The 461373-nt window shown below is 45.5% G+C and carries 456 protein-coding genes, 1 tRNA gene, 1 other RNA gene, 15 pseudogenes, 4 riboswitches and 1 other annotated feature (2 of these 478 only partly in view); of the genes and pseudogenes, 390 read left to right on the forward strand and 83 right to left on the reverse strand.

Going from position 1 to position 461373, the window contains the following annotated elements; all coding sequences use genetic code 11:
• The 11 genes from M1E03_RS07585 to M1E03_RS07635 all read left to right on the forward strand — a co-directional run.
• Positions 1–45, forward strand: the final stretch of a protein-coding gene (locus M1E03_RS07585; RefSeq protein ID WP_283931392.1) for a sulfurtransferase TusA family protein. Its footprint begins 534 nt before the window's first position; 45 of the gene's 579 nt are visible here — the last part of the coding sequence; its start codon lies beyond the left edge, outside the window; it ends in the stop codon at positions 43–45.
• 70 nt (positions 46–115) lie between these two features.
• Complete coding sequence (locus tag M1E03_RS07590) at positions 116–1246, forward strand: MBL fold metallo-hydrolase (protein WP_283931391.1); 1131 nt, start codon at positions 116–118, stop codon at positions 1244–1246.
• Positions 1247–1277: 31 nt separating this feature from the next.
• Positions 1278–1505: a sulfurtransferase TusA family protein gene (locus M1E03_RS07595; RefSeq protein ID WP_023855297.1), complete on the forward strand. Its 228-nt coding sequence runs from the start codon at positions 1278–1280 to the stop codon at positions 1503–1505.
• Positions 1506–1559: 54 nt separating this feature from the next.
• Positions 1560–2342: a sulfite exporter TauE/SafE family protein gene (locus M1E03_RS07600; RefSeq protein ID WP_283931390.1), complete on the forward strand. Its 783-nt coding sequence runs from the start codon at positions 1560–1562 to the stop codon at positions 2340–2342.
• Positions 2343–2378: 36 nt separating this feature from the next.
• Positions 2379–2714, forward strand: coding sequence for a thioredoxin family protein (locus tag M1E03_RS07605; RefSeq protein ID WP_105981103.1), 336 nt, complete (start codon positions 2379–2381; stop codon positions 2712–2714).
• 21 nt (positions 2715–2735) lie between these two features.
• Positions 2736–3794, forward strand: a complete 1059-nt coding sequence (locus M1E03_RS07610) for a PAS domain-containing sensor histidine kinase (RefSeq protein WP_023855294.1) — start codon at positions 2736–2738, stop codon at positions 3792–3794.
• Complete coding sequence (locus M1E03_RS07615) at positions 3791–4435, forward strand: response regulator (protein WP_023855293.1); 645 nt, start codon at positions 3791–3793, stop codon at positions 4433–4435. The genes M1E03_RS07610 and M1E03_RS07615 overlap by 4 nt, the downstream gene beginning before the upstream one ends.
• 158 nt (positions 4436–4593) lie before the next feature.
• Positions 4594–5793: an NAD(P)/FAD-dependent oxidoreductase gene (locus M1E03_RS07620; protein ID WP_161517338.1), complete on the forward strand. Its 1200-nt coding sequence runs from the start codon at positions 4594–4596 to the stop codon at positions 5791–5793.
• Between the two features lie 47 nt (positions 5794–5840).
• A complete protein-coding gene (locus M1E03_RS07625; protein ID WP_328056286.1) occupies positions 5841–7271 on the forward strand; it encodes an MBL fold metallo-hydrolase in 1431 nt (476 codons plus the stop codon).
• Between the two features lie 493 nt (positions 7272–7764).
• Complete coding sequence (locus M1E03_RS07630) at positions 7765–8262, forward strand: hypothetical protein (protein WP_234026543.1); 498 nt, start codon at positions 7765–7767, stop codon at positions 8260–8262.
• Positions 8263–8732: 470 nt separating this feature from the next.
• Positions 8733–10202, forward strand: coding sequence for a TcaA 3rd/4th domain-containing protein (locus M1E03_RS07635; protein ID WP_234026542.1), 1470 nt, complete (start codon positions 8733–8735; stop codon positions 10200–10202).
• A 13-nt stretch (positions 10203–10215) separates the two neighbouring features.
• On the opposite strand, the pseudogene M1E03_RS07640 reads toward M1E03_RS07635, so the two are convergent.
• Together M1E03_RS07640 and M1E03_RS07645 are read right to left on the reverse strand one after the other, a co-directional pair.
• Positions 10216–10389 (reverse strand): annotated as a pseudogene (locus M1E03_RS07640) (sigma factor-like helix-turn-helix DNA-binding protein); the annotation flags it as partial.
• Between the two features lie 25 nt (positions 10390–10414).
• Positions 10415–10804 (reverse strand): hypothetical protein, encoded by a 390-nt coding sequence (locus M1E03_RS07645; protein WP_026579236.1) that lies wholly within the window; start codon positions 10802–10804, stop codon positions 10415–10417.
• A gap of 111 nt (positions 10805–10915) precedes the next feature.
• On the opposite strand from M1E03_RS07645, the gene M1E03_RS07650 reads away from it, so the two are divergent.
• The 5 genes from M1E03_RS07650 (at position 10916) to M1E03_RS07670 (ending at position 15591) form a co-directional block, all read left to right on the forward strand.
• Entirely contained in the window at positions 10916–11290 is a 375-nt protein-coding gene (locus M1E03_RS07650; RefSeq protein ID WP_026579237.1) for a UPF0715 family protein, read from the forward strand.
• A gap of 384 nt (positions 11291–11674) precedes the next feature.
• Positions 11675–12520, forward strand: coding sequence for a MerR family transcriptional regulator (locus M1E03_RS07655; protein ID WP_105981100.1), 846 nt, complete (start codon positions 11675–11677; stop codon positions 12518–12520).
• A 241-nt stretch (positions 12521–12761) separates the two neighbouring features.
• The gene (locus M1E03_RS07660) at positions 12762–13331 is read left to right on the forward strand and encodes a flavin reductase family protein (protein WP_219192032.1); all 570 of its coding nucleotides are present in this window, start codon (positions 12762–12764) and stop codon (positions 13329–13331) included.
• A 362-nt stretch (positions 13332–13693) separates the two neighbouring features.
• Positions 13694–14386: a FadR/GntR family transcriptional regulator gene (locus tag M1E03_RS07665; protein ID WP_105981098.1), complete on the forward strand. Its 693-nt coding sequence runs from the start codon at positions 13694–13696 to the stop codon at positions 14384–14386.
• Entirely contained in the window at positions 14383–15591 is a 1209-nt protein-coding gene (locus M1E03_RS07670; protein WP_219192033.1) for a CynX/NimT family MFS transporter, read from the forward strand. Before M1E03_RS07665 ends, M1E03_RS07670 begins: the two co-directional genes overlap by 4 nt.
• Before the next feature lie 269 nt (positions 15592–15860).
• Here the strand turns inward: M1E03_RS07670 and M1E03_RS07675 are convergent, their stop codons facing one another.
• Positions 15861–16598, reverse strand: coding sequence for a MurR/RpiR family transcriptional regulator (locus tag M1E03_RS07675; protein ID WP_035338395.1), 738 nt, complete (start codon positions 16596–16598; stop codon positions 15861–15863).
• A 209-nt stretch (positions 16599–16807) separates the two neighbouring features.
• Between M1E03_RS07675 and M1E03_RS07680 the strand changes: the two genes are divergently transcribed.
• Positions 16808–18136, forward strand: coding sequence for a 6-phospho-beta-glucosidase (locus M1E03_RS07680; protein WP_020452298.1), 1329 nt, complete (start codon positions 16808–16810; stop codon positions 18134–18136).
• 60 nt (positions 18137–18196) lie between these two features.
• Complete coding sequence (locus M1E03_RS07685; RefSeq protein WP_096748246.1) at positions 18197–19012, forward strand: Cof-type HAD-IIB family hydrolase; 816 nt, start codon at positions 18197–18199, stop codon at positions 19010–19012.
• 133 nt (positions 19013–19145) lie between these two features.
• Here M1E03_RS07685 and M1E03_RS07690 read toward each other — a convergent pair.
• The 5 genes and pseudogenes from M1E03_RS07690 to M1E03_RS07710 all read right to left on the reverse strand — a co-directional run.
• A pseudogene (locus M1E03_RS07690) lies at positions 19146–19544 on the reverse strand (hypothetical protein); the annotation flags it as partial.
• A gap of 44 nt (positions 19545–19588) precedes the next feature.
• Positions 19589–19833, reverse strand: a pseudogene (locus M1E03_RS07695) (ImmA/IrrE family metallo-endopeptidase); the annotation flags it as partial.
• 345 nt (positions 19834–20178) lie between these two features.
• The gene (locus tag M1E03_RS07700; RefSeq protein ID WP_025811115.1) at positions 20179–20736 is read right to left on the reverse strand and encodes a GNAT family N-acetyltransferase; all 558 of its coding nucleotides are present in this window, start codon (positions 20734–20736) and stop codon (positions 20179–20181) included.
• 344 nt (positions 20737–21080) lie between these two features.
• Positions 21081–21319 (reverse strand): annotated as a pseudogene (locus M1E03_RS07705) (hypothetical protein).
• The gene (locus M1E03_RS07710) at positions 21238–22455 is read right to left on the reverse strand and encodes a DUF418 domain-containing protein (protein WP_039072861.1); all 1218 of its coding nucleotides are present in this window, start codon (positions 22453–22455) and stop codon (positions 21238–21240) included. The pseudogene M1E03_RS07705 and the gene M1E03_RS07710 overlap by 82 nt, the downstream one beginning before the upstream one ends.
• Positions 22456–22720: 265 nt before the next feature.
• Between M1E03_RS07710 and yrkP the strand changes: the two genes are divergently transcribed.
• The 3 genes from yrkP to psiE are packed head-to-tail and all read left to right on the forward strand — an operon-like array spanning position 22721 to position 25163.
• Entirely contained in the window at positions 22721–23416 is a 696-nt protein-coding gene (yrkP, locus tag M1E03_RS07715; protein WP_026579256.1) for a two-component response regulator YrkP, read from the forward strand.
• Entirely contained in the window at positions 23403–24701 is a 1299-nt protein-coding gene (gene yrkQ, locus M1E03_RS07720) for a two-component system sensor histidine kinase YrkQ (RefSeq protein ID WP_219192038.1), read from the forward strand. The genes yrkP and yrkQ overlap by 14 nt, the downstream gene beginning before the upstream one ends.
• A gap of 45 nt (positions 24702–24746) precedes the next feature.
• Positions 24747–25163 (forward strand): phosphate-starvation-inducible protein PsiE, encoded by a 417-nt coding sequence (gene psiE / locus M1E03_RS07725; protein WP_023855272.1) that lies wholly within the window; start codon positions 24747–24749, stop codon positions 25161–25163.
• Positions 25164–26066: 903 nt separating this feature from the next.
• On the opposite strand, the pseudogene M1E03_RS07730 reads toward psiE, so the two are convergent.
• A pseudogene (locus M1E03_RS07730) lies at positions 26067–26373 on the reverse strand (sigma factor-like helix-turn-helix DNA-binding protein); the annotation flags it as partial.
• 506 nt (positions 26374–26879) lie between these two features.
• Between M1E03_RS07730 and M1E03_RS07735 the strand changes: the two are divergent.
• Positions 26880–26987, forward strand: a pseudogene (locus tag M1E03_RS07735) (YolD-like family protein); the annotation flags it as partial.
• 326 nt (positions 26988–27313) lie between these two features.
• Here M1E03_RS07735 and M1E03_RS07740 read toward each other — a convergent pair.
• The 4 genes from M1E03_RS07740 to sigK form a co-directional block, all read right to left on the reverse strand.
• Entirely contained in the window at positions 27314–27871 is a 558-nt protein-coding gene (locus tag M1E03_RS07740; protein ID WP_023855269.1) for a hypothetical protein, read from the reverse strand.
• A gap of 67 nt (positions 27872–27938) precedes the next feature.
• Positions 27939–28379, reverse strand: coding sequence for a hypothetical protein (locus tag M1E03_RS07745; protein ID WP_161513142.1), 441 nt, complete (start codon positions 28377–28379; stop codon positions 27939–27941).
• Between the two features lie 60 nt (positions 28380–28439).
• Positions 28440–28919, reverse strand: a complete 480-nt coding sequence (locus M1E03_RS07750; protein ID WP_023855267.1) for a hypothetical protein — start codon at positions 28917–28919, stop codon at positions 28440–28442.
• 664 nt (positions 28920–29583) lie between these two features.
• Positions 29584–30309 (reverse strand): RNA polymerase sporulation sigma factor SigK, encoded by a 726-nt coding sequence (gene sigK, locus M1E03_RS07755; protein WP_023855266.1) that lies wholly within the window; start codon positions 30307–30309, stop codon positions 29584–29586.
• 272 nt (positions 30310–30581) lie between these two features.
• Here sigK and M1E03_RS07760 point away from each other — a divergent pair, with 272 nt between their 5' ends.
• The gene (locus tag M1E03_RS07760) at positions 30582–30761 is read left to right on the forward strand and encodes a hypothetical protein (RefSeq protein WP_023855265.1); all 180 of its coding nucleotides are present in this window, start codon (positions 30582–30584) and stop codon (positions 30759–30761) included.
• Positions 30762–30837: 76 nt separating this feature from the next.
• Here the strand turns inward: M1E03_RS07760 and M1E03_RS07765 are convergent, their stop codons facing one another.
• Entirely contained in the window at positions 30838–31317 is a 480-nt protein-coding gene (locus M1E03_RS07765; RefSeq protein ID WP_025811120.1) for a helical membrane plugin domain-containing protein, read from the reverse strand.
• 21 nt (positions 31318–31338) lie between these two features.
• Complete coding sequence (fdhF, locus tag M1E03_RS07770) at positions 31339–34278, reverse strand: formate dehydrogenase subunit alpha (RefSeq protein WP_458110738.1); 2940 nt, start codon at positions 34276–34278, stop codon at positions 31339–31341.
• A 307-nt stretch (positions 34279–34585) separates the two neighbouring features.
• Between fdhF and M1E03_RS07775 the strand changes: the two genes are divergently transcribed.
• From M1E03_RS07775 to M1E03_RS07790, 4 genes are all read left to right on the forward strand, one after another.
• Complete coding sequence (locus tag M1E03_RS07775) at positions 34586–34957, forward strand: Na-translocating system protein MpsC family protein (protein ID WP_025811122.1); 372 nt, start codon at positions 34586–34588, stop codon at positions 34955–34957.
• Positions 34958–34985: 28 nt separating this feature from the next.
• Positions 34986–35750 (forward strand): GNAT family N-acetyltransferase, encoded by a 765-nt coding sequence (locus M1E03_RS07780; protein WP_231562549.1) that lies wholly within the window; start codon positions 34986–34988, stop codon positions 35748–35750.
• Positions 35751–35894: 144 nt separating this feature from the next.
• Positions 35895–36626, forward strand: a complete 732-nt coding sequence (locus M1E03_RS07785) for an SGNH/GDSL hydrolase family protein (protein WP_020452283.1) — start codon at positions 35895–35897, stop codon at positions 36624–36626.
• 77 nt (positions 36627–36703) lie between these two features.
• A complete protein-coding gene (locus tag M1E03_RS07790; protein WP_023855260.1) occupies positions 36704–36859 on the forward strand; it encodes a hypothetical protein in 156 nt (51 codons plus the stop codon).
• Positions 36860–36973: 114 nt separating this feature from the next.
• Here the strand turns inward: M1E03_RS07790 and sda are convergent, their stop codons facing one another.
• Positions 36974–37114 carry a sporulation histidine kinase inhibitor Sda gene (gene sda / locus M1E03_RS07795; RefSeq protein WP_003183713.1) on the reverse strand — a complete coding sequence of 47 codons (141 nt, stop codon included), beginning with the start codon at positions 37112–37114 and terminating at the stop codon, positions 36974–36976.
• Between the two features lie 368 nt (positions 37115–37482).
• Between sda and M1E03_RS07800 the strand changes: the two genes are divergently transcribed.
• From M1E03_RS07800 to M1E03_RS07835, 8 genes are read left to right on the forward strand one after another with little or no spacing between them, the layout of a single operon-like run.
• Complete coding sequence (locus M1E03_RS07800) at positions 37483–38001, forward strand: YqeG family HAD IIIA-type phosphatase (RefSeq protein WP_020452282.1); 519 nt, start codon at positions 37483–37485, stop codon at positions 37999–38001.
• 3 nt (positions 38002–38004) lie between these two features.
• Positions 38005–39105 (forward strand): ribosome biogenesis GTPase YqeH, encoded by a 1101-nt coding sequence (gene yqeH / locus M1E03_RS07805; protein WP_025811124.1) that lies wholly within the window; start codon positions 38005–38007, stop codon positions 39103–39105.
• 19 nt (positions 39106–39124) lie between these two features.
• Positions 39125–39961 (forward strand): shikimate dehydrogenase, encoded by an 837-nt coding sequence (gene aroE, locus M1E03_RS07810; protein WP_020452280.1) that lies wholly within the window; start codon positions 39125–39127, stop codon positions 39959–39961.
• A complete protein-coding gene (yhbY, locus tag M1E03_RS07815; RefSeq protein ID WP_003183704.1) occupies positions 39955–40245 on the forward strand; it encodes a ribosome assembly RNA-binding protein YhbY in 291 nt (96 codons plus the stop codon). The genes aroE and yhbY overlap by 7 nt, the downstream gene beginning before the upstream one ends.
• Before the next feature lie 18 nt (positions 40246–40263).
• The gene (locus tag M1E03_RS07820; protein WP_025811125.1) at positions 40264–40833 is read left to right on the forward strand and encodes a nicotinate-nucleotide adenylyltransferase; all 570 of its coding nucleotides are present in this window, start codon (positions 40264–40266) and stop codon (positions 40831–40833) included.
• Entirely contained in the window at positions 40823–41386 is a 564-nt protein-coding gene (gene yqeK, locus M1E03_RS07825; RefSeq protein WP_026579268.1) for a bis(5'-nucleosyl)-tetraphosphatase (symmetrical) YqeK, read from the forward strand. Before M1E03_RS07820 ends, yqeK begins: the two co-directional genes overlap by 11 nt.
• A gap of 13 nt (positions 41387–41399) precedes the next feature.
• Positions 41400–41756, forward strand: a complete 357-nt coding sequence (gene rsfS, locus M1E03_RS07830) for a ribosome silencing factor (RefSeq protein WP_023855256.1) — start codon at positions 41400–41402, stop codon at positions 41754–41756.
• Complete coding sequence (locus tag M1E03_RS07835) at positions 41753–42508, forward strand: class I SAM-dependent DNA methyltransferase (RefSeq protein ID WP_458110739.1); 756 nt, start codon at positions 41753–41755, stop codon at positions 42506–42508. Before rsfS ends, M1E03_RS07835 begins: the two co-directional genes overlap by 4 nt.
• Positions 42509–42578: 70 nt before the next feature.
• Here the strand turns inward: M1E03_RS07835 and comER are convergent, their stop codons facing one another.
• Complete coding sequence (gene comER / locus M1E03_RS07840) at positions 42579–43400, reverse strand: late competence protein ComER (RefSeq protein WP_025811127.1); 822 nt, start codon at positions 43398–43400, stop codon at positions 42579–42581.
• Positions 43401–43482: 82 nt separating this feature from the next.
• Here comER and M1E03_RS07845 point away from each other — a divergent pair, with 82 nt between their 5' ends.
• The 3 genes from M1E03_RS07845 to M1E03_RS07855 all read left to right on the forward strand — a co-directional run bounded on the left by M1E03_RS07845 (position 43483) and on the right by M1E03_RS07855 (position 47142).
• Positions 43483–44112 carry a helix-hairpin-helix domain-containing protein gene (locus M1E03_RS07845; protein WP_026579269.1) on the forward strand — a complete coding sequence of 210 codons (630 nt, stop codon included), beginning with the start codon at positions 43483–43485 and terminating at the stop codon, positions 44110–44112.
• A gap of 68 nt (positions 44113–44180) precedes the next feature.
• Positions 44181–44750, forward strand: a complete 570-nt coding sequence (locus M1E03_RS07850) for a ComE operon protein 2 (protein WP_026579270.1) — start codon at positions 44181–44183, stop codon at positions 44748–44750.
• 4 nt (positions 44751–44754) lie between these two features.
• A complete protein-coding gene (locus M1E03_RS07855; RefSeq protein ID WP_145645246.1) occupies positions 44755–47142 on the forward strand; it encodes a DNA internalization-related competence protein ComEC/Rec2 in 2388 nt (795 codons plus the stop codon).
• Positions 47143–47166: 24 nt separating this feature from the next.
• Here the strand turns inward: M1E03_RS07855 and M1E03_RS07860 are convergent, their stop codons facing one another.
• Complete coding sequence (locus M1E03_RS07860) at positions 47167–47298, reverse strand: YqzM family protein (protein WP_003183686.1); 132 nt, start codon at positions 47296–47298, stop codon at positions 47167–47169.
• Between the two features lie 229 nt (positions 47299–47527).
• Between M1E03_RS07860 and holA the strand changes: the two genes are divergently transcribed.
• Positions 47528–48553, forward strand: a complete 1026-nt coding sequence (gene holA / locus M1E03_RS07865) for a DNA polymerase III subunit delta (RefSeq protein WP_023855252.1) — start codon at positions 47528–47530, stop codon at positions 48551–48553.
• A gap of 109 nt (positions 48554–48662) precedes the next feature.
• Here the strand turns inward: holA and M1E03_RS07870 are convergent, their stop codons facing one another.
• Positions 48663–49184, reverse strand: coding sequence for an NAD(P)H-dependent oxidoreductase (locus tag M1E03_RS07870; RefSeq protein WP_025811130.1), 522 nt, complete (start codon positions 49182–49184; stop codon positions 48663–48665).
• A 252-nt stretch (positions 49185–49436) separates the two neighbouring features.
• On the opposite strand from M1E03_RS07870, the gene M1E03_RS07875 reads away from it, so the two are divergent.
• Both M1E03_RS07875 and M1E03_RS07880 read left to right on the forward strand, forming a co-directional pair.
• A complete protein-coding gene (locus M1E03_RS07875) occupies positions 49437–49793 on the forward strand; it encodes a winged helix-turn-helix transcriptional regulator (RefSeq protein WP_023855250.1) in 357 nt (118 codons plus the stop codon).
• A gap of 308 nt (positions 49794–50101) precedes the next feature.
• Complete coding sequence (locus tag M1E03_RS07880; RefSeq protein ID WP_023855249.1) at positions 50102–50386, forward strand: RNA polymerase alpha subunit C-terminal domain-containing protein; 285 nt, start codon at positions 50102–50104, stop codon at positions 50384–50386.
• A 482-nt stretch (positions 50387–50868) separates the two neighbouring features.
• Here M1E03_RS07880 and rpsT read toward each other — a convergent pair whose 3' ends face one another.
• Positions 50869–51135: a 30S ribosomal protein S20 gene (gene rpsT / locus M1E03_RS07885; protein WP_020452267.1), complete on the reverse strand. Its 267-nt coding sequence runs from the start codon at positions 51133–51135 to the stop codon at positions 50869–50871.
• 204 nt (positions 51136–51339) lie between these two features.
• Here rpsT and gpr point away from each other — a divergent pair, with 204 nt between their 5' ends.
• From gpr to deoC, 13 genes are all read left to right on the forward strand, one after another.
• Positions 51340–52446 (forward strand): GPR endopeptidase, encoded by a 1107-nt coding sequence (gene gpr, locus M1E03_RS07890; protein WP_039072854.1) that lies wholly within the window; start codon positions 51340–51342, stop codon positions 52444–52446.
• Between the two features lie 117 nt (positions 52447–52563).
• Complete coding sequence (gene spoIIP, locus M1E03_RS07895) at positions 52564–53769, forward strand: stage II sporulation protein P (protein ID WP_020452265.1); 1206 nt, start codon at positions 52564–52566, stop codon at positions 53767–53769.
• Positions 53770–53783: 14 nt separating this feature from the next.
• Positions 53784–54107: a YqxA family protein gene (locus M1E03_RS07900; RefSeq protein WP_023855247.1), complete on the forward strand. Its 324-nt coding sequence runs from the start codon at positions 53784–53786 to the stop codon at positions 54105–54107.
• A gap of 145 nt (positions 54108–54252) precedes the next feature.
• A complete protein-coding gene (gene lepA / locus M1E03_RS07905) occupies positions 54253–56091 on the forward strand; it encodes a translation elongation factor 4 (protein WP_020452263.1) in 1839 nt (612 codons plus the stop codon).
• A 59-nt stretch (positions 56092–56150) separates the two neighbouring features.
• Positions 56151–57290, forward strand: a complete 1140-nt coding sequence (gene hemW, locus M1E03_RS07910; protein ID WP_026579276.1) for a radical SAM family heme chaperone HemW — start codon at positions 56151–56153, stop codon at positions 57288–57290.
• An 80-nt stretch (positions 57291–57370) separates the two neighbouring features.
• Positions 57371–58402, forward strand: a complete 1032-nt coding sequence (gene hrcA / locus M1E03_RS07915) for a heat-inducible transcriptional repressor HrcA (protein ID WP_020452261.1) — start codon at positions 57371–57373, stop codon at positions 58400–58402.
• A gap of 79 nt (positions 58403–58481) precedes the next feature.
• Positions 58482–59066, forward strand: coding sequence for a nucleotide exchange factor GrpE (gene grpE / locus M1E03_RS07920; protein WP_020452260.1), 585 nt, complete (start codon positions 58482–58484; stop codon positions 59064–59066).
• A gap of 23 nt (positions 59067–59089) precedes the next feature.
• Complete coding sequence (gene dnaK / locus M1E03_RS07925; RefSeq protein WP_020452259.1) at positions 59090–60928, forward strand: molecular chaperone DnaK; 1839 nt, start codon at positions 59090–59092, stop codon at positions 60926–60928.
• A 182-nt stretch (positions 60929–61110) separates the two neighbouring features.
• Positions 61111–62238 (forward strand): molecular chaperone DnaJ, encoded by a 1128-nt coding sequence (gene dnaJ, locus M1E03_RS07930; RefSeq protein WP_020452258.1) that lies wholly within the window; start codon positions 61111–61113, stop codon positions 62236–62238.
• Positions 62239–62261: 23 nt separating this feature from the next.
• Positions 62262–63197, forward strand: a complete 936-nt coding sequence (gene prmA / locus M1E03_RS07935) for a 50S ribosomal protein L11 methyltransferase (protein ID WP_095291031.1) — start codon at positions 62262–62264, stop codon at positions 63195–63197.
• Positions 63198–63220: 23 nt separating this feature from the next.
• Positions 63221–63988: a 16S rRNA (uracil(1498)-N(3))-methyltransferase gene (locus M1E03_RS07940; RefSeq protein ID WP_026579279.1), complete on the forward strand. Its 768-nt coding sequence runs from the start codon at positions 63221–63223 to the stop codon at positions 63986–63988.
• A gap of 2 nt (positions 63989–63990) precedes the next feature.
• The gene (gene mtaB, locus M1E03_RS07945) at positions 63991–65346 is read left to right on the forward strand and encodes a tRNA (N(6)-L-threonylcarbamoyladenosine(37)-C(2))-methylthiotransferase MtaB (protein WP_026579280.1); all 1356 of its coding nucleotides are present in this window, start codon (positions 63991–63993) and stop codon (positions 65344–65346) included.
• Between the two features lie 89 nt (positions 65347–65435).
• Positions 65436–66107, forward strand: coding sequence for a deoxyribose-phosphate aldolase (deoC, locus tag M1E03_RS07950; RefSeq protein ID WP_458110740.1), 672 nt, complete (start codon positions 65436–65438; stop codon positions 66105–66107).
• An 18-nt stretch (positions 66108–66125) separates the two neighbouring features.
• On the opposite strand, the gene M1E03_RS07955 is transcribed toward deoC, so the two are convergent.
• Positions 66126–67061 (reverse strand): Na/Pi symporter, encoded by a 936-nt coding sequence (locus M1E03_RS07955; RefSeq protein WP_020452253.1) that lies wholly within the window; start codon positions 67059–67061, stop codon positions 66126–66128.
• Between the two features lie 185 nt (positions 67062–67246).
• Between M1E03_RS07955 and rpsU the strand changes: the two genes are divergently transcribed.
• From rpsU to M1E03_RS08130, 35 genes and pseudogenes are all read left to right on the forward strand, one after another.
• A complete protein-coding gene (rpsU, locus tag M1E03_RS07960) occupies positions 67247–67420 on the forward strand; it encodes a 30S ribosomal protein S21 (protein WP_003183654.1) in 174 nt (57 codons plus the stop codon).
• A 14-nt stretch (positions 67421–67434) separates the two neighbouring features.
• A complete protein-coding gene (locus M1E03_RS07965; protein WP_023855244.1) occupies positions 67435–67881 on the forward strand; it encodes a GatB/YqeY domain-containing protein in 447 nt (148 codons plus the stop codon).
• A 143-nt stretch (positions 67882–68024) separates the two neighbouring features.
• Positions 68025–69344, forward strand: coding sequence for an NfeD family protein (locus M1E03_RS07970; RefSeq protein ID WP_020452250.1), 1320 nt, complete (start codon positions 68025–68027; stop codon positions 69342–69344).
• A 23-nt stretch (positions 69345–69367) separates the two neighbouring features.
• Complete coding sequence (floA, locus tag M1E03_RS07975; RefSeq protein WP_020452249.1) at positions 69368–70360, forward strand: flotillin-like protein FloA; 993 nt, start codon at positions 69368–69370, stop codon at positions 70358–70360.
• Positions 70361–70389: 29 nt separating this feature from the next.
• Complete coding sequence (locus M1E03_RS07980; RefSeq protein ID WP_020452248.1) at positions 70390–70842, forward strand: hypothetical protein; 453 nt, start codon at positions 70390–70392, stop codon at positions 70840–70842.
• A 55-nt stretch (positions 70843–70897) separates the two neighbouring features.
• Positions 70898–71179 (forward strand): sporulation protein YqfC, encoded by a 282-nt coding sequence (yqfC, locus tag M1E03_RS07985; protein WP_020452247.1) that lies wholly within the window; start codon positions 70898–70900, stop codon positions 71177–71179.
• Positions 71180–71196: 17 nt separating this feature from the next.
• The gene (yqfD, locus tag M1E03_RS07990; RefSeq protein WP_145685673.1) at positions 71197–72393 is read left to right on the forward strand and encodes a sporulation protein YqfD; all 1197 of its coding nucleotides are present in this window, start codon (positions 71197–71199) and stop codon (positions 72391–72393) included.
• Positions 72390–73349 carry a PhoH family protein gene (locus M1E03_RS07995; RefSeq protein WP_017474322.1) on the forward strand — a complete coding sequence of 320 codons (960 nt, stop codon included), beginning with the start codon at positions 72390–72392 and terminating at the stop codon, positions 73347–73349. Before yqfD ends, M1E03_RS07995 begins: the two co-directional genes overlap by 4 nt.
• A 164-nt stretch (positions 73350–73513) precedes the next feature.
• On the forward strand, positions 73514–75568 hold the full coding sequence (locus tag M1E03_RS08000) for an HD family phosphohydrolase (protein ID WP_229078648.1): 2055 nt from the start codon (positions 73514–73516) through the stop codon (positions 75566–75568).
• On the forward strand, positions 75565–76041 hold the full coding sequence (gene ybeY, locus M1E03_RS08005) for an rRNA maturation RNase YbeY (protein WP_020452244.1): 477 nt from the start codon (positions 75565–75567) through the stop codon (positions 76039–76041). Before M1E03_RS08000 ends, ybeY begins: the two co-directional genes overlap by 4 nt.
• A complete protein-coding gene (locus tag M1E03_RS08010) occupies positions 76019–76399 on the forward strand; it encodes a diacylglycerol kinase family protein (RefSeq protein ID WP_020452243.1) in 381 nt (126 codons plus the stop codon). Before ybeY ends, M1E03_RS08010 begins: the two co-directional genes overlap by 23 nt.
• Positions 76400–76531: 132 nt before the next feature.
• Positions 76532–76942: a cytidine deaminase gene (locus M1E03_RS08015; protein WP_020452242.1), complete on the forward strand. Its 411-nt coding sequence runs from the start codon at positions 76532–76534 to the stop codon at positions 76940–76942.
• Entirely contained in the window at positions 76923–77828 is a 906-nt protein-coding gene (gene era, locus M1E03_RS08020; protein WP_023855242.1) for a GTPase Era, read from the forward strand. Before M1E03_RS08015 ends, era begins: the two co-directional genes overlap by 20 nt.
• Positions 77829–77989: 161 nt before the next feature.
• Positions 77990–78133, forward strand: coding sequence for a YqzL family protein (locus tag M1E03_RS08025; protein WP_003183626.1), 144 nt, complete (start codon positions 77990–77992; stop codon positions 78131–78133).
• A 37-nt stretch (positions 78134–78170) separates the two neighbouring features.
• Positions 78171–78941 carry a DNA repair protein RecO gene (recO, locus tag M1E03_RS08030; RefSeq protein WP_020452240.1) on the forward strand — a complete coding sequence of 257 codons (771 nt, stop codon included), beginning with the start codon at positions 78171–78173 and terminating at the stop codon, positions 78939–78941.
• Between the two features lie 331 nt (positions 78942–79272).
• Positions 79273–80160 (forward strand): glycine--tRNA ligase subunit alpha, encoded by an 888-nt coding sequence (gene glyQ, locus M1E03_RS08035; protein ID WP_020452239.1) that lies wholly within the window; start codon positions 79273–79275, stop codon positions 80158–80160.
• A complete protein-coding gene (gene glyS, locus M1E03_RS08040; protein ID WP_105981085.1) occupies positions 80153–82192 on the forward strand; it encodes a glycine--tRNA ligase subunit beta in 2040 nt (679 codons plus the stop codon). The genes glyQ and glyS overlap by 8 nt, the downstream gene beginning before the upstream one ends.
• A 197-nt stretch (positions 82193–82389) precedes the next feature.
• On the forward strand, positions 82390–83028 hold the full coding sequence (locus M1E03_RS08045; protein WP_025804968.1) for a helix-turn-helix transcriptional regulator: 639 nt from the start codon (positions 82390–82392) through the stop codon (positions 83026–83028).
• 25 nt (positions 83029–83053) lie between these two features.
• Entirely contained in the window at positions 83054–83866 is an 813-nt protein-coding gene (locus M1E03_RS08050) for a pyruvate, water dikinase regulatory protein (RefSeq protein WP_023855239.1), read from the forward strand.
• A 264-nt stretch (positions 83867–84130) separates the two neighbouring features.
• Entirely contained in the window at positions 84131–84622 is a 492-nt protein-coding gene (locus tag M1E03_RS08055) for a YaiI/YqxD family protein (RefSeq protein ID WP_023855238.1), read from the forward strand.
• A 32-nt stretch (positions 84623–84654) separates the two neighbouring features.
• Positions 84655–86478, forward strand: a complete 1824-nt coding sequence (dnaG, locus tag M1E03_RS08060) for a DNA primase (protein ID WP_023855237.1) — start codon at positions 84655–84657, stop codon at positions 86476–86478.
• A gap of 206 nt (positions 86479–86684) precedes the next feature.
• Complete coding sequence (gene rpoD, locus M1E03_RS08065; RefSeq protein WP_020452234.1) at positions 86685–87806, forward strand: RNA polymerase sigma factor RpoD; 1122 nt, start codon at positions 86685–86687, stop codon at positions 87804–87806.
• 355 nt (positions 87807–88161) lie between these two features.
• Positions 88162–88521, forward strand: coding sequence for a cytochrome c550 (gene cccA / locus M1E03_RS08070; RefSeq protein ID WP_020452233.1), 360 nt, complete (start codon positions 88162–88164; stop codon positions 88519–88521).
• 358 nt (positions 88522–88879) lie between these two features.
• Positions 88880–89314: a YwqH-like family protein gene (locus tag M1E03_RS08075; RefSeq protein ID WP_456283340.1), complete on the forward strand. Its 435-nt coding sequence runs from the start codon at positions 88880–88882 to the stop codon at positions 89312–89314.
• Entirely contained in the window at positions 89314–89577 is a 264-nt protein-coding gene (locus tag M1E03_RS08080) for a YwqI/YxiC family protein (RefSeq protein ID WP_025811144.1), read from the forward strand. Before M1E03_RS08075 ends, M1E03_RS08080 begins: the two co-directional genes overlap by 1 nt.
• 25 nt (positions 89578–89602) lie before the next feature.
• Complete coding sequence (locus M1E03_RS08085) at positions 89603–91615, forward strand: ribonuclease YeeF family protein (protein ID WP_458110741.1); 2013 nt, start codon at positions 89603–89605, stop codon at positions 91613–91615.
• 16 nt (positions 91616–91631) lie between these two features.
• Entirely contained in the window at positions 91632–92147 is a 516-nt protein-coding gene (locus M1E03_RS08090) for an Imm6 family immunity protein (RefSeq protein WP_023855234.1), read from the forward strand.
• Positions 92148–92159: 12 nt separating this feature from the next.
• A pseudogene (locus tag M1E03_RS08095) lies at positions 92160–92563 on the forward strand (hypothetical protein).
• A 365-nt stretch (positions 92564–92928) separates the two neighbouring features.
• Positions 92929–93432 carry a hypothetical protein gene (locus M1E03_RS08100; protein WP_023855233.1) on the forward strand — a complete coding sequence of 168 codons (504 nt, stop codon included), beginning with the start codon at positions 92929–92931 and terminating at the stop codon, positions 93430–93432.
• A 316-nt stretch (positions 93433–93748) separates the two neighbouring features.
• Complete coding sequence (locus M1E03_RS08105; protein ID WP_231562548.1) at positions 93749–94264, forward strand: Imm6 family immunity protein; 516 nt, start codon at positions 93749–93751, stop codon at positions 94262–94264.
• A gap of 149 nt (positions 94265–94413) precedes the next feature.
• The gene (locus M1E03_RS08110; protein ID WP_224067291.1) at positions 94414–95073 is read left to right on the forward strand and encodes a hypothetical protein; all 660 of its coding nucleotides are present in this window, start codon (positions 94414–94416) and stop codon (positions 95071–95073) included.
• A gap of 197 nt (positions 95074–95270) precedes the next feature.
• The gene (locus M1E03_RS08115; protein WP_020452227.1) at positions 95271–95495 is read left to right on the forward strand and encodes a hypothetical protein; all 225 of its coding nucleotides are present in this window, start codon (positions 95271–95273) and stop codon (positions 95493–95495) included.
• Between the two features lie 225 nt (positions 95496–95720).
• Positions 95721–96446 (forward strand): endonuclease V, encoded by a 726-nt coding sequence (locus tag M1E03_RS08120; protein WP_023855230.1) that lies wholly within the window; start codon positions 95721–95723, stop codon positions 96444–96446.
• A gap of 155 nt (positions 96447–96601) precedes the next feature.
• A complete protein-coding gene (locus tag M1E03_RS08125; RefSeq protein ID WP_031304752.1) occupies positions 96602–97249 on the forward strand; it encodes a tRNA (adenine(22)-N(1))-methyltransferase in 648 nt (215 codons plus the stop codon).
• The gene (locus tag M1E03_RS08130; RefSeq protein WP_020452224.1) at positions 97246–98367 is read left to right on the forward strand and encodes a Nif3-like dinuclear metal center hexameric protein; all 1122 of its coding nucleotides are present in this window, start codon (positions 97246–97248) and stop codon (positions 98365–98367) included. Before M1E03_RS08125 ends, M1E03_RS08130 begins: the two co-directional genes overlap by 4 nt.
• Before the next feature lie 26 nt (positions 98368–98393).
• Here M1E03_RS08130 and M1E03_RS08135 read toward each other — a convergent pair whose 3' ends face one another.
• Positions 98394–99338: a 4-hydroxy-3-methylbut-2-enyl diphosphate reductase gene (locus tag M1E03_RS08135; RefSeq protein ID WP_023855228.1), complete on the reverse strand. Its 945-nt coding sequence runs from the start codon at positions 99336–99338 to the stop codon at positions 98394–98396.
• A 120-nt stretch (positions 99339–99458) separates the two neighbouring features.
• Positions 99459–100109 carry a VrrA/YqfQ family protein gene (gene vrrA / locus M1E03_RS08140; protein ID WP_079289182.1) on the reverse strand — a complete coding sequence of 217 codons (651 nt, stop codon included), beginning with the start codon at positions 100107–100109 and terminating at the stop codon, positions 99459–99461.
• A 255-nt stretch (positions 100110–100364) separates the two neighbouring features.
• On the opposite strand from vrrA, the gene M1E03_RS08145 reads away from it, so the two are divergent.
• The gene (locus tag M1E03_RS08145) at positions 100365–101684 is read left to right on the forward strand and encodes a DEAD/DEAH box helicase (RefSeq protein ID WP_079289183.1); all 1320 of its coding nucleotides are present in this window, start codon (positions 100365–100367) and stop codon (positions 101682–101684) included.
• Between the two features lie 11 nt (positions 101685–101695).
• Positions 101696–102589 (forward strand): deoxyribonuclease IV, encoded by an 894-nt coding sequence (locus tag M1E03_RS08150; protein ID WP_020452220.1) that lies wholly within the window; start codon positions 101696–101698, stop codon positions 102587–102589.
• A 29-nt stretch (positions 102590–102618) separates the two neighbouring features.
• Here M1E03_RS08150 and M1E03_RS08155 read toward each other — a convergent pair whose 3' ends face one another.
• Positions 102619–102873 carry a DUF2624 domain-containing protein gene (locus tag M1E03_RS08155; protein ID WP_023855226.1) on the reverse strand — a complete coding sequence of 85 codons (255 nt, stop codon included), beginning with the start codon at positions 102871–102873 and terminating at the stop codon, positions 102619–102621.
• Positions 102874–102999: 126 nt separating this feature from the next.
• On the opposite strand from M1E03_RS08155, the gene M1E03_RS08160 reads away from it, so the two are divergent.
• The 4 genes from M1E03_RS08160 to M1E03_RS08175 all read left to right on the forward strand — a co-directional run bounded on the left by M1E03_RS08160 (position 103000) and on the right by M1E03_RS08175 (position 106073).
• The gene (locus tag M1E03_RS08160) at positions 103000–103884 is read left to right on the forward strand and encodes a YitT family protein (protein ID WP_026579292.1); all 885 of its coding nucleotides are present in this window, start codon (positions 103000–103002) and stop codon (positions 103882–103884) included.
• Between the two features lie 143 nt (positions 103885–104027).
• Positions 104028–104804, forward strand: coding sequence for a metal ABC transporter ATP-binding protein (locus M1E03_RS08165; protein WP_023855223.1), 777 nt, complete (start codon positions 104028–104030; stop codon positions 104802–104804).
• Positions 104804–105664: a metal ABC transporter permease gene (locus M1E03_RS08170; RefSeq protein ID WP_023855222.1), complete on the forward strand. Its 861-nt coding sequence runs from the start codon at positions 104804–104806 to the stop codon at positions 105662–105664. The genes M1E03_RS08165 and M1E03_RS08170 overlap by 1 nt, the downstream gene beginning before the upstream one ends.
• On the forward strand, positions 105642–106073 hold the full coding sequence (locus M1E03_RS08175) for a Fur family transcriptional regulator (protein ID WP_035338384.1): 432 nt from the start codon (positions 105642–105644) through the stop codon (positions 106071–106073). The genes M1E03_RS08170 and M1E03_RS08175 overlap by 23 nt, the downstream gene beginning before the upstream one ends.
• 78 nt (positions 106074–106151) lie before the next feature.
• Here the strand turns inward: M1E03_RS08175 and M1E03_RS08180 are convergent, their stop codons facing one another.
• Positions 106152–106736 carry a 5' nucleotidase, NT5C type gene (locus tag M1E03_RS08180; RefSeq protein ID WP_026579293.1) on the reverse strand — a complete coding sequence of 195 codons (585 nt, stop codon included), beginning with the start codon at positions 106734–106736 and terminating at the stop codon, positions 106152–106154.
• Between the two features lie 137 nt (positions 106737–106873).
• Between M1E03_RS08180 and M1E03_RS08185 the strand changes: the two genes are divergently transcribed.
• Entirely contained in the window at positions 106874–107245 is a 372-nt protein-coding gene (locus M1E03_RS08185; RefSeq protein WP_023855219.1) for a hypothetical protein, read from the forward strand.
• Positions 107246–107282: 37 nt separating this feature from the next.
• Here the strand turns inward: M1E03_RS08185 and ispG are convergent, their stop codons facing one another.
• From ispG to M1E03_RS08200, 3 genes are all read right to left on the reverse strand, one after another.
• Positions 107283–108401 (reverse strand): flavodoxin-dependent (E)-4-hydroxy-3-methylbut-2-enyl-diphosphate synthase, encoded by a 1119-nt coding sequence (ispG, locus tag M1E03_RS08190; RefSeq protein WP_085959519.1) that lies wholly within the window; start codon positions 108399–108401, stop codon positions 107283–107285.
• A gap of 106 nt (positions 108402–108507) precedes the next feature.
• On the reverse strand, positions 108508–108813 hold the full coding sequence (locus tag M1E03_RS08195) for a LysM peptidoglycan-binding domain-containing protein (protein WP_026579294.1): 306 nt from the start codon (positions 108811–108813) through the stop codon (positions 108508–108510).
• 84 nt (positions 108814–108897) lie between these two features.
• Complete coding sequence (locus M1E03_RS08200) at positions 108898–109656, reverse strand: DUF1189 domain-containing protein (protein ID WP_105981083.1); 759 nt, start codon at positions 109654–109656, stop codon at positions 108898–108900.
• A 158-nt stretch (positions 109657–109814) separates the two neighbouring features.
• On the opposite strand from M1E03_RS08200, the gene M1E03_RS08205 reads away from it, so the two are divergent.
• The 17 genes and pseudogenes from M1E03_RS08205 to M1E03_RS08285 all read left to right on the forward strand — a co-directional run.
• Complete coding sequence (locus M1E03_RS08205; protein ID WP_026579296.1) at positions 109815–110297, forward strand: DUF456 domain-containing protein; 483 nt, start codon at positions 109815–109817, stop codon at positions 110295–110297.
• Between the two features lie 182 nt (positions 110298–110479).
• Positions 110480–111088, forward strand: a complete 609-nt coding sequence (gene sodA, locus M1E03_RS08210; RefSeq protein ID WP_023855215.1) for a superoxide dismutase SodA — start codon at positions 110480–110482, stop codon at positions 111086–111088.
• Between the two features lie 382 nt (positions 111089–111470).
• The gene (locus tag M1E03_RS08215) at positions 111471–112757 is read left to right on the forward strand and encodes an MFS transporter (RefSeq protein ID WP_023855214.1); all 1287 of its coding nucleotides are present in this window, start codon (positions 111471–111473) and stop codon (positions 112755–112757) included.
• A gap of 101 nt (positions 112758–112858) precedes the next feature.
• Complete coding sequence (locus tag M1E03_RS08220) at positions 112859–114982, forward strand: peptidoglycan D,D-transpeptidase FtsI family protein (RefSeq protein ID WP_025811147.1); 2124 nt, start codon at positions 112859–112861, stop codon at positions 114980–114982.
• A 219-nt stretch (positions 114983–115201) separates the two neighbouring features.
• Positions 115202–116092, forward strand: a complete 891-nt coding sequence (locus tag M1E03_RS08225; RefSeq protein WP_031304750.1) for a phosphate ABC transporter substrate-binding protein — start codon at positions 115202–115204, stop codon at positions 116090–116092.
• A gap of 75 nt (positions 116093–116167) precedes the next feature.
• Positions 116168–117097: a phosphate ABC transporter permease subunit PstC gene (pstC, locus tag M1E03_RS08230; protein WP_003183532.1), complete on the forward strand. Its 930-nt coding sequence runs from the start codon at positions 116168–116170 to the stop codon at positions 117095–117097.
• Positions 117097–117984, forward strand: coding sequence for a phosphate ABC transporter permease PstA (pstA, locus tag M1E03_RS08235; RefSeq protein WP_023855211.1), 888 nt, complete (start codon positions 117097–117099; stop codon positions 117982–117984). The genes pstC and pstA overlap by 1 nt, the downstream gene beginning before the upstream one ends.
• 34 nt (positions 117985–118018) lie before the next feature.
• On the forward strand, positions 118019–118831 hold the full coding sequence (pstB, locus tag M1E03_RS08240) for a phosphate ABC transporter ATP-binding protein PstB (RefSeq protein WP_043054596.1): 813 nt from the start codon (positions 118019–118021) through the stop codon (positions 118829–118831).
• A 12-nt stretch (positions 118832–118843) separates the two neighbouring features.
• On the forward strand, positions 118844–119623 hold the full coding sequence (gene pstB / locus M1E03_RS08245) for a phosphate ABC transporter ATP-binding protein PstB (RefSeq protein WP_023855209.1): 780 nt from the start codon (positions 118844–118846) through the stop codon (positions 119621–119623).
• Between the two features lie 170 nt (positions 119624–119793).
• A pseudogene (locus M1E03_RS08250) lies at positions 119794–120063 on the forward strand (IS3 family transposase); the annotation flags it as partial.
• 157 nt (positions 120064–120220) lie between these two features.
• On the forward strand, positions 120221–120874 hold the full coding sequence (locus M1E03_RS08255) for a YIP1 family protein (RefSeq protein WP_020452201.1): 654 nt from the start codon (positions 120221–120223) through the stop codon (positions 120872–120874).
• A gap of 24 nt (positions 120875–120898) precedes the next feature.
• Complete coding sequence (locus M1E03_RS08260; RefSeq protein ID WP_020452200.1) at positions 120899–121243, forward strand: uberolysin/carnocyclin family circular bacteriocin; 345 nt, start codon at positions 120899–120901, stop codon at positions 121241–121243.
• Between the two features lie 72 nt (positions 121244–121315).
• A complete protein-coding gene (locus M1E03_RS08265; RefSeq protein ID WP_020452199.1) occupies positions 121316–123010 on the forward strand; it encodes a hypothetical protein in 1695 nt (564 codons plus the stop codon).
• Positions 123007–123714, forward strand: a complete 708-nt coding sequence (locus tag M1E03_RS08270) for an ABC transporter ATP-binding protein (RefSeq protein ID WP_020452198.1) — start codon at positions 123007–123009, stop codon at positions 123712–123714. The genes M1E03_RS08265 and M1E03_RS08270 overlap by 4 nt, the downstream gene beginning before the upstream one ends.
• Positions 123711–124265 carry a stage II sporulation protein M gene (locus M1E03_RS08275; protein WP_020452197.1) on the forward strand — a complete coding sequence of 185 codons (555 nt, stop codon included), beginning with the start codon at positions 123711–123713 and terminating at the stop codon, positions 124263–124265. Before M1E03_RS08270 ends, M1E03_RS08275 begins: the two co-directional genes overlap by 4 nt.
• Positions 124255–124551, forward strand: a complete 297-nt coding sequence (locus M1E03_RS08280; RefSeq protein WP_096748227.1) for a methyltransferase — start codon at positions 124255–124257, stop codon at positions 124549–124551. Before M1E03_RS08275 ends, M1E03_RS08280 begins: the two co-directional genes overlap by 11 nt.
• 537 nt (positions 124552–125088) lie before the next feature.
• Positions 125089–125317, forward strand: a pseudogene (locus M1E03_RS08285) (IS3 family transposase); the annotation flags it as partial.
• 56 nt (positions 125318–125373) lie between these two features.
• Here M1E03_RS08285 and M1E03_RS08290 read toward each other — a convergent pair.
• Positions 125374–125853: an endolytic transglycosylase MltG gene (locus tag M1E03_RS08290; protein WP_020452195.1), complete on the reverse strand. Its 480-nt coding sequence runs from the start codon at positions 125851–125853 to the stop codon at positions 125374–125376.
• Positions 125850–126200 carry a hypothetical protein gene (locus tag M1E03_RS08295; protein ID WP_011198121.1) on the reverse strand — a complete coding sequence of 117 codons (351 nt, stop codon included), beginning with the start codon at positions 126198–126200 and terminating at the stop codon, positions 125850–125852. Before M1E03_RS08295 ends, M1E03_RS08290 begins: the two co-directional genes overlap by 4 nt.
• A 184-nt stretch (positions 126201–126384) precedes the next feature.
• On the opposite strand from M1E03_RS08295, the gene M1E03_RS08300 reads away from it, so the two are divergent.
• The 14 genes from M1E03_RS08300 (at position 126385) to M1E03_RS08365 (ending at position 139482) form a co-directional block, all read left to right on the forward strand.
• Positions 126385–126873, forward strand: coding sequence for a hypothetical protein (locus M1E03_RS08300; RefSeq protein ID WP_020452194.1), 489 nt, complete (start codon positions 126385–126387; stop codon positions 126871–126873).
• The gene (locus tag M1E03_RS08305; RefSeq protein WP_035399773.1) at positions 126870–127982 is read left to right on the forward strand and encodes a glycosyltransferase family 4 protein; all 1113 of its coding nucleotides are present in this window, start codon (positions 126870–126872) and stop codon (positions 127980–127982) included. The genes M1E03_RS08300 and M1E03_RS08305 overlap by 4 nt, the downstream gene beginning before the upstream one ends.
• Positions 127983–128085: 103 nt before the next feature.
• On the forward strand, positions 128086–128235 hold the full coding sequence (gene rpmG / locus M1E03_RS08310) for a 50S ribosomal protein L33 (protein WP_003183500.1): 150 nt from the start codon (positions 128086–128088) through the stop codon (positions 128233–128235).
• A 49-nt stretch (positions 128236–128284) separates the two neighbouring features.
• Positions 128285–128857, forward strand: a complete 573-nt coding sequence (locus M1E03_RS08315; protein ID WP_026579303.1) for a 5-formyltetrahydrofolate cyclo-ligase — start codon at positions 128285–128287, stop codon at positions 128855–128857.
• Positions 128858–128899: 42 nt separating this feature from the next.
• A complete protein-coding gene (locus M1E03_RS08320; RefSeq protein WP_020452191.1) occupies positions 128900–129073 on the forward strand; it encodes a hypothetical protein in 174 nt (57 codons plus the stop codon).
• A 96-nt stretch (positions 129074–129169) separates the two neighbouring features.
• Complete coding sequence (locus M1E03_RS08325; RefSeq protein WP_026579304.1) at positions 129170–130708, forward strand: rhomboid family intramembrane serine protease; 1539 nt, start codon at positions 129170–129172, stop codon at positions 130706–130708.
• 76 nt (positions 130709–130784) lie between these two features.
• On the forward strand, positions 130785–132239 hold the full coding sequence (locus M1E03_RS08330; RefSeq protein ID WP_023855199.1) for a spore germination protein: 1455 nt from the start codon (positions 130785–130787) through the stop codon (positions 132237–132239).
• A gap of 100 nt (positions 132240–132339) precedes the next feature.
• Positions 132340–132537, forward strand: coding sequence for a YqgQ family protein (locus M1E03_RS08335; RefSeq protein ID WP_020452188.1), 198 nt, complete (start codon positions 132340–132342; stop codon positions 132535–132537).
• Positions 132538–132561: 24 nt separating this feature from the next.
• A complete protein-coding gene (locus tag M1E03_RS08340; protein WP_020452187.1) occupies positions 132562–133536 on the forward strand; it encodes an ROK family glucokinase in 975 nt (324 codons plus the stop codon).
• A gap of 181 nt (positions 133537–133717) precedes the next feature.
• Positions 133718–135616 carry an LTA synthase family protein gene (locus tag M1E03_RS08345; protein WP_035338376.1) on the forward strand — a complete coding sequence of 633 codons (1899 nt, stop codon included), beginning with the start codon at positions 133718–133720 and terminating at the stop codon, positions 135614–135616.
• Between the two features lie 174 nt (positions 135617–135790).
• Entirely contained in the window at positions 135791–136732 is a 942-nt protein-coding gene (locus M1E03_RS08350; RefSeq protein ID WP_328031307.1) for an iron-hydroxamate ABC transporter substrate-binding protein, read from the forward strand.
• Positions 136733–136863: 131 nt separating this feature from the next.
• The gene (locus tag M1E03_RS08355) at positions 136864–137988 is read left to right on the forward strand and encodes a M14 family metallopeptidase (RefSeq protein WP_458110742.1); all 1125 of its coding nucleotides are present in this window, start codon (positions 136864–136866) and stop codon (positions 137986–137988) included.
• A gap of 54 nt (positions 137989–138042) precedes the next feature.
• Complete coding sequence (locus M1E03_RS08360) at positions 138043–139152, forward strand: YqgU-like beta propeller domain-containing protein (protein ID WP_035338374.1); 1110 nt, start codon at positions 138043–138045, stop codon at positions 139150–139152.
• A 15-nt stretch (positions 139153–139167) separates the two neighbouring features.
• Complete coding sequence (locus M1E03_RS08365; protein ID WP_095291085.1) at positions 139168–139482, forward strand: MTH1187 family thiamine-binding protein; 315 nt, start codon at positions 139168–139170, stop codon at positions 139480–139482.
• A 60-nt stretch (positions 139483–139542) separates the two neighbouring features.
• On the opposite strand, the gene M1E03_RS08370 is transcribed toward M1E03_RS08365, so the two are convergent.
• Positions 139543–139716 carry a DUF2759 domain-containing protein gene (locus M1E03_RS08370; protein WP_003183486.1) on the reverse strand — a complete coding sequence of 58 codons (174 nt, stop codon included), beginning with the start codon at positions 139714–139716 and terminating at the stop codon, positions 139543–139545.
• Between the two features lie 155 nt (positions 139717–139871).
• Between M1E03_RS08370 and M1E03_RS08375 the strand changes: the two genes are divergently transcribed.
• Positions 139872–140510 (forward strand): MBL fold metallo-hydrolase, encoded by a 639-nt coding sequence (locus tag M1E03_RS08375; protein ID WP_458110743.1) that lies wholly within the window; start codon positions 139872–139874, stop codon positions 140508–140510.
• Positions 140511–140545: 35 nt separating this feature from the next.
• Here the strand turns inward: M1E03_RS08375 and M1E03_RS08380 are convergent, their stop codons facing one another.
• Complete coding sequence (locus M1E03_RS08380) at positions 140546–140791, reverse strand: DUF2626 domain-containing protein (protein ID WP_020452180.1); 246 nt, start codon at positions 140789–140791, stop codon at positions 140546–140548.
• Between the two features lie 210 nt (positions 140792–141001).
• Between M1E03_RS08380 and M1E03_RS08385 the strand changes: the two genes are divergently transcribed.
• Positions 141002–141379, forward strand: coding sequence for a Spx/MgsR family RNA polymerase-binding regulatory protein (locus M1E03_RS08385; RefSeq protein ID WP_003183482.1), 378 nt, complete (start codon positions 141002–141004; stop codon positions 141377–141379).
• Between the two features lie 62 nt (positions 141380–141441).
• Here the strand turns inward: M1E03_RS08385 and M1E03_RS08390 are convergent.
• Positions 141442–141513, reverse strand: a tRNA-Gln gene (locus tag M1E03_RS08390).
• 107 nt (positions 141514–141620) lie between these two features.
• Here M1E03_RS08390 and M1E03_RS08395 point away from each other — a divergent pair.
• The 9 genes from M1E03_RS08395 (at position 141621) to M1E03_RS08435 (ending at position 146831) form a co-directional block, all read left to right on the forward strand.
• Complete coding sequence (locus M1E03_RS08395; protein WP_020452179.1) at positions 141621–142460, forward strand: STAS domain-containing protein; 840 nt, start codon at positions 141621–141623, stop codon at positions 142458–142460.
• 156 nt (positions 142461–142616) lie between these two features.
• Positions 142617–143681 (forward strand): competence type IV pilus ATPase ComGA, encoded by a 1065-nt coding sequence (comGA, locus tag M1E03_RS08400; RefSeq protein WP_025811157.1) that lies wholly within the window; start codon positions 142617–142619, stop codon positions 143679–143681.
• The gene (gene comGB / locus M1E03_RS08405) at positions 143671–144705 is read left to right on the forward strand and encodes a competence type IV pilus assembly protein ComGB (RefSeq protein ID WP_026579310.1); all 1035 of its coding nucleotides are present in this window, start codon (positions 143671–143673) and stop codon (positions 144703–144705) included. The genes comGA and comGB overlap by 11 nt, the downstream gene beginning before the upstream one ends.
• 13 nt (positions 144706–144718) lie before the next feature.
• Positions 144719–145012, forward strand: coding sequence for a competence type IV pilus major pilin ComGC (gene comGC, locus M1E03_RS08410; protein WP_026579311.1), 294 nt, complete (start codon positions 144719–144721; stop codon positions 145010–145012).
• Between the two features lie 5 nt (positions 145013–145017).
• A complete protein-coding gene (gene comGD / locus M1E03_RS08415) occupies positions 145018–145455 on the forward strand; it encodes a competence type IV pilus minor pilin ComGD (RefSeq protein WP_026579312.1) in 438 nt (145 codons plus the stop codon).
• Positions 145439–145786, forward strand: a complete 348-nt coding sequence (comGE, locus tag M1E03_RS08420) for a competence type IV pilus minor pilin ComGE (RefSeq protein WP_025811161.1) — start codon at positions 145439–145441, stop codon at positions 145784–145786. The genes comGD and comGE overlap by 17 nt, the downstream gene beginning before the upstream one ends.
• On the forward strand, positions 145695–146183 hold the full coding sequence (gene comGF / locus M1E03_RS08425) for a competence type IV pilus minor pilin ComGF (RefSeq protein WP_229078638.1): 489 nt from the start codon (positions 145695–145697) through the stop codon (positions 146181–146183). Before comGE ends, comGF begins: the two co-directional genes overlap by 92 nt.
• 11 nt (positions 146184–146194) lie before the next feature.
• Positions 146195–146560, forward strand: a complete 366-nt coding sequence (comGG, locus tag M1E03_RS08430; RefSeq protein ID WP_026579313.1) for a competence type IV pilus minor pilin ComGG — start codon at positions 146195–146197, stop codon at positions 146558–146560.
• Between the two features lie 88 nt (positions 146561–146648).
• A complete protein-coding gene (locus M1E03_RS08435) occupies positions 146649–146831 on the forward strand; it encodes a YqzE family protein (RefSeq protein WP_025811164.1) in 183 nt (60 codons plus the stop codon).
• A gap of 29 nt (positions 146832–146860) precedes the next feature.
• Here the strand turns inward: M1E03_RS08435 and M1E03_RS08440 are convergent, their stop codons facing one another.
• Positions 146861–147181: a YqzG/YhdC family protein gene (locus M1E03_RS08440; RefSeq protein WP_023855188.1), complete on the reverse strand. Its 321-nt coding sequence runs from the start codon at positions 147179–147181 to the stop codon at positions 146861–146863.
• Between the two features lie 277 nt (positions 147182–147458).
• On the opposite strand from M1E03_RS08440, the gene tapA reads away from it, so the two are divergent.
• From tapA to tasA, 3 genes are all read left to right on the forward strand, one after another.
• Entirely contained in the window at positions 147459–148187 is a 729-nt protein-coding gene (tapA, locus tag M1E03_RS08445) for an amyloid fiber anchoring/assembly protein TapA (RefSeq protein WP_145645271.1), read from the forward strand.
• On the forward strand, positions 148184–148768 hold the full coding sequence (gene sipW / locus M1E03_RS08450; RefSeq protein ID WP_020452168.1) for a signal peptidase I SipW: 585 nt from the start codon (positions 148184–148186) through the stop codon (positions 148766–148768). The genes tapA and sipW overlap by 4 nt, the downstream gene beginning before the upstream one ends.
• Before the next feature lie 72 nt (positions 148769–148840).
• Positions 148841–149635, forward strand: a complete 795-nt coding sequence (gene tasA / locus M1E03_RS08455) for a biofilm matrix protein TasA (RefSeq protein WP_328056203.1) — start codon at positions 148841–148843, stop codon at positions 149633–149635.
• Between the two features lie 104 nt (positions 149636–149739).
• Here tasA and sinR read toward each other — a convergent pair whose 3' ends face one another.
• The 4 genes from sinR to M1E03_RS08475 all read right to left on the reverse strand — a co-directional run bounded on the left by sinR (position 149740) and on the right by M1E03_RS08475 (position 152955).
• On the reverse strand, positions 149740–150075 hold the full coding sequence (gene sinR, locus M1E03_RS08460) for a transcriptional regulator SinR (RefSeq protein ID WP_023855185.1): 336 nt from the start codon (positions 150073–150075) through the stop codon (positions 149740–149742).
• A gap of 33 nt (positions 150076–150108) precedes the next feature.
• Positions 150109–150285, reverse strand: a complete 177-nt coding sequence (gene sinI / locus M1E03_RS08465; protein WP_096748221.1) for an anti-repressor SinI — start codon at positions 150283–150285, stop codon at positions 150109–150111.
• A 189-nt stretch (positions 150286–150474) separates the two neighbouring features.
• Entirely contained in the window at positions 150475–151269 is a 795-nt protein-coding gene (locus M1E03_RS08470; RefSeq protein WP_020452164.1) for a YqhG family protein, read from the reverse strand.
• A gap of 6 nt (positions 151270–151275) precedes the next feature.
• Positions 151276–152955, reverse strand: a complete 1680-nt coding sequence (locus M1E03_RS08475; protein WP_020452163.1) for a DEAD/DEAH box helicase — start codon at positions 152953–152955, stop codon at positions 151276–151278.
• Positions 152956–153199: 244 nt separating this feature from the next.
• A riboswitch (glycine riboswitch) is annotated at positions 153200–153304 on the forward strand.
• Between the two features lie 245 nt (positions 153305–153549).
• On the opposite strand from M1E03_RS08475, the gene gcvT reads away from it, so the two are divergent.
• The 6 genes from gcvT to M1E03_RS08505 all read left to right on the forward strand — a co-directional run bounded on the left by gcvT (position 153550) and on the right by M1E03_RS08505 (position 160826).
• Positions 153550–154644: a glycine cleavage system aminomethyltransferase GcvT gene (gene gcvT / locus M1E03_RS08480; RefSeq protein ID WP_020452162.1), complete on the forward strand. Its 1095-nt coding sequence runs from the start codon at positions 153550–153552 to the stop codon at positions 154642–154644.
• Positions 154645–154674: 30 nt separating this feature from the next.
• Positions 154675–156021 (forward strand): aminomethyl-transferring glycine dehydrogenase subunit GcvPA, encoded by a 1347-nt coding sequence (gcvPA, locus tag M1E03_RS08485; protein WP_328056200.1) that lies wholly within the window; start codon positions 154675–154677, stop codon positions 156019–156021.
• On the forward strand, positions 156014–157471 hold the full coding sequence (gcvPB, locus tag M1E03_RS08490) for an aminomethyl-transferring glycine dehydrogenase subunit GcvPB (protein WP_020452160.1): 1458 nt from the start codon (positions 156014–156016) through the stop codon (positions 157469–157471). The genes gcvPA and gcvPB overlap by 8 nt, the downstream gene beginning before the upstream one ends.
• A 360-nt stretch (positions 157472–157831) precedes the next feature.
• The gene (gene opuAA / locus M1E03_RS08495; RefSeq protein ID WP_020452159.1) at positions 157832–159088 is read left to right on the forward strand and encodes a glycine/proline betaine ABC transporter ATP-binding protein OpuAA; all 1257 of its coding nucleotides are present in this window, start codon (positions 157832–157834) and stop codon (positions 159086–159088) included.
• Positions 159088–159942, forward strand: coding sequence for a glycine/proline betaine ABC transporter permease subunit OpuAB (opuAB, locus tag M1E03_RS08500; protein ID WP_023855179.1), 855 nt, complete (start codon positions 159088–159090; stop codon positions 159940–159942). The genes opuAA and opuAB overlap by 1 nt, the downstream gene beginning before the upstream one ends.
• Positions 159942–160826, forward strand: coding sequence for a glycine betaine ABC transporter substrate-binding protein (locus tag M1E03_RS08505; RefSeq protein ID WP_023855178.1), 885 nt, complete (start codon positions 159942–159944; stop codon positions 160824–160826). The genes opuAB and M1E03_RS08505 overlap by 1 nt, the downstream gene beginning before the upstream one ends.
• 154 nt (positions 160827–160980) lie before the next feature.
• Here M1E03_RS08505 and M1E03_RS08510 read toward each other — a convergent pair whose 3' ends face one another.
• Positions 160981–161367, reverse strand: a complete 387-nt coding sequence (locus M1E03_RS08510) for a rhodanese-like domain-containing protein (protein WP_020452156.1) — start codon at positions 161365–161367, stop codon at positions 160981–160983.
• A gap of 181 nt (positions 161368–161548) precedes the next feature.
• On the opposite strand from M1E03_RS08510, the gene M1E03_RS08515 reads away from it, so the two are divergent.
• From M1E03_RS08515 to M1E03_RS08525, 3 genes are all read left to right on the forward strand, one after another.
• Positions 161549–162385, forward strand: a complete 837-nt coding sequence (locus M1E03_RS08515) for a lipoate--protein ligase family protein (RefSeq protein ID WP_023855177.1) — start codon at positions 161549–161551, stop codon at positions 162383–162385.
• A gap of 91 nt (positions 162386–162476) precedes the next feature.
• A complete protein-coding gene (mntR, locus tag M1E03_RS08520) occupies positions 162477–162905 on the forward strand; it encodes a transcriptional regulator MntR (RefSeq protein ID WP_020452154.1) in 429 nt (142 codons plus the stop codon).
• 131 nt (positions 162906–163036) lie between these two features.
• A complete protein-coding gene (locus M1E03_RS08525; RefSeq protein WP_020452153.1) occupies positions 163037–163912 on the forward strand; it encodes a patatin-like phospholipase family protein in 876 nt (291 codons plus the stop codon).
• On the opposite strand, the gene M1E03_RS08530 is transcribed toward M1E03_RS08525, so the two are convergent.
• Entirely contained in the window at positions 163909–164295 is a 387-nt protein-coding gene (locus tag M1E03_RS08530) for an SA1362 family protein (protein WP_025811167.1), read from the reverse strand. The genes M1E03_RS08525 and M1E03_RS08530 overlap by 4 nt on opposite strands.
• A 38-nt stretch (positions 164296–164333) precedes the next feature.
• Positions 164334–165287 carry a DUF1385 domain-containing protein gene (locus M1E03_RS08535; protein WP_020452151.1) on the reverse strand — a complete coding sequence of 318 codons (954 nt, stop codon included), beginning with the start codon at positions 165285–165287 and terminating at the stop codon, positions 164334–164336.
• Positions 165288–165538: 251 nt separating this feature from the next.
• Here M1E03_RS08535 and M1E03_RS08540 point away from each other — a divergent pair, with 251 nt between their 5' ends.
• From M1E03_RS08540 to M1E03_RS08695, 32 genes are all read left to right on the forward strand, one after another.
• Complete coding sequence (locus M1E03_RS08540) at positions 165539–166075, forward strand: YqhR family membrane protein (RefSeq protein ID WP_020452150.1); 537 nt, start codon at positions 165539–165541, stop codon at positions 166073–166075.
• 79 nt (positions 166076–166154) lie between these two features.
• Positions 166155–166592 carry a type II 3-dehydroquinate dehydratase gene (gene aroQ / locus M1E03_RS08545; protein WP_020452149.1) on the forward strand — a complete coding sequence of 146 codons (438 nt, stop codon included), beginning with the start codon at positions 166155–166157 and terminating at the stop codon, positions 166590–166592.
• Between the two features lie 15 nt (positions 166593–166607).
• Positions 166608–167669, forward strand: a complete 1062-nt coding sequence (locus tag M1E03_RS08550; protein WP_458110744.1) for a M24 family metallopeptidase — start codon at positions 166608–166610, stop codon at positions 167667–167669.
• A 31-nt stretch (positions 167670–167700) separates the two neighbouring features.
• Positions 167701–168258 carry an elongation factor P gene (gene efp / locus M1E03_RS08555; protein ID WP_020452147.1) on the forward strand — a complete coding sequence of 186 codons (558 nt, stop codon included), beginning with the start codon at positions 167701–167703 and terminating at the stop codon, positions 168256–168258.
• 162 nt (positions 168259–168420) lie between these two features.
• The gene (locus tag M1E03_RS08560; protein WP_003183412.1) at positions 168421–168702 is read left to right on the forward strand and encodes a YqhV family protein; all 282 of its coding nucleotides are present in this window, start codon (positions 168421–168423) and stop codon (positions 168700–168702) included.
• A 91-nt stretch (positions 168703–168793) separates the two neighbouring features.
• Positions 168794–169717 carry a stage III sporulation protein AA gene (gene spoIIIAA, locus M1E03_RS08565; RefSeq protein WP_026579317.1) on the forward strand — a complete coding sequence of 308 codons (924 nt, stop codon included), beginning with the start codon at positions 168794–168796 and terminating at the stop codon, positions 169715–169717.
• Positions 169711–170226: a stage III sporulation protein SpoIIIAB gene (gene spoIIIAB / locus M1E03_RS08570; RefSeq protein WP_020452145.1), complete on the forward strand. Its 516-nt coding sequence runs from the start codon at positions 169711–169713 to the stop codon at positions 170224–170226. The genes spoIIIAA and spoIIIAB overlap by 7 nt, the downstream gene beginning before the upstream one ends.
• A 22-nt stretch (positions 170227–170248) precedes the next feature.
• Positions 170249–170455 (forward strand): stage III sporulation protein AC, encoded by a 207-nt coding sequence (gene spoIIIAC / locus M1E03_RS08575; RefSeq protein ID WP_003183409.1) that lies wholly within the window; start codon positions 170249–170251, stop codon positions 170453–170455.
• A gap of 42 nt (positions 170456–170497) precedes the next feature.
• Positions 170498–170863 carry a stage III sporulation protein AD gene (spoIIIAD, locus tag M1E03_RS08580; RefSeq protein WP_020452144.1) on the forward strand — a complete coding sequence of 122 codons (366 nt, stop codon included), beginning with the start codon at positions 170498–170500 and terminating at the stop codon, positions 170861–170863.
• Between the two features lie 21 nt (positions 170864–170884).
• Entirely contained in the window at positions 170885–172090 is a 1206-nt protein-coding gene (gene spoIIIAE / locus M1E03_RS08585) for a stage III sporulation protein AE (protein WP_026579320.1), read from the forward strand.
• Positions 172091–172101: 11 nt separating this feature from the next.
• Positions 172102–172731, forward strand: a complete 630-nt coding sequence (gene spoIIIAF, locus M1E03_RS08590) for a stage III sporulation protein AF (protein WP_020452142.1) — start codon at positions 172102–172104, stop codon at positions 172729–172731.
• Complete coding sequence (spoIIIAG, locus tag M1E03_RS08595) at positions 172724–173419, forward strand: stage III sporulation protein AG (protein WP_079289193.1); 696 nt, start codon at positions 172724–172726, stop codon at positions 173417–173419. Before spoIIIAF ends, spoIIIAG begins: the two co-directional genes overlap by 8 nt.
• Entirely contained in the window at positions 173420–174058 is a 639-nt protein-coding gene (locus M1E03_RS08600) for a SpoIIIAH-like family protein (protein ID WP_035338363.1), read from the forward strand.
• 173 nt (positions 174059–174231) lie between these two features.
• A complete protein-coding gene (gene accB, locus M1E03_RS08605; RefSeq protein ID WP_023855170.1) occupies positions 174232–174711 on the forward strand; it encodes an acetyl-CoA carboxylase biotin carboxyl carrier protein in 480 nt (159 codons plus the stop codon).
• A gap of 11 nt (positions 174712–174722) precedes the next feature.
• Positions 174723–176075, forward strand: a complete 1353-nt coding sequence (gene accC / locus M1E03_RS08610) for an acetyl-CoA carboxylase biotin carboxylase subunit (RefSeq protein WP_458110745.1) — start codon at positions 174723–174725, stop codon at positions 176073–176075.
• A gap of 47 nt (positions 176076–176122) precedes the next feature.
• On the forward strand, positions 176123–176506 hold the full coding sequence (locus tag M1E03_RS08615; RefSeq protein WP_031304734.1) for an Asp23/Gls24 family envelope stress response protein: 384 nt from the start codon (positions 176123–176125) through the stop codon (positions 176504–176506).
• A 291-nt stretch (positions 176507–176797) separates the two neighbouring features.
• Complete coding sequence (gene nusB, locus M1E03_RS08620; protein ID WP_020452136.1) at positions 176798–177187, forward strand: transcription antitermination factor NusB; 390 nt, start codon at positions 176798–176800, stop codon at positions 177185–177187.
• A 16-nt stretch (positions 177188–177203) separates the two neighbouring features.
• The gene (gene folD / locus M1E03_RS08625; RefSeq protein ID WP_020452135.1) at positions 177204–178052 is read left to right on the forward strand and encodes a bifunctional methylenetetrahydrofolate dehydrogenase/methenyltetrahydrofolate cyclohydrolase FolD; all 849 of its coding nucleotides are present in this window, start codon (positions 177204–177206) and stop codon (positions 178050–178052) included.
• Positions 178053–178134: 82 nt separating this feature from the next.
• Positions 178135–179484: an exodeoxyribonuclease VII large subunit gene (gene xseA / locus M1E03_RS08630; protein WP_020452134.1), complete on the forward strand. Its 1350-nt coding sequence runs from the start codon at positions 178135–178137 to the stop codon at positions 179482–179484.
• Complete coding sequence (locus M1E03_RS08635; RefSeq protein WP_023855168.1) at positions 179477–179737, forward strand: exodeoxyribonuclease VII small subunit; 261 nt, start codon at positions 179477–179479, stop codon at positions 179735–179737. The genes xseA and M1E03_RS08635 overlap by 8 nt, the downstream gene beginning before the upstream one ends.
• A complete protein-coding gene (locus tag M1E03_RS08640) occupies positions 179727–180617 on the forward strand; it encodes a polyprenyl synthetase family protein (protein WP_023855167.1) in 891 nt (296 codons plus the stop codon). Before M1E03_RS08635 ends, M1E03_RS08640 begins: the two co-directional genes overlap by 11 nt.
• 232 nt (positions 180618–180849) lie before the next feature.
• Entirely contained in the window at positions 180850–182751 is a 1902-nt protein-coding gene (gene dxs, locus M1E03_RS08645) for a 1-deoxy-D-xylulose-5-phosphate synthase (protein ID WP_023855166.1), read from the forward strand.
• Positions 182748–183593 carry a TlyA family RNA methyltransferase gene (locus M1E03_RS08650; protein ID WP_020452130.1) on the forward strand — a complete coding sequence of 282 codons (846 nt, stop codon included), beginning with the start codon at positions 182748–182750 and terminating at the stop codon, positions 183591–183593. The genes dxs and M1E03_RS08650 overlap by 4 nt, the downstream gene beginning before the upstream one ends.
• 163 nt (positions 183594–183756) lie before the next feature.
• Complete coding sequence (ahrC, locus tag M1E03_RS08655) at positions 183757–184206, forward strand: transcriptional regulator AhrC/ArgR (RefSeq protein ID WP_020452129.1); 450 nt, start codon at positions 183757–183759, stop codon at positions 184204–184206.
• Between the two features lie 31 nt (positions 184207–184237).
• Positions 184238–185968: a DNA repair protein RecN gene (recN, locus tag M1E03_RS08660; RefSeq protein ID WP_020452128.1), complete on the forward strand. Its 1731-nt coding sequence runs from the start codon at positions 184238–184240 to the stop codon at positions 185966–185968.
• Positions 185969–186116: 148 nt separating this feature from the next.
• On the forward strand, positions 186117–187433 hold the full coding sequence (gene spoIVB / locus M1E03_RS08665) for a SpoIVB peptidase (protein WP_043054395.1): 1317 nt from the start codon (positions 186117–186119) through the stop codon (positions 187431–187433).
• A 289-nt stretch (positions 187434–187722) separates the two neighbouring features.
• Positions 187723–188523: a sporulation transcription factor Spo0A gene (gene spo0A / locus M1E03_RS08670; protein ID WP_003183361.1), complete on the forward strand. Its 801-nt coding sequence runs from the start codon at positions 187723–187725 to the stop codon at positions 188521–188523.
• A gap of 341 nt (positions 188524–188864) precedes the next feature.
• Positions 188865–189161, forward strand: coding sequence for an antimicrobial peptide LCI (locus M1E03_RS08675; protein ID WP_020452126.1), 297 nt, complete (start codon positions 188865–188867; stop codon positions 189159–189161).
• A gap of 129 nt (positions 189162–189290) precedes the next feature.
• A complete protein-coding gene (locus M1E03_RS08680) occupies positions 189291–189860 on the forward strand; it encodes a serine O-acetyltransferase (RefSeq protein WP_020452125.1) in 570 nt (189 codons plus the stop codon).
• A gap of 499 nt (positions 189861–190359) precedes the next feature.
• Complete coding sequence (locus M1E03_RS08685) at positions 190360–190665, forward strand: membrane lipoprotein lipid attachment site-containing protein (RefSeq protein ID WP_025811172.1); 306 nt, start codon at positions 190360–190362, stop codon at positions 190663–190665.
• 35 nt (positions 190666–190700) lie between these two features.
• On the forward strand, positions 190701–191321 hold the full coding sequence (locus tag M1E03_RS08690; RefSeq protein ID WP_020452123.1) for an N-acetylmuramoyl-L-alanine amidase family protein: 621 nt from the start codon (positions 190701–190703) through the stop codon (positions 191319–191321).
• Positions 191322–191455: 134 nt separating this feature from the next.
• Entirely contained in the window at positions 191456–192181 is a 726-nt protein-coding gene (locus M1E03_RS08695) for a glycerophosphodiester phosphodiesterase (RefSeq protein WP_075213166.1), read from the forward strand.
• Between the two features lie 110 nt (positions 192182–192291).
• Here the strand turns inward: M1E03_RS08695 and M1E03_RS08700 are convergent, their stop codons facing one another.
• Entirely contained in the window at positions 192292–192546 is a 255-nt protein-coding gene (locus M1E03_RS08700; protein ID WP_075213165.1) for a DUF2627 domain-containing protein, read from the reverse strand.
• 153 nt (positions 192547–192699) lie between these two features.
• Between M1E03_RS08700 and M1E03_RS08705 the strand changes: the two genes are divergently transcribed.
• From M1E03_RS08705 to M1E03_RS08740, 8 genes are all read left to right on the forward strand, one after another.
• Positions 192700–194766 (forward strand): sigma-54 interaction domain-containing protein, encoded by a 2067-nt coding sequence (locus tag M1E03_RS08705; RefSeq protein WP_103749551.1) that lies wholly within the window; start codon positions 192700–192702, stop codon positions 194764–194766.
• Positions 194767–194891: 125 nt separating this feature from the next.
• Entirely contained in the window at positions 194892–195803 is a 912-nt protein-coding gene (gene yqiS, locus M1E03_RS08710; protein ID WP_023855157.1) for a phosphate butyryltransferase, read from the forward strand.
• Between the two features lie 3 nt (positions 195804–195806).
• The gene (gene bcd, locus M1E03_RS08715) at positions 195807–196901 is read left to right on the forward strand and encodes a branched-chain amino acid dehydrogenase (protein WP_020452118.1); all 1095 of its coding nucleotides are present in this window, start codon (positions 195807–195809) and stop codon (positions 196899–196901) included.
• Positions 196902–196939: 38 nt separating this feature from the next.
• Entirely contained in the window at positions 196940–198046 is a 1107-nt protein-coding gene (buk, locus tag M1E03_RS08720; protein WP_020452117.1) for a butyrate kinase, read from the forward strand.
• On the forward strand, positions 198036–199457 hold the full coding sequence (gene lpdA, locus M1E03_RS08725; protein ID WP_020452116.1) for a dihydrolipoyl dehydrogenase: 1422 nt from the start codon (positions 198036–198038) through the stop codon (positions 199455–199457). Before buk ends, lpdA begins: the two co-directional genes overlap by 11 nt.
• A gap of 22 nt (positions 199458–199479) precedes the next feature.
• Complete coding sequence (locus tag M1E03_RS08730; RefSeq protein WP_020452115.1) at positions 199480–200472, forward strand: thiamine pyrophosphate-dependent dehydrogenase E1 component subunit alpha; 993 nt, start codon at positions 199480–199482, stop codon at positions 200470–200472.
• A gap of 12 nt (positions 200473–200484) precedes the next feature.
• Positions 200485–201468, forward strand: a complete 984-nt coding sequence (locus M1E03_RS08735) for an alpha-ketoacid dehydrogenase subunit beta (protein WP_020452114.1) — start codon at positions 200485–200487, stop codon at positions 201466–201468.
• A gap of 23 nt (positions 201469–201491) precedes the next feature.
• On the forward strand, positions 201492–202772 hold the full coding sequence (locus M1E03_RS08740; RefSeq protein WP_458110746.1) for a dihydrolipoamide acetyltransferase family protein: 1281 nt from the start codon (positions 201492–201494) through the stop codon (positions 202770–202772).
• A gap of 25 nt (positions 202773–202797) precedes the next feature.
• Here M1E03_RS08740 and M1E03_RS08745 read toward each other — a convergent pair whose 3' ends face one another.
• Entirely contained in the window at positions 202798–203700 is a 903-nt protein-coding gene (locus tag M1E03_RS08745) for a YegS/Rv2252/BmrU family lipid kinase (protein WP_020452112.1), read from the reverse strand.
• A gap of 184 nt (positions 203701–203884) precedes the next feature.
• On the opposite strand from M1E03_RS08745, the gene M1E03_RS08750 reads away from it, so the two are divergent.
• The 5 genes from M1E03_RS08750 to M1E03_RS08770 all read left to right on the forward strand — a co-directional run bounded on the left by M1E03_RS08750 (position 203885) and on the right by M1E03_RS08770 (position 207814).
• Positions 203885–204322, forward strand: coding sequence for a BrxA/BrxB family bacilliredoxin (locus M1E03_RS08750; RefSeq protein ID WP_023855153.1), 438 nt, complete (start codon positions 203885–203887; stop codon positions 204320–204322).
• Between the two features lie 228 nt (positions 204323–204550).
• Positions 204551–205318 carry a transporter substrate-binding domain-containing protein gene (locus M1E03_RS08755; protein ID WP_023855152.1) on the forward strand — a complete coding sequence of 256 codons (768 nt, stop codon included), beginning with the start codon at positions 204551–204553 and terminating at the stop codon, positions 205316–205318.
• A gap of 86 nt (positions 205319–205404) precedes the next feature.
• Positions 205405–206067 (forward strand): amino acid ABC transporter permease, encoded by a 663-nt coding sequence (locus tag M1E03_RS08760; RefSeq protein ID WP_020452110.1) that lies wholly within the window; start codon positions 205405–205407, stop codon positions 206065–206067.
• A complete protein-coding gene (locus M1E03_RS08765; RefSeq protein WP_023855151.1) occupies positions 206060–206782 on the forward strand; it encodes an amino acid ABC transporter ATP-binding protein in 723 nt (240 codons plus the stop codon). Before M1E03_RS08760 ends, M1E03_RS08765 begins: the two co-directional genes overlap by 8 nt.
• Positions 206783–206854: 72 nt before the next feature.
• A complete protein-coding gene (locus M1E03_RS08770; protein WP_020452108.1) occupies positions 206855–207814 on the forward strand; it encodes an aromatic acid exporter family protein in 960 nt (319 codons plus the stop codon).
• A gap of 141 nt (positions 207815–207955) precedes the next feature.
• Here M1E03_RS08770 and prli42 read toward each other — a convergent pair whose 3' ends face one another.
• Entirely contained in the window at positions 207956–208048 is a 93-nt protein-coding gene (gene prli42 / locus M1E03_RS08775) for a stressosome-associated protein Prli42 (RefSeq protein WP_023855150.1), read from the reverse strand.
• Between the two features lie 99 nt (positions 208049–208147).
• On the opposite strand from prli42, the gene M1E03_RS08780 reads away from it, so the two are divergent.
• Both M1E03_RS08780 and M1E03_RS08785 read left to right on the forward strand, forming a co-directional pair.
• Positions 208148–209677 (forward strand): acyl-CoA carboxylase subunit beta, encoded by a 1530-nt coding sequence (locus tag M1E03_RS08780; RefSeq protein WP_020452107.1) that lies wholly within the window; start codon positions 208148–208150, stop codon positions 209675–209677.
• A 19-nt stretch (positions 209678–209696) separates the two neighbouring features.
• Positions 209697–210815 carry a tripeptidase T gene (locus M1E03_RS08785; protein ID WP_023855148.1) on the forward strand — a complete coding sequence of 373 codons (1119 nt, stop codon included), beginning with the start codon at positions 209697–209699 and terminating at the stop codon, positions 210813–210815.
• A gap of 134 nt (positions 210816–210949) precedes the next feature.
• On the opposite strand, the gene M1E03_RS08790 is transcribed toward M1E03_RS08785, so the two are convergent.
• On the reverse strand, positions 210950–211735 hold the full coding sequence (locus M1E03_RS08790) for a membrane protein insertase YidC (protein WP_229029995.1): 786 nt from the start codon (positions 211733–211735) through the stop codon (positions 210950–210952).
• Between the two features lie 90 nt (positions 211736–211825).
• Complete coding sequence (locus M1E03_RS08795) at positions 211826–212113, reverse strand: hypothetical protein (RefSeq protein ID WP_020452104.1); 288 nt, start codon at positions 212111–212113, stop codon at positions 211826–211828.
• Positions 212114–212238: 125 nt separating this feature from the next.
• Between M1E03_RS08795 and M1E03_RS08800 the strand changes: the two genes are divergently transcribed.
• The 12 genes from M1E03_RS08800 to M1E03_RS08855 all read left to right on the forward strand — a co-directional run bounded on the left by M1E03_RS08800 (position 212239) and on the right by M1E03_RS08855 (position 225874).
• The gene (locus M1E03_RS08800; protein WP_458110798.1) at positions 212239–213450 is read left to right on the forward strand and encodes a DNA polymerase IV; all 1212 of its coding nucleotides are present in this window, start codon (positions 212239–212241) and stop codon (positions 213448–213450) included.
• Positions 213451–213536: 86 nt separating this feature from the next.
• The gene (gene gndA, locus M1E03_RS08805; RefSeq protein ID WP_020452102.1) at positions 213537–214946 is read left to right on the forward strand and encodes an NADP-dependent phosphogluconate dehydrogenase; all 1410 of its coding nucleotides are present in this window, start codon (positions 213537–213539) and stop codon (positions 214944–214946) included.
• A 115-nt stretch (positions 214947–215061) separates the two neighbouring features.
• Entirely contained in the window at positions 215062–215847 is a 786-nt protein-coding gene (locus tag M1E03_RS08810; RefSeq protein ID WP_020452101.1) for an SDR family oxidoreductase, read from the forward strand.
• Between the two features lie 139 nt (positions 215848–215986).
• A complete protein-coding gene (locus M1E03_RS08815; protein ID WP_326455487.1) occupies positions 215987–217648 on the forward strand; it encodes an alkaline phosphatase in 1662 nt (553 codons plus the stop codon).
• 147 nt (positions 217649–217795) lie between these two features.
• On the forward strand, positions 217796–218104 hold the full coding sequence (locus tag M1E03_RS08820; protein WP_020452099.1) for a PTS sugar transporter subunit IIB: 309 nt from the start codon (positions 217796–217798) through the stop codon (positions 218102–218104).
• Between the two features lie 5 nt (positions 218105–218109).
• Positions 218110–218442 (forward strand): PTS lactose/cellobiose transporter subunit IIA, encoded by a 333-nt coding sequence (locus M1E03_RS08825; protein ID WP_025811183.1) that lies wholly within the window; start codon positions 218110–218112, stop codon positions 218440–218442.
• Positions 218443–218481: 39 nt separating this feature from the next.
• Positions 218482–219798 (forward strand): PTS cellobiose transporter subunit IIC, encoded by a 1317-nt coding sequence (gene celB / locus M1E03_RS08830; protein ID WP_035338357.1) that lies wholly within the window; start codon positions 218482–218484, stop codon positions 219796–219798.
• Positions 219799–219813: 15 nt separating this feature from the next.
• Entirely contained in the window at positions 219814–221229 is a 1416-nt protein-coding gene (locus M1E03_RS08835; protein ID WP_105981070.1) for a glycoside hydrolase family 1 protein, read from the forward strand.
• Positions 221230–221348: 119 nt separating this feature from the next.
• The gene (locus M1E03_RS08840; RefSeq protein WP_020452095.1) at positions 221349–222062 is read left to right on the forward strand and encodes a GntR family transcriptional regulator; all 714 of its coding nucleotides are present in this window, start codon (positions 221349–221351) and stop codon (positions 222060–222062) included.
• Positions 222063–222307: 245 nt separating this feature from the next.
• Positions 222308–223297 carry a TAXI family TRAP transporter solute-binding subunit gene (locus M1E03_RS08845; RefSeq protein WP_023855143.1) on the forward strand — a complete coding sequence of 330 codons (990 nt, stop codon included), beginning with the start codon at positions 222308–222310 and terminating at the stop codon, positions 223295–223297.
• 101 nt (positions 223298–223398) lie between these two features.
• Positions 223399–223917, forward strand: coding sequence for a DUF1850 domain-containing protein (locus M1E03_RS08850; protein ID WP_105981069.1), 519 nt, complete (start codon positions 223399–223401; stop codon positions 223915–223917).
• Positions 223910–225874 carry a TRAP transporter permease gene (locus M1E03_RS08855; RefSeq protein WP_023855141.1) on the forward strand — a complete coding sequence of 655 codons (1965 nt, stop codon included), beginning with the start codon at positions 223910–223912 and terminating at the stop codon, positions 225872–225874. The genes M1E03_RS08850 and M1E03_RS08855 overlap by 8 nt, the downstream gene beginning before the upstream one ends.
• A gap of 37 nt (positions 225875–225911) precedes the next feature.
• Here M1E03_RS08855 and zwf read toward each other — a convergent pair whose 3' ends face one another.
• Entirely contained in the window at positions 225912–227375 is a 1464-nt protein-coding gene (gene zwf / locus M1E03_RS08860) for a glucose-6-phosphate dehydrogenase (protein WP_031304722.1), read from the reverse strand.
• Positions 227376–227607: 232 nt separating this feature from the next.
• On the opposite strand from zwf, the gene rnz reads away from it, so the two are divergent.
• Positions 227608–228531 carry a ribonuclease Z gene (gene rnz / locus M1E03_RS08865; protein ID WP_025811189.1) on the forward strand — a complete coding sequence of 308 codons (924 nt, stop codon included), beginning with the start codon at positions 227608–227610 and terminating at the stop codon, positions 228529–228531.
• A gap of 117 nt (positions 228532–228648) precedes the next feature.
• Complete coding sequence (gene rpmG / locus M1E03_RS08870) at positions 228649–228798, forward strand: 50S ribosomal protein L33 (RefSeq protein ID WP_003183271.1); 150 nt, start codon at positions 228649–228651, stop codon at positions 228796–228798.
• A gap of 35 nt (positions 228799–228833) precedes the next feature.
• Here rpmG (M1E03_RS08870) and M1E03_RS08875 read toward each other — a convergent pair whose 3' ends face one another.
• The gene (locus tag M1E03_RS08875; protein ID WP_458110747.1) at positions 228834–229595 is read right to left on the reverse strand and encodes an alpha/beta fold hydrolase; all 762 of its coding nucleotides are present in this window, start codon (positions 229593–229595) and stop codon (positions 228834–228836) included.
• A 119-nt stretch (positions 229596–229714) separates the two neighbouring features.
• Entirely contained in the window at positions 229715–230785 is a 1071-nt protein-coding gene (gene namA / locus M1E03_RS08880) for an NADPH dehydrogenase NamA (RefSeq protein ID WP_095291163.1), read from the reverse strand.
• Between the two features lie 136 nt (positions 230786–230921).
• Here namA and M1E03_RS08885 point away from each other — a divergent pair, with 136 nt between their 5' ends.
• Positions 230922–232526 (forward strand): M20/M25/M40 family metallo-hydrolase, encoded by a 1605-nt coding sequence (locus M1E03_RS08885; RefSeq protein WP_023855137.1) that lies wholly within the window; start codon positions 230922–230924, stop codon positions 232524–232526.
• Positions 232527–232589: 63 nt separating this feature from the next.
• Here the strand turns inward: M1E03_RS08885 and proC are convergent, their stop codons facing one another.
• Positions 232590–233411 carry a pyrroline-5-carboxylate reductase gene (proC, locus tag M1E03_RS08890; RefSeq protein WP_023855136.1) on the reverse strand — a complete coding sequence of 274 codons (822 nt, stop codon included), beginning with the start codon at positions 233409–233411 and terminating at the stop codon, positions 232590–232592.
• Between the two features lie 44 nt (positions 233412–233455).
• Positions 233456–233657: a binding site (T-box leader), on the reverse strand.
• Positions 233658–233802: 145 nt separating this feature from the next.
• Here proC and M1E03_RS08895 point away from each other — a divergent pair.
• Both M1E03_RS08895 and M1E03_RS08900 read left to right on the forward strand, forming a co-directional pair.
• Positions 233803–234756: an MBL fold metallo-hydrolase gene (locus tag M1E03_RS08895; RefSeq protein WP_023855135.1), complete on the forward strand. Its 954-nt coding sequence runs from the start codon at positions 233803–233805 to the stop codon at positions 234754–234756.
• Positions 234757–234765: 9 nt separating this feature from the next.
• Entirely contained in the window at positions 234766–235548 is a 783-nt protein-coding gene (locus tag M1E03_RS08900) for an SDR family NAD(P)-dependent oxidoreductase (protein WP_025811193.1), read from the forward strand.
• Between the two features lie 1009 nt (positions 235549–236557).
• On the opposite strand, the gene M1E03_RS08905 is transcribed toward M1E03_RS08900, so the two are convergent.
• Positions 236558–237256, reverse strand: coding sequence for a hypothetical protein (locus M1E03_RS08905; RefSeq protein WP_095291176.1), 699 nt, complete (start codon positions 237254–237256; stop codon positions 236558–236560).
• A 350-nt stretch (positions 237257–237606) separates the two neighbouring features.
• On the opposite strand from M1E03_RS08905, the pseudogene M1E03_RS08910 reads away from it, so the two are divergent.
• The 18 genes and pseudogenes from M1E03_RS08910 to M1E03_RS08995 form a co-directional block, all read left to right on the forward strand.
• Positions 237607–238089, forward strand: a pseudogene (locus M1E03_RS08910) (MFS transporter); the annotation flags it as partial.
• Between the two features lie 993 nt (positions 238090–239082).
• Positions 239083–239805, forward strand: coding sequence for a poly-gamma-glutamate hydrolase family protein (locus M1E03_RS08915; protein WP_026579336.1), 723 nt, complete (start codon positions 239083–239085; stop codon positions 239803–239805).
• Positions 239806–239858: 53 nt separating this feature from the next.
• Positions 239859–240368, forward strand: coding sequence for a DUF3189 family protein (locus M1E03_RS08920; protein ID WP_023855132.1), 510 nt, complete (start codon positions 239859–239861; stop codon positions 240366–240368).
• Between the two features lie 459 nt (positions 240369–240827).
• Positions 240828–242093, forward strand: a complete 1266-nt coding sequence (locus tag M1E03_RS08925; RefSeq protein ID WP_095291177.1) for an MFS transporter — start codon at positions 240828–240830, stop codon at positions 242091–242093.
• Positions 242094–242139: 46 nt separating this feature from the next.
• Positions 242140–242844 (forward strand): thioesterase II family protein, encoded by a 705-nt coding sequence (locus M1E03_RS08930; protein WP_095291179.1) that lies wholly within the window; start codon positions 242140–242142, stop codon positions 242842–242844.
• Between the two features lie 335 nt (positions 242845–243179).
• Entirely contained in the window at positions 243180–258944 is a 15765-nt protein-coding gene (bacA, locus tag M1E03_RS08935; RefSeq protein WP_458110748.1) for a bacitracin non-ribosomal peptide synthetase BacA, read from the forward strand.
• A gap of 116 nt (positions 258945–259060) precedes the next feature.
• Complete coding sequence (bacB, locus tag M1E03_RS08940; protein WP_105981065.1) at positions 259061–266878, forward strand: bacitracin non-ribosomal peptide synthetase BacB; 7818 nt, start codon at positions 259061–259063, stop codon at positions 266876–266878.
• Between the two features lie 113 nt (positions 266879–266991).
• Positions 266992–286065 (forward strand): bacitracin non-ribosomal peptide synthetase BacC, encoded by a 19074-nt coding sequence (gene bacC / locus M1E03_RS08945; protein ID WP_458110749.1) that lies wholly within the window; start codon positions 266992–266994, stop codon positions 286063–286065.
• Positions 286066–286223: 158 nt separating this feature from the next.
• Entirely contained in the window at positions 286224–286940 is a 717-nt protein-coding gene (locus M1E03_RS08950) for a response regulator transcription factor (protein WP_025811198.1), read from the forward strand.
• Positions 286927–287961: a sensor histidine kinase gene (locus M1E03_RS08955; protein ID WP_023855963.1), complete on the forward strand. Its 1035-nt coding sequence runs from the start codon at positions 286927–286929 to the stop codon at positions 287959–287961. Before M1E03_RS08950 ends, M1E03_RS08955 begins: the two co-directional genes overlap by 14 nt.
• Before the next feature lie 79 nt (positions 287962–288040).
• Entirely contained in the window at positions 288041–288961 is a 921-nt protein-coding gene (gene bcrA / locus M1E03_RS08960) for a bacitracin resistance ABC transporter ATP-binding subunit BcrA (protein WP_219192067.1), read from the forward strand.
• 40 nt (positions 288962–289001) lie between these two features.
• On the forward strand, positions 289002–289688 hold the full coding sequence (bcrB, locus tag M1E03_RS08965; protein WP_229029997.1) for a bacitracin resistance ABC transporter permease subunit BcrB: 687 nt from the start codon (positions 289002–289004) through the stop codon (positions 289686–289688).
• A gap of 121 nt (positions 289689–289809) precedes the next feature.
• Positions 289810–290421, forward strand: a complete 612-nt coding sequence (gene bcrC, locus M1E03_RS08970) for a bacitracin resistance undecaprenyl-diphosphatase BcrC (protein WP_023855960.1) — start codon at positions 289810–289812, stop codon at positions 290419–290421.
• Positions 290422–290911: 490 nt separating this feature from the next.
• On the forward strand, positions 290912–291400 hold the full coding sequence (locus tag M1E03_RS08975; RefSeq protein ID WP_023855959.1) for a hypothetical protein: 489 nt from the start codon (positions 290912–290914) through the stop codon (positions 291398–291400).
• Positions 291401–291515: 115 nt separating this feature from the next.
• Positions 291516–292178: an ATP-binding cassette domain-containing protein gene (locus M1E03_RS08980; protein ID WP_023855958.1), complete on the forward strand. Its 663-nt coding sequence runs from the start codon at positions 291516–291518 to the stop codon at positions 292176–292178.
• Entirely contained in the window at positions 292156–293121 is a 966-nt protein-coding gene (locus tag M1E03_RS08985; RefSeq protein ID WP_103749514.1) for an ABC transporter permease, read from the forward strand. The genes M1E03_RS08980 and M1E03_RS08985 overlap by 23 nt, the downstream gene beginning before the upstream one ends.
• Positions 293122–293362: 241 nt before the next feature.
• Complete coding sequence (gene coaA / locus M1E03_RS08990; RefSeq protein WP_103749550.1) at positions 293363–294322, forward strand: type I pantothenate kinase; 960 nt, start codon at positions 293363–293365, stop codon at positions 294320–294322.
• Between the two features lie 14 nt (positions 294323–294336).
• Positions 294337–294720: a VOC family protein gene (locus M1E03_RS08995; RefSeq protein WP_023855956.1), complete on the forward strand. Its 384-nt coding sequence runs from the start codon at positions 294337–294339 to the stop codon at positions 294718–294720.
• Positions 294721–294771: 51 nt separating this feature from the next.
• On the opposite strand, the gene M1E03_RS09000 is transcribed toward M1E03_RS08995, so the two are convergent.
• Together M1E03_RS09000 and M1E03_RS09005 are read right to left on the reverse strand one after the other, a co-directional pair.
• On the reverse strand, positions 294772–296010 hold the full coding sequence (locus tag M1E03_RS09000; protein ID WP_105981063.1) for an MDR family MFS transporter: 1239 nt from the start codon (positions 296008–296010) through the stop codon (positions 294772–294774).
• 84 nt (positions 296011–296094) lie between these two features.
• Positions 296095–296307 carry a YqzH family protein gene (locus M1E03_RS09005; RefSeq protein ID WP_095291534.1) on the reverse strand — a complete coding sequence of 71 codons (213 nt, stop codon included), beginning with the start codon at positions 296305–296307 and terminating at the stop codon, positions 296095–296097.
• 275 nt (positions 296308–296582) lie between these two features.
• Between M1E03_RS09005 and M1E03_RS09010 the strand changes: the two genes are divergently transcribed.
• The 3 genes from M1E03_RS09010 to M1E03_RS09020 all read left to right on the forward strand — a co-directional run bounded on the left by M1E03_RS09010 (position 296583) and on the right by M1E03_RS09020 (position 299052).
• The gene (locus tag M1E03_RS09010; RefSeq protein ID WP_023855953.1) at positions 296583–297845 is read left to right on the forward strand and encodes a Y-family DNA polymerase; all 1263 of its coding nucleotides are present in this window, start codon (positions 296583–296585) and stop codon (positions 297843–297845) included.
• Positions 297846–297860: 15 nt separating this feature from the next.
• Positions 297861–298199 (forward strand): YolD-like family protein, encoded by a 339-nt coding sequence (locus M1E03_RS09015; protein ID WP_020452064.1) that lies wholly within the window; start codon positions 297861–297863, stop codon positions 298197–298199.
• 211 nt (positions 298200–298410) lie between these two features.
• Positions 298411–299052 (forward strand): FusB/FusC family EF-G-binding protein, encoded by a 642-nt coding sequence (locus tag M1E03_RS09020; protein ID WP_020452063.1) that lies wholly within the window; start codon positions 298411–298413, stop codon positions 299050–299052.
• A 51-nt stretch (positions 299053–299103) separates the two neighbouring features.
• On the opposite strand, the gene M1E03_RS09025 is transcribed toward M1E03_RS09020, so the two are convergent.
• The 6 genes from M1E03_RS09025 to nikA are packed head-to-tail and all read right to left on the reverse strand — an operon-like array spanning position 299104 to position 305368.
• Entirely contained in the window at positions 299104–300432 is a 1329-nt protein-coding gene (locus tag M1E03_RS09025; protein ID WP_025811203.1) for an MATE family efflux transporter, read from the reverse strand.
• A 15-nt stretch (positions 300433–300447) separates the two neighbouring features.
• Positions 300448–301233: an ABC transporter ATP-binding protein gene (locus tag M1E03_RS09030; RefSeq protein WP_020452061.1), complete on the reverse strand. Its 786-nt coding sequence runs from the start codon at positions 301231–301233 to the stop codon at positions 300448–300450.
• The gene (locus M1E03_RS09035; protein ID WP_458110750.1) at positions 301233–302072 is read right to left on the reverse strand and encodes an ATP-binding cassette domain-containing protein; all 840 of its coding nucleotides are present in this window, start codon (positions 302070–302072) and stop codon (positions 301233–301235) included. The genes M1E03_RS09030 and M1E03_RS09035 overlap by 1 nt, the downstream gene beginning before the upstream one ends.
• A 1-nt stretch (position 302073) precedes the next feature.
• Positions 302074–302904 (reverse strand): nickel transporter permease, encoded by an 831-nt coding sequence (nikC, locus tag M1E03_RS09040; protein WP_219192069.1) that lies wholly within the window; start codon positions 302902–302904, stop codon positions 302074–302076.
• Entirely contained in the window at positions 302901–303842 is a 942-nt protein-coding gene (gene nikB / locus M1E03_RS09045; protein WP_020452058.1) for a nickel ABC transporter permease, read from the reverse strand. Before nikB ends, nikC begins: the two co-directional genes overlap by 4 nt.
• On the reverse strand, positions 303839–305368 hold the full coding sequence (gene nikA / locus M1E03_RS09050; RefSeq protein ID WP_079289303.1) for a nickel ABC transporter substrate-binding protein: 1530 nt from the start codon (positions 305366–305368) through the stop codon (positions 303839–303841). Before nikA ends, nikB begins: the two co-directional genes overlap by 4 nt.
• Before the next feature lie 270 nt (positions 305369–305638).
• Here nikA and M1E03_RS09055 point away from each other — a divergent pair, with 270 nt between their 5' ends.
• Entirely contained in the window at positions 305639–305851 is a 213-nt protein-coding gene (locus M1E03_RS09055) for a hypothetical protein (protein ID WP_023855949.1), read from the forward strand.
• A 137-nt stretch (positions 305852–305988) separates the two neighbouring features.
• On the opposite strand, the gene M1E03_RS09060 is transcribed toward M1E03_RS09055, so the two are convergent.
• Positions 305989–306615, reverse strand: a complete 627-nt coding sequence (locus tag M1E03_RS09060; RefSeq protein ID WP_023855948.1) for an esterase/lipase family protein — start codon at positions 306613–306615, stop codon at positions 305989–305991.
• 556 nt (positions 306616–307171) lie between these two features.
• Here M1E03_RS09060 and M1E03_RS09065 point away from each other — a divergent pair.
• Together M1E03_RS09065 and M1E03_RS09070 are read left to right on the forward strand one after the other, a co-directional pair.
• Entirely contained in the window at positions 307172–307546 is a 375-nt protein-coding gene (locus M1E03_RS09065) for an antibiotic biosynthesis monooxygenase family protein (RefSeq protein ID WP_223254782.1), read from the forward strand.
• Positions 307543–308514 carry a GNAT family N-acetyltransferase gene (locus tag M1E03_RS09070; RefSeq protein ID WP_458110751.1) on the forward strand — a complete coding sequence of 324 codons (972 nt, stop codon included), beginning with the start codon at positions 307543–307545 and terminating at the stop codon, positions 308512–308514. The genes M1E03_RS09065 and M1E03_RS09070 overlap by 4 nt, the downstream gene beginning before the upstream one ends.
• A 14-nt stretch (positions 308515–308528) precedes the next feature.
• Here M1E03_RS09070 and M1E03_RS09075 read toward each other — a convergent pair whose 3' ends face one another.
• A complete protein-coding gene (locus M1E03_RS09075; RefSeq protein WP_458110799.1) occupies positions 308529–308726 on the reverse strand; it encodes a CDGSH iron-sulfur domain-containing protein in 198 nt (65 codons plus the stop codon).
• A 109-nt stretch (positions 308727–308835) separates the two neighbouring features.
• Between M1E03_RS09075 and M1E03_RS09080 the strand changes: the two genes are divergently transcribed.
• Positions 308836–309159, forward strand: coding sequence for an iron-sulfur cluster biosynthesis family protein (locus M1E03_RS09080; RefSeq protein WP_020452052.1), 324 nt, complete (start codon positions 308836–308838; stop codon positions 309157–309159).
• Between the two features lie 13 nt (positions 309160–309172).
• Positions 309173–309412 carry a YqkC family protein gene (locus tag M1E03_RS09085; RefSeq protein WP_003183211.1) on the forward strand — a complete coding sequence of 80 codons (240 nt, stop codon included), beginning with the start codon at positions 309173–309175 and terminating at the stop codon, positions 309410–309412.
• A gap of 22 nt (positions 309413–309434) precedes the next feature.
• Here M1E03_RS09085 and M1E03_RS09090 read toward each other — a convergent pair whose 3' ends face one another.
• Entirely contained in the window at positions 309435–310364 is a 930-nt protein-coding gene (locus M1E03_RS09090) for an alpha/beta hydrolase (RefSeq protein WP_105981060.1), read from the reverse strand.
• A gap of 156 nt (positions 310365–310520) precedes the next feature.
• Between M1E03_RS09090 and M1E03_RS09095 the strand changes: the two genes are divergently transcribed.
• Entirely contained in the window at positions 310521–310754 is a 234-nt protein-coding gene (locus M1E03_RS09095) for a YqkE family protein (protein ID WP_023855942.1), read from the forward strand.
• A 41-nt stretch (positions 310755–310795) separates the two neighbouring features.
• On the opposite strand, the gene M1E03_RS09100 is transcribed toward M1E03_RS09095, so the two are convergent.
• The 4 genes and pseudogenes from M1E03_RS09100 to mciZ form a co-directional block, all read right to left on the reverse strand.
• The gene (locus tag M1E03_RS09100; RefSeq protein ID WP_458110752.1) at positions 310796–311716 is read right to left on the reverse strand and encodes an aldo/keto reductase; all 921 of its coding nucleotides are present in this window, start codon (positions 311714–311716) and stop codon (positions 310796–310798) included.
• Between the two features lie 73 nt (positions 311717–311789).
• Positions 311790–312137 (reverse strand): DoxX family protein, encoded by a 348-nt coding sequence (locus M1E03_RS09105; RefSeq protein WP_023855940.1) that lies wholly within the window; start codon positions 312135–312137, stop codon positions 311790–311792.
• Between the two features lie 5 nt (positions 312138–312142).
• The gene (locus tag M1E03_RS09110) at positions 312143–312748 is read right to left on the reverse strand and encodes a TetR/AcrR family transcriptional regulator (protein WP_023855939.1); all 606 of its coding nucleotides are present in this window, start codon (positions 312746–312748) and stop codon (positions 312143–312145) included.
• Positions 312749–312848: 100 nt separating this feature from the next.
• Positions 312849–312965: pseudogene (mciZ, locus tag M1E03_RS09115) on the reverse strand (Z-ring formation inhibitor MciZ); the annotation flags it as partial.
• A 76-nt stretch (positions 312966–313041) separates the two neighbouring features.
• On the opposite strand from mciZ, the gene M1E03_RS09120 reads away from it, so the two are divergent.
• The 3 genes from M1E03_RS09120 to M1E03_RS09130 are packed head-to-tail and all read left to right on the forward strand — an operon-like array spanning position 313042 to position 315232.
• Positions 313042–313599 (forward strand): NUDIX hydrolase, encoded by a 558-nt coding sequence (locus M1E03_RS09120; RefSeq protein ID WP_026579348.1) that lies wholly within the window; start codon positions 313042–313044, stop codon positions 313597–313599.
• The gene (locus tag M1E03_RS09125) at positions 313596–314759 is read left to right on the forward strand and encodes a TIGR00375 family protein (RefSeq protein WP_035338466.1); all 1164 of its coding nucleotides are present in this window, start codon (positions 313596–313598) and stop codon (positions 314757–314759) included. The genes M1E03_RS09120 and M1E03_RS09125 overlap by 4 nt, the downstream gene beginning before the upstream one ends.
• A gap of 20 nt (positions 314760–314779) precedes the next feature.
• The gene (locus tag M1E03_RS09130; RefSeq protein WP_035339364.1) at positions 314780–315232 is read left to right on the forward strand and encodes a GNAT family N-acetyltransferase; all 453 of its coding nucleotides are present in this window, start codon (positions 314780–314782) and stop codon (positions 315230–315232) included.
• Positions 315233–315504: 272 nt separating this feature from the next.
• Here the strand turns inward: M1E03_RS09130 and M1E03_RS09135 are convergent, their stop codons facing one another.
• The 3 genes from M1E03_RS09135 to M1E03_RS09145 form a co-directional block, all read right to left on the reverse strand.
• Complete coding sequence (locus M1E03_RS09135; RefSeq protein ID WP_039072810.1) at positions 315505–316065, reverse strand: GNAT family N-acetyltransferase; 561 nt, start codon at positions 316063–316065, stop codon at positions 315505–315507.
• A 24-nt stretch (positions 316066–316089) separates the two neighbouring features.
• Complete coding sequence (locus M1E03_RS09140; protein ID WP_035338472.1) at positions 316090–316632, reverse strand: GNAT family N-acetyltransferase; 543 nt, start codon at positions 316630–316632, stop codon at positions 316090–316092.
• Positions 316633–316758: 126 nt separating this feature from the next.
• Complete coding sequence (locus M1E03_RS09145; protein ID WP_035338473.1) at positions 316759–318234, reverse strand: NCS1 family nucleobase:cation symporter-1; 1476 nt, start codon at positions 318232–318234, stop codon at positions 316759–316761.
• Positions 318235–318499: 265 nt separating this feature from the next.
• On the opposite strand from M1E03_RS09145, the gene M1E03_RS09150 reads away from it, so the two are divergent.
• From M1E03_RS09150 to M1E03_RS09240, 19 genes are all read left to right on the forward strand, one after another.
• Positions 318500–318799 carry a PTS sugar transporter subunit IIB gene (locus M1E03_RS09150; RefSeq protein ID WP_035338474.1) on the forward strand — a complete coding sequence of 100 codons (300 nt, stop codon included), beginning with the start codon at positions 318500–318502 and terminating at the stop codon, positions 318797–318799.
• A gap of 18 nt (positions 318800–318817) precedes the next feature.
• A complete protein-coding gene (locus tag M1E03_RS09155) occupies positions 318818–320164 on the forward strand; it encodes a PTS sugar transporter subunit IIC (RefSeq protein ID WP_035338475.1) in 1347 nt (448 codons plus the stop codon).
• A gap of 112 nt (positions 320165–320276) precedes the next feature.
• The gene (gene spoIIM, locus M1E03_RS09160; RefSeq protein WP_026579353.1) at positions 320277–320933 is read left to right on the forward strand and encodes a stage II sporulation protein M; all 657 of its coding nucleotides are present in this window, start codon (positions 320277–320279) and stop codon (positions 320931–320933) included.
• 118 nt (positions 320934–321051) lie between these two features.
• Entirely contained in the window at positions 321052–321501 is a 450-nt protein-coding gene (gene fur, locus M1E03_RS09165; RefSeq protein WP_003183178.1) for a ferric iron uptake transcriptional regulator, read from the forward strand.
• A 120-nt stretch (positions 321502–321621) separates the two neighbouring features.
• Positions 321622–321846 (forward strand): YqzK family protein, encoded by a 225-nt coding sequence (locus tag M1E03_RS09170; RefSeq protein ID WP_023855929.1) that lies wholly within the window; start codon positions 321622–321624, stop codon positions 321844–321846.
• A 6-nt stretch (positions 321847–321852) separates the two neighbouring features.
• Positions 321853–322743, forward strand: coding sequence for a site-specific tyrosine recombinase XerD (gene xerD, locus M1E03_RS09175; RefSeq protein ID WP_023855928.1), 891 nt, complete (start codon positions 321853–321855; stop codon positions 322741–322743).
• A 193-nt stretch (positions 322744–322936) separates the two neighbouring features.
• The gene (gene deoB, locus M1E03_RS09180; RefSeq protein ID WP_020452036.1) at positions 322937–324121 is read left to right on the forward strand and encodes a phosphopentomutase; all 1185 of its coding nucleotides are present in this window, start codon (positions 322937–322939) and stop codon (positions 324119–324121) included.
• 20 nt (positions 324122–324141) lie between these two features.
• Positions 324142–324948: a purine-nucleoside phosphorylase gene (locus M1E03_RS09185; protein WP_031304985.1), complete on the forward strand. Its 807-nt coding sequence runs from the start codon at positions 324142–324144 to the stop codon at positions 324946–324948.
• A 157-nt stretch (positions 324949–325105) separates the two neighbouring features.
• Positions 325106–326278, forward strand: coding sequence for a D-alanyl-D-alanine carboxypeptidase family protein (locus tag M1E03_RS09190; protein ID WP_020452034.1), 1173 nt, complete (start codon positions 325106–325108; stop codon positions 326276–326278).
• A 93-nt stretch (positions 326279–326371) separates the two neighbouring features.
• On the forward strand, positions 326372–326725 hold the full coding sequence (gene spoIIAA / locus M1E03_RS09195; RefSeq protein WP_020452033.1) for an anti-sigma F factor antagonist: 354 nt from the start codon (positions 326372–326374) through the stop codon (positions 326723–326725).
• The gene (gene spoIIAB / locus M1E03_RS09200; RefSeq protein ID WP_020452032.1) at positions 326722–327162 is read left to right on the forward strand and encodes an anti-sigma F factor; all 441 of its coding nucleotides are present in this window, start codon (positions 326722–326724) and stop codon (positions 327160–327162) included. The genes spoIIAA and spoIIAB overlap by 4 nt, the downstream gene beginning before the upstream one ends.
• A gap of 12 nt (positions 327163–327174) precedes the next feature.
• Positions 327175–327942: an RNA polymerase sporulation sigma factor SigF gene (gene sigF, locus M1E03_RS09205; protein WP_020452031.1), complete on the forward strand. Its 768-nt coding sequence runs from the start codon at positions 327175–327177 to the stop codon at positions 327940–327942.
• A gap of 153 nt (positions 327943–328095) precedes the next feature.
• Positions 328096–328716, forward strand: a complete 621-nt coding sequence (locus M1E03_RS09210) for a stage V sporulation protein AA (RefSeq protein WP_020452030.1) — start codon at positions 328096–328098, stop codon at positions 328714–328716.
• Positions 328706–329131 (forward strand): stage V sporulation protein AB, encoded by a 426-nt coding sequence (locus M1E03_RS09215; RefSeq protein ID WP_023857502.1) that lies wholly within the window; start codon positions 328706–328708, stop codon positions 329129–329131. The genes M1E03_RS09210 and M1E03_RS09215 overlap by 11 nt, the downstream gene beginning before the upstream one ends.
• A gap of 13 nt (positions 329132–329144) precedes the next feature.
• Positions 329145–329594 carry a stage V sporulation protein AC gene (spoVAC, locus tag M1E03_RS09220; protein ID WP_020452028.1) on the forward strand — a complete coding sequence of 150 codons (450 nt, stop codon included), beginning with the start codon at positions 329145–329147 and terminating at the stop codon, positions 329592–329594.
• Between the two features lie 12 nt (positions 329595–329606).
• Positions 329607–330626: a stage V sporulation protein AD gene (gene spoVAD / locus M1E03_RS09225; protein ID WP_020452027.1), complete on the forward strand. Its 1020-nt coding sequence runs from the start codon at positions 329607–329609 to the stop codon at positions 330624–330626.
• A gap of 1 nt (position 330627) precedes the next feature.
• Complete coding sequence (spoVAE, locus tag M1E03_RS09230) at positions 330628–330978, forward strand: stage V sporulation protein AE (RefSeq protein ID WP_020452026.1); 351 nt, start codon at positions 330628–330630, stop codon at positions 330976–330978.
• A 6-nt stretch (positions 330979–330984) separates the two neighbouring features.
• Positions 330985–331587, forward strand: a complete 603-nt coding sequence (locus tag M1E03_RS09235; RefSeq protein WP_043054370.1) for a stage V sporulation protein AE — start codon at positions 330985–330987, stop codon at positions 331585–331587.
• Positions 331547–333019: a spore germination protein gene (locus M1E03_RS09240; protein ID WP_020452024.1), complete on the forward strand. Its 1473-nt coding sequence runs from the start codon at positions 331547–331549 to the stop codon at positions 333017–333019. Before M1E03_RS09235 ends, M1E03_RS09240 begins: the two co-directional genes overlap by 41 nt.
• 44 nt (positions 333020–333063) lie before the next feature.
• Here M1E03_RS09240 and M1E03_RS09245 read toward each other — a convergent pair whose 3' ends face one another.
• A complete protein-coding gene (locus M1E03_RS09245; protein WP_023857499.1) occupies positions 333064–333393 on the reverse strand; it encodes a hypothetical protein in 330 nt (109 codons plus the stop codon).
• Positions 333394–333758: 365 nt separating this feature from the next.
• Between M1E03_RS09245 and lysA the strand changes: the two genes are divergently transcribed.
• Both lysA and M1E03_RS09255 read left to right on the forward strand, forming a co-directional pair.
• A complete protein-coding gene (gene lysA, locus M1E03_RS09250; protein WP_458110753.1) occupies positions 333759–335075 on the forward strand; it encodes a diaminopimelate decarboxylase in 1317 nt (438 codons plus the stop codon).
• Positions 335076–335337: 262 nt separating this feature from the next.
• Positions 335338–336198 (forward strand): poly-gamma-glutamate hydrolase family protein, encoded by an 861-nt coding sequence (locus tag M1E03_RS09255; protein WP_023857497.1) that lies wholly within the window; start codon positions 335338–335340, stop codon positions 336196–336198.
• On the opposite strand, the gene M1E03_RS09260 is transcribed toward M1E03_RS09255, so the two are convergent.
• Positions 336195–337091 carry a DUF1002 domain-containing protein gene (locus M1E03_RS09260; protein WP_020452020.1) on the reverse strand — a complete coding sequence of 299 codons (897 nt, stop codon included), beginning with the start codon at positions 337089–337091 and terminating at the stop codon, positions 336195–336197. The genes M1E03_RS09255 and M1E03_RS09260 overlap by 4 nt on opposite strands.
• Before the next feature lie 337 nt (positions 337092–337428).
• Between M1E03_RS09260 and M1E03_RS09265 the strand changes: the two genes are divergently transcribed.
• The 11 genes from M1E03_RS09265 to M1E03_RS09315 all read left to right on the forward strand — a co-directional run bounded on the left by M1E03_RS09265 (position 337429) and on the right by M1E03_RS09315 (position 348334).
• Positions 337429–337866: a peptidylprolyl isomerase gene (locus M1E03_RS09265; protein ID WP_020452019.1), complete on the forward strand. Its 438-nt coding sequence runs from the start codon at positions 337429–337431 to the stop codon at positions 337864–337866.
• A 229-nt stretch (positions 337867–338095) separates the two neighbouring features.
• Complete coding sequence (locus tag M1E03_RS09270; RefSeq protein ID WP_458110754.1) at positions 338096–339226, forward strand: response regulator aspartate phosphatase; 1131 nt, start codon at positions 338096–338098, stop codon at positions 339224–339226.
• Entirely contained in the window at positions 339216–339485 is a 270-nt protein-coding gene (locus tag M1E03_RS09275; protein WP_368679391.1) for a hypothetical protein, read from the forward strand. Before M1E03_RS09270 ends, M1E03_RS09275 begins: the two co-directional genes overlap by 11 nt.
• 205 nt (positions 339486–339690) lie before the next feature.
• Positions 339691–341880, forward strand: coding sequence for an RNA ligase (locus M1E03_RS09280; RefSeq protein WP_458110755.1), 2190 nt, complete (start codon positions 339691–339693; stop codon positions 341878–341880).
• Between the two features lie 262 nt (positions 341881–342142).
• The gene (locus M1E03_RS09285; RefSeq protein WP_020452015.1) at positions 342143–342487 is read left to right on the forward strand and encodes a hypothetical protein; all 345 of its coding nucleotides are present in this window, start codon (positions 342143–342145) and stop codon (positions 342485–342487) included.
• Positions 342488–342602: 115 nt separating this feature from the next.
• Positions 342603–344033, forward strand: a complete 1431-nt coding sequence (locus tag M1E03_RS09290) for an IS1182 family transposase (RefSeq protein ID WP_020451077.1) — start codon at positions 342603–342605, stop codon at positions 344031–344033.
• A gap of 100 nt (positions 344034–344133) precedes the next feature.
• A riboswitch (FMN riboswitch) is annotated at positions 344134–344284 on the forward strand.
• Positions 344285–344393: 109 nt separating this feature from the next.
• Positions 344394–345482 (forward strand): bifunctional diaminohydroxyphosphoribosylaminopyrimidine deaminase/5-amino-6-(5-phosphoribosylamino)uracil reductase RibD, encoded by a 1089-nt coding sequence (gene ribD / locus M1E03_RS09295; protein WP_023857492.1) that lies wholly within the window; start codon positions 344394–344396, stop codon positions 345480–345482.
• A gap of 11 nt (positions 345483–345493) precedes the next feature.
• Positions 345494–346141 (forward strand): riboflavin synthase, encoded by a 648-nt coding sequence (gene ribE / locus M1E03_RS09300; protein ID WP_023857491.1) that lies wholly within the window; start codon positions 345494–345496, stop codon positions 346139–346141.
• Positions 346142–346162: 21 nt separating this feature from the next.
• On the forward strand, positions 346163–347359 hold the full coding sequence (locus M1E03_RS09305) for a bifunctional 3,4-dihydroxy-2-butanone-4-phosphate synthase/GTP cyclohydrolase II (protein WP_020452012.1): 1197 nt from the start codon (positions 346163–346165) through the stop codon (positions 347357–347359).
• 34 nt (positions 347360–347393) lie between these two features.
• Entirely contained in the window at positions 347394–347858 is a 465-nt protein-coding gene (gene ribH / locus M1E03_RS09310; protein ID WP_043054366.1) for a 6,7-dimethyl-8-ribityllumazine synthase, read from the forward strand.
• Positions 347859–347959: 101 nt separating this feature from the next.
• Positions 347960–348334 (forward strand): GNAT family N-acetyltransferase, encoded by a 375-nt coding sequence (locus tag M1E03_RS09315; RefSeq protein WP_020452011.1) that lies wholly within the window; start codon positions 347960–347962, stop codon positions 348332–348334.
• Positions 348335–348344: 10 nt separating this feature from the next.
• On the opposite strand, the gene M1E03_RS09320 is transcribed toward M1E03_RS09315, so the two are convergent.
• Both M1E03_RS09320 and M1E03_RS09325 read right to left on the reverse strand, forming a co-directional pair.
• Positions 348345–348866 (reverse strand): DUF309 domain-containing protein, encoded by a 522-nt coding sequence (locus M1E03_RS09320; RefSeq protein ID WP_101561047.1) that lies wholly within the window; start codon positions 348864–348866, stop codon positions 348345–348347.
• 119 nt (positions 348867–348985) lie between these two features.
• The gene (locus M1E03_RS09325; RefSeq protein ID WP_003183108.1) at positions 348986–349081 is read right to left on the reverse strand and encodes a YjcZ family sporulation protein; all 96 of its coding nucleotides are present in this window, start codon (positions 349079–349081) and stop codon (positions 348986–348988) included.
• A 182-nt stretch (positions 349082–349263) separates the two neighbouring features.
• Between M1E03_RS09325 and M1E03_RS09330 the strand changes: the two genes are divergently transcribed.
• From M1E03_RS09330 to M1E03_RS09425, 20 genes are all read left to right on the forward strand, one after another.
• A complete protein-coding gene (locus M1E03_RS09330) occupies positions 349264–350019 on the forward strand; it encodes a segregation/condensation protein A (RefSeq protein WP_023857489.1) in 756 nt (251 codons plus the stop codon).
• The gene (scpB, locus tag M1E03_RS09335) at positions 350009–350602 is read left to right on the forward strand and encodes an SMC-Scp complex subunit ScpB (RefSeq protein ID WP_023857488.1); all 594 of its coding nucleotides are present in this window, start codon (positions 350009–350011) and stop codon (positions 350600–350602) included. Before M1E03_RS09330 ends, scpB begins: the two co-directional genes overlap by 11 nt.
• 114 nt (positions 350603–350716) lie before the next feature.
• Positions 350717–351208 (forward strand): YpuI family protein, encoded by a 492-nt coding sequence (locus tag M1E03_RS09340; protein ID WP_023857487.1) that lies wholly within the window; start codon positions 350717–350719, stop codon positions 351206–351208.
• A gap of 153 nt (positions 351209–351361) precedes the next feature.
• The gene (locus tag M1E03_RS09345) at positions 351362–352516 is read left to right on the forward strand and encodes a D-alanyl-D-alanine carboxypeptidase family protein (RefSeq protein WP_458110756.1); all 1155 of its coding nucleotides are present in this window, start codon (positions 351362–351364) and stop codon (positions 352514–352516) included.
• Positions 352504–353091, forward strand: a complete 588-nt coding sequence (locus M1E03_RS09350) for a nucleoside recognition domain-containing protein (protein ID WP_020452005.1) — start codon at positions 352504–352506, stop codon at positions 353089–353091. Before M1E03_RS09345 ends, M1E03_RS09350 begins: the two co-directional genes overlap by 13 nt.
• A 4-nt stretch (positions 353092–353095) precedes the next feature.
• Positions 353096–353632: a spore maturation protein gene (locus M1E03_RS09355; RefSeq protein ID WP_023857485.1), complete on the forward strand. Its 537-nt coding sequence runs from the start codon at positions 353096–353098 to the stop codon at positions 353630–353632.
• Positions 353633–353791: 159 nt separating this feature from the next.
• Positions 353792–354526 carry a 23S rRNA pseudouridine(2605) synthase RluB gene (gene rluB, locus M1E03_RS09360; protein ID WP_020452003.1) on the forward strand — a complete coding sequence of 245 codons (735 nt, stop codon included), beginning with the start codon at positions 353792–353794 and terminating at the stop codon, positions 354524–354526.
• Between the two features lie 84 nt (positions 354527–354610).
• Positions 354611–355147, forward strand: coding sequence for a thiol-disulfide oxidoreductase ResA (gene resA / locus M1E03_RS09365; RefSeq protein WP_023857484.1), 537 nt, complete (start codon positions 354611–354613; stop codon positions 355145–355147).
• The gene (gene resB / locus M1E03_RS09370; protein ID WP_023857483.1) at positions 355147–356787 is read left to right on the forward strand and encodes a cytochrome c biogenesis protein ResB; all 1641 of its coding nucleotides are present in this window, start codon (positions 355147–355149) and stop codon (positions 356785–356787) included. The genes resA and resB overlap by 1 nt, the downstream gene beginning before the upstream one ends.
• 12 nt (positions 356788–356799) lie before the next feature.
• A complete protein-coding gene (gene ccsB, locus M1E03_RS09375; protein WP_020452000.1) occupies positions 356800–357975 on the forward strand; it encodes a c-type cytochrome biogenesis protein CcsB in 1176 nt (391 codons plus the stop codon).
• 144 nt (positions 357976–358119) lie between these two features.
• Positions 358120–358842, forward strand: a complete 723-nt coding sequence (locus tag M1E03_RS09380; RefSeq protein ID WP_020451999.1) for a response regulator transcription factor — start codon at positions 358120–358122, stop codon at positions 358840–358842.
• The gene (locus tag M1E03_RS09385; protein WP_023857482.1) at positions 358839–360620 is read left to right on the forward strand and encodes an ATP-binding protein; all 1782 of its coding nucleotides are present in this window, start codon (positions 358839–358841) and stop codon (positions 360618–360620) included. The genes M1E03_RS09380 and M1E03_RS09385 overlap by 4 nt, the downstream gene beginning before the upstream one ends.
• 420 nt (positions 360621–361040) lie before the next feature.
• Complete coding sequence (locus M1E03_RS09390) at positions 361041–361742, forward strand: response regulator transcription factor (protein ID WP_023857481.1); 702 nt, start codon at positions 361041–361043, stop codon at positions 361740–361742.
• A gap of 3 nt (positions 361743–361745) precedes the next feature.
• Complete coding sequence (locus M1E03_RS09395) at positions 361746–363197, forward strand: HAMP domain-containing sensor histidine kinase (protein WP_023857480.1); 1452 nt, start codon at positions 361746–361748, stop codon at positions 363195–363197.
• Positions 363194–364327 (forward strand): WD40 repeat domain-containing protein, encoded by a 1134-nt coding sequence (locus M1E03_RS09400; RefSeq protein WP_031305183.1) that lies wholly within the window; start codon positions 363194–363196, stop codon positions 364325–364327. The genes M1E03_RS09395 and M1E03_RS09400 overlap by 4 nt, the downstream gene beginning before the upstream one ends.
• A gap of 314 nt (positions 364328–364641) precedes the next feature.
• Complete coding sequence (locus M1E03_RS09405) at positions 364642–365472, forward strand: polysaccharide deacetylase family protein (RefSeq protein ID WP_095291563.1); 831 nt, start codon at positions 364642–364644, stop codon at positions 365470–365472.
• Between the two features lie 34 nt (positions 365473–365506).
• Complete coding sequence (locus M1E03_RS09410; protein WP_458110757.1) at positions 365507–366421, forward strand: LCP family glycopolymer transferase; 915 nt, start codon at positions 365507–365509, stop codon at positions 366419–366421.
• 272 nt (positions 366422–366693) lie between these two features.
• Positions 366694–367278 (forward strand): RNA polymerase sigma factor SigX, encoded by a 585-nt coding sequence (sigX, locus tag M1E03_RS09415; protein WP_023857476.1) that lies wholly within the window; start codon positions 366694–366696, stop codon positions 367276–367278.
• Between the two features lie 98 nt (positions 367279–367376).
• Positions 367377–368321, forward strand: coding sequence for an RsiX protein (locus tag M1E03_RS09420; protein ID WP_458110758.1), 945 nt, complete (start codon positions 367377–367379; stop codon positions 368319–368321).
• A 123-nt stretch (positions 368322–368444) separates the two neighbouring features.
• Entirely contained in the window at positions 368445–369269 is an 825-nt protein-coding gene (locus M1E03_RS09425) for a M23 family metallopeptidase (RefSeq protein ID WP_035338504.1), read from the forward strand.
• Between the two features lie 49 nt (positions 369270–369318).
• Here the strand turns inward: M1E03_RS09425 and serA are convergent, their stop codons facing one another.
• Positions 369319–370896 (reverse strand): phosphoglycerate dehydrogenase, encoded by a 1578-nt coding sequence (gene serA / locus M1E03_RS09430; protein ID WP_023857473.1) that lies wholly within the window; start codon positions 370894–370896, stop codon positions 369319–369321.
• A 253-nt stretch (positions 370897–371149) separates the two neighbouring features.
• A riboswitch (FMN riboswitch) is annotated at positions 371150–371283 on the forward strand.
• 155 nt (positions 371284–371438) lie between these two features.
• Between serA and M1E03_RS09435 the strand changes: the two genes are divergently transcribed.
• A complete protein-coding gene (locus M1E03_RS09435) occupies positions 371439–372020 on the forward strand; it encodes an ECF transporter S component (protein ID WP_035338506.1) in 582 nt (193 codons plus the stop codon).
• A 138-nt stretch (positions 372021–372158) separates the two neighbouring features.
• Here M1E03_RS09435 and M1E03_RS09440 read toward each other — a convergent pair whose 3' ends face one another.
• Positions 372159–372407, reverse strand: coding sequence for a ferredoxin (locus M1E03_RS09440; protein WP_003183064.1), 249 nt, complete (start codon positions 372405–372407; stop codon positions 372159–372161).
• A 263-nt stretch (positions 372408–372670) separates the two neighbouring features.
• On the opposite strand from M1E03_RS09440, the gene M1E03_RS09445 reads away from it, so the two are divergent.
• From M1E03_RS09445 to fni, 17 genes are all read left to right on the forward strand, one after another.
• Complete coding sequence (locus M1E03_RS09445; RefSeq protein ID WP_328032035.1) at positions 372671–373729, forward strand: YpbB family protein; 1059 nt, start codon at positions 372671–372673, stop codon at positions 373727–373729.
• Positions 373722–375218 (forward strand): RecQ family ATP-dependent DNA helicase, encoded by a 1497-nt coding sequence (locus M1E03_RS09450; RefSeq protein WP_328032037.1) that lies wholly within the window; start codon positions 373722–373724, stop codon positions 375216–375218. The genes M1E03_RS09445 and M1E03_RS09450 overlap by 8 nt, the downstream gene beginning before the upstream one ends.
• A complete protein-coding gene (locus tag M1E03_RS09455) occupies positions 375212–375856 on the forward strand; it encodes a CPBP family intramembrane glutamic endopeptidase (protein ID WP_020451986.1) in 645 nt (214 codons plus the stop codon). The genes M1E03_RS09450 and M1E03_RS09455 overlap by 7 nt, the downstream gene beginning before the upstream one ends.
• A 1-nt stretch (position 375857) precedes the next feature.
• Entirely contained in the window at positions 375858–376586 is a 729-nt protein-coding gene (locus M1E03_RS09460; RefSeq protein WP_026579370.1) for a LysM peptidoglycan-binding domain-containing protein, read from the forward strand.
• A 121-nt stretch (positions 376587–376707) separates the two neighbouring features.
• Positions 376708–377097, forward strand: a complete 390-nt coding sequence (locus M1E03_RS09465) for a YpbF family protein (protein ID WP_229029999.1) — start codon at positions 376708–376710, stop codon at positions 377095–377097.
• 80 nt (positions 377098–377177) lie between these two features.
• Positions 377178–377963, forward strand: a complete 786-nt coding sequence (locus tag M1E03_RS09470) for a metallophosphoesterase (protein WP_020451982.1) — start codon at positions 377178–377180, stop codon at positions 377961–377963.
• 153 nt (positions 377964–378116) lie between these two features.
• Positions 378117–378701, forward strand: a complete 585-nt coding sequence (locus M1E03_RS09475; protein ID WP_020451981.1) for a genetic competence negative regulator — start codon at positions 378117–378119, stop codon at positions 378699–378701.
• Between the two features lie 195 nt (positions 378702–378896).
• Positions 378897–380171: a Glu/Leu/Phe/Val family dehydrogenase gene (locus tag M1E03_RS09480; protein ID WP_020451980.1), complete on the forward strand. Its 1275-nt coding sequence runs from the start codon at positions 378897–378899 to the stop codon at positions 380169–380171.
• Between the two features lie 89 nt (positions 380172–380260).
• Positions 380261–381226 (forward strand): YpdA family putative bacillithiol disulfide reductase, encoded by a 966-nt coding sequence (locus tag M1E03_RS09485; RefSeq protein WP_023857466.1) that lies wholly within the window; start codon positions 380261–380263, stop codon positions 381224–381226.
• A 107-nt stretch (positions 381227–381333) separates the two neighbouring features.
• Complete coding sequence (locus M1E03_RS09490) at positions 381334–382302, forward strand: asparaginase (RefSeq protein ID WP_309539380.1); 969 nt, start codon at positions 381334–381336, stop codon at positions 382300–382302.
• Positions 382303–382381: 79 nt separating this feature from the next.
• Positions 382382–383050, forward strand: a complete 669-nt coding sequence (prsW, locus tag M1E03_RS09495; protein WP_023857465.1) for a glutamic-type intramembrane protease PrsW — start codon at positions 382382–382384, stop codon at positions 383048–383050.
• 185 nt (positions 383051–383235) lie between these two features.
• A complete protein-coding gene (gene sleB / locus M1E03_RS09500) occupies positions 383236–384153 on the forward strand; it encodes a spore cortex-lytic enzyme (RefSeq protein WP_371268733.1) in 918 nt (305 codons plus the stop codon).
• 16 nt (positions 384154–384169) lie between these two features.
• Positions 384170–385522, forward strand: a complete 1353-nt coding sequence (ypeB, locus tag M1E03_RS09505; RefSeq protein ID WP_023857463.1) for a germination protein YpeB — start codon at positions 384170–384172, stop codon at positions 385520–385522.
• Positions 385523–385684: 162 nt separating this feature from the next.
• Entirely contained in the window at positions 385685–385861 is a 177-nt protein-coding gene (locus tag M1E03_RS09510) for a YpfB family protein (protein ID WP_023857462.1), read from the forward strand.
• A gap of 80 nt (positions 385862–385941) precedes the next feature.
• Positions 385942–386622 (forward strand): (d)CMP kinase, encoded by a 681-nt coding sequence (gene cmk, locus M1E03_RS09515; protein WP_023857461.1) that lies wholly within the window; start codon positions 385942–385944, stop codon positions 386620–386622.
• A gap of 217 nt (positions 386623–386839) precedes the next feature.
• On the forward strand, positions 386840–387988 hold the full coding sequence (gene rpsA, locus M1E03_RS09520; RefSeq protein ID WP_023857460.1) for a 30S ribosomal protein S1: 1149 nt from the start codon (positions 386840–386842) through the stop codon (positions 387986–387988).
• Positions 387989–388003: 15 nt separating this feature from the next.
• Positions 388004–389053 carry a type 2 isopentenyl-diphosphate Delta-isomerase gene (gene fni, locus M1E03_RS09525; RefSeq protein WP_023857459.1) on the forward strand — a complete coding sequence of 350 codons (1050 nt, stop codon included), beginning with the start codon at positions 388004–388006 and terminating at the stop codon, positions 389051–389053.
• A 29-nt stretch (positions 389054–389082) separates the two neighbouring features.
• On the opposite strand, the gene M1E03_RS09530 is transcribed toward fni, so the two are convergent.
• The gene (locus M1E03_RS09530) at positions 389083–389214 is read right to left on the reverse strand and encodes a YpzI family protein (protein WP_003183025.1); all 132 of its coding nucleotides are present in this window, start codon (positions 389212–389214) and stop codon (positions 389083–389085) included.
• A 72-nt stretch (positions 389215–389286) separates the two neighbouring features.
• On the opposite strand from M1E03_RS09530, the gene M1E03_RS09535 reads away from it, so the two are divergent.
• The 37 genes and pseudogenes from M1E03_RS09535 (at position 389287) to ypjB (ending at position 421191) form a co-directional block, all read left to right on the forward strand.
• Positions 389287–389889, forward strand: coding sequence for a YphA family membrane protein (locus M1E03_RS09535; protein WP_023857458.1), 603 nt, complete (start codon positions 389287–389289; stop codon positions 389887–389889).
• Positions 389886–390785, forward strand: a complete 900-nt coding sequence (locus M1E03_RS09540) for a YIEGIA family protein (RefSeq protein WP_020451970.1) — start codon at positions 389886–389888, stop codon at positions 390783–390785. Before M1E03_RS09535 ends, M1E03_RS09540 begins: the two co-directional genes overlap by 4 nt.
• Positions 390782–390976 carry a capping complex subunit for YIEGIA gene (locus tag M1E03_RS09545; RefSeq protein ID WP_023857457.1) on the forward strand — a complete coding sequence of 65 codons (195 nt, stop codon included), beginning with the start codon at positions 390782–390784 and terminating at the stop codon, positions 390974–390976. The genes M1E03_RS09540 and M1E03_RS09545 overlap by 4 nt, the downstream gene beginning before the upstream one ends.
• A 160-nt stretch (positions 390977–391136) precedes the next feature.
• On the forward strand, positions 391137–392447 hold the full coding sequence (gene der / locus M1E03_RS09550) for a ribosome biogenesis GTPase Der (protein ID WP_020451968.1): 1311 nt from the start codon (positions 391137–391139) through the stop codon (positions 392445–392447).
• Positions 392448–392462: 15 nt separating this feature from the next.
• Entirely contained in the window at positions 392463–393503 is a 1041-nt protein-coding gene (locus tag M1E03_RS09555; RefSeq protein WP_025811220.1) for an NAD(P)H-dependent glycerol-3-phosphate dehydrogenase, read from the forward strand.
• 325 nt (positions 393504–393828) lie between these two features.
• Positions 393829–394032 (forward strand): DUF2768 domain-containing protein, encoded by a 204-nt coding sequence (locus M1E03_RS09560; RefSeq protein ID WP_020451966.1) that lies wholly within the window; start codon positions 393829–393831, stop codon positions 394030–394032.
• A 22-nt stretch (positions 394033–394054) separates the two neighbouring features.
• A complete protein-coding gene (locus M1E03_RS09565) occupies positions 394055–394771 on the forward strand; it encodes a hypothetical protein (RefSeq protein WP_020451965.1) in 717 nt (238 codons plus the stop codon).
• 201 nt (positions 394772–394972) lie between these two features.
• The gene (gene spoIVA / locus M1E03_RS09570; protein ID WP_020451964.1) at positions 394973–396451 is read left to right on the forward strand and encodes a stage IV sporulation protein A; all 1479 of its coding nucleotides are present in this window, start codon (positions 394973–394975) and stop codon (positions 396449–396451) included.
• A 417-nt stretch (positions 396452–396868) separates the two neighbouring features.
• Positions 396869–397147 (forward strand): non-specific DNA-binding protein Hbs, encoded by a 279-nt coding sequence (hbs, locus tag M1E03_RS09575; RefSeq protein WP_003183006.1) that lies wholly within the window; start codon positions 396869–396871, stop codon positions 397145–397147.
• Between the two features lie 209 nt (positions 397148–397356).
• Positions 397357–397926 (forward strand): GTP cyclohydrolase I FolE, encoded by a 570-nt coding sequence (gene folE / locus M1E03_RS09580; RefSeq protein WP_020451963.1) that lies wholly within the window; start codon positions 397357–397359, stop codon positions 397924–397926.
• A gap of 27 nt (positions 397927–397953) precedes the next feature.
• A complete protein-coding gene (gene mtrB / locus M1E03_RS09585; protein ID WP_023857455.1) occupies positions 397954–398184 on the forward strand; it encodes a trp RNA-binding attenuation protein MtrB in 231 nt (76 codons plus the stop codon).
• 143 nt (positions 398185–398327) lie between these two features.
• On the forward strand, positions 398328–399104 hold the full coding sequence (locus M1E03_RS09590; RefSeq protein ID WP_023857454.1) for a heptaprenyl diphosphate synthase component 1: 777 nt from the start codon (positions 398328–398330) through the stop codon (positions 399102–399104).
• Between the two features lie 2 nt (positions 399105–399106).
• Positions 399107–399805, forward strand: a complete 699-nt coding sequence (locus M1E03_RS09595; RefSeq protein ID WP_025811221.1) for a demethylmenaquinone methyltransferase — start codon at positions 399107–399109, stop codon at positions 399803–399805.
• 29 nt (positions 399806–399834) lie between these two features.
• A complete protein-coding gene (gene hepT, locus M1E03_RS09600; protein ID WP_020451959.1) occupies positions 399835–400797 on the forward strand; it encodes a heptaprenyl diphosphate synthase component II in 963 nt (320 codons plus the stop codon).
• 124 nt (positions 400798–400921) lie between these two features.
• A complete protein-coding gene (gene ndk, locus M1E03_RS09605) occupies positions 400922–401368 on the forward strand; it encodes a nucleoside-diphosphate kinase (RefSeq protein ID WP_003182994.1) in 447 nt (148 codons plus the stop codon).
• Positions 401369–401508: 140 nt separating this feature from the next.
• Positions 401509–402276 carry a CheR family methyltransferase gene (locus tag M1E03_RS09610; protein ID WP_020451958.1) on the forward strand — a complete coding sequence of 256 codons (768 nt, stop codon included), beginning with the start codon at positions 401509–401511 and terminating at the stop codon, positions 402274–402276.
• Positions 402277–402347: 71 nt separating this feature from the next.
• A complete protein-coding gene (gene aroC / locus M1E03_RS09615) occupies positions 402348–403520 on the forward strand; it encodes a chorismate synthase (RefSeq protein ID WP_025811222.1) in 1173 nt (390 codons plus the stop codon).
• Entirely contained in the window at positions 403520–404608 is a 1089-nt protein-coding gene (gene aroB / locus M1E03_RS09620; protein ID WP_020451956.1) for a 3-dehydroquinate synthase, read from the forward strand. The genes aroC and aroB overlap by 1 nt, the downstream gene beginning before the upstream one ends.
• On the forward strand, positions 404605–404988 hold the full coding sequence (gene aroH / locus M1E03_RS09625; protein ID WP_026579379.1) for a chorismate mutase: 384 nt from the start codon (positions 404605–404607) through the stop codon (positions 404986–404988). Before aroB ends, aroH begins: the two co-directional genes overlap by 4 nt.
• Positions 404989–405235: 247 nt before the next feature.
• The gene (gene trpE / locus M1E03_RS09630) at positions 405236–406783 is read left to right on the forward strand and encodes an anthranilate synthase component I (protein WP_065643800.1); all 1548 of its coding nucleotides are present in this window, start codon (positions 405236–405238) and stop codon (positions 406781–406783) included.
• On the forward strand, positions 406755–407771 hold the full coding sequence (gene trpD, locus M1E03_RS09635; protein ID WP_023857447.1) for an anthranilate phosphoribosyltransferase: 1017 nt from the start codon (positions 406755–406757) through the stop codon (positions 407769–407771). Before trpE ends, trpD begins: the two co-directional genes overlap by 29 nt.
• On the forward strand, positions 407764–408522 hold the full coding sequence (gene trpC / locus M1E03_RS09640; protein WP_023857446.1) for an indole-3-glycerol phosphate synthase TrpC: 759 nt from the start codon (positions 407764–407766) through the stop codon (positions 408520–408522). Before trpD ends, trpC begins: the two co-directional genes overlap by 8 nt.
• A complete protein-coding gene (locus M1E03_RS09645; RefSeq protein ID WP_025811224.1) occupies positions 408522–409178 on the forward strand; it encodes a phosphoribosylanthranilate isomerase in 657 nt (218 codons plus the stop codon). The genes trpC and M1E03_RS09645 overlap by 1 nt, the downstream gene beginning before the upstream one ends.
• Complete coding sequence (trpB, locus tag M1E03_RS09650; RefSeq protein WP_020451950.1) at positions 409159–410385, forward strand: tryptophan synthase subunit beta; 1227 nt, start codon at positions 409159–409161, stop codon at positions 410383–410385. Before M1E03_RS09645 ends, trpB begins: the two co-directional genes overlap by 20 nt.
• A pseudogene (gene trpA, locus M1E03_RS09655) lies at positions 410354–411158 on the forward strand (tryptophan synthase subunit alpha). The gene trpB and the pseudogene trpA overlap by 32 nt, the downstream one beginning before the upstream one ends.
• Positions 411159–411167: 9 nt before the next feature.
• Positions 411168–412253, forward strand: a complete 1086-nt coding sequence (hisC, locus tag M1E03_RS09660) for a histidinol-phosphate transaminase (RefSeq protein ID WP_079289295.1) — start codon at positions 411168–411170, stop codon at positions 412251–412253.
• Between the two features lie 54 nt (positions 412254–412307).
• Complete coding sequence (locus M1E03_RS09665) at positions 412308–413423, forward strand: prephenate dehydrogenase (protein WP_025811226.1); 1116 nt, start codon at positions 412308–412310, stop codon at positions 413421–413423.
• Between the two features lie 10 nt (positions 413424–413433).
• Complete coding sequence (gene aroA, locus M1E03_RS09670) at positions 413434–414720, forward strand: 3-phosphoshikimate 1-carboxyvinyltransferase (RefSeq protein WP_023857440.1); 1287 nt, start codon at positions 413434–413436, stop codon at positions 414718–414720.
• Positions 414721–414952: 232 nt separating this feature from the next.
• Positions 414953–416227 carry a tetratricopeptide repeat protein gene (locus M1E03_RS09675; RefSeq protein ID WP_023857438.1) on the forward strand — a complete coding sequence of 425 codons (1275 nt, stop codon included), beginning with the start codon at positions 414953–414955 and terminating at the stop codon, positions 416225–416227.
• Positions 416228–416295: 68 nt separating this feature from the next.
• Entirely contained in the window at positions 416296–416835 is a 540-nt protein-coding gene (locus M1E03_RS09680) for a ReoY family proteolytic degradation factor (RefSeq protein WP_020451944.1), read from the forward strand.
• An 82-nt stretch (positions 416836–416917) separates the two neighbouring features.
• Positions 416918–417364 (forward strand): YpiF family protein, encoded by a 447-nt coding sequence (locus M1E03_RS09685; RefSeq protein ID WP_020451943.1) that lies wholly within the window; start codon positions 416918–416920, stop codon positions 417362–417364.
• A 146-nt stretch (positions 417365–417510) separates the two neighbouring features.
• Positions 417511–418017, forward strand: a complete 507-nt coding sequence (locus tag M1E03_RS09690) for a QcrA and Rieske domain-containing protein (RefSeq protein WP_003182954.1) — start codon at positions 417511–417513, stop codon at positions 418015–418017.
• A 2-nt stretch (positions 418018–418019) separates the two neighbouring features.
• The gene (gene qcrB / locus M1E03_RS09695; RefSeq protein ID WP_003182952.1) at positions 418020–418694 is read left to right on the forward strand and encodes a menaquinol-cytochrome c reductase cytochrome b subunit; all 675 of its coding nucleotides are present in this window, start codon (positions 418020–418022) and stop codon (positions 418692–418694) included.
• Between the two features lie 32 nt (positions 418695–418726).
• The gene (locus M1E03_RS09700) at positions 418727–419494 is read left to right on the forward strand and encodes a menaquinol-cytochrome c reductase cytochrome b/c subunit (RefSeq protein ID WP_020451942.1); all 768 of its coding nucleotides are present in this window, start codon (positions 418727–418729) and stop codon (positions 419492–419494) included.
• A gap of 35 nt (positions 419495–419529) precedes the next feature.
• Positions 419530–419679, forward strand: coding sequence for a hypothetical protein (locus tag M1E03_RS09705; protein ID WP_164468298.1), 150 nt, complete (start codon positions 419530–419532; stop codon positions 419677–419679).
• A gap of 52 nt (positions 419680–419731) precedes the next feature.
• Positions 419732–420316 carry a lipoprotein heptaprenylglyceryl N-acetyltransferase LhaT gene (lhaT, locus tag M1E03_RS09710; RefSeq protein WP_026579388.1) on the forward strand — a complete coding sequence of 195 codons (585 nt, stop codon included), beginning with the start codon at positions 419732–419734 and terminating at the stop codon, positions 420314–420316.
• Positions 420317–420390: 74 nt separating this feature from the next.
• Entirely contained in the window at positions 420391–421191 is an 801-nt protein-coding gene (gene ypjB / locus M1E03_RS09715) for a sporulation protein YpjB (RefSeq protein ID WP_035338516.1), read from the forward strand.
• A gap of 44 nt (positions 421192–421235) precedes the next feature.
• Here ypjB and M1E03_RS09720 read toward each other — a convergent pair whose 3' ends face one another.
• A complete protein-coding gene (locus M1E03_RS09720; protein WP_023857433.1) occupies positions 421236–422108 on the reverse strand; it encodes a YitT family protein in 873 nt (290 codons plus the stop codon).
• 137 nt (positions 422109–422245) lie between these two features.
• On the opposite strand from M1E03_RS09720, the gene M1E03_RS09725 reads away from it, so the two are divergent.
• The 18 genes and pseudogenes from M1E03_RS09725 to M1E03_RS09810 all read left to right on the forward strand — a co-directional run bounded on the left by M1E03_RS09725 (position 422246) and on the right by M1E03_RS09810 (position 438495).
• A complete protein-coding gene (locus tag M1E03_RS09725; RefSeq protein ID WP_023857432.1) occupies positions 422246–422584 on the forward strand; it encodes a nucleotide pyrophosphohydrolase in 339 nt (112 codons plus the stop codon).
• Between the two features lie 12 nt (positions 422585–422596).
• Complete coding sequence (gene dapB / locus M1E03_RS09730) at positions 422597–423400, forward strand: 4-hydroxy-tetrahydrodipicolinate reductase (protein ID WP_195536676.1); 804 nt, start codon at positions 422597–422599, stop codon at positions 423398–423400.
• 19 nt (positions 423401–423419) lie between these two features.
• Entirely contained in the window at positions 423420–423833 is a 414-nt protein-coding gene (gene mgsA / locus M1E03_RS09735; protein WP_026579389.1) for a methylglyoxal synthase, read from the forward strand.
• Positions 423826–424527 (forward strand): bacillithiol biosynthesis deacetylase BshB1, encoded by a 702-nt coding sequence (bshB1, locus tag M1E03_RS09740; protein WP_195536741.1) that lies wholly within the window; start codon positions 423826–423828, stop codon positions 424525–424527. Before mgsA ends, bshB1 begins: the two co-directional genes overlap by 8 nt.
• On the forward strand, positions 424527–425708 hold the full coding sequence (gene bshA / locus M1E03_RS09745) for an N-acetyl-alpha-D-glucosaminyl L-malate synthase BshA (RefSeq protein ID WP_458110759.1): 1182 nt from the start codon (positions 424527–424529) through the stop codon (positions 425706–425708). Before bshB1 ends, bshA begins: the two co-directional genes overlap by 1 nt.
• A pseudogene (locus M1E03_RS09750) lies at positions 425668–426860 on the forward strand (CCA tRNA nucleotidyltransferase). Before bshA ends, M1E03_RS09750 begins: the two are co-directional and overlap by 41 nt.
• Complete coding sequence (locus tag M1E03_RS09755) at positions 426845–427828, forward strand: biotin--[acetyl-CoA-carboxylase] ligase (RefSeq protein ID WP_458110760.1); 984 nt, start codon at positions 426845–426847, stop codon at positions 427826–427828. Before M1E03_RS09750 ends, M1E03_RS09755 begins: the two are co-directional and overlap by 16 nt.
• A 248-nt stretch (positions 427829–428076) precedes the next feature.
• Positions 428077–428910, forward strand: a complete 834-nt coding sequence (gene panB / locus M1E03_RS09760; protein ID WP_020451930.1) for a 3-methyl-2-oxobutanoate hydroxymethyltransferase — start codon at positions 428077–428079, stop codon at positions 428908–428910.
• A gap of 2 nt (positions 428911–428912) precedes the next feature.
• Positions 428913–429779: a pantoate--beta-alanine ligase gene (gene panC / locus M1E03_RS09765; protein WP_101561032.1), complete on the forward strand. Its 867-nt coding sequence runs from the start codon at positions 428913–428915 to the stop codon at positions 429777–429779.
• A complete protein-coding gene (gene panD, locus M1E03_RS09770) occupies positions 429779–430162 on the forward strand; it encodes an aspartate 1-decarboxylase (RefSeq protein ID WP_101561031.1) in 384 nt (127 codons plus the stop codon). The genes panC and panD overlap by 1 nt, the downstream gene beginning before the upstream one ends.
• 123 nt (positions 430163–430285) lie before the next feature.
• The gene (gene dinG / locus M1E03_RS09775) at positions 430286–433078 is read left to right on the forward strand and encodes an ATP-dependent DNA helicase DinG (RefSeq protein WP_458110761.1); all 2793 of its coding nucleotides are present in this window, start codon (positions 430286–430288) and stop codon (positions 433076–433078) included.
• Between the two features lie 152 nt (positions 433079–433230).
• Positions 433231–433401, forward strand: a complete 171-nt coding sequence (locus tag M1E03_RS09780; protein WP_003182913.1) for a YpmA family protein — start codon at positions 433231–433233, stop codon at positions 433399–433401.
• A 9-nt stretch (positions 433402–433410) separates the two neighbouring features.
• Complete coding sequence (gene tseB / locus M1E03_RS09785) at positions 433411–433896, forward strand: cell wall elongation/penicillin-binding protein regulator TseB (protein WP_020451926.1); 486 nt, start codon at positions 433411–433413, stop codon at positions 433894–433896.
• Positions 433897–433917: 21 nt separating this feature from the next.
• Positions 433918–435102: a pyridoxal phosphate-dependent aminotransferase gene (locus M1E03_RS09790; RefSeq protein WP_023857423.1), complete on the forward strand. Its 1185-nt coding sequence runs from the start codon at positions 433918–433920 to the stop codon at positions 435100–435102.
• Positions 435103–435250: 148 nt separating this feature from the next.
• Positions 435251–436543 (forward strand): asparagine--tRNA ligase, encoded by a 1293-nt coding sequence (gene asnS, locus M1E03_RS09795; protein ID WP_023857422.1) that lies wholly within the window; start codon positions 435251–435253, stop codon positions 436541–436543.
• A gap of 74 nt (positions 436544–436617) precedes the next feature.
• Positions 436618–437316, forward strand: a complete 699-nt coding sequence (locus tag M1E03_RS09800; RefSeq protein WP_128823148.1) for a DnaD domain-containing protein — start codon at positions 436618–436620, stop codon at positions 437314–437316.
• 16 nt (positions 437317–437332) lie between these two features.
• Entirely contained in the window at positions 437333–437995 is a 663-nt protein-coding gene (gene nth / locus M1E03_RS09805; protein WP_128823145.1) for an endonuclease III, read from the forward strand.
• Positions 437992–438495, forward strand: coding sequence for a YpoC family protein (locus tag M1E03_RS09810; RefSeq protein WP_050820867.1), 504 nt, complete (start codon positions 437992–437994; stop codon positions 438493–438495). Before nth ends, M1E03_RS09810 begins: the two co-directional genes overlap by 4 nt.
• A 20-nt stretch (positions 438496–438515) precedes the next feature.
• On the opposite strand, the gene M1E03_RS09815 is transcribed toward M1E03_RS09810, so the two are convergent.
• A complete protein-coding gene (locus M1E03_RS09815) occupies positions 438516–441185 on the reverse strand; it encodes a PBP1A family penicillin-binding protein (RefSeq protein WP_145625191.1) in 2670 nt (889 codons plus the stop codon).
• Between the two features lie 57 nt (positions 441186–441242).
• Positions 441243–441839, reverse strand: a complete 597-nt coding sequence (gene recU, locus M1E03_RS09820) for a Holliday junction resolvase RecU (protein WP_003182896.1) — start codon at positions 441837–441839, stop codon at positions 441243–441245.
• Between the two features lie 52 nt (positions 441840–441891).
• Between recU and M1E03_RS09825 the strand changes: the two genes are divergently transcribed.
• Positions 441892–442851, forward strand: coding sequence for a DUF2515 domain-containing protein (locus M1E03_RS09825; RefSeq protein ID WP_023857417.1), 960 nt, complete (start codon positions 441892–441894; stop codon positions 442849–442851).
• 31 nt (positions 442852–442882) lie between these two features.
• Here the strand turns inward: M1E03_RS09825 and sspM are convergent, their stop codons facing one another.
• Complete coding sequence (gene sspM / locus M1E03_RS09830; protein ID WP_009328007.1) at positions 442883–442987, reverse strand: acid-soluble spore protein SspM; 105 nt, start codon at positions 442985–442987, stop codon at positions 442883–442885.
• A 199-nt stretch (positions 442988–443186) separates the two neighbouring features.
• On the opposite strand from sspM, the gene M1E03_RS09835 reads away from it, so the two are divergent.
• Together M1E03_RS09835 and M1E03_RS09840 are read left to right on the forward strand one after the other, a co-directional pair.
• The gene (locus M1E03_RS09835) at positions 443187–443414 is read left to right on the forward strand and encodes a YppD family protein (protein ID WP_075213145.1); all 228 of its coding nucleotides are present in this window, start codon (positions 443187–443189) and stop codon (positions 443412–443414) included.
• A 57-nt stretch (positions 443415–443471) separates the two neighbouring features.
• Positions 443472–443843, forward strand: coding sequence for a YppE family protein (locus tag M1E03_RS09840; RefSeq protein WP_026579400.1), 372 nt, complete (start codon positions 443472–443474; stop codon positions 443841–443843).
• Positions 443844–443866: 23 nt separating this feature from the next.
• Here M1E03_RS09840 and M1E03_RS09845 read toward each other — a convergent pair whose 3' ends face one another.
• Positions 443867–444067 carry a YppF family protein gene (locus M1E03_RS09845; protein WP_011198064.1) on the reverse strand — a complete coding sequence of 67 codons (201 nt, stop codon included), beginning with the start codon at positions 444065–444067 and terminating at the stop codon, positions 443867–443869.
• A 178-nt stretch (positions 444068–444245) separates the two neighbouring features.
• On the opposite strand from M1E03_RS09845, the gene M1E03_RS09850 reads away from it, so the two are divergent.
• A complete protein-coding gene (locus M1E03_RS09850; protein WP_020451916.1) occupies positions 444246–444692 on the forward strand; it encodes a YppG family protein in 447 nt (148 codons plus the stop codon).
• An 18-nt stretch (positions 444693–444710) separates the two neighbouring features.
• Here the strand turns inward: M1E03_RS09850 and M1E03_RS09855 are convergent, their stop codons facing one another.
• Positions 444711–445130, reverse strand: coding sequence for an Hsp20/alpha crystallin family protein (locus M1E03_RS09855; RefSeq protein ID WP_023857414.1), 420 nt, complete (start codon positions 445128–445130; stop codon positions 444711–444713).
• 172 nt (positions 445131–445302) lie between these two features.
• Between M1E03_RS09855 and M1E03_RS09860 the strand changes: the two genes are divergently transcribed.
• The 8 genes from M1E03_RS09860 (at position 445303) to M1E03_RS09895 (ending at position 452746) form a co-directional block, all read left to right on the forward strand.
• Positions 445303–445809 (forward strand): PTS sugar transporter subunit IIA, encoded by a 507-nt coding sequence (locus M1E03_RS09860; RefSeq protein ID WP_020451914.1) that lies wholly within the window; start codon positions 445303–445305, stop codon positions 445807–445809.
• A 132-nt stretch (positions 445810–445941) separates the two neighbouring features.
• Positions 445942–448185, forward strand: coding sequence for a DEAD/DEAH box helicase (locus tag M1E03_RS09865; RefSeq protein ID WP_224067371.1), 2244 nt, complete (start codon positions 445942–445944; stop codon positions 448183–448185).
• A 5-nt stretch (positions 448186–448190) separates the two neighbouring features.
• Positions 448191–449504, forward strand: a complete 1314-nt coding sequence (locus M1E03_RS09870; protein ID WP_396278697.1) for a ribonuclease H-like domain-containing protein — start codon at positions 448191–448193, stop codon at positions 449502–449504.
• Between the two features lie 241 nt (positions 449505–449745).
• Positions 449746–450015 (forward strand): CotD family spore coat protein, encoded by a 270-nt coding sequence (locus M1E03_RS09875; protein ID WP_020451911.1) that lies wholly within the window; start codon positions 449746–449748, stop codon positions 450013–450015.
• 116 nt (positions 450016–450131) lie between these two features.
• Positions 450132–450683, forward strand: a complete 552-nt coding sequence (locus M1E03_RS09880) for a DUF1273 domain-containing protein (protein ID WP_224067139.1) — start codon at positions 450132–450134, stop codon at positions 450681–450683.
• Between the two features lie 80 nt (positions 450684–450763).
• Entirely contained in the window at positions 450764–451060 is a 297-nt protein-coding gene (gene gpsB / locus M1E03_RS09885) for a cell division regulator GpsB (protein WP_003182873.1), read from the forward strand.
• Positions 451061–451112: 52 nt separating this feature from the next.
• Positions 451113–451499, forward strand: an RNA gene (rnpB, locus tag M1E03_RS09890) — RNase P RNA component class B.
• Positions 451500–451594: 95 nt separating this feature from the next.
• A complete protein-coding gene (locus M1E03_RS09895) occupies positions 451595–452746 on the forward strand; it encodes a THUMP domain-containing class I SAM-dependent RNA methyltransferase (protein WP_026579403.1) in 1152 nt (383 codons plus the stop codon).
• Positions 452747–452874: 128 nt separating this feature from the next.
• Here the strand turns inward: M1E03_RS09895 and M1E03_RS09900 are convergent, their stop codons facing one another.
• A complete protein-coding gene (locus M1E03_RS09900; RefSeq protein WP_020451908.1) occupies positions 452875–453336 on the reverse strand; it encodes a hypothetical protein in 462 nt (153 codons plus the stop codon).
• Between the two features lie 261 nt (positions 453337–453597).
• Here M1E03_RS09900 and M1E03_RS09905 point away from each other — a divergent pair.
• From M1E03_RS09905 to M1E03_RS09945, 9 genes and pseudogenes are all read left to right on the forward strand, one after another.
• Positions 453598–453716, forward strand: a pseudogene (locus tag M1E03_RS09905) (IS1595 family transposase); the annotation flags it as partial.
• A 152-nt stretch (positions 453717–453868) separates the two neighbouring features.
• Positions 453869–454231, forward strand: a complete 363-nt coding sequence (locus M1E03_RS09910; protein WP_020451907.1) for a hypothetical protein — start codon at positions 453869–453871, stop codon at positions 454229–454231.
• A 196-nt stretch (positions 454232–454427) separates the two neighbouring features.
• The gene (locus tag M1E03_RS09915) at positions 454428–454604 is read left to right on the forward strand and encodes a hypothetical protein (protein WP_020451906.1); all 177 of its coding nucleotides are present in this window, start codon (positions 454428–454430) and stop codon (positions 454602–454604) included.
• 108 nt (positions 454605–454712) lie between these two features.
• On the forward strand, positions 454713–456632 hold the full coding sequence (locus M1E03_RS09920; RefSeq protein ID WP_075213141.1) for an ATP-dependent DNA helicase: 1920 nt from the start codon (positions 454713–454715) through the stop codon (positions 456630–456632).
• Between the two features lie 115 nt (positions 456633–456747).
• Entirely contained in the window at positions 456748–458250 is a 1503-nt protein-coding gene (locus tag M1E03_RS09925; RefSeq protein ID WP_039072799.1) for a carboxypeptidase M32, read from the forward strand.
• A 138-nt stretch (positions 458251–458388) separates the two neighbouring features.
• Positions 458389–458488, forward strand: a riboswitch (purine riboswitch).
• Between the two features lie 117 nt (positions 458489–458605).
• Positions 458606–459190, forward strand: a complete 585-nt coding sequence (gene xpt, locus M1E03_RS09930; RefSeq protein ID WP_229129008.1) for a xanthine phosphoribosyltransferase — start codon at positions 458606–458608, stop codon at positions 459188–459190.
• A complete protein-coding gene (locus M1E03_RS09935; protein ID WP_458110762.1) occupies positions 459187–460503 on the forward strand; it encodes a nucleobase:cation symporter-2 family protein in 1317 nt (438 codons plus the stop codon). The genes xpt and M1E03_RS09935 overlap by 4 nt, the downstream gene beginning before the upstream one ends.
• Positions 460504–460576: 73 nt before the next feature.
• The gene (locus M1E03_RS09940) at positions 460577–461128 is read left to right on the forward strand and encodes a GNAT family N-acetyltransferase (protein ID WP_020451901.1); all 552 of its coding nucleotides are present in this window, start codon (positions 460577–460579) and stop codon (positions 461126–461128) included.
• Between the two features lie 41 nt (positions 461129–461169).
• Positions 461170–461373: pseudogene (locus tag M1E03_RS09945) on the forward strand (type III polyketide synthase); it runs 895 nt beyond the window's last position.

Raw genomic sequence — 461373 nt, forward strand, 5'->3', positions numbered from 1 at the left:
ATGGAGGAGTGGTCAGGGCCTATTGAAAAAGGATCAATAAATTGAAAGGCTGCAAAAGTTGCGACCATTGCAACATGATGCCAATGAGATGCTAACAATCTAAGGAGGTTTAGAAGTGGACTTTACAATCATTTCACCAAAAGAAGTAACCGAAAAGCTATTAAGAAAAGAATCGTTTTTTATTTTAGACGTACGAAATAAAGATGCCTTTAGTGATTGGAAAATCGAGGGCAGCCGGGTTGAACATTTAAATGTTCCGTATTTTGATTTAATTGATGGTGTAGATAAGATTGCAGGCCAAGTTCCTAAAGATCAAGATGTTTTAGTGGTTTGTGCCAAACAAGGGTCTTCAGAGATGGTTGCACAGCATTTAGTGGATGCCGGTTTTGAAAGAGTTTTTGCGCTTGAAGGCGGCATGAAGGCGTGGAGCGAATTTTTACATCCAGTAAAAATAGGAAACTTGAAAGAAGGAGGCTCAATCTATCAATTCGTAAGAATGGGGAAAGGCTGTTTATCCTATTTTATTGAGACTGACGGAGAAGCGATTGTAGTTGACCCTGCTCGTACTGTAGACGCATATATAGATTTTGCAAAAGAGAGAAACGTTACAATTAAACATGTGGTCGATACACATTTACATGCGGATCATATTTCTGGCGGACGTTTACTGCGTGAGCGTACAGGAGCCGCATACTACCTGCCGCCAAAAGATGCAGAGGAAGTGCAATATTCGTATGAACCGTTAATTGAAGGTCATGATGTTTCGATAGGAAATACAACCATGAAAGTGGAGCCTATCTACTCACCGGGCCATACGATCGGAAGCACATCTTTAATTGTTGATAATCACTATTTGTTAACAGGAGATATTTTATTTGTTGAATCAATCGGCCGGCCAGACTTGGCTGGAAAAGCCGGGGACTGGGCAGAGGATTTACGTAACACGTTGCATGAAAAATACAAACAAATATCAGGTGACTTGATTGTTCTTCCAGCTCACTTTTCGACAGTCAGTGAATTAGGCAGTCAAGGGCAGGTTCAAGCTAAGCTGAGTGATGTATATAAAAAGAATGCCGGTTTAAATCTGGATGAAAATGAGTTCAGACGTGCTGTATCAGAAAACCTGCCGCCACAGCCAAATGCCTATCGGGAAATTCGGCAAACCAACATGGGCAGAATAATGCCGGATGCTGACAGACAAAGTGAGATGGAAATTGGACCAAACCGTTGTGCGGTTCATGGATGAATATAGATTTGAAGATAGGGAGAGATAAAACATGAAATCAGATAAAGTCATAGATGCTAAAGGATTCGCGTGCCCGATGCCAATTGTGAAAACAAAAAAAGCGATGGATGAATTGCAATCCGGAGAAGTGTTAGAAGTACATGCCACTGATAAAGGGGCAAAAAGTGATCTGACAGCATGGGCGAAGTCAGGCGGTCATGAGTTGCTTCAAGGTACTGAGGAAGATGGTGTACTAAAGTTTTGGCTTAAAAAAGGTTAAGGTGATAAAAGGGGGGACTATTCCCCTTTTTATTGAAGAAAAGGGGGAAAGCCGGTGGACATCTCTTTTATTCTTCTCATATTTTTCATCGGATTTGTTGGCTCTTTTATGTCCGGAATGCTTGGTGTCGGCGGGGCAATAATTAATTACCCTCTATTATTATATATTCCTGTGTTATTAGGGTTTACAGGTTTTTATGCTCACCAGGTTTCAGGTATTGTCGCAGCCCAGGTTTTTGTTGCAACATTTTCCGGTGTATGGGCTTACCGGAAAGACGGTTACTTAAATAAAGAACTGATCTCCATCATGGGATTAAGTATTTTGATCGGCAGTCTGATCGGTGGTTATGGGTCACATTTTTTCTCTGAAGACGCCATAAACCTGGTTTACGGATTATTGGCGATTATCGCTGCCATCATGATGTTTATTCCAAAGACAGGAACAGAAGCTCATCAAAGTGATCACGTTCGCTTTCCAAAGATATTAACCTCAATCATGACTTTTGCAGTCGGTTTGACTTCGGGCATAGTCGGTGCGGGCGGAGCTTTTCTGCTTGTTCCGCTCATGTTAGTCGTTTTAAAAATACCTACACGAATCACAATCGCAACATCGCTCGCAGTTACATTTATTTCATCGGTTGGAACAACAGCCACAAAGCTTATATTCGGACAGGTGCCCATTTTGCCGGCTTTGATTGTAATGGCTGCCAGTCTAATTGCATCCCCGATCGGTGTTTTCATTGGCAAGAAAATGAATGTCAAAGTTCTTCAAGGTATTTTGATATTCGTTATTTTGCTTACAACAGTGAAAATTTGGGTTGATATCTTCCGTATTTAAGGATTTCTGTATGATCCGTTTTGAAGGAGGGATTGGATGAAAGAGATTACAGAGCTGACTTCAATGGTGGCAATTGAGACATTTATAACCGGTCATAAATTAAGTTTTATATATATATCAAGACCTCAATGCACAGTCTGTCACGCTGTTCTGCCTCAGCTTAGAGCACTGTTGGCCCGCTTTCCAAAGATCAAATTAGGACATATAAATGCTGACATAGTGGAGGAGGTTGCCGGAAGGTTTTCAGTTTTCACAGTTCCTGTGCTTCTTTTGTTTATTGAGGGAACCGAATGTCTAAGAGAAGCGCGTTTTGTTCATTTTGAGCAGCTTGAACAAAAGTTAAAAAGAGTCTATCAGTTGTATGAGGAATAGATAGCTAAGGGAGGGTCCATGATGTGTCAAAACCCGACTCGGTATAAAGAAGAAGGAATCTCAATGGAAAGCGGCTATTTAAGGCAGATCTTCGACCACTTGCAGGATGGAATCATCATGATGGATCAGGAACGCAGAATTCTGGTGATGAACCCGTCCGCAGAGAAGATGACGGGATGGAAATTAGGGGACAAGGTTCCGTATTGTTCCTACTGCCAAACGAGAAAATTGGAAGTGGGAGAAGAGCGTTGTTATTTGCTGGCCAAGCGGGAAGTTCCTTATTTTCTTTCTTCGATGCCCACCTATGAAGGGCGATTCGTCGACATGGAGATGAGTACGGCTGTCATTTCTGAAAACGGCGATCAAATGGAAGTTCTTTTGGTTCTGAAAGATTTAACGATAAAGAAAAAGGAAGAGGAAGCGCGGATCTCCAAGCTTGTTCTGCAAAAAACGCTAGAAACTCAGGAAAACGAACACAAGCGGCTGGCCCAGGAACTGCACGATGGCGTAGGGCAATCGCTTTATTCGGTTTCAGTAGGTATTCAAGCGATTCAATCGCGCATGGAGCAGGAAGAAACATTTAGAGAGTACATGCAGGAAATCATCGATGAATTGGAAAAGGCGATCCAAGACGTCAAGCTCTACGCTCTCCAGCTGCGGCCGCACAGTCTCGATCAGCTGGGGCTGATTCCTGCTGTCGAGCACCTTGTGTCCAGCTTAAACAAGACTCATCAGGATGTTTCTATTACGTTTGCCTCAAGCAATGTCAGCAATCGCTTGCTGCCGATTTTTGAAATTAATTTGTACCGAATTATTCAGGAGGCGCTGCATAATGCCCTGAAATATTCGCAGGCGACACTTATTGAAGTCATACTGCACAAAGAAGACGGCGAGCTCGTTTTGATCATTCAGGACGATGGCATTGGTTTTGAACGCGGGCTGACAGAGGAAGGCCTGGGGTTCAAACATATGAAAGAAAGAGTCGATCAGATGGAAGGAAGCCTTCGAATTCACTCTGCACTTCAGAGAGGCACGACGATTAAAGTGAAAGTACAGGACAAGGAGGGGAAGGGAGAGTGATCAGGGTATTGCTGGTCGATGACCATATGATGATTCGCAAGGGCATCCGTGTCCTTTTGGAAGGCTTTTCTGGAATTGAGATTGCGGGAGAAAGCAATAATGGCAACGAAGCCGTTCTTAGCACCGGACAGTTGAAACCGGATGTCGTGCTGATGGATTTGTCGATGCCGAACGGGTTGGACGGATTCACAGCGAGCAGTGAAATCCGAAAGTTGAATCCTTCTGTTAAAATCGTGATTTTGACAATGCATGATGAGGAAATTTTTGTCCAAAAAGCGATAGAGGCAGGGGCTCATGGATACGTCTTGAAAAACAGCCATTATCGGTTGCTTTATCAGGCGATTGTCGAAGTGTACAGGGGCAATCTCTTTTACAAGACATCTGTATCGCCAGACATCATTGATCAATGGCTGAATTCAGATTCCCAAAAGCCGCCTTCTGTTTTAACTGTTCGCGAAAAGGAGATTCTCAGATTCATCGTTCTGGGTTATGCCAATAAGGAGATTGCCGATAAACTCTCAATCAGCGTCAAAACCGTCGAAAATCATAAAACAAATATGATGCAGAAATTAAAACTGGACTCGAAACACGAATTAATCCAATATGCGATCAAAAACAAATATCTCGATCTGACGTTCTAACATACTACCTCTTAACCTTGTCAGCTTGGGAAGACGGGGCTCAAATAAAAGTAGGGGAGTTCCCCTATACAAAAAAAGGAAGATGGATGGTAACTTAAAAAACGAGAGACACATCTTTAAGACAAACAGCAACTTTTTAAAACAAAAGGTGGTTGACTATGGCAAGACAAGCTCGTTATACCATTGTCATTGTAGGAGCAGGGACTGCTGGCATCTCTGTCGCCGCCCGTCTCGTCCGGGCTTCTAAAAAACTCAAAGGACAAATTGCCATCATTGACCCGCAAACAAAGCACTACTACCAGCCTTTGTGGACATTAGTCGGAGGCGGCGCAGCGAAGAAGGAAGAGTCCGAGCGCGAATTAGCTTCCCTGATTCCTGCCGGGGTAGACTTGATCGGCGATGCTGTAACAGAGTTTCGCCCGAATCAGAACACACTTCTTACAAAACAAGGAACGATCGTTTCCTATGATTATCTCGTTGCAGCAGCCGGTTTGCAAATCGATTGGGCCGGGGTCAAAGGTTTGAAAGATGCGGTTGGAAAAAACGGGGTTTGCAGCAACTATTCATATCATACGGTAGACAGCACTTGGGAAAATATCCGCAATTTCAAAGGCGGAACCGCCATTTTCACTCATCCTGATTCTCCCGTGAAATGCGGGGGAGCTCCGCAAAAAATTATGTATTTAGCAGACGACTATTTTCGCAAGTCAAATGTTCGCAATCAATCGGACATGATTTTTGCATCGGCGAAATCAACCATTTTTGATGTCACCAAATACGCAAATGCGCTCGAAAAAGTCGTCCGGCGCAAGGATATCCAAACGATGTACAAGAGAAATCTAATCGAAATTCGGCCTGATTCAAAAGAAGCCTTGTTCGAAAACTTGGATACGGGAGAGCAGGAAGTATTAGCATATGATCTTCTTCATGTGACGCCGCCGATGAAAGCGCCTCTATTCATCAAAGAAAGCGCATTGGCGGATGCCGGCGGCTGGGTCGATGTTGATCCGTACACTCTGCAGCACAAAAAGTTTGCCAATGTTTTCGGAATTGGTGACTGTGCCAACCTGCCGACGTCCAAAACAGGAGCTGCAGTTCGTAAACAGGCTCCGGTTGTGGTGCGAAATCTGTTGTCCTTGATCAAAGGATCTTCATTAGATGCAAAGTACGATGGATATACCTCGTGCCCCTTGGTTACAGGATACAACAAACTCGTGCTGGCCGAGTTTGACTATCACAAGGTGCCGCAAGAAACGTTTCCATTTGATCAGTCCAAGGAACGATTCAGCATGTACCTGTTAAAAAGAAGATTGCTGCCCATCATGTATTGGAATGGCATGTTAAAAGGACTGATGTGATGTGAAAGGATATATTCCCGCAAATGTTTCAAGAGGAGGAATACAACATGTTATTGCGCTATTTTTACGATGAAAAACTGGCCCATGCATCCTATCTGGTTGGCTGCCAAAAAACAGGGGAGGCGATTGTCATTGATCCCGGCCGCAATCTGAAACCATATTTGCAAGCAGCCGAAGATGAAGGGCTAAACATCACAGCGGCCGCAGAAACCCATATTCACGCCGACTTTGTTTCCGGCGCTCGCGAACTCGGCGCTACAAATCAAGCGAAACTGTATCTTTCCAATGAAGGAGACGCAGACTGGAAATACCAATATGTCGATGAATTGAACCATCAACTTGTAAAAGACGGCGATCGCTTTTCCATCGGAAACCTGATGTTTGAGGTTATGCATACTCCCGGCCATACCCCGGAAAGCATTTCCTTCCTGTTGACGGACGGCGGAGGAAATGCGGATCGTCCTATCGGCATCTTTACAGGAGATTTCGTCTTTGTGGGCGACATCGGCAGACCCGATTTGCTCGAAAAAGCGGCGGGAATCAAAGGAACGTCAGAATCGGGAGCAAGAGAGATGTTCAAGTCCCTCGGAAAGTTTAAACAACTCCCGGATTACTTGCAGGTTTGGCCGGCTCATGGCGCAGGCAGCGCTTGCGGCAAGGCATTGGGAGCCATTCCAACTACGACTGTCGGCTACGAAAAGATGTTTAACTGGGCAATGGCATACACCGATGAAGAAGAATTTGTTAAAGCCTTGCTTGACGGGCAACCTGAACCGCCAGAGTATTTCGCTGTGATGAAACGAGTAAATAAAGAAGGTCCTGCATTGCTCAAAGATCTTTCTGCTGTTCCAGAGATTACGTCGATTGAACAAGTGAAAGATTTGCAGGGAAAAGAGCAGATTGTGGACACCCGCCCTTCCCGAGAATTTGCTGAAGGGCATATCAAAGGCACAATCAATATTCCATTCAACAAGGCGTTTACGAACTGGGCGGGCTGGCTCATCGACTATAATCGTCCTGTGTACTTCATAACGAATCCGGCCGAAGTGAACGAACTCCTGGAAGCGCTGCGTTCTGTGGGCATTGACAATGCGGCAGGGTTTATGGATCGTGACAAAATCCTGGCAAGCGGTGCTTTTTCACTTGAATCGTACGCGGAGATTACACCACCTGAAATCGCAAAATTAGTCGATGACGGATTCGTGCACGTGCTTGATGTTCGCAATCTGACTGAATGGCAGGAAGGTCATATTCCGAATGCCCAACACATCATGTTGGGAACGCTCCAAGAACGTCTGGATGACATTAGAAAAGACTGTCCGATCCTTGTGCAATGCCATTCCGGAGCCCGATCTGCAATAGGGGCCAGCATCCTGCAAGCTAACGGCGGTTTCAAACAAGTTTTGAGTTTGAGCGGCGGCATTGTCCAATGGCAGAAAGACGGTCTTGCCATTACAATCCCTTGCAGCGGATTTTAATGAAAGAAAATTTCTGCTCAAGCGCATGGAATAAAGAGTCAAGAGGCCGATATTGTCTTACTCCCGGCCTCTGACTGATATTATTTCCGCTTTTCCTTCTCAGTCCGATCAAATCTCTGAAACATTTCCACAGCCCCGCTTCTTCGCGTTTTCTCTGTCTTCCGATCATGGCCGAAACGGCCGACGATGACTTTTTTCCGTCCAAGATGTCGATACATTCCTCTGCGTTTTATCGACTTTAGGAAATTGGTATTGACAAAAGTGTTGTGCAAAATAACCCCTTTTTATAAAATCTAAAGTAATTATTTGGATTTTCAAGGGGGAGAAGTGTGAAAAAGAAAATGTATGTTTCAATAGTACTCCCTTTTTGCAGGTGGTTCTTTTGTGACTCCATATGACTTTGTCTCGGCTAAAGGGTTTGTAGAACATAACTGCCATTGACGATCTATATTACTCAGGGAAAAAGACAAGGGAAATTGTAAAAGCTGGGCAGATGCACTTTACACTGGAAACAACATACCATGAAAATGGAATCGTTGAAGCCATCGTTACGGAAAATAAACATACGACTCATATTCAATATAACCCTGCAACGGGCATGACCTTATTAAACGGTGTAATATTAGAAACAAAGAAAGAATTTGAAATGGGCTTGTCAGCATACAAACAAGTATACATGGGGACTGTTATCAATTACGTTCCGGCAGGCACTTTAGTTGGAGCGGCAATTTCTTTGACAAGTATATGGAGCAGGGTTCCTGCAAGCAGAGTAAAACAAACAGTTTTAACCCTAACTTCATTGGCTGTAGGAGAGACACTTGATAAATCAATAAAGGTGAAAATCAAGCAATACAGAACTTCGAAGCCTATCCAAGATGGAAGCATGTGTTACCAACAATATAAATATAAACATAAGTCCACATGGTATTATAAGAAAAAACAAAGCAAACAACAAAGCTCAAGCTGGTTTTTACAAAGTAAGCCCTGTTAAGGAGCGGGAAAATGAGCAAATGTCCGGTATGCAGGAAACCGTTTACTTTTAGAGAAAAATATAAACTTATTAGAACAAAAAAGTCAACTTGCCCCAAATGTAAAAGTCCGCTAAAGGAAACAACAGCTTCAAAATTACTTTTTAGTTTGATTTTTATTTTGCCAATACTTTATTTTATGTCTTTTTGGAGTGGATGGGATTCACTATTAAAGTGGTTCTCTCTATTTATTTGGATTGTGTTTTGTTTATTTATTTTGCAACCTGTACTTTATCGTTATGATAAGACAAAAGCTTAAGATTTTAGCTAAAGGAGAGAGAGTAAAACAACTCCCTAAAAAGGAGTTATTTTTTATTGGTGAATAACAATTGTTTTCATCTATTTTATTTTATTAATATTTGTTGACTTGTGTTCTTGTTTTAATAATCATAAATTTATTTTAAAACGGAGTGTTTTTACGTGAATGTAGAAGGTGTGGAATAAAAAAGAGCTTATAGGATGTTGTGTAGCCCAGCTTAAAAATCTGGGCCTTTATGTTTATAGAATTAAAGGATTTTTTGGAGGGAAAAATGGTAAATTACCTTTTTTTGATGATAGAATAGTATGTAATAGCATAAACAAGGAGGATTTTATGAAAAAGAAATTTTTATTTATTGGAGTGCCAATTGTGGCAATCCTTGCAATCATTTTATTTATTTTAGGGAGATCCCCTGAACCTTCAGATCTCGCAAAAGAATTTGAAGAAAAAATTAAACAAGAAGATGCTAAGGGATTATTGAAACTTGTTAAAGTTGACAATGGAACGAAGTGGGAAGAAAGGGAAGCCGAAAGTATAATCAAGTATTTAAAAGATGATGAGTCTGATTATAAAGATCAAATCATGCTATTGAATGCACAGGCCAGTTACTATGAGTCAGATGGAAAAGCCAATAATTTAATTTCGCAGCAATATCCTGGGGAAAGTATATCTAATATTGGTCCTTTTTATATCACAAAGGAGAAAGGGATTTTTGGGGGCGAAAAATACGTTTTAAAGGCCCGTGGTTATAAATTAGAAGTACATGCAGCTAAAGGAGCTAATGTTACTTTTAACGGTGAAACAATTGATATGCAAGGTAAGGATTCCAAGGAGCTAGGTGTTTTTGGACCAGGGGTATATACCATTAAAGGCAGCAAAAAGTATGATTATACAACGGTTGATGATAAAACGGAAGTGACGCTTTTTGATCCTGAAAAATTTGAGAAAACCGCCAGCCTTAATTTTAGCGGTGATACGGTTTCTGTAAACTCTGACATTCCGAATACAAAGGTACTTGTTGATGGGAAAGAATCAGGAGAGTCTATTTCCGAAAATACGGAGTTTGGCCCCGTAAAAGACGGAATTAAGCTCCAAGGAGTAGCTGAATTTCCATGGGGAGAAGGAAAAAGCGAGGCAGTCACAGTCCAATCAGACACTACGGAAGAATATAACCTTACACCTAATCCAATTGTCAACGATGATATGAGAGAAAAATTAAAATCGCAGATCAATGATTTTGCTAAGGATAGAAATGAAGCTAAAGTGAAAAAAGATGCAAATAAGCTCAAAAATGTTTCAGACAATTTGAAGAAAAGCTACATAGATGTGATTAAGAATTATGACAAAGAAAATTACTATGAAGGAAAAGCTTTGGGTACTCGCATTGACTTTTCTAAGGTGACTTACGAAAACGGCAGCGGGGGAAAACAGTTGATCCATATTCCTGTGGAATTTCATCTGAAATCGAGAGAGGTTTATGAATTTATGGATTCAGAGCTTGAAGAAAATTTCGATGAAGAAATCGTAACATTACAATATGATGAAGAGAAAAAAAGCTGGATTATCGAAGGTGAAAAAGATGACTATGAGTCATCGAATAATGATTATATGGCAAGCAAGGATGTAGCCAAAACAACTTTTTAAGATAATTAGCCCTTCATGATTGAAGGGCTAAATTCTTTTCTGCTTGTTTTTCTTTCTTAACCCTTTCCTTTTCTTCTTGATAAAACTCATGGAACATCTACATTAAATCGCGTTTTTCAATCCTGGAAACATAATTGCGTGAGATCCCCAGTTCCTTTGCAATTTCTTTTTGTGTTTTTCTTTTTTGAAATTAAGTCCAAACCTTATAAACTTCATATACTCCGTCTTTGTAGGAAGTTCATCCCATGAAAGCTGAACGCAGCATCAGCTATAACATTTAAGTGACCGTTTTGAATTTGATAAGCCATTAAATCTTCAGCATATGATTCTTCAGATGAATTTAAAGCTTTTTCTCCTAAGCCATTGGTGACGTTTAGAGTAACCACCTTCTTTAACTCTTCCTTTTGAAAGATCCCTATTTTATATTTATCTCCAATTGTTGACACATCATCACTATATTCATTAAAATCACCTTCATAAACTGGTACTCCATTTTTGAAAAACTTGTATTCGTCTCCGTTTTCGTTTACCTTTAATGTAACATGTCCATTTTTTACTTTTGTTTCAATATCAGGTATCTCTTTCGCATAACCTCTAGGCATTGAACGTAAACAAAGAAACAGAATTACAAGAAGGGTAGAACAAAAAACTTTCTGACGGGAATTCCACCGATCTTTGAAAAATTGTTTACAAAAGAAAAGGAGTTTTAACTAATGCGGATTTTTGGTGGGATTATTCGTTATTTATGTACAGTTGCCTTTTCGGTTGTATCAGCGGCAATTGTCTACACGTTGATGTTTTTAGAAGGGTTTGGTTTTTCGTCTTTTAGAGCGATAAGTTTGTTTATGTTTGTTGCTTATTTAATCTTTGCTACACCAATACAAATCTTTCTAAATCGCAAACCCAAAAAATATCATGGATGGTATTTGCTAACTTACTTTATAGTCTCTCTTGTCGTTTGTGGAATTTTAGCCTTATTGACTAATTACGCTCTGACTGCTTTTGTTTCGTATAAACTATACCTTTTTAGTTTTCTTTTGGCTTTAATTTATTGGTTTTGGGACTCTGTTTTTAGACAAAAGAAATAGAGCACATAATATAAAGCCAAATTTCCCCCCTTTATTTTTATTTGTGTGAGTCAATTGTGCCACATGAAATGATAATCCCAAGAAAATATACATATTTTTAAAAAATTTAACCTTTTTTAGTCGTGCATCTAGATACAGCACTTACTTAATAAGGGACAACTGAACCAGCCAGCATCAACGATGAAAACAGCCACATCCTTATTAGGATATGGCTGTTCTCTTTTGTGCCTGCTTAACGAGCAATCGTTATGAGACAGGAACGATCATTGCTTGGTGGATATGTTGAACAAAGAACGAAAAAAGAAGATTGTCTTAAACAGGTTATTCACAAGATCGTTCAGTTGAGGTCGTCTTAGAACTAACAAAGAAGAAAGGATGAGATTGATGAAGGAATATTTTTCAATCGGGGAAACAGCCCGTCTAAATAACATTTCCATTCAAACATTGCGCTATTATGATAAGATCGGAATTTTCAAGCCTCAATGCACAGACCGGGATAATGGCTATCGATATTACCATGTTAAACAGTTTTTTTATTTAGATATTATAAAATATCTCAAATCTATTAAAACACCTTTGGGAGAAATTAAGCGCATGATTTCACATACATCTACCCCCGAACGGATGCAAGCCTTTCTTGAGGAGCAAGAAAGCGTGATTGAGCGTGAGATGGAAAGACTCGAACGTGCCAGGGAATTGCTTCAAAGAAGAAAGCACCAGCTTAATGAACAATTGGAGATACGCACTAAAAAAGAAGAAGGTCTAGTTTATGTTCGACATATAGGAGGCCAAACCATTTTAAAAGCAGTGACACCTCAAGTGAATCCTCATGACCAATCAGATTTGTATTACCGAAAATTGGCTGAAGTTCTTGAAGAAAGAGGAGATATCGTTGATAACTATTATGGATTGATTTATGATTTAAAGCCCTATAAAGATTCCGGTGATATTTATTGCTACAGCGTTTATACGACGATTTATGATGGAGTAAAGATAGATACAGGGGAACAAAACATGAATATAGATATAATCCCATCCGGCGAATATGTATGTATTTCATTTGATTGCACGGCAACAAATTATTTTGACTACTATCAAAAACTGTACCATTTTATTGAATCACATGGTATTCAAACGGATGGAAAAGTATATCAAGTTTCTTTTCCAAATAGCTATAACTCATTAAAAGAAGAAGACTTCCTCACAGAATTTAGAGTGCGGAAAAAATAACAATTCCCTTGACCCTATAGTTGCTATAGGGTTTATGATTTATGCATCGTTCTGATGAATATTCGAAAGGGAGGATGAATAAAAATGGCAGAAAATAAGACGCTTCGGTTACTCATGCCAAAAAGCCTGCTGGAAGCCCATTTATTAAATTCTAAACGAATGGTTCATTTGAAGAAGTACCTGGCAACTTAGATGTGTGCCTCTCAAATTTAATGAATCTAAAACAAAAGGAGCGATGAAGATGAGAGCACCGATAGATGAACTCATTTGGTACGCCTACCCTGGAATGGTAGCTGTCGTTACGGCTCAATATGAAGGTGAAAAAAACGCAATGGCTTCCGGGTGGCATACGTATATTGGATCTTCTCCCGGAATGTATGGGATATCGATAAATAAAGAGACATATACTTACAAATTGATTGAGAAAAGCGGCGTTTTCGGTGTGAATTTTCTTCCGGGGAGATGTTCGGAACTCATTCAAGCATTAGGTACCCATAGCGGCAGAGATATAAATAAATTTGAAGTGTTTCATATTCAATACGAAGAAGGACTAAAAGCTGAGATACCGATTTTAACTGATGCGTATTTCGCTTATGAGTGTAAAGTACACAGTATTTCCACTTTGGGCGATCAAGAGTGGATTGCGGGAGAAGTTTTACAGAGATATCAAGATCAAGAGCTTTTCTTAAAAAATGGTATGCCGAATTTAGAAAAATTGGATGTTCCGCTTCATATTGGAGGGTCCAGCTATCGAATATTAAATAGTCTAGCAGAGGAGCGTCAACACGTTTTTTATCCCAAAACTGATTGAAACATTCAGGTTCCTCCGCATAGAGTAGATCCAATCAATGAATGTATCTGCAGCGGCCTCCGCTGGAACTCCATTGACTTATACGAAGCAAAAAAGAGACCCAAAGACTGCAACGCTTCTCTTTAAGAAGGCTTTGCGGTCTTTTTATATTTCTAAGGTTCAATTCATTTTACCCTCCAAAAGGTATTTAAATTTCCATTTGCAGACTATCTGTTTTTGTTTTGGGAAAATTGCAAGTTAAAATTCATCTTCATTAATCCTATTATTAAGTTACTTTTGTTGTCTTAATTTCATAGGCATGATAAAATTCCAAATAACCAAACATCCTATGTTTGATAAATGCATTACAGGAGGATAGACACATGCTTCAGAAAACAAACCGGCAGACGCTGGTTGAGCAAGTCGCACTACAAATAGAAAGTATGATCGAATCTGGTAAGTGGGGTGTCGGGATGCGCATTCCTGCCGAGCCGGAGTTGATGAACGAGTTGAATGTTAGCCGCAATACATTAAGGGAAGCAATTCGGGCATTGATACATGCGGGACTCTTGAAGACGAAACAAGGTGACGGAACTTATGTCTGCTCTTCAAGTGCCTTGGGAGCCGTGTTGAAAAAACGCATTTTGCGATCAGATACGCTGCAAACATTAGAAGTTCGATATGCACTCGAACGAGAGGGAGCTCATCTTGCTGCACAACGCAGAACCGATGACGAGGCGCGCGACCTTCTTCTTCAGCTGGAACGCTGCGAGGCAGCGGCAGAAATCGGTGACATTGATAGCTTTGTAGCGGCCGATATTGATCTGCATCAAAATATTGTCAAGGCATCTCATAATGAAATATTGATTGAAATATACAGTCATATCGCAGAAGCGTTACAAGATTCGATTACAAGCCTGACCCGTTATGAAGTAGATGCGGATTTCTTGGAAATGCACCGTCAACTGGTCGAAGCGATTGTTGATCAAAACGCTGCTCGTGCCGTGGAAGCAGTTCATCGCTATATCGGGGAATCGAAAGATGTTATTGCCGGTGAAGAGGGGGAGCGGCTATGAGCGTACAAAGTGGTACAAAGCCAACTGAAACAAAGCTTTCGTTCTCATTGAGTTTGCCGATCATCATAGGCATTGTCCTTATTTCACTGACGATGCGGTCACCGCTGACATCGGTAGGCCCACTGGTAGGTTCGATTCGCGAGTCCCTTGGATTATCAAATACTGCGGCAGGCTTGCTCACGACATTGCCGTTGCTTGCTTTCTCGCTTCTTTCCCCCTTCGCACCTATCTTGGCGCGCCGCTTCGGGATGGAACGGATTATACTTTATGCCTTGGTTCTGCTCATGATAGGTATCGCTGTCCGCTCTCTGTCCGCAACAGTTCCTTTGTTTGCAGGCACCGTTTTGCTTGGGCTTGCGATTGCGGTGTGCAACGTGCTAATTCCAGGTCTGGTTAAACGGGATTTTTCTCATAATGTCGGTTTGATGACAGGACTGTATTCAGTATCGATGAATTTATGCGGGGCGATAGCCTCCGGTGTAAGCGTCCCGCTCGCCCGCAATCTCGGTTTTGGCTGGAATGGCGCACTTGGAATCTGGGGTCTGCTCGCTCTGATAGCCGCACTATTCTGGTTTCCTAAAGCGCGGGCGAGTCACGCGTCAGCCGGAATAACAACTAGCGGTGCGTCGACGCGGCGAAGTCTGTGGCGTTCACCGTTGGCATGGATAATTACACTTTTTATGGGATTGCAGTCTTTGCTTTTCTATGTATTGATCGCTTGGTTACCTGAAGTCATGACAAGCCGGGGCTTGAATGAAGACAGCGCTGGCTGGATGCTATCGCTGTTTCAATTTGCTTCGCTTCCCGTATCATTCATCGTACCAATCGTTGCGGGACGCATGAAGAACCAGCGTTTGCTGGTTGTCATCATGACTGTCCTGTTTTTTGTTTCATTAGGTGGCCTTTATTTTGGCGATAATGCACTTATTTTGTTCTGGACAATTTTACTCGGAATTGCTGGGGGATGTGCGTTCAGTTTGGCTATGATCTTTTTAAGCTTGCGGACGAAAGATGCCACCGATGCGGCTTCCTTGTCTGGTATGTCCCAATCTGTCGGATATTTGCTGGCTGCAACAGGACCGATCTTGTTTGGTTTGCTCCATGATGTCACGGCAAGCTGGAACCTCCCAATATTACTGTTGCTTATGGTCAGCATTCTGCTGTTCATATTCGGTCTGGGCGCGTCAAAAAATCAAACGGTATAAAGGGCTCTGTTTCAGCAAAACTCTTGCTGAAAGAGCTCATGAACTGCCCAGAATAAATAAAAATAAATTGAATTGGTGTAAGTCAAATCAATTGCAATAGCTAGGTTGAGGGCCTGGTGAAATAAAAGGGAAGCCGGAACTTATGGACCGGCTTCTTCTTCATTTCCCCTTCTTCCGCTTCTCCGCTGGTAAAGCTAATGAAATATCTACTGTAACTTAAGGAATGTTTAAGGGCGATCACAAGTAGATACTAGATCAGGCCAAAGGTATCAATTCGATTGTTTATTACTAAGCCTATGTATTTCACGAGCCATTGATTCCAAAATATACATAACGGGGATTTGCGTAGTAATATTAGCATTTTCAAACCACTCTTCCGTCACGTAATACGAGATATTAATGTCGGATATTCTGGCAATGGTGGAGTGCTTATGATTTGTAATACTGATCACTTTACTTCCTTCTTGCTTGAGCTGATGAAGATGAGTGACTGTAGAATGGCCTTCACCTGAGACGGATAAAGCAATCGTGATGCTATTGCGGCGGAATTGGGAATGTGTCGGAAAGTAAGGATCTTTAATATACATTGAAAATTTGCCTAAACATGAGAAGTACCTTGCTCCGTACTCAGCAAGAATACCTGAGCTTCCTACGCCGATAAAAATGACACTCTCCGCTTTGGTAATTAGAAGCGCGGCCTCCGCAATCTTTTCTTCAATGTCTCCTTTTAACGTTCTCTCAAAAAACTCGGCTATTGAATGTTGGGAACTCTTCAATACCGTCTTTTTATCTTTTTCTAACTGCATTTTAAGCTTTACTTTAAATTCCGAAAAACCCTCACAATTTAGTTTTTTACAGAAACGCAGAATGGAGGCTGTTGATACGTGCGTTTCATCTGCCAATTCGCGGATTCGCATATAGACGACTTTCTCGCCATTTTGACAAATGTAATTATATAAAGAAGTTTCCAGTTCATTAAACGAAGCGATGATCTCATGGGTAAACATGTATGCGGGGCTCTCCTTCCCTTGACCCTTTCTGCTAACTCCATCTTAGCATACCTGCTTCCTAAGAAACATAGTGTTACATATGTGCAACAAATGACTTCTTGTGTGATTAAAAACAACATGTTACCGGCTTATTTACCGGCTTGCTCATCTGCAGATACAATTGATCCATAAGTACTTTTGCTAAATTACCCGGAGGTGTAAAGAGGATGACACAAGGAATTAAAATTGTCACGATAGGCGGGGGATCGAGTTATACTCCTGAATTAGTAGAAGGGTTTATCAAACGGTACGATGAATTGCCGGTTCGAGAATTATGGCTGGTAGATATTGAAGCGGGAAAAGAAAAATTAGAAATCGTCGGAAACCTTGCGAAAAGAATGATTGAAAAAGCCGGTCTTCCAATTGAAATTCATTTAACGCTTGACAGGAGATCAGCTTTACACAATGCCGATTTTGTTACGACTCAGTTTCGCGTAGGGCTGCTTGATGCCCGTGCAAAGGATGAAAGAATACCTTTGAGTCACGGGGTTTTAGGCCAAGAAACAAACGGACCGGGCGGATTGTTTAAGGGACTGCGTACCATTCCTGTTATATTGGATATTGTAAAAGATATGAAAGAGCTATGTCCGGATGCCTGGTTAATCAACTTTACAAATCCTGCCGGAATGGTGACCGAAGCTGTCCTTCGCTACACTGACCATAAGAAAATCGTCGGCTTGTGCAATGTTCCAATCGGAATTGAGATGGGGATCGCCAAGCTCTTGGATGTTGATCATTCACGGGTTCGCATTGATTTCGCCGGTCTCAATCATATGGTATATGGATTGGATGTATACGTCGACGGAGTCAGTGTAAAAGAGAAAGTGATGGAGCTGTTATCAGATCCGGAGAACAGCAGTTTTGTAAAAAACATCGAAGGGCAAGGCTGGGAGCCGGAATTTATTCGGGCCTTAAATGTATTAACCTGTCCATATCATATGTACTATTATAAGACAGATGAAATGCTGCAAAAAGAATTGGAGAACTTTAAAAAGGGAACAACGAGAGCTGAAGTCGTTCAGAAGCTTGAAGAGGAATTATTCGAGCTGTACAAAGATCCCGACCTGGCCGTTAAACCGCCTCAATTAGAAGAGCGCGGCGGTGCGTATTACAGCGACGCAGCCGTTCGTCTCATTTCGTCTATCTATAACGATAAACGTGATATTCAGCCGGTTAACACAATCAACAATGGAGCGATTGCAAGTATTCCGGATGACTCTGCGGTTGAAGTAAGCTGTGTGATTACAAAGGAAGGTCCAAGGCCAATCGTTCATGGTGATCTGCCAGTTGCAGTCCGGGGACTCGTTCAGCAAATCAAGTCATTTGAACGAGTAGGCGCCGAAGCCGCTGTAACAGGAAGCTATGATACAGCTTTGCTGGCGATGACGATCAATCCGCTTGTCCCTTCTGATAAAATCGGCAAAGCGATTTTAGATGAAATGCTTGAAGCGCATAAAGAGCATTTGCCAAGGTTTTTTAAAAAAATAGAAGCATAAGGGGGGAGTAGTTGGTTAAATTGGACGTTCACTTTATGTTCAGCTGATAAGGAGGAAAAAGTGAGCATAAAACTAATAGCGGTTGATATGGATGGAACATTTTTGGACGATGACATGAAATATAACAATGATCGTTTTATGAAACAATATCATGAATTAAAAGCACGGGGAATAAAATTTGTGGTTGCAAGCGGCAATCAATATGATCAGCTTAAATCCTTTTTTCCATCAATTAAAAATGAAATAGCTTTCGTTGCTGAGAACGGTGCTTACGTAATAGATTCGGGAAAAGAAATATTCTCAGGCGAAATGTCTAAAGAAACGATAAAAAAAGTTATTGATGTTATAGAAAAGTATGAATACACAAATCTAATTGTTTGCGGAAAAAAAAGTGCTTATATACATGAAGATGTTCGCGACGATGCGTATAAGCATGCTCGTAAATATTATCATAAACTGCAAAAAGTGCCTCATTTCGAAAATCTGAATGATAAAATATTCAAGTTCGCCACAAGCTTTTCCACGAAGGATGTTTCAGGACTTTTACGCGGCTTGAAAAAGTCAATCGGTTCTCTCGTTACTCCCGTATCAAGCGGACACGGCGACATCGATTTGATTATACCCGGCCTTCATAAAGCAAGCGGGATTAAAATCCTTCAAAAGCGGTGGGGCATTCGTAATTATGAGTCAGCTGCATTTGGAGACAGCGGAAACGACCTGGAGATGATTTCCACTGTTCAGTATGGAATCGCAATGGAGAATGCCCAGAAAATGATTAAAGTTGCTTCCCGGTATATAACACAATCCAATAACGAGGAAGGCGTCTTAAATGCCATAGACGCCATTCTTAAAAATGAAGAACCGTTTATATCATAATTCTAAAATGGAAAAAGCTTATGAAATGCCTTATCGCTTCATAGGCTTTTTTTGTTGAAAAATAGATGTTTCAATACCTTAGCTGCATAAGTTTCGCTTTAATTGAAAGCTTAATGAAATAGACGCCGGATTGTTAGGCCGGCTTCTGCGAGATCACTTTCTCTAGGCTTTCTTCCTTCTCCGCCCGGAAAAAACCATGAAATATCTTCATTAACGCGCGCTTTTCAGATTCGGGGCTCCGCGAAATCCCGAGCTCCTTCGCGATACGTTTGTTCTTTATTCCAATCAAGGCCAAAGCGGCCGACGATGACTTCCTTTTCCCGTCCGTCCATAATGTCGATGTATTTTTTGACTTTTTCAAACTCTGTGCCTGAGCTGGATGGTGTCGATGACGTCTTCGTTTTCCGATCCTGAGGACATCGATGAGGCTGATTTCGTTGCCTTCTTTGTCCTGGCCGATCGGGTCATGGAGAGAGACGTCTTTTTTCGTTCTTTTCAAGGCGTGCAAATGCATGAGGATTTCATTATTCATTACAAAAGGGGGGTGCACAGATTTCCTATCACTGATTGATTAAATCAATGTTGAGTCAGCCTCCTGTAATACTAGCGAATGAAGGAGATACTTTAAATAGCCAAGCTGCATTTTCAATTGCCTGTGATTATATGTACGAAAGGTTAATATTACGTAACATGAAAGTTCGAATGCAAAAGTGCATACCATGTACAGTTCGGCTTTTTCGGCTGTCCAAGCATATATTATAAATTCCGCTGTATTTAAGTGCGAAGCTTGTAACAGGTTTAAACGAAAGCCTGATATCTAGGTATTATGCTTTAAACACACATCTGGATTTCTCTAGAAAAGCAAAGGTATTTGGGGGTTTATGTAAAAAATAGTAAATGCCTTATGCGACAAACAGGCTGTAGAGCAAAGTGAAGCATATCATCAACTTTCTGACCGATATCAAACATGAAAACTGAATAAACCCTCTTAATAGAGGTTTTTTATTTATGTATTGGATTGGTTTAAAATTTACAATTGAGTCAAAAGGTGAAAAAGCTCTATCCTATTTCTAGGATAAAGCTTTTTTTATTGTTAGACAGCATTAATACATTTCTCTAAAAAAGTTTCCAGAAACTCTCTGCGGCATCTCGCCGTGTTCAATTGTTTAGTCCTTTTTTTTCATAATCTTTACAAATCTGAAAAAGTCATCATCATCCGGCAGGGGCTTGTCATCTTCGCGTCCATTGCGATGTATATGCGGATCAGAGTGATGTTCATTGTAGAACTCTACGATATGGAATCCACACTTATTCACATAGAAGTTGATATTTCGCTTTTCGAAATAAGGTGTCACGGTTTCCCAAAGCACAGTATCCGGATACTGTGCTTCAATCGCTTTCCAAGCAGAAAGACCAATCCCTTGGCTGTGATATTCTGGAGATACATAGAATAAATCTAGCGAATTATGATTTGTTTGGCTGTTGATACGTACTACTGCACCACCGACATTCTTACCATCCTGAAGAATATGATATACCACCGCTCCGGGAGCATTGAAAGACTCCTGAACATCATTGTCCGATGGAATCGGTCCATCTTCGCAATCACCGAACGTTTCAATCACGGCGATCGCAAAGGCTTCTTGTAATTTTTTTTGGAATTCTGGCAGATCAGATTCCTTTGCTAGTTCCAGAATAACTTTTGGTTCCTTTTTTGTTTTCATGATTGTTCACTCCCTCAGTTGCTGAAATATCGAGTTCAGTCGTTCAGTAGAAACATTCCAGCTGTTCTACGAGCCCTTATCACAAAAAGTGATTCCGTCGCTTTTTCTTCCGCGGTAAATTTGGCGTTAAAATACTTCAAAAGCTTTCTCCTGTCTTTTTGTATGATTTCTTTTTCTTTGTTTCATTGGAAAACAAGCTGCATGTAACCCTTATTTACTATCGTTCACTACCGTATTAAGTGTGTATGCGGGATTTGTCATCATTCTCGAATTTTTCCTGCGAAAAGATACAAAAATAGTCGAATGAGGCGCCTTTGACTATGAACATGCGTAAAAGATTCAATTTAGATTCGATCATGAGCAATGCACATTGAGTAAACTCTGTAGCCCAAAGAAGCCTAAATGATATAAAAATAACTAGTCCATATATCAAATCTGTCCGTTTAATGCCCGCTTCATTCAACAACACTAATTTGAAGTCATGCAATCTGTGCAAGGGGGTTATTTCTGAATAGATTTTTCCGAATGCAGCGGAGTTGCTTTGGGACTCCCGTTTAATTTGCCATACGTCAGCTTGCGCCATATTAATTCCATCGGACCGTACTTAAATCGTCTCAACCACAATGTACTAAAGATCATAAGCACGAAATACACGGCCAGACTGAACATGAACGTGCCGGCGGATTGAATATGATCCGCAAGCCCGAATCCGTACCTGAGGAACAGAACTGTTCCAATGATAGAGTGAAGCAGATAACAGGTCAATGACATCCGTCCGACTTTGGTGAATATCATCATAGGGCCTCGCAGCTGAGGAACGTATAGAAACAGCATTGCAAAAGTGCTCATATAAAACATACTTCCGGTTAAGCCGCCATTTTGACTCAAGACAGAGGAAATGTCCTTCCACAGCATATTCTCAGAAAGATTAAACATGTCTAGTAATATACTGCTTTGTGTTATTAGAAAAGCGATTGTGCTAATGATCCAGATACGCTTCCATATAGGCTTTTTCGCTTCCATGTCTTTGAAAAATTCCATCTTAACAAAGTACACGCCCAGCAGAAACATGAGAAACATGGAATAGATCATAGAGAAAGAGCCAGCAGCCATCGTGACCATATCTGTCCACCGAGTGCTGATGGATTCCACGTAGGTAAGGCTGCTGTGGCTAAACAAAGTAAACTCTGAAAAATTTGGGTTTTTTGACCCTGCAGTATTGATGACATTGTACAACATTGTGAAAACAGGAGTCAGGAATTGAAACACGATAAGTGCGATAATCCATCTAAGCACCGTTTTGGCCGTGCGTTTATAGAAGGCGAGTAACAGGAAGCCGCTTACGGCGTAAAAGGCTAATATGTCACCGACCCAAACAAATGTGATGTGCAAAATGCCAAATCCCAACAGGATAGATAACCTACGGGCAAACAGCTTGTTGGGACTATCTACCTTCTGCGCGGCTCGATCCATAAAAATCATAAACCCAACCCCGAACAGGAAGGAGAATAACGTAACGAATTTCCCTTCGGCAAACCAGGAAACCAGATTGTGCAGTACGTCATCGGAGGTCATTTCGAATCCCTTTACTGAATCTACGATCAGAAAATAATTGACAATAATAATGCCCAGCAAGGCAAATCCGCGTACGATGTCCAGAAAATGAACCCGTTCCCGCAGACTCACCGGTTGCCCGTGTCCTTCTTTTTGTACAGTCATATCAATGCTCCTTTTCCATTTATCATCGCAATGTTGTGGTTCGGATCTGAAAAACCTGAGCCTTACAATGGATAAATATAAAGACCGAATCTTAACAATTTATGAAGAGTCATCGTTTTTTTAGAAAATGTGACAAATTTGTGGCGGGCATCAGCTTTCATAAATTGTTAAGATTTACGTAGTATCTTATAACGTACTTAACTATGAACGATATATAGTAAGGACACACGAGAAATAACATCAAGAATCATGAGGTGAGAGAGACATGACCCATCGAATATTAGTCGTAGAGGATGATCAGGATATTGGTGATCTTTTGGAGGAATCCCTTACGCGTGCAGGCTACGAGGTGCTAAGAGCCAAGGATGGAAAGCGAGCATTGCAACTTGTGGATGACTCGCTTGATTTGGTTATTTTGGATATTATGATGCCAGGCATTTCGGGAATTGAAACATGTCAGCACATCAGGAAATCCTCTAACGTCCCGATTCTGTTTCTGACGGCCAGATCGAGTACACTCGATAAAACTGAGGGGTTACTCGCCGGCGGCGATGATTATATGACTAAACCATTCTCGGAAGAGGAACTTCATGCTAGAGTGATTGCTCAATTACGCAGGTATACTATCTATCAGGAAAAGAAGGAACAGGAAGAAACATTTCTTATCGGGGGCAAACTAAGAGTGAGCGAAGAATTTAATGAGGTCTGGAAAGAGGAGCAGCAAATCAAGTTGTCAGATCTGGAATATCGTATCCTGAAACTTCTGATGAGCAAACGCAACAAAATATTTTCTGCCCAAAATATATATGAGAGTGTGTGGGGACAGCCTTACTTTTACTGTTCCAACAATACGGTGATGGTGCATATTCGGAAGCTGCGCTCCAAAATTGAGGATGATCCGGCACGTCCGGTTTATATAAGAACTGAATGGGGAAGAGGATATCGATTTGGCGCATCGTAAATTTACGCTAACCAAAAAACTGGCTTTGCTGATCATGGTTGCTGCGTTTGTGAGTGGTGTGATCTTTCTGACGTTGCAAAAAATCACAGATGATCTGATCGAGGGATATCTGAGTTCGGATGAGTATTATCACGAGGAGTCAGCAAGATACATTCAAAAATTCAGCAAGTACGTTTCAGAAAATAAGTTGTCTACATCAGATAGAAAAGCGTTTGGTGAGTGGGTCAAAAAAGAAAATTACATTAACCTCACCATATTCAAGGATCAGGAGCTGCAATATGATTCCATTTATTCCGAATCGGATTATGGAAAGGAAAAGCTGACTCAGTACGCTCAAAATCATTCACATCCTGTCAAGTTTAGCGATGGCGAAGGAAGAGTCATTATCGACGGTTTCTACTCTTCCCGATATTATAGTCTGGCCTTTACATTGGATTTGCTCGGGGCAACCCTCATCTTTTTAATCATTGTTCTCTTTGGCATTCGCCAAAGTCTTCGCTACCTTAAAACGATTCACCAAGAGATTCATATTCTTGAAGGGGGCGAACTGGACTACGAGATGACGATAAAAGGGCATGATGAATTAGCGATGATTGCAAAGAGCATTGAGGATCTGCGGAAAGCTTTCCTGGACAAACTTAAAGCGATCGAGGAATTGCAAGCTGAGAGCCGCAGCCTGGTTACCGAAATGTCGCACGATATGCGCACACCGCTGACGTCGCTGATCATGAATCTGGAGTTTGCCAAAAAAGCGGGAGGCGAAGCGGGTACCAGCAAAGATCGGTATGTAGCCAATGCTTATGGTAAAGCACTGCAATTAAAAAGCTTGTCTGACAATCTGTTTGCGTATTTCCTGCTGGACAAGGAATATGAGGCCGATCTGGAGACCGTTGCAGTAAAAGAAGTGATCTACGATCTAATATCAGATCAGATTGCTATCCTTCATCAGAAGCATTTCCGGGTCCATATTTCAGGCGAGCTGCCGGAAACCTATATTAACGTGAATTTGGAGGAGCTTGGTCGTGTATTTGATAATGTGATGTCAAACTTATTTAAATACGCAGATCCGGAAGAAGAAATCAGCATCACGTTTGTATCGGATCAAGAGATATTTGAGATCCATGTTAGCAATACGATTAAACTTGCGGATATAACACCGGAAAGCAACGGACTCGGTGAAAGGAGCATTGCGCGAATGATGTCCCGCATGCAGGGACAGTTTCACAGTATACAAAAGAATTCTAAGTACTACATTGTGCTACGATTTTGGAACACCAAGATGTAGGCTGAGAATAAAAACCACGAATATATTGAAATAGGAGACAACATGATGAGATTTTCCAACAAATTCAAAAAGGTGCCTTACCTGTTACAAGCGCTTCTCAATGTCTGTCTGTTCTTCCTGGCGATAGCCTTAAGCGCACTTCTGATCAGTGAGACATGGTACATTGTGCAATTCGTATACAAGTCACTGTTCAACAAAGTGGACAGCTATTATGAGATGCTTGGAGAACTGCTTATATTCTTCATGTACTTTGAGTTCATTGCTTTGATTATCAAATACTTCAAATCAGACTTTCATTTCCCGCTTCGCTACTTCATTTATATTGGCATCACAGCTGTCATTCGTTTGATTATCATCGATCATGATCAGGCGATCTCAACGTTCTGGTGGGCGATGGCCATTCTTGCAATGATCTGTGGATTCTTTATTGCAAATAGACGAAATTCTGTTGTTGAACATTAATAAATTAGTTCACTTTATGCCGAGACGCCGCCGAAATGTCCTAATTGTGAATGGGAACTGGAACAGAATAAAAAAATTGATAATCGGTATTTATAAGTCTAGCTGTTTAATGTCAGTTCAGAAATCTGTAGTGGATCAAAGTGGATTGTGGTTGTGAGTGGATATCTGAATGTATTTTTTGGCTACTTTAACAGACATGTCCCGATGACATAGCATTAAGAACTGAAAATCGCTTCTTTATTTTAAAAGGAAGAGGTTAAAATTCTTAATAAATAAGATGAAAAAGTTAGGATGGACGTTTATTGTTTTTTCTCGCTATTTTTTAACCATAATTGATATAAACGTATAGATAAACGTATAGAAATGATAACAAATGAATATAGAGTGTGTAATGAAAATAAACTTTCATAACCAATGAGATAGATTTACTATATTGAGGGCCCAGTAATATAGAATACAGATCGATGGTTCAAGCCATCGGTTTTTTATTTGTTTTCATACTGAAAATCACCCATTAGGACAAACAGTTATTACATAACATTACCCAAGGTGTGATGCATTTATGAAGGTGATGCTCATCGAGGGACCGCCAGCTGACAAATGCATGAACGATTCCTCTCATTATTTAATAAAACTTGATAGGAAGTAGATCCAGAGTGATGGCAATGTATATAAGGGTATGGATCGAGCAACCACACCCAGATCGAGGCCTGTATAAAGAAAGCAGGGACGATGCGATTAAAGAACTCATAATCAAGTTATCTGCTATGATCCAGATTGTCTTTCTCATAGAGCTTATTAGTGTGCAAAAACGATTTTCATAACTCTTTCATCTATTTCTTTTAAAAGAAACTTTAGTGAAAATAGAGAAAAGCCGGAATGTCCAATCCGGCCTTTGCTAAATTATGTCCCCTTCGCCTTCTTCCGCTTTTCCTTCTCAGCCCGGTAAAACTCATGAAACATCTTCATCAGCGCGCGCTTCTCAATCCGCGACACATAGCTCCGCGAGATCCCAAGCTCCTTCGCGATCTCGCGCTGCGTTTTTTCCTTCTTCAAATCAAGACCGAAGCGGCCGACGATGACTTCCTTTTCCTGTCCGTTCAGAATGTCGATGTATTTTTTGACTTTTTCAAACTCTGTGCCTGAGCTGGATGGTGTCGATGACGTCTTCGTTTTCCGATTTGAGGACATTGATGAGGCTGATTTCGTTGACTCCTAGAGGTTATCCGTTTTTGTTGTATTAAAGTAATAAAGAATTTTTAAGTTTAACGTTATTTAAAAAAGAAACATACATACGTATTTGGTATGTCCCCCATGATGCTATTCACACGTATGAAAGTAACGGTCTTGAAAATATGTGGGGAGACGCACAAACAATTGCAATGAAAATTAAAGATGACATGAAAAGATAATTTGGTTTGCCATGAACTGTTGGAATTGAACCGAATACGCTGCTGGCAAAACTCTGTCTTGACACGAGTTTTTGGGCATGCCGAGATGTGAAAACAAAGAAATTTCAGTTTCCCTTTCCAATATTCAGGAGACAATTTAATCAAGCTCAATCTATTTCGCCCTGATCAAGAAAAAAGCGAATACTTGGGTACGTTATGGACGGTTTCAGAGAACGGTACGGCTCGTCAGCACTTCTACACGAAGTTTTTTATACAAACGCCGGAATCGCACGATTGAGATTAAAGTTAGAAAGGAAAATTGTGTATGCTGCGGGACAGAGGAAGTATCAAATGGGTGTCAATGATGTTACCGGAACACGTTGAATTGCTCAAAGAATATCATGAAAGTCTTGATAAAGTGAAAAAGCCGGTTGGTTGTCATATCATTTTTAATGACCTTTCTAAAATGGAGTCGTGTAGTTTATACGGTCACTGATACTCCTTCGTCTATATCCACTTACATTCTTCTGCTGAATGATAATGTCCATTACTCTATCTAAATTGCTCCCAGCTCTTTTGATGTTGTAGATGATGCACAAAGAGCTTTTTCTACACACCTGCAGCCTTTCCTTGTGCAAGAGGGGAATAGTCTACACGTAGCCCCACATGCACTACTTATCCCATTTTCTTCTCCCCACTGAAAAATTCTGATCTCTCCTTCTCTAAATATTTATATAGACACAGTATTTTTTACTGTGCCTATCCTAACTTTTCCCTTGATATCTCATCTAGGTTAGAAAAAAGAATGTCACACCCTAAGAATAGAAATGTAATAAAAAAGGATAAAAGTAACTCTCCACCTTGAAATATGGATACATTACTTAGATGGCTATTTGTAACATACTCTATGGAGAAATAAACGGCTATCCACGCAACAGCAAACTCAAATATATAAGTTATCCACTTAGGAATTCTGAGAAATATTGAGAGTCCTTTTATAACTGCCATAAGTATAAGCATGTAAACAAGTGCTAATGCGCTTACTAATAAAGAAAATATGTATAAATCAGATCTAGAGCTATAATTTACATAGTCGCCTAAGAAATGATTAACACCTAAAGAAACAAAATAAATAATTAGGCTAGGAACAGCCATGGCAAAGAATAAACAAAAGCCTATGAGGAGGATAAAAGATATGAACGCCAAGGTGTTTGGGGGATTATCTATAACCCCCTTTTTAATCAAAAGTAAAAACAAAACACAGGAAATAACCAAACATGAAAGTATAGCTAGAGTTATTGCTGTAAAGATAGTCATCTTTGACCTCCATTAGAAAAGTGCCATTAGTGGGGAACTAACAGCACTTTCTTAAATTTTTTATTCGTTAAATCAGCGTAATAATGAATTTTGCCAATGCTCTTGCCACATCAGGCGGACAGCCAATGCCTCTCAGTCCATTATAAAACTGATTCTCAGTCCATTTTTCGCCTTTATCCATCAACTTAGCTACTTTAGCAGAGTTTTTTCTAACCCATGCGGCGGCCTTTGGAGACAAAGGTCTAAGCATTTGCGATAAAACCCAACCTCCTGAGCGGAGAGCTAATTTAAAGGCTTTATAAGTCCATGACACTGCGCCTTGAGTTTGAAAATTCCCATTAGCAGTAGCTACTGTTTTAACAGGTACATTCTGTGACTTGATAGCGTTTTGTACCCCTTTATGAACAGTCACTTTCATAGCAACAGGAGTAGCTGACGCTGTTTTTTCAGATGCTAATGCACCTGATGTGCCTAAGAAAGATGTAAGAAGCGTGGCGCTTAGAACCACTGAAGCTATTCTCTTTTTATTTTTCCTATATATTTATCTCCTATTATATTATGAATAATTTTAAAACGATTTAATTGCAATGGTTGTCCAATATGCTAAAACTTTGGCATTTATGTTAGAAAGTCCTGATTTTTTAAGCGAATTATATAGCTTATTTTGGACATCAGACCACCCAAAGGCATAATACTCATCTAAAAGGTCTTTTAGTACGGGTTCTATATACTTTGTAAACCTTTCTTCAAGTTCATTTCTTACTTTCTTTCCTGCAAGCCTTTCTACAAGTTGAAAAAGCTTTGCTTTATTCTTTAGAACTGCCCGGATAGCATCTTTAACAGGCTTTGTAGCAGAGTTTTTATTTTGTAATTCAACCTTTGGTGTGAACAGACTATCTACAGTATAAACAATGGGTACGGATGTTCCAGTGGCATTAGTATCAATCTCATCATTTTCCTTAGCTTGAGATGACTGGACAAAGGAAGTAGAGCCAAGGGCTAAAGAAGCTATTACTATGAATCCTTTAGCTAGTCTATTGATAATCATTTCCTCCTCTACGTATAATTAGTAGCAAACCAGTGACTATGTATTTAGGTTACAACCTGTAATTGTTTGCTTTGGTATGAATTCCCACCTCCTTGTGATTATTCTATCAGTAGTAAAAATATGGGTAAATAGGAAAAAGGAATAATATTTATTTACATTATTAAAAAGTTCAAAAAATATAATTGTGTATAGCTTATCTGTCATATGAGACTCTTTATAAGAGGAGAATAATGTACTAATAAATATTATCCCCTTCCATCTCTACCTTCCCTTTCGCCTTTTGTTTAATAATCTATTTTTAATCAAAATAAGACTTTCTAATGAACTTTACCAGGACTCAATCAGTGCAGGTTAAAGGCTTAGTGATGACTAATTTCATAAAGGCCAAATAAGTTTTCTAAAACCAAACTCAATTGACCTTTAGCAATGTTAAAGCCTATTATTTTGGGAGAGAGGTGCTATAATACTTTTACTCTTAAAAAAGGAGGAGGAACCTTATTAAGTTCCCCCTATATTCGACACAGTGGAGGCTGTAGCTATAGATTTATACTTCTAGTGTTGTAGGTAACTAGCAATTGGTACAGATTCTGCCCTTTCAAAGTAGTTTGCGATTTAAATAAGCAAAAAAAGACCAGGGTTATCTACTTCCTGGCCTTCTTATATTTTATTTTCCCTTCGCACGCTTCCGCTTCTCCTTCTCCGCCCGATAAAACTCATGAAACATCTTCATCAGCGCGCGCTTTTCAATCCGCGACACATAGCTCCGCGAAATCCCAAGCTCCTTCGCGATTTCGCGCTGCGTTTTTTCTTTCTTCAAATCAAGGCCAAATCTGCCGACGATGACTTCCTTTTCCCGTCCGTCCAGAATGTCGATGTATTTTTTGACTTTTTCAAGCTCCATGTTGAGCTGGATGGTGTCGATGACGTCTTCGTTTTCCGATTTGAGGACATCGATGAGGCTGATTTCGTTGCCTTCTTTGTCCTGGCCGATCGGGTCATGGAGGGAGACGTCTTTTTTCGTTTTTTTCAATGCGCGCAAATGCATGAGAATCTCGTTTTCTATACACCGTGCCGCATAAGTGGCGAGCTTTGTTCCTTTTCCGGCTGAATAGCTTTCGATCGCTTTGATCAGTCCGATCGTTCCGATGGAAATCAGGTCTTCTGCATCTTCGCCTGTGTTTTCGAATTTTTTGACGATGTGGGCGACCAGCCGGAGGTTATGCTCGATCAGCATGTTTCTCGCGTGTTCATCCCCCTGGGCCATCAGCTCCAAGTACTTTTTTTCGTCACTGCTTGACAGCGGCTGTGGAAAGGCATTGTTTTTCACATATGATACTAAAAAAACGAGTTCCTTGATGACATAACCGAGCGCTGCAAAAACACCTGTCATTATCGGCACCTCCACATAATGTATGTAGGCAGAAGCCTATATGTAAATGTATGTGGGAGGGGGGATGTCTGTGTCTGTACGCGGCAAAATTGCCGGGCTGCCAAATATTTCGGCGTTCTGTTCGGCATGCAGCCGCTTGTTTTCGCAACCGCTTCCATTTTTTAATCGTTTACAAAAGTTAACAATAGCGGGATAATAAAGGCAAGGAGGTGAGGGTGCCGGACGGTTCACCATAGGGTAAACGCTATCAATCAGTTAGTCCGGTGCGGCAGATGAAAAACAAACGTCTGTTCATACTTTCGTTGATTGTGCTGAGCGTGGTCATGATCGGGGTTCAGGAAACCTTCCCAAATCTGCTGACGACAGGGTTAATGACTGTCGTTATTGCAGTGGCAGTTTTTAATATTTTAAAAGAATCGCTGAATAAAAAAGATGAAACACACAGCAAATGAGGCGGTAGAAAGCGACGGTGCTTCTATCGCCAATAGGAAAAACCGGCTCAAAGTGGTGAGCCGGTTTTCTTATTTGTCAGTCTTTCAATGCTTTTCCCATGCCTTTTAAAAATTGCAGGCCGAAGCCGACGGCTCGGTTGATGTCAGGGTCGTTCATGGCTTTCAGCAGATCGAGGACCCCGGTTTTTTTATCGCTTTTTAAAAAGTCTTCTCCTTGTTTTGTGCCGGCGACGATGCTTTCTACCAGTTTCCCCATGACTTCCGGTTCGGCTTTGGAGAGAGCGCCGCCTGCCGCAATGGCTGTATTCATCAGGTTTTTGGCCGGCTCTTTAGATAGCTGGCCGAGGACGATTTTGGCGATATCTTCCTTTGCGCCGATCATGCTGTCTGCGGCATCAAGGACCCCGAGGCCGTTCAGTTCGCCGAGAAGCTTCATCGTTTTTGAAACGGCGGCTTCCTGTTCAGCCAAAAGGGTTTTGAGTTCTTCTAATTTTTCAAGCTTCATTTGCTCCTCAGATTTGTCTTCTTTGCGGATGGCGGTGATGGGAGCTGCCATGTGTGATGACCTCCTTTTGATTTAGTCTGTTAAATGAATGTATCCCGGTCGCTTCCATTTCCCCTCGACTTCAGCTCCGTTTTGCGGATGGCGTTTCTTATTGCGCGGATTTGTTTTCGGAAGCGGCGGTTCTGCGCATCCGCCGAGCACTTCCATACGCACCTTTGTCTGCTTGTAAGCAGGTGTATTGGTACGCGCATCTACTGCGGGGCCGGTCAAGAAATTGATCGCGGATTCTTTATCTGTCGAGTTCATCGGCAAATACAACTCGTTCGCTCTAACCCGGTCTGTCACAAGCGCGGTTAATTTTACGGCGCCAAACGGCGAGATCAGTCTGACCTGCGATCCGTCGCAGATGCCCCTGTCTTTGGCAAGCTCAGGCGAGACTTCAACAAAGACGTCCGGAACTTTCGCCTGGATGCCTGCCGATTTGTTCGTCATATTTCCTTCGTGAAAATGCTCCAGCATTCGGCCGTTGTTAATGTGAAGGTCGTATTCTTCAGGGAATTCCGCCGGCTCTGTCCAGTCTGCGAGGGCAAAGCGCGCTTTCCGGTCAGGGAAGTTAAAGCCGTCTTCATATAAAAGAGGCGTGCTTTCTCCGGTCAGGCTGCCCCACAGGAAGCTGTTCCATCCTTCAATTGCATCATAATCGGCCTTTGCGAACAGCGGTGACAGGCTTGCCATTTCTGAAAAAATATCTCCCGGGTGGCTGTAATGCCAGTCAGCTCCAAGCCGGTTTGCGATGTCTTGAATGATGACCCAGTCCGGCTTTGCGTCTCCGAGCGGCGAAAGGGCCTGATACAATCGCTGGACGCGTCTTTCCGTGTTTGTAAAAGTTCCTTCTTTTTCAAGCGAAGCTGACGCAGGGAGAACAACGTCGGCGTATTGGGCTGTTTTCGAAAGGAACATATCCTGAACCACAAGGAAATCAAGGCTTGATAAAATGTCATGGACCCGGTTTGCGTTTGAATCGACTAAAGCCATATCTTCTCCGACGATATACATAGCTTTCATTTTGCCTTCTTCAACGGCGTGAAGCATTTCGATGTTGTCAAGTCCGGGTTTCTCGTTGATTGTTGTGCCGTAAGCTTTTTCGAACTTTTTCCGCGCTTTGTCATCTGTAATGTGCTGATATCCCGGAAGCCAGCCGGGAAGCGTCCCCATGTCGCAGGCGCCCTGGACATTGTTATGGCCGCGGAGCGGGTACGCCCCAGCGCCCGGGCGGCGGTAATTACCGGTAGCTAAAAGCAGGTTTGAAATCGCGGCGGACGTGTCGGAACCGCCTGTGTTTTGGGTGACTCCCATTCCCCAGAGGACGCACGTACCGTCGGCGTCGCGGATCATCTCAGCGATTTGGATCAGCGTCTGTTGATTGATGCCTGTGATTTTTTCTGCATATTCAAGGGTGTATGTCTCAAGCGATTGCTTATATTCTTCAAAGAAATTGACGTTTTCATTGATAAACGCTTGATCGTGCCAGCCTTGGTCAATCATATACTTGGTCACGGCCATCAGCCATACTTGATCAGTTCCTTGCCGCGGTCTGATAAACAGATCCGAGCGTTCGGCCATTTCGTTTTTGCGAAGGTCAGCGACGATCAGCTTTTGTCCGTGAAGCTTATGGGCGCGCTTCACACGGGTTGCCAGTACCGGGTGGCCTTCGGCCGGGTTGGCGCCGACGATGATGACGAGGCCTGCTTTCGCGATGTCTTGAATGGTGCCAGCATCGCCGCCCATGCCGACTGTGCGGAACAATCCGTCCGTTGCCGGAGACTGGCAGTACCGCGAGCAGTTGTCGACATTGTTCGTGCCAAATACTTGCCGCGCCAGCTTTTGCATCAAGTAGTTTTCTTCATTCGTAATTTTTGAAGACGAAATAAACCCGACGGCGTCTTTTCCGCTCTGCTCCCGAATTGAGCCTAATCTGCGGGCGACGTAGTCAAGCGCTTCTTCCCAAGTTGATTCGACAAATTCGTCATTTTTGCGGATCAGCGGTTTGGTCAAACGCTCTTCCGCATTTACGAAATCCCATCCGAATTTCCCTTTCACACACGTCGAAATGGCGTTGACGGGAGCTTCTGACACCGGCTGAATTTTTAAGATGTCACGGCCTTTTGTCCATACTTCATATGAACAGCCGACACCGCAAAATGTACAGACGGTCTTTGTCTTTTTGATCCGCTGTGAACGCATCGCCGCCTCGACTTCTGAAACGGCAAAGATGCTGCTGTATCCCGGCTCTACATCTTTGACAAGGTCGATCATCGGCTCCATGACATCCGGTTTGATGCCTGTCATGAACCCGGCTTTTCCAAGCATCGATTTTTCCATTAACGCATTGCACGGACAAACCGTGACACACTGCCCGCAGCTGACACATGATGACTCGTTGATTGAAACGCCTTCATCCCAGATCACCCGTGGACGGTCACGCTCCCAGTCAATTGAGAGCGTCTCATTGACCTGCAGGTTTTGGCACACTTCAACACATTGTCCGCATGCGATGCACTGATTCGGATCATAGCGGTAAAAGGGATGCGACATATCGACTGCGCAAGACGGGTCTTCTTTTGGCGTGTAAGGGTATTTCTGCTCTTCGATTCCCATCATTTCTGCCGTATTATGTAGCGTACAGTTGCCGTTGTTGTTGTCGCATACCGTACAATAAAGCAAATGGTTTTCGAGCAGGCGGTCCATTGCTTCTTTTTGTGCTGCTTTGACCCGTTCTCCAGACAGGCTGACCGTCATTCCGTCTTCTGCCCGCAGGGAGCATGCCCGCTTTAATTTTCCGTCTGCTTCCACAATGCAGGTATCACACGTTTGAATAGGATCCGTCTCTGGAACATGGCATATTTGCGGGTGTTCAAACCCGTTTTTGTTCAATATGTCTAAAACGGTTGCCCCGGCCGCTGCTTTAATTTCTTTGCCGTCTATCCGGACACTGATTGGCTTTCCGTCCATCTTTATTCCCCTCCATCATCTTTTCAAAATCAAAAAAGCCATGTACATATATACCGAATCCTGGCGCGGAAAGCGGTATAAACATACATGGCGGAATAGTTTACTAGCAAAGCTTACTAACAGACCAATCCTATATTGTCAGAATTCGATAGATTCATAACACGACGGTATTACAAATCCATCAGCCCGGCTTTTATTATAAAGTGATATTGATTATAATTCAATAGAATAGGAAAATTTTAACCAAGTGAAATGTCTAAGGGGACATCGAGACAGATGGAAGGTTTAAACGGAAGGGGTATGCATGATGTCTAAAAAAATCCACGAATTCAACGATATGATTCGCAAGCTTCGAAAAGAGCTATTTGGCAAGGGGCCTGAACGGATTCACACAGTCTTTGTCGACAATATGGCAGTTTCGACACTTTACGGCAATTTGACGGCGAGCGAGCAATTTATCGCAAGCACGTCGGAGGGAAGGGAAATGGTCCATGCCGCAAGGACGACCCTGATTCAGAAACACTACTCCAATCACGTGCCGGAGGGAATGGAGCAGCTCATCGGAGCGAAGCTCGAGCACCTTTTTACAGACATCAAAATTCAGGAGGATATTGCGGTGTCTGTTTTTATCTTTGACCGCAATATTGAATACGGCACCGAATCAGCCAGCGGGGCTTGACGATCGGTCTCAAGTTCGAGGAGGAGTTATGATGATTGAACTGAAATCGAGTGAAAAACGAAAAGCAAAGGTTTTGTTAACAGAAGAAAGTCCGACATTCGCGCATGCGATAGCCGAAGGACTTATCGAAGGAAACGTTTATGTCGATGATTTCTTCACACCGGCCACTGTTCTTTTTCGAACAGCTGCCGGGATTTATTATGTCGCTGGAGATATCCCCGACAGCGGAAGGAGCGAATGGCTTCATTATTTGAATGAACAGAGGAACGGAGCGCGCTTTACCGTGTTTTCGGCTTCTGAGGAGTGGGACGCCTTTTTAATCGGGGGGCTTGGCGATCCTCTGCAGCAAATGGAGCGCGTGTCATTTTTCCTTGGAAAAGAGGAATATGTTCGCAGTGCCGCATTTGCCGGTGTTGAAAGATTTTCTGAAGATGACTTTCGAAAAAGCGCGAATTTCACGGAAAAATACGCGATTGAGTATTGGGGAGGGCCAGGCCGTTTTTTGAAGAACGGTTTCGGATTTAAAGTGTCGCATGAAGGTGTGATCGCCAGTGAATGTGTCACCATTTTTTGTTCGGAACGCTTTGCCGAAGTTGATATCGTAACACACCCGGATTACAGGGGACGTGGGTTTGCAGCCCGCTGTGCCGGCGCCTTTATCGCGTATGCAATAGAGAACCGCTTGAAACCGCGCTGGGATTGCGACCGGCAAAACGTTGCATCGATTCGCCTCGCTGAAAAATTAGGCTTTCGACCTGTCAAAACATATTCATTGTTTGTCGGAAAACCGTGAACCAATACGAATGTTTTTAAACAGGGGGGACAGGTTAAATGCATAGTAAGGACTAAACGCTTGCAGGATGGCAGAGATTTCTCCCATTGAAAGTGCAGCTTCTCTCCTATATGATCGTAGTATTGGCTTTTGGAGGTGGAACGAATGAAAAAAAGCTTGGTGATGGTCCTCATCTTTCTGCTTCTGCTTGCAGGCTGCGGAGAGGACGATCCCAGAAAAGTCGTAGCATTTGGAGACAGCAATACACGCGGCTCAAATTGGCAATTTCGCGATTATCCAAAAGCGGAAAAATGGGTCAATTTACTTCAGACTTCCCTTCAAGGGCAGTACAAAATAAATAATGCGGGAATAGGCGGAGAAACGACAGAAGACGCCAGGCTTCGGTTCAGGAAGGATGTGCTGGATGAGCAGCCGGCATATCTTTTTATCATGTTCGGAACAAATGATGCAGCAATTCTTGCGAAAGGGCTGCCGCGCGTATCCAAAAAAAGGTTTAAAGAAAACCTCTATTATTTTGTTAAAGAAAGCCGCCGCCGCGGAATAGAGCCGATATTAATGACGTGCCTGCCGATCGTCGAAGGAAGCGGGGACAACATCTTTTATTATGCAAGATACCGGGCTGCTTCGTTTGAAAAATATGGAGGAGCGCGCAAATGGCACGATTCCTATAATGATGTCACAAGGGAAACGGCGCGTGAACTTGATGTTCCGCTGATCGACAACTGGAAAAACATCGTGAAAAAAGCAGGCGGAGCTACAGATGAGAAGCTGATCCATTCGGGGTTTATCGACCCATCGGGAAATCACTTAACCCCAAAAGGCGCGCGAATTATTTTTGAAGGAATTAATGAAAGTAAAGTTATAAAAACTTCTTGATTTAAGTAAAAGGCCTAGCCATTTCTCCTTTTTCTTCATAGGCTGTTACTATAACAGTCTAAAGGAGGAATGATGCGATGGGATATCCTTTTCCCGCTGGTCCGTGTTCGTACCCGGCTTATCCCGGATATGCAGGCGCCGCATACGGATATGCGTTCGTTGTCGTCCTTTTAGTCGTCCTGCTCGTCATCGGCGGGTTCTACTGGCTTAGTCCTCACGGATTCTTCAAATAGCACCTCTTTTAGAGAGGTGTTTTTTCATGAAAAACAGTAGTAAGCGTATTATTCAAGTGATATAATATCAACCTAAGTGAAAAAAAGCGGCAAGAGCGCTCGGGAGTGCTTGAGCTATGAAGAGACGGAAAGCAGATGACCGAGCGACCTTCTTTTGATTTCGGTTTCAATCAGCTCGATGAATTCGCGGTTCAAATTCATCTCATTTGCTTTAATGTATGATTCTATTAAAAGTTCATCAGACAGCTTTTTCATACTCGGTACCCATTTAATGGGGAAGACACCTCCTCATAAAAATTGGAATAACCTGTTTGGAATAAGCATAAAATGTTAAGTTATATGATCTTTGTTTGAAGTACCTATAATCTATCATGAATATTGGGCGAGAACAATCGTTCTGTTATCCACACCAAAAAGTGGATAACTTGTGGGTATCATGTTTATAATTTAATAAAAGGTCGATGAAATATGAGTGGATACTGTGTGTAATTTTATCCACACCTGTTGAAGAATCCTATTATATGTCGAAAACTTTTCGGACAGCCGATTTTTTAAGACACTTTTAGATTTGTTTCGACACATTGAAAAAAGAAGCAGTAATTGAAAGGAAAGGGTGCGGCTTTGTGTTAAAAAAGTTCTTTTTGCCGGATGAATTTGTAAAAAATATTTTTCATATTACCCCTGAAAAACTAAAAGAGCGCAATGTAAAAGGGATTATTACGGATTTGGACAACACGCTTGTAGAATGGGACAGGCCTAGTGCGACACCGCGTCTCATCGAGTGGTTTGAAGAGATGAAAGAGCACGGCATTAAAGTGACAATTGTCTCAAATAATAATGAAAAACGCGTTAAAATATTTTCTGAACCGCTTAATATCCCGTTTATTTACAAAGCGAAAAAGCCGATGGGCAGAGCTTTCAGAAAAGCCGTCAAAAATATGGGTCTTAAAAAAGAAGACGTCGTTGTCATAGGAGATCAGCTCATGACAGATGTGCTGGGAGGGAACCGCAATGGGTTCCATACCATTCTTGTCGTGCCTGTGGCTGCTTCCGACGGCTTTTTTACGCGTTTCAACCGCCAGGTGGAACGCAGAATTCTCAGCGCTTTAAAACGGAAAGGCCATATTCAGTGGGAGGATTAAAGAATGGAAAAGGTAGTTTGTATCGGATGCGGAGTCGCCATTCAAACCGAAGATAAAAATAAACTGGGCTACGCGCCTGAAGCATCGCTGTTAAAAGATAATGTCATCTGCCAGCGCTGCTTCAGATTGAAAAATTATAACGAAATTCAGGATGTTTCACTGACGGACGATGACTTTTTGAAAATCCTGCACGGCATCGGGGAAACGGATTCGCTTATCGTGAAAATCGTCGACATCTTTGATTTCAACGGAAGCTGGATCAACGGCTTAAACCGCTTTGTCGGAGGCAATCCGATCTTATTAATAGGAAACAAAGCAGACATTCTCCCTAAATCAGTCAAGCGCGAGCGCCTTGTAAACTGGATGAAGCGCGAAGCGAAAGAGCTCGGCTTAAGGCCTGTTGATGTGCTGCTCGTCAGCGCCGGGCGCGGGCAGGGGATGAAAGATGCGATCGACGCGATCGAATATTACAGACAGGGCAAAGACGTATATGTCGTCGGGTGTACGAACGTAGGAAAATCAACGTTTATCAATCGGATTATTAAAGAGGTTTCCGGAGAGGGCGACATTATTACGACATCTCAATATCCGGGGACAACGCTTGACGCGATTGAAATTCCTCTGGATGACGGATCGGCGATGTATGATACGCCGGGAATCATCAACCATCATCAAATGGCGCACTATGTCGCGAAACGCGATCTGAAAATATTAACGCCGAAGAAGGAGCTAAAGCCCCGCACCTTTCAGCTGAACGAAGAACAGACGCTGTTTTTCGGCGGATTGTCGCGGTTTGATTATGCAAGCGGAGGCAGATCTTCGTTTGTATGCTATATGCCGAATGAACTCAACATCCACAGAACAAAGCTTGAAAACGCGGATCAGCTGTATGAAAAACACGCTGGGGAAATGCTTGCTCCCCCTGCAAAAGAAGATCTTGACTCGTTTCCGGAGCTTGTTAAACATACGTTTACGATTAAAGAGCCGAAAACGGACGTTGTGTTCTCGGGCCTCGGCTGGGTAACTGTCCAAGAGGCGAACCAAAAAATTGTCGCCCACGCGCCTAAAGGCGTTCACGTGTTTTTACGCAGATCTCTAATATAAGTGCTAAGGGGAGAGAGTTATGAAACCGATGTACGGACTGATTGGCAATCCGGTGGCTCATTCCATGTCTCCGGACATCCATAATGCGGCTTTGGAGGATCTTTCTTTAGAAGGACATTATCACGCTTTTCGCGTGGAAAACGAAGATCTTGAAGATGCTGTGAAAGGTATGCGGGCCCTTGGCATTCAAGGGTTTAATGTGACGGTCCCCCATAAAGTATCGATCATGAAGCATCTCGACCGTATTGATGAAAGTGCCGAAGCTCTCGGGGCGGTCAACACTGTCAGAAGAGAAAAAGAAGGGCTGGTCGGATATAATACAGATGGAGCAGGATTTCTTAAATCACTGAAGCCATCCCTTGATCGTCCGCTTTCTGAGCTCTCGATACTGTTGATTGGGGCAGGCGGTGCGGCGAGGGCGATATTTACCACTCTGGCAGCTGAGATGCCGAAGCAGCTGGACGTGGCGAATCGTACACCTGAAAAGGCACTAGCATTCACTAAGCGTTTTGAAGGAGAGGCACGTGCTTTGTCGTTGCAGGAAGCAGAAGCAGACTTGTCAGCATATGATATCGTGATTCAAACGACGTCGGTCGGGATGCACCCGAACATCGAAGCTGCCCCGCTTTCATTGGCGAATGCGAAAGAAACGTGCCTTGTATGCGATATTATCTACAATCCGCTGAAAACGGCCCTGCTGCAGGAGGCTGAAGCAAAAGGCTTGAAAACATTGGACGGAGTCGGCATGTTCATCGGCCAGGCAGCCCTTGCTTTTGAGCTGTGGACCGGACATGAGCCTAATATGGAAAAAATGAAATCAATTGTGTTGCAGCAACTAGGAGGAAAATCATGCTAACAGGAAAACAAAAACGCTATTTGCGCCGGGAAGCGCATCATCTGTCACCGATTTTTCAAGTCGGTAAAGGCGGAGTCAACGAAAACATGGTCAAACAAATCAGTGAAGCGCTTGAAGCCAGGGAATTAATCAAGGTGAGCGTGCTGCAAAACTGCGAGCAGCCTAAAGAGGAAGTAGCCGAAGCGCTGGCGGGCGGAGCACGCGCCGAACTGGTGCAGACGATCGGAAACATTATCGTGCTGTATAAGGAGTCGAAAGAAAATAAAAAAATTGAGCTTCCTTAACGCTTAAAGGTGGTAATCATGAGGAAAATCGGGATTTTTGGAGGGACATTTGATCCTCCGCACAACGGGCATTTATTAATGGCAAATGAAGTCCTGTATAAACTGGATCTTGATGAAATTTGGTTCATGCCCAACCAAATTCCGCCGCATAAACAAAAAAACTCGTTTTCGCTAAGTATGCACAGGGCGGAAATGCTGAAGCTTGCCATATCGGGGAAAGAGCAATTTAAATTGGAGACGATCGAACTCGAAAGGGAAGGCCCTTCTTATACATTTGATACCGTTCGCCTGCTGAAAGACCGATATCCAAACGATAAGTTTTACTTTATTATCGGCGCGGATATGGTGGAATACCTGCCGAAATGGTCAAACATTGACAAGCTTGTCAACATGATTCAATTTGTCGGGGTGAAACGGCCCGGCTTTCAAATTGAGACGCCGTATCCGCTCGTTTTTGTCGATGTGCCTATTTTTGAAGTATCATCATCTTTACTTAGGGACCGCATTAAAAATCAGCAGCCGACAGATTATTTAATCCCTGACGAAGTGAAGGTCTATGTGAAGGAGAATCATCTATATGAAACGTGAGGAAGCCTTAGCCTGCGTGCAAGAACAGCTGACAGAACAGCGCTACATCCATACGGTCGGCGTAATGGAGACGGCTGTCAAACTTGCCGAACGGTTTGGCGCAGATGTGAAAAAAGCCGAAATCGCCGCGATATTTCATGACTATGCCAAATTTCGCCCGAAAGAGGAAATGAAACAAATCATCCTCAACGGGGGCGGGCCGCTTGAAGTGCTCGATTTTCATCATGAACTTTGGCATGCGCCGGCAGGAGCCGCGCTTGTCAAAACAGAGGTTGGAATTACGGATGAAGACATCCTGTCAGCCATTCGATTCCATACATCTGGGAGGCCGAATATGACGCTTCTTGAGAAAGTGATTTATGTAGCGGATTATATCGAGCCGGGCCGCCGTTTTCCAGGGGTTGAAGAGGTTCGGACTCTCGCTGAAGAAGATTTGGATTTGGCGCTTATCCAGGCGTTGAAAAATACGATGACATTTTTAATTTCAAAAAATCAGGCCGTTTATCCGGAAACGGTCGCCACATATAATGCTTTAGTAAACGATAGACACTAGGAGGAATTACTGAATGGATCAAGCTTCAATTTTAAAAATTGCCGCAGAGGCCTGCGATGATAAACGGGCGGAAGATATGATCGCCTTGAATATGCAGGGGATTTCCCTTGTGGCTGATTATTTTCTGATTTGCCACGGGAATTCTGACAAACAGGTTCAGGCCATTGCCCGGGAAATTAAGGATCAAGCTGAAGAAAATGGAATCAATGTGAAGAAAATGGAGGGCTTTGACGAAGCCAGATGGGTTTTGATCGATTTGGGCGATGTCGTTGTCCACGTTTTCCACAAAGAGGAACGAGGCTATTACAACCTTGAAAAGCTGTGGGGAGACGCGCCGACTGAAGACCTTTCATTCGGAGTTAATGAATGATTTATAAAGGATTTTCCGGTATTTATGACAAGCTGATGTCTCACGCTCCTTACGATGAGTGGGTCAGCTGGATTGAAAAAACGATCGGTGCACAGCAGAAAGAACGTATACGGATACTTGATCTGGCGTGCGGAACGGGTGAAATATCGGTCCGCTTGGCTGAAAAAGGCTACGATGTCACAGGAATCGATATTAGCGAAGATATGCTTGCACAGGCTCAGTACAAAGCAGCCGTTCGGCAGCTCGATATTCAGTTCTTTCAGCAGGATATGCGCGAGCTTGCCGGGCATGGGCAAGAGTTTGACGCGGTTGTGATCTGCTGTGACTCGCTGAATTATCTAAAGAGCGAAAAAGACGTTTTCAATACTTTTAAAAACGTTTTTTCTCTATTAAAAGAAGGCGGGCTTCTTCTGTTTGATGTTCATTCCATTTACAAAATGGATGTCATTTTTCCGGGAAGTACGTATGCCGATCAGGATGAAGAAGTCAGCGTCATTTGGCAAAGCTATGCGGGGGATGATCCTCATTCAGCTGTTCACGATTTGACCTTCTTCGTAGAAAGCGGAGGCGTATACGAAAGGTTTGATGAATCGCATGAACAGCGGACTTTCCAGACGGAAAAGTATATCAGCTTATTGCGGCAAGCCGGATTTGAGGTGCAGTGCGTGACTGCCGATTTTTCAAAATTGGAGCCTGGCGCAGAGTCGGAACGTCATTTTTATACAGCGAAAAAAACAAAAACCATCGTTTAATCGTAACGATGGTTTTTCATAATGTATTTTTCCTTTGTTGAAAATCTCAGCGCGTTCGTGAAACAATGAATCAAACGGAAAATTGCTTCTTGACTAGAGCGATATCTTCTTCATACTTCAAATGGGTGTTCCGGAACATCTGGCGGAACATATCCTGAACGCCGCTTTCCAGCGCCTTAATTCCCTCACCGGTTACACCGCCTTTAACGCACACCTTTTCCTGCAGGGCGGGCAATGTGTAATGCCCTGTTTCGAGCAGCCTTCCCAAACCAACCAGCATTTCTGTCGTCATTAAAATCGCGTCTTCTTTTGAGACGGAGGTTTCTTCTACAGCGGCCTGAATAAACTCCTGAACCAAATAACTGACAAAGGCGGGGCCGCAGCTGACAATGTCTGAGGCGACCCTCGTAATCCCGCTTTCGATTTCAAGAGGGATTGAGATCTTGCTCACTAAAGCCGTCAATTTTTCTTTTGCCTCAGCTGTGCAGCTTTCTCCGAAAGTCAATAATGACACGCCAGACAACGCTCTGTTCGTAATGCTCGGGATCACCCTTGCCGCCTGGCAGGAGACGATGGCTTCCAGCTGTTCGACCTGCACCGGACTCGTAATGGTGACCACAATCTGATCGCGGGTGAAGACGGGTGAGAGCCGCTTTAGCAAAGGATAAATATCCAGCGGCTTTACACAGATAAACACGGCATCACTTTCCGTGATCACTTCTTCCGGCCGTTCTGCAACCTGAATGTCTGGGAATCGTTTTTTTATGTTTAACGCTTTGTCGATCGTTCGGTTAGTAATTGTTAAAGATGAGGGAATGACCGCTCTAGATTCAATCAACGCCTCAATTAAAATGGTCCCCATATTTCCTGTCCCGATAAAGCCGATATTCAATCGTTCTCCCCTCCTTTGAACCTGTATCTTTTAAACGATATGAAGGCTTCAGTCAAAATATGTATGAAAGCAGGTGAGCAGTTTGACAGATTGGCTAAAACAATATAAATGGCATGCGGCGGGAGGTGTGGCACTCGTCTTGATCATCAGCGCTGCCTTCATGCTGTTAAGCGGAAAGCGTGAAACTTCATCCGGCTTCTCCATTCCTGAAGAGGCTTCTGCACAGACTTTTGACAAGAAAGAGGAAGTGAAGCGGGAAAAAAACGCGGGGGAAGAGGAGGTTATCATCGATTTGAAAGGCGCTGTGAAAAATCCGGGCGTCTATCAAATGAAGGAGGGAGACAGGGTGCACGATGCATTGAAAAAAGCAGGCGGCACCGAGAAAAAAGCGGACCAAAAGCAAATTAATCTGGCAGCCGTTTTGCGGGACGGTATGGTTCTTTACATTCCATTTGAAGGGGAAGAGGCCGCTGGCTCTCTTTCGGAAGCGGACTCAAGAGCAGACGGCAGCTCAGGTGATATCGTCAATATCAATACGGCTTCCTCTGCGGAGCTTCAAACGATTCCCGGGATCGGTCCTTCAAAAGCGGAAGCGGTAATCGAATACCGCGAGGAGAACGGAATGTTTCAGACGATTGAAGACATAACAAACGTTTCGGGAATTGGAGAGAAGTCTTTTGAAAGAATAAAATCTTCCATCACGGTAAAGTAAATTGACGTTTGCGGATAAACATATGTAAACTTAGGGAAGTCGACATCGTATTTTTGGAGGGAAAACAAGTGGAACGGATTTCTTGGGATCAATATTTTATGGCGCAAAGCCATTTGCTGGCGCTTCGCAGCACGTGTACAAGGCTTGCTGTAGGAGCGACGATTGTCAGGGATAAACGAATTATCGCAGGAGGCTACAACGGATCGATCGCCGGAGGTGTTCACTGTGTGGATGAAGGCTGCTATATGGTGGACGGGCATTGCATCAGAACGATTCACGCCGAGATGAACGCGATACTTCAGTGTGCAAAATTCGGCGTTCCGACCGAAGGCGCTGAAATATATGTCACGCATTTTCCGTGCATTCAATGCTGTAAATCGATCATTCAGGCAGGTATTAAAACGATATACTATGCGAAAGATTACAAAAACCATCCTTACGCGGTTGAACTTTTCGATCAGGCTTCTGTTAAAGTGGAGCAGGTAGAGCTCGATGAGATGATTATCGACTTGAAAAACCAGGAAAAGTTATCGTTTGTGGCCGATCTGATCAAACAGCTGGCTGATAAAGGCCTTGAGGAAGAGGAAATCAGGAAAATACACGCAGAGGCTAACAAACTGTTTACAAGCTACGTGTAATCCAATGGACAGACATCGCATCTTCCCGTGCGGAGCGATTTCAGCGGCAGCCGGAATCGCCTCCGCTCACTCTTCTCTTTATCTCTTCCTCGCCGTCGGTTTTTTTCTGTTCTTTATCCTCTGTTTCTTCAAGAAACAAATACTCCTTTTCATCATATGTGCAGCGATTTGTATTTTATATTTCACCTCTTTTTACATGATTGACCATTTCAATACAACGATTTATCATGAAGGCAAATTTCACACGTTTGCTTCTGTTCGGGATATCCCCATAATAGACGGAGACCGGCTTTCATTCACAGCCGAAACAGATAAGGGGGAAGCTTTGAAAGCGGGCTATACGATCCGGTCTCCGCAAGAAAAACGGGCGCTCTCCGCTCTTCAGCCGGGAAGCCTCTGTGTCATGCAAGGTGAATTAAGAGCGCCGAAAAAAGAGACGGTTCCTGGAACTTTTGATCAAAAAGAATCCTTGTATCAAAAAGGGATTCACTGGATATTTGCGGTTCAGTCCATTGAAAACTGCAAGCCGGGCGGCGGTCTTATGCCATTTCTATTGAACATCCGAAAAGCAGGTCTTGATTTTACAGAAGAAAATATGGCTAATCCGGCTGCCGGTATTGTAAGAGCGCTTACTTTCGGGGACCGGTTTCTCATTGAACAAGATGTGCTGGACGGCTATCAGCGTCTCGGGATCATTCACCTTTTAGCGATTTCCGGGCTTCATGTCGGTCTGTTGTCGGCCGCTCTGTTCCACGTATTTATTCGCTTCGGTTTGACGAGAGAATGCGCTAAATGGCTGCTCGTTTTCGGGCTGCCCGTTGCGGCAGTTTTGACCGGAGGCGCCCCGTCGGTAGTGAGGGCGGTTCTCATGTCTGAAATCTATCTGCTGGCATCACTGTCCAATAAGAACTTCAAAAGCGCCGATGTGATCAGCATCGCCTGCCTCGGACTGCTGTTGTATCATCCTTATCTGCTATTTCAAGCCGGATTTCAGCTTTCTTTTGCCGTATCCTTCGTTTTCATTCTTTCAAAAGAAATATTGATCAAGCCGAAAAGCCGAATCTCTCAACTGCTATTGGGGTCATTTTTGGCTCAGCTCGCCTCCCTTCCGATCCTGCTCATCCATTTTCAAGAGTTTTCATTTCTCAGCACAGTGATGAATCTGCTTTTCATACCTCTCTATATTTTTATCATCATGCCGCTGTCTTTCGGAAGTCTGTTGGCTTTCATATGTTTTCGTCCTCTCGGGGAGGCGGCAGCCTGTGTGCTGGACCATCTGCTTGTGTGGAGCCATCAGGCTGTTAAATCGGTGTCTGCCGTGGATATTTTCGTTTTTTCTGCGGTTAAACCGCCGGATATTTTGTTGTTTTTCTACTTCGCAGCTATTTTTCTGTTTTTGCTGTTTCTTGAAAAAGAGATGTCGTTTCGTGCGGTCATGATTTCGTCCGGCTTCCTTGCCGCTGTGTTTGCTATTCACGTATGTCTTCCTCAATTTGCAGGAGAAGGAGAGGTCACAATGCTTGATATCGGCCAAGGTGACAGCATGTATGTCAGCGCTCCCGGTCAGAATGGCACCGTCTTCATTGATACGGGAGGAACCGTATCCTTCCGGAAAGAGCAGTGGAGAAAGCGGAAAAAGGATTTTTCCCTGGGAGAGAGCGTATTAATGCCATTTCTGGCATCCAAAGGAGTCAAGAAGCTCGATGCTTTAATTTTGACTCATGCTGATCAGGATCATATTGGTGAAGCTCAAGTGCTGATCCAAAAACATAAAGTCAAGCAATTGATCGTGCCGAAAGGCTTCGCAGCCGAACCGTCTGATGAAAAGCTGCTTCGCCTTGCCTTGAAAGAAGGCGTCAAGGTGCATGTAGCCAAAAGAGGTGACATCCTTCATATTGGCAATCTTGAATTTTATGTTCTTTCACCGAAAGAGGCGGACAAAAACAGCAAAAACAACGGTTCCCTCGTGTTGTGGCTGAAAGCTGGCGAATTTTCGTGGCTGTTAACGGGCGATTTGGAGAAGGAAGGTGAAAATGAGATGATGAAAGTGTATCCGAATCTTAAAGCGGATATTCTGAAAGTCGGTCACCATGGAAGCAAAGGTTCTACGGGGGAAGATCTGATTAAGCAAATTGAGCCGAAAGCAGCCATCATTTCGGCGGGAGAGCACAACCGCTACGGCCATCCCCACGGGGAAGTGCTGGATATCTTAAACCGCCACCATGTGAAAGTATTCAGAACGGATCAGCACGGTTCGATTCAGTACCTATTTCGAGGCGGAAACGGAACGTTTTTACTTCATCCCCCATATGATAAAGTACATTCCTCGCAAGAAAAAAAGACTGCTGAAAAACAGCAGCCGTCAAAAAGCCGCTTGCCTGACGGAGAGTAAAGCGGTGTCCATGACTTGGCTTGATTAAGCGGCCAGATGTATAACAGTAGCGATAATAAACATTGTAGCGAAAAAGCCAAAAGACACGATAAAACCGACACCTGAATCTACAAGATCGTTACGTTTGCTTTGCACGTCTTTTTCAAATTCATTCACAATTTACCCCTCCTATTGATATCCAGTATAATTCAATTCTTTGCAAAAATCTAGGAGCTTCATGCAACCGTTTTCTAAAATTTATGAACATCGTCTTCTATAAACTGACCCGGGGGTTTATGGAAGGCGTTTATTATAAATGAGAGAGCGGGTGACTCCGCTTCTCTCTTTACTAATTGCAAAACACGCTTTAGGATAGAAAGGAAGGATGAAAGAGGGGAAAGTGCAGATGACGGTATTTGATATTTGGAAAAGCTTAAAAAAAGGCGATATTCATCCTGTTTATTGTTTATACGGGAAAGAGACGTATCTTCTGCAGGAGACGGTTCAAAGGATTAGACAAGCCGTTGTTGACGAAGAGACGAAGGATTTCAACCTTTCCGTATTTGATCTGGAAGAAGAGGCATTGGACCTTGCTGTTGAAGATGCTGAAACTTTTCCGTTTATGGGGGATAAGCGTCTTGTTGTTGCGAAAAACCCGTCTTTTTTAACAGCTGAAAAAAAGAAAGATAAAACGGAGCATAACCTCGGGAGCCTGGAGGATTATATTGCGCAGCCGGCGCCTTATTCCGTTTTTGTGCTGCTCGCTCCTTATGAAAAGCTTGATGAGAGGAAAAAGCTGACCAAGCTCTTGAAAAAACACGCCCATATGGTTGAAGCAAAAGAACTGAACGGCCGGGAAACGGCTGATTTTATCACTGGGCTTGCAAAATCAGAGGGGAAGCTCATAGAACGAGAAGCGGCGGAGGAGCTTGTCATCCTGTGTAATGCCAGCCTGTCGGCCATTGCCCAAGAGGTGAAAAAGCTTAGTACATATATTGGTGATCGGGATTCGATCACACTTGAGGACGTCAAAAAGCTCGTTGCCAGAGGTCTCGAGCAGAATATTTTTGAATTGATCAACAAGGTTGTGAACCGGAAGCGTACAGAAGCGCTGCAGATTTTCTATGATCTGTTAAAGCAAAATGAAGAACCGATCAAAATGATGGCGCTGATCGCAAACCAGTTCAGGCTTTTGATGCAGACGAAATACTTTTCGCAGCAGGGGTACGGGCAAAAGCAAATCGCCTCAAACCTCAAAGTTCACCCGTTCAGGGTGAAGCTCGCGATCGACCAGGCGAGGCTGTTTTCTGAAGAAGAGCTGAAAAGCATCATCGAGCATCTCGCCGTTATGGATTATGAAATGAAGACAGGCAAAAAAGACAAGCAGCTCCTGCTTGAGCTGTTTTTGCTCAAGCTTTTGCAGTCCGATTGAAAAAACGGCTCTCTAATTTTAAGAGAGCCGTTAGGCTGTCGAGATTTTCTCGACAGCCTTTTCAGTTGTTCTTATTTCTTTTTCCGTTTCCCCTCATAATCGGCAAGCTTCATCCTTCCTTAGGTGATAAAACATGCTTTGCATATCGCTTCGCTTCGTTTTTGAGGATATTGTCATGAGGATTGTGGGATGTAAAAGCCGGAAGAAACGTGCCATGACATCGGATAATAGTACCCTCAATCGGCCGTAAATACTCTTCTACAGTGAACATATTGCGGCCCCCAACGCGATATTCTTCTTCCGCTCCGCCTGTTGTCGTAGCAATCATGAATTCTTTGCCTTTCAAGTTTTCGCCTCCGGGGCCGTGCGCCCAGCCGTATGTCAGCACATCATCAAACCATTTTTTCAAAAGAGGCGGACAGCTGAACCAATAAAATGGGAACTGAAGAACGATCCGGTCATATTCAAGTAATAATTGCTGTTCTTTTTCAACATCGATACTCCAATTTTGATACTCCTGATACAGATCACGAATAAAGATATCAGGATGATTTTTCAATTCGTTCATTAGTGCCTTGTTCCATTTGGACTCCCTCAAATTTGGATGTGCTGCAATTACCATTATTTTCATAAACATCTTCCTCTACCGTTTGTTGTTTTTCTTGAACCTTTCTTCGTCCCAATTATTACGAATATTTTTGGCATTGCAAAGTACGCTTTTTTTTCGTACATAGACCTTTAAACCGTACTATTGCGGTGAAAGAACTTGTTTATGGTAGTCCGGTAAACCGTACTATGTATGTAAAATAAGAGTACTACCGCGAATCAGAATGATATGGTAACGTAACTGATATCACGAATACCGAATCGGGAGTTGACAAAGATGAAGTCAAAAGTACGGGAAATGAAGACGACGGAAGGTATCATCATAACTTTGGCGGCCATAGGAGGAAAATGGAAGCCGCTGATCCTGTTCGTATTACTTCATGAAGGCACCAAACGCTTCGGAGAACTAAGACGGATGCTCCCTGGAGTTACACAGGGGATGCTGACCAACCAGCTTCGGGAGCTCGAACATGATGGTCTCGTCAAACGGCAAGTTTATCAGGAAATCCCTCCGAAGGTCGAATATAGTTTAACCGGGCACGGAAAAACGTTGGCGCCGGTGTTGACCGATATGTGCAGCTGGGGATATAAACATCTCGACTTTGTCAAGCAATTGAGTGAAGAAGAGAAATGAGTTTGACCTAAAAGTCTTTGGGACTTTCATGATTTGTGTCTATTTTTCGCTTTGGCCTGCTCCAGTTACTCACAGGTTATAAGTAAAACCATCCTTACTAAACCGCTATGACGATCCAGGAACTAGTTGGAGCTTCGATTTCTGAAACCGACGATTTCGCAGCCTTTCTTTTTCCAGAAGATAGTTTAACGAGTTTCGGTGTATCCTGAATATGAACATCAGATGCCAAACATAGCAAAGGGGCACGATTGCAAAAAAGAAAAGATAAAATCGGAAACATTGAAAATGTGCGGAAAAGGAGAAATGAAATGACAAAGAATTTAAGGACTTGCAGCAAAGGACACCAGTATGATAAAAGCAGTGATTGTCCTGTTTGCCCGATTTGTGAGCAACAGCGCAAACCTGACAACGGATTTCTTTCATTGCTCTCTGCGCCAGCCAGACGAGCTTTGGAACACAATGGAATAACTTCTTTGCAGGCTCTGTCAAAATACAGCGAAAAAGAGATTTTGAAATTTCACGGTATGGGACCAGCGTCTTTACCTAAATTGCGGGTTGCTTTGAAGGAAATTGGATTATCATTTAAAAGTTAAACACCGGAATAATTAAACTTGTACATAGCAAGGGAATTTCCTTTTTGGAAGTTCCCTCATTTTGTATAAAAATCAACAATATTTAGCACAAAAAATAGCGTCGTGCGAGTGAACATAGCTGACAGGTGCAAGGGAAGCTCTCCCCCTGATAAGTCTTATACGCTATTTCATTTCATGTCCAGTTTACTCAATCCGCGAATATTTCGCTTCGGCACGGACGGGGTTCAGGCTTGACGACAAAAAAAGGCCGGACCTCAGAGGATGAGATCAGCAAGCATTCCCTTTTCTGCAGAGCCTACCTTATGGCTGGATTGACCGTATATTTTTGCAATGCAGCGCATCGCGCACATTGTCATGTTGATTTTCTTCCGCCAGCTGACCGCGCGTTTTTTACGATTTATCGGTGGTCTGACGGCTTCTCATTTAAGAGAGCCGTTTTTTATGAAGGCAAGCAAAAAAGCTTGGCATGGCCAAGCTTTCTATTATGCAGAAAGTCCGTTCACTTTTTTCGCTAGGTTTGATTTGTAACGAGCTGCGGTGTTTTTGTGGACAAGACCTTTTTTAGCTGCTTTATCGATTTTCTTTGCTGCTGCAGAAAGAGCTGCTTTCGCTTTGTCTGCTTCGTTGTTGCTTACGAAAGTTTCAACTTGTTTCATAGCAGTGCGCATTGAAGATTTGATAGTTGCGTTGTGCGCGCGGCGCTCGTTGTTTGTTTTTGTGCGTTTGATCGCTGATTTAATGTTTGGCAATGTGTTTCACCTCCTAAGACATAACCTCTGTTCCTTTTCTATAGGTTAGATCTCAACAATAGAACAAATTGTATTCTATCAAACACACCCTTAGATTGCAATATAAATGTAAAGTATTTTTGTTTGAAAGCTCCGCTTCGGGGGAATGTTCACAGACCTTGTGGGCACACTAACACCAGTTATGTTTTTGGAGGGAATGCAAATATGGAGAAAAAGAAGCTTGATTTAAGTCAATATGCAGTCCGGACAGACTTAGCCGTGGAAGCGAGGGATCTGGCAGAGGAAAAGGAAGCTTCTCCAAAGAAAGAGCTGAAAGGGTTTACAGTCAAAGAATACGAAAAAGACGGGATCAAAATTCAGACGATGGACATTGATGAAGAAGGAGCGAAGCTGTCGGGGAAAAAAGCCGGCCGCTATTTAACCTTTGAAACACAAGGGATCAGACAGCAGGATTCCGTCTTGCAGGAAAAAGTCGTCAATGTGTTTGCGAAGGAATTTTCCGCATTTCTCGATTATTTGAACATTCCGCGGGATGCCAGCTGCTTAATTGTAGGGCTTGGCAACTGGAATGTCACGCCCGACTCACTCGGCCCCCTAGTAACGGAGAACCTTCTCGTGACGAGGCACCTTTTTCAGCTGCAGCCCGAAAATGTAGAGCATGGCTACCGTCCAGTGAGCGCGCTTTCCCCTGGAGTCATGGGCTTGACCGGCATTGAAACGAGCGATATTATCCAAGGGGTAATCGATCGCTCAAAGCCCGACTTTGTCATTGCCATCGATGCGCTGGCCTCAAGAGGGATCGAGCGTGTGAATTCTACCATTCAAATTTCAGACAGCGGGATACACCCCGGATCTGGGGTAGGGAATAAAAGAAAAGAATTAAGCGAGGAAACGCTTGGCATTCCGGTCATCGCCATCGGTGTTCCGACGGTGGTCGATGCCGTCACGATCACGAGTGATACGATTGATTATATGCTGAAGCATTTTGGAAGAGAGATGAGAGATGACAGTCCGTCCAGGTCGCTCGTTCCCGCGGGGATGAGCTTTGGGAAAAGAAAGGTCCTCACCGAAGAAGACCTTCCCGATGAGGAGCACCGCAAATCGTTTCTCGGTATAGTCGGAGGCCTCGCAGAGGATGAAAAAAGGCAGCTGATCCATGAAGTCCTCGCTCCGCTCGGCCATAACTTAATGGTAACCCCAAAAGAGGTCGATACCTTTATCGATGATATGGCAAATGTGATTGCGAACGGTCTGAACACAGCGCTTCATGAAAATGTCTCGCAAGACAATAAAGGAATGTATAACCACTAAGATTAAGGCGGCTGACCAGGCCGCTTTTTTTCGTGCTTATAGCATTGCCGGAACTTGTTCTACTTCCTCTATCTTGTACATAGTCTATTTACTAGACAAGCTCTGGAGGGATTTGCGATGAGAAAAAGAGGCAGGAATCGTCAGTTTGTGCTGGCTGTAAATGGAAGAAGTGCGATTAAGACAGTATTCTTATTTATCGTCAGCCTGCTGCTCGTTTTTATTTTATCAGGCGTGCTGACATCGCTGCGTCCTGAGTTAAGGCCGTCTTCATCGTTGTACCGGGTGACCGATGAATTGGCGGGCGAGACCTTTGGGCTCATTTTGGGAATGGAAAACCACTACTTCGCATCAGAATTGCCGGAACCGAATAAACGCTTTGAACTTTCTCCGATCGTCTTGAAACTGGCGACCAGCATTAATTTAAAAGATCCGCGAAGTTTTCTCGGTCGGGAGCTTCCGGGCTTCTCTCATTTTGACTCGGAAATCCTTATTGCAGGGCAAGGGACGGATTACACGAATATGCCGTCAGAATCTCCGCCGCCGACTGAGGTTTTAAAAGAGGAGAGAGAAGCGAATCTTGCAGAGCTTGAAGGGAAACAGAAAAAGCAAACAGGGGAGGAAAAACCTCCTGAGCAATCGACGGGCGGCCGAAAAGTCGTATTTATCTACAATACGCACAATACGGAGTCGTATCTTCCCTTTTTAAAAGGGGAGACGGTACCTGATCGGGCGCTTCATTCGAAAGCAAATGTGACGCTTGTCAGCGATATGCTCGCAAATGCGATGAAGTCGCAGGGGGTCGGGGCAATGGTGGATAAAACTGACTTTCAGGCGAACTTGCGGAAAAAAGGCTGGGCTTATGCCCGTTCCTATGATGAATCAAGGCCGGTCGTTAAAGAGGCGATGGCTCAAAACAAAGATTTGCAGTATTTTATCGATATTCACAGGGATTCGCAGCGGAAGAAAGCGACAACCGCAACTGTCAAAGGAAAAAGCTATGCACGTGTTGCATTTGTGCTCGGCAAGAAGAGCTCTAATTTCGAATCGAACTTAAAACTGGCAAAAGAACTGCATGAACGGCTGGAAAAAAAATATCCCGGTTTGAGCCGCGGTGTTATATCTAAGGGAGCTGCCGGGGATAATGGCATATATAATCAAGATTTAAACGAAAGATCCGTCTTAATCGAATTTGGCGGCGTAGATAATAACCGCGAAGAGCTGGAGCGGGCTGCAGAAGCGATGGCGGATGTATTCAGCGAGATGTACTGGAATGCTGAAAAAGTTGATGCAGACACCGGTGAAGACGATAAGAAAAAACAATAGGACAGGTGATGGAAGTGGCTTCTTTTATGGGGAAATGCATATTGGCTTGCTGTGTCATGTTTTTCGGCGTCCTTCTCGGCATGCAGCAGGCGAACAACGGAATGATTGAAATGAAAGGGTATCAGGACCCTGATTTAAAAGCGGCGCTCAGCATATCTGAAGGGGATGCGAAGGAGGCGTCAGTCCTCGGCCATCAAATCGATTTGGAGGAAAAACAAAAAGAGCTGGAACAGCTGGAAGCTTTCAACCTCTTTTCCTCGGCCGGCCGCGCCCTGGCCGATTCGGTCACAAACACAGCCCGTTCATTGTATGACTGGATAAAGGAAAAAACGGAATAAGTAAAAGAAAAAACGAGTCGGATGCAGGACTCGTTTTTTCTTTTTCGGGTTTAGAAAGCATATGTGACTTAGCATTGAATCTTCACAACCCTATTGATATAATCTAAGCTAGCGCATATTGCGTTTCATAGTAGGAGTGATTAGTGTGACAGATAAAGAAAAACGATTACAAAGGCAGTCGAGAATCCGAAATTTCTCTATTATCGCCCATATCGATCACGGCAAGTCAACGCTTGCGGATCGAATCCTGGAAAAGACGGCGGCAATCACTCAAAGGGAAATGAAAGAACAGCTCCTCGACTCGATGGATTTGGAACGTGAAAGAGGAATCACCATTAAACTGAACTCCGTACAGCTGAAATATCAGGCAAAGGACGGAGAGGAATATATTTTTCATCTGATCGATACCCCGGGACACGTCGATTTTACGTATGAGGTTTCGAGAAGCCTTGCCGCATGCGAAGGCGCGATTCTCGTCGTCGACGCCGCACAGGGAATCGAGGCGCAAACGCTGGCAAACGTTTACCTTGCGCTTGACAACGACCTTGAAATCCTGCCGGTCATTAACAAAATCGACCTTCCGAGCGCAGAACCCGAACGCGTCCGCCAGGAAGTCGAGGATGTCATCGGTCTTGACGCTTCAGAAGCCGTCCTTGCTTCAGCAAAAGCAGGCATCGGAATTGAAGAAATATTGGAGCAGATCGTTGAAAAGGTTCCGGCACCAAGCGGAGATCCGGAAGCGCCGCTTCAAGCGCTGATCTTTGACTCTCTGTATGATGCATACCGCGGGGTCGTCGCCTATATCAGAGTCGTCCAAGGTACCGTAAAAGCCGGTCAAAAAATCAAGATGATGGCGACCGGAAAAGAATTTGAAGTCACTGAAGTCGGCGTTTTCACACCGAAGGCCGTCCCGGTTGACGAACTGACTGTCGGCGACGTCGGATTCCTGACGGCCGCAATCAAAAACGTCGGAGACACCCGTGTAGGGGATACGATTACAAGTGCGGAAAACCCAGCGCCCGAAGCCCTGCCAGGCTACAGAAAACTGAATCCGATGGTCTATTGCGGTCTGTATCCGATTGATACAGCGAAATACAACGACTTGCGGGAAGCGCTTGAAAAACTTGAGCTGAACGATTCAGCCCTTCAGTATGAGGCGGAAACGTCCCAGGCTCTCGGATTCGGCTTCCGCTGCGGTTTCCTGGGGATGCTCCACATGGAAATTATTCAGGAGCGGATTGAACGCGAATTCAACATCGATTTGATTACGACGGCTCCGAGCGTTATCTATGACGTGTACATGACAGACGGAGAAAAAATCGTTGTCGATAACCCGTCAAATATGCCTGATCCGCAGAAGATCGACCGGGTGGAAGAACCGTTCGTCAAAGCGACGATGATGGTGCCGAACGACTTTGTCGGAGCGGTCATGGAACTGTGCCAGGGCAAGCGTGGCCAGTTTATCGATATGCAGTACCTTGATGCGAACCGCGTCAGCATTGTCTACGAAATTCCGCTTGCGGAAATCGTCTACGAGTTTTTCGATCAGCTTAAATCAAATACGAAAGGCTATGCGTCATTTGATTACGAACTCATCGGATATAAACCGTCCAAGCTCGTGAAAATGGATATTATGCTGAACGGCGAAAAAATCGATGCCCTTTCCTTTATCGTTCACCGCGATTATGCGTATGAACGGGGAAAAGTTATTGTCGAAAAGCTGAAGGAACTCATTCCGCGCCAGCAGTTTGAAGTGCCTGTCCAGGCAGCCATCGGCACAAAAATTGTCGCCCGTTCAACCATCAAAGCCATGCGCAAAAACGTTTTGGCGAAGTGCTACGGCGGGGATATTTCCAGAAAACGCAAACTGCTCGAAAAGCAAAAGGAAGGAAAGCGAAGAATGAAACAGGTCGGCTCTGTCGAAGTTCCGCAGGAAGCCTTTATGGCAGTCCTGAAAATGGACGACAGCAGCCCGAAATCATAATCATGAGCTGCCGCAGCGTAACACACTGCGGCTTCTTCCTGTAAAAGAAGGTGAAAACAATGAAAGCAGCATATATCCATATTCCGTTTTGCGAGCACATTTGCCATTATTGCGACTTCAACAAGTTTTTTATTCAATCTCAGCCTGTTGATGAATATTTGCGTTCTTTAGAGAAGGAAATGGCCAATTCAATGGAAGCGGCCGGACATCCGGAGCTGAAAACGATCTTTATCGGGGGAGGAACGCCGACATCGCTGTCGGAAGCGCAGCTTGAGCGGCTTCTTGATTCCATTCATCGCGTTTTGAAACCGTCCGAAAGCCTTGCCGAATTTGCAGTGGAAGCCAATCCCGACGATTTATCGGCTGAAAAGCTGGAGGTTTTAAAAGCCGCCGGTGTAGACAGGCTGAGCTTTGGCGTACAGACGTTTGAAGACGAGCTGCTAAAAAAAATCGGCAGAGTCCATGAGCAAAAAGACGTACTCGTTTCCTTTGAAAGAGCGCGAAACGCGGGGTTCGATAATATCAGCCTTGACCTGATGTTCGGTCTGCCAGGACAAACCATCGGCCACTTCGCTTCATCGCTCGATACGGCGCTTGCCCTCGGGGCTGAACATTATTCGGTCTACTCGCTGATCGTCGAGCCGAAAACCGTTTTTTATAACTTGATGAAAAAGGGCCGGCTTCATCTGCCTCCGCAGGATCAGGAAGCAGAAATGTACGAACTTGTGATGCGGAAAATGGAAGAAGCGGGCATCGGCCAATACGAAATCAGCAACTACGCCAAAAAAGGATATGAGAGCAAACATAACCTCACATATTGGAACAATGAGGAGTATTTCGGTTTGGGCGCGGGCGCGCACGGCTATATCAATGGTGAAAGAACGGTAAATGCCGGCCCTGTTAAACATTATATCGACCTGATTGAGCAGTCAGGTTTTCCTTATAAAGAAAAACACAGGGTTACAAAAAATGAACAGATTGAAGAAGAAATGTTTCTCGGTCTTCGAAAAACCGCGGGAGTAGACAAAGAACACTTTTTCCAAAAATACGGAAGAACTGTTGACGATCTCTTCCCGAAAGTGCTCCGTTCGCTGGAAGAAACAGGGCTGATTGTGAACACGAGCAAAAATGTATTTTTAACACATAATGGAAAACTGTTAGGGAATGAAGTGTTTCAAGCATTCCTGGGTGAGTTATAATTGACATTTTGATTTTGGTTTGGTAATTTTGATATACAATTAGCACTCAGTTGTGTCGAGTGCTAACAGGGGTGATATGGATGTTAACAAATCGTCAGCTGTTAATCTTGCAGGTTATCGTCAACGATTTCATTCGTTCAGCTCAGCCGGTAGGATCAAGAACGCTTTCCAAAAAGGAAGATATCACATTCAGCTCAGCGACGATCAGAAACGAAATGGCTGACTTGGAAGAGCTCGGTTTTATTGAAAAAACCCACTCATCTTCAGGCCGGATTCCTTCTGAAAAAGGCTATCGCTATTATGTCGATCATCTGCTTTCACCCGGAAAGCTGTCAAAAACGGACTTGAACATTATTCATTCGGTTTTCAAAGAAAAAATCTTTGAACTCGAAAAAGCGGTGCAGAAGTCGGCTCAAGTGCTGTCTGATCTGACAAATTATACATCGATTGTCCTCGGTCCGAGACTGAGCGAAAATCATCTCAAACAGATCCAGATTGTGCCGATTCAGCCTAAGAAGGCCGTTGCCATTCTAGTAACGAATACCGGCCATGTCGAGAATAAAACGATCAACTTTCCGGCGGAGGTCAATCTTTCCGATCTCGAAAAGCTGGTGAATATATTAAATGAACGCCTTAGAGGCGTGCCGATCTCAGAGCTGAAAGACAGGATTTTCAAAGAGGTCGTCATCTTCTTAAAGTCGCATATCCAAAATTACGATACGATTTTACACGGGCTCGGCGCAACGCTGGATTCATCTGTTCAAACCGACCGGCTGTTTTTCGGCGGCAAGATTAATATGCTGAATCAGCCCGAATTTCACGATATTGACAGAGTGAAATCGCTATTGTCGCTCATTGAGAAAGAACAGGAGCTTCTCCGGCTCTTTCAGTCGACTGAGTCCGGAATTACCATTAAAATCGGCAAGGAAAACGACTATGAAGAAATGGAAAACTGCAGCCTGATTACCGCGACATACACGGTCGGTTCAAAACAGATCGGCTCCATCGCGGTCATCGGGCCGACGCGCATGGACTACTCCCGCGTCGTCGGTTTGCTTCAGCACGTATCATCTGACTTGTCAAAAGCGTTGACAAGTTTGTATGATGGGTAAGGCAGTACCTGAAAACAAAACAGAAGGGAGAAATCCCTTCTTTATCATGAAACTCATCCTTTAAGGGAGGTGAACACAGATGGCAGAAGAAAAACAAACTGAAGAGCTAAACGAACAAGAGGAACTGAACGAGACAGAAGCGGAGACAGCCGAAGCCGAACAAACGGCTGCTGAAGCTGATGCCCCGGCAGAAGACACGCAAACAGAAATGCTTGAAAAACAACTAAAAGAACTTCAAGAACGTCTTGAAGAAAAAGAAAATAAACTTTTACGTGTTCAGGCGGACTTTGAAAACTACAAACGACGCGCACGCCTTGACCTTGAGGCTGCTGAAAAGTACCGTTCCCAGCGCATCATCAGCGATTTGCTGCCGGCGCTTGACAACTTTGAACGCGCGCTACAGATCGATCCTGACAACGAGCAGACGAAAAGCCTGCTTCAAGGGATGGAAATGGTGCACCGTCAAATTTTGGAGGCTCTTAAAAATGAAGGAGTTGAACAGATTCCTTCAGTCGGAGAGCAATTTGACCCGAACATGCACCAGGCTGTTATGCAGGTCGAGGATGAAGCGTACGAATCAAACGCAGTCGTTGAGGAACTGCAAAAAGGCTATAAACTTAAGGACCGGGTGATCCGTCCTTCTATGGTAAAAGTCAACCAATAACTACATAGCAGGAGGTAAAAATCATGAGCAAAGTAATCGGAATCGACTTGGGAACAACGAACTCATGCGTTGCAGTGCTTGAAGGCGGAGAGCCGAAAGTCATCCCAAATCCAGAAGGAGCCCGCACGACTCCTTCGGTTGTAGCATTTAAAAACGGAGAGCGCCAGGTGGGTGAAGTGGCGAAACGCCAGTCCATCACGAATCCGAACACGATCATGTCGGTCAAGCGCCACATGGGCACGGACTATACAGTTGAAATCGAAGGCAAAAAGTACACGCCGCAAGAAGTGTCTGCCATCATCCTTCAGCATTTGAAATCATATGCTGAAAGCTATTTAGGCGAAACTGTATCTAAAGCCGTAATCACAGTTCCTGCATACTTCAATGATGCAGAACGTCAAGCGACAAAGGATGCCGGTAAAATCGCCGGACTTGAAGTTGAGCGGATCATCAACGAGCCGACTGCAGCTGCGCTTGCATACGGTCTGGATAAGACGGAAGAAGATCAGACGATCCTCGTCTACGACCTTGGCGGCGGTACATTCGACGTTTCCATCCTTGAATTGGGAGACGGCGTATTCGAAGTTCGTTCTACAGCGGGTGACAACCGCCTTGGAGGAGACGACTTTGACCAAGTGATCATCGATCATCTCGTCTCAGAATTCAAGAAAGAAAACGGCATTGATCTTTCTAAAGATAAAATGGCGCTTCAGCGCTTAAAAGATGCGGCTGAGAAAGCGAAAAAAGACCTTTCCGGCGTATCTTCTACGCAAATTTCGCTGCCGTTTATCACAGCCGGTGACGCAGGTCCGCTGCACCTTGAATTGACACTGACCCGCGCGAAGTTTGAAGAGCTGTCTTCACACTTGGTAGAGCGCACAATGGGTCCAGTCCGCCAGGCTCTTCAAGATGCGGGGCTTTCTGCAAGCGAAATCGACAAAGTAATTCTTGTCGGCGGATCAACACGTATTCCTGCCGTTCAGGAAGCGATCAAAAAAGAAACTGGAAAAGAAGCGCATAAAGGCGTCAACCCTGACGAAGTCGTAGCTCTTGGTGCAGCCATTCAAGGCGGCGTCATCACAGGCGATGTCAAAGATGTTGTCCTTCTGGACGTAACTCCGCTGTCACTTGGTATCGAAACAATGGGCGGCGTGTTCACGAAGCTGATTGACCGCAACACGACAATCCCGACAAGCAAGTCCCAAGTGTTCTCAACAGCGGCTGACAACCAAACAGCGGTTGACATCCACGTGCTCCAAGGTGAGCGCCCGATGGCTGCCGACAACAAAACGCTCGGACGCTTCCAGCTTACAGATATTCCGCCGGCTCCTCGCGGCGTACCGCAAATCGAAGTGTCATTTGACATCGATAAGAACGGTATCGTCAACGTCAGCGCGAAAGATCTGGGTACCGGCAAAGAGCAAAACATCACGATCAAATCTTCTTCAGGTCTTTCTGACGAGGAGATCGAACGCATGGTGAAAGAAGCTGAAGAAAACGCCGAAGCGGATGAGAAGAAAAAAGAAGAAATCGAGCTTCGCAACGAAGCGGATCAGCTTGTCTTCACAACTGAAAAAACGCTGAAAGATCTTGAAGGCAAAGCCGATGAAGCGCAAGTGAAAAAAGCGAATGATGCAAAAGACGCGTTAAAAGCTGCGATCGAGAAAAATGACCTTGATGAAATCAAGGCGAAAAAAGATGAGCTGCAAGCGATCGTCCAAGAGCTTTCAATGAAGCTTTACGAAGAAGCTGCAAAACAGGCTCAGGCTCAGCAAGACGGCGGCGCCGGCGCTAAAAAAGCCGACGACAATGTCGTTGACGCTGAATATGAAGAAGTAAACGACGACAAAGAACAAAAATAATTGAAATAAAATGTGCTGTGCTTACCCCGGTTTGCACAGCACATGACCTTACAGGCGATGAAAGTCAAAGTCAGGATCTCTTGACTTTGACTTTTTTCTTCCTAAAGGACAAAAGGAATTGAAAAAACATAATTTGAAATGATACAATCTAATTTATGTGAGAAAATCGGGAGTGTGAAGAGATGAGTAAGCGTGATTACTATGAGGTGCTTGGGGTAGGTAAGAGCGCTTCTAAAGATGAGATTAAAAAAGCTTACCGCAAGCTTTCTAAAAAATATCACCCGGACATCAACAAAGAAGCCGGAGCGGATGAAAAATTCAAAGAAGTCAAAGAAGCCTATGAAACACTTTCTGATGACCAAAAACGGGCCCATTACGACCAGTTTGGCCACACCGATCCAAATCAGGGATTCGGCGGCGGAGGTTTCGGCGGCGGCGACTTCGGCGGCTTTGGGTTTGACGATATTTTCTCAAGCATTTTCGGAGGCGGCGCAAGGCGGAGAGACCCGAATGCCCCGAGGCAGGGCGCCGATCTGCAGTATACGATGACACTGTCATTTGAAGAAGCGGCCTTCGGAAAAGAGACGACGATCGAAATTCCGCGTGAAGAAACATGTGAAACATGCAGCGGCTCAGGCGCGAAACCGGGAACAAAGCCGGAAACCTGTTCACACTGCGGCGGCTCTGGCCAGCTGAACATGGAGCAGTCGACTCCGTTCGGAAAAGTTGTCAACAGAAGAGTATGTCATTACTGTAATGGAACGGGTAAGCAAATTAAGCACAAATGTTCAACTTGCGGCGGTACAGGAAAAGTGAAAAAACGCAAGAAAATCAATGTCACCATCCCGGCGGGTGTGGATGACGGCCAGCAGCTTCGAGTATCCGGACAGGGTGAACCGGGGATCAACGGCGGTCCGTCAGGTGACTTATTCGTCGTTTTCCGCGTCCAAGAACACGAATTTTTCGAGCGCGATGGCGACGATATTTACTGCGAAATGCCGCTGACATTTGCACAGGCTGCGCTCGGGGACGAAATCGAAGTGCCTACTCTTCACGGTAAAGTAAAATTAAAAGTGCCGGCGGGCACGCAGACAGGCACCAAGTTCCGTTTAAAAGGAAAAGGCGTTGCCAACGTACGCGGGTACGGTCAAGGCGATCAGCACATCGTCGTCCGCGTCGTGACACCGACGAATTTAACAGAAAACCAGAAAAATATTCTCCGCGAATTTGCAGAAGTGAGCGGAAATATGCCGGATGAACAGGAAATGAGTTTTTTCGATAAAGTAAAGCGCGCCTTTAAAGGCGATTAATGATTGGATGAGGAGTTGGTAGTATGAAATGGTCCGAAATCTGCATTCACACGACACATGAAGCGGTTGAGCCCATCTCGAATATTTTGCATGAAGCTGGTGCGAGTGGAGTCGTAATTGAAGATCCGCTTGATTTAATTAAAGAGCGTGAGAATGTATACGGAGAAATCTACCAGCTCGACCCCAATGATTACCCTGATGAAGGAGTCATCATTAAAGCGTATCTCCCGATCAACAGCTTTTTGGGAGAGACCGTAGAAGGAATCAAGGAAACCATCAATAATCTGCTGCTGTATGATATTGACCTCGGACGGAACAAAATCACCATCAGCGAGGTTAACGAAGAAGAATGGGCGACAGCATGGAAAAAATATTATCATCCCGTAAAAATTTCCGAGAAGTTTACGATTGTTCCGACATGGGAAGAGTACACACCGGTTCATACGGATGAGCTCATCATCGAGATGGACCCGGGAATGGCGTTCGGAACAGGCACACACCCGACAACCGTACTTTGCATACAGGCGCTCGAAAGGTATGTGAAAGAAGGGGATTCGGTCGTGGATGTCGGAACGGGAACAGGCATTTTGAGCATTGCATCAGCCATGCTTCGCGCCAAACAGGTTGAAGGATATGATCTCGATCCTGTAGCCGTGGAAAGCGCCCGCTTGAACTCCAAGCTCAATAAAGTCAGCGATCATATCGAGATCAAGCAAAATAATCTGCTTGACGGCGTCGAAGGGGAAAAAGACGTCATCGTCGCCAACATTCTGGCCGAGGTCATCTTGCGCTTTACGGATCAGGCATACAGCCTGTTGAAAGACGGCGGTTATTTCATTACTTCGGGAATCATTCAGCAGAAAAAACAGGAAGTCAAAGATGCACTGGTGAAAGAAGGCTTTACGATCGTCGAGGTTCTTTCAATGGAGGACTGGGTCAGCATCATCGCTAAAAAATAATCGTTAGTAGGTGTGACAAGCGTATGCAACGATATTTTATCGAACAATCAAAACAAGAGGTCACGGCCGCACCTGTGTTCTCGATCAAAGGCGAAGACGTTCATCACATTGCGACCGTGATGAGGATGTCTCCCGGAGACGAGGTCATTTGCTGTGCAAAAGACGGCCATGAAGCGAAATGCCGGATCGAGTCCGTCACAAAAGAAGAGGTTTTATTGAGCGTAATCGAATGGACGGGGAAAACACGCGAACTGCCCGTCCAGATCCATATTGCAAACGGCCTTCCAAAAGGAGATAAGCTGGAATGGATCATTCAAAAAGGGACAGAGCTCGGTGCAAGCTCGTTTATTCCTTTTCAGGCATCACGCTCCGTTGTTAAACTTGATGAAAAAAAGGCAAAGAAAAAGCGGGAAAGGTGGGCGAAAATCGCCAAGGAAGCCGCAGAACAGTCCCACAGAAACACGATTCCCGATGTGGCGCCGGTTCACACGTTTCAACGTTTGCTTGAGAGCCTTGAGGACTTCGATAAATGTGTCGTTGCATACGAAGAGTCATCAAAGCAAGGCGAGACAAGCCGGTTTCAATCCGTGCTCAAAAGCCTGCCGGAAGGATCATCCGTGCTCATGGTGTTTGGTCCTGAAGGCGGATTTTCAGAAGATGAAATTGAGGCGCTTAAAGAAAAAGGAGCCCTCGCCTGCGGGCTCGGTCCGCGGATCTTAAGGGCGGAAACAGCTCCGCTGTACGCGTTGGCGGCAGTTTCTTATCATACAGAGTTACTAAGAGGTGAATAACAATGGCAACCGTTGCATTTCATACACTTGGCTGCAAGGTCAACCATTATGAAACAGAAGCAATTTGGCAGCTTTTCAAAGAAGCCGGCTACGAAAGAAAAGAATTCGAAAGTTCGGCGGACGTATACGTCATTAATACATGCACCGTCACAAATACAGGTGATAAAAAAAGCCGCCAGGTGATCAGACGGGCGATCCGCCAAAATCCTGACGCCGTCATTTGTGTGACAGGGTGCTACGCCCAGACTTCCCCGGCGGAAATCATGGCGATCCCGGGCGTTGATATCGTCGTCGGTACGCAGGACCGCGAAAAAATGCTTGGCTATATTCAGCAGTACCAGGAAGAAAGACAGCCGATTAACGGCGTCAGCAATATTATGAAAGCAAGAGTGTTTGAGGAGCTTGATGTTCCTGCATTTACCGACAGAACGCGTGCTTCATTGAAAATTCAAGAAGGCTGCAACAATTTCTGCACATTCTGCATCATTCCGTGGGCGCGCGGCCTGCTTCGTTCCCGCGACCCTGAGGAAGTCATCCGCCAGGCGCAGCAGCTCGTTGATGCCGGCTATAAAGAAATCGTTTTAACCGGTATTCACACCGGCGGTTATGGAGAAGATATGAAAGACTACAACTTTGCACAGCTGTTGAAAGAACTGGACAGCCGTGTGAAAGGTCTGAAACGAATCCGTATCTCTTCAATCGAAGCGAGCCAAATTACAGACGAAGTGATCGAAGTGCTTGACCGCTCAGACAAGATCGTCAGACACCTTCACATTCCGCTTCAATCCGGCTCAAACAGCGTTTTAAAACGGATGAGAAGAAAGTATACGATGGAGTTTTTCGCTGACAGGCTGACGAAACTCAAAAAAGCTCTTCCGGGGCTCGCAGTCACTTCTGATGTGATCGTCGGCTTCCCGGGGGAAACGGAAGAAGAATTCATGGAGACGTACAACTTTATTAAAGAACACAAGTTTTCCGAGCTCCACGTCTTCCCGTACAGCAAACGGACCGGAACTCCAGCAGCACGCATGGACGGCCAGGTTGACGAGAACGTGAAAAACGAAAGAGTTCACAAACTGATCGCTCTTTCAGATCAGCTTGCGAAAGAATACGCATCAGATTATGAAGGCGATGTTCTGGAAATCATTCCGGAAGAGCCGTTCACGGAAACGGGCGAAGACAATCTGCTTGTCGGCTACACGGACAACTATATGAAGGTCGTTTTCGAAGGTTCCGAAGACCTGATCGGCCAGCTTGTTAAAGTGAAGATCTTAAAAGCCGGCTATCCGTACAATAAAGGCCAGTTCGTCCGCGTCGCCGAAGACGACGTCCATGAAAACATCCGCTTATCGTCATAAATGATCAATTTAGCCGGTTCACGAAAAAGGTGTTCCGGCTTTTTTTGCGAATATCATAAAAGACAACCACTTGAAAAGGAGTCGGGACGATGACAAAACAAATTGCGCGAATGATCGATCACACGCTATTGAAGCCTGATGCTGTCACATCCGAAATCGAAGCGCTTTGCAAAGAAGCACGTGTATACGATTTTGCTTCCGTTTGCGTCAACCCTTGCTGGGTAAAGCTGTGCGCCGAGCTTCTTAAAGATTCAGAAGTGAAAGTGTGCACGGTTATCGGCTTTCCTTTAGGTGCAGCGTCTCCGGAAACAAAAGCTTTTGAAACCAGGCAGGCGATTGCAGACGGGGCCGGTGAAGTTGATATGGTGATCAACATCGGTGCATTAAAAGACCGCGATACCGGGACCGTGGAGTATGACATCAGAGCGGTGACAGACGCGGCCGTTGGCAAAGCTCTCGTAAAAGTCATCATAGAGACGTCACTGTTGACGGATGAAGAAAAAAGGCTCGCTTGTGGACTGGCCGTCAAAGCAGGCGCCGACTTTGTCAAAACATCGACCGGTTTTTCCGGCGGCGGTGCGACAGTTCAGGATATAAAACTGATGCGGGAAGCTGTCGGACCTGATATCGGCGTTAAAGCTTCAGGTGGCGTCCGCGATAAGGAAAGCGCCCTTGCCATGGTTGAAGCCGGAGCGACGAGAATCGGAGCAAGCGCAGGCGTGTCGATTGTCAAAGGCTTAACAGCGGATGAAGACTACTAATCAACAAAAACCAGGCGTTTACCGGGCCTGGTTTTTGTTTGGAATGAGAAACATGATCAGCGAATGGAACAGATTTGAGAGCGGCAGAAACAATAGGGATGTGACGACGTTGAAGAGCAGGCTGAAATGGGCAATCTGCTGAGCGGGGCTTTCAGACAGTCCGGAGATAAAGCCTGTTATTGATGAAAGCAGGGGGTATACAGCTGCTACACCGATGACATTAAACAGCACATGGGCATAAGCCGTTTGCCTGGCCGCAGCTCCGCCTTTGAAGGACGCCATCACGGCTGTGATGCATGTCCCGATATTGGAGCCGAGAACAACGCTCATCGCTTCGGTCAAACCGACGACACCTTGATCCATAAAGCTCATCAGGATGCCGACACACGCCGAACTGGAATGAATCATCGCGGTCAACACCGTGCCGATGATTAAGGCGTAAAGCGGTGAATTTTCAGCAAGCTGCACAATATAAGCGCCCGAGTCTAGCTGTGACAACGGCACGGCAAGCCGGCTAAAGCCGCTGATACAGAAAAAAATAACACCCAAGCCGATCATGCTTACGCCCACTTGCCGAAAAGGGGATTTTCCGGCCATGAAAAGAACCGCACCTGCGGCAAAGAGGGCAAAAATCAAAAATTCCAGCTTCACCGCCAAAAATTCCGTTGTGAAGGTGGACCCGATGTTTGTTCCCAAAATGAGCGGAATCGAACGTTTAAATGAAAGGGCGCCTACCGAGACAAAGCCAATGACGATCACCATAAATGCCGAGCTGCTTTGCAAAACCCCCGTAAATACAATGCTGACCAAAAAGGCTTTCACCGGATGATCCGTGAAAAACAGCAGCCGCTTTTCGATTTTTTCAAATGTCAGTGAAATCAAACCTTTTCTCAGCATGCTCATGCCTTTGAGAAAAAGAACGATCAATAATATGAATAAGATCAAGATTATCATCAGTTTTTCGAACAGCCTCCTTTATAAATATATACAGACAAGCTGCCGAAATCATGACTGAACAATAAAACGATTCTCCTTGGTTGACCTTACCGGAGGCTTATATTATAATGTCAAAGTACATGTTTATATGTATGTCTTTTTTTAAAGCAGTCGATTGGTGTATTCGGAGGGAGGGAAAGAGAATGTCAAAAACGGTCGTTAGAAAAAACGAATCGCTTGAAGATGCTCTTCGTCGCTTCAAACGCAGTGTATCAAAGACAGGTACTTTGCAGGAAGCAAGAAAGCGTGAATTTTATGAAAAACCTAGCGTAAGACGCAAGAAAAAGTCTGAAGCTGCAAGAAAGCGCAAATACTAAAAGAGGGTGGATTTATGAGTCTTCTTGAGCGGCTGAATCAAGATATGAAGCTCTATATGAAAAACCGTGAGAAAGACAAACTGACTGTCATTCGCATGGTCAAAGCTTCGCTTCAAAACGAAGCAATCAAGCTTAAGAAAGACAGGCTGACCGATGATGAAGAACTGACTGTTCTTTCTCGTGAATTAAAACAGCGTAAAGACTCCCTCCATGAATTTTCAAACGCTAATCGTTCAGATTTAGTAGATAAAGTTCAAAAAGAGTTAGACATTCTGGAAGCTTATATGCCTGAACAGCTGACGGAAGAAGAGCTGCTCGGCATCGTCAATGAGACGATCGCCGAAGTCGGCGCCTCTTCAAAAGCGGATATGGGCAAAGTGATGAGCGCTATCATGCCGAAAGTCAAAGGCAAGGCGGACGGCGGTCTCGTCAATAAGCTTGTCAGCAAACAACTGTCTTAAGAAAAAGACGCCTTTAAGCAATTAAAGGCGTCTTTTTTTGTGCGTGTTCATACAATAGAAAAGTAGTAGAAAGATGAAACCTTTGCTACATTTATAACGTATGTAATGTTAATGATAATAGGGGAAGGAGGTCTCAGACATCGTTGCTGCTGAAAAAATTTAGAATTTTTGTTGCTCTGGCCAGCGGTTTTGTTTTATTCTTATTACTAGGCGTTCATTTGACCGTGAAAGCGGATGGAGATACAGTGTATGTCATTCCGATCGAAGAAACGGTTGAAAAAGGGCTTTCAAAATTTCTTGAGCGTTCTTTTCAAGAAGCGGAAGATATGAATGCCAAACATATCATACTCGATATCAATACCCCCGGCGGAGCGGTCGACGCAGTCCTTGACATGGCTGATACGATACATAACTCCGACATTCCGGTGACCGCTTATGTGAATAGAAGGGCTCTGTCCGCAGGCGCTTACCTCGCCTTGAATGCAGACGATATTTATATGGCGCCCGGCGGGAAAATGGGAGCTGCCGCGATCATTGACACGCAGGGAAATGCCGCTGATAAAAAGTCGGAATCTCTGTGGCTCGCTGAAATGGAAGACGCAGCCAAAAAAAACGGACGTGATCCGAAATACGCTCTCGCGATGGCCGATGCGGATGTCGATGCTAAAGAAGTTGGGGCGCCGAAGGGCGAGCTGCTCACATTAAGCCCTGACAAAGCGCTGGAAGTCGGCTATTCCGAAGGCACAGTTTCGAGCCTTGATGATCTTTTGAAAAAGCTGAACTTGAAGGATGCCAAAATCGAGCGTTCCGAGGTGAGCTTCGCCGAAAAGGTGGCCCGGTTCATCACGCATCCGGTCGTGATTCCGATTCTCCTTTCAATCGGAAGTCTCGGGCTGATTGTCGAGCTTTATTCGCCTGGTTTTGGGATCCCCGGCTTTATGGGACTCTCTGCGCTGCTGCTCTTTTTCTACGGTCATCTCGTCGCCGGGCTTGCCGGAATGGAAACGATCCTTCTGTTTGCAGCAGGCATTATTTTAATCATTTTAGAGATTTTTTTGCCGGGCGGAATAGCAGGGATTGCCGGCCTGATCGCGATTGTTGCGAGCCTCTTTTTAGCATCGGGAAGCTTTAAGGTCATGGCCGTCTCCATTTTGATTGCAACTGCTGTTTCTATAGCGGCATCCATTCTATTAACAAGGGTGTTGGGGAAGCGTATGAAATTTTTTAAAAAATTGATCTTAACCGACTCGACAAGCACGGAAAGCGGATATGTGTCAAATGAAAGCCGGCGCGATTTAATTGGTAAAACCGGCGTCACGTTTACACCGCTCAGACCGTCCGGAACGGTCATCATCGGCGATGAACGGCTTGATGTCGTATCTGAAGGCTCGTTCACCGCGAAGGACAAGAAAGTGAAAGTGGTTAAAGTGGAAGGCTCACGCATTGTTGTGAGAGAATTATAAATTATATTATTAGGAGGAATATTATGGATCCGTCAACACTGTTTCTTTTGCTTATTATAGCAGCCGGAATCATCTTACTAGCTGTCTTCTTTACATTCGTCCCGGTCATGCTGTGGATCTCGGCTTTGGCCGCTGGTGTTAAAATCAGCATTTTCACACTGATCGGAATGAGGCTCCGCCGCGTCATTCCAAACCGCGTGGTGAACCCGCTGATCAAAGCGCATAAAGCGGGACTTGATGTTACTATCAATCAGCTTGAAAGCCACTATCTTGCAGGGGGGAATGTTGACCGGGTTGTCAACGCGCTTATCGCTGCCCAGCGTGCAAACATTGAACTCACATTCGCCAGATGTGCGGCCATCGATTTAGCGGGCCGTGACGTGCTTGAAGCCGTTCAAATGAGCGTTAATCCGAAAGTCATCGAAACGCCGTTTATTGCCGGTGTAGCAATGGATGGTATCGAAGTGAAAGCAAAAGCGAGAATCACGGTTCGCGCAAACATCGACCGCCTTGTCGGGGGAGCGGGAGAAGAAACAATCATTGCCCGTGTCGGCGAAGGGATCGTTTCGACAATCGGTTCCTCCGATAATCATAAAAAAGTGCTTGAGAACCCGGATATGATTTCACAAACCGTCTTGAGCAAAGGATTGGATTCAGGCACAGCGTTTGAAATTCTATCGATCGATATTGCTGACGTTGACATCGGCAAAAACATCGGAGCGATTCTGCAGACCGACCAGGCTGAAGCCGATAAAAACATCGCCCAGGCGAAAGCAGAAGAACGCCGCGCCATGGCGGTTGCGCAAGAACAGGAAATGCGCGCCCGCGTCGAAGAAATGCGTGCTAAAGTCGTCGAGGCAGAAGCCGAAGTGCCGCTTGCGATGTCTGAAGCTCTCCGCAGCGGAAAGATCGGAGTCATGGACTACCTCAATATGAAAAACATCGACGCCGACACAGACATGCGCGATTCTTTCGGAAAGATGACGAAAGACCAAAATGAAGAGGATCATAAATAAACAAGCCCCTGTAAAAAGGAGGGAGCTCATTGCTTGATATCCTGTTCGACAATCCGATTATCATGGCGGCCATCATCGCAGCCATCTCCTTCATATTCAACAAGCTCGGAAAAAATGATGAAAATGAAGAAACCAAGCGAAAACCGGTGCCTGAACGGCCGAAAACGCAGACGACGCCGAAGCAGACGGCACAGCGCCAGCCGGCAGAAAACAAACAACAACGGCCTGCAGCAGCAGCGGCTGCTGCAAAAAGCGAAGATATGGCCGCAGAACTCCGCAGAATACAAGCGGATGCCGAGCGGTCCATGCCGGCCGTTGAACGGGCCATTAAAAAGCAGAGCAGCCGGGTGGTCAACCGGAAACAAGAGCTGCTCGATATGAATAAAAACACGATTGTCCAAGGCGTTGTACTCAGCGAAGTATTCGGCCCTCCGCGGTCGAGAAAGCCGCATTACACAATGAGGCGCCGGCCTAAAATTTAAGTATTAGAACCCCCATATCACTCATACATATGAGATGAAAGGGGGTTCTTTTTTTATGGCGCAAAGAAAAAACCGCATCAAAGCGTGGCTGACAAGAACATTGGAAATTCCCCCTGATGTCATGATGGATCTTCCGAGGATCACGATGATAGGAAGACTTCACATATATATTGAAAACCACAGAGGGCTTTTGCTTTTCAGCGATACGGAAGTAAGGCTGATGCTCAAACAGGGGCAGTGCATCATTCAAGGCAAAAACTTTGTCATCAAAACGATTTTGCCTGAGGAAATTCTACTTGAAGGCACGATTGAGCTCGTACGCTATATCGATTCATAAGTCGGGGGGAAAGAATCGTGAAGAATAAATGGCTTTCTTTTTTTTCAGGAAAGATCCAGCTTGAGATAACTGGAAAGGGGATCGAGCGATTATTAAATGAATGCACCAGGCGCAGCATCCCGATGTTTAATGTTAAGAAAAAGAAAGACGCTGTCTTTCTTTATATTCCGCTTTCTGATGTACATGCCTTCCGGAGGGTCATAAGGGATTTTGACTGCAAGTGCCGCTTCGTCAGACGAAAAGGTTTCCCTTTCCTTGTGCAGAAGTCTAAACGGAATAGCGGCTTCACTATTGGAATTGCTGCTTTTTTTATCATCATGTTTTTATTGTCCAATATGCTCTGGAAAATTGACATAACAGGAGCCAATCCGGAGACAGAACATCAAATCAGACAGCACTTGAATCAAATTGGCGTCAAAAAAGGGCGCCTTCAGTTTACGATGCTGACCCCGGAAAAAATTCAGCAGGCGCTTACAAAGCGCGTCGAAAACATCACCTGGGTGGGCATTGAATTAAACGGCACGGCCCTTCACATGAAAGTGGTTGAAAAAAATGAACCTGACAAAGAAAAATATATTGGTCCGAGGCACATCGTCGCTAAAAAAGGGGCGACCATCTCGAAAATGTTCGTGGAAAAAGGCGAGCCGCTAGTCACCGTGAATCAGCACGTTGAAAAAGGGCAAATGCTTGTTTCCGGACTGATCGGGAGCGAAGAGGAAAAGCAAAAAGTCGGAGCCAAAGGGAAAATCTACGGTGAAACCTGGTACAAGTCAAAGGTAACGGTTCCTCTTGAGACATCATTTGACGTTTTTACGGGTAAAGTAAGGACAAGTCACAAGCTATCCTTCGGTTCTTTTTCTGTGCCTGTCTGGGGCTTTTCTTTTAAAAAAGAAGAGTTCTCGCGTCCGAAGACAGAAACCGAAAAACACTCGCTGCATTTAATGAATTTTACGCTTCCTGTCGCGTATGAAAAGGAACATACGAGAGAGAGCGAACAAATCAAAAGGGTGTACTCGAAAAAAGAAGCGGTCCTTGAAGGGATCGAAATGGGAAAAAGAGACATCAGGAAAAAAATCGGGAGCGACGGGAACATTATTAGTGAAAAAGTTTTGCACGAAACGAGTGAGAATGGTAAAGTTAAATTGATCATCCTTTACCAGGTTATTGAAGACATTGTTCAAACAACACCAATTGTTCAGGAGACTAAAGAATGACAGAACACTTACTTGCGATTCATCAGCAACTGGAAAGTCCGAACGAGGCTCAAGCGCTGTTTGGGAACCAGGATTCCCATTTGAAGTTAATGGAGGAAGAGCTGAACATTTCGATTGTCACGCGCGGTGAAACCGTCTATGTGACCGGAGACGAAGAAACGTTTGAAATCGTGGACAGCCTGCTTGCATCCCTCTTGAATCTCATCCGCAAAGGAATCGAGATATCAGAACGCGATGTCTTGTATGCGATCAAGATGGCGAAAAAGCAGAAGCTTGAGTTTTTTGAAAGCATGTATGAAGAGGAAATTACGAAAAACGCCAAAGGAAAACCGATCAGAGTCAAAACCATCGGTCAAAGAGAATATATCGCCGCCATGAAAAGGCACGACTTAATCTTCGGCATCGGCCCTGCAGGAACGGGGAAAACCTATTTGGCTGTCGTAAAGGCCGTTCATGAACTGAAAAACGGACGCATCAAAAAAATCATTTTGACAAGACCAGCTGTTGAAGCAGGGGAAAGCCTCGGGTTTTTGCCGGGGGATTTAAAGGAGAAAGTCGACCCTTATTTAAGACCGCTATATGACGCGCTCCATGATGTGCTCGGAACGGATCATACGGCACGGCTGCTTGAAAGAGGAACGATCGAAATCGCGCCGCTTGCTTACATGAGGGGGCGGACGCTCGACGACGCATTTGTGATTTTGGATGAAGCGCAGAATACGACACCGGCACAAATGAAAATGTTTTTGACGAGATTGGGTTTTGGTTCTAAAATGGTCATTACAGGCGACATTACGCAAATCGATTTGCCGAAGGGCGTCACATCGGGGCTTGCCGTTGCAAAAAAGATGCTCCTTGATATCGAAGGCATTTCAATTGTTGAACTGGATCAGACGGACGTGGTCAGACATCCGCTTGTCGCCCGTATTATTGAAGCATACGAAAAGTCAAAATAATTCCGAATGGCCCGATCGCCCGTTATCGGGTCATTTTTTAGTTTCCCGCGGGAAAAGAGGTGCTTTTGTTGAAAAAGAAAAAAAGAGACGGAAAGTTTCGGCCCATCCGCTTGGAAAACGGCCGCTTCCTCCCCGTCATTCTTTATGCGGCTTTATCCGCGCTAATGTTCATCCTGCTGTTTTTCCATGTGAGGCCCGAGTCCCTCGACCTCGATTTATTTTCGATCAGCGAGAATACGATCTATGCGCCGGCAACAGTCGAAGATCAAAAGGCAACGGCTAATAAAAAGCAGGAAGCGAGAGAGGAAGTTCCCGACCAGTACACCTTGAAAAAAGAGTACTCTGACAACAGGGTCGACCTTGTCTCATCAATTTTCGACATCATTAAAGAAGTGAAAAAAGAAAGCGCAGAACAAGAGAAAAAAGACAAGCAGGCCCCATCTGAAAAAGACCAGATCAAATCTGTCGAAGAAAAGCTGACTTCAGATGTGACGGACTCGCTGTCGCAGGATTCAATCAAACACCTGCTGAAGGCCAGCGACGGAGAGCTTTCCATGACACAGGATTCGGTCATCACCGCCGTCAATGACGTGATGAGCAAAGAAATCCGCGCCGGAAAGCTTGATGAAGCGAAAGAGCATGTAACGAAAGAGCTGAAGGGTAATTCGATACCTTCAAAATTAAAAAACGCCGCCGATGAAATCGGACGCTTTGCAATCATTCCCAACTATGTATACGATCCTGACAAGACGGAGCAGAAGCGTCAGGAAGCGGCTGACAGCGTGCAGCAGGTGCAGATCAAGCAGGGGCAGATACTTGTTGAGGAAAATCAGCTGATCGACAGGGAAGTCTATCGAAAGCTTGAACTGACAGGACTTTTAAGCGGAGCCAACATCTTCAAGCCTGTCGGCGGACTGCTGCTTTTAATCGCGCTTTTCATCTCAGCTTTGGTTTACTATTTCGAAAAGCAGTACAGCAGCCGGATTCCGAAAAATAAGTCGCTCATGCTGTTTTCATTGATTACAGCGATCGTTTTAATCGTCATGGAAGTGATCAGCCTGTTTCAGCAGCTTGAAATCGGCCATATCGGCTATCTCGTGCCGATTGCGATGGGCGTGATGCTCATTAAACTGCTGATCAATGAAAGGCTGGCGATCCTGTCGAGCATGATCCTTTCCATTTGCGGAAGCATGATGTTTAACCAGGGTGTGACAGGCACGTTTAACTATGGAATCGGAACGTATTTCTTGATCAGCTCGATGGCAGGTATACTGTTTTTAGGGAAGCATAATGCGAGGGCGAAAATCCTCCAGGCCGGTTTGTTTGTCTCCCTGATCAACATCGTCGTCCTGTTTACCCTGCAGCTGATTCAAAACACGGCGCAAACCGGACTTGAGATGGGGACATACCTTGTCATGGGAGCGGTGTCCGGCATCGGATCGTCAGTTCTTGTTCTCGGGCTCATGCCGTTTTTTGAAAGCGGCTTTGGGATTCTGTCCACGATGAAGCTTCTCGAGCTTTCAAACCCGAATCATCCGCTGCTCCGCAAAATTCTGACGGAAACACCCGGCACATACCATCACAGCGTTATGGTCGCGAACTTATCGGAGGCGGCATGTGAAGCTGTCGGAGCAAACGGGCTTTTGGCAAGAGTCGGAGCCTATTACCATGATATCGGCAAGACAAAGCGGCCCCAATACTTTATAGAAAACCAAATGAATATTGATAATCCGCATGACAAGCTTTCTCCGCAGCTGAGCAAAAACATCATCATTGCCCATGCGACAGACGGCGCCGATATGCTGAGGGATCATAAAATGCCGAAGGAGCTTGTCGACATCGCCGAACAGCATCACGGCACATCGCTGCTCAAGTTTTTTTACTATAAGGCGAAAGAAAAAGGCGATCAGACGACTGAAGAAGAGTTCCGCTATCCTGGCCCTAAGCCCCAGACAAAAGAGGCGGCGATCATCTCGGTGGCCGACAGTGTCGAAGCAGCCGTCCGCTCAATGCATAACCCGAATCCCGAAAGGATTGAAAAGCTGGTGCGCGGGATCATATCAGATAAGCTGCAGGACGGGCAGTTTGACGAATGCGATTTGACTTTAAAAGAGCTCAATATTATCGCGAAGACGCTCTGCGAAACGCTGAAAGGCATTTTTCATTCCCGGATCGAATATCCGGAAGCTAATCCTAAACAGAAGGTGAAACATACATGAGTTTAATTCTAGATATCACAGACGAGACCGGACGGGTCCCTGAAGACCAGCTTGCTGAAATTGAGAAAATTCTTCAATTCGCAGCGGCAGAGGAAGGCGTCGCAGACGGCGCCGAAGTTTCGGTTACGATCGTCAACAATGAAGAGATCCAAAAAATCAACAAAGAGTACAGAGGCAAAGATTATCCGACTGATGTCATTTCATTTGCCCTTGAAGAAGACGGCGAAGGAGAGATTGAAATTATCGGCGCTGACATGCCGCCCGTTCTCGGAGATATCATCATCAGCGCTGATAAAGCACGGGAACAGGCCGAAGAATACGGGCATTCACTGATGAGGGAGCTGGGTTTTCTGACGGTTCACGGCTTTTTGCACCTCCTCGGCTATGACCATATGACAGAAGAAGAGGAAAAAGAGATGTTCACTAAGCAAAAGGACATTTTGAATCGATATGGGCTCTCAAGATCCTCATAAACAAAATGAATGGCGCCGTCTGAAATGGAGTTTTTCAAACGCCTTAACAGGAATAGTCAAGACGTTCATGTCGGAGCGCAATTTTAGAATTCATTCCGGGGCCGCCATCCTTGTGATCGTCTGCGGCTTTTTCTTCAGGCTGACTCTGATCGAATGGTCCATCATCTTGATCCTGATCGGCGGAATGCTTGCCTTGGAGCTGATGAATACGGCTGTGGAGCATACGATCGATCTTTTCACAAAAGAGAACCACCCGCTTGCAAAGGCGGCAAAGGACGCGGCGGCCGGGGCGGTTTGCGTGTTTGCGGCCGTTTCGTGTATGATTGGGTTACTCATCTTTTTGTCAAAATTGTTTTGATGCCGTGCCTTTCATTGTGCGCAATTCTTACAAAAATTTTACATTTGTGATTTGGGCGTGAAAAAGAAGCCATTTTTATGTAAAATAAAAGTGTTAGCGGTACCATAACCGCTATAGGAAGGAATACACACATTGACTAAACAAGAATTGATTGCAGAAGCTTTAAAAGCAAGGGAATTTGCATATGTTCCGTATTCGAAATTCAAAGTCGGCGCTGCCCTTTTGACTGAGGACGGCAAGGTGTACAAAGGCTGCAACATTGAAAATGCTGCATACAGCCTGTGCAACTGCGCCGAGCGGACAGCGTTGTTCAAGGCTTACTCGGAAGGGGAAAAATCGTTTAAGATGCTTGCCGTCGCTGCGGATACGCCGGGTCCGGTGTCGCCGTGCGGAGCGTGCAGACAGGTGATTTCTGAACTTTGTTCACCAAACATGCCTGTCATCTTAACCAATCTGAATGGCCAAATCAAAGAAATGACGGTTCAAGAATTACTGCCAGGAGCATTTTCATCGGAGGACTTACATGACACAGGAAAGCTTTAAATCAGGATTTGTCTCCATTATCGGACGACCAAACGTAGGAAAATCTACATTTTTGAATCGCGTGATCGGCCAAAAAATCGCCATCATGAGCGACAAACCGCAAACAACAAGAAACAAAGTGCAAGGTGTGCTGACAACCGATACATCCCAGACGATTTTTATCGATACGCCGGGCATTCATAAACCGAAGCATAAATTGGGCGATTTTATGATGAAGGTGGCGCAGAACACTTTAAAGGAAGTCGACTTGATCTTGTTTATGATCAATGCGGAGGAAGGCTACGGAAAAGGCGACGAATTTATCATCGAGCGCTTAAAAGGAGTCAAGACGCCGGTATTTTTGATCGTCAACAAAATCGACCGGATTCATCCGGATGAGCTTCTTGTGCTTATCGATGAGTACAGAACCAGGTATCCGTTTCAGGAAATCGTTCCGATCTCCGCCCTTGAGGGAAATAATATCGATACGCTTTTAAAGCAAATTGAAGATTATTTGCCGGAAGGTCCGCAGTTTTACCCGAGTGACCAGGTGACCGATCATCCGGAGCGATTTATCATTTCTGAGCTGATTCGGGAAAAAGTGCTGCATCTGACAAGGGAAGAGATCCCTCACAGCATTGCGGTCTCGATCGAGTCCATTCAAGAACGGGAAAACGGTTCTGTGTATGTGAGCGCGACCATCGTCGTCGAACGCGATTCACAAAAAGGGATCGTCATCGGAAAAAGAGGCAGCCTGCTTAAAGAAATCGGCAAGCGGGCAAGAACCGATATCGAGGCGCTGCTCGGATCATCGGTGTTTTTAGAGCTGTGGGTTAAAGTGCAGAAAGACTGGCGCAACAAGATGTCTCAGCTTCGTGATTTTGGATTTAGAGAAGACGAGTATTAACGGACAGAGCTTGACCGCGGTTTAGTCGTGACAAAATCTCTCGAAATCAAAGATATATTAGAAAAAATTGTTTAACATGAAATGGAGGATACAAGGTCAAGATAATCTTAAGAATTTGGATGTTTAAAAAGCTAGTTATAAACAGAAAGGTGGGGCTTTTTATGTTGAATTTTACTTGGAATGTATTTTCACAAACAGGAAGCGTAGACACGTACCTCCTTTTTAAAGAATTGGAAAAGGAGAACCTGGAAAGACCCGAAGTACTTGAAGAAGAGCTAGCGCAAATTGACTTTCCAATTTTGTGATCATGCTTGACCCCTCCAATTTTTGGATGGTGCACATATGCTGACGAAATGTGAAGGTATCGTCCTTCGTACAAACGACTATGGTGAAACAAATAAAATCATTACGCTATTGACGAGAGAACACGGGAAAATCGGTGTGCTGGCAAGGGGCGCCAAAAAGCCGAACAGCCGCTTGTCAGCGATTTCCCAGCCGTTCCTTTATGCTTCTTTTTTATTCCGCAAATCATCCGGTCTCGGCACATTGGAGCAGGGCGAGATGATCGAAAGCATGAGGCATATACGCGAGGATCTGTTTTTAACAGCATACGCGGCCTACATCACTGAATTAATCGACAAGGGAACGGAGGAAAAGAAACCGAATCCGTTTTTATTTGAGCTGCTTCTTCAGTCGATGAGGAGGCTCGATGACGGTACAGATCCCGACATTATCGCCAACCTTATCGAAGTTAAAATGCTCAGCGTGATGGGACTGTATCCGGAGCTGGATGAATGTGTACACTGCAAAAGCAAAGACGGCACATTTCATTTTTCGATCCGCGACAACGGCTTTATCTGCCACCGCTGTTTTGCGAAAGATCCATACAGGATACCGCTGTCTCCCGCATCCGCCAGGCTGTTGAGGCTGTTTTTTTATTTTGACTTGTCAAGGCTCGGAAATGTCTCGGTTAAACAGGAGACGAAGGATGAGCTGAAAAGGGTCATACAGACGTACTATGACGAGTACTCAGGGATCTACCTGAAATCGCGGCGCTTCATGGAACAAATGGACAATATGAAAAAGATGCTGGGCGATGAAAACAAAAGTTGACAACCTCTTCATCTTTTTATAAGATCATGTCATGAAGATTGGATTCAATAATGACGTTGCGTTGACGGAAAGAAGTAATTGCGCACGGCCTCATTGAAGCGACTCCGGGGCGGTGAAAGCCGGGGATGAGAGCGTAATGAAAGGCATTCCCTGAGCAACTTTTAAAAAAGAGGCTGAGACATTTCCTCTCAGCAATTAGGGTGGAACCGCGGGAGAACTCTCGTCCCTATGTTTGTGGGCAAACAAGCATAGGGACGGGAGTTTTTTTCTGCCCAAACCAGCCCTATGCCAAAAATTAAACTTGAAAACACGTTTTATGGAGGTGCTTCATTTGAATATTCAAGAAATGATTTTGACCCTGCAAAAGCACTGGTCCAATGAAGGATGCGTACTTTTGCAGTCGTATGATGTAGAGAAGGGTGCAGGAACGATGAGTCCATATACATTTTTGCGGAGCCTTGGACCTGAACCTTGGAAAGTCGCTTATGTGGAGCCGTCAAGACGCCCTGCGGACGGAAGATACGGGGACAACCCGAACAGGCTTTATCAGCACCATCAATTCCAGGTGATCATTAAGCCGTCTCCCGACAATATTCAAGAGCTTTATTTAGATTCATTAAAAGCTCTTGGAATCGACCCTCTGGAGCATGATATCCGTTTTGTCGAGGATAACTGGGAAAATCCGTCGCTCGGCTGCGCCGGGCTTGGCTGGGAAGTGTGGCTTGACGGCATGGAAATCACCCAGTTTACCTATTTTCAGCAGGTCGGCGGGCTTGAGTGCAAACCGGTTTCTGTGGAAATCACATACGGTATTGAACGCCTTGCTTCTTATATTCAAGACAAAGAAAACGTCTTTGACCTCGAATGGACGAAAGGCTATACGATAAAAGACCTGTTCAAGATGGCTGAATACGAGCATTCCGTCTATACGTTCGAGACATCTGACGTCGACATGCTGTTCGAATTGTTTGCCACGTACGAAAAAGAAGCGAACCGTCAGATGGATCAGGGACTTGTCCATCCTGCTTATGATTATGTACTGAAATGCTCGCATACGTTCAACTTGCTTGACGCAAAAGGAGCGATTTCCGTCACGGAGCGCACAGGATATATTGCAAGGGTGAGAAATCTGGCCAGAAAAGTGGCGAAAACGTATTATGATGAACGCGAAAAGTTGGGTTTCCCAATGCTGAAGGAGGAAGAGGCTTCACATGAGTAATCAAGATTTGCTTTTAGAAATCGGATTAGAAGAAATGCCGGCGCGCTTCATGCATGACAGCATGACTCAGCTTGGTGAAAAACTGGAAAGCTGGCTCAAGGAAAAAAATATTGCCTTCGGTTCCGTCAAGCTGTATAACTCCCCTAGAAGACTGGCCGTTCTTGTCGAGAACGTGGCGGAGAAGCAGGACGATGTGACAGAAGAAGCGAAAGGACCGGCAAAGAAAATCGCCCTTGACGAAAACGGCGAATGGACAAAGGCGGCCATCGGCTTTTCACGGGGGCAAGGAGCAAGTCCGGAAGATTTGTATTTTAAAGACATCAAAGGAACGGAATATGTTTTTGTGCAAAAATTCCAAAAAGGTCAGGATACGTTTTCATTACTTCCTGAGCTCGGCGACTTGGTGACAAGCCTCCACTTTCCAAAAAACATGCGCTGGGGCAGCGAAGATTTGAAATACATCAGGCCGATTAAATGGATCGTAGCGCTGTTCGGCAGTGAAGTCGTTCCGTTTTCAGTCGCTCATGTCGAAACCGGCCGCACAACACAGGGACACCGCTTCCTCGGAAAAGCAGCCAGCTTGAGCGCACCTTCTGAATACGAAGCGGCACTTGAAAGCCAGTTTGTGATTGCCGATCCGGACAAACGGAAGCAGCTGATCGTTAAGCAGCTTGACGAACTGGCGGCTGAAAAGTCCTGGGACATTCCGAGAGACGAGGATCTGCTGGATGAGGTTACCCATCTGGTTGAATATCCAACGGTTCTGTTCGGTTCTTACGAAGAGGAATTTCTCGCAATTCCTGAAGAGGTGCTCGTGACAACGATGAAAGAGCATCAGCGCTATTTCCCTGTCAAAGATAAAAACGGCGATTTGCTTCCTTACTTTGTGACCGTCCGCAACGGAGACAGCCGCGCCCTTGAAAACGTGGCGAGAGGGAACGAAAAAGTACTGAGAGCAAGGCTTTCAGACGCCGCCTTCTTCTATAAAGAAGATCAAAAATTAAACATTGACGAGAATGTGAAAAAACTCGAAAAGATCGTTTTCCACGAAGAACTGGGATCGCTTGGAGACAAAGTAAGACGCACTGAGGCGGTTGCTGAACGGATCGCTGAAATCATCGGTGCGGATCAAGAGACGGTGCAGCTGATCAAGCGCGCTTCGCACATTTCAAAATTCGACCTTGTGACACACATGGTTTACGAATTTCCTGAGCTGCAGGGCATCATGGGTGAAAAATATGCGCGGATGCTCGGGGAGAAAGAAGAAGTGGCGCTCGCTGTCAATGAGCACTATATGCCGAGACAAGCCGGAGGGGAAACACCTTCATCAATCGTCGGCGCCGTCGTCGCATTAGCGGATAAACTCGATACGGTCGCTTCATTCTTTAAAATCGGCGTTATTCCGACAGGATCTCAGGATCCGTATGGACTAAGAAGACAGGCGAGCGGCATCGTCCAAATCCTGCTTGACCGGAACTGGGGCATTTCATTCAAAGAACTGGCTGCGTTTGCCGGACAGGAAGCAAACAGCGAACTGCTCGAATTCTTTAAACAGCGCCTCAAATACGTATTAACAGCGGAAAACATCCGCTACGATGTGGTGGATGCCGTGCTCGAAAGCTCGAACCTTGAGCCGTATTCGGCTGTCAAAAAAGCCGCTGTTCTTGAATCGGCTGCAGCAAAACCGGAATTTAAAGAAACGGCTGAAGCGCTGGCAAGGGTTATTTCGATCAGCAAAAAGAGCGAAACGAACGCCATTGACGCGTCACTGTTTGAAAACCCTCAAGAAGAGGAGCTTTTCAAAGCTTATGAGGCGTGCAGACAGCAATTAGAGACCCTTTACCAAGCAAAAGATTATGAGGGAGCCTTCAGTGAGCTGTCCAAGCTAAAAGAGCCGATCGAAGCTTATTTTGATCACACGATGGTCCATGCCGAAGATGAAAGATTAAAAGCGAACCGCCTGGCGCAAATGGCAAGCCTGGCGGAGCTGATCCGATCTTTTGCAAACATCAATGCCATCATTGTAAAATAAACACCGCAGAAGACGGTTGCTGACAAGCTGGCAATCGTCTTTTTGCTCAAATTGATTTTTCACATCCTTGTCAAATTGTGCCTGTCTTTTTCATAGAATTCAATTGTAATTGCTGTTATTTTAGTCTTCATATGCGTTATAATATGTTATCGACTTTTATACATAACGAACGAATTGTGAGCTTCGGCTTAAAGGTGGTGAGTACGATCGAACTAAATAAACGTCAGGAGCATATTTTGCAGATTGTCAAAGAGAACGGACCGATTACCGGAGAACATATCGCGGAAAAGCTGAATCTGACAAGGGCTACGCTTCGTCCGGACTTGGCGATATTGACGATGTCAGGATTTTTGGAAGCAAGGCCGCGGGTCGGTTATTTCTACACGGGAAAGACGGGCACGCAGCTCTTGGCTGATAAGCTGAAAAAGCTGCAGGTGAAAGACTTCCAGTCCATTCCGGTGGTCATTCATGAAAATGTCTCCGTTTATGATGCGATTTGCACGATGTTTTTAGAGGACGTAGGAACGCTTTTTGTCGTTGATGATAATGCCATCTTAGTCGGTGTACTTTCACGAAAAGACTTGCTCAGAGCCAGCATCGGCAAACAGGAGCTCCCTTCAATACCCGTCCATATCATTATGACGAGAATGCCGAACATTACGCTTTGCAGGCGCGACGATTTCATTTTGGACATTGCCAAGATGCTTATCGAAAAACAAATTGACGCACTGCCTGTTGTAAAAGATACAGAAAAAGGCTATGAAGTTGTGGGAAGAATTACGAAAACGAACATGACAAAAATTTTAGTCGGCTTATCTGAAAATGAAATCATGTAGAGTGAACTTCAAATGGAGGGATATCATGAGTAATCGGACGATTTATGTTGTATCAGACTCTGTCGGCGAGACCGCTGAGCTCGTAGTCAAGGCGGCTATCAGCCAGTTTAACGGTTCATCCGAGCAGACAAACATCAGGCGGATTCCTTATGTCGAAGACCGCGGAACAATAAAAGAAGTGATCTCGCTGGCAGAAGCGGACGGAGGCATCATCTGTTTTACGCTTGTTGTCCCGGAGATTCGTGATTTTTTAATCGCCGAAGCGGAAAAGGCGAATGTCGTGTATTACGATATCATCGGCCCGCTGATTGAGAAAATGGAGACGGTCTACGGCTTCAGCGCGAAATACGAGCCGGGCAGAGTCCGGCAGCTGGACGAAGATTATTTTAAGAAGGTAGAGGCCATCGAATTTGCCGTAAAATATGACGACGGCAGAGACCCAAGGGGCATCTTAAAAGCGGATATCGTGCTGATCGGCGTGTCGAGAACGTCCAAAACTCCGTTATCCCAATACTTGGCGCACAAACGGTTAAAAGTGGCAAACGTTCCGATCGTTCCTGAGGTGGATCCTCCCGAAGAGCTCTTTACCGTTGATCCGGCTAAATGCATCGGGTTAAAAATCAGCCCGGATAAGCTGAACCATATTCGCAAGGAGCGCCTGAAATCGCTCGGCCTCAACGACAAAGCGATTTACGCTAATATCAACCGCATCAAAGAAGAGCTGGAGTTCTTTGAAAAGATCGTCGGCCGCATCGGCTGCAATGTCGTAGACGTATCAAATAAAGCGGTAGAGGAAACGGCCAACATTATTCACAACATGATGACAAAAAGGGTCTAAGAATAAAACTCAGGACACCCCATCCTGGGTTTTTGCTTTGATGGTTTTGGGAAAAGTGAAAATGTTAGCATCTTTAACCCATTTGTATTATAATAAAAAATTGTGATAAAATAATTAACTTTTAGGTTTAAGCTTAGTACAGAACGAATAAACTATTATGGGTATCGTGTCAAGAATTTCCCGAAAAAAACTTTCGACAAATTCTTATAGATCGATTATTTTTGAAACCTGTGTGATTTTGCCTGTATTTATAGCAGGAGATTGATGGAGGGATGGAGAATTAGTCTTCTTGAAAAAGAAAGGACGATTTTTGTCGATGCAGACGCATGCCCGGTGAAAGATGAAGTGCTCAAAACAGCGGCGGATTTCGACGTAAAGGTCATATTCGTGGCTTCATTCGAGCATTTTCAAGTCACAAGGAAAGAAGAAGAGAATTGGACATATGTCGATCCGCATAAAGAAGCAGCCGATCTGTACATTGCCAACCATGTTCGACCAGGTGATGTCGTCGTCACACAAGATATCGGGCTGGCATCACTTTTGCTTGGCAAAAAGGTCTATGTGATGTCGGAGAGAGGCTATCTTTTCGAAGAGGACTCCATCGATCATGCTCTTTTCCGCCGTCACGTCGCACAAAAATTGAGAAGAAGCGGACGTTACACGAAAGGCCCGAAAAAACTGGTCAAGGAAGACCGAGAGCGATTTGTCAAAGAGCTGCAAAAAATCTTGTCGAAAATTGAAGGATTTACGTACTAAGCAGCGAATTATGTACGACGGAGTGTTGGAACATGGGCAATCGTATACCAGACGAAATTGTAGAACAGGTGCAAAAATCAGCTGATATCGTAGAAGTTATCGGAGAGTACGTCCAGTTGAGAAAACAGGGGCGTAATTATTTTGGGCTTTGTCCTTTTCATGGTGAGAATACGCCATCTTTTTCCGTTTCCGGAGAAAAACAGATTTTTCATTGTTTTGGCTGCGGAGCGGGAGGGAATGTTTTTTCATTTTTAAGACAAATGGAAGGTTATTCATTTACGGAGGCCGTCTCTCACCTGGCGGACAAATATCAAATAGATCTGCCGGAGCAGGTAGCGGCTGTATCAGCATACAGCACAGGCAGTTCGGATGAACAGAAAATGGCGGAAGCTCATGATCTGTTAAAGAAATTTTATCATCATTTGCTGGTCAATACAAAGGAAGGCCAGGAAGCGCTCGATTATTTGCTCGAAAGAGGCTTTGAGATGGAGCAGATCGAGCAGTTTGAAATCGGATGCGCCCTTGATTCATGGGATTTCATCACAAAGTTTTTGGAACGGAGAGGTTTTGATCTTGCGCTGATGGAAAGAGCTGGACTCATCATCAGACGCGAGAACGGTGACGGCTATTTTGACCGTTTCAGAAACAGGATTATGTTTCCGATTCATGATCATCACGGCGCAACGGTCGCTTTTTCCGGAAGGACGTTCACCGGGGAGCAGCCAAAATATATGAACAGCCCGGAAACGCCGCTTTTTCGAAAAAGCAAGCTTCTCTATCATTTCCATCAGGCCCGCCTTCACATTCGAAAAGAAGAGAGGGCCGTCCTTTTTGAAGGATTTGCCGACGTCATCTCAGCCGTCAGTTCCGGTGTGAAAGAATCGATCGCCACGATGGGCACATCGCTGACAGAAGAGCATGCGAAAATCATCAGGCGAAATGTCGGAGAGGTCATACTGTGCTATGACTCGGATCATGCCGGTTATGAAGCCACGCTGAAAGCGGCGGAGATTCTTCAGAAAAAAGGCTGCGACGTCAAGGTGGCCATGATACCTGACGGGCTGGATCCCGATGACTACATCAAAAAATTCGGAAGCGAGAAATTTAAGAATGATGTAATAGGGGCCAGCGTTACGATGATGACGTTTAAAATGAACTATTTCCGCAAGGGCAGAAACCTGTCTGATGAAGGAGACCGTTTAGCTTATATCAACGATGTACTGAAGGAAGTCAGCCTTCTCAGCGGACCTTTGGAACAGGAAATATACGTCAAGCAGCTGGCAAATGAATTTTCAATCTCATTTGAATCCTTGAAGGATCAGCTTTCCGTATTTGAAAAGCAGGCTGTAAGCCGCAGCAGGGAAAGCAGCCGTCAGGACTCAAAAGAGCGGCAGGCGGCCGTTTCGCGCGCCCCGCGGAGAAAGACAGGTCTTCGGCCGGCTCATGAGAACGCGGAGCGGATGCTCCTGGCTCACATGATTCATGACCGGGACGTCATTCGAAAGGTTTTAGACCGGGTGGGCTTTGAATTCAACCTTGATCAGCACCGCGCGATTGCCGCTTATTTGTACGCCATGTATGAAGAAGGAGCGGACATTTCCATCCAGGAGCTCTTTAAGAGAGTTGAGGATCAGGAACTCGGTCAGCTTCTGACAGATATCTTAATGCTTCAGGTGAACGAAGAATTAAGTGAAGCGGAATTATCTGATTATGTAAAAAAAGTGTTGAATTATCGAAATTGGTCAATGATAAAAGAAAAAGAAGCTGCAAGGGCGGAAGCCGAGAGGCAAAAAGACTTCATCAAAGCGGCAACTTTGGCACAGGAAATTGTTAAGCTGAACCGTTCGCTGAAATAAACCGTTATATATAATAGGAAAAGCTTTTGGCAATGAATCCTAACGGAGGAGCAAAAGCTGCTTGTCCTAATCATATATTGTCAATTTATGATTTGCTTTCCCGTGAAGCCCTAGATGAGAGAGAAGGCTTTATTCGTGAAATAGGAACAAAAAAAGCGGGATGCTTTTAGAATTCGTCTGTAAGTTTTGGAAGGAGGGATCCATGAATGGCTGATAAACAAGCACACGAGACCGAAACTGAATTCACATTTGAACAGGTGAGGGATCAATTAACAGAAGCCGGAAAAAAGCGCGGAGTGCTCACATATGAAGAAATTGCAGAGCGCATGTCCAGCTTCGAGATCGAATCAGACCAAATGGATGAGTATTATGAATTTTTAGGAGAACAAGGCGTTGAATTAATTAGCGAGAACGAAGAAAATGAGGATCCTAATATTCAACAGCTGGCCAAGGCCGAAGAAGAATTTGACCTTAACGATTTAAGCGTGCCTCCGGGCGTTAAGATAAACGACCCTGTCCGCATGTATCTGAAAGAAATCGGACGGGTAAACCTTTTGTCTGCAAAAGAAGAAATCGAATACGCGAAAAAAATCGAAGAAGGCGACGAAGAGTCGAAGCGCCGGCTGGCTGAAGCCAACTTGAGACTTGTCGTCAGCATCGCAAAACGGTATGTCGGCCGCGGAATGCTTTTCCTTGACCTTATTCAGGAAGGAAACATGGGCCTGATGAAGGCGGTAGAAAAGTTTGACTACCGCAAAGGATACAAATTCAGCACATACGCGACATGGTGGATCAGACAGGCGATTACAAGAGCGATTGCCGACCAGGCGAGAACGATCAGGATTCCTGTTCATATGGTTGAAACCATCAACAAACTGATTCGTGTTCAAAGGCAGCTCCTTCAGGATCTCGGCCGCGAGCCAACGCCTGAAGAGATTGCGGAAGATATGGATCTGACGCCTGAAAAAGTCCGTGAAATTCTAAAGATCGCCCAGGAACCGGTTTCACTCGAGACTCCGATCGGTGAAGAGGACGATTCACATCTGGGAGACTTCATTGAGGATCAGGAAGCGACTTCTCCGTCAGATCATGCAGCATATGAATTGCTGAAAGAACAGCTTGAAGATGTACTGGATACATTGACAGACCGTGAAGAAAATGTGCTCCGCCTTCGCTTCGGCCTTGATGATGGTCGTACAAGAACATTAGAAGAAGTTGGTAAGGTATTTGGGGTAACAAGAGAACGAATTCGTCAAATAGAAGCTAAAGCACTTCGTAAATTAAGACATCCAAGCAGAAGCAAACGCTTGAAAGATTTTCTCGAATAAACTTGAACGGGTCAGGAGATCCGTTCTTTTTTTCACGACAGAATGAAAGCGCTATTATTGGTAACCCGATTATATTTTACTTAATTTCTTTCGAATTTGCAAATATCCAAAAGTGCATTTTGAGTCATTATAACCTTGAGATCGAAGGAAAAGCCCTTTATAATTATTGTTGTAACCGTATTCAAAAACTGGTCTTTAAATGGAAAATGAACAATTGCTTCATCATCCGTTATTTTGTCTAAAATGTGAACTTCATCAGCTTTTGTTTCATAATTGGTTTACTTTTTGTAAAATTAAAGTAGAATTAGAATTGTTTACATAAGGGGCAGGGGTAAATTAAAAAGGGGGATGTAAAATGAACCGCAATCCATTGATACCATTTTTATTAATCGCCATTATGGGCATAGGACTGGTTTTTATCTTATCCATAAAAGGCCTTTATGACGAAAAAGAAATTGCAGGCGAAGGGAATAAAACAGCTCAAGAAGACAAAGCGGATGCCTCGCCTGAAGAAATTTACAAAGCGAACTGTGTAACCTGCCACGGCGAGAATTATGAAGGTGTATCAGGACCTAAACTGAAGGGCGTCGGGGACCGGATGGATACAGGTGCGATTAAAGAAAAGATTGAAAAAGGCGGTAACGGAATGCCGGGAGGACTGGTTCCGGCGGAAAAGCTTGATGATATGGCAAAATGGGTGTCGGAGATTAAATAGGTTAAAACCGTTTCATCACCAAAAGGATTCGCAATGAAAGCTTTGATAAGAGCTTTTGTGCGAATCCTTTTTCTGTTTTCGGTAAATGGGTGATCTTGCTTGACGAGGAGTCACCTCGAAAGGGTGATTTGAACTGTTTCAGCATCCGTGATTTCGTCCTTTATGACGGTGCGGCGTCTATCGGTAATAGGTCTTTATTACTTTTTCTGAAGACTGAACTCATCTTTGCAAGGGAAAAAATAAGCATTCCACCCTATTTAAGTAAGATTGCATCTATTTTACTATTATATAAATGGAGAAAATGCAGCGGATGCACTGGTGACATCCGTCTATTTGAGTATTTCTTGAGGTGAATCATATGAGTCATGAGAGCACATTGAATCATATCCACAGCACGATTAACCAAAAGCTGGCTGATGTAGAAAGCCGGATTGAACGAGTCAAAACAGCCAAAAAGGAGATTGAGAAAGAACACGAAACCGGGATAGTCGAGATCAGACAAATCTTGCACCCTCACCTGAACAGCCACTGGACGGGGGACTTCGCCAATGATTTTGATGACGAACGGGATGAAGCTCATACATCAATGTACAACATCGTGAACGGAAAGTACGAAGGCTATATTTCACAGCTGGAGAGAAAAATTTTCGCGCTGGAAATTGAAAAACACAGCCTTGAATTGGCGGGAGCGGCAGCTAAAGAGGCGGATCATTTGCTTTCTCTCGGAGAAAAAGCGATTGATCAGTTGAGCGATAAACTCCGCTCAATCAAAAACAGTTGGAGCTGGTTTTAATGACGACAATCAAGCTGAAACATGAAGCGGTCATCAAAAAGCTGGAGGCCGTAAGAGAGGCGCTCGATGCCCTAGACCTGCCAAATCCTCCGAAAGCTGCGGGGAAAAATAAATTGACATATGTGACAAAGTGCCACGAACGCGAGCAGAACATACATCAGATGGTGGCCGATTACAAAAAAGCCGTACACAAAAACATAAAGGATACGAAGGAAAATGTCGATTTGCTGAAAGAGCAGGACAAAGCAATCGCCAGAAAATAGCCCTTAGGTTAGAGAGGACAATTCAATGAAAGTATTTGAAGCGCATTCTTTAATTGAAGCAGCGAATAACCGCAAGAAACAATACGAAACCTTTGAGGATCAACTGCAAACGCTCAAAAAAGCGTTTCTTGGCGTCGCTGATTTAGGTGAAGATTTTCAGGGGAAAGGTGCGGACAACATTAAAGACTTCTACAAAGGACAGGCAGAGATTGTAGACAGTTGGTTAAAGCTTGTTGAAGCGCAGATTGCTTTTTTTAAAGGTGTATCAGGTGATATAAAGGACAAAAAGCTGTCCGATTCTTATGTGGAAATCTCTTTTTTGGATCATGAACTGAAAAACGCTGATTTGAAAGCGACGGAAATCGTCTCGGGGCTCAAGTTGGAAATGGATAAAATCATCGCGAGTATCAGCGATATCGTTGACTTGGACAATTGGACGCTCGATGACTATATTGATAAAATGTCTAAAGCGCAAACAACTCGGCAAAACACCATCGACGCCGTTAATCAGCTGGATGAATCGCTCAAGACCGAATACACAAACTTACAAGCGCTCGACAGCGCCGTGCTCGGCAAATATTCCGGGCTAATGGAAGCTACAAGCCACGGAAAAACCGCCTCGCCGATGTATTTTAGCTTGAAATCGTTCCACTCAAGCGAGATCTATAAAAATACGATAGACGTCGAAAATCAAGCCGCCAATTATATTGAATTCAAAAATGAACAGGCAGAAGCGCGCAGGCTTCAGGAAAAACAAGAAGAAGAAGCGAACAAGCCTTGGTATTTAAAAGCGCTCGACGCAGCCGGAACATTTGTCGGAGAAGTCAGCGGGTATTATGATTATAAGAGAGCCGCTGACGGCGTCGACCCGGTCACAGGAGAAAAGCTGACAGACGGCCAGCGTGTCGCCGCCGGAGCAATGGCGGCAGCAGGATTTATTCCGATCGTAGGGTGGGCAGGCCGAGCCTTCAAAGGCGGCAAAGCCATTTATAAAACAGGAAAAGGACTCATCGCCGCTGAACACGCGCTTGACGCTTACAAAGCCTCAAAAACGTTGAACGTCTTGAAAATGACGGAAATGGGCGCCTACGGCCTTGTCGCTTCAAATGGGTTCTCAGAAGCCGTCACGGGCAAGGACATGTTTGGAAACAAAGTTTCTGAGGAGAGGCGGAAACAAGGCCTGATCGAAGCAGCCTTGAGTCTCGTCGGTGCAGGTGCTGTCGCAAAAACGGCAAACCACGGCGCTCAAACATTGGCCAAAACGGCCGGCAAAAACATTCCGCTCGCGAAATCGCCAAAAGCGGCGCTGGTACAAAAAGGAAACAACATCCTTGAAAAGGTGAAATCCTTCCAAGTTCCGACAAACGTCCGCGTCTACGTCGAACAGCCGGCCTCCACAACAGGCCACCGCATCGGCACCCCAATTGTCCGCGTGAATGTTGAGAAAACGCCGGTGAAAGAGCTTGGGATTGTGAAGATGGTGAGTGGTGGGGGGAACGTCAGTAAGGGAGCCAATAGGATTGGGAGTAAAATAGATGTTGGAAAAGCTGATTTAGATGTTCTACGCCAAAAATGGAATGTTCCTAAAACTGACACTGTTGCGGTTGGAAAGACAGATGTGGAAGGTTTGGAAAATTTAGTGTTTGAGGGTGGATCGCCTAAAGTCAGAAAAGAAGCCGGGCTTCCTGATTTAGACTCAGTAATGCCAGATAGACCTATCAAATCTCCAGGAAAAATCGCAAGTGCAACAAGACATGCTGAAGAAGGCGTGTTAAATGACTTTATAAGCAAAGTAGAAGCTTTAGGAAAAAATCCTGCTGAAATAACAGGAACATTAAAAATTCACCAATCTAATCCTAAAGGGGTTTGTCCAACCTGTATTCAAGGGCTAAATAATCCGAATGTGCCAGCTGGAGTATTTAAGCAGTTTAGTGAGATGTTTCCTAATCTGACGATAGAAGTAACTTCTGAGACTATTCAAGGAATCAAGCCGAACGGAAGATTGAATTTAGTTATTAAAAATGGTGAATATATTTAATTGAGGAGTGTAGTAGATGTTTCAAGAATGGGAAGAATTGAATGATGATTTAAAATCTGCATATTATTTAGGACTTTGTGAAGCGATAGTTCCTACATTAAAACAATCAAATGATTTCAATTATATAAAAGAAGCACTAGATGCCTGCTGGAAGTGGCTTGAACACAAGAATATAGAAGCAGACGATCTTTATACTTACCTGGAAAATTTAGATGACACAGGGATTTTAACTTTAATGCAGCTTGAATCAAATGAAGATGCTCTAGATGCTTGGATATGTATTGCTGATGCAATATCTTATACAATTTACAAAGCATATAAATATCAGAAAGATGAGTATTTACCTGAAACCATCGAATCTATTGATTCTTACGAGTTATTTGAGGAATTTCACAGTCACTTTAGTTTATTATCTAAAAATCCAGGCCAAAAAGAAAAAGCCTTTTTGAAATTTTTGAAAAAAGACAGTAAGGAGAAAGTTTCCAGGAAGAGCGTTCAAGATTTTTTACTTAATATTGAGGCTGCCAAATAAGGTGGTATTAATATGATCACGTATAATGGACCGGTTGAAGAACCAATTGAAAATCCGAATGATGATTTTATAAGAAGTATTGTATTTGAAAAAGGCGAGGATTATTGGAAGCAAGGAAGCGGGGATTCATGTCTTGAAGTAGAGGGCTGTGATGAATGGTTAATTTTCTTCTATGATGAACCATATGGTTTCTTTATAATGAGACATCCAGACTACCTAGTTCCAATGAATAAAAATGTTGAAATAGAAACGGTGGAACATTTAGTAGGTGGGGAGCCAATGAAGGTTCCGTCTTGCAGTTATGTGGATCGTGTTTAGCTTACCGGATAATTAATGAGTTTATTAGAACTAAATCAATGCCGACTTTTATAGAATGGGTAGATTTGTATGAAATAGACTTTGACCATGGATTTTGATTAAGAAAACAGTAATTCCTATTTTCGAAAGGCTTTATTGTACGGGTTATGACGGGACGTAAAATATGTTTTATAGAAACCTTGATTGGCAATAGCTTTCAAGGTTTCTTAATGTGAATGGTTGAAAAAAGAAATAAAATTATTCATATTTCAATTTGTCATACATAAAAGACAAGAAGACGAGCATGATGATTGCTCCAAGCAGGAGAGCTTGTGGACACTGTCCTTTGTATTTTAGTGTCGGCAGTTTGAACTGGACCTCCGTCAGTCATCTAATGCAAATAGTTAAGTACTGACACATAGCTCCCTATTTGGAACAGAGGCGGTGGAACAACTGAAGAATTATGGGAAAGGTGGTTATCTAAATGGATTTTGGTAAGAACACTCCATTAGTCGAAGAAGTAATAAGCTTTATTCGTAATAACAAGATGTTTTTCAGTAAGAACTTTAATGTACCTAATTTGCAAGTAATCAATAGTTTTAGTGATGCGCAAAATTTTGCTTGGTCACAAGATTTAAATGAAGTTGATACAGTGTGGGAGAATGTTAAGTCATTAGGAACTGAAAATATTGTAGAAAAGATATACGATTTAGACTTAGCTACTCAGCAGGATGAATTATACGAGTATTTCGGTGACTATGAAAATTACTCTGAAAATTTTCTTCCGTTTGATTATGTAGATATTCATGAGGAGATTGAAGGAGACCTCACAATGTGTGCTTTAAATCGGTTGGTCAATGGAAAAACAAATAATTTTTATGAAAAGGTTTTTGAGATATATAAAGAAGGCGGATGGCCTTGCGGTTGGAAGGGAACATATCCTAAAGGGGAATTTATTGTCTTTGTCCCATCTAGTAGCAACGAATAAGAAAAAATAAATATAATCAATTTCAAGTCTTGATTAGCTGTATGCTTTTCAAGATTTTTTACTTAATAGTTAGAATAGAAATAAGAAAGCTGAATATCCAAGCTACGGATTGGACACTCGACGATGATATTAATAAAATATCAAATCGCAAAAAACGGCAAAACACCATCGTGAATACGCGCTTGACCCCTACAAAGCCTCAAAAACGTTGAAAGTCTTTGTAACATCGGAAGGAAATTGATGAAAGCATTAAGGTAAACTGTGACTTAATCTAAAGATTAAAAATGAAAAGGATATTGATTAGTTGGAGGTTAAAATGATGACTGATACAAACTTCGATCGTTTCACAGAAGACGATAAAGTAATATTTTTTCTTGGGCTTTCAGAAAAAGTTTCGTCGGTATTTTCCCGAAAGGAAGACCAAATGTTTGCCCAGGAAATTCTAGAAAAATGTTGGGAGTGGATAAACGATAAAAATGATATTGGGGATATTCTTTATGATTTATTGGATAATGAGAAAAATGGTATAACTATAATTCAAGAGATGTCAGATAATGAAATAGATGTCGCAGCTTGGAACTGTATGATTGATGCAGTTGCATACACTAGTAAAAAAGCATTTGAACGAGAAGGGGTTAAATATTACCCAGAACCAATTACTTTAGTTGATGACACATTAGTGGATCATTTTATTGACTGTTTTGAAAAATGTATAGAAGATGCAGATAATTATATTCAGAAAATAAATTCTTTGCTGGACGATTACATAAATGGAGATATTGCGAGTGATTTGAGGAAAAAGATATTAAAGGAATTACAAATACAAAATTAACTACAGCTCTCCTATTTTATTAACCTTAGTGAATTAGAACTTATCAAATTAGAAAAGGATGTTTAAAGTTTAGAGTTACAGGAAATCCCTGAGCAGAAATACAAGATATAGCAGAAAACAAATCAACAGTTTATAATAGAAAATCAGGAGTGAACGATTTGTCTAATTCCATAAAATCATTAGAACCTATAAATATACCGTGCGGCTGGTTCGTTAAATATCATGATTTAACCGTCACACAAGAAACAGTTGAACCAAATACCAAATTAATAGAATTAGAAAAACAAAGATATCATGCTGCGGTCAAAATCATTAAAGGCCATGATGATTATCTTATACATATTTGTGACAATCATGGAGAAACGATTGACACAATCAATGTTGAAGATCGCCGGCAGTTAGTGGACGAATTGGAACGGATCATTTGGAAAATAGAAGCGGCGGCATTTGGAGGGAACATTTTTATTTTTGAAGGCCCTCCTGACTATTTACGTCTGAGAGTTCCTCAAGGATGGACTGTCTCTTATAATAAACTAATTGATATCGATCCAGATCAGTTAGAGGAAGACAGTGATGACTGGTTCAACTTTACGTCATCATTATTGCAGTTGGAGCATAAAGAAAGCCGCTTGACTTTAGATGTCGGCTGGTATATAGATATTGATCCTTCAGGCACCTTTTATATGCTGTTAATAAAAAATCTAGACTGGGATAACCCGTTAGAAGACATGGAAACGAGAAGACCAGAAAAATTAGTGGACCACATCGAAGCCACACTTCAAAAAGCAGCCGAACATAAATATAAATAGCCAGCCGATGATTTGTTAGATTTTGGTCAAAAAAAGTTGTATTCCATATACCCAGAGCCAGCATCTTATGAAGAATATGTACCGAATCATTGGATCGGAATTTATGAGGACTTTACAAATCTAGTTCCTACAAATCAAAAGTATTGGATCAATCATAAAGGGAAAAATTTATTTTCAAAAAGATAGGAGAGTGTCTTATGAATAGTAATGATACGGTAACCATGTTAAATGAGGAATTTGTGAATGATCAGACAGGTGAAAAGGTCGAAGGCATTACGATTATCATAGATGGACAATTTAAACAAGTTTTAGATATCATTAAAGCCAAAAGCGACAGTTATGAGAATTACACTGAAATCATACGGGACGCTGTTTTTGAGGGTGTAAACAGTATGACGATGAAGCTGAGAAATAAAGAATAATAATGAATGATTAGAAAATACTTCGATTTACAAAAAGACAAACAGAGCTCCCAATTTTTTGCTTGTTGAGGGGTTCTTTTTTATATGCTGCTCATTCTATAAGACATCTTGCTGTCCCGGCTTATCCCGGTATGAATCAATAACTTTGAATGAACTGAACAATTTAGATATGATCTGGCTAAAGGCGCTTAAAAAAATGGGATGATAGAAAGTTGGTTTTTAAAGATGAACATCAACAACATACACGATTTTAATTTAAACCAAGAAAATGACTTCTTAACGATACAAACAAAACTAAAAAAACATATCAATCTAGTAAACTCCATCAGTAAAGACGCTCTGCAAACCTGTGCGGGGGTTGATTTAGCTTATTGGGAGGAAGATGGTGAAGCGTTTGGTGTCTGCAGTATCATCGTGCTGGATTTTCATACGAAGCGTGTCATTGAAAAAGTACATAGTGCAGGAAAAATCGCTGTGCCTTATATCGCGGGGTTTCTTGCTTTTAGGGAGCTGCCGCTTATTATTAAGGCGGCTAAGAAGCTGACGATTGAACCGGATGTTTTTTTATTTGACGGGAATGGCTATCTCCATTTTAACCATATGGGGATTGCGACACATGCGGCGTTTTTTCTCGAAAAGCCAACGATCGGCATTGCGAAAACTTACTTGAAAATAAAACAAACTGATTTTGTGATGCCTGATAATAATTTCGGTGCTTATACTGATATTGTAATTGATGGCGAAGTCTACGGACGTGCGGTGCGGACAAGGCAAGATGTCAAACCGATATTTCTATCATGCGGACATTTGATTGATTTAGACAGCAGTTATGACATCGCAATGAGCTTGGTCAATCGAGAAAGCAGGCTGCCGATTCCGGTTCGGCTCGCTGATCTTGAGACTCATGCTTTACGTGCGTACTACAGAGAAAATCAAAAATTGATCGAGTAAAATGTTGATTTGCTGTTCCAGCTTGGAAACTAAAGCGATTTTTTATATGATAGTAAAGGAAAAATGAATCTAGAAAAGTTGTGATAATTGTGAATGAATTGAAGTTATCGAAAAGGCTGCAGACTGTGGCGAAATACATAACAAAAGGGGCGGTTGTGGCTGATATCGGGTCTGATCATGCGTATTTGCCTTGTTTTTGTGTGCTGAATCGACTGGCAAGTGCCGCGATCGCCGGAGAAATCACAGATGGTCCTTTTCTTTCTGCGAAGCAGCAGGTTGAGAAATTGCAATTAAGTCCGCTCATATCCGTAAGGAAAGGCGACGGGCTTGAAGTGATTGAAAAGGGCGAAGCTGATGTGATCACGATTGCCGGAATGGGAGGCTCGCTCATTGCTCACATTCTAAAAGCGGGCAAGGATAAGCTCTCAGGTAAGGAACGTTTGGTTTTACAGCCGAATATCCACGCTCACCATATTAGAGAATGGCTCTATCAGGAAGGCTATGCACTGATCAATGAAGAAATCCTTGAAGAAGACGGCAAGTACTATGAGGTTCTCGTCGCGGAAGCGGGCGATCGGGATGCGGCTTACGATGGGATTTCCTTTGCGGCAGGCATGCTTGTCGGCCCATTTTTGGCCAAACAAAAAAATGCTGTTTTTATCAAAAAATGGTCGCAAGAACTGAAACATACGGAAAACATCTATCAACAAATTGAAGCGGCTCTTCCGAGTGCAGAAAATCAACAAAAATTGCTTGAACTGTCAAAACGGATAGAGGTCTTAAAGGAGGTACTTAGAAGATGACAAAAACGATAAACGGGCATGAAATCATCCAATTGTTTGAACAATTTTCACCAAAGTCATACGCCGTTGAAGGCGATAAAATCGGCCTGCAAATCGGCACGCTGAACAAAACGGTGTCCAATGTCATGGTCACGCTAGATGTTCTCGAAGAAACGGTTGATGAAGCGATTGCAAAGAACGTTGACTTAATCATTGCGCACCATCCGCCTGTTTTCAGGCCGCTGAAACATGTCATCACAGACCAGCCTGGCGGAAGGCTGATCGAAAAGTGCATCAAGCATGATATCGCCGTTTATGCGGCTCATACAAATCTCGATGTTGCTGACGGCGGTGTCAACGACATGCTTGCGGAAGCGCTGGAATTAAAGAACACAAAAGTGCTCGTTCCAACCTACGAAGAGCCGCTGAAAAAACTCGCCGTCTATGTCCCGAAAGATTATGAAGAACAGGTGCGCGCAGCGCTTGGAGACGCCGGAGCCGGTCATATCGGCGCCTACAGCCACTGTGCGTTTTCTTCAGAAGGAGTCGGCAGCTTCAAGCCGCTGTCTGAAGCCGATCCTTTTATCGGCAAGCGGGGCGAGCTTGAACGGGTCGAAGAGGTAAGAATCGAGACCGTTTATCCGTCAGGTATTGAAAAATCCGTGATCAAAGCAATGAATGAGGCTCATCCGTATGAAGAAGTGGCCTTTGATATTTATCCCGTCGAGCAGAGTCCGCTTCGAAAAGGGCTGGGCCGTATCGGTGAATTGAATGAAGAGATGACACTCGAAGCATTTGCCCGTTATGTGAAAGAAAAGCTGGAGGCAAACGGAGCGCGGATGGTGGGCAAGTCTGATGCGAAAGTGAAGAAGGTCGCTGTATTAGGCGGCGACGGCAATAAATACATCCATCATGCAAAACGTATGGGCGCCGATGTATATGTAACAGGAGATCTTTATTTCCATACAGCGCACGATGCCATGATGATCGGGCTGAATGTGGTCGACCCTGGACATTATGCCGAACAAATCATGAAAAACGGAGTTGCGAAAAAGCTGACGGCGATGTGCCGAAAGAAAAAATACAATGTCGCCGTCTTTCCATCAGATACAAATACGAACCCGTTTACATTTTTATAAAAACAAAACCTGAAGCGATGGATGCTTCAGGTTTTTGCTTTTACTTTAGGCAAGATTTTTTGAAGAGGTACTTCGTGACTGATCTTCCATGTGGAAGGATCTTCACGATCGAATTGTTCTAAAAAGCGGATGACTTCTTTTGTAATCGGAGTCGGGGTCGATGCGCCGGCCGTTACAGCGACGGTTTCCACGCCGTCGAGCCATTCCAGCTTTAATTCGCTTAAATCGCCGATCCGGTATGCTTTCGTGCCTGCGATTTCCTCGGAGACCTGGGCGAGGCGATTCGAGTTATTGCTTTTCGGATCGCCGACAACGATTGTCAAGTCGGCTTTTTTCGCCTGTTCGGACACCGCTTCCTGACGCACCTGGGTGGCCAGACAAATCTCCTGGTGGAATTCAACATCCGGATATTTTTCTTTTACTTTTTCCATAATATCATGGACATCCCATTGGGACATCGTCGTTTGGTTCGTGACAATCAGTTTCTCCGCTTCAATGTCCAGCCTTTCCACGTCTTCTTCGGTTTCGACAAGATGAACGATATCCGGGGCGACACCGACCGCTCCTTCAGGCTCCGGGTGTCCTTTTTTTCCAATGTAGATGACGTGATAGCCTTCCGCTTTCATTTTTCGGATTAAATCGTGTGTTTTTGTCACATCAGGGCAAGTGGCGTCAATCGCGACAAGACCTTTATCCTCAGCTATTTTACGGACTTCGGGCGAAACGCCGTGAGCGGTGAAGATCACCGTTCCTTTGTCGACCTGATTCAAAATCTCAAGCCGGTTCGGACCGTCAAGCGTATAAATGCCCTCTTTTTCAAATGCGTCGGTGACATGTTTATTGTGAACGATCATTCCTAAAATATATATAGGTCTCGGCAGACTTTTATCGAGAGCCGCGTTTTTTGCGATGACCATGGCGTCGACGACACCGTAGCAATAGCCGCGCGGCGATATTTTAATTACGTTCATTCTTAGTCCTCCTATAAAGAAGTAAGAGCCGGGCATGATAAAAAGCCGTAAAAAACGGCTTATTTTTGCAGTCTCTATAGACCTCATTATATCTGATCCCGCAGGAGATATCAAAGAATGTTATACATACAGTTTAGGTTTTGATCCTCCGGTTTTTCTTTTTGCAGACGGAGGGGCTGAACGGCTCCGTTTTTTTCTGATTTCTTCGGCTTTGGATTTTTCGGGTGTTTTGGAAGACACTTTTATTTCTTCTTTCTTTTCGCCGCTCGTTTCGGTCTTGTTGTCCGGTTCGTCTCTTTGTTGTTCGCTGTCCTCCGCTTCAGTATCATCGGAATTCAGCTGTCTGAACATTTTCACCATGCCGGGGAGATTGCGGACGAGAGGTCCGTATTGCTGAATCATCGGCGTTACTTGCTGGGCTACACCGAGCGCTTTTTGAACATTGCCGAGCATGTTTGAAATGGTAGCCGGATTGGCAAGACCCTGAATGCCTCCAAGGCCGCTTCCGGTTCCGCCGAGGCCTGCTCCTGTTCCCCCGGACGCGGCAGATCCAGGAAGGATTTTCGAGAGCAAACCCTGAATCCCGCCGCCTCCTCGCGCCCCTGCTTGCTCCTGGGCGGCGCTCATCGGCTGAAACATTTGCTGCAGGCCGCGCTGCTGCGCTTGAGGGGGCTGCATTCTCATCCCCGGATGTCTCGGCATCAAGGCTCTGCCGGGCCTTTGCGGCATCTGCGGTCTTGGCTGATTTCTCATCGGCTGTTGCTGAAACATACTTGTACCTCCTTTCAAAATCCTTCTCTTGATAGGGTATGCACCAACGGTGGCAAAGTGCCTTTGCCGCCGGCCCGAATAGGGCGGGGGTGATGGTTTTTTTCCGCAGGATCAGTTATAATTTAATGATGGACATGATATCAGCCTTTTTTTAAGCAGTGCGGCATAAAAAAGGATACATAAGCGCACAATTCAGCCATATAGGATAAAGCTTGGAGCGCCGGAATAAAGGCTTTCCAAGAAGGAGTTGGGAAAATGAAACAAACGAAATTTGAAATGTACGATTTAAAGCCGTTTATTATAGAGGCTGTTCACGACTTGGGATTTTATGAGCCGACTGATATTCAGAAGCGGTTAATTCCTGCGGCGCTGAAAGGGGAGAGCGCGATCGGACAGTCGCAGACAGGTACGGGAAAAACGCATGCCTATCTGCTCCCGCTCTTAAGCAGGATCGATTTTGAAAAAGAGTTCGTTCAAGTCGTGATTACGGCTCCGACAAGGGAGCTCGCCAACCAGATTCATCAGGAAGTCCTGAAAATCACCAAGTTTTTAGGGCCTGATGAAGCGGTTCGTTCGAAATGTTTCATCGGCGGTACCGATAAACAAAAATCGATTGACAAATTAAGAACGCAGCCCCATCTGGTGGTTGGTACGCCGGGGCGGATTGCAGATCTGATCAGGGAGCAGGCGCTCGATGTTCATAAAGCCGGTTCGCTCGTTATCGACGAGGCGGACTTAATGCTTGATATGGGATTTTTGGAAGATGTCGATTTTATCGGGTCGCATATGCCTGAAGGCTTGCAGATGCTCGTATTTTCCGCAACGATTCCAGAAAAATTAAAGCCTTTCCTGAAAAAGTATATGGCCAATCCGAGGTATGCGCATGTTGAGCCGAAGCACATCACGGCCGAAAAAATCGAACACGTGCTGATACCTTCCAGACACAGGGATAAAAATGAGCTGCTGCTCGAGGTTATGACCCATTTAAATCCGTATTTGGCGATTGTTTTTGCCAATACAAAAACAACGGCTGACGAAATCGCCGCATACCTGACGGACAAAGGGATGAAAGTCGGACTTCTTCACGGAGGGCTTACGCCGCGGGAACGAAAAAAAGTGATGAAGCAAATCGGCGATCTGGAATTCACCTATATCATAGCCACTGATTTGGCTGCAAGGGGAATCGATATTAAAGGCATCAGCCATGTCATTAACTATGAACTGCCAGACGATCTTGATTTTTACGTTCACCGCGTCGGCCGTACAGCGCGCGCCGGAACATCCGGAACAGCGATGACGTTTTATGATACATCTGACGAAGATGCACTTGTGAAGCTTGAACAGATGGGAATCGTGTTTGAAAACATGAGGCTTGAAAAAGGCGAGTGGAAAAAGGTCGATGACCGCAAGCGCCGTCAGAACAGAAAAAGAACGCCTGATGAAACGGATGAGGCCGCCAAGCGGCTTGTGAAAAAACCGAGAAAAGTCAAGCCAGGATACAAGAAGAAAATGCAGACGGAAATCAATAAAATAAAAAGACAGCAAAAAAGAAAGCAATTTAGAAAAGGAAAGTAGGGGAAACAGTTTTGTTGAAAATCGGTTCACACGTCTCAATGAGCGGAAAACATATGCTGCTTGCGGCCAGTCAGGAGGCAAGCTCCTACGGCGCCAATACATTTATGATCTATACGGGAGCGCCGCAAAACACGCGCAGGAAAAAAATCGAGGATTTAAATATTGAAGCAGGAAGAGCCCATATGGAGGAGAACGGCATCTCTGATATCGTCGTTCATGCCCCGTATATTATCAATATCGGCAATACAACAAATCCGGCCACATTTGAGCTCGGTGTCGAGTTCCTGCGTTCTGAAATTGAAAGGACGTCGGCGATCGGCGCCAGACAAATCGTTCTTCACCCGGGAGCTCATGTAGGTGCAGGCGCAGAAGCGGGCATTCAAAAAATCATCGAAGGATTGAATGAGGTCATCGACCCGAATCAGAATGTGCAGATCGCTTTGGAAACGATGGCCGGCAAAGGTTCAGAATGCGGACGGACGTTTGAGGAGCTGGCACAGATCATCGACGGCGTTACACACAATGAACATTTATCCGTCTGCTTCGATACATGCCATACCCATGACGCGGGTTACGATGTCGTATCCGACTTTGACGGTGTCTTAAACGAATTCGATAAGATCGTCGGAATCGACCGTTTAAAAGTGCTTCATATTAATGACAGCAAGAATGTCAGAGGCGCGAGAAAGGACCGGCACGAAAACATCGGATTCGGAGAAATCGGTTTTGATGCGCTTCAATACATCGTCCACCACGATCAGCTGAAAGATATTCCGAAAATCCTTGAAACGCCTTATGTAGGAGAAGATAAAAAGAACAAAAAGCCGCCATACCGGTTTGAAATTGAAATGCTTAAAAATAAACAGTTTGATGAAGGGCTGCTGGAAAAAATCAAGCAGCAATAAAAAAGGGGGGCGTATCAGCTCCCCTTTTTTTATGATACGTATTGAGAAAATAGCTGGTTCAAGAGCTGCACCGCTTCTTTTGAAGTGACCGCTTCCACCTGCTTGAGCAGTTTATTGCGTTCTTCCTCATTAAAAATATTGATGTTTTTTCCTTTCACAAGCTTTTCCACTTCAAGCGCCTGTTTTCTTGTTACATGAATTCCGTATTGTTTAGCGTACTTCAGCACCTCGTCAGCCGTGACCTGATTTAAACGCTGCAGCACGATTTTTTGAAATAAAATCACGTCCATTCCTCCCCTCTGAACTAATGTATGGCGTAAAATTAAAAATGTGTCATTTTTTTATTTCAGTCTGTTAAATGATATGATGATAAGGGACAGTTTGGCCAGTTTGGAAAAAGGAGAGACAGAATGGCAAATACCATAAAACAGCATAAAAAAGAATCAGCGGTCAAAGTGGCGTTTCGGATCGTCATGATTCTCGTCGGGGCTGCCTGTGCAGCCGCCAGCATCGAATTATTTTTAGTGCCGAACAACATCATTGACGGGGGCATTATCGGCATTTCACTAATATTGGACTACATTTTTAAAGATACTCCGTATATCAACTTCGCACTGCTCGTCGTCGTTCTTAACATTCCGTTTATGTTTTCAGGCTACAAGCACATCGGAAAAACGTTCTTAATTTCAACCCTGATCGGAATCATCAGCTTATCAATTATTGAAACCTTGTTGCATCATGTAGAAGGGGTTACGACTCAGCCCGTTCTGGCAGCCGTATTCGGCGGTCTTCTGCTCGGATTCGGCGTAGGGCTTGTTATTCGTAACGGCGGTTCTATGGATGGAACTGAGATACTCGGCATTTTGCTTACGAAAAAGCTGCCATTTTCAGTCGGCGAATTTGTCATGTTCGTCAATGTCTTTATTTTTACGTGGGCAAGCTTTGTATTCGGCCTTGAGCAGGCTATGTTTTCGGTTATGACGTACTATATTGCGATGAAGACGATCGACGCCGTTATTCAAGGGCTTGATGAGACGAAAGCGGTCATCATCGTTTCAGATCAATACGAGGAGATTTCCGATGCGCTGCTGCATCGCCTCGGCCGGGGAACGACAAAGCTCAAAGGGAAAGGCGGCTATTCCGATGAGGATACAGAGGTGATTTATGCCGTTGTGACCAGGCTTGAAGTGACAAAGCTGAAATCGATTGTTTTCAATATTGATCACAATGCTTTTATAACGATTATGGACACGCACGAAACGCGTGGAGGAAAGTTCAAAAATGCCATCCATTAGGCTTTCATTTACTTTTTTTTAGTTTATATGTATAATTTAAAGATGAACTGGTCAATCGTGAAAATGGCTTGCTGCTTTTCGGCTGCCATTTTCTTTTTGTGCGATAAATCGTAATGATTCTGGAGAAGTTGAAGGTGAACGTATTGAAACAACCTATTATTGAAATGAAGCATGTATCATATTCCTATGATCATCGAAATGTGATAGAAGATATCAATTTAAACATTGAAGAAGGGACTTTTCTCGGCTTGGTCGGTCCAAACGGATCGGGAAAGACGACATTGCTGAAATGCATTCTGGGGCTGATCAAGCCGCAGACAGGCGAACTTAATTTGTTCGGCGTCCCTCTCAGAAAATTTAAGGACTGGAGCAAAATCGGCTTTGTATCCCAAAAAGCAAACAGCTTTAACACCGGTTTTCCCGCTTCCGTATATGAAGTGGTGGCAAGCGGTTTAACAGCGAAGCTCGGCTTATTCAGACGCATGTCCAAAGCCGATAAGCAAAAGGTGGATGAAGCGATCGAAGCCGTCGGCATCACGTCCCTGAAAGACAGGAACATCGGCGAGCTTTCGGGGGGACAGCAGCAAAGAACTTTCATCGCGAGAGCGCTTGTGAGCGAACCGAAGCTGCTCATTCTTGACGAGCCGACGGTTGGAGTCGATCAAAAAACAGTTGAAGGGTTTTACAAGCTGCTGGAGAAGTTGAATCGTGAAAAAGGCATTACACTCATTCTTGTCACCCATGATGTCGGCACGGTTTCCGATAAAGTCACACACGTTGCCTGCATGAATAAACATCTTCATTTTCACGGCAATACAGAAGAGTTTGAGTCCATGACAGATCAAGACTTGTCTCAATTTTACGGGCATGATGTTCAAGCCATCAGCCACAATCACCATCATCATGGAGGACACGAATAATGCTGACACCTTTTTTTCATTATGAGTTTTTGCAAAACGCTTTTATTTCAGGAATATTAATCGGCCTCATCGCGCCCTTGCTCGGTGTATTCATCGTTGTCAGGCGCCTGTCGCTGATCGCAGATGCGCTCAGCCACGTCTCTTTAGCCGGCATAGCAGCGAGCCTGTATGCAGGCAAACAGTTTGCAGTGCTCGCCGGCGTCAGCCCGATCTATTTCGGAATGGCGTTTTCCGTTGCCGGATCTTTGATTATCGAGAGGCTGAGAACGGTTTATAAACATTATCAGGAGCTGGCGATCCCGATTATCATGTCGGGGGGAATCGGGATTTCCGTTATTTTTATTTCGCTTGCGGACGGATTTAATACGGATCTGTTCAGCTATCTATTCGGCAGCGTCAGCGCTGTTTCGCGGGAAGACATGCTGGTGATCGTCGGAATTTCCGCGGCCGTTTTGATTGTGGTGTTTTCCCTTTTTAAAGAGCTGTTTCTTCTGTCGTTTGATGAAGAGCATGCTAAAGCTTCGGGGATTTCCGCAAAGTGGATTCATTTTATATTTATTTTGATCGTTGCGCTTGTTATCGCCGCCTCTATGAGAATCGTCGGTACGCTTCTCGTTTCAGCGCTGATGACGCTCCCTGTCGCTGCGAGCATGCGCATTGCCAAGGGGTTTAAGCAAGCGATCTTCTTATCGATTCTATTCGGTGAACTTTCCGTCATCGTCGGCCTGGTGCTTGCTTATCATCTCGATCTTGCGCCGGGGGGAACAATCGTGATGCTGTCGATCTTTATCCTGATACTGTGCATCAGTTATAATAAAATCAAAAGGAGGATTCGCCGTGAACGTACAGGAAGCGCTTGATTTACTGAAGGAAAAAGGATATAAATATACAAGCAAACGGGAGGATATGCTTCAGCTGTTTAGTGATTCTGATAAATATTTAACGGCGAAAAACGTCCTTTCCGCTTTAAACGATGATTATCCAGGGTTAAGCTTTGATACGATCTACAGGAATTTGTCGCTGTTTGAAGAACTCGGCATTTTGGAAACGACTGAGCTTTCCGGTGAAAAGCTGTTTCGCTTTAAATGTTCTTCTGCTCATCACCACCATCATTTTATTTGCATGATATGCGGCAAAACGAAGGAAATCGAGCTATGCCCGATGGAAAAGCTGACAGACGATCTTGACGGCTACCAGATCAGCGGCCACAAGTTTGAAATTTACGGAACGTGCCCGCGATGCGAAGAAAAAAGCGCAGAAGCGCAGTAGCGCAGTAAAGAAAAGCGGCATATGGCGTTAAAAAGCCATATGCCTTTTTAACGCAAAAAGCATGTAAGAGACTTTATCTTACATGCTTTTTGCGCCTTTAATCGTTTTCTCGTTCTTTTTCAGCCATTGGGCGGCTTCAAGCCAGCTGTCGACTCTGACGATGTTTGAATCGATCGGAAGCTGATTATACGGCGTATTAAACAACAGAACCGGAATGCCTGCTTCTTTTGCAATCATGGTTGCATTCCCGTGGTGGTCCTCAAAGAAAACATCGATCTTATGCCTGAAGACGGCTTCCAGTTTATCGTGACCGCCGACAAGTTCTATATGGTCATAATGAATGTCGCGTTTCTCGAACCAATCAAAGGTGATATCCTCCAGATGGTGTCTTCTTGCCGTAATGTATATCAGCTTATGCTGCTTTTTCAGCTCATCCAGCGTCTGTTTGGCATATTGAGCCAGCAATGCTTCCTGATAGATGCGGGGCTCGTTTTCGTTCATCCATTTCCAAAAATCTTCCTGGGATATATTCAGCAGCTTTGTTAAGTCATATTCCTTAATATCTTCCAATGTAATGGAGAGGCTGAACGACTCGTTCAAATAGGGAACAAAAGTATCCTGGGCAGTGATCGTTCCATCAATATCGATTCCTAAATGTAACATGTCCACACTCCTTATCATCCATTCCTCCAGTGTATCATAATCTTTTAACATTTACAGTAAAGTTTAGCAAACATGAATCGGGCTAAAATGCTTAAACTATAAATGCTCCTTTATGGATTAAAGAGGGGGGATATCGAATGGAAAGAGATCAAAATGTTCGCGGTCGTAACCGGGCCGGTTATGATGCTGACCTAGTCGATGCGACTTTAGATAATGATGACTTTTTAGAAGAAACAGCAGCAGAAGTTGCCCCGACTTATCGTACGGATAACAGGGACAACGGTGACGCGCGTAACGATGCCGATGCTGCCGGCGGACGCGTAACCGGGTATATCGCGCTTGCGCTTTCGATTATTTCCTTGTTTATGCTTCCAGTGCTGTTAGGAATTGCAGGGATCATTGTCGGTTATATAGCCAGAAGACAAGGAGCAGCTGGCTTAGGAGCATGGGCAATGGGTATCGGTGCAGTTTCCTTGGTGCTTGGCATATTCATCACCCCGTTTTTCTAACGGAAAAAGCTTGACGGATATCCGTCAAGCTTTTTGATTATGTGTTTAATTTTTCTTTTTCGGCCGCTTGTTTGGCATAATGCTCTTCGGCGAGCTTGTCGATTTCTTTTTTCAATTCCTCGACCATCGTTTCCTCAGGCACTTTCCGGACGATTTCGCCTTTGCGGAACAGGAGGCCTTCGCCGCGTGCGCCGGCAATCCCGATATCGGCTTCACGCGCTTCTCCGGGACCGTTGACGGCACAGCCGAGAACGGCAACTTTAATCGGCGCCTTGATTTTAGCGATGTAATCTTCGACTTCATTGGCGATACTGATCAAATCGATTTCGATCCGGCCGCAAGTCGGGCAGGAAATCAATGTCGCTGCATTGGAAGCGAGCCCGAAAGATTTCAGGAGCTCCCTGGCGACTTTTACTTCTTCGACCGGGTCCGCGCTTAAAGAAATCCGCAATGTATTGCCGATTCCTTTTGAAAGGATCGCGCCGAGACCGGCGGCGCTTTTCACCGTACCGGCAAACAGCGTACCCGATTCGGTGATGCCTAAATGAAGCGGATAATCGAATGCTTTTGCCGCTTTTTCGTACGCTTCAATCGCCAGATTGACATCAGACGCCTTCATGCTGACGATGATATCGTGGAAATCGAGATCTTCAAGAATTTTAATGTGGTGCAGTGCACTTTCGACCATGCCGTCTGCTGTCGGATAGCCGTATTTCTCAAGGATTCGTTTTTCCAGAGAGCCTGCATTGACACCGATCCGGATTGGAATGCCCTTTTCCTTCGCTGCATTGACCACCGCTTCAACCTTTTCGCGGCGGCCGATGTTTCCCGGATTGATGCGGATTTTATCGGCTCCGCCTTCGATCGCTTTTAAAGCCAATTTATAGTTGAAATGAATATCCACGACAAGAGGGATGGATATCCGCTTTTTGATCTCAGGAATCGCGTCTGCAGCCCGTTCATCAGGACAGGCGACGCGGACGATTTGACATCCCGCTTCCGCGAGTCTGTTGATTTCGGCGACGGTTGCTTCAACGTCATGTGTTTTTGTTGTTGTCATGCTTTGAATGACGACTTCGTTATTGCCGCCTATTGTTAAAGGTCCCACTTTAACGGGACGCGTTTTTGTACGATGTGTGATTTCACTCACTTGAATTCGCTCCTTAAGTATAATTCGGAGGCGGTTGCTCCTTTTCTTATACCAAATCGTTTACAAGTCTTATTGTAACAGCCCGTTCATGAAACTGACAAGAAATTAACGCTTATTCAGGATAAACGGGAAACTTGTAGGTGATGCCTGCTTGAATGCGGCTCGCCTTCACATTCGGATTCAGCGCTTCAAAATCTTCGGCTATTTTGTCGGCTGGAACGGCGCTGTTCCCGATGATTGAAAATACGGTCTGTCCGGGTTTGACGGTAACGGTCTTATATTGCAGGCTTGCAGCCGGAGCTTCTGCTGCCATGGTTGAAGCCGGCAAGGCGTTTTGAGGGATGGTGCCTGATTTCAAGTCATAATAAACAATGAACAGGGCGAGCAAAATCGAAAACAGCACAATCACACGTTTCATCTGATTTGTCCCCATTTCGTGCATTTTTTATTATGTTACGCTTGTCCCTCTTTCAACATGACAATAAATTTGCTCCTGCCCGTTTTACCTTGCTGCTTTAGAAGACGGCGTCTCTTTAATGGCGAGAAACAGGATGATAAAGTTCACAAACCAGTTCAGGAGGAACTGACTTGGAACCACCGCCTCCAGCGCGTCCATAATTGCAAAAAACACGGTCGCGAGCGTGATCGAATAAGCAGACATCACCCAAAGGTGCTTATAGGAGAGCATTTTCTTCTGTCCATTGCGAATGATCAGCCCGATGACGGCAAGAACCGAGACATCAATGAATTTTCCGGCTGCCGTCGCCAAAAACAGCAGAACGCATAAGACGGGAACAATCACCGATTTATTTTGATCAACTAAAGAAAGGATATCGTTCTTGGACATGTCTTCGGGAAGCATGGTGTACGGCATTTCCTGAACTTGGCCGTCAATGGCGATGACGAACTTATCTTTCAGAATGCCGACGGAATTCCGTTTGTCTTCGATCTGTTTTGTTTTATAAGAGCCGCTCGGATCAAAAACGATGACAAATCCGAATGACTGTGATTCAATCGCTTTCTTTGCATCTGTTTGCAGTGAGCCGTCTTTTATGGAGAAAGCGGGGAATTCTTTTACAGCTGACTGAAAGCTGTTCATTGTATTCACCACTCCGCTGCTGATATGGTAAAGGTTCGGGAGAGCGGCGATGATGCTGAGCAAAAATACGTATAAAATCGTTTTCCCTATGCCTTGGAAACGCATTTTGCCAATCGCGTGAGGGGAATATGTACTTTTAAAAAATCGCTGAAATAAATTCATTCGTTTTTCACTTCCTATTTCTATAATGTATCTGCATTATTGTATCGTCACAAAAGGACGAATACAAGAAAACTTATCGATCAACAGGGGCTCTGGAAGTTTCCTTTTGGAAAAATGGGTATAATATGAAGCATCACAATCGATTGGAGGAGATTCGGATGGATGTTTTATATTGGATCATCATTGCGGCGATGTTCGTCATTGCGTTCATCGGCCTTGTTTATCCCATCATTCCGAGCGTCGTTTTCATCGTAGCCGGCTTTGTACTATACGGTTTTTTATTTACATTCGGGCATTACTCCTACCTGTTTTGGATCATTGAAGGCATTTTTACAGCCGTATTGTTTGCTGCTGACTATATTGCAAATCTCCTCGGTATTAAGCGCTTCGGCGGCAGCAGGGCGGCGATATGGGGCAGCACAATCGGCCTTTTGATCGGACCTTTTGTGATACCTGTGGCGGGCATTATTTTGGGGCCCTTTGTCGGGGCCTTGGCGGGTGAGATGATTGTCCATCAGAAGGATTTGAAAACAGCGGCCAGAATCGGGATCGGTTCATTGATCGGATTTATTTCAGGCGTTTTTGCGAAAAGTGTGATTCAGCTGATAATGATCGGCTACTTTTTATATACTGTGCTCTAAAATTTTCCCGTCCATGTTTAAAAAGAAGGGGAAAAGGATAAAGTTTAGTGAGCGCTTGAAATGCAACTGTGATCATTTTGTGAGCATTTCCATTGAAACAAGCCTTTTCTTTTGATACATTGAAAGAGGAAAGGCTTGCTAAAGGCGGCATTTCAATACATACAAATTAAGGAGGAATTGATATGGCTTACAAACTTCCAGAATTACCTTATGCTTACGATGCGTTAGAACCTCACATCGACAAAGAGACGATGAATATTCACCATACGAAGCACCATAACACATATGTTACAAAATTGAACGAAGCGGTGGCAGGCAAACAGGACCTTGAAAGCAAATCTGTTGAAGAGCTTGTTGCAAACCTTGATGCTGTACCGGAAAACATCCGCACAGCTGTCCGCAACAATGGCGGTGGACATGCCAACCACTCATTGTTCTGGAAACTTCTTTCTCCAAACGGAGGAGGCGCTCCGACTGGTGAATTGGCAGAAGCGATCAACAGCAAATTCGGCAGCTTCGATCAATTCAAAGAAGACTTTGCCGCTGCAGCAGCTGGCCGTTTCGGCTCCGGCTGGGCATGGCTTGTTGTCAATAACGGAGAGCTTGAAATCACAAGCACGCCAAACCAAGATTCTCCTCTTTCAGAAGGCAAGACCCCTGTCTTAGGTCTTGACGTATGGGAGCACGCATACTACCTGAATTACCAAAACCGCCGTCCAGATTACATTAAAGCATTCTGGAACGTCGTGAACTGGGATGAAGTTGCACGCCTTTACAGCGAAGCAAAATAATCCAGTTTGAGAAAAGAGGCCCGCGAAAAGCGGGCCTTTCAGATTGTTGATAAAATCCCAGAACGACTTTTTGTTTTGGGATTTTATCATCCCTTTTCAGCGTGATTGAAAACCCTTGCAGTCTAGGAAGGCCGAGCATCGGAGCGGAGCGAATGTTGGATTCGTGAGTACCGACGCGCAGGCCTGACAACGAATGCGAGGGTTTGTCGACACGCTGAGAGGCCCGCGGAAAGCGGGCCTTTTTATGTTGTTCGCGAAGCGGAGCGGCTGTTGAAGGACCGGCAAAAAGCCGGTCTGTTTGTTTTTCGTTTCTTTTGCTCTGAAGTACATAACTGACTTTTGATGAGACAGACTAATGATGATCAGTAAAGGGGAGTCAGTTATGAGCAGAATCAAAAACATAATAGGCGATGTTGAAGTAAACAGGGACCTCCTGCTGCTGCTTGCAGTCGGCGGCCTTTATTCTCTTAGCATTGCCCTTTCCAATACGTTTGTGAATGTATATCTGTGGAAGCAGTCCGGACAGTTTGTCGATTTGGCCATTTACAATTTGTCGATCGTCGTGATGCAGCCTATCATCTTTATGTTTGCAGGCCGCCTTGCTAAAAAAATCGACAGGGTGTTTATACTCAGGTTTGGCGTTTCGTTTTTGGCTGTATTTTATTTAACTGTGCTGTTGGCGGGGGAGAATGCGGGATCACGGCTTGTGCTGCTCGGCAGTGTGCTCGGAATTGGCTACGGATTTTATTGGCTTGCGTTTAATGTCCTGACATTTGAAATCACTGAGCCGGACACGAGAGATTTTTTTAACGGGTTTCTCGGCATTTTAAATTCCGGCGCGGGAATGATCGGTCCGATTGTCGCCGGCTATGTTATTTCACGGCTTGCTGACAACACGGGGTACACGGTGATTTTCAGCCTGTCTTTGGCTTTATTTTCAGTGGCTGTCATCACGAGCTTTTTTTTAAAGAGGCGTGAATCGCGCGGCCGCTACATTTTGAAGAAAATCTGGGCGGAACGAAATTCAGACCCGAATTGGCGCAGCATTACAAATGCTCATTTTTTTCAGGGGCTGAGAGAAGGGATTTTCGTTTTTTTAATCAATGTCTTTGTCTTTATTACGACAAAGAGCGAGTTGGCATTGGGGAAGTTCGGCTTGATTAATTCAGCTGTTTCTTTTTTTGCATACTATTTCGCAACGCGGCTTATTAAAAAAGGAGCGCGCAAAAAGGCGATTTTAATGGGCGGTCTCATCCTGTTCGGCGCTCTCTTTCTGATTTTGTTTCATATGACGTATGTGACGCTGCTGCTGTATGCTGTAGCGATTGCGATCGGCTATCCGATTTTGCTCGTGCCGTATTCATCGCTCACATATGATGTGATCGGTAAAGCAAGGTATGCCCGGAAAGCGCGGATCGAATATATTGTCGTCAGAGAGGTTTTTTTAAACATCGGACGGATTGTCTCGATCTTGGTCTTTTTGCTGCTCGTGTCGCTGCTGAAAGAAGACCTGGGCATTCCGGTTTCCCTCGTTTTGCTGGGGGCAGGCCACACGCTGATCTACTATTTCGTCAAAGATATCCGTCTGACAGAGCCCGCCCGCGAAACGGTCGGAAAAGATGCGCATAAACAAACAGCTGAACCCAATTATTTAGAAGGAAAAAGGTAAGCCGCAAGGGAAAATAGTAGAAAAATGCCGAAAAAAACTTTACAATAGATTTGGCACCTTTTCATAAGGTGTCTTTTCTTTATTTCAAAAAGGTGATGCTAATGATGAACAAAAAAATGAAAACTGAAAAACGTAAATCGCTCCCCATTAGATTGAACATATTGTTCCTGCTCGCTTTTATTATTTTCACCATCGTCGTCGTGCGCCTCGGCATGGTGCAGATCGTCTTTGGCGAAGACTATACGAACGAAGTGCAGAAGCAGGAAGAAGTCGATGTCTCGACAAGCGTTCCGCGGGGGAAAATATATGATCGGAACTTAAACACGATCGTGAAAAATAAACCGATGAATGCCATTACATACACAAGGACATCATCGACCTCTCAAGAGGACAGGCTCAAAATAGCAAAAAAACTTGCAGAAATGATCGAAATCGATACAGATAAAATAACGGAGCGCGATAAAAAGGACTACTGGATTTTAACGAGGCCGAAAAAAGCCGAGAAGCTCATCACCGATCAGGATCGGAAAAAAGTTAAGGACGGCAAGCTGAAAGAAGACGATTTATACCAGCTGCAGCTTGACAGGATCACGGAAGATAAACTGAAAGAACTGACAGATCAAGATTTGAAAGTCTTGGCAATCAAGCGTCAGATGGATTCTGGATACGCGTTGACTCCGCAGTATATTAAAAACAAGGACGTAACCGCAAAAGAAATGGCGGTTGTCAGCGAACACCTGGACGAGCTCCCTGGAGTCGATGTGACGTCAGATTGGAAGCGGGATTATCCTTATAACGGTCTGCTCAGAACGATGATCGGCAGCATATCTGATTCAAATGAAGGGCTTCCGAAAAGTCTGCTTGATCATTATTTGTCGCTCGGCTACAACCGGAATGACCGGGTCGGAAAAAGCTACCTCGAAGCCGAATATGAAAATGTGCTTCAGGGACAGAAAGAGAAAGTAAAAAATATTACCGACAAATCAGGGGACATCGTCGATAAGGAAGTCATTTCCGAGGGGAAAAGCGGAAAAGATTTAGTCTTGACGATCGATGTTGATATGCAAAAAGCGATTGAAAAAATTATTGAGGATGAACTGAAGTCCGCCAAAGCCCAGCATAGCGCTCCGCTTCTCGACCGCGCATTCGTCGTCATGATGGACCCGCGAAACGGGGAAGTGTTATCGATTGCCGGCAAGCAGCTTAAAAACGAAAGCGGCAAATTAAAGGTTGACGACTATGCCCTCGGCGCGATGACGTCTTCTTATGCGATGGGCTCGGCTGTCAAAGGGGCCACTGTTTTAACAGGTCTGCAGACGGGAGCCATTAATTTAAATACGACTTTTCTTGATGAACCGCTTTGGATCGGTGACTCGCCGAATCCGAAAAAGTCATGGAGAGTGGGCTTGGGAACACTGGGTATCCAGGGAGCGCTTGAACAATCTTCAAACGTGTTCATGTTTAAAACAGCGATCGCCCTTGGTAAAGGTCAATATAAGGCGCACCAGCCTCTCAATCTTCAAACAAAAGCATTTGACACATTCAGGTATTATTTCAGCCAGTTCGGCCTCGGCGTCAAAACCGGAATCGATCTGCCAAATGAAGCAACAGGCTACAAAGGATCTCAAAGACTGCCTGGTTTCTTGCTTGACTATTCCATCGGACAGTATGACACATACACACCGCTGCAGCTGGCTCAGTACGTATCAACGATTGCCAATGGCGGGTACCGCATGAAGCCGCAGCTCGTGAAAGAGATCAGGGAGCCTGATTCGAAAAAAGGAATCGGGGCCGTTACACAGTCCGTGCAGCCTGAAGTATTGAACAAATTAGACATGAGCGATCAATACATTAAAGAAGTCCAAAACGGATTCAGGCGCGTAATGACAAAAGGTACGGCAGCGGGCCAGTTTGCTTCTGCTTCATATAAACCAGCAGGAAAAACAGGAACGGCCCAGTCTTTCTATGACGGACCGGACAAATCGAAAACGGGAACACCGACATACAATACAACGCTTGTTGCCTACGCTCCTTACGATAATCCTGAAGTCGCAATTTCCGTCGTCGTTCCTTGGGTTTATAATGACTATGGCCAAAGATATTCAATTACAAACGAACTCGGCCGGAAAGTGCTTGATAAGTATTTTGAACTGAAATCAAAACAATCGAAAGAAAATACCGCCGAAAAAAATAAAGACAAAATCGAAAAAGAAGCTACAGAATAGGACTTTTTCATTAAAACACCTGCATTGAACCATGCAGGTGTTTTTTTGTGCGCCCGTTCCTTTCACCCGCATTCTATACAAAGTTCAAGCTTATTTTACAAAACCTTAATAATTCATTTAAACAAGATTAACACTGAAAAGTTACGCTATACCCGTAGGACAAATTACACATTTACGCGGGAGGATTAAGAAGTGAAACCATTTAAAAAAATCACACTGATGTTCATCATGTCCGTTTTAGTTGTCTTCGCAGCAGCTTGCGGAAGCAGCAGTACAAACAACAATGCAGACGAAGGCAAACAAAGCGATAAAGCAGAGAATAAGGCTTCAGGTTCTTTGACGATTTCGGGTTCTTCGGCGATGCAGCCTCTTGTTTTAGCAGCGGCTGAAAAATTCATGGATGAAAATCCTGATGCCGATATTCAAGTTCAGGCTGGAGGATCTGGCACAGGTCTTTCCCAAGTGGCTGAAGGCACAGTCCAAATCGGCAACTCCGATGTCTTTGCCGAAGAAAAAGAAGGCATTCCTGCCAAAGAACTTACCGATCATCAAGTTGCGGTTGTCGGAATGGCAGCTGCGGTCAATCCTGAAGTAGGCATCGATGACATTTCGTTAGAGGATCTCAAAAAGGTATTCACAGGTAAAATCAAGAACTGGAAGGAACTAGGCGGGAAAGATCAAAAGATTACGCTTGTCAACCGTCCTGATTCTTCAGGAACCCGCGCGACTTTTGTTAAATATGCACTTGACGGAGAAACTCCGGCTGAAGGAATCACGGAAGATTCTTCAAACACAGTGAAAAAGTTAATCGCTGAAACGCCTGGAGCAATCGGATATCTTGCGTTTTCTTATATCAAGGATGACACTGTCACTCCGCTTTCAATCGACGGCGTTAAGCCGACAGCCGAAAATGTACAAAAAGGCAAATTCCCGATCTGGGCATACCAGCATTCTTATACGAAAGGCGAGCCTGAAGGCTTGGCGAAAGAATTCCTCGACTATTTGATGAACGATGACATTCAAAAATCCATCGTGACGGAGCAGGGCTACATTCCAGTAACAGACATGGAAGTCAAGCGCGATGCGAATGGAAAGCAAACTGATAAATAATTGACAATAGAAGGCGGGAAAGTGTGCTCCTGACACTTTCCCTCTTATGACTTGTTCTTATAGGAGTGTAAAAAAATGGTTCAAAAAATAGAGAAACTGTCCGCAAAAGAGCGGCTGATCAGCTCCAAGCATAATCGCAAAATGGATGAAATCCGCGGGAGGATTTTGGTTGCGTCGTGCGCGTTTATCATGATGGCGGCGGCGATTTCGATCACAATTTTTCTCGGAAATAAGGGGTTGCAATCTTTTCTGGCCAATGGTGTAAGTCCAATTGAGTTCTTAACCAGTCTAGATTGGAATCCAACGAACGAAAACCCTGAATACGGAGCCCTTCCGTTTATACTCGGATCTTTTGCAGTGACCCTTCTTGCATCTTTGATTGCTGCACCGCTTGGAATAGGAGGTGCGATTTTCATGACGGAAATCGCGCCATCATGGGGCAGAAAAGTACTGCAGCCGGTTGTCGAATTGCTTGTTGGTATTCCTTCCGTCGTTTATGGATTCATAGGCCTTACAGTGTTAGTGCCGTTCATTTCACAGTTTAAGTCAAGCGGATCGGGCCACAGCCTTCTGGCGGGAACGATCGTCCTGGCTGTCATGATTTTGCCGACGGTCACTTCTATTTCAACGGATGCGCTCATGTCGCTGCCGAAAAATCTGCGCGAAGGATCATACGCATTGGGCGCAACCCGCTGGCAGACGATCCGAAAAGTGCTGATACCGGCAGCGCTGCCTTCGCTTCTGACAGCCGTCGTCTTAGGAATGGCGAGGGCGTTCGGCGAAGCGCTGGCCGTGCAGATGGTCATCGGAAATTCCCGAAACCTGTTTGAGAGCCTTTTAGACCCTGCGGGGACATTAACAACGATTATAACGTTGAATATGGGCCATACAACATACGGAAGCGTGGAAAACAATACGCTCTGGTCAATGGGCCTTGTCCTTCTGATCATGTCGTTCTTGTTCATCCTGCTCATCCGCTATCTGTCATCCAGGAGGAAACTGTAATGAACAGCAAAGTAACAGATCGTTTAGCAACCGGTGTTTTTGGATTGATTGCTGCGGTAATCGCCGCCATTCTTGTCGGTTTGTTCACTTATATCATCATCAATGGTGTTTCACATATCAGCCTCAGCTTTTTAACTTCGCGTTCCAGTGCGCTTTCAAGCGGCGGCGGAATCCGCGATCAGCTGTTCAACTCGTTTTATATTCTCGCACTGACGATGCTGATCACAGTTCCCCTTGGAGTCGGCGGAGGAATTTATATGGCTGAATATGCGCCCGCCAACAAATTGACCGATTTTATCCGTGTCTGTATTGAAGTTTTGTCATCCCTTCCTTCGATCGTCATGGGGATGTTCGGCATGCTGATGTTTGTTAATTTGACCGGATGGGGGTACAGCATTATCGGCGGAGCGCTTGCTTTGACGATTTTCAACCTTCCCGTCATGGTCAGGGTGACAGAGGATGCGATCCGCTCTGTACCTAAGGAACAAAAAGAAGCTTCCCTTGCTTTAGGTGTGTCCAAGTGGCATACGATTAAAACGGTCTTGATCCCTGGTGCGGTGCCGTCCATCATCACAGGGGCGATTCTTGCGTCGGGCCGCGTATTTGGCGAAGCTGCCGCTTTGCTGTTTACAGCCGGACTAACCACGCCGAGACTGAATTTCGCCGATTGGAATCCGTTTTCTGAGACCTCGCCGCTCAATATTTTCAGACCGGCTGAAACGCTGGCCGTTCACATTTGGAATGTAAACACACAGGGGATCATCCCTGATGCTGAAGCGATCGCAAACGGGGCATCCGCCGTTCTTGTACTGTCCGTCTTGATCTTTAATTTGGCAGCCCGATGGCTCGGCTCTTTTATTCATAAAAAGTTAACGGCAAACAAATAAGAAGGAAGGATGAAATCATATGGTTCAGGTTCAGATGCCGGTTTTGGAAACCGTGCGCGACACTATCGGAATCGCTCCGTTTCCTGAAGCGAAAGAACATATTTTAGAAGTGAAAAATTTAAATATTTACTATGGAGAAAAGCGGGCCGTCAACGACATTTCCATGCATGTTGACAAACATGCCGTTACGGCTTTGATCGGCCCGTCAGGCTGCGGAAAATCGACTTTTTTAAGAAGCATCAACCGGATGAACGATCTGATTCCATCAGCCAGAACATCCGGAGAAATACGATATGAAGGACTTAACATCCTTGATTCCAATATCAATGTCGTCAATCTGAGAAGGGAAATCGGAATGGTATTTCAGAAGCCGAATCCCTTTCCAAAATCGATTTACAGCAACATTACCCATGCTTTAAAGTATGCGGGCGAACGGCGTAAATCCGTGCTTGATGAGATCGTGGAAGAAAGCTTGAGGAAAGCCGCGCTGTGGGATGAAGTGAAAGACAGGCTGCATGAGTCGGCTTTTTCGCTGTCAGGCGGGCAGCAGCAGCGCCTCTGCATCGCCCGGACGCTCGCGATGAAGCCTGAAGTCCTGCTTTTGGATGAGCCTGCTTCAGCGCTCGATCCGATTTCAAATGCGAAAATAGAGGAATTAATCGTCGGATTAAAAGAGGAATACTCGATCATCATTGTCACGCATAACATGCAGCAAGCTTCAAGAATTTCCGATCAAACGGCATTTTTCCTTAACGGAGATTTGATCGAATACGATCGTACGGAAAAGATCTTTATGAATCCTTCAGAAAAAAAGACAGAGGATTACATCAACGGCAGGTTTGGATAAGGAGGGGCCGGTATGAGCGCTGTAACAGCCGTAAAGCCAAAAGATGTGTACCAGATCAATGATTTGAATTTATGGTACGGCGAACATCACGCATTAAAGAACATTAACTTGACAATACCCGAGTACGAAATTACCGCCATCATCGGTCCGTCAGGCTGCGGAAAGTCGACCTTCATTAAAACGCTGAATCTCATGATCAATATGGTTCCGAATGTCAAAATGACCGGAGAGATCAGCTACAACGGAACGAACGTACTGAACAGCAAAGTCGATCTTGTTGAGCTGCGGAAGAAAGTCGGTATGGTGTTTCAAAAAGGAAATCCGTTTCCCCAGTCGATTTTTGATAATGTCGCATACGGACCAAGGATCCATGGACTGAAAAACAAAAAGGAATTGAATGAGAGGGTGGAAAAAGCGCTTGTGGATGTGGCGCTGTGGGATGAAGTGAAAGACCGCCTTCATTCCCAGGCGCTCGGACTTTCCGGGGGGCAGCAGCAGCGCCTCTGCATCGCAAGGGCGCTGGCCACCAATCCGGACGTTCTCTTGATGGATGAACCGACATCAGCTCTTGATCCAGTTTCGACTTTGAAAATTGAAGAGCTGATGCTCAAGCTGAAAGAGAAATACACGATTGCAATCGTCACGCACAATATGCAGCAGGCATCGAGAATTTCCGATCAAACGGCATTTTTCCTCATGGGCGAGCTGATTGAGTGCAACGATACGGTCAAAATGTTTTCAAGTCCTGACGACTATCGGACAAAAGATTATATTACAGGCCGGTTCGGATGAGAAAGAGGCTGCCGCTTTAAAGCGGCAGCCTTTTTTGCACCGGAGCGGAGGCAATAAAAAAGCAGGCTGGTACGAAGGGGACCGGTCCCATAAGATGAGACAAATAAAAAACACCTTCAAAGTTGAACGGATAGTTGTTATCCGAAATAAGACGTGGAGGTGTTTTTTCTATGGGGACAAGAGTGAGTTCCGGTTGAAGTCAAACGGAAGGCTTTAGAAATGAGATTGGTAGGCGTACCTAAGAAAGAGATCATGCAGAAATCGAATATCAAGAATAAGGCGCGGGTTCAGGCATGGGGCAGGTGGTATAAGGCTGCGGATAAACACTGATTCGAACAGCCTGTTGGAAAACAATATACTTATCGAAAGGATCCCGAGTATTCTTCTGAATGCAGGCAGAAAGTCGTTAGCTGAAACAACAAAATGAAGTTTTAAAAAAGGGGGTAGTCCCAGAGGCATTCTTTTCGATTTTCACGAAACAATTCAACCTTAAATTTACCTTAATAAATAAAATCCCATATTGACCAAACATTGTAAAAGGTGATATGTTTTTAATAGAATTAACAAAAAATACTTTTGTTTATATAAGGAGCATTTATGGATAATAAACAAAACTTTATTACTCTCGTACATCATTTCATATTTTCTCCAAAGGACTTTCTTTCTATCAAGTATTCTAGCGATAAGAATTATCGTCATTCTTGGTTTGTCTTCCTAGCTGTATTGTTTCTGTTCTTAGGCTTTTATTTAGCTATCTTCCCAACACTCTCTACCTTGATTAATAATTCATTTCAAGACAATGGAATTGATTATACAACTGATATGAATACACTCATTATGATCATTACATTAGTATTAGGTATTATTCAATTTACCTCGATGGTTCTTGTAAGCTTTTTTATTATACATATTATTGGGATATTAATTGGCGGGACCGCTACAGCCAAAGAATTTTTCCCTAGTTTTATTTATTCAATCATACCTATAGGCATCAAATTTACAATACTCATTATTTTTTCTTTCTTTTTAGGTAGTGATTTCGCCTTTTCAGTTATTTACCCAAATTCTCAACAGCCGCTAGATATTATCTTGAATATTATTATCGACCCTTTCTTTTGGTGGTCTACTATTCTAGGGTGTATTGCCTTAAAAGTAATACATCAAATTTCTTATAAAAAAACCATCATAATCATTAGCATTACAATGTCTTTAGGTATTATTTCTCTTTTTTCAACAAGTTTATTTTTATAAACTGAAAGGAGGTGAGATTTCAAGATGAAAAATAGCAATCTTTTTAAAATTGCAAGTATTACAGGTGTAGTTTCTCTCTTTGCCATTGCTACTTTCCTTATGGGCTCGTCAGAAGGTATTGCAGGTTTAGCTTCTATTGACTTTAGTTCAGGTCATCAGTTCGCTTTAGACCTTGCAACAAACCTAGGAATTAGTAAAAAAACAGCCTATGTAGCAATCGGTGTTATTATGACAACAGGCGATGTATTAACAATTCTCAGCCTATTGGCTGTTGTTTTGGGCGGAACTGGTCTAATTACAGCTGCAATGGTAGCTACAGCGAAAAAGCTAGCTAAAAAATACGGCAAGAAATATGCTGCTGAATGGTAAAATGCTCAAAAGGAAGAGATTGAGGAGTATAATTATACTCCTCCTTATTTTCGTTCTAGGAGGAATATACACATGCTCAACAAAAGGGTTCTCATTGCAAACTTTAAACTAACCTATAGACGAACTTTAAATCGCTTGATTTATTTTTTCCCATCAAGCGAAAATTTACTTAAATCAAATAAAATTCTATTTGTCTTTGCGCCCTTTTTCTTGGTGTATATATTTATTCTATATAAAGCCTCACAGACTCTTTTAACTGGAGTTCCAGAGCATATTCTAACTCTAGGTACTAACTTTATCATTCTCTTTTTTGTTTTGAATATATTAAAATCATCGACTGATATCATACATCGATATGTATATCCTGAAGATTTTCTTCTTCTTCATACTTTAAAAACGGATCCCAAAAAAATTTTATTATCAAGGTTCTTTACAACAATTTTTCTAAACATCCTGTTTAAATTAACAGTAGTGTTATTCCCTATACTCTTTTTTATAAATTTTTCTACACATGACCGTATATATCTTTTGTTATCATTTCCATCACTGCTAATATTTATTGTTGGACTGACAAGTCTTTATTCATCGCTTACATACATCGTTTATTCTAAATTTCTACATAACATTTTAAATTCACGATTAAAAAGCTTGTTATCCCTTATAGGAATTGCCTGTATATCTGCCATTTCAACTACTTTTCTTGGTTGGATCGGACTTAATTATTTTTATCAAAATGATCTCCTCGAAGCTATTGGCAATTTCATATATCTATTCAAATTAGATACGATATTAACCACCAATTGGCTGCCTACAAATTGGTTTTTACTTTCAACAAGCGATATACATTTATTTTTTTTATGTTCTATAGGTTATATTGCTTTAGGTTGCCTTTTCGCCTTTATTACCTTTCATTTAATTTTGAAAGTATTGATTATAAAAGAAGCAGTACCTAATAATCTTTTGCCAAAATTAAAACCAATCAAGTTGCCTTTTTTAAGTTTCTTACAAAAGACCTTACCACGGCAAAATATTGCTATTCTAAAGAAAGACCTTACTGCATTATTAAGAGCTAATTTTACAATAAAAAAACGACTGGTACTTTCCATTAATATGATTGCAGTAGAACTAGGTGTATTGATAGGTCTTAGTTTAAATCAAAAGTGGTTTGATTTCTCAGACATTTTTGTTATCTACCCAATTTTATTTGCTGTGACTTATAATACATCTTTATTAGGAGAGGGATTACTTGGCGTAACTTCAGCAGATGCAGAGCGTGAGAACCTTTACGTTTATAAGAGCTCGGGTGCTTCTATTTTTAAATTGATCGCAGGAAAATCTTTATTGCACTTATCTGTGATTCTTATTTTAATGAATACGTTATTTTTATTCATCTTATTGTTATTCAACTTAGATATTATGACGCAGCTTATATTGTTCATCATGATTAACTCCATCAGTCTTATCATAGGGGCTGGACAAATTATTGGAACATTTCTCTATCCTCGTTTAGATTGGGAGAACTTTGAAGACATTGGTTCATCTGTTAAAGCATCATTTTTTGAACATACTATTCTCGGAGTGTTACTGGCATTTTACCTTCAGTTGTATGGTATCACAGGCGTTCTCGTTACTTTTAATATTATTAATAGGGGAGTATTCTTTTTAATCATTGTGACAGGTACCATTTTATTTGTTATAGGTATTGGAGTCTTTTATTATTTTTGGATTAAAAGAATAGGAACGAAAAATTGGGAGATGAAAACATGAACATTGAAAATGTGTCTTTCAAATATAAAGATAAACTGATCCTTGAATCTATTAATTTAAAGATAGAGAAAGGCAAAGTTTACGGCTTACTTGGACCAAATGGAGCTGGTAAATCAACTCTTTTAAAATGTATCCTTGGTATAGTGAAACCTTACGAAGGTAAAATCACTGTCAAAGGAGAAACCTTGGAATCTGAAAGATCCTCTTACCTTAAATATATAGGATACGTTCCAGACGCACCTTTTATCTATCATTATTTAACACCTAGAGAGTACCTTGAGTTTGTTGCTGATTTACAAGAAGTCCCTTATGAGATTAAAAATGATAGAATAGATCTTTTGTTAAGTCAATTTAAATTGAAAGATAATGAAAACGACATGATATCTACATTTTCTTTTGGTATGAAACATAAGTTATCTGTTGCAGGAGCCATAGTTCATGAACCAGAAATATTAATATTAGATGAACCATTAGGGGCATTTGATCCCCCCACTACAAAGATGATGAAAAGTTTTCTCAAACGTTATGCTGAACAGGGAAATACTGTCATCATGTCTACACACCTTGTAAACATAGCGCAACAACTATGCGATAAGGTTGGTATACTGATTAATGGTACTTTAGTTAAAGAATATAATCACCTGACAGACATAAAGGATTTTGAAGATTTGATTATAAGGGATATGGATACGATACTAAAATGAAGGAATTAATAAAAAGAAATAAGCGTATACTCTATATAGCAAGCTCCTTTTACATAGTGGGTTTAGTTCTTGGTGTGATTTTTAACAATATTCTACCTAGCCTTAGTCAAGATAATGTTCAAAATATCACAGTATCAGGTTACTTTACACATAATTTTGCAGCAAATTTATTTCTCATTTTTTCAATGTTTACATTTGGAATTTTGACATCTATCTTATTACTATTGAATGGCTTCTTAGTCGGTCTATCTTCTTTACATAGTATCACTGACCATGGAAACGATGTCTTATTTATATTAACTGCTTTGGTTCCTCACGGTATTTTTGAGATTCCGGCAATGATTTTGTCGGGAGCACTTGGTTTCAAATTGTTAGATTACGTGTATATGAAGATAAGGGGTATTTATTTTTCAAAAAAACAGTTTTTACAAGATTTTTTGTACTTTGTTATTATACTTTTTTTATTGACATTACTTGCTGCTGTTACAGAAGCATTAATAACGCCTTATTTACTTAACAAATTAACATTAGGAGGCTCTTATGTTTTTTAATAAAAAGCAGATAGATAAATTACTGGATGATCATACAGGAGAAGAACAAAAAGAAACGAAAAGTAAAGTTAATACTTCATTTATAATAGTATTTTATTTTTCAATACTACTATCAATCTGTACTGTCTTTTTTGATTATAGGTACTTTTTGATTGCTTTGTTTGGCCCGACCATTTTAGTAACTTTTATATCCCCACCTTTCCAAACCAAAAAAGGTATTTATAGAATTTTTTCGGCCATATATTTAATACTTTTAATTACAGTTACTTTCTTTTGGTTAAATTGATTGCTTAATTCTCAATCAAAAAACGTCCTTAATGGATGTTTTTTTATATCGTTTAAATTAATAATTTGAATTGCTTTTTGACAAGTTCAACTTCGTACTACGAATGGGTTCTCCATCTTTTTTTATTGTATAGGTATGTAAACGGTTTCTGTAGGGGGAGGGCTTATGTTAACGTTTACTGGTTTGGGGAAAGCAAGTCCGACCATGGTGCCTTTGGTAGGGGTGCTTATTTCTGGATTTGGCATCAATGATATTTAAAGAAGGGATTATCAAAGTACTGCCAGTGGCGACCATGTTTATCTTCGTCACTTTAATTTTTGCATTCTACAAGACACAGGATTCTTTGAACCTCTAATCAAAGCATTAAACAGCTGACAAAGGGGAATGTTGTCACTGTTTCCATGGGTACAGCTGCAAGTGGGATGATCTCACACTTAGATGGTGCAGGAGCCACAACCTTTTTATGAACTGTACCCGCACTGCTTCAGCTTGTAAAAATTACATATGGGTCCTTGCTTACTGTGCGATCAAGGTTAAGTGTATACATCTTATGAGTATCAGAAAGCTATTAATATAATGCCTCCATCGGATCCGTTTCATTCCTCACTAAAGTCTGAAACGTTTGATCTTAACAGCATTGATCGAACTACGACTGCCATCGTAGAACACACTGTTAAAGAAATACATTCATTATTTTAACAATATTCGTATTAAAACAAAACTAAACAACCAATCACCGGTAAACTATCGGGAATTGGTTGTTTAAAGGTGTTTTTAAATCCTGTCTCAAAACGGGGGTCAGTCCCGTTCCAGCTTGCTTTTTTATTTGGACAGTGTTTTGACGATGTTTTTCAAGCTGTCACCGCGCTTCAGTTCGTACTTACCTGCGCGGATTTTAGATTCGTTTCCGGTCTTTTTCACATAATCTTTGAAGTCATCGGCAGATGAAATGACTTTTCCTTTTGCAAGGAGGTCTGCTATCTCAGCCGTGCTCATGCCGCTTTTGATTTCAAGCTTATACTTGGAATCTTTTTTTTCTGCTTCTTTCTCTTTTTTGTTTTGAGACGAAGCATCCTGCTTCAGAGCGGTCTCTTTATAATGGAGCAGCTGCTGGTATTCTTCGCGTTTCAGCGAAACCTGCTGGTTGTCCTTTAAATAGGTTTTGACATCGGTTTCGCTGATGTTTTGAGCGTCTTTAGAAGCTTCAGCTTTTCCGTTACCCGTCAAATAAAATGCGCCTGCAAGAACAGCGGTAGCCAAAATCATTCCTCCGGCAAATGCTTGTACACTTTGTCTGGTCATACAAGCACCCTCTCATTGTCTTTAATGATCGCTTTCACATCTTCGACAGATACGTGCTCAGCTTTAGCGATGGCGTCTACAGACATGCCGTTTTGGTATTTTGAAAGAATCTGCTTCGCAATATGCTGGCTGATGCCGGCATTTGGTCTGCGGACGACCACATTTGAATCGAGGAGCTCTTCCTCAAGCACGGTCATCTTCTTTTTCAATTTATAGATTTCCTGCATGGCGGACAGCTGAAGGGTTTCCAACTCCTGTTCAACTTCCTTGATCGGTTCTCTTTGAAAATATGAGAATGCAATCAGCGCAATGCTGACAACGAGCAGCGCAATGATAGCAATTTCCACGTTCATCACCTTCAATTCTAATTTTCTCCTTCTTTTTTATACCATAAAAACGCTTGCTTCAAAAGGAGTTAATGCAAAAAATAAAAATTTTGTCGAAGAATTTTATTTTCGTTGCGCCTGCGGGGCCATTTCCAATAGGATAAATACATAACAGGGCTTAACGGGAGGGCGCACGGTGAAAAGGATGATCATCTCGAAAAAACCTTTTCAACATAGTATTCGAAGCGAATCTTTGTTTTGTAACGATATTTTAAAAATATCTTCGCCGGATCATGAAACCGTTCGGCTGAGCTGGGAAATCTCAGATGCTGTGCTTTCAGCGGCTGAAGCGGTTCTGTTTGAAAGTATAAAAGACGTCGAAAAGCAAATTCTTCTCTTTTGCGTAAAAAACGGAGAGCGCAGCGTACGGACGATCCATACCGATGCATTTAAAGGAGAAGCCTCGGTTTTTCCCGCTGCAGGCAATGCGTTCTACAAAGCGGAATACCGGATATACAATTCGCTCAACATGTCGCTGGCCGTTCTCACCTCCGGCTGCTTCTACCTTGGGGAAAACGGAATCCATTCAAACAGCAGCTGTTTTCTGTATCACGACAATCAGCAGGATTGGACGACTCAATTTTCCGCGTACACGAGTTATTCTTTAATAGAAGGAAAGGAGCGTTTCCGTTGATCAATGTATTGCTGCTGTCGTTGGAAAATCCTCTTTTATTGAAAAGCGGAGCGGGGCGCTATGTGAAAAGTCACCTTGAACTATTGCGGAACGAAGTCAGCTTTACCGTCTGCACGACGGCTGCCGGGCAAAACAGCAATGGATGGAAAACGCTTGAGATTCCGCTTGATTTAAAAGCGTTCGCTTCTTTTGAAGAGGCGGTGGCCGCCATGAATTTTCAGATGATCAAAACCGTGCTGGCGTATAAAGGACAATTTAATTTTATCCATGCAAATGATGATATCACCGCGCCTGCCGCCGTTTATCTCAGCGAGGTGCTGGCTCTTCCGCTGATTTCCACGGTACACGGCCTTGAAAGCGGCCGGAAAACGGCAGCAGGCGAGAATGTCCACCCATACAGAGCAAGCCTCGAACGGCTTCTGGCTGAAAAAAGCGATCAAATTCTCGTGCTGAGCAGCATGATGAAGACAGACATGCAAAAGGCGTTTTCGCTTCCTTTCGAGCAAGTCCGCGTCATTCCCCATCCGTGCATAAAAAGCCGCACGGTGAAAAAACGAATGAAAAGCGTACCGTACTTTTTTTCCTGCGGAAGGTTTGTTCCGGAAAAAGGGTTTATCGAATGGCTGCACGCCTTTCAGCAGCTTCGCAAACGGCAGCCTGATCTTGAACTTGTCATTGCCGGGGAAGGACCGCTTCAAAGCGGGATCGAGACCAAGGCAAGAGAATTGGGCATTAAGGAAAGTGTGACAATTCTTCCTTTCCTTTGTGAAGAAGAAAGAGAGAGCTGGCTGGCATTTTGTGAAATGGCTGTTTTTCCAAGTTGTTATGAGCCGTTCGGCATTGCTGCTCAAGAAAGCATGGCAGCCGGCGCTGCCGTCGCCGTCGGAAACAACGGGGGATGGAACGATTTCGTCATCGATCGGGTGACCGGTTTTCAGGTTGATTTTAATCATCCTGATAAAGCTGCATATGCGCTTGCAGAAATTGTCCGCGATAAGGAGCAGCTGCACAAGGTCGGACAAACGGCAGAGGCTTATATATTAGATTTGCATGATCCTGGATATATCAAAAATGTGTTTTTGCAACATGTATATCACACGTCTTTTTAACAAACCGTGACAAACTAAAAAAAACGCCTGGCATTCCGGCATCATAAGTGGTATTATAGATAAGTCTGAACAGAAATGATATATAGTTTGGAGGGAAAAATAAATGCGCGTTAATATTACTTTAGCTTGCACTGAATGCGGCGAGCGTAACTATATTTCTACAAAGAACAAGCGTAACAATCCAGATCGCGTTGAATTCAAAAAGTATTGCCCACGTGACAAAAAATCAACATTACACCGCGAAACAAAGTAAGCAGCAGGGATTTTCCTGCTGTTTTTCTGTTTTTAAGGGGGAAAGAGATGTGAAGCGTTCTTTACGAAATGAGGTCAGAAAGAGGCTTGCAAACATGCCGGAACAGGAGTTTCTTCTAAAGGCGGAAGCGATTCACCGGAAGCTTTTTCAATCCAAACAGTGGAAAAAAGCGTCTGGCATTGCCCTTACGATTTCCAGAAATCGCGAAGTTCCGACAAAACCGATTATCGAACAGGCACGGCTTGAAGGAAAAACGGTGTGCATTCCGAAATGTATGCCTGATACAAAAGAGATGCACTTTCGCAGCTTTCAGGATGAAAGCGATCTTGAAGTTGTGTATTTTGGCCTGCAGGAACCGATCGTGCACAAAACCGGGCGGATGGAGCCTGAAGACATCGATTTCATCCTTGTGCCGGGAATTTGCTATGACCGGACAGGATACAGAATCGGCTATGGAGGCGGCTATTATGACAGATACCTGGCCGGTTTCACAAAAGATACCGCATCGCTGGCTTTCGAGTGCCAAGTGATCGATCATGTCCCAAAGGAGCCGCACGACATTCCGGTTGAGCAAATTTTTACCGAAGACGCCGTTTACACCTGCAGCGGGTCTGCTGAATAATTATTAAAAAATGAGACACGATACGGTTATAGGAGGGATCATATGAGAAAAGTTACATTCATTGCAGTAGGCGTCATTGCCGCCCTTGTGTTTTTTCAAAACCGTTATCGTGTCATCAATTTCATTCTTGGTCAAAACCAGATCCGCCACTATTTTATCCATTTGATGATGAGAATTCCGTTTTTTCGCAATAAGTTTATACAGCAGGCTTTCTGAATCCCGTTTAAAAACGGGATTTTTTTAAAGCGCTTAAAAGGCGCAGAATGACGCGTTTCCTGTTATAATGGACAAAAACAATTGTGGAGCGTCGGTATGTATTCAATCGATTATTTGTATTGGAATTTCATCGGGAACCTCTTAGACAGGGATTTTGAGCTTGTGCAGGCACCAGCTTCATTCGGAGAAGCCTGGCTTGAAGCAAGGGGGAGCGCGCCGTATGATTTGGTTCGCGTTTTTCGGAAGGATATCGATTTCAGACAGGATCTCGTCGGTGACTTGGAATCTCTTTATGAAAGAGCGGAGCGCCTGAGAGCAGCATCAAGGCAGCGAAAGCTCTCGATATTAAACGTCTATTTGTCACAGGAAGCACCTGTAGATGAGTGGGAAGATGTTGTCAGTCATCCGGTCGCAGATAAACGGATCAGCATCGTGCCGGTTTTTATTGAGCACGCTTCGGCTGAAGAAGGCTTCCGCAAACTCGCCGTTGCTTTAAACATGGGGCCGGATGAGCTGACAGGCCACATGCACGATGCCGGATACGAGAATGTGGAAGAGAAGAGAGCCGAAGTATTAGCAGCGGCTAAAGCAAGAGAAGAAGAAAGGCGGCGGGAAGCGGCTGTATTTGAGAAAGGCAAACCGATGTTTACCTGGATTTTTGCAGTGCTTCAAGTCTTCATGTTTCTGCTTCTGGAAATGTCGGGCGGCAGTCAGAATACCGACACGCTCATCCGGTTCGGTGCGAAGGAAAACAGCCTCCTGTTAGCAGGGGAATGGTGGCGGCTTGTCACGCCGATCGTTCTTCATATCGGATTGGTCCACCTCATGTTCAATACATTTGCATTGCTGTCTGTCGGAGCCGCGGCAGAAAGGGTGTTTGGATCATTCCGCTTTCTTGTCATATACATATCAGCCGGAATTTTTGGATCGATCGGCAGCTTTCTGTTCAGCCCGTATCCGTCCGCAGGGGCTTCGGGAGCCATCTTCGGTTGTTTGGGAGCACTTTTGTATCTGGCTTTTTCAAATCGGAAAGCTTTCTTAAAAACGATTGGAACAAATATCATTGTGATTATCATTCTGAACCTCGGCCTCGGTTTCACGATTTCAAATGTTGACAATGCCGGCCATATCGGCGGATTGATCGGCGGACTTCTGACGGCCTTGGCAGTCGGAATCCCCGGGAAAAAAAGACCACTCCAGCGGCTGACAGGCTGGGTTCTCATCTTTGTCATCGGAGGAGGCGCTCTGTACATTGGGACACATTCAGCTTCGATGCAGGAAAATGCCATGCTGCATCAGGCGGCGAAATGGTATGAAGAGGGAGACTATGAAAAGGTAAAAGATGCCTTGCAGGAAGCGGGCTCAAAGCAGGACGCTTCCAGCGACACTTTAAAGCTGCTCGCTTATTCCGAATTTCAGCTCGGCGAGTTTGAAAACGCTGAGAAAAGGTTCGAGGCCGTCGTTGAAAAAGATCCATCAGATCACGCCTCACTCTATAATCTTGCCAGGCTCTATGCTCAAAAAGGCGAGTTCGCCAAAGCCGAACAGTCTGTTGAAAGAGCGTTGGCAGAAAAGCCTGATGAAGAGTTGTATAAAGCGTTTCGGGACGAACTTAAGAAAGAAACCGCCCGGTAACCAAGTATGAAAAGCTTCCGTTATGTTAAAAATGGTCTTTAGTATAGACTCATTTGACGGGAGCTTTTAATATACAATGGAAAAAAAGCATGCGGTCCAAAAAAATTTAGCGAAAAATGTTGAATATTTAAATGAAAAGCTGGGGGTCGACAAAAGCTTCGATATGATCCGGCTTGATGTTGTTTATGCTGATAGAGACATGTCGCTTTATCTTGTCGACGGCTTTGTAAAAGATGATATTATGCACCACTTGCTTAAGAATCTCTCAAGGCTCACCCCCGAAACTCTGGAAGACGATCCGCTTGAGAAGCTGATCAAAACGTACATCCCATACATCGAAATTGATACGGAAGACGACCTCGACAAAGCAGCCGCCCAGGTGCTGTCCGGGCCGGCCGTTCTCCTTGTCGACGGGGTGGACCATGCCATTATTATCGATGCGCGGACATACCCGGCAAGAAACCCGGAGGAACCCGACAATGAACGTGTCGTCAGAGGTTCAAGAGACGGCTTCGTCGAAACGATCGTGTTCAACACCGCACTGACGAGAAGAAGAATCCGCGACCGGTCCCTCAGAATGGAGTTCCTTCAGGTCGGCAGAAGAAGCAAAACAGATGTTGTCATCTGCTATTTGGAAGATATCGCTGATTTGGAAAGTGTAAAAAAGCTGAAGCAATCGCTTGAAGCGATCGATACGGACGCTTTGACAATGGCGGAAAAGACACTGGAAGAATATATCGGCGGCCGTCATTGGAATCCTTATCCGACGGTCCGCTATACAGAAAGGCCTGATACTGCGGCCGTTCATTTGTACGAAGGCCACATTCTCGTCTTTGTGGACGGTTCGCCAAGCGCGCTGATTACCCCTGTTACTTTTTGGCACCATCTGCAGCATGCCGAAGAGTACAGAAACAAACCGCTTGCAGGCGCCTATTTGCGAGTGGTCCGTTTTATATCTGTGTTGGCATCGATCTTTTTGCTGCCGCTGTGGTTTTTGCTCTCTGTCCATCCCGATCTTTTGCCGGACGCCCTTCAATATATAGGGCCTGAAAAAAAAGGGGCCCTTCCGCTGCTTGCGCAATTCATCATAATTGAAATAGGCGTCGACATGATGCGGATGGCTGCAATCCACACCCCGTCGTCTCTGGCTACGGCTCTCGGACTTGTAGCTGCTTTAATGATCGGAGAAGTGGCGGTGCAGGTCGGACTTTTCTCGCATGAAGTCGTCTTGTATCTCGCTGTTGCGGCTATCGGCACGTTTGCTACGCCGAGCTATGAGCTGAGCATAGCGAACAGGCTGGCAAGAATCGTTCTCCTGATCGCGGCCGGCGCATTCGGACCGATCGGCTTTGTCATCGCGATCTTCTGCTGGGTGATTTATCTGGTCAGAATGAAGTCGTTTCATGTGCCGTATTTATGGCCGTTTATCCCCTTTGACTACAGAGCCTTTCGAGATATCGCGATTCGAACGCCAATGCCGCTGAAAAATAGAAGGCCCGTATTTTTGGATCCCCAGGATCCAGACCGCTGAATGTCTGTTTTCCTTCAGGAAAACAGGCTTTTTTTTTGCTTGACGCCGGACAGCTTTATGAATACTCTAATGTTAGACCTTTAAAGAATGGTGAAATAAAATGAAAACAGCCTATGATGTACAGCTGTTGCTGAAACAGTTTGGATGTTATGTTTATTTTGGAGATCGCGAACTTGAACTTGAATATATGATGGACGAACTGAAAGAAATGTTTCTTTCGAATCTGATAGAAAAAGAACAGTGGCTTAAAGGCGTTTCAATTTTGCAGAATGAACTCACAAAAGTAAAGAGAAAATAAAACAGGGATTAGAGGGGGAGCAAAATGAATGACAGCTGGCTGGTCGGAGTCGACCTTGGAGGAACAACGGTAAAGCTCGCTTTTGTAAGCGCTTATGGTGAAATCCTGCACAAGTGGGAAATTCCGACCGATAAATCGGGGGAAACGGTTACGGTAAGCATCGCAAAAGCCATCGACGGAAAATTGAAAGAGCTCGGCAAACCGAAGCACATCTTAAAATGGATCGGCATGGGCGCTCCGGGCCCCGTCAATACGGAGACCGGCATCGTTTATAAAACGACGAACATGGGCTGGGAGAACTATCCGTTAAAAGACCACCTTGAAGCAGAGACAGGATTAGCGGCGGTCATTGAAAATGACGCGAACATCGCGGCTCTCGGCGAAATGTGGAAAGGAGCGGGAGACGGCGCAAAGGATTTGATTCTTGTCACGTTGGGAACGGGTGTCGGAGGCGGCATTATTGTAAACGGAGAAATCGTCCGCGGGCAAAACGGTGCAGGCGGAGAAATCGGCCACATCTGTTCAGTTCCTGAAGGAGGAGCGCCGTGCAACTGCGGGAAAAGCGGCTGTATCGAAACGATCGCTTCGGCTACGGGCATCGTCAGGATTGCCAAAGAAAAAATAGAATCCGGTCATCTAGATACAGACTTGCGTGCATGTCCGGATATCACGGCGCGCGATATTTTTGAAGCGGCCCGGGAAAATGATCCGGTTGCTTGCGAAGTCGTCGATTATGTGGCGGGTCATTTAGGAATGGTCCTCGGCAACTTGGCGAGCTCGCTCAATCCTTCGAAAATCGTAATTGGCGGAGGCGTCTCAAAAGCAGGAGAAATCCTGCGCTCCAAAGTTGAACAATCTTTCAACCGCTTCGTATTCCCGCGGGCCGGCGAGGCGGCTGAGATCGTAATCGCTTCACTTGGAAACGACGCAGGCGTGATCGGCGGCGCATGGATCGCCAAAAACCAATGGCTGAAAAGCCAGGCGGAGCCTGTTTTATAAGCATTTTCGGACCGCTTTGCAGCTTTGTTAACACTTTTAAGCCAATGTGAAAAATGATTGATTTTTTTGTACAGACAGGTTAAGATATGATTTAGTAATTTTAGCGATTTTTCTAAAATAAAACAATATGTGGAAATTCAGTTTGCGGAAACATGCGTCTTGCTGCATAGGGAGGTTTCGAATGCGAAAGTCATTTTTTTCAAAAATTTCGTTTTTGTTAATTGCGACATTGCTGATGTGGCTGAAAACGTATGTCGTCTACAAAACAAGCTTCAACATTAAAATTGAAAACTTCATGCAAGAGTTTATATTGTTCATCAATCCTTTAAGCTTTTTGCTGTTTATATTCGGAATCGGCCTGTTTTTCAAAGAAAAAAACAGGAACCGGTTTATTATCGGGGCAAGTATCGTCCTGACGTTTGTCTTGCTTGCGAACATGATCTTCTACCGTTTTTACAACGACTTTTTAACGATTCCTGTATTGTTCCAGACGAATAATATGGGTGATTTGGGAAGCAGTATCAACTCTTTGTTTATGCCGACCGATTTGCTCCTCGTCGTCGACATTGCCATTTTAATTTGGCTGTACAAGCGCCAGCCTGCCAAAACAGGCGGAAAGGCGACAAGAAAGGAACGCGCGGCTTACTATCTATTTGTCGCTGCCGTTTTCTTTTTCAATTTAGGGATTTCTGAAACAGAAAGACCGCAGCTTTTGACAAGATCGTTTGACAGGGAAGTTCTTGTGAAGAATATCAGTCTTTACAACTTCCATATCTATGACGGGCTGATCCAGTCAAAGCAATCTGCACAGCGTGCGCTGGCCGACAGCAACAGCCTCACGGAGATTGAAAACTATGTCAACGCAAACCGCACGGACACCAATCAGAACCTGGCCGGGATCGCCAAGGGTCGGAATGTGATCCTCGTTTCCCTGGAGTCCACCCAAAGCTTTGTCGTGAACCAAAAGTTAAACGGCAAAGAGATTACGCCTTATTTAAACGACCTGATAAAGAAAAGCTACAGCTTCGAGAATTTCTATCATCAGACAGGCCAAGGCAAAACGGCAGATTCCGAATTCATCGTTGACAACTCTCTCTATCCTCTTGGAAGAGGAGCGGTCTTCTTTACGAATGCAGGAAACGAATATACGGCAATGCCTGAAATATTGAAAAACCACGGCTATTATTCCTCGATTTTCCATGCGAACAACAAAAGCTTCTGGAATCGGGATATTATGTACGATACGTTTAAATACGATAAGTTTTACGATATCAATTCCTATGATGTAAACGAAGAAAACTCAGTGGGCTGGGGACTGAAAGATAAGGAATTCTTTGAACAAACATCAGAGCTGATGAAAGAAATGCCTCAGCCGTTTTATACCCGCCTGATCACGCTGACAAACCATTTTCCGTTTGAGCTGGATGAGGAAGATAAACTGATCGATGAATTTGATTCAAAAAGCCGTACGTTAAACAGATATTTCCCGACCGTCCGCTATCAGGATGAAGCGCTTAAACGATTTATTGAAAAGCTGAAAGAAGACGGCCTCTACGATAATTCTGTTATCGTGTTATACGGTGACCATTACGGGATTTCCGAAAACCATAACGAAGCGATGAGCCAATTCCTCGGCAGAGAAGTAACCCCGTTTGAGGAAGTGCAGCTTCAAAGAGTCCCGCTTGTGATCCACATTCCGGGAGTGACGGATAAAGAGCCGAAAGCCATTGACACCGTCGGCGGCCAAATCGATATTCGGCCGACTGTACTGAACCTTCTCGGAATCGATTCGAGCGATCAGATCCAGTTTGGAAACGACCTGTTTGCCAAAGACAAAACGGAGTTTACAGTGCTTCGCGACGGCAGCTTTATTACGAAAGACAAAGTATACACAGACGGCATATGCTATGATAAATCGACAGGAGAGCCGTCTAAAGATAAAAAAGGCTGTGAGCCGTACATTGAAAAAGCGAAACAGGAGCTTTCATATTCAGATCAAATCATTTATGGCGACTTGCTGAGGTTTTATGACAGCGAGCGCTTAAAAAAGCAATCTGACGCCAAGCCGAAAGACGAGTAAGCTTTTCTTTTGGCGGAGAAAGCTGATGCAGCAGGCCGGATATCGTTCCGGCCTGTTTTTAATGACAAGAGTCCGTCATAAAAATCATGATCCAAGCCGATGCCGGTTATGATATAATTGATAATGATTCTCTTTATCGATATTCAAACCAGAAAGAAGGTATGAAAGGTGAATATGAAAGGAAAGACGCTCGCTGGAGCATGCTTTGTACTATTATTGATCGCAGCATTGACAGCATGCGGTAATCAAACGGAGAGCAAAGATTCGTCTTCTCAATCAAAAAGCGAAGAAACGATTACATACAAGGCTGAAAACGGAACGGTTAAAGTTCCGAAGCATCCGAAACGGGTGGTTGTCATGGCTGACGATTATTTCGGCTATTTCAAGACACTCGGTCTCAATGTAGTGGGTGCCCCTGACAGGGTATTCAAAAATCCTTATTTCAAGGGGAAAACCGAGGGTGTGACAAACATTGGTGAAGGAAATTCCGCTGAAAAGGTTATTCAATTAAAACCGGACCTGATTGTCGTATGGACGACCCAAGGCGCTGATATCGAAAAGCTGGAAAAAATCGCTCCGACGGTCGCTTTGAAATATGACAGCTTGAATAACACTGAACGGCTGAAGGATTTCGCAAAAATGACAGGTACTGAAGATCGAGCGGAGAAATGGCTGGCTGATTGGGACAAAAAAGTTGCCGCGGCAAAATCAAAAATTCAAAAAGCGGTTGGGGACAAAACGGTTTCCATTATGCAAACGAATGGCAAAGAAATCTTTGTATTCGGCGATCAATTCGGAAGGGGAGGAAGCATTGTTTATCAAGATCTCGGCTTAAAGGCGACAAAGCTGACGAAGGAAAAAGCAATCGACGAAGGGCCGGGCTACACGAGCATTTCATTAGAAAAGCTGCCTGAATTCGCCGGAGATTATATATTTATAGGGTCCTGGGAATCAAGCGGAGACGACAGCGCCGTGCTTAATACCTCTATTTGGAAGAACCTTGGCGCGGTCAAAAATCAACATGTCTATAAAATCGACCCTGTCGGCTTCTACTTTTCCGATCCGATTTCATTAGAGGGCCAGCTTGACTTTATTACAGAAAGCTTAGCGAAATAAAGATGAACTTCCGCCTATTTGGGCGGAAGTTTTTTTGCGGGCTGAAACCTTATTGAAAAAGCGTTTTTTAAGCGAACCGGGAGAGTTTTTAAACGAGCCTTCATCATATGCTATTGTGGGAGGGATCATTGATGGCATTCATCAACATCAAACCGGAGTTAAAGCAGAATATGGAAAGATTGTCTAATATCCTGAACATACCCGAACTGCTTTTAATCAGCGCAAACGCGAATGCAGCCGCGGACGAATTTTATTTTCCGGGAGCGTCTTTTCAAGCAGGAAAAAACGTTCCAGCAGCCGAAACATATGAACAGCTGCAATTATTGGTGAATCAATACACACTTGAAGATGAACAGTGGCTGACAAAAACAGTCGTTTACGATTCAGCAGTACTGAAAAAGGAAATTGACAGATTGACGGAGTGCTTTCCGTTTGTTACTTCCCGCATCATCGGTCGCTCAAGCATGGGCCAACCTATATACGAACTGCTCCTCGGAGCTGAATATGCCGAAAAAAAAACGCATATGAATGCTTCTTTTCATGCCAATGAATGGATCACCACTTCTGTTTTGATGAAATGGCTCAAAGAATATTGTTATCATTTATGTACAGGCCGGTCCGCTTTAGGTTTTTCACCGCTTGACATTTTTTCATCAACAAAGCTTTCCGTCGTGCCGATCGTTAATCCCGACGGGGTTGATCTTGTGCTTAACGGTCCCGGTCATCTTGGGATAGCGCGGGAAGCACTGGATGAGATGAATGAGCATCAACCGGATTTCCGGGAATGGAAAGCCAATATAAACGGAGTGGATTTAAATAATCAGTTTCCGTCTTTTTGGGAGATCGAAAAACAGAGAAAACCGCCCAAATCCCCTTCCTACAGGGACTACCCCGGAGATGAACCGCTGACAGAACCGGAAGCGGCAGCGATGAGGGATTTAATCGCAAACGAGCCGCCTGATCGGCTTGTGGCGCTTCACACACAGGGAGAGGAAATTTATTGGGGATACAAGGGGCTGGAGCCTCCTGAATCAGCCGATGTGATCCAAACATTTGAGCGCCTGAGCGGTTATAAGGGCGTCAGATATATAGACAGCTATGCAGGATTTAGAGATTGGTTTATTCATTTTTTCGGAAGAGAAGGATATACTGTTGAACTCGGCAAAGGAAAAAATCCTTTACCAATGAAACAATTTGACGATATATATTGTAAAAGCAGAGGCATACTTTGGGCATCCTGCTTTTTTGAAAGCTGAAACTTTTCACGGTGAAAATCGTAAATTAGACAGCCAATCATTTATGGAGGGAGAATGGCCGGTTTGAGAGTTTCGTTATGGCTTATTGCCGCTGTGATGACCGTGGCTGCGGCTGGTTGCACACCGCAGCATCAGGAAGGAACGAAAAGCGTTCATCATGAGGAGCCGGAAGGGAAAAAGAAAAGCAGTGCAGCAGTAAAAGATAAAAAAGTGATAGCGCTGAAGGACCGGCACTTTGATGAGGCGGCAGGATGGCTTGATAATGAAACCGTTATATACACCGCAACCGATCCGGTCGCAGGAAGTGAAGTCAAATCATATGATATATTTAAAGGGACGGGCGAAACGATCTACAAGACGGATGACAGACTGATAGCGGCGGAAGTAAACAGGGAAAAAGGCATGATTCTCATCCAAACCGCCGGAAACGGCTCTGAAATGAAGTTAACTTTGCTTAATTTACAGGGAAAACAGCTGTACACAAAAAAATTTCGCACGCATGAACTGCAAGTGGACTGGAATCGGTTTGACCCTTATCTTTTATACGTCACAACTTTTACGAAAGATTGGAATTATGAATCTCGCCTGATTGATGCGAAAGAACAGCAAACCGAAAAAGACATCGCACAGGCCGCCTTTGTTCATTGGACTTCCGCCGACACTTTTGAATATATCAAATGGAATGAACGGAACCGGGAAAAACCGGCTCCTGTTTATTCCTTCAACACAGCGGACGGACGGGAAAAGAAGCTCGCCGGTGATGCCGTACTGCTCGATGTTCTGGGGGATATGCGGCTGATTGTAGCGCCTTCATCCAGTCATCGCCAGGGCACCTACATATTTTCAGACGTTTCTTCTTCGGAAAAGAAAATTTCTTTCAAATTGCCGCTGTTCTCGGAATATGGCAGCCTGTCACCGATGGAATACAGCTACGACCCTCGGCATGAGCTGTTTTATACGTATCAGCCGAATGAGTCGGGCTCCTTGTATGATCTGATTTCCGTCAGTCTCAAAACCGGCAAACGGGAAGTCATTCGTGAAAAAGTGGAAATGCTTCCGATTACCGTATCTCCTGACGGGGATTATGCATTGTACGGTTATACCCAGGATCAAATCATTTCATTCAACTCAAAAACTGCAGCACCCCTTGTGACAAAAGAATAGAAAGGAGAATGGACAGTGGCCATAGCAGACGTTACCATCATACCGATCGGTACCGAAACTCCGAGCGTAAGCACGTATGTAGCGGAGATTCAAACCATTTTAGAAGGATTTAAAAAAGAAGGCAAAATCCAATATCAGCTGACACCGATGAATACTTTGATTGAAGGGGAATTAAGCGATTTATTTGAGGTGATTCAGACGATTCACGAAGCGCCTTTCCAAAAAGGCATCCACAGAGTGGCGACGAATATCAGGATTGACGACCGCCGCGACAAGAAAACGACGATGGAAGGCAAGCTTGCAAGCGTCCAGCGTCATTTCAGCCAATAAGAAAAACAGCCTTATTCCGGAATAACGGAATAAGGCTGTTTTTGTCTAAAGGCACCGGGTTTAGTGGACTGTCGGATACCCGCTGTTAATGATTGTCATGACGGTAAACCATCCAAACACTAAAAAAGCCGCCCCGCCAAATAAGATGCCAAGAACGTTGATTTGTTTAAGAGAACGAAGAACTCCAAGAGCAGATAATATCGTGACTAGACCGAAAATGATCACGAGCAACATCAATATAAACCCCCTTCGTTTGGATCCCCTGCAGTATATTTCCAATTTTATTTTAACCGTTTTCATCAAATTTGTCGAGGACAACATGATTCATTGAAAGTTTCCCGCAGAACCTTCATAATGGAACAAAGAAAGATGAATCTGAGGTGAAGAAAATGAAATGGAGAAGAATGCCTTTAGGGCCTATCCAGACGAACGCTTATATTTTATCCCATGATGACGGTACCTGTTTAATAATTGATCCCGGCAACGAATCAGGGAAACTGAATGCATACATAAAAGAAAACGGTTTGAAGCCTCTTGCAGTATTGCTCACTCACGCTCATTTTGATCATATCGGAGCCGTGGACAATGTCAGAAAAGAATGGAACATTCCTGTATACGTACATAAAAATGAAGCTGAATGGCTGACTGATCCTTCATTAAATGGTTCAGCGCTGCTTACGGGACAGACGATCACAGCAGAAAAAGCAGATCATCTGATCGAAGAAGAGGGGGATCTTAAAATCGGCTCTTTTACGCTCCGCATGCTCTTTACGCCTGGACATTCTCCGGGCAGCGTCTCGTATTATGCGGAAGAAGAAAACCTGATCGTTTCCGGGGATGTTTTATTTAAAGGGGGAGTCGGGCGTACAGACCTGCCGGGAGGAAATCAAAAGGTGCTGATGGACAGTATTCATCAAAAACTGCTGACGCTTCCGGAAGAGACGCTTGTGTTAAGCGGTCACGGCCCCGAGACGGACATTGCAACAGAACAGGAACAAAACCCATTCATCAACGGATTTACTTTGTAAAACATAAAAAAGACGATCCTGATGGATCGTCTTTTTTAATGGCCTCCCTGCCCGGGAACCATAATAAACACAGAATAATATGTAAATGCGGCAAAAAAGACTGTCAAGTAAGCACCGAAAATATAAATGTACATCCGCTCGGTCAAGTTGAGATACGATAAGAACACAAAAAATACAGTTTGACCGAAGAACAGCAGTGATGCATCTTTCATATTTCCTAAATAAAACATGACCGCAAAGATACCTGTCCAGAATCCTAACACACGGAACATGCGATTCATTTATATCCCTCCCAAAAAGCCCCTTTGATTTTATTATAAGCCAATTTATCTTGAAATGTAAACATTTTCATTTTGGGAAAATCAATTCATTTTTTACAATTTTGTGATAAGCATTTTTAAAAAATCACCTGTCAAGTGTTTAAACGGAAAATATCACGGGTACTAAAACATACAAAGACAAAGTCAGTACATTTTAAGGAGGAATCATTCATGGAAGAGCTGACCTTTTATTCATACCCGAGCTGCACATCATGCCGGAAAACGAAACATTGGCTGAAAGCGAACCAGGTTGATTTTACAGAGCGGCATCTTTTCAGGGAAACGCCGAATCAGGACGAGCTGAAACATATTTTGTCTCTCACGACCGAAGGAATTGATGAGATATTGGCGACAAGAAGCCAGGCATTTAAAGAGTTAAATCTTGATATCGAAGAATTAACGGTCAGCGAAGTGCTGGAATTGTTAATTCAAAAACCAAAGCTGCTGAGACGCCCGATTATCGTAAACGGCGATAAGCTGGTTGTCGGATATAATCCCGGCGAACTCTTAAAATTAAAAAAACACACCTTACACCGTTCTGTTTCCTGAAAAAAACGAAGATTGCTGACACATTGCATGTTCAGCATATCTTCGTTTTTTCGCCTGTGTAACTGGGCTAGCTGGATTCGAACCAGCGCGTCACGGAGTCAAAGTCCGTTGCCTTACCGCTTGGCTATAGCCCAATGCGCTTACGTATAGTGTAGACAATCGATTTCGTTTTATACATAGTGATCAAAATGTTGGTCATATAGCCGATTGATTTTAAAGGAAAACAATGAGGAGGATTGACATGGAAAACAAGCATGCAGCCCTTTATGAGTATTTGGTCAAACAGGCGGACAGAATCACCGATGAATGGCTGTCCCGAACAGCGTCTGAAAAAGAAAAAACGGCACAGCAATATAAGGACTTTTTACTGGCTGTTTCAAGGGTATTTGCCAAGGATGAACAGGCGCTATGCTGGGATAAAGCCTCCGGATGCGCCAAGGAAATTGCCTACGACAGGGCTGTCAGCCAAATTCCGGTGACTGAAAGCATAAAGGGGTTTAAAGTGTGCCGTGAACTTTTAATAGATGAAATCGAGCATTTTTCGGATAAACATGCACCGGACTGTTCGAAAAAAGACTTTTTTATCTGGAATAAACAGCTTCACTCAATGATGGATGAGGTTATTGAACAGTTTATTCTTGAATATGAGCATACGACAAAGAGACAATTGAAGGCGCAGACCGAGATGATACGCGAACTGAGCGCACCTGTTATACCGGTATCAGAACACATCGGTGTGCTGCCGCTCATTGGCGAAATTGATACTCACAGGGCAACGGTGATCATTGAATCTGCGCTTAAGCAGTGTGCTGAGCTTCATCTCTCGCATCTGTTTATTGATATTTCCGGTGTTCCTGTCGTCGATACGATGGTTGCCTACCAGTTGTTCAAAGTCGTAGACAGCACAAAACTACTTGGCGTTGAGACGGTTCTTTCGGGCTTGAGACCGGAGATTGCCCAAACAGTTGTGAAGCTTGGGATGGATTTTTCGCATATTAACACAGAACAGAGCCTTGCTAAGGCGCTTTGCAATAAAGGCTTTTGCATCCGTGAAAACGGCAAGGCTGAAGAGAAGGTTTAAATATCTCATTTCAGCAGTTGGAAGCTGAATAAAATAGTCAAATCGGTATTCGAAATTCCGTTTTTGCTTCGTATTCAGCTTGATTTGCGATTTTTAAGGATTTGATGCTTCCGATGTTTTTCGTATAAACTGCGCTTAGAAAGGAGGCGCAATGGTTTGTACACGATTGAATCATTAAGCGGAAGATTAATTGACGAGGCATATAGAATGAAGGCGTCAGACATTCATATTGTTCCCGGTGAAAAGGAGGCGGTGGTCCGCTTCAGGATTGATGATGAACTTTTTCAAAAAGACAGATTAACGAGAAATGAGTGCTCAAGGCTCATTTCTCACTTTAAATTCCTTTCTTCGATGGATATTGGGGAAAGACGGCTGCCGCAAAGCGGAGCTTTAACTCTTTATATCAACCGTCAGCCCGTTCATTTAAGAATGTCCACTCTGCCCACCATCCATGATGAAAGCTTGGTCATCAGGCTTCTTCCCAAGATGAGCAGCAAGCCGCTCACAAAGCTCTCATTGTTTCCGAGTGCAACATTCAAGCTGCTGTCTTTTCTGAAGCATTCCCACGGATTAATTCTGTTCACCGGTCCGACAGGCTCGGGGAAAACGACAACACTCTATTCTTTAATTGAATACGCTAAGCGGCATTTTAAGCGAAATATCATTACCTTGGAAGACCCTGTTGAATCAAGAAGCGAAAACATTTTGCAAGTGCAAGTAAACGAAAAAGCTGGCATGACTTATTCTGCGGGGTTGAAGGCGGTGCTTCGCCACGATCCGGACATGATCATCCTAGGGGAAATTCGCGATGCCGAAACAGCCCAAATCGCAGTCAGGGCAGCTTTGACAGGACACCTTGTTTTATCGAGCATGCATGCGAAAAATGCCAAAGGCGCAATATACAGGCTGCTCGAGTTCGGCGTTGATATGACAGAAATTGAACAAACACTGGTCGCAATCAGCGCCCAGCGCCTCGTCGGTCTCGTCTGCCCGTTTTGCGGCGACAGCTGCTCTTTATATTGCAGATTGTCGAGGCCTGTGAGAAGAGCAAGCGTCTTCGAGCTTTTGTACGGAAAAAGCCTCAATCTCTGCATCGAAGAAGCAAAAGGCAGGTGCGGTGACATAAAAACAGAAACTTTGAAAACGCTGATCCAGAAGGGAATAGCACTCGGATATCTGCCGTCGAATACTTATGAACGCTGGATAGGCCATGAAGATTAAAATGAAGTGGCCCGTCCGGGAACAGGCGGACCTTCTGAAAAAACTCGGAGACATGATGAAGAGCGGATATACGATTTTGGATGCTTTAAGTATGCTGAAACTGCAATTGAATGAAAGGCGAAGAGCAGATCTGACATTTGCGATGGAGAAGCTGACAGAAGGGCGACCTGTGTTTCAAGTGCTTGAAATGATTTCATTTCATAAGGATGCTGTTACCATTGTTTACTTTGCCGAACAGCACGGGAATTTGCCATATGCCTTTCGGCAGAGCGGAGAGCTGCTTCACCGCAAGATCGCTCAAACCGAAAAACTAAAGAAAGCCGCCAGATATCCCTTGTTTTTAGTTTTAACGGTCTGTGTCATTATCTCTATTATGAAATCGGCAATCATCCCGCAATTTTCCGCGATCTATGAATCAATGAACGTTGAAACGTCTTTTGCAACGACCCTCATCTTTTCGGTTTTTGATCATTTTTATCTTTTTATCGCAGGAATGCTGTTGATTGCCGCCGCTTTATCCCTCTATTATCTGTGTTCATTTCGCCATAAACCTCCAGAAGGCAAAATGACCTTTCTCATTAGAATTCCCTTGCTGGGACAAACCTTCAAACTATTCAACAGTTATTTTTTATCGCTCCAATTGAGCAATCTTTTGCAAGCGGGTCTATCTGTATATGACAGTTTAAAAGCATTTGAAAGCCAGCCGTTTTTATCATTTCATAAAAATGAAGCGAAGCGCCTGATCAAGCGGCTGAAACAAGGGGAGAGTCTGGAGCAGATGCTGGCCGGGCATCCGTTTTATGAAAATGATCTGGCGAAGGCTGTTGCTCACGGCCAATTAAACGGACACTTATACAGAGAGCTGTATTCATACAGTCAATTTTTGATTGAACGGCTTGAACGGAAAGCAGAAAAATGGACAGGTTTGATCCAGCCATTGATTTACGGGCTAACAGCGGCGATGATATTAATTCTTTATTTGTCTATGCTTTTGCCAATGTATCAAATGATGAACCAGTTATAAGGAGGACGGAACTGTGAATGAAAAGGGATTTACACTGATAGAAATGTTAGTCGTCATGCTCGTCATCTCCATCCTGCTGTTGATCACCATACCGAATGTGACCAAGCATAATCAAAGTATTCAAAAGAAAGGATGCGAAGGGTTAATTAATATGGTTGAAGCGCAAATCACGGCTTATCAAATGGATCATGACGGGAAAACGCCGAGTAGGGCGGACCTTGAATCTGAAGGTTACGTGAAGAAGAACTTAAAGTGCCCGAATGGGAAAGCAATTAAAATTTCAAACGGCAAAGCACAGGCTGATTGACGGTTATGAATCAAAAAGGATTTACGCTTTTGGAAAGCCTAACTGTATTGATGATCGGTTCCATTATGCTCTCTCTTCTCTTTGCCGCACTGCCTCCCGCTTATGAAAAAAGAGTTGTTCAGCACTTTGTCTCACAGCTTGAAGAGGATCTGCTTTACGCACAGCAGACAGCTCTCGTCCGCCATGCGACGGTTAAGGTGCAGTTTGATTTTGCCGGCTGCCGCTATATTATTAAGCATACGGACGAAGGCTCATCGCCTAAGCTGGTCAGGACATACAGTTGCCATATTGTGTTCAAAAAAGCGACGCTCAAGCGAACTCTTACTTTTAACCCAAGCGGAGTTCCGAATCAAGGGGGGAAAATCGTGATCGATACACAGCACACCTCTTTTGCACTGACGATCTATTTAGGAAGCGGAAAGATTAATGTGCAAAAAAAATAGAGGCTTTACAACAGTTGAAGCTGTTTCCGCATTCGGCATTTGGGTCATGATCACCATGTTATTGATTCCTATGGTTCATCAGCTGTCTTTGCAGCGCGGGGCATCTGAAAAAGAAGAAGAGGCATATCGCATATTGGATGAAAAGATCAGCCGCTACACACTGACCGGACGGTTTCAGCCTAAAGAAACTGTGCTTTACCGAAACACATCTTACTTTATTGAATGGAAGGAGCAGGGAGATGATTATGAAGTATGCATCTCCATTAAAAAAAGAGACAGTCAACGGCGTTGCTTCACCATTTTGCGGTCAAAAGGGATTTACCCTTCTTAATGTACTGGTTTCCTTAATGGTGTATATGTTCATTGCAGGAACGATGGCCTCGATATTTCATCTGTTTTTATCCCCGGAAAGAAACGGTGCGGATATTCACCCGCGCGAATGGACGATTACTGCCGAGCAAATATTGAAGGAATGCAGGAACTCGGTTGATCTAAGAGCGGGCGACGATCATCAGTCATTGGAAATGACAAATCGCCAAGGTGCCGCTGTTCGCTATGAGAAATATCAGACAGTTATTCGAAAAAGAGTCAATGGAAAAGGTCATGTGCCGCTTTTGCAACATGTCAAACACATGAGGTTTGTGATTGAAGATCATCTGCTGATCCTTGAAGCGACAAGTTTAAGCGGCAAGTCATACCGTAAGTCCATTCCGCTCTATCATATGTAAAAGGTGATCACGTGAAAAATTCAAAAGGATTCATTTATCCGGCTGCTGTTTTCACAGCTGTGATTTGCATGCTCTGCGCGGGTCATTCAGCCGTTTTATTAACGAATCAACGAATGTTTGCACAGCAAACAAAAGAATTTCATATTCAGCAAAACCTACTCCAAAATGGAATGCTCCATGCCTTGTCTCATATTCACGAAGAGACAAAAGAGAAAATTCAAAAACAGCATGGCTTGATATCGTATACTGTCAATCCGGCTCATCAGCGGCTCAAGCGAGTGAAGATAGAGGTAACGACAGCTTCCGGCACAGAAACGAGCGCTGAATTTCAATATGATTTGAGCACTAAGAAAATCACACAGTGGAAAGAATATTAAAAATTGTGTGTCGGAATCATGAAGAATGTATAAAAAAAGATTCGTATGACAACACTTCAACTGACAGAACTCCCCAAGAGGTGATGTGATGAAAACGAACGATTATGTTAAATATATGACGGAACAGCTCGTAAAATATATGGACACGCCTAAGCAGGAAAGAAAAGAAATGAAAGAAAAACGTAAAGAATCAAAGCCGCCGTCCAAGATATATCAATGGTTCGGCATTCTTCCTCTTGGCTGTATCATGTTTTTTAAAAGGCATAAATAAAGACAAGCCGCTTTCTACTGCAAAGCGGCTTATTTATATTCTTCTACAACGACGACTTTGTTGATTTTGTGTGTCGCAGGTTCAAATGAAATTGTAACAAACACTCCGAAATTTTTATTTCCTTCACTCAATGTGACATGGTATTGTTTGACCGCTTCATCCGCCCGCTTTCGATCCCATACTTTTTTCGTGAGACGCACTTCTGCTTCCGGATACCTCTTTTTTGCTTCCTCAACCGCTTTTTCTTCCCACTTAGACATGCGGGCTGTTTCGTAAGCTGCCGCATGGGCATTGAGCGGCCCAATGCTTGCAAGCAGTAAAAAAGAGCATAACATAGCATTTTTCAGCACGGGGCATCATCCTTTCTATCCTATTTTTTCCTTGTCAACAGTGTTTATACAAAAATGAAGAAGAAATTATGTACTTTATAAAGAACTTCAAACTTTTCAAAAAGATGAGAATTTGAGAGATTTTTTGAGGAATTAAACGAAAACGTTCTATAAAACGAACTTAATCGACTATTTTGATAGTTTTCAAATGGCACATTTGTTCTTTATACTCTAACTATTAAGTTCTTTAAAACGAACGAGCGAAAAAAGCCATTACATACTCGCTAGGAGGGTAGTCATGATCCGATTATCTCGAACTAGGAGATCCCGAAAAAGAGCCGGAAAAAACATCATCGTTTTTCAAACGCTGCTGATCATTTATCTTTTAATTGGATTGGGGAGTCAGCTGTCACAGCATACAAACGCATCATTTCACGATGTGGAAACATACAGCATGACAATGAAAGCGGCCTCTTCATTTCCTCAAGATGGGAAACAGTGGGACGGGAGCAATTTGAAGCTTCAAAAACAGACAAAGACGAAAGGAACGGTCTGTGCACCGCTGACATTGTTTGCAGAATATAAAAACCGCGGCAGCCAAATCGCCGACTCTGAATGGAAGTGGGAGCTGCATAAACTCGGTAATGCCAAAAAACCGTTAGAGGACGGGACTGTGATCGATAAAGGCGCGTTCAAAAAAGAAGCCGAAAAGAGCATCTACCGGATAGAGTCAAAGCGGGCGGCAAAAGGAGGGCTCTACGTTTTTAAATTGATTAAGCCTGAAGGCCATCCCGATGTGAAAAAGGGCAAACCTTTTATTTGGTCAAATGTGATGAAGCTTCAAGACTGCAAAGAAGAAACACCGAAGCCGCCTAAAAAAGCTTCAGGAAAGCCAAAGCAAACAGAACAGACAGAAACACGGGAAAAGTCTGAACAGGACATAGAGAAAACACCAAAGAGCAGTGAATCCGTAGATAAAGAAAACAGAAAAGAAGAAAATTCATTAGAAAGCGGGGAAGCGTCATGAAACATGTGATCAAATGGGTCAGCAATATCTTATATGTGATTATTTTCACACTCATCATCGCCGCGGTCATCGTCGTAATTTCGACAAAGTCGTCCGGCGGAGAGCCGCAGCTTTTCGGCTATCAATTGAAAACGGTTTTATCAGGTTCGATGGAGCCGGAGTTTAAAACAGGTTCTGTGATAGCCGTTCAAAAGATTGAAAATCCCGGGTCTTTGAAAAAGGGAGATGTCATTACATTCATGCAAGACGAAAACACCATGGTTACCCACCGAATTATCGGTATAACAAAAAATAAATCAAACCTCATGTTTAAAACAAAGGGTGACAATAACCAAAACCCTGATTCCGATCCGGTGCTGGCGGAAAATGTTGTCGCTAAGTATTCGGGCATTACGGTTCCGTATGCCGGGTATTTGCTGGATTTTGCAAGTAAACCGATCGGCACAGCCATATTGCTGATCGTGCCGGGACTCTTGTTGATTCTTTATGCAGTGATTACTGTATCCGCGGCTTTAAGAGAGATTGACCAAAAAACTAAGGCAATTGAAGCCGCCGGGAAAGATCAATCAGTTTCCATGTAATCTTCGTTGGTCACCTGAACATTCAGGTCTCCATATATACAGATTTTCTTATTATAAAAGGAGGAGTTATCAATGGGTACAAAGAAAAAACTCGGATTAGGCGTTGCGTCTGCTGCGCTTGGACTGGCATTAGTAGGAGGAGGAACTTGGGCTGCGTTTAACGACATCGAAACAACTCAAGCAACTTATGCAGCAGGTACGCTTGACCTGAATGCGAAAGATACATCTGCAAGAGTGAACTTGTCCAACTTAAAACCTGGCGACAAATTCACTAAAGATTTCGAATTCAAAAATGACGGATCACTTGCGATTAAAGAAGTGCTGATGCAGGTTGGCTACAGCAATTTCGTTGACGGAAACGCGAAAAACGGCGGAAAAAGCACAGCGGAAGACTTCCTGAAACAATTTAAAGTCAGCGTTCTGACTGTCGGAGTTGAAGGCGGAAACGGCTATCCTAAAAACCTCATTTTAGATGAAGCCAACCTTTATGATCTGTACAATATGTCCGCGAAAAAAGATAAGGCCGCGTACGAAAAAGTGAAGAAAGCAATCGAGCCGGAGTTCCTGCATGACAATGGCAAAATCAATGTAGCGACAATCAACGGAAAAACGGCGCCTGAATACGACGGCATTCCGAAAGATCCATATGACTTTGACAAAGTTCAATTGGTGATTGAGTTCGTCAATGACAAAACAACAGACGCCAGCGGCAGAATGGTACAGAACAAATATCAAGGAGATTCTGTGCAGCTTGACTTCTCATTCGAAGGTACTCAATGGAACGGCTTGACAATCGACGGCAAAAAACATGCCGATGAAAAAGGTTATGTAAAAGAGAACGAAAGAGCGCACAGTGAAGATAAATAATGGTGCAATTTAAAAAACGGATCTGTATGATCCGTTTTTTTATGTTCATGAGGAATCGGCTTATTCAGCGTAAAAAATGCCAAAGGGAGTAAGATATGTTTCCCTTACTCCTTTTCCTGTCTTTTCTTCCACTTTTGATAATCTAAAAATTCTCGAAATTGTTTTTTAGAAACCCCTGATGCCATAGCGTCACGAACTAGATTTTCCCATTCACTATCTAATTGACCATCGTATTCGGTTTCATCTTTCTCATTGAGCAGGGTATGAACCGAGACGTCCAGAACAGCGGAGACTTTTTCTAGAAATTGAATGGAGGGGTTTGTTTGCAAGTTTCTTTCTATTGAACTTAAATAAGACTTCGCTACCCCAGCCTTTTCAGCTAGTTCAGATAGTGAGTAGCCTTTTTCTTTTCGATATTGTTTAATACGCTGGCCAATCAATGTCATCACCTTCCTTTCGATATTATAGCACATTCAGAAAGGATTTATTGAATGACTTCTTTCAATTGATGCGGAAGGTTTTGAAGACTTCTTACCCAAATTGAGAAAAATACGTATATCCTCTGGACTAATGCCTTGTTCAAGAGCGTGTTTAATCAGTTCTGTCCACTCCTCATCCAATTCTTCTTTCTCATTTTTATCTTTATTCATACATTTCCCCCCCAAAATACTTCATTATGTATTTCAGACAACCTGTTGTGATAAACAAAGATAAACCCCGAGACTCAACACTTTACCAAGCTTGTCCAAATGGTGTTACGAAAGTTCCTCCTATCTCTTTAGTTCTATTATAAGTCCAGCTCACTGAATAAAAACAAGAATGTTGTCGAATCGGAAAAATTATCCTGAATTTTTTTTGTGCAAATAAAATAATCCCCCGTTTTGAACTTTAATATCGATTTTAGGCTCGTAAAGCGTTTGGAGAGCCTTTTTCTCAATTTCGTATTCCTCCGGTTTTTCTTCAGTATCCTCGTAAAATTGGTTTAAAAGTGACAGGTCGTTATTCCAGCGTTTCAGGGAAGCTTCAGCCCAATCAAGCGGCTCGCTTCTGGCCGCCTGTTCGATATAGCGCTCAAGCCGTTTAATGCCGCTTTCCGGCTTAATCAACGGCGACATCGTGTAGCAGTAGTCAGAGATCTGTGAAGAGAGATCTCGGGCCTCCATTTGTTCTTGAAACGATTCGACCAGCTGACCGCTGATTAAATGAAGGCCGAGAGACAAAAGCTTATCTTTTTTCATGTCGGATTGGTACGAGATCGTCACATTCATGCCGAGCCACGGTTCCAGGGAAATATGGGCTCCATCGGAACGGATTTTCTCATAAAGGCGAATAAATTTGCCGTTTTTTTGCACGGCCTGGAAAATTTGAAAAAGTCTTGGTGATCCAAAATGAATAAACTCACCTTCGATATCGGAAGGGGCCTCGTCTTCATTCGTGATCAGCGTGATTTTCATCGGATTAGGTTCTCCGCCCGTCTTTTCGAGCCAGTGCCAGTAAAACGGCCTGTTCATAATCTGTTTATCGACTTCAACCGTCAGCTGCACAGTCATGTGGCCTGAACTTTTGTCGGTGATCGTGCAGCCGTTTGCGATGAAAAAGCGTTCTAAAAACAGGTATATTTCTTCCTGACGCATTTGATTTTAGCCTCCGATCTGTTCTTGGTTTGAAACGGCTTCATTTCCGTATGAAATGAAAGAGGTTAAGTTTTCCATTTTAATCTTCATTTCCTCGTCTGTCGCGGAGTAAAAGAGAATGTCATGAAGGTGGTCTTCAAAATTGCCGACCTCGATTTTTGTTAAAATATCATCCAAGTCTCCGACGACTTTTTCGAACAAATGGATCTTTTCATAGAGAAGTTTTAAAATATGCTCTTCTACGGTATGCTTTGTTGCCATGTTGTAAATGTAAACATCGCGTTCCTGGCCGAGCCGGTGAATCCGGCCGATCCTTTGTTCGAGACGCATCGGGTTCCACGGAAGGTCATAGTTGATGATTTTATTGCAAAATTGAAGGTTGATCCCTTCACCGCCTGCTTCAGTCGCGATCAGAACTTGAACTTTGCCCCTGAACAAATCTTTCATCCAGTCTTTCTTTCCTCTTTTAAATCCGCCTCTGAACGGTACAGAACTGATGCCGTTCTGCTGGAGGAACCATTGCAGATAAATCTGCGTCGCCCTGTATTCAGTAAAGATGATGACTTTGTCATCGAGTTCTTGAATGAGCTCAACAACTTTCAGCGCTTTTGAATTTTGCGCGACCTCGTTGACCTTTTCGATCAAATGGTGGATGACAGGTTCGGAGATCACCGGCGCTTCGCGATCCTTTCGGTCAAGCATGTTTTTCAGCGTCATATAGACAGCTTCTCTGCTTGAACAGCATTCGCGCTCCAATGTCATGATTGAGAACATGCTTGATGAATGCTGATGACTTGTCTTCAGCTTTTTAATCTCGTCATACAAAGCCTGTTCTGTAGGAGAAAAGGAAATGGGCACGGTTTCGACATGGCGCTTCGTCCAGGTGATGCCGGTATCATGCCGTCTGTTTCTGATCATGACTTTATTGATAAGGGACTTTAAGCGTTCATGCGCTTCAGCTGAATTGATCTGTTTTGTATAATCTTTGTTGAAGTTGCTTTCATTTCCCAAGTGTCCGGGTTTTAGCAGGGAAACGAGATTAAATATTTCGTCGATTTTGTTTTGGATGGGCGTCGCCGTCAGCATCAGGCAATATTTTTTCTTTAAGCTGCGGACAAACTCGTAATTTTTTGTTTTATTGTTTTTCAGTTTGTGAGCTTCATCAATAATCACCACATCATACTGGATCGACAAAACCGTCTCCCTGTGCGGCGACCGCTTTGCCGTGTCAAGGGAGGAGACGACAACATCGCACTGCTCCCAGACATAGCTTTTTTTCTGTTCCACGGCCGGAATTAAAAACTTTTCCCGCAGTTCCTTCACCCATTGCGAGACGAGCGAGGCGGGGACGAGGATTAAGATTTTCTTGGCCAGCCCGCGAATCATGTATTCTTTTAATATCAGCCCAGCCTCGACCGTTTTGCCGAGGCCCACTTCATCCGCCAAGATGGCTTTTCCGTTCATCTGCTCGACTACCTTCCGGGCGACTTCGAGCTGATGGGGAAGCGGGGTGAAGCCTGGGAGGTGATAAGGGGCCTGCAAGCCTTCAAACGTCGGAATCGCAAGCCTTTTCTGCACTTCACAGGAAAGCTTGTAAAGCTCCCAATTCGCCCATGGTCCGTCTTCATCAAGGTGCTTTTTGAACTGTTCCGGCCACTCGTTGTCGAAATGAATGTCTGGTCTCATCACTAATGCCGCCTTTCTCTTCTGAGATTCAAATGTTCTTTTTTAAAAGAAAATATTGCGTGAAAAAAACGGATTTTACTAACAAATAAACAAAACACGAACATTCTTATTTTAAAATAATAAATTGTTAATGATTTTTCCTGTTGCCCAATTGTTGTGATGATGGTAGGATATTTGTAGATCATCAGTAAAAAAATCATAAGCTTTATATAGTATGTCCATGAAAAGAAATGAATATGAGCGAATGACAGCAAGGGGAGAGACCGATAGCGGGAAACCTTAAAGCGGCGCCGAAGGAGCAAGCTGGGGAAACAGTGAATCTCTCAGGCAAAAGAACTCTTGCTTGACGCAACTCTGGAGAGAGTTTGTATCATATGATGTTTTAACAAACCACCAAAGGGGACATCTTTGCTTTTGATGCAAAGTAAACTTTCAGGTGCCAGGACAGAGAGCCTCAGAACTGACAAAGGGGCTTCTCTGTCCTTTTTTGTGCCGTCCAAAGCGGCGGAACCATCCAGGTGATGTTGGAATCTTTCTTGTTTTCTGATGATTGGCAAACTTGTTTTTAGTTTGAAAAGCGAAGGGGGAAGCAGAATGCTTAAACGAACGCCTTTATTTGACCTTTATAAGGAATATGGCGGAAAAACGATTGATTTTGGCGGCTGGGAACTGCCTGTTCAATTTTCTTCAATTAAAGAGGAGCATGAAGCCGTCAGGACGAAAGCGGGGCTTTTTGACGTCTCACACATGGGGGAGGTCGAAATCACAGGAACAGACAGCCTTCCGTTTTTGCAAAAACTGTTGACAAACGATGTTTCGACACTGAAAGAAGGCGGTGCCCAGTATACGGCCATGTGCTATGAAGACGGCGGAACGATCGACGATCTCCTCGTCTATAAAAAAGCGGCCAATGTCTACATGCTCGTCATTAACGCAGCCAATATCGACAAAGACGTCGATTGGATGAACAAGCACCAAGAAGGAGACGTTTCGGTTCGAAACGTGTCTGGCGAGGTTGCGCTGCTTGCCCTTCAAGGACCGAAGGCCGAATCGATTTTAAAACAGGTCGCAGATAGCGATCTTGCCGGGTTAAAGCCATTTACGTTCAGGGATGATGCGGCGATTGGCAGCGTGCAGGCGCTTGTGTCCAGAACGGGATACACGGGAGAGGACGGCTTTGAGATTTACTGCCGGAGTGAAGATGCAGCCTACATTTGGAAGCTGCTTCTTGAAACGGGCAAGGATTCGGGATTAGTGCCGTGCGGCCTCGGGGCCAGAGATACGCTGAGGTTTGAAGCGAAGCTGCCGCTGTACGGACAAGAGCTCTCAAAAGATATTACACCGATCGAAGCCGGCATCGGATTCGCCGTCAAAACAAACAAAGCCTCGGACTTCTTCGGAAAAGCCGTCCTGGCAAGCCAAAAGGAACATGGAGCGGACAGAAAGCTCGTCGGCCTTGAAATGATCGATAAAGGCATTCCAAGGCACGGCTACGCCGTCTATTATCAAGGCGAACAAGCAGGCGAGGTGACAACCGGCACACAGTCGCCGACCTTAAAGAAAAACGTCGGCCTCGCATTGCTGAAAAAAGAAGCCTGCGCCCTCGACACCGTCGTTGAAGTGGAAATCAGAAATAAGCGCTTGAAAGCCAAAATCGTGAAAACCCCATTTTACAAACGGCAGCCGTAAGTTTGCCAAGGCCGTGAAAGGAGACTGAAGATGAAGCACCGTTACCTGCCAGCTACAGATCAGGATAAAAAAGAAATGCTTGAGGCAATTGGAGTCGAGAAGATCGAAGAGCTATTCTCCGATATACCCGAAAGCGTCAAATTTAAAGGGGAATACCAAATTAAAAAGGCAAAGTCCGAGACTGAGCTCACAAAAGAGCTGACGAAACTCGCGGCTAAAAATAAAGATACAGTGATGCACGCCTCTTTTTTGGGAGCGGGCGTATACGATCATTACCAGCCCGTCATCGTGGACCACGTGATTTCGCGGTCGGAATTTTACACGGCTTATACACCGTATCAGCCTGAAATTTCTCAAGGGGAGCTCCAGGCGATCTTTGAATTTCAAACGATGATTTGCGAGCTGACGGGCATGGATATCAGCAACTCGTCGATGTATGACGGGGGAACGGCATTAGCCGAAGCGGCAATGCTTGCTTCAGGACATACAAAAAAGAAAAAAATCGTCGTTTCGGAAACCGTCCATCCCGAATCGCGCGAGGTTTTAGTAACGTATGCGAAAGGACAGTACATCGACGTGGTAGAAGTCCCTGCCAAAAACGGAACAACAGATCTTGCGGCTCTTGATGAAGCCGTCTGCGAAGATACAGCAGCAGTGATCGTCCAATACCCTAACTTTTTCGGGCGAATTGAGCCGCTGAAAGACATTGAACCGATCGCCCATAAAGGGAAAAGCATGTTCATCGTGTCCGCCAATCCGCTGGCTCTCGGGCTTTTAACACCGCCCGGGGCACTGGGAGCTGACATCGTTGTCGGGGATGCCCAGCCGTTCGGAATACCGGCCGCTTTCGGCGGGCCGCACTGTGGATTCTTTGCCGTCACGAAAAAATTGATGAGAAAAGTGCCTGGCCGTCTCGTCGGTCAGACGGAAGATGAAAACGGGAAAAGGGGATTCGTTCTCACCTTGCAGGCGCGCGAGCAGCATATCAGACGGGATAAAGCAACATCAAATATATGCTCCAACCAGGCGCTCAATGCGCTTGCCGCATCAGTCGCCATGACGGCGCTCGGCAAAAAAGGCGTCAAGGAAATCGCATGGCAGAACCTGCAAAAAGCGGCTTACGCAAAAGACGCAGCTAAACGGGCCGGTCTTGAAGTCGTGTTTGACGGGCCGATGTTCAATGAGTTTGTCGTCAGGCTCAATGAACCTGTCGAAAAAGCGAATGAACGCCTGCTTGAGAAAAATATTATCGGAGGCTACGATCTCGGCGCTTCATATCGGGATTTAAAACAGCACATGCTGATCGCCGTGACAGAGCTCAGAACAAGAGAGGAAATCGATACACTCATGAATGAATTGGGGGATCGCCATGAATAATCAGGATCAATCGCTTATTTTTGAAGTATCAAAAGAAGGGCGGGTCGGCTACAGCCTTCCTGAGCTTGACGTCCCTGAAACAGATGTGACAGACGTCCTTGACGAAGCGTATCTCAGAGATGAACCGGCAGATCTCCCCGAAGTGTCTGAGCTTGATATTATGCGCCATTATACGGCTTTATCAAGGCGCAACCACGGAGTGGATTCGGGCTTTTATCCGCTCGGTTCATGCACGATGAAATACAACCCGAAGATTAACGAAAAAATCGCGAGAATCCCGGGACTTTCTGCGATCCATCCGCTCCAGGATGAACGGACCGTGCAGGGTGCGCTGGAGCTCTTGTACGACTTGAGCGAGCATTTGGAAGAGATCACGGGGATGGATGAGGTCACCCTTCAGCCGGCCGCGGGTGCGCACGGCGAGTGGACCGGGCTGATGATGATCCGCGCGTTCCATGAGGCAAACGGCGATCATAAAAGGACGAAGGTCATTGTACCTGATTCGGCCCACGGTACAAACCCGGCGTCTGCGACTGTTGCCGGATTTGAAACGGTCACCGTCAAATCGAATGACGACGGTCTTGTTGATCTTGAAGATTTAAAGCGTGTCGTAGATGAAGAAACAGCCGCGTTAATGCTGACTAATCCAAATACGCTCGGCCTTTTTGAAGAAAATATTTTAGAAATGGCTGAAATCGTCCATAAAGCCGGAGGAAAGCTGTACTATGACGGAGCGAACCTGAACGCCGTTCTCAGCAAAGCAAGGCCGGGTGACATGGGATTTGACGTCGTCCATTTGAACCTTCACAAAACCTTTACAGGACCGCATGGAGGCGGAGGACCTGGATCAGGCCCTGTCGGCGTCAAGAAGGAATTGATTCCGTATTTGCCGAAGCCGGTGCTGGTGAAAAAAGACGGCCGTTATACCTTTGACCATGACCGTCCGCATTCGATCGGCAGGGTGAAACCTTACTACGGAAACTTCGGCATCAATGTGAGAGCTTATACGTACATTCGTTCAATGGGGCCGGACGGGCTCAAAGAAGTAACGGAAAACGCCGTTTTAAATGCGAATTATATGATGAGAAAGCTTGCTCCATACTACGATCTGCCGTTTGACCGGCACTGTAAGCACGAATTTGTGCTGTCGGGAAGGCGCCAGAAAAAGCTGGGAGTCAGGACGCTTGACATCGCAAAGCGGCTTTTGGACTTCGGCTTCCATCCGCCGACTATCTATTTCCCGCTGAATGTCGAGGAATGCATCATGATTGAACCGACAGAAACAGAGTCTAAAGAAACGCTCGATGCGTTTATCGATACGATGATCCAGATTGCAAAAGAAGCGGAGGAAACGCCTGAAGTCGTTCAGGAAGCACCGCATTCAACCGTTGTGAAACGCATGGATGAAACAAAAGCTGCGCGGAAGCCCGTGCTGCGTTATGAAAAATGATAAGAAGCCGGCGGATCAATTTCGCCGGTTTTTTTTTGTGAAAAAAACATCTTTATGTAAACGGTTTATGTACTGAATGATAAGGATTTCTCTCGTATTAAATAGTAAATTCATCAAATTTAAAATTAAAAATAAAAATTACATTGTAAAACGTGATAGTTTCAATGTTTTTATCAAATATAATGGTTTAATTTGCCTTAAAAGAAGAGGATTATGGAGTATTTAAAAGGATTCACAAGGGTAGAGAGTGACAACGATGAATATGAAGGTTTGATACAAAATGACAGTGAATATGCCGTTTGTCTCATATGTTACATAAATGTTACGGTATATTAGATTGCTTCATACGGGAGGAGAAATATGAATTCAGACGAAAAGCCAATCAAGATAAAAGTAGAAAAAGTGTCTAAAGTTTTTGGGAAAAATACAAAGAAAGCAACGCAGCTGCTTGCCGATGGCAAAACCAAAAAAGAAATTCTGAAAGAAACCGGGGCGACCGTCGGGGTGAACCAAGCGGATTTTAGCGTGTATGAAGGTGAGATATTTGTCATCATGGGTCTATCAGGGAGCGGTAAATCAACCTTGGTGCGGCTTTTAAACCGGCTGATTGAACCGACTGCAGGACATGTGTACATAGATGGTGACATGATAACAAATATGTCCAAAGACCAGCTTCGGGAAATCCGCCGGAAAAAAATCAGCATGGTCTTTCAAAAGTTCGCTCTGTTTCCGCACAAAACGATTCTTGAAAACACAGAGTACGGATTGGAACTGCAAAAAGTCGATAAAAGTAAACGCCGGATAAGAGCTATGGAATCATTAAAGCTTGTCGGTCTTGAAGGATATGAACAGCAATATCCGGATCAGCTGAGCGGCGGGATGCAGCAGCGTGTCGGGCTTGCCCGCGCATTGACGAATGATCCGGACATTCTGCTGATGGACGAAGCGTTCAGCGCGCTTGACCCGCTGATTCGCAAAGATATGCAGGATGAACTCCTCGATTTGCATGAATCAGTAGGCAAAACGATTATTTTCATTACCCATGATCTTGATGAAGCGCTGAGAATCGGCGATCGAATCGCATTGATGAAAGACGGAAACATCGTTCAAATCGGTACGCCGGAAGAGATCTTAATGAACCCGTCAAATGAATATGTTGAAAAATTCGTTGAAGATGTCGACTTGTCTAAAGTGCTGACAGCCGGTCATATTATGAAACGCGCTGAAACCGTACGCGCAGACAAAGGGCCGCGCGTCGCTCTGACGCTGATGAAAAACCTCGGGATTTCCTCAATTTATGCCGTTGACAAACACAATAGGCTTCTTGGTTCTGTTGATGCTGAAACAGCTAAAAAAGCAGCCGAAAAAAGCCAGACGCTGGAGAGCGTCATCTCGAGAGACATTACAACCGTGGAAGAGAATGCGATCCTGACGGATATTTTTGAATTGGTCTCTGATGCCAGCATCCCGATTGCTGTCGTCGATGAAAAACAGCGGATGAAAGGGATCATCGTCAAAGGCGCGTTAATCGGAGCGCTTGCCGGAAATGACCGGTATATTAATGCACATTCAGATCATGAACCAGCTCATGAAACTGTTGTTCAGGAGGTGAGATAATGTTTACTTTATCATCGCTTCCCCGCATTCCTTTAGCCGATTGGATCGATCAGTTTGTTGACTGGCTGACGGTGTCGTTCGGCGGGGTATTTAACGGAATTGCCAGCGGAGTGGAATCGTTTGTTGATGCGATTGTCCAAGGCCTGGGTTTTGTTCCGCCGGTTATTTTGACCGTTATCTTTGCCGCGCTCGTCTGGCTGATCAGCAAAAGAGGCATTGCGCTGTTTACTTTAATCGGATTTTTTATCATTGATTATTTAGGATATTGGGACGCCATGCTCCAGACATTGGCGCTTGTCGTCACATCCGTTCTGATTTCTGTCATTATCGGCATTCCGGTCGGAATCTGGGGCTCCCAAAAGAAAACGGTTCGGAGAATCGTTACGCCCATTCTTGACTTAATGCAGACGATGCCGGCATTCGTTTATTTGCTTCCGGCCATCTTCTTTTTCAATATCGGGGTTGTGCCGGGTGTTGTCGCTTCCGTTATCTTTGCGATGCCTCCGACAATCCGGATGACAATCTTAGGAATTCAGCAGGTGCCGGAAGATCTGATTGAAGCTACAGAAGCATTTGGTTCAACGACAAGCCAGCGGCTCTTTAAAGTGCAGCTGCCGCTTGCGACGAAAACCATTCTGGCCGGTATCAATCAAAGCATCATGCTTGCGTTGTCAATGGTCGTTATTGCATCCATGGTAGGTGCGCCTGGACTTGGAGAAGAAGTTTACCGGGCTGTTACCCAGCTGCAAACGGGTACCGGTGTAGAAACCGGGCTTGCGATTGTTATTATTGCGATCGTACTTGACCGGGTTACACAAAATATAAAATTGAAAAAAAGCAGGGGGAATGCATAATGTGGAAAAAGATAGCGGGAATCGGCACTGCAGCAGTACTGACATTGGGTCTGGCTGCCTGCGGAAGCAGCAATAATAATGAAAACGCGTCTGTAGGCGATCAAGTCAGTTATAAAATTACCGGCATTGATCCTGGAGCGGGCATTATGAATGCAACGGACAAGGCGCTCAAGGACTACGATCTCAGCAAGTGGGCTGTAACATCAGGCTCAAGCTCAGCGATGACAGCCGCATTGAAAAAAGCTTACGATAAAAAAGATCCGATCATTATTACGGGCTGGACACCGCATTGGATGTTTGCAAAATACGATCTCAAATATTTGAAAGATCCAAAAGGTTCTTACGGCGATGCCGAAGAAATCCATACTGTTACGCGCAAAGGATTCAAGGACGATCATCCGGGCGCACACAAGCTGCTCAGCCAATTCAGCTGGACAGAGGATGATATGGGAGAAGTCATGCTTGCCGTTCAGGAAGGCAAAAAAGCGGAAGAAGCTGCAGCAGATTTCGTTAAAAAACATCAAGACCTTGTTAAGAAATGGACAAAAGGCGTCGATAAAGCGGACGGCGAAAAAATTAAGCTCGGCTATGTGGCATGGGACAGTGAAATTGCGAGCACAAATGTCATCGCAAAAGTTCTTGAAGACTTAGGCTACAACGTGACGCTCAGCCAAGTAGAAGCAGGCCCGATGTGGACTGGAATTGCAAATGGAAGCGTCGATGCTTCACTTGCTGCATGGCTGCCGCAAACGCATAAAACATATGCTGAAAAATACAAAGGCAAATACGAAGATATCGGTACAAGCATGACAGGCGTAAAAATTGGCCTTGTCGTTCCGACATACATGAAAGATGTCAATTCAATCGAAGACTTGAAAAAATAACGAACAAAGCCGGCGAACCCATTTCGCCGGCTTATTTTTATTTGAAGGATCATCTGCTCCGCCTGTTTTGATTGTCTGCAGGATATGCTAAAAAAAATCCTAAAACGCAAAGACGCTTTAGGATGTTGGCCGCAACTGGAGACAGCTGCGGTTATTAATTTTTCGTTTTAATTTTTCCGCCCCATTTTTTGAACCCGCCTTTCAGGTTGTAAATCTCCTTACAGCCGTGTTTGCGGAGCGTTTGGGCGGCTCTTCCGCTTCTGACGTTGTTTTGGCAGTACAGGTAAACCGGTTTGTCAGGACGGATTTCGCTTTTTCTTTGCTTAAGCTGTGAAAGCGGAATGTTTCTCGCACCCAAAATGTGGCCGCCTTCATACTCGTTCGGCTCGCGCACATCGATGAGTTGCGCTTTGCGATAGCCGGCCCGGAATTCTTCTTCTGTCAAGGTTTTCATAATGCGCTGCTGATAGATGTATGAAACGACCGCGTAGATGATGAGCGCGGCGCAAATCAAGAGAATGATAATGCTGCTGGTAGACAATCTGATCCGACTCCTTTTTGAATTCATCCCGCCTGATAATCGGGAGATTTTTAACGATATGTTAAGACAAATACTATTATAGTAAAGCCTCAGAAATCTGTCATCTGATTCGCCGAATTTATTTTCAATTTTAAGAGGGAATGGTAGACTTATTTTATACCAAAGAAAAAGAGGGTAGGTTATGGAAAAAGAAATATGGCGTTTTATCGATTCGGGACGACAGGATCCCGCTTTTAATATGGCGCTCGACGAGGCGCTCCTTTATTGGCACAGCGAAAATAAGATTCCGCCGACCATCCGCTTTTACGGCTGGAATCCGCCAACGCTTTCAGTCGGATATTTCCAAAATATTGAAAAGGAAATCAATCTGGATGCCGTCAAAAAACACGGTTTAGGCTTTGTGAGAAGGCCGACCGGCGGAAGAGGCGTGCTCCATGATCAAGAGCTGACCTACAGTGTTATTGTGTCTGAAGAACACCCGGAAATGCCCAAGACGGTGACGGAAGCGTACCGCGTCATCTCAGAAGGTATTCTTGAAGGCTTCAGAGAGCTGGGACTTGATGCGTATTTCGCCATACCAAGAACGGAAAAAGAGAAACAGAGCCTGAAAAACCCGAGATCTTCCGTCTGTTTTGACGCGCCGTCGTGGTATGAGCTCGTTGTCGAAGGCAGAAAGGTCGCAGGAAGCGCCCAGACGAGGCAGAAAGGAGTCATTCTCCAGCACGGTTCGATCCTTCTTGATCTGGATGAGGACAAGCTCTTTGATTTGTTTATTTACAAAAATGATCGCCTCAGAGAGCGCATGCAGAGAAACTTCAAACAAAAAGCGGTCGCCATCAATGAGCTCGCAAAAGAAAAAATCACGATTGAAGAAGCGAGCAAAGCTTTTAAAAAAGGGTTCGAAAAGGGGCTTAACATTCATTTGGAGCCTTATGAACTGACAGAAGAGGAAACGGAATTTGTCGCCGATCTCGCCAGAACGAAGTATGCGGCAGATGAATGGAATTATAGAAGGTAATCGGGTGAAAACGTTATCCCGTTGCTTGTTTTTTACATGCACATAGTGTAAACTTGTTATGATTTGAATAGGTGTGATTTGGAGGGATTTGATGACAACACCGAGTATGGAAGATTACATAGAACAAATTTATATGCTGATTGAAGAAAAAGGATATGCAAGGGTCTCAGATATAGCCGAAGCTCTGGCCGTCCATCCCTCCTCGGTTACAAAAATGGTTCAAAAACTCGATAAAGACGAATATTTGATTTATGAAAAGTATCGCGGCCTCGTGCTGACGCCTAAAGGGAAGAAAATAGGCAAACGTTTAGTATACAGACATGAATTATTGGAGCAGTTTTTACGAATCATTGGTGTTGACGAAGAGAAAATTTATGATGATGTCGAAGGAATCGAGCATCATTTAAGCTGGAACAGCATTGACCGTGTCGGAGATCTTGTGCAGTATTTTGAAGACGACAGCAAAAGAATCGACGATTTGAGAAGCGTCCAAAAAAGAAACGAACAGGAAAATCAATAAAAGCCGCCGGGGAACGGCGGCTTTTCTCTTTCCGTATCAGTTTTTCCAGCTGCCGCTTTGTCTCATGGTCTTTTTTTTCTGTCCGTTTCTTAAAATGGTGTAAAGCCATCTTTTAAGGGAGGGAGATCGCGATGTACATCGACGGGGTTTTTTCAGGCGGCGGTATGAAAGGGATTGCACTTGTGGGGGCATACGAGGCGCTTGAGAAACGGGGCTTCCGATTTAAAAGGCTGGCCGGAACGAGCGCCGGTTCGATTATTGCCTCGTTTATCGCGGCAGGTTATACAAGCGCGGAGATCCGTCAAATGATGGAAGAATTAAATGAAAGCGAGCTCCTTGACCCGAGATTTTCACTCTTGCCTTTGAAAATGCTGCAATGGGCATCGATTTATTGGCGGCTCGGTTTATATAAAGGAGATAAACTGGAAAACTGGATTTCCGAAAAGCTGAAAGCGAAAGGCATTTCAGTTTTCGGGGATCTTGAACAGGGAAAACTGAAGTTGATCGCCTCCGACTTATCGAATGGCAAGATGCTTGTGCTGCCTGACGATTTAAACAGATACGGCTTAAACCCAAGGCGTTTTTCCGTCGCCAGGGCGGTCCGGATGAGCTGCAGCATTCCTTATTTTTTTGAGCCGGTGAAGCTCAAGTCCTCCAGCGGCATCAGCGTTGTCGTAGACGGCGGAGTTCTGAGCAATTTTCCGATGTGGCTGTTTACAACAGAAAAAAAACGGCCGGTATTGGGGATCACGCTGATGCCCAATGAAAAAGAGAGGCCGAAGAAAACGATTAAAAATGCGTTCGAACTTTTCGGGGCGCTGTTTGAGACGATGAAAGAGGCGCATGACGCCAGGCACATTGCCACAAAACATGAGCGCAACATCATTTTTTTACCTGTTGAGGAAGTCCTGTCGACTGAATTCGCGATGTCGGCAGAAAAAAAACTAGCTCTAATCGAGCTAGGAAAAAAACGAACAGAATTATTTTTGAAACAGTGGACGTTTTAAAAGAAAGCCCTGTTTTTCTTTTTGCTTTTTTTGCCTTCAATCACTGTCAGCTGAGTCTGGCTTTTTTTCTTCACCAATACCGGCTTCGATTTATTAATAGACGGTACGCTTCTCAGATGATTAACCTTGCCTTTTATAGAGCGTTTTTTGTGATCTTGAAAACGCTTGTTGGATTGCTTGGCTGCTTTCTTAAAAGCGGCTCCTTCACTGCCCATATCGCGATTGGAAATGCGCCTGATCACGAAATAAATGATGGCGCCGACCGCTGCAAAAACAACCAAGTATTGGAGCAGGCGGCCCGGACTTGTGATGGCGAAATAGACAAACCCAAAAATTCCAAACGCAATAATTAAAGCTGAGACAGGATGTACGCGTTGCTTCATAACTGTCCACCTCCCAAAAAATTAACCAATTCGTTGCATTACATTACGATATTAGAAGGTTCCTTCTGTTCGTCCTCTGCTTTGGTCTCCATATGAAGAAGCTCATTGAAGCTTGCGATGGCGACTTCCACCTGATCGTCAGACGGCTCTTTCGTTGTTAAAAGCTGCAGCCACAAACCCGGATAGCCGAGCACCTTCAATACGGGGATGTCTCTCAGTTTGTTTGTCAGCTGCAGAACTTCAAATGAAATGCCGAGAACGACGGGTATCAGTGCGAGTCTATTCAAAATACGGACCCAGAGAGGGTCAGTAGGAACGAGCAAGTAAACAAACATGCCCACGATGACGGTGAATAAAATAAAGCTGCTTCCGCATCGGTAGTGCAGTCTTGACTGCCGCTGAACGTTTTCAACCGTGACCGGCAGATTTTGCTCGTAACAGTTTATGACCTTGTGTTCTGCTCCGTGATATTGAAAAACTCTTTTAATAAAAGGAGTGCATGATATGGCGTAAATATAGCTTAAGAGAAGGAGCAGCTTAAAAAAGCTTTCGATCATAATCTGCGCGACGTCCGACTGAAAGACCGGACGGGTGAGCTCCGCTAAAAAAACGGGCACGAGCGTAAAAATAAACTTGCTGAACAAAAAAGACAGGACGCCGACTGCGGCGAGGCCAAAAATCATCGTCAGCTTGGACGGCTTCTCTTCTTTCAATTGATCGTCTAAAGAAGGATCGAGGTCATAGCGTTCGCTCGAAAAATTCAAGTGCTTGGTGCCGTTCGCGCTTGCTTCAATAATCGCGATAATCCCTCTGAGAAAAGGAATTTTTTTAAATTTTTCAAGCGCCGGATTGGTTTTCCGAGGCAGCTTAAAAAATTCAAGGCTTCCGTCTTTTCTGCGGATCGCGGTTACATAATGGCGCCTGCCGCCGAACATAACGCCTTCGACGACAGCCTGCCCTCCGTATGCGGGCTGTTTTGTTTGATTTGACATTTGCATCAACCTATCTGTATCAATCTATGAGTACATTAACCATTTCCTTACACCTATTGTACAGGAAAAACGCTGAAACCTCTAGATTGACGGGCTCAAAAATTTAAGAAATTCGAACCTATTACAAAGCCAAATCTAATTAAAGTATACCCTTTTTCATGCTTTTTACACTCGGATCTTAAAAATCCGGGAAAGCTGATGTTGGCAAGGCTGTTTTTGGACATACTGGAAATGGAGGTGATCTGGACTGTATGGGTAATGAAGACAATCAAAAACAGCCGGAAGAGCTTGAGCAAAATAAGCGTGAAACTCCGATGACTTTCATCGGAAGGGTGATCACGACTGGCTTTGTCGGCGGAGTGCTTTGGAGTGCACTCGGTGAGCTTGCGTACCTTTTTAAGTTCTCCGAAGTCAATGCAAACATGATTCTCCAGCCTTTTGTCATCGGCGATTGGAAAAACGGATTTCTCGGGACGTTTATCAGCATCCTGCTGATCGGTGTTATTTCCATCGGAGCTGCCCTGCTTTACTACGGCACTTTGAAGCAGGTCAAAGGCATGTGGGCAGGCATTGTATATGGAGCCGTTTTGTGGGCTGTCGTGTTTTACCTGTTCAATCCGATGTTCCCAGATGTTCAGACTGTGGCTGAATTAAAGAGGGAAACGGTTGTGACGACGCTTTGCATTTACCTGCTTTACGGTTTATTCGTCGGCTATTCCATTTCGTTTGAATACAATGAGCTCAATTCTGAAAAGTTGACGCGGGCCCTTGGAGAAACAAGAGAATAGTGCCTGATCAGGAAGCAATATGATAAAATGTTCACTGTAAGTGGACATTTTTTTGCGTGATGAGAAGGGGGAGGCAGAGTTGCCGCATATTTTAATATTGAACGGACCGAATTTAAACCGGCTTGGAAAACGCGAACCCGATGTATACGGTACAGACACATTAACTGATTTGGAACAAAAACTTTTTCAATTTGCCGAAGGCATTCAGATTGAATTGACTTTTTTTCAATCAAACCACGAAGGGGACCTGATTGATGCTCTTCATGAGGCAGAGGAACAATACGATGGAATCGTCCTGAATCCGGGGGCTTTCTCCCATTACAGCTATGCCATCCGCGATGCGGTGGCAGCAATCAGCATACCGGTGATTGAGGTCCATCTTTCAAACCCTCATGCGAGGGAAGAGTTCCGGCACCGCTCGGTCATCGCTCCGGTTGCAAGAGGCCAGATCACGGGACTCGGCTTTGAAGGTTATAAGCTGGCCATCTGTTATTTTATGAACGCAAATAACAAATAGGGGGACTAGTGGACAATGAAACTAAACAAATTGAGAGAGCTTTTCGGCGGTTTGGGTATTGACGGGATTTTGGTGACGAGCAGCGTTAATCTGCGGTACATCACCGGATTTACCGGATCTTCAGGACTGGCGGTCATCTCCGGCGACCAAGCGGTCTTTATTACAGATTTCCGCTATACAGAACAGGCGAAAGATCAAGTCAAAGGCTTTGACATTGTTCAGCATGCCGGCGGAATCGTTCAAAAGGCCGCCGAAGTGATCAAAAAGATGGGGATAAACAAAATCGGTTTTGAACAGGATAAAATGACATACGGAACGTATGCCGCCTACAAAGAGCAGCTTGGCACAGCTGAACTCGTTCCTGTTTCTCAATCTGTGGAAAAGTTGCGCTTGATTAAGTCTAGTGAAGAGATTAAGATATTAAAGGAAGCTGCAAAGATTGCAGATGATGCATTCAGCCATATTCTGACGGTCATAAAGCCCGGCATCACCGAAATTGAAGTCGCCAATGAGCTCGAGTTTTACATGCGGAGCCAGGGAGCGGATCATTCGTCCTTCGATATGATCGTGGCATCAGGCGTACGCTCAAGTCTGCCGCACGGAGTGGCAAGCGGCAAAGCGATTGAGAAAGGCGACCTTGTGACATTGGACTTCGGGGCTTACTATAAAGGTTACTGCTCGGACATAACGCGTACGGTCGCGGTAGGAGAGCCGGATGATGAGCTGAAACGCATTTATCAAACCGTGTTTGAGGCGCAGGCTATCGGCATGCGGAGCATCAAGCCGGGAATCACCGGGAAACAGGCTGACGCTTATACAAGGAACTACATATCTTCACAAGGCTACGGCGAGTATTTCGGCCATTCAACAGGCCACGGCCTCGGCATGGAAGTTCATGAAAGTCCGGCGCTTTCAGCACGTTCGGACCAGATGCTTGAAAAAGGCATGGTTGTAACGGTTGAACCGGGAATTTACATACCGGGAAAAGGCGGGGTCAGGATAGAAGATGATATTGTCCTGACAGAGGAAGGAAACGAATCCCTTACCCATTCCGCGAAAGAATTAATTATTTTATAATCCGTTTGATTGGAGCAATAGGAGGATAATCATGATTTCAGTAAACGATTTTCGTACAGGATTAACGATTGAAGTAGATGGAGGCATCTGGCGCGTTGTTGACTTCCAGCACGTTAAGCCGGGAAAAGGTGCGGCATTTGTCCGCTCCAAACTGAGAAATCTTCGCACAGGCGCGATTCAGGAAAAAACATTCCGCGCAGGTGAAAAAGTGGCACGCGCCCAAATTGAAACAAAAACGATGCAGTACTTGTATGCCAACGGCGACCAGCACGTTTTTATGGATACGACATCTTACGAGCAGCTTGAGCTGAACGAGAAGCAAATCGAACACGAGCTCAAATTCCTGCTTGAAAATATGTCTGTCCACATCATGATGTATCAGACAGAGACGATCGGAATCGAACTTCCGAATACAGTTGAACTGAAAGTTGTGGAAACAGAACCGGGCATTAAAGGCGACACAGCCTCAGGCGGAACAAAACCGGCAAAAACAGAAACAGGCCTTGTTGTCAACGTACCGTTCTTCGTAAACGAAGGAGATACGCTTGTTGTCAATACTTCTGACGGATCTTACGTATCAAGAGCATAAGAGTAACAGCGGGAAAGAGCCGGCTTCATTGAAGCCGGCTCTTTTTTTGCTGTCTGAAATCTTTTACCTCTCACAGGCCAAATAGAAAAATCGGAAGACTACTTTTTCAATGAGGAGCATAGATTGTAAAAAAAGAGGATGTGTTACTGGAGGTTTAAGATCATGAAGCTTTTCTTTGGACAAGTCAATCCGACGGTTTTGACAATGGCTGCGTTAAGAGTGGTATCATCTTTGATCGAACTGACGGCGGCTGTCGTAATGCTTTTGACAAACGACGTCAGAAAAGCCGTGGCGGTCAACAGTGTGCTTGCGATGGTCGGACCGCTCATCTTTATTATTACAATGACAATCGGCATCTATCAGATTGCAGGGCAGCTTTCTTACGCAAAGCTGATTTTGATCTTTATGGGAGTGGTGTTGATCATCGCGGGGATCTATAAATAGTGACACATGATAAGAGAGACCGACTTGTCATAATGTCTTCCGTTGATCATACATTTTTATAGAAGACAAGCAAAAAGAGGAGGGAGTGTTTTTGCATCACATCACAGAGATTCTCCCCGATACGATCAAACGCGCGCTCAACGGTCTTGGCGACCATGAAATCAATCAGATAGAAGAAATTCGGATTCGGACAAGTCGTCCGCTCGAACTGGTGAACAAAGGAAAGCCACGCTTTCTCCCTTATGCGGCGACGCCTGAAGACTCGGCGCTTCTTTTAAACAGGCTGGGAAATTACAGCATGTATACACTGGAAGAGGAATTGAAAAAAGGATATGTCACGATCAGAGGCGGACACCGCGTGGGGCTTGCCGGCCGGGTTGTCGTCGAAAACGGAGCAGTCAAAGGAATCAGAGAAATATCATCATTTAATATCCGCATTGCCAAAGAAAAAATCGGCATTTCCGAACCGTATGTCCCTCATTTATTTCAAAACTCGTGGCTGAACACGCTGATCATCGGTCCGCCGCAAACCGGAAAAACAACACTGCTCAGAGATCTCGCCAGGCTGATCAGCTCAGGGAGCGGCAACGTGTCTGCCAAAAAGGTGGGAATCGTCGACGAAAGGTCTGAAATCGCAGGTTGTGTAAACGGTATCCCGCAATATCGGCTCGGCGACCGGGCAGACATCCTTGACGCCTGTCCAAAAGCGGAAGGCCTGATGATGATGATCAGATCGATGAGTCCGGAGGTTATGATCGCCGATGAGATCGGAAGAATGGAAGACGCAGAAGCGCTCTTGGAAGCGGTCCATGCGGGGGTGTCTGTCATCGTTTCGGCTCACGGCTCCTCATATGCCGATATCGCCAGGCGTCCATCATTGAAAATGCTTCAGGAGCACCGGGTTTTTGAGAGAATCGTGGAACTATCCAGAAAGAACGGTCCCGGCAGCCTGAGCCGCATCTTGAACGGGAATGGAGAGCCGCTCGGTGCGGCGAAGAGGATGTTATTATGCTGAAGCTTTTAGGTGCCGTGCTTATTTTGGCAGCAGCCACATGGACAGGATTTGAAATGGCGAAGCCTTTCAGGGATAGACCGAAGCAAATCCGCCAGCTGTTGGCCGCTTTGCAGTCTTTAGAGGCTGAAATCATGTACGGGCACACACCGCTCCTTCAGGCGTCAAAGCAGATCGCACACCAGCTTTCCGGGCCGATAGCTTCTTTGTTTCAGACATTTGCAGAACAGCTGGAAAAAGGCAGCGCTTCAGCGGGGACGGCATGGGAAGACAGCTTGGAGAAAGTATGGCCCGAAACGGCTCTCAAAAAGAAAGAATACGAGATTTTACGGCAATTCGGCGAAACGCTTGGCCGTCATGATCTGATTTCTCAGCAAAAACATATCAAACTGGCGTTAACCCATTTAGAGACAGAGGAAGCTGAAGCAAATCTCGCCCAGGCGAAAAATGAAAAAATGGTGAAGAGCCTTGGGTTCTTGTCGGGACTGCTGCTGATTCTTCTATTGATGTAATGAAGAGGGGAGCATACACGAAATGGGAGTAGACGTAAATATTATTTTTCAAATTGCCGGCGTCGGGATCGTCGTCGCTTTTCTTCACACCATACTGGATCAAATGGGGAAGAAGGAATATGCCCAATGGGTCACGCTTTTAGGATTCATTTATATATTGTTCATGGTGGCTACTGTTGTCGATGATCTATTCCAAAAGATAAAAGCTGTCTTTCTATTTCAAGGATAGGGGGGCTCACTCATTGAAATCGTACAAATCGTAGGATTGGGAATGATCGCCACCTTCCTCAGCTTGATTGTGAAAGAGCAAAAACCGACGTTTGCTTTTATGATTGTCGTTTTTGCCGGATGCACGATTTTTTTATTCTTAGTCGATCAAGTCTACGAAATCATTCGGATGATTGAAAAAATAGCTGCCAATGCCAACATCAACATGATGTATGTCGAAACGATTTTGAAAATTATCGGGATTGCTTATATAGCGGAGTTTGGCGCCCAGCTGACGAAAGATGCCGGACAGGGTGCGATTGCTTCAAAAATCGAATTGGCAGGCAAAATCCTCATCTTAGTCATGGCCGTGCCTATTTTAACCGTCATTATCGAAACGATCATCGGACTCATCCCTTCCATGTCTTAGTCAGAAAGGAGGATTTCCTGAGTGAAGCGTTTTCTGTTCTGGCTCTTGGTCATAGGAATCGTATGCTTTGGAGCGCATGATGTACAAGCTTCGCCAAAAGAAGCGGAGCCGGCTGGGGAACCCGCCGCGGAAGAATCGGCTGAAGCGATGGCCAGAGAGCAGGCTGAAGGTTTGGAGCTTGACCGGGTCGGGGAGTTCTGGAACAACATTTTGACTGAGTATGGAGGACACCTTCCCGAAAGTCAAAAAGGAAGCCTGCTTGAATTTGTCAAAGGTGAAAAGCACTTTTCGCCTGAGGAATGGAGCAAAGCGCTGTTTTCTTACTTGTTTCATGAAGTGCTGGCTAACGGGAAACTGCTCGGGACGCTGATCCTGTTGACCATCTTCTGCGTGCTGCTTCAGCTTTTGCAAAACGCGTTTCAGCAAAGCACCGTCAGCAAAGTGGCGTATGCAATTGTCTACATGGTGCTGATCATTCTTGCGCTCAACAGCTTTCGGGTTGCCGTCACATATGCGAATGAAGCGATCCAGACGATGACAAGCTTTATTCTGTCGCTCGTACCTTTGCTTCTAGCGCTGATGGCGACTTCGGGAGGAGCCGCCTCAGCCGCATTTTTTCATCCGGTCATTCTCTTTCTCATGAACACGAGCGGCTTGTTTATCCAATATATCGTGCTGCCGCTTTTGTTTTTATCAGCGATTTTAAGCATTGTCAGCACGATGACGGACCAGTATAAAGTCACACAGCTGGCTCAGCTCCTCAGAAACGCGGCGATCGGCACGCTGGCTGCATTTTTAACCGTGTTCCTCGGTGTCATCTCGGTTCAGGGCGCCTCAGCCGCAGTGACGGACGGCATTACTTTGCGGACGGCCAAATTCATCACCGGAAACTTCATCCCCGTATTGGGCCGCATGTTTACCGAAGCGACGGACACGGTGATCAGCGCGTCTCTCCTGTTGAAAAACACCGTCGGGATACTCGGGGTGGCGATCTTGATTTGCATCGCAGCCTTTCCCGCAATCAAAATCCTCTCCCTCGCGCTCATATACAAAATTGCCGCAGCCGTTCTCCAGCCTCTCGGAGGCGGTCCGGTGATCAGCTGCCTGGATGTCATCAGCAAAAGCGTCATCTACATTTTCGCGGCCATGGCCATCGTTTCGCTGATGTTTTTTTTAAGCTTAACCGTGATCATTACAGCGGGGAATTTGACGATGATGATGAAGTAGGGAGGGATGAGATGGAATTTCTGACAGAGTGGCTCACGAACATTATTCTATTTATTCTGATGGCGATCGTCATCGATATGCTTCTGCCGAATTCGAGCATGCAAAAATACGCGAAAATGGTGATCAGCCTGCTCTTGATCGTTGTGATACTGAATCCGATCTTCTCTTTATTCAGGACCGATCCGGATGTAATCTTTGAGAGGCTTACAAAAAACGGACAAGTTCAGTCAAACGAAATAAAAAATCAGTTGAATTCAGAAAAAAAAGAAATACAAGCCTCACAACAAGCATATATCTTAGAACAGATGGCTGTTCAATTGAAAAAGAGCGCAGAGGGAAGGTTTACCAGCGACAAATACAAGATTGACCGAGTCGCGGTCTCTTCTGACGGCCAGCTGAAAACAGAGAAAGATCTCAGTAAGCATGCGGAAGTCTCGGTATTCATAGAACCGGCATCCGAAAAAACGGTCCAAGCCGTCGCTCCTGTCGAAATCAATACGGATCGAGGCTACCAGCCAATGCGAGAAAGAGAAAAGAAAGAGACGGGGGAAGTCAGAGAACAGCTTGCAGGCATATGGGAAATAAGCCCCGACAAGATTACAGTTCATATTGAAGGGGGAGAACGAAGCGGCAATGAATAAAAGAACCTGGATCGAAAAGCTGATCGGCCACCTGCTGCCCAAAGACGAGAAAAACGGAAAAAAGCTGACGAAATATCACTATTTTCTGCTGCTTTTTGTTCTCGGCGTTTCCTTCATGCTCATCAGTCAAATCTTCTCTTCCGAACCTTCTCAAGATCGAGCGGCAGATCAGCCGTCGGCTTCACAAAAAGCTTCGTCTGAAAGCGCCGGACAGAGCGGTGAAGGTGAAAAAGAAGTGTTCAAACCCGCCTCAGATGACAAACCGAAGGACTCGATCCAAGATTACGAACAGGAATATGAGAATCAGCTCAAAGACATATTGGAAACGATTATCGGCGTGGAAGACGTATCAATCGTCGTCAATGTTGATGCAACCTCATTGAAAATATTCGAGAAAAATAGAAAAACCCAGGAGACTTCAACGAATGAGACAGATAAACAGGGAGGCAAGCGAACGGTGTCTGAAATGTCTTCTGACGAAGAAATTGTCATCATCAAAAACGGAGATAAAGAGACGCCTGTCGTCGTTCAGACGAAAAAGCCCGATATCAGGGGTGTTCTCGTTGTCGCTCAAGGAGTCGACAACGTTCAAATAAAAAAGACCATCATTGAAGCAGTGACAAGGGTTCTTGATGTTCCGAGCCACCGCGTCGCTGTTGCCCCTAAAAAAATGAAGGAGGATTCATAAATGATGCTGAAAAAACAAACGGTTTGGCTTTTAACCATGTTAAGTCTCGTCGTTGTGCTGAGTGTCTACTACATTATGTCGCCTGAAGGAGAAAATGTCGTCACGGTGGATGACAAAGAACAAGTCGCAGCTGAAAAAGAAAAACCGATGAAAGAAGAGCCTGCCAAAGATGGCAAAGAAGACACCGCGCCTGCTAAAGACAAAACTGAAGGGAAAGACACAAAAGATAAAGAAACGTCTGCGAGTGAGCAGAACGGAGAAGTTGTAACAAAAGAATCATCCGGTGATGAAGATTTATTCACAACATACCGCATGGAAATGGACGATCAGCGCAGCAGGGAGAGGGAGGAATTAACCGAAATCGTCAGAAGCGATAAAGCGACGGCAAAAGAAAAAAGCGAAGCTTACGACAAGATGACAGAGCTCAGTGAAGCTGAAGGAACGGAAAAGACGCTTGAAACGCTGATCAAAACAAAAGGCTATAAAGACGCCTTGGTCAATGCCGACGGCGATAAAGTCAATATTACGGTGAAGGCGAAGGAGCACTCGAAGGCCGCTGCCACCGATATCATCGACATCGTCGCAAAAGAAGTGAAAAACTTAAACGATGTGGCTGTGACGTTCGAGCCAGCAGAGTAAACATGTCCCGCTTGCAAAAAGCGGGATTTTTTTATGCTTGAGGCCCCTGTTGATGCAGGGCGCTCATGATTGTAGTTGAATTCGGCATTCCTCTCCTGTAAGATGAATATAGTATGTACTTTTAGTACTAACTGATAAATGCGTAAAATCTTTTTCATTAGGAGTGCGATAGCATGTTAAACATTGATGAAATCAGACAGTTGATAAAATTAATTGATGAATCTTCGATAAATGAATTTACATACGAAAACGAAGGATCGAAGGTTGAACTGAAAAAACAAAGCGGAACCGTGCAAACCATCCAGCAAGTGGCTGCGGCGCCTGTTCAAACACCGGCTCCGGAAGCTCCCGCGATGCAAGCGCAAGTTCAGGATGCGCCTGCAGCAGAAGAAGCCGCAAAAGACGGCGGAAACCTCCACAAAATCACCTCTCCGATGGTCGGAACGTTTTATGCGTCTTCTTCGCCTGAAGCCGACCCTTACGTAACAATCGGTTCGAAGGTAACAGAATCCTCTGTCGTCTGCATTGTGGAAGCAATGAAGCTCTTTAATGAGATCGAAGCCGAAGTGAAAGGCGAGATCGTTGAAGTATTGGTTGAAAACGGCCAGCTGGTTGAATACGGACAACCTTTATTTTTAGTAAAAGCAGAGTAAGGAGCAATAAGATGATCAAAAAGCTATTAATTGCGAACAGGGGAGAAATTGCTGTCAGAATTATCAGAGCTTGTAAAGAACTGGGGATCGATACAGTAGCCGTCTTTTCCGAGGCCGACAGAGAGGCGCTCCATGTTCAGATGGCTGATGAAGCATTTTGCATCGGACCTAAGCTATCAAAAGACAGCTACTTGAATATAACGAACATCGTCAGCGTCGCCAAAATGACCGGCGCTGATGCGATTCACCCGGGCTACGGTTTCCTGGCGGAAAACGCCGATTTTGCCGAGCTTTGCGAAGAGGTAAACGTAACCTTCGTCGGTCCGACAGCAGACGCCATCTCTAAGATGGGGACAAAGGATGTTGCCAGGGAAACGATGCAGCAGGCTGGCGTTCCAATCGTACCGGGTTCCAAAGGAATTATTGAAGATATTGAAGATGCGGTTTCATTAGCGCGCGATATAGGGTATCCTGTCATTATAAAGGCAACTGCCGGGGGCGGCGGAAAAGGAATCAGGGTCGCCCGTACGGAAGAAGAACTGATCAACGGCATTAAAATCACTCAGCAAGAAGCGGCCACCGCTTTCGGCAACCCGGGTGTGTACATTGAAAAGTACATTGAAGACTTCAGACACGTCGAGATCCAAGTGCTTGCGGACACACACGGAAATACGATTCACTTGGGTGAACGCGACTGTTCAATCCAAAGAAGGCTCCAAAAGCTGCTTGAAGAAACCCCTTCACCTGCGCTTGATGAAGGAATCAGGGAGCAAATGGGGCAGGCAGCTGTCAAAGCGGCTGAAGCCGTTAAGTACACGGGCGCGGGAACAGTTGAATTTATCTACGATTACCGCGAGCAGAAGTTCTACTTTATGGAAATGAACACGCGCATTCAGGTTGAGCATCCGGTAACAGAGATGGTGACGGGCGTTGATTTGATTAAAGAGCAGATCAGAGTGGCATCAGGTGAAAAATTAACCCTCACCCAAGATGAAGTCACTTTTAACGGCTGGGCCATCGAATGCCGGGTTAATGCGGAAAACCCTGAGAAAAACTTCATGCCTTCTCCGGGAAAAATCGAGATGTATCTGCCTCCGGGCGGGCTCGGCGTCAGAGTGGATTCTGCGGCTTATCCGGGATACTCGATTCCTCCTTATTACGACAGCATGATTGCAAAAGTCATCACATACGGGAAGACGAGGGAAGAAGCTGTATCAAGAATGAAAAGAGCGTTGAGCGAATTCGTCATCGAAGGCGTTCATACGACGATACCGTTCCATCTGAAACTGCTCGAGCACGAAACATTCGTAAGCGGAGAATTCAATACGAAGTTTTTAGAAATATATGATGTAATGGGGTCGTAATTTTAACGGAGGTGAACATATTGAAAGACGACAACAGCTTATTGGAAATGAGCCATGAAGACAATCATTTAGGAAAAGTGGAAATCGCTCCGGAGGTCATCGAAGTCATTGCCGGAATCGCAGCTTCCGAAGTTGAAGGCGTAGCTGAAATGCGCGGCAATTTTGCGACAGGTGTCGTGGAACGGTTTGGAAAAAAGAATCACGGCAAAGGCGTCAAAGTTGATTTGTCAGATGACGGAATTATCATTGATGTTTATTGCGTGATGATGTTTGGCGTTTCGATTCCTAAAGTTGCAAATGCCGTTCAGGATAATATCCGCCAGACGCTTCTCAATATGACAGCTCTTTCGATTAATGAAATCAATATTCACATCGTTGGCATTCAATTCGATTCAAAAACGCACGAGGTGGAAGTCGATCAAGAGATGTAGTGCGGTGAAGTGGAAGAACCAAGGGGAATGACGGCCCTTTGGTTTTTTCATGTTCCGTTTTAAAAATGACGTTTAAAAGCATCTTTCCGCTGTTATCGACCAAAAATAAGAGGAACCGGAAAGTTTGCAAAGAAGTTCGAAAAACGAATGATAACAAATGTTTGTTTCTTATTATTCGGTTATTGACGATAAAACCGCGATTTTTGCATGCGGAAAGACTAAAAATATGATATGATCTCTTTGTGGCTTAAACGGCAAGCAGCAAAGAGGGTTAAAGGAGAAAAAGAAAGAATGAAAAGAAGAACAGCAAGAGAAAAGGCTTTGCAGTCACTATTCCAGATTGATGTCAGTGATACAGAACCGAATGAAGCGATGCAGCACGCCTTGGACGGGCAGGAAAGCGACGCTTTTTTCGAGCAGCTTGTTTACGGGGTCTTAGAGAACAAAGAGAAAATCGATGAGATGATCAAACGGCATCTCGTCAATTGGAAGCTTGACAGGCTGGCGAATGTCGACCGCGCGATTTTGCGTTTGTCCGCCTACGAAATGATTTTTTTAGAAGACATACCTGTCAACGTCTCTATGAATGAAGCGATTGAACTGGCCAAGCAATTTGGAGATGACAAGTCGGCGAAGTTTGTAAACGGTGTTCTTTCTAACATTAAATCCGATCTTGAATAATCTAGGAGGAGAGCAAATGACAGCAACCATCATCGACGGGAAAGAAACAGCAAAGGAAAAGCGCGGGCAGCTGGCCAAGGAAGTTGAAGAGCTGAAAAAACAAGGAGTGACCCCGGGACTGGCCGTTATTTTAATTGGTGATGATCCGGCGTCTCTTTCATATGTACGGGGAAAGAAAAAAGCAGCTGAAGCCATGGGGATTCGTTTTCAGCTGGATCATTTCGATGCAAGTTTCTCTGAACAGGAACTTCTTGAAGTAATTGACCAGTACAACCAAAATAACGACTTTCACGGAATTCTTGTCCAGCTGCCTCTTCCGGATCATATTTCCGAACAAGCGGTGATTGAAAGAATATCCCCTGACAAAGATGTTGACGGTTTTCATCCATTAAACGTAGGAAAGATGCTGCTTGGCGAAGATACATTTCTACCTTGCACGCCTGCGGGCATCGTGGAGCTTTTAAAGAAAACCGAGATTGATCTGTCGGGAAAAGAGGTTGTTGTCGTCGGGCGAAGCAATATCGTCGGAAAGCCGGTAGGGCAGCTGCTCTTGAACGAAAACGCAACCGTTACGTACTGCCATTCAAGAACGGCCGACATTACGGCGCACACAAAAAAAGCCGACATTCTGATTGTCGCTGTCGGAAAGGCGAATTTCATCAAAGCGGATCAAATGAAAGAGGGAGCCGTTGTCATTGATGTCGGCGTTAACCGCCTTGACAACGGAAAGCTCGTCGGTGATGTCGATTTTGAAGAAGCGAAGGAAAAAGCTTCCTATATTACACCCGTACCGGGCGGTGTCGGTCCGATGACGATTACAATGCTGGCCCATAACACGGTTAAATCAGCGAAGCGTACAATTTAACTTTAATGTACAGCCGTTCATCCGCCTGGTCTCGCGCCGGCGGATGAACGTGCTTGTGCCTTCTTAGAAAGGAGACTGTGCCATGAGTGAAATTTCATTTGTCACGGTCACGGCTTTGACAAAATATATTAAGCGCAAATTTGACGTGGACCCCCATCTTGAAGATATTTGGATCAAGGGCGAGCTGTCAAATGTTAAAATACATAGCAGAGGCCATATTTATTTTACACTGAAAGATGATAACGCCCGCATTCAATCCGTCATGTTCGCCAGACAAAACAGAAATCTCGCCTTTACCCCTGAAAACGGGATGAAGGTATTGGTGAGAGGCGGCATTTCGGTATATGAACCGAGCGGCAATTATCAGCTCTATGCGAAAGAAATACAGCCTGACGGCATAGGTGCGCTTCATCTCGCGTATGAAGAACTTAAGAAAAAGCTGTCGCAAGAAGGTTTGTTTGATGAAAAACATAAGAAACCCATCCCCGCGTTCCCATCCGTCGTCGGTGTTGTCACATCTCCAACCGGAGCGGCTGTACGCGATGTGATCACCACCATTAAAAGAAGATACCCCCTTGTAAAAGTGATCGTCTTTCCAACGCTCGTTCAAGGAGTAAACGCGGGCGAGTCCATCGTCAGCAGCATCAAAGAGGCTAACCGCAGAGAGTTATGCGATGTATTAATCGTCGGACGCGGAGGGGGATCGATCGAAGAGCTGTGGGCATTTAATGAAGAGGCTGTCGCCAGGGCCATTTTTTCTTCCGACATTCCGATCATTTCCGCCGTCGGGCATGAAACGGATTTTACAATCAGCGATTTTGTTGCGGATTTGCGCGCGGCGACCCCGACGGGAGCGGCCGAACAGGCCGTACCTAATATGCTTGATTTGCTGGAGCGTCTGAAAACGCTCGAAGCGAGAATTGCAAAATCGATGAAGCAGGATTTAAGAAAGCGGCAGGAGCGCGTGAAAACCCTCCAGTCCTCTTATGCCTTCCGCTACCCGAAACGGCTGTATGCCCAAAAGGAACAGGAATTCGACCTGATATTCGACCGTTTCCAAAAACAGCTGGCGATGACCGTTGAACGCAAAAAACAAAAACTGAACGAACAGACATACAAGCTGGAGATGCTTCATCCCGAGGAGCAGCTTAAACAAGCGAGAAAGAGGCATGAAGAGCAGACAGTCCGGCTGAAGCGGAATATGGATGTGCAGCTTAAGCAGATTCACTCGCAGTTTCAAACGGTTCTTGGTAAACTGAATGCATTAAGCCCTCTCCAAGTGATGGAAAGAGGGTACAGTTTGACATATAAAGAAAACGAATTGATTAAAAGTATTGAACAGGTTCATGAAAAAGACGAGATCCGCGTCACATTAAACGATGGGACGCTGACCTGTGAGGTACTGCAAAAGAGAGGCGAAACAAATGGCTGAAGAAAACAAAACAAAACGGGAAGACCTGACATTTGAAGAGGCGATGAAAGGTCTGGAACAGATCGTATCAAAGCTTGAAGAAGGGGATGTGCCTTTGGAAAAGGCGATCGACTACTTCCAGGAAGGGATGGCTCTTTCGAAAATGTGCCACGAAAAACTGCAAAATGTCGAAAAGCAGATGGACTACATTTTGCGGGAAAATGGGGAATTAGCTCCTTTCAGTGTTCGGGAGGAGGAAAAAGGTGACCGGTAAACTTGACGGATTTTTAAAATCGAGAAAAACAGTAATTGAAGAACGCCTTCCGATGTATATTAAAGACCTGCGAGCGCCGTCCATCCTTAAGGAATCCATGCTGTACTCATTGGAAGCCGGAGGGAAACGGCTGAGACCGATTTTGGTACTTGCGCTTCTTCATGCGTACGGAAAAGACGAAGAAGCCGGAATTCCGGTAGGGTGCGCGGTTGAAATGATCCATACGTATTCATTAATCCATGACGATCTCCCTTGTATGGATGACGATGACCTCAGAAGGGGAAAGCCGACAAACCATAAAATATACGGGGAAGCGACGGCCATTCTCGCCGGAGACGCCTTATTAACCGAAAGCTTCAAAATGATCACTTCCAATATGCCTTCTGATGTATCTGCTGAAAAACGCATCAGACTGGTGAATGAGCTGATATCGGCAGCGGGGGCTGAAGGCATGGTCGGCGGTCAGATTTTAGATATGGAAGCGGAATCAAAGTCTGTCTCTCTTGATGAACTGCAGCGGATTCACGAAGGAAAAACGGCTAAACTCCTCAGCTTCAGCGTCATCGCGGGGGCGATTCTAGCAGATGCATCTGAAAAAGAGATCGAAAAGCTCCGCGAATTCAGCCATCATATCGGCATCGGCTTCCAGATCAGAGATGACATTCTCGACCTTGAAGGATCAGAGGATAAAATCGGCAAACGGATCGGATCTGACGAGACAAACGGAAAATCGACCTATCCGTCGCTCCTTTCGCTTGAGGGCGCCAACAAAAAGCTTGATGAACATATTGAAAAAGCAAAACGGCTGATTTCAGAGCTTCCGCTTGAAAAAGAGCTTATGTACGAGTTTTGCGATATGATTGCCGCAAGGGATCATTGATACAGGGCTTCCATTTGAGCATCAAAGGCTTATTATGCTAAAATATAAAGAGTTGAACTCTAAAACGCCGCGCCGTTATCACGTTGTGTTAGCGGCTGTTTTTTCAAACGAAGCGTCCGCATATGCAAGTTTGCGCATGGGGATGAATTCGTCATATAATAATTCAAGCTGAAACTTAAAATGAAGCAAGGCGCATACTTGCAGAAATCATGCTGAAAGTGAGTTGATCCGATTGGATCTGTTATCGATAAAGGACCCTGCATTTTTGAAGAACCTTTCAAATCAAGAACTGGAAAGCTTGAGCGCTGAAATTCGCCGTTTTTTAATTGAAACGCTTTCTGAATCCGGAGGGCACATTGGTCCGAATCTCGGCGTTGTCGAGCTTACCATTGCATTGCATAAAGAATTTAACAGCCCGAAAGATAAGTTTTTGTGGGATGTGGGGCATCAATCGTATGTCCATAAACTGCTGACCGGCCGCGGAAAGGACTTCGCCACCTTGCGTCAGCATAAAGGACTGTGCGGTTTTCCAAAGCGGAATGAAAGCGAACATGATGTCTGGGAAACGGGCCACAGTTCGACTTCTCTCTCCGGTGCGATGGGGATGGCAGCTGCGAGAGACTTGAAAGGGACAAACGAATATATCATCCCGATCATCGGAGACGGTGCACTGACCGGCGGCATGGCTCTTGAAGCGCTTAACCATATAGGCCATGAGCAAAAAGACATGATTGTCATTTTGAATGACAACGAAATGAGCATCGCTCCAAACGTCGGAGCGATTCATTCCATGCTCGGAAGGCTGCGCACAGCCGGAAAATACCAATGGGTCAAAGATGAGCTTGAGTATTTGTTCAAGCGGATTCCTGCTGTTGGCGGGAAGCTTGCCGCTACAGCCGAGCGGATCAAAGACAGCCTGAAATACCTGCTGGTATCCGGGATGTTCTTTGAAGAGCTCGGATTTACGTATTTAGGGCCTGTAGACGGTCATTCCTATGATGAACTGTTTGAAAACATGCAGTATGCGAAAAAGACGAAAGGCCCGGTACTCCTCCACGTTATTACGAAAAAAGGAAAAGGCTATAAGCCTGCGGAAACCGATAAAACCGGCACATGGCACGGAACCGGCCCATATAAAATCGATACCGGTGATTTTGTTAAGCCGAAAGCCGCTGCGCCATCATGGAGCGCGCTCGTAAGCGAAACGGTCAGGAAGCTTGCCCGCGAGGATGAAAGGATTGTAGCCATTACTCCGGCCATGCCTGTCGGTTCAAAACTTGAAGGGTTTGCGAGCGAGTTTCCGGAGCGCATGTTTGATGTCGGCATTGCGGAACAGCATGCGGCAACGATGGCGGCTGGTCTCGCGACTCAGAATATGAAGCCGTTTCTCGCGATCTATTCGACATTTCTTCAGCGCGCTTATGACCAGGTTGTCCATGATATTTGCCGGCAAAACCTAAATGTATTTATCGGCATTGACAGAGCGGGCCTAGTCGGCGCTGATGGGGAAACACACCAGGGCGTGTTTGACATTGCTTTTTTACGGCATATTCCGAATTTGGTTCTCATGATGCCGAAAGACGAAAACGAAGGCCAGCACATGGTCAACACGGCTGTCAAATACGATGACGGCCCGATTGCCATGCGCTTTCCGCGCGGAAACGGACTCGGCGTCAAAATGGATAAAGAATTGAAAACGATCCCGATCGGAACGTGGGAAGTGCTGAGACCCGGGACAGACGCGGTCATTTTAACATTCGGCACCACCATTCCGATGGCGCTTGCTGCCGCGGAGGAGCTGCAGAAAGAAGGACGTTCGGTCAGAGTGGTTAACGCCCGTTTTATCAAGCCGCTTGACGAAAACATGCTGATGGAAATCCTGAACGAAGGGCTTCCGATTTTAACGATCGAAGAGGCTGTGCTCCAAGGCGGATTCGGCAGCTCGATCCTTGAGTATGCCCATGAACATCAGTCATACAGCCCGATCATTGATAGAATGGGGATACCTGATCAATTTATTGAACACGGCAGCGTCGCCAAGCTTCTGGAAGAGATCGGAATGACAAAAGAAGACGTCATCAGACGAATAAGACTATTGACGCCCGTAAAGACTCATAAAGGAATTGGATCATGACAGGAAAAAAAGAACGGCTCGACGTTTTATTAGTAGAAAGAGGGTTAATGGAAACGCGGGAAAAAGCGAAAAGAGCCATCATGGCCGGCATCGTCTATACGAATGAAAACAGACTGGACAAGCCGGGCGAAAAGGTCGACCGCACGATTCCGCTGACCGTTAAAGGAAACCCGTTAAAATACGTCTCAAGAGGCGGATTAAAACTTGAAAAAGCATTAAAAGAGTTTCAGCTTTCCGTTCAAGGCAAGCTGATGATTGACATCGGCTCTTCCACCGGCGGCTTCACAGACTGCGCGCTGCAAAACGGCGCTCTCCGCTCATATGCCGTTGATGTCGGGTATAATCAGCTCGCCTGGAAGCTGAGACAGGATGAGCGGGTTGTAGTGATGGAACGCACGAATTTCCGGTATTGCACACCTGCCGATTTTACGGAAGGACTGCCGGAGTTCGCGACGATCGATGTCTCTTTTATCTCACTGAAAATCATCCTGCCTGTGCTTAAGAGCATTTTAGTTCCGGGAAGCGACTGCATCGCTCTCGTAAAACCGCAGTTTGAAGCAGGGCGGGAATCCGTTGGGAAAAAAGGGATCGTCCGCGATCCCCTCGTCCATCAAGCTGTGCTTGATGACATCAGCCGGTTTGCGGCTCGGGAAGGATATGACTGCAGAAACGTCTCGTTTTCGCCGATTACCGGCGGCGACGGCAACATCGAATTCCTTCTCCATTTGCATTGGGACGGAGAAGAGCAACCTGGCACGCCGATAGCAGAAGAAACGATCAATCAAATTGTCGAAGAAGCTCACAAGACATTAAAAGCGAAAAAAACGGATCCGCGTGATTAAAAACCCTTGAGAGTCGTACGGCGAATGCGAGGGTGGCCGGCACGCAAAAAGGAATAATAGTGGGCTATTATTCCTTTTTTACTGCAAACATGTACTTTTCCGACAAAATCATTTAACATAAATGTATAAACATACACAATTTGTGTATAAAACGAGGTGTGAAATGAACAAAGGTCAAAGGCATATTAAAATCAGGGAGATTATCACCGCTAATGAAATTGAAACGCAGGATGAGCTTGTCGATATTTTAAAGAAAGACGGCTATAATGTGACGCAGGCCACCGTCTCGCGGGACATTAAAGAGCTTCATTTGGTCAAGGTGCCGACAAACAACGGTTCCTACAAATACAGCCTGCCTGCTGATCAGCGCTTTAATCCCCTTTCCAAATTAAAAAGATCATTGATGGACGCATTTGTCAAAATCGACTCAGCCAGCCATCTGATCGTTTTAAAAACAATGCCGGGCAACGCGCAGGCGATCGGGGCGCTGATGGACAATTTGGATTGGGAAGAAATCATGGGAACGATCTGCGGAGATGATACCATTTTGATCATCTGCCGGACGCATGATGATACCAAAATCGTACAGAAGAAAATATTGGAGCTTTTATAAACGAAGGCCTGAAAAGAGGTGTCATGAAAGCTTGTTAGCTGAATTATCGATCAAAAACTTTGCCATTATCGAAGAATTAACCGTTTCTTTTGAAAAAGGGCTGACGGTTCTGACCGGTGAAACCGGGGCCGGAAAATCGATCATCATCGACGCCGTCTCTTTGCTTGTCGGAGGCCGCGGCTCGTCCGAATATGTCAGGTATGGCGAAAAAAGAGCCGAATTGGAAGGGCTTTTCCTCCTTGACAGCGGCCATCCGGTTTTTGATTTGTGCACAGAACTCGGGATTGAAGCCTCGGATGACATGATCGTCATGAGGAGAGATATTAACGCAAACGGCAAGAGCATCTGCCGCGTCAATGGAAAACTTGTCACCATTGCCGCTTTGCGGGAAGTCGGCAGACTGCTGCTTGACATACACGGGCAGCACGACAATCAGCTGCTGATGGAGGATGAGCACCATCTTCAGCTTCTGGACAGGTTTGCAGGAGAAGAAATCGAGCATGCTCTAAAAGCGTATCAGGAAGTTTACAGCCGCTACATGGACGTCATGAGAAAGGTGAAAGAGCTTTCTGAAAGCGAACAGGAAATGGCTCACAGACTCGATTTAATACAGTTTCAGCTTGATGAAATCGAATCTGCAAACCTTGAGCCGAAAGAGGACGAACTTCTTCAGGAAGAGCGCCGTCAAATCGCTAATTTCGAAAAAATATACGAAGCTCTGCAAAATGCCTATAATGCGCTACGCAACGAGCAGGCTGGGCTTGACTGGGTCGGCATGGCTTCAAGCGAGCTTGAAAACGTCTCAGGCATCAATGAAGGGCTCAATAAAGTATCTGAATCCGTAGCCAACGCATACTACATTCTCGAAGATTCAACTTTTCAGATCAGAAATATGCTGGATGAACTCGAATACGACCCCGAGCGCCTCGATTATATCGAATCGCGATTAAACGAAATCAAACAGCTGAAACGCAAATACGGCGCTACTGTCGAAGATATCCAAGCTTATTCGGCTAAGATAGAGGAAGAGATCGACCGGATCGAAAACCGGGACAGCCACTTGCAGGCATTAAAATCCCGCCTCGAATCAATCGGCAAGGATGTGGCGATTGAAGCCGCCAATGTGTCCGAAATCAGAAAAAAATGGGCGAAAAAACTGGCCAAACAGATTCAGCAGGAACTGAAAGATCTGTATATGGAAAAATCGACATTCGATACGGAATTCCAGGTGAAAAAAGCGGAACGGGATGATGATGCACCCGTCGTCAACGGTATGCCGGTTCAGCTCACAAAGCACGGCATTGATACCGTCCATTTCCTAATCTCAACAAACACGGGAGAACCGCTCAAATCTTTGTCAAAGGTTGCATCTGGAGGAGAGCTGTCAAGAATCATGCTGGCCATGAAAAGCATTTTCTCTGCTCAGCAGGATGTTACATCGATCATTTTCGATGAAGTGGATACGGGTGTAAGCGGCAGAGTCGCGCAGGCGATCGCCGAAAAAATACACCGCGTCTCGATCGGCTCTCAAGTTTTATGCATTACCCACTTGCCGCAGGTGGCCGCGATGGCTGACACCCATCTTTTGATTACGAAACAGTCGAAAGACGGGAGAACGACGACAAGCGTCACGCCGTTGACAAAACAGGAAAAAATAGCGGAAATCGGCCGGATGATCGCCGGAGTCGAAGTAACGGATCTGACGAAGCGCCATGCGAAAGAACTTTTGAACCAAGCTAAGCTTGTTAAAACTACCGGATAAGCTGTTCATCCTGAACAGCTTATTTTTTTGTCGGCATTTTCTTATACAAACTCATTCTTATCATTTTATCCAATGATTTTCTTCCGTCCGCAGTTATAAATCGCTGTCCGAAAGGCAAAAGTAATGAATGTAGCGAAAGAAATTTTATATGGTGTGGGTTAGGTGCGAGGAGAGTGAAAAGGTGGATGTTGAAAAAATCAGAAAAGTTGTGGGTATGATTCTCCTTGTTTCTTTAATAAGTGTAGGGTTTTACAAACCGGTGAAAGAATACATTGTAATCCCAAAAAACTTGAACATTTTTGAGACGGGTACCCGTGCGGTTGAAACGAGCTTATCCGTCAGTGCTTCGAAAGATGGATCATCGGAAGCATTCACACTGAAAGAAAATCAAAGTGAAGTAGAAATAAAAGGTGAAAAGAATGGAAAGGCAGAACTCGTCTATGATTTTGCCGGATTCCCAGTTAAAAAAACGAAAGTAAATGTCCTGCCTGATTTGAAAGTGGTCCCCGGCGGGCAGTCTATTGGTGTAAAGCTTCACTCCGTTGGCGTATTGGTCGTAGGTTTTCATCAAATCAATACCTCTGAAGGCAAAAAATCGCCCGGTGAAGCAGCCGGAATCGCGGTAGGCGACATTATCACCGAAATCAACGGCACGAAAATCGAAAAAATGAATGACATTACCCCTTTTATTCAAAAGGCCGGGAAAACAGGAGAAACCTTACATCTGTCGATTAAAAGAGATAAACAAGAAATCAAAACGAAGCTCATTCCGAAAAAAGACCAGGCTGAAGATAAATACAGAATCGGCTTATATATCAGGGACTCTGCCGCAGGAATCGGCACAATGACTTTTTTCGAGCCGAAATCGAAAAAATACGGAGCGCTTGGTCACGTCATTTCAGACATGGATACGAAAAAACCGATCGTTGTTGAAAAAGGGCAAATCGTGAAATCGACCGTCACTTCGATTGAAAAAGGAACAGGCGGAAATCCCGGAGAGAAACTGGCCCGTTTCGCATCAGAACGAAAAGTGATTGGTGATATCAACAGAAACAGTCCATTCGGGATCTTCGGGACGCTTCACGAGTCAATCAAAAACCGCATCGCTGACAAAGCCATTCCGATTGCATTTTCAGATGAAGTAAAAGAAGGCCCGGCCCAAATTTTAACGGTTATCGAAAACGACAAAGTCGAGAAATTCGATATTCAGGTCGTCAGTACGACACCTCAGAAGTTTCCGGCTACAAAAGGGATGGTGCTGAAAATTACCGACCCGAGGCTGTTGAGCAAAACAGGAGGCATCGTTCAAGGGATGAGCGGAAGCCCGATCATCCAAAACGGAAAGATCATTGGCGCCGTAACTCACGTTTTCGTCAATGATCCGACGAGCGGATACGGCGTGCATATTGAATGGATGCTGTCTGAAGCGGGAATCGATATTTATAAAAAAGAAAAAGCAAGCTGACTGCCGGATTCCTCCGGCAGTTTTTGATTTCGTCTTTTTTTCTTGCGCGTTGTGCGTTAAAATGAAAGAAGAAAAGATTTTTCGACAAATTCACGTTCCCCGGTTTGTCAAGTCGCATTTCGAGTCGAAAAATCGAGAAAATCAGAAAAAAACAGAGAAAAAGCGAGAGATACCACTATTATTGGAAAAATCCTTTTTAAAAAAAGGGAATAAAGTGGTGCTGTCGAATTAAACATATTAGAAAAAGAATGATGAAATTTATCAACATACACATTGGGGAGGAAGAAACGTGGAGAAAATTAAAGTATGTGTTGCTGATGATAACAGGGAGCTTGTCGGCCTATTAAGCGAATATATCGAGGGACAAAGCGACATGGAAGTACTTGGTGTCGCGTACAACGGACAGGAATGCCTTTCGTTGTTTAAAGACAAGGAGCCCGATGTGCTTGTGCTGGATATTATCATGCCTCACCTCGATGGATTGGCCGTTCTTGAAAGGCTGAGGGAATCGCAGCTTAAAAAGCAGCCGAATGTCATCATGCTGACGGCGTTCGGTCAGGAAGACGTGACGAAAAAAGCTGTAGATTTGGGCGCGTCGTATTTTATTTTGAAGCCTTTTGACATGGAGAACTTAGTCGGCCATATCCGCCAGGTCAGCGGAAACGGATCTCAATTGACACACCGTGCCCCGTCTTCTCAAAGCAGTGTGCTTCGGCCGCAGCCGGAATCGCCGAAGAAAAACCTGGACGCCAGCATCACGACCATCATCCACGAAATCGGCGTGCCCGCTCATATAAAAGGCTATTTATACTTAAGGGAAGCCATCTCCATGGTGTATAACGACATCGAACTGCTCGGAAGCATTACAAAAGTGCTTTATCCGGATATCGCCAAAAAATTCAACACGACTGCAAGCCGAGTCGAACGGGCGATTCGCCACGCCATCGAAGTCGCATGGAGCAGAGGCAACATCGACTCGATTTCGTCACTTTTCGGCTACACAGTCAGCATGTCAAAAGCCAAGCCGACGAATTCAGAATTCATCGCGATGGTCGCAGACAAGCTGAGACTGGAGCATAAGGCTTCTTAAACGTTGACATGGCGCGGTTTTGACGAAGATTTACCGTTGAATTGCCGACCTTTTTCTAACGAATAGTTTATCGTAATTCCGATGAATTTTTCGCCCTTATTGCGATGAATTGCGATCCGAAGGGTTTCATACAGTATTTGAAGGTCTCGTTTTTATAAACGAGGCTGTTTTTTTGCTCTTAAATGTACTGTTTGTGTTTCAGCACGGTGTGTATTGTGTAAAGTCAGCCTAACAGCTCATCAAAAAATACCAAAATATTGTAATTTGTGCACTTTTTAGACATGCCTGTTTGTTATATGATGAAATCGAAATGAAATAAATGGAAAAGGAGTTGTTTTAAAATGAAAGTCAATAAATTATTAACTGGTACGACTCTGGCTGTTGGTTTACTTATTTCTACAGCGCCGGTATTTGCTGCACCGCATTCATCTGAGGTGATTGCACATCCGACTGCTCAATACATCAATTGTCCAAGTGACTTGCCAAGCTCATTCAAAAGCAGCAAATCATCAAAATGTGTAAAATCTTCTTCAGGAGTTTTCAGTAACAAATTTTCTGATAGCGATGGAACATGGTATTTCAAAGGGAAATTTTACAGTAATGTTTTTAACACTTGGGTTGGTTTTTACGAAGGATGAACAAAAAAGGGGGGCTCCCCCTTTTTTTGTTTTCCTTTTAGTAATTTCACGGAAATAGATGGCGGAGAATGTAAAACCTTTCGAAAAAGCCAATCTCGAGTTAAAAGTATGAAATAAGCAGGTGGTATGATGATCTTTACGAAAACAGATCTTCGCTATTATCTCGAACAAGACAAGAAAGCGTTAGGAATCTCAAGTCGAAAAAGGCCTAAATGGTTTGGCGATGATATTTGGAAGTATCAGATAGCCTTGCGCAAACATGAATATTACTCAAATGCCAACTCCAAGGTGTTCAAGCATGTTTACCGGTATCTGCATAAAAAGAGAGGATTGAAGCTCGGATTTGACATCCCGGTGAATGTTTTCGGTCCGGGGTTGAGGATCAACCATTACGGATTGCTCATCGTAAACAGCAATGCAAAAATAGGTGCAAACTGTGACATTCATCAAGGAGTTAACATCGGTCAAAATCACGCTCACCACGATGTTCCAACAATCGGAGACAATGTCTGGATCGGGCCTGGAGCAAAGCTCTTTGGCAGCATTCACATTGCCGACGGCATTTCGATTGGCGCAAACGCCGTAGTCAACAAATCTTTCACTGAGGAAAACATTACAATAGCCGGTGTGCCTGCCAAAAAAATTAAAGAGGCGCCGTCAACAATGGACCGGAAGCAGGCTCTGCAGCAGCAAATATAGGCATGAGAACTGCGGAAGGAGCAGCGCTGCTAAATCATCCGCTATGAAGGACTAAATGTTGTCATGAAGCAGCCGGGCTTTAAAAAATGCATTCCTGCAAGTTCTGATAAAAGCCACATAGCACGCAGCCAGCTTTCGGTGTATCCGTCTATTTTTCAAAGTTTGTCTCACGCCCGGTGCATTGGCGTCATAGACTGAATCATATAAAGCGAAAGCCGCATGAAACGTCTTTTTTCTTATGAAAAAAGACGTTTTTTTATACAAAAAAATAAAAATGATGAAATAGATCTGATTTCTTCCAGATGACAACCATTTTTCGCCTTGGGTAGACCGTTTTTCACAGACGTTTTTGAGCGGATGGCTTCTAACAATTCGGAAATCCCTGGGGCGTTGGACGGGTAAATCGGACGAATATCTGCTGGAGTGGCCTGCTTTACAGCCGCCGGGTATTAAAGATAAGGTACGGGGAGTAAAAAATTCAGCGGACGAGGTGGTCGACATGAAAAAAGGAGTCATCCTTGTTTTGTTCGCTATGCTGCTATTGGCAGGCTGCGGGACAACGCAACATAATGAGATCCGAAAAGGAACAGGCGGGGAAACGTTTGTGAAAGAAGGCACCTTTGTCGGTTTGGCGGATCAGCATACCGTCGCCGTCAATATTGACGGTAAAGAAACGACGTTTCAGGTCCCTCCCGAAAAACGGGATAAATATAAGGGGATCAAGGATGATACAAAGGTGGAAGTGAAGTACACGAAAACAGAGGACGGAACATTACAGCTTGAAGATATGAAAGAGAAAGAATGATCGTTTGCAAAAAGGGATTGTAGGAGGAACTAATCGTGAAACTGTTAATGAGGAGTTTAGTTTTGCTGCTGTTTTCGTTTATTGCGGTTTTTCCAGCTGCTTTTGCAGCTGAGCCGCTTTCCGGTAAGACGGTATATGTTGACGCAGGTCACGGGGGCGAAGACAGCGGCGCGGTCGGAAACGGGCTGCTTGAGAAAGATGTCAATCTTGAAGTGGCAAAGCTGGTTGATGAAAAACTGAAAGAAGAGGGAGCTGCCACAGTCGCCTCAAGAACGGATGATACGTTTTTGACACTGGAAGACCGGGTGGCCAAAGCGAGCAAGCACGCTTCGGACTTGCTGATCAGCATTCATGCAAACTCGGCCGTCCCTGAAGCGTCAGGTACAGAAACATACTTCGATTCTGCCTATCAAGCCGCTGACAGCGAACGCCTGGCGTCTAACATTCAAGAACGCCTTCCGGATGCGCTTGGCACTCGGGACAGAGGTGTAAAAGAATCAGGGTTTTATGTCATCAAAAATTCTCAAATGCCGAGTGTTTTAGTCGAACTCGGCTTTATCACGAACAAAACTGATGCAGCTAAACTCGAAAGTCCGGAATATCAGGAAAAAGCGGCAGACGCGATTGCTGACGCTGTCACAGCTTATTACGAATAACAATAGGGGCCCCGGTATAAGACCGGGGTTCTTGTGTTATGTTTATGTTAAAAAAGGCCTTATGTGTGGAAAGAAAACAGTAAGACCTTCATAATGGGATATAAACTTGCAATTCTTGTAGAGGTGAACCAGAAATGACGAAAATATTTGCACACCGAGGAGCTTCAGGCACTTTTCCCGAAAATACAATGGAGGCGTTTAAGCAGGCGGCGGCCATCGGTGCAGACGGCATCGAATTGGATGTACAAATGGCAAAAGACGGACGTCTTGTTGTAATACATGATGAAAAGCTTGACAGGACGACTTCGCTGAAAGGATATGTAAAGGATCTTACATATGCGGAGATCAAGCGCGGAGACGCAAGCCACCGTTTTTCCGAAAAAACCGGATCTGTCCCGGTACCGACCCTTGAAGAAGTGTTTGAGTGGGCGGCAGATGCTGAATTTCTTCTCAATGTGGAATTGAAAAACAGCATTATCCGTTATGAAGGAATGGAAGAAAAGGTGATGTCGATGATTGAAGCGTACGGCCTTCAAGACCGGATCATTCTTTCATCATTCAATCATGAAAGCCTTGCGTTATGCAGCAGACTGAATCCAAGTATCGAGTTGGCCGCGCTTTACATGGATGTCATCTACAAGCCGGAGGAGTACATTGAAATGATTCCGGCTACAGGATTTCATCCGTATCGCCGTTCAATGTCGGTTGACATGATCAAAAACGCCCATTTGAAACAAAAAGCGGTCCGGCCGTTCACCATCAACCGTGAAGAGGAGATGAAAAAGCTGATTGCTGAAGGAATTGACGGTTTCTTCACCGATTTTCCCGAAAAAGCGTTAAAAATAAAAGCCGAGATGTGACACGCTGAAAGGATTACAAAATCCCAAAACTAAAAGTCGTTTTGGGATTTTGTCAACAATCTGAAAGCCGCAGACAATATCTGCGGCTTTTTGCTTTCCGTTCGCAGAGATCACACCTCGCGGCTGCTCTGCTTTTTTCTGAAGCGGGGGCTTACTTGGTTGCGTTTTCTGTCTCTGTATAGAATAAATCCGCCTAATAAATAAAGGCCGCCTGCGAAGCATATGAACCCCGCCAGCCCCTGAAGCCAAAGGATCTGAAACGGGCTGATCAAAACGCCGAAAACAGTGTCGCGCATCAATTTAATTCCGAGAGCAGCCAGGCCTCCCGGTATCAGCAAAACGAGCAGTGCGATCATTCTCCCCATACACGAATCCCCTTACCAAAGATTTACCTTTATTGTCTATTTGAAAAAAAAGTTTGTCAAGAAAGGAAAACATGATAACATAGATGTTGTGCAAATTGTTGCAAGTGAACGTGATAGTGTGCAAAATTTTTCATACAAAGGGGTAAAGGGATGATGCAAAAAGTACTGATCGTTGGTGCTGGAAAAGGGGGGACCGCTCTCTTGGATGTGCTGCTGAAAACAAAGACGATGCATATCGAGGCGGTCATCGATAAAAATCCGGAAGCTCCCGGGCTTTTCATCGCGCAAAAAAACGATATCGAAACGGCGCTCGATTGGGCACCGTACATCACAGAACTGATCGATATCATCATTGAAACGACCGGAGACGCCGGCGTATTAAAGCAACTGATGCGAAAAAAGTACGACAGTACGATCGTGGTGCCGGGATCGCTCGCTTATATCATCTCTCAGCTGATGAACGAAAAGCAGCAGCTCATCCAAATGTTAAAAGAGCAGACGTATAAACACGACCGTATTTTCAACTCTATGAATGACGGCATGATTTTTATCGACATTAACGAAGAGATCATTTTGTTTAACAAAATGGCGGAAGTGATGACCGGGACAAAGCGCACTGAAGCGATCGGCCAGCATATTCAAAGCGTGATCCCGACGACGAAGCTGCCGCGCATTCTCAATACGAGAGAGCCTGAGTATCATCAAAAACAATTTCTCCATCCGAACAGGCAGATCGTCACGACCAGAATTCCGATTATCGATGACGGAGGGACGCTGCTCGGGGCGCTTAGCATATTTAAGGACATTACCGATGCGGTCGAGCTGGCTGAAGAGGTGACCAACCTGAAGGAAGTCAGAACGATGCTTGAAGCGATCATTCAATCTTCGGATGAAGCGATATCGGTCGTTGATGAAAACGGAAACGGGATGATGATCAACAGGGCGTATACAAAGATGACGGGCCTGACAAAAGACCAGGTGATCGGGAAGCCGGCCAATACCGACATATCCGAAGGTGAAAGCATGCATTTGAAAGTGCTTGAAACGAGGCGCCCTGTCAGAGGGGTCAGAATGAAAGTCGGCCCCAATAAAAAAGAAGTGATCGTCAATGTCGCGCCGATTATCGTTGACGGTATTTTAAAAGGGAGCGTCGGCGTTATTCACGATGTATCTGAAATTCAATCGCTCACAAACGAGCTGAACAGAGCGCGCCAGATTATCCGTACACTCGAGGCGAAATATACATTTGCCGACATCATCGGTTCAAGCGAGCAGATGCTCGTCGCGCTGGAACAGGCGAAATTGGGGGCGAAGACGCCTGCGACGATTTTGCTGAGAGGCGAATCGGGAACGGGGAAAGAGCTTTTTGCCCATGCCATACATAACGAAAGTGACCGAAAGTATAATAAGTTTGTTCGCGTCAATTGTGCGGCCATTTCGGAATCACTGCTTGAATCAGAGCTGTTCGGCTATGAAGAAGGCGCTTTTTCAGGCGCGCGCCGCGGCGGCAAAAAAGGATTTTTTGAAGAGGCGAACAACGGCAGCATTTTCTTGGATGAAATCGGAGAGCTCACGCAAAACACACAAGCGAAGCTCCTCCGCGTTCTTCAGGAAAAAGAAATTGTCAGAGTCGGCGGGACCAAACCGATTTCTGTGAACGTCCGGGTCATCGCAGCGACAAACGTCAATATTGAAAAAGCGCTCGCTGAGGGCAGGTTTCGCGAAGACTTGTACTACCGGATCAATCGCTATCCGATATCAATTCCGCCGCTCAGGCAGCGGAAAGAGGATATCGAAGCCTTGAGCAGGCATTTGATTGGGAAGATCAATCAAGAATACGGACGCAATGTAAAGGGGCTCACGAAAAACGCACTCAAATCGTTAAAAGCACGGAAGTGGCCGGGGAATGTCAGAGAGCTTGAAAATGTCCTTGAGCGGGCGATGATCTTTTTAAAACCGCAAATGGAATGGATTGATCTCGAACACCTGCCTGAAGCAGACCGTCCGAAAAAAAAGGTGGAAGCCGGAGCAGCTTTCCCTGAGATTGAAGAGGAAAAGCTGTCTGATGCGGTTGAACGGTTTGAAGCTCATGTCATAAAAGAAACGCTTGAAAAGCATCAATACAACAGAACGAAAACGGCGAAAGCGCTTGGAATCAGTATCCGCAATCTCTATTACAAAATGGATAAATACAATCTTGCAAAAGATAGCATGCAATAAATTGCAAAACGAGTGCAAAATCATGCAAACTGTAAAACAGGATCACAGTACCGAACCGCTTTTTTATACTGGCACGAAACTTGCATGATATAGTGGGCGGATGTTTGCTAAGAAAGGTGGGTACTATGAAGCTGAAACAATTATTGCAAAAAGCGGCGGAGCTTGACAATAAAACGGTCGCCGTCGCACATGCAGAAGATGACGAAGTGCTGCAAGCAGTCAAACTTGCGGTCGACAAACAATTTGCCCGGTTCTTGCTGATTGGGCACAGAGAAAAGATCAGGCATATGATGACAGAACAGAACATTTCAAAACGGCACGTGGATATCATTCATTCGGAATCGCCGGCGGATTCGGCGAGAATTGCCGTTCAAGCTGTCAAAAGCGGCAATGCTGATGTTCTCATGAAGGGGAATGTCCCGACAGCCGTGCTATTAAAAGCCGTTTTGAATAAAGAGTACGGGCTCCGTTCCTCGCATGTACTGTCACATGTAGCAGCTTTTGAAGTCAGCGGGTTTGAGAGGCTGATTTATGTAACAGATGCGGCAATGAATATCAGCCCCAAGCTTGATGAGCTGAAACAAATTTTAGAAAACGCAGTCGGCGTGGCGAGAGCGGTCGGCGTGCAAATGCCGAAAGCCGCTTGCCTCGCCGCGGTGGAAACGGTGAATCCCGCAATGGAAGCGACATTAAATGCAGCTGCCTTGACGCAGATGAATCATCGGGGCCAAATCAAAAATTGCATCGTTGACGGGCCTCTTGCTTTGGATAACGCGATCTCACCGCTTGCCGCCCGGCATAAAAACATTTCTGGAATCGTTGCGGGCGAGGCTGACATCCTGCTTGTTCCTTCAATTGAAACAGGCAATGTCCTTTACAAATCATTGATTCATTTTGCGGGTGCGAAAGTGGGAGCCATTTTGGCAGGGGCAAAAGCGCCCATCGCCTTGACAAGCAGGGCCGATTCCGCAGAAAACAAGCTGTATTCGATTGCTTTGGCGCTGTGTACGTCTGAAGCACGACAAGAGGAGGAATAAAAAATGGAACTATTTCGATATATGGAACAGTATGACTATGAGCAATTGGTATTTTGCCAAGATAAACAGTCCGGATTAAAAGCGATCATCGCGATTCATGATACGACGCTCGGGCCGGCTCTCGGCGGCACGAGAATGTGGACATATGAAAGTGAAGAAGCCGCAATTGAAGATGCGCTGCGCCTTGCGCGGGGAATGACCTATAAAAACGCGGCGGCCGGACTGAACCTCGGAGGAGGCAAAACCGTTATTATCGGCGATCCGCGCAAAGATAAAAACGAAGAAATGTTCCGCGCTTTCGGCCGTTACATTCAAGGGCTGAACGGCAGATACATCACCGCGGAAGACGTCGGTACAACCGTTGAAGATATGGACATCATTCATGACGAAACTGATTTTGTTACAGGCATTTCGCCTGCTTTCGGTTCATCTGGCAATCCTTCCCCGGTAACGGCTTACGGGGTATATAAAGGGATGAAGGCTGCGGCAAAAGAGGCCTTCGGGACAGATTCGCTTGAAGGAAAAACCGTTGCTGTCCAAGGGGTCGGAAACGTGGCATACAATCTGTGCCGTCATCTCCACGAAGAAGGCGCGAAACTGATCGTGACCGACATCAATAAAGAAGCGGTCGAACGCGCAGTCGCCGAATTCGGCGCCCGTGCCGTCGATCCGGATGATATTTATTCACAGGAGTGCGATATATATGCACCGTGTGCTCTGGGAGCGACAATCAACGATGATACGATTCCGCAGCTGAAAGCCAAAGTGATTGCCGGGGCAGCCAACAATCAGCTGAAAGAAACGCGCCACGGGGATCAAATCCACGACATGGGTATCGTTTATGCCCCTGACTATGTCATCAATGCCGGCGGCGTCATCAATGTCGCTGACGAGCTTTACGGCTATAATTCAGAGCGCGCGCTGAAAAAAGTCGAAGGCATCTACGGAAATATTGAACGCGTCCTTGAAATTTCAAAACGCGACCGCATTCCGACATACTTGGCCGCAGACCGCCTGGCGGAAGAGCGTATTGAGCGCATGCGCCAATCGAGAAGTCAATTTTTGCAAAACGGCCATCACATTTTAAGCAGGCGTTAAGATCATAACCCCTATTCGCTACTGGAGGTTTTATATCAATGCAGGTACAGGAAAAACGTATTCTCGTCATCAATCCGGGATCAACATCTACAAAGATCGGCGTTTTTCATGATGACCGTTCGATTTTCGAAAAATCAATCCGTCATGACGAGGCTGAGTTACAGCAATACCAAACCATTATTGATCAATATTCGTTCAGAAAACAGGCGATACTCGAAACCCTGCATGAACAGGGAATCAATATTTCTAAATTGGCTGCCGTTTGCGCCCGGGGAGGGCTACTCAGACCGATTGAAGGCGGCACTTACGAAGTCAACGATGCGATGATCACCGATTTGAAGAACGGATATGCGGGGCAGCATGCATCAAATCTCGGGGGTATCATCGCCAGGGAGATTGCCGACGGATTAAATATTCCCGCTTTTATCGTCGACCCCGTTGTTGTGGATGAAATGGCCCCTATCGCAAAAATTTCCGGCACGCCGGCCATTGAAAGGCGCAGTATTTTTCACGCGCTCAACCAAAAAGCTGTCGCGAGGAAAGCGGCCTGGCAGTTTGGAAAGCGGTATGAAGATATGAAAATGATCATCACCCACATGGGAGGCGGCATTACGACCGGCGTTCATTGCCACGGTCGGGTGATCGATGTCAACAACGGCCTCCACGGAGAAGGTCCGCTCAGTCCGGAGCGGGCCGGAACCATTCCTGCGGGTGATCTGATCGAAATGGCCTTCTCCGGCAAGTATACGAAAGGCGAGCTGATGAAAATGCTAGTCGGCGGCGGAGGCCTCGCCGGCTATCTCGGCACGACGGATGCGGTTAAAGTTGAGAAAATGATCAAGGAAGGCGATCAAAAGGCTGCGCTCATCTATGAAGCGATGGCTTATCAAATCGCCAAAGAAATCGGGGCGGCCAGCGCCGTCTTAAAAGGCGAAGTCGATGTCATTATTTTGACAGGCGGACTGGCGTACGGAAAATCGTTTGTTACCTCGATCAGACAATACATAGACTGGATTTCGGATGTCGTCGTCTTTCCGGGAGAAAATGAGCTTCAAGCATTGGCTGAAGGTGCATTTCGCGTATTGAACGGCGAAGAAGAGGCGAAACAGTATCCGAACCAGAGGAGGGAAAGTCATGGCAACTGAATACGATCTCGTGATTCTTGGAGGGGGCACAGGCGGCTATGTGGCTGCCATCAGAGCTTCGCAGCTGGGGCTGAAAACAGCCGTCGTTGAAAAGCGGAAACTCGGCGGCACGTGCCTTCATAAAGGCTGCATCCCGTCGAAAGCGCTCCTAAGAAGCGCGGAAGTTTACAGGACAGCAAAAAAGGCGGACGAATTCGGAGTGGTCATTTCTGAAGTCGGCCTGCGGTTTTCTCAAGTTCAAAGCAGAAAACAAAAAATAATTGACCAGCTGCACAACGGTGTCAAACACTTGATGAAAAAAGGAAAGATTGATGTTTACGAAGGAATCGGACGGATTCTCGGGCCGTCGATTTTTTCCCCGATGCCGGGGACGGTTTCCGTTGAGATGGCAAACGGGGATGAGAATGAGATGCTCATACCGAAAAACGTCATCATCGCCACAGGCTCAAGGCCCAGGTCGCTGCCGGGGCTTGAGCTTGACGGGGAAAACGTGCTGTCATCCGACGAAGCGCTTGAACTTGAGCAGCTTCCGGCTTCCATGCTGATTGTCGGAGGAGGTGTCATCGGAATCGAGTGGGCTTCCATGCTGTGCGATTTCGGTGTTGACGTGACCGTCATTGAGTATGCAGACCGGATTTTGCCGACTGAAGATGCCGATATTTCTAAAGAAATGCAGACGCAGCTGGCGAAAAAAGGCATCACCATCATCACGGGAGCGAAAGTGCTGCCCGACACATTGGCGAAAGGCGATACGGTCAGCATTCAAGCGGAAAAAGACGGAGAAAAACAGACCTATTCCGCTGAGAAAATGCTCGTATCTGTCGGAAGGCAGGCAAATGTTGAAGGGATCGGTCTGGAAAACACAGATATCCAAGTGGAAAACGGCTTTATCGCGACAAACAGCATGTACCAGACAAAAGAATCCCACATCTATGCGATCGGAGATGTGATCGGCGGCCTTCAGCTTGCACATGCTGCTTCCCATGAAGGGATTACGGCTGTTGAGCACATTGCTGGCGAGAATCCGCACGACATCGACTATTCGCTTGTCTCAAAATGCATCTATTCAAGTCCTGAAGCCGCATCGGTCGGCTTGACAGAGGATGAGGCGAAGGCACAGGGCAAAAGCGTCAAAGTAGGCAAATTTCCGTTTCAGGCGATTGGCAAAGCGCTCGTGTACGGTGAGACGGACGGCTTTGTCAAAATCGTCGCCGATCGCGAATCAGATGATATTTTGGGCGTTCACATGATCGGCCCGCATGTGACAGACATGATATCTGAAGCCGGTCTGGCAAAGGTGCTTGACGCCACCCCGTGGGAAGTCGGACAAACGATCCATCCGCATCCGACGCTGTCGGAGGCGATCGGAGAAGCCGCCCTTGCCGTAGATGGAAAGGCGATTCATTTTTAGAAAGCATGAAGGAGTGAAAAAAATGGGCAATAACCGTCATGAAGCAGTTGGATTAACAGATGAACAAGCAATCGACATGTACAAAACCATGCTTTTAGCCAGAAAACTTGATGAGCGGATGTGGCTCTTAAACCGTTCAGGCAAAATTCCTTTTGTCATCTCTTGTCAAGGACAGGAAGCCGCCCAGGTCGGAGCGGCATTTGCATTAGACCGTGAGAACGATTATGTGCTTCCATATTACAGAGATATGGGCGTTGTCCTTGCTTTTGGCATGACGGCAAAAGATTTAATGCTGTCGGCGTTTGCAAAAGCCGAGGATCCGAATTCGGGAGGAAAGCAGATGCCGAGCCACTTCGGTCAAAAGAAAAACCGGATCGTCACGGGCTCTTCGCCAGTGACAACGCAAGTTCCGCACGCGGTGGGTGTAGCGCTTGCCGGAAGACTTGAAAAGAAAGACATCGCGACTTTTGTGACGTTCGGTGAAGGCTCTTCAAACCAGGGGGACTTCCATGAAGGGGCGAACTTTGCCGCCGTTCATAAGCTTCCCGTCATTTTCATGTGTGAAAACAATAAATACGCCATTTCGGTTCCTTACGAAAAGCAGGTGGCTTGTGAAAACATTTCCGACCGCGCCGTCGGTTACGGCATGCCCGGCGTGACTGTTGACGGAAATGATCCGCTTGAAGTCTACAAAGCGGTTAAAGAAGCAAGGGAACGTGCCGGAAGAGGCGAAGGTCCGACATTAATCGAAACGATATCATACCGGCTGACCCCGCACTCCAGCGATGATGATGATCGAAGCTACAGAGAGCGCGAAGAGGTGGCGGAGGCGAAGAAAAATGATCCGCTTAACAAATTCGCGCATTACTTAAAAGAAACAGGCCTTCTGGACGACCAGTCTGAGAAGCAAATGTCGGATGAGATCACAACCATCGTCAATGAAGCAACAGATTATGCTGAACATGCACCTTATGCAGATCCGGAAGATGCGCTGCGGCATGTTTATGCGGAGTAAGGGGGAAGAACAATGCCAGTTATGTCATATATAGATGCTGTCACTTTGGCTTTGAAAGAAGAAATGGAAAAGGATTCCCGCGTCTTTGTTTTAGGGGAGGATGTCGGCAAAAAAGGCGGTGTGTTCAAGGCAACAGCCGGTCTTTACGACCAGTTCGGCGAAGAGCGGGTGATGGACACGCCTTTGGCGGAATCCGCAATTGCCGGCGTCGGAATCGGGGCTGCCATGTACGGGATGAGACCGGTCGCCGAAATGCAGTTTGCAGATTTTATCATGCCGGCTGTCAACCAGATTATTTCAGAAGCGGCAAAAATCCGCTACCGCTCCAACAATGACTGGAATTGTCCGATCGTCATCCGCGCACCTTACGGCGGAGGCGTGCACGGCGCGCTGTACCATTCTCAGTCAGTTGAATCCGTATTTGCCAACCAGCCCGGGTTGAAAATCGTCATGCCTTCGACACCTTATGATGTCAAAGGGCTTTTGAAAGCGGCCATCCGCGATGACGACCCTGTCCTGTTCTTCGAGCATAAACGTGCGTACCGGCTGATCAAGGGCGAAGTGCCGAGTGACGACTATGTGCTGCCGATCGGAAAGGCGGATGTGAAGCGGGAAGGCGAAGACATTACCGTCATCACATACGGATTGTGCGTCCATTTCGCCCTTCAGGCTGCCGAGCGGCTTGCCAAAGACGGGATTTCCGCACATATCCTTGATTTAAGAACAGTATATCCGCTCGATCAGGAAGCGATTATTGAAGCGGCTTCCAAAACGGGCAAAGTGCTTCTGATGACCGAGGATACGAAGGAAGGCAGCATTATGAGTGAAGTAGCCGCGATCATTTCAGAGCATTGCCTGTTCGATTTGGATGCGCCGATTAAGCGGTTGGCGGGCCCTGACGTCCCGGCAATGCCGTATGCTCCTACAATGGAAAAATTCTTTATGGTCAATCCGGATAAAGCAGAAGCAGCAATGAGAGAATTGGCCGAGTTTTAATATAGCGAAGGAGGACATATCGTATGGCAGTGGAACAAATGACAATGCCGCAGCTCGGGGAGAGCGTGACGGAGGGAACCATCAGCAAATGGCTTGTCAGCGTCGGAGATCACGTCAACAAATACGATCCGATTGCTGAAGTGATGACGGATAAGGTCAATGCTGAAGTCCCTTCATCGTTCACGGGAACGATTACCGAGCTTGTCGGGAAAGAAGGCGAAACTCTGCAAGTCGGAGACGTCATCTGCAAAGTCGAAACAAACGAAGAAGCGAAACCGGAGGCTGAGGCTGCTTCCAATCTGGATCAAGCGGAAGCGGAGCCGGCCAAACCGGAGGAAAAAGATACATCTCAGAAAAAACGTTATTCCCCGGCGGTGCTGAGACTTGCCGGTGAGCACAACATTGATTTGGAGCAGGTGGAAGGTACCGGTGCCGGCGGACGGATCACCAGAAAAGACATCCAGCGCATCATTGCTTCCGGAGCTGCTCCTCAAGCTGATGCGGCGCCGGAAAAACAGCCGGATACAAATGCCGCGGGAGCGAGTGAGCCCGTCCAAAAGCCGGCGCAAGCCGCCCCTCAAGCTGCACCGCCTCAGAGTGCGGCTGGAGACGTCGAGATTCCTGTGACCGGAATCCGTCATGCGATTGCGACCAATATGGTCAGAAGCAAGCATGAAATCCCTCATGCCTGGACGATGATGGAAGTGGATGTCACAAGTCTTGTGAGCTACCGCAACAAAATAAAGGACGAATTTAAGAAGAAAGAGGGCTTCAGCCTGACCTTTTTCGCGTTCTTTGTCAAAGCGGTCGCACAGGTGCTGAAGGAATTCCCGCAAATGAACAGCATGTGGGCCGGAGATAAAATCATTCAGAAAAAAGACATCAACATCTCAATTGCAGTAGCGACTGACGATGCGCTGTACGTTCCTGTCATCAAGCATGCCGATGAAAAAACAATTAAAGGCATCGCGAGAGAAATCTCCGAACTGGCTCATAAGGTCAGAAGCGGCAAGCTGACGAGCGGGGATATGAGCGGAGGTACGTTCACGGTCAACAATACCGGTTCGTTCGGGTCGGTTCAGTCAATGGGGATCATCAACCATCCACAGGCGGCCATCCTGCAGGTTGAATCGATCGTCAAGCGTCCCGTCGTCATGGAGCATGGCATGATCGCGGTCAGAGATATGGTGAACCTGTGCTTATCCCTCGACCACAGAGTGCTTGACGGCCTCGTTTGCGGCAGATTCCTTGCCCGTGTGAAAGAGATTTTGGAACAAATCGATGATCATACTTCCATTTATTAAAAAAGAAGAGCTGGCCCGTTAAGGGTCAGCTCTTTTCTTTTTCTAAGGGGGCGAGCATGCGGAGATGTCCGTTTAGCACCTCGATTGAAGCCGGCGTTTTTGTGCAGATTTCGCCGTCTGTATCGGCTTCCATTGGGAGGGCGGTTTCAACTTCAACGGTTTGCCCCTGATAATAGGAGAGCTCGCCTGCAAAGGAATCCCATTCGGGATCATCCATTGCAAAAAGTTCTTTCAATGCAGCCAAATTCGTATTCCGGCAGACGAGGATGTCCGCTTTTCCGTCGTTAATGCTCAGCTGCGGAAGGGGGATCTTGTTTGTTCCGATAAATGGTCCGTTCAGCACGACCACCATGACCGCTTCGTCAGTAAACTCTTCTCCGTCGATCGACAGGCGGAAAGAGAAAGGCTCAAGATTGGAGATGGTCCGCAGTGCGCTTGTAAAATAACTGATTCTCCCGAGCAGCGCTTTTTCCGTTTGATTGATATGGGTGGAAGCTTCCGTAATCAATCCGATGCCCCAGAAGTTGAGACAATAATGATCATTTGCTTTTAACACATCGACCGGGACAGGTTTTCCATTGACGAGCGCTTCCGCCGCTTTTTCAATGTTCTGGGGAATGCGGAGCGCCCTCGAAAAGTCGTTGCATGTGCCGCCCGGGAGAATGCCGATATCTGGCTTCGTTTGAAGCTGGCTGATGCCGTTAATGCATTCGTGCACCGTTCCGTCACCGCCTAATATAAACAATTGCCCGATATCCTCCCCGATCTTTCGGCAAAATTCGAATGCATCACGTTTCTTTCTCGTCGGTTTTACGATGAGTTCGTCTATAGCCTGTGAAAGAACAGGTACGGCAGCACCCAGTGTTTTTTCAACATTTTTTTGTCCTGCATTTCCGTTGTAAATCAGCATTGCTTTCTTTCGGTTCATAAAGGTGCTCCTTTATTTGATAGAGTCTTTACTTATTTTTCCCCGGGCTGCCCGTGCCATAAACCTGAAGGAACACGAATCGCCTGATTTGCGGTTCGGACGGTTTCAAAGTATCATTAGAACAGATGAGCAAACAGCGCCTTTAGCATCATGCTAAAGGCGGCTAAAAAGGAGAGATCTTAAAGTGAACATGGATTTTAATCTGTTTATGAATGATGTCGTGCGCCAAGCCAGACAGGAAATAACGGCTGCCGGCTACACCGAATTGAAAACGCCTGAAGAGGTCGATGAAGCGCTCACGAAAAAAGGGACTACGCTTGTGATGGTCAACTCCGTCTGCGGCTGTGCAGGGGGAATTGCAAGGCCAGCCGCACATCATGCGGTTCATTACGATAAGCGCCCGGATCATCTCGTCACCGTTTTTGCCGGACAAGACAAAGAAGCGACGGCTCGAGCAAGGGGATATTTTGAAGGATATCCGCCCTCTTCTCCGTCATTCGCTCTTTTAAAAGACGGCAAGATTTTAAAAATGGTCGAACGCCATGAAATTGAAGGCTATGAGCCGATGGCTGTCATCACTAAGCTTCAAGGATTGTTTGAAGAATACTGTGAAGAAGTATAAGGTAAAGGAAATACCGCCTGCCAAAACAGTGGCAGGCTTTTTTTATGTATAAAAATTCTTTTTATATGCAATCAGAAAGATAAAAACACAGGCTTTCAATTGGTATTTAAATGCTTGTTTGAAGGTTTTTCAGTTATTTTTCAAAATGGTATTGCATCTGGCCTAGAAAATGTTTAAAATACATATCAACGAATAAATATTCAAAAAAGGTTCAGGGGGATACACAACATGAAAAAATGGATGTTACTGGTAGTGGCAGCATGTGTCACATTTGCATTGACTGCATGCGGGACGAGCAGCAGTTCTGCTGATAAAAAAACATTGGTGATGGGAACTTCAGCCGATTACCCGCCTTTTGAATCGAAAGACGGAGATAAGATTGTCGGTTTTGATGTTGATCTGGCCAATGCACTGGCTAAAAAAACGGGCCATGAAATCGAAGTGAAAGACATGGACTTCAACGGCCTGGTGACCGCTCTTAAAACAAACAAAGTCGACATCGTGCTTTCAGGAATGACGCCGACGCCTAAACGCAAAAAGCAGGTCGATTTTTCAAACGTCTATTATACGGCTCACAACATGATCGTTACAAAAAAATCAAGCGGCATCAAATCGCTTGACGATTTGAAAGGAAAAACGGTCGGCGTGCAGCTTGGCTCCATTCAGGAAGAAAAAGCGAAGGAGCTTACGCCGGATTATAATTTAAAAGTTGAAAACCGCAACCGCATTTCGGATTTAACCGAAGAAATCAAAGCGGGCCGCTTTGACGCAGCAATCATAGAGGATATCGTTGCCGAAAAATATATTAATAAAAATGAAGAACTGGTTGGCTACAATCTGCCGAAAGAACCGGATGAAAAAGCCGGCTCCGCGATCGCCTTCAAAAAGGGAAGCGATTTGACCGAGAAGTTCAACAAAGCGCTTGAAGAAATGGAGAAAAGCGGAGAACTTGAAAAGCTGAAAGAAAAATGGTTCGGCGGAGAAACGAAAAAGTAAGCGTGAAAAGTTCAACTTTTTGTTGAACTTTTTTTTCTAAAGCGATGTGCGCCTCTTTGATGATGAGGCGGGAGAGGGAGAGTCACATGAATTTTCTTGATTTTTCTAGTACAATACCCGAGATGCCTTTCATTTTGGAAGGCTTGGGCGTCACCTTAAAAGTGGTCGCGGCTGCGGCCGTGCTTGGATTTTTGCTGGGGGTTTTGATTACGCTTTTAAAAATCAGTTCGATCAAGCCCCTCGCATGGATTGCCGATTTTTACACTTCCATATTCCGGGGGACACCGCTTGTTCTGCAGCTGATGATCGTCTATTACGGGCTGCCTCAGGTGCTGGGCTTCGATATTGATGCTTACTGGGCGGCCGTCATCGCATTCGGCTTAAATTCCGCCGCTTATGTGTCAGAAATCATCAGAGCCGGAATCAATGCGATCGACAAAGGGCAAAAAGAAGCGGCGATGGCGCTGGGCGTCCCGTATGCAAAGATGATGAAGGATCTCTTGCTGCCGCAGGCCTTTAAAAATATCATGCCAGCGCTGATCAACGAATCGATTACACTGACAAAGGAATCGGCTGTTGTCACCGTCATCGGACTCGGCGATATTATGAGACGAAGCTATCAGGCGGGAGCGGCGATCTACAGCCCGCTTGAGCCGATGCTGTTTGCGGGTCTCATCTACTATGTGCTCGTTTTGATCCTGACGTTTGTCGGCAAAGCGATTGAAAGGAAGCTGAATGTCAATGATTAATGTTCGCAATCTCTCAAAATCTTTCGGAAAGCACGAGGTGCTTAAACATATTTCCGTTTCCTTTGAAAAAGGCGAAGTAGCCGCTGTCATCGGTCCGTCAGGCTCAGGCAAGTCCACGTTTCTGCGTTGCTTAAACATGCTCGAAAAGCCGACGGAGGGCAGCATTTTCATTCAGGATCAAGAGATTACAAGACCGAAAACAAATGTGCTGAAAATCAGAGAGAACATCGGCATGGTCTTTCAGCATTTTCATTTGTTTCCGCATAAAACGGTTCTTGAAAATATTACGTATGCACCTGTCCATGTCAAAAAAGAAAGCAAACAGGCAGCAACGAAAAAAGCGGAAGAACTGCTTGAGAAAGTGGGGCTTATCGATAAAAAAGATGATTATCCGAACCGTTTATCAGGGGGGCAAAAGCAGCGCGTTGCGATTGCGAGGGCGCTGGCGATGAATCCGGACATCATGCTGTTTGACGAGCCGACATCGGCCCTTGATCCTGAGATGGTCAAAGAAGTGCTTCAGGTGATGCAGGATTTGGCGAAAACCGGGATGACGATGGTGATCGTGACGCACGAAATGGGCTTTGCCAAAGAAGTCGCCGACAGGGTGCTTTTCATGGATGAAGGAACCATTGTCGAAGACGATGATCCTAAAGCGTTTTTTTCTTCTCCAAAATCGAAAAGAGCTCAAGACTTTTTAGAGAAAATACTATAAAATAAGCTGAAGAAGATGCTGATCTTCTTCTTTTTTATTCACTAAGACTAGCAGAAAAGATTGGGGTTAACGATGTTTAAAATAGGTTATCGCACATTAAAAACAGCGCTTGGCACAGCATTGGCCATCTATATCGCACAGCTGCTCGGCCTTCATAATTTTGTGTCGACAGGGATCATCACGATCCTCTGTATTCAAGTGACGAAAAAGCGGTCCCTTCAGGCATCATGGGCCCGGTTTGCGGCATGCATTCTTGCGATCGTTTTTTCATACGCGTTTTTTGAACTGATCGGCTATCATCCGGCTGTCATCGGTCTGATGCTGCTGTTCTTTATTCCGACAACCGTTCTTCTGAAAATAAAAGAAGGAATCGTCACAAGTTCGGTCATCATTCTTCATCTTTATATGTCAGAAGGGATCACCCTTTCTCTCATTTGGAATGAATGCCTCATCATCATTACGGGAATCGGCGTTGCCCTGCTGATGAATTTGTACATGCCGAGCCTCGATAAAGAGCTCAAACAGTATCAGCAGAAAATCGAAGATAACTTTGCCAAGATTTTTGAAGAAATCGAACGCTATTTGCTGACCGGGGAACAGGACTGGACGGGAAAAGAGATTCCTGAGACGCACCGTTTGATCAATGAAGCGAAGACCCTGGCATACCGTGATGTGGAAAATCACTTTCTCAGGCACGAAAATCTCTATTATCACTACTTTAAAATGAGAGAAAAGCAGTTTGAAATTATCGAAAGGGTCCTGCCGAAAATCACGTCGATTTCGATGACGGTTGAACAGGGGCATATGATCGCAGCGTTTCTTCATGATTTAAGAGGAGCCATCCATCCCGGCAATACGGCTCATAAGTTTTTGAAGCGGCTCGTGAAAATGAGAGAGGAAATTGATGAGATGGAGCTGCCGACGACACGCGAAGAATTTGAAGCGCGCGCTGCTCTTTTCAATTTTCTCGGCGAAATGGAACAGTATCTTGTGATTAAGAGCTACTTTAAAGGAATTAAATCTCCTGCATAACCGCATGAGTTTCTCCTTCATTGGTCAATCTAATGGAACAGGGGGAAACCCGTGCGGTTTTTTCTATTCCTGCGGAAGTCCGGGCTTGAAAAAAAGCAGGCGTTTCTCCGCAAAAAGAGCCGCCTGCTTTCATGATTTGTATTAAAAAATCATGCTGAGTCCGGTAAGCAGAGTCGTCAGCACCATGACGCCGATCATTAAAATAACCATGAATTTGATGAATTTTCGAGACAAGCTTTTCACCTCTGTTTTTTAATCTCCCATTATTTTATACTGCTTTTTTTCATCGGACAAGTTTCGTGTAAGAATCAAATAGAGAAGGGGCAGAACACGATGAATATGTTTGAAAGAGTCGACGATTTAAACAACAGCCGTCAACAAGCTTTGCTTGGGGGCGGGCAGGAACGGATCGACAGGCAGAAGCAAAAAGGCAAGCTCACCGCCAGAGAGAGAATCGATCTTCTGCTTGATGAGGGAACGTTCACTGAGCTGAATGCTTTTGCCAGAAGCCGGCAGTCCGGCGGCCCGTTAGGCGACGGGGTTGTCACGGGATTCGGAAAAATCGACGGGCGGCCCGTTTATCTGTTTTCCCAGGATTTTACCGTCACCGGCGGAGCGCTCGGAGAAATGCACGCCAAAAAAATAGCGGCCGTCATGGATCTTGCCCTCAAAAATAAGGCCCCTTTCATCGGTCTGAACGACTCAGGTGGTGCGAGAATTCAAGAGGGTGTGCTATCATTAGATGGATACGGTCATATTTTTTACCGAAATGTCCTTTGCTCAGGCATCATTCCGCAAATCTCTGTCATTCTCGGCCCTTGTGCGGGCGGCGCGGTTTATTCTCCAGCTTTGACCGACTTCGTTTTTATGAACGAAAAAACCGGACAGATGTTCATTACCGGTCCGAAAGTCATCAAAACGGCGACAGGCGAAGCTGTCAGCTCCGGAGAATTGGGGGGCGCCTATATACATAATTCAATCAGCGGGAATGCCCATTTTTCCGGGGATTCCGATGAGGCCGTCCTCAGTGAGGTGCGCAAGCTCTTGTCCTACATCCCCCAGAATCACGAAGAAAAGCCCCCGGCTAAGGCGAGAAAGGCGAAAGACGATGAGATAAGGCCTGATTTAATGACGATTCTGCCTGAAGACGGTCAGCGGCCGTATGACATCAAACAGATCATCGCGGAAATCGCAGACAGCGGAACATTTTTTGAAGTGCAGCGCCACTTTGCCAAAAACGCGGTGATCGGTTTTGCAAGGATAGCGGGGGAAACGGCGGCGATCGTGGCCAACCAGCCGAAGTATTTAGCCGGAAGCCTCAGCATGGATGCGGCTGACAAAATCGCCCGGTTTATCCGTTTTTGCGATTCCTTTCAGATCCCGATTTTGACTTTGGTGGATTGCCCCGGCTTTCTTCCGGGAATACGCGAAGAGCACGGCGGGGTGATCAGACACGGCGCTAAAATCCTTTACGCGTATGCGGAAGCCGCCGTCTGCAAGGTGACGGTCATTTTAAGAAAAGCATACGGCGGAGCATATGTCGCTTTAAACAGCAAGGCGCTTGGAGCGGATGCCGTGTTTGCTTGGCCGAATGCAGAAATTGCAGTGATGGGCGCCTCGGAAGCTGCAGATGTGCTGTTCGCGAAGGAAATCGAACGGTCGGAAGACCCGCGGGCCGCCCGCGAGGAAAAAATCCGGAAATGCATGCACGCTTCAAGCCCTTTTGCCGCTGCAAGATACGGCATGGTAGACGATATCATCGATCCGAAAGAGACGCGGAAGAAGCTGATCCAAACGTTTGACATGCTGAAGAGCAAAAGAGAAATCCGGCCGGACAAAAAGCATGGAAATATACCGCTTTAAAAATGGAGGGGAAACTAGCATGAATGAAAAACGCCTGTTAGAAGAGTTTTTAGAACTTGTGCAAATTGATTCCGAGACAAAACACGAAGCTGATATTTGCAAGGTGCTGAAAGAAAAATTTGCTGCTCTTGGAATGGATGTCGTGGAGGATGACACCGCGCCAAAAACGGGGCACGGAGCGGGAAACCTCGTGTGCACGCTTCCTGGAACGAAAGAGGCGGACACGATTTACTTTACATCCCACATGGATACCGTCGTGCCCGGAAAAGGGGTGAAGCCGGTCATTGAAGACGGATATGTCAAAACAGACGGCACAACGATTTTGGGAGCTGACGACAAAACAGGCCTTGCAGCGATGCTCGAAGCCGTAAAAGTGTTGAAAGAAAAAAACATTCCGCACGGAACGATCCAGTTTATCATTACGGTCGGCGAAGAATCGGGGCTTGTCGGAGCGAAAGCTTTAGACCGATCGCTGATCAAAGCCGATTACGGATATGCGCTTGATTCCGACGGGAAGGTCGGCAATATTATCGTAGCAGCGCCGACACAGGCGAAAATTAGAGCAACTGTCTACGGAAAAACGGCTCATGCCGGAGTAGAGCCGGAAAAAGGAGTCTCCGCGATCACGATCGCTTCAAAAGCGATTGCCAAAATGCCGCTTGGCCGCATCGACGAGGAGACGACGGCTAATATCGGCCGCTTTGAGGGCGGAACGCAAACCAATATCGTCTGCGATCAGGTCGACATTCTCGCTGAAGCCCGTTCGCTTGTTCCGGAAAAAATGGAAAAGCAGACCGAAAAAATGAAGCAGGCGTTTGAAGCAGCCGCCGCTGAAATGGGTGGCAGAGCCGAGGTGGAAATCGAAGTCATGTACCCGGGCTTTAAATACAAAGACGGGGATCTCGTCGTTGAAATCGCCAAAAAAGCCGCCGGGAAAATCGGCCGTCCGTACGAGCTATTGACGAGCGGCGGAGGAAGCGATGCGAACGTCATCGCAGGACACGGCATTCCGACTGTAAACCTTGCAGTCGGATATGAACAAATCCATACGAAAAACGAAAAAATGCCGATTGAGGAACTTGTCAAAACTGCAGAAATGGTTGTTGCCATTATTGAGGAAGTAGCAAACCCGTCATAAAGGCGGGTTTTTACAGGGACCGTTTCAGCTCGAGCCGATGGTTTCAGCGGAAACGGTCACACTACCTGAAGTCGCGATCGAGAAGATGGAAGGGAAACGCAAAAAAGCTTGCGCCTTTAAAGGCGCAAGCTTTTTTATTTTGTAGCCGATTCAGCAGGCTGAATGGCTTTTTTGTTTTTTTGGTAAACTTGATGAAGAACGACGGATTGAATCGTCAGAAGCAGTCCGCTTGTCAGCCAGTACAGCGGCAGGGCTGCAGGGACGTTGATCGAAAAGATCGTCATCATCACAGGGAAAAAGAAGCCCATGATTTTGGCGGACTGCTGAGCCGCCGGATTTGTTTGGGCGTTCTGTGCGTTCAGCTTTTGAGACACATAGAACTGGATAAAATACATGAACCCGGCGCATAAAGATACGATAATATCCGAATGCCCGAGGTTAAACCAGAGAAAAGAGTGTGAAGCAATTTCGGGCGTCGAGCGGATCGCATAATAAAAACCGATCAGGATCGGAAACTGAATCAGCATCGGCAGGCAGCCCATCGCCAGCGGATTGATGTTATGCTTTTGGTAAAGCTGCATCATCTCCTGCTGAATTTCCCTCTGCTTCAAAGGATCTTTCGTCTTTTTTAGCTTGCTTTGAATCGCATCCAGCTCAGGTTTGACAAGCGCCATTTTTTCCTGCATGGCCCGCTGTTTTTTATACTGGTTGGCAAACAGCGGAAAGACGAGAACCCGGACGATGATGGTCACAAAAATAATCGACAGTCCGTAGTTTCCGTGGAAAAATCCGGCGATTCCTTTAATCAGCTCTGAAAAAGGCCCCACGACATAGTGTTGGAAGAAGTTGTCGCTTCCTCCGGTACTGCCGGTGGCTGCCGAAGCTTGTTCACCTATAAACATGGTCATGATCAAAAACATTGCAGTCGCAAACAATTGTTTTAATTTCGTGTTCAACACGTTCTCCTCCTTCTGAATAAAAGGGCCCGTCTGCCGGACACCTTTTCCCGTTTAAATTGAAAGAAGAAGGGAACGGTGGTCTTCATCGTCGTTCGATGAAGCTTTCATGCGAATGACTTTACTTATCCATACCGTAATGCGATGATATAGGATGATAAGAAAATCGATTGCAGAAACAAACTGTATTGCATGATATTCTTCAAACCGTTTCGTTTTCCAGCTGTCGCCCGTACTGCAGTCCTTTAGGATGAGGGCGATACCGATCGCCGTCAGTGCGGGAAGGACGATTGTGAAAAACTCAAACAGTAAAAAAGCATCGTTGAAAGATTCAAGAATCATCTATTATCACTTCCGTTTCATTTAACATCTTACTATATGAATGCCGGGATGTCTAATCTGAGTACCAGGAGGGAGCCGTTTTGTCTGCTGATAAACAAAAGGGAAGAGTCATCTTTCATATCGATATGAACAGCTTTTACGCGTCTGTTGAAATGGCGTATGACCCTTCGCTGAAAGGCAGGCCGCTCGCCATCGCGGGAAATGCAAAGGAGCGGAAAGGCATCGTCGTCACGTGCAGCTACGAGGCGAGAGCACGCGGCGTAAAACCGCCTATGCCGCTTTGGGAAGCGAAGCGGCTCTGCCCCGAGCTGATCGTCAAGCCGCCGAATTTCGACCGCTACAGAAGCTCTTCAAGAGAAATGTTTCAAGTGCTCAGGGAGTATACGGACCTTGTCGAGCCTGTTTCCATTGATGAAGGGTACATGGATTTAACGGACACGCCATACAGAAATCGGGCATATGAAACGGCGAAGGAAATTCAAGAGCGCCTTCAAGAAGAACTGCTTCTTCCGTCAAGCATCGGGATCGCTCCGAATAAATTCCTGGCCAAAATGGCTTCGGATATGAAAAAACCGCTCGGCATTACGATATTGAGAAAGCGCGAAGTGCCCCGGATTCTTTGGCCCATGGACATCAGCGAGATGTACGGAGTCGGCCGGAAAACCGCTGAAAAGCTCAAGACGCTTGATATCGGCAAGATCGGCGATTTGGCTGCCGCAGATGAGTATGCTTTAAAGCGCCTCCTAGGTATCAACGGCCCCCGTTTAAAAAGGAGGGCAAACGGCATCGACACCGGAGAGGTGAATCCCGACAGGATATACGAATTCAAAAGCGTCGGCAATTCCTCGACTCTCCCGTATGACAGCAAAGATGAGAAGGAATTGTGCGGCCTGATTGACAAGCTTTCCGTCTCAGTAAGCGACAGGCTGAAGCGAAAAGAGGTCATGGCAGCAAAAGTTTTCATCATGATCCGCTTTGCGGATTGGACAAACATAACCAGAAGCAAGACCCTTCTGAATCCGACCGATTCAAGAGAAGATATTGCGAAGGAAGCGAAAGCCCTTTTCAGGCAGCATTGGCACGGAAGTCCTGTCAGACTTTTAGGCGTGACGGGAACAGACCTCGTCAATCGGAAGGAAGCCGTCAAACAGCTTGATTTATTTTCGTTTCATGAGGATGCCAAAGATGAGCCGATCCAAAAAGTGATGGCCGAATTGAATGAAAAATATGGAACAGACCTCATCAAAAAAGGGATCAGGATCGTGAAAAAAGAAAGCAAGACGAGCGGAACAAGCTTTAACAAAGATTTTTTCCAGGACGAGAGACAAGATCAATAGCTTGAAAATGTAGGTCAAAGTGTGGTAATTTCAATTTAAATAAAAATTAAACTAAAATGCTAAACGCTTTAGAAGGGACGTTAGACATGGCAAAACAACAAATAGGTGTAGTTGGTTTAGCAGTAATGGGAAAAAACTTGGCTCTAAACATTGAAAGCCGCGGGTTTACGGTTTCTGTTTACAACAGATCAAGCGAGAAAACGGAAGAGTTTCTGAAAGAAGCCGAAGGCAAAAACGTTGTCGGTACATACAGCATTGAAGAGTTCGTTCAATCTCTTGAAAAACCGCGCAAAATTCTGTTGATGGTCAAAGCTGGAACACCGACAGACGCAACGATTCAATCGCTCCTGCCTCATCTTGAAAAAGGCGACATTTTGATTGACGGCGGAAATACATATTATAAAGATACGCAGAGAAGAAACAGAGAGCTGGCCGAAAGCGGCATTCACTTCATCGGCACCGGTGTTTCCGGCGGTGAGGAAGGCGCTCTGAAAGGTCCTTCTATCATGCCAGGCGGACAAAAAGAAGCCCATGAGCTTGTCAAGCCGATTCTTGAAGCGATTTCTGCAAAAGTAGACGGCGAACCGTGTACGACATACATCGGTCCAGATGGCGCCGGCCATTATGTAAAAATGGTTCATAACGGCATCGAATACGGAGACATGCAGCTGATCTCAGAATCATACTTTATTTTGAAACACATTGTCGGTCTGTCTTCAGATGAGCTTCACGAAGTCTTCTCCGAGTGGAATAAAGGAGAGCTTGACAGCTATCTGATCGAAATCACGGCTGATATTTTCACGAAAAAAGACGAGGAAACTGGCAAGCCGCTCGTTGACGTCATCCTCGATAAAGCAGGTCAAAAAGGCACAGGAAAATGGACGAGCCAAAGCGCTCTTGACCTGGGCGTGCCGCTTCCGATCATTACGGAATCCGTTTTCGCCCGCTTCATTTCTTCCATGAAAGAAGAGCGCGTCAAAGCAAGCAAGCTTCTGACAGGTCCTGAAGCGAAACCGGCCGCCGAGAACAAAGAAGAGCTGATCGAAGCGGTCAGAAAAGCACTCTTCATGAGCAAAATCTGTTCTTACGCACAGGGCTTCGCTCAAATGAAAGCCGCATCAGAAGAATACGGCTGGGATTTGAAATACGGCGATATCGCGATGATCTTTCGCGGAGGATGCATCATCCGCGCGGCGTTCCTGCAAAAAATCAAAGAAGCGTATGACCGCGATCCGGGGCTTGACAACCTGCTTCTTGATCCTTACTTCAAAAATATCGTTGAAGGCTATCAGGGCGCTCTCCGCAAAACGATTTCTCTTGCGGTTGAACAAGGAATTCCTGTACCTTGCTTCTCAAGCGCTCTCGCTTATTTTGACAGCTATCGCACTGCGACATTGCCGGCCAACCTGATTCAGGCGCAGCGCGACTACTTTGGCGCACATACGTATGAGCGTACAGATAAAGAAGGCATTTTCCACACTGAGTGGATGAAATAAGATGTAAAACCGCAAGCTGAAAAGCTTGCGGTTTTTTGATTTCGGAAGGATGCATGTTTAAGCGCTTCTGTGGAAACCTACTCAAAAGAGAGTTTCAATAAGGAGGAATTAACCCATGTATCCTAGTTTAGAGGGAAAAACGGTGGTTATTACAGGGGCGGGTACAGGTCTTGGAAAAGCGATGGCACTTCGCTTCGGTTCTGAAAAAGCCAATGTAGTGATCAATTACTTCAAGGAAGAAGAAAATCCTGAAGAGACGGTGAAGAAAATAGAAAACAGTGGAGCGCGCGCGATTGCCGTTCAAGGAGATGTCTCAAAAGAAGACAATGTAAAAGCGCTGATCAGACAGGCCGTTGATTCATTCGGTTCCGTTGATGTGATGGTGAACAACGCGGGGGTGGAAAATGAAGTACCTTCTGAGGATTTGTCTCTGGAAGACTGGAACCGCGTCATATCAACTAATTTGACAGGGATGTTCTTAGGATGCCGGGAAGCGATCGGCTATATGCTCGATCATAATATTAAAGGCTCGGTCATTAATATGTCGAGCGTCCATCAGCAAATCCCGTGGCCGCATTTTGTCCATTATGCGGCAAGCAAGGGCGGGGCAAAACTGCTGACGGAAACCCTTGCCCTTGAATATGCCCCGAAAGGAATTCGGGTAAATGCGATCGGACCCGGTGCGATCGATACGCCGATTAACGCCGAAAAATTCGCTGATCCCGAATTGAAAAAAGGCGTTGTTGAATTGATTCCGATCGGGTATATCGGAAAGCCGGAGGAAGTCGCGGCTTGCGCGGCCTGGCTCGCATCCGAAGAAGCGAGCTATGTGACGGGCCTGACGCTGTATGTGGACGGCGGAATGACGAAATACCCGGGATTCCAAGCTGGAAAAGGATGAAAAGAAGGCGGGGTGCCTTCTTTTCATCATAAGCCCAAAAAAATTTACATAAGATTAATAGAAAGCAAAAGTGCTGTTTACATAGCAATGATAGTGTAGGTTTGTCAACAAAAAGCGGTTATGGAGGGAGTACATAAGAATGGGTTTCTTACGCAACAGAATCGTCGGCATTACACTGGCAGGCGCAGTCGCTTTAGGATCAGCGGGAACAGGCAGTGCAGCAATGGAAACAGCGAAAAAGAAGGAACAACCAAAGGTCAAAAACGTGATCATGATGGTCATGGATGGAACAAGCTCTTCTGCAACAACATTGGCACGCTGGTATAAAGGCGAACCGCTCGCGATGGACCAGATTGTCAGCGGCGGTGTCCGGACGCATTCGGCAGAATCGGCGATCACTGATTCTGCACCTGCAGCAACTGCGATGGCAACGGGACGAAAATCAAATTCTTCCTATATTGGAGTGCTGCCTTCAAAGGTGAATACACCAGGTGTCGAGAAGGTCGGTAAAAAAGATCAATACCGGCCTGTGGCAAACGTGCTGGAAGGCGCCAAACAGAAGGGAAAAGCAACTGGCATTATTGCAACCTCTGAAATTCAGCATGCGACGCCTGCCGGCTATTCCGGCCATCATAAGGACCGCAATAACTTTGAAGTACTCGGTGAACAGCAGGTTTATCAAAACATGGACGTTGTCCTTGGCGGAGGAAAAGAATCGCTTCAGCCGGGGACAAAGGATAAAAGCCGCAAAGACGGTGAAGACCTTGTCAAAGTGCTCAAAGATAAAAAGTACGATTTTGTTGAAACGAAAGATCAGCTCCTCAAGTCAAAATCGAAAAAAATTTGGGGCGCATTCTCACAGCGCGATCTCGCGTATGACATGGACCGCCGTGCAACGCATCCAGAGCAGCCGACGATTGCGGAGATGACGAAAAAATCGATTCAGACGCTTTCTAAAGACAAGGACGGTTTCTTTTTATTCGTGGAAGGAAGCAAGCCTGACTGGGCAGCGCATCAAAACGATCCGATCGGCATGATCAGCGATGTATTGGCATTTGATAACGCGGTGAAAGAAGCGCTTGAATTCGCTAAAAAAGACAAACATACAATGGTTATTGCCGTCTCAGACCACGGCAACAGCGGCATCTCCATCGGCAACAGCAACACGACGAAAGGCTATGACACAACGCCGGTATCAGCATATATCGATCCGCTGAAAAAGGCTAAAATGACGGTGGAAGGCGCAACCGGCAAATTAAAAGACGATTTATCGAATATCGAAGAAGCGGCAAAGCTTTACGGACTTGATGATTTAACGCCGGCAGAGAAGGAACAGCTGAAAAGCGTGAAAAACAAAAAAGAAGCGGCTTCATTATTCACCAAGCTGCTCAGCAACCGAGCCAACATCGGATTCACAACAGGCGGTCATACAGGTGAAGATGTCTTCCTGTATTCGTACGGTCCCGAAAAGCCGCAGGGGCTCGTCGATAACACCGGCATCGCTAAAACGATGGCAAAAGCAATGGGCTTCAACTTAGACAAATTAACAAACGAATTATTTATCGAAGCAAAACAGGCATTTAAAAAAGCCGGAGCCAGCGTAACGATCGATCAGAAAGATCCGGCTAATCCAGTTCTTGTCGCATCGCGCAAAAAAGGGAAAGCCGAAATGCCGGTGAACAAAAACCTCATCAGAATCAACGGAAAGGAATATGAATTAGACAGCGTGATTGTTGAAAGCAATGGATCCTTCTACGTGCCGAAGGAAGTAGTTCAGCTGTTCAAAAAATACGCCCGATAATTTGTTTGGCCCCCCTCTTGAAAGAAGAGGGGGTTTTTATTATTCAAAATAAATACATACATTTATTTTTAAATGTCTAGACATATAAAAATAAAAAGATATAATAATAGTTGTGTGAAAGCGCTTTTAATAAAGGAGGATATGACGATGAAAAAGATTTTACTTGCATGCAGTTCGGGTATGTCGACAAGTCTCCTTGTCACCAAGATGGAGGAATACGCGCATTCAATCGGTGACGAGGCAAAAATTTGGGCGGTCGGACAGGACCAGGCAAAAAAAGAGATGGCAGAGGCAAACGTCGTTCTCATCGGCCCGCAAATGAGCTTTTTAAAAGGCGAGCTGCAGAAAGAAGCAGAACAGTACGGTACTAAGGTTGATGTGATTGATATGATGGCTTACGGAATGGCAGACGGAAAGAAAGCTTATGAACAGGCGCTCAGCTTGATCGGAGATTGATGATGATGGGAAAATTAAAACTCGATGAATTAACAGGCGAACAAATTTGCTTTCAGCTCATTCTTCATAGCGGAAACGCCCGCAGCAAAGTCATTCAGTCCATCAGGGCATACCGCGCCGGCAGCGTTCAGAAAGCAGAGGAGCTGCTGCACCAGGCTGAAGCCGATTTGCAGCAGGCCCATGATATTCACTTTCAAATGATTCAAAAAGAAGCGGGCGGGGAAAAAAGTGAGTTCTCTTTGCTGCTCTTGCACGCGGAGGACCATTTGATGTCGACGCTCACGATGAAGGAACTTGTGTCCGAATTATTGGAATTATTCAAAGAGAAAAATCTATGATTCGCACTGTATGGCAAAATCGAAGGGGGATAAGAGACCATGTTTGAAAAATTGAGCAACCTCTTGGTGCCGATTGCCGGGAAGCTGAATAACAACCGGTATTTAGGCGTGCTGAGGGATGCGTTTATGCTGGCTTTTCCGCTCACCATTTTCGGATCGATCATTGTCGTTTTAACCAATTTGCCGTTTCTCAATAAAATGATGAGCAAATCGGCGCTTGAAACGTTCCAGTCGGCTTTAAGCATAGCGCCGAGCGCAACGATCAGCATTATGTCCGTTTTCGTCGTGTTCGGGATCGGGTATTATTTATCCAAAACTTATGAAGTCGAAGCGGTTTTTGGAGGAGTCGTCGCTTTGGCATCGTTCCTTCTGCTGACTCCGTTTGTATTAAACGGCGAAGGAGGGGAAGTGATTCCGAACGTCATCCCGATTGACAGGCTCGGTGCGAAAGGGATGTTCCTCGGAATGATTACCGCCTTTACATCCGCGGAGATTTTCAGATTTTTTGTCCAGAAAAACTATACGATCAAAATGCCCGCCGGCGTTCCACCTGCTGTAGCTAAATCTTTTGCCGCGCTGATTCCGGCGGTGATGACCTTGTCCGTCTACTTGGTCATCAATATCCTTGTGACCCAAGCGTTCAATACGAATATGCACGATTTAATTTACAATCTGGTACAGGCTCCGCTTGTCGGACTTGGAAGCGGTATCATTCCGACCTTGATTGCTATATTTTTTACTCAGCTTCTCTGGTTTTTCGGACTCCACGGGCAAATTATCATCAACTCTGTTATGGATCCGATCTGGAATACGCTTTCGATCGAAAATTTGAATAGCTATACCGCAACAGGGGAAGTTCCGCATATTATCAATAAGCAGTTTATGGAAGTGTACACCGTCGGAATGGGCGGAACCGGGATGACACTGGCCGTGATTATTGCCATCCTGCTGTTTATGAAGAGCAAGCAAATGAAGCAGGTCGCAAAACTCGGAGCAGCGCCGGGGATTTTCAACGTAAATGAACCGATCATTTTCGGCCTGCCGATCGTCATGAACCCGCTCATTTTTATTCCGTGGGTGATCTCGCCGATGATCGTCACTTTAATTACGTATTTCGCAATGGCGTCCGGGCTTGTGCCGCCGCCGACCGGGGTCACGATTCCTTGGACTGTGCCGATTTTTATCAGCGGAATGATGGCGACCAATTCGCTTGCCGGTGGCATTCTACAGATTGTGAATTTAGCCGTTGTCTTTATGATCTGGTTCCCGTTTTTGAAATTCATCGACCGGATGAATATGAAAAAAGAGCAGGAAATCAATGCAGCGGAACAAGATCAGACAACGCTAGGACTTTAAAAGGAGATTGATGACATGTCAAAAACAGAACTGCAGCTAGAACAAATTCAATACCGTTTTCCAAAAGGCTTCTGGTGGGGGTCGGCGGCATCCGCGACTCAGACTGAAGGAGCGGCGGCTGAAGGAGGCAAAGGAAAGAACATTTGGGATCACTGGTACGAAAAAGAGCCGAACCGATTTTTTGACGGAGTAGGCCCTGAGAAGACTTCGCGTTTTTACGAGACTTACAGAGAAGATATTCTGCTGATGAAGGAGCTCGGCCACAACTCTTTTCGTTTCTCCATTTCGTGGGCCCGTCTGTTTCCTGAAGGAAAAGGGCGGTTGAACGAGGAAGGAGCTGCCTTTTATAACCAAGTCATCGATGAGCTGCTGGCGGCTGGGATCGAGCCTTTTGTCAACCTTTATCATTTTGATATGCCGCTTGCGCTCCAGCATATCGGCGGATGGGAAAACAGGCAAGTCGTCGATCACTTTGTTTCATACGCGGAAACGTGCTTCCGGCTGTACGGGGATCGTGTGAAAAAATGGTTTACCCACAATGAACCGATCGTTCCTGCTGAAGGCGGCTATTTATACGATTTTCATTATCCGAACATCATCGACTTTCAAAAGGCCGTCCAGGTCGCATACCATGAAATTCTTTCAAACGCCAAAGCGGTCGAAGCCTACCGCAGACTCGGAGGCGACGGCAAAATCGGCATCATTTTAAATTTAACGCCATCCTATCCGCGAAGCCAGCACCCGGCAGATGTGAGAGCTTCTGAAATAGCTGACGCTTTCTTTAACCGGTCGTTTCTTGATCCTGCCGTTAAGGGTGAGTTTCCGCAGCTTTTAACAGATATTTTAAAAGAAAAAGGCTATTTGCCTGTCAAGGAAGAAGGAGACTTGGAGCTGATCAAAAATCACACTGTCGATCTGCTCGGCATCAATTATTATCAGCCGAGACGGGTGAAAGCGAAGGAGCACATGCCTCATCCGGACGCGCCTTTTATGCCGGAGCGTTTTTTTGACCATTATGAAATGCCCGGACGAAAAATGAACCGCCACCGCGGCTGGGAAATATACGAAAAAGGAATCTATGATATTTTAATGAATGTCAAAGAAAACTATGGAAATATTGAATGCTTTATTTCTGAGAACGGAATGGGTGTTGAAGGAGAAGAGCGTTTCCGCGGCGAAGACGGCATAATCCGCGATGACTACCGAATTGCGTTTATCGAAGAACACTTAAAATGGGTGCACAGAGCGATTCAGGAAGGAGCGAATGTCAAAGGTTATCACCTTTGGACATTCATGGACAACTGGTCATGGACGAACGCCTATAAAAACCGCTACGGATTTGTATCTGTCAACCTTGACAAAAACGGCGAACGAACGATTAAAAAAAGCGGATACTGGTTTAAGAAACTTGCCGAGAACAACGGTTTTTAAAAAGGACTCGGGCTAAAAGATGGTCTGTTGGGCCATCTTTTTATTTCCGCTTCAAAACCGATATAATGATAAGGAAGGTGTTACAAGCATACAGAATCCTTAGTAATGGTGGTTAAAACATGAGAAAATACGAATATATTTCAAACGAAATGAGGAGGCGGATTCAGGAAGAATACTATCCGATTGATCAGCCCATACCTGATGAGCTTTCTCTCGCCAAAGAATTTTCCTGCAGCAGAATGACGATGAAAAGAGCCCTCGATATTCTCGTGTCAGAAGGCATGCTGTACCGCAAGCGCGGACACGGCACCTTCATAGTAAAATCATCGATTCAGCAGCTTCCCGTCAGTGTGACAGACCGCGAAAACCTCGGGCTGACCAAGCTTCTCGCCAATAAACAAATCGAAAGCCGCATCATTCAATTTGATGTCGAATTCCCTTCAGATGAAGTGGCTAAGCAATTGTCAATCGAAAAGACCGTTCCGGTGTATCATATCATCAGGCTCAGAAAGGTTGAAGGCGAACCGTATGTCATTGAAGAAACGTATATGCCTTCGAATGTCATCTCTGAATTAAATGAAGACGTTCTTCACGGCTCCGTTTACCGGCACATCACCGAGACGCTGAAACTGACAATCGCCGGCTCGCACCGGAAGATCAGGGCGGATAAGTCGAATGCGCTCGACCGAGAGTACTTGGAATGCGCCCCTGACGATCCGGTTCTTGAAGTTGAACAGGTCGCTTTTTTAAATACGGGAGAACCGTTTGAATATTCTTTTGCAAGGCATCGCTACGACAAGTTTGTGTTTTCCAGCGTCCATGTTCGGAAATGAAAAACCTGCATAACCGCGGGTTTTTTGTTTTGTCATGCAATCTTCCAGCACGCTTGTCCTCCGAGGGGATCGTGGGCTACCATCGCTTTAGCGGACGGGAATTTCCGAGGCCGTGCGCATATTCAGAACCAGCTGCTCATAAAATTAACTAAATAATTAGAAATAAAACAATATATTGACAACTAATACATTTTTCGTGGTACGATAGGATTGTTATTTGTCCAACAAGCAAAGGGGGAGAATGAATGAAAAAGTGGAAAAGCTTATCATGGATTGTATTGCTGCTGACGCTTGTCATGGGATTGGCAGCGTGCGGAAGCGGCAATGCATCAGGAAATAAGGACGGCGGATCTGCGTCAAAAGGATCAGAAAGCTACAGTCTGCTGACAGGGGGAACCGGCGGTACATATTATCCGCTCGGCGGTCAATTTGCAAACCTTTGGGAGGATGCAACAGGAGACAAATTTACGACGCAGACTACAGGTGCTTCTGCTGAAAACATGGCAACTCTGCAAAAAGGGGAAGCTGAGGTCGCTTTTTCTCAGACGGACATTGCCACTTATGCCATAGAAGGCAAAGAAATGTTTAAAGAAAAAATTGAAGGAATCAAGGCGATTGCCGCCCTGTATCCTGAAACTGTACAGATTGTAACAACGGAAAAAAGCGGAATCAATTCGATTGAAGATTTAAAAGGCAAAACGGTTTCCGTGGGTGCTGCGGGTGCAGGGGTCAACATTAATGCCAAGCAGATTTTGGAGGTTCACGGGATGTCTTTTGACGACATCAAACCGCAAAACCTGTCTTTTGAAGAGTCGACAGACGGCATTCAGTCAGGCGCGATCGATGCCGCCTTCATCACGGCTGGAACGCCTACCGGGGCTGTCGAAGGGCTTTCTGCGCAAAATAAAATAAAAATTTTAAATATTGAAAAAGATAAGCAGGAAAAGCTGATGGAAAAGTATCCGTTCTATGCTGAGGATACGATCAAAAAAGGCACCTACGGCATCGGGAGCGATATGAACACGGTCGCTGTCAAAGCGATGCTCGTCGCATCCGACAAGATGGATGAGGACACCGTCTATAAAATGACGAAAGCGCTGTTTGAAGCCGATAAAATCAATCATGCCAAAGGCGAATTTATCAAGCCTGAAACCGCGCTTGAAGGATTGGGCGATATTGAAATTCATCCTGGAGCGGCTAAATATTTCAAAGAAAAAGGGATAGAAAAATCGTAAAGCCGCAGGCAGATAAGCGATGAACAAGCCCGGACAATCGATAGACCGTTGCAATGAAACATCGGTCTATCGTTTTTCTATTCGGCAGGGGATTTGGAAAAATGGGGAAATTTAAAATTGTAAAACGGCTTGTGCCGGCGCTGATCATTGCCGCTTTTGCAGCGGCATGCCTGATTCCTTATCAGACCGCTGTCGTGTTCGAGAAAGAGGACAGCGGCGAGATCATTGCTTTTCTTCCCCTCCAAAAGGAGAAAAGCTTTGATGTGATCTATACGCATTCCATCCATCGGACAGAAGTGATCGAATCGTATGTGTGGGAAAAAAGAATGATTCGGCAGACCGCTCTGAACTATCATGATCCGGCCGTCGGGATGCCCGCAAACGCGGAGCAAGGTGAAAGGCTCGTCATCAATAACGGTGTCTATACCATTTCGGATATGAAGAGGACCTTTCCGTTCATTGATATGCGGATCGGAAGGGTGAGGGCGAATCACAGGATCAAGTATTCAGGCGCTGAACATGAGTTAAAGCGGTACATCCGCCCCGGCACATGGACAAGGATGAGTGTCCGAAAACTAAATGTCTTGCAACAACTGAGGGGAGTGAAGATCAATGACTGAGCAGCTTTCGGAAAAAGATCAGCAGGAACTGCTGGAGAAATACGATCCTGAAGCGGGGACGAGAAAGCTCAAAGGGTTGACGGGGGTCATTGCATTTGTCGGCCTGCTCGCTTTTTCTTTGTTTCAATTATACACAGCCATTTTTGGCGTTTTTCCGGCTCAAATTCAAAGGTCGGTTCATTTAGGATTTGCGCTCGGTCTGATTTTTTTATTGTTTCCGGCGACAAAAGGTTTACGGAAGACCGGCAAATTCAAAGTCGCCTGGTATGACGCAATCTTAGCCGTATTAGGAGCGGGCGTCGGCGCTTATTGGGTTGCCAATTATGAAACGATTGTAGGCGGGATCGGATTGATCACGGAAACGGACTTTTATGTCGGACTGTTGGCCGTCCTGCTCGTATTGGAAGCGACAAGACGTGCTGTCGGGCTGCCGATTACGATCATCGCCGGCCTGTTTCTTTTGTACGGCCTTTACGGCTCGTATCTGCCGGGCTTTTTGTCTCACAACGGCCTGACGCTGGAAAGGCTCGTTCAGACGATGTATTTTACGACGGAAGGAATTTTGGGCACGCCGCTCGCTGTGTCTTCGACATTCATCTTCCTGTTCATCCTGTTCGGTTCATTTCTTGTCAGAACCGGTGTGGGGCAGTATTTTAATGACCTTGCTGTGGCGATCGCCGGACGAAGCACTGGCGGACCGGCAAAAGTCGCGATTTTTTCAAGCGCGCTTCAGGGAACGATCAGCGGAAGCTCTGTCGCCAATGTCGTCACTTCCGGATCGTTTACGATTCCGATGATGAAAAAACTGGGTTATAAAAAAGAATTTGCCGGTGCAGTCGAAGCTTCCGCATCTACCGGCGGACAGCTGATGCCTCCCATCATGGGAGCCGCCGCCTTTTTAATGGTTGAGTTCATCGGCGGAGGCATTACGTACTGGGATATCGCGAAAGCCGCGATGATTCCGGCTGTTTTGTACTTTACGGGCATCTGGATTATGACCCACTTTGAAGCGAAGCGCCTCGGCTTGCGCGGTTTAACGAAAGAAGAAATGCCGAACCGCAAGGAAGTATTCAAAAAGATTTATTTGCTGCTTCCGATCGTTTCGGTCGTCGTTTTGTTAATGTCGGGCATTACAGTCATGCATGCCGCTTTGTATTCGATCGTTCTGGCGATCCTGGTCGGTTTGTTCAACAGGGAGACGCGAATGGGCCTTAAAGGGATTGTGCTGGCTCTCGCGGAAGGAGCGAGAATGGCACTTTCCGTTGCGGCGGCAACGGCTGCCGCCGGCATCATCGTCGGAGTCGTCACAAAGACGGGCCTCGGCCTTAAACTTGCAAACGGTCTGCTCGATTTGGCAGGAGGTGCATTGCTGCCTTCGCTCTTTTTGACAATGATCGCCGCTCTTGTTCTCGGAATGGGATCGCCGACGACGGCGAACTATGTGATTACGTCGACGATTGCCGCACCAGCCTTGATTTTGCTGAATGTTCCTGATCTGTCGGCCCACTTGTTCGTGTTTTATTTCGGCATCGTAGCTGACATTACACCGCCCGTTGCTTTGGCCGCATTTGCCGCCGCCGGTGTTGCGGGAGGAGAGCCGATCAGAACGGGGATCAATTCAGCAAAGCTTGCGATTGCCGCTTTTATCATCCCGTATGTATTCGTCCTGTCTCCGGAGCTTCTCATGATTGACGCGCATTGGTATGAAATTCTCTGGGTGATCTTTACCGCATTGTCCGGAATGATCGCCATCGGTGCGGGCATGATTGGATTCTGGATGAGAAAAGTGTTCTGGTTTGAAAGAATAATGGCGGCTGCCAGCGGTCTTCTGCTGATTTATCCGGAGGGCTATTCCGACATAATCGGTCTCGGCATATTCCTTCTGTTGTTCGTTCTTCAGCTGATGTGGAAGCGGGACAAAAGCCATCCGGAAGAAATGCAGGCCTTAAAAGCATAAATAAAAAAACAGCCTTCAATGTGAAGGCTGTTTTTTATTAAAGCGGCCACCAATGAAAGCCGTCTTTTGCGAGCAGGTCATCAGAAGCTTTCGGTCCCATAGAGCCCGCCTCATAGTTAGGGGAAAGGGTTTTGTTTTCCTCCCAGTTTTGAGAAATCGCATCAACAAAACTCCAGGAAAGCGCAACTTCATCCCAGTGGGCAAAGTTTGTCGCGTCTCCGTGCAAACAGTCCAAAATCAGCTTTTCATAAGCTTCAGGCGTGTTGATGCCGTCCCCGCAGTTATGGCAGTAGTCGAGCTTGATCGGCTGGGCAAAAGTGCCGCCTCCAAGCTTCCTTGCGTTTAAATGAAGGGTGATGCCTTCATCAGGTTGAATATGGATCACCAGCAGGTTAGGATGCATCGTGTTGCCGTTTCCGTAATAAAGATTCATCGGAATGTCTTTAAATTGGACGACAATCTGCGTTGATTTTTTCTGCATCCGTTTCCCTGTCCGGATGTAGAATGGCACACCGGCCCATCTGAAGTTGTCGATCAGCAGTTTGCCGGCAACGAACGTTTCCGTATTCGACTCTTTTGCTACATTTTGCTCATCGCGATAAGCCGGAACCTGTTTTTCGTCAACGACACCCGCGTCATACTGGCCGCGCACAAAAAACTGATCGACTTCGTCTTTTCGAATCGGACGAAGGGCTCTGAGCACTTTCACTTTTTCGCTGCGGATCTCTTCCGTGTTCAGCTTGATCGGCGGTTCCATCGCAAGCAGCGCCACCATTTGAAGAATGTGGTTTTGAACCATGTCTCGAAGCGCACCGGATTTTTCATAATATCTCGCTCTGTCTTCCACACCCAAATCTTCACTTGACGTGATTTGAATATTCGAGATGTATCTGTTTGTCCAAAGCGGCTCAAAAATCGCGTTGGCAAAGCGGATGACTTCGATGTTCTGCACCATTTGCTTTCCTAGATAATGGTCAATCCGATAGATTTGATCTTCTGTAAAGGCTTCACGAATTTCCTGATTCAAGGATTTTGCGCTCGGCAGATCATGTCCGAAAGGCTTCTCGATCACGAGCCTTGACCAGCCTGTTGTTGAAGTGACACCCTCTGATTTTAGGAACTTTGCAATCGTTCCGAAAAATTCAGGAGCCATCGCTAAGTAAAACATCCGGTTATTCGGAATATCATATGTACTTTCCAGCTTCTCTAAAAGTTCGTTCAATTCCCGGTATGAGCCGGAATTTGTAACATCAAAAGGATGATAGTAGAAGTGAGATGTAAACTCGTCTACATCCTTTTCGTTTAACGGAAACTTCGAAACCGATTGCTGTACGGTACTGCGAAAGTCTTCATTTGTCCAAGGGCGTCTGCCGACTCCGACAACCGCGAATTCATTCCCGATTTGTCCGTTTTCGTAGAGCCTGTGGATAGAAGGATATAGTTTTCGTTTTGCCAAATCCCCTGTTGCGCCAAATATTACGATAACTGCTTTTGGTTCCATTTGATCTTTTTTCAATTAAACGTACCTCACTTTATTCGAAGCTAAGTTTATTTTCTTCATTTTAAAGCTAATAATCCCTTAAAGCAAACATTTGAGATCGAATCGTATGAAAAGTTTACTGAAAACGGGCAGGGTATTTAGTTGCATAGCATGGCGTGAAGCCGGCGTTTCTTTTTTCTCAGACTTCCTGTATGCTTGTGATAGATGAAGTTTTTAGCAGGAGGAAAGGATATTGGAGTTATTATTTTTAGGAACGGGAGCAGGCATCCCCGCAAAAACGAGGAATGTCACATCCGTTGCATTGAAGCTTTTAGAAGAAAGGCGGTCTGTTTGGCTGTTTGACTGCGGGGAGGCCACACAGCATCAAATTTTACATACATCGATCAAGCCCAGAAAAATTGAAAAGATTTTTATTACCCATCTTCACGGCGATCATGTATACGGGCTTCCGGGTCTTGTCAGCAGCCGCTCTTTCCAGGGAGGAGAAGGTCCACTGACCGTGTACGGACCGCAAGGAATCAAAACGTTTCTTGAAACGGCGCTTGACGTATCGGGGACGCATGTCACATATCCGCTTGTGATTAAGGAGATTGAAGAAGGGACAGTCTTTGAAGATGACCAGTTTATCGTGACGGCGAGAAGCGTATCTCACGGCATCCCCGCTTTTGGATACCGCGTGCAGGAAAAAGATGTTCCAGGCGCACTTGACGCCGAAGCGCTGAAACAGACCGGAGTCTCGCCTGGCCCTGTTTATCAAAAGCTGAAAAACGGGGAGACGGTCACATTGGAAGATGGCCGGAAGATTCGCGGTGCAGACTTTATCGGACCGCCGAAAAAAGGGCGGATTGTCGCTTTTTCCGGAGATACGAGGCCATGCGAGAATGTGAAGAAGCTTGCCGAAAAAGCCGATGTCCTCATCCATGAAGCAACATTTGCGAAAGGCGACAGGGAGCTTGCCGGAGACTATTATCACAGCACTTCAGAACAAGCGGCGGAAACAGCGCGGGAGGCCTGCGCAAAAGAACTGATTTTAACCCATATCAGTGCAAGATACCAGGGGGAAAACGTGCTTGAACTGGTCAATGAAGCGAAAGCGATCTTTCCTGATACCGTGGCAGCTTTTGACTTTTATGAGCATGAGATCAAAAGAACTTAATTGGCATTCGAAGCTTCTTTGTTCCGGCAATGCGGGACGGGAAGCTTTTTTTGTTGACACGGTTTTAAAATGGTGTATAATAAAGCGTAATCATTACGTTTTGAAAAGGAGGACAACATGAGAGTCAAAATTACATTGGCGTGTACTGAAACAGGGGACCGCAATTATATTACGACAAAAAACAAACGTACAAATCCGGATCGCCTGGAATTGAAAAAATATTCTCCGCGTCTGAAAAGGCACACGATACACCGAGAAACAAAATAACAAAAAACCAGCAGAATGTCTGCTGGTTTTTTTGTTTAATTGGCGGCTTGATAAGCGTATGTTTGCTGCTGTGCGGCATACCACACATCATAGACCGCAAGCTGGACGATGTGGGGCTCATCATGATGGATCAAATGCGAGCTGTTTTTCGCTTGAATCCAGCCGCTTTGATGCGAAAGAGACAGCAGTCTGCTGTGAAGCTTCAGCCACTCGTGATGAGCCTGTTTCGCCGCCTCCGTTCTTTTTCCCGCCGAAAGGACGAGCAAAGGAACCGAACCGAGGTGTTTCTTTTCCTGCTTCAGAATGTCTAGGCTTTGTTGAAAGTCCTCATGGGACCCTTCGATCGAAAACTGTTTGCTGTAGTCTTCTTTTAATGTTTCCGGAAGAAGAGGCAGCACTGTTTCCTCCTGATCTTCACAAGCGGGATCAAGCAGCACCATGCCGATGACTTCATCGCTGTACCGGCTTGCAAACAACCTTGCAATGACGGCGCCGAACGAATGGGCAACAAACAGGTATGGTGGTTTGACGCCTGCTGCTGCAAGCAGCGCTTTTAGTTCCTTCACCATCTGATCCGCTGTTCTTTTGCTGCTGCTCGGCCCGCTGTTGCCAAGGCCTGCACGGTCGTATGCAAACAAGCCGAGATCTTCGTCTATATCGGGTAAAATGGGCTGCCAAGTCTTTGAAGAAGAACCGTAGTCCGCTTCAAAAATAATGGTTGCGTTCTTTTTTCCTTTTCTCTGCTTTGTGTAAAACATGCATCCTTCAACTGTATATATTCTTTCCGTTATGGTCATAGAGGTCATCCTCTCTCTGTATATGGTGTTCTATTAGGAAAGACGCACGAACAAGGATGTTCGTTTCTCACGAGTTTGAAAAAAAGAAATATCCCGCCTTGAGGCGGGATATCAGCAACTTACCAGGCTCTGTCGTACTGAACAGGTCCTTCAATTTTTGTGTTCAGCTGTTTGGCAGCGGTTTTCGGCCAGTATGGATCTCTCAGCAGCTCTCGCGCAACGAAAATGAGATCTGCGCGTCCATTTTGGAGGATTTCCTCAGCTTGAAGGCCGCTTGTGATCAACCCGACTGCACCTGTCTGGATTTCGGCTTGGGCGCGAATTGTATCGGCGAAGCCGACTTGATAGCCCGGGAAGACGTTGATGTCGGCAGGCACGACTGCACCGGAGCTGACATCGATCAAATCAACGCCCTGTTCTTTCATCCATTTGGCGAAACCGACATAATCGGCGACATCAAGGCCTTTTGTTTTGTAGTCTGAAGCTGAAACGCGTACGAACAATGGCCCGTCCCAGACTTCTTTTACAGCGTCGATGACTTCGCGAAGCAGCCTGTAGCGGTTTTCCGGTGATCCTCCATATTCATCCTCGCGTTTGTTGGAAAGCGGTGATAAAAATTCGTTGATCAAATATCCGTGGGCCCCATGAATCTCAATGATGTCAAAGCCGGCGGCTTTCGCGCGTTCAGCTCCTTTTTTGAAAGCCTGAACGGTTTCTTTTATGTCTTCTTTTGTCATTTCAATAGGTGTTCGCGAATTTTCGTCGAAAGGAAGAGCTGAAGGCCCGTAGATTGTACCTTCGACCTCGGCTTTTCTTCCGGCGTGTGCCAGCTGAATCGCCGTTTTGCTGCCGTACGGCTTGATTTGTGACGTTAATGCGGCAAGTCCGTCAATATGCGCGTCATCCCATATACCAAGATCCTGATCGGAGATTCTGCCCTCTGGGGTGACGGCGGTAGCTTCTACCATGATCAGTCCGACTTGTCCGACGGCGCGGGAGATGTAGTGGGTCATGTGGAACGGCTGCACTTTTCCATCCTTTTCATGGGAGGAATACATGCACATCGGCGACATGACAATCCGGTTTTTTAGTGTAACTCCTTTTAAACTCCATGGTGTGAACAGTTTTCGATTACTCAAATTTTTTCGCCTCCCGTAAGTTTTCGCCTCGATTATACCAATTCTGCCCATTCACGTCATATAAACTGCTCAAGTCATTTCCATATGTAAGAATGTTCAGTACAATAAAGTTGTTCACATTCTATTTTTTACTAAATACGATATTTGCATACACCTGCGGAAAACAGCGAAAGAGGGGGTTTGCTTTGTGAAGTGGCAGACAGTGGAAGAACTGAAACAGCTGCTCATTTCTCTAGTTCAATACGAAAGCATCTCAGGCACGGCCGGAGAAGTGGCGCTTGCGAAGTATATGCATGATTTATTAAAAGACCGTTCGTACTTTCAAAAGAATCCTGAATATTTAAAGCTTCACCCGATGGAAGACGGGCGTTATTTTCTAACCGCCCTCGTCAAAAAGGAAGAGAAATCAAATACGGTGCTCCTCTTGAGCCATTTTGACGTGGTCGATACGGCAGACTACGGCGAATTCAAACATACGGCATGCAAAGTCCCAGAACTCATGGATGTATTAAATGATAAAAAAGAACTTTTGCCTGAACGGGTCAGAAGAGACTTGGAAAGCGGCGAGTGGCTGTTTGGAAGGGGAAGCATGGACATGAAAGCGGGTCTTGCTGTTCAATTTTCGATGCTGGAACGGGCGATGAACGGAGAATTTGACGGAAACCTTCTATTAATTACGGTTCCGGACGAAGAAGTCAACTCACAGGGGATGCTTGAAGCCGTACCCGCACTGAAAGCTTTAGAAGAGGAATTTGGCCTTCATTATACATCATGCTTAAATTGTGAGCCGATGTTTGAAAAACATCCGGGAGATCAGAAGCAATACGTCTATTCAGGCAGCATCGGCAAAGCGCTTGCCGGATTTTTCTGCAAAGGGATTGAGACGCATGTCGGCGAGCCGTTTGCAGGGGTGAATGCGAATTTAATGGTGTCCGAAATCAACAGGCTGCTCGAATTAAACGTTGACTATTGCGAAGAAGCGGATGGAGAAGTGACGCCTCCCCCGGCCAATCTGATGCAAAAAGATTTGAAGGAAGCGTACTCGGTTCAGACTCCTCACGCAGCGGTGTCGCTCTTTAATGTGCTGATGATGGAGCGTTCCGCCGCCGAGCTCCATCACATGCTGCTTGACACAGCCAAGGAAGCGGCCGCCAATATTCAAACAAATATTGAGCGTAAAACGGCCGAATATCAGCGATTTGAAGCATTCACGCCAATGAATCCGACCGTTTCCGTGCTGACGTTTGAGGAGCTGTGGAACAAAGCAAAGGAAAAGGCCGGGAAGTCCGAGGCGGAGCGCATACTCAACTTTGCATTTGCCAACAGGGGGAAGCTTGGAGACCGCGATTTTTCAACGAAAATCGTGTCTGAATTGGCTTCGCTCTGCAAAGAAGATGCTCCGATGATCGTTCTGTTTTACAGTCCGCCGTTTTATCCGGCTGTTTCTTCAAAGGACGATCCTTTGATCCGAAAGGTGATGAAAGATGTGAAACAGTATGCGGCCGACAGGTACGGTATTGAATTTACAGAAGTCCAATATTTTCCCGGCCTGTCCGATTTAAGCTACCTTCAGCTGCAAAAGCAGTCTGTCGATGCGTTCACATCCAATATGCCGCTGTTTCAACACGGCTATTCATTGCCTAAAGGACGAGAAAACGCACTGTTTGTGCCGGTCATCAATATCGGGCCGGCCGGCAAAGACCCTCATAAATGGACGGAACGCCTCCATGTGCCGTTTTCATTCGGAAAGCTGCCCGATATCCTTCGGCTGGCGATACACAAGCTTCTCTAAGTATACGGACGGGGCCGCTTGGGGAAAAATCGGGAACAAGCGAAACGCTGTCTCCCGATTTTTTTAAATTTTGGCCGCAAACATATCCCTGATTTCCGCAGAACGATTCGCCGCTTCTTTGACGCAGGATATGACGATCTGTTCAAATTGTTGGTCGTCAAGCACCCGAAGGCCTGCTTCTGTTGTCCCTCCGGCGCTTGTAATCTCTTTTCTCATGACAGAAGGGTTCCTGCCGGTTTCAAGCATTTGAGCTGCACCTGACATCATATCGATAATCAGCTGTTTCGCCGTTTCTTCAGGAAGTCCCAATTCCGCAGCTGACGCCAGCAGGGCTTCGACAAATCGATAAACAAAAGCGGGGCCGCTTCCGGCTACTGCTGTCACCGCATCAAGGGCAGATTCCTCAACGATTGCAACGCTTCCGATTGTCGCAAAGAGGTCAGCTGCTTCCCGCATCTGCTCTTTCGTCACGAGCGGGCTTGCCGCAAAGGCTGTGGCTGATTTTTGAATGGAGGCCGATGTATTCGGCATGGCCCTTACAACTGGCAGATCAAGCCCGGCGTAGTGCTGGATCGTGCGAATCGGAATGCCTGCAAGGACTGAAATCAGCAGCTGATCTTTTCGCAAATAGGGGCGGAGTGCGGCCATTCCGGCCGCCGCGTCCTTCGGCTTCATCGCCAAAACGAGTGTATCCGAACGGGCGGCGACTTTTGCCGTATCGGCTTCTCCGCACACCCCGTATGTCTCGCTTAACTCACGAAGTCTGGCCGTATTCGACTGATTCGTAACGAATATCGCTTCCGGCTCCATCGCACCGCTTTTGACAAGCCCCTTAATCATCGCTTCAGCCATCGAACCGGCTCCGATAAATCCCATTCGTTTCATTATGAATTCCTCCTTCTAAAAAACAAAAAAACCTTTCCGTCTTCACAAAGGACGAAAAGGTTTCGCGGTACCACCTTCATTAGCATATAAATGCTCAGCTCTTGCCCCGTAACGCGGGATACGTTTAGGTTTGCCTAAGCGCTCTGAGGGCAGGTTCAACATGCAAGCGGGCTGTGAAATCTTTCAGCCGTGGATTTCACTCTCTTTCACCATTGCTTGTTTACTATTCCTCTTCATTGCGTCTTCAATCATTTACCTGCATATATTTGTTGTTCATTATGCTATGAGGAATGATGAAATGTCAACAGGCATTTGAAGCAAAAATGACATGCGCGGGAGAAAAAGGTAAAATATGATCAACATCAATTCGCAGGATGAGGAGAATCAAACGATGAAAGACGCAAGAATCATTCCTATTTCACTGCCGACTCCGTTTGCAGTCGGAGACGTCAACATTTATTTGGTCAGAGGCGAGGCGCTGACTCTGGTCGATGCCGGGCCCAACACAAAGGAGGCGGCCGCCGTTTTGAAGAAAGAGCTGGCCGGCCAGGGACTGTCATTAAACGATATTGACCAGGTCGTTCTGACCCATCATCACGCTGATCACGCCGGACTGCTGGACGAATTCCCCGCAGGGGTCAACATCATCGGCCATCCGTTCAATGAACCGTATATCAGCCAAAATCCCGATTTTATTGAAAAACAAAAGGCCTTTTTTACATACCTGTATCAGCGATTCGGCGTTCCCGGCGATATGAAGCCGCCGGGGCTTACGGTAAAAGCGTCGTACCGGTTTTCCTGTAATCGGACTTTGACAGAGACCGTTTCAGAAGGCGCGCAAATTGACGGGCTTGAAGGGTGGAGGGTTCTTGAGACGCCCGGACACGCCGCTTCACATATTGTCCTTTATCATGAGGAGCTTGGAAGCATGCTCGGAGGAGACTTGCTGTTAAAGCCGTCTTCTTCAAATCCGCTTCTTGAAGTGCCGCAAAAAGGAGAAAGGCGCCCGACTCCGCTGCTGGACTATTTGAAATCGCTCGGCAGGCTGCGGGAGCTTCCGCTCAACATTATTTATCCCGGCCACGGGGAGGACATCACAAAAGTGAATGAGCTTGTCGCCAAAAGGCTGGAAAAGCAGCGAAACAGAGCCGAAGAGGTGTACCGCATCCTTACTGAAAAACCGCATTCACCTTATCAGATATGTCAAAAACTGTTCCCTGCAGTCTATGAAAAAGAGCTGTTCTTAACGATGTCAGAAACGATTGGGCAGCTTGACGATTTGGAATCCCAAGGGAGGATCGGTGCAGAAACGGCCGATGGAATCGAGTACTATTACGCAAAGTAGGTGACGAACATGCAGCAAAAGTTGAAAGAGCAAAACGTGATGATTACAGGGGCTTCAGGAGGACTTGGGGAACGGATCGCATACCATGCCGCCAAGGAAGGAGCCGAGGTCATTCTGGCTGCGCGCAGAAAAGACCGCCTCATGGCTTTGAAGCAAAACATCGCCGATGAAACCGGTGCAAAATGCCGCATAATCGCATTGGACGTCAGCCGGACGGATGACATAAAAGCGGCGTTCCAAGAGGCCGGTCCGGTTGATATTCTTGTGAACAACGCGGGATTCGGTATTTTCGAAAACGCGCTTGACGCTTCCCTTGAAGATATGAAAGCGATGTTTGAGGTCAACGTATTCGGTCTGATCGCCTGCACGAAAATGGCACTCCCGCATATGATCAGGCAAGACAAAGGCCATATTATCAACATCGCCTCGCAAGCGGGCAAATTAGCGACGCCCAAGTCAAGCCTTTATGCGGCAACAAAGCATGCTGTGCTCGGGTATTCAAACAGCTTGAGAATGGAGCTTGCCGAAACGAGGGTCAACGTGACAACGGTCAATCCTGGACCGATTCAAACCGACTTTTTTAAGACGGCCGATAAAAGAGGGGATTATGTCAAAAGCGTCGAGAGATGGATGCTTGATCCGGATCAGGTTGCTAAGAAAGTCGTCTCGGCAATGATGACGAACAAGCGAGAAATTAATCTTCCAGGCTGGATGAACGGCGTCAGCAAACTCTATCAGCTCTTCCCAGCCCTGGTTGAACGAGCAGGCCGGAGCGCTTTCTATAAAAAATGATCGTCTCTGAAAGGAACGGTTTCTAGACTAAAGAGAAAGCTAGAAAGTGTCAGTGGTCCTGATGAATTTGTTGAAATTGCAAAAGAGATTGGAATTGAGAATCTGACAGAATAGCAGCAGAATTATTATTTATACACTATAAATAGAAAAAACAAAAACAAAGTGGAATCATGGGGCACATCAATAGGGGTATTGAAGAAGGATAAATTTGTAAGAAATTTTAAAGATATTAAAAATCTACTTGTCCAAATTGCTGTCCACCAACTAGCCTTGTCATTAACAACATGACTACTTTTTTCAGGGATTGATGAAGCATCACCCAGAAGTTAAAAATCCATATTGTGGTCGATATGTTTTGAAGACTCATAAGGTCGAAGAGAAGTCCTTTTAAAAGGGCTTTTTTTATGTGTAATTTTTTTGATTACATTTTGGATAGTCATAATAGAACTTACATTCGGAATGAGGTGAATAATTTTGAGAGCCTGTAATTTCGAACTTGAAAATGCCATTCATGAAAAAATTATAATTGCCTCTGTGTCCATGCGATAGAACAAGAATTTATAAAGCTGAAGCAAGTGGCAACAAGAAAATAGAGGAACATTATCAGCTCAAATTAAAAGAACTGTTTTCCCAAAGAAAATAAACGATTATTTGAGAAAAGAAAATGTCAAAATACAAGAGGTTGTTATGTGATGGCATGTTTGTAAAATATCCATATTATATTAGGAGCAAGGAAGGGGGCATAAAAGAAGGGGAGGCGATGTATTGGAAAGCTGCCTTAAAATTGCAGATGATAAGGAAACTAAATCATCTTTGAGATGCGAGTATCTCATGTTTTAGGTAGCCAAAAAAGCAGAGATGTGGAAACACCTCTGCCATTCATTTTATGCAGCAGCAGTTTGATAATAAGCGATTATCCCTACCGCTAATAATACAATCATTACTGCCAGAATAGACCACAAGATGGTTTTTGCTTTTTTGGACATTGGTTTCACCTCACAGTCGCCGATTAATCAAGCCTGGTTTTTTTGTAAGTCCTCTTTCCATTTTTGTCGCCAACAGCTTTAAGATGCACATTCCCTAATTGCACCGCAAAATCTTTAAGTGGCCCAATCCGATAAAAGAAGCTTCCTGTGACAGCTGCCTTATTGTCACCTGTTACCCAAGCATTTTTGCCACCTGGGTTTAATTCTGTTCTGACGACAGGATTCCAGTTTCGAACGACATAAGCGCTACTAGAGTTAATTTTTTTCACTTTACCTTTAGTAACACTATAGTTTACTGAGACCCTATATGTAGTTACAGGTGCTCCAAAAAATTTAACTGAATCTGTGTAAGAAACTGACTTATTTGCTTGAGGTTTCGCAATAATATCCTCTTCTTCATTTACTTCTGTATTTACAGTTAAAGCATTTGTGTCAAACTTGGTAAGATTGTCAACAAACTTCTGTTGACCTTCTTTCGGCATCGCCTTAAATTGGTTTAATACATTTTGTGCATCAAACACTGCGGAAGAAACATATTCTGGTGAAACTCCACCATTTATGGCATCTTCTTCACTATAGTTGGCCAGGTAATTGATATAGTCCTCTATAGTGTATTTAAACGCTGTATCGTTGGCGTGGACCTCTGCGGCCGATATTTGACTTGGCATCGTCAATCCAATTGTAGCAAAAACAGCAACAAAAAACAGGATCAATTTCCTCATTTTTCCTCTCCCTCTCAAGCTTTTTTCCAAGGATTATGACCTACACCGTATCACCTATACTTCTGATTAATTTGCCCCTATATCCACCCCCTTTACCTAAAGGTTAACAAACAATACTCCAAAAATAAACAGTTTTTGATTAAAATAGGTAATTAAATATCAATATTTTGAAAATATGTCAGTATTAAAGTCTTGATCCGATTTCAGTGAATGTGGTAAATGTCTAGCAATCTTGACATATATGAAATTATTTCAAATCAAAACCATGATTGACTAATGACAAATATATGGATATTGTATTAAAATGAATAACTGTAAAATTGAGGTATTGATGTAAGGGGGACAAAAATATGCAGAAAAGCAACAGCTTGTGGCAAAAAAACTTCACCTTTTTATTCGGCTCCAAAATGGTGAAGATAACCGCAGACAGTTTTGCGTTTAGCACTATTCTGTGGTTTTTAATTTTAGATGGCAAGGGGGCTATCGGTACTGCTTTTTTGATATCTGTAAGCTTTCTTCCTCAAGCGATTTTGGGGCCGATCATCACGCCACTGATGAAAACAGCTACATTAAAGTTCTGGATGTTCTTCTCAGATTTGACCAGAGCATCAATAATGCTAATCATTCCAATATGTTATTTTAATGGCTTTTCTCCTTTGTGGTTTATTATATTTCTAATGCTTATACATTCTGCAACAGGAGCTTTATATGATCCAGCTTCTGTATCCTTAATTCCGAAAATTGTGAAAGAGGATATTATCCAAAAAGCCAATGCAACAATTCAGTCATCTGGCCAAGTTGTAAGATTGGCCGCGGTAACACAGCTTGGTATTGGTAGGTGTTGACTCCAAATATTAAACCGAGAATTATTAACCCAATCCCAATAAGCCCTTTGAATCTCTCCATATTCCCCTCCCTTTTTCCTTCCTCTTTTTCCATTTTTTATTTTACTTCCCTTTCCATTAAAACTCAAGGCGTTTTAACACAATTAAGAATTAAAACCAATATATTCCTTCAATATATCATGAGTATTTAAACTCTGGGATTAGCCATCTAAACAATAGCCCATTGTTAGATCTTATAGATCAAAAGTTCTTTCAGGAAAGTTTGCATAGATTTAGGTTAAGTTTACAAAGAAAGAGATCAATTGTTAAGATCTGATCTCTTTCTTTTAACATAATGTCAGCTAATATAATTCTTAGGATTTCACATACAGCATTTTTATTAGAAACAACATAGTCGCATTTGCTGCTTGCAGCATAGTCTATGTTGGCCCGATCAAGAGTGCACGGATCTCCTCTTTATTCCTATCTTGTTGAATTTTCGTGACTCCAGATCTTGTAAAGGGGTATGTATAAAGATCCCAAACAGTTTAGTCTCTTGAATAGCCCTCTATTTTTTTAATTCCTTCGGAACGGAATCGTCCGTTTCTTTTTTATTTGCATTTTTTTAGATGATCTCCTGTCAGAGAGGCTCAAAATATCATATAAAGACAGGGAGACTTTGTCCCTCTTCAAACCGCTGCACCGAACCTGTGCTTCCTTCTATAGGCTTTGCTTGATCTGAAGGCACCTGTCCCGTCTGAGGCAATCGATATAAAAATACTGTATGCCGAAAGATTCCGTGCTTCCGGGAACACGTGCCGGCCGCTGATGAAAAATAAGGTAAAGGTCGCTTTCGTTATGCTGTTCTTCTTATATAAAATGGCAACTGGGTGACGAAAAGGAGTAATATTTTACCATTTATTGAAATTCTCTCATCCCGGCCGAAACATGATATCACGTGATACTCGCAACAAAATACACGATAAAAGGAGTTTCTTAACGGTGCAGGAAGAATGGAACCCATTGATGAAAAATCGTTGCATCATCTGGTTAGTCACGGGGATTTGCTTAACGGTCATCTTTCAATTTCCGCTGCAGAGCGTCGCTTCATCTGCAGACAAATACGCCAATTTTGCCGAGCTTGCCGAACATGAAACAGAAGGAGAAGATTATCAAATCGAATATACAGACATGGGCACCGAACTGCTGATTCTTTCGCCGCACGGCGGAGGAATCGAAGGAGGTGTCAGTGAACTTGTCCGCGCCTTCAGCGCCGATTATTCCACTTACTTATTCGAAGGAATCAAACCCTCGCAAAACTGGGATCTTCACATCACAAGCAATCATTTTGATGAACCGCAGGCCGTCAAAGCGGTCAAAGAGCACAACTATACGCTGGCTTTTCATGGATATCATGACATCGTTGAACATACGCTTGTGGGAGGAACGGATACCGGAGGGGCGAAAGCGATTGTCAGAGCGCTGCACAACCAAGGTTTTTCAGCGGAGCTGGTCAGCCCAAGCCACCGGCTTGCAGGGGGAAATCCCGAAAATATCAATAATCAATGCAAAACAGGTCAAAGCATTCAATTGGAAATCAGCACGCCTCAACGAGAGGCTTTTTTTTCGGAGTTCGGCCTGTGGACGCGGGCAAGTTCTAAAAATGAGACGTTCCAAACGTATGTCTCAGCTGTTAAAGAAGTTTTGGAAACGCGGTATAAATAAGATTGTATATTTGGGTCACATTAAAACTAAAGACATTTAAGAGGGTGAGTATGTTGATCTATATATACAACTGTTACGGCGGCACTCATTCTTCTGCACTTGCCGCCGCTTATCATCTGAAAAAGCTCCCATTCAGCAGAAAACCGTCGAAAAACGAAATTTTAAGTACCGACTGTTTTAATCAATTAAGTCCGAAGGAAATGGGGAAATTAATCTTTCACGGTCTTGATGAAGAAGGCCACCAGGTGTACACGATCGGCAGAGGATCATCAAAAGCGGTCATTCCAGCCATGCTGGGCGTTTTTGAGCTGTTTGAAAAAAACGGAAAACTGCAGGAAAAAGTCGTTTTTTCAAACACGTCTCCGACTGTGCCCATTGCGATGACATTCGGCGGTTTATTTTCAAGAAGGCTGAAAATCGATCCGATCGGGGTTCCTTTGCTGGTGCTCGGAGCGCAGCAGGCATACAAAGACATCATCAAACTGGTGCAGCAAACAAAAGACCGTTCAAAAACGACTTCTTCGGTGATCGAAGTGCTGGATAACAATTTCATAAAAAAATGAACATCTAAACAGCTTCCAGTATGATGAGTCTTTCGGCTTCCATATTGGAAGCGTTTTTTTATTTTTTAAATATAGTAATTGTTTTTTAAAAAGGACATTTTCTAAAAAATTGAATATAAGATAGAGGATATTGTTGAAATAGGACGAATCTATAACCTTAGAATTACTTTTCATAAATTTACTTCTTTGTAAATTTGAAGGGTAGAGATCAAGGATTTCCCTTCCACTTTGCTAGAGAATACTATCTGAAAGAAGAAACGGGGGGTTAAAAAGACGGCTGCAATCGTTATGAGAAGCAGCGATTTTATATTGGGAAATTCAATCTGTGACACTTTAAATGATAGAAGTGTAGTTTTGAAAATGAAAATCAGCGTGATAAGAGGCGGAAAATTAGAATGATGTTCTTTTTTTAGAATAACAAATGGAGCCGTCTGTCTCAATACAAATTAGGAGGCGCCTATGAAAAAAATGTTTTCTATTTTTCAAAATAAAAATTATGCGCTGCTGTTCTTCGCATCCTTTACCTCACAAATGGGAGGGATCATCGGACTCACTGCCCTCTTGTTTTACCTGCTAGACCGTTTTTCCAATCAGCCTGCATATGCCACAATGACCGAGCTGATGCTGTCATTGCCTACATTGGCTGTATTTTTCCTCGTCGGTGTTTTCGCGGATAAGTTTGACCGGCAGAAAATCGCCAAAAACTGCGATTGGATCTGTATGGGACTATCGATTGTATTACTGCTGTCTCTCTATCTTGAATGGATGCCGTTTACATTTGCCGTTCTTTTTTTAAGAAATGCCGTTAAAAGTTTTTTCACCCCTGCCCAAACTTCTCTTATTCAAGGAATATTATCTGAAAACGAATATTCGCTGGCCGTCGGATTGAATCAAATGGTAGCCAGTTTATTTATGCTGTTCGGAAACGGGCTTGGCGTATTTTGTTATTGGACGCTTGGAGTTGAAGGAGCCGTTATGGTTGATGCAGCCAGCTTCGCACTGAGCGGGCTTTTAATTCAAGCCTGCCGGATTTCCGATGCCGTCCGCATGCCAAATGGAAAACATTCCATTAGACAGCTGAATATCGCTGGTATATGGAAAGATTTCACACTTGGTTTTACTTATATTCTCAACCATAAATTGCTGCTTGCCCTCGTGTCCGGATTCGTCCTTTTCGGAGTTGTCAATGGGGGGCTCTCGGTCATGCAGGTGTTTATATTAAAATACAAGCTTGCACCTGTAAACTATGAAGAGATGTCGATTGTACTCGGCATTGTTTTCGGTGCGGGGTTTTTGGCGGGGAGCATCGCCGCATCCTTGCTTTCTCAAAAATTGAAGCTTTATCAACTTTTGATCCTAGCGCTGATTGTTTGCGGATGTGCCACGATTTCCGGCTCCCTGGTTAAAAGTTTGTGGCTGTATATGGTCTGCTCCTGCTTTATCGCGGTTTCGCTTCCAAGCATCAACGTTGCCATCGGAGGGTGGATACCAAACATCGTCAATCCGAAAATGATGGGTAGGGTGCAGGGATGGATTCATCCGCTTATGATGCTCTCACAGTCGCTGACCCTTCTGTTTATTGCGTGGCTTTACCCGGCATGGATCGCGCTTGAAAGCCTGTATTGGCTAGTCGGGGGAAGCCTGATTGCTGTTGGCGTTTTCTACATGATTATCCTTCCGAAGTTTTTAGCGCTGAATCGGACGGCTGACGTATCTGTCGATTAACGGCTTATTCACCAAAAAATATCTACAACGAAAGGGAATGATAGAAATGAAATTATTTTGCCTGCCTTACGCCGGCGGATCCGAATCTGCATTTTATTCCTGGAAAGGCCATATGCAGCCCGACATTGAGATTTGTCCGATTCAGCTGAAGGGAAGGGGCCGGCGTTTCAACGAGCCTTGTTACGAAAGCCTTGAAGAAGCAGTTCAAGACATTTTTGAGCAGGTTCAAGCTGAACGAAAAGGTGACGACTACGCTCTTTTTGGGCACAGCATGGGAAGCCTTTTGGCATATGAACTTTACTATCAAATGAGCGGGGCGGGGGCTGAAAAACCGGTTCACATTTTTTTCTCGGGCTATAAAGCGCCAAAGAGGATCAGAAAGAAAGAAAAACTGCATACCTTGCCCAATCCTATTTTTAAGAAAAAAATTGTCGAGCTCGGGGGAACACCTGAGGAGCTCATCAATCATGAAGAGCTATTTGAATTGTTTATCCCCATTCTCAAAAGCGACTTTAAAATGGTAGAAAACTATATCTATCAAGAAAGAAACAGCAAAATAGATTGCGACATTACCGTTCTCAACGGAAAAGAAGACGCTATGAGCAAGGAAGATGTATCCGATTGGAAACATCATACTTCAGGACACTTTACAGCCTACTACTTTGAGGGGAATCATTTCTTTTTGCACCATCACGTTGAAAAGATCACCGGCATCATCAATTATTCACTGACAGCCAGCCGGACGTTTTAACCTACGATTTCGGCGAGATTCAAGCCCGGGTCTAATCTATTTTTCCTTCCTCCGCCGCTTCGAAAATTACTTTTATTATAATCGGAACAGTGTTTTTTAGGTCTTTTGATCTGGTTGCTGTTTATCTTGTCTCATAAATACGTGTTTCGACAATGTAAAATATAAAATATCCAATTCATAAAAAATTAACCATTATTAAACAATATTCCCATGGAAAATAATGATTATTTTTGATAATCTGTTTTCACAAGACGGAGGTTCAATAAAAAATCGGTAAAAGAGCAACTACAGACCAATATTATGGTGAATATTTTATCAAAAAGGAGAATTTTTATATGGTTGCTAAACATTCATTAGAAAATGGGGTATTTCACAAAATGACAGAGAATGAAAAAGAACTGATCCTACATTTTAACAACACAAAGACCGATTATCCAAAAAACAAGACGCTTCATGAGCTTTTTGAGGAACAGGCCATGAAGACGCCTGACCATACGGCTCTTGTGTTCGGTGCTCAGCGCATGACCTACAGAGAGCTGAATGAAAAAGCAAACCAAACCGCGAGACTTCTCAGGGAAAAAGGGATCGGCAGAGGCTCGATTGCCGCGATTATCGCGGAGCGCTCCTTTGAAATGATCATCGGCATCATTGGCATTTTAAAAGCGGGAGGTGCGTATCTGCCGATCGACCCTGAAACGCCGAAAGACAGAATGGCCTTCATGCTCAGCGACACGAAAGCCGCGGTGCTGCTAACGCAAGGAAAAGCGGCAGACGGAATCGATTGTGAGGCTGACATCGTTCAGCTGGACAAAGAGGCTTCAGACGGATTCAGTAAAGAACCGCTCAGTTCTGTCAATGATTCCGGCGATACTGCCTATATTATCTACACATCAGGTTCCACGGGAACGCCAAAAGGCGTCGTCACCCCGCACTACAGTGTCATAAGGGTCGTTCAAAATACCAATTATATCGATATCACAGAAGACGACGTGATCCTCCAGCTGTCCAATTATTCGTTTGACGGATCAGTGTTCGACATCTTCGGCGCTTTATTAAACGGAGCGTCGCTGGTCATGATTGAGAAGGAAGCGTTATTGAACATCAATAGACTTGGAAGCGCTATCAATGAGGAGAAGGTCAGCGTGATGTTCATTACGACGGCACTGTTCAACATGATTGCAGATATTCATGTCGACTGTCTGTCGAATTTACGAAAAATCCTCTTCGGCGGGGAGAGAGCGTCGATTCCGCATGTGAGAAAAGTGCTGAATCATGTCGGCCGGGATAAATTGATTCATGTTTACGGCCCGACGGAAAGCACGGTATATGCGACATATTATTTCATCAATGAAATAGATGAAAAAGCCGATACAATCCCGATCGGCAGCCCGCTGGCGAATACGTCAGTCTTGATCATGGATGAAGCCGGCAAGCTCGTGCCGATCGGGGTTCCCGGAGAGCTGTGCATCGCAGGCGATGGTTTAAGCAAAGGATATTTAAACCGCGAGGAACTGACGGCGGAAAAATTCATCCCGCATCCGTTCATTCCGGGAGAAAGGCTGTACAAAACAGGTGATTTAGCGAAATGGCTGCCTGACGGCAACATCGAATTCATCGGCCGAATCGACCACCAGGTGAAAATCCGCGGTTTCAGGATCGAACTCGGCGAAATCGAAAGCCGGCTGGAGATGCATGAAGACATCAATGAGACGATCGTCATCGTCCGGGAAGACGAAGAAAGCCGCCCGTACATTTGCGCCTATATCACGGCAAATCATGAGATTTCCCTTGATGAGCTGAAAGGATTTTTAGGTGAAAAGCTTCCAGACTACATGATCCCCGCATATTTTGTCAAATTGGACAAGCTGCCCCTCACCAAAAACGGAAAAGTGGACAGAAAAGCCCTGCCTGAGCCGGACAGAACGGCGGGGGCGGAAAACGAATATGAAGCGCCGCGAAATGAAACGGAAGAAAAGCTGGCAGCTGTTTGGCAGGATGTTTTGCACGTTGAAAAAGCGGGCATTCATGATCATTTTGCACAAATGGGCGGACATTCATTGCATGCGATGGAGCTCATCGCCAAAATAAAGGAAAAAATGAATGTTGAAATTCCGCTGCATCAGCTATTTAAGCTTGCGACCATAAAGGAATTGAGCGCTTTTATCGAAGCTAATCAACAAGAAGACAAGGGAGACGGCTTCGTGACAAGGGCTGCCGATCCGGAAAATATCCATGAAACATTCCCGCTTACAGGCATTCAGCTGGCTTATTTAGTTGGAAGAGATGAGTCGTTCGAAATCGGCGGAGTCGCTACGAATTTAACTGTCGAATTTGAAGCTGATGTCGATTTGAATCGATTTCAGCTGACACTGCAAAAATTGATTGACAGGCATCCGATTCTCCGCACGATCGTATTTGAAAACGGAACGCAAAAAATTCTCGAAGCAACACAACGTTATACAATCGAAACTCAGGATTTAAGAGGTTTCACAGAAGAAGAAATCAACGCCAGAATTTTAGAACAGCGGGAGAAGATGACATCAAAGATCATTGATCCAAGTGTATGGCCTTTGTTTGAACTCAAAACGTTTATGCTGCCGGGAGAGAAAAAATATTTTTTCCTCAATGTGGACCCGCTCATTTGCGATGACAGCAGTATGAAACGATTAATCAGGGAGTTTAAACAACTATATGAAAACCCCGGCCTCAAACTGCCTTCACTAGCATACAGCTTCAGAGATTATGTTTTGGCCTCGATCGATTTTAAGCAAACAAGCAGATATCAAAAAGACCAAAAATATTGGCTGGATAAACTGGATCATTTTCCAAGTGCGCCTGAGCTGCCTCTTAAATCAGATCCAGCCCATGTAGCGAAACCTTCGTTCAAGAAGTTTTCAACGTTTTTGGATAGACATACATGGAATGAATTAAAAAAGAAAGCCCGGCATTATCATCTCACGCCGACCTCAGTCCTTTGTGCTGCATATGCCTATATTTTAGCTTATTGGAGCCGGCAAAACCACTTTGCTATCAATTTAACCGTATTTAACAGAATCCCGTTTCATCCGGATGTCAAAAACATGATCGGAGATTTTACCTCTTTAATGCTGCTGGACATCCATGCCGAAGAAAACACGAGCTCTTTCTGGAGATTTGCTTTAAATGTTCAGGACACGCTTTTAGAAGCACTGGAACACAGACATTATGACGGAGTTGATGTGATCAGAAACATCGCCAAAAAGAATGGCATGAATAAAAAAGCGGTCATGCCGATCGTATTCACAAGCGTGCTGAGTGAAAATCCCGACGACTCATTTGACAGTCTTGTCGATTTTGACAACATTCATTTCTTTAGCACAAGAACGTCGCAAGTATACATTGACAACCAAGTATATGAAATAAACGGCGGCCTTTATATTACATGGGACTATGTGGAGCAAATTTTTGAACATGAAGTAATTGAATCGATGTTTGACCAGTATATCGCAGTCATCCAGAAAGCCGTATCCGGCGAGGACGTTTCAACCATCCAAATAAATGAAAAAAGCCGCCAGATGATCAGCGCCTATAATGACACAGATCAATCTTTCGATACCGAGCCCTTGCACGAATTGTTTACCGGCCAGGTTAAACATGGACCTGACAGAGTGGCACTCAAGCATCATGATGAGGTGATGACCTATCAGGAGCTTGACGAAAAATCCAACCAGGTCGCAAGATTTCTCATTGGAAAAGGGGTTGAAAGGGGCGACTATATCGGTGTCATCGGCAAAAGAAGCCTGGGGACGATTGTCAATTTATTGGCTGTATTGAAGACTGGAGCAGCTTATATCCCTCTCGATCCGGATTATCCAGAAGAAAGAAAGGCGTATATCCAATCAAAAAGCAACTGCAAATTCTTCATCAGCCATGACGTGTATGACAAAGAACATATCGAGCGCTTCTCAAAAGCGCCGGTTGACCGAAAAGTCGATTTGGATGACATGGCATATGTCATCTTTACGTCAGGAAGCACAGGCAAGCCAAAAGGCGTTCAGATTACGCATGGTGCCGCAGCGAATACCATTCTCGATATCAATGAAAAATTCAACGTCACAGAACAAGATAACATAATGGGCATTTCCTCATTGTGCTTTGATTTATCTGTATATGACGTGTTTGGCGCTTTAAGCAGCGGGGCGTCACTTGTCATCATTGATGACCAAAGGGATGTATTCAGTCTGAAAGAGACAGTCGAAAAAGAACGGATTACAATTTGGAATTCTGTTCCGGCGATTATGGGAATGACGGCCGATGTATACCCGGCCAACGAGCTCAATCATCATCTCAGACACATCCTGCTAAGCGGAGACTGGATACCGCTTCAGTTGCCTGCAACCATAAAGAAGACGTTTAAAAACGCAGAAGTGATTAGTTTGGGAGGCGCAACAGAGGGATCGATCTGGTCGATCTACTATCCGATTCAAAAAGTAGAGGAAGACTGGAAAAGCATTCCTTATGGAAAACCGCTGGCCAATCAAAAAATATACGTATTGAACCAGAATAAACAATTATGTCCCGTCGGTGTCGAAGGAGAGCTGTACATAGGCGGAGCAGGGGTAGCAAGCGGGTATATTCATGATCAAGAAAAAACGGATCATTCATTTATCCATCATCAGGAATTAGGTTACATCTATAAAACGGGTGACTATGGCGTCTTGAAAGAGGACGGTTATGTAGAGTTTCTCGGAAGAAAAGACAGCCAGGTGAAGATCAGAGGCTACAGAGTGGAAATGGGGGAAATTGAAAATACTCTCGTAAGCCATCAGGAGATTACGAAGGCATCGGTTATTGATTACACAAGTCCGGATGGAATCAAAAACTTATACGCTTTTGTTGTAGCAGAGAACGCGATCAGCCAATTAGATGTAAAGGAATTTTTGCAAAAAACGCTGCCTGACTATATGATTCCTGCGAAATTCGTGGAAATTGACAAAATCCCGTTAACTGTAAACGGAAAAGTCGATAAGCGCACGCTCCATGACTTGGCTGAACAGCATACCGCAGATGAAGGTCAACGAGGCGGATCGATGCTGCCGGAGAATGAAACACAAGCCATGCTTCTGGAGATTTGGAAAGATATATTTGGCCTAGACAGCATCAATCTTCATGTCAGCTATTATGAAATCGGCGGAGACTCACTCAAAGCGATATCCATCATCACGGAAATCAACAAACGAATGAATGTTGAGATGCCGATCAGCGAAATCTTTAAAAATGATTCAATCATCGCTTTGGACCACTATTTGAAAAACAGAGAAGAAAGCGATATGGAACATCCGATTCAAACAGCTCACGAAAAAGAGTATTATCCGACATCCCCTGCCCAACAAAGAATGTATATGCTGTCGATGCTGGAAAATGAAAGGGGAGCTTACCATATTCCGATGGCCCTTCTTGTCGAAGGCCGGATAAACGCCATACAGCTTGAAAACGCATTGAAGACATTTTTGCAAAGACATGAAGTTTTGCGAACCGGGTTTGAAATCCAAAACAATGAACTCATCCAAAAAATTTATGAGAATGTCGAATTCCGCCTCGAATACGAGTGCTTAGACGCTTCAATTACAGATCAGCATGCTTTAATGGAGATCACAAGCAGGTACTGTAAAGAATCCATTAAGCCTTTTGATTTGAGCCGGCCGCCTCTTATGAGGGCCAAGCTGATCAAAATCGACGATATTAGGCATATACTGGTCATAAATTTTCACCACATCATCAGTGACGGGGTTTCTCAAGGGATCCTAATGAATGAAATATTGGAACTTTACAGCAATGTGCCATTGCCGGAAGTAAATGTGCAATATAAAGATTATGTGGAATGGAATCATACATTTAATCAATCAGCCGCGATGAAAAAGCAGGAAGCTTATTGGCTTGACGTTTATCGCGATATACCGTCAAAGCTGGACTTTCCTTATGACTATAAACGTCATCATATCGACACGTTTGAAGGAAGCAGCGTGTTTTTGGAAATGGAGCGGGAGCTGTCAGATCATATAAGGAAGCTGGCGAAACACACCGGAACAACTCTTTATACGGTGATGCTGAGCGCATATTATGTGCTTTTAAATAAATATACAAATCAAACAGATATCGTTGTCGGAACCGCTGCTGCCGGAAGGCTGCATCCTGATCTACAAGATGTATTCGGCGTTTTTGTAAATACACTTGCTTTGCGAAACGAGATTGATACTTCCAACAGCTTTAAAGAATTTTTGCAGCAGACGAAAGAGCGTACGATAGCGGCCTTTGACAATTCCGAGTATCCGTTTGATGATTTGATCCGCAAACTCAATGGTGTACGGGAGTCTAACCGCAATCCTTTGTTCGACACGATGTTTGTTCTGGAAGATGCCAGGATGTTTACCAAACAGAAAGGCGATGTCAAGCTGAGTCCGATCATCTTTGAACTGGACAATGCAAAATTTGACATGATCTTTAATGTGTTGGATTTTGAACAAAAGATCGTATTGAACATTGAATATTCGACAAACCTTTTCAAGGAAGAGACGATTCAAAAGATAGCGGAAGATTATTTCAGGATTTTAGAGGAAGTTTCAGAAAACCTTGATGTTACTTTACATCAAATCGATATGATATCCCGTCAAGAAAAACGGACACTTTTAGAGTTCTTCAACCATACAAAGACGGCATATCCAAAAGGAAAAACAATCCACCAGCTGTTTGAGGAGCAGGTGAATCGAATACCAGATCACACTGCGGTTGTTTTTGAAGATCAAAAACTGACGTACCGACAGTTGAATGAAAAAGCAAATCAAGTGGCAAGGCTGTTGCGAGAAAAAGGTGTCAAGCCGGATACGCTCGTCGGGATCGTGATGGAGCGGTCGTCCGATATGATTGCAGCGGTTCTCGGTGTGCTGAAAGCAGGCGGCGCCTATTTGCCGATTGATCCTGAGTATCCTCTGGAGCGGATGAGATACATGGCTTTTGACAGTGAAGTCAAAGTCATCATCTCTGACGTTCCGCTGGCCGAGGAGCTTACAGCGGAATCGATCGAGTTGATTCATATGGATGATGAGAGGATTGCCGGGCAGGATCGGTCAAACATTGACAATGTCAATCAAAGCGGCGACCTTGCATATGTCATCTATACGTCGGGTTCAACAGGAAAGCCAAAAGGCGTGATGATCGAGCATCAATCATTGATCAACTTGTGCCGCTGGCATCAATCCTGTTTTGAAGTCGGACAAAACGACAACAGCTCGATTTATGCGAGCATCAGCTTCGACGCTTTTGTCTGGGAGCTGTTCCCTTATATAACAGCGGGAGCCACCGTTCATGTCCTCAATCAGGAGACAAGACTGGATGTTGAAAAGCTGAACCGGTATTTTCATGACCATCATATTACGATCAGCTTTTTGCCGACACCAGTCTGCGAACAATTTACAGCGCTTGACAATCATTCGTTAAGAACGTTGTTAACGGGCGGAGATAAATTAAACGTCTTTAAAGAAAAAAGCTATCAAATCGTAAACAATTACGGACCGACGGAGAATACAGTCGTTGCTACAAGTTTTCCAATCGACAAATCGTATCAAAATATTCCGATCGGAAAACCGATCGATAACGTCAAAGTGTATATATTGAACAAAGACCTTCAGCTTTGTCCGCTCGGAGCCAGCGGTGAGCTCTGCATCGCCGGGGAAGGGCTGGCCCGCGGGTATGTAAACAGACCGGAATTGACTCGGGAAAAATTCATCGAAAATCCGTTTGCACCCGGGGAAAGAATGTACCGCACAGGTGATCTTGCCAAAATGCTGCCGGATGGAAACATTCAGTTTTTGGGACGGGTTGACCAGCAGGTTAAGATTCGCGGCTATCGGATCGAACCCGGCGAGATCGAGAACCAGCTGCTTAAATATGAAAAGATTGAAGAAGCGGCGGTCATCGCAAGAGAAGACGGAGATCATGACCCGTATCTTTGCGCATATGTAACGGCTAAAAAGGAAGTAGAACCGGAAAAGATCAGAGCGTTTTTAAAGAAAAGCCTTCCGGATTATATGATTCCTCAGCACTTTGTCCAGCTTGACGGGCTGCCGCTTACCGTGAATGGAAAAGTGGACAAGAAAAGCCTTCCGGTTCCGGAACGGAGCATCACAATGGATCGCTGCTATGAAGCGCCGCGGGATCAGATGGAAGAAAAACTTGTTTCCATATGGGAAGAGGCTTTAGGAATCAATAAAATCGGAATCAACAGCAGCTTCTTTGAAGCCGGCGGGCATTCGCTTAAAGCCGCCGCTTTGGTATCAACTATTCATAAAGAACTGAATGTCAAGCTGCCTTTAAGACAAATATTCGATACCCCGACGATTAAAGGGCTGAGGGAATATATCGGTGCGGCGAAGGAAAGTACTTTTACATCGTTAGGAAAAACGGAAGAAAAACCATATTACCGATTGTCTTCAGCGCAAAAAAGGCTCTATATCCTTTCTCAAGCAGGCAGTCATGTTGCATATAACATGCCTTTTGCCATGACGCTCGAAGGCGATTTTGATATCCGCCGATTTGAGAATACATTCAAAAATATGATTAAAAGACATGAATCATTTCGAACTTCATTTGTCATGATCGACGGTGAAGTGATGCAGCAGATTGAAAACGAGATCGATTTTCAAGTCGCATACAGTGACATCGGCAAAGAAAGTGCCGAAGAAAAAATCAAAAGCTTTATCAGGCCGTTTCAATTGGAAAAAGCACCGCTTTTAAGGGCGGAGGTCGTCAAAGTGAATGAACGTGAGCACTTGCTGATGTTCGATATGCACCATATCATTTCCGATGGCGTGTCCACCGACATCTTCATTCAAGAGCTGGGAGCACTGTATGAAGGGAAATCACTGGAACCGTTCGATATTCAATATAAAGATTACGCAGAATGGGAAAATAGCCATGCCCGTAGCGAGGAGCTGAAAAGACAGGAAGAATACTGGCTGAAGACGTATAAAGGCGATATCCCGGTCCTTGATCTCCCGACAGATCATAAAAGGCCGCTGACGAAAAGCTCTGAAGGTGACACCGTCACTGCAGCAATCGAAAGTGAAACATTCCGCAAGCTTCAGCATATGGCGAAAGAAAACGGCGTTACGATGTACATGCTTCTGTTGGCCGGTTATACAGCGCTGCTTTCCAAATATACAGGTCAGGAAGATATCATCGTCGGGACTCCGGCTGCAGGGAGAAATCATGAGGATATTCAACATCTCATCGGCATGTTTGTCAATACCTTGGCGATCAGAAACCATCCGGAAGGGAAAAAGACTTTCAGACATTATTTGCAAGAGGTAAAAGAAAACACGCTTCAGGCTTATGAAAACCAGGATTATCCGTTTGAAGAGCTTGTAGAAAAAGTAAACATCAAACGGGACATGGCCCGAAACCCGCTCTTTGATACGATGCTCGTGTACCATAACACAGACGTAAAGCCGTTTGAAGCAGAGGGGCTGAGAAGCAGACTGGTGGAGATCAAGCGCGGCATTTCCAAGTTTGACATCACAGTGACTGCGAGTGAAGCGGCAGACGGATTAAGATTGGAAGTTGAGTATTCAACGACGCTATTCAACAAGGAAAGAATGGAAAGACTATCTGAACACCTGATCAGCTTGTTGGAACAAGCGGCGGATCATCCGGACATTGCCATCAATCAGATAGATGTCCTGACAAAGGGTGAAAGACATCGGGTTCTGTATGATTTTAACCGAACAGACGGTGTGTTCTGCAAAGAGATGACGATACCGGAGCTGTTTGAAAAGCAGGCGGAAAAAACGCCTGATCATCCGGCGGTTGCCTTCGGGGATGAAACGATTTCTTACAGGGAGCTGAATGAAAGGGCGAACAGCCTGGCTTTCACCTTGCGTCAAAAAGGAGTAGGCCCTGATGTGATAGCAGGGATTCTCACAGAACGGTCAATCGAAATGATCGTCGGTATTATGGGTATTTTGAAAGCTGGCGGAGCCTATCTGCCAATCGATCCGGCGTATCCGCAGGAAAGAATAAGCTACATGTTAAAAGACAGCGATGTCAGCGTATTATGCGCGGCAGGCGATGTGGATCTGGGTGAAGCTTATGCCGGAGACATCATCCGGATTGATCAAACCGGACAAAATGACCACGTGGAAAACCTTAAGCATGACATCAAGCCGGAGCATTTGGCATATGTCATCTATACATCGGGATCCACTGGAAAACCGAAAGGCGTCATGATCGAGCATCATAGTGTGAACAATCTTGTTCATGGATTAAATGAAAGAATTTACCATCATCTCGATGCTCATTTAAATGTAGCACTGGTTGCGCCTTATATATTTGATGCCTCTGTCAAACAAATATTCGCAGCGCTTCTCTTCGGGCATACCCTTTGCATCGTCCCGCGCGAGACAGCTTGGGATGCGATGAGTTTAATTGAGTATTATTCGAAAAACAACATCAATGTATCGGACATGACGCCTGCTCATTTAAACATGCTGGCGTATGTAGACAAAACGGAACTCGAATTCGATCTGAAGGAATTGATTGTCGGCGGAGATGCTTTAACACCTGATGTCATAGGCGGCCTATTTCATAAATTCCCGAATCTGTCATGCAATATCACGAATGTATACGGCCCGACAGAGTGCTGTGTTGATGCTGCTTCACATCAAATCGAATCGGGAAAAGTGCCGCAAACACCGTCCATTCCGATCGGCAGACCGCTTCTCAATACAAGCATCTATATTGTGGACAAAGACCTCCACCCTCTGCCGGTTGGGATTGCCGGAGAACTATGCATAGCAGGCGAAGGGGTTGCCAGAGGGTATGTAAACAGACCTGAGCTTACGGCGGAAAAGTTTGTCGACCATCCATTTGAGCCGGGCAAAAAAATGTACAAAACCGGAGATTTGGCGATGTGGCTTCCTGATGGACAGATTGAGTTTTTGGGACGCGCCGATCATCAAGTGAAAATCCGCGGCTATCGAATAGAGCTTGGCGAAGTGGAACAGCAGCTCTTGTCACATGAGAAGATTAAAGAAGCGGCGGTGATCTCAGGAAAGGATCAAAACGGCAACAGCTATTTATGCGCCTATTTCGCGTCTGATCAGGAATTGCCTGCAGCTGATGTACGACAATTTCTTGAAAGGGAAATGCCTGATTATATGATTCCGTCCTATTTTGTTAAGCTTGACAGGCTCCCGCGCACCCCAAGCGGTAAAGTGGACAGAAGCGCACTGCCTGAGGCGGACGGAAATTTAATAGAAGGAACTCGGTACGATCCGCCCCGAAATGAAATCGAACGAAAACTCGTGCAAGTCTGGAGAGAGATTCTCGGTGCCGAGGACATCGGGATCAGCCACCATTTCTTTGCGGCAGGGGGAGACTCGATCAAGGCGCTCCAGATCGTTTCCAGGCTGGCAAAGATGAACCTGAAACTTGAGATGAAGGCGCTGTTCGCCAATCCGAAAATAAAGGATCTCAGCCGATTGATCACAGAAGAAACGAGACATCGCAAACATAACAAACCCGTTACAGGTGAGACGGAACTGCTTCCTATCCAAAAGAGATATTTTGCGAACAACAAAGAGGAGCTTGACCACTTCAACCAGTCATTTATGCTCTTTAGAAAAGACGGCTATGACGAAAACTTCGTCAGAACAGCCTTCAATAAAATACTGGAGCAGCATGACGCGTTAAGAATGATCTATGAAGAAAAAGACGGAGACATCATTCAATACAACAGAGGCTATCGTGAAAACTTGTTCGACCTGGATGTTTATGATGTAAGAGGCCTTGACAATCAAGCGGAAAAGGTGTTTGAGCTGGCGACAGGCATTCAAAAAAAATCATCGATTAGAAAAGGAAAACTCGTTCATCTTGGCATCTTCCGGGCTGATGAGGGCGATCACCTGCTCATTGCGATCCATCATCTTGTCGTTGACGGCGTATCGTGGAGAATTTTGTTCGAGGATTTTGAAACATTGTACCTTCAGGCATTGAAAGGCAAACCTCTCGACATCGGATACAAAACGGATTCATACCAAGAGTTCGCCCGTCAATTGAAGAAGTATGCCCAAAGCCGCAGGCTGTTAAAGGAAAGGGAGTATTGGCAAAAGGCCCTGGAAGCGGATGCTCCATTTATTCCTGCTGAAAAGCTTGAACGAGACACGTTTGAACACAGCGCGACCTTGTGCATCAGAATCAGCCCAGACGTGACAGCAAAACTTTTGCGAAACGCAAACAAAGCCTACAACACGGAAATCAACGATATTTTGCTGACGGCATTAATCGCCGCAGTCAGGGATATCACCGGAGAAAACAAATTGAAGGTCATGATGGAAGGGCACGGCAGGGAGGACATCTTAGACGGTGTTGACATCACGAGAACGATCGGCTGGTTTACGACGGTTTATCCGGTCTTTATCGATTTGGGAGAAGAAAAAGAAACATCGCAAAATATCAAAATGGTCAAAGAAACGTTGAGAAAAATACCGAATAAAGGAATCGGCTACGGCGTTTTAAAATACATGACAGAAGAGCTTCAGAAAATACAAACTCAGGCTCCGCTTTCTTTTAACTATTTTGGAGAAATGAACAATGATATGAATAGAAAAGTATTTTCCCAGTCGCCATTTTCACCGGGCGAAAGCATCGGCGGAAAAATCGCTAGGCACTGCGCCGTCGAAATGAATGCGATCTCTTTAAACGGCGAATTGACAATCTATACGACGTTCAACCAGGACCAATACCAAACAAGCGCAATCGAACAACTCAATCAATCATTCAAAGAAAACCTGGAAAAGATCGTCGATCATTGCGTTGATAAAGAAGGATCGGACATGACGCCTTCCGATTATGGCGATGTCTCACTTGGTCTTGAAGAGCTGGAGCGTATTAAAGATAAGTACAGCGCTTTTCAAATCGAAAAGATCTATCCGCTGGCCAACATGCAAAAAGGAATGCTATTTCATAACGCTATGGATCAGACATCAGGGGCATACCTCCAGCAAATTGTCATCGAATTAAAAGGACGTGTCCATCCGGACATTTTAGAAGAAAGCTTTCACGAGATCGTGAAGAGGCATGAAATCTTAAGGGCGTCTTTTGAATATGAAATCACATCCGAACCGAGACAGATTATAGCTAGAGAACGGAAAACGCCTTTCGCATCAATAGATCTGACAGGCGAAAATCGGACTCGCCAGCATAGGTTCATAGAAACATATTTAAAAGAAGATCAGGAAAAAGGCTTTGATCTGAGCAGTGAAGCCCTCATGAGGGTTTGTTTGATCAGAATGAATGACGAATCGTATCGGCTGATTTGGAGTCATCACCACATCCTCCTGGACGGCTGGTGTCTGGGTATTGTTTTGAGCGAGCTGTTCAGTCTATATGGAAAAATAATGAAAGGTGAATCCCGCCGATTAAAAGAGCCGAAGCCGTATGGAGACTATATCAAATGGCTGGAAGAACAAGATAAAGAAGAAGCGGCGGCATACTGGAAGGATTATCTAAAAGGGTATGAGTCGCGGTCTGAACTTCCGGCGTTCAATCGCGGCGCAACGTCAGAAGAATATGGCGGCAAAGAAAAAGTCATATCGTTTTCAAAAGAACTGACAACGAAAATCACCCGGATCGCCAAGACGCATCATGTCACCATCAATACGGTTCTTCAAGGAATTTGGGGCATGATTCTCGCCAAATACAACAATACCGATGAAGTCGTATTCGGAACCGTCGTCTCGGGACGGGAGGCTCCTGTTGACGGCATCGAAGAGATGGTCGGCTTGTTTATTCATACAATACCGACCCGGATCAGCTTTGAAGGCGCAAGAAGCTTTAAAGAGGTGTTAAAGAAAACACAAGCCGAGTCTATCGAAAGCAATCGATACAGCTATATGAATTTATCGGAAATTCAGGAACTGAGTGAAATGAAAAGAGAGCTGATCACCCATGTCATGGCCTTTCAAAATTATGCGTTTGATGAGGAGCTGTTCAGAAGCCAATCCGGGGAAAGCGGTTTTGAACTGGAAGGTGTTCATGGAAAAGAACGGACCAACTATGATTTTAATCTGACCGGCGTTTTAGAAAATGAGCAGCTGAAACTCAAATTGACATTTAATGAAAATGTGTATGACAACACCATCATCGAAACATTAGAAAAGCATATCATCACCGTCGCAGAACAAGTGGCGGAAGATGAGGCACAAACATTACAAGACATCAACCTTGTGTCAAAAGAAGAACAACAGAGGATTTTAGACACATTCAACGATACAAAAACGGATTATCCGAAAGACAAGCCGCTTCATGAGCTCTTTGAGGAACAGGCCATGAAGACGCCTGACCAGACGGCTCTTGTGTTCGGTGCTCAGCGCATGACCTACAGAGAGCTGAATGAAAAAGCAAACCAAACCGCGAGACTCCTCAGGGAAAAAGGGATCGGGAGAGGCTCGATTGCCGCGATCATCGCGGACCGCTCCTTTGAAATGATCATCGGCATCATTGGCATTTTAAAAGCGGGAGGTGCGTATCTGCCGATCGACCCTGAAACGCCTAGAGACAGAATCGATTATATGTTGAAAAATAGCGGTGCGGCATTGTTAGTAACAACAGATTCGCTTCTTCAACCTTTTGATATAAAAACCGTTGATTTGCGTTCGGACGAGTTGCACTTACTAAGCGGAGAGAATCTTCCGCGTGTGAATTGCTCAAGCGATACAGCGTACATCGTCTACACGTCCGGCTCAACCGGAACACCAAAAGGAGTGGTTATCCCGCATTACAGTGCGGCGAGAGTCGTTCAAAATACCAATTATATCGACATCACAGAAGATGACGCCATTCTCCAGCTGTCCAACTATTCGTTTGACGGATCGGTGTTCGACATCTTCGGCGCTCTCTTAAACGGAGCGTCACTCGTCCTGATCGAAAAAGAGACAGTCTTGAATACACATGAGCTGGCCGAAGTGATTGAGAAAGAACGAGTCAGCGTGATGTTCATTACGACAGCGCTGTTCAATACGCTCGCCGACATCAATATCGGCTGTCTTGCCAAGCTGCGGAAAATCCTTTTTGGCGGGGAAAGAGCGTCGATACCGCATGTGAGAAAAGTGCTGGATCATGTCGGCCGGGATAAATTGATTCATGTTTACGGCCCGACGGAAAGCACGGTGTATGCGACATATTATTTTATCAACGAGATAAACGATGAAGCGGAAACAATCCCGATCGGCAGCCCGCTGGCGAATACGTCGGTTTTGATCATGGATGAAGCCGGCAAGCTCGTGCCGATCGGGGTTCCCGGAGAGCTGTGCATCGCAGGCGACGGCTTAAGCAAAGGATATTTAAACCGCGAGGAACTGACGGCGGAAAAATTCATCCCGCATCCGTTTATGCCGGGAGAAAGGCTGTACAAGACGGGCGATTTAGCGAAATGGCTGCCTGATGGCAATATCGAATTCATCGGCCGAATCGACCATCAGGTGAAAATCCGCGGCTTCAGGATCGAACTCGGCGAAATCGAAAGCCGGTTGGAGATGCATGAAGACATCAACGAGACGATCGTTACCGTCAGAGAAGACGGAGAGAACCGCCCGTACATTTGCGCCTATATCACGGCAAAGCGTGAGATTTCCCTTGATGAGCTGAAAGGGTTTTTAGGTGAAAAGCTTCCGGATTATATGATTCCCGCCTATTTCGTGAACATGGACAAGCTGCCGCTCACCAAAAACGGGAAAGTGGACAGAAAAGCCCTGCCTGAGCCGGACAGAAGCGCAGGAACTGAAGCGGAGTACGAAGCGCCAAGAAACTATGTCGAACAGCGCATCATTTCCATCTTGGAGGACGTACTCGGAACAGAGCGGATGGGTATTTCCTGCCATTTCTTCGACAAGGGGGGGAATTCGCTGAAAGCGATGCAAGCTGTTCATTCCATTAACAAAACGTTTGGCCTTAATATGAGGATCAGCACGTTCTTTAAACATCCGACTGCAAAATCATTAGCGCGTTTTGTATTAACCGCTGAAGCCGAATCGGCCGTTAGTGAGGAGTACGCGGAAGAGGAAGTGTGATGGAATTGCACTGTACAATCTATCATTTGAAATGATAGATTGTACAGCTTCCCCATTTTCCGCAAAAAAACGATTCTGATATTGGCCGCAAGTCTGACGAATGGAGTGAGATGAGTATGAGCATAATGGACTTCATAAATGATTTGAAAAAGAAAAATATCACCTTATACCATAACAAGGGAAAAATCAAAATCATCGGTCCTCAAGAATTATTGACGGCTGACTTAAAACAGCAAATCAAGCGGTATAAAGATGACATCATCGCAGCGCTGGAAGCGGGCGAAACGGACATTGAGCGAAGCTTTCCGAAAGCGGCGCCGTCTAAAAGCGGAACCTATCCTTTGTCAAGGGAACAAAAAAGGATGTTCATTTTAAATCAGCTTGATGACAGCAAAACGGCCTATAACATGCCGATGGCAGTAAAAATAAACGGTGAAGTTCAAATCAGCCGAATTGAACAGGCATGGAAAGCGCTCATCAAAAGGCATGAATCGTTAAGAACTTCTTTTGTCATGCTCGATGGCGAACCGGTGCAGAAAATCGAACAGGAAGCCGAGTTCCGACTTGAATACAGCGAGTTGGGGGATCAAAGCATCCAGGAGAAAATCAGCCGTTTCATCAAACCTTTTCAATTAGAAAAAGCCCCGCTTTTAAGAGCGGAAATCGTAAAAGTGGATGAAGCTGAGCATATGATGATCGTTGATATGCATCATATCATTTCAGACGGCATCTCTATCGGAATATTAATGAAGGAATTCGCCGACTGCTGTGAAGGCAAAGAATTACCTCCGGTGGCGGTTCAGTATAAAGATTATTCAGAGTGGCAGAAAGACATCGAGCAGCAGAGCCGGTTGAAGAAGCAGGAAGCGTATTGGCTTAACACCTTCCGGGGAGACATTCCGGTATTGAATATGCCGCTTGATTTTCCGAGACCGAAAATCCGAAGCTTTCAAGGGAACAGAACGGTTGTGGAATTGGATCAGGACACCACAAAAAAACTGAAGACGATAGCCGCAAAAAACGGCGTTACGATGTACATGCTTCTTTTGGCAGGCTACACCATTCTGCTGTCAAAATACACCGGACAAGAGGATATCATTGTCGGCTCGCCGATTGCCGGAAGACCGCATGCCGATTTAAACGGGACAATCGGGATGTTTGTCGGCACCCTTGCGCTGAGAAACCGGCCAACGGGGAACATGACATTTAGCGAATATGTCCAAACGGTCAAAAACAATACATTGAACGCCTATGAAAATCAAGATTATCAATTTGATGCATTGATCGAACATCTGGGCTTGACACAGGACATGAGCAGAAATCCGCTGTTTGATACGATGTTTGATCTGCAGCATGCGGATGATTTCGCATCTGAAGCCGGCGGGGGGCATTTTGACACGTATGATATTCCATTTCATGTCGCGAAATTCGATGTAAGCCTGACGGCATTTTTGCATGGAGACAACCTGAAATTTGATTTTCAATATTGCACGGATCTGTATAAAAAAGAAACGATTGAAAGAATGGCCGGACATTTTTTGAATGTTTTAAAAGACGCTGCTCATCACCCTGAACTGGCGTTAAGCGAGATTAGGATGATGTCGGAAGAGGAGAAAGACATCATCTTACATACATTCAATCATGAGAAGACAGATGGTCCGAAAAACAAGACACTCAGCCGGCTGTTTGAAGAGCGGGCTGAAAAAACACCCGATCACCCCGCTGTTATATTCGAAGATCAGCAATTGACATATAGAGAGCTGAACGAAAAAGCCAACCAATTGGCCTGGCTTTTAAGAGAGAAGGGCGTAAAGCCGGATACAATTGTCGCGATCATGACAGACCGTTCATTCGAGATGATCATCGGAATTATCGGAATTTTAAAAGCCGGCGGAGCCTATCTGCCAATTGATCCGGATTATCCGGAGGACAGAGTCAAATATATGCTGGAAGACAGCGGGGCTGATATGGTCGTCATCCAGGAGCCCTTTAAATCGAAAATAGACGGGCGTCAACTGATAACCGCCGAAGACACCCGATCTTTCAGCAAAGAAAATCTCCCAAATGTCAATAAGGCTTCTGATTTGGCATATGTAATTTATACTTCGGGTTCTTCAGGCAGGCCGAAAGGTGTCATGACGACTCACCGCAATGTCGTTCATTATGTTGATGCTTTTACGAAAAGGATCCCTTTGAGCGAAGATGATACAGTTTTGCAAGTCGTATCCTTTTCATTTGATGCATTTTCTGAAGAAGTCTACCCTATTTTAGCTTGCTCAGGGCGCTTGGTGATCAGCAGAAAAGTAAGCGATCTGAACATTGATGAACTGGTGAAAACGATCGGGAAGCATCGTGTCACACTTGTCAGCTGCTCCCCGCTTCTATTGAATGAAATCGATAAAAATCAGCACTTAACCTTTCATCCGCAGATGAAATTTATCAGTGGAGGCGACGTATTAAAATTTGAGTACGTCGAAAATATCATCAAAGGCGCCGACGTTTACAATTCTTACGGTCCCACGGAAGCGACAGTTTGTGCAACCTATTATCAACTAAGCAGCGCAGACCGCAAAAAAACGAGCATTCCTATCGGCAAGCCTTTAAGCAATTATAAAGTATACATTGCAGATCAATACGGCCGGCCGCAACCGGTTGGAGTACCGGGCGAACTATTGATCGGCGGCGAAGGGGTCGCAAGGGGATACTTGAATCATGAAACATTGACAAAAGCGGCCTTTGTGCTGGACGAATCAGGCGAGAGAGTATATCGTACAGGCGATTTAGCCAGATGGCTGTCTGACGGAAACATCGAGTTTTTAGGCAGAATCGACAGCCAAGTCAAAATCCGCGGCTATCGGATCGAACTGGAAGAAATCGAACACCGGTTGCTGATGAACGACGATATTAATGAAGCCATCGTGGTGGCGAAGGAAGATCAGGAAAACAGCAAATATCTATGCGCCTACATCGCATTCAATAACAAAAACGCAGATATTGAGCAGGTTCAAGAACGCTTGGCGAAGGACCTTCCGGAGTATATGATTCCGTCCTGCTTTATCAAGCTTGATCAAATTCCCCGCACGATCAATGGAAAGGCTGATCTTAAGGCATTGCCGGAGCCGGATCGAGGGGCATTTGCCCAAGCCCGCTACGAAGCCCCGCGCAATCAAACGGAAGCCTTACTTTTATCGATCTGGCAGGATATCTTGCCAGCGGAACAGATCGGGATTAACGACCATTTCTTTGACATCGGCGGACACTCGTTAAAAGCTTTTTCAATGGCCGCGAAAATTCAAGCGGCATTAAAAGTCGAAGTGACGCTAAAGGAAATCTTCAGCCATCCGACGATTAAAGACATCGCAGCTTATATCGTACAAAAACAAAAACAAGTTCAATCCGACATTCTAAAAGCGAAAAAGAAAGAATACTACCCGCTTTCTTCCGCTCAAAAAAGGCTGTACATCCTCAATCAAATCGAAGAAGGCCAAACCGCCTACAATATGCCTTTTGCGATGAAAATAAGAGGTGGGCTCCAAACGAAAAAGGCCGAGAAGGCCTTCAAAACGCTAATCAAAAGACATGAGAGTTTAAGAACATCCTTTGTGACCATCAATGGCGAACCCGTTCAGAATATAAACGAAGGGGTCACATTTGAAATGAAATACCGGGAGCTTGACAATTGCAGCCTTCGGGAACGGATGAATCAATTTATCAGACCGTTTGACCTGGAAAAAGCCCCTCTTCTGAGAGCGGAGCTGGTGAGGGTGAACGCAGCCGAACACATTCTCCTGCTTGATATGCACCATATCATTTCCGATGGCGTATCAATCGGGATCTTGATGAAAGAATGGGCGGCTTTATATGAAGAAAAGGAACTTGCACCGTTAAAGATCCAATATAAAGATTATTCCGAGTGGCAGCGAGAGTCCTGTCAAAAAGACCGGTTGAAAAAACAGGAAGAATACTGGCTATCCGTTTTTCAAGACGCCATCCCTGTTCTGAACATGCCGACGGACTTTCCAAGGCCGCAAATGCAAAGCTATGAAGGAGATCGAATCGCATTTGCAATCGAAAGAGAGCTGACGGATAAGCTGAAAAAAACAGCGAAAGAAAACGGAGTCACGATGTATATGCTGCTGTTGGCCGGGTATACAATACTGCTTTCGAAATACACCGGACAGGAAGATATCATTGTCGGTTCGCCGATTGCGGGGCGAACCCGGGAGGAGTTGGAACAGACGGTCGGGATGTTCGTAGGCACCCTTGCGATGAGAAACCATCCGAAAGGCGGCAGGACATTCATTGAGTATTTGCAAGATGTAAAAGAAAATACGTTTAACGCCTATGAAAATCAAGATTATCCTTTCGATGAACTCGTAGACAAATTAGATTTGGAACGGGACATCAGCAGAAATGCCTTATTTGACACAATGTTTGATATGCAGGCGCTGGATGATGCAGAGCCTGATATAGAGGGATTGCATGTTGAACCCGTTGATTTGGAGTTTCAGATTTCAAAATTCGATTTGTCGCTGGCAGCAGCAGAGTCCGCAGGCGTCATTACGTTTCACCTGGAATTCTGCACAAGGCTGTATAAAAAAGAAACCGCCGAAACGCTGGCGCAGCATTTCGTCAATATCCTAAGAGATATTTCCGATCATCCGCAGAAGCCGTTAAACGAAATCAGCATGCTTTCAGAGGAACAAAGGAACACAGTGCTGTATCAATTTAATGATACGAACGCCGAACACCCGTCGGGAATTTTTTCTGAGCTGTTTGAAGAGCAGGCCGAAAAATCACCGAATCATCCGGCGGCGGTCTTCAAAGATCATATGTTGACATACCGCGAATTAAATGAAAAAGCGAATCAATTGGCCAGAACATTGCGGAAAAAAGGGGTTCAGCGGGAGTCAGTAGTCGGAATCATGGCGGAGCGTTCGTTGGAAATGGTGACAGGCATATTGGCGGTTCTAAAGGCCGGCGGGGCGTACATGCCGATCGATCCGGGGCTTCCGAAAGAGCGCATCCAATATCTTATCACGGATAGCGGAGCTGATCTATTGCTGACCCAGCATCAGCTTATTGGCAGCATCAGCTTTGCCGGAGAAATCATCCAAATCGATCAGGCCGATGCTTACGACACGGATGGAAGCAATTTGGAGCATCTTAATTCCCCCGGTGATTTGGCATACGTCATCTATACCTCGGGTACGACGGGAAACCCGAAAGGCGTGATGGTCGAGCACCGCAATATCATTCATGCCCACTATACTTGGAGAAAGCACTATGAATTGGCATCATTTTCAGTTAACCTGCTCCAGCTTGCCAGCATGTCGTTTGATGTATTCGCAGGAGATTTATGCCGCAGTCTTCTCAACGGCGGAACAATGTATATGGTCCCGGATGATGTCAAACTGGAAATGAATCTGCTGTATGACATGATCAACAAATACGGCATTCATATGTTGGAATCGACGCCAAGCCTGATCATTCCTTTGATGAAATATATCGATCATCACAAGCTTGACCTTTCAAGCATGAAGCTGTTGATCATGGGTTCTGACACTTGCACGATCAAAGATTATAAGTGGCTCGTTGAACGGTTCGGACAAAGGATGAGAATCATCAACAGCTATGGCGTCACAGAAGCTTCTGTCGATTCCGGCTATTATGAAGAAGCTTTGGATCGGATTCCAGAGATTGCGAATACGCCGATAGGAAAGCCGCTGGACAATACAGCATTTTATATATTGGATTCCTCATTAAACCCGCAGCCGGTCGGCGTTTATGGTGAGTTGTACATCGGCGGTGAAGGGGTCGCGAGGGGATACTTAAACAAACCGGAACTCACGAAGGAAAGGTTTGTTCCAAATCGTTTTGCCGCCGGGGGGAAGATGTATAAAACGGGAGACTTGGCAAGGTGGCTGCCTGATGGAAATGTCGAATTCCTCGGGAGAATCGATCACCAAGTCAAGATTCGCGGTTTCAGAATAGAAACAGGCGAAATTGAAACGAAGCTTTTGGAAAATCAAAACATCAGCGAAGCTGTCGTTATAGACCGGGAAGACAAGAAAGGACATAAGTACCTGTGCGCCTATATTGTCGCTCGAGCGAAAACAAACGCAAATGAACTGAGGGAATATTTGTCCGATCATTTACCGGATTATATGCTCCCTTCCTATTTTATTCAAATCAACAAGATGCCCCTCACGCCAAACGGAAAGATCGATCGAAAAGCGCTTCCTGAACCTGCCGGAGATGCCATAGCGGCAAACGGATATAAAGCGCCGCGCAATGAAACGGAAGAAAAGCTGGCCGCTGTTTGGCAGGAGGTGCTGGACAGGGACAAAATCGGAATCAACGATAATTTTTTTGAAATCGGGGGAGATTCAATTAAGGCTCTGCAAATCGTTTCAAAATTATCAAGAGCCGATCTCAAGCTTCAGGTTAAAGATCTGTTTACCAATCCGTCCATCAGACACCTCAGTAAATATGTCAAAAAAGAAACGAAAGCTCGCACCAGCGAAATCGTGCAAGGGCAAGTGCCGCTGACTCCTGTGCAAAGGTCGTTTTTTGAAGCGAATCAAAGGGAGCAAAACCATTATAATCAAGCGTTTATGCTCTACAGGGAAAACGGGTTTGCTGAAAGGATCGTCGAAAAGGTTATCCGTAAACTCACAGAACACCATGATGCATTACGGATGGTCTATCGGGAGAAGAACGGTGAAATCATTCAGCATAACCGCGGCTTGGAAGACAGCGTCTTCGATCTGAATGTCTATGATTTGAAAACGGAAAAAAATCTCGAGGAAACTGTTTATCAGATAGCGACGAATATTCAAAAAGACATATCCATCAGCGAGGGCAAAATGATCAAGCTCTGCGTGTTTAAAACAACGGAGGGAGACCATCTGCTGATTGCGATCCATCACCTTTTGGTAGACGGCGTGTCCTGGAGAATATTGTTCGAGGATTTTGAAGCGGCATACGGTCAAGCCTTGCAAGGCAAACCGATAGAGCTCGGTTATAAAACGGATTCGTACAAAACGTTTTCCGAAAAACTGGCTGAGTACGCAAGCAGCAAAAAGCTCCTGAAAGAACAAGAATATTGGCGGGAGATATCCAAAGGAAAGATGGCATTCCTCCCTAAACATCGCCAAGCGGCACATGATAACTATGAAAATAGCAGAACACTCAGAATATCCCTCAGCCAAATGGAGACGGAACAGCTCCTGAAAAATGCGCATAAAGCATACAATACGCAGATTAATGATCTCCTTTTAACGGCTTTGTTGATCGCCTCAAGGCAGCTGACGGGGGAAAACAGGCTGAAAATTCTTATGGAAGGCCATGGAAGAGATGATATTTTGCAAGATGTGGATATTACGAGAACGGTCGGCTGGTTCACCGCAATGTATCCGGTATTCATCGACTTAGAAGATGAAACAGACTTGTCTGTGATGATTAAGATCGTGAAAGAAACTTTGCGGAAAATACCGAATAATGGAATCGGATACGGCATCCTCAAGTATTTGAGAAAAGACGAAGGGCTTATAAAGGATGAAAAGCCTCCGATCTTATTCAATTATCTTGGTGAGCTCGATCATGATCTGACGACTGAACAATTTTCATCGTCAAAGCTTTCAACAGGTCAAAGCATCGGAGAAAAAAGTGCAAGAGATGCTTCTGTTGAAATCGATTCAGTTGTTGTCGGCAGGCAATTGATGATCAGTACGACATTTAACGAATACGAGTATTCTCCAGATACGATCAGCGAATTGAATCAAGCATTCAAAGAAAGTTTGCAAATGGTCATCAGCCATTGTACGGGCAAAAATGAAACCGAAAAAACGTCCTCTGACTACGGTTATGACAAACTCTCGTTGGAAGATCTTGAAGAATTATTAAATGAATATGAATCTATCGACAGCTAGATATCATGAAAAAAGCTAAAGAAGCCCCCTTGAAATGGTTAACCTGCTGCTTAAAAATGGGCGGCCCATGTGGATCTGAAAACAAAAGGAATTCTAGGAGATGAGATGACGATATGAAAACAAAAGTTGAGAAAATATATCCGTTATCAAACATGCAAAAAGGAATGCTGTTTCATGCCATGAAAGACGAAGCGTCACACGCATATTTTGAGCAGTTCATCATTGAATTAAAAGGTGATGTGGATGAGCGGATGTTTGAAGAAAGCCTAAATGAAGTCATGAAAAGGCATGAGATCCTAAGAGCATCATTTCATCACAGATTGGATGAGCCGCTGCACGTCATTATCAAAGATCGGCACATGAAGTTTGACTATCTTGATATACGAGGCCGGCATGAGCAAGACGGCGTTTTGGAGAGTTATTTGGCAGAAGATAGACAAAAGGGTTTTAACTTAGCCAAAGATACGTTGATGAGAGCTTGTCTCATCAGAACGTCTGACGATTCGTATCAATTTGTCTGGACGTATCATCACATCTTGCTTGACGGATGGTGCCTTGGCATCATCCTGGATGAGCTGTTGACGATATATGAAATGAAGCGGAAAGGCCAACATCATCAATTGGAAGACCCGAGGCCGTACAGCGATTATATCAAATGGCTGGAGGATCAGGATAAAGAAGAAGCTCAGAGCTATTGGGAGAGCTATTTGAGCGGCTATGATCAAAAAAATTCGCTTCCAAAGCTTCGCACACCTTCTGAGACGGGTTTTAAAAGAAGAGAGAAAACGATTGAATGTTCCAAAGAATTGACAAATCGCCTCATCAAATTGGCCAACCAGAATCATGTAACGATCAATACCGTGTTGCAAAGCATTTGGGGCGTGATTTTGGCGAAATACAACAACAGCGAGGATGTGGTGTTCGGAACCGTTGTTTCCGGCAGAGATGCCGAAGTGGAAGGTATAGAAACAATGGTCGGCGTCTTCATCAACACCATCCCGACCAGAATCAGGCTGGGCAAAGACAAGCTTTTTAAAGACGTTCTGCGCCAAACCCAAGCCGACGCTTTGGAAAGCAGCCGCTACAATTACATGAATTTAGCGGAGGTTCAAGCGCTAAGCGAGTTGAAAAATGATTTGATCGACCATGTCATGGTCTTTGAAAACTATGCCGTTGACCAAAAAGCGTTTGAAGAAAAAAATGATGTAGGTTTTGAAATGGTGAATGTCAGCGGGGAAGAACAGACCAATTATCATTTCAGCATTTCCGCGGCTCTTGACGATCAATTAAAGCTGCTCTTCATCTATGATGAAAATGTATATGACGACACCATCATCGAAACATTAGAAAAGCATATCATCACCGTCGCAGAACAAGTGGCGGAAGATGAGGCACAAACATTACAAGACATCAACCTTGTGTCAAAAGAAGAACAACAGAGGATTTTAGACACATTCAACGATACAAAAACGGATTATCCGAAAGACAAGCCGCTTCATGAGCTCTTTGAGGAACAGGCCATGAAGACGCCTGACCAGACGGCTCTTGTGTTCGGTGCTCAGCGCATGACCTATAGAGAGCTGAATAAGAAAGCAAACCAAACCGCGAGACTCCTCAGGGAAAAAGGGATCGGCAGAGGCTCGATTGCCGCGATCATCGCGGACCGCTCCTTTGAGATGATCATCGGCATCATCGGTATTTTAAAAGCGGGAGGCACGTATTTGCCGATCGATCCTGAAACGCCTAGGGACAGAATCGATTATATGTTGGAAAATAGCGGTGCGGCATTGTTAGTAACAACAGATTCGCTTCTTCAACCTTTTGATATAAAAACCGTTGATTTGCGTTCGGACGAGTTGCACTTACTAAGCGGAGAGAATCTTCCGCGTGTGAATTGCTCAAGCGATACAGCGTACATCGTCTACACGTCCGGCTCAACCGGAACACCAAAAGGAGTGGTCATCCCGCATTACAGTGCGGCGAGAGTCGTTCAAAATACCAATTATATCGACATCACAGAAGATGACGCCATTCTCCAGCTGTCCAACTATTCGTTTGACGGATCGGTGTTCGACATCTTCGGCGCTCTCTTAAACGGAGCGTCACTCGTCCTGATCGAAAAAGAGACAGTCTTGAATACACATGAGCTGGCCGAAGTGATTGAGAAAGAACGAGTCAGCGTGATGTTCATTACGACAGCGCTGTTCAATACGCTCGCCGACATCAATATCGGCTGTCTTGCCAAGCTGCGGAAAATCCTTTTTGGCGGGGAAAGAGCGTCGATTCCGCATGTGAGAAAAGTGCTGAATCATGTCGGCCGGGATAAATTGATTCATGTTTACGGCCCGACGGAAAGCACGGTATATGCGACATATTATTTCATCAATGAAATAGATGAAAAAGCCGATACAATCCCGATCGGCAGCCCGCTGGCGAATACGTCAGTCTTGATCATGGATGAAGCCGGCAAGCTCGTGCCGATCGGGGTTCCCGGAGAGCTGTGCATCGCAGGCGATGGTTTAAGCACAGGATATTTAAACCGCGAGGAACTGACGGCGGAAAAATTCATCCCGCATCCGTTCATTCCGGGAGAAAGGCTGTACAAAACAGGTGATTTAGCGAAATGGCTGCCTGACGGCAACATCGAATTCATCGGCCGAATCGACCATCAGGTGAAAATCCGCGGCTTCAGAATCGAACTCGGCGAAATCGAAAGCCGGTTGGAGATGCATGAAGACATCAACGAGACGATCGTTACCGTCAGAGAAGACGGAGAGAACCGCCCGTACATTTGCGCCTATATCACGGCAAAGCGTGAGATTTCCCTTGATGAGCTGAAAGGGTTTTTAGGTGAAAAGCTTCCGGATTATATGATTCCCGCCTATTTCGTGAACATGGACAAGCTGCCGCTCACCAAAAACGGGAAAGTGGACAGAAAAGCCCTGCCTGAGCCGGACAGAACGATGGGAGCGGAAAGTGAGTATGAGGCGCCGCGAAATGAAACGGAAGAAAAGCTGGCAGCAATTTGGCGTGATATTTTAAAGGTGGAAAAGGCCGGTATCAACGATCATTTCTTCGAGCTGGGGGGACATTCTCTCAAAGCGGCCGCGATGGCGGCAAGAATCCGAAAGGAGCTCAAAGCGGAAATCCCTCTTGGGCAAATCTTTAAAACGCCGACAATCAAAGGATTGGGAGAATATATCAGATCGACAAAAGATAGTGTTGATTCATCTATTAAAAAAGTGGAAGAAAAAGAATACTATCGTCTTTCATCCGCGCAAAAAAGACTGTACATTCTAGGTCAAATCGAAGGGAGCGGATTGTCCTACAACATCCCTTTTACCATGAAAGTCAAGGGCTCCTTCGATATACGCCGGTTTGAGAACGCATTGCAAATTGTCATTCAAAGACATGAAGCGCTTAGAACGTCCTTCTTGATGGCGGATGGAGAGCCAGTTCAAAAGATTGAAAAAGAAGTAGATTTCAGCATCAAATCCAGCGAAATAGAGTCTCTATCCATTCAAGAGATCATCAAACAATTTGTCAGACCGTTTGATTTAAAAAAGGCCCCGCTTTTTAGAACAGAGGTGGTCAAGGTTGACGACGAGGAACATATCATTCTGTTTGATATGCACCATATCATTTCAGACGGCGCATCGATGGGGGTTTTGACAAAAGAAATTTGCGATTTGTACGGCGGAAAAGAACTGGAGCCGCTCAGCCTCCAATATAAAGACTATTCAGAATGGCAAAGGGATTTTTATCAAAAAGATGAGATGAAAAGGCAAAAAGAGTACTGGCTCAATATTTTCAAAGGCGAGATTCCAGTCCTCAACATGCCGACGGATTACCCGAGGCCGCAAATGCACAGTGTTGAAGGCGATAGAATCGGTTTTGCAATCGACGGCGAATTGACGAAGAAGCTCAAGCGGATCGCCAAAAACAACGGAGCGACCATGTATATGCTTCTTCTGGCGGCATATACGGTTTTGCTTAGAACATATAGCGGACAGGAAGATTTGATTATCGGAACGCCGATTCAAGGAAGAAAACATCACGAGCTGAAACATGTAATCGGAATGTTTGTCAATACGCTGGCGATGAGAAATCATCCGAAGGGCGACAAGACATTCGCTGAATTTTTGCAAGATGTAAAAGAGACGGCGCTGAAGGCGTATGAAAACCAAGATTATCAATTTGACGATCTTGTCGAACAGCTTGACCTTGAACGCGACATGAGCAGAAATCCGCTGTTTGATACGATGTTTGTCCTGCAAAACTTGGAAAAAGCGGATGCTGAAATAGAAGGGCTCACATTTGAACCGTTTGAAAGCGACATCCATATTTCAAAATTTGACCTCACTTTATCGGCAATCGAAAAAGACTCGAAGATCGAATTTGATTTGGAATACTGTACAAAGCTGTTTAAAAGAGAAACGGTCGAAAGGATGGCGGCGCATTTCGTCCGTGCTTTAGAGGATATTTCCAATCGGCCGGACAAGCGGCTTGATCAAATAGAGGCCATGTCAGAAGACGAAAAAAACACATTGTTATACCGGTTTAATGATACGAAAACTGATGCTCCAACAGACAAAACCATTTGCCGGCTGTTTGCGGAGCGGGCGGAGACATCGCCTGACCAAACCGCGGTCGTGTTTGAAGATCAAAAGCTGACCTATCGACAATTGCATGAGAGGTCAAATCAGCTGGCCCGGTTTTTAAGAGACAAAGGGGTTAAACCGGACACAGCCGTCGGCATCATGGTGGACCGCTCTCCCGAGATGATCATCGGCCTTCTGGGAATTTTGAAGGCCGGAGGCGCGTACCTGCCGCTTGATCCGGCATATCCTGAAGACAGGATCAAATACATCCTAGGCGACAGCCAAACAAAGTTTCTTCTGTCGGAAGAGGCGCTCATCAAAAAACGGTCCTTTATCAAAGAGGCCGGCATGATCAACATTGATATTCACGACAAACAAATTGCCGCACTGGATGCGGCTCAATTGGAGACTGTCAGCCATAGTGGGGATTTGGCTTACATCATCTATACTTCAGGGTCCACAGGAAAACCGAAGGGCGTCTTAATCGAACAAAAAGGGCTGAGCAATCTTGTTTCAGCAGTTGTCAAATTGATGCATTTAAACACGGACAGCAGAGTGATTCAATTTGCTTCACTATCATTTGATGCGTCAGCATTTGAAATCTTTCCGGCGCTGGCAGCCGGGGCGGCTTTAGTGTTGGGACGGCAGGAGGAAATGATGCCGGGGCAGCCGTTAACAAGCTTTCTAAGACAGTATGACATCACTCATGCGACTTTGCCGCCGACCGTTCTGAATGTGTTGGATGAATTCAGATTGGAAAACCTCAAAGTGATCGTTTCCGCGGGCTCTGCCTGCACTGAAGAACTCGCAAAAAGGTGGTTCGGAAATCGGCTGTTTATCAATGCCTACGGACCGACGGAAACGACGGTCTGTGCAACGGCGGGGGTTTACGGAGGATCCGGTCGTCCTCATATCGGCAGTCCGATTGACAATACAAACGTATATGTATTGGATCAAAACCAGAAGCCTGTGCCGACAGGCGTTGTTGGAGAGCTTTGCGTCGGCGGAATCAGTCTTGCACGCGGGTATTTAAACCGGCCGGAACTGACAGCCGAAAAGTTTATTTCACATCCGTTTGTATCAGGGGAAAGATTGTACCGGACGGGTGATCTGGCCAGATGGCTGCCCGGTGGACATCTCGAGTTTTTAGGAAGAATAGACCATCAGGTGAAAATACGCGGATACCGGATTGAACTGGGAGAAATCGAGAATCAATTGCTCAAGCTTGACAAAATCGACGAAGCGGCGGTTATAGCCAGGAAGGACGATGACAACAGCGATTATTTGTACGCTTATATCGTCTCCAAAGAAGACTGGACATCAACCGAGCTCAGTGAATGGCTCGAAAAAGAGCTCCCTCACTATATGATTCCGGCTTATTTTGTCAGACTGGATAAGCTGCCGCTCACCGCAAACGATAAAGTCGATCGAAAAGCCCTCCCTGCACCTGACAGACATGTCGCAACAGGAGCGGAATACGAAGCACCGCGGGATGACACAGAAGCTAAGCTCGTTGACATCTGGAGGGATGTTCTCGGTGCCGGAGACATCGGTATCAGCCATCACTTCTTTGCAGCAGGAGGAGATTCGATCAAGGCGTTGCAAATCGTCTCAAGGCTGTCCAGGCTTGGCCTGAAGCTTGAAATGAAGGATCTGTTCGCCAATCCGAGAATCAAGGATCTTTCCAAGTATGTTAAAAAACAATCACAGAGGCAAAATGCCAATACAATCGTCACGGGACATGCAGAACTCACTCCGATCCAAAAATGGTATTTTACTAATAACAAAGAAGAGCTGGATCACTTTAACCAGTCATTTGTGCTCTTCAGAAAGGGCGGATTTGACGAAAGCTGTGTTAAAAAGACTTTCAATAAAATAATGGAGCAGCACGACGCGTTAAGGATGATCTATGAGGAAAAAGGCGGGGACTTCATTCAGTACAACAGAAGCTTTCAGAAAGACCTGTTCGACCTGGATGTTTATGATGTAAGAGGGCTTGATCGTCAAGCGGAAAAGGTGTATGAGCTGGCGACAAGCATTCAAAAACAAACATCGATCAGAAAAGGAAAACTTGTTCATCTCGGCATCTTCCGGGCTGATGAGGGCGACCACCTGCTCATTGTAATCCATCACCTTGTCGTCGACGGTGTATCGTGGAGAATACTGTTTGAGGACTTCGAAACATTGTACAGTCAGGCATTAAAGGGGCAAACGCTCGAGATCGGCTACAAAACGGATTCCTATCAAGAATTCGCCCGCAGGTTAAAAGCATACGCCCGCAGCCGAACCTTATTGAAGGAAGCCAAATATTGGCGGAACGTTGCCAAGGCACGTGTCCGGTTTATTCCGCCAAAGAACATATTAAAGGAAGATGTATACGAAAACAGCACGACGTTGAGCATCAAGCTCGGCAAAGAGGCAACAGCGGACCTTTTGCGAAACACGAACAGAGCCTACAACACCGAAATCAACGATATTTTGTTAACGGCATTACTAACCGGAGCAAAGGACATCACAGGGGAAAACAAACTGAAGGTCATGATGGAAGGCCACGGCAGGGAAGATATTTTAGAAGGCGTTGACATCACGAGAACAATCGGCTGGTTTACGACGATGTATCCGGTGCTTCTTGATGCAGGAGAAGAAAAAGCCCTCTCCCAACATATCAAAATGGTCAAAGAAACGTTGAGAAAAATACCGAATAAAGGAATCGGCTACGGGCTCTTAAAGTATATGGCCGAAGACCCGGATTTTATCAACGAAGAAAAGGCCCGGATTTCATTTAACTATTTAGGCGAGATCGATGCCGACATGAATCGCGGCGAATTTTCCGGCTCAAGCTTCTCCGAAGGGGAAAGCATCGGCGGAAAAATCGCGAGAAGTCATTCTATCGAAATCAACGCCATCGTGATTCATCATGAGCTGGTGATTCATACAACCTTTAATCAAATGGAATACGAAAAAGATACGATCAGCCGGCTGAATCATCAATTAAAAGAACGCCTGGAACAAATCATTAAGCACTGCACGCAACAGACGGAAAGCGAAAGAACGCCGTCCGACTATGGAGATACAAATATCAGTTTAGACGAACTTGAAGAAATCAAAGGAAGATACAGAGGCGTCATTGAAAAAATCTATCCGCTTGCCAACATGCAAAAGGGTATGCTGTTCCATGCCATCGAGGATCATACCTCAGATGCATATTTTCAGCAGACGGTCATGGATATTGAAGGATATGTCGATCCGGCGATTCTTGAGGCAAGCTTTAATGACATCATGAAACGGCATGAAATCTTAAGGGCCTCTTATGAATATGAAATTGTTGAAGAACCGAGGCAGATCATCATCGAAAACCGCAGCATCGATTTCACCTATTTCAATATCGCGAAAAGCTCCGCACAGCAACAGGAAATGTTCATTGAGAGATTGATCAATGAAGATCGAAAAAAAGGCTTTGATTTAAGCAGAGATGTGTTAATGAGGGTTTACTTGCTGAAAACGGCGGAGGGCTCGTACCGGCTTGTCTGGAGCCATCACCATATTTTACTCGATGGCTGGTGCCTTGGCATCATCATGCGTGAGCTGTTTGTCATCTACGAAAACCGGATGAACGGCAAAGCCAGTCCATTAAAGGAGACGAAGCCGTACAGCGATTATATTAAGTGGCTTGAAAGACAGGATCAGGAAGAGGGCCGTCAATATTGGCGCGAATATTTAAAAGGGTATGAGGAACAGGCACAGCTGCCTACATTAACAAAACGCAAAAAAAGCAGCCTGTATGACCGCCGGGAGAAGGTCATCCATTTGTCAAAACAGCTGACAAAACAATTGAAGTCGCTCGCTGCTAAAAACAGCGTTACGCTTCATACGGTGATTCAAACGATTTGGGGCTTGATGCTTACGAAATATAATAAGATCGATGATGTCGTGTTTGGAACGGTCGTATCGGGCAGGGAAGCAAACGTAGACGGAATCGAAGACATGATCGGTCTGTTTATCAACACCATCCCGACAAGAATCAGATTCAATGAGCAGGCGCGTTTTAACGAATGTTTGCAAAAGGTTCAGGAAGATGCGATTCAAAGCAACCGCTACAACTATATGAATCTCGCTGAAGTCCAGGCTTTGAGCAGCTTAAAGAAAGATCTGATCGATCATATTCTCGTATTTGAGAACTATGAAACTGATGAACAGGACTTTGAAGAGAGTCAAATGAAGACAGGCTTTAAGGTGAATGAGATCAGCGCTGCGGAACAAAGCAATTACAGCTTTAGCATGTCGGTGACTCCTGGCGAAGAGCTCACCCTTGTTTTGACATATGACGGCAATGTCTATGACAGGGATATCATCAACAATATCGAAGGTCATATCAAAAGGGTCGCTGAGCAAGTGACGGCAAATGAGAACCGGAAAATCGCAGAGATTGACATGCTGGCGGAGGAAGAAAGAAAGACGCTTCTATATGAGTTCAACCGGACAAACGCAGATTATCCAAGGAATAAAACGATCCATCAATTATTTGAAGAACAGGCGGAACGGACGCCTGGGCATACTGCGGTCGTATTTGAAAAGGAGAAGCTCTCGTACAAAGCACTGAATGAAAGGTCAAATCAGCTGGCGGGACTGTTAAGGGAAAAAGGCGTAAAACCTGACATGATCGTCGGCGTTATGGCGGAGCGTTCTGTGGAGATGATTGTCGGAATGCTGGCGGTGCTGAAGGCCGGAGGCGCATACTTGCCGATCGATCCCGAATATCCGGAAGACCGGATCAGATACATGATCGAAGACAGCGGCATCAGCATCCTGCTGAAAAAGGCGGACAAACAGATTGACGTTGATCTCACCTGTATCGATATGAACGAAAAAGGGCTGACAAAAGACAAAGCCACAGAGAACTTAGAGCACACGAGCGGTTCTTCTGACATGGCTTATGTCATCTATACCTCAGGTTCGACCGGAAAGCCGAAGGGTGTCATGGTCAACCATCAATCAATTGTTAATACGCTTTATTGGAGGAAACAATCGTATGGCTACAGTACAGCCGATGCCACACTTCAAGTGCCGTCCTTTTCATTTGACAGTTCTGTTGAAGATATTTTCACGACGCTTATATCTGGGGCGAAGCTGGTTTTAATTAGAGATTTGCGGATGAATCCGCGTGAGATCATCGGTGCGTTGCGAACGCATAAAGCGACAAACTTGCTGGCCGTTCCGAGCTTTTATCTAAGCCTGCTCGACACGATTGAGCAGCCTTTAGAGGATTTAAGATTTATCACGGTCGCAGGGGAAGGCTTCAATGAAAGTCTGATCCGGCAGCATTTTGAAAAGCTGCCGAACGTCAAATTGTTTAATGAATACGGACCGACGGAAAACAGCGTTTGCTCAACGCGGGGCGAGCTGCAAAAAGATGACGAAAAAGTCGTCATCGGCCGGCCGATCAGCAATCACAAGGCTTATATTTTAAATCACAACCAGCAACTGCTGCCGTTGGGCACACCCGGTGAACTTTGTCTGAGCGGGGAAGGCCTTGCCCGCGGATACTTAAACAGACCTGACCTCACGCTTGGAAAATTTGTTCCAAACCCGTTTGTTCCAGGAGAAAACATGTACAGGACGGGGGATCTCGCAAGATTTTTACCTGATGGCCAAATCGAATATTTAGGAAGAATCGACCACCAAGTCAAAATCCGCGGATTCAGAATCGAACTGAGCGAAATCGAAAACCAATTGCTGAAAATAGAAGGCATTGACGCGGCGGCAGTTATGGCGCGGGAAGATCAAGCCGGCGGAAAATACCTATGCGCATATATCGTCGCGGACAAAACGGCCGGCGTTGCAGACGTCAGAAAATGCTTGTTAAAGGAACTGCCGGATTACATGGTGCCGTCATACTTTGTCAAGCTCGATCAATTGCCGCTTACGGCAAACGGCAAAATCGACAGAAAAGCGCTCCCTGAACCTAGCGGCACAATCAGTGAAGCGACGTACGAAGCACCGAGGAACCGCACAGAGGAAAAGCTTGTCTCAATCTGGGAGGACGTTTTAGGGATCGAAAACATCGGAATCAGCCACAATTTCTTTGAACTTGGCGGCCATTCCTTAAAAGCTGCGGCATTGACTGCAAAATTGCATAAAGAAATGAAGATTGAAGTCCCTTTAAGACAAATATTCGAAACACCAACAATCAAAGACATCGGTGATTTTATCGAATCCATGAAAGAAAGCCCTTATGCGTCCATCACACAAGCGGAAGAGAAAGAGTATTACGCATTGTCATCCGCACAAAGAAGGCTGTATATCCTTAATCAAATCGAACCAGGCGGCCTCTCTTACAACATGCCTTTCGCCATGAAAATTGCAGGAGATTTTGATGTCGACCGGTTTGAGGATGCTTTTCGGCAATTGATAGAAAGACATGAAGCCTTGAGGACGGCCTTTGTGATGGTTGACGGCGAACCTGTACAAAAAATCGAAAAAGAAGTCGATTTTAAAGTGAAGTACGGACGACTCGGACAGGACCGGCTGGAAGAAAAAATCAAAGCGTTCATCAAGCCGTTTGCTTTGGAAAAAGCGCCGCTTTTAAGAGTGGAAGTATTAAAAGCGAGTGGCGATGAACATGTACTGATGTTCGACATGCACCATATCATTTCAGACGGGGTATCCATGGCCATTTTCACAAGAGAACTGGCCGAGTTGTATGAGGGGAAAACATTGCAGCCGTTAACGATTCAGTACAAAGACTTTTCAGAATGGCAAAAACTTTTTTATCAAAAAGATGAGATTAAACGCCAGGAAGACTACTGGCTCAACGTTTTTCAAGGTGAAGTGCCGGTGCTGAATTTGCCGGCGGATGAAAAACGTCCGCAAAAGCGTTCGATTGAAGGAGATATCGTTCAGTTTGAAATAGACGGCGAAACGTCCGCCATGCTGAACAAACTGGCGAAAGAGAACGGCGCGACGATGTATATGTTGCTTTTGGCGGGATACACAACGCTCTTGGCGAAGTATACAGGCCAGGAGGATATCGTTGTCGGCTCACCGATCGCGGGAAGGCATCACAGCGATTTGAAACATGTCATCGGAGTGTTTATCAACACGCTGGCGATGAGGAACCATCCAATAGGAGACATGCCATTTGCCGATTATTTAAAAGAGGTTAAAGAAACGGCGCTGAAAGCTTATGAAAATCAAGACTATCCATTTGATGAACTGGTTGAAAAACTTGATGTCAAACGGGATATGAGCAGACACCCGCTGTTTGATACCATGCTTGTTCTGCAAAACTTCGACGGCGATGAAGCGGACATCGATGGCTTGATATTCCAGCCACTCCAAACCGAGGTGAACATCTCAAAATTTGATTTGACGCTGACAGCCGCTGAGACAAATGAAGGCATTCAATGTGTTTTCAACTACAGTACAAAATTGTTTAAGCGGTCCACGATTGAAAGAATGGCGGGCCATTTGATCAATATTTTAAAGGAAGCGGCAAACGATCCGCAAATGCCGTTGAGCGACGTGAACATGCTGTCAGATGAAGAAATCAGAGTGCTTCGGGATCAGAATCAAGGACAACGAACAGATTACCCTAAAGATCAAACGGTTCATCAGCTGTTTGAGCATCAGGCTGGCAAAACGCCGGAGCAAACAGCGGTGGTCTTTGCGGATGAAAAGCTGACGTACAGGGAACTGAACGAAAAAGCAAATCAATTGGCAAGGCTTTTGAGAGACAAAGGAGCAAGCGCCGGTGCACCTGTAGCGATCATGATTGAACCATCGCTTGAGATGATCATTTCCATGATGGCGGTACTGAAAGCCGGAGCGGCTTACGTGCCGATCGAGTCGGAGCAATTGGCCAAACGGACGAATGAGATTTTAAGTGACAGCAGAGCTGCAATATTGCTTGTCAAAGGCTCTGTCAAAGAAAACGTCGCGTTCGCTGGAGAAATCGTCAATGTTGCCGACGGTTTGATTGATGCGAAGGCCGCGTCAAACCTGTCTGCATCGGGTGCAGCCGATCAGAATGCATATATTATATACACATCAGGCTCCACCGGAAAGCCGAAAGGCGTATTTATCAGACACGGGAATGTGGTGAATTATACAGCATGGTTTATGAAGGAAGCGGGTCTTACAGAAAACGACAAAGCCATGCTTGTGTCTTCATATGCGTTCGATTTGGGCTATACGAGCATCTTTTCGGCGCTGTTAAGCGGAAGCGAACTGCATATCGCACGAAAAGAATGCTATACAAATGCGCACCGGGCTTTAAAGTATATCAAAGAAAACGGCATCACCTATATCAAACTGACGCCGTCTCTGTTTAACATTTTTGTCAATGATCCGGGCTTTTCCGCCGAAAAACCTTGCGCTTCTCTCAGGCTGGTCGTCTTGGGCGGGGAGATGATCAATACAAGGGATGTTGAGACATTTTACAACCAATATCCCGATCATGTAGTCATGAATCATTATGGCCCGACGGAAACGACAATCGGCTCAGTCTTTAAAGTAATCGACCCGGAACACCTCAATTCTTTCAAAGAATATCCGGTTATCGGCACTCCGATCCATAATACGAATGCATATGTGCTTGATGAAAATATGAAACTGCTTCCGGAAGGTGTGTACGGAGAGCTCTGCATCGCAGGCGCCGGAGTGACAGGCGGCTATGTAAACAAACCGGATATCACGAAAGAAAAATTCGTCGAAGATCCGTTTGCACCGCATACAAAAATGTACAGGACCGGGGACCTTGCCAGAAGGCTGAGCGATGGAAATATCGAACTTGCAGGACGGATGGACAGCCAAGTAAAGGTAAGGGGCTACAGAATAGAACCGGAAGAAATCAAAAACAGGCTGTTGGCTCATGATGATATCAAGGAAGCCTTTATTGCTGCAAGGGAAGACCATAAAGGTGCAAAACAGCTGTGCGCCTATTTCACAGCAAACGCCGAATTACCGTTCGAGGACATCAGGACGTATCTGATGCGCGAGCTTCCAGAATATATGATTCCGTCTTCATTTGTCCAAATTGAGAAGATGCCGCTTTCAGCCAACGGAAAGATCGATACAACCGCATTGCCTGAACCGCAGCCGGGAAAAGAGACGGAATACGAACCGCCGCGGAACGAGACGGAAGAAAAGCTTGTTCAAATATGGGAAGATGTGCTTGGCATTGACAAGATCGGGATCACTCATCACTTTTTTGCAGCAGGCGGCGATTCCATCAAAGCGCTGCAAATGATCTCAAGATTATCAAGAGAAGGCCTGTCGCTAGAAATGAAAGATCTGTTTGCAAATCCGCAAATCAAGTCTTTGAGCCGATATGTCAAGGCCGAAACCGACAAATCAGCATCATATGAAACGGTAGAGGGCGAGGTTCTCTTGACTCCGATTCAACAAGAGTATTTCTCGTTGAACAAAACGGACAGGAACCATTACAACCATGCGGTTATACTTTATAGGAAAAACGGATTCGACGAGAGCATCGTCAAACGTGTATTCAGAGAAATCATCCAACATCACGATGCACTCCGGACGGTGTTTAGAGAAGAAGGCGGAAAGATCATTCAGTACAACCGGGGACCGGGCAAAAAGCTGTTTGACCTATTTGTCTATGATGTCTCGAGCGAAAACGACCAGCCTCAGAAAGTGTACCAATTGGCAACGGAGCTTCAGCAAAGCATCGATATTAAAACCGGCCCTCTGGTTAAACTGGCGCTCTTCAAAACGAATAATGGGGATCACCTGCTGATCATCATCCATCACCTTGTGGTCGACGGTATCTCCTGGAGAATATTATTTGAAGATTTGGCGCTGGGGTACAGTCAGTTATCAAATGGGGAAAAAGTCGAGTTCTATCCAAAAACAGCTTCCTACCAGGAATATGCACATCACATCACGGAATATTCAAAAACTGAAAAACTGCTTGGTGAAAAACAGTATTGGCTGAAGGCCGTTTGTGAAGACGTCAAATTCCTGGAAATGAATGAAGATGCAGGTGTCTTCAAAGTTGAGGACAGCAAAACATTCAGCACGGAACTCGAAAAAGAGGAGACAGCGCGGCTTTTAAGAGAAACAAACCAAGCTTACCGTACCGAAATCAACGATCTTCTGATCGCTGCGCTTCTGGTGGCGGCAAGAGATATGACCGGGCAAAATAAATTAAGAATCACGCTGGAGGGGCATGGAAGAGAACAGGTGGCAGATGGCATCGATATCAGCAGAACGGTCGGCTGGTTTACCTCGAAGTACCCGGTATTCATCGATTTGGGACAAGAAACAGACATGTCCAGAACGATTAAAATAGTGAAAGAGCACTTGCGAAACGTGCCGAACAAAGGCATCGGCTACGGAATTTTAAAGTATCTCACCCGGGACAGTGAGATCGCAAAAGGCGCAACATCACCAATCTTGTTCAATTACCTGGGACAGCTTGATGAAGACATCAACAGCGGAGAATTTTCTTCATCACACCTGTCGCCGGGAGAAGCAGCCGGAAAGGGCATCACTAGAGAACATCCACTCGAAATCAATGCGGTGGTCTTCAGGGGACAACTGGCCATTCAAACGACCTATAACACAAGAGCATACAGTGAAGACGTCGTCAGAACTTTTGCTCAAAAATATAAAGAAGCCTTGAAAGCGGTCATTCGCCACTGCGCGGAACGAGAAGAGACGGAAAAAACGCCGTCCGATTACGGAGACAAAGGCATCAGCTTAGATCAGCTTGAGGAAATCAAACTGAAATATAAAGGGATGGAAATCGAAAAAATCTATCCGCTTGCCAACATGCAAAGGGGCATGCTGTTCCACGCACTCGAAGACAAGGAATCACAGGCGTACTTTGAACAAATGGCCATCGATATGAAAGGATTGATCGATGAGCGTCTGTTTGCAGAAACGTTCAATGACATCATGGAAAGACACGAGATTCTAAGGGCCTCGATCGAGTATGAAATAACGGATGAACCAAGAAATGTGATCATCAAGGACAGAAAGATCAATCTTGACTATCATGACTTGCGAAAGCAGAGTCCGGCGGAACGGGAGCAAGTGATTCAAACGTATCGCAAAGCAGATCGGGAGAAAGGTTTTTGCTTAAACAGCGAACCATTGATCAGAGCCGCGCTAATGAGAACCGAGGATGACAGTTATACGTTCATATGGACAAACCACCATATTCTGCTTGACGGCTGGTCCCGGGGAATCATTATGGGAGAGCTGTTCCAAATGTATCATATGAAAGAAGGCGGGCAAAAACACCGGCTTGAAGAGGCAAGACCGTACAGCGATTATATCGGGTGGCTAGAGCAACAAGATAAAGAAGCTCCAAAAGCGTACTGGAGAAACTATTTATCAGGCTTTACCGAAAAATCGCCGATTTCGGTTTTGGCGAGTTCTTCCGGACATGCGAAATATAAGAGAAAAGAGGCCGTCATAGAATTCCCGCAACAATTAACCGGCCGGATCACAGAGCTTGCCAGCCGTAACAATGTCACCCTCCATACTGTTTTACAATGCATTTGGGGAATGCTTTTGGCAAGGTACAATCAAACGGATGATGTCGTATTCGGTACAGTCATTTCCGGCAGGGATGCACAAGTAGCCGGAATCGAAAAAATGGTCGGATTATTCATCAACACTGTACCGACGAGAATTAGACTGGAAAAAAGCCAAAGCTTTAAGGAACTCATCAAAAGCGTTCAGGAACAGGCTTTGGAAGGCAGGACATATCATGACATGAATCTGTCGGAAGTACAGTCGCTCAGTGAATTAAAAAGAGAGCTGCTGGATCATATCCTGATTTTCGAAAATTACGCGGTTGATCAGAGTGCATTTGAGACAAGCGGCAAACGCGGTGCTGGTTTTATCTTTGAAGAAATTCACGCCGAAGAACAAACAAATTACGGATTTAATATTGTGGCCGTCCCGGGCGAACGTTTGGTCATCAAATTGACTTATGACGGAAATATCTATCATGACCACATCATCGCCGGTATCAAAGGACACCTTCAACAAGTGATGGAACAGGTCGTCCAAAATGAAGATCAGTCATTAAACGACATCACAGTCCTTTCGGAAGCTGAAAGAAACAGGCTGTTGTACGAATGGAATGACACGAAAGCGGAATATCCGAATCAGACGATTCACCGGCTGTTTGAGGAACAAGCCGAAAAAACCCCTGAGCTTGCTGCGGTTGTCTCAGGAAATGACAAACTGACGTACCGTGAGCTCAATGAAAAATCAAATCAGCTTGCCAGATACCTCAGGGACAAAGGAGTCAAAGAGGATACGATTGTCGCCATCATGGCAGAACGCTCACCGGAAATGGTGGTCGGAATCATGGGCATTTTGAAAGCCGGAGGAGCCTATTTGCCGATTGATCCCGATTATCCGGAAGAAAGGATCAAGTATATGCTTGAAGACAGCGGAGCGGCCATCATCCTTGTGGATCACAAGCAGGACTTGGGCACACTTCATCAGGAAGCCGTCGAATTAACCGGAGATTTCAGCAGTTATCCGGCTGACAATCTGGAACTGGCGGGTAACACCGACAGCCTTGCATATATCATCTACACGTCAGGATCCACAGGAAAACCAAAAGGGGTCATGATCAGGCAAAGAGGGCTGGTTAACTATATTACCTGGGCTGCCCGTGTATATGTCCAAGGCGAACAGCTTGATTTTGCCCTCTACTCATCCATTGCCTTTGATTTAACGGTGACATCGATATTTACGCCATTAATCTCAGGCAACCGGGTGATTGTGTATCAGCATAGCAGGGACGGGGAACCGCTGATTCGAAAAGTGTTCAGAGACCAAAAAGCCGGGATTGTCAAATTAACCCCGTCTCATTTAAGCCTTGTCAAAGACATGGGTGCCAGCGGATCAAGCATCAAACGCCTGATCGTCGGCGGAGAAGATTTAAAAACGGAACTGGCCAAAGAAATCACGGAGAGATTTCATCACAACATTGAAATCTACAATGAATACGGTCCGACCGAAACGGTTGTCGGCTGCATGATCTATCAATATGATGCCGGACGGGACCGGCAAGTTTCTGTCCCGATCGGCAAGCCGGCCTCCAATGTCCAGCTCTATATTCTGGATGAGCGTCAGGAAGTACAGCCGGTCGGAATTGCCGGAGAGCTGTATATCAGCGGAGACGGAGTCGCAAAAGGCTATTTGAACAAACCGGAACTGACGTCTGAAAAATTCCTGCCAAATCCGTTTTTACCGGGTGAAAGAATGTATCGAACAGGAGATCTTGCAAGGATGAGGCCGGATGGACATATTGAGTATCTGGGCCGGATCGATCACCAAGTCAAGATTCGGGGCTACCGCATCGAACTTGGCGAAATCGAGCATCAATTGTTAAGGCACAGCGATATAAAAGAAGCGGCGGTTGCCGCCAAAACAGATCAAAGCAACGATCAAGTTCTTTGCGCATACGTCGTTTCCGAAAGAGACATCACACAGGAAGACATCAAAGCGTTTTTGGTGAAGGAGCTTCCGGAATATATGGTGCCGTCCTATTTGCTGAAGCTTGATGAGCTGCCGCTGACACCAAACGGAAAAGTCGACTTGAAGGCCCTTCCAGAGCCAGATCGAAGCGCGGGCGCTTTACTGGAATATGAGCCTCCAAGACATGAGTTGGAAGAAAAAATGGCCGCCATTTGGGAAGACATCCTGAATATCGAACTGATTGGCATCAACGCCAACATATTCGATATCGGAGCGAATTCTTTAAACATCATGTCATTTGTCTCTAGGCTATATGCAGAGCTTGGCTTCAGAGTTCCGTTTAAGGACATTTTCTCCAAGCCGACCATTAAAGAGCTGTCTGATTTTCTGAAGCATGCACAAGACCTGCTGAAAGACTACACAGATGATTGCATGCAGCTGACCAGGGCGGAAGAAGGCGGCAAAAACCTGTTCTGCTTTCCGCCGGCCGCGTCGATGGGCATTGCCTACATGGGCTTGGCCAAGTTTCTAAAGCAGCATTCGGTGTACAGCTTCAACTTCATTCCATCCGCAAACAGGGTTCGAAAATACGCGGATATCATTAAAAACATTCAAGGTGAAGGGCCGTACACATTAATCGGCTATTCATCCGGCGGAATCCTGGCATTTGATGTGGCGAAAGAATTGAACCGGCAAGGATATGAAGTCGAAGATTTGATCATCATCGATTCAAAATATCGGACAAAAGCCGAGAAACATCAGTTCACAGAGGAGGAATACAGAGAAGAGATATCCAAAACATTTGAACTTGAGAAATACCGCGATGCAGAGAAATTATTGAGCGACTATTTAGTGGACTTGGTGATGAAGTCTTATGTATATATACAAAACACAGTCACAACCGGCGCAATTGACGGACATATCAGCTATATCAAGTCAAGCGACAATCAGCGGGATGAAAATATGATGATGTGGGAAAAAGCGGCGTCCAAAACCTTTACAGTCGTTCAAGGAGCCGGAACCCATATGCAAATGATCTCCAAGTCCTATCCCGACATTCTTGAAAGAAATGCAAGATTGATCCATGATATCATCAATAAGACTGTCAAAATATGAACAAAACGGCATCCTTTTCAGGGTGCCTTTTGTTTGCCTTATCAACTCTCTGTTATAATGAAAGGCAAAGAAAAGAGAGGAAATATTTCAAAAAACAAGCAGCAGCTGGTGCTGCGGTGTGAACATCTATCAAGACAAAATAAAAGCGGGTGAACCAAGTGGAAACCATTCGAGTGCTCATAGCGGATGATGAAAAAGAAATCAGAGATTTATTGAAAACCTATTTAAAAAGAGAGTGTTATGAGGTTGACGTGGCAGTTGACGGAGAAGATGCGTTAAGGCTGTTTGAACAAAACCATTACCACCTCGTGATATTGGATGTCATGATGCCGAAAATCGACGGCATCGAGGTCTGCAGAAGGATGAGGAATCATACGAATGTTCCGATCCTGATGCTGACCGCCAAAGACCTTGAAGGCGATAAAATTTTAGGACTGTCCATCGGCGCCGACGATTATATAACAAAGCCCTTCAGCGTAAACGAAGTGCTTGCGCGGATCAAAGCCATGCTGAGGCGCTTTTTGGTCCTCGGAAGCGAAAGCCGCTCCGATGAACAATCGCTGATTCAATTTAAAGGATTGACCATCGATTTGAAAACATATACGGTCACCGCGGGCGGACAGGAGATCTCTCTGACGGCGAAGGAGTTTGAACTGCTGAAGTTTTTCGCCTCAAATCCGGGGCAGGTATTTACGAAAACGCAGCTGTTTCGAAACGCATGGAGCGATCAATACATAGAAGATGACAATACGGTCATGGTGCATATCAGAAGGCTGAGAAAAAAAATAGAGCCGGACCCTTCCGATCCACAATTTATTCAAACTGTTTGGGGAATTGGCTATAAGTTTGTAGGTGAGAAAGATGCTGACCGATAAAAAGCTGCTGCTTCTCATTCTGCAATGTGCGGCGATTGCAGCACTTTTGTTCATCTATATGAAAACGGCTTCCTTTGGGGTTTTCAGCACAATGTTGTTTATTTTTCTGTTTGCCGTTACCGCGCTGCTGTTTACGATGAGGCTTCGCTTCATCGATCGCTTAAAGCTGATCGAAACCGAGCTGAAGCGCGTGGCGGATGGAAATTTAAGAAGAAGATTGCTGGCGAAAGGCGGTCAGCCGTTTAATGAAATCATTTTTTCCATTAACGAATTGATAGAGCAGCTTGAAAAAGTTCAAATCAACGCCGCAAAATCGGAAGCGGCCAGAAAACGGCTGCTGTCTAATATTTCCCACGATATCCGAACGCCGCTCACATCAATTATTGGCTATGTTGATGCATTAAAAGACGGGGTCGCGTCTTCGGAAGAAGAGAAACAGGAATATCTCAATATCCTTTCTAAAAAATCCAACAGCCTCAAGCAATTGATCGATGAAATATTCAACATGGCGAAATTGGACGCGAATGAAGTCCAGTTGAAAACAGAGTTTTTTGACCTGGCCGAAGTCGCTAGGGAAACGCTGATCGACTTTTTGCCGGAACTGAAAAAACATGACATTGATTTGAATGTACAGATCCCGGAAAAGAAATGCTCTGTTATTGCAGATCGGCTCAGCTTGATCCGCGTGATCGAAAACATCGTGAGAAACGGCATTCATTATGGAAAAGAGGGAAAAGTACTTGGAATCGAACTGACGGAATCAGAACATGAATATCAGCTTCTCATCTGGGATCAAGGTCCGGGAATTCCGGAAAACGATATTGAAAACGTGTTTGATAGAATGTACCGCAGAGACCGGTCGAGAAGCCTTGATGACGGGAGCGGCCTGGGGCTTGCCATCGCCAAATCGCTCGTCGAAAAAAACCGCGGACGCATATGGGCACAGAGCGTCCCGTGGGAAAAAACGACGTTTGGTTTTTCGCTGCCTAAACAAAACCATCTCCAATCATTTAAGAATTAATTAAGAATTGGTTAAGAAGAAGTTAAATCCTTCTGTTTATGATGTAGTTATAAGGCGAGTGAAAGAGAGTGGATCAACTTTGAACACAATTATTAAAACGACGGATCTCACGAAAATGTACGGGCCGCAAAAGTCTGTAGACCATCTCAATATCAATATAAAACAAGGAGATATATACGGATTTTTGGGACGAAACGGCGCCGGCAAAACGACGACGATCAGAATGCTGCTGGGTCTGATCAAACCGACCAGCGGGCAGATAGAAATTTTCGGAGAGAATTTTTTCAAGAATAAAAAAGAAATTTTAAGAAGAATCGGATCTATCGTGGAAGTGCCCGGCTTTTACGCGAACTTGACGGCAAGGGAAAACCTGCTGATCAATGCGAAAATCATAGGTATCCATAAAAAAAATGCGATCGATGAAGTATTGGAGATCGTGGGCCTGCAGCATGAAACGAAAAAGCTCGTCGGCAAGTTTTCCTTGGGCATGAAACAAAGGCTGGGAATTGCAAGAGCCTTGCTTCACTATCCGGAGCTGTTGATACTGGACGAGCCGACAAACGGCTTGGACCCGATCGGGATCAAAGAAATGAGAAGACTCATTCATTCTCTCGCCAAAGAAAGAAACATCACCATCTTTATATCAAGCCACATTTTGTCTGAAATCGAACAGCTCGTCGATCATGTCGGGATCATTCATGAAGGAAAACTGCTTGAAGAAATTCCGTTTGACCATCTCAAAAAAAGAAACCGCAAATATCTGGAATTTCAATTATCCGATCAAAATAAAGCGGTCGTTCTGATGGAACAGCATTTTGATATTCATGACTACGAAGTTCACCAGGACGGGATCATCCGGGTATACTCCCATTTGGGCCAGCAGGGAAAGCTTAATAAATTGTTTGTCGAAAACGGAATAGACGTATTGAAGATTGCGATGAGCGAAGACAGTCTTGAAGACTATTTCGTGAAGTTGATTGGGGGCGGGACGATTGGCTAATTTGCTATATACCGAATTGCTGAAGCTTAAGCGGTCACAGATGTTTCTTGTCAGTATCCTGGGAGCGGCGGCAGCCCCTTTCATCTGTTTTATATCGTCTTTGGCTAAAAAAGCCAAGTACCCTGATGTACCGATTCGCTTCAGTGAGACCTTTTCCGATACCAACCTGTATATTGTGCTTTTGATCGGAGTCCCGTTGTATGGCGTGATTACATCATATTTATTCAATCGGGAATACGCTGAAAGCACGCTAAAGAATCTATTGACGATTCCTGTTTCAAGAATCAGCCTGATTGTCAGCAAATTGGTTCTGCTCCTCATTTGGATCATGATGCTGACGTTGATTGCCTGGGTGCTGACGCTGCTGTTTGGGCTGATCGGCCAGTTTGAAGGGCTCAGTTCGGCGGTTTTAATAGATGGGTTTAAACAATTTATGATAGGCGGGGCACTTCTTTTCTTCCTGGTCAGTCCAATTATATTTGTGACACTGCTGTTTAAAAACTACGTGCCCACCATTATCTTTACAATCATTATATCAATGGTCAGCATTATGGTATACGGCACGGAGTACAGCGCTTTACTCCCCTGGTCGGCGGTATGGGTGATCGCTTCGGGTACGTTCTTTCCGGAATATCCGCCCGAATATTCTTTTATCAGTGTTGCCGCCACAACCGTTCTTGGATTAGCCGCGACAATCGTTTACTTTAAAAAAATCGATATTCATTGATGCAGGAGGAGTCTAAGGGAATGTGCAACACATGTTTGTACATTCCTAATCCCGATAAAGGCTTATTGCACAATTTTGATGGATATATTTAGGATAAAAGTATAAAAAAGGAGAATGGAACATGTCTTTTTCAGAATTAAATATTGATGCTTTTCGTTTCATTAATGATTTGGGAAAAGAGTATTCGATGCTGAATCCGGTCGTTTACTTTCTGGCCGAATATATGATGTACTTCCTCGCGTTGGGTCTTGTCGTTTATTGGCTGACCCGGACGACAAAAAACAGATTGATGGTCATTTATGCAGTCATCGCATTTGTGATTGCCGAAATTCTTGGGAAAATCATGGGCTTTCTGCATTCCAACTATCAACCGTTTGCCACGCTTCCGAATGTCAACAAGCTGATAGAGCATGAAATTGACAATTCGTTTCCGAGCGACCATACGATTTTGTTTTTTTCAATCGGCTTTTTAATCTTCCTGTTTCACAAAAAGACGGGCTGGCTGTGGCTTGTGCTTGCGTTTGCCGTAGGCATTTCCCGCATTTGGTCGGGCGTTCACTATCCGCTCGATGTTGCGGCGGGAGCCCTTCTTGGCGTGTTGTCAGCTCTGTTTGTATTCTGGACAGCACCGAAGCTGTCATTTATTCATCAAATGCTGTCCCTTTATGAAAAGGTGGAACACCGGATTGTTCCTTCCAAAAGCAAATCGAACGATAAATCGAAGAACTTTTAAAGGATGAGGCTGCCTTGGATTTAGGCAGCCTTTGCTATGTGCACTCACAAATAAACGATCGGCTTCTTCATCCTCCAAATCGAAGGCGGTTCCCGACAGCAAGAGTATATGACCGTCTCCATGAAGGTAGACTGTCTGTCGGGTGCTTTGTTTTTTTTACGAATAACAGCTGTAGAATCGCTTTCCAGGTATATAGGTTCCTCTTCTTCCTCCTTTTTTCATCCCCATTATAAAAGATGCGGGCTATCCATGACGAAAATTCCAAATAATAGGAATTGAATATAAGTAAAAATATGGTATAATATCAAATACATAGGAGGTGATAATTTCCAATAGGTAATGATAAAATGGTCCATTCTGCTAGAAATCTATTTTTTCATCCATTAAAATGAGAGAACTCGGACCTTAAATTGTTTTGGATGCGGCAGTAGCTTATGGATGGCAGCTGAAGACGTACATACGAATTATCAAAAATACGGAGGGAAACGAAATGAAAAAAGCGATTTTAGGGTTTTCTTTGTCTGCGGCGCTCCTGGTTCCATCCTCATTCGCTGCGGCTGCTGGGGACGGGCAGCTGACAAGTGAGCAAAAAGAACTGCTTGAAGCCAAGACAGAATACGTGCAGTCACTTCCTGAACAGGCATCTGTCCAAAGCGGTGTGACGGCATATGCAGGAAAAAGGCTCACAATTAAAAGAGGAAGCTTCCTCGCCTGGTCGAAAGATTATATCGACTGGTACTACAACGGCAAAAAAGTATCGAAAAGCAGCGGATCGCAGGATGTCGGCTACGTCTTTCCGAATGTCGTGAGAGCAAAAGGGATTAAAAGGTATTACAAGTCTTCAGGGCTTCACAAATGGAGAGCGAAAAAAACGCTGAGCTTCGGGACCGTTACACCGTGGGGAGATGTTGAATTCGCCAGCTCAACCTTTACAGACAGAAGGTGGGTCAATAAAAAAGGAAAATACGGAAACGATTAATTTGCCGTAAGCCATTTCATACAACGCTGCTAAAAGACTATTTTGAAATTAATGGCAGCGTTGTATAATGGAGAATGTTGCAACACCATCCTGATGCAAGAAAGGATTTTTTAAATTGATCAAAATCGATGACCTGACGAAATCTTATGGAAGCAAAAAGGTATTCAACCGTCTCAACATGAATATCGAAAAAAACAAAGTCACCTTCCTGATGGGGGAAAACGGCGCCGGGAAAACGACGCTCTTGAAATGCCTGCTCAAGCTGGAACATTTCGAAGGCGGCATTCTGTACGACGGAGAGCCGCTTGAAGCCGTCAGGAGCAAAGTGCACGTTATCTATGACGATTCCCCGTTTTACGATCATCTGAGCGGATATCAAAATATTAAACTGTTGATCAATAAACCTGCCGGCAAAGAAGAGCTGGAACAATTATCGCAAAAGTTCCTCGGCCGGGCGCTGCTGAAAAAAAAGGTTAAGACCTATTCATACGGACAAAAGAAAAAGCTGGCCTTAATGATCGCTGCATTAAACAAACCGTCATATTTGTTTTTGGATGAGATATCAAACGGGCTTGACTACCGGTCCATGATGGAGCTTCAGGCGCTGATCAATGACTGGTCGAGCAGGATGACGATTGTTGCCGCCGGCCATCAGTTTGAGTTTTATTCTTCAATCGTCGATCAATTATACGTGTTGAAAGACGGTTCAGCTATCCACATAGACAATTTTAAAACGAATGGAGCAGAATTGGGCGATGTCTATAAAGAATATTTATAATATTTTCAAAAAAGAGCTTGCATTTCAATCATATTCTAAAATGCTCGTCATGTTATTGCTTCCTCTATTATTCATTTCATCCGGATACATATATGTACATTATAAAAATACAATTGACAGCTATCAGCAGTTTAAAAAGACTGAAGACGAATATAAAGAACTCGGCATCGATATTAAGCAGGCGCTGGCGTCGCCCGTCAAGGTGAAGGAAGGGGAGCTGAAAAGCGAGGATGGCGACGGAGAGATCGTCGAAAATATTTTAAGGTTTGACTATGAGAATTTCGTCTTGTCCCTCCATCATCTGGAGCCCAGGCAGTCGGTTATCATGACGCTTGAGCTGATGGGCTTCATCATTTTTCCCTTGGCTTTTACGCTGTATGCCATCTATATCTCCTCTTACGACATCAGGTTCAAGACGGTGAAAGTGAAAGCTGTCAGCCATGATTGGAAATCCGTTCTGCTGGCCAAACAGTGTTCGGTTTACATGGTGATGGCTGCCGCCGTGATCGCCGTTGTATGTACGGCATATGTGTCAAGCTTCGTCTTTTATTCCCTGGCTTCAAGGGCCATACCGGTCGGCGAGTTCACAATACCCGCTGTTTCAAAAAGCAATATCCCGCTTCAGCTCGTTGTCGTTCTGGCGGTCAGCTTCATTTTTTCGACGGTCGGATTTTATTTGGGCGTCCTCTTCAGAAGCTTTATTACGCCTGCTTTGCTGTATATCGTTTACAGCCTGCTTATCCCTGCTTTGGGGAGATTCGATTTGAAAAACCTGCTGTCTAATCTCGGGCATGCGGTTTTCAGTTTCAGCGGCGGCTTTAAACTGTTTACACCGGTGAAGGTGGACATGATTCCGGTCGTCATCATTTTAGCCGCATCTGTCGGCTTGCTGTCTGCGGTTACTTATTATATGGCGCACAGGCAAAGCAAATATGTCGTTTGAAAAAAGAGCGCAAGTGCCTGCGCTCTTTTTTTGCAAGCGACGGATGCCCGTTGGCTCAGGTTTGGCAGGCGAGTGTCAAATAGTTGAACAACAGAATCTGCCGTCTCTGGATGAGGCGGTTGTTTTGATTGAAACCTTGTTCCTCGTAAATATTCGAAAAATTCTATATAATAATAAAGCGGTCTCAGGAATTCATGCACTTTTTAGTAAACAGCTTTTGAACAGAGGGCAGGTGAGTATAATGACGAATCAGGATTTGAATTTGCACACGTTATATACGAGTCATACCCGCGATGCCTGGGCAAATCTTGGCGGGCATATGGCGGTAGAAATGACCGAAGAGGAAGTAAAAAGGCTTGAAGGTTTAAATGACTATCTGTCTTTGGAAGAAGTCGAAACCGTTTATGTTCCGCTGGCGAGGCTGCTTTATTTACACCGGACAACTCAATATGAACGGAACACCCGGGTGAACGGTTTTTTGAACCATCCTCACGCGGCCAAAATTCCGTTCATCATCGGGATTGCCGGAAGCGTCGCGGTTGGAAAAAGCACGACGGCCCGCATCATTCAGACGGTGCTCTCCCGTTTGCAGGAACGGCTGAAAGTCAGTCTGATCACAACCGACGGTTTTCTTTATCCCAATGCGGTGCTGACAGAAAAACAGATGATGTCGCGGAAGGGGTTTCCGGAAAGCTATGATGTCAAAGCATTGCTTGAGTTTTTAAACGATTTAAAATCCGGCAAGGAAATCGTTCGCGCACCCGTTTATTCCCATTTAACGTACGACAGATTGGAAGGGGTTTACGAAACGGTTGAACAAGCGGATATCGTCATCATCGAAGGCGTCAATGTGCTGCAGACACCGACGATCGAAGACGACCGGACAAAACCGCGGGTTTTCGTTTCCGATTTTTTTGACTTCTCAATTTATGTGGATGCCGAAGAAGACCTCATTATCAAATGGTATCTTGAACGCTTTCGCATGCTCAGAGAGACGGCATTTCAAGATCCGAGTTCTTATTTCCATAAATTCAAAGACCTTGCGGACGAAGAAGCGGACCATATGGCAAAGTCAATATGGGAGACCGTCAACCGTCCGAATTTGTATGAGAACATTCTGCCTACAAAATTCCGGTCTGATTTAATCTTGAGAAAAGGCGAAGGCCACAAGGTGGAAGAGATTCTCGTCAGACGGGTGTAGAAGAGGAGGCTTGCATGATCCATCATATTGAACTGTATGTTTCAGATTTGGAAGCGTCGAAGCGCTTTTGGGGCTGGTTTCTCGGAGAGCTCGGCTATGAGGTTTTTCAACAATGGGAAGACGGGATCAGCTGGAAAGCAAACGGCGCCTATCTCGTGCTTGTGCAGGCGAAAGAGCAGTTTGTCAAAGCAGGTTATCACAGGTGCCGCGTCGGTTTAAACCATCTTGCTTTTTACGCGGCATCCAAAGAACAGGTCGACGAAATGACAATGAAACTGAGGGAGCGGGGATGCCGCATTTTATATGAAGACAGACATCCGTTTGCCGGCGGAAGCGGGCATTATGCCTTATATACCGAAGATCCCGACCGCATCAAAGTCGAACTTGCGGCGCCTTGAGGCGGGCGTCCGCCGGAAGGCCGGCCTTTGAACGAGCCGGCCTGTTTTCAATTAATGCTGCATCGTTTTTTTCGAACTTAATTTGACTTTTGCTTCATCTATTTTGAGCTTCCGGAAGGCTGCCACCAGGAAAGGAACGCCGCAAATGGTGACAGCGGACAGGATTGCAAAAGTGAAAAACGGCTTTTCCGCTCCAAAGGCGTCCAGCAGCATTCCCCCCGCCCAAGGGCCGATCACGCTTCCCAGCTGGGTGAAGCCTATAGCCCCGAAGTAAGTGCCTTTCAGCTCAGGCCGGGCAATCCGGTCGACCAGTAAATCCATCATCGAAAAGAGAAGCACTTCCCCGATCGTAAACACGATAATGATCAAGACGATGGACCATAGATCGTGGAAAAACGAGAGGCTGAACAGGCTTCCGCTAATCAGCACATTTCCGGCAATCAGCGATAAAATCGGTGAAAACCGTTTGGCGATATGTACGATCGGGTACTGTACGACAAGCACGGCCAAGGCATTCAGCGTCAGCATCATACCGAACACTTTCGTCCCGTCTTCGATGAACGGGCTGGCCGCCATGTATTGTGCGAGCGTGGATGTGAAGTGGGAATACCCGAATAAACAAAGAATCGAACCGATTAGTGTAATCGTAAATACCCGGTCTTTTTTTGTCACCTCCAGCGCTTCCCGCACTTTTATACGCTTATTCCGCTCAGTTGCCGGTACGGTGTGGTGTTTAAATTGAATGACCAGCACCGCCGCATAAATAAAATAAATGAAAGCCGCAATGAAAAACGGCAGCGTCGTTTTCGAAGATCCGAGGTACAGGCCTAAAAGCGGACCGAAGACGACGCCGAGGTTGATCGCGGTATAGCGGAGATTAAAGACGAAAAGGCGCGTTTCGGGTTTGGATACGTCTGAAAGCAGCGCTCTTGAAGTCGGTTCAAACAAAGCGCGGCATAATCCGTTTAAGGCATTCATGACAAAGAATGTCCAGACATGATCGGCGAGCGTGAAACCGGCGAACACGAATGTCCAGCCGAAAATCGAAACGAGCATGATGGTTTTCCGGCCGAACCTGTCTGATAAGTACCCGCCGTAAAAGCTTGCCGCAATTCCGATCAGAGAGCTCGCTGCAATGACGGCGCCGGCAAAGCCGGAAGAGGCGCCTTTCACTTGTGTCAAATAAATTGCTAAAAAAGGGATGCTCATGGCTGTGCCCATACGTCCGAAAATGGTTCCGACAATAATGGTCCAGCTGAGCGGGTGGATGTTCTGCCATTTTTGTTTCATGAGAAACTCTCCGTTACGTTTTTATTTGTTTATCATACATGAAACAAATGGCGGTGAATAGAGGAATTTCTATATGCTGGGTGATCAAAAGGAGAACAAGCCTTGATTTGTGACATAATCATAGATGACATCTTCGATATGGGCATGCAGCCCCTCATTCGGTTCCTCGATCCGCCTTTCCTGCAAAGCCATCTTCAGGATTTCTTTTTCGCCGGGGCTGAGCGGATCGGTTGCAACATTGCGTCCGTACTGCTTCAGCGCCTGTCCGAGCATTTTTTCAATCAGTTTCTCATCCATTTGTCTTTCTCCTTTAGGAGCGCTTTTTCTTTTATCTTACTAGGAAAAAACGAGGTTCTCAAGGGAGCTTTCAATTTGAGTCATTAAACCGGATGCGGCAGCATTCCGAACTGGAATGATCCGCCATGTCACCTTCTTTCCAAAGAAGGTGTTTTTTGTTGCTTTCAGCCAGGATTTTCTTTGGATAAAATTACGCCTGGAAATCGAACGTATATTCGGAGTATAGTATTCATACACTAATTGTGCGAACATCAGTTCTTTTTGGAGGGAGAGAGATGGATTACGGTCAATATCCGTCGCGTTCGGTTTTGTGCGTTGATATGCGGAGCTTTTATGCAAGCTGTGCCGCAGTCCTGCTCGGACTTGATCCGATGACTTGCCTGCTGGCGGTTGTCGGAAACACGGAGCGGCAGGGGAGCATCGTTCTCGCTGCTTCTCCGGCTCTGAAAAGAGAGTTCGGCGTGCAAACGGGAACAAGGCTTTATCAGCTGCCGGATGATCCGCGCATCAAGCTGGTCAATCCAAAGATGGGGCTGTTTGTCCGTGTTTCTACAGAGCTCACCCGGCTGTTCTGCCGCTATGTGCCGCCTGATGCCATTCATACGTACAGCGTGGATGAAAGCTTTATTCAGGTGGACGGTGTTGAGAGCATGTGGGGAGACGCCCGAACGATTGCGATGAAAATTCAAGATGATATGGAAAGGGAGTTTGGCCTTCCCTGTGCTGTCGGAATCGGACCGAATCTGCTGATGGCAAAGCTGTGCCTTGACCTTGAAGCGAAAAAATCAGCAGACGGAGTGGCCGTTTGGGGCTACGAAGACGTGAAAACGAAGCTGTGGCCGCTGTCTCCGCTGCGCCGCATGTGGGGAATCGGCTCCAGGCTGGAAAAGACGTTAAACCGGATGGGGATTTTTACAGTCGGTCAGCTGGCTCACTATGATCTCAAGCGGCTTGAGAAAACATTCGGGGTGATGGGAAACCAGCTCTATTATCACGCTTGGGGCATCGACCTTTCAGCGATCGGAGCGCCGCTCTTGGAGGGGCAGGTCAGCTATGGAAAAAGCCAGATTTTGCTTCGCGATTATCCGAATCCGGAGGAAGTCAAGCATGTCATTCTTGAAATGTGTGAAGAAGTGGCCAAAAGGGCGCGCGCCCACCGCCAGGCGGGCCGGACCGTCAGTCTTGGCGTCGAATACAGCCGCGATGAGCTTGGCGGCGGGTTTTACCGTTCAAAAACAATGGAAAGCCCTTCAAATGTCACCCTTGATCTCTACCATACATGTCTGGCATTGTTCGAGCGGTTTTATGCCGGCAAAACGGTTCGGAAAATTTCCGTCTCTTTGTCCAATATTCAAGACGACACCAATATGCAGCTTGATCTTTTTCGTCCCGATCAGGAAAAGAAGCGGCAGCTCGGGTACGTGATGGACGGCATCAGAGAACGGCACGGATCAACAGCGCTTTTGCGGGCTGTTTCCTATACAAACGCCGGGACGGCCCGGCTGCGGTCAAAATTGGTCGGAGGCCATCAGGCATAGAAAGGAGAATCATTTATGCTTCGCGACAGAGGCAGTATCAAATGGGTTTCCATGATGCTGCCTGAGCACGTGGAATTGCTCAGGGAATATCATGAAAGCCTTCAAAAACTCAAAAAACCGATCCTGGATGAACAAAAATATGAAGAATTTAATGAAATCATTTGTGAAGCGATGGCAGAAAACAGAATGTTGCAATTTGCCTATTATCGGCAGGGGGAAGTGAAAACGCTGGCCGGCCGGATTCACTATGCCGACGCCCTGAAAAGGGAGCTGCGGATCGTAAGCCGGGCGGATGAAATATGCATTTTAAAGATGGAGGATATCATTGAGATTGAATACGATTGTCGTTTATAATAGAATCAGTATTCGGAGGTGGATAAAATGGTAAATGACATTCATTTGCCGACTGCAGCGTCTCATGCAAAGCCTGTTATCTTGAAAGGCGATACTTTGCATGAGGCGGGGTTATAAACAAATCGCCTAAAAAAAGCAAGGTATCATTTCTGATCATCCGGCTTTGCACCTTATTTTTAAATATAGATCCATAAATAAGGAGCTGGCAGAAATGAAGACACCTTTTATCAGAAATGACCAATATAATTTTATTAAGTTTCAAACGGACAGCCTTGTTCAGGGACATGCGAACATCAATGACGAAAACGTACTTGACGCTTTGAAATGCAATGCGCTCGATCAAGTGTTCAACCTGTTTCCTGATCTCAGCAGCGATCAAAAGTCTTTGCTGCAGAAGATGGCAGAAGTGGAAGACAGCGGTGAAGCGATGCGCTTTTTAGCCGAATTAAAGCCTCATGTCATTCCATTTCAGCGTATAACAGTAAAAACCGCTAAAAAGCTATTTTCTAAAGTGAAGAAGTTAAAGACGCCCGATTTTGAACAGATGGATTTCAGCGGATATTCCTACCTGGGATGGAATGATGCAGGATCAGGCAGAAAGTACATGATTGTGGATGCCGGCGGAAAGCTGACCGGAATACACGGCACCATCAAATCCAGCAATAAAAAAGGAATCTGCGCGATATGCAACAGGACCGAAGAGATCGGACTGTTCATGGCCCGGGTGAAAAGCGGGAAAGAAACCTATACAGACAGAGGCAATTATATTTGCTGTGACAGTGAAACATGCAATCAAAATGTGATGACGCTGGATCATCTGAACCATTTCGTCGCACAATTAACGAAAGAATAAACGAGAACCCCCCGGCTAAGCTTTAGCCGGGGGGGTTTTATGATTTGGCTTTTAGCCTGCCTCTTTCGCAGCACTTCGCTCTCCGAAGAGACGGGTGGTCAGCCCGGGAACAGCCATACATAAGAATACGGAACGTCCAAGGCTGAATAAAAGAAAAGCGAGCCACAGCCCATGGTTTCCGAAAGCGGGCACAGCGGTAAAAAAGGCGGCCAGGAAGACGAGAACAGCCAAGAACATTGAATTTCTGACCGGGCCTATTTCAGTCGCTCCTGTAAAAATCCCGTAAAAAACGAGTCCGAAACTTGCGGCCAAAGGAAAGAGAGCGATCCAAATATCGTAGGTTTTCGCTGCTTCCAAAACGCTTTCAAGCGGTGTAAACAAGGGAAGGATTACACCTTTCAAAAGAAAGTAGCCGACTGAAAGCAGCGCGGCCGAGATCAGCGACCACTGGATCGAAAGGGAAAGCGTACGGGAATAAAGTTCCCGATCCATTCTTCCAACGGCTTTCCCGGCAAAAATGCTCGATGCATTGGCAAATCCGTCAAACACATAAGCCATCATATAATGAATTTGAATTAAGATCGCATTTGCGGCCAAAACTTCAGCGCCGAAGCCGGCTCCTTTAGCCGTAAACAAATTAAAAACCGTTAAAAGGCACAATGTCCGAATCAATAGATCGCGGTTGACAACCATCATTTTTTTAAACGGTTTCGGGTCGAACAAAACCTTGACGGACGGCAGCTTAAACCGCATGGCGGCATTCGTTTTCACAAGCCAGCAGCCGATCAGGCAGCCCGTCACTTCCGCAATCAAAGTGGCTAGAGCGATGCCGTATACTTCCATGTGAAAGACGTAGACAAAAACGATGTCAAGCACGATATTCAAGACGTTCATCGAAATCTGCAAAAGCAATGTCACTTTGATAAGGGACATTCCCATCAGCCAGCCGAGAATGCAATAGCTGATTAAAGCAAATGGAGCGCCCCAAATCCTCAGCGAAAAATACTGCGAGGCGAATTCAGCGGTATGGCGGTCAGGCTGTATCAGCGTCAGCGCTGCGTATTCAAGCGGTTTTTGCAAGAGAATGAACATCAGTCCGGCAAAAACCGCGATGCAAACAGGCCGGGCAAGAGCCAAAACGCTCTCTGATCTGTTTTGGGAGCCGAGCGACTGAGCAGCGAACCCCGATGTGCTCACCCGCAAAAAGCCGAGGAGCCAATACATCGTATTAAAAATCATCGTTCCGACTGCAACACCGCCGATGTAAGCAGGGGAGGAAAGCTGCCCGGCTACCGCCGTATCGACCGCCCCCAGCAAAGGAGTGGTGATCGTTGAAATGATCAGCGGAACGGCGAGTGCTAGATAATGTCTGTGATTCATCTCTTATGACCCCCCTTAGGATTCAAACACCTGAAGCAGCTTTTTGGCATATGGGTGCCTTTCGGCAGAAAAAAGCTCTTCTTTTTTAAATTGATCGGCAATCTGCCCGTCTTTCATGACCATGATGCGATGGCTCATAAAGTGGACAGCGGCCAGATCATGGGAAATAAACAAATAGGAAAGCCCCATATCATCCTGCAAATCTTTGAGGAGGTCGAGGATCTTCGCCTGACTGGTGACATCCAGGCTTGCCGTAGGCTCATCAAAGATGATTAAAGACGGGTGAGTGCTGATGGCTCTGGCGATTAAGGCCCTTTGGAGCTGCCCGCCGCTTAATTCATGCGGATAGCGGTCAAGGAGGCTCGAGGGAAGGCCGACCATTGAGAACAGACGCTCAGCCGTCAGACGGCGGCTGCCTTGGAAGTCCTTTAAAAATGGCGGTATGTCTTGTTTGGAAACATCAAGCGGCTCCATAACTGAATCGATAATATTGAGCTTTGGATTCAATGATGCGGCCGGATTTTGAAAAACAGCCTGCAGCTTTCGGCGCAGTCTTCGGGTCTCTTTTTTGTTTATGCCGGGAAGCGGATGTTGATGAAGCCGAATCTCTCCGTGATCGATTTTTTCGAGCAGGAGAAGGCAGCGCGCGAGGGTGCTTTTCCCGCTGCCGCTCTCGCCGGCGAGCCCGAGGCATTCGCCTTTTCGAATGGAGAACGATACATTGTCAACCGCTTTGTGGCCGCAAGCGTAATGTTTTGTCAGATTGCTGACAAAAAGAACGGTTTCTGCTGAATGGGTCATCACGCACCTCCTGTTCCCGCCAGCGCCGCTTCCTTTGTTTCAGGCGCGGCTGTCAGCCTCGGCGGAGGATTTTTCAGCGGCGGGACGGCTGCGAATAAACGTCTTGTACATTCATGTGCCGGTTGTCTGATTAAATCAGCGGTTAAACCGCTTTCGACGATTTCTCCGTTTTGCATGACAGCGGTTTGATCGGCGTACCTTTTGACAAGCCGGAGGTCATGAGTGATAAAAAGGATGGCGCAGTTTGTTTTGGCGCGCATCACGGTGAGCTGTTGCAAGACGTCCGCTGCCGTGATGCTGTCTAAAGCCGTTGTCGGTTCGTCTGCGATGAGAAGCTTCGGGCGGAGCATCATCGCTTGAGCGATCGCGGCCCTTTGCAGCTGCCCGCCGCTCAATTGAAACGGGTAGCTTTCATATACTCTGTTTTCCGGCAGAGAAACCTCCCGAAAAGCGTGGAGAATCGCTTCTCTTCGCTTGTTTTTAGACCAATCGGTATGCGTTTTGACCATTTCGTCAATTTGTTTGCCGATCCGTATAAAAGGGGTGAATGCTCCGTGACAGTCCTGAAAAATACAGGCGATATCCTTTCCGCGCATGCGTCGGAGCGCTTTGCGGCCGGCTTGAAGCATCTGGCAGCCCTCAAATATCACATCTCCGCCGGACACCGTTAGTCCGTCCGGAAGCAGCCCGGCTATGGCCGAAGCGGTCAGGCTTTTTCCGCTGCCGCTTTCCCCGAGCAGCGCGAACCATTCCCCTTCATGGATCGAGAAGGAGGCATTTTTGACAATGGTGTGCTGTCGGGAGCTGATTGATAAGCCCTCAATGGATAACATCGGCATGCTAAGAAACTCCTTTCTTGTGTTTAACGTCCAACCTGTCCCTTAAACGATCACCGTACAGGTTGGACAACAGAACGATGAACATGATCGCAAGACCGGGAATCACCATAAGCTGAGGCGCATGCAAAAAGTAATGTTTTCCGTCATTCAGCATGGCGCCCCATTCCGGGTATGGAGGCTGAGCACCCAGTCCGATATAGGACAGGGCAGCAATCATTAACACCGTTTTTCCGATATCAAGTGTCGCAAGTACGGAAACGTTGCCGAGAACATGGGGCAGCAAGTGCTTTTTTAAAATCGCCCCGGAGCCTAAGCCCGTCAGCTCGGCCAAGGCGATGTAATCTTTTTGTTTTTCCGAAAACACCGTGCTGCGGACCAGCCTTGCATAGCCGACCCATTTGACAGCGACGACGGCCAATATTAAGTTCATCAGACCGGGGCCAAGCAAACCGCTTAAAACAATCGCGACAATATAGTCCGGAAACGCCATGACCGCGTCAACGATTCTCATGATCATCCGATCCAGCCGTCCGCCGAAAAAGCCGGAGACAAGCCCGACGGGAACGCCTATGAAAACGGAGATCAGAATCGCGGCCAAGGCGGTGCCGACCGTCGCTTTCGCACCGGCGATCATTCGGGAAAATATATCTCTGCCCAAATGGTCTGTCCCGAGCCAGTGCTGCAAGCTGATCGGCTGGAGACGGTTGGCCATATCTGTGCGGAGCGGATCGAACGGCAAAAAGAAGGGAACGGTGAACAGCGCCGCGGAAAACAGCAGCACGAACCACAGTCCTATTTTGGTTCGGAATATAAGTTTGACGTTTTTTCTCATCGGCGTCCAGCCTCCTTTAAGCGAATTTCGGGATTGAGGTACCGATAGGAGAGGTCGACCAAAAGATTGATCAGGACAACCGTGATCCCCATGAAAAGAATGTACCCCTGAATGATCGGATAATCACGCTGAACGATGGCGTCAACGACAAGCTTGCCGACGCCGGGATATGCAAACAGGACTTCAATAATCACCGTGCCGCCGAGCAGGCTGCCGAGGCTGACCCCGAATATCGTGATGACAGGGACAAGACAGTGGCGAAACGCGTGAAAGAAGAAAATTCTCGCCTCGCTGATACCGCGCGCCCTGGCTGATCTGATGAAATCCTGACCAAGGCTTTCGATCAAGCTTGACCGTACAAGGCGGACATAAACGCCCGACATCGCGATCCCGAGCGTGAGAGAGGGGAGAATCAAATGTTTAAACGTTCCGGCTCCCATCGACGGCAGCCAATTCAGCCTGACGGAGAAGAGATCGATCAGTATCAATCCGAGCCAAAAGCTTGGGAGCGCGGCTCCCACTAAAGCGAGCAAGCGGCCGAGATGATCGATCCACCGATCCCGGTATAAAGCGGAAAGCGTTCCGACCGGCACGGCGATCAGCAGCATGACGAGAAGCGATGCGCCGGTCAGAAGCAATGTCGCCGGGAATTTTCGGCTGAGCTCGTCGATGACGGGTTCGTGTGTTGTATAGGATTTTCCCAAATCAAATTGGAAAAAGCGTTTAAACCAGTTCCAATATTGAATATAAACCGGTTTGTCCAAACCGAGCTCCTCTTTGAATGCCTCGATCTGCTCGTCTGTTACCGCTACATCATCTACGCGAAGCATCTGTTTCACCGGATCACCGGGAGCCGCTTTCATAAATACAAAGCTGATAAACGAAAGCAGGAATAAGAATAGTACCAGTTCAAACAGCCGCTTAGCGATCTGCTTCATTTCGTTTTCACATCCAAATCTTTCGTCAGCATATAATACTCACTTTTGCTCGTTTCCCAATTTAATACACCGTCTCGGTATGCCGTGATGTTTTCGGGAGTGACGATAAAAGAGTTCAATGTCTCCTTCTCGATCAATTCAGCTGCTTTTTTAGCAAGGCGGTCCCGCTTCTCTTTGTCGATTGTGCGGTTGAATTCCTCAATCCATTTGATCAAGGTTTGATTTTCGATGCCGCTGTAGTTTAAAGCGCCATTCGGCATATAGGCGGTGTTCAGCAAATAGCCGGCATCGCCTCTGGGCGCGGTCATCGAGCTGTATGTCGCCAAATCCCAATCATCGTTCTTCGCCAAATACTCATCGATATTTTCGACTTGTTGAATCTTAATCGAAATGCCCAGTTCCTTCGCATTTGATTCAAGAATTTGTGCGATTAAAGGCAATTCCGGACGAGACTGATAGGTTAGCAGTGTAAAAGATAAGGTTTGTCCGTCCTTCACGGCTTTGCCGTTTTCAAGCTCGTAGCCGGCTTTTTTCAGCTCAGCTTTTGCCGCTTCCAGTCCGCTCGGCTTTTGAACCGTACCGGCGGAAAACGGGAAATCCGCTAAGAAAGGTCCGTCTGCCGGCTGAGCATGCCCGTTCAAAATGCTTTCAGCGATTTCTTTGCGGTCCAGTAATGCGTCGAAGGCGCGGCGCAGGTGACGGTCAGCGAAATGATCCTTCTTTGTATTGTAGAGAATCTGGTGAACGCGCAAGCTCGGCACCGAATCAACGGTAATCGATGAATCTTTTTGAATTTGGTCAATATCCTCCACGCTCGGTCTGTAAATAATGTCGGCATCTTTTGATTGGAGAGCCATGACGCGGGCGTTTGCGTCTTCATTAAACGAAAATGTGACGTGCTTCAGCTTCGGTTTGCCGTCCCAATAATCGTCATACCGTTCTAACTCTATTTTATGGCCGGCCTCAAAAGAGGAAACTTGAAAAGGGCCCGTCCCAACGGGCTGTTGAGAAATGTTTGCTGCGCTGACGTCAATGATCGATGTGTTTGGATGAACCAATTCTGAAGGGAATTCGGGAAAAGGCTCCTTTGTTGTAATCGTCAATGTTTGTCCTGCAGCTTTGATTTCTTTAATTTTTAAGGCGTTATTCATCGCTTTGCTCTCGCGTATCGTCCGTTCTAAAGACGCTTTTACCGCTTTGGCATCCGCTTTTTTGCCATTTTGAAACGTCAGATTGTCTTTAAGGGTGAAGACCCATGTTTGTCCGTCTTTACTTTCCCAATCCTTGGCAAGCCAAGGTTCGATGGAAAGGTCAGCGCTGATTTTGACGAGCGTTTCGCTGATGCCGGCGCGGACAGCCGTATAATTGACATCGAGATTCGGGTCAAGGGTTTGACTTGGAATATTGAAAAGAAAGGTGAGTTTCTTCTCATCACCTTTCGCTGAGTCAGCGCCTCCGGCGGAGCAGGAAGCGAGAATGAAGAGAAAAACAATCGGTATGATCATGCGTTTTGCTATGTAAGCCATCGGTTAATACCCCCCAAGTAGTAATGATTTCGATTTACCTTCATTATCATAGGGGATATTTCCTTTGTTGTAAAGGAATGTTTGTTCGTGTTTGACGAAAGTGCGGGGACAAATTTTTCGGAGCCCGGCCAGCTTTTCCATATAAAATAGGTCTGCAAAAAAGAAAGCCCGAATAATTTGAAACAAGGGAGTTAATGGAACGATTTACAGGGGAAAAAAATATGCTGTTAATAAGATGTTCAAACAGCAAGTGAAAGGAGCCATAAAGCGATGATGATTACAGTAAAAATACGCCATACCGCTGAAACTGAAGGCACAGACATAGGTGACTTCACTCCTGCTGAACTCGAAAGCATCGTCCAGACGATCAGAAAATACGGAGCTTGGCTTTCACCTGATGCCGACGCAGATGATTATAAATTTACATTCCAAGACGCTAAATACAATCTCGAACAAAGAGTCTTTGAAATCATTGTGGAATAATCATATATCGACGGGGTTGACGGACACTGAATGAACGATCGGAAATGGCGTTTATTTAGAGTCCTTTTTATTTTTGCTGGGCGGGAAGAATGAGGAGGGGCCTTGAAGAAATTTAGCTCTTCAAGGTTCCTTCACTTTTACTTCCCGTTGACGGTCAGCCCGTCTTTAATCAAGGCATTCACTTTGCTGCTGAACAAAAGGCCGACATGGCTTACGCCTGAGATTTGCACATTGTTTGCACCACCAAGTTTGGAGAGGCTGTTTAAGACGATATAGTCGCTTGTGCTGTAAATCGAAGTGTATGAGATTTTGTCATTCGGAGCGATTCCCTGAGGCGCCGTGTTTGTAACCAGCCGGTTAGCACCCCCAAGGGTAACGACATGTCCGACTTTATCTGCTCCGTCCAGATTTTTAATATAATAGAGCGTATTGGCCCCGCCCATGCTGTGGGCGACAATATCGACTTTTGATGCTCCTGTTTGATTCAGCACATGCTTGATGTATTCGGATAATGTCGGCGCATTGATTTTATTATTTCCTGTTTTATCGATAAAGTTGATGGCGTAAAGCTCACTGCTTGTCCAGCCTTGAGATTGTAAATACGATTTAATGCCGATGAAGTTATAATTGGCTCCGCCGATGCCGTGAACCATGACGACCGGATTGTGGGAAGCGGCGGAAGCTGTTGAAGGCCGGCATGAAAATACGGACACAACAGACAGCATGCAAATCAATAGAATAGATAAAAATGAATGGCGACGCATTGTTTCTCCTCCTAAAAAAGTAATAAGTTCACAACAACGACAATTCTATAAAACGAACATATGAAAACGAAGTGTAAAATTATCTATTTTTTACACTCGGAAAAAGAGCAGTATATGAAACGGTTTTTTGCCGCTGGGCGCGCCGGTATCCTATGGGGCAAGGTGAGTGAAGCTTTTCAGGGAGATGGCAAATCGATTTGTGCTGTTGAATTAGAACTAAGAAATTACTCCCATTCATCTACTGACGTATTAAAATGGTAAATTGGGAGCGGGAAACGGTATAATAAGGAAGCATATCCATTGCTTAGTTGCAGAACATTTGTGCCGATGGTCAGGTATAATGTTGAAAGGAGAGGTTAGATTTTGATGAAAACATGGGCATTGAAAACAATGTGCCTGTGCTCTCATGTGCAGTTTTTTTCCGACTGCAAAGCGGTCCGCTGCATATCAACAAAGTGTTGATTGCTTATCAGCGGAAAACGGGATTTTCGTAAAAAAAAGACGTTTCGAATGATGACAGACCGGATCAGGATCAAGTCCTGTTTACCAAAGGGGGATGAACATGATTTCAAAAACGCCGGAGCCGCCGTATTACGCAGTGATTTTCACATCGGTCAGAACGAACGGGGATCATGGCTACAAAGAGACGGCTGCGAACATGCTAAAGCTTGCCGCAGCACAGCCAGGCTTTTTAGGAGCAGAAAGCGCAAGGGACATGAACGGAAAAGGAATAACGGTTTCCTATTGGGAAAGCCTTGAGGCGATTGAAAAATGGAAGTTTCACAGCGAACACCGGCAGGCGAAGGAAAAAGGCCGAACAAAATGGTATTCTGACTTTGCCGTGCGGGTTGCAAAAGTTGAAGCCGCAAGGATTTCGGAGCGGCCCGGCCGGCCCCCGTCAGATGGCACCGGCGGGGAGGAAATGCAATGATTCAATTGTTAAATCATAAAGACCCGCACACGCCCCGCTGCATTGTAAATGTTCAAAGGCCGGCTTATGAAAGAGAAGCGGAGATTATTCAATTTCAGGGCATTCCGCAGCTGAATGAAACAGCTTTTGATGTGATGGATTCCCGTGATACTTTCATCGGCTGGTTTGAGGGAGAAGAATTAGCCGGAATCGCTTCCTTTATACATACAGCCGAAAAGCTGACGATCTGCAGGCTGGCCGTTCATCCCGTCCATTTTCGAAAAGGAATTGCGATGGCATTGCTTCGTTATCTATTGATGGAGAAGGAAGCCGAAGCGTTTGAAGTGACGACGGGAGCGGAGAATGAACCGGCAAAAGCGCTATATCAGAAATTGGGATTTTCCGAGATTGAGCAGTATGAACCTGAAAAAGGAATTGTTCTTTCAAGACTGACGCTGAATGCGCCGAGAAAGGTGAAAGTCGTCTCCTATCAAGAGGAGTGGGAGGGCGAATTTTTCAAAGAAAAAAAGCAGCTTGAAGCGCTTTTCCAGAATGAAGTCTTGCATATTCACCACATTGGAAGCACGTCAATTCCGGGGATGAGCGCCAAGCCTGTCATTGACATCCTGATCGAAGTAAACGATCTCGGCTCCGCCGCCCGCTTCGAAAAGGGGATGAAAATGCTCGGCTATGAATCGAAGGGGGAAAACGGAATTCCGGGGAGAAGGTTCTTTCAAAAAGGAGGACGGAAGCGTACACACCATGTCCATCTGTATGAAAGCGGGCATCCCGATATCAGGCGGCATCTCGCGTTTCGGGATTATTTAATCTCGCATCCGGAGCGGGCCGAAGAATATGCTGCTCTGAAGATGAAGCTGGCGGAGATGTTTCCGCTTGACATGGCGGGCTATGTTGACGGCAAAAACGGCTGGATAAAAGAGACTGAGCGCTTGGCTGAACAATGGGAAAAGGGAGGGGAGGACAGGTAAAGCCCCCTCCTGTTTCAGGCTCTGACACAAGAGTCAAACGTTCCTTTGTGGCTTCCGTCACAGTAAGGCATTTTCAGCGATTTTCCGCATCTGCAGAGCGAAAAAGCGGGTATTTCAGGGAACGGGTTTCCTTCCATATCGATCAATTCGACGTCTCCCGTGACCCGGAAACCGCCGTTGTCCATCACTTTAATCTGCACTTTTTTGGGCATCATTCCACCTCCGAATCCCTTCATATTTATGCCTGACAGTCGGAAACGATGCGCTTTTTCCCGCTCCTGTGGTACAATGTCCGTAAACGAAATAGAGAAGGATGATATCATGCAGCTTGAAATCACTGCACAGGCAAAACAAGCCATTCAACGGGCAACAGAGCCTTATCCTGATAAAAAGATCCAGCTTCGCTATGATTCCGAGGGCTGCGGATGCGCGGTCAGCGGCGTGCCGGTTCTGTGGCTGACGGACGAATTATCGGGAAGTTGCGAGCCTCTTGAGACAAACGGGCTTCCGATTTATATTCAGTCATCGCAAAAAGTCTTTTTTGATGAAGCGATGACCATCGACTATTATGAGAAAGCGGGTGCCTTGATGCTGAAAAGTCCGGCACAGGTGCTTTCTCCCAGAATGAGTATTTTAGTGAAATAGGGTGGCGTTCGATTTGAATCAAAAGGTAAAATCTTTAAAACAAACCGCTCAAAATAAAACATGGGCGTCCTTTTTACATCAAAATCATCCGTATACACTCCTTCATTGGTCAATCGGAGGGACAGAGTCCGTCAAAAAGGATGTCTGGCTTCTTCAGGATGAAATGACTTTTGAAACAAAGGAATTCGATACAATTGAGACGGCCATCTCTTGGATCGGCGATCATATGAGCGACATTACGGATATTTTGTAGCACAAAAGAAGGCGGACGAGACTTATGCTCGTTCGCCTTCTTTACGCCGATTTGTGATCTCTTGAAGAAAGTCCCGCACCGTGTTTTTGTAGCTGGTTCTGTTTTGGGTATAGCTCATCGCGTGCACACCTTTTTCAGCGATATAAAGCCTTTTCTCCCCCGGCTTCTTCTCGTAAAGCATTTCGCTCGATTCAGCCGGGATATAGTCGTCTTGTTTGCTGTGAATGAACAGCACCGGTTTTTTGATCTTCCCGACGACGGATAAAGGGGAGACATCACCGATGCGGTAGCCGTCCCGCCATCTCAAAAAGAGGCTGGCAAGCGGCAAAATGAAAGCTCCCGGAAGATGAAAATCTTCTTTCAGCCGGTAAACGAGCTGATCCTCAAATGTGGCAAACGGACAGTCGGCCACGTAAAAATCAGCGTCGGCATCGTCCATTCCCGCGTAAAGAAGCGTCGTGACAGCGCCCATCGATTCGCCGTGAATGCCGATCAGCGCGTGTTCGCCGTGTTTTTCCCGAAGCCAATGGACAACCGTTTTCAAATCGTTTTTTTCATAATATCCGTAGCTCGTTGTTTTTCCGCCGCTTGTGCCGTGCCTCCGGTGGTCATATATGACGGCGTTCCAGCCGAGATCAAGAAACAGATTCATATATTTGATCGAATTCAGCAAATTCATCGTCACCCCGTGGCAGATAATCACGGTGTTTTTCGTTTTGTGCGGATGGACGTAGTATCCTTTAATATTGTAGCCGTAAGAAGAAGGGAGGTTGATTTCTTCTTTCGGGAGAGCGGCAAAAGCTTTTTCGTCATAATGGCCGTCAGCCGTTTCCCGCTCGATAATGTATTCGTCTGTCCGTTTTTTAATGTACATGATTTGATTCGTAAAATAGATTCCGAGCGCGGCAATAAACAGCAAAACCGCCCCGATAGCAGCCAGCCAAATCAACATCTGATGTATTCTTCCTTTCTTAAATGCTTCTCACTTTATCATACCACACAACGATTGGCATTTGCCGAGAGAGACGGCTCTCCGAGTGACGGCTTGCCTGAACTTTTAGATTCCTGATAAACTATCATCACAAACAGGGAGAACGGAGGACAGGATATGGGAAAGAAAAAACAAGACCCAAATGCCCGGCAGCTGCTGAAAGATGCGCTCGCCGACGATTTGAAAGATAAACTTCAGCAAATGAAGAGCGAATTGAAAGAGGAGGACGAAAAAAGAAAAGAGCGTGAGAAAGAGCGGCTCATCAAGGAAAGACAAGAAAGGGAAAAAAATAAAAGCTTTGAAGAGCTCCTCAACGAAAGCGGAATTGACGACTGGAAGAAGTATAAGTAAGAAAGCCCCGTCTGATCAAGAGACGGGGCTTTCTTATTGCTTTATTCGCGATGTGCAGTGTACACGCCGCGTTTTGTATAAAAGCGGAGCGCTTTGATTTCCTGTTCTGTCAGACCGCGTCCGCCGACAGATTCAACGTTTTCCCGAAGCTGGGAGATTTTGCTCGCTCCGGGGATGACCGCTCCGACAGCCGGCTGGGCGAGAATATACTTCATCGCGGTTTCGGTCGCGGATAAATCAGGCGCCGTTTTTTCAATGTCCGCTTTTGTTTTAACGAGTTCATCGTAGGAATACGATAAATAGCCGTTTTTCTTGATCGCGGCGTTTGCATCTGACAGAGGTTTTTCTGTCAGAATCCCTTTTGCCAAAGGTCCTCTTGCAATCACGCTGATTCCATGTTCTTCAAGGAGAGAAAGCCATTCCTCAGGCCGTCTGTCCAACAAGCTGTATTGCATCATGACCGTGACGATGTTTGATTTTTTGATGTATTCCTTAATGACGTTCGGCCGAATTGAAGAAATGCCGTAATGGCGGATGACGCCTTCCTGTTTTAATTCTTCAAAAGCTTCGATCGTTTCGTCGATATTGTCTTCAATTGTGCCGCCGTGCAGCTGATAAAGATCGATGTAGTCGGTTTGCAGCCGCTTTAAGCTGTGCTTGACGGCTTCTTTTATGTACGCTTTCCGGGGATCCCAGAACCAGCCCTGTTTTCCTTCCTCCCAGCGGTTTCCTGCTTTTGTCGCAAGGATCACGTCTTGGCGCCTTGATTTGATCGCTTCACCGACAATCTCTTCGTTGCGTCCAAAATCGTACAGGTCGGCAGTATCCAAATAATTGATGCCTAGCGCCAAAGCTTCATCCAAAATTGACAGTGCGTGCTTTTTGTCTGTTCCGAGAGACATGCAGCCGAGGCCGACTTCACTCACCTGTAAATCGGAATGTCCGAGCGTCCTTTTTTTCATAAGCTTCACTCCTTTTTTTCTTACTTTGAACGTAATACAAAGGAGCGAAGTTTTCAACCCATCGGCATCGGAATCAGAAGTACAGCTCGAAGATGATCACGCTTAGGGCGCAAATCAAACAAACCGCGGCAGGGATGGCCGTAAAAAAAGGCTGCCGCGCCCGGAATAGGTGGGCATGAATGGCGCCTGTCATAAGCAGGGAGAACAACAGTCCCGAGCCGACAGCCAGGTGCACATTCCAAATCCCGGCGATCATGCCGAGCGCTCCGGCGATTTCAAGAAATCCTGTTACTGAAAGAAACCACAGCGGGTATTGATAATGGCGCCAATGTTCCACTTGAAAAGGAACGTGCATCGCCTTGATTACGCCTCCGATCAGCATAAATGCCGCCAATCCTGCTTTTACGAAAATAAATGCCACCATGTTCACTCCGTTTCTGGATGTTGCGGATTAACGAGCATCCCGTGGATCAAAAGATCCGTGATTTGTTTTGCGAGACTTGAGGGGTCTTTTGATCCGTCAAGCAAATAGATATCGGCAAGGTGCTCAATCATGCCTGTCAGGCATTCGGCAACGGTCTCCATTTCCAGGCCGGACCGGAAGTAGCCAAGCTCCTGCTCTGCTTTCAAGTTTTCTTTCAAGGCCAGTGTTAAATCTTTTTTCATTTCATATGCTTCCGGGCTGAGAAAAAAACCGATGCGGGTCAAATCCGGGTCCTCTGCCAAAAAACGAAATACAGCCTCTACAGCAGCCGTTACCCGTTTTGATACGTGTTTTTTCTCGATTCCTTCTTCTAAACGAAACGATTCGATCAGATTTTTTAAGTTCGCGTGAAAGCCATTGATCAGCTCGTTATAGATGGCGCCTTTGCTTGGAAAGTATAAGTAGAAAGACGGCTGAGTCAGCCCCGCTCTTTTGACAATCGTACTTACTTTCGTCTCATGGAATCCCCGGTTTGCAAATTCGTTTGCAGCAACTGTGAGCAGCCGCTTCCGGCTTTCTTTACCTTTGCGTCCTTTTTCATTTCCCACATCCATCCGCCTCCAAAATAATACTTTCAAGTAATGTTACTGAAAAGTATTATTTCATGCGATCCTTCTTGATGTCAATCAAAATCATGCGATTTTCTTTTTCAGAAAGCCAGTCTTTCACATAGTGATACATTCGTCCGTATTCCTTCAGCTTGGCGCGGATTTCCCATGCTTTCCCCGACATGACGATGCGGTTGTTCAGCCGGTAGACCTTCATGGCGCGTCCCCCTTCCATGGTGTATGATAAAATGTATGGGATCAAAAGCCAGAGCAGAACTTAGGAGATGATCAAACTGAAGCATTTAGAGGAGAAAACCATATCTAAAGAAAAACTTTTTTCGGGCAAGGTGATCGATCTTTATCTTGAAGACGTCGAACTGCCGAATGGTAAAACGGGAAAGCGCGAAATCGTGAAGCATCCGGGCGCTGTTGCGGTGCTTGCTTTGACTGATAAAGGAAACATCATTTTGGTGAAGCAGTACAGAAAAGCGCTTGAACGGACGATCGTTGAAATACCGGCAGGCAAGCTTGAAAAAGGAGAGAAACCTGAATATACCGCGCTGCGGGAGCTTGAGGAAGAGACGGGATACACGGCGGCAAAGCTGGAGAAAATCACTGCTTTTTACACATCGCCGGGCTTTGCGGACGAATTGGTGCACCTGTATCTTGCCGAAGAGCTGACACCGCTTGAAGAAAAGCGCGAACTTGATGAAGACGAATTTGTAGAAGTAATGGAGGTGCCGCTTACAGGTGCGCTGAAATTGATGGAAACTCAGGACATCTATGATGCGAAAACGGCTTATGCCGTGCAGTATCTGGAGCTGAGAAAGGCCCTGCAAGCAAAAAAATGAAAGAAATATTCGCAGACATGCATATCCATATCGGGCGGACGGAATCAGGCCGGCCCGTTAAGATAACGGCTGCCAGAACGCTTACGCTCGACGAAATTTTGATTGAAGCAAGCGAGCATAAAGGAATGGAACTGATCGGCATTATAGATTGTCATTCACCGGAGGTGCTGGCGGAAATTGAAAAAGGGGTGTCTTCAGGCCGTTATACAGAGCTTGCAGACGGCGGAATCAAATATAAAGATACCGTGCTTCTGTGCGGTTCTGAATTGGAAATCAATGATGACAGATGCCGGGGCCCGATTCATGTGCTGGCATTTATGCCGTCGATCTCCGCAATGAAGCAGTTTTCCGCCTGGCTCTCGGAAAGGGTGACGAATATCCATCTGAGCTCCCAGCGCATCTATGAGACAGGCATCGGCCTTCAGCGGAAGGTGAAAGAGCTCGGCGGCTTGTTCATTCCCGCGCACATTTTTACGCCGCATAAGAGCCTGTATGGCAAAGGAGTCAAATTTTCGCTGCAAGAAGTGCTTGACCCGAAGATGATTGATGCGGTTGAACTCGGGCTGAGCAGCGACACCGATATGGCTTCACACGTATCCGAACTGAATCCCTATGCATTTTTGACCAATTCGGACGCCCATTCTCTTGGGAAAATCGGCAGGGAGTATAATAAGCTCCACATTAAACATGCCAGCTTTCAAGAGTTTTCACTTGCTTTAAGAGGACAAGAAGGGCGCTGCATTGCCGCCAATTACGGAATGAATCCGCAGTTGGGCAAATATTTTCAAACCGCTTGTGAAACATGCGGCCGTTTGCAGGAGGCAGGTGAAACGGTGTGTAAAGCGTGCGGAAGCCGAAAGTTTACAAAAGGCGTCAGCACACGTCTAATGGAGCTTTACGATCAGGATAAAAGCCCGGTCAAGCGCCCGCCGTACGTTCACCAGGTTCCGCTGCAGCTGATCCCCGGCATCGGTCCGAAAACGATTCAGAAGCTGAAAGATGCTTTCGGCACTGAGATGAATATCCTTCACCGGGTAAAAGAAGGCGAACTAAAAGAAGCCATTCGTCCGCAGACGGCTGATCTCGTGGTCAAAGCAAGGAACGGGGATTTAGAGCTGAAAGCCGGAGGCGGCGGAACCTATGGAAAAGTGCAGAGCTGAAGGGGGCTTTGGAAAAAGGGATGGAGTGGAAACTAAAATCGTATGAGGAATTGTCGAAGGAAGAGTTGTACCGCATCATCAAGCTTAGAATAGACGTCTTTATCGTTGAACAAAACTGTCCGTATCATGAGCTTGATCACTTAGATGAGCGGGCACACCATTTATTTCTGAGCCAAGAAGGAGAGATCGCTGCGTATTGCAGGCTGTTCCCGAGCGGTACGGCTTACCCGGAGGCATCAATCGGCCGGGTGATCGTCCGTAATGAGGACAGGGGAAAGGGATATGCGCAGACGCTTCTTGATCAAGCGCTCCGCTTTTTGGAAGACGAGCGGGGGGAGAAAAGGGTCAAGATCAGCGCCCAGAATCATTTGCGTTCCTTTTACGGCTCCTTCGGATTTAAAGCAATATCAGACGTCTATATGGAGGACGGCATTCCGCATGTGGATATGATCAAAACGGCAGAAACCGTATGACTTGCGTTCAGAACCCCGCCTTTCTATAATAATAAGATAAAAATTTGACAGGAGAGTGGGGAACATGGCCAAAAGCAAGGCAAGGAAAAAGCGTGAGCACATGTTGAGAAACACAGGCAGAGATGCCGCCGTATCAAGAGGCAAGGCGCCTGAATTCAGCACGCACGTCAGAAAAACGAAAAGCAGGCGGGAAGAGCTTGCAAAGCTGCATATGAAACATAAACGAAAGAACCCTTATGATTTGCTTCATGAAGATCATAAGGGTTCTTTTTTTAGAAGATGCGCGAATACATGCATGTGTCCCGATGTTCGCTTAAATCATTCGAAAGGTCATCGCTTTGTAAAACGGCTTCCAGCTGAAAGCCGAGGCGCTCCGCCATTTTTCTGCTTTTCGTGTTCATGCTGTCACAGCATATCTCAAGCCGCTTGGCTTTGATGTGTCCCCTCGCGAAATCAATCAGTCCGTTAAGCGCTTCGGTCATGTACCCCTGTCCGGCAAATTCAGAACTGCGCCAATAGCCGATTTCAAACCGTTTCGCTTGCCAGTTCATGCGGTGAAGGCCTGTGCTGCCGACGAACTTTCCCGTTTCTTTATGGAAAATATGCATCCGTAAATCGTTGCGCAGAATAAAATCGGCCTGTGCCTGCCTGACGTTGATTTCTACATGTTCTTCCTCGGGCATTTCCCTTGCAAACGGCATCCACGGCTTGAGCTCAGGCAACGATTTTCGAATGGCGTCATGGACGGCCGCGCCGTCGCCTGCCCTTGGCGCTCTGACAAAAAGGCGCGGGGTTTCAAAACTGTCCGGAAAATCGAGCAGTATCGGATTCATCCAGGTTCCCTCCAGATATTCTTTCTATTTTTGATTGTGCCATCTTCCCATCACAATCGTGTTGTTATATGTTCCGTCAGAAAGCCGCTTGTCTTTTTTTAAAATCCCTTCTATTTTAAAGCCATGCTTTTGATACAGGGCAGAAGCCCTCTCATTTGTTTCCGACACGCGCAGGGTCATTTTTTGAATGCCTGCGGCATCAGCCCAAACAATCGATTCGTTTAAAAGGCGTTTTCCAATGCCGTATCCCCAAAATTCTTTCAATACGCATACGCCAAACTCCACTTGATGAGAGAAGCGTTTTAAATCCTGTCCGGCACATCTTGAAAAGCCGACGATCCTGTTTCGAGCGACCGCCACTAAAAACAAGCATCGGTCATGTTCGCTGTCTCTTTTGATCAGCTCTCTAAAACCCGTTTCATCAATAAAACCTTCACCCTTTTCCCTGTCCAAATATTCGGTTTCTCCATCGATCTGTACCCTTACAGCAGATAATTCCTTTGCATCTTGTTGGACAGCTTGCCTGACGATGTAGTTCAGCCCTTTACCATCAAAGCGTTTGTTCATGTGATACTCCAATCATTTTTTATATCCATTAGTCTATCACATTCCTTAGCTCGAATTTGTTTAAAATGACTGAATATAACAAAAAATGGACCGCGAATAGCGTTTTCGCGGACCTTGAGCCCGTGCTTATACATTGCTTTCGGCAGCGTAGTCAGCGGTTTTATCTCTAAGGACGCCGGGGGGATGGATGCGCATCAAAAAGATGTATGCGGCAAATGCGAGCAGCACGCCTGAAAACCATGAAATATCATAGAGGGGTTTCAGGGCCGGCAAGTATGTCCCGATCAAAGACATAAACGCTCCGAGTCCAACTGCGGCAAATGCGCGGTAATTGTAGCCTTTATAGTACGTATACCTCCTGGTTAGAGAGTAGAGATCTTCGATGTGAAGCGTGCGCTTCCGGATGATAAAATAATCGGCAAGCATAACGCCTGCGACCGGCCCCAATATTCCGCCGATTGTGCCGAGAAACGAAAACACGCTCGCTTCATTCTCCATCAGCTTCCATGGGAAAGTGAACAGGGCCAAAACAGCTGTCAAATAGCTGCCTCGCTTAAAATCGATATATTTCGGCAAAAAATTGGCCAGGTCATAGGCTGGCGAGACAATATTCGCTGCAACGTTTACCGAAATGGCGGCGATGCAAAGTGTAATGACCGAAAGCGCGATCACATACGGGTTGTCAAAATGGGCGAGAATATCGACAACATCCCAAATCGGCTCCCCGAAGGCAGCCTGTGAGCCGGAGGTGACGGTAATGCTTGCAAATGCAAACAGAACGAATGTGCCCGGCAAACCGTAAAACTGCCCTCTGATTTGTTCTTTTTGAGAGGCTGCAAACCTCGTAAAATCGGGAATGTTCAAAATGAGTGTCGCCCATATGCCGATAATTCCCGTCACACCGGCAAGAAACGGCCAAATCAATTCGCCGAATGTCTGAAATTTTCCCGGCTGCGAATAAATCGGACCGAGTCCTCCCGCAATATCGACTGCCCACCACACCATTCCGCCAAAGACGAGATAAACGAGCGGGCCGGCCCAGACTTCAAACTTTCTGATCGACTCCATTCCGTGGTGAAGGACAAGCAGATGAATTCCCCAAAAGAAAGCAAATGACAAAAGCCCTGATAAATGCAATCCAAACAAGTTCCAATCGCCGCCGATGTCTTTCCAGCCGCTCCACACATTTAAGATCAGGATGTTAAGCGCCATGCTTCCCGCAAACGCTTGAATGCCGAACCACATAATCGCCACAAAACCTCTGAGAAGCGCCGGAATATTAGCCCCGTATATCCCGAAAGAAGCCCTGATTAACACGGGAAAAGGCACGCCGTATTTTGTGCCGGCATGTCCATTCAATGCGAGGGCTGCATAGAGCACGACCGAAGCGACTGCGATAATCCCAAGCACCTGCCACGGAGAAAGCCCGATCGCTATCAGTCCGCCAACCGTTGCGTAAGTCGGGATGTTATGGATGCAGCCCATCCAGATCGATGCGAAATTGACCGCTTTCCATGTGCGTTCCTCAGGCTTTAGAGGCTGCAGGTCGCTGTTTGAGAGTGTACGGTCTGATTGAACTTTTTCATATTGGACAGATTTCATATAATCCCTCCGCTTATTTTTAAGGAAAAATATAACTTATTATTCTGAAAAATTCATTAGATAAACTAAACAAATGTTTCAAGGCGTTTGTTGAGGTTGACTAAACGAGCCGTTTGAAACCGTTATAAAAATATTGATTTTTATGAAACAGTTGTCTATCTCGGTCATAGGATAAAAGACCAGGTTGAAATATTACTCCGCATTGTAATGAAAGCGTTTTCTGATCGGCGGGGAAAAAGGTGAAACTGAAGGGGGTTAACAAATAATGAAGAAAATTTTATTGGTTTGCGCGGCCGGCATGTCAACGAGCCTGCTTGTCAGCAGAATGAAAAAGCATGCCGAGGCGCTGAACGAAGAGATCGACATCATCGCACTGCCTGTATCGGAAGCCGGGACTGCCGCGTCAAGCGCGGACGTCGTACTGCTGGGGCCGCAAGTCAGGTACCAAAAGTCACAGGTTGAGGCGAGCGCGGGAGACACGCCGGTTCAGGTGATCGACATGCGCGACTACGGCACCATGAACGGCGAAGCTGTGTTGCGAAAAGCGCTGCAGCTGATGAAATAAAAAGGAGGGGAGACAGGGATGAGCGGGTTTATGGAGAAGTTTGAGCGGAACGTGGAACGGTTTTTGGTTCCCGTTGCTGCAAAACTGAACTCACAGCGCCATATATGTGCGATCAGAGATGCTTTTATTCTATCATTTCCGATTATTATGGCAGGGTCGATTATCATTTTATTGAATTTCGCTATTTTATCTCCGGACGGGTTTATCGCCAAAATTTTGTTCCTTGAAAAGATATTTCCGAACTTGGCTGATTATCAGTCGGTCTTTACCCCCGTACTGCGGGGATCGCTCGATATTATGTCCATATTTGTCGTGTTTCTCGTTGCACGCAATTTAGCCATCTCAATGAAAGCGGATGAACTGCTTGCCGGATTAACGGCCGTATCCTGTTATTTTATCATTTATTCACCGTACCGCCTGATCGAAAACGAGAGCTTTTTAACGACGAAGTGGCTCGGTGCGCAAGGGCTGTTCGTTGCCTTAATCATCGGGATCCTCGTCGGTGAAGTGTTCAGCAGGCTTTCAAATGCCAAGCGCCTGCAAATTCATATGCCTCCGCAGGTGCCGCCTGCGGTTGCCCGGACATTTAAAGTGCTGTTTCCGATCATCTTCATTACGATTGGCTTTGCGATGTTAAGCTTTGCGCTATCGTCTCTGTCGAAAAACGGTTTGCATGAATTGGTGTATACCGTGCTGCAGGCGCCGTTGAGAGAGATGGGAACGAATATTTTCACTGTTGTTTTCCTTGGAATCGTCGCCAACTTTTTATGGCTGTTCGGCATTCACGGCCCGAATACAATTGCGGCGATCAGAGAAACGATCTTTGCCGAAGCAAACCTTGAAAATCTCGCTTTTGCCGCCAAAACAGGCTCTGCCTGGAACGCTCCGTTTCCTGAAACATGGGCACTGAATGACGCCTTTGCAAACTACGGGGGATCGGGCATGACGCTGGGGCTTTTGATCGCAATATTCATCGCTTCAAAGCGCCGGGATTATAAAGACATCGGTAAGCTTTCGATCGGGCCGGGGATATTTAACATTAATGAACCTGTTATTTTCGGACTTCCGGTCGTGCTCAATCCGATCTTCATGATTCCCTTTATCATCGTTCCGGCAGTCAACACTGTCATTGGCTACTTGTTCATCAAGTTTCAGCTGATTCCACCGATCGCATACGCTGTTCCGTGGACAACGCCCGGGCCGTTGATTCCGTTTCTCGGGACAGGAGGAAACTGGCTTGCGCTCGGGGTCGGCTTTCTTTGCCTCGCCATTTCAACAGTGATTTATCTGCCGTTTGTAATGGCTGCCAACAAGACTGTGAATACGGACAGGGAGCATTCTTCGGAAAACAGGGAGGAATCATAACGTGATCAAGGCGCCTTTTACGGGCGCCTGTCTTTTTTCAAAAAAAGTCATGCGGCTCTCTTTTCTCTCATACAATCTATTAAAATCAAAAGCACGTCTGGGAGGAAGATACATGCGGAAGCCCACAATCAAAGAGCTCATCTTTCAACATATGAAGGATCATCTGTCAATCTATTTATTTGTTTCAGTACTGTTTTTAATGGGTGTGATTTTCGGCGCGGTCATCGTCAACAGCATGACGATCGGTCAAAAAGAAGATTTGTTCTACTATTTGAATCGATTTTTTGGACAGCTTTCCGAAGGAAAAGCAGCCAGCTCAAAGGAAATGTTTTTGCAGAGCTTTCTTCATAATATGAAATATTTAGGCTTAATGTGGATTCTCGGGATTTCCATCATCGGCTTGCCCGTCATTTTTATCATGGTCTTCTTAAAAGGGATCGTCGTCGGATTTACAGTCGGCTTTCTCGTCAATCAAATGGGAATCAACGGCTTTTTCCTGTCTTTTGTCTCCGTGCTCCCGCAAAATATGCTGCTGATCCCAGCTTACTTGATCATGGGGACTTGCGCCATCGCCTTTTCGATGAGGCTCATCCGCCAGCTTTTTGTCAAACGCAGCCTTGCAGAAGCGCCTGTCCATTGGTTTGGCCGGTACGCTTTTGTGCTCGTCCTGATTCTCGCGATGTCTCTTATATCCTCTTCCTTTGAAGCATATCTTTCGCCGGTGTTGATGGAAAAGCTGACGGAGTACGTCTTGCCGAAACAGCATTAATTTATAATGATTATTAAAAAATATTCATTTTGTTTCTCAATTTATAATGATTATAGTTGGCTCCCTGCGCTTGTTTTGTTATAATAAGCTAGGTAATGCGGCGTAGGAGGGAAAGTCAATGGAAACACGTATTGATCGGATTAAAAAGCAACTGCATTCTTCCAGCTATAAACTCACCCCTCAGCGCGAGGCTACTGTAAGGGTGCTGCTTGAGAATGAGGAAGACCATTTAAGCGCAGAAGATGTATACCTCCTCGTAAAAGAGAAATCTCCTGAGATTGGTCTTGCGACAGTATATCGGACTCTTGAATTGTTAACTGAATTAAAAGTAGTGGATAAAATCAATTTTGGCGACGGTGTGTCAAGATATGACCTCCGTAAAGAAGGTGCCGCACATTTCCATCACCACCTTGTTTGCATGGAATGCGGTTCGGTTGTTGAAATTGAAGAAGATTTGCTTGAAGACGTGGAAGAAATCATTGAAAAGGATTGGAAATTTAAAATAAAAGACCACAGGCTGACGTTCCACGGCATCTGTCATGACTGTCAGCAAAAGGAATCGGAATAGTCTAAACCGGAGAGAACCCTTTCAGCCATGAGCGGGTTCTTTTTTGATTCAGACGTATAAAACTTGTCTCATTTGGCATAAGTTTTAGTAATCGAATCAAAAGAAGGGACCTGAAACCGTATGAAAATGCTGAAAACGGCTGCCGATATGATCAAGGTGTTCGTGCTGTTTACCGGTTTTACCGTCTTGTTTTATTATGCTATGATATGGATAAATTCAGAGTATGAAAACTATCATCGGTATGATAAACCTGAAGGAGCAGCCCTCAAGGTCGCCTCGATGGAAGGGGACGAGCAGGGCAGCTGGTTTAACCGGTTAATCTTTTTTTATTTGAACGGGGAGTAGGATAGCGTGAAAGTTCATATTAAAGACTTTATCCACTACGCCGTTGTTGAACGGGGGCTTTCCCACAACACGGTTGTGAGCTATGAACGGGATTTGAACAGCTACGCCGCCTATTTAGAGGAACAGGAGCAGCTGAGCTCTTTTGACCAGGTGACAAGGCTTACCATCATCCAGTTTTTAAAGCATTTAAAAGACGCCGGAAAATCCGGTAAGACGATTGCGAGGCATCTCGCTTCCATCCGCAGCTTTCACCAGTTTCTGCTGAGGGAAAAAGTAACAGCCCAGGACCCGTCCGTCCATATTGAGTCACAAAAAACGGAACGGACGCTCCCGAAGGTGCTGTCATTACAGGAAGTCGAAACGCTTCTGGATACGCCGAAGCTGACGGGGCCGTTCGGCTACCGCGATAAAGCGATGCTGGAATTACTGTATGCGACAGGAATCCGCGTCAGCGAGATGATCGCATTAAAGCTGTCCGATGTCCATTTATCGATGGGCTTTATCCGCTGCTTCGGGAAAGGAAGAAAGGAGCGGATCGTTCCGCTCGGCGAAGCGGCGTCACATGCAGTCGGCGAATATCTGTCAAAAGCGAGGGGAAAGCTTTTGAAAAAAAATTCCGAAGACGCCCTGTTTCTGAATCACCACGGCAGACAGATGAGCCGGCAGGGGTTTTGGAAAAATTTAAAGAAAATCGCCTTGGAAGCGGGAATTAATAAAGAGCTGACGCCGCACACACTGAGGCACTCATTCGCCACACACCTGCTCGAAAACGGAGCCGATCTCCGGGCCGTTCAGGAAATGCTCGGACACGCCGACATTTCGACGACGCAAATTTATACACATGTGACGAAAACAAGGCTGAAAGACGTATATAAGCAATACCATCCCCGTGCATAGCCTAAAAGAACAGGCGAAAGCACGGTTTTTCATGTTGAGTGTGCAGCAAATTGCGGGAAGTTTCTCACTATTCCCGTTCGTATTGTCAACTGTTGTGTAAACGGTTTATACTTGGCTAATAGCGGTATTTTGGTTTTTTTATGCCAAGCGTGACAGCCTACAGCTGACAGAAAGAAAAAAAGGAGGCCGACAAATGCCTGCATTTGATTACAACCGAGTATTTTTAATTGTGATGGATTCCGTTGGAATCGGCGAGGCGCCTGATGCCGATCAATTTAATGACAAAGGCGCAGATACATTGGGCCATATTGCCGAACACATGGGAGGCATCCGCCTGCCGAACATGTCGAAGCTCGGACTCAGCAACATCCGAGAAATCAAAGGTGTCGAAAAGGCAGAAGAGCCGCTTGCCTATTACGGCAAAATGAAAGAAGCCTCAAACGGAAAAGATACGATGACTGGTCATTGGGAGATAATGGGACTTTACATAGACAAACCTTTCCAGGTGTTTCCCGAAGGTTTTCCGGACGAATTGATCCATGAACTTGAACAGAAGTCCGGAAGAAAAGTGATTGGAAACAAACCTGCATCAGGCACTGCGATTTTGGATGAGCTCGGTGCGGAGCATATGGAAACCGGCGCGCTGATCGTCTACACCTCAGCGGACTCCGTTCTGCAGATTGCCGCACACGAAGAAGTCGTGCCTCTCGAGGAATTGTACAAAATCTGCGAGATCGCGCGCGAGCTTACGCTTGACGAGAAATATATGGTCGGACGCGTCATTGCGAGGCCGTTTGTTGGCAAGCCGGGCGAATTTAAACGGACGCCGAACCGGCATGATTATGCGCTGAAGCCGTTTGACAGAACCGTAATGAATGAATTGAAAGATGACAGCTATGATGTGATTGCGATCGGCAAAATCTCCGATATCTACGACGGCGAGGGCATTACGGAATCACTTAGAACGAAATCAAATATGGACGGGATGGACAAGCTGGTGCAAACGCTTGACAAAGATTTTACAGGAATCAGCTTTGTAAACCTCGTGGACTTTGACGCGCTGTTCGGGCACCGCCGCGATCCTGAAGGATACGGAAAAGCGCTCGAGGAATTCGACGCGCGCCTTCCTGAAGTATTTGAAAAGATGCGTGAAGACGATCTGCTCATCATTACCGCCGACCACGGCAATGATCCGGTTCACCATGGCACAGACCATACAAGGGAGTACGTGCCGCTTCTTGTATACAGCAAAAAGCACGAAAAGCCCGGTGCGCTTCCGCTCGCAGATACATTCGCGGACATCGGCGCGACGATTGCCGACAACTTTAAAACGAATATGCCAAAGTACGGAAAAAGCTTTTTATCCCTGCTGAAATAGGAGGAAACGACGTGAAACAGATGATTGCAAATGCCGCAGACTATATTAAAAGCAAAACAGAAATCAAACCGGCGGTCGGCCTGATTTTGGGATCGGGCCTTGGCGTGCTTGCTGATGAGATAAAAGACGCCGTTCGCATTAAATATGAAGACATCCCGGATTTTCCTGTTTCCACTGTTGAAGGGCATGCCGGACAGCTTGTCATCGGCAGACTTGAAAATGTGCAAGTCGTCGCGATGCAAGGGCGTTTTCATTTTTACGAAGGGTATTCAATGGACAAGGTAACCTTCCCGGTACGTGTCATGAAAGAACTCGGGATCGAGACTTTAATTGTGACCAATGCCGCAGGCGGCGTCAATGAATCGTTCCGTCCCGGCGATCTGATGATCATATCCGATCATATCAATTATATGGGAACGAATCCGCTGATCGGGCCGAACGATTCCTCGCTGGGTGTCAGATTCCCTGACATGTCATCCGCATATGATAAGGAACTGCGCCTCTTGGCGAAAAAAACAGCCGAAGAATTGAACATCAGTGTACAAGAAGGGGTTTACACAGCCGTCACAGGACCTACATACGAAACGCCTGCCGAAGTGCGCTTCCTCAGAACGATCGGATCGGATGCTGTCGGCATGTCGACGGTTCCGGAAGTCATCGTGGCAAAACATGCGGGCCTTCGCGTGCTCGGCATTTCGTGTATATCAAACGCGGCAGCCGGAATCCTCGATCAGCCGCTCTCCCATGACGAAGTGATCGAAGTCACCGAAAAAGTAAAAGCCGACTTTTTGCGGTTTGTTAAAGCGGCCGTCGCCAAAATCGGCTAAAACCGCCGCGAAGTTGAAATGTGAGCCAATGCAAGTTCAAATAAGAACCTGCATTGGCTCTTTCTTTTTGCCTGATGAGAAATTTTTTCCAATCAATCCGTATAAATCCAACTGGATTGGAAAAAATAAAGAGGATTACGAAATGGAGGTCTGGGTGATGAAACGTCATTTATCCAAATTGCTGATTTTTACGATAATCCTGATGACTGCGCCGCCGGCGTTTGCAAAAGAGAGCGAAAAGAAACCGTCGGAGCTTGCTGATGACGCAAAATCTGCCGTTTTAATCGAGCGGGATACCGGTAAGGTGATGTATGACAAGAACAGCCGTGAAAAGCTTCCCCCGGCCAGCATGACAAAAGTGATGACCATGCTGTTGATCATGGAAGCTCTTGATGAAGGCAAGATCAAAATGAAAGACAAAGTCAGAACAAGCGAGTATGCCGCTTCAATGGGGGGATCGCAAATTTTCCTTGAGCCCGGCGAAGAAATGACGGTTGAAGATATGCTGAAAGGGATCGCCATCGGATCGGGTAATGATGCCTCTGTGGCAATGGCAGAGCATATTGCCGGATCTGAAGAGGAATTTGTCAAAAGAATGAATGAAAAAGCCGCTGAGCTCGGCCTCAAGGATACATCTTTTCAAAATACGACAGGTCTGCCTGAAGAAGGCCATTACAGCACAGCCTATGACATGGCACTCATGGCGAAAGAGCTTTTAAAATATGAAAACATCACGAAATTTACGGGAACATATGAAGACTATCTGAGAGAAAACAGTGATAAAAAATTCTGGCTCGTCAACACAAACCGCCTCATCAAATTTTATCCCGGCGTTGACGGAGTCAAGACCGGCTTTACAAATGAAGCAAAGTACTGCCTGACAGCTTCAGCGAAAAAAGGAAACATGCGCGTCATCGCTGTCGTTTTTGGTGCCAGTACGCCAAAAGAACGAAATGCCCAAATCACAAAAATGCTTGATTTTGCATTCAGCCAATATGAAACGCATCCGATGTATAAACGCAATGAAATCATTTCCGATTTGAAGGTCAATAAAGGCCATGAGCAAAAAATAAACCTTGTCACATCGGAACCGATTTCCCTTTTGACGAAAAAAGGCGAAAATATCGAAGCTGTTAAAAAAGAAATCAAACAGAAGGAAGATATCCAGGCCCCTGTCAAAAAAGGCACAGAGCTTGGGACGCTCGTATTGAAAAAGGACGGAAAGGTTCTCGCTGAAAGCCCTCTTGTCGCGGAAAAAGACATGGATAAAGCAGGGATGTGGACGATGTTCAAGCGGACGATGACCCACTGGACGAAGTGGAGTGAATAATGCCGAACGGTCACTAGTTTTGTCACGGTGAAGGAATTTATAAAGTCTGAAGCGAAACACTCATTATCCGATTTAAACCAAGGAGGAATGAGGATGAGCCTCGGAATCGATATTCACGTCAAAGAATCCGTACTATGCATTCGGTTGACAGGTGAACTCGATCACCATACAGCAGAAACCTTGAGAAAACAAGTCAGTGACCATCTGGAACAATCCGGCATTCGCCATATTGTCATGAATCTTGCAGACCTTTCGTTTATGGACAGTTCAGGACTTGGCGTCGTGCTCGGCAGATATAAGGAGATTAAACAGCTCGGCGGAGAAATGATCGTCTGCGCCATTTCTCCTGCTGTCAAACGTTTATTTGATATGTCCGGGCTGTTTAAAATCATTCGCCTTGAGCAATCAGAGCAGCGTGCACTTGAAACGTTGGGGGTGGCGTCATGAAAAATGAAATGAATATCCAGTTCACGGCACTCAGCCAAAACGAATCGTTTGCACGGGTGACAGTCGCTGCTTTTATCGCTCAGCTCGATCCGACGATGGATGAACTGACCGAAATTAAAACGGTCGTATCCGAAGCGGTCACAAACGCGATCATACACGGTTATGAAAACTCAGGGCAGGGAGACGTATACATTTCCGTCACCCTTCATGATCATATCGTCTACTTAACGATTCGTGACGAAGGAGTCGGCATCCCTGATCTTGAGGAAGCGCGCCAGCCCCTGTTCACGACAAAGCCTGAACTCGAGCGGTCGGGAATGGGCTTTACGATCATGGAAAATTTCATGGATGATATCTCGATCGACTCCTCACCTGAGATGGGAACCACAATACACTTAACAAAGCACTTATCAAAAAGCAAAGCGCTTTGCAATTAAGGGAGATTTGTTATGGATGTGGAGGTTAAAAAAGAAAACCAGAACACTCAGCTTAAAGACCATGAAGTGAAAGAACTGATTAAAAACAGCCAGAACGGCGATCAAAAAGCAAGGGACCTCCTCATAGAAAAAAACATGCGTCTTGTTTGGTCTGTCGTTCAGCGTTTTTTGAACAGAGGCTATGAGCCTGATGACCTCTTTCAAATCGGCTGCATCGGCCTCTTGAAGTCGGTGGACAAATTCGATCTTTCCTATGACGTTCGGTTTTCCACCTACGCCGTCCCGATGATTATCGGCGAGATTCAGCGGTTTATCAGAGATGACGGAACCGTCAAAGTGAGCCGCTCGCTGAAAGAACTCGGCAACAAAATCCGGCGGGCAAAAGACGAGCTTTCCAAGTCAAACGGCCGGATTCCGACCGTTCAGGAAATCGCCGATTATCTCGAAATCAGTTCGGAAGAAGTCGTGATGGCCCAGGAAGCGGTCCGCTCTCCCTCATCCATTCATGAAACGGTTTACGAAAACGACGGAGACCCGATTACACTTCTGGATCAAATCGCCGATCAGTCGGAAGAGAAGTGGTTCGATAAAATCGCTTTGAAGGAAGCCATCAAGGATTTGGATGAACGGGAAAAGCTGATTGTTTATTTAAGGTATTACAAAGACAAGACGCAATCTGAAGTTGCCGACCGCCTCGGCATATCCCAGGTGCAAGTGTCGAGGCTTGAAAAAAAGATTTTAAAGCAAATCAAAAACCAGATGGATCAATTTGAAAGCTGAGGCTGCTCGGATGTCTAATGAAAAACCGGAACGCTCCAAAAAAGAGCGTTCCGGTTTTTTTTGTGGTAATTTATGGTCTTTTGCCGCTTGCTGAATGATAAATGGGATGTACTTCATACTACAACTATAACCATCATATAGGAAGTGACCCAGATGGAACGTCAAGTTTTTATCAGACTCCGCCACCGGCTTGAGGCCGATCCCGATGAATTGATTCTGCTCGGCCATATCGCACAGGTAGCGGGCGACCGCCGATACAAAGAAAAGCTTGAACGGCTGCCTATTTATCAGGTCAGCAAAGCGGATCAAAGCATGGTGGTGTTGGACGTGATGAAGGTGATCGAAGCTGTACATAAATCGTTTCCTGACCTTGACGTCCAAACCGTCGGCGGTTCCGAAACAATCGTGGAGATCCAATATCCGAAAAGGGGGCTGTCTCCCGTACTGTTCGTCGGCGTCTGGCTGCTCCTGTTCGTCGGTGCCGGCCTTGCTGTCATGAACTTTCATGAAGATGTCAGCATGAGGGACGTACACATCTTGCTTTACGAAATGGTGACGGGCAAGGAGAACCGCTATCCATACCTTTTGCAGATTCCGTACAGCATCGGTCTCGGTCTCGGCATGATTTTGTTTTTTAATCATTTATTTAAAAAACGGTTTAACGAGGAGCCGAGCCCTCTGGAGGTCGAGATGTTTAAATATCAGCTTGATTTGGACCATTATGTGGCATTGCACGAAAACAAAGAAACGACAAAGGATATTCATGATCATTAGCGTGATCTTTATCATCTTTCTCGGACTCGCAGGAGGGATTGCGGTTGGATCTGGATTTGTCGCTTTTCTTACCGTGCTTGGCATTATACCGAGACTGACTCAGCTGACGAAAACGCAAGGGTTTATCCAGGCGTATGAATGGGCTGTCATTCTGGGCGCGGTGTTCGGAGGATGGGAATCGCTGAACATGTCCCGCTTTTTTTTATCCAAATGGCTGCTTGTTCCGATCGGCCTTTTGGCGGGCGTTTTCATCGGAATGCTTGCAGCGGCGCTGACAGAAGTGTTGAACGTGCTTCCGATACTGGCGAAACGCATCGGTATGGGGGACAGGATTTTGATTCTTTTAATGGCCATTGTGTTCGGGAAGATCCTTGGCTCGATGTTTCAATGGCTCATTTTTGTTCATTTGTCATAAAAGGAGGAATATGATGTCAAGTTTGAAAGATAATTACCAATCGAAAGTCAAAGCTTATCAGCCTACGCCGCCTTATGTCCTGAACTGTATCAAGGCTTTTCTTGTCGGCGGTCTGATCTGTACGATCGGCCAGGCTCTCCAGAATTTTTATATGGCCGTATTCCACTTTGATGAAAAAACAGCTGGAAACCCGACGGTTGCTACGCTCATCTTAATCTCCGCTCTGTTAACAGGCCTTGGCGTCTACGACAGAATCGGCCAGTTTGCCGGTGCTGGTTCCGCCGTTCCGGTTACAGGGTTCGCCAACAGTATGACGAGTGCAGCCCTTGAGCATAAAAGCGAAGGCTATGTTCTCGGCGTGGGGACAAACATGTTCAAGCTTGCCGGAAACGTCATCGTGTTCGGCGTTGTGGCCGCTTATATTGTGGGAATGATCCGCTTTGCCTTTGACAAGTTGTTTTAGGAGGAAAACATCATGAAATTAACTGGAAAACAAACATGGGAGTTCGAGAACCCGCTGTTTGTTAACTCGAGCGGAACAGCGGTTGGACCTAAAGAAAAAGAAGGTCCGCTTGGACACTTATTTGACAAAACCTATGATGAAATGCACTGTAACCAGAAAAACTGGGAGATGGCAGAGCGCAAGCTGATGGAGGATGCGGTTCAGACTGCGTTATCAAAACAAAATCTTAAAAAGGAAGACATCGATATCTTTTTGGCAGGCGATCTGCTCAACCAAAACGTGACAGCTAACTATGTGGCGAGGCATTTGAAAATTCCTTTTCTTTGCTTATTTGGAGCATGCTCGACATCAATGGAATCGATCGCGATCAGTTCGGCATTGATTGACGGAGGTTTCGCAAAGCGTGCCCTAGCGGCAACCAGCAGTCATAATGCTACTGCTGAAAGGCAGTTTCGCTACCCGACGGAATACGGCGGCCAAAAGCCGGGAACCGCTACATCCACAGTGACCGGAAGCGGAGCAGTCGTCCTCAGTCAGCAGCCCGGCGGCATCAAAATCAGCAGTGCAACCGTCGGAAGAGTTATCGACTTGGGGATTACCGATTCGCAGGATATGGGGTCGGCGATGGCCCCCGCTGCGGCGGATACGATCAAGCAGCATTTAGAGGATCTGGGACGCACCCCTGATGATTACGATTTAATTTTAACCGGCGACCTTTCAGGTGTCGGCAGCCCGATTTTGAAGGATTTGTTAAAAGAGGAAGGAATCAATGTCGGGACAAAACATAATGACTGCGGACTGATGATCTATACGCCTGACCAGCAGGTTTTTGCAGGCGGAAGCGGATGTGCTTGTTCCGCTGTCGTCACCTTTGGCCACATTTTTAAAGAAATTGAAGCGGGAAGGCTGAACAGAGTGCTTGTTGTAGCGACAGGCGCCCTTTTAAGCCCGACGATCGTCCAGCAAAAAGAATCGATACCATGCATTGCCCATGGCGTCGTATTTGAACGGGCCGAAGGGGGGAACGCTTAAGATGGAATATGTCATTGCTTTTATTGCAGGAGGATTGATTTGCGTCATCGGCCAGCTTTTGCTTGATATCTTTAAAATGACGCCGGCTCATGTCATGTCAACTTTTGTCGTATCAGGAGCGATCCTTGACGGTTTCGGCCTTTACGACCGTTTTATCGAATTTGCCGGTGCCGGGGCTACAGTCCCGATTGTCAGCTTCGGCCATTCTCTTTTGCACGGCGCGATGCACCAGGCTGAGGAACATGGCTTTATCGGAATCGGCATGGGGATATTCGAACTGACATCTGCCGGTGTATCTGCCGCTATCTTGTTTGCTTTTCTTGTTGCCGTGATTTTTAAACCGAAAGGATAAAGGATAATGCCAGCAAAACGCAAGGTCATTTTGGTCACAGACGGCGATATATACGCTGCAAAAGCAATCGAATATGCGGCAAGAAAAACGGGCGGCCGCTGTATTTCCCAATCGGCGGGGAATCCAAGCATTAAAACGGGACCGGAGCTTGTATCCATGATCCTAGAAACCCCTCATGATCCTGTATTCGTCATGTTTGATGATTCCGGACTTCAAGGCGAAGGGCCGGGAGAGACAGCGATGAAATATGTAGCGATGCATGCCGATATCGAGGTGCTCGGGGTCATCGCCGTCGCTTCAAAAACTCATTATGCAGAGTGGACAAGGGTCGATGTATCAATCGATGCGGAAGGTGAACTGACGGAATTCGGCGTCGATAAACACGGGGTCAAAGAGCTCGATGTCAAACGAATGAATGGTGACACGGTCTATTGCCTTGATCAGCTGGATGTTCCGATCATCGTCGGAATCGGTGATATCGGTAAAATGAACAGAAAAGACGATGTGGAAAAAGGATCGCCGATTACAATGAAAGCGGTCGAGCTCATTTTAGAAAGGAGCGGGTATCATGAGTGCTCAAAAGCAAGAGAAGACGAACGTATTCCTTGATCCTTCTAAGAATGAAGCGTATTTCAAGAAGCGGGTCGGCATGGGAGAAAGCTTTGACCTTGGCGTACGCAAGGTCTTTATCCTCGGCCATGAAGTTCAGCTTTATTATGTCAACGGGTTGTGTGACACCCAATACATCATTCACCTGTTAAGGGAACTGGTCCATCTCAATGATAAAGAAAAAGAGTCGGGCGAGGTCGAAGACATTGTCGAAAACAGGCTTTTGAACCAGCAGGTTTCAAAAGCAGAAACGCTTGATGAAGCGGTGGACCAAGTGCTGTCGGGACTGGTTGCCATCATCGTCGAAGATGCGGGATTTGCATTTATCATTGATGTCAGAAGCTATCCGGGCAGAACGCCGGAAGAGCCTGATACAGAAAAAGTCGTACGCGGTGCAAGAGACGGGCTCGTCGAGAACATCATCGTCAACACAGCCCTGATCAGACGCCGGATCAGAGATGAACGCCTGCGCTATAAAATGCTTCATATCGGTGAACGCTCCAAAACAGACATCTGCCTTTGCTATTTGGAAGATGTTGCAGATCCCGATCTTGTTGAAGTATTAAAAAAAGAAATTGAAAATGTGAAGATCGATGGACTGCCGATGTCGGATAAATCGGTAGAGGAATTCATTGTCGGCCAAGGCTTCAATCCGTTTCCGCTTGTCAGGTTTACGGAAAGGGCAGACGTAGCCGCAAGCCATATTTTAGAGGGGCATGTCATCGTGATCGTCGATACGTCGCCAAGCGTCATCATTACGCCGACGACTTTGTTTCACCATGTACAGCATGCTGAGGAATACAGACAGACACCGGCTGTTGGGACGTTTTTAAGGTGGGTGCGGTTTTTCGGTATTTTGGCCTCCACCTTTTTGCTGCCGCTTTGGCTATTGTTTGTCATTCAGCCGTCGCTCTTGCCTGATCATTTATCGTTTATCGGTTTAAACAAAGACACTCATATCCCGATTATCATGCAGATTTTCCTGGCGGATCTCGGCGTCGAATTTTTAAGAATGGCCGCCATTCATACGCCGACGGCGCTTTCGACTGCAATGGGCCTGATAGCTGCCGTATTGATCGGCGATATCGCGATCAATGTCGGCTTGTTTTCTCCCGAAGTCATTTTATACGTTTCCCTCTCGGCAATCGGAGCGTACACGACACCAAGCTACGAGCTGAGTCTGGCGAATAAAATGGTGAAGCTGTTTATGCTGATATTGGTGGCGCTTTTTAAAGTGGAGGGATTTGTCATCGGATTAACGATCTTAACTATAGTGATGACTTCGATCAGATCCTTGCGGACGCCTTACTTATGGCCTCTCCTCCCGTTCAACGGAAAAGCGTTTTGGCATGTTCTCGTGCGCACTTCCGTTCCCGGGGGAAAAGTCAGGCCGAGCATCGTTCATCCGCGAAACCGCTCCAGACAGCCGTGAAGACGGTATTCCAAGAGGCTTTTCCCCGGGGAAAAGCCTCTTTTTCAGTAATCGAATTCAGGTCTTTGGGTCCCGATGCCTCTGTATTCGTTCGCAGAGATCGCGACTGCCCGGAGGCTGCAGATGTTGTTCTGTCTTCTGATCGGATAGACGACATACAGCATTTCGCGGCCGGACGGGTCAAACGTTGACGAATGAAGGAAAACCTCGGTTCCTCTCCGCCAAAATCTCGTATTCGCCGGAGCTGTAATAATCTGCCCTTCATAAGGCTCGTAAATTCGCTGTTCATGATGTACAGCCGGCTGATAAGAGCCGTATACATCTTCCGGTGTATAGCCTGGAGCCGGGGTGTAGGGGTAACGGTTTGGATACATATGATAACCTCTTTCCCACTTCGTTTTTTTAGGTTTCATCTTTAAGATTATATTCAGGTAAATGCCTATTTGTATGGGCGATAATCTCGATTTTTCAGCTCTTTTTTTAACTGAATGGACGTTATGTATGCCTATTTCTATCAAGTGCTGTTTTCTGTTATTCTATAATCAATAGAATGGATTGGTTTTTTAGGGGATTATTCCCTTTGTAAATCAAGAAAATTTGGACAAATGGTGGTTTAGTTTTTAAAACGAAATGTTATAATACAACATAAGAATCGCACTATCATGAAGCCGGAAGATGCATCGGGCAGCAATCGGACCGCCCCTTGCACCTTTGTAGATAGAGAAAGAGGGAATGACAATTGTTTTTACATGGTACTAGCAGACGAAATGAAAGTGGACACCTCGAAATCGGCGGTGTCGATGTTCTATCATTGGCAGAAAGATATGGAACACCTCTTTATGTATACGATGTCGCGCTGATAAGAGAGCGCGCCCGAAAATTCCAGAAGGCATTCAGGGAAGCCGGTTTAAAAGCGCAGGTAGCGTATGCAAGCAAGGCGTTTTCAGCGGTCGCCATGATTCAGCTTGCCGAACAAGAGGGGCTGTCTCTGGATGTGGTATCGGGAGGAGAGCTTTTTACTGCGATCAAAGCAGGGTTCCCCGCTGAACGGATTCATTTTCACGGAAACAATAAGAGCTCTGAAGAACTAGCCATGGCTCTGGAGCATCAAATCGGCTGCATCGTGCTCGATAACTTTCACGAGATCGCCATTACAGAAAAGCTTTGCAAGCAATCAGGACAAACTGTAGACGTTTTGCTCAGAATCACACCGGGAGTTGAAGCGCACACGCATGATTATATTACGACGGGACAGGAAGATTCGAAATTCGGTTTTGATCTGCACAATGGGCAGGTCGAACAAGCCATCGAACAAGTCCTTCGCTCATCTGCGTTTAAGCTCCTCGGCGTGCACTGCCACATCGGTTCGCAAATTTTTGATACGGCGGGATTTGTTCTTGCGGCAGACAAGATCTTTGAAAAGCTCGCTGAATGGAGGGAGACTTACTCATTCATTCCGGAAGTGCTCAATCTCGGCGGGGGCTTCGGCATCCGCTATACAAAAGACGACGAGCCGCTCGCTGCCGATGTCTATGTTGAAAAAATCATCGAGGCGGTCAAAGCAAATGCCGAGCATTTCGGCTTTGACATCCCTGAGATTTGGATCGAACCGGGCAGGTCTCTCGTCGGAGATGCGGGAACCACGCTGTACACGACCGGTTCGCAAAAAGAGGTGCCGGGCATTCGCAAATATGTGGCTGTTGACGGCGGCATGAGCGATAATATCAGGCCGGCGCTTTATGAGGCAAAATATGAAGCGGCCGTCGCCAACAGGATGAACGATGCTTGTCATGATACCGTATCAATCGCAGGAAAATGCTGTGAAAGCGGAGATATGCTGATTTGGGATTTGGAAATCCCCGAAGTTCGTGACGGAGATGTGCTCGCCGTTTTCTGCACCGGTGCATACGGCTACAGCATGGCCAACAACTACAACCGCATTCCGCGCCCGGCCGTCGTTTTTGTCGAGGATGGAGAAGCGCAGCTCGTCATTCAGAGAGAGACGTATGAGGATATCGTCAAGCTGGATCTGCCGCTGAAATCGAAAGTAAAATAATAAAAAAATGGAGATTCCCTCAAGGGGGTCTCCATTTTTTTATTCAAAAAAGAATTTTTTCCCGTTTGCCGCATGAAGAATATTTCCCGGCCATCGGGGGTGTTTTTTGCAAAAAAGATCATGACATGCATAGAACAGCGACCGGGCTGATTGTATATAATATTGGGAATTTAACAAAAATTTAACAAAGGAGATGGTAAAGGCAATGATCAAGGTGAAAAGGATGAGATTTGCTGATTTTGCGGATTTAGAGGCGGAGTAGATGAAACCGGCCAAAGTATCCCTACTCCACCGCATGCTCCAGTGCCTGAAGCAATGTGTTGATTGTAACATAGCGAAGTGTTTTACAGCAATAAACAGTTCTGTGAATATTTTATTAATTTCTGCTGTGATTTCATTCCCATATTCTGCTGCGGCTCATCCTGCAACACAGTCCGCTGATAAATATTCAAGCTTTGAAGAATTGAAGCGGAATGAAGATCCGGCGTCTTACCGAATGACGGAGAAGGACGCAAAAGTGCCGATGCTCATCATGGCGATCCATGGAGGCGGCATCGAACCCGGAACAAGTGAAATCGCCAATGAAGTGGCGAAAAATTATTCCTTGTACTTGTTTGAAGGGCTGAAATCATCAGGCAATAGGGATCTTCACATTACAAGCACCCGTTTTGACGAGCCGGCGGCGCTCGCCATCACTGCGAGTCACCAGTATGTCATGTCGCTTCACGGCTATTACAGTGAAGACCGCGCTATTAAAGTGGGCGGGACAGACCGCGTTAAAATCAGAATATTGGTTGATGAGCTGAATCGCTCGGGGTTTGCCGCTGAAATGCTGGCGACGGACGACAAGTACGCCGGAACCCATCCGAATAACATCGCCAACAAGTCGCTTTCCGGGCTGAGCATTCAGCTTGAAATGAGCACAGGATTCCGCCAATCTTTATTTGATCGGTTCACGCTAAAAGACAGGGCAGCGACGCAAAACGAAACGTTTTACCGATTTACAAAACTGCTGACCGATTTTATTCACGAAAACTATGAAGAAGACGGAGGGGACTTCCCCTCTGCAAAAATAAAACACCCCCTTCAATTGAAAAAGGAGGTGTTTTGGCGGTTGTGTTAACCGTTGGACTCTGAGGTGCCGCCGCCGGTGAATACGGAAACGATGGCATTCCACAGAGACACAAAGAAGTCGATCAGTTTTTGAAGGAAATTTTGTCCTTCTTCAGAATCCAGGAATTTCGTGATTTTATCTTTTGCTTTGTCAAGCTGGTCTCCAACCTGGTTCCAGTCGATATTAATATTTTTCATGTTATTAAATAAAGACATGAGAGATTTTTTCTGATCCTCTGTGAGCGTCACTCCCAGATCGGAAGCGGCGGAATCAATCGTTTTTTCCAATTCCTCTTTTGATTCGGGAACCCCGTTTTTCGAGATTTCTTCCTTGACTTTGGCCATCAGCGCTGATGCATTCTCACTGCCGATTTTCTCGCCAAGCTCTGAAGTGGTGACTAGCTCTTCATTCGCGACTTTTTTCACGTCTTCGGAGATCTTTTCGCCCGAAGTCGTTTCATAGGCTTTCATTAAACCGGTCAAAGCGGCTGTGCCTGATACTTCAAATGGTGCAGTGATATAGACTTTAGCGTCTTTTACACCGGCTGTCATCAGCGCGTTTAAATACATTTCATCCGTAATTCTGCTGATATTGTGTGTCTGCACTTCCAAACCGGTGCCTTTTTTCGCTACGGTAATCGAAGAAGAAGAAATCGCTCTTGTTCCGATTTGTGCTTTCGGTATATAATCCCCTAAATATTTATGCTCCTCATCATTTGTCACCTCGATGATGGTCGCATTTTCAGGCGCATTCATTTCTTTTAATACCTTTTGTCTGTCCTGGCTTGACAAGTCTTTCCCCAGCGTGACGATCACATCACCCACTGCGGCGTCAGCAAAGCTGACCTGCGGGAAAATGAGCAGACACAATGCTGTAAAGATTCCTAGTATCGATTTTTTCAAGCTCAATGCCCTCCTTAAAAATGCAGGCTTCAGGCAGAATTGCTGTACTTTTAAAGAAGCCTGCCGGAACGGAAATAATGCGTTCCGAAATATAGACGGATGAAAGATGAGAGAGGTTTCAAAGAAAAAAAGTGATCCATTTTTCTTCAAGTCAAATGCCCTCCGGGTATCGTATCACACCGCTCTTTTATCATTCATGATTTTCACAGGCGATTCAACCTTTTTTAAAAATCTTTTACAAAAGTGATGCAAGAGCGCCGTTTATTTCAGGTAGATTGGCTCTGTGCTTCTTTGATATGATATAATGACCCTTGTGAAATGAAAGGAGAGAATCAAGATGGCTAAAAAAGGATACATACAACTGACAAACGGCAAAAAAATCGAGTTTGAACTATATCCGGAAGCGGCGCCGGGAACTGTCGCCAACTTTGAAAAACTTGCAAACGAAGGGTTCTATGACGGGTTGAAGTTCCACCGCGTCATTCCGGGCTTCGTCAGCCAAGGAGGCTGCCCGCACGGCACCGGAACAGGCGGACCTGGATATACGATTAAATGCGAGACAGAAGGGAATCCGCATAAACACGAAGCCGGTTCTCTCTCAATGGCTCACGCAGGAAAAGATACTGGAGGCAGCCAATTCTTTATCGTCCATGAGCCTCAGCCGCACTTGAACGGCGTACACACTGTTTTTGGAAAAGTCACATCAGGTCTTGATGCTGTCACTTCAATGGAGCAGGGACAAGGCATGGAAAAAGTCGAAGTATTTGACGCATAATTAGAAAGCGAAGAAACAGCCCGCTAAGCCGGGCTGTTTTTTTGTCTGAAACGGTGTTCATTTTCCAGATGCAATAGGACCAGGGACCGATTCTTCGACCGCGTTTTGCTAGGAAATGATGATCCTAATAAATAAAATAATTGTGAAAAAATGACCCTTTATGTAAAATATATTCAAGTGAAGAGCTAGAAAGAGAACGCAATCTGTATAAAAGGAAGGGGCGTAAGGGGTGAGCGTAAAAATCCCATCGACTGCAGTCGGCGTAAAAATTAATGACTGGTATAACGCGATACGCAAATTCAATGTTACGGACGCCGAAATGCTGAAGGCAGAAATTGAGCGCGAAATTTCTCAAATGGAAGAAGATCAAGACTTATTATTGTATTACGCCTTAATGGAATTCAGACACAGAATCATGCTTGATTACGTAAAACCATTGGAAGAAGGCGAAACCCCGCCTGACTTTTCTGAAATATTAAAAGATATCGAAGATGAACAAGGAAAGCTGACAGGCCTGCTTGAATATTATTTCAATTTTTTTAGAGGGATGTATGAATATAAAAACCATGATTATATTAAAGCGATCTCTTTTTACAGGCGCGCCGAAAAAAAGCTGCTGCATGTCGAGGACGAAATAGAGAGAGCCGAGTTTCATTTTAAAATGGCTGAAGTGTTTTATCATATGAAACAGAGCCACGTGTCGATGAATTATGCGCTTCAAGCGATTGAAACCTACCAGGCACATGAAACTTACACGGTTCGGAGAATCCAATGCGAGTTCGTCATCGCAGGCAACTATGACGATCTGGATTCGAATGAAAAAGCGCTTTCGCATCTTGAAAAGGCGCTGAAGCTTTCACAGGAGAAAGGCCAGCTCATATTGGAAGGACACACCTATTACAATTTGGGTAACTGCTATTATAAGATGGAGGATTTTAATCGGGCGGCTGAATACTTCAACAGAGCTGCTGCGATTTATCAAGAAGAGTCATCAGATATTCTCCCAAAAGCGTTTTTTAGTCTTGCACATGCATATTTCAAGCTGAAGCAGCTGGAACAGGCGGATGACGCGTTAAACAAAGGGATTGACATCGCCCGGCGATCAGACGATTCGATCTATCTATCAAAATTTCATTTTTTGAAAGCCTTGTATCTTGATGATGACGGAAGAGCTCAAATGCTGGAAACTTTTCAGCTGCTCGGGTCAAAAAAGATGTATCCCGATATTGAGGACTTGGCATTGGAAGCTGCTGAATACTATAATGAAATTGGGCGCTTGAGCGACTCTGTTTATTTCTATCAAACGGTATTCAGTGCTCGAAAACAAATGAAAAAAGGGGACTGGTCGTATGAAATCTAAACTGTTGTTAACCGCCGCTGCTTCAATAGCAGGACTTTCTCTGGCAAGTGCTGTGCTGATGACGCAAACAGATGGTATGAAAGTCGCCGAGAGAAATGTAACGTCCGCACCGACGCAAATCGCCGAGAGAAACGTAACGTCCACACCGGTGCAAATCGCTGAGAGAAATGTAACATCCACACCGGTACATGTTGCTGAGAGAAACGTAACATCTGCCAAAACGTCACCGATTCATATCGGAGAACGAAATGTAACATAATATTCCGTCAAAGGGCAGTGCTCGCTTATATGAGCACTGCCTTTTTTATGTCCGATAAAAAGAGGATAGGTGTGAAATAACACGTAAAAAGTCCCCTTTAGGGGATATTTTTTGAAACAAAATGCAAATAAGGACGTATATTCTTGGAAGGGATGCTAAATTTTTTTATAATAAAACTTATCAGAACTAAATAAGGAGATCAATAATGAGGACTTTGGTACTGCTTAGAGGCTGCCCTGGCACCGGAAAATCAACCTGGATCAGGGATCATCAATTGAATCAATATACACTGTCTGCTGATCAGCTGAGGCTGATCCATCAGTCACCCGTGTTAAATTTGGAAGGGAAATACGACATTTCTCAAAAAAATGACGGAAAAGTATGGAAGCTTTTGTTCACCCTCCTTGAAGAAAGGATGGAAAGGGGGGAATTCACCGTTGTTGATGCCACACATGCGAAACCAAGCATGATTTCAAGCTATAAAGCTCTCGTTTTAAAGTATCGCTACAGAGCGTATGTGGTTGATTTTTCCGATATTCCGCTTGAGACCGCTCTGTTGAGAAACCGGGAGAGGGCTGAGCATAAGCGGGTGCCCGACAGCGTGGTTCACGCCATGCACGAGCGGATTTTAACCGAACCGGCGCCTTCCTGGACAACGGTCATCAAGCTGGAAGAATTTGACGATGTGATGCAGTATAAGCCGAGGCGGCTCGACAGTTATGAAAAAATACATGTGATCGGGGATGTGCACGGCTGTTTTACGGTGCTGGATTCTTATTTGAAAGGCAGACTCGAAGATGACGAGTTATATATTTTTACAGGTGATATGCTTGATAGAGGAATAGAAAACGCAAAAGTCGTTCAATTCCTGCTCAGTATCAAAGATCGTAAAAATGTGATTTTGCTCGAAGGAAATCATGATAAATATTTGAAGCAATACGGGCATGATGAAGAAACAAGAAGCAGTGTATTCAACAAGAAGACAAAACCGGAATTAGACAAAGCAGGCTTTGACAAAAAAGATATCAGGGAACTGGCCAGGCGCTTCCACCAAATTGTCTACTTCACGTATGGAGAAGATACTTACATCATCACGCACGGAGGCATTTCCGCGCTTCCTGACAACCTTCTGCTTACAGCTACCAGCCAGCTGATCAACGGTGTCGGCGGATATGAGACAGATATCGACCATGTCTTTACGAAAAATATGGAAGGGCGGAACATCATTCAAATCCACGGGCACAGAAACATGTTCCGGCTTCCAGTGCATGCAGCCGCAAAATCATATAACCTGGAAGGGCAGGTGGAGCACGGCGGGCATTTAAGGGTTGTCACCATCGATCGGTCTGGCATTCAAACACATGAGATAAAAAATGATGTGTTTAAAACGTCCGCTCCTTCGCTTGATTCTCATCACGAACACGAGGAGCTGACAGTCGACCATTTTCTAAAGCATTTGGACGAACACGATTATGTATCTGAGCAAAAATTAGCCGGAGGCATTTCCTCTTTTAACTTTACGAGGAAGGCTTTTCAGGAGAGAAAATGGGACAGCGTCAGCATGAAGGCAAGAGGGCTGTTTATCAACAGAAACACCAAGGAAATCGTCAGCAGAAGCTACAACAAATTTTTCAACATCGATGAACGCCTGACGACGAAAATGCATGTTCTCGTTAACACGCTGCGCTTTCCGGTCACTGTTTATGATAAGGCGAATGGATTTTTGGGAACGGTCGGCTACAATTCTGAAACCGATGAGCTCGTCTTCACCTCAAAATCTTATACATCGGCAAGCGGACAAAAAGACGGCCATGCGAAATGGGTGGAAGAGCTGTTTCACAAAACGTTTGACGCATCTCAGATTGAGGATATAAAAGAATATGTAAAAACACGCAATGTTTCGTTAGTGTTTGAAGTCGTGCTGCCAGAAAAAGATCCGCACATTATCGAGTACAAATCGGATAACCTTGTCCTTCTCGACATTGTCAAAAGACAGATGAAATATGAAAAGCTGCCGTATGAAGATGTCCTCTGTTTTGCTGAGACATTTCGCGTAGAATGTAAGCAAAAAGTCATTTCTTTTGACCAGTGGACCGATTTTTATAAATGGTACCTGTCTGTGTCAAATGACCCGTCGATTGAAGAGGAAGGATATGTGATTGAAGACTCGGCAGGATTTATGACAAAATTAAAACTGCCTTTCTATCAATATTGGAAGTTCGTGCGCGGTATCAAGCACAGACTCGGCGCGGCTGCTGGTCGCTCGCCCCATCACGAGGCCCTGTTCCATTCCAAGCATGTGAAGTTTCTCGACTGGGCCAAAACGAAAGACAGCGAGTATCTTAAAAATCAGTCCGTTATCACCATCCGAAACGACTTTTACAGCGAAACCTAAAGCGAAGAAAACAGAACAAACGGTTTCTTGGAACATAGTTATTTAGACTCAATTTTCAAGCTTGTTTTCACACACACCCCTAAACCAGAATGTACATTCGTAGGTTATAAGTAGTATTTCGTCTGAATATGAAACGATTTCCCTTCATTTTGCGTTATACTTAAAAACCACATATTTTCCGTCTGAATCGAACATGTTTTATTTCATCATTCACAGGAAATAAACATAGGATAGTTCAGAACGTGTTCTGGAGGTTTTGATCATGGGGAAAATAAGATTCAAGCTCACGGTTCTGCTCGTTTTGGCTGCCGTACTGGCCGGAGGCTTTTATTATTTAAAAAACGGAAGCGTTCAAGATGTCTCAACGGCGCTCAGCCAAACCGTCTCATCTGAGGAAAAGAACTATACCATTTATCAATATAAGATCACCAAAATTGACGGCACTGAATACCACGGGGTATCAGATAACGGAACGAAGATCATTTTCAATGCGAAAAATCTCAACCAGGATCTGTCCGACATTAAAGAAGGAGACAAAGTAAAGGCCTACTTCTCTAATGCCAACAGAATCGACGGATTAATCAAAGTCGTCAAGGTGGCAGATTAAAAACCCTCTGTTTCTCAGAGGGTTTCAGCTTGTCGACAAAGCCACAAAAAGTGGCTTGATCGACAAGCTTTTTTTGTTAAAATGTGAGTGAAATCTAGTTTTTGGAGGTTTTTCCATGTTGTCTAAGCACTCTAAAGATCAGCGCGAACAGCTTGAAGTCTTTGCCTTAAGTGAACTTGTCCCGGAAGACCATCTGGTCAGGAAAATAGAAGAAGCTATGGACTTTTCTTTTATTTATGAAAAAGTTGCTCCCCTTTATTCTTCAAAAGGGCGCCCAAGCATTGATCCCGTTGTATTGATCAAAATGGTTCTGATTCAGTACGTGTTTGGCCACCGCTCGATGCGCGAAACCATTAAACGGATCGAAACCGATGTCGCTTATCGCTGGTTTATTGGATATGGATTTTCTGAAAAAATCCCTCATTTTTCAACCTTCAGTAAAAACTATGAGCGCCGTTTTCATGATACGGACCTATTTGAAACAATCTTCTATAAAATCTTGCGTCAGGCCATGGATCTCGGTCTTGTCGACCCGTCGGTCGCCTTTATCGATGGAACCCATGTCAAAGCCAATGCGAATAAGAAAAAGTTTGTGAAGAAGATTGTGAGAAAAGAAACAAGAGCTTATCAGGAACAATTAGATCGAGAAATTAATGCCGATCGCGAAGCCAACGGCAAAAAGCCCTTAAAGCCCAGGCAATGCTCAGAAGAACGGGAAATAAAAGAAAGTACGACAGATCCTGAGAGCGGTTATTTTGTAAAAGGTGAACGGGAACGTCTTTTTGCTTATGGTTTTCATACAGCTTGTGACCGGAATGGATTTGTGCTGGGGACGGTTGTTGAGCCTGCCAATATTCATGACAGCCAAGTGTTCACGACCCTGTTTCAACAGGTGAAAGAGCACGTCGCCAAGCCTCATACGGTCGCAGTTGATGCCGGATATAAAACGCCGTTTATCGCAAAATTTCTAAGTGATCAAAATGTCCATCCCGTCATGCCCTACACCCGACCACAAACTAAAAAAGGGTTCATGAGAAAACATGAATATGTATACGATGAATATTACGATGCTTATATTTGCCCTGACGATCATGTTCTGACATATCGCACAACCAACCGTGAAGGCTATCGGATTTATGCATCAGATCCAAACCGATGTGAACACTGTTCTTTTTTGAAGCAATGTACGGAAAGTCGAAATCATCGAAAGATGATTCACAGGCATCTCTGGCAGGATCATTTGGATGAAGCCGACCATCTTCGCTACACGGATGAGAATAGGCGAATCTACGCCAAACGCAAAGAAACGATCGAACGGGTTTTTGCGGATTTAAAACACAAGCATGGCCTGCGCTGGACAACCCTACGGGGTAAGAAAAAATTGTCCATGCAGGCGATGCTTGTTTTCACTGCCATGAATCTCAAAAAGCTGGCGAATTGGACTTGGAAAAGTCCAATTCGCCAGCATTCTCATCGAAAAAACAGAATAAATTGGACAAAAATAGGTCGGATTATAAAAATCCGACCTATTTTGTCAACAGTCTGAAACCCTCTGTTTCTCAGAGGGTTTTTTTGTGCAAGCAGTTTTCATTGCAATTTTAATATGCGGCCGCTATAATTACGCATAAGGACAAGTAAATATCGATTGTATCCTTCGGGGCTGGGTGAAAATCCCGACCGGCGGTAATAAAGCGAGAGACAGCTTTAGAGCCCGTGACCCGCTGTGCTTCGTGCAAAGCGGTGGATTCAGTGAGAAGCTGAAGCCGACAGTGAAAGTCTGGATGGGAGAAGGATGAAGAGACTATGTGAAAAATAATGATGATGCATAGTTTTATTTCTCATGCACAAAAACAAACCCCCGGATCGACATCCGGGGTTATTTTTTTGGAAGAAGGGAGGGAAATTCATGACAGATGCGCATTATATGAATCTTGCATTGGAGCTTGCGAAGCAGGGTGAAGGTCAGACAGGAGCCAATCCGCTTGTCGGAGCCGTTGTCGTCAAAGACGGTGAAGTGGTCGGAATGGGGGCTCATTTAAAATACGGCGAAGCGCATGCAGAAGTGCACGCCATTCAAATGGCAGGCCGCCATGCGGAAGGAGCCGTCATTTATGTGACGCTTGAACCGTGCAGCCATTACGGCAAAACGCCTCCTTGCGCGGAACTGATTATCCGTTCCGGTTTGAAGCGGGTAGTCGTGGCGGCCGAAGATCCGAATCCGCTCGTTTCCGGAAGAGGAATCGGGATGCTGAGAAGTGCCGGGATCGAGGTCGAAACAGGCGTTCTCAAAGAACAGGCGGAAGAGCTGAACGAAAAGTTCATGCATTTTATGCGGACAGGCCTTCCGTATGTGACATTAAAAGCAGCTGCCAGCCTTGACGGCAAAACCGCTACCGCAACAGGCGACAGCAAATGGATTACTTCTGAAGAAGCGCGGATGGACGCTCACCAATACCGAAAAAACCACCAGAGTATTTTAGTGGGATTGGGCACAATAAAAGCAGACGACCCGAGTTTGACATGCCGTCTCCCCGGTGCAGTGAATCAGCCGGTGCGTGTCGTTCTCGATACGACGCTGTCAATCCCGCTTCAGTCAAAAGTCATTCAGGATAAAGCAGCGGCAACCTGGATTTACACGACGTCCAAGGCAGATCCCGAAAAGGTTCGGAACCTGGAAAAAGAAGGTGTACAGGTAACCGTGCTGGATGCGCATGAACTTCCGGTGCGCGACGTGCTTCTGCACCTTGCAGACCAAGGTATCGCTTCAGTCTTTGTCGAAGGTGGTGCGACGGTTCACGCAAGCTTCGTCAAAGAAGGACTCTATCAGCAAATGATCTTCTATCTTGCCCCTAAATTAATCGGAGGGCTGCAATCTCCCAGCATCCTCTCCGGTGAAGGCTTTCAATCGATGAAAGATGTCCCCTTACTGCATTTCACAACCATTACCAAAATCGGCCAGGATATAAAGCTGGCGGCAAAACCGATAAAAAAATAAGGCGGTGGCATATGTTTACAGGCATCATTGAAGAAGTCGGAATGATTTTGGACATGAAAAAGGCGGGAAGCGCCATGTCTTTAGTCATCCAATCCAACAAAGTGACCGAGGATGTGAAGCTTGGCGACAGCATTGCTGTCAACGGAGTCTGCCTGACCGTAAATGAGTTCGGTTCCGGCAGTTTCACGGCGGATGTCATGCTTGAAACCCTGAAAGCAACATCACTCGGCACATTAAAAAAAGGAAGCCGCGTCAATCTTGAACGGGCGATGGCGGCAAATGGCCGCTTCGGCGGGCATATGGTGTCGGGGCATGTCGACGGCACCGCGTCTATCGTGCGCATAGAAAAAGCGGCTAACGCCGTATACTATGATTTAAAACTTGACCCTTCACTGGCCAAAATGCTTGTGTTAAAAGGTTCGATCGCCGTAGACGGCGTCAGCCTCACCATTTTTGGACTGACGGAAGATCAAGTAACAGTCTCGCTTATCCCGCACACATTGGATGAAACGATTTTTTCGGAAAAAAAGCCCGGAAGCATCGTCAACATCGAGTGCGATATGATCGGCAAATACATTTACCGGTTTCTCCACCAAGCAAAACAAGACAAACAGGCAAAGCCATTGACTGAATCGTTTTTTAAAGAAAACGGGTTTTAAATGAAAGGAGGCCGCGCGCCTATGTTTCACACAATTGAAGAAGCGATACGCGATTTGAAGCAAGGAAAAGTCATCATCGTGGTCGATGACGAGGACAGGGAAAACGAAGGCGATTTCGTTGCGCTGGCAGAATACGCAACACCTGAAGTGATCAACTTTATGGCTTCGCACGGAAGGGGTTTGATCTGCGCGCCGCTTAATGAAGAGATCGCTTCACGGCTCGACCTCCATCCGATGGTGGACGAAAATACCGATTCTCATCACACGGCATTTACGGTCAGTGTGGATCACCGCGATACAAAGACGGGGATCAGCGCTCAAGAGCGGTCGTTGACCGTCATGTCGCTGATTGATGATCACGCGCTTCCGGGCGATTTTAAAAGACCGGGGCACATTTTCCCCTTGATTGCGAAAACAGGCGGCGTTTTAAAAAGAGCCGGACATACGGAGGCGGCCGTTGACCTTGCGGAGGCGTGCGGTTCCGCGCCGGCCGGCGTCATCTGCGAAATCATGAATGAAGACGGCACGATGGCAAGGGTGCCTGAACTCAAAAAAATAGCCGACCAGCACGACTTGAAAATGATTACGATTAAAGATTTGATCGAATACCGCTACAGCAAGGGAACGCTGATCAACCGAGAAGTGAAGATTACGCTGCCTTCCGAATTCGGCACATTCAAGGTTTACGGCTATACAAACGAAATCGATGACAAGGAACATATAGCACTCGTCAAAGGCGATATACCTTTCGGAGACGAGCCTGTCCTTGTCCGCGTACACTCAGAATGCCTGACGGGCGATGTTTTCGGCTCTTACCGCTGCGACTGCGGCCCGCAGCTTGCTGCCGCACTCGCGCAAATCGAACAAGCGGGCCGGGGCGTGCTCCTTTATTTGAGACAGGAAGGAAGAGGAATCGGCTTAATCAATAAACTGAAAGCTTATAAACTGCAGGAAGAAGGATATGACACCGTGCAGGCTAATGAAAAGCTCGGTTTTCTCCCAGATCTTCGCAACTACGGGATCGGCGCCCAAATTTTAAGAGACCTCGGCGTGAAACAAATGAAGCTGCTGACGAACAATCCGCGAAAGATTGCCGGTCTCGAAGGCTACGGACTGACGATCGCAGACAGGGTGCCGCTGCAGATGGAGACAAAAAAAGACAATGAAAAGTACTTAAAAACGAAAAAATCAAAATTGGGGCATATGCTTCATTTTTAAACTAAAATCAATCACAAAAAAGGACGGGATTCATATGAATAAAATAGAAGGTCATGTAATTGGAACAGATTTGAAAATTGGGATCGTTGTGTCAAGGTTCAACGATTTTATTACAAGCAAACTTCTAAGCGGTGCAGAAGATACGCTGTTGAGACATGGGGTCAAAGCTGATGATATTGATGTCGCCTGGGTTCCCGGAGCATTCGAGATTCCGCTGATCGCCAAAAAAATGGCTGAAACGAAAAAATACGACGCCGTGATTACACTGGGCACGGTCATCAGAGGAGCGACAAGCCACTATGACTATGTCTGCAATGAAGCGGCAAAGGGGATTGCGGCGGGCAGCATGTCAACAGGCGTTCCGGTGATCTTCGGCGTATTGACGACAGACACGATCGAGCAGGCGGTAGAACGCGCCGGAACAAAAGCCGGAAATAAAGGTGCAGAAGCTGCCGCGGCAGCGATTGAAATGGCGAACCTGACCCGGTCGCTTCAATAATTACCGAAAAAGAGTTTAAAAAGGTTATAAAAATGTTTATAATGTGATGTGAAGCGACTAGCCTTCGTTAGATCCACATTTTGATATATTGAGGGGTATTTATGTTAATTCGTTATAAAAAGTCATTCGAAAAGATTGCGATGGGGCTCCTTTCGTTTATGCCGAATGAGAAGGACGTCAAGCAGCTTCAGCAGACAATTAAAGACTATGAAACGGACACTGAAAGGCAGCTGTTCCTATGGAAAGAAGGCGAGGATATTGTCGGCTGTGTAGGAGTAGAGAAAAGAGAAGAAGAAGTCGAGATCAAGCATATCAGTGTAAACCCGTCTCACCGTCATCAAGGAATCGGCAAAAAAATGGTGTCGGCCATTTCGCAAATGTTTGCACCTAAACCGCTGGTTCCGAATGAATTAACTAAAGGATTCTTTGAGCGCTGTCAGGATCACGAAAATGAAGACATCACATATAACCAATGAGCAGAGGCTTCTAGCCTCTGCTCTTTTTTCGCCGTTCGATTTGTTTTTCCCTCTCGGCAACCACTTCAGTCCGGTCTCTCAGCAGGTGTTTATCAATGATGAAGGCGTCCGGTGGATCGTTTGCTCCCCACTCATACGACTTTTTTTCACATTGTTTCCGGCATGCTTTGATCAAAGATTCATCTGTGATCGGAAGCATGATGCTTTCATAAGGAGAATGGGCTTTGATTTTTTGGTAAGTCTTCCTTAACAGCTTGATGAAGCGGCTGTAATCTAATCCGAGCGATTCGACTGCGTCTTTTTCGGACACCAGGATGCGGATGCTGTTCGCCATTAATCTCTCTGCACCGGCAAAATTGTTTCTCCGCTGATGATAGAGTGCGACTGCCAGCTGAATCAATCCAACCCAGTATGATTTCCGCTCGCCGGGATTGTCCTTTTTCCAATGTTCTTCTAAAATTTCGTGGCATTCAAAATAATCCCTTGACCCGTGGAATTCGGCCAGGTAATCGATATAAGCTTGGGGATACATCTGACATCCTCCTTTAAGTTTCCGTTAAAGTGTATCATAAGAACGGAACGGAGGAAAAACGGAGATATATCCAGGCTATGAAAAAAGCGCCCGGGTAACGGACGCTTCTCATTTTTATGTTAATAGATCCATGCCGCTCCTACAATAATCAACAAAATAAACAGAACGACAATCAAAGCAAATCCTCCGCCGTAGCCGAAGCCTTTACCTCCCATGTTGTTCCCTCCTCAGGTTTAAGATTTTACACAGTATTCTATGCAGCATACGCTCAAATCGTATAGGCGAATGCCAAAGCTTCTTAAATTATATTGGACTTCATGCAGACGCGTAATTTATACTAAAGGGTAGCCAGTTTTAGCCGGCTTAGAAGCGATTTTGAAAATGGTGAGAAATGAACATGGAATATCAGGTGAAAATCGAGGCGTTTGAAGGGCCGCTGGATCTGCTGCTGCACTTAATCAACCGCCTTGAAATAGACATTTATGACATACCTGTTGCGAAGATAACCGAGCAGTATTTATTATATGTGCATACGATGCGCGAACTTGAGCTCGACGTGGCCAGTGAATATTTGGTGATGGCTGCGACCCTTCTCAGCATTAAAAGCCGAATGCTCCTTCCAAAGCAGGAAGAGGAGTTGTTTGACGAAGAGTTTCTCGAGGAGGAAGAGGACCCGAGAGAAGAATTGATTGAAAAATTAATAGAGTACAGAAAATACAAAAGTGCCGCGCAAAATTTGAAGGAGCGCGAGGAAGAGCGGCAAAAAGCATTCGCGAAGCCGCCGAGCGATTTAAGCGACTATGCCAAGGAAATCAAACTCAGCGAGCAAAAGCTGTCCGTCACCGTTTACGACATGCTCGGGGCGTTTCAAAAGGTGTTAAACCGTAAAAAAATCAGCCGGCCGTCTGAAACTAGAATTTCAAGACAGGAAATACCGATAGAAGAACGAATGACGCAAATCGTCGATTGTTTGAAATCGTCCCGTCAAAGGATGCATTTTATGGAACTGTTCCCATACGAACAGAAAGAGCATCTCGTTGTGACGTTTTTGGCGATTTTGGAGCTGATGAAAAACCAGCTGATCATCATTGAGCAGGAACACAACTTTTCAGACATTTACATAACAGGGAGTGAAGCGATTCATGACGCTTGATATCGTGAATTGGAAAGCCATTGTCGAAGCGCTTTTGTATGCCGCCGGCGACGAGGGCCTGACAAAAAAACAGCTATTATCCGTTTTGGAGATCGATGAAGCCGAGCTTCAGGATATTATGCTCGATGTCAAAGAAACCTATGAAAAAGAAGACAGGGGCATCGAGCTTGTCGAGTACGCGGATACGTACATGCTTTCGACCAAAAAAGAATTCGCCGTCTATTTGAAAAAGCTGATTGAAGCCCCTTCAAAAGGGCTTTCTCAGGCTGCCCTCGAAGTTTTGGCCATCGTCTCATATAAGCAGCCGATTACGAGAGCGGAAGTCGAGGAGATCAGAGGGGTCAAATCTGAACGGATTCTCCAGAGCCTTGTCGCAAAAGCGCTGTTGTGCGAAGTAGGCCGGGCGGACGGACCGGGCAGGGCAATCTTGTACGGTACAACCGAAACATTTCTTGAACAATTCGGCTTAAAAACGCTTGAAGAGCTTCCGCCGCTGCCCGAAAATGTAGAAGAAGACGGGGTTCAGGAAGAAGCCGATCTGTTCTTTGAGAACTTTAACCAGACGTTCGAAGATTTAAAATAGACTCACCTTAAGGACCGAAGTATGATAATATATATTATCGTATTTTTTATGTTTAATTTCATGCATGAAAGAATACGATTGTAACAAAGCGATGAGGAGAGGGTGCCGACACCAATGGGAAAATCTATGGCAAGAGCCCAAACCGAGCAGGCAGGCGAATTTTTAGCACAGACCGTTCAGACGCTAAGCGATTATTTAAACGAAACGACGCTCTCATCCCTTGAAGCCGAAGAGCCCGGGAGCAGAGATTATTATCGCGATGTCCTCAGCAACTTGAGAAAACTGGCGGTTTACTGTGAAGAAGGGCTTCTGGCTTGCCGAATCAGGCTGAAGCAGGTTCCTTTTCAGGACGCTGCCGCCGAAAGGACGCTCTATCAGATCTATCATCGATGCATAGAAGAATTTTTTACACCGAAAAAAGATACTTGGTACGAAGACAGCAGAGCGGCCTACACGGGAAAAAACGCCATTTGCTTTCACGAACCAGCGCCGGCCTCATTAAAAAATTTGATGGCTTCGCTTGAAACAGAATATCAATCGATGAGAGAAGAATTGGAATACTATGCGACTGACTATCGGATGAAGATGGTTCAGCCGAGATCATAGCTTAAATGAACCGTGTGCCGGAACTCCCCCTTTCATGAAAGGGGGAGTTTTAATGTTGCTTGAGATTTTTCTCGGGGAATCATCCAATTGGTGTTCATAACGGAAAGACAAGCGCATAAACTTGTACAAACAACCACAAGGACGTGAGAAAAAATGCGCTTTTTTCTAAAACAGGCTGCAGCAGCCATCATCATATGCTCTCTTTTATGCTCTTCATACCAAATCGCTGAAGCACAGCCTTCCCTTCATGTCAGCGCAAGAAGCGCGATTGTCATGGACGGGCAATCCGGACGGGTATTGTTTGCGAAGGATGAGCATGAAAAACGGCGCATTGCAAGCATTACGAAGATTATGACAGCCATTTTGGCCGTGGAATCGGGCAAATTGGATGAGACAGTCACGGTCAGCGACAGGGCGGTCAAAACGGAGGGATCATCAATCTATTTGACAAGCGGGCAAAAGGTGAAGCTGAAGGACCTTGTTTACGGTTTGATGCTGAGATCGGGAAATGACGCAGCTGTTGCGATTGCTGAGCATGTGGGCGGAAGCCTGGAAGGGTTTGTCTACATGATGAATCAAAAAGCGGCCGACCTCGGCATGGAAAACACCCTGTTCCGCAATCCGCACGGACTCGATGATCACCCTGACCACTATTCCTCGGCCTATGATATGGCGCTTTTGACGAAATATGCGATGACAAACGAAACGTACCAAAAAATCGCCGGAACGAAGCGCTATAAGGCAGAAACGATGCAAGGCATCTGGAGAAATAAAAACAAGCTTTTAACAGGGCTTTACGAATACAGTACAGGCGGGAAGACGGGATATACCAAGCTGGCGAAGCGCACGCTGGTCTCCACTTCATCGAAAAACGGAACTGATTTGATCGCCGTCACCATCAATGCCCCTGACGACTGGAATGATCATATGAACATGTTCAACTATGTATACGGCCACTACAAAACATATATCATCGCCAAAAAAGGCGAGGTTCCGAAATTAAAAGACTCTTTTTACGGGAATAAAGCTTTTATTAAACGGGATGTCACATATTTGTTAAACGAAGATGAAAAAGAAGACGTGAAGGTTGACATCGAGCTTCTTAAACCGAAAAAATCGTGGCGTAAAAACAAAAAAGAAATCCCGGACATCATCGGGGAAATGAACGTCATGTTCAACGGAAAAACGATTGCAAGTGTACCGATCTATTATGAAAACGAACGCAACAAAAAGCCGAAAAAATCGTTTTTCGAGACCTTTCAATCCGTATTCCAAAAAGCGGCAGGCGGTTCATCATGGTCAATATAATCTGGGTCGGCTTAACGGTGATCGGTCTGGTGTTTGCGCTTTTCAACGGAACGGTTCAGGAAGTCAATGAGGCCGTATTTAAAGGTTCGAAGGAAGCTGTCACGATTTCGATCGGCCTGATGAGCGTCCTTGTTTTTTGGCTGGGGCTGATGAAAATCGCCGAACAATCCGGGCTTCTCGAAAAATTCAGCAGGTTGTGCCGGCCGTTCATTTCAAAGCTGTTTCCCGAGATCCCTCCGGATCATCCGGCGATGGGGTATATTTTATCCAATTTAATGGCCAACTTTTTCGGGTTGGGCAATGCGGCGACACCGCTCGGCATTAAAGCAATGGAACAGATGAAGGCGCTCAACCGGAATCGCAGGGAAGCGAGCCGCTCAATGATCACCTTTCTGGCGGTCAATACGTCAAGCATTACCTTGATTCCGACGACCGTCATCGCGGTCAGGATGACATATGATGCAAAGGCGCCGACAGACATCGTCGGGCCGACCATTTTGGCGACTTTAATATCGGGAATCTTTGCGATCTTCATCGACCGATACTTTTATTATAGAAGAAAAAAGAAGGGGTGAGCATTTGGAATTCATCAATTGGCTTTCTCTGGCCCTTATCCCGTTTATCATCGCCACGATTCTGCTGTATGGTACATTCAAAAAAGTCCCGACTTATGAAGCGTTTGTTGAGGGAGGGAAGGAAGGAATCCAAATTGCGTTTTCCATTATCCCTTATTTGGTCGGTATGCTTGTAGCGATCACCGTTTTCCGTGCTTCAGGGGCGCTCGATTTTTTTATGAATCTTTTAAAGCCGGTATTTTCCGCCGTGGGAATTCCGACGGAAGTGGTTCCGCTGGCTCTGATCCGGCCGATTTCGGGAACGGCGGCGCTCGGCATGACGACCGATTTAATCGCAGTTTACGGACCCGATTCGTTCATCGGCCGGCTGGCCTCTGTCATGCAGGGATCGACAGACACGACGCTGTATGTTTTAACTGTCTATTTCGGCGCGGTCGGAATCAAGAAAATGGGGGATGCTTTAAAAGTGGGACTGCTTGCTGATTTAGCGGGGATTATCGCGTCTGTGATTATTGTAACATTGCTGTTTGGAAGCGCCTGATCAACAGGCGCTTTTTTGCTTTTCTAGCCAAAACTGTTTTACTTTTGACGTGAGAAAGGATACATTTAAGGGCGGAGTGCTTCTTTCCTAAGGAAGAAGGCGCCCGCAAACTTGTTTGTTGGTCTGGAAAAAAGTAAGATAATACATGAGGTGAAAGATATGGAACGACTTCAAAAAGTAATCGCCCACGCCGGTATTGCATCAAGGCGAAAGGCGGAGGAACTTATAAAAGAAGGGAAAGTCACGGTCAACGGCAAAACCGTCAGAGAGCTCGGCGTTAAAGTATCAAGCTCAGACCGGATCGAGGTAAACGGCGTCCAGCTTGAAAGCGAAGAACCCGTTTATTTTCTCCTGTATAAACCGAGAGGGGTTATATCAGCGGTTAAAGACGATAAAGGCCGGAAAGTTGTGACCGACTTTTTCACAGAGGTGGAGGAGCGGATTTATCCGATCGGAAGGCTTGATTATGATACAAGCGGCCTCTTATTGTTAACGAATGACGGGGACTTCGCCAATAAATTGATGCACCCGAAATACGAAATTAATAAAACGTATGTGGCAAAGCTGAAAGGCATTCCTTTAAAGGAGAATTTAAAAAAACTTGAGCGGGGCGTACGCCTTGAGGAAGGAAAGACAGCTCCGGCAAAAGTGAAGCTTTTGTCACTCGATAAGAAAAAGCAGACCAGCATCGTCCAAATCACAATCCATGAAGGGCGAAACCGTCAGGTCAGGAGAATGTTTGAAGCCATCGGACACGAAGTGCTCAAGCTGAAAAGGGAAGAGTACGCTTTTTTGAACCTGGCGGGCTTGAAAACCGGGGAAAAAAGAGAGCTCACGCCTCATGAAGTGAAAAGGCTCAGGGCATTGGCTGAACACGGTAAAGCGGCTTTCTAAATTTTCACACAACCTTCAAAAAAGGCAAATGGCAGGCAGTCATGAGATGATATAATGATACTGAATGTCTAAATGAGGGGGCGGATTATGAAAAAAAAGCGTTTTTACATTCGGACAGGCATCCTCCTTGTGCTGCTTGCAGCGCTTGGCTACACGCTGTACAGCGCCGTGTTTCAAAAGACGGAGAGTGTGGCGGTGGGGGAAAAAGCTCCCAATTTTTCGCTGGAGGATGTTGACGGCAACCGTCTCAAGCTGGACGATCTAAAAGGCAAAGGGGTATTTTTAAACTTTTGGGGAACATGGTGCGAACCATGCAAAAGAGAATTTCCTTACATGGCGAATCAATATAAAGTGTTTAAGGATCAAGGGGTTGAAATCGTCGCCGTCAATGTCGGCGAATCAAACCTTGCCGTCCGAAACTTTATGAAAGACTACGGCGTCAATTTTCCGGTTGTGCTTGATAAAGACAGGCAGGTTCTGAACGCATACGATGTCACACCGCTGCCGACCACGTTTTTGATCAATCCTGACGGAGAGATTGTCAAAGTCGTGTCTGGCACGATGACAGAACGAATGATCCATGATTATATGAATATGATCAAACCAGAGGGATCGTCATGATGAAAGAAATCAAATGCGAATGCGGCCATGTGAATCCGACGGGCACCGTTTTGTGTGAATCGTGCGGAAAGCCGCTCGTCAAACAGGATGCCAAACTCCTTGACATGCGGTATGACGGAAGTGCGAGACGCTCTCAAACATATAACAAAACAATCGTAGATAAAATATGGAATTTCTTTTCGTCTGTAAAGGTCGGCGTCTGGCTGATCGTCATTACGCTGACAGCATCTGCTTTTGGAACGATTTTCCCGCAGGAAATGTTCCTGCCGCCGGGTGCGCAGGCTGATACATACTACAGCGAACAATACGGGCTTCTCGGACAAATCTATTATACTCTCGGTTTCCACAATCTTTACGGTTCATGGTGGTTTATTGTTCTGGTTGCTTCAATCGGCATATCGCTTGTGATCTGCAGCCTTGACAGGGTCGTTCCTTTGTACAGGGCGCTGAAAAATCAGGGCGTCACGAGAAATCCGAACTTTATGGAGAGGCAGCGCCTTTTCAGCCGGACGGAAGCGGACATGTCTGAAGACACCAGATCACAAATCGTCGGTAAACTGAAGAAAAAACGATACCGAGTCAAAGAAGAAAACGGAAACCTGTTTGCGGAAAAAGGCCGTTTTTCAAGATGGGGCCCATATGTGAACCATATCGGGCTGATCATATTCCTCATCGGTGTCATGCTCAGATTTGTTCCGGGCATGTATGTCGACGAAACCCTTTGGATCAGGGAAGGGGAGACCGTGCCCATCCCGGGAACTGACGGCCATTACTACTTGAAAAACAACCGGTTTACAAAAGAAATGTACGACAGTGAAAAAGAAAAAGAAGTATTTTCAGAGGCGATTACTAAAGCAGGTGACGGTACTGTCGCAAAAACATATCAAACCGATGTTGAACTATATGAAAGAAAAAATGACAGCCTCCCGGGTGAAGCGCCTGAATTGAAGAAAGTGAAAAGCGGCAAGATCAGGGTCAATGACCCGCTGAAATTCGGTTCATATGCACTCTATCAGCTGACTTACAAGGAAGGCGAGCTCGACAAAATGGTCTTTCAGCTGATTGAAAAAGACAGCGGGAAATCTTTCGGCAAAGTGGCAATCAACCTCTTGGAGCCGAAGCCGGAATATGATCTTGGCAACGGTTACAAAGTTCATATTGCAAGCTACCTGCCGGACTTTTATTTTAACAAAGACGGGGAGCCGAGCACGAAAACGAGGAATCCGAACAATCCGGCTTTTGTATTCCAGATCACCGCCCCGGATAAGCCTAAAGGAGAAAAGAGTTTCGTTGCGATTCAGGAAACAATCGAAGGTTCTGACGACAATAAATACAAAATGAAGTTTGACCACGTCGAAACGAAAAATCTCTCAGGCCTCACAATTAGAAAAGATTTGACTTTGTGGGTGCTCATGGTCGGCGGCGCCATCTTTATGATCGGCGTCATCCAGGGGATGTACTGGCACCACAGAAGGATCTGGCTCAGAACGCTGGACGGGCATGTGCTCGTCGCCGGACATACGAATAAAAACTGGTACGGGCTGAAACAGGACTTGAAGGCCGTACTTGAGGATACGGGGATATCCGAACCGGCCGATCAAAAAGAACTGTCAAAGGAAAAAAATAAACGGCCAGCATAGGGAGGGGTTTTCATGGCAGAGTTAAGCGGCAATTTATTGTACGCGGCATTTCTCTTGTATCTCTCAGCGGTCTTCTTTTTTGGCGGCTCCATCAGGAGCAAGGCTTCAGACCGGAAGAAGAAGAACCGCTGGGCGTCGATCGCAGTGTTGATCACGATCATCGGATTTGTATGCCAGTTTGGATATTTTATTGCGAGATGGATCGTTTCCGGACACGCACCGGTCAGCAATCTTTTCGAATTTACAACTGCTTTCAGCATGATGCTCGTTCTGGCGTTCATCATCATCTACTTTATTTACAAGCTGTCTGCTTTGGGGCTGTTTACACTGCCCGTTGTCCTGCTGTTAATCGCATATGCCAGCATGTTTCCGACCGATATCACACCGCTGATTCCGTCGCTTCAAAGCAACTGGCTTTATATTCATGTTACGACTGCAGCCCTCGGACAGGCGATTCTCGCCATCAGCTTTGTCGCCGGCGTGATCTTTCTACTCAAGCATGTGGATCAGTCACAGCCTGGCAAAAAAACGTTCTGGCTCGAATTTGTCATGTTTATGCTTGTGACAACGCTCGCGTTTATCCTTGTCACGACCTCATTCCGCATTGGGGGCTATGAAGCGCAGTTCAAGTGGATTGATAAAGACAACCAGGAAGACGTCATGATTTACGAGCTTCCCGCTCTGATCGGGCCGAACAAAGGCGAACTTTTAACAGAGGAGAGAATGGAGCCGCTTGTCAATGTGCCGCCTATTTTTTCAGGACGGAAGCTGAATACGGTTCTCTGGTCGTTTGGAACCGGCGCATTGCTTTACGGTGTCATCAGGCTGATCATCAGAAAACGCATCAGTCAGCTTCTTCAGCCGCTCGTGAAAAATGTGAACCTTGACCTTGTCGATGAAATCGGCTATCGATCCGTTTCGATCGGCTTTCCGGTTTTTACGCTTGGCGCGCTTATTTTCGCGATGATATGGGCACAGCTGGCATGGAGCAGATTCTGGGGCTGGGATCCGAAAGAAGTCTGGGCGCTGATTACATTTTTGTTTTATGCAGCTTATCTGCATCTCAGGCTTTCAAGAGGCTGGCACGGCGAAAAATCGGCGTGGCTTGCCGTTATCGGTTTTGCCATTATTATGTTTAATCTTATTTTTGTAAACCTTGTCATCGCTGGACTTCACTCTTATGCATGATCCGTGCGGTGCAGGAAGGTCCGGGCTTTTCGCCGGGCCTTCCGCAGCTTATCGTTTTAAATTGGGAAAGGCCATTCTTAGCTTGGCTTACGATCGCTTTTCTAATAAAATGAATGTAAGAAGATTCAAATCAGGAGGTTTACGATGGAACAGACGAAAGAGACAAAAATATTAGTAGTAGACGATGAGGCAAGAATCAGACGACTTTTAAAAATGTACCTGGAAAGGGAAAATTATAAGATCGAGGAAGCCGAGAATGGCGACGAAGCCATCGATAAAGCCCTGGGCAACGAATACGATTTAATCCTGCTCGATTTGATGATGCCAGGAACCGACGGCATTGAAGTATGCCGCCAAGTACGCGACAAAAAAGCCACTCCGATCATCATGCTGACGGCGAAAGGCGAAGAAGCGAACCGGGTGCAGGGCTTTGAAGTCGGAACCGATGACTATATTGTAAAACCTTTCAGTCCGAGGGAAGTGGTGCTGAGAGTCAAAGCGCTCTTGAGAAGATCATCGCAAACCTCTTATCTGAATACAGATACAACGGCAAAAAATGTTCTTGTTTTTTCTCACTTATCCATTGATCACGATGCTCACAGAGTTATGGCGGACGGAACCGAAGTCAGCCTGACGCCGAAAGAATATGAACTGCTTTACTTCCTGGCCAAAACTCCTGATAAAGTATACGATCGTGAAAAGCTGCTGAAGGAAGTATGGCAATACGAGTTTTTCGGCGATTTGAGAACGGTCGACACCCATGTTAAACGTCTACGTGAAAAATTGAACAAAGTCTCGCCGAAAGCTGCGAAAAAAATCGTAACGGTATGGGGTGTCGGGTATAAATTTGAGGTCGGAAACGAATGAAGTTTTGGAAGAGCGTAGTCGGTAAACTGTGGTTTACCATACTGCTTTTAGTTTCATTTGTCTTATTTATCCTTACGTTCTTTCTGCTTGAGTTTATTGAAAACTACCATGTCGATGAAGCGGAAGCTGATTTGACAAAGCTCGCCAGCAAGGTGGCCGTCATCATGGAAAACCATAAAGACCAGGAGACGGCCAGATCGATCACATGGGAGCTTGCCGATGAACTGACGAGCATCACCGTTATCAAAAATGAGAATGAATATTGGTATTCACCGCGGGAAAATCAAAAAGTGGCTTCCATTACATTAAAAGATATTAAAAATGATTCCGATCTGAACGAAGCGCTTCAGAAGCATCAAAAAGTGCAGAAGCGGACGGTCATCTCCGATCAAAAGAACGATCAGCTGATTGTCGGTGTACCGTACGGGAAAGGCGAAGATGAAGGCATGGTGTTTCTTTCTCAATCGCTTCTTGCCGTGAAAGATACGACACAGCATACGACAAGGTATATTCTCTTTGCCGCTGCGATTGCGATTGTGTTAACGACGATTTTCGCTTTCTTCCTGTCAAGCCGGATTACCTACCCGCTCAGAAAAATGCGGCAGGGTGCACAGGATCTTGCAAAAGGGAAGTTTGATACGAAGATTCCGATCCTGACCCAGGATGAAATCGGCGAGCTGGCGATTGCCTTTAACCAAATGGGGCGCCAGCTGAAGTTCCATATTACAGCGCTCAATCAGGAAAAGGAGCATTTGTCGAATATCTTAAGCAGTATGGCAGACGGCGTGATCACCATCAATATCGACGGGACGATCCTTGTGACTAACCCTCCGGCTGAACGCTTTTTACAGGCCTGGTATTATGAGCAGAACATGAATGTAAAAGAAGGCCATGAACTGCCTCCTGAAGCGCGTGAGCTTTTTCAAAACACCGTCGGCACGGAGAAGGAGCAGATGATTGAAATGACCCTGCAAGGCAGAACATGGGTGCTGCTCATGAGTCCGCTGTACAATCAGTCACATGTGCGCGGAGCGGTCGCCGTTTTGAGGGATATGACGGAGGAAAGACGGCTTGATAAGCTGAGAAAAGATTTTATCGCCAATGTCAGCCATGAGCTGAGAACACCGATTTCGATGCTTCAAGGGTACAGTGAAGCAATCGTTGACGACATTGCAAGCTCTGAGGAAGAAAAAAAGGAAATCGCGCAGGTCATCTATGACGAGTCTTTACGAATGGGAAGGCTTGTGAATGATTTGCTGGACCTTGCCAGAATGGAGGCGGGCCATATTTCCTTAAACGTAGAACAGGTGGAGCTCCGCGAATTTTTCGAGAGGGTGTTCAGAAAGTTTTACGGAGTGGCCGGTGACAAAGAAATTACGCTTTCTCACAATCTTGATCTGCACGAAGCCAAATTTGTGTTTGATCCGGACAAAATGGAGCAGGTATTAACGAACCTGATTGACAACGCGATCCGCCATACAAATGCCGGCGGCACCGTACATGTCGATGTGCAGTCAGCGCAAAGCGGGCTGAAAATCGCCGTGAAAGACTCGGGCAGCGGCATCCCAGAAGAGGACCTGCCGTTTATTTTTGAACGCTTTTACAAGGCGGATAAAGCAAGGACGAGAGGAAAAGGCGGGACGGGCCTCGGACTTGCGATCGTTAAAAACATCGTCGATGCACACAACGGATCGATCACCGTCCACAGCATGCTGAACGAAGGTACTTCCTTCACGTTTTACATTCCAAGAAATAAGCAGGATGTTGGCCAAATTTGACGAAGAATCTTGTTCCATAAGAAACAAAGAGCACCTGTTCATGAAGAACAGGTGCTCCGTTATTTGAGGGCAACTTGTATCCAAGTTGTAAAATTTCTGCTTATCCTGAAACGTTTTTGCCTTTGTTGCCGTTAAAAGAGTGGGGATTCCAAAAGACAGATGAACATCAGAGGAAATGGATGAAGGATTTGGACAAATGGACTAGTGAAAATCACATATGGACATAATTGCTCCCGTTCTGATCATCTATAAAAGGCCGTTCATTTTTTCTGCGCCTTAAAAGTCCACCAGCACTCCAATTGCGGACCGTCAAAGGAAGAGTTTGGTTTGGATTTATGTATAATCTCTATAGAAGGATGCGAGAAACAAAAGAGGTTTCTAGACAAAATAAGCTTGAAACAGGGAATGAGTGATGACTTTATGGATAAAACCAAAATACTGATTATAGAAGATGATGAAGCAATTGCTGATTTGCTTGCTTACGGGCTGACGTCCGAAGGTTTCGAAACGTGCACGGTCAATAACGGCTCTTCAGGCATGAGGAAATTAGATCAATTCAAACCTGATCTTCTGCTGCTCGATTGGATGCTGCCTGACTGCAGCGGATTGGATATTTGCAAAACAGTGACTGAAAGCTATAATATTCCGATACTGATGATCACCGCAAAATCAGATGTCACGGATAAAATACTCGGGTTGGAATTCGGGGCCGATGACTATATTACAAAGCCGTTTGATCTGCGCGAAGTTGTCGCGAGAATCCGCACGATCCTTCGGCGTCTGGAACAAGCCTATCATGTGAACGAACGGGAAACGGAAAAAGAGGATGAGATCCGGTTTAAAAATATTGTGATCATCCCGGGTGAAAGACTGGTGAAAAAAGACGGGGCAGCCGTCGAATTGACTCCTAAAGAATATGATCTGCTGATGACTTTGGTTGATCATCGGGGAAAAGTTTTTACGCGTTCAGAGCTTTTAGAATTCATTTGGGGATACGATTTTTTCGGTGACACCCGTACAGTTGATACCCATATTCAAAGACTCCGCAAAAAGCTCGATGCAAGCGACTTGATTAAAACGGTGTTCGGTATCGGATATAAATTCGAGAAGCAGGAGGAGTAGAGAGTGTTACGGACCATCAAGGGCAAGTTTATTGTTGGCTTTTTTCTGATTTTTTCTCTCTCTTTCCTTGTGCTCAATCATACGGTTAAGAACGTGATTTGGTCGAGTAATGAAAAAATTGTAACATCGGATTTAGTCGAACTGAAAAAAAACAGTACCGTCTATGTAAACCAGGCATTTTTAATCAATCATTATAAAAACAATGAACTTTATTTCGGTGATATGGCCGATGAAATGGTAGATAATTTGAATCACTCCACAGGAAGCAATGTCGGTGTTTATACCGTGAATGGCGCATTGTTGTCTGCTTCTGATCAGAAGGCGTTTTCCCGTGGAAGTAATGAAGATCTTAAACAGGCGATCAAAGGAAAGACTGCCTATCATATCACCTATAATCGCAATAAAGCAGAAGTGTTTTTTTCATATCCGGTTGTCGTTGAAGGTACAAAGGTAGGCATATTGCGTTTTTCGAAAAATTTTGACCTGCTGTATAAGCAAAGCGGAGAGGTTCTGGATATTGTTTTTTACATCGCGCTTGCCATATTTTTGGCGGCGTTCCTTTTCTCCTATATCCTGTCCAGACATATCACGATTCCGCTCGTCAAGCTGACCGATGCCACCTCGCAAGTCAAGAAGGGCAAGCTGGATATGGATATTCACTTTAATAGGAAAGATGAAATCGGCCAGCTTGCCGTCAACTTTAACGATATGATCAGCAGAATTCGAGAACAAATTTTAACCATTGAAAGGGATCGTGACCGTTTAAAGGAACTGAACGAACAAGAAAAACGATTTTTTGACAATATGACGCATGAGCTGAAAACACCTCTGACTTCCATCCAAGGATATGCAGAGATCATAAAAGATAAAGGGGAATCGGATCGGGCGTTTTTTGATAAAGGCATGAACCACATTGTTGAAGAAAGCCGACGCCTGCACAATTTGGTGATCAAGCTTCTTGAAGTATCCCGGGAACCTGCCAAGGGAGCTCAATTTGACAGGGTCGAGGCAGGGGAAATTTTAAAAGATGTTTGCGAATCGATGAAGTTTCGGGCAGAACGGTATAAGAAAAGGATTACCTGTGACATTGAAGATGGCCTGTACGTTCACAGTCATGTGAGCAGGCTGCGCCAGCTTTTCATCAATCTGCTGGACAACGCCATCAAATACAGCTTATCTCATTCGGAAATCATCATTAAGGCCGAAATCGTTGGAGAAACCATTCTTTTTACATTCAAGAATCCAAGTGCTCCATTGGAAAATGACCAACACTCCAAAATGTTCCAGCCCTTTTATTCAGTCAATCAGAAGATTAAGGAAGAAGGAAGTGTAGGCTTGGGATTAAGCATTGTGAAAACAATTGTTGACGAACACGGAGGAACAATCGAGATGTACTACAAGGAAAACCAAACAGTGATTCATGTTGAATTAGCTTACGCAAAGGTTGAGAAATGATGAAAAACAAACCGTTTATCATTTGGGCAGGAGTGCTGTTGTTTCTGGCCATTATCGTGTCCAGTTATAATGTCGGAAAAAGATCTGAAACGATTATCATCCCAAGCGGGGAAGACAATCATGTCGATGACCAGAAAACCCGCCCTTTTCAAGTCAATACGATTTATCGCCTTCCAAAAGCAGGGCAGCTGCTTGGGTGGTCTTCACCGGATTCCGTTGTCGGTTTTTTCAAGGGAGATGGGACATCCGAACGTACAGCGCGCAGTCTTCAGCGCCTTTCCTCCCCCTATGAAAAAGCTGAAATCGTAAAAGGCATTGAAAGCAACATGTCCAACCTGAAAATGTCTCCAGACGGAAAGCGTATCGCCGGAGTCACTTTGTCATTAAGTAAGACATCAATGCAGCTGTTTTCGCCGGCGAACGGAAAAAACACAGAAATCGCCAGCATCTCCGCCAGCAATGAGGTCTATGTCCAAGATGTTTCATGGTCAAATAATAGCAGATACGTTTGTTATCTCGTTTTAGATGTTGGGCAGGGGAATCAGACAAGCCTTCGTGTTTATGATACGGATTCCGGAACGCTCAAAACGTATACATTGAATGATTTTGCGGAGAAAGATTCGCTTACGGGAGTTAACATCTCTGATAATGGACGAGATTTTTTGCTTACCGTGTTGCAGCGTTCCGACGAGTACGGAATCAGAATAGGAACGATTGACGGCAACCGCATTAAAATCCAGGACAAGCGTCTGGACAGCCGCGGCGGACCGGTTTGGTTAAACAATGATCAATTTGTATTCCTGGACACAGGGGAAACCCTGTACGAATATGATCGCAGAAACGGCGAGCTTTCTGCTCTGCTCGAAAAAGTAACTGTTTTTAAATTCTCAAACGACTTAAAGAAAATCGCTTACTCTTTGAAGGATGAAGACAATATCTATGCAGGCAAGCTTCAAGGGAAAAATATCCTCTATGAAGAACCGATATACCACGGCACCATCCCTTCGGAAATATATTGGAGCCCGGACGGCAACAGCCTGCTCGTTAGCGCACAATACCAGTATCCTTCTATGGAGAGTGCATCGGCGCGATTTTTAGAAGAACAAGCTTATATCATCACATTTAAATAACCGATCGTTTTATACTTTAATATCAGGCAAAAAAACCTTATTTCAGTTAAATACCGAAATAAGGTTTTTCTTTTTATCCATTCCTTTCTCACTATCCCCTTCAAGGTAATAAGTCTTATTATTTACTGATTAACATCCCTCAAAAAATGATGTTTTTCCTCTTTTTGTGACATTTTGTTTACAAGTTGGCCGAACTTCTGCGATATCTTCCCTTTATATTTAAAGAGCATCCTTCTTATAGAACGTTGTCTTGTATGTGACGAGATTAAAAGAAACCTAGTGATTGATAATTACAGCTTAAGGAGTTGGAAAAAGTGTTAAATTCACCAAAAGAAGATCGTAAATTGAGCGCACTAGGAAAATTAGTGCTGGGTATGTTGATTGTACTGGGGGTGACTTTGTTATGCATTTCGTGGAATGCACTCGCTGGTCCAAAGCAGGAACCGCTAAAAGAAAATTCCTCCGCTTCAGCACCTGTGACGGGAGGCAAACATAAAGCAGAGAAAAAAGAAAATAAGCAAACAGCGCCGGAAATCGGAAAGGTCGTCTATTTGTCATTTGACGACGGGCCGAATCCTGCGGCTTCAGATAAGATCTTAAGTTTGCTCGATAAGTATCATGCAAAAGCTACTTTTTTCATGTTAAAACCGAATATCGAACAAAATCCCGATATTGTGAGAAAAATGGTTGAAAGCGGCCACTCTGTCGGCTCTCACGGAGTGACGCACCAAGTATCGAAAATCTATAAATCTCCTGAAAGCTTTGCAGCAGAAATGAACGATACGTTGAAAACGATCAAAGAAACGACCAACGTTGACACACATTTGATCAGATCGCCTTACGGATCAAAGCCTTATATTACCGGTCCATTTCAAGAAGTCATTAAGCGCGACCACTTTAATCTTTGGGACTGGACTGTTGATTCAGAGGACTGGAAATCTGCAAATACAAACGGTCAATTCGTCAATAATGTGATTCAGCAAGTCAATAACCTTTCCGGTGTTGAGCCGCTTGTCGTATTAATGCATGAAAAACCGACAACTGCGGCCCATTTGGAGAAACTATTGAAATACTTTCAGGAAAACGGATATGAAATGAAGCCTATTCATGATTCGATAAAACCGGTTCATTTCAGATGGAATTAAAAAATATGACCTGGATCAACAAGGAAGGGATACTATGGTGAAACTGAGAAAAAGAAAACTAAAGATGAAAAATGTGATATTGTTCGCCCTCGCGCTAGTGATAACGATTGGCAGTGTGGTTTCATACGGGATTTACCGTACCGTCGCAAAATCAATAAATGGAATGTACGAGCCTCTTCACAGGGATGCCGAGCAGAAGGATACTGCTCCGCACCATCCTATATCCATTCTCTTATTAGGGATAGATGAGCGCCCTGGTGATAAAGGACGACCGGATTCTATGATTGTGATGACGATTAACCCGGAGACAAAGAAAACGACAATGACAAGTATTCCGCGTGATACAAGGGTGTTTATCAAATCGAAGAATAAATTTTCGAAAATGAATTCGGCCTACACCTATGGCGGAATTGAAGGGACCGTTGAAACTGTAGAACAATTTTTGAACATTCCCATCAATTATTATATTAAAATCAATATGGATGGGTTTAAAGATATTGTCGATGCAATTGGCGGCATTACGGTGGATAATCGGATTGATTTCACCCTTGAAGGCGTGCATCTGTCAAAAGGAAAGCAGCATCTTAATGGCAAAACTGCTTTGACATATGCTAGGATGAGAAAAGACGATCCCCGCGGTGATTTTGGACGTCAAGAGCGTCAGCGTGAGATCATCAATGAAATCATTCATGAAGGTGCCCAATTAAAATCATTAACAAACTATCAAGAAATTTTGACAGCATTAGAAAAAAACATCAAAACAAACTTAACACTGGACAAGATGATCGATATTCAACATTCTTATAAAGAAGCTGCCAAGGATATTAAACAGATAGAAATTGAGGGTGAAGATAAAAAAGTTGACGGCTTATGGTATCACCTGGTGACTGACGAAAAGAGAAAGGAGATTTCCAAAAAGCTTCGCCAACAATTGGACTTAAAGTCATAAACGGATGAAAATCAGTCCATTTCAAAGGATCCGCCTTAAGGAACGTTCCGATTATGAGTATACGGACGCAGCTTAGTGAGAAAGCGGAAGTTCCTGTAAGCTTGGCACCTGTTCATTTAGAACGGGTGCTTTTATGCTTGTTAAGTTAAAATTAAGCTTAACTTTAGTTAAACCCCCTTTCCATTTTCATATGTTCGTAATATAGTTGTAATAGTTGTAATGTAACCTTTTAAGATTGACAAACGACAATAAATTGAACGGAGGGGTTTCAGGTGGAAGAAACCTTTCAGAAAATATATGATCAGTATCATCAGGATTTATTTCAGTTTTTATTTTATATGGTAAAAGACAAAAACCAGGCAGAAGACTTAGTTCAGGAAGTATACATCCGCGTCCTGCATTCTTATGAAACATTTGAAGGCAGAAGCAGCGAAAAAACCTGGCTTCTTTCGATTGCGCGGCACGTTGCGATCGACTGGTTCAGAAAGCAGCAGACGATCCGCCAGCGGATTTTGGGGACGTTTGACTGGGAGAAGCAAGATGTAAAAGACCGCAAGCCTCTGCCTGAGGACATCGTGATGCAGAATGAAAACCTGAAGGAAATTTTCGAGGCCCTTGACAGGTGTACGCTTGATCAAAGATCCGTTATCGTATTGCGGTTTATCCAAGGGTATTCGATCAGTGAAACGGCAAAAGCCTTAAATTTTTCCGAAAGCAAGGTGAAAACCACTCAGCACCGCGGTCTGAAAGTGCTTCGTAAACAGATGGAGCTTTTGAAGGAGGATCCAAAGAATGAAGAAGTCAGAATGGAACGAAGAACGGCTGAAGGCGTTACTAAGCCAACTTCCAACGGTTAAGGATAATCGTTCGGCAAATCAGATCTATCAAAAGCTGATTTTCGCACCAAAGCGTAAATCACCGAAAAAAACGGGTCGGCGCATTTGCTGCTACAGTTTTGGTTCTCTTTCTTCTGATGCTGATCACTCCTCAATTAATCGAACAGATCAGATCTCAAAACAGCGCCGACGCCAACATTTCATCTGACGGAAAATTGGTGCAGACGGAGGCTGATGCTGCCAAGTCTGAACCTGCAAATACGTTTGTCGTCTCCCAGAATCAAAAAGACGACTATATCACCTTCGCTTTCCTTGACAAGTCCAAGTCTGTCGTTGTCCCGATAAGTCTTGAGAAAAGCATAAGCATGACGAATCTTGAAGATGCACTTCACGCATACAGCCGGCTTAAAGTGGACCAATTTACATCATTTGATACATCTTATCTTGATCAGGTGAAGTTCAAAGAACAGAAAAACGGTAAAAAACTGACGATTCAAGTAAATGAAAAAATACCGGAGCTTTCAGTGGAAGATTTCGAACGGCTGAAAAATGTGATCAACGAAACCTTTAAATGGGGTTCATATGATTCTGTTTTGTTTATTTCCGATGATGAATCTGGCGTTGAATTTGAATCATTCGGAATGCTCGCTGATATGGCGATTATGCATCAGACGCAAAAAGGCTACTATTTATATGAAAGCTCTGACGGACGCCGGTTCCTTGCACCTTCAAGCGAATCTTACGAAACGGTGCAGGAAGCGATAAAGATGATGAAAGTTAAAGAAAGCGGCACTAATTTACAACCCATTCTATCCGATGATACAAAGATTGAAGATATTCAAAAGAATGGAAAAGAACTGATCATTCAATTTTCTTCCTCCGCGAATATTGAAAATAAACCTGAAGACGTTTTGATGGTTGAAGGCCTTCTATTGACCGCCAAAGATTTCGGGTTCACAAAAGTGAAATTTAAAAATGCATCCACAACCAAGGTCGGCGCCTATGACTTGTCGAAATCTGTACAGGTTCCTTACGCACCGAATCCGATAACGATAGAAAGCTAAAAGACTCCCCGCGCGGAGTCTTTTTTTGATGTATAAAATGTATTGATTTGGAAGTATACTAAGCTGTCTCCGAATAGGGGGAATTTTACCGCAGATGCTTGTAATAGGAGGATATGGAAACCCTTGAAGATACTCAGACATCAAAACTTCCTGTTCGCGATCGCATGGCTTTCGGGGCTTGCGTTTCTCGTCACTACGCCGGGAGCGGCAGCTTCAGAGTGGATTGAACCGATTAAAGGGGAGATCACAGATCAATTCGGGACGAGAGACGGAAAACATAAGGGGCTTGACATTGCCGCTCCTGAAGGGGAAGCTGTAGCGGCAGCCGCAGACGGAACGGTAAGCAAATCGTATCAATCGGACTCCTACGGCCACGTGATATTTATCAAACATGACAACGGATATGAAACCGTTTATGCCCACTTAAGCAAACGCCTGAAAAAGGAAAAAGAACGGGTGAAAAAAGGCGAGCAAATCGGAATCATCGGCAATACGGGAATATCGACCGGAACCCACCTGCATTTTGAAATGCATCACGGTTCATGGACTGAAGATAAAAGATATGCAATCAATCCGCTGACGGTGCTTCGTGAAGAAGCGTTCCAGCAAAATTCGGTCCACGTTCATCAAAACACCGGGACAATGAGCGGTGCCGTAACTGTTCAAAAAGGGGACACGCTCTGGAAAATCAGCAAGGATAGCGGTATATCTATCGAGGAGATCATGAGAATAAACGGGTTGAAACATTCGAAGCTTAAGGCCGGCCAAACACTCCGCCTTCATGACGATGAACCGAAGACCGGCACATATGTGGTGCAGAAAGGGGATACGCTTCATCATATCGCCGAAAAAATGGGCGTTACTGTCCGGCACCTCAAAGAATGGAACGATTTGAAAGGCGAGCAGATTTATCCCCGCCAGCTGCTTGAGATCAGGGAGAGTTCCTAAAAAAAAACGGAACCCGAAAGGAATTTCTTTCAGGTTCCGGGGCTTTTTATTAAGGAAGGTCGATGACTTTAACAGACACGATATCCGGGATGTTTTTCAGCTCATTTAAAATATCGTCCTCAAGGTGGCGGTCAAATGAAAGCATCATGATCGCTTCTCCGCCTTTTTCTTTTCGGCCCACCTGCATAGTGGCGATGTTGATGTCATGGTCTCCTAAAATTCGTCCGACATGGCCGATAGCCCCCGGTTTATCCTGGTGGTGAATATACACAAGGTGTCCAGCCGGATAAAAATCGATATCAAAGCCGTTTAAGGCAACGATGCGACCGCCGAAGTGCGGAATGTACGTCGCTCTTAAAGAGAATGTCGTCACATCTCCGGTGACAGTCACAGAAATGCAGTTTTCATAGCCTGACTCATTGGAAGAAATTTTTTCGCTGAAGCTGATGCCGCGCTCTTTCGCGACAGTGCCGGCATTCACTTCGTTGACGGTAGCCGCGACCCTCGGCTTCAGGAATCCGGCCAAAAGGCTTTTCGTAATAAATGACGTTTCAAGCTTGGCGATAGAGCCTTCATATTGAATGGCTACATCTTGAACAGGCTCATTCATACACTGAGACACAAGGTTTCCGATCGTATTGGCAAACTGATGATAAGGCTGGATTTTTTCGAATGAATCCTTTGTCATGGCCGGAAGGTTGATCGCGGACATCACAGGATTTCCTTGCGCATATTGAAGGACTTCTTCGGAAACTTGTGCAGCGACATTCAGCTGAGCTTCTTTCGTTGAAGCGCCCAAGTGAGGAGTCGCGACCACAAGCGGATGATCGATCAGTTTTGAATCGACCGGAGGCTCGACTTCAAACACATCGAGGGCAGCGCCTGCGACATGTCCGCTTTCCAAAGCTTCCAAAAGCGCCGCTTCATCGATGATCCCGCCTCTTGCACAGTTCACGAGACGAACGCCTTTTTTCGTCTTTGCGATGGTTTCTTTGTTCAAAAGTCCCTTCGTTTCTTTTGTGAGCGGGGTATGAACTGTAATAATGTCAGCGCATGCCAGAACTTCTTCAAAGCTGTTCGCGTTAACGCCGAGCTTGCTTGCCCTTTCTTGCGTCAGGAACGGGTCAAATACATGAACGGTCATGCCGAACGCTTTTGCGCGGCTCGCGATTTCGCTTCCAATGCGGCCCATTCCGATGATGCCGAGCGTTTTTCCGTAAAGCTCTGAACCGACGTAAGCCGAACGATTCCACTCCCTGGATTTAACGGAGATGTTTGCCTGCGGAATATGTCTCATTAACGCTGAAAACATTGCAAAAGTATGTTCAGCAGTTGAAATTGTATTTCCGTTTGGCGCGTTTACGACGATGACACCGTGCTTTGTCGCCTCGTCAATATCGATATTGTCGACGCCGACACCTGCTCTGGCAACAATTTTTAGCGAAGTCATCTTTTTAAACAATTCTTCGGTCACCTTCGTGGCGCTCCGCACCAAGAGAGCGTCAAACGTATGAAGCTCGTCTTCCGCTTCCGCAACATTCTTTTCTACAATTTCAATAAAATCTGCTTCCATTAATGGTTTGAGGCCGTCGCTGGACATTTTATCTGAGACCAATACTCGAAACATGTAAGATTTCCTCCTAAATAAGCGTCATAAATATCTGATAATTTACCATATTCCATAAAGGGTGTCAATGAGTTTCGCGCGGAAAGACGAAAATTAAAAATGAAATAACTGTGAATGTGCGGTTTTTAGTGTGTGGAAAAAGTGAGTTTGCCGAAATATCCTGAAGGACGCCCCAAAACAGCGCAATAAGCTTTGAATCTGTACATTTTTTCACAATTCATTTATAATAATATCAGTATCAAAAATAAATAAGATCAATCTTCGGGGCAGGGTGAAATTCCCTACCGGCGGTGATGAGCAAGCGCTCTAAGCCCGCGAGCCTCTTTAGGGGCAGGATTCGGTGCGATTCCGAAGCCGACAGTATAGTCTGGATGGGAGAAGATGGAGGTTCCGTGCGTTTTGAAATGATATTTTCAAACGTTTATTTGACCTGTCTGTAAAACAGCCCCGCTTTTTCAATAAAGCGGGTTTTTTGTTTAGGGCAGGGGGAAAGAACCATTCCTCTTTTCGTGAGATGTGATCGAAAAGGAGAGAGTGACAAAATGAAACACAACAAGGTGAGACGTCTCGTCTCAATCAGCATGCTGAGCAGCATCGCATTTATTTTAATGATGCTGAGTTTTCCGATCTTGGGGGCATTCCCGTATTTGAAAATCGATTTTAGTGATATCCCGGCACTGCTCGCTGTTATTTTGTATGGTCCGGGAGCCGGAATTGCTGTGGAAGCGATCAAAAACGTGCTGAATTACTTTATTGCCGGAAGCGCCTCAGGCGTTCCGATTGATCAGGCGGCTAACTTCATTGCCGGAACATTGTTTATCCTGCCGGCGGCTGTGCTGCTTAAAAAATCAAGTTCTGCCAAAGGGTTTGTCACAGCTCTTTTCGCAGGGACGCTTGTGATGGCCGTTTCGATGAGCATTTTAAATTATCTATTATTTCTGCCTGCCTACACTTGGTTTTTAAATGCTCCAGTGCTATCGGGAGAAGCGCTCAAAACCACAGTTTTGGCCGGAATCCTGCCATTTAATTTCATCAAAGGCATCGCTGTGGCTCTCGTGTCCACGCCGATTTTCCTTTCGTTGAAGCCGCGGCTGAAGGAAAACGTCCGCATGGCCGCCAAATAAATAGACATGAAAAATGCCCGGAACAGTGCCGGGCATTTTCAGCTGCAGAAGGAGCCGGCTTCTTTTTGCTTGTTGGCGAAGCAGTGCTTATCTGATAAAAAAACATCCGGCACTTTGTGCACCGGATGTTTTTTTGCTTTATTCGTGTTTAAGCGGGTCGCCTTCGAACGGCTCATCCGCAACTTTGATCGAATCTGTAGGACAGCCTTCAAATGCGTCCATCATGTCTTCTTCCAAGACGTCAGGGACTTCGACGACACCCTGATTGTCGTCAAGGGTGACAAACGCGATTCCCTCATCGTCGTAATCATAAATATCAGGAGCCGCAGCACCACAAGCTCCGCATGCGATGCACGTATCTTTGTCTACAATTGTATATTTTGGCATGAATAAAAAACCTCCCAGATTGTTCTTCGTTGGAACAAATGGTTTAACCCTCTATCTATCCGATATGAAACCTATTCCCATTCCTTATTGTAATGGTGTTAATCTTACATTTCAACTCAAAAATATTGAGAATGCTTATCACACAAGGGTTCTACTGCTAACATACCCCTTTTATATGAGTTTAAACGTCGATTTCTCCGCAAAATCTGTTAAAATAAAAAGAAGAAAAGATCGAATGTTGCCGGAAGATTGTAGGTGATGATATGCCGGTTCATTTTTTTGACGCCATTGTGCTCGACATTCTGTCATCCATGAAGGGTGAGCGTTCTTCAAGCGCGGTCTATCATTTATTAAAAGGAAAAAGGTCGTCACAGACGATACAGGACGCCGGTTTATTTGCCGTTTCAAAATACTTTGGCTTTTATTCGGCTCTATCCAGAGAGCAGGTGACAGTCAGCGTTCAACAATTGAAACAGGAGTCTTTGGTCAGAGAAAAAGCGGAAAGCGGCGCTTACATCGTCACCGAAAAAGGAGAAGCGGAACTTGCCGGCTTTTTTGCCCTTTACCCGTGGCCCCGCCATTTTCACGGCGGCTATTATCAGGCGGCAGCCAAAATCATGTGGGCAAGGATGTCGCTTTTGATTCAGGTGCTCTCCAACAAACTTTACCGCGAACGCGTGTATTTACCGATCGTAAAAGATTATCAGATTCAGAACTGGGTTAAACAATATTTAAGAAGTCGGAATGCCGCTGAAACAGCAGCCCAGTTTCACCATGAGCTGAAAGAGAAGCTGTCTGTTTTGAACGATGATGAACAGGCCGCTATTTTTGTCCACTCCCTGACTTCCGGGGCAAAAGCGGGCTATACATTTAGACAGCTTTCCGAAAAAATGGACCTTGATGAGTGGTACATATATGCACTGTTTTGGGATGTTCTGCATCATTTTATTCAATCCGCCCGAAATGGTGAAAGTCCGCTTTTTCAAACGCTTATTCAGGACATTCCTTTGAATGATGGCTTGACACAATCGACGAGAAAAACGCTTTTTCTTATAAAAGAAGGGCATACAATAGACCGGATCGCAGACATTCGAAAGCTGAAAGCGGCGACGATCGAGGATCACATTGTGGAAATTGCCATTCATGATCCGTCTTTTTCCATCGATCAGTACGTGTCGAAAGAGGAGCAGAAAATCATTGCCGATTATGCGAAAGCGAACCAAACCAATAAAATCAGACAAATTAAAGAGGGGCTCGGCGGCCGATACAGCTATTTTAAAATCCGCCTGGCCTTGTCGAAAACGGTGATCAGGAATGGATAAACTTCATCAGGCGCTCCGCCGGTACTTTGGTTATCATACTTTTAAAAACGGCCAGGAAAAGATCATCAAAAGCGTGCTGGAGGGGCGGGACACGGTGGCGATGCTTCCGACAGGAGGCGGGAAATCGCTGTGCTACCAGCTTCCCGGATTGTTGAAAGACGGAACCGTCCTGATCGTCTCACCGCTTTTGTCTTTAATGGAAGACCAGGTGCAGCAATTAAAAATGCGCGGAGAGAAGCGGGCCGCGGCCTTGAACAGCGCTTTGACACACCAGGAAAAAAATGACGTATTAAGTCGGCTTCACAGCCTCAAATATCTGTATATTTCACCAGAAGCCCTCCAATCCGGCCAAGTGCTAAAAAAGCTTCAATTGCTCAATGTCAGCCTTTTTGTCGTTGATGAAGCTCACTGCATTTCAGAATGGGGGCATGATTTCAGGCCTGATTATTCGAAGCTTGGAGACATCAAGGCGCTCCTCGGTCATCCCGTCACCCTGGCGCTTACAGCGACGGCAACCGAAGCGACATTGAAGGACATTTCTAATATGCTGGGGCTTAAAGGCGCCAATTATTTGATCCATTCCGTTGATCGCCCGAACATTGCGCTTCATATTGAAAAGTTGCGGGATACCGCTGAGAAGACGGAGCGACTGACAGGGCTGGTTCAAAAGCTACAAGGTCCTGGTCTTGTTTATTGCCCGACAAGAAAATGGGCTGAAGAACTGGCTGACAAGCTTCGTGATGAGACAAAATTGAGAACGGGATTTTATCATGGCGGGATGGAGGCAAGCGACAGGATGCTGATTCAGCAGCAGTTCATTCGCAACCAGCTTGATGTAGTCTGCTGCACGAACGCCTTCGGTATGGGAGTTGACAAGCCTGATGTCAGATATGTGATCCATTTCAGCCTCCCGCAGACGACAGAGGCGTATCTGCAGGAAATCGGACGTGCGGGCAGGGATGGAAAGCAGAGCGTCAGCATTTTGCTGAAAGCTCCGGGAGACGAGGAAATCCAGGAGCAGCTCATTCAAATGGAAGCACTCTCTCAAAGTGATATCGGCTTTTTATACGAAAAGCTTGCCGGAGTGAAAGATGAGCGAAACCGGCGGGAAGTTCTACAGCAGGCCGGTTTATCGGAAACGCAAGCCCGCCATTTTCTACATCTTTATCAGAAGGTGCATCACCTTGGCGATGACGGCCGGGAGGTCATTCAGAGGGAGATGGACAGCCGCAGGGAGCTCAAGTTGAAAAAAGCGGCTGGGTTCGCCGCCGTCACCGAAAGCGAAGGGTGTTTCAGGGAAAGCTTGCTCGCTTATTTTAATGAACAAAAAAAACCGCTGGAAACGGATGACACAGCGTGCTGTACATCCTGCGGTTTAAGTCTTGAAGCATACGAAGCCAAAGGAGACCGTCCGTCTATGAACAAATTGACAGCGTGGGAAGAAGAATTAGATGCCATATTTGCCGCCAGCTGTGATCGTGTATGCTGAAAAAGCAGTCGGAAATCATACGTCGCCTGTCAGACAGGGAAATGCTGAAACAGCTCTATTTTTCCCAGATGCTGATGCTTTTTACCGCATTATTGATGGGCATCTTTTTATTTGATGATGCAGACGATTTTTTGTCGCTTTGGAATCCATCGGACTTGAGCATCTTGAAATACGGGGCGCCGCTCGCGGCTCTCGTGATTATCGCCGACCTGATGGTGATGAAATGGGCTCCGAAGCATATGTATGACGATGAAGGGATAAATGAAAAGCTTTTTCGTGAACGCTCGTACCCGCATATCGTGATTCTTACCCTTTTCATTGCATTTGCAGAGGAAATATTGTTCAGAGGCGTTATTCAGACGCATTTCGGTCTCTGGGCAGCGAGCATTATTTTCGCGATTTTGCATTTTCGTTATTTGAAAAAATGGCTGCTGTTTGTAATGGTTGTGTCCATCAGCTTTTTGCTCGGATTGAGCTTTGAATGGACAGGGAATTTATTCGTTCCTGTGACGGCACACTTTTTGATCGATGTTGTATTTGCGTGCCAGATTCGTTTTCAACACGTAAGGAGGAGTTCGCATGACGGAGATGTCAAGGATAGAGAGGAAGAAGAAGGAGCAGGAGAAGACCCGTGCTGAAATGAGCCGGGAGGCGGCCGCGGCTGTTGAACTGAAGACACCTGATGATGACATTCCTTCCAGGCAGACGTATCACAAAAAAAAGAAGCACAGCAAAAAAAAGAATAAAGACAGAAATCCGCTATTCACGTCACTTGCAGTCATGTTTGTTTTCATTCCGATCATCGTCTTCGTGGTGTTTATGTACATGCTGAACCAAGACAAAGGCGGCGATTCCAACTCTGATCAGTATGATAATGTGTTTTATGAAAACAAATCCGGTGAGACGGGAATGACGAATGAAAATCAAAACGGTGAACAAGAAGCGGATCAAAAGGCGGCTTCGCAGCATACAGCCGCCGCCCTTCAAGAAGAAAAGCTGAAAGAGAACAAACAATCGGAAAATAAAGAGGATGAACCGTCAAAAAAAGACGAGCAAAAGGAAAAAGAGCAGCCTAAAGAGGCAAAAAAAGCTGAGGAGAAGCCTGTCGCTGCAAAGAAGCCTACCGCACCGAAGCAGCCTGCGGAACAAGAGAAGAAAACGGCAAGCGCAGCTCAAACGCCGCCCGTTCAGCAAGCGCCGCAGCCCAAAAAGGTGCTGAAGCACACGGTTGGCGAAAAAGAGACGCTTTATCGGATTTCGATGAAATATTATAAGAACCGGTCAGGAGAGGAAAAAATCCGCAATTATAATCAATTATCAGGCAACAATGTCTACACCGGCCAGATTCTGAATATCCCGATTTATTAACAATGGCATCATTTTGCCCGCGAATACATATACATTGTACTATCAAATAGGACAAGGTGTGAGGACTGTGGGAAGCGAGCTTGAAGAGCTGAACCGTTTTACGGACGAACCGACGAAACAAATGCTCCGCGCCTTAATTAAAAGGAAGAAAAAGTACGAAAACTATGCCAGACAGACATTCAGGTGGCAGGCGCTGGCGGCGATATGCGCGGTTTCGTTTTGTTTGTTTGCAGCGTCAAAAGGGCTCGGGCAAAACGGCTTCCTTTCCGGCTTGCTGAATGACTCCGTCTACCTGCTTTGGATTTTGTCGGCCGCTTTTGCATACAGCACCGCTTACTATTTTAAAAAGAAGGAAGAAAAAGCAGAAGGGGAATTTCATAAGCTGAGATGCGAGATTATTCAGAAAAGCACGGATTTATGGCCCCAGCCTGAAGAGTGGAAATCAAGGGAAACGGTTTTTAAGATCATGAAACAGCAGTATGACATTAATCTTTATTTCGAAAGCAAATAAAAAAGACGTTTTCTTATTAAAAGAAACGTCTTTTTGCATAAAGCCGTCTTATGATAAACAAAACAGATTGGAGAATGCACATGATCTATTGGCTCAGTCTGGCTTCGGCCGTTTTCATCGGTTTTGCTGCTTTAGTGTGGAAAATGTCAGGTATCGCGCGAGAAAACCGGGTATTGAAAGCCGAGTTTTCGCTCAGGCGCCTAAATAACGAATTGACCGTCTTTTTTATTTCGGATATTCATAGGCGGACAGTCAGTGAAGACATTATTCGTGAAGTGAAAGAACACGGGGTTCAGCTCGTCTTGATCGGCGGCGACTTAGCGGAGGGCGGCGTTCCTTATTCGAGAATTGAAGAAAATATCAAAAGGCTTTCAAGTTTGGGAAAAACGTATTTTGTATGGGGAAATAACGATTATGAAGTTGATCAGGAAAGGCTGCAGGAAATATTCAGGGCACACGGCGTAACGCCTTTGCGCAATGCTTCGGTTTTGCATGACCATCAAGGACAAGCCGTCAATATTTGCGGAGTGGATGACATCAGGCTCGAATTGGATGATTACCCGGCAGCGCTCAGAGGCGTGCAGCAGGATTTTCCGACCATCCTTGTGTCACATAATCCGGAGATTCATCATCAAATACAGGAGACGGACGGTATTGATCTCATATTGAGCGGTCATACCCACGGAGGACAGATTCGCCTCGGCAGATTCGGGCTCTGTGAAATCGGAGGAACCGGAACCGTTCATCAGGCGCCGTACTTGATCAGCAACGGCTATGGCACATCGAAGCTTCCGCTGCGGCTGGGAGCGAGGCCGGAAACCCATCTGATTAAGCTGGTCCCGGGACCCTGCATGGAAGGAAACTGATGCTTTTTCACTGAAAAGGAACGAAAAGGCGGCATTGTGCTTGTCTTCCGCCCAAACACAGTGTAAACTGGTATCAAAATTAAGAACCTATGACTCATCATCTCCATATAATAAGATATATGATGTGTGCAAGAAGAGGCAGGAGGGAACGTTATGCGGCTTGAGCGTCTAAATTATAATAAGATCAAAATCTTTCTGACACTTGACGATCTGACAGACCGGGGGCTGACGAAAGAAGACCTTTGGAAAGACTCATTTAAAGTTCAGCAGCTGTTTAAAGACATGATGAACGAAGCGAATACAGAGCTCGGGTTCGAAGCGAATGGCCCAATCGCTGTTGAAGTGTATTCTCTTCAAGCACAAGGAATGGTCATCATTGTCACAAAAAATCAAGAAACAGATGAAGACGATAATGAGTATGATGAGGACTATATTGAAATGCAAGTCAAACTTGGCGAAAGTGTTGACATTATATATGAATTTCAAACGTTTGAGCATCTGATTGAACTTTCCAAAAACCTGGACCGCATCGGTATTCAAGGCGGGACAGTCTACCACTATGAAGACAGGTATTTCTTAAGTCTCGACGATTTTGACTCCCATGAGGCTGACGGCGTGATTTCGATTTTAGCCGAATATGGGAATCCGACGACTTTAACGATTTACAGGCTTCAGGAATACGGAAAGAAAATCATGGAAAACAATGCCGTTCAGACCATTCAGACATATTTCAAATAGCCCGCATTCAAAAAAGATATTCTGCTGTGTTAAACAGCAGTTTTTTTCTGCCGAAAATAAGAATATAACAAAAAAGATTTTTCTCGAATATTTTCACGAAAAATGGTTGATTGTTCTTTGCATGATTAGTGCAAGGGTGTATACTATTCTCTGAAAGGACAACATGCCAGAAAGACTTTAGGAGGTTAACTTATAATGGTAGCCGATCAAAACACCGGTCATACTGAAGAAAACACACATGACGTTTTGAAATCAACGCAAACGGTGATACATAAGGCGCTTGAAAAATTGGGGTATCCTGAAGAGGTGTATGAATTACTAAAAGAACCGATCCGTTTTTTAACGGTGAAAATTCCGGTTCGCATGGACGATGGATCTGTTAAGATTTTCACGGGCTACCGAGCCCAGCACAATGATGCAGTAGGGCCGACAAAAGGCGGCATCCGTTTTCATCCGGGAGTTACAGAAAAAGAAGTTAAAGCGCTTTCTATTTGGATGAGTCTGAAATGCGGCATCATCGACCTTCCATATGGAGGCGGAAAGGGCGGGATCATCTGTGATCCGCGGGATATGTCCTTTCCTGAACTGGAACGTTTAAGCAGAGGGTACGTCCGGGCGATCAGCCAAATTGTCGGACCGACAAAAGACGTGCCGGCTCCCGATGTATTTACCAATTCTCAAATCATGGCATGGATGATGGACGAATATTCAAGAATCGACGAATTCAACTCGCCGGGCTTCATTACCGGCAAACCGCTCGTTTTAGGTGGTTCTCACGGCAGAGAATCTGCGACAGCAAAAGGGGTTACAATCTGCATTAAAGAGGCGGCGAAAAAGAAAGACATCGACATTGAGGGAGCTTCTGTCGTCGTGCAGGGGTTCGGAAATGCGGGAAGCTACCTTGCGAAATTCATGTATGACGCGGGTGCAAAAGTTGTCGGCATTTCTGATGCATACGGCGGCCTGTATGATCCTGAAGGGCTTGACATCGATTACCTGCTTGACCGCCGGGACAGCTTTGGAACGGTCACAAAGCTGTTTAATGACACCATTACAAACAAAGAACTGCTGGAGCTGGAATGCGACATTCTGGTGCCGGCTGCAATAGAAAATCAAATTACCGCGGAAAACGCCCATAACATCAAGGCGAAAATCGTTGTCGAAGCAGCCAACGGCCCGACGACGCTCGAAGCGACGAAAATTCTTTCCGACCGCGGCATTCTTCTTGTACCGGACGTGCTGGCAAGCGCCGGCGGTGTAACCGTATCGTATTTTGAGTGGGTGCAAAACAACCAGGGATTCTACTGGACTGAAGAAGAAGTTGAAGAACGTTTGGAAAAAATGATGGTCAAGTCGTTCAACAATATTTACGAAATGGCGCACAACCGCAGAATCGACATGCGGCTTGCAGCCTATATGGTGGGCGTCCGCAAGATGGCGGAAGCATCCCGCTTCAGAGGCTGGATATAGGTTCAAACATTTGCAACAACCCAAAAAATCTCCTATCATAAAATAGGAGATTTTTTGATTTGCCCGATATGACAGGAGATGAACGGAACATGAAAGAAGAAAAAGTGATCATTATCGGCGGTGGCCCCTGCGGGCTTTCAGCAGCTATTCACATGCAAGAGATCGGAATAGATGCACTCGTCATTGAAAAAGGAAACATCGTCAACAGCATTTATCAATATCCTACACACCAAACCTTTTTCAGCTCAAGCGAAAAACTTGAAATTGGCGATGTCGCTTTTATTACCGAAAATCACAAGCCGGTCAGAAATCAGGCGCTTTCTTATTACAGGGAAGTCGCCAAGCGGAAAAATTTGCGGATCAACGCGTTTGAGAAAGTTCAATCCGTCACAAAAACAGAAAATAACCAATTTGTCGTGGAAACATCAAAGGATACGTATTTGTCGTCATTTTGCGTGATCGCAACGGGATATTATGACAACCCGAACTATATGAACGTCCCGGGAGAAGACCTTCCGAAAGTATTCCATTATTTTAAAGAGGCTCATCCGTATTTTGATAAAGATGTTGCGGTTATCGGCGGGAAAAACTCAAGCGTCGACGCGGCGATGGAGCTCGTTAAAGCGGGCGCAAGAGTGACCGTTCTGTACAGAGGGAACGAATATTCCTCCAGCATCAAACCATGGATCCTTCCCGAATTCCTTTCGCTTGTCAAGCACGGAAAAATCAGAATGGAATTCCGGGCGGTCGTCAAAGAAATTACGGAAGAAGAGCTGATTTTTTCTGTCGACGGAAAAGAGACCAAGATCAAAAATGATTTTGTATTCGCGATGACAGGCTATCACCCTGATCACGGCTTCCTTCAAAAAATGGGAGTCGAAATTGACGCGGAGTCGGGCCGTCCTTCCTTTAATGAAGAAACGATGGAGACGAACGAAGAAGGCATCTTCATCGCCGGCGTTATTGCGGCCGGGAACAACGCAAATGAAATCTTCATTGAAAACGGACGTTTTCACGGCGGCTTAATTGCAGCTGAAATTGCTAAACGAATATAAAACCAATATTTTATGATTTGTATCAGGCAAAAGAGAGCATATTCTATATATAGATGTGCTCTCTTTTTTATCGGCACACAGATCAACATGAAAAGGGGCAGCCTGACATGAAAAAGAAAGTAGCTCTTATTACAACGGGAGGAACGATCGCCAGCCGGAAAACCGAAAGCGGCAGGCTTGCGGCAGGGGCGATCAGCGGTCCTGAATTAGCCGAAATGTGCAGCCTGCCGGAAGATGTCCAGATCGATGTCTATCCGGCGTTTCAGCTTCCGAGTATGCATATTACATTTCAGCATTTACTAGAACTCAAACAAACCGTCGAACGCGTTTTTCAGGACGGCAGCTATGACGGCGTGGTTGTGACGCATGGTACGGACACGCTTGAAGAAACCGCTTATTTTTTAGATTTAACCTTGCAGGATGAGAGGCCGGTCGTTGTCACAGGCTCACAACGAGCCCCCGAGCAGCAAGGAACAGATGCATATACAAATATCAGACACGCCGTTTATACAGCGTGCAGCCCAGATATAAAAGGAGCCGGCACGGTCGTTGTTTTTAACGAGAGGATCTTTAACGCGCGCTACGTTAAAAAAGTGCACGCTTCGAATCTGCAGGGTTTTGACGTATTCGGCTTCGGTTACTTAGGGATTATTGACAATGATAAAGTATACGTTTATCAAAACCCCTTAAAGCGGGATGTTCATCAGCTGCAAAGACCGCTTCCTGAAGTGGATATCGTCAAATGCTATCTGGATGGAGACGGCAAGTTTATCAGAGCCGCTGTCCGCGAGGGTGCAGCAGGGATCGTCCTTGAAGGAGTTGGAAGGGGACAGGTACCGCCGAATATGGTGGGCGATATTGAGCAAGCTTTACATCAGGGCGTTTATATCGTCATCACGACGAGCGCAGAGGAAGGCGAAGTGTATACGACCTATGACTATGCGGGCAGCAGCTATGACCTCGCGAAAAAAGGTGTCATCTTAGGCAAGGATTATGACAGCAAAAAAGCGAGAATGAAACTGGCCGTCCTTCTTGCAAGCTATGAAGAAGGTATAAAAGACAAATTCTGCTACTAGGCGGCCCGTTCTTTTTCAATTTCAAAACAATCAGAATCATGGTAGGATAGAATGAGATGAAAAGGAAAGAGGTTTCCTCATGTTCGGAATTATCTCAGCAGGCTTAGCTCCCGGAATCGCACTGTTAATGTATTTTTACTTAAAGGAAAAATATGAATCCGAGCCCATTCATATGGTCATCCGCCTTTTTATACTGGGGGTCTTGCTCGTTTTTCCGACGATGTTTATCCAGTATGTATTGGAAAAAGAACACATTTCTGAGGGCAGTTTTGTCGTTTCATTTTTAACTTCCGGCTTTTTGGAAGAATTTTTAAAATGGTTTTTGCTGATGGTCAGCGCTTTTCAGCATATCGATTTTGATGAACACTATGACGGGATCGTATACGGGACAAGCCTTTCATTGGGGTTTGCGACGCTTGAAAATATATTGTATCTCATCGGGAACGGGGTGGAGTACGCTTTTATGCGCGCTTTGCTTCCGGTTTCCAGCCATGCCTTATTCGGAGTGATCATGGGCTTTTACATCGGCAAAGCCCGTTTTTCCTCAAGTAAAACAAAGATGAAATGGCTGTTCTGCTCGCTTTTTATTCCGGCTTTGCTTCACGGTCTCTACGATTATATTCTGCTTGCCTTAAAAAACTGGATTTATTTTATGCTGCCCTTTATGGCGTTTCTTTGGTGGTTCGGCTTGCGCAAAGCAAAAAAAGCCCGTTCCGTCAAAGCCGGCGGGCAGTCTCTTCAGCAATAGCCGCCTCGAGCATAGGCGGTTTTTTTCATTTTCTGTCCGGCATATTTACCTAAAGTTGAAACAGAAAGGAAAGCGTGTATAAAATCTGCCTCTCTACAAAAGATATGGGTACAAAAATGCTGGAGGAGGCTTAAAACATGAAGTCGAAAGGTTCTTTTTGTTTGAATGTCATTTTATGTACCATTATGGCAACCAGTCTTTCACTTCCATTCAGTCAAAAAAGCGCTGCCTTTTCTGAACAGGTAATACAGCGGGGGGCGACAGGGGATGATGTGATTGAACTGCAGGCAAGGCTTCAATACAACGGCTATTACAATGGCAGAATTGACGGAGTATACGGATGGGCGACATACTGGGCCGTCCGCAATTTCCAAAATCAGTTCGGCTTAAAGGATACAGACGGCCTGGTCGGGCCGAAAACAAAACGATTTTTAATCAATCATACTAAATATTACAGCGACTACGTGCACAGACAACTTCGAAAAGGAAACCAATTTACACATTACGGCGGACTGCCGCTAAAGTATCAGACGAAGCCTTCAAAAGAAGTGCAGCAGCAGGCGAGAAAAAAGGCGGAAGCAAGACAGCAGCAGGGCGCACAGCAGCAGGGCACTGCCCAAAAGCAGCCGCAGCAAAAGCAGCAGGCCGCTCCTGCACAGCCGAAAAAACAAGCGCAGCCAAAGGCTGCACCTAAACAGCAGGCGCCTAAAAAACAGGATGCCGTTGCAGCCAACATGCCGGGCGGTTTCTCGAACAACGACATTAATCTGTTGGCCCAAGCGGTTTACGGTGAAGCGCGCGGAGAACCGTATGACGGCCAGGTTGCTGTTGCAGCCGTTATTTTAAACAGGCTCGACAGCCCTACCTTCCCGAACACGGTGGCTGGTGTTATCTTTGAACCGCTTGCATTTACAGCTGTCGCGGATGGACAGATTTACATGACCCCGGATGAAACGGCGAAAAAAGCCGTTCTTGACGCCATCAATGGCTGGGATCCGTCAGAAAATGCGACTTACTACTTTAACCCTGACACGGCCACTAGCTCATGGATTTGGGGCAGACCACAAATTAAAAGGATCGGTAAACACATTTTCTGTGAATAAAAGCGAGGTGCTATAAATGATCAGAGGAATTTTAATCGCCCTTTTAGGTGTCGCCATCGTCGGAACAAGCTATTGGGGCTATAAGGAACATCAGGAGAAAGACGCCGTTTTGCTTCATGCCGAAAACAACTATCAAAGGGCATTTCACGATTTAACTTATCAGGTGGATCAGCTGCATGACAAAATCGGGAGCACACTTGCGATGAACAGCAAAAAAACCCTGTCTCCCGCCTTGGCGGAAGTATGGAAGACGACTTCTGAAGCGCATAACAATGTCAGCCAGCTGCCGCTGACCTTAATGCCGTTTAACAAGACAGAAGAATTTTTGGCAAAGGTCGGAGATTTCAGCTACAAAGCAGCCGTGCGCGACCTTGACAAAGAGCCGCTTAATAAAAAAGAGTACGCTTCTTTAAATCAGCTATATGAAAATTCAAAGGATATACAAAATGAATTGCGTAATGTCCAGCATTTGATTATAGACAAAAATCTGAGATGGATGGATGTAGAGCTTGCGCTCGCGTCCGGCCAAAAACAAAGCGACAATACGATCATTAATGGATTTAAAACCGTTGAAAAAAGCGCAAGTGCGTTTTCTGATACGGATTTAAGCGCGACAGAGATGACGAACACGAAAAAAGAGCAGCAAGGGTACGACCATTTAAAAGGCAAGAGAATAACCGAAAAAGAAGCGCGCAAGATTGCCCAAAAATTCGCTCAGGACAAAAATTACAATATCAAAGTGTCGAAAAGCGGCAAGAAAACGAACAGGGATGTATATAGCATCAGCATGCAGGACCCTGATCAAAAAGCGGATATTTATATGGACATTACCGAAAAAGGCGGATATCCAGTTTATCTGATCCAAAACAAAAAAATTAAAGATGAAAAAATCAGCCTGAACGACGCGTCGAACAAAGCCCTTCAATTTTTGAAAAAAAACGGCTATAAAACCGAAGACCTGAAGATGGATGAAAGCTCGCAATACGACGGCGTCGGCGTATTTTCGTTTGTTCCGGTCCAGGACGGCGTCTGGCTCTATCCGGACAGCATCCGCATCAAGGTCGCGCTTGACGACGGCGAAATTACCGGATTTAATGCAAAGGATTTCTTAATCTCCCATAAAAAAAGAGACTTGCCGAAGCCGAAATTAACGCTTGAAAAAGCGAAAGCAAGCCTGAATCCCAACGTAAAGGTTCAGGAGACGCGCCTTGCTTTAGTCACAAACGAGCTTTCACAAGAAGTGCTCTGCTACGAAATTCTCGGCACGATTGAAAACGATACATTCCGCATGTTTATCAATACCGAAGACGGCACGGAAGAGAAGGTCCAAAAAATGAAAAGTGCAGAACCGATATATAACGATTTGTAAAACGATAGATCAGAGGGAAAAGGCGGATACATGCCTTTTCCTTTTTAGCATTCGGAATAATTCGTCCTAAACATTTCCATACTGAACGTATGGGCGGAACGTCCGCCGGTGAAAATTGAACATGCCCGGTGCCATAAACTTTCCGGGCAGCGGAGGAATGTTATGAAAACAATAGAACGGTTATTATTTAAGATTCTTGTCGTACAGGCGGTCATATTAATCAGCGTGCAGCTTCTTTTTCATTTCTCCAAGGCTGAGCCTTATCTGTCAAAAGTTGTGCAGTATGAAGGCGTGAACAACATGAAAATCGGCGAATGGATCGAGACATTTAAGCCGTAAATTCACGCTAAAATCTCCCCTTTTTCGCCTGATACATGATACAATCCTATAAGGAGTACCAGATAGCAAGGAGAGGAATTATGGAAAAGAAATTATGCATTGCAATAGACGGCCCTGCGGCAGCCGGAAAAAGCACCGTGGCTAAAATCGTGGCCGGAAAAAAGTCGTATATTTATATCGATACGGGTGCCATGTACAGGGCGATTACGTATTTAGCGCTGAAAAAGGGCGTCGATTTAAACGACGAAGCGGCGTTGACGGCCTTGTTAAAAGAATCTGCCATCGATCTCACGGTTTCGCTTGAAGGGGAGCAGAAGGTTTATATCGCAGGCGAAGATGTAACAGAGGCGATCCGCACGGATGACGTGAGCAACCAGGTTTCAATCGTCGCCAAATACGCCGGGATCCGCGAAGAAATGACGAAAAGGCAGCAGCAGCTGGCTGAAAAAGGCGGCGTCGTCATGGACGGCCGCGACATCGGTACCCACGTTCTCCCGAATGCGGAAGTGAAAATATTTCTTTTGGCGTCCGTTGAAGAGCGGGCAAAACGCCGCTTTGAAGAAAACGTCAAAAAAGGGTACAATGTAAACTATGAAACGCTTGCAGAAGAAATCAGGCGCCGTGACAAACTCGATTCAGAGCGCGAGATTTCGCCGTTGAAAAAAGCGGACGATGCGCTTGAAATCGATACGACTTCACTGACGATCGATGAGGTGGCCGAAAAAATCCTGCAGGTTGTAGACAAAAAGGCTCAAAAATAAAAAATCCGGGCAAATTACTTATTGTCTGCATGTTTTGACTTGACAAACACAGGCTTTTATTAGAAGTTAGTAATAATAAATCATGTTTTAGAACATTCAAATATCCATTTTTGAATGGTTCTTTAATACATATCGGCTGTCCGGATCGGATATCAATTCGTCCGGAATAACCGTTTTTACAAAAGCTGTGTAGGTTTGGACCAAGGAGGTTATTGAAATGACAGAGGAAATGAATCAAATTGATGTTCAAGTACCAGAGGTTGGAGATGTGGTGAAAGGTATTGTAACGAAAGTTGAGGACAAGCATGTCGATGTTGACATCCCCAACTGCAAGCAAACCGGAATTATCCCAATCAGTGAATTATCAAGTCTTCATGTTGAAAAAGCATCAGATGTCGTCAATGTAGACGATGAGCTTGAATTAAAAGTGACAAAAGTGGAAGACGATGCATTGATTTTATCAAAACGTGCTGTTGATGCAGACCGCGCTTGGGAAGACCTAGAGAAAAAGTTTGAGTCAAAAGAAGTGTTTGAAGCCGAAGTAAAAGACGTCGTTAAAGGCGGTCTGGTCGTCGATATCGGCGTGCGCGGATTCATTCCCGCATCGCTTGTAGAGGCGCATTTTGTTGAAGATTTTACAGATTATAAAGGAAAGACGCTTACTTTAATCGTCGTTGAGCTTGACAGAGATAAAAACCGCGTGATTTTATCACACCGTGCGGTTGTTGAAAAAGAGCAGTCGGAAAGAAAACAGGATTTTCTTCAAACGCTGGAAGCGGGACAGGTACTTGAAGGAAAAGTGCAGCGCCTGACAGATTTCGGTGCTTTCGTTGACATCGGCGGCATTGACGGTCTTGTTCACATCTCCCAGCTGTCGCATTCACACGTTGAAAAACCGTCAGACGTAGTCGAAGAAGGCCAGGATGTCAAAGTCAAAGTGCTGTCCGTCGACCGCGACAATGAGCGAATTTCGCTATCAATCAAAGAAACGCTTCCTGGGCCTTGGTCCAACATCGGCGAAAAAGTGAAGCCTGGAGACGTATTGGACGGAAAAGTCCAGCGCTTGGTGAGCTTCGGTGCGTTTGTCGAAGTGCTGCCTGGAGTTGAAGGCCTCGTCCACATTTCGCAAATCTCGAACAAACACATCGGAACACCTCATGAAGTCCTTGAGGAAGGCCAGGACGTTAAAGTGAAAGTTCTTGACGTCAACGAAGAGGAAGAGCGCATTTCTTTAAGCATGAAAGAGCTTGAAGAAAACACCGATAAAGCAGAGCAGGAAGATTACCGTCAATACCAGGCGAAGGAAGAGTCTTCAGGATTCCAGCTTGGTGAAATGATCGGAGACAAACTGAATAAATTAAAGTAAAATTTGGTGATGATGGTGACGCGAGCAAAAAGAAAAAAAGAACACATTGATCATGCCTTGTCCACCGGACAGAAACGTCAGACCGGGCTTGATGATATTACGTTTGTTCACGTCAGCCTTCCGGAAACGGAATTGTCACAAGTTGATACTTCAACCAAAATAGGCGAACTGTTTTTAAGTTCGCCTATTTTTATCAATGCGATGACAGGCGGGGGCGGGAAGGCGACGTTTGAGATCAACAGGGCTTTGGCGAGGGCGGCTGCACAAACGGGCATACCGGTCGCTGTCGGCTCGCAAATGTCCGCTTTGAAAGACCCTGATGAACGTCCTTCATACGAGATCGTCAGAAAAGAAAATCAGAAGGGTCTTGTATTCGCCAATTTGGGGAGCGAAGCGACGGTGGATCAGGCCAAACGGGCGGTCGACATGATTGAAGCCGACATGCTTCAAATTCACCTCAATGTGATTCAGGAAATTGTCATGCCTGAAGGCGACCGCAGCTTTACAGGTCGTCTGCACCGGATTGAAGACATCTGCCGAAATGTCAGCGTACCGGTCGCCGTAAAAGAAGTGGGCTTTGGCATGAGCAGGGACACCGCGGCCCGGCTTTTTAACGCCGGGGTCCAGGCGGTCGATGTCGGCGGTTTCGGAGGAACGAATTTTTCGAAAATCGAAAATTTGCGCAGAGATAAAGCGGTTCAGTTTTTCGATCAATGGGGCATATCGACAGCAGCCAGCCTGGCCGAAGTCAGCTCTCTGTTCGGCGATCAGCCGATTATCGCATCCGGAGGCATTCAAGATGCCCTTGATCTGGCCAAATCGATAGCGCTGGGTGCGTCTGCGGCGGGGATGGCGGGCTATTTTCTCCAAGTGCTGACAGCTTCGGGAGAAGAGGCGTTAGCCGCCGAAATCGAGAGCCTGATCGAAGATTTAAAAAGGATCATGACCGTCTTGGGGTGCCGGACGATTGAACAGTTGAAAAAAGCACCGCTCGTCATCAAGGGCGATACATATCATTGGCTGAAAGCGAGGGGTGTTGACCCCTTTGTTTACAGCAAGCGCTAAAAAAACCGGCTTCTCATGAGCCGGTTTTTTTACGGGTTTCGCTTCCGTGCGTCCTCCGCACTTTCGAGAGAGGCGGCCCCATTGTAGCTGATGGACTGGTCACGGTCGGATTCGGTTCGCTTCTGCTGTTTCAGCTTCTTTTCCTGCCTGTCTTTTCCCAACGCTGTTCCCTCCTTATTGCACGTTTAAAAAATCTCAAGTCACTCCATACTGAAAATGGAGGACGAAAACATATGGAAGAATTCTATTATTATTGGTCAATGTGGTTTTTATGGGTGTTAACGACTTTTATTCTTGAGAAAAACAGCTTTCGCTTTTATGCGTCAGCATTTATTCTGCTCAACATCATGTTAAGTATGTATCAGATTCAGCTCTTTCTGCATTTTAATGCCGCCTATTTGTCGTTTTATATAGGAGCTTTCATGCTGTGCGGTTATTTAAGGCTTCATAAAAGCGTCAAGCGGCTCCTGCTTCATTTGTCGATGGTGTCCGCCTACGGTTTTTTGTTTCTGTTTGCATTATATGACCCTGTTTGGTTTATCCTAAAGCCTGAATGGCTGACCATCATTCTGTTTGTCATCATGACGACGGCTTTTGAAAGAAGCTTCGCCGCCCGTCTCGGGATGTTTGTGCTCGGTGCGTGCCAGGGGGAGCTCTTGTATACATTCGTCATCAGAAAGCTTTATGGAGACATTGCAGCCGGCGGTTATTCATGGCTGTCAATGTGCGCTGCGGGGATCGTTCTCGTTTACGGAATCTCCCAGTATGAACGGCTGATGCATCAGTTCTATCACAAATGGAAGCGATTGAATAAAGGAGCAGCAAAAATGTCATGAGCCAATATACTTATCCGATCATCTTGGGAATTATCGCCGGTATTGTTGTCAGAGTGTACATGCTCCGAACCGACTACCGCCAGTACCCTACATATCTTCATGGGAAAACGATACATATTGCGCTGGCTTTGATCGCTGCCAGCATTGGAGCGATCATTATTCCGTCGATCTTAAAATCGGATTATACAGCGATTACGTTTTTAACGCTGGCTGCAACCCAATTCAGGGATGTCCGGAATATGGAACGCGAAACATTGACGCAGCTTGACGGCTATGAACTTGTTTCAAGAGGCAGCACGTATATCGAAGGAATTGCGATCGCCTTTGAAAGCAGAAATTACATTGTCATTTTCACATCGCTCCTGACGACCCTCGCATATATTCTGTTTTCATCGGTATGGGCAGGCCTTGCTGCAGCTTTCATCTGTTTTATCTCGGGCAGGATCTTAATGTCCGGAAGCTTTATTAAGGACATCGTCGATATAGAGTATAAAAAGCCTCATTTTGAAGGAGCCGGCCTTTATGTTGACAATATTTACATTATGAATATCGGGCTTCCTGAAAAACAGAAGCTGATTTTGGAACACGGCATGGGTTTTATTTTAAAACCGAAAAATTTTAATTCCGCAGTAACCATTGCCAATCTCGGGCAAAGGCAAGCGATTTTATTCGACGTTTCCAATGTGCTCGGAGTGTATCGAGACTCCGGAGAACCCTCTCTTTCGCCGCTGGCGAAAAGGGATTTGAATGACGGGCGGGTCGCGGTTTTTGTCCTTCCGGTCATCAAGGACAAGGAGACGGCGATCAGGGTCATCGGCGATGTTCCGACGCTGGAAAACGCCATTCGCGTACCGATGGAATTTATTAAAGAAAAGCACAGCAAGGTGATAAAATGAGCGAATCAATCGAAAAATTCATCCTCGCCGTCGTCACAACAAGGCGAGAGCGAGTGATCGGAGGGACGGCTGCATTTTTCTGCGACACCCCCGAGGAAATGAACACGTACGCGAAAAACCTTGAAGCCATTCTCGACGGAATCGCCCACGGAATAGGAGATGACCTTTATTTGATTGTGAAACATTTTTAATTACAGTTGTGATCTTTTTAGAAATTGATATAATATATGAGTTAAGCCCTTCTCATGGAATAAGAAGGGTTTCTTTCTTCAAACTGATTTTTGAAAAGAAAAATAAATGATGATTCATTTAAAGATGGAAAAGCTTTACTGAATTGAAAGGAAGGGTACTATGGGAAAACCTGTCGTAGCCATAGTTGGAAGGCCCAATGTGGGGAAGTCCACGATCTTTAACAGGATCGCTGGCGAAAGAATTTCGATTGTGGAAGATACACCTGGCGTGACGCGGGATCGGATATACAGCTCTGCCGAGTGGCTGAATCACGACTTCAACCTGATTGATACAGGCGGAATCGAAGTCGGTGATGAGCCGTTTTTGGCGCAGATTCGCCATCAGGCCGAGATCGCCATGGAAGAAGCAGATGTGATTATTTTCATGACGAACGGCCGCGAAGGCGTCACGGCTGCTGATGAAGAAGTGGCAAAAATTTTATACCGTACAAAAAAACCTGTCGTTCTGGCGGTTAATAAAGTGGATAATCCTGAAATGAGAGCAAACATTTACGATTTTTATGCCCTCGGCTTTGGCGAGCCGTACCCGATTTCAGGGACGCACGGCCTCGGTCTCGGCGATCTGCTTGACGCGGTCAGCGAACATTTTAAAAACATACCCGAAACGAAGTATGAGGATGAGGTCGTTCAATTTTGCCTCATCGGCCGGCCGAACGTCGGAAAATCCTCTCTTGTAAACGCCATGCTTGGAGAAGAGCGCGTGATCGTCAGCAATATTGCGGGAACAACGCGCGACGCCATTGACACGAGGTTTACATACAATCAAAGAGACTTTGTCATCGTTGATACAGCCGGGATGAGAAAAAAGGGAAAAGTGTATGAGGCAACTGAAAAATACAGCGTCCTCCGGGCTTTAAAGGCGATCGACCGCTCAGAAGTCGTCTGCGTCGTCTTGGACGGCGAAGAAGGCATCATCGAGCAGGACAAGCGGATTGCCGGCTATGCGCATGAAGCGGGAAAAGCCGTCGTCATCGTCGTGAATAAATGGGATGCAGTCGAAAAAGACGAGCGGACGATGAAAGAATTCGAAGAAAAGGTTAGAGATCACTTTCAATTTTTGGACTACGCGCCTGTTTTGTTTATGTCCGCTTTGACGAAAAAGCGCATCCATACGCTGATGCCTGCAGTCATGACGGCAAGCGAAAACCATTCGATGAGGGTGCAGACCAATATTCTTAATGATATCATTATGGATGCAGTGGCTATGAACCCGACGCCGACGCATAATGGCAACCGCTTAAAAATTTATTATGCGACACAAGTGGCTGTGAAGCCGCCGACATTTGTCGTATTTGTCAATGATCCTGAGCTGATGCATTTTTCTTACGAACGCTTTTTGGAAAACAGGATACGCGACGCCTTCGGATTTGAAGGAACACCAATCAAGATTTTCGCAAGAGCAAGAAAATAAAGAGGTGTAGTAAAAATGACAAAAGTATCGATTTTGGGAGCCGGAAGCTGGGGAACAGCCTTGGCGCTCGTTTTGGCGGACAACCAGTACGATGTGTGCATTTGGGGCCATCGTGAAGAACTGATTCAGCAAATCAATGAACACCATGAAAACAAAGATTATCTGCCGGGTGTCAAACTTTCTGAAAACGTGCATGCCACAACAGATCTTGAAGCTGCAGTGGCCGATGTCAAGACGATCATCGTCGCCGTTCCGACAAAAGCGATCCGCGAAGTTCTCGCACAGGCTGTTTCCTTGATCGACCAAAAGGCGATTTTTGTACATGTTTCAAAAGGAATTGAGCCTGACACACTGCTCCGCATTTCTGAAATGATGAAAGAGGAAATTCCGGCTGAATTAAGGGAGGACATCGTCGTTCTCTCCGGGCCGAGCCATGCGGAAGAAGTCGGTTTAAGACACCCGACGACCGTAACCGTAGCTGCCGACAGCAGCATTGAATCGGCACAGGCGATCCAGGATATGTTTATGAATCAGAATTTCCGCGTGTATACCAATCCGGATATGATCGGCGTAGAGATCGGCGGCGCGCTGAAAAACGTCATTGCGCTTGCCGCGGGCATTACAGACGGTTTGGGGTACGGAGATAATGCGAAAGCTGCGCTGATTACAAGGGGCTTGGCAGAGATCGCCCGACTCGGCACGAAAATGGGCGGAAACCCGCTGACATTCTCGGGGCTTACAGGAATCGGGGATTTGATCGTCACCTGCACGAGCGTCCATTCACGAAATTGGCGAGCCGGTAATATGCTGGGTAAAGGCTTCAAACTGGATGAAGTTCTGGAAGAAATGGGGATGGTCGTTGAGGGGGTCCGCACGACAAAAGCCGCTTATCAGCTTTCAAAGAAATTTGATGTGAAAATGCCGATTACCGAGGCATTGCACAAAGTATTGTTTGACGGCGAAAAAGTTGAGACGGCAGTCGAATCATTGATGGCGAGAGTCAAAACACACGAGATGGAAGATCTTGTGAACACATTTGAAAATCAAATGAAATGACCACTCCATCACCAACTGCTTTATACTCTCCTCTAAGTTCGTTTTAAAAAAACCGAAACATTTTGGAGACTTAGGCAAGAGAGGATACATTTGTCCGAAGACTTGCATAAAATAGAATCGAAGTCTGGAAGAGCTGTATCTTACCAATTGGGTTATATAGTCACAATCGTTATGCCTGAAGCAAAGCCCCCCTCTTTGCTTCAGGTTTTTTTTGCGGTTTTTTCCGTTTCGAAATATTGGAAAAGCTGTTGAACTTCTGGTTTTTCTTATATAAAATGAAATATAACGCTTACATCACAAGAAAAGGTAGAAGGAGGGCTTCAATGTGAATGTCGGTCTGTTAAAAATGTGGTTTGCCTTGGGATCAATGGGCCTGATGTTCTTAGCGGTGATTGCCATATACATAAGCAGATATAAATTTAAAAACCGTTTTTTAAAAGTGCTCACGTCGTTCGTCGCCTATACATGTATGCTCATCTCCGGCGTGATCGTCTTTTTTGTCGTCTTCAGCGGTCCCGTCAACGAATAAAGCATAAAAAAGGAAGATTCATATGAAAATCGTAAACGCACTACTTGTTACTGTATTGACCGCAATCATGCTAAGCGGCTGTTTGTACCCTGAAGAAAGAAAGGCGAAAAACAGCGTGCCGTATCAGCACCAGCTCAAAGAAGTGCAGGCGGCCGTTGATGAATTCAGGGAGGCGACGGGAGGGCTTCTGCCGATTAAGACAAGGGATATGAGCGTTCCAATCTATCAAAAATACCCTATCGATTTTAACAGGCTGTCCCCCCGGTATATGGCTGAGCCGCCGGGTACTTCCTATGAAAGCGGCGGAGAGTACTTGTACGTTCTTGTCGATGTAGAAAAAAAGCCGACGGTCAAGCTCATTGATATAAAAATGTCGGAAATGATCAGAGAGCTAAAGCTTCGGGTCGAAATGTATAAAGATCAGCACAAGTATCCACCGTATAAAAAAGTCGTATCCAATCACTTATTCATGCTTGACCATGAAAAGCTCGGACTGAAAGAGGCGCCTTCTGTCACGAGTCCGCTTTCCGGCACCTCTCTGCCGCTTCTCGTCGATGAAAAAGGCGACATTCAAGTGGATTACCGAGTGGATTTGGCCAACCTGATAAAGCGGTCGAAAAAAACGGTAAAGCCGGGTGAGGAAATTCAGGATTTGATGTGGAAAGAGACGCCTTTTGTTCCAGCGTTTTCGGTAAAGTATACAGTGAATGACAAACAGGAACCTGTTTTTCTCGAATAGAATATCGGTCAAAATGCAAGTATCAGTCATGAATCTTTCTCCTCAGCATACAATGAGGAGAAAGGTTTTTTCATGCATGCCGAAAAAATTTCCCTAAGCTGTCATATTGAAATAGGACAACGTCATACACTATAGTGTCCTGTTTTTGATTGATGAAGAAGTAAAAAATTGAAAAGGATTGGAAGTCCGGGAGGGGATCACTTGGAAAAGGTCGATATTTTCAAGGATATCGCTGAACGAACAGGAGGCGATATATACTTAGGTGTCGTAGGAGCTGTACGTACAGGAAAATCTACGTTTATCAAAAAATTTATGGAGCTAGTGGTGCTCCCGAATATCAACAATGAAGCAGACCGGGCGCGCGCACAAGATGAGCTCCCCCAAAGTGCCGCTGGCAAAACCATTATGACAACTGAACCGAAGTTTGTTCCGAATCAGGCAATGTCAGTTCATGTCAGTGACGGACTCGATGTGAATATAAGGCTTGTCGACTGTGTCGGCTATACTGTACCCGGAGCAAAGGGATACGAGGATGAAAACGGGCCGAGAATGATCAACACTCCTTGGTATGAAGAGCCGATTCCGTTTCACGAAGCTGCCGAAATCGGCACGAGAAAAGTCATCCAGGAACACTCCACCATCGGTGTTGTGATTACGACTGACGGCACGATTGGAGAAATCGCCAGACAGGATTATATCGAGGCTGAAGAACGGGTGATCGATGAATTAAAAGAGGTTGGAAAACCATTTATCATGGTCATCAATTCCGTAAGGCCGTACCATCCGGAAACGGAAGCGCTCAGGCAAGAGCTGATGGAGAAATACGACATTCCGGTGCTGGCGATGAGCGTTGAAAGCATGAGGGAAGCGGACGTTCTGAGCGTTCTCAGAGAAGCGCTTTACGAATTCCCTGTACTCGAAGTCAACGTCAATCTTCCGAGCTGGGTCATGGTATTAAAAGAGAATCATTGGCTCAGGGAAAACTATCAAGATTCCGTTAAAGAAACCGTCAAAGATATTAAAAGACTGAGAGATGTCGACCGCGTCGTCGGACACTTCAGCGAATTTGATTTTATCGAGCGCGCCAGCCTCGCCGGAATAGAAATGGGCCAGGGGATTGCCGAAATCGATTTGTACGCGCCGGATTACCTGTACGATGAAATTTTGAGGGAAGTCGTCGGCGTTGAAATCAGAGGAAAGGATCACCTCCTTCAGCTCATGCAGGATTTTGCCCATGCCAAGACCGAATATGATCAAGTATCAGATGCGTTGAAAATGGTGAAACAAACCGGTTATGGAATCGCTGCTCCCGCATTAACCGATATGAGCCTTGATGAACCGGAAATCATCAGGCAGGGGTCAAGATTCGGAGTCCGCCTGAAAGCGGTGGCGCCGTCGATTCATATGATCAAAGTCGATGTGGAGAGCGAGTTTGCGCCAATCATCGGAACAGAGAAGCAGAGCGAAGAGCTTGTCCGCTATTTAATGCAGGACTTTGAGGATGATCCGCTGTCAATCTGGAATTCCGACATTTTCGGAAGGAGCCTGAGCTCCATCGTCAGAGAAGGGATTCAGGCGAAGCTGTCCCTCATGCCTGAAAATGCAAGATATAAGCTGAAGGAGACGCTCGAGCGCATCATCAATGAAGGATCAGGCGGCTTGATTGCGATCATCTTATAAAAGGGAAGGCCTCTTATCATACGGGAGGTCTTTTTTTCATGCCTGAAACAGGATGAACAGGCGCCGTGAAAGGGATTGAGACGGCAGGGGCAAGCGGCTGGAAATATAGGAAAGATTATGATTAAAAAAGGAAAAACAGGAATATTTGTTCGTTTCATTCTGCTTAAACCTTGACGAATAAGGGATCATCGCTTTAAAATGCTTGATATGGTTATTCAGATGTGTTAATCTACATACAGAAAATCTTCACTTTACTGGACAAACGTTCCTCTCAAAGTGAAATTTTCACTGAAAGCCGTGAAATGCCTTTTCTATATTTATTTGAAATTTCTGTTCAAACAGGTATAGAAACAGGTTGAACTGTGAAGAAATGATGATAATCTATTGTTTGATACCTTTTGGGAGGAGGTGAAAGGCATGAACAAGACAGAACTAATCAATGCGGTTGCAGAAGCAAGCGAACTATCTAAAAAAGACGCTACTAAAGCAGTTGATTCTGTTTTTGATACAATTTTAGATGCACTTAAAAACGGTGAAAAAATTCAATTGATCGGTTTTGGTAACTTTGAGGTTCGTGAGCGCTCAGCTCGTAAAGGACGCAATCCTCAAACAGGTGAAGAAATCGAAATCCCTGCAAGCAAAGTACCTGCTTTCAAACCAGGTAAAGCGCTTAAAGACGCTGTAGCAGGAAAATAATTGTATGTATATATGCCGTTTTCGCGCGTAATACATACCATGTTGTTTCTTCACAGGAAAGCCCCTTTTCAAAGGGGCTTTTCATAATTTTAAGGCTTTTTTTCAGACGGAAAACATTTTGCCGGCAAAAAACCTTTCATTTTGCTTTTATAAGCTGAAGTGTGCTAGAATCTGAATTAAATGTATGCGTTTCTGGAGGATATAAAACAATGAGAGAAATCAACAAAGAACAAATTGAACAAGCTGTCCGGCAAATATTGGAGGCGATCGGAGAAGATCCGAACCGTGAAGGCCTTCTTGATACACCGAAAAGAGTCGCGAAAATGTACGCCGAAGTATTTGCAGGGTTAAACGAAGATCCGAAAGAGCATTTCAAAACGATTTTCGGCGAGGATCACGAAGAGCTTGTTCTTGTTAAAGATATTCCCTTTTATTCAATGTGTGAGCACCATTTAGTCCCTTTCTACGGGAAAGCCCATGTAGCTTATATCCCTAAAGGGGGAAAAGTGACAGGGCTCAGCAAATTGGCGAGAGCCGTTGAAGCGGTGGCAAAGCGCCCGCAGCTGCAGGAGCGGATTACGTCAACAATCGCCGACAGCATTGTTGAAACGCTGACTCCGCACGGTGTCATGGTTGTTGTTGAAGCCGAGCACATGTGCATGACGATGCGCGGCGTGAAAAAGCCGGGTTCAAAAACTGTCACTTCAGCCGTAAGAGGAACGTTTAGACAAGATGTAGCCGCTCGCTCTGAGGTGTTGGAGCTTATCAAAACATCATGATTAAAAATGAGAAGGTGTGCGATGAACATGACCAATAATCAATCGAATGATTTTGTCGTAATCAAAGCCGTCGAAGACGGCGTCAACGTGATCGGCCTGACGAGGGGCACGGACACAAGATTTCATCATTCAGAAAAGCTTGATAAAGGAGAGGTGATGATCTGCCAGTTTACCGAGCACACCTCTGCGATCAAGATCCGGGGCGAGGCCCTGATTCAGACGGCAAACGGCGAGATGAAAAGCGAGTCGAAAAAATAGATAGCCGGCCTTTTATGGCCGTTTGCGTGGCATAAGACAATATCTTTCAACATATTATGGTATAATTAAACTTTCTCCGCTCAAAAAAGATACATAATCAATCAAAAAGAAAAACTGCGAATTTTGGGACAAGGGTGATATCTTTGCAAGACATCTACGGACAATTATCTTATTTGAAAATCAAGCTGAATCAAAAGCTTTCACATCCATATTTGGCGAAGCATTTGACTGCGCCGAAAGTTGATGAGGATAAGCTGTTTCTTTTCTACGCTCTGTTTGAGGAAACGGATTTAAAAGAAGCTGACAAGGAAAGTTACATCTTAACGGCGATGCTTGTTCAAACAGCCCTTGATACCCATGATGAAGTCACGACCGCAGCTTCAATTAAGCAGGACGACTATAAAAACCGCCAGCTGACCGTATTGGCCGGTGATTATTTCAGCGGCATGTACTACTCGCTGTTATCGGGTATGAAGGATATTTATATGATTCGGACGCTCGCTGCGGCCATCAAAGAAATAAACGAACATAAAATCAGGATTTACGACCATTCCGCAAAAGATGCGGACAGCCTGAAAAAAAGCGTCAGCATAGTGGAAGCTGCACTTTTTCACCATCTCGCCGACCACTTTTACCTGCCTCACTGGAAAACAGCCGCCAATGACTTTCTTGTGTTTAAAAGGTTTGCGGCCGAAGAAAAAGCTTCAGATTCCCGGCTGCTGGAGACGATCATACAGAAAGAGTTTCCGGAAGACCAGGCTTCATGCGGACAGCTGGCTGCAGCGGCTTATGAAGAAGCCAAGCTTGCGATCAACCAGTCGCTTGCTGCAAAGCCCGCCGTCCAAAAATGGCTTCTGAAACGCCTGCAGGAAATTCGGCCTGAAAAACGAACTTATCATCAGAAAGTGGAAGAAGGGTAATCATGGTGCAGTCAAAAGAACAGCGCGTACACGGCGTGTTTGAAAAGATTTATAAAAATTACGACCAGATGAACTCCGTCATCAGCTTTAAACAGCATAAAAAATGGCGCGACAAAACGATGCAGCTCATGAACGTACCAAAAGGAGCCAAAGCGCTTGACGTCTGCTGCGGGACGGGCGACTGGACAATCGCGCTCGCTGATGCGGCCGGAGAGACAGGGGAAATCAAGGGCCTTGATTTCAGCAAAAACATGCTGAGCATCGCCGAACAAAAGACCGACAGCTACAGCCAGATCGAACTGATCCACGGCAACGCGATGGAACTGCCCTTCCCGGACAATACGTTCGACTATGTCACCATCGGCTTCGGGCTTCGCAATGTTCCCGACTATTTAACCGTATTAAAAGAGATGGCGCGCGTGGTAAAACCCGGCGGCCAGGTTGTATGCCTTGAGACGTCCCAGCCTGAAATGTTCGGGTTCAAACAGCTGTACTTCCTGTACTTCCGTTTTATTATGCCCATGTTTGGAAAGTTCTTTGCCAAAAGCTTTAAGGAGTATTCATGGCTTCAGGAATCGGCCAGGGAATTTCCTGGTATGAAAGAACTTGCTGCATTGTTTGAAGAGGCTGGATTAGAAAATGTTCAATATCATCCGTTCACAGGCGGCGTAGCGGCTACACATGTCGGCTTGAAGCGATGATGACTACTGAAATACTCGGGTGAATCGATATGAAATTGACAACGTTTTATTCTTTTTTAAATGACGATATTGAATTAATAGAAAAAGAGCTTGAAAAGACCGTGCACTCCGACTATCCATTGCTAAGTGAAGCGAGCCTGCATTTGCTGCAGGCCGGAGGCAAGCGGATTCGTCCTGTGTTTGTCCTGCTTTCCGGCATGTTCGGTGAATACGATATCAACAAAATTAAAAATGTCGCTGTTTCATTGGAATTGATACATATGGCTTCGCTCGTACACGACGATGTCATCGATGATGCGGAGCTTAGAAGGGGACAGCCGACTATCAAAGCGAAGTGGGATAACCGGATTGCAATGTACACAGGTGATTATTTGTTCGCTCGCTCACTTGAAGCGATGACGAAAATAAACGAACCGAAAGCCCACGAAATCTTGTCCAAGGCGATTGTCGAAGTCTGTCTTGGAGAAATTGAACAAATCAAAGATAAATATAATATGGAGCAAAACCTCAGAACCTATTTGCGGAGAATCAGGCGCAAGACAGCCCTTCTGATCGCATCGAGCTGCCAGCTAGGCGCCATTGCTGCCGGCGCGGGTGAAAACATTCATAAAACGTTGTACTGGTTCGGCTATTACGTCGGCATGTCCTATCAAATTATTGATGACATCCTCGATTTCACCTCAAGCGAAAAAGAGCTTGGCAAGCCTGTGGGCAGTGATCTGCTTCAGGGGAATGTCACGCTTCCCGTATTATATGCACGGAAATCGCCTGAATTAAAAGCGCGGCTGATGCTGGTCAACAGTGAAACGACTCCGGAACAGATCAAACCAGTGATCGAGGAACTGAAGAAAACCGATGCCATAGAACAATCGTTCAGAGTCAGCGAAATGTATTTAAATAAGGCTTTCGCACTGCTTGAAACGCTCCCGAAAAACCGGGCGCGGACGGCATTGGGCCAAATTGCGAAATACATCGGCAAACGAAAGTTCTAAAAAAAGACAAATGAGTCGAAAGTATGAATATTCTCCACCCTTTATTGATTAATTGTTTGAAAAATGCTATATTTCTGTTGTAGTGTTGAAAGCCTATACATATTAGCGGGGTGGAGAATCGACTATGGAAAAAACCTTTGTGATGGTAAAACCTGACGGCGTTCAGCGTCAGCTGATCGGCGAAATTTTGTTAAGATTCGAACGTAAGGGCTTACAATTAATCGGAGCCAAGCTGATGAAGGTCTCAGAAGAGACGGCAGGCGAGCATTATAAAGAACATAACGGCAAACCGTTTTTCGGCGAGCTTGTCGACTTTATTACTTCAGGCCCGGTATTCGCCATGGTGTGGGAAGGCGAAGACGCAATCGCGGTCGCCAGACAGCTGATCGGGAAGACGAACCCTAAGGAAGCGCTCCCAGGAACAATTCGCGGAGACTTCGGCATGTTTGTCGGAAAAAATATCATTCACGGTTCAGATTCTCCTGAAAGTGCAGCACGCGAAATCAACTTGTTTTTTAAAGAAGACGAACTTGTTGAAGACGAGAAGTTAATGAATCAATGGATTTACTAAAAATCAGCTGAAAAGCTGATTTTTTTATATGGATCAGAATGGCTGCCGCCGGGCAGGCTTTTTTCTTTTTAAAGATACAAATTTAAAAGAAAACAAGCTATAATTGTACTCATATCAGCACGACGATTAGGAGAGAAAACATGGACAATTACAGTTTCTTTGTTGATAAATGGAAAAAAATAACTGGCGTGGATTTGGCATTGTACAAAGAAGCGCAAATGAAAAGAAGGCTAACGTCTCTTTATGAAAAAAAGGGGTACGGCGATTTCCGCGAATTTGCGCTCGCTTTAGAAAAGAATGAAGCTCTTCTGCAGGAAACGCTGGACAGGATGACGATTAATGTTTCAGAATTTTACAGAAACTATAAGAGGTGGGAGGTTCTCGAAAAAACCATCCTCCCGCTCTTAAAGCCTGCGAAAACATTGAAAGTATGGAGTGCGGCATGTTCAACCGGTGAAGAGCCGTATACATTATCGATGATTTTAAGCAGACAGAAAGGCCTCTCAGACTATCAGATCATCGCAACAGATATCGATGACAAAGTTCTTGCGAAAGCGAAAGAAGGCGTGTATCAGGAAAGATCTCTGCAGGAAGTGCCGAAAGAGATAAAGGAACTTTATTTTACGCAAGACGGAAACCGATTTGCCGTCAAAGACGAGATCAAGAAAAACATTCGCTTTCAAAAACACAATTTACTGGCTGATGCATATGAGAAAGATTTTGATATCATCGTATGCCGCAATGTTCTCATATATTTTACAGAGGAAGCAAAAGAGAAGATCTATCATAAGTTCAGCGGCAGTTTGAAGAATAATGGAGTTTTGTTTGTCGGAAGCACGGAACAGATCTTCAATCCGGAAAAATACGGTTTTCAATCGACAGATACGTTTTTCTATCAAAAAAGTTAGCTGACTTTTTATAAAAGGTTATGTTATAGTTTTACTTAAAAGCGTTAATGTGATGAAGGGAGAACGAAAGCATGAGGTATTTAACAGCCGGTGAATCTCACGGTCCGCAGCTTACGACAATTATCGAAGGAGTCCCAGCAGGGCTTTATATCACAAAAGAAGACATTGATTACGAGCTTCAAAGACGTCAAAAAGGCCACGGCCGCGGACGCCGGATGCAAATCGAAAAAGATCAGGCACGGATCACAAGCGGTGTAAGGCACGGGCGTTCTCTTGGATCGCCGATCGCTCTCGTCGTCGAAAACAACGACTGGAAACACTGGACGAAAATCATGGGATCAGAGCCGATCACGGCTGAAGAAGAAAGCGAAATGAAACGACAGATTTCAAGGCCAAGACCGGGTCACGCTGATTTGAACGGCGCGATCAAATACGGGCACAGAGATATGCGCAACGTGCTTGAACGTTCATCTGCCAGAGAAACGACCGTCCGTGTGGCGGCAGGAGCCGTCGCCAAAAAGATTCTTTCCCAGCTCGGCATCCAAGTGGCCGGCCACGTGCTGGAGATCGGCGGAGTAAAAGCCGAAAAAACAAATTATGAATCTATCGAAGACTTGAAAAAAGTAACCGAAGAGTCTCCTGTCAGATGCTATGACGAAGAAGCGGGCAGAAAAATGATGGACGCGATCGATGAAGCAAAAGCAAATGGCGATTCGATCGGCGGAATCGTCGAGGTGATTGTTGAAGGGGTGCCGGTAGGAGTCGGCAGCTATGTCCATTACGACCGCAAACTCGACAGCAAGCTGGCTGCCGCCGTGCTGAGCATCAATGCTTTTAAAGGTGTTGAATTCGGCATCGGCTTTGAAGCTGCACGCAAAAACGGCAGTGAAGTCCATGACGAAATCATTTGGGACGAAGAAAAAGGCTATACGCGCGCTACAAACCGTCTCGGCGGCCTTGAAGGCGGGATGACAACGGGAATGCCGATTGTCGTCAGAGGCGTGATGAAGCCGATTCCAACGTTGTACAAACCGCTCAAAAGCGTTGATATCGAGACGAAAGAACCGTTTACAGCAAGCATCGAGCGTTCTGATTCCTGCGCTGTCCCTGCCGCAAGCGTAGTGGCTGAAGCGGTTGTTGCATGGGAAATCGCCAAGGCGATCGTCGAGCAGTTTGGCGTTGACCAAATGGACCGGATCGCTGAAAATGTTGAGAAAATGAGAAAGCTTGCGAGGGAGTTTTAATGAAATCACTTCAAATCGAAACCGCTTCTTTGTCCTACCCGGTGTTCATCGGGGGAGGCATTAGAAAAAACGCGGCAGAGCTCTTGTCATCCTTGAACCTTCCGATGACGAAAGTGCTATTGATCACCGACGAAGAAGTTGATAAACACTATGGAGAAGAACTGTTCGGCCTTCTCCGCAGCAAATGGCCCGTCAAAAAGGTTGCGGTGCCAAGCGGTGAACAGGCCAAATCAATCGATCTGTTTATGAAGCTCCAGACGGAAGCCATTCAATTTCACCTTGACCGTTCGTCATGCATTGTGGCGCTGGGAGGCGGCGTTGTCGGCGATCTTGCAGGGTTCGTCGCTTCAACTTTTATGAGGGGCATCGATTATGTGCAATTCCCAACGACTCTGCTGTCTCATGATAGCGCGGTCGGAGGGAAAGTTGCCATTAATCATCCGCTCGGAAAAAACTTAATCGGCGCTTTTCATCAGCCGAAGGCGGTGGTTTATGATACCGAATGCTTGAGCACGCTTTCTGAAAAAGAAATGCGTTCAGGTCTTGCGGAAGTCATTAAGCACGCATTTATCCGTGATGAATCTTTCTTGAACGAATTGCTTAAAATTGATTCAATTAAAGCGATTACGACCGGCCAGCTCAGTGAAATGGTGTACAAAGGCATTTCGATTAAAGCGGAAGTTGTCTCACAAGACGAGCGCGAACAGGGAATCAGGGCCTATCTGAATTTTGGGCACACGCTTGGCCACGCCGTTGAAGCCGAATACGGCTACGGAGAGATGACCCATGGCGACGCTGTCGCTTTAGGCATGCAATTTGCTTTGTTTGTCAGCGAGAAGGTGTTGAATTGTCCTGTTGACCGCACAAAAATCGCCGCCTGGCTGAAAAATCTCGGCTATCCGGAAAGCGTAAAACGCGAAGTTTCAACAGAAGCTCTCATCAATCGAATGATGAACGATAAAAAAACACGCGGAGGCATCATTCAGTTTGTTCTGCTGGATAAGATCGGCAGTGTGCGGCTGCACTCCTTTAAAGCCGATGAAATTGAACGATGGCTGAATATGTGGAGATTGGAGGGAGGCAAATGATGATGCGCGGAATTCGGGGAGCGACGACAGTTGACCGGGATACAGAAAAAGACATTACGGAGCGGACGAAGCAGCTGATCGGAAAAATGATCGATGAAAATCAACTCAAACCTGAGCAAGTTGTGCAGATCTTCATTTCTGCCACTTCCGATATTCACGCTGCTTTTCCCGCAAAGGTCGTCAGAACGTTTGACGGCTGGCAGCATGTGCCCGTCATGTGCATGCAGGAAATGGATGTTGAACACGCCCTTAAAAAATGCATCAGAGTGATGATGACGGTTCAGACGGATATGCGGCAGGATGAAGTCCGCCACGTTTATTTAGAAAATGCCGTAACGCTCAGACCTGATTTATCATTGACAAAAAATACTGAATTGTAATACGATTGTAGAAACCTTGAAATACACAGGAGTGTGTATGGGGTTTTAGTTTAGAAAAGCTGAGTATGAGACTAGGGTAGATTGAGAATGAGCTGAGATGAGCTGAGTTGAGACAAAACGTTTATTCATTCTACCCAAAAGACGCTGTTCTTTTGGGTTTGTTTCGTTTTCCCCTCTTCAATTCAATCATTTGTCCTCTAAAGGCCTTCTTCTCATTCTCTCCGCCTGAATAAGGAGTGAGAGATTGTTGAGTCTGCAAACCGATTTTGCCTCTTTTTCAGAGGATACTTCACACTTTAAAACAATACCGATAATTGAGAGTTTTTCCGTCGATACGCTGACGCCCGTTCAATTGGTCGAGAAGCTGCAGGAAAACATCGTGTATTTGCTGGAAAGCCAGAATGAAACCTCTGCATGGTCAAGATATTCTTTCATCGGTCTGGATCCCTTTTTGACGATCAAAGAAGAATGCGGCCGGTTTCACGCCTGCGATCAAAAGCAGAAAAAGCTTTATTCAGCTTCACAGTTAAAAGAAATTCTCGAATGGATGTCGGAGACATATTCGATCAAAGCGCCTGAGCTCGACATCCCGTTTACAGGGGGAGCGGTCGGCTATTTAAGCTATGATTTAATGCCGCTTATTGAACCGTCCGTCAAAGGGCACAGCAAAGAAACGGAGATGGAAAAATGCCTCCTGTTTGTCTGCCGGACGATGATCGCCTATGATCACGAGCTGAAAAAGCTGCATTTCATCCACTATGCAAGGCTTGAAGGCAGTGAAACAAGGGAGGAGAAACAGCGCATTTTTAAAAAGGGGAAAGAAGAGCTCAAACAGCTTACACACAGGCTGTCAGGCCGGAAAACGACGAAAGAGCTGTTTCTCCCGCAAGGACGGCACACGGCCCCCAGCTTTAAAGGGGTTCAATCAACATATGAGAAATCCCGGTTTTTGGCCGATGTCAATCGCTTGAAAGAGTACATTAAAGCGGGAGACATTTTTCAAGGCGTCCTTTCGCAAAGGTTCGATATTCCGGTGAAGGTCAGTTCTTTTGAGTTATACAGAGTGCTGAGAATGGTCAACCCGTCCCCGTACATGTACTACATGAAGCTTCCTGACCGCGATCTCGTCGGAAGCTCGCCTGAACGCCTGATCCATGTTCAAAACGGTCATCTTGAAATTCATCCGATTGCCGGCACGAGGAAAAGAGGCGGTGATCAGGCTGAAGATAAGCGGCTCGAAAAAGATCTTTTGGCTGATGAGAAAGAAAAAGCGGAGCACTACATGCTCGTCGATTTGGCGAGAAATGATATCGGCAGAGTAGCTGAGTACGGATCTGTCCAAGTGCCCGAGTTTACGAAAATCGTTTCCTTTTCACACGTCATGCACATCATTTCGATCGTAACCGGCTCGTTAAAAGCGGGCGTTCATCCGGTAGACGCTTTAATGAGCGCATTTCCGGCCGGAACTTTGACCGGCGCTCCGAAAATCCGCGCGATTCAGCTTTTAAATGAACTTGAGCCCGAACCGAGGGAAACATATGGGGGATGCATTGCTTATATCGGATTTGACGGAAATATCGATTCATGCATCACGATCCGGACGATGAGCGTGAAAAACGGAGTGGCGTCCATCCAGGCCGGAGCAGGCATCGTAGCCGACTCCGTGCCTGAAAAAGAGTGGGAAGAGACCTGCAATAAAGCGGGGGCTCTGTTAAAAACGATTCAAATCGCTGAAGAAATGTTTCTCGAAAAGGGGGAGGACGGCAATGAACGAACTGCTGAAATCATGCGTTAATGGAGGAACAATGAATGAAACCGAGGCACACAGCATCATGCGTGACATGATGACCGGCTCGCTGAGCGCCGCGGAAATTGGAGGCCTCCTGTCCGTTCTCGCCTACAGGGGAGAAACGGCTGAAGAGATTGCGGGATTTGTCAGAGCCATGCGGGAGCAGGCGCAAACAATAAACGGGCCGGAAGATGTTGTTGATACGTGCGGAACCGGAGGAGACGGAAGCTCCACCTTCAACATTTCCACAGCGGCGGCGATCATCGCTTCATCAGCCGGGGCAAAAATCGCCAAACACGGTAATCGTTCCGTTTCTTCAAAAAGCGGGAGCGCTGATGTTCTCGAATATCTCGGCGTTTCAATTCAGACGTCGCCTGAAGAAACGATTCAGAGCATTGAACGCCGCAATATGGGATTCCTCTATGCGCCAAGCTATCACTCTTCCATGAAGCACGTGGCCGGCGCAAGGAAGGATTTGGCTTTTAGAACCGTATTCAATCTGCTCGGCCCGCTCAGCAATCCAATGAAAGCCAAGCGCCAGGTGATCGGCGTCTACTCGATTGAAAAAGCAAAGCTCATGGCCCGCGCACTTGAAGCGTTTGAACCGGAACACGTATTGTTTGTATCGAGCCGGGACGGTCTTGATGAACTGTCGATCACATCGCCGACAGATGTGATTGAACTGAAAGGCGGCAAAACATACGAATACACCGTTGAGCCTGGCGATGTCGGTCTGCCGTTCGGCAGGATAAGCGACATTCAGGTGGCGACGCCTGAAGAAAGCGGCCGTCTCATCGTCGATATTTTGAAAAACCGCGCTCCGGATTCGGCTGTTCATATCGCAGCGTTTAATGCCGGAGCCGCTTTATACGTCGCAGAACAGGCGCCGGGTTTAAAAGAAGGCGTTGCACTCGCTTTAGAAGCTGTTGCAAGCGGTGAGGCGCTTGATCAGCTGGAACGATTAAAACAGAAAGAGGAAGAGTTGTATGCTTAATCAAATTATTGATAGAAAACGAGAAGACATTCTGAAAATCGAACTGCCGGAAGATTTGAAGCTGCCAAAGCGGTCATTTAAAAAGGCGCTTCTTTCTCCTAACCGGTTTGTCGCTTTAATTGCGGAGGTGAAAAAAGCTTCACCGTCAAAAGGTGTGATTCAGGAAAACTTTGAGCCCGTAAAAATCGCTAAACAGTACGAACAGGCTAAAGCCGACTGTTTGTCTGTTCTGACAGATACACCTTTTTTTCAAGGGAAGAACAGTTATTTGTCAGATGTGAAACGCTCGGTTTCGCTGCCAGTACTGCGCAAGGATTTTATCATTGATTCCATTCAGGTTGAAGAAGCGGACCGCATCGGAGCGGATGCGATCCTGCTGATCGGAGAAGCGCTTGAACCGCAAAAGCTGTTTGACCTCTATCAGCAAGCTGCTGAAAAAGGTATGGATGTGCTTGTCGAAGTTCATGGCGAAGAGACGCTTGAAGGTATTTTAAATGTCTTTACACCCGAAATCATCGGCGTAAACAATCGAAATCTAAAAACCTTTGAAACATCCGTCGGGCAAACGGAGCGTATGGCAAAACTCGTTCCGTCAGGGAGCGTTCTTATCAGCGAAAGCGGCATCGGACAATCGGAAGACCTCGCTTTTGTAAAAGCGTGCGGAGCCCGGGCTGTGCTAGTCGGCGAATCGTTAATGAGAGAGCCGTCACAGCTGAAGGCTGTCCATGCGTTATTCGGAGAGAACGGATGATGGAGAAACCGGGCTTGAAATATTGCGGGATTCATTCATTGGAAGATTTAAAGGTGACAGCCCGCTCGAAAGCCGATTACCTCGGATTTATTTTCGCCGAAAGCAGACGGTCGGCAGACCCGGAGGATGTGAAACGCTGGTGTGGCAAAACGGATACAGCGGGTAAAAAGCTTGTCGGCGTCTTTGTTAATGAAAATATTTGCAGAATAGCAGAAATCGTAAAAGATGCCGGTTTGGACGTGATCCAGCTTCACGGAGATGAAACAGAGGCAGATATCAAGCGGCTGAAAAGCATGACAGACTGCGAGATTTGGAAGGCGCTCCACCATGGGGATGATACCGTTCAGCGCATGGCATCTTTCGCACCTTACATCGACGGGTATGTCATCGACTCGTCTGTTAAAGGGCTCAGAGGAGGAACGGGCGTTTCGTTTTCGTGGGACAGCGTTCCGATGTATAAAGATGCAGCGCAAAGAGAAAGAAAGCGACTGTTTATCGCCGGGGGCGTGAACCCGGACACAATCGCGGATCTTTTAAAGCGGCGCCCGCCGGGAATCGACCTGGCAAGCGGAATTGAAGAAAGAGGCAGGAAAAGCGAAAAGCTGATCGGCCTTTTAGAAGAAAGGATGTTTGAACATGTATTCATATCCGAATGAACAAGGCAGGTTTGGTGATTTTGGCGGGAAATTCGTGCCGGAAACACTCATGCAGCCTTTGGAAGAAATCGAAAAAGCGTTTCTTGAACTGAAAGACGACCCCTCGTTTCAAAAGGATTATCAAAAGCTTTTAAAAGACTACTCAGGCAGGCCGACGGCTTTGACGCTCGCTGACCGGCTCACAAAGCAGCTGGGCGGAGCGAAGATTTATTTAAAAAGAGAAGATTTAAACCATACAGGCGCCCACAAAATCAACAATGCCCTCGGCCAGGCTCTGTTGGCCAAGAAAATGGGGAAAACAAAGCTCATCGCTGAAACCGGCGCAGGGCAGCACGGCGTGGCTGCGGCGACTGTCGCTGCAAAGTTCGGCTTGTCATGCATTGTCTTTATGGGTGAAGAAGATGTTGCCAGACAATCGCTGAACGTGTTCCGGATGAAGCTCTTGGGAGCGGAGGTCGTTCCGGTGTCAAGCGGAAACGGGACATTAAAAGATGCTACAAACGAGGCGATCCGTTACTGGGTTCAGCATTGCCAGGATCATTTTTACATGATCGGTTCCGTCGTCGGGCCGCACCCGTATCCTTATATCGTCCGTGAATTTCAACGGATGATCGGCGAAGAGGCGAAAGCGCAGTTTTATCAATTGGAGCAAAGCCTCCCCGATAAAGTTGTCGCCTGTGTCGGAGGCGGAAGCAATGCGATCGGGATGTTCAGCGCGTTCATTGAAGAAACTGTTGAACTGATCGGAGTCGAAGCTGCGGGAAAAGGTGTCGACACCCCCCTTCACGCGGCAACGATCACAAAGGGTACAAAAGGCGTTATCCACGGTTCTTTGACCTACTTGATTCAAGACGAGTACGGACAGATCATTGAGCCTTATTCCATTTCAGCAGGACTTGATTATCCGGGGGTCGGCCCCGAGCACGCTCATCTTCATCAAACAGGGCGCGTCACGTATGAATCTGTCACTGATGATGAAGCGGTCTCGGCATTAAGGCTGCTGACAGAGACAGAGGGCATTTTGCCGGCTATTGAATCCGCCCATGCATTGGCAAAAGCATTTGACATCGCTAAAGAACTGCCGAGAGAGAAAAGTGTTCTCGTCTGCCTTTCAGGCAGGGGAGACAAAGACGTCCATACCTTGATGAAGGTGTTGGAAGAAGAGGTGAATCAAGATGTTCAATCTGAAAAAACAGCCGTCCGATAAGTTATTTGTTCCGTTTATTACAGCGGGAGACCCGCTGCCTGAAATCTCGATCGAGCTGGCGAAATCCCTTCAAGAGGCGGGGGCGTCCGCCCTTGAACTCGGGGTTCCGTATTCTGATCCGCTCGCTGACGGCCCGGTGATTCAGCGCGCGTCCAAAAGGGCGCTTGACAACGACATGAACATCGTAAAAGCGATCAGGCTTGGCGGTGAAATGAAAAAAAAACGGCGTCCATATTCCGATTATTCTCTTTACGTATTATAATCCTGTGTTACAATTAGATACAGATCACTTTTTCGCTTTACTGCGACAAAATCGGCTAAACGGACTCCTTGTACCGGACCTTCCTTTTGAGGAAAGTGTATATTTGCAGCAGCAGTGTAAAAAACACGGGATTACCTATATTTCGCTGGTCGCGCCGACAAGCGAATCGCGCATTCAAAAAATAACGCAGCAAGCGGAAGGTTTTGTGTATTGCGTTTCTTCGCTCGGTGTGACAGGTGTGCGCAATGAATTCGAAGATTCTGTTTCTTCATTTATCAGGTCAGTTAAAGGAATGAGCTCCGTCCCGGTTGCCGTTGGGTTTGGGATTTCCAGCTCCAAACAAGTGGAGATGATGAATGAACTGGCGGACGGCGTTGTCGTGGGAAGCGCCCTTGTCAGAAAGATCGAAGAGCTGAAAGACGAACTCATCGCCCCTGAGACAAGGGAACAAGCCTTAAAGGCGTTTGAGGCATACGCTAAGACATTTAGCGGATCGTACATGGTAAAATGAGGTGACAGAATGTTGCAAATTAAAGAACAGTTAAAACAATTAACGCCTTACAAGCCGGGCAAACCGATTGAAGAGGTCAAAAAAGAATTCAATCTCGACCGGGTCGTCAAGCTCGCTTCCAATGAAAATCCTTACGGCTGTTCGGAAGCGGCAAAAGCAGCGCTCCAGACCGAAGTGCAGCAAATGGCTCTCTATCCTGACGGCTATAGTGCGGCATTAAGAACAAAGCTTGCCTCCCATCTCGGCGTAAACGAAACGAACATCATCCTTGGAAACGGAACGGACGAAGTCATTCAAATTATTTCCCGCTCTTTGTTGGATCCTGCATCAAACACTGTAATGGCGAATCCGACATTTTCACAATACAAGCACAATGCTGTCATCGAAGGAGCGGAAGTCAGGGAAATCGGCCTGCTTGACAACGGCTGCCACGACCTGGATGCAATGCTGGAGGCGATCGATGAACAGACGAAGGTTGTCTGGGTTTGCAGCCCGAACAATCCGACCGGAACGTATGAATCCAGCCGCAACCTGATCCGTTTTCTTGAAAAAGTCCCGGAACATGTCCTTGCTGTCGTCGATGAAGCTTATTACGAATACGTAACGGCTCAAGACTACCCTGAGACCATTCCGCTTTTGGAACGCTTTTCGAACTTGATGATTCTCAGGACGTTTTCAAAAGCTTACGGTTTAGCGTCTTTGAGGGTCGGCTACGGGATTGCCTCTGAACAGCTGATTCAGGCGGTTGAGCCGGCGAGACAGCCGTTTAATACAAACCGGCTCGGCCAGGCTGCCGCGCTTGCCGCGCTGGGCGATCAGGCATTTATCGACGATTGCGTGAGAAAAAACAATGAAGGGCTCAAACAGTACTACGATTTCTGTGATGAGCACGGGCTAAATTACTATCCTTCACAAACGAACTTTGTGCTGATCGATTTTAAACGGAATGCAGACGAACTTTTCATGGAGCTGCTGAAAAAAGGCTATATCGTCAGATCGGGGAATGCGCTCGGCTTTCCGACATTCCTTAGAATATCGGTCGGTACGAAGGAACAGAACGAAGGCTTGTTGAAAACGTTAGCCGGCATGTTGTAAGAGGTGATGATTCAGTCACCTCTTTAGTCTATTGATGAACTTAGGTGATAAAAAATGACTCAACCAAATGAAACGATTTTATTGGCCGGTTTGGGCTTAATCGGCGGTTCGATCGCCCTTGCCATCAAAAAGGAACACCCCGGCAAACGGATCATCGGGTTTGACGTGTCAGAAGAGCAGGCAAGAGCTGCACAAAAGCTTGGCGTTATTGATGCTCCGGCTGTTTCTTTTTTAGAAGGGGTGAAAGAAGCATCAACCGTTTTTTTAGCGGCGCCGGTCGAACAGACGCTTCACATGCTTGATGAACTTGCCGCTTCAGGCATCAGAAAAAAGCTGCTCATTACAGATGTCGGCAGCACGAAACAAAAGGTCGTCAGCCATGCCGAGAAAGTGCTGCCGGATGAATACAGGTTTATCGGGGGCCATCCGATGGCCGGATCGCATAAATCGGGCGTCGCAGCCGCCAAAGACTTCCTTTTCGAGAACGCGTTTTACATTTTGACGCCTTCCGGCTCCGCCGGCAAAGAAGCGGTTGCATCCTTAAAAGATCTGCTCAAAGGAACAAATGCAAAGTTTGTGGAAATGTCTCCGGCTGAACACGACGCCGTTACAAGCGTAATCAGCCACTTTCCGCACGTCGTAGCGGCCAGTCTCGTCCACCAGACCGTCAAATTCGAAGATCATTATCCGCTCGTCAAGCGTTTTGCCGCAGGGGGCTTCCGCGATATTACGAGAATTGCCTCAAGCAGCCCGGCGATGTGGCGCGATATTCTTTTGCACAATAAAGATAAAATATTGGAACGGTTTGACGAATGGAAATTTGAGCTGGACAGAATCCAGTCTTTTATCGAAAATGAAGATGCAGACGGGCTGTTTGAATTTTTTCGGCAGGCCAAGGAATACCGCGACGGTCTGCCTTTGCGGCAAAAAGGCGCGATTCCTTCCTTTTACGATCTTTATGTCGATGTCCCCGACCATCCCGGGGTCATCTCGGAAATTACGGCGATTCTCGCTGACGAGAAAATCAGCATTACGAACATCCGGATTATTGAAACAAGGGAAGACATAAACGGTGTTCTCAGAATCAGCTTTCAATCCGATGAAGATCGAAAACGCGCCGAAAAATGCATTCAAACCCGCGCAAAATATGAAACATTTTATGCTGATTGAGGTGGAACACATGAAAAGAGGAAAAATCAGTTCACTAAAAGGAGAGCTTCATATTCCGGGAGATAAATCCATCTCTCATCGCTCTGTTATGTTCGGAGCCATAGCAGAAGGGAAAACGGTCATCAAAAACTTTTTGCCAGGAGCTGACTGCTTGAGCACGATCGCCTGCTTTCGGAAAATGGGTGTGGAAATCGAACAGAATGGCAGTGATGTCACCGTCCTCGGCAAAGGGCTCGATCAGCTGGCTGAACCTGCGGAACTCCTTGACGTGGGGAATTCCGGAACGACGATCAGGCTGATGCTCGGCATTTTGGCGGGACGCCCGTTTCACAGCACAGTCGCCGGCGATGAGAGCATCGCCAAAAGGCCGATGAAGCGTGTCACAGAACCGCTTCGAAAAATGGGAGCGAAAATCGACGGCCGCGCCGGAGGGGAATATACACCGCTCTCTGTCCGCGGCGGACATCTGGCAGCGATCGATTTTCAGTCGCCTGTTGCAAGTGCGCAAATCAAATCTGCCGTTTTGCTTGCAGGTCTGCAGGCCGAAGGCGCCACAACGGTGACGGAGCCTCATAAATCAAGAGACCATACGGAACGGATGCTGTCAATGTTCGGTGTCAGCCTTCAGGAAGATGAAACAAGCGTAACAATTGAGGGCGGGCAGCAGCTGAAAGCGGCCGAAGTCTTCGTGCCGGGTGATATTTCATCAGCTGCGTTTTTCCTGGCAGCGGCTTCCCTAGTTCCTGACAGTGAAGTCGTGCTTCGCAATGTCGGACTCAATCCGACCAGGACGGGAATCATCGATGTCTTGAAAGAAATGGGGGCCGATCTTGAAATCGAAGAAAAAAATGCCGGAAACGCCGAGCCGTACGGCGATCTCAGAATCAAAACGTCCTCTTTGAAAGCCGCTGAGATTTCGGGCGATTTGATCCCGCGCCTCATCGATGAAATACCGATCATCGCTCTTCTCGCTACACAGGCTGAAGGAACGACGGTCATCAAAGACGCGGCTGAGCTCAAAGTAAAAGAAACGAACCGAATCGATACCGTCGCCTCAGAGCTGAAAAAAATCGGTGCGAACATCGAGCCGACAGAAGACGGGATGAAGATTCACGGCAGGACGCCTCTTACAGGCGGCGCGAAAGTCTCAAGCCACGGGGACCACCGGATCGGAATGATGCTGGGAATCGCCGCCTGCATCTGCGAGCAGCCGATCGACATTTTACAGCCTGAAGCTGTGAGCGTCTCATATCCTTCGTTTTTTGAACATATTGAAAAGCTTGCAAAAAAAGCCTGAAGCCTTGTGCTCAGGCTTTTTCAGCCCGGAAAATCATGAAAGCCGGGCGTTTGATCATAAAACGAATGTCTCCCGCATAGCTTGTCTTAACAGAATCAATCTGCTTCATACAGGTGTGCGGGCAACATATTTGCCGGAAGCCGCCGCGTGAATTATGATAGTAAGTAACTCACCGCGATATGCCGGCTGATACGGCAGGCGATGAATTGACGAAAGAAAGGGACGTTTAGATTTGAATACTTCGATTCAAGAAGCCATAAAATTAGTTGAAGCAGGCCACCCGGAAAGCGGATTGAAAAAGCTTGCTGATATCGAGTCTGACCTTCATGATGAAGACAAAGCCATAGTAGCTCAGCTGTATTACGAATGGGGCATTGTCGATAAGGCTATCGCCATAGCGAATGATCTCCATGAACTGTATCCGGATGAAACGGAACTGACATGCTTTTATGCCGAACTCCTCATCGAAACCGACCAGGAAGAAAAAGCGCTCAGCGTGCTCGAAACGATTCCGGAAACAGATGAAGCGTACCCGCAGTGCCTGCTTTTAATGGCTGACCTCTATCAGATGCAGGGTCTGTTTGAAGTCAGCGAGCAAAAGCTGTTAAAGGCCCAAGCCATTTTGCCGGATGAGCCGATTATCGATTTTGCCTTGGGAGAGCTGTATTTCACTCAGGGAGCTTACGGCAAAGCGGTCCGTCAATTCAAAAAAGCGGCCGAAGAAGAAGCCGTCATCGGCGGCGTCAATGTGTACCAAAGGCTGGCGGAATCATTAAGTTCATCCGGCGCGTTTGAAGAAGCGCTTGAATGGTATGAAAAAGCCGTCAAGGAGAACCCGGAGCCCAACACACTGTTCGGGTTTGGTTTTACGGCGCTGAAAGCGGGGTATCCTAAAACTGCGATTAAACAACTGACAGAGCTGAAGGAAATGGATCCTGCTTATTCTTCACTTTACAAGCCTCTGGCAAACAGCTTTGAAGCAGAAGGGCTTTATGAAGAAGCATTTGAAACGGCAAAAGAAGGAATCCGCTTCGATGAATTCAACAAAGAGCTTTATCTTTCTGCTGCAAAAGCAGCCTTAAAAACGAAAAGGCATTCGGAAGCGAAAGAGCTGCTTCGTGAAGCGCTGGCGCTGGACCCCGGATTTCTGGAAGCCGTCCATACCCTGCTTGCCCTGTTTCTTGAAGAAGACGACGATGAGAGCATTATTGAACTTGTACAGGAAGTGCGCAAATACGGAGAGGATGATCCGAAGTTCAGCTGGCATCTGGCATCGGCGTTCGCCCGGACAGAGGTGTACGACAAGGCGCGTGAGGAATATGAGAACGCATTTTTGCACTATCGGGATGACGCCGATTTCCTTTACGAATATTCAATGTTTCTGCTAGAAGAAGGACGGCGAAAAGAAGCGCTGCCTCTGCTGAAAAAACTGGCAGAGCTCGACCCGGCAAACGAGGAAGTCCAGGAGACGATTTTCAGAATCGAAGATGAAAATTCCTTTGAATAAGCAGGATATGATCGGTTTGTGTGGAATTTATAAAGTAATACACAAGATGCGATAGAGGAGGGAATAACATGCAGACCCCTGTTTCTGTCAATGAAAAAAAAGATTTTATCCGCTGGTTTCTCAACCATTATCAGCTGAAACGAAGAGAGTGTGTATGGATTCTGAATTATTTAATGAGCCATGACTCGCTGATGGAAAAAGTGCATTTTGTCGAGCAGGCCGAATTTTGTCCGAGGGGCATTATCATGTCTACCCACTGCGTTGAGGAAGTGCCTTTTCGTTTTTATAAAGAAAATGTCATGACGACCGATGCAGAAAAATCATTTCATGATATCAGGCTGAATAAGCAGCAGGATCTCTTTATCCAGCTGAACTTCCGCTCAGCCTATAATTCTCCGGAATATGCGGCGGTACTCGAAGCCAACCCCCATATTCCGAAAGACCTATATGAAAATGAAAAAGATAAAATTGTCGCTGAACAGATTTTGGAGCATTCCATTTCCACTTTTCAGAGACAAAAGCTGCTGCGGGAAATCGATGAAGCGCTTGACCGCCAAGATAAAGAGAGCTTCGAAAAACTAGCTAAACAACTGAGCCAGCTGCGATAATCCGCTGCCAATCAAGCCTTGCCGAGAGCAAGGCTTGTTCAGCTCCGGAGAAAGCGCTGTCAAAACGAGGAGGCCGGGAGCCGTGAAATGGAATACGCACGATGCGGATATTTACTTGAACGCGAAAGAATACATCGATACAGCTGTCATCCCTTTAATATCGGTTAATTTGGGAGATCAGTTTAAATCGGCCGTATCAAAAGGGGAATTTACGTCTATACTTGCAGAAGAACTTGAAAGGCAGCTGAAGGGCAGAATCTATTTGTTTCCGCCCTGTACATATTTAGATGCGAATGAAAAATCGGCGCAGCATATCGCCAATTTAAAAGAAATGGCCGGAAAACATTTTCGCCACATCGTTTTTTTAACGACGGATGAACGCTGGAAGCAGGTGCTCGAAAGCGAGCAAAAGCTGCTGTGGGTTCCGGCGATTCCTCTCGAACATATGAAGGATTCGTTAAAGCAGAAGCTGCTGGAAGACCAAATTGAGCAAATATTGAACATTTTGTTACAATATTGGAACTCTTAATAAAAACACTTACATTTCCTTTGTATAATGATTTTGGGAATGTTGACCTTCCTAAAATATTGATATATTATGAGGGTGTCCTAGTTTCATGAATTTTTTTCTATTTCAGTTATATTGTAGCTGGGGACTTGAGGGGGGATATGAAGATGAGCGAAAAAAGACATCGGGTATCCAGACGTCAGTTTTTAAACTATACGCTGACCGGAGTCGGCGGCTTTATGGCGGCGGGGATGCTCATGCCTATGGTTCGCTTCGCGCTCGATCCGGTTTTAAGGCCGACTGAAGATCAGGACATGGTTCAGGTTGTCAGCGTTGATGAATTGACAAATGAACCGCAGCGCTTCGATTTTAAAATCAAACAAGTGGATGCCTGGTACGAATCGGAAGAATCGAGATCAGCGTGGGTTTTCAAAAGTGGGGACGAAATTGTAGCTTTATCACCGGTTTGTAAACATTTGGGGTGTACGGTCAACTGGAACAGCGATCCTAAAAATCCGAATAAGTTCTTTTGTCCGTGCCATTACGGACTTTATGAAAAGGATGGTACCAACGTGCCCGGAACTCCGCCGCTTGCTCCTTTGGACCGCTATGAGCAAGAGGTTAAAGACGGCTACCTTTACTTAGGGAAAGCCAAGCCGAGGAAGGATGGGTGATCATGCTAAACAAAATTTATGACTGGGTGGACGAAAGACTTGACATTACGCCGCTCTGGCGGGACATCGCCGACCATGAAGTTCCTGAACACGTGAACCCGGCTCACCATTTTTCAGCTTTCGTGTACTGCTTCGGGGGATTGACGTTTTTCGTTACGGTGATTCAGGTGCTGTCCGGCATGTTTTTGACGATGTATTACGTTCCGGATATTAAAAACGCCTGGGAATCTGTTTATTATTTGCAGAATGAAGTGGCGTTCGGACAGATTGTAAGGGGAATGCACCACTGGGGTGCAAGCTTGGTCATTGTGATGATGTTTCTTCATACGCTCAGGGTTTTCTTCCAGGGGGCCTATAAGAAGCCGAGAGAGCTGAACTGGATTGTCGGCGTTTTGATCTTCTTTGTCATGCTCGGTTTAGGTTTTACAGGCTACCTTTTGCCTTGGGATATGAAAGCTCTGTTTGCGACAAAAGTAGGTTTGCAGATTGCTGAGGCGACGCCGCTGATCGGCTCGGAAATTAAAACGCTGCTTGCCGGTCATCCGGATATTGTCGGCGCTCAGACGTTGACGCGCTTTTTTGCCATACACGTCTTTTTCCTGCCAGCCGCTCTGTTCGGACTGATGGCTGCACACTTTATCATGATTCGCAAGCAAGGAATTTCTGGGCCGCTGTAAGCGAGCGACTCAATTGAGAAGGAGGGGATGGCATGAAGAGGGGAAAAGGGATGAAGTTTGTCGGTGATTCACGGATCCCGGCGGAAAGAAAACCGAATATTCCAAAAGATTATTCCGAATTTCCAGGGAAAACGGAAGCGTTCTGGCCGAATTTCCTGTTGAAAGAATGGATGGTCGGGGCGGTTTTCCTTGTCGGTTTTCTCGTGCTGACCATCGTGCATGAGCCTCCGCTCGAGCGGATGGCAGATCCGACCGATACCGGCTACATACCTTTGCCAGACTGGTATTTTCTATTTCTTTACCAATTGCTGAAATACGAATATGCTGCCGGGCCGTATACGGTGGTCGGCGCAATTATTATCCCGACAATTGCATTCGGAGCGCTATTATTGGCACCGTTTCTTGACAGAGGCCCTGAAAGAAGGCCGTTTAAACGCCCGGTTGCCGTAGGGTTGATGCTTTTGGCAATTTCAGCGACGATTTTCTTAACATGGCAGTCCGTTGTCACCCACGACTGGGCCGCTGCTGAAGAGCAGGGTAAGATCAAGGAAGAGGCCAATATAGATACGAGTGCAGCAGGGTATAAGATTTATCAGGAGCAAGGCTGTATTTCGTGCCATGGAGACAACATGCAGGGAGGAGCGGCAGGCCCGTCTCTCGTTGACAACGGCTTGTCTCCGGAAGAGATTGCGAAAATCGCCAAGGAAGGAAAAGGCGAAATGCCTGCTGGCGTTTTTAAAGGATCTGATAAAGAGCTTAAAGAACTGTCTAAATTCATCTCCGAAACAACGGCGAAATAAAACGGTTGTCAAGTTGATGAAGGCAGGCTATACTCTTGATAGAGCTGAAGCTGACGCCAAGTCAGCCTCTCGGGCTGTCGACGATGTCGATGGCCTTTTCAATTTTGACCGCTGCTGATCGTGAACCGTACGGAAGCCGGAAAGGCCGCTGCTTCTTGGCGCACGTTTCTGCGGTCAGTCTGTGAAGCTGACTCGGCGGCGGCTTTTTTTATTTAAAGAGACTGTGAGTTGATTGCTTTGAAACTGATTTCCTACATGCTCGCTCAAAAGCCGCTGCTTCTGCTGCTTTTGATCATTAATTTCTTCGGTACGGTTTACGGGTATTACTGGTACCTTCCGCAACTGACGAATACGCCTGCGAAATTTCTGATTTTCGTTCCCGACAGCCCGACGGCGACATTGTTTTTTTTATTTGTTCTCATCGGACTTTTATTGGGAAGGAATGCTCCTCTCTTTGAGGCGCTTGCGCTTGTTACGCTCGTCAAATACGGGCTGTGGGCGGTTGTGATGAATATTCTTGTGCTTGCGGTGTCCGGAAGCCTCCATTGGACGGGCTATATGCTGATCGCGTCGCATTTCGCAATGGCTGTGCAAGGCGTGCTGTACGCCCCTCATTACCGGTTTAAAGGGTGGCATTTGGCGCTTGCGGCTGTTTGGACGCTGCATAATGATGTGATTGATTACTTGTTTGGCATGATGCCGAATTATTCAATGCTCGATCAATATATGCCGCAGATCGGCTATTTTACATTTTGGCTCAGTATCGCTTCGATCGCTTTGGCCTATTACTTGGTTTTGTCCCGGAAAGCTTTTAAGCTGTAACACGGATTCACAATCTAGGTCTAACCTTGTCCCTCTCTTCATACGCTTTAATAGAAGGAGTGGGAGGGACCGTAATGATACGAAAGGTGATCCTTTGCATGATGCTTGCGCTTGTTTTTCCTGCGGCCGGTTTAAAAGCGAAAGAATCATTGGCTTTGCAGGAATTGACGGAACTGTCAGATACGGTATTCCAGCTAACAAGGCAGTCTCAATATGAGGAAGCGGTACAAATTCTTCAATACTTTGAAAAACGGCTGAAAGCAGCGGAGAATGGGGAAACAGAGGGTATTATGACAGGCTCGGAAATCCGCCAGGTCAGTCTGGCCTACCATGATACGCTGAAAAGGCTGGAAAGCGAAGATGTCGCACAGCAGGAAAAATTTAAAGCCGCTGCCCAGTTTAGAATGCTGATGGACGCCATAGAATCTGACCATGATCCGCTGTGGAGCAGTTTGAAAAAGCCGATCATGGATTCTTTCAGCGCTTTGAAGGCCGGGATTCAGAAAGAAGACAACCTGACATTCAGGGAAAAGTGGAATCATTTTTTATCCTTGTATGATACGATTTATCCAAGCTTAACGATTGATGTTTCGCCAAAGCAGTTAAAAAGCGTCTCCAACCATATTGCGGTCGTGGAAAACGGGGGCTTTCAGCAAATGACGGAAAGCAGCAAGCTGGAAAGGCTGACGCTTTTGGAAAAAGATTTGGAAGATGTGTTTGATCAAGTAGAAGAAGATGATGCAGACCCTTCACTATTATGGGTCATCCTGACGACAGGAAGCATTATCCTCTCGACGCTGACATATGTCGGTTTCAGAAAGTATAAAGCTGAAGAGGACAGGCGCAGAAAAAGAGAAAAAGATTGGCCGAAATAAGAAGCTCCGCTGATCGCGAGCTTCTTTTTTTTGCTGACCTTCAATCAGCGTGTGATGGGATTTTTGTTCTCATCAAGCGTAAACCCTTCTCCCAGAACGTCGTGTACGTCGCTTACGGCTACAAAAGCGTGCGGGTCGACAGAGGTAATCACGTTTTTCAGCTGGAAAACCTCATTTTTCGGAACGACGCAGTAGAGAACGTCCCGCTCTGTTTTCGTATATGACCCCTGACCTTTTAAAACCGTGACGCCTCTTTCCATTTCTTCAATGATTTTGCGCTGGATCTGGTCGTTTTTTTCAGAGATGATGGTGGCGCCTTTTGCAGCATAACCGCCTTCCTGCATAAAATCGATGACCTTTGAGGCGACAAATACGGCAACAAGCGTGTACATCGCTTCCTTATAGGAGAGGTAAAAAATAAGGGATAATGTAATGACGCAGGCGTCAAACACAAACATGGCTTTGCCCATCGGCACTTGAAAATATTTGTTGATCAGCCGCACAATAATATCGACGCCGCCCGTCGTTCCGCCGTATCTGAAAATAATGCCCAATCCGGTACCGATAAAAACGCCTGCAAAAAGAGCCGCGAGCGCAAGATCGTTTTGTAGCGGCATATGAATCTGGAAGCGCTGAAAAATCCATAAAAACACCGACAGACTGACTGTGCCGAGAATGGTATATGAGAAGACCGTTCTGCCGAGGAGTTTCCATCCGATGAAGAAGACCGGGATGTTCAGCACCAGATTGGATATGGAAGGATCGATGTTAAACAGGAAATAAAGCAGCAGGGTAATGCCGGTAAAACCGCCTTCCGACAAGTTGTTCTGCATATTAAAATGAACGAGTCCAAAGGAAAAAACAGCGGCGCCTGCTAAAATAAACAGGACGTTCTTCATTCTGATGTCTCCGAACATAAAAAAACTCCTTTCCTTCCATAAGCTGGCGTTAATATTATAGTGTATCCGTTTTAAAACAGCAAACCCGTCTTAAACATTTGTCAAACTTGTTTGAATTCGCTAACATGTAAGAGATGACAGGAGGTTTTGTCAGCATGACGAAAGAAAAAACGATGAAAGATATACAGCGTGAGGTTGACGAATATATCGGCCAGTTTAAAGAAGGCTATTTCAGTCCGCTTGCCATGATGGCCAGGCTGACGGAAGAGCTTGGCGAACTGGCGAGGGAAATCAACCATCATTACGGTGAAAAGCCGAAGAAAAAAACCGAATCGGAAAAAAAGATCGATGAAGAAATCGGCGACGTATTGTTCGTTTTAGTTTGTCTTGCGAATTCGCTTCATATATCATTGGATGAAGCGCATGATATGGTCATGGAGAAGTTCAACACCCGTGACAAAGACCGCTGGACAAGAAAAGAAGAAGGAAAGTAGAGGAGAATCAAGATGCAAAAGGAGACCATTAAAATCGCAATAGCAGGACCGCGCGGAAGAATGGGAAGCGAAGCGGTCAAACTTGTTGAAGATACCGCACATTTTGAGCTTGTCGGTGCAATCGACCGTACATATAACCGTGAAAAGCTGTCAGACGTGATGATATCAAGTTCAGAAGCCGTCATTTACACCGATATTACCGAATGCTTTTCAGAAACGGCTCCGGACGTTCTGATTGATTTGACAACGCCGGAAATCGGCAAGCTACATACAAAAATCGCGCTGGAGCACGGTGTCCGTCCTGTTGTGGGAACGACAGGATTTTCTGAGAGTGACTTGAACGAGCTTATGGAACTGACCGACGAGAAGGGGATCGGAGCCATCATCGCGCCAAACTTCGCGCTCGGAGCCGTGCTGATGATGAAGTTTTCGCAAATGGCTGCCAACTATTTTACCGATGTCGAAATCATTGAACAGCACCATGATCAAAAGCTTGACGCACCAAGCGGAACGGCCTTGAAAACGGCGGAAATGATTTCGGCTGTTCGCGAAGCGAAAACACAGGGACATCCGGATGAAAAAGAAATTCTGCGGGGAGCAAGAGGAGCCGATCAAAACGGAATCCGTCTCCACAGCGTTCGTCTGCCGGGATTGATCGCCCATCAGGAAGTGATGTTCGGCGGAGACGGCCAAACCTTGAAAATCCGTCATGATTCATACAACCGCGCATCTTTTATGTCTGGTGTGAAACTGGCTGTTGAACAAGTGATGAAAATCGATCAGCTTGTCTACGGCCTTGAAAATATCATAGAGTAACAAGAAGGGGGAAATCGCTTTGAAAATCGCCTTAATTGCCCATGACCGAAAAAAACAGGACATGATTCAGCTGACGACCGCTTATAAAGATATTTTAAAAAAGCACGAGCTGTTTGCGACAGGGACGACCGGTTTAAAAATCACCGAAGCGACAGGGCTGCCCATCGTGCGTTTTCAATCGGGACCGCTTGGCGGAGACCAGCAGATCGGTGCTTTAATCGCGAAAAATGACATCGACCTTGTGATTTTTCTGAGAGACCCGCTGACGGCCCAGCCGCACGAACCTGATGTGTCAGCTCTTATCCGCTTGTCTGATGTTTATGCCATTCCGCTCGCCACCAATATGGGAACGGCGGAAATCTTGATCCGATCTGTCGAGGAAGGCGCGTTTGAATTCAGAAACATTGTCCACGGCGGGGATCGAGATGCTTGATATACTGGCTTTTGGCGCGCACAGCGATGATGTAGAAATCGGCATGGGAGGAACCATTGCCAAATATACTGAAAAAGGCTTTCAAATTGGCATCTGCGATTTAACCCAGGCTGAACTGTCTTCAAACGGAACAGTCGAAACGAGAAAAAGCGAAGCCGCGCAGGCGGCCGACATTCTCGGCGCCAGCGCGCGGATTTCCCTCACGCTGCCGGACAGGGGGCTGTTTCCCAGCCAGGAGGCGATCAGGGAAGCGGTTGCCGTCATTCGAAAACATAAGCCGAAGCTTGTCTTTGTCCCTTATCCGAAGGACCGGCATCCCGATCACGGGCACGCAGCGGAAATCGTCGAAGAAGCGGTCTTTTCCGCTGGAATACATAAATACGAAGATGCAGAAAAACAGCCGGCCCATAAAGTCCAAAACGTGTACTACTATATGATCAACGGTTTTCACAAACCTGAATTTGTCATCGACATTTCCGAAACGATCAATCAAAAAAAGGAAAGCCTTGCTGCTTATCAGAGCCAGTTCACCCGTTCCCGGCAGTCGGTTGAAACACCGCTGACGAACGGATATATTGAAACGGTCGAAGCAAGGGAAAAGCTTTTGGGAAAAGAGGTCGGCGTCGCATACGCGGAAGGGTTTTTTTCAAAGCGGACTCTTCTGTTAAACAACGATTTATTTGGGGGCGGATGATGAAACAGTTAAAAATCGGAATCACATGTTATCCGAGTGTCGGAGGATCAGGAATTATCGCTACCGAACTCGGCAAGCTCCTTGCGGAAAAAGGACATGAAATTCATTTTATTACATCAAGTGTTCCGTACAGGCTCAATAAAGTGTATTCCAACATCTATTTTCACGAAGTCGAAGTCAATCAATATGCCGTGTTTAAGCACCCGCCGTATGATTTGGCTTTGGCCAGCAAAATGGCGGAGGTGGCGAAGCGGGAACAGCTTGATGTTCTGCATGCCCACTACGCGGTGCCTCACGCGATTTCCGCTTTTTTAGCGAAGCAAATGCTGAACGGAAACATTAAAACGGTCACAACGCTGCACGGCACAGATATAACCGTTCTCGGCTATGATCCGTCTTTAAAAGATCTGATCAAGTTTGCGATCGAGTCGTCTGACCGCGTAACAGCGGTTTCTTCAGCTCTTTCCGCGCAAACGTACGATTTGATCAAACCGAACAAAAAAATCGAAACGATCTATAATTTTGTGGATGAGCGCGTGTATTTAAAAAAGCAGGAGCATCATTCGCTGAAAGAGCAGTACGGCATCGCCCCTGATGAAAAAGTGATCATCCACGTATCCAATTTCAGACAGGTGAAGCGCGTGCAGGACGTCATCCATGTCTTCAGCCGCATTGTCAAACGAATGAAGTCGAAGCTGATTCTCGTCGGCGACGGGCCGGAGATGACCGTGATCTGCCAGCTTGTCAGACAGCTCGGACTAAAAGATGATGTTCTTTTCCTGGGCAAACAGGACAGCGTAGAAGAGCTTTACGCCATCAGCGATTTAAAGCTGCTTTTGTCCGAGAAGGAAAGCTTCGGTTTAGTGCTGCTGGAGGCGATGGCCTGCGGCGTTCCGTGCATCGGCACCAATATCGGAGGGATTCCCGAGGTGATCAAAAACGGTAAATCCGGTTACTTGGTCGATGTAGGAGATATTGAAGGCGCAGCTCGTAAAGCGCTCCATTTGCTGACTGATGAAAGCCTGCAGCGCCAGTTTGCGGAAGCGGCGCTAGAAAGCATCAAGGAGCGCTTTTCTTCCAGTAAAATCATCGCGCAATATGAAGAAATTTATCAACAATTAACAGACGGGGAGTGTGACAATGGAGGATCTCTTTTTGAAGGCTCTTCCTCTCCTTCGTGAGCTGAAAAAACACGGCCGGCAGGCCTACTTTGTAGGCGGATCTGTCAGGGATGCCCAAATGAACCGGGATATCGGTGATATTGACATCGCTACAGATGCATCCCCGGAAGAAATTGAAGCCATTTTTCCGAAAACCGTTGATGTCGGAAAGGAACACGGAACCATCATCGTCCTCTTTGAAGGAGAATCCTATGAGGTGACGACCTTTCGCGCAGAGCTTGAGTACGAGGATTACAGAAGGCCGAGCGGCGTTCAATTTATCAAATCGCTGAAAGAAGACCTGAAGAGGCGGGACTTGACGATTAATGCCATGGCGATGGATGAACAGGGGAGACTGATCGACTATTTCGGCGGACTCCGCGACATACGGGAAAAATTGATTCAAACGGTCGGCGACCCGGCGGAGCGTTTTCACGAAGATGCGCTACGCATGCTGCGGGCGCTCCGTTTTATGAGTCAGCTCGAGTTTGAGCTTTCTCCAAATACAAAAAAAGCGATTTGCGAAAACCGTCTGCTCTTGGCTCATATTTCTACAGAGCGGAAAACGGTTGAATTCGAAAAGCTTTTAAAAGGAAAAGCGGCGGACAGGGCTTTGGAAGCGGCGGCTGAAACAGGGCTTTACAAAGAGCTTCCGGGGCTGGACGGCAAAAAGGAGCGCGTTCTGGCTGCCCGTGCTTTTCCTTTTTACCAACTTCAAAAAGAGCGGATATATGGGCGGCTTTCATTCACATGATATCACTCGATTCCGCTGAGGCTCACCGGTTTTTAAAAGGGTGGAAGCTTCCGGGGAAAGTCATAAAACAGGCGCTCCTGACGGCTGAACGAATCGATCAAAAATGGGATGCCGTCTCGATGTATGAGGCGGGGGAAGAGACGCTGCTGTCCGCTTCCGCCATCCGCAGCTTAAGGGACAAGCAGGCAATCGATGAAAAGCGGCTGGCTGAAATCAGACAGTCGTACCGCGCGCTTCCGATTAAAAGCCTGAAAGACCTGGCGGTGTCTGGAAGCGATTTGTTGAATTTCAGAAAGAAGCCGGCCGGGAAATGGGTGTCCGATGATTTGAAACGGATTGAGCGGGCCGTGTTAAACGGGGAGCTTGCCAATCAAAAAAAAGCCATAGAGGAGTGGCTGGATTCATGCAGTCAAATTTAAGAAAGAAACTCATTCAATTGTTTACAGAGGCCGACGGCGAATTCATTTCAGGCCAGAAAATCAGCGAAGAGCTCGGATGCTCAAGGACCGCCGTTTGGAAGCATATCGAAGATCTGAGAAAATCGGGATATGAACTTGAAGCGGTCCGAAAGCTCGGCTATAAAATGATAAAAAAACCTGACAAAATCACCGAAGATGAAATCAGGCTCGGGTTAAAAACGAAAAAAATGGGACAGACCATCCATTTTCAGGATGTCGTCTCATCAACTCAAAAAATCGCCCATGAGCTAGCAAACAACGGTGCGCCGGAAGGAACGATCATCGTTGCCGACAAGCAGACTGAAGGAAGGGGAAGAATGGCGAGAGCATGGCATTCCCCAGAAGGAAACGGCATTTGGATGAGCATCATTTTAAGACCTGAAATGCCCGTGCAAAAAACGCCGCAGCTGACGCTTTTAGCCGCAGTCGCGATCGTTCAGGCAGTCGAAGAGCAAACCGGCATCGCAGCTGAAATCAAATGGCCGAACGATATTTTGATCAACCGCAAAAAAGTCGTCGGGATCTTAACCGAACTGCAGGCGGAAGCCGATCAGGTCCATTCTGTCATCGTCGGAATGGGGATCAACGTCAATCAGCTTGCTGGCGACTTTCCGGAAGAATTAAAAGAAACAGCGACAAGCCTTCGTCTCGCAAGCGGTGAAAAAATCGACAGAGCCGCTTTGATTCAAACGATAATGGCGACATTTGAAAAAAGGTATGAAGACTATCTCGCCTACGGTTTCGAACCGATCAAGCTTTTATGGGAGAGCTACGCTTTGAGCCTGAACCGTGAATTGACGGCCAGAACGCTGAACGGAATGTTTCACGGCAAAGCGCTGGGAATAGACGAAGAAGGCGTCTTGATCCTGGAAACGAGTGACGGCATCAAAAAAATATACTCCGCCGATATCGATATAAATCCGTCATAGTTGGAAGGATCCATGCGTTTTTGGTATACTTCGGATGGGCAGTATCCTGTAGGAACTGCACCTGGAAAACATGCAACTGATAAAAAACAGTCTGCCTTGATCCAAAAAGGACTGGGACAGAGGGATGATTCTTGCCGAACACGGACGATTCGAAATCCTTCTTCTTGCCGGAAGGTTTTTTTGCTGTCCGAAAAGATGCTCATGCAAGCACGGCAGCTCATCTCCTCTGAAAAAGAGGAGGAGAAAACATGAAGACAAAGATTGATTTTCTAAAAATGAAACAAGAGGGAGAGCCGATCGTCATGCTGACGGCCTACGATTACCCGGCGGCAAAGCTTGCCGAACAGGCCGGCGTCGATATGATTCTTGTCGGCGATTCGCTCGGCATGGTTGTGCTCGGCCTTGATTCGACCGTATCTGTGACGGTCGCTGATATGATCCACCATACAAAAGCCGTCAAACGCGGGGCAAAAGATACGTTTGTGGTGACGGATATGCCGTTTATGTCTTATCACTGCTCTTTGGAAAGCGCTCTGAATAATGCCGCGGCGATCGTTCAGGAAAGCGGAGCCGATGCTTTGAAGCTTGAAGGCGGCGACGGTGTATTTGAGACGATCACGGCTTTAACACGCGGCGGAATACCTGTTGTCAGCCACTTAGGCTTGACTCCTCAATCCGTCGGTGTCTTGGGAGGCTATAAAGTTCAGGGGAAAGATGAAGAAAGCGCCCGCAAGCTGATTGAAGACAGCAGGCGCTGTGAAGAAGCAGGCGCAATTGCGCTCGTTCTCGAATGCGTCCCGGCAGCGCTCGCTGAACAGATTTCAAAGGAGCTCACGATTCCTGTCATCGGCATTGGAGCAGGCCCTGGTACAGACGGACAAGTTCTCGTTTACCACGATGTTGTCGGACACGGAGTGAGCCGGACGCCTAAATTTGTAAAACAGTATGTGCAAATCGATCAGCCACTTGAACAAGCGCTTCGAGGATATGTTGAGGATGTCAGAAGCCGCGTGTTTCCTGAAGATGCTCATTCATTCCGTATCGATCAGCAAGTTCTTGAAGGATTATACGGAGGGAAATAAGCATGATTCAGATCCATACAGCAAAAGATATACAAAATGCAACGAAAAATTATCGCAAAGAAGGCAAAACGATCGGTTTTGTGCCGACAATGGGCTTCCTTCATGAAGGCCATATGTCGCTTGTGGAAAAAGCGCGAAAAGACAATGATATTGTCGTGATGAGCATTTTTGTCAATCCTATGCAGTTCGGTCCGGGTGAAGACTATGAAGCGTACCCGAGAGATATCGAAAGGGACCGGCAGCTTGCGGCTGACGGAGGAGTGGACATCTTGTTCACTCCTGAGCCTGAAGAAATGTACGGTCAGGAGTCGACGGTTACCGCAAGCGTGAAAAAGCGGACGGACGTCCTTTGCGGCCGTTCAAGGGAAGGTCATTTCGACGGTGTCGCAACAGTGCTCACAAAGCTGTTCAATCTCACCTTTCCGACAAGGGTTTATTTTGGCATGAAAGATGCGCAGCAGGTTGCCGTTGTCGACGGGCTGATCAACGACTTTTTCATGGATATTGAGCTGATCCCGGTTGAAACAAAACGGGAAGAAGACGGGCTTGCCAAAAGCTCAAGAAATGTCAACCTGCGAGCAGAAGAACGGCAGGAAGCACCCGCTCTCTATCAAGCCCTTCAGCGCGGCGCCGAGCTGATCCGTGATGGAGAGAGGGATGCGGAAGCTGTTAAGCGAGAGGTTCGGAGCATTCTTGAAAAAACGAGCGGTGTCATCGATTATGCGGATATTTATTCATATCCCGATCTGGAGATCAGGGAGCCATTGACTGGAAAAGTCATCATAGCGGTTGCCGTTCAGTTTTCCAAAGCCCGCTTAATTGATAATATCATCGTCGATATCCCGGCAGATCAAAAGGAGGATTTATGATGTACCGTACGTTAATGAGCGCAAAACTTCACAGAGCGAGAGTGACGGAAGCCAATTTGAACTACGTCGGCAGCGTGACAATTGATGAAGATTTGCTGGATGCCGTCGGAATGATGGCAAATGAAAAAGTGCAAATTGTGAATAATAATAACGGGGTCCGGCTGGAAACGTACATCATTCCCGGTGAAAGGGGGAGCGGCGTCGTTTGTTTAAACGGAGCTGCCGCCCGCCTTGTTCAAGTGGGAGATGTCGTCATCATCGTTTCTTATGCCATGATGTCTGAAGAGGAAGCAAAGACCCATAAGCCGAAGGTTGCCGTTTTGAACGAGAGAAACGAAATCGAGGAAATGCTGGGTCAGGAGCCCGCCCGTACCATTCTGTAGCCCCCTTGCCTTTAGGGGGCTTTCATATCGTTTAGAAAGAGTAGAAGGCGAAGCTTTTTCCCCGCATCTTTCTAAAACGTGTTACACTTTTGTCGAAGGTATCGAAATTGAGGTGTCCATTGAATGAACAATCAACGATATGTGGTCATTGATGTGGAAACGACAGGGAATTCGCCGAAAAAAGGCGACAGAATCATTCAAATTGCAGCGGTTGTGATTGAAAATGGACAAATGACCGAACGTTTCTCCAAATATGTGAATCCCAATCAGCCGATTCCCGCTTTTATCGAGCAGCTGACGGGAATTTCGAATGAAATGGTTGAAAATGAAGAGCCATTTTCGGCGATTGCCGAAGATATTTTTGAGCTGCTTCAAGACAGCTGTTTTATCGCTCATAACATTCATTTTGATCTTGCTTTTGTAAAGTATGAGCTGCAGCAGGCCGGTTTTGGCGAGCTTGAATGCAGCGTTCTCGATACGGTGGAGCTTTCGAGAATCGTTTTTCCGGGTTTTGACGGCTATAAATTGACTGAGCTGAGCGAAGAGCTTCAGATTCGCCATGAAAACCCGCACAGGGCTGACAGCGATGCGGAAGTGACCGCTTTGATCTTTTTACATATGATGGACAGACTGAAAAGGCTGCCGATTTCGGTTTTGAAATCAATCAGACGTCTATCCTGGCATTTGATCAGTGACGCGCAGGAGCTTTTTGACGGCTTGATCGCTGAAAAAGGTGCCGATGCCGAACTTGATGCCGGCTTTATGAAGGTTGGTTCCTTTGTGATCAGGACCCCTGAAGACGAGGATGAAGAGGCCGGTCATAAGAGCCGGGACCCGCAGACAGAGCCGCTTATTTGGGAAAAAGACGGCGGGCTTTCTTCATTGAACGACCGGTTTGACAAGAGAGAAGGACAGACGAAAATGATGCGGGAGGTCTGGACCGCTTTTCAAAATCATGAGCATGCTCTGATCGAAGCTGCCACTGGAATCGGAAAAACGCTCGGATATCTCGTGCCGGCTGCAATCCGCGCCAAGCAAACAGGCAAGCCGGTCGTGATCAGCACATATACGACATTGCTTCAGCAGCAGATGATCAACCGTGATATCCCGCTTTTGGAAAAGATTTTTCCTTTCCCGGTCAAAGCCGCGGTTTTAAAGGGCCGCTCTCATTATTTATCCATTCGCAAGTTCAAGCATATTTTACAGGAAGATGATGACAATTATGATAGCGTCCTTGCAAAAGCGCAAATTCTCGTTTGGCTGACAGATACAGAAACGGGCGATTTATCGGAAATTAATCTTCCGTCAGGCGGAAAGCTTCTGTGGGACAGACTGGCATATGATTCGCATTCATATGCAGAAAACAGCACCCTAAGGAAACTGTGTTTTTATGAGAGAGCCAAAGCGCGGGCGCAGAAGGCTGATATGATCATTACCAATCATGCGCTTCTGTTGACTGACGAAGCCAATCAGCGAATTCATACCGGTGATGCCGATACGTTTGTTATTGATGAAGCCCATCACTTTGAACGCGCAGCGGGCGAGCAGTATGGGGCAAGAGCAGACTATGTCTTTCTCCATAAAAGGTTGATGCGGCTCGGCACCCTCAAACAAAGGGGGATTTTAAAAAAAGCCGAACGCCTCTACCGGTCAGCAGGCATTTCACCAGAATCTTTTTTCCAAATGGACGAATGGCTCGCTCAGCTTCTTGAAGAAAGCGATCTGTTCTTTACGGCTGTTCATTCTTTTGTCAAGCGGAGGAAACCAAGAAACGATCTCAACCGTCTCTTATATAAGATCGGCGAAATCGGTGAAAGCAGGGCATGGAACAGGCTTGAAGAAAGCGCGAGAAGACTGTGTTCCTTGCTGTATGACATGCACCGGCTGTTTTCGGATCAAAAGAAAAGCCTCGCTGAAAAACAGGCTTCCTTCACCAGCCGCCAGGCGTTTTTGTTAGAGGAATACGATTCATGCATGGACGACCTTGAAGAATATCGAAAGACGCTCGCCCGCTTGATGTTTGACCCTGTCGAAGATGAGGTCGTCTGGATTGAAATTGACGCGAAGGGCGCAAAAAACGCCGCGGCCATTTACGCTCAGCCGCTTGATACAAGCGAAATTCTGGCCGACCGGTTTTTCACCGAGAAAAAAAGCGTTGTGCTCACATCGGGGACGCTTGTCGTCGAGAACTCATTTGACTATATGATCAAAAAGCTCGGTTTAAGCGATTTCTATCCGAGGACCTTGCAAATCGAGGCGCCTTTTTCTTATGATAAGCATATGAACATCATGATTCCGACAGATGTCAGCCCGATTCAAAACGATCCTGAAGACTATATTCGAGATGTCACGCGTTTCGTCAAGGCGCTTGCAAAACAGAAAAACGCCAAAGTGCTCGTCCTGTTTACGTCTCATGATATGCTGCGAGATGTCTACCATGCAATAAAACAAGAGGAAGACTTTCCTTGTCAGCTCCTTGCGCAGGGGATTTCCGGCGGAAGCCCCGTCAAGGTTATGAAATTGTTTAGATCGTATCCCCATGCGGTTCTTCTCGGAACGAACCATTTTTGGGAGGGCGTTGACTTTCCGGGTGACGAGCTGACGACGCTGGTCATCGCAAGGCTGCCGTTCAGGCCGCCAGACCACCCCGTTGAATCAGCCAAGTGTGACCGGGCAAAGAGAAGGGGAGAAAGCCCGTTTCAGGCGGTATCTCTGCCGGAAGCTGTCCTGGCATTCAGGCAGGGCATCGGCAGGCTGCTTCGCTCGGAGAAAGACAGCGGAACGGTCGTGATTCTCGACCGCCGCATCCGAACCTCTTCCTACGGTACGGTGTTTATGAAGGCTCTGCCCCCTGCAAAAGTCATGGAGCCTACATTCCTTGAGCTTGAAGCATACATAGCCGGGAAAAACGGCTAAAAGCCGCATAAAGCGGCTCTTAAATGGTGTGGATTAAGGTTTTATTTTTTAGGCTGTTTATTTAAACGGTTATCCCGTTGTAACAACTAGTATGGCTTTAGGCACAGAGAGTATGAATTACAATTATTGTTTCGTTCGGAGGTATTTGAAAAATGGAAAACAAAATCGAAATTTTATCTACCGTAAGCGTCGAGCATTCAGAAGACCTGTATAAAATCGTCGACCTTTTGAACCGCACGCTCAAACGCGATGATCTCATGTTCGGCCTCGCTCTCGATGAAGAAGATCAAAAACAGGCCATTTTTACGATTTATCGTACTTAGGAGCAGAAAATGGGCAAAAAAACATTAATTTTCATACTGATATTTGGTATTATCTTTTTAACAGCACTTCTTGCGGGAGCGAATGTCTACCGTACGGCTATGGATCAGAAAGAAAGCGGCCACGAGCAGGCTGCCGAAACAGCCAAGCAGGAAGCAGGCTTAAAACAAGTTGACAGCGTGGAGACGTTTGTCGGCAAAGAAAAGCAGTACATTGTCACAGGGACGGACAAAAAAGGCGGCAAAATGTATGTTTGGGTGCCTGCTGACAAAAAGCAGAAAACGATTTACAAAAAAGCGGCAGACGGCATTACCGGCCGCCAGGCTTCAAAAGCGGTTCAGGATGAAGGCCTTGTGTCTGAGCTTAAAGAGGTGCACCTTGCAAGGGAAGGCAATGTTCTATTGTGGGAAGTTACATACTTAAATAAAGATGGGCAGTACAGTTTAAGCTATGTGGACTTTATAAACGGAAAAATTCACAAAAATATTACGCCTTAGACGAAACAGGGGGAAATCGAGTTGAATCTAGCTAAAAGAGTATCAGCGTTAACACCATCTGCAACACTGGCAATCACTGCAAAAGCAAAAGATTTAAAAGCGGCAGGGCACGACGTCATCGGTCTTGGGGCGGGTGAACCGGATTTTAATACGCCTGAGCACATCATTGAGGCGGCTGTCCGTTCGATGAATGAAGGACATACCAAATACACGCCTTCCGGAGGTCTTGCGGCGCTGAAAGACAGCATCCGCGAAAAATTCAAGCGCGATCAGGGAATCGAGTACCGCCAATCTGAAGTTATCGTGTGCACAGGTGCAAAGCATGCTCTTTACACCCTATTTCAAGTGCTCCTCGACGAAGGGGACGAAGTGATTATTCCGACTCCGTACTGGGTCAGCTATCCTGAACAAGTCAAGCTTGCAGGCGGCAAACCGGTATTTGTGGAAGGCCTTGAGGAAAACAGCTTCAAAATTTCTCCGGAGCAGCTTGAAAAAGCCGTCACGGAAAAAACGAAGGCTGTGATCATCAATTCCCCAAGCAATCCGACAGGCATGATGTATACGGAAGAAGAGCTGAAAGCGCTCGGTGAAGTATGCCTTCGCCGCAACATTCTAATCGTATCTGATGAAATATATGAAAAGCTGATTTACGGCGGAAAAAAACATGTATCCATCGCACAGCTTTCTCCAGAACTTAAAAATCAAACCGTAATCATCAACGGGGTTTCCAAGTCACACAGCATGACCGGCTGGAGAATCGGGTATGCGGCAGGCAGCGAACCGATCATTAAAGCGATGACGAACCTTGCCAGCCACAGCACGTCAAATCCGACATCTGTCGCACAATACGGAGCCATTGCCGCTTACAATGGACCAAACGAGCCTGTTGAAGAGATGAGAAAAGCTTTTGAAGACCGGCTGAACAAGGTGTATGAACTGCTTGTTGACATTCCGGGATTGACATGCCTGAAGCCTGAAGGGGCCTTCTACTTGTTCCCGAATGCAAAAAAAGCGGCAGAATCGTGCGGCTTTTCAAGCGTTGATGAATTCGCCGAAGCGCTTTTGGAAGAAGAAAAAGTTGCGATCGTTCCCGGTTCAGGGTTCGGCGCACCGGACAACATCCGTCTGTCGTATGCGACATCCCTGTCACTTTTGGAAGAAGCGGTCGCACGGATTCGCCGCTTTGTCGTGAATCGCAGCCGCTAGAAGCAGAAAGCGTCCGCAGCTGGACGCTTTTTGCATGCACGCAAGCTGCATTGACCTGATCGAATCAAAAAAGGTATAATATACGTTATGGACGTCAGAAAGAATGAGGGCTTGACCGAATTCTTTCGTGTTTTGGAGGGAAACGATAGTGAAAACAACAATAAACCAAGTGTACAAGCATGTTGGTGAAGAAGTAACAATCGGCGCTTGGATCGCCAACAAACGCTCAAGCGGCAAAATTGCGTTTTTGCAGCTTAGAGACGGGACAGGCTTTATCCAAGGAGTCGTCGTCAAAGCGGAAGTGGACGAAGAAACATTTCAAGCTGCTAAATCTGTCACACAGGAAACATCTTTATATGTAAAAGGCGTCGTCAAAGAAGACGAGCGTTCGCCACTCGGCTACGAGCTTGCAGTCACATCGCTTGAAGTCATCCATGAAGCGACAGATTATCCGATTACGCCAAAAGAACACGGAACAGAATTTTTGATGGATCACAGACATTTGTGGCTCCGTTCAAAACGGCAGCATGCAACGATGAAAATCCGCAATGAAATCATTCGCGCTACATACGAATTTTTCAATAAGGAAGGCTTTGTTAAAGTCGATCCTCCGATTTTGACGGGAAGCGCACCTGAAGGAACGACAGAGCTTTTTGCGACAAAGTATTTTGACGAAGATGCCTACCTTTCGCAAAGCGGCCAGCTTTACATGGAAGCAGCTGCAATGGCTTTAGGAAAAGTCTTTTCATTCGGGCCGACTTTCAGAGCTGAGAAATCAAAAACGAAGCGCCATCTGATTGAATTCTGGATGATTGAACCGGAAATGGCGTTTGTCGAATTCAATGAAAACCTTGAAGTTCAAGAGAACTATGTCTCTTTCATCATTCAAAGCGTGCTTGAAAACTGCAAAATTGAACTGAATACGCTCGGCAGAGACACTTCCAAACTGGAGCTTATCAAAGCGCCTTTTCCAAGAATCACGTATGATGAAGCGATTCAGTTCTTAAAAGAGAAAGGCTTTGACGATATTGAATGGGGCGATGACTTCGGCGCTCCTCACGAAACGGCGATTGCCGAAAGCTATGACAAACCGGTATTTATTACACACTATCCGACATCATTAAAGCCGTTTTATATGCAGCCTGCACCTGACAGGGACGATGTCGTACTGTGCGCTGATTTGATTGCGCCTGAAGGCTACGGTGAGATTATCGGCGGATCTGAACGGATCCATGATCTTGAGCTTCTCGAAGCGCGCCTGAAAGAGCATGGTTTAGAATCGGATGCTTATCAATGGTATGCAGAGCTGAGAAAATACGGCTCAGTTCCGCATTCAGGATTCGGACTCGGACTCGAACGGACGGTTGCCTGGATCTGCGGTTCTCCGCACGTCCGCGAAACGATTCCGTTCCCAAGACTATTAAATCGCTTATATCCTTAAGAAAAAAGTCTCCTGATTGCAGGAGACTTTTTCACAGTCATCCATGATATACTGGAAGGTAAGAGGTGTATCGAATGAAAAAACAGCACTTTATTAAGATGCAGGAGATGGGATCTGTCACCATTCCGAATCTGCTTTTTTTGAACTATCGGGAGCTTGGCTTAAATGAGACAGAATTCATGCTGCTCTTAAACATTAAAATGCATGTTGAAAGAGGTTCATTTTTTCCGACGCCGGAGGAATTAAGCAAGACGATGTCGATTGAAACCGAACAATGTATGAACATGCTGAGAATGTTCATTCAAAGAGGCTTCATCTATATAGAAGAATGCGAAGACCAGAACGGCATTAAGTTTGAAAAGTATTCGCTCGAACCTCTCTGGGGCAAGCTGTTTGAGCATCTTGAAATGGACGAGCAGAAGAAACTCGCTGAACAGAATGAAGGCGAAGAGAAGAGCCTTTATACGATCTTTGAAGAGGAATTTGCGCGGCCGCTGTCTCCGCTGGAATGTGAGACGCTCAGCATCTGGCTTGACCAGGATCATCACGATGCACAGCTGATCAAACAAGCTCTCAAAGAAGCCGTCATATCAGGAAAACTCAATTTCCGTTACATTGACCGGATTTTGTTTGAGTGGAAGAAAAACGGCATTTCAACAGTCGAACAAGCCGCAAACTACAGCCAAAGATTCAGGCGGAAGACCGCACCGCGGCAAAGTGAGCAAAAGGAGTATACAAGACAGGTTCCTTTTTACAATTGGCTTGAACAATAAAGTGAAAGGTGAAGACATGCTGACAAAAAAACAGATCGAGTTTTGTTTAGAAACAATCGGTGAAATGTTTCCGGATGCTGAATGCGAATTAGTCCATGACAATCCGTTTGAACTTGTCATCGCCGTCGCTTTATCGGCCCAATGCACAGATGCGCTTGTCAATAAAGTGACGAAAACGCTTTTCAAAAAATATAAAAAGCCTGAAGATTATCTTGCTGTTCCGCTTGAAGAGCTGCAGCAGGACATCAAATCGATCGGCTTATACCGGAACAAAGCAAAAAATATTCAAAAGCTCTGTAAAATGCTGCTGGAAGAATACGGCGGTGAAGTGCCGAAAGACCGGGATGAGCTGGTGAAACTTCCGGGCGTCGGGAGAAAAACCGCCAATGTCGTCGTTTCCGTTGCATTCGGTGTTCCCGCCATTGCCGTCGACACCCACGTGGAAAGGGTCTCAAAAAGGCTCGGCATTTGCAGATGGAAGGATTCGGTCACGGAAGTCGAAAAGACGCTGATGAAAAAAGTGCCTGAATCAGAGTGGTCCGTTACTCATCACCGCCTGATCTTTTTCGGACGCTATCACTGCAAGGCGCAAAGGCCGAAATGTGATGAATGCCCGTTGTTTTCTCTGTGCAGGGAAGGGCAAAAACGATATAAAAAAGGGCTGGTGAAGCTGCCGTGACAAGCGTTTCTCTGTTGGACGAATACGAAAAAACGCTGCGTAAGAGAAGACCGGAATCCGGCGAAAAGCTTGACGTTCTTTCGGAAAATCCGCTCTGCTACGATTTTTTTCAGGACATAGAAGAGGACAAGCCGTGGGAGCATGCGGAGGAATGGGTTCCGCTTCTGTTTGCGGCTTGGGAGCATACAAAAGAAAAGCTTCTGCCCGTCTTTAAAACGAGAAAGTCAAGGTGCAGCCAGGATGATATGCTGAACGGGGTGTGCTGCTTGATCACAAGCCTCCACTGGACGATGGGGGAGCCTGTCACAAGTCTTAACTGGGAGGCCATCACCCGTAAGGATTTTGGAGCCAAGCCGATGAACTGGACGGAACGCCTCGAGTTTATCCTCCAGAAACCAACGCAGTATCATTGTTTTATTCAGCTTGACGAATTGTTTACGGAAATGAAAAAGCAATTTTATAAATATGTTGCCATCAATCATAAAAAAGCCACTCACTAAACTGTGAGTGGCTTTTTAGATTAATGGGTGCCGGTTGATTGACCATTGGAATTTGTTTGTTGATCATCTGTGTTGCTGTCTTGATCCGGGTTTTTGTTTTTGTCCTTATTCTGATCTTTGTTTTGATCATCGGCGTCATCATCTTTTCTGCCGTCTGTATTTCCCGGATTTTGATTGTTTTGATCTGGATTGCCTGAATTTTGATCATCCGGCTGATTAGAGTTGCCGTTATTTTGTTTGTCTTTGTCCTGATCATCATCAGCATCCTGCTTCTTCTCGTCATCCTCGTCTTTCTTTTCATCGTCCGCTTTTGACTCATCATCTTCAGCCGCGTTGACTTTAAGCGTCACAGAAGCAGGGTCGCTTTCGCCATCTTCAGTAACGGCCGTGACTTGGAATTTGTAGACGGATCCTTCTTTTGCATTCGGTATGACAGCTTCTTTCGCACTGCTGCTTTGAATTTCGCTGTATCCGCCTCCGTCAACAGATTGTTTGACTTTAAAGGATACATCACCGTCTCCGGAATATGACCATGAAAGCTTGATGCTCTTTGATGCTTCATCATATTCTGCGCTCAAACCTGTCGGCTTGTCGGCATCTTCTTTTTCCTCATATTTTTTCGAAACAGTCGTCGGCTGTGTGCCTTTTACAAAGTACTCAGTGACTTTTTTATCGCTAGGCGTGTTGCTGCTGGCAAGCACCGGCGGGTTCGAGCCTTTTAGAACTGTCGCTTCAACGACGCTGTCAGGCTTTTCAAATGAGCCGCTGCCGTTGTCCACCTTGGCAATCAGTTTTTTGAACAGAAGTTTGGCGACTTGCTGTTCGTTTGCGCTCAGCGAATTAAAGCCTTCTTTACCGGTCCAGACCGCTGCCGTATATTGCGGCGTATAGCCGACGAACCATGAATCCCTCGCTCCATTTCGACTTATGCCGTGTTTTCTAATGTCGTCCTCGGTAAAGTTCGTCGTACCCGTTTTACCTGCTACAGTAACGCCATTGACTTGGGCGGCTGTTCCTGTTCCTCGCTGAACAGCGCTTTTCAGCATATCCGTTATCATAAATGCGGTATAATCGCTCATGGCTGCCTTTGATTCAGGCGTCAAATCAAGCTTTGTGCCGTCATTGAATTCCACCGCTGTAACAGTATGAGGCTCATTGTAGTAGCCGTTGTTGCCGAATGCGCTGTACGCTCCGGCCATTTGCAGAGGCGACACACCGTTTCCGAAGCCGCCGATTGCGTAAGCTTCCACTAAATCATCTGAATTTATGTTAAGACCAAGGTTGCCTGCGAATTTTACAATATTGTCTTTTCCGGCTGCCTGGAACGCTTTTAAAGCTGGAACGTTCCGAGAATCGACAAGTGCCTCTCTCATCGATATCCAGCCTCTGTGTCTTCTGTCATAGTTGTTAATCGGATCTCCGGTTGAATACGTGTATGCTTCATCGTTAATCTGTTCATACGTCGACCATTTCTTGTTCTCAATGACTGGGCCGTAGTCAAGGATTGGCTTAATCGTTGAACCAGGTTGACGTTTCGTATCTACTGCATAGTTAAAGTCGCCTGCTTTCCGGTCGCGTCCGCCGCCGAGTGCGCGGATTTCTCCGGTCTTCGTATCAAGCAAGGTGAGGCCGGCCTGCATTTTTTCGGTATACTGGATCGAATCGCCGTCCATCAGCTCATCCACATAATCCTGTGCATCTGTATCAATCGTTGTGTAAATCTTCAGTCCGTCCGTTCCCGGCGTGACGTTCGCTTTTTCTTTCACTTCGGCGACGGCCTGCTCGATAAACGCGCTGTATTTGTTGGACGTTGTTTTTGCGTACTCCTTCGGAGAGACAAGGCCTTTTGTGACGGCTACTTTTTTCGCTTTGTTGTACTCTGCGTCAGAGATAAAGCCGTGTTTATTCATCAGACTCAGCACGACATTGCGCCGTTTCTCGGCTTTTTCCGGATGTTTAATCGGGTTGTAGTTATTCGGGCTTTGCGGCATGCCGGCAAGCGTTGCGGCCTGCTCGACCGTTAAGTCGTTTAGATCTGTCACCCCGTAGAATTGCTCAGCCGCTTTTCCGACACCATAGGCCTGCGGCGAGAAGTAAATCCGGTTTAAATACATTTCCAGAATTTCGTCTTTTGAATATTTTCTTTCGAGCTGGAACGACAGCCAGACTTCCTGGACTTTCCGTTTCAGCGTTTTTTCATGTGACAGAAGGGAGTTTTTGACGACCTGCTGTGTGATCGTACTTCCGCCTTCAGAACCGAATCCGCCTTCGAAGTTTGCCAGAAGCGCTCCTCCGATCCGGATCGGGTCGACGCCGTGGTGGTCATAGAAACGCGCGTCTTCCGTTGCAAGAAATGCGTTTTTGACGGAATCAGGGATGTCTTTAATCGACACGTACGTCCGCTTTTCTGAACCAATTTCGGCGATTTCTTTTCCGTTTTTGTCATAGACGGTGGAAGAGTACGGTGTTTTCAGTTTTGCGTCATCAAGGGACGGCGAGTCCGCTACCATCACCGCAAAAGTGACGCCCCCGGCAATCAAGCCGATAACACCAATGATTAAAATGGATAAAAGAATTTTCTTAAACAATCCTGCTTTTTTCTTTTTCTTGGGTTTAGAATGAGTATTAGACCTGCTATTGCCCTGCTGGGCTTTTCGCCGTTCCTGGCGGCTGTTAAATTGATCTGACATAACATCTCAACCTTTCGTAGTTAAACCTTTCCGCTCACATGACTTTAAAATCATAATTTATGATGGCGAAAAATACAACTGATCAATAATCTTAATATAATCAATTCTTGGCGAGTATCCAAGTGAAATAGGGTGAGCGGCTTCCTGAAGCTCGTCTTTTCGGATCGATTTTCTGCCGTTTTGCTTTTTCCGCTCCCAGAAATAAAATAATTTTTCTGCTTCCAAAAAATAAATTTCTTCAAAAGCGGATATGATAACAAAACAAATGCCGTCTTGCGCCACAACCTGCTTCATATGCTCGATCTGATGATCGTGGAAATTCTGAAGCGGGAAAGAGGTCCGGCTCTTCGTTTCTTTCGCTTCAAAATCGATGTAGCGGCCTTTATAAACCCCATTATAATCAGTAGTTGACGACTGCTTGAAATATGCTTCCTTGATCACCGCAGCGCTTCGCTTCGGATAATCGACCTGAACAATCTGTACAGGAGTCGGTTTTTTATGGATGACCGCAATCGAATGAGATTGATAATACATATTCGTTTCATTCAGGTCATCTTCGAGGGTCATGCCGCGATTGGAATACGACGGCTTCTTTTGCAAGGATGAGGCAGCTGTTTTCGGCTGATACGATTTGCCGTTCGGGTAACGAATCACTTTCTTCATCCTCCTTTTACAAAAATCTGGATACTAACGGAAGTGGCTGATCTTGCACAACACTTTTTCCGCGGCGGAGCTGACGAGCCGCATTCAAGAGCTGACCGCAAAACTGAACAAGGACAATATCTCACGGACAAATGCCTACAAACGCTACTTTGACCGCCATCCTGAAATCAAGTGGTCGTTTTTGGCTTCATTTGTTTCCAGGAATGCCGGCTGGTCGATGACCGATTTAAAAGGGCGTTTATTCGAGCTCGGACTTACGGCCTTTCAGCAGAACTGGCTGTTTTTAACGTATGAAAGAGCGAACTGGCTGATTTTTTCGGACGCCTATCCGCAGCTCCTGTTATACCATTGGTCCAAGCAGCTTGGCCAGCCGCTGTTTCATTTGCTCTCCTCATTTGGTGTGTCTTCATTTATGAAAACGGAGTGGGAGCGGTTCTGGCATGAGCGCGATCAAAAGCGGCTCATGTACGCTCTCATTATAAATGAACAAAACACTATCCAAACTCCTATTATACAAAATCCTTTGTTTAAAAAGAATGTTTTTCAGACGATTCCTTTTCAGCTATGTGAATGGTTTCACTTCAACACAGTCATTTTTCCGACGGTAGAAGGCGTTTTTTACGGCGTGTCTGTCAAACGCTTCACTAGTTTAAAGGAAAGGATCAAGCTCGGCAAGCAATTAAGCGAGCTGCTGTTTTCGCCTGAGCTTTTCCCCGGTTTTTTTCACTTTACATCATGTGTTCCGCATACCGGGTCGCGCTTTGATATGGAACGCTGGGCAGGGGTTAAAATCAGAACCTCGCCATTTTTGAGAACGTGTTATCCCGTTGTTGCCCATTCATTAGACGGATTAAAATCCGATTGGTTTCGCGGAGGAAAGAGAGAGGCGATGTTCAAAGATGAAAAACTGCCGAAAACGATCGAAATCACCGATTGGTATTTTCAAAAAAGAAGGCAGCTGCAGGCATTGTTTTCACTGGAGCATTGGCTGAATAAGAGGTAAAACAGAAAAAAGCAAGGGTTCTCCTTGCTTTTTAAGTGGACGGGCGGTTAGGTCCGCCTAATTTTTTATCCAGTGTGTCTGTTTGTTTAGCATCAGGTTTTGTTTTCGCAGGTGATTTCTTTTTGTTGTTTTCCACAGCGGGCACCTCCTTACCTTTTTAGATTTTGCAAAAAAGCGCTGATCATACCATTTTTCGCAAGATCACTTGTCGAAAGCGGCGCGTTTGGCTGGAAAATGAGTTTCTTTGGCGGTTTGCTTCTAGTTTTGTCAGCTGCGGAGGAGAGGGGGCGCATAGGGGAGAATGCATAGAAGGCGATCAAAAAGGAGGGAAGCAAATGAACGGATTTGCAAGCAAAGACTCGGTCCTTCAAATGCTTTTGGAAACGGAATCACACATGTCGTCTGCTGAGAAAGCTTTGACAGAAGCCGTACGCCGGGCGGAGCATGAAAAGCGGGCTGGCTGGAACGAACGGCTCGATCTGATTGAAAAAGAACTGGCAGAGCTCTCAGCTTGTTTAAACAGCACGTTAATGGGAGTGGAGCCAAGAGGAGAGACGGCATAAGCCGGATTCGTTGTAACGGTCGTCTTCCTTTGGTACGATAAACCCGAGGTGAAAAAATTGGATACACAATCTCTTCTTGTACAGACACGGGAATTAATCCGCCTCGTAAAAGAAGCGGAAGAACGATACAGTAAGGGAAAAGAGGAAGGGACGGAATACGATTTTTTCGAGGTTGTCAAACCTTCTGTCGAGAGATTCGAACAAACAGTGAAAAGCTGGCTGGCGGAAAGCCTGCCTTATATCAAGGCGAATCGGCCAAAATACATTTATGAAGAGCAGCTCAGCTCGGTTGAGGAAAATGCAAATGAAATTTTCATGCAGTCCTATTTCTGCAAAATCCATAAAAAACGCTTTAAAGATCTGACGGAGTCCGTCCTCTATACGCTGAAAAACGTAGAAGACGATATATTAAAAGAAGACCGGGATTAGAACCCGGTCTTCTTTTTGTTTGTTTAGCTGGCGTCCGTATTCATATCATAAGCAGGGTGCTGTGCGCCATTCGCTTCAAGAACTTTCATACTTGTGCGAAATTCGTTTAATGTCAGATGTCCCTGGATATACAAAAACTTGGCAAAATCCATCAGTTTGTTCATGCAGTCTGTCTCATACTGTTTCATCTCGGCAAAACAATTTCTTAAGTATGATACGTTCATATGGTGCATCCCCTCTCCTTTATATTAATAATATCGTACCATAACAATTCGACTTTTTTCTGTTTTTCAAATATTAAAATTTTCGACACTTTTTGACAAACTTGTGACAGAACCTTTGGAACAGGAAATGCCTTTATATCATACACATATAAAAAAGGGCTTTAGGAGGAGAGGAAAGATGGAAGAGAGGAGAACCGCCGTATATCCTTATTCCGGCCCCGGTGCGTATGTTCAAGCCGATCAGCAAAACCATCATGCCTATCATCCCGTTCAGCCGTACTACAGCCAGGAAACCGTCCCGTACGCTCATCCAGCTCAGCGGCCGCAGGCCTATCAGCAGCCGATCGAGCAGAATGTGGACCCGTTTTCAGTCTATCATCAGCCTGTTCAGCAGCAAATGCAGCCGCCGCTTCCGCCGTTTCAGGCATTTCCTTATCAGCATCCATATCCCTCGCCGCGGCCGAATCTCCACCAGCCATCACAGTTTCAAAGCTTTCTGTCGCAATTCAAAAAAAAGAACGGGCAGTTTGATTTCAGCAAAATGATGGACACCGCTGGCCAGATGGTGAGCACGGTCAACCAGGTCGGAGCGCTGGCCAAAGGGTTTATGGGATTCTTCAAATAAAAAAAGCATGGATGAAGGTCATTCATGCTTTTTTTGCTCCGGAAATGAGACCGTGAGGATATTTTGGTTCCACGACGTCTTCATTGTTTCTTCGCGGACGGGATATGGGAGCAGAACGGTTCTGGACAGGCTTGTAAACGATGAAGAACCGCCGCTTTCTTTTTTCTCCTTCAAGGCGACATGAAGATACCTCGATTTCGCTTCAATCATGATATCTCCGTTTTGAAACGATTCAGGAACGGCAATGTCGACGTGAAGCGCCTCATTCTCCTCTCTGATGTTCATGGAAATGGTGGAATTCTGAAGCTGGTCTGATATCAGTTTTTGGAATGAATTTAAAATATCGTGGAAAGGTGAATTGTAAAATAACTGTTCAACCGCTTCTTGAATTTCGTCTTTCTTGCTGAGCGAGTGATTGTCGTTTTCCTTGAAATCCATTCTTCATCACCCCGGTTTTTTATTTTCAGCTTATGCAGGGGCTCTTGGTATGGTTATTCATTGATGGGAATTTGAAAGTGTGGTTAAATAGTGGGGAATCCAAAGATTTATTTAACCTGTTCCTCTTTTAATAGCCATCATAAAGAGGCGTTTTGAAAGGAGCCCAACTGTATTGCTGAAAAAATTATTCGGTATTGGTCAGAAACAAAATGAAATGAAAGAAGAAACCGTTTTTTCACCGGTAGACGGACAAGTTTTGGAACTTTCAAAAGTCCCTGACCCCGTTTTCTCCCAAAAGATGATGGGTGACGGAATGGCTGTCGAGCCTTCCGCAGGCGAGATCGTATCACCTGTCGACGGGGAAGTGATCCAGCTGTTCCACACAAAACATGCCATCGGCATCCGTTCACTGTCCGGCGTGGAACTCTTGATTCATATCGGTCTGGAAACCGTAGCGATGGAAGGCGAAGGTTTCACAGCCCATGTCAAAGAAGGAGACAAAGTAAAAGTCGGCGATCCTTTGATAACGTGCGATTTGGAACTGATCAAGGAAAAAGCGAGCAGCACCATTACGCCGATCGTCATTATGAACGGTGATGTGTTGGAGCGCGTCACAAAACATGAAGAGGCAAAGGCGAAAAAAAGCGAGACAAAGCTCATGGAGCTTAAAGTTAAGTAACAGCAAAAAAGCAGGGAGCGATTCTCTGCTTTTTCATTTTCTCAGGAAATCACCTCTTTCAGAACGAACGGACATTCGCTAAAATAGAAGGGAGAGGTGACAGCGTTGTTTCAAAAACGAAATTTGACAGATATGATTCAGCTTCTGAAAGAAGACCAAGCTTTCAGCAGGCAAATTGTTCATTGGCATACAATTGAGGAAAAAGAAGCGGATTACCGCGATTTTCCTGAAGGTTTAGATAAAAGAATCGTGCATGCTTTACAGCAGAGAGGGATAGAAAAGCTGTATTCCCATCAGGCTGACGCGTTTCTGCACAGCGCCGCCGGCAAAAACGTGACGCTTGTGACGCCGACGGCATCCGGGAAGACGCTTTGCTACAATCTGCCCGTCATTCAGCGGATCACAGAAGACCAGGATGCGCGCAGCTTATATCTTTTTCCGACAAAGGCATTGTCACAGGACCAAAAAAGCGAACTGAACGAATTAATCGATGAAATCGGTGCGTCGATCAACTGTTATACATATGACGGAGATACGTCGCCTTCGATCAGGCAGAAAGTCAGAAAAGCAGGACATATCGTCATTACAAACCCGGATATGCTGCATTCGGCGATCTTGCCCCACCATACAAAATGGGTGTCATTGTTTGAAAATCTGAAATATATCGTCATCGATGAGCTTCACGTATACAGGGGAGTCTTTGGCAGCCATGTAGCCAATGTCATCAGACGGCTGATGCGGATCGCTGAATTTTACGGAAGCAAGCCGCAGTTTATCTGTACATCCGCGACGATCGCCAATCCATTGGAGCTCGCTGAGACGCTCACAGGGCAGCCGATGCATCTGATTTCAAACAACGGCGCCCCGTCGGGTAGAAAGCACTTTTTATTTTACAACCCGCCGATGGTCAACCGTTCGCTTAACATCAGGAAAAGCGCGACCCTTGAAGTGAGAAAGCTCGCATCCGAATTTCTGAAAAACGGCATTCAAACGATTGTGTTTGCAAGAAGCAGAGTCCGGGTTGAAATTATATTGACATACTTGCAGGAAGTGATGAAACCGATTGTCGGCCCTCATTCGATTCAGGGGTACAGGGGCGGCTATCTGCCGAACGAGCGGCGCGTCATTGAAAAAGGCCTTCGCAGCGGGGACATTAAAGGCGTTGTCAGCACGAATGCGCTTGAGCTGGGCGTTGATATCGGACAGCTGCAGACATGCATCATGACCGGATATCCGGGAACGATCTCGAGCGCCTGGCAGCAGGCCGGCCGTGCTGGAAGAAGGCACAACGAAGCGCTGATTGTCATGGTGGCAAGTTCCGCCCCGCTCGATCAGTACATTGTACAGAATCCGGACTATTTCTTTAAACAAAATCCCGAGACTGCCGTCATTAATCCGGATAACCTGGTCATTCTTGTCGATCATATTAAATGCGCAGCCTTTGAACTGCCTTTCAAAAGAACGGACACATTCGGCGGTGCCGAAATCGAGGATATTCTTGACTACTTGGCAGAAGAAAGAGTCCTCCACTTAACCGGGAACACGTATCACTGGATGAATGACGCTTTTCCGGCGCACGGCATCAGCTTGAGGTCGGCTTCTCAGGAAAATGTTGTCATTATTGATCAGTCAAAGCGCGAGAAGGCGAAAGTGATCGGGGAAATGGACAGGTTCAGCGCCATGACGCTTCTGCATGATGAAGCCATTTATTTGCATCAAGGCATCCAATACCAGGTGGAAAAGCTTGACTGGGAGGAGAAAAAGGCGTTTGTCCGCGAGGTTCAAGTTGATTACTATACGGATGCCAATCTTGCCGTCCTATTGAGAGTTCTCGAAGTTGACAAGGAGAAAAAGACAGAAACCGCAGCGTTCGGTTTTGGGGATGTGACCGTTCAGGCGAAAGCGACGATTTTTAAGAAAATAAAATTTGAGACGCATGAAAATATCGGCTCAGGCCCGATTCATCTGCCTGAAGAGGAACTGCATACCAATGCGGCTTGGGTGCAGGTGAACGATGAGGAGCGGCAAAATTGGAACGACATCAAATTGGAAGAAGCTTTGCTTGGGACTGCAAACGTCCTGGGACATGTCGCCGCCTTAAAAGTGATGTGCGATCCGTCTGATCTGCACGTTTTTCCGCAAATTAAAGCCGTTCATAACGAAAAGCCGACGATCTTTTTGTATGATCGCTATCCCGGCGGAGTGGGGCTGTCTCAGAAAGTGTATGAACAAATGCCTGAGATCATCAGTGAAGCGCATCGGCTGATTTCAAGATGTCCGTGTGAGTCAGGATGCCCTTCCTGCATAGGAGCGGGCGGCAGCGGCGATCAGACAAAAAACAATGCGCTGCGCCTTTTAAAAGGCTGGAAAGGTTGAGCGGAATGTCTTTAAAACGAAAACTTAACCGCTATAAGCATCACCTGGGAAATCAAGCGAAAGAAGAAAAAACGGATTCTCCGGCAGAAAAGCGGACTTCCGTGTCCGTCGGCTTTGAGAAAGAATGGGCCGAATTCGGTGTTAAACCGTATGTGTTTGAGGACTGCTATTGCCTGATCAGGGAAGTCGTTTATCCGTTGACACATGTTCATGGCCATTACGCATTTTCTGAGCTACATGAGACGGTTAGGCGCTGGAACAACAGCGCCGTTTCCCATTCGCTTTCAAGCAAAGGGTATACACCGAGCCAGCTTTTCTTCTTTGATACGGAAACGACCGGTCTCGGGGGAGGAGCCGGCAATGCGATCTTTTTGCTCGGCCATGCACGGGTGTATGACGACCGCGTAGTCGTCAAACAGCATCTGCTGCCAAAGCCGGGGCACGAAGCCGCCCTCTATCACAGCTTCCTGAGTGAAGTCGATATTCAGTCTCTTGTCACCTATAACGGAAAAGCGTTCGACTGGCCTCAGGTGAAAACGAGGCATACGCTGATCCGCGACAGGGTTCCGAAGCTGCCGGATTTCGGCCATTTTGACCTGCTCCACGGATCCCGCCGCCTTTGGAAGCATAAGTTTGACCGCGTCTCTTTGGGGACGGTGGAAAAGGAAGAGCTGGATGTTGTAAGAACTGAAGATACGCCGGGCTACCTGGCGCCGATGATGTATTTTCATTTTTTAAAGGAGGAGCGTCCGGAAATCATTGAAGGCGTTTTGCGCCACAATGAGCTTGATGTGCTTTCTTTAATTTCTCTTTACATCCATTTATCGAAGAAAATCCTCACTCCGGAGCAGACAGCGGAAGCAAACGAAAAGTACGCGATGGCCAAATGGCTTCTCGCCAACCGGGAGACAGAGCTTGCGACAGCGCAATTGCAGGAGCTTGAAAAAAAGCCTTTCGAGCAGTCTGAACGCGCATCATTCGATTTATCCATGCAGTATAAAAAGCAAGGCATGCTAAAAGAAGCCGCATCCCTTTGGCTGAAGCTCCAAAATGGAACAGACGGAAAAACCGCCTGGCGCGCAGGCATCGAACTCGCCAAATACTTTGAACATCGAAAGCGGGACATTCGGGCCGCCCTCGAGGTAACGGATAACCTGATGCTGCAGCACGGTTCACAAAAGTTTGAGCTGACCGAAAAAGAAGTAGCCGGCCTTTTGAAACGGCGCGAGCGGCTGGAAAGGAAATTCGGACGAAATATTCCCCGGGCAAGCGCAGAAAACGACGATCTTCGAAAGCCAAACATTTCAAGCATGTTATGAATTGTAGAAACCGATCGCTTCTTGTAAAATAGCGTTAGAATGGTTTGAAGGGAGCGTCGATATGTATAAGGGGCTGTTTTATCTGTTTTTTGTCGTCGTACTGTTTATCGTATTAATCATGACGAATTTCAAGGAAAGCTTTATGGCTTACTTTTAAAATAGGTTTTTATATTAGTACATGTTTACCCCTTGCTTCATAGTTTAATAGTGTATATAGAAGCTTAAAGAAAGGGGAATTTTCATGCACTGTAAACCGCATGTAATGGCGCCGATTGTTCATCCTACTCAATGCTGCTACAACCATACGCAAAGCAAAACCGTCGTACCGCACATTCACCCGCAGCACACAACGAATGTCAACCATCAGCATTTTCAGCATGTTCATTACTTCCCGCAAACTCAATCAGCTGTCAACCAGGCATCACATCAGCACTTCGTGAGCCCTGGCGCAGGAATGATGCCCGGGCCTGGAGCGATGCCAGGACCTGGAATGGGTATGGGTCCTTACTAAAAAGGATTTTCGGAAGTTTTGTCAGGATGAACGAGCGCCGGATTGAACGTGAGCAACAGAATATCTTTTAAAAAAATGGGGCGGAATACGGCCCCATTTTTTAGCAGGTGATCATAATGAAAGTATTGGCCGTTACAGGGTACAAGCCGTTTGAACTGGGGATTTTCAAACAGAATGACAAGGCTCTGTTCTACATAAAAAAAGCGCTTGAAAACCGATTGACCGCCCTGCTTGAGGAAGGACTGGAATGGATCCTTATCTCAGGCCAGCTCGGCACGGAACTATGGGCGGCGGAAGTTGCGTTTTCGCTGCAGGAAGAATATCCCGACTTGAAAGTGGCGGTTATCACTCCGTTTTTGGAACAGGAAAAGAAGTGGAACGAGAAAAATCAAGAGCAGTATGAAGCTGTGCTCGCAGCCAGCGATTTCACTGAAAGCTTGACACACAGGCCGTACGAAAGCCCGGTCCAATTTAAACAAAAAAACCGGTTTTTCATCGAAAAGGCGGATGGCTTATTGATTCTGTACGACGAAGAAAGAGAAGGCTCGCCTGTGTATATGCTGAATGAAGCAAAAAAAGCTCAAGAAAAACGCGATTTTCCGATTTACACGATTACGATGGATGACCTGAGAGTCACCGTTGAAGAAAGCAGCTTTTACGAAGAGTAAAAAGTGCAAGAGAAAATTTGACATTGCACACGTTTTCTGAAAAAATATAAGATGATGATTCACGATATGAGGTGAAAAAGATGCTTGCTGATAAAGTGAAGCTTTCTGCTAAAGAAATTTTGGAAAAAGAATTCAAAACAGGAGTCAGAGGCTACAAGCAGGAAGATGTTGACAAATTCTTGGACATGGTCATTAAAGACTATGAAGCCTTCCATCAGGAAATCGAAGAATTGCAGCAGGAAAACCTGCAGTTGAAAAAACAGCTTGAAGAAGCGAACAAGAGACAGCCGGCTCAATCAAATACGACCAATTTTGATATTCTAAAACGGCTTTCCAATTTGGAAAAACATGTGTTTGGAAGCAAATTATACGATTGATGAAAACCGCTTGCCCTTTAGAACAAACTAAGCTATAATAGTTGATGTCTTAACGTTCGGGTAATCGCTGCAGATTTTACATCTGTAGAGGAAAGTCCATGCTCGCACGGTGCTGAGATGCCCGTAGTGTTCGTGCCTAGCGAAGTCATAAGCTAGGGCAGCCTTGCAGAAGGCTGACGGCAGGAAAAAAGCCTACGTCCTTTATGGATATGGCTGAGTATCCTTGAAAGTGCCACAGTGACGAAGTCTCACTAGAAATGGTGAGAGTGGAACGCGGTAAACCCCTCGAGCGAGAAACCCAAATTTTGGTAGGGGAACCTTCTGGACGGAAATGAACGGAAAGAAGGACAGAGTTGACTCTGTAGATAGATGATTACCACCCGAGTACGAGGCTTAGCAGCCGACAGCAGTACGACGGAACAAAACATGGCTTACAGAACGTTACACACTATTATGATGATGACAATGTATAAGCTCTCCGCAGGTAGGAGAGCTTTTATCATGTAAAAAACATACATAAAAACAGGTGATATGATGAAAACCTATACATTAATTGCAACAGCGCCGATGGGAATTGAAGCGATCGTTGCCAAAGAGGTGCGAGATCTAGGATATGATTGTACGGTTGACAACGGCAAAGTCGTGTTTGAAGGTGATGCCCTCGCCATCTGCAGAGCCAATCTGTGGCTGAGAACTGCTGACAGGGTGAAAGTGCAGGTTGCCGAATTTACGGCCAAGACCTTTGACGAGTTATTCGAGAAGACAAAAGCGATCGACTGGAGCGCCTATCTTCCTGAACACGCCTCATTCCCCGTGACGGGAAAGTCTGTTAAATCAGTGCTTGCAAGCGTGCCGGACTGCCAGCGCATCGTCAAAAAGGCGATCGCCGAGAAGCTGAAATCAGCGTATCAGACACAAGGCGGGTGGCTTGAGGAAACAGGCCCGGAATATAAAATCGAAGTCTCCCTTTTAAAAGACAAAGCGGTCATTACGCTTGATTCATCCGGAGCCGGGCTTCATAAACGGGGATACCGAACCGGTCAAGGGGAAGCGCCGCTGAAAGAAACCCTCGCTGCAGCATTGATTCAATTGACAAATTGGACGCCTGACAGACCTTTCGTCGATCCGTTTTGCGGTTCGGGCACGATACCGATCGAAGCGGCTTTGATCGGCCAAAATATTGCGCCGGGTTTCAACAGGGATTTTGCATCCGAAAGATGGGAATGGATCGGCAAAGAAGTGTGGGATCAAGCAAGGCTTGAAGTCGAAGACAAAGCGAATTATGATCAGCCGCTGTCAATTTCGGGGTATGACCTGGATCATCGTATGATCGAGATCGCCAAAGCGAATGCCGAGGAAGCGGGACTAGCCGATTTCATCGAATTTAAGCAAATGCAGGTAAAGGATTTTCGGACGAAAGAGGAATACGGCGTGATTGTCGGAAATCCGCCGTACGGGGAACGCCTCGGTGAAAAGAAAGCAGTCGAAGCCATGTATAAAGATATGGGCGAAGCATTTGCCGGACTTGATACGTGGTCTGTTTACATGCTGACATCAAACGAGCGTTTTGAAGAGTGCTACGGGAAAAAAGCGACAAAAAAACGGAAACTCTTTAACGGTTTTATTAAGACGGACTATTACCAGTATTGGGGGAAAAGGCCGCCAAAACCGAATAAAGAGAAGTGAAGCTAAAAGGCTGCCATGAAACGGCAGCCTTTTTTCTTTCCATAGCTGGAAAGCCGCCGAACGGCGTTTTTAAATTTGCGCGCCCGCGGGATTATCCCCTTAAAAGCGCATGGCAAAACATCGATTCACTAGTAAATCCATGAATCATTTTTCTTTTTATAAGACGAATCATAGCATTTTTTGCGCGGCTCATAGTAGCAGTCTTTCTTGCAAGGTTTGTGGTAATCGTAGTCTTTTTTACAAGGCTCATGGTAGTAATAATCCTTTTTGCAATAATCGTAATCCTTCTTGCAAGGCTTATGGTAATCGTAGTCTTTTTTGTAATCCTCATGGTAGTAATAATCCTTTTTGCAATAATCGTAATCCTTCTTGCAAGGCTTGTGGTAATCGTAGTCTTTTTTGTAATCCTCATGGTAGTAATAATCCTTTTTGCAATAGTCGTAATCCTTCTTGCAAGGTTCATGGTAATAGAAGTCTTTTTTGCAAGGCTCATGGTAGTAGTAGTCCTTTTTGCAATAATCGTGATCTTTCTTGTAAGGATCATAATCATAATCCCAATAATCTTTCTTTGCCGGTTCATAATAGTACATAAACTCTCCACCTTTAGTCTATAAATTTTTAAGTCCCTACAGGATATGATAGAAAAACAGAATAGACTGGGTTTTTATTGTGGATAAAGCGCACATTGTCTAATATAGTCCTTACTATCTGATGTTAAGCTGTTGTTTGACTGGAAAAAGGGTGTTTGACCGCTGTGAAAACGGTTAAACGTAAATGTTGATATTTGATAACTTCCCCAAAATTTTGATACAATCAAAATCAGAACAAATATTCGATGGTAAGTTATCAAGCTGAGCAAAGCGTTTAGCAACTTGTTAAAGGATATCGGCAGATTACCACATACCCAAAAAGAACAAGATGGGTTAAACGCTATGTTGAACCTTCTTCCACTGTGGGTGGTCGATTAATCAAGGTGTCGCTGCGAAATATCTTGATTTTTATTTGTCGATAGTCGAAATGACAGTTTACGACTCGCAAAAATGAATGTGCAGTCCTAATTCAACCATTAAGCAGATTGTTAAAAAATGTTGAATCATTAAAAAAGAAAAATGAGGTTTGTATATGAATTCTGTCAGCCAAGAAATCCAAGATTTGTCCATTCAATCGTTGGAGTCAACTTTTAATAAACTAACAAATGCTTATAAAAGCACGAAAGAAAAAGGTTCAAACACAACTCTTGTCAAAAAGAGACTAAACGCAGTAAAAATTGGTTTAGAAAGCCTAAAAGGTATTTGGAATGGAGAAGATTTTGGCTATAACGAAGAAATCATATTGACTTCTAAAGAAGTTTTACAAGGTATCATTCCATCTATTGAAAAACAAATAGCCAAAGCAAAAGAAGGCAGTCCTCAAAAAACATTAAATGAGCGTCGCTTGACTGCACTAAAACTGGCAATCGAATCTTTGGAGAACCGTCTTATATAAGACGGTTCTTAAAGTTTTTAATTGTTCCGGAATTGGGTGAGTTACATAACAAGATTGAAGGAAACCATATATACTATGGATTCCCTTTATTTTTGCGTATTTATCAAGAGCAAAGAAAAAACATAAAATCAGCCTGTATAAAAACGATTCATCCTGCATATACTCGGGATTATTGATTTTGAAAAGGGGTGATTTCATGTTGAACAGCGATCACATTCATATGATTCAAAAAGCGCTGGAGACGTCAGAAAACCAGCTCGAGGACATTGGCGAAGAGCGCCTTACATATGCGAAGGAAGAATTGAAAAACGCGATCAGCCATATGGAATCGACGGATCATCCGTTTTTGACGCATTCGATTTACCGGAAATAGTTAAGAGAGGCTTCCTGCTCCTTTTCTCAAATCTTTCTTGTTGAATTTCCCGAATCATAGTGATAGGATAGAAGTTCTGAAAACTCGATAGTTGGGGGTTGGAGCAGGGTGACAGCATCTCGTCTGCCTTTTTCATTAACAAAAACAAAAAACTTTTATGAAGAACTGAACAATTGGATCGGTGATGTATTTTACGATATTCTTCCTGAAAAAGGCTTTGATTTGCGCGATGAGCAAATATTCATGGCTTTTCAATTAGAACGGGCATTTAAGGAAAAGAAGGTCATGTTTGCAGAAGCCGGAGTCGGAACCGGAAAAACGCTCGTCTATCTTCTGTTTGCCTTGAGCTATGCCAGGTATACGGGCAAGCCGGCGGTCATCGCTTGTGCGGATGAGACGCTGATCGAACAGCTCGTCAAAAAAGAAGGCGATATTTACAAAATTTCCGAGCATTTGGGCTTGACGATTGACGCAAGGCTCAGCAAATCGCATGATCAATATTTATGTTTGAAAAAACTGGAGAAAACGATGCAGCGATCTGATGATGAGAAATGGCTTGACCTCTACGAAAGTCTGCCGTCTTTCGTTCATGAATCGCAGGGCATGCAGTCTTTTTATCCGTACGGCGACCGCAAAGAGTATTCGTCTTTATCAAATGATGAATGGTCTGAAATCGGTTACGATTCTTTTCAAGACTGTCTCACGTGCGACATGAGGCACCGATGCGGACTTACACTGTCAAGAGACCATTATCGAAAATCAACCGATTTCATCATCTGTTCCCATGATTTCTATATGGAGCACGTTTGGACAGAAGAGGCGAGAAAACGGGAAGGCCAGCTTCCGCTTTTGCCGGAACACAGCGCTGTGGTTTTCGATGAAGGGCATCTGCTCGAGTTTGCGGCGCAAAAGGCGCTGACGTACAGGGTGAAGCAATCGACGCTCGAAATGTTTCTCGAGCGCCTGCTCGGCAATGACATCAGAGAAGAATTTGCAGAGCTTGTCGAAGAAGCGCTTCGCGCCAACGACGAATTTTTCGGTTTGCTTTCAGAAAACGCCGAAAAAGCAGAAGGCTCTGAGCGCATGCGCATCAAAGATCATGCCAATCTGAAAAAAGCGGCCGCCGAGCTGTATGATTTGCTTGAAAAGATCGGGGAGGCGCTCGTTTTTGAAGGCGAGCTGTACACGATCGACCAATACGCTTTAACCGTTGTTGAAGAGTATCTCGAACAGATGGCTTACTCCCTTTCGCTCTACAGGAAAAATGCGATCAGCTGGCTTGAGCAAAAAGAGCTTGAGTCAACATTCGTCGTCATGCCGAGAACCGTTTCCGAAGTTCTCGGAGAAAAAGTGTTCTCCAAGCAGATTCCATTTATTTTCTCATCGGCGACATTATCGGAAAACGGATCGTTCGATTATTTAGCGACAAGCCTTGGGATCCGCGACTACTTATCATTTACCGTTGATTCCCCGTACGACTATGAAGAGCAGATGAAAGTGTACATCCATCGAATTGAGGAAAAAGAAGCAAAAGAAAAAGCGGCAATCCGTGCAATCAAAGAATCCGGCGGGAAAACGCTGATTCTGTTTCCGTCTTTTGAGGAGCTTCTGTCCTTCAAGCGCCGGACTGCACAGGAATCATTTTCGTTTCCTGTTTACTTTGAGGGGGATGAAGAAATCAGTACAATTGTTGAAAAGTTTCAAACGGTTGAAGAATCCGTTTTGTGCTCTGTGCATCTATGGGAAGGGCTCGATATTCCCGGAGATCCGCTGCAACATGTCATCATCTGGTCGCTTCCTTTTCCGCCGCATGATCCTGTGTTTGAAGCGAAGCGGAGCGGTTTGGAAAACGCCTTTCGCGAAGTAGACCTTCCTTACATGCTGCTAAGGCTGCGCCAAGGCATCGGCCGTCTGATCAGATCAAACAGCGACCGCGGCACGATCAGCATTTTTGCGGGCGATGAACAAGAATGGAATGTGATAAAAGAAGTCGAATCTGTGCTTCCTGTTCAGCCGGTTTATGTATAAAGAAAAGCGGACATCCCGCTTTTCTTTTTTTTGGTTGCATAAAAGTTGACTTTCGTAAATATTTCCATTAGTCTGATTACAATTCGCATCATATAAGGGAAGAGGAGGATGAATGATGTCGATCAATACATATGAAAAAGAGTTTTTAGAAACATTAAAGAAAATCAGCCGGTATGAGCAGGCGATTAACGTGATGTATTGGGATATGAGGACGGGCGCGCCGAGAAAAGGCGAAGAAAGCCGCGCCGAAGCGATCGGACAATTGTCGGCAGACGTCTTTCAAATGAGAACGTCCCCGCGGATGAAGGAGCTTTTGGATGCCCTTGCCGAGCAAAAACAGGATCTGCCTGCCGATACACAGAAAGCGGTTGAGGAAGCGAAAAAAGAATACGATTTAAACAGCAAGATTCCGGAAGAGGAGTTCAAAGAATATACGACGCTGACATCCAAAGCGGAATCCGTCTGGGAAAAAGCGAAAAAGGCGTCCGATTTTTCTCTCTTTGCTCCGTATTTAGAAAAAATCATCGACTATAAAAAACGGTTTATCTCGTACTGGGGATATGAAGGCCACCCCTATAACACCCTTCTGGACCAATACGAACCAGGCGTTACAGTCGAAAAGCTCGACGGCCTTTTTTCTGAATTGCGGGAGGCGATCGTTCCGCTTGTACAAAAGATTGCCGCCAGTGATCAAAAGCCTGATACGGGCTTTGTGCACGAACGTTTTCCAAAAGAGCGGCAGCGCGATGTATGCCACTTTTTCTTAAAAGAACTGGGCTATGATTTTGAGGCGGGGCGCCTGGATGAGACGGTTCATCCTTTCCAGGTGACGATCAGTCAAGGGGATGCCCGGGTGACCACAGCATATAATGAAAACGATTTTCGCTCGGCCGTTTTCGGAACGATTCATGAATGCGGCCATGCCATTTATGAACAGAACATTGATGAAGCGCTGGGCGGAACCAATTTAGCAGACGGCGCATCAATGGGGATACATGAATCCCAATCCCTTTTCTATGAGAACTTTATCGGCAGACATCAAGGTTTTTGGAAGCGGTATTTTGAGAAAATAAAAGAAGCAAGTCCTGACCAGTTTGCAGGCGTTACTGCCGAAGGGTTCTACAGGGCCGTTAATGAATCAAAGCCGTCGCTGATTCGGATTGAGGCTGATGAGCTGACATATCCGCTGCATATTATGATTCGCTACGAAATTGAAAAAGCGATTTTCAGCGGTGAAGTATCGGTCGGAGACCTTCCGAAACTATGGAATGACAAATATGAAGCATATCTGGGCATTACGCCTCCTGACGATGCTAAAGGAATTCTGCAGGATGTCCATTGGTCCGGCGGCGATTTCGGTTATTTCCCTTCATATGCGCTCGGATATATGTATGCGGCTCAACTGAAATCAAGCATGCTGAAAGATTTTCCGGAGTTTGACCGCATGATTGAAAACGGCGAATTTGAACCGATCAGAAAGTGGCTGACAGAGCACGTTCACATCCACGGCAAAAGAAAAAAACCGTTGGACATCATCAAGTCTGCGACAGGCGAAGAATTAAACGTCCGTCATTTAATCCGCTACCTGAAAGAAAAATATACAACACTCTATTTGTAAAAAAGAAATCCCTCCCGTGAGCCCGGGAGGGATTTTTGGATCAGAATTTTCTGTTAAATACGAACATTAAACTGAAAAAAATGTGTGCAGTTCGTCTTTTTTGTTTTATCCCTTTTCAACCGGATCGAAAGTTGATATAATTTGATACATTATATCACTCATATAATCGCGTGGATATGGCACGCAAGTTTCTACCGGACACCGTAAATGTCCGACTATGAGTGGGCGCTAAGAAAACGAACGTCTTTTAGTGAAACAGACGGAATTCGTCTTTTTAAGCATTGCCCGCTCGCATTCAAAATCCGAGCGGACAATGCTTTTTTTATGAAGGGCAATTGATGAACGGAGGGGTTTAATGGAAAAGCTAAAACGAAAAATTGCAGAGCATAGCACGGTGTTGTCTGACGAAGTGCTGAAAGTTGATTCATTTTTAAATCATCAAATCGATCCGGAATTAATGCTTGCTGTGGGCGAAGAGTTTGCCTCGCTTTTCCGGGAGGAAGGCGTCACGAAGATTGTGACGATCGAATCCTCAGGCATCGCACCTGCCGTGATGGCAGGCTTGAAACTGGGCGTGCCGGTAGTATTTGCAAGAAAGCGTCAATCGCTTACCTTAACGGAAAATCTGTTGACGGCTTCTGTCTATTCATTTACAAAAAAAACGGAAAGTACGATTGCCGTATCAGCCAGCCATCTTTCAAAGGATGACAAAGTTCTGATCATCGACGATTTTTTGGCAAACGGACAAGCGGCGAAAGGGCTCGTTTCCATCATTGAACAGGCCGGCGCAAAGGTGTGCGGAATCGGGATTGTCATCGAAAAATCATTCCAGACGGGCAGGGAGGAGCTTGACAATCTTGGAATCAGAGTCGAATCCCTTGCGCGTATTGCATCTCTTGCCGATGGAAAAGTTACCTTTTTACAGGAGGTTGGGTCATGAAACTTACGGCCGGTAAAACCGTTTCATTAAGCATTCAGCACGTCCTGGCCATGTATGCAGGAGCCGTTGTCGTGCCGCTGATCGTCGGCGGCGCTCTCGGCTTGACGCCGGCTGAGCTCACATACCTTGTGTCTGCCGACATTTTGATGTGCGGTGTGGCGACACTGCTGCAAGTTTGGAAAAACCGCTTTTTCGGAATCGGTTTGCCTGTTGTATTGGGGTGTACGTTCACAGCCGTTTCACCGATGATTGCGATTGCTTCAAAATACGGTATTCCAGCGATCTATGGAAGCATCATAGCAGGCGGTGTGATTGTCGTTATCGTTTCTTTTTTCTTCGGAAAGCTTGTTAAGTTTTTCCCTCCCGTGGTCACAGGATCGGTCGTCACGGTGATCGGTATTACCTTGATTCCCGTTGCGATGAACAACATGGCCGGCGGTGAAGGCAGCAGCGATTTCGGTGAGCTGTCCAATCTTGCTTTAGCTTTTTCCGTTTTACTGGTCATCGTCCTTTTATATCGTTTTACAACAGGATTTATCAAATCCATTTCCATTTTAATCGGTTTAATTGCAGGAACAGCCGGCGCCGCTCTGATAGGAAAAGTTGATTTTACAGAAGTGGCAAACGCAGGCTGGGTGCAGATGATCCATCCGTTTTACTTCAGCACTCCCGTTTTTGAGATCACACCGATCTTGACGATGTCTCTCGTCCTGATCGTCAGCCTTGTCGAGTCTACAGGCGTCTACTTTGCATTGGGTGATTTGACGGACCGCCGGCTGACAGAAAAAGATTTGGCAAAAGGATACCGTGCCGAAGGGATTGCCGTGCTGTTGGGCGGGGTTTTCAACGCCTTCCCTTATACGGCCTACTCGCAAAACGTCGGTCTCGTCCAGCTGACAGGAGTTAAGAAAAACAGCGTGATCGCGCTCGCTGGAGCTTTTCTTATTCTGTTGGGGCTGTTTCCGAAAGCCGCTGCTTTAACGACGATCATTCCTAAACCTGTGCTCGGCGGCGCTATGGTCGCGATGTTCGGCATGGTGATCGCCTACGGGATCAAAATGCTGAGCCGGGTTGATTTCGGAAAGCAGGAGAACTTATTGATCGTAGCGTGTTCCATCGGACTCGGCCTAGGCGTGACGGTTGTACCGCAAATGTTTCAAAACCTTCCTGATGCCGTCAAGCTTTTGACAGAGAACGGAATTGTCGCGGGAAGCTTTACAGCCATTCTCTTGAATGCGATCTTTCATATCCATCCGTTTTCTCGTCATGCTGAACAGCCTGAAGCAGTTCCAACTGAAAAATCAGCCGTTTAAAACCTCACAGATTGTGAGGTTTTTTTGCATTGCGGATAAGCCATACTACCGGTATGAAGAGGAGGCGTAACGAATGGAAACTGTGAATGAGCTTGTCGAACGAATCAGCACGAAAGACGGCGGTGAAGCTGTCATCCGTCCCGTCAAAATGGCGGATGCCCCCGACATCATTGAAGCAGTAAAAGATGTGATTCAAACCGGTGTGTACATCCAAAAAGAACGGCCGCGCACACTTGAGGAAGAGCGGGCATTCATCAGCGATATGATGGAAAAGGATAACATGTATGCGGCGGTTGAAATCGATGGTGCGGTGTACGGAATTGCCCGGGTCATTCGCGGCGACCTCAAAATGAAGCGGCACACGGGGCTGTTCAGAACATGGCTTCACAGCAAAGCGCAAGGGCTTGGAATCGGCAGGGAAATCATGTCCTACACCCTCAACTGGTGCAGGTTGCATCGTCTGCATAAGCTCTGCCTGACCGTATTTTCTGCAAATAAAGCAGCGCTGTCGCTCTATGAGAAAAGCGGCTTTATCATTGAAGGGGTTCAAAAGGAGCAGGTTTTTGCGGACGGGAAATATGAAGATGAAGTGCTGATGGCCTATTTTTTCGAGAGGTCCACATAAGGCCGGGCGATTCGGGAGACGCTGTAAATAGAGGTGGTGTTATGGCCTACGTCATTTCGGCGGGGACAAGCCTTCCCCGCTGCCATGTTGACCAGAAGGAAGCGGCCGTTTTTGCGAGGGAGATGTTCAAAGATTCATTTAAAGACATTGACCGGCTGCTGTCAGCTTTCCAAAATGGAGAAATCGCTTCAAGACAATTTGTCATGCCTTTGGATTGGTATAAAGAATCCAGGAGCTTCAAGGAA

Source organism: Bacillus sp. PK6-013, from assembly GCF_054161445.1.

Excerpts from the sequence above, each read along its gene's own strand:
- M1E03_RS07595 (WP_023855297.1), top strand. The coding sequence starts at position 1,278 with ATGAAATCAGATAAAGTCATAGATGCTAAAGGATTCGCGTGCCCGATG.
- M1E03_RS07605 (WP_105981103.1), top strand. The coding sequence starts at position 2,379 with ATGAAAGAGATTACAGAGCTGACTTCAATGGTGGCAATTGAGACATTT.
- M1E03_RS07610 (WP_023855294.1), top strand. The coding sequence starts at position 2,736 with ATGTGTCAAAACCCGACTCGGTATAAAGAAGAAGGAATCTCAATGGAA.
- M1E03_RS07620 (WP_161517338.1), top strand. The coding sequence starts at position 4,594 with ATGGCAAGACAAGCTCGTTATACCATTGTCATTGTAGGAGCAGGGACT.
- M1E03_RS07625 (WP_328056286.1), top strand. The coding sequence starts at position 5,841 with ATGTTATTGCGCTATTTTTACGATGAAAAACTGGCCCATGCATCCTAT.
- M1E03_RS07630 (WP_234026543.1), top strand. The coding sequence starts at position 7,765 with ATGCACTTTACACTGGAAACAACATACCATGAAAATGGAATCGTTGAA.
- M1E03_RS07645 (WP_026579236.1), bottom strand. The coding sequence starts at position 10,804 with ATGCCTAGAGGTTATGCGAAAGAGATACCTGATATTGAAACAAAAGTA.
- M1E03_RS07650 (WP_026579237.1), top strand. The coding sequence starts at position 10,916 with ATGCGGATTTTTGGTGGGATTATTCGTTATTTATGTACAGTTGCCTTT.
- M1E03_RS07655 (WP_105981100.1), top strand. The coding sequence starts at position 11,675 with ATGAAGGAATATTTTTCAATCGGGGAAACAGCCCGTCTAAATAACATT.
- M1E03_RS07660 (WP_219192032.1), top strand. The coding sequence starts at position 12,762 with ATGAGAGCACCGATAGATGAACTCATTTGGTACGCCTACCCTGGAATG.
- M1E03_RS07665 (WP_105981098.1), top strand. The coding sequence starts at position 13,694 with ATGCTTCAGAAAACAAACCGGCAGACGCTGGTTGAGCAAGTCGCACTA.
- M1E03_RS07670 (WP_219192033.1), top strand. The coding sequence starts at position 14,383 with ATGAGCGTACAAAGTGGTACAAAGCCAACTGAAACAAAGCTTTCGTTC.
- M1E03_RS07675 (WP_035338395.1), bottom strand. The coding sequence starts at position 16,598 with ATGTTTACCCATGAGATCATCGCTTCGTTTAATGAACTGGAAACTTCT.
- M1E03_RS07680 (WP_020452298.1), top strand. The coding sequence starts at position 16,808 with ATGACACAAGGAATTAAAATTGTCACGATAGGCGGGGGATCGAGTTAT.
- M1E03_RS07700 (WP_025811115.1), bottom strand. The coding sequence starts at position 20,736 with ATGAAAACAAAAAAGGAACCAAAAGTTATTCTGGAACTAGCAAAGGAA.
- M1E03_RS07710 (WP_039072861.1), bottom strand. The coding sequence starts at position 22,455 with ATGACTGTACAAAAAGAAGGACACGGGCAACCGGTGAGTCTGCGGGAA.
- yrkP (WP_026579256.1), top strand. The coding sequence starts at position 22,721 with ATGACCCATCGAATATTAGTCGTAGAGGATGATCAGGATATTGGTGAT.
- psiE (WP_023855272.1), top strand. The coding sequence starts at position 24,747 with ATGAGATTTTCCAACAAATTCAAAAAGGTGCCTTACCTGTTACAAGCG.
- M1E03_RS07740 (WP_023855269.1), bottom strand. The coding sequence starts at position 27,871 with ATGACTATCTTTACAGCAATAACTCTAGCTATACTTTCATGTTTGGTT.
- M1E03_RS07750 (WP_023855267.1), bottom strand. The coding sequence starts at position 28,919 with ATGATTATCAATAGACTAGCTAAAGGATTCATAGTAATAGCTTCTTTA.
- sigK (WP_023855266.1), bottom strand. The coding sequence starts at position 30,309 with ATGACAGGTGTTTTTGCAGCGCTCGGTTATGTCATCAAGGAACTCGTT.
- M1E03_RS07760 (WP_023855265.1), top strand. The coding sequence starts at position 30,582 with ATGAAAAACAAACGTCTGTTCATACTTTCGTTGATTGTGCTGAGCGTG.
- M1E03_RS07765 (WP_025811120.1), bottom strand. The coding sequence starts at position 31,317 with ATGGCAGCTCCCATCACCGCCATCCGCAAAGAAGACAAATCTGAGGAG.
- fdhF (WP_458110738.1), bottom strand. The coding sequence starts at position 34,278 with ATGGACGGAAAGCCAATCAGTGTCCGGATAGACGGCAAAGAAATTAAA.
- M1E03_RS07775 (WP_025811122.1), top strand. The coding sequence starts at position 34,586 with ATGTCTAAAAAAATCCACGAATTCAACGATATGATTCGCAAGCTTCGA.
- M1E03_RS07780 (WP_231562549.1), top strand. The coding sequence starts at position 34,986 with ATGATGATTGAACTGAAATCGAGTGAAAAACGAAAAGCAAAGGTTTTG.
- M1E03_RS07785 (WP_020452283.1), top strand. The coding sequence starts at position 35,895 with ATGAAAAAAAGCTTGGTGATGGTCCTCATCTTTCTGCTTCTGCTTGCA.
- M1E03_RS07790 (WP_023855260.1), top strand. The coding sequence starts at position 36,704 with ATGGGATATCCTTTTCCCGCTGGTCCGTGTTCGTACCCGGCTTATCCC.
- sda (WP_003183713.1), bottom strand. The coding sequence starts at position 37,114 with ATGAAAAAGCTGTCTGATGAACTTTTAATAGAATCATACATTAAAGCA.
- yqeH (WP_025811124.1), top strand. The coding sequence starts at position 38,005 with ATGGAAAAGGTAGTTTGTATCGGATGCGGAGTCGCCATTCAAACCGAA.
- aroE (WP_020452280.1), top strand. The coding sequence starts at position 39,125 with ATGAAACCGATGTACGGACTGATTGGCAATCCGGTGGCTCATTCCATG.
- yhbY (WP_003183704.1), top strand. The coding sequence starts at position 39,955 with ATGCTAACAGGAAAACAAAAACGCTATTTGCGCCGGGAAGCGCATCAT.
- M1E03_RS07820 (WP_025811125.1), top strand. The coding sequence starts at position 40,264 with ATGAGGAAAATCGGGATTTTTGGAGGGACATTTGATCCTCCGCACAAC.
- yqeK (WP_026579268.1), top strand. The coding sequence starts at position 40,823 with ATGAAACGTGAGGAAGCCTTAGCCTGCGTGCAAGAACAGCTGACAGAA.
- rsfS (WP_023855256.1), top strand. The coding sequence starts at position 41,400 with ATGGATCAAGCTTCAATTTTAAAAATTGCCGCAGAGGCCTGCGATGAT.
- M1E03_RS07835 (WP_458110739.1), top strand. The coding sequence starts at position 41,753 with ATGATTTATAAAGGATTTTCCGGTATTTATGACAAGCTGATGTCTCAC.
- M1E03_RS07855 (WP_145645246.1), top strand. The coding sequence starts at position 44,755 with ATGGACAGACATCGCATCTTCCCGTGCGGAGCGATTTCAGCGGCAGCC.
- holA (WP_023855252.1), top strand. The coding sequence starts at position 47,528 with ATGACGGTATTTGATATTTGGAAAAGCTTAAAAAAAGGCGATATTCAT.
- M1E03_RS07870 (WP_025811130.1), bottom strand. The coding sequence starts at position 49,184 with ATGAAAATAATGGTAATTGCAGCACATCCAAATTTGAGGGAGTCCAAA.
- M1E03_RS07875 (WP_023855250.1), top strand. The coding sequence starts at position 49,437 with ATGAAGTCAAAAGTACGGGAAATGAAGACGACGGAAGGTATCATCATA.
- M1E03_RS07880 (WP_023855249.1), top strand. The coding sequence starts at position 50,102 with ATGACAAAGAATTTAAGGACTTGCAGCAAAGGACACCAGTATGATAAA.
- gpr (WP_039072854.1), top strand. The coding sequence starts at position 51,340 with ATGGAGAAAAAGAAGCTTGATTTAAGTCAATATGCAGTCCGGACAGAC.
- spoIIP (WP_020452265.1), top strand. The coding sequence starts at position 52,564 with ATGAGAAAAAGAGGCAGGAATCGTCAGTTTGTGCTGGCTGTAAATGGA.
- hemW (WP_026579276.1), top strand. The coding sequence starts at position 56,151 with ATGAAAGCAGCATATATCCATATTCCGTTTTGCGAGCACATTTGCCAT.
- hrcA (WP_020452261.1), top strand. The coding sequence starts at position 57,371 with ATGTTAACAAATCGTCAGCTGTTAATCTTGCAGGTTATCGTCAACGAT.
- grpE (WP_020452260.1), top strand. The coding sequence starts at position 58,482 with ATGGCAGAAGAAAAACAAACTGAAGAGCTAAACGAACAAGAGGAACTG.
- dnaK (WP_020452259.1), top strand. The coding sequence starts at position 59,090 with ATGAGCAAAGTAATCGGAATCGACTTGGGAACAACGAACTCATGCGTT.
- dnaJ (WP_020452258.1), top strand. The coding sequence starts at position 61,111 with ATGAGTAAGCGTGATTACTATGAGGTGCTTGGGGTAGGTAAGAGCGCT.
- prmA (WP_095291031.1), top strand. The coding sequence starts at position 62,262 with ATGAAATGGTCCGAAATCTGCATTCACACGACACATGAAGCGGTTGAG.
- M1E03_RS07940 (WP_026579279.1), top strand. The coding sequence starts at position 63,221 with ATGCAACGATATTTTATCGAACAATCAAAACAAGAGGTCACGGCCGCA.
- mtaB (WP_026579280.1), top strand. The coding sequence starts at position 63,991 with ATGGCAACCGTTGCATTTCATACACTTGGCTGCAAGGTCAACCATTAT.
- deoC (WP_458110740.1), top strand. The coding sequence starts at position 65,436 with ATGACAAAACAAATTGCGCGAATGATCGATCACACGCTATTGAAGCCT.
- M1E03_RS07955 (WP_020452253.1), bottom strand. The coding sequence starts at position 67,061 with ATGATAATCTTGATCTTATTCATATTATTGATCGTTCTTTTTCTCAAA.
- rpsU (WP_003183654.1), top strand. The coding sequence starts at position 67,247 with ATGTCAAAAACGGTCGTTAGAAAAAACGAATCGCTTGAAGATGCTCTT.
- M1E03_RS07965 (WP_023855244.1), top strand. The coding sequence starts at position 67,435 with ATGAGTCTTCTTGAGCGGCTGAATCAAGATATGAAGCTCTATATGAAA.
- floA (WP_020452249.1), top strand. The coding sequence starts at position 69,368 with ATGGATCCGTCAACACTGTTTCTTTTGCTTATTATAGCAGCCGGAATC.
- yqfC (WP_020452247.1), top strand. The coding sequence starts at position 70,898 with ATGGCGCAAAGAAAAAACCGCATCAAAGCGTGGCTGACAAGAACATTG.
- M1E03_RS07995 (WP_017474322.1), top strand. The coding sequence starts at position 72,390 with ATGACAGAACACTTACTTGCGATTCATCAGCAACTGGAAAGTCCGAAC.
- M1E03_RS08000 (WP_229078648.1), top strand. The coding sequence starts at position 73,514 with ATGTTCATCCTGCTGTTTTTCCATGTGAGGCCCGAGTCCCTCGACCTC.
- ybeY (WP_020452244.1), top strand. The coding sequence starts at position 75,565 with ATGAGTTTAATTCTAGATATCACAGACGAGACCGGACGGGTCCCTGAA.
- M1E03_RS08010 (WP_020452243.1), top strand. The coding sequence starts at position 76,019 with ATGGGCTCTCAAGATCCTCATAAACAAAATGAATGGCGCCGTCTGAAA.
- era (WP_023855242.1), top strand. The coding sequence starts at position 76,923 with ATGACACAGGAAAGCTTTAAATCAGGATTTGTCTCCATTATCGGACGA.
- M1E03_RS08025 (WP_003183626.1), top strand. The coding sequence starts at position 77,990 with ATGTTGAATTTTACTTGGAATGTATTTTCACAAACAGGAAGCGTAGAC.
- recO (WP_020452240.1), top strand. The coding sequence starts at position 78,171 with ATGCTGACGAAATGTGAAGGTATCGTCCTTCGTACAAACGACTATGGT.
- glyS (WP_105981085.1), top strand. The coding sequence starts at position 80,153 with ATGAGTAATCAAGATTTGCTTTTAGAAATCGGATTAGAAGAAATGCCG.
- M1E03_RS08050 (WP_023855239.1), top strand. The coding sequence starts at position 83,054 with ATGAGTAATCGGACGATTTATGTTGTATCAGACTCTGTCGGCGAGACC.
- M1E03_RS08055 (WP_023855238.1), top strand. The coding sequence starts at position 84,131 with ATGGAGGGATGGAGAATTAGTCTTCTTGAAAAAGAAAGGACGATTTTT.
- dnaG (WP_023855237.1), top strand. The coding sequence starts at position 84,655 with ATGGGCAATCGTATACCAGACGAAATTGTAGAACAGGTGCAAAAATCA.
- rpoD (WP_020452234.1), top strand. The coding sequence starts at position 86,685 with ATGGCTGATAAACAAGCACACGAGACCGAAACTGAATTCACATTTGAA.
- cccA (WP_020452233.1), top strand. The coding sequence starts at position 88,162 with ATGAACCGCAATCCATTGATACCATTTTTATTAATCGCCATTATGGGC.
- M1E03_RS08075 (WP_456283340.1), top strand. The coding sequence starts at position 88,880 with ATGAGTCATGAGAGCACATTGAATCATATCCACAGCACGATTAACCAA.
- M1E03_RS08080 (WP_025811144.1), top strand. The coding sequence starts at position 89,314 with ATGACGACAATCAAGCTGAAACATGAAGCGGTCATCAAAAAGCTGGAG.
- M1E03_RS08085 (WP_458110741.1), top strand. The coding sequence starts at position 89,603 with ATGAAAGTATTTGAAGCGCATTCTTTAATTGAAGCAGCGAATAACCGC.
- M1E03_RS08090 (WP_023855234.1), top strand. The coding sequence starts at position 91,632 with ATGTTTCAAGAATGGGAAGAATTGAATGATGATTTAAAATCTGCATAT.
- M1E03_RS08100 (WP_023855233.1), top strand. The coding sequence starts at position 92,929 with ATGGATTTTGGTAAGAACACTCCATTAGTCGAAGAAGTAATAAGCTTT.
- M1E03_RS08105 (WP_231562548.1), top strand. The coding sequence starts at position 93,749 with ATGATGACTGATACAAACTTCGATCGTTTCACAGAAGACGATAAAGTA.
- M1E03_RS08115 (WP_020452227.1), top strand. The coding sequence starts at position 95,271 with ATGAATAGTAATGATACGGTAACCATGTTAAATGAGGAATTTGTGAAT.
- M1E03_RS08120 (WP_023855230.1), top strand. The coding sequence starts at position 95,721 with ATGAACATCAACAACATACACGATTTTAATTTAAACCAAGAAAATGAC.
- M1E03_RS08130 (WP_020452224.1), top strand. The coding sequence starts at position 97,246 with ATGACAAAAACGATAAACGGGCATGAAATCATCCAATTGTTTGAACAA.
- M1E03_RS08135 (WP_023855228.1), bottom strand. The coding sequence starts at position 99,338 with ATGAACGTAATTAAAATATCGCCGCGCGGCTATTGCTACGGTGTCGTC.
- vrrA (WP_079289182.1), bottom strand. The coding sequence starts at position 100,109 with ATGTTTCAGCAACAGCCGATGAGAAATCAGCCAAGACCGCAGATGCCG.
- M1E03_RS08145 (WP_079289183.1), top strand. The coding sequence starts at position 100,365 with ATGAAACAAACGAAATTTGAAATGTACGATTTAAAGCCGTTTATTATA.
- M1E03_RS08160 (WP_026579292.1), top strand. The coding sequence starts at position 103,000 with ATGGCAAATACCATAAAACAGCATAAAAAAGAATCAGCGGTCAAAGTG.
- M1E03_RS08170 (WP_023855222.1), top strand. The coding sequence starts at position 104,804 with ATGCTGACACCTTTTTTTCATTATGAGTTTTTGCAAAACGCTTTTATT.
- M1E03_RS08180 (WP_026579293.1), bottom strand. The coding sequence starts at position 106,736 with ATGTTACATTTAGGAATCGATATTGATGGAACGATCACTGCCCAGGAT.
- M1E03_RS08185 (WP_023855219.1), top strand. The coding sequence starts at position 106,874 with ATGGAAAGAGATCAAAATGTTCGCGGTCGTAACCGGGCCGGTTATGAT.
- M1E03_RS08195 (WP_026579294.1), bottom strand. The coding sequence starts at position 108,813 with ATGAAACGTGTGATTGTGCTGTTTTCGATTTTGCTCGCCCTGTTCATT.
- M1E03_RS08200 (WP_105981083.1), bottom strand. The coding sequence starts at position 109,656 with ATGAATTTATTTCAGCGATTTTTTAAAAGTACATATTCCCCTCACGCG.
- M1E03_RS08205 (WP_026579296.1), top strand. The coding sequence starts at position 109,815 with ATGGATGTTTTATATTGGATCATCATTGCGGCGATGTTCGTCATTGCG.
- sodA (WP_023855215.1), top strand. The coding sequence starts at position 110,480 with ATGGCTTACAAACTTCCAGAATTACCTTATGCTTACGATGCGTTAGAA.
- M1E03_RS08215 (WP_023855214.1), top strand. The coding sequence starts at position 111,471 with ATGAGCAGAATCAAAAACATAATAGGCGATGTTGAAGTAAACAGGGAC.
- M1E03_RS08220 (WP_025811147.1), top strand. The coding sequence starts at position 112,859 with ATGATGAACAAAAAAATGAAAACTGAAAAACGTAAATCGCTCCCCATT.
- M1E03_RS08225 (WP_031304750.1), top strand. The coding sequence starts at position 115,202 with ATGTTCATCATGTCCGTTTTAGTTGTCTTCGCAGCAGCTTGCGGAAGC.
- pstC (WP_003183532.1), top strand. The coding sequence starts at position 116,168 with ATGGTTCAAAAAATAGAGAAACTGTCCGCAAAAGAGCGGCTGATCAGC.
- pstA (WP_023855211.1), top strand. The coding sequence starts at position 117,097 with ATGAACAGCAAAGTAACAGATCGTTTAGCAACCGGTGTTTTTGGATTG.
- pstB (WP_043054596.1), top strand. The coding sequence starts at position 118,019 with ATGCCGGTTTTGGAAACCGTGCGCGACACTATCGGAATCGCTCCGTTT.
- pstB (WP_023855209.1), top strand. The coding sequence starts at position 118,844 with ATGAGCGCTGTAACAGCCGTAAAGCCAAAAGATGTGTACCAGATCAAT.
- M1E03_RS08255 (WP_020452201.1), top strand. The coding sequence starts at position 120,221 with ATGGATAATAAACAAAACTTTATTACTCTCGTACATCATTTCATATTT.
- M1E03_RS08260 (WP_020452200.1), top strand. The coding sequence starts at position 120,899 with ATGAAAAATAGCAATCTTTTTAAAATTGCAAGTATTACAGGTGTAGTT.
- M1E03_RS08265 (WP_020452199.1), top strand. The coding sequence starts at position 121,316 with ATGCTCAACAAAAGGGTTCTCATTGCAAACTTTAAACTAACCTATAGA.
- M1E03_RS08270 (WP_020452198.1), top strand. The coding sequence starts at position 123,007 with ATGAACATTGAAAATGTGTCTTTCAAATATAAAGATAAACTGATCCTT.
- M1E03_RS08275 (WP_020452197.1), top strand. The coding sequence starts at position 123,711 with ATGAAGGAATTAATAAAAAGAAATAAGCGTATACTCTATATAGCAAGC.
- M1E03_RS08280 (WP_096748227.1), top strand. The coding sequence starts at position 124,255 with ATGTTTTTTAATAAAAAGCAGATAGATAAATTACTGGATGATCATACA.
- M1E03_RS08290 (WP_020452195.1), bottom strand. The coding sequence starts at position 125,853 with ATGACCAGACAAAGTGTACAAGCATTTGCCGGAGGAATGATTTTGGCT.
- M1E03_RS08300 (WP_020452194.1), top strand. The coding sequence starts at position 126,385 with ATGATCATCTCGAAAAAACCTTTTCAACATAGTATTCGAAGCGAATCT.
- rpmG (WP_003183500.1), top strand. The coding sequence starts at position 128,086 with ATGCGCGTTAATATTACTTTAGCTTGCACTGAATGCGGCGAGCGTAAC.
- M1E03_RS08320 (WP_020452191.1), top strand. The coding sequence starts at position 128,900 with ATGAGAAAAGTTACATTCATTGCAGTAGGCGTCATTGCCGCCCTTGTG.
- M1E03_RS08325 (WP_026579304.1), top strand. The coding sequence starts at position 129,170 with ATGTATTCAATCGATTATTTGTATTGGAATTTCATCGGGAACCTCTTA.
- M1E03_RS08330 (WP_023855199.1), top strand. The coding sequence starts at position 130,785 with ATGGAAAAAAAGCATGCGGTCCAAAAAAATTTAGCGAAAAATGTTGAA.
- M1E03_RS08335 (WP_020452188.1), top strand. The coding sequence starts at position 132,340 with ATGAAAACAGCCTATGATGTACAGCTGTTGCTGAAACAGTTTGGATGT.
- M1E03_RS08340 (WP_020452187.1), top strand. The coding sequence starts at position 132,562 with ATGAATGACAGCTGGCTGGTCGGAGTCGACCTTGGAGGAACAACGGTA.
- M1E03_RS08345 (WP_035338376.1), top strand. The coding sequence starts at position 133,718 with ATGCGAAAGTCATTTTTTTCAAAAATTTCGTTTTTGTTAATTGCGACA.
- M1E03_RS08350 (WP_328031307.1), top strand. The coding sequence starts at position 135,791 with ATGAAAGGAAAGACGCTCGCTGGAGCATGCTTTGTACTATTATTGATC.
- M1E03_RS08355 (WP_458110742.1), top strand. The coding sequence starts at position 136,864 with ATGGCATTCATCAACATCAAACCGGAGTTAAAGCAGAATATGGAAAGA.
- M1E03_RS08360 (WP_035338374.1), top strand. The coding sequence starts at position 138,043 with ATGGCCGGTTTGAGAGTTTCGTTATGGCTTATTGCCGCTGTGATGACC.
- M1E03_RS08370 (WP_003183486.1), bottom strand. The coding sequence starts at position 139,716 with ATGTTGCTCGTGATCATTTTCGGTCTAGTCACGATATTATCTGCTCTT.
- M1E03_RS08375 (WP_458110743.1), top strand. The coding sequence starts at position 139,872 with ATGAAATGGAGAAGAATGCCTTTAGGGCCTATCCAGACGAACGCTTAT.
- M1E03_RS08380 (WP_020452180.1), bottom strand. The coding sequence starts at position 140,791 with ATGAATCGCATGTTCCGTGTGTTAGGATTCTGGACAGGTATCTTTGCG.
- M1E03_RS08385 (WP_003183482.1), top strand. The coding sequence starts at position 141,002 with ATGGAAGAGCTGACCTTTTATTCATACCCGAGCTGCACATCATGCCGG.
- M1E03_RS08395 (WP_020452179.1), top strand. The coding sequence starts at position 141,621 with ATGGAAAACAAGCATGCAGCCCTTTATGAGTATTTGGTCAAACAGGCG.
- comGB (WP_026579310.1), top strand. The coding sequence starts at position 143,671 with ATGAAGATTAAAATGAAGTGGCCCGTCCGGGAACAGGCGGACCTTCTG.
- comGD (WP_026579312.1), top strand. The coding sequence starts at position 145,018 with ATGAATCAAAAAGGATTTACGCTTTTGGAAAGCCTAACTGTATTGATG.
- comGE (WP_025811161.1), top strand. The coding sequence starts at position 145,439 with ATGTGCAAAAAAAATAGAGGCTTTACAACAGTTGAAGCTGTTTCCGCA.
- comGF (WP_229078638.1), top strand. The coding sequence starts at position 145,695 with ATGATTATGAAGTATGCATCTCCATTAAAAAAAGAGACAGTCAACGGC.
- M1E03_RS08435 (WP_025811164.1), top strand. The coding sequence starts at position 146,649 with ATGAAAACGAACGATTATGTTAAATATATGACGGAACAGCTCGTAAAA.
- tapA (WP_145645271.1), top strand. The coding sequence starts at position 147,459 with ATGATCCGATTATCTCGAACTAGGAGATCCCGAAAAAGAGCCGGAAAA.
- sipW (WP_020452168.1), top strand. The coding sequence starts at position 148,184 with ATGAAACATGTGATCAAATGGGTCAGCAATATCTTATATGTGATTATT.
- tasA (WP_328056203.1), top strand. The coding sequence starts at position 148,841 with ATGGGTACAAAGAAAAAACTCGGATTAGGCGTTGCGTCTGCTGCGCTT.
- sinI (WP_096748221.1), bottom strand. The coding sequence starts at position 150,285 with ATGAATAAAGATAAAAATGAGAAAGAAGAATTGGATGAGGAGTGGACA.
- M1E03_RS08470 (WP_020452164.1), bottom strand. The coding sequence starts at position 151,269 with ATGCGTCAGGAAGAAATATACCTGTTTTTAGAACGCTTTTTCATCGCA.
- M1E03_RS08475 (WP_020452163.1), bottom strand. The coding sequence starts at position 152,955 with ATGAGACCAGACATTCATTTCGACAACGAGTGGCCGGAACAGTTCAAA.
- gcvT (WP_020452162.1), top strand. The coding sequence starts at position 153,550 with ATGCTTAAACGAACGCCTTTATTTGACCTTTATAAGGAATATGGCGGA.
- gcvPA (WP_328056200.1), top strand. The coding sequence starts at position 154,675 with ATGAAGCACCGTTACCTGCCAGCTACAGATCAGGATAAAAAAGAAATG.
- gcvPB (WP_020452160.1), top strand. The coding sequence starts at position 156,014 with ATGAATAATCAGGATCAATCGCTTATTTTTGAAGTATCAAAAGAAGGG.
- opuAA (WP_020452159.1), top strand. The coding sequence starts at position 157,832 with ATGAATTCAGACGAAAAGCCAATCAAGATAAAAGTAGAAAAAGTGTCT.
- opuAB (WP_023855179.1), top strand. The coding sequence starts at position 159,088 with ATGTTTACTTTATCATCGCTTCCCCGCATTCCTTTAGCCGATTGGATC.
- M1E03_RS08505 (WP_023855178.1), top strand. The coding sequence starts at position 159,942 with ATGTGGAAAAAGATAGCGGGAATCGGCACTGCAGCAGTACTGACATTG.
- M1E03_RS08515 (WP_023855177.1), top strand. The coding sequence starts at position 161,549 with ATGGAAAAAGAAATATGGCGTTTTATCGATTCGGGACGACAGGATCCC.
- mntR (WP_020452154.1), top strand. The coding sequence starts at position 162,477 with ATGACAACACCGAGTATGGAAGATTACATAGAACAAATTTATATGCTG.
- M1E03_RS08525 (WP_020452153.1), top strand. The coding sequence starts at position 163,037 with ATGTACATCGACGGGGTTTTTTCAGGCGGCGGTATGAAAGGGATTGCA.
- M1E03_RS08530 (WP_025811167.1), bottom strand. The coding sequence starts at position 164,295 with ATGAAGCAACGCGTACATCCTGTCTCAGCTTTAATTATTGCGTTTGGA.
- M1E03_RS08535 (WP_020452151.1), bottom strand. The coding sequence starts at position 165,287 with ATGTCAAATCAAACAAAACAGCCCGCATACGGAGGGCAGGCTGTCGTC.
- M1E03_RS08540 (WP_020452150.1), top strand. The coding sequence starts at position 165,539 with ATGGGTAATGAAGACAATCAAAAACAGCCGGAAGAGCTTGAGCAAAAT.
- M1E03_RS08550 (WP_458110744.1), top strand. The coding sequence starts at position 166,608 with ATGAAACTAAACAAATTGAGAGAGCTTTTCGGCGGTTTGGGTATTGAC.
- efp (WP_020452147.1), top strand. The coding sequence starts at position 167,701 with ATGATTTCAGTAAACGATTTTCGTACAGGATTAACGATTGAAGTAGAT.
- M1E03_RS08560 (WP_003183412.1), top strand. The coding sequence starts at position 168,421 with ATGAAGCTTTTCTTTGGACAAGTCAATCCGACGGTTTTGACAATGGCT.
- spoIIIAB (WP_020452145.1), top strand. The coding sequence starts at position 169,711 with ATGCTGAAGCTTTTAGGTGCCGTGCTTATTTTGGCAGCAGCCACATGG.
- spoIIIAC (WP_003183409.1), top strand. The coding sequence starts at position 170,249 with ATGGGAGTAGACGTAAATATTATTTTTCAAATTGCCGGCGTCGGGATC.
- spoIIIAD (WP_020452144.1), top strand. The coding sequence starts at position 170,498 with ATGATCGCCACCTTCCTCAGCTTGATTGTGAAAGAGCAAAAACCGACG.
- spoIIIAF (WP_020452142.1), top strand. The coding sequence starts at position 172,102 with ATGGAATTTCTGACAGAGTGGCTCACGAACATTATTCTATTTATTCTG.
- spoIIIAG (WP_079289193.1), top strand. The coding sequence starts at position 172,724 with ATGAATAAAAGAACCTGGATCGAAAAGCTGATCGGCCACCTGCTGCCC.
- M1E03_RS08600 (WP_035338363.1), top strand. The coding sequence starts at position 173,420 with ATGATGCTGAAAAAACAAACGGTTTGGCTTTTAACCATGTTAAGTCTC.
- accB (WP_023855170.1), top strand. The coding sequence starts at position 174,232 with ATGTTAAACATTGATGAAATCAGACAGTTGATAAAATTAATTGATGAA.
- accC (WP_458110745.1), top strand. The coding sequence starts at position 174,723 with ATGATCAAAAAGCTATTAATTGCGAACAGGGGAGAAATTGCTGTCAGA.
- M1E03_RS08615 (WP_031304734.1), top strand. The coding sequence starts at position 176,123 with ATGAGCCATGAAGACAATCATTTAGGAAAAGTGGAAATCGCTCCGGAG.
- nusB (WP_020452136.1), top strand. The coding sequence starts at position 176,798 with ATGAAAAGAAGAACAGCAAGAGAAAAGGCTTTGCAGTCACTATTCCAG.
- folD (WP_020452135.1), top strand. The coding sequence starts at position 177,204 with ATGACAGCAACCATCATCGACGGGAAAGAAACAGCAAAGGAAAAGCGC.
- xseA (WP_020452134.1), top strand. The coding sequence starts at position 178,135 with ATGAGTGAAATTTCATTTGTCACGGTCACGGCTTTGACAAAATATATT.
- M1E03_RS08635 (WP_023855168.1), top strand. The coding sequence starts at position 179,477 with ATGGCTGAAGAAAACAAAACAAAACGGGAAGACCTGACATTTGAAGAG.
- M1E03_RS08650 (WP_020452130.1), top strand. The coding sequence starts at position 182,748 with ATGACAGGAAAAAAAGAACGGCTCGACGTTTTATTAGTAGAAAGAGGG.
- ahrC (WP_020452129.1), top strand. The coding sequence starts at position 183,757 with ATGAACAAAGGTCAAAGGCATATTAAAATCAGGGAGATTATCACCGCT.
- spoIVB (WP_043054395.1), top strand. The coding sequence starts at position 186,117 with ATGGTGTGGGTTAGGTGCGAGGAGAGTGAAAAGGTGGATGTTGAAAAA.
- M1E03_RS08675 (WP_020452126.1), top strand. The coding sequence starts at position 188,865 with ATGAAAGTCAATAAATTATTAACTGGTACGACTCTGGCTGTTGGTTTA.
- M1E03_RS08680 (WP_020452125.1), top strand. The coding sequence starts at position 189,291 with ATGATCTTTACGAAAACAGATCTTCGCTATTATCTCGAACAAGACAAG.
- M1E03_RS08685 (WP_025811172.1), top strand. The coding sequence starts at position 190,360 with ATGAAAAAAGGAGTCATCCTTGTTTTGTTCGCTATGCTGCTATTGGCA.
- M1E03_RS08695 (WP_075213166.1), top strand. The coding sequence starts at position 191,456 with ATGACGAAAATATTTGCACACCGAGGAGCTTCAGGCACTTTTCCCGAA.
- M1E03_RS08700 (WP_075213165.1), bottom strand. The coding sequence starts at position 192,546 with ATGGGGAGAATGATCGCACTGCTCGTTTTGCTGATACCGGGAGGCCTG.
- M1E03_RS08705 (WP_103749551.1), top strand. The coding sequence starts at position 192,700 with ATGCAAAAAGTACTGATCGTTGGTGCTGGAAAAGGGGGGACCGCTCTC.
- yqiS (WP_023855157.1), top strand. The coding sequence starts at position 194,892 with ATGAAGCTGAAACAATTATTGCAAAAAGCGGCGGAGCTTGACAATAAA.
- bcd (WP_020452118.1), top strand. The coding sequence starts at position 195,807 with ATGGAACTATTTCGATATATGGAACAGTATGACTATGAGCAATTGGTA.
- buk (WP_020452117.1), top strand. The coding sequence starts at position 196,940 with ATGCAGGTACAGGAAAAACGTATTCTCGTCATCAATCCGGGATCAACA.
- lpdA (WP_020452116.1), top strand. The coding sequence starts at position 198,036 with ATGGCAACTGAATACGATCTCGTGATTCTTGGAGGGGGCACAGGCGGC.
- M1E03_RS08730 (WP_020452115.1), top strand. The coding sequence starts at position 199,480 with ATGGGCAATAACCGTCATGAAGCAGTTGGATTAACAGATGAACAAGCA.
- M1E03_RS08735 (WP_020452114.1), top strand. The coding sequence starts at position 200,485 with ATGCCAGTTATGTCATATATAGATGCTGTCACTTTGGCTTTGAAAGAA.
- M1E03_RS08740 (WP_458110746.1), top strand. The coding sequence starts at position 201,492 with ATGGCAGTGGAACAAATGACAATGCCGCAGCTCGGGGAGAGCGTGACG.
- M1E03_RS08745 (WP_020452112.1), bottom strand. The coding sequence starts at position 203,700 with ATGAACCGAAAGAAAGCAATGCTGATTTACAACGGAAATGCAGGACAA.
- M1E03_RS08755 (WP_023855152.1), top strand. The coding sequence starts at position 204,551 with ATGAAAAAATGGATGTTACTGGTAGTGGCAGCATGTGTCACATTTGCA.
- M1E03_RS08760 (WP_020452110.1), top strand. The coding sequence starts at position 205,405 with ATGAATTTTCTTGATTTTTCTAGTACAATACCCGAGATGCCTTTCATT.
- M1E03_RS08765 (WP_023855151.1), top strand. The coding sequence starts at position 206,060 with ATGATTAATGTTCGCAATCTCTCAAAATCTTTCGGAAAGCACGAGGTG.
- M1E03_RS08770 (WP_020452108.1), top strand. The coding sequence starts at position 206,855 with ATGTTTAAAATAGGTTATCGCACATTAAAAACAGCGCTTGGCACAGCA.
- M1E03_RS08780 (WP_020452107.1), top strand. The coding sequence starts at position 208,148 with ATGAATATGTTTGAAAGAGTCGACGATTTAAACAACAGCCGTCAACAA.
- M1E03_RS08785 (WP_023855148.1), top strand. The coding sequence starts at position 209,697 with ATGAATGAAAAACGCCTGTTAGAAGAGTTTTTAGAACTTGTGCAAATT.
- M1E03_RS08790 (WP_229029995.1), bottom strand. The coding sequence starts at position 211,735 with ATGTTTTTGATCATGACCATGTTTATAGGTGAACAAGCTTCGGCAGCC.
- M1E03_RS08795 (WP_020452104.1), bottom strand. The coding sequence starts at position 212,113 with ATGATTCTTGAATCTTTCAACGATGCTTTTTTACTGTTTGAGTTTTTC.
- M1E03_RS08800 (WP_458110798.1), top strand. The coding sequence starts at position 212,239 with ATGAACAGCTTTTACGCGTCTGTTGAAATGGCGTATGACCCTTCGCTG.
- gndA (WP_020452102.1), top strand. The coding sequence starts at position 213,537 with ATGGCAAAACAACAAATAGGTGTAGTTGGTTTAGCAGTAATGGGAAAA.
- M1E03_RS08810 (WP_020452101.1), top strand. The coding sequence starts at position 215,062 with ATGTATCCTAGTTTAGAGGGAAAAACGGTGGTTATTACAGGGGCGGGT.
- M1E03_RS08815 (WP_326455487.1), top strand. The coding sequence starts at position 215,987 with ATGGGTTTCTTACGCAACAGAATCGTCGGCATTACACTGGCAGGCGCA.
- M1E03_RS08820 (WP_020452099.1), top strand. The coding sequence starts at position 217,796 with ATGAAAAAGATTTTACTTGCATGCAGTTCGGGTATGTCGACAAGTCTC.
- M1E03_RS08825 (WP_025811183.1), top strand. The coding sequence starts at position 218,110 with ATGGGAAAATTAAAACTCGATGAATTAACAGGCGAACAAATTTGCTTT.
- celB (WP_035338357.1), top strand. The coding sequence starts at position 218,482 with ATGTTTGAAAAATTGAGCAACCTCTTGGTGCCGATTGCCGGGAAGCTG.
- M1E03_RS08835 (WP_105981070.1), top strand. The coding sequence starts at position 219,814 with ATGTCAAAAACAGAACTGCAGCTAGAACAAATTCAATACCGTTTTCCA.
- M1E03_RS08840 (WP_020452095.1), top strand. The coding sequence starts at position 221,349 with ATGAGAAAATACGAATATATTTCAAACGAAATGAGGAGGCGGATTCAG.
- M1E03_RS08845 (WP_023855143.1), top strand. The coding sequence starts at position 222,308 with ATGAAAAAGTGGAAAAGCTTATCATGGATTGTATTGCTGCTGACGCTT.
- M1E03_RS08850 (WP_105981069.1), top strand. The coding sequence starts at position 223,399 with ATGGGGAAATTTAAAATTGTAAAACGGCTTGTGCCGGCGCTGATCATT.
- M1E03_RS08855 (WP_023855141.1), top strand. The coding sequence starts at position 223,910 with ATGACTGAGCAGCTTTCGGAAAAAGATCAGCAGGAACTGCTGGAGAAA.
- zwf (WP_031304722.1), bottom strand. The coding sequence starts at position 227,375 with ATGGAACCAAAAGCAGTTATCGTAATATTTGGCGCAACAGGGGATTTG.
- rpmG (WP_003183271.1), top strand. The coding sequence starts at position 228,649 with ATGAGAGTCAAAATTACATTGGCGTGTACTGAAACAGGGGACCGCAAT.
- M1E03_RS08875 (WP_458110747.1), bottom strand. The coding sequence starts at position 229,595 with ATGACCATAACGGAAAGAATATATACAGTTGAAGGATGCATGTTTTAC.
- namA (WP_095291163.1), bottom strand. The coding sequence starts at position 230,785 with ATGGGCAGAATTGGTATAATCGAGGCGAAAACTTACGGGAGGCGAAAA.
- proC (WP_023855136.1), bottom strand. The coding sequence starts at position 233,411 with ATGAAACGAATGGGATTTATCGGAGCCGGTTCGATGGCTGAAGCGATG.
- M1E03_RS08895 (WP_023855135.1), top strand. The coding sequence starts at position 233,803 with ATGAAAGACGCAAGAATCATTCCTATTTCACTGCCGACTCCGTTTGCA.
- M1E03_RS08900 (WP_025811193.1), top strand. The coding sequence starts at position 234,766 with ATGCAGCAAAAGTTGAAAGAGCAAAACGTGATGATTACAGGGGCTTCA.
- M1E03_RS08905 (WP_095291176.1), bottom strand. The coding sequence starts at position 237,256 with ATGAGGAAATTGATCCTGTTTTTTGTTGCTGTTTTTGCTACAATTGGA.
- M1E03_RS08925 (WP_095291177.1), top strand. The coding sequence starts at position 240,828 with ATGAAAAAAATGTTTTCTATTTTTCAAAATAAAAATTATGCGCTGCTG.
- M1E03_RS08930 (WP_095291179.1), top strand. The coding sequence starts at position 242,140 with ATGAAATTATTTTGCCTGCCTTACGCCGGCGGATCCGAATCTGCATTT.
- bacA (WP_458110748.1), top strand. The coding sequence starts at position 243,180 with ATGGTTGCTAAACATTCATTAGAAAATGGGGTATTTCACAAAATGACA.
- bacB (WP_105981065.1), top strand. The coding sequence starts at position 259,061 with ATGAGCATAATGGACTTCATAAATGATTTGAAAAAGAAAAATATCACC.
- bacC (WP_458110749.1), top strand. The coding sequence starts at position 266,992 with ATGAAAACAAAAGTTGAGAAAATATATCCGTTATCAAACATGCAAAAA.
- M1E03_RS08955 (WP_023855963.1), top strand. The coding sequence starts at position 286,927 with ATGCTGACCGATAAAAAGCTGCTGCTTCTCATTCTGCAATGTGCGGCG.
- bcrB (WP_229029997.1), top strand. The coding sequence starts at position 289,002 with ATGTTTCTTGTCAGTATCCTGGGAGCGGCGGCAGCCCCTTTCATCTGT.
- bcrC (WP_023855960.1), top strand. The coding sequence starts at position 289,810 with ATGTCTTTTTCAGAATTAAATATTGATGCTTTTCGTTTCATTAATGAT.
- M1E03_RS08975 (WP_023855959.1), top strand. The coding sequence starts at position 290,912 with ATGAAAAAAGCGATTTTAGGGTTTTCTTTGTCTGCGGCGCTCCTGGTT.
- M1E03_RS08985 (WP_103749514.1), top strand. The coding sequence starts at position 292,156 with ATGTCTATAAAGAATATTTATAATATTTTCAAAAAAGAGCTTGCATTT.
- coaA (WP_103749550.1), top strand. The coding sequence starts at position 293,363 with ATGACGAATCAGGATTTGAATTTGCACACGTTATATACGAGTCATACC.
- M1E03_RS08995 (WP_023855956.1), top strand. The coding sequence starts at position 294,337 with ATGATCCATCATATTGAACTGTATGTTTCAGATTTGGAAGCGTCGAAG.
- M1E03_RS09000 (WP_105981063.1), bottom strand. The coding sequence starts at position 296,010 with ATGAAACAAAAATGGCAGAACATCCACCCGCTCAGCTGGACCATTATT.
- M1E03_RS09005 (WP_095291534.1), bottom strand. The coding sequence starts at position 296,307 with ATGGATGAGAAACTGATTGAAAAAATGCTCGGACAGGCGCTGAAGCAG.
- M1E03_RS09010 (WP_023855953.1), top strand. The coding sequence starts at position 296,583 with ATGGATTACGGTCAATATCCGTCGCGTTCGGTTTTGTGCGTTGATATG.
- M1E03_RS09015 (WP_020452064.1), top strand. The coding sequence starts at position 297,861 with ATGCTTCGCGACAGAGGCAGTATCAAATGGGTTTCCATGATGCTGCCT.
- M1E03_RS09020 (WP_020452063.1), top strand. The coding sequence starts at position 298,411 with ATGAAGACACCTTTTATCAGAAATGACCAATATAATTTTATTAAGTTT.
- M1E03_RS09025 (WP_025811203.1), bottom strand. The coding sequence starts at position 300,432 with ATGAATCACAGACATTATCTAGCACTCGCCGTTCCGCTGATCATTTCA.
- M1E03_RS09030 (WP_020452061.1), bottom strand. The coding sequence starts at position 301,233 with ATGACCCATTCAGCAGAAACCGTTCTTTTTGTCAGCAATCTGACAAAA.
- M1E03_RS09035 (WP_458110750.1), bottom strand. The coding sequence starts at position 302,072 with ATGCCGATGTTATCCATTGAGGGCTTATCAATCAGCTCCCGACAGCAC.
- nikC (WP_219192069.1), bottom strand. The coding sequence starts at position 302,904 with ATGAGAAAAAACGTCAAACTTATATTCCGAACCAAAATAGGACTGTGG.
- nikB (WP_020452058.1), bottom strand. The coding sequence starts at position 303,842 with ATGAAGCAGATCGCTAAGCGGCTGTTTGAACTGGTACTATTCTTATTC.
- nikA (WP_079289303.1), bottom strand. The coding sequence starts at position 305,368 with ATGGCTTACATAGCAAAACGCATGATCATACCGATTGTTTTTCTCTTC.
- M1E03_RS09055 (WP_023855949.1), top strand. The coding sequence starts at position 305,639 with ATGATGATTACAGTAAAAATACGCCATACCGCTGAAACTGAAGGCACA.
- M1E03_RS09060 (WP_023855948.1), bottom strand. The coding sequence starts at position 306,615 with ATGCGTCGCCATTCATTTTTATCTATTCTATTGATTTGCATGCTGTCT.
- M1E03_RS09065 (WP_223254782.1), top strand. The coding sequence starts at position 307,172 with ATGAACATGATTTCAAAAACGCCGGAGCCGCCGTATTACGCAGTGATT.
- M1E03_RS09070 (WP_458110751.1), top strand. The coding sequence starts at position 307,543 with ATGATTCAATTGTTAAATCATAAAGACCCGCACACGCCCCGCTGCATT.
- M1E03_RS09075 (WP_458110799.1), bottom strand. The coding sequence starts at position 308,726 with ATGCCCAAAAAAGTGCAGATTAAAGTGATGGACAACGGCGGTTTCCGG.
- M1E03_RS09080 (WP_020452052.1), top strand. The coding sequence starts at position 308,836 with ATGCAGCTTGAAATCACTGCACAGGCAAAACAAGCCATTCAACGGGCA.
- M1E03_RS09090 (WP_105981060.1), bottom strand. The coding sequence starts at position 310,364 with ATGTTGATTTGGCTGGCTGCTATCGGGGCGGTTTTGCTGTTTATTGCC.
- M1E03_RS09095 (WP_023855942.1), top strand. The coding sequence starts at position 310,521 with ATGGGAAAGAAAAAACAAGACCCAAATGCCCGGCAGCTGCTGAAAGAT.
- M1E03_RS09100 (WP_458110752.1), bottom strand. The coding sequence starts at position 311,716 with ATGAAAAAAAGGACGCTCGGACATTCCGATTTACAGGTGAGTGAAGTC.
- M1E03_RS09125 (WP_035338466.1), top strand. The coding sequence starts at position 313,596 with ATGAAAGAAATATTCGCAGACATGCATATCCATATCGGGCGGACGGAA.
- M1E03_RS09130 (WP_035339364.1), top strand. The coding sequence starts at position 314,780 with ATGGAGTGGAAACTAAAATCGTATGAGGAATTGTCGAAGGAAGAGTTG.
- M1E03_RS09135 (WP_039072810.1), bottom strand. The coding sequence starts at position 316,065 with ATGAATCCGATACTGCTCGATTTTCCGGACAGTTTTGAAACCCCGCGC.
- M1E03_RS09140 (WP_035338472.1), bottom strand. The coding sequence starts at position 316,632 with ATGAACAAACGCTTTGATGGTAAAGGGCTGAACTACATCGTCAGGCAA.
- M1E03_RS09145 (WP_035338473.1), bottom strand. The coding sequence starts at position 318,234 with ATGAAATCTGTCCAATATGAAAAAGTTCAATCAGACCGTACACTCTCA.
- M1E03_RS09150 (WP_035338474.1), top strand. The coding sequence starts at position 318,500 with ATGAAGAAAATTTTATTGGTTTGCGCGGCCGGCATGTCAACGAGCCTG.
- M1E03_RS09155 (WP_035338475.1), top strand. The coding sequence starts at position 318,818 with ATGAGCGGGTTTATGGAGAAGTTTGAGCGGAACGTGGAACGGTTTTTG.
- spoIIM (WP_026579353.1), top strand. The coding sequence starts at position 320,277 with ATGCGGAAGCCCACAATCAAAGAGCTCATCTTTCAACATATGAAGGAT.
- fur (WP_003183178.1), top strand. The coding sequence starts at position 321,052 with ATGGAAACACGTATTGATCGGATTAAAAAGCAACTGCATTCTTCCAGC.
- M1E03_RS09170 (WP_023855929.1), top strand. The coding sequence starts at position 321,622 with ATGAAAATGCTGAAAACGGCTGCCGATATGATCAAGGTGTTCGTGCTG.
- deoB (WP_020452036.1), top strand. The coding sequence starts at position 322,937 with ATGCCTGCATTTGATTACAACCGAGTATTTTTAATTGTGATGGATTCC.
- M1E03_RS09185 (WP_031304985.1), top strand. The coding sequence starts at position 324,142 with ATGATTGCAAATGCCGCAGACTATATTAAAAGCAAAACAGAAATCAAA.
- M1E03_RS09190 (WP_020452034.1), top strand. The coding sequence starts at position 325,106 with ATGAAACGTCATTTATCCAAATTGCTGATTTTTACGATAATCCTGATG.
- spoIIAA (WP_020452033.1), top strand. The coding sequence starts at position 326,372 with ATGAGCCTCGGAATCGATATTCACGTCAAAGAATCCGTACTATGCATT.
- spoIIAB (WP_020452032.1), top strand. The coding sequence starts at position 326,722 with ATGAAAAATGAAATGAATATCCAGTTCACGGCACTCAGCCAAAACGAA.
- sigF (WP_020452031.1), top strand. The coding sequence starts at position 327,175 with ATGGATGTGGAGGTTAAAAAAGAAAACCAGAACACTCAGCTTAAAGAC.
- M1E03_RS09210 (WP_020452030.1), top strand. The coding sequence starts at position 328,096 with ATGGAACGTCAAGTTTTTATCAGACTCCGCCACCGGCTTGAGGCCGAT.
- M1E03_RS09215 (WP_023857502.1), top strand. The coding sequence starts at position 328,706 with ATGATCATTAGCGTGATCTTTATCATCTTTCTCGGACTCGCAGGAGGG.
- spoVAC (WP_020452028.1), top strand. The coding sequence starts at position 329,145 with ATGTCAAGTTTGAAAGATAATTACCAATCGAAAGTCAAAGCTTATCAG.
- spoVAD (WP_020452027.1), top strand. The coding sequence starts at position 329,607 with ATGAAATTAACTGGAAAACAAACATGGGAGTTCGAGAACCCGCTGTTT.
- spoVAE (WP_020452026.1), top strand. The coding sequence starts at position 330,628 with ATGGAATATGTCATTGCTTTTATTGCAGGAGGATTGATTTGCGTCATC.
- M1E03_RS09235 (WP_043054370.1), top strand. The coding sequence starts at position 330,985 with ATGCCAGCAAAACGCAAGGTCATTTTGGTCACAGACGGCGATATATAC.
- M1E03_RS09240 (WP_020452024.1), top strand. The coding sequence starts at position 331,547 with ATGAGTGCTCAAAAGCAAGAGAAGACGAACGTATTCCTTGATCCTTCT.
- M1E03_RS09245 (WP_023857499.1), bottom strand. The coding sequence starts at position 333,393 with ATGTATCCAAACCGTTACCCCTACACCCCGGCTCCAGGCTATACACCG.
- M1E03_RS09255 (WP_023857497.1), top strand. The coding sequence starts at position 335,338 with ATGAAACCGGCCAAAGTATCCCTACTCCACCGCATGCTCCAGTGCCTG.
- M1E03_RS09265 (WP_020452019.1), top strand. The coding sequence starts at position 337,429 with ATGGCTAAAAAAGGATACATACAACTGACAAACGGCAAAAAAATCGAG.
- M1E03_RS09275 (WP_368679391.1), top strand. The coding sequence starts at position 339,216 with ATGAAATCTAAACTGTTGTTAACCGCCGCTGCTTCAATAGCAGGACTT.
- M1E03_RS09280 (WP_458110755.1), top strand. The coding sequence starts at position 339,691 with ATGAGGACTTTGGTACTGCTTAGAGGCTGCCCTGGCACCGGAAAATCA.
- M1E03_RS09285 (WP_020452015.1), top strand. The coding sequence starts at position 342,143 with ATGGGGAAAATAAGATTCAAGCTCACGGTTCTGCTCGTTTTGGCTGCC.
- M1E03_RS09290 (WP_020451077.1), top strand. The coding sequence starts at position 342,603 with ATGTTGTCTAAGCACTCTAAAGATCAGCGCGAACAGCTTGAAGTCTTT.
- ribD (WP_023857492.1), top strand. The coding sequence starts at position 344,394 with ATGACAGATGCGCATTATATGAATCTTGCATTGGAGCTTGCGAAGCAG.
- ribE (WP_023857491.1), top strand. The coding sequence starts at position 345,494 with ATGTTTACAGGCATCATTGAAGAAGTCGGAATGATTTTGGACATGAAA.
- M1E03_RS09305 (WP_020452012.1), top strand. The coding sequence starts at position 346,163 with ATGTTTCACACAATTGAAGAAGCGATACGCGATTTGAAGCAAGGAAAA.
- ribH (WP_043054366.1), top strand. The coding sequence starts at position 347,394 with ATGAATAAAATAGAAGGTCATGTAATTGGAACAGATTTGAAAATTGGG.
- M1E03_RS09315 (WP_020452011.1), top strand. The coding sequence starts at position 347,960 with ATGTTAATTCGTTATAAAAAGTCATTCGAAAAGATTGCGATGGGGCTC.
- M1E03_RS09320 (WP_101561047.1), bottom strand. The coding sequence starts at position 348,866 with ATGTATCCCCAAGCTTATATCGATTACCTGGCCGAATTCCACGGGTCA.
- M1E03_RS09325 (WP_003183108.1), bottom strand. The coding sequence starts at position 349,081 with ATGGGAGGTAAAGGCTTCGGCTACGGCGGAGGATTTGCTTTGATTGTC.
- M1E03_RS09330 (WP_023857489.1), top strand. The coding sequence starts at position 349,264 with ATGGAATATCAGGTGAAAATCGAGGCGTTTGAAGGGCCGCTGGATCTG.
- scpB (WP_023857488.1), top strand. The coding sequence starts at position 350,009 with ATGACGCTTGATATCGTGAATTGGAAAGCCATTGTCGAAGCGCTTTTG.
- M1E03_RS09340 (WP_023857487.1), top strand. The coding sequence starts at position 350,717 with ATGGGAAAATCTATGGCAAGAGCCCAAACCGAGCAGGCAGGCGAATTT.
- M1E03_RS09345 (WP_458110756.1), top strand. The coding sequence starts at position 351,362 with ATGCGCTTTTTTCTAAAACAGGCTGCAGCAGCCATCATCATATGCTCT.
- M1E03_RS09350 (WP_020452005.1), top strand. The coding sequence starts at position 352,504 with ATGGTCAATATAATCTGGGTCGGCTTAACGGTGATCGGTCTGGTGTTT.
- rluB (WP_020452003.1), top strand. The coding sequence starts at position 353,792 with ATGGAACGACTTCAAAAAGTAATCGCCCACGCCGGTATTGCATCAAGG.
- resB (WP_023857483.1), top strand. The coding sequence starts at position 355,147 with ATGAAAGAAATCAAATGCGAATGCGGCCATGTGAATCCGACGGGCACC.
- ccsB (WP_020452000.1), top strand. The coding sequence starts at position 356,800 with ATGGCAGAGTTAAGCGGCAATTTATTGTACGCGGCATTTCTCTTGTAT.
- M1E03_RS09380 (WP_020451999.1), top strand. The coding sequence starts at position 358,120 with ATGGAACAGACGAAAGAGACAAAAATATTAGTAGTAGACGATGAGGCA.
- M1E03_RS09385 (WP_023857482.1), top strand. The coding sequence starts at position 358,839 with ATGAAGTTTTGGAAGAGCGTAGTCGGTAAACTGTGGTTTACCATACTG.
- M1E03_RS09390 (WP_023857481.1), top strand. The coding sequence starts at position 361,041 with ATGGATAAAACCAAAATACTGATTATAGAAGATGATGAAGCAATTGCT.
- M1E03_RS09400 (WP_031305183.1), top strand. The coding sequence starts at position 363,194 with ATGATGAAAAACAAACCGTTTATCATTTGGGCAGGAGTGCTGTTGTTT.
- M1E03_RS09410 (WP_458110757.1), top strand. The coding sequence starts at position 365,507 with ATGGTGAAACTGAGAAAAAGAAAACTAAAGATGAAAAATGTGATATTG.
- serA (WP_023857473.1), bottom strand. The coding sequence starts at position 370,896 with ATGTTTCGAGTATTGGTCTCAGATAAAATGTCCAGCGACGGCCTCAAA.
- M1E03_RS09435 (WP_035338506.1), top strand. The coding sequence starts at position 371,439 with ATGAAACACAACAAGGTGAGACGTCTCGTCTCAATCAGCATGCTGAGC.
- M1E03_RS09440 (WP_003183064.1), bottom strand. The coding sequence starts at position 372,407 with ATGCCAAAATATACAATTGTAGACAAAGATACGTGCATCGCATGCGGA.
- M1E03_RS09445 (WP_328032035.1), top strand. The coding sequence starts at position 372,671 with ATGCCGGTTCATTTTTTTGACGCCATTGTGCTCGACATTCTGTCATCC.
- M1E03_RS09450 (WP_328032037.1), top strand. The coding sequence starts at position 373,722 with ATGGATAAACTTCATCAGGCGCTCCGCCGGTACTTTGGTTATCATACT.
- M1E03_RS09455 (WP_020451986.1), top strand. The coding sequence starts at position 375,212 with ATGCTGAAAAAGCAGTCGGAAATCATACGTCGCCTGTCAGACAGGGAA.
- M1E03_RS09460 (WP_026579370.1), top strand. The coding sequence starts at position 375,858 with ATGAGCCGGGAGGCGGCCGCGGCTGTTGAACTGAAGACACCTGATGAT.
- M1E03_RS09465 (WP_229029999.1), top strand. The coding sequence starts at position 376,708 with ATGCTCCGCGCCTTAATTAAAAGGAAGAAAAAGTACGAAAACTATGCC.
- M1E03_RS09470 (WP_020451982.1), top strand. The coding sequence starts at position 377,178 with ATGATCTATTGGCTCAGTCTGGCTTCGGCCGTTTTCATCGGTTTTGCT.
- M1E03_RS09475 (WP_020451981.1), top strand. The coding sequence starts at position 378,117 with ATGCGGCTTGAGCGTCTAAATTATAATAAGATCAAAATCTTTCTGACA.
- M1E03_RS09480 (WP_020451980.1), top strand. The coding sequence starts at position 378,897 with ATGGTAGCCGATCAAAACACCGGTCATACTGAAGAAAACACACATGAC.
- M1E03_RS09485 (WP_023857466.1), top strand. The coding sequence starts at position 380,261 with ATGAAAGAAGAAAAAGTGATCATTATCGGCGGTGGCCCCTGCGGGCTT.
- M1E03_RS09490 (WP_309539380.1), top strand. The coding sequence starts at position 381,334 with ATGAAAAAGAAAGTAGCTCTTATTACAACGGGAGGAACGATCGCCAGC.
- prsW (WP_023857465.1), top strand. The coding sequence starts at position 382,382 with ATGTTCGGAATTATCTCAGCAGGCTTAGCTCCCGGAATCGCACTGTTA.
- sleB (WP_371268733.1), top strand. The coding sequence starts at position 383,236 with ATGGCAACCAGTCTTTCACTTCCATTCAGTCAAAAAAGCGCTGCCTTT.
- ypeB (WP_023857463.1), top strand. The coding sequence starts at position 384,170 with ATGATCAGAGGAATTTTAATCGCCCTTTTAGGTGTCGCCATCGTCGGA.
- M1E03_RS09510 (WP_023857462.1), top strand. The coding sequence starts at position 385,685 with ATGAAAACAATAGAACGGTTATTATTTAAGATTCTTGTCGTACAGGCG.
- cmk (WP_023857461.1), top strand. The coding sequence starts at position 385,942 with ATGGAAAAGAAATTATGCATTGCAATAGACGGCCCTGCGGCAGCCGGA.
- rpsA (WP_023857460.1), top strand. The coding sequence starts at position 386,840 with ATGACAGAGGAAATGAATCAAATTGATGTTCAAGTACCAGAGGTTGGA.
- M1E03_RS09535 (WP_023857458.1), top strand. The coding sequence starts at position 389,287 with ATGGAAGAATTCTATTATTATTGGTCAATGTGGTTTTTATGGGTGTTA.
- M1E03_RS09540 (WP_020451970.1), top strand. The coding sequence starts at position 389,886 with ATGAGCCAATATACTTATCCGATCATCTTGGGAATTATCGCCGGTATT.
- M1E03_RS09545 (WP_023857457.1), top strand. The coding sequence starts at position 390,782 with ATGAGCGAATCAATCGAAAAATTCATCCTCGCCGTCGTCACAACAAGG.
- der (WP_020451968.1), top strand. The coding sequence starts at position 391,137 with ATGGGAAAACCTGTCGTAGCCATAGTTGGAAGGCCCAATGTGGGGAAG.
- M1E03_RS09555 (WP_025811220.1), top strand. The coding sequence starts at position 392,463 with ATGACAAAAGTATCGATTTTGGGAGCCGGAAGCTGGGGAACAGCCTTG.
- M1E03_RS09565 (WP_020451965.1), top strand. The coding sequence starts at position 394,055 with ATGAAAATCGTAAACGCACTACTTGTTACTGTATTGACCGCAATCATG.
- hbs (WP_003183006.1), top strand. The coding sequence starts at position 396,869 with ATGAACAAGACAGAACTAATCAATGCGGTTGCAGAAGCAAGCGAACTA.
- folE (WP_020451963.1), top strand. The coding sequence starts at position 397,357 with ATGAGAGAAATCAACAAAGAACAAATTGAACAAGCTGTCCGGCAAATA.
- mtrB (WP_023857455.1), top strand. The coding sequence starts at position 397,954 with ATGACCAATAATCAATCGAATGATTTTGTCGTAATCAAAGCCGTCGAA.
- M1E03_RS09595 (WP_025811221.1), top strand. The coding sequence starts at position 399,107 with ATGGTGCAGTCAAAAGAACAGCGCGTACACGGCGTGTTTGAAAAGATT.
- hepT (WP_020451959.1), top strand. The coding sequence starts at position 399,835 with ATGAAATTGACAACGTTTTATTCTTTTTTAAATGACGATATTGAATTA.
- ndk (WP_003182994.1), top strand. The coding sequence starts at position 400,922 with ATGGAAAAAACCTTTGTGATGGTAAAACCTGACGGCGTTCAGCGTCAG.
- M1E03_RS09610 (WP_020451958.1), top strand. The coding sequence starts at position 401,509 with ATGGACAATTACAGTTTCTTTGTTGATAAATGGAAAAAAATAACTGGC.
- aroC (WP_025811222.1), top strand. The coding sequence starts at position 402,348 with ATGAGGTATTTAACAGCCGGTGAATCTCACGGTCCGCAGCTTACGACA.
- aroB (WP_020451956.1), top strand. The coding sequence starts at position 403,520 with ATGAAATCACTTCAAATCGAAACCGCTTCTTTGTCCTACCCGGTGTTC.
- aroH (WP_026579379.1), top strand. The coding sequence starts at position 404,605 with ATGATGATGCGCGGAATTCGGGGAGCGACGACAGTTGACCGGGATACA.
- trpD (WP_023857447.1), top strand. The coding sequence starts at position 406,755 with ATGAACGAACTGCTGAAATCATGCGTTAATGGAGGAACAATGAATGAA.
- trpC (WP_023857446.1), top strand. The coding sequence starts at position 407,764 with ATGCTTAATCAAATTATTGATAGAAAACGAGAAGACATTCTGAAAATC.
- M1E03_RS09645 (WP_025811224.1), top strand. The coding sequence starts at position 408,522 with ATGGAGAAACCGGGCTTGAAATATTGCGGGATTCATTCATTGGAAGAT.
- trpB (WP_020451950.1), top strand. The coding sequence starts at position 409,159 with ATGTATTCATATCCGAATGAACAAGGCAGGTTTGGTGATTTTGGCGGG.
- hisC (WP_079289295.1), top strand. The coding sequence starts at position 411,168 with ATGTTGCAAATTAAAGAACAGTTAAAACAATTAACGCCTTACAAGCCG.
- M1E03_RS09665 (WP_025811226.1), top strand. The coding sequence starts at position 412,308 with ATGACTCAACCAAATGAAACGATTTTATTGGCCGGTTTGGGCTTAATC.
- aroA (WP_023857440.1), top strand. The coding sequence starts at position 413,434 with ATGAAAAGAGGAAAAATCAGTTCACTAAAAGGAGAGCTTCATATTCCG.
- M1E03_RS09680 (WP_020451944.1), top strand. The coding sequence starts at position 416,296 with ATGCAGACCCCTGTTTCTGTCAATGAAAAAAAAGATTTTATCCGCTGG.
- M1E03_RS09690 (WP_003182954.1), top strand. The coding sequence starts at position 417,511 with ATGAGCGAAAAAAGACATCGGGTATCCAGACGTCAGTTTTTAAACTAT.
- qcrB (WP_003182952.1), top strand. The coding sequence starts at position 418,020 with ATGCTAAACAAAATTTATGACTGGGTGGACGAAAGACTTGACATTACG.
- M1E03_RS09700 (WP_020451942.1), top strand. The coding sequence starts at position 418,727 with ATGAAGAGGGGAAAAGGGATGAAGTTTGTCGGTGATTCACGGATCCCG.
- ypjB (WP_035338516.1), top strand. The coding sequence starts at position 420,391 with ATGATACGAAAGGTGATCCTTTGCATGATGCTTGCGCTTGTTTTTCCT.
- M1E03_RS09720 (WP_023857433.1), bottom strand. The coding sequence starts at position 422,108 with ATGTTCGGAGACATCAGAATGAAGAACGTCCTGTTTATTTTAGCAGGC.
- M1E03_RS09725 (WP_023857432.1), top strand. The coding sequence starts at position 422,246 with ATGACGAAAGAAAAAACGATGAAAGATATACAGCGTGAGGTTGACGAA.
- dapB (WP_195536676.1), top strand. The coding sequence starts at position 422,597 with ATGCAAAAGGAGACCATTAAAATCGCAATAGCAGGACCGCGCGGAAGA.
- bshB1 (WP_195536741.1), top strand. The coding sequence starts at position 423,826 with ATGCTTGATATACTGGCTTTTGGCGCGCACAGCGATGATGTAGAAATC.
- bshA (WP_458110759.1), top strand. The coding sequence starts at position 424,527 with ATGAAACAGTTAAAAATCGGAATCACATGTTATCCGAGTGTCGGAGGA.
- M1E03_RS09755 (WP_458110760.1), top strand. The coding sequence starts at position 426,845 with ATGCAGTCAAATTTAAGAAAGAAACTCATTCAATTGTTTACAGAGGCC.
- panB (WP_020451930.1), top strand. The coding sequence starts at position 428,077 with ATGAAGACAAAGATTGATTTTCTAAAAATGAAACAAGAGGGAGAGCCG.
- panC (WP_101561032.1), top strand. The coding sequence starts at position 428,913 with ATGATTCAGATCCATACAGCAAAAGATATACAAAATGCAACGAAAAAT.
- panD (WP_101561031.1), top strand. The coding sequence starts at position 429,779 with ATGTACCGTACGTTAATGAGCGCAAAACTTCACAGAGCGAGAGTGACG.
- dinG (WP_458110761.1), top strand. The coding sequence starts at position 430,286 with ATGAACAATCAACGATATGTGGTCATTGATGTGGAAACGACAGGGAAT.
- M1E03_RS09780 (WP_003182913.1), top strand. The coding sequence starts at position 433,231 with ATGGAAAACAAAATCGAAATTTTATCTACCGTAAGCGTCGAGCATTCA.
- tseB (WP_020451926.1), top strand. The coding sequence starts at position 433,411 with ATGGGCAAAAAAACATTAATTTTCATACTGATATTTGGTATTATCTTT.
- M1E03_RS09800 (WP_128823148.1), top strand. The coding sequence starts at position 436,618 with ATGAAAAAACAGCACTTTATTAAGATGCAGGAGATGGGATCTGTCACC.
- nth (WP_128823145.1), top strand. The coding sequence starts at position 437,333 with ATGCTGACAAAAAAACAGATCGAGTTTTGTTTAGAAACAATCGGTGAA.
- M1E03_RS09815 (WP_145625191.1), bottom strand. The coding sequence starts at position 441,185 with ATGTCAGATCAATTTAACAGCCGCCAGGAACGGCGAAAAGCCCAGCAG.
- M1E03_RS09835 (WP_075213145.1), top strand. The coding sequence starts at position 443,187 with ATGAACGGATTTGCAAGCAAAGACTCGGTCCTTCAAATGCTTTTGGAA.
- M1E03_RS09845 (WP_011198064.1), bottom strand. The coding sequence starts at position 444,067 with ATGAACGTATCATACTTAAGAAATTGTTTTGCCGAGATGAAACAGTAT.
- M1E03_RS09850 (WP_020451916.1), top strand. The coding sequence starts at position 444,246 with ATGGAAGAGAGGAGAACCGCCGTATATCCTTATTCCGGCCCCGGTGCG.
- M1E03_RS09855 (WP_023857414.1), bottom strand. The coding sequence starts at position 445,130 with ATGGATTTCAAGGAAAACGACAATCACTCGCTCAGCAAGAAAGACGAA.
- M1E03_RS09865 (WP_224067371.1), top strand. The coding sequence starts at position 445,942 with ATGATTCAGCTTCTGAAAGAAGACCAAGCTTTCAGCAGGCAAATTGTT.
- M1E03_RS09870 (WP_396278697.1), top strand. The coding sequence starts at position 448,191 with ATGTCTTTAAAACGAAAACTTAACCGCTATAAGCATCACCTGGGAAAT.
- M1E03_RS09875 (WP_020451911.1), top strand. The coding sequence starts at position 449,746 with ATGCACTGTAAACCGCATGTAATGGCGCCGATTGTTCATCCTACTCAA.
- M1E03_RS09880 (WP_224067139.1), top strand. The coding sequence starts at position 450,132 with ATGAAAGTATTGGCCGTTACAGGGTACAAGCCGTTTGAACTGGGGATT.
- gpsB (WP_003182873.1), top strand. The coding sequence starts at position 450,764 with ATGCTTGCTGATAAAGTGAAGCTTTCTGCTAAAGAAATTTTGGAAAAA.
- M1E03_RS09895 (WP_026579403.1), top strand. The coding sequence starts at position 451,595 with ATGAAAACCTATACATTAATTGCAACAGCGCCGATGGGAATTGAAGCG.
- M1E03_RS09900 (WP_020451908.1), bottom strand. The coding sequence starts at position 453,336 with ATGTACTATTATGAACCGGCAAAGAAAGATTATTGGGATTATGATTAT.
- M1E03_RS09910 (WP_020451907.1), top strand. The coding sequence starts at position 453,869 with ATGAATTCTGTCAGCCAAGAAATCCAAGATTTGTCCATTCAATCGTTG.
- M1E03_RS09915 (WP_020451906.1), top strand. The coding sequence starts at position 454,428 with ATGTTGAACAGCGATCACATTCATATGATTCAAAAAGCGCTGGAGACG.
- M1E03_RS09925 (WP_039072799.1), top strand. The coding sequence starts at position 456,748 with ATGTCGATCAATACATATGAAAAAGAGTTTTTAGAAACATTAAAGAAA.
- xpt (WP_229129008.1), top strand. The coding sequence starts at position 458,606 with ATGGAAAAGCTAAAACGAAAAATTGCAGAGCATAGCACGGTGTTGTCT.
- M1E03_RS09935 (WP_458110762.1), top strand. The coding sequence starts at position 459,187 with ATGAAACTTACGGCCGGTAAAACCGTTTCATTAAGCATTCAGCACGTC.
- M1E03_RS09940 (WP_020451901.1), top strand. The coding sequence starts at position 460,577 with ATGGAAACTGTGAATGAGCTTGTCGAACGAATCAGCACGAAAGACGGC.